Annotated in this window: 419 protein-coding genes, 3 tRNA genes, 21 pseudogenes and 2 riboswitches (2 of these 445 running past the window's edge); of the genes and pseudogenes, 268 read left to right on the plus strand and 175 right to left on the minus strand. The window is 69.9% G+C overall.

Annotated elements, in window-relative coordinates; genetic code table 11:
- On the plus strand, positions 1–498 hold the 3' portion of the coding sequence (locus AC1UKG_RS01585) for an ABC transporter permease subunit (protein ID WP_482642123.1). The gene continues 516 nt to the left of window position 1, outside the view; 498 of the gene's 1,014 nt are visible here — the last part of the coding sequence; its start codon lies beyond the left edge, outside the window; its stop codon occupies positions 496–498.
- A gap of 175 nt (positions 499–673) precedes the next feature.
- On the plus strand, positions 674–1,153 hold the full coding sequence (locus tag AC1UKG_RS01590; protein ID WP_018744858.1) for a DUF3263 domain-containing protein: 480 nt from the start codon (positions 674–676) through the stop codon (positions 1,151–1,153).
- Between the two features lie 31 nt (positions 1,154–1,184).
- Here the strand turns inward: AC1UKG_RS01590 and AC1UKG_RS01595 are convergent, their stop codons facing one another.
- Positions 1,185–1,400 (minus strand): hypothetical protein, encoded by a 216-nt coding sequence (locus AC1UKG_RS01595; RefSeq protein WP_018218042.1) that lies wholly within the window; start codon positions 1,398–1,400, stop codon positions 1,185–1,187.
- Between the two features lie 216 nt (positions 1,401–1,616).
- On the opposite strand from AC1UKG_RS01595, the gene AC1UKG_RS01600 reads away from it, so the two are divergent.
- Positions 1,617–2,126, plus strand: coding sequence for a GNAT family N-acetyltransferase (locus AC1UKG_RS01600; RefSeq protein WP_026271553.1), 510 nt, complete (start codon positions 1,617–1,619; stop codon positions 2,124–2,126).
- On the opposite strand, the gene AC1UKG_RS01605 is transcribed toward AC1UKG_RS01600, so the two are convergent.
- On the minus strand, positions 2,120–4,483 hold the full coding sequence (locus AC1UKG_RS01605) for an AAA family ATPase (protein ID WP_482642122.1): 2,364 nt from the start codon (positions 4,481–4,483) through the stop codon (positions 2,120–2,122). The two genes, AC1UKG_RS01600 and AC1UKG_RS01605, sit on opposite strands and share 7 nt — an antisense overlap.
- Positions 4,484–4,722: 239 nt before the next feature.
- Between AC1UKG_RS01605 and AC1UKG_RS01610 the strand changes: the two genes are divergently transcribed.
- The 3 genes from AC1UKG_RS01610 to AC1UKG_RS01620 all read left to right on the plus strand — a co-directional run bounded on the left by AC1UKG_RS01610 (position 4,723) and on the right by AC1UKG_RS01620 (position 9,236).
- Complete coding sequence (locus tag AC1UKG_RS01610) at positions 4,723–5,358, plus strand: class I SAM-dependent methyltransferase (RefSeq protein WP_018814691.1); 636 nt, start codon at positions 4,723–4,725, stop codon at positions 5,356–5,358.
- 126 nt (positions 5,359–5,484) lie between these two features.
- Positions 5,485–8,337, plus strand: coding sequence for an alpha/beta fold hydrolase (locus AC1UKG_RS01615; protein ID WP_482642121.1), 2,853 nt, complete (start codon positions 5,485–5,487; stop codon positions 8,335–8,337).
- Positions 8,337–9,236 (plus strand): ABC transporter permease subunit, encoded by a 900-nt coding sequence (locus AC1UKG_RS01620; protein ID WP_018744864.1) that lies wholly within the window; start codon positions 8,337–8,339, stop codon positions 9,234–9,236. Before AC1UKG_RS01615 ends, AC1UKG_RS01620 begins: the two co-directional genes overlap by 1 nt.
- 31 nt (positions 9,237–9,267) lie before the next feature.
- Here AC1UKG_RS01620 and AC1UKG_RS01625 read toward each other — a convergent pair whose 3' ends face one another.
- A complete protein-coding gene (locus AC1UKG_RS01625) occupies positions 9,268–9,534 on the minus strand; it encodes a DivIVA domain-containing protein (protein WP_482642120.1) in 267 nt (88 codons plus the stop codon).
- Between the two features lie 143 nt (positions 9,535–9,677).
- Positions 9,678–9,839: a hypothetical protein gene (locus AC1UKG_RS01630; protein ID WP_196230290.1), complete on the minus strand. Its 162-nt coding sequence runs from the start codon at positions 9,837–9,839 to the stop codon at positions 9,678–9,680.
- Positions 9,840–10,088: 249 nt separating this feature from the next.
- Here AC1UKG_RS01630 and AC1UKG_RS01635 point away from each other — a divergent pair, with 249 nt between their 5' ends.
- The 3 genes from AC1UKG_RS01635 (at position 10,089) to AC1UKG_RS01645 (ending at position 11,063) form a co-directional block, all read left to right on the plus strand.
- Positions 10,089–10,322 carry a winged helix-turn-helix domain-containing protein gene (locus AC1UKG_RS01635; protein ID WP_018744866.1) on the plus strand — a complete coding sequence of 78 codons (234 nt, stop codon included), beginning with the start codon at positions 10,089–10,091 and terminating at the stop codon, positions 10,320–10,322.
- 154 nt (positions 10,323–10,476) lie between these two features.
- Positions 10,477–10,704, plus strand: a complete 228-nt coding sequence (locus AC1UKG_RS01640; protein WP_482642119.1) for a winged helix-turn-helix domain-containing protein — start codon at positions 10,477–10,479, stop codon at positions 10,702–10,704.
- A gap of 122 nt (positions 10,705–10,826) precedes the next feature.
- On the plus strand, positions 10,827–11,063 hold the full coding sequence (locus AC1UKG_RS01645) for a GntR family transcriptional regulator (RefSeq protein WP_026271552.1): 237 nt from the start codon (positions 10,827–10,829) through the stop codon (positions 11,061–11,063).
- A gap of 375 nt (positions 11,064–11,438) precedes the next feature.
- On the opposite strand, the gene AC1UKG_RS01650 is transcribed toward AC1UKG_RS01645, so the two are convergent.
- Positions 11,439–12,266 carry a hypothetical protein gene (locus AC1UKG_RS01650; protein ID WP_482642118.1) on the minus strand — a complete coding sequence of 276 codons (828 nt, stop codon included), beginning with the start codon at positions 12,264–12,266 and terminating at the stop codon, positions 11,439–11,441.
- Positions 12,267–12,292: 26 nt separating this feature from the next.
- Positions 12,293–13,495 (minus strand): helix-turn-helix domain-containing protein, encoded by a 1,203-nt coding sequence (locus AC1UKG_RS01655; RefSeq protein WP_482642117.1) that lies wholly within the window; start codon positions 13,493–13,495, stop codon positions 12,293–12,295.
- 192 nt (positions 13,496–13,687) lie between these two features.
- Here AC1UKG_RS01655 and AC1UKG_RS01660 point away from each other — a divergent pair, with 192 nt between their 5' ends.
- Positions 13,688–14,290 (plus strand): hypothetical protein, encoded by a 603-nt coding sequence (locus AC1UKG_RS01660; RefSeq protein ID WP_018814685.1) that lies wholly within the window; start codon positions 13,688–13,690, stop codon positions 14,288–14,290.
- On the opposite strand, the gene AC1UKG_RS01665 is transcribed toward AC1UKG_RS01660, so the two are convergent.
- Positions 14,287–14,745, minus strand: coding sequence for a hypothetical protein (locus AC1UKG_RS01665; RefSeq protein WP_475890339.1), 459 nt, complete (start codon positions 14,743–14,745; stop codon positions 14,287–14,289). The two genes, AC1UKG_RS01660 and AC1UKG_RS01665, sit on opposite strands and share 4 nt — an antisense overlap.
- 36 nt (positions 14,746–14,781) lie before the next feature.
- On the opposite strand from AC1UKG_RS01665, the gene AC1UKG_RS01670 reads away from it, so the two are divergent.
- Together AC1UKG_RS01670 and AC1UKG_RS01675 are read left to right on the plus strand one after the other, a co-directional pair.
- Entirely contained in the window at positions 14,782–15,363 is a 582-nt protein-coding gene (locus AC1UKG_RS01670; protein ID WP_482642116.1) for an HD domain-containing protein, read from the plus strand.
- Positions 15,360–16,307: a phosphotransferase gene (locus AC1UKG_RS01675; RefSeq protein ID WP_018744873.1), complete on the plus strand. Its 948-nt coding sequence runs from the start codon at positions 15,360–15,362 to the stop codon at positions 16,305–16,307. Before AC1UKG_RS01670 ends, AC1UKG_RS01675 begins: the two co-directional genes overlap by 4 nt.
- 1,106 nt (positions 16,308–17,413) lie before the next feature.
- Here the strand turns inward: AC1UKG_RS01675 and AC1UKG_RS01680 are convergent.
- Entirely contained in the window at positions 17,414–17,941 is a 528-nt protein-coding gene (locus AC1UKG_RS01680; RefSeq protein WP_482642115.1) for a hypothetical protein, read from the minus strand.
- Positions 17,942–18,017: 76 nt separating this feature from the next.
- Here AC1UKG_RS01680 and AC1UKG_RS01685 point away from each other — a divergent pair, with 76 nt between their 5' ends.
- From AC1UKG_RS01685 to paaN, 4 genes are all read left to right on the plus strand, one after another.
- Positions 18,018–18,338 (plus strand): DUF805 domain-containing protein, encoded by a 321-nt coding sequence (locus AC1UKG_RS01685; protein ID WP_482642114.1) that lies wholly within the window; start codon positions 18,018–18,020, stop codon positions 18,336–18,338.
- Between the two features lie 567 nt (positions 18,339–18,905).
- Positions 18,906–19,040: riboswitch (SAM riboswitch) on the plus strand.
- A 10-nt stretch (positions 19,041–19,050) separates the two neighbouring features.
- Positions 19,051–20,337, plus strand: a complete 1,287-nt coding sequence (gene thrC / locus AC1UKG_RS01690; protein ID WP_482642113.1) for a threonine synthase — start codon at positions 19,051–19,053, stop codon at positions 20,335–20,337.
- Between the two features lie 269 nt (positions 20,338–20,606).
- On the plus strand, positions 20,607–21,605 hold the full coding sequence (locus AC1UKG_RS01695; protein WP_475890344.1) for a GNAT family N-acetyltransferase: 999 nt from the start codon (positions 20,607–20,609) through the stop codon (positions 21,603–21,605).
- A 52-nt stretch (positions 21,606–21,657) separates the two neighbouring features.
- A complete protein-coding gene (paaN, locus tag AC1UKG_RS01700) occupies positions 21,658–23,331 on the plus strand; it encodes a phenylacetic acid degradation protein PaaN (RefSeq protein WP_482642112.1) in 1,674 nt (557 codons plus the stop codon).
- Positions 23,332–23,476: 145 nt separating this feature from the next.
- Here the strand turns inward: paaN and AC1UKG_RS01705 are convergent, their stop codons facing one another.
- Complete coding sequence (locus tag AC1UKG_RS01705) at positions 23,477–24,316, minus strand: SAM-dependent methyltransferase (RefSeq protein ID WP_033663750.1); 840 nt, start codon at positions 24,314–24,316, stop codon at positions 23,477–23,479.
- 178 nt (positions 24,317–24,494) lie between these two features.
- On the minus strand, positions 24,495–25,031 hold the full coding sequence (locus tag AC1UKG_RS01710; RefSeq protein ID WP_018744882.1) for a GNAT family N-acetyltransferase: 537 nt from the start codon (positions 25,029–25,031) through the stop codon (positions 24,495–24,497).
- A 211-nt stretch (positions 25,032–25,242) separates the two neighbouring features.
- On the opposite strand from AC1UKG_RS01710, the gene AC1UKG_RS01715 reads away from it, so the two are divergent.
- Both AC1UKG_RS01715 and groL read left to right on the plus strand, forming a co-directional pair.
- A complete protein-coding gene (locus tag AC1UKG_RS01715; RefSeq protein WP_482642111.1) occupies positions 25,243–25,446 on the plus strand; it encodes a cold-shock protein in 204 nt (67 codons plus the stop codon).
- A 645-nt stretch (positions 25,447–26,091) separates the two neighbouring features.
- Positions 26,092–27,714, plus strand: coding sequence for a chaperonin GroEL (gene groL / locus AC1UKG_RS01720; RefSeq protein ID WP_018221617.1), 1,623 nt, complete (start codon positions 26,092–26,094; stop codon positions 27,712–27,714).
- A 58-nt stretch (positions 27,715–27,772) separates the two neighbouring features.
- On the opposite strand, the gene AC1UKG_RS01725 is transcribed toward groL, so the two are convergent.
- From AC1UKG_RS01725 to AC1UKG_RS01735, 3 genes are all read right to left on the minus strand, one after another.
- Complete coding sequence (locus AC1UKG_RS01725) at positions 27,773–27,976, minus strand: hypothetical protein (protein ID WP_018814676.1); 204 nt, start codon at positions 27,974–27,976, stop codon at positions 27,773–27,775.
- A gap of 75 nt (positions 27,977–28,051) precedes the next feature.
- Positions 28,052–28,993, minus strand: coding sequence for a GNAT family N-acetyltransferase (locus AC1UKG_RS01730; protein WP_018744884.1), 942 nt, complete (start codon positions 28,991–28,993; stop codon positions 28,052–28,054).
- A gap of 95 nt (positions 28,994–29,088) precedes the next feature.
- Positions 29,089–31,515 (minus strand): S8 family serine peptidase, encoded by a 2,427-nt coding sequence (locus AC1UKG_RS01735; protein WP_482642110.1) that lies wholly within the window; start codon positions 31,513–31,515, stop codon positions 29,089–29,091.
- A 160-nt stretch (positions 31,516–31,675) separates the two neighbouring features.
- Between AC1UKG_RS01735 and AC1UKG_RS01740 the strand changes: the two genes are divergently transcribed.
- The gene (locus AC1UKG_RS01740) at positions 31,676–33,487 is read left to right on the plus strand and encodes a glycerol-3-phosphate dehydrogenase/oxidase (RefSeq protein ID WP_482642147.1); all 1,812 of its coding nucleotides are present in this window, start codon (positions 31,676–31,678) and stop codon (positions 33,485–33,487) included.
- Positions 33,488–33,572: 85 nt separating this feature from the next.
- Here the strand turns inward: AC1UKG_RS01740 and AC1UKG_RS01745 are convergent, their stop codons facing one another.
- Complete coding sequence (locus AC1UKG_RS01745; protein ID WP_482642109.1) at positions 33,573–34,967, minus strand: FAD-binding oxidoreductase; 1,395 nt, start codon at positions 34,965–34,967, stop codon at positions 33,573–33,575.
- Positions 34,968–35,247: 280 nt separating this feature from the next.
- Between AC1UKG_RS01745 and AC1UKG_RS01750 the strand changes: the two genes are divergently transcribed.
- Positions 35,248–36,453 (plus strand): FUSC family protein, encoded by a 1,206-nt coding sequence (locus tag AC1UKG_RS01750; protein ID WP_482642108.1) that lies wholly within the window; start codon positions 35,248–35,250, stop codon positions 36,451–36,453.
- Between the two features lie 63 nt (positions 36,454–36,516).
- On the opposite strand, the gene AC1UKG_RS01755 is transcribed toward AC1UKG_RS01750, so the two are convergent.
- Positions 36,517–37,761, minus strand: coding sequence for an aminotransferase class V-fold PLP-dependent enzyme (locus tag AC1UKG_RS01755; RefSeq protein WP_482642107.1), 1,245 nt, complete (start codon positions 37,759–37,761; stop codon positions 36,517–36,519).
- Between the two features lie 44 nt (positions 37,762–37,805).
- Positions 37,806–37,925, minus strand: a riboswitch (SAM riboswitch).
- A 24-nt stretch (positions 37,926–37,949) separates the two neighbouring features.
- On the opposite strand from AC1UKG_RS01755, the gene AC1UKG_RS01760 reads away from it, so the two are divergent.
- Positions 37,950–39,575, plus strand: coding sequence for a PrsW family intramembrane metalloprotease (locus AC1UKG_RS01760; RefSeq protein WP_029123718.1), 1,626 nt, complete (start codon positions 37,950–37,952; stop codon positions 39,573–39,575).
- 47 nt (positions 39,576–39,622) lie between these two features.
- Here the strand turns inward: AC1UKG_RS01760 and AC1UKG_RS01765 are convergent, their stop codons facing one another.
- The gene (locus AC1UKG_RS01765) at positions 39,623–39,790 is read right to left on the minus strand and encodes a hypothetical protein (RefSeq protein ID WP_018218073.1); all 168 of its coding nucleotides are present in this window, start codon (positions 39,788–39,790) and stop codon (positions 39,623–39,625) included.
- 86 nt (positions 39,791–39,876) lie between these two features.
- A complete protein-coding gene (locus AC1UKG_RS01770) occupies positions 39,877–40,215 on the minus strand; it encodes a GroES family chaperonin (protein WP_018221608.1) in 339 nt (112 codons plus the stop codon).
- A gap of 177 nt (positions 40,216–40,392) precedes the next feature.
- On the opposite strand from AC1UKG_RS01770, the gene AC1UKG_RS01775 reads away from it, so the two are divergent.
- Positions 40,393–41,664, plus strand: a complete 1,272-nt coding sequence (locus AC1UKG_RS01775) for an AI-2E family transporter (RefSeq protein WP_018814670.1) — start codon at positions 40,393–40,395, stop codon at positions 41,662–41,664.
- Between the two features lie 101 nt (positions 41,665–41,765).
- On the opposite strand, the gene AC1UKG_RS01780 is transcribed toward AC1UKG_RS01775, so the two are convergent.
- A complete protein-coding gene (locus AC1UKG_RS01780; RefSeq protein ID WP_482641954.1) occupies positions 41,766–43,817 on the minus strand; it encodes an ATP-dependent DNA helicase in 2,052 nt (683 codons plus the stop codon).
- Between the two features lie 137 nt (positions 43,818–43,954).
- Here AC1UKG_RS01780 and AC1UKG_RS01785 point away from each other — a divergent pair, with 137 nt between their 5' ends.
- From AC1UKG_RS01785 to AC1UKG_RS01830, 10 genes are all read left to right on the plus strand, one after another.
- On the plus strand, positions 43,955–44,461 hold the full coding sequence (locus AC1UKG_RS01785) for a DUF402 domain-containing protein (protein ID WP_018744893.1): 507 nt from the start codon (positions 43,955–43,957) through the stop codon (positions 44,459–44,461).
- 667 nt (positions 44,462–45,128) lie between these two features.
- A complete protein-coding gene (locus tag AC1UKG_RS01790) occupies positions 45,129–45,755 on the plus strand; it encodes a DUF47 domain-containing protein (RefSeq protein ID WP_018218078.1) in 627 nt (208 codons plus the stop codon).
- A 3-nt stretch (positions 45,756–45,758) separates the two neighbouring features.
- A complete protein-coding gene (locus tag AC1UKG_RS01795; protein WP_018744894.1) occupies positions 45,759–46,763 on the plus strand; it encodes an inorganic phosphate transporter in 1,005 nt (334 codons plus the stop codon).
- 52 nt (positions 46,764–46,815) lie between these two features.
- Entirely contained in the window at positions 46,816–47,670 is an 855-nt protein-coding gene (locus AC1UKG_RS01800) for an NUDIX hydrolase (protein WP_482641953.1), read from the plus strand.
- Between the two features lie 162 nt (positions 47,671–47,832).
- Entirely contained in the window at positions 47,833–48,477 is a 645-nt protein-coding gene (gene phoU / locus AC1UKG_RS01805) for a phosphate signaling complex protein PhoU (RefSeq protein ID WP_018744896.1), read from the plus strand.
- 251 nt (positions 48,478–48,728) lie between these two features.
- A complete protein-coding gene (locus AC1UKG_RS01810; protein ID WP_018744898.1) occupies positions 48,729–49,685 on the plus strand; it encodes a PstS family phosphate ABC transporter substrate-binding protein in 957 nt (318 codons plus the stop codon).
- A gap of 1 nt (position 49,686) precedes the next feature.
- A complete protein-coding gene (pstC, locus tag AC1UKG_RS01815) occupies positions 49,687–50,634 on the plus strand; it encodes a phosphate ABC transporter permease subunit PstC (RefSeq protein WP_482641952.1) in 948 nt (315 codons plus the stop codon).
- Positions 50,631–51,548 carry a phosphate ABC transporter permease PstA gene (gene pstA / locus AC1UKG_RS01820; RefSeq protein ID WP_018744899.1) on the plus strand — a complete coding sequence of 306 codons (918 nt, stop codon included), beginning with the start codon at positions 50,631–50,633 and terminating at the stop codon, positions 51,546–51,548. Before pstC ends, pstA begins: the two co-directional genes overlap by 4 nt.
- A 61-nt stretch (positions 51,549–51,609) precedes the next feature.
- Complete coding sequence (gene pstB / locus AC1UKG_RS01825; protein ID WP_026325403.1) at positions 51,610–52,476, plus strand: phosphate ABC transporter ATP-binding protein PstB; 867 nt, start codon at positions 51,610–51,612, stop codon at positions 52,474–52,476.
- Positions 52,477–52,493: 17 nt separating this feature from the next.
- The gene (locus AC1UKG_RS01830; protein WP_018814667.1) at positions 52,494–53,234 is read left to right on the plus strand and encodes a response regulator transcription factor; all 741 of its coding nucleotides are present in this window, start codon (positions 52,494–52,496) and stop codon (positions 53,232–53,234) included.
- Here AC1UKG_RS01830 and mshD read toward each other — a convergent pair.
- From mshD to AC1UKG_RS01845, 3 genes are all read right to left on the minus strand, one after another.
- Positions 53,219–54,142, minus strand: a complete 924-nt coding sequence (mshD, locus tag AC1UKG_RS01835) for a mycothiol synthase (RefSeq protein ID WP_018814666.1) — start codon at positions 54,140–54,142, stop codon at positions 53,219–53,221. The two genes, AC1UKG_RS01830 and mshD, sit on opposite strands and share 16 nt — an antisense overlap.
- A 25-nt stretch (positions 54,143–54,167) precedes the next feature.
- Positions 54,168–55,031, minus strand: a complete 864-nt coding sequence (locus AC1UKG_RS01840) for a polysaccharide deacetylase family protein (RefSeq protein ID WP_482641956.1) — start codon at positions 55,029–55,031, stop codon at positions 54,168–54,170.
- Positions 55,032–55,153: 122 nt separating this feature from the next.
- Positions 55,154–55,873, minus strand: a complete 720-nt coding sequence (locus AC1UKG_RS01845) for a response regulator transcription factor (RefSeq protein ID WP_018744904.1) — start codon at positions 55,871–55,873, stop codon at positions 55,154–55,156.
- 242 nt (positions 55,874–56,115) lie between these two features.
- On the opposite strand from AC1UKG_RS01845, the gene AC1UKG_RS01850 reads away from it, so the two are divergent.
- The 5 genes from AC1UKG_RS01850 to AC1UKG_RS01870 all read left to right on the plus strand — a co-directional run bounded on the left by AC1UKG_RS01850 (position 56,116) and on the right by AC1UKG_RS01870 (position 59,631).
- Positions 56,116–57,147, plus strand: coding sequence for a hypothetical protein (locus AC1UKG_RS01850; protein ID WP_475890352.1), 1,032 nt, complete (start codon positions 56,116–56,118; stop codon positions 57,145–57,147).
- A 155-nt stretch (positions 57,148–57,302) separates the two neighbouring features.
- Complete coding sequence (locus tag AC1UKG_RS01855) at positions 57,303–58,094, plus strand: LmeA family phospholipid-binding protein (protein WP_482641951.1); 792 nt, start codon at positions 57,303–57,305, stop codon at positions 58,092–58,094.
- Between the two features lie 18 nt (positions 58,095–58,112).
- Positions 58,113–58,268 carry an Ms5788A family Cys-rich leader peptide gene (locus AC1UKG_RS01860; RefSeq protein ID WP_018744907.1) on the plus strand — a complete coding sequence of 52 codons (156 nt, stop codon included), beginning with the start codon at positions 58,113–58,115 and terminating at the stop codon, positions 58,266–58,268.
- A 182-nt stretch (positions 58,269–58,450) separates the two neighbouring features.
- Positions 58,451–59,299, plus strand: coding sequence for a sulfurtransferase (locus AC1UKG_RS01865; RefSeq protein WP_018730291.1), 849 nt, complete (start codon positions 58,451–58,453; stop codon positions 59,297–59,299).
- Entirely contained in the window at positions 59,296–59,631 is a 336-nt protein-coding gene (locus AC1UKG_RS01870; protein ID WP_018730290.1) for a DUF1416 domain-containing protein, read from the plus strand. Before AC1UKG_RS01865 ends, AC1UKG_RS01870 begins: the two co-directional genes overlap by 4 nt.
- A gap of 165 nt (positions 59,632–59,796) precedes the next feature.
- On the opposite strand, the gene AC1UKG_RS01875 is transcribed toward AC1UKG_RS01870, so the two are convergent.
- Entirely contained in the window at positions 59,797–60,246 is a 450-nt protein-coding gene (locus AC1UKG_RS01875) for a DivIVA domain-containing protein (RefSeq protein ID WP_482641950.1), read from the minus strand.
- Between the two features lie 193 nt (positions 60,247–60,439).
- Between AC1UKG_RS01875 and AC1UKG_RS01880 the strand changes: the two genes are divergently transcribed.
- The 5 genes from AC1UKG_RS01880 to AC1UKG_RS01900 all read left to right on the plus strand — a co-directional run bounded on the left by AC1UKG_RS01880 (position 60,440) and on the right by AC1UKG_RS01900 (position 64,433).
- Complete coding sequence (locus AC1UKG_RS01880; RefSeq protein WP_018254638.1) at positions 60,440–60,679, plus strand: winged helix-turn-helix domain-containing protein; 240 nt, start codon at positions 60,440–60,442, stop codon at positions 60,677–60,679.
- A 158-nt stretch (positions 60,680–60,837) separates the two neighbouring features.
- Positions 60,838–61,077, plus strand: a complete 240-nt coding sequence (locus AC1UKG_RS01885) for a winged helix-turn-helix domain-containing protein (protein ID WP_026271545.1) — start codon at positions 60,838–60,840, stop codon at positions 61,075–61,077.
- 714 nt (positions 61,078–61,791) lie between these two features.
- Positions 61,792–62,622, plus strand: a complete 831-nt coding sequence (locus tag AC1UKG_RS01890) for an ETX/MTX2 family pore-forming toxin (protein WP_482641949.1) — start codon at positions 61,792–61,794, stop codon at positions 62,620–62,622.
- Positions 62,623–63,226: 604 nt separating this feature from the next.
- Positions 63,227–63,652 carry a hypothetical protein gene (locus tag AC1UKG_RS01895; RefSeq protein ID WP_482641948.1) on the plus strand — a complete coding sequence of 142 codons (426 nt, stop codon included), beginning with the start codon at positions 63,227–63,229 and terminating at the stop codon, positions 63,650–63,652.
- Between the two features lie 199 nt (positions 63,653–63,851).
- Positions 63,852–64,433 (plus strand): pentapeptide repeat-containing protein, encoded by a 582-nt coding sequence (locus AC1UKG_RS01900; RefSeq protein WP_482641947.1) that lies wholly within the window; start codon positions 63,852–63,854, stop codon positions 64,431–64,433.
- A gap of 244 nt (positions 64,434–64,677) precedes the next feature.
- Here AC1UKG_RS01900 and AC1UKG_RS01905 read toward each other — a convergent pair whose 3' ends face one another.
- Entirely contained in the window at positions 64,678–66,621 is a 1,944-nt protein-coding gene (locus AC1UKG_RS01905) for a tachylectin-related carbohydrate-binding protein (RefSeq protein WP_482641946.1), read from the minus strand.
- 627 nt (positions 66,622–67,248) lie between these two features.
- Here AC1UKG_RS01905 and AC1UKG_RS01910 point away from each other — a divergent pair.
- The 3 genes and pseudogenes from AC1UKG_RS01910 (at position 67,249) to AC1UKG_RS01920 (ending at position 79,324) form a co-directional block, all read left to right on the plus strand.
- Entirely contained in the window at positions 67,249–77,172 is a 9,924-nt protein-coding gene (locus tag AC1UKG_RS01910; protein WP_482641945.1) for a LamG-like jellyroll fold domain-containing protein, read from the plus strand.
- A gap of 75 nt (positions 77,173–77,247) precedes the next feature.
- Positions 77,248–77,691, plus strand: coding sequence for a hypothetical protein (locus AC1UKG_RS01915; protein WP_482641944.1), 444 nt, complete (start codon positions 77,248–77,250; stop codon positions 77,689–77,691).
- A 216-nt stretch (positions 77,692–77,907) separates the two neighbouring features.
- Positions 77,908–79,324, plus strand: a pseudogene (locus AC1UKG_RS01920) (IS1380 family transposase).
- A 718-nt stretch (positions 79,325–80,042) separates the two neighbouring features.
- On the opposite strand, the pseudogene AC1UKG_RS01925 reads toward AC1UKG_RS01920, so the two are convergent.
- A pseudogene (locus AC1UKG_RS01925) lies at positions 80,043–84,176 on the minus strand (S8 family serine peptidase); the annotation flags it as partial.
- 255 nt (positions 84,177–84,431) lie between these two features.
- Between AC1UKG_RS01925 and AC1UKG_RS01930 the strand changes: the two are divergent.
- Together AC1UKG_RS01930 and AC1UKG_RS01935 are read left to right on the plus strand one after the other, a co-directional pair.
- Complete coding sequence (locus AC1UKG_RS01930) at positions 84,432–84,887, plus strand: winged helix-turn-helix domain-containing protein (RefSeq protein ID WP_018743155.1); 456 nt, start codon at positions 84,432–84,434, stop codon at positions 84,885–84,887.
- 54 nt (positions 84,888–84,941) lie between these two features.
- Positions 84,942–85,790, plus strand: coding sequence for a hypothetical protein (locus AC1UKG_RS01935; protein ID WP_026271674.1), 849 nt, complete (start codon positions 84,942–84,944; stop codon positions 85,788–85,790).
- A gap of 104 nt (positions 85,791–85,894) precedes the next feature.
- Here the strand turns inward: AC1UKG_RS01935 and AC1UKG_RS01940 are convergent, their stop codons facing one another.
- Complete coding sequence (locus tag AC1UKG_RS01940; protein ID WP_018743157.1) at positions 85,895–86,269, minus strand: DsrE family protein; 375 nt, start codon at positions 86,267–86,269, stop codon at positions 85,895–85,897.
- A gap of 13 nt (positions 86,270–86,282) precedes the next feature.
- On the opposite strand from AC1UKG_RS01940, the gene mtfM reads away from it, so the two are divergent.
- Together mtfM and AC1UKG_RS01950 are read left to right on the plus strand one after the other, a co-directional pair.
- Positions 86,283–86,384 (plus strand): small membrane protein MtfM, encoded by a 102-nt coding sequence (mtfM, locus tag AC1UKG_RS01945; protein ID WP_018218112.1) that lies wholly within the window; start codon positions 86,283–86,285, stop codon positions 86,382–86,384.
- On the plus strand, positions 86,384–86,977 hold the full coding sequence (locus AC1UKG_RS01950) for a nitrobindin family protein (RefSeq protein ID WP_018743158.1): 594 nt from the start codon (positions 86,384–86,386) through the stop codon (positions 86,975–86,977). Before mtfM ends, AC1UKG_RS01950 begins: the two co-directional genes overlap by 1 nt.
- Before the next feature lie 31 nt (positions 86,978–87,008).
- On the opposite strand, the gene AC1UKG_RS01955 is transcribed toward AC1UKG_RS01950, so the two are convergent.
- Positions 87,009–87,875, minus strand: a complete 867-nt coding sequence (locus AC1UKG_RS01955; RefSeq protein WP_026325199.1) for an aminotransferase class IV — start codon at positions 87,873–87,875, stop codon at positions 87,009–87,011.
- 133 nt (positions 87,876–88,008) lie between these two features.
- On the opposite strand from AC1UKG_RS01955, the gene AC1UKG_RS01960 reads away from it, so the two are divergent.
- From AC1UKG_RS01960 to AC1UKG_RS01995, 8 genes are all read left to right on the plus strand, one after another.
- Positions 88,009–88,437: a Fur family transcriptional regulator gene (locus AC1UKG_RS01960; RefSeq protein WP_018743160.1), complete on the plus strand. Its 429-nt coding sequence runs from the start codon at positions 88,009–88,011 to the stop codon at positions 88,435–88,437.
- Positions 88,434–89,543 carry a CAF17-like 4Fe-4S cluster assembly/insertion protein YgfZ gene (ygfZ, locus tag AC1UKG_RS01965; protein WP_018743161.1) on the plus strand — a complete coding sequence of 370 codons (1,110 nt, stop codon included), beginning with the start codon at positions 88,434–88,436 and terminating at the stop codon, positions 89,541–89,543. The genes AC1UKG_RS01960 and ygfZ overlap by 4 nt, the downstream gene beginning before the upstream one ends.
- Before the next feature lie 103 nt (positions 89,544–89,646).
- On the plus strand, positions 89,647–90,489 hold the full coding sequence (locus AC1UKG_RS01970) for a beta-keto acid cleavage family enzyme (RefSeq protein WP_018743162.1): 843 nt from the start codon (positions 89,647–89,649) through the stop codon (positions 90,487–90,489).
- 93 nt (positions 90,490–90,582) lie between these two features.
- Positions 90,583–91,542 carry an asparaginase gene (locus AC1UKG_RS01975; protein WP_018815150.1) on the plus strand — a complete coding sequence of 320 codons (960 nt, stop codon included), beginning with the start codon at positions 90,583–90,585 and terminating at the stop codon, positions 91,540–91,542.
- 132 nt (positions 91,543–91,674) lie between these two features.
- A complete protein-coding gene (locus AC1UKG_RS01980) occupies positions 91,675–92,271 on the plus strand; it encodes a helix-turn-helix domain-containing protein (RefSeq protein ID WP_018815151.1) in 597 nt (198 codons plus the stop codon).
- A gap of 106 nt (positions 92,272–92,377) precedes the next feature.
- Positions 92,378–92,956: a hypothetical protein gene (locus tag AC1UKG_RS01985; protein ID WP_475890313.1), complete on the plus strand. Its 579-nt coding sequence runs from the start codon at positions 92,378–92,380 to the stop codon at positions 92,954–92,956.
- Positions 92,957–93,047: 91 nt separating this feature from the next.
- Complete coding sequence (locus AC1UKG_RS01990) at positions 93,048–93,362, plus strand: DUF2516 family protein (protein ID WP_026271676.1); 315 nt, start codon at positions 93,048–93,050, stop codon at positions 93,360–93,362.
- Positions 93,359–94,246 carry an alpha/beta fold hydrolase gene (locus AC1UKG_RS01995; protein WP_475890314.1) on the plus strand — a complete coding sequence of 296 codons (888 nt, stop codon included), beginning with the start codon at positions 93,359–93,361 and terminating at the stop codon, positions 94,244–94,246. The genes AC1UKG_RS01990 and AC1UKG_RS01995 overlap by 4 nt, the downstream gene beginning before the upstream one ends.
- Before the next feature lie 482 nt (positions 94,247–94,728).
- Here AC1UKG_RS01995 and AC1UKG_RS02000 read toward each other — a convergent pair whose 3' ends face one another.
- Positions 94,729–95,019, minus strand: coding sequence for a hypothetical protein (locus tag AC1UKG_RS02000; RefSeq protein ID WP_018743168.1), 291 nt, complete (start codon positions 95,017–95,019; stop codon positions 94,729–94,731).
- Between AC1UKG_RS02000 and AC1UKG_RS02005 the strand changes: the two genes are divergently transcribed.
- Both AC1UKG_RS02005 and AC1UKG_RS02010 read left to right on the plus strand, forming a co-directional pair.
- The gene (locus AC1UKG_RS02005) at positions 94,967–95,374 is read left to right on the plus strand and encodes a cellulose binding domain-containing protein (RefSeq protein ID WP_475890315.1); all 408 of its coding nucleotides are present in this window, start codon (positions 94,967–94,969) and stop codon (positions 95,372–95,374) included. The genes AC1UKG_RS02000 and AC1UKG_RS02005 overlap by 53 nt on opposite strands.
- Before the next feature lie 21 nt (positions 95,375–95,395).
- Entirely contained in the window at positions 95,396–96,217 is an 822-nt protein-coding gene (locus tag AC1UKG_RS02010) for an EI24 domain-containing protein (RefSeq protein ID WP_482641942.1), read from the plus strand.
- A gap of 11 nt (positions 96,218–96,228) precedes the next feature.
- Here the strand turns inward: AC1UKG_RS02010 and AC1UKG_RS02015 are convergent, their stop codons facing one another.
- The 5 genes from AC1UKG_RS02015 to AC1UKG_RS02035 all read right to left on the minus strand — a co-directional run bounded on the left by AC1UKG_RS02015 (position 96,229) and on the right by AC1UKG_RS02035 (position 100,949).
- Positions 96,229–97,122: a GNAT family N-acetyltransferase gene (locus tag AC1UKG_RS02015; protein ID WP_475890317.1), complete on the minus strand. Its 894-nt coding sequence runs from the start codon at positions 97,120–97,122 to the stop codon at positions 96,229–96,231.
- Entirely contained in the window at positions 97,119–97,517 is a 399-nt protein-coding gene (locus AC1UKG_RS02020) for a Rid family hydrolase (protein ID WP_018815155.1), read from the minus strand. The genes AC1UKG_RS02015 and AC1UKG_RS02020 overlap by 4 nt, the downstream gene beginning before the upstream one ends.
- 54 nt (positions 97,518–97,571) lie before the next feature.
- Positions 97,572–98,579: a LacI family DNA-binding transcriptional regulator gene (locus AC1UKG_RS02025; protein ID WP_482641941.1), complete on the minus strand. Its 1,008-nt coding sequence runs from the start codon at positions 98,577–98,579 to the stop codon at positions 97,572–97,574.
- A gap of 41 nt (positions 98,580–98,620) precedes the next feature.
- Positions 98,621–100,021 (minus strand): GH1 family beta-glucosidase, encoded by a 1,401-nt coding sequence (locus tag AC1UKG_RS02030; RefSeq protein WP_018743175.1) that lies wholly within the window; start codon positions 100,019–100,021, stop codon positions 98,621–98,623.
- A gap of 166 nt (positions 100,022–100,187) precedes the next feature.
- On the minus strand, positions 100,188–100,949 hold the full coding sequence (locus AC1UKG_RS02035; RefSeq protein WP_018815158.1) for a maleylpyruvate isomerase family mycothiol-dependent enzyme: 762 nt from the start codon (positions 100,947–100,949) through the stop codon (positions 100,188–100,190).
- A gap of 64 nt (positions 100,950–101,013) precedes the next feature.
- On the opposite strand from AC1UKG_RS02035, the gene AC1UKG_RS02040 reads away from it, so the two are divergent.
- Positions 101,014–102,111, plus strand: coding sequence for a UDP-N-acetylmuramate dehydrogenase (locus tag AC1UKG_RS02040; protein ID WP_026271677.1), 1,098 nt, complete (start codon positions 101,014–101,016; stop codon positions 102,109–102,111).
- A 17-nt stretch (positions 102,112–102,128) separates the two neighbouring features.
- Here AC1UKG_RS02040 and AC1UKG_RS02045 read toward each other — a convergent pair whose 3' ends face one another.
- Both AC1UKG_RS02045 and AC1UKG_RS02050 read right to left on the minus strand, forming a co-directional pair.
- Entirely contained in the window at positions 102,129–102,923 is a 795-nt protein-coding gene (locus AC1UKG_RS02045) for a class I SAM-dependent methyltransferase (RefSeq protein WP_018815159.1), read from the minus strand.
- An 8-nt stretch (positions 102,924–102,931) separates the two neighbouring features.
- Positions 102,932–103,696 carry an SDR family oxidoreductase gene (locus AC1UKG_RS02050; protein WP_018743179.1) on the minus strand — a complete coding sequence of 255 codons (765 nt, stop codon included), beginning with the start codon at positions 103,694–103,696 and terminating at the stop codon, positions 102,932–102,934.
- 167 nt (positions 103,697–103,863) lie between these two features.
- Here AC1UKG_RS02050 and mshA point away from each other — a divergent pair, with 167 nt between their 5' ends.
- The 3 genes from mshA to AC1UKG_RS02065 all read left to right on the plus strand — a co-directional run bounded on the left by mshA (position 103,864) and on the right by AC1UKG_RS02065 (position 106,621).
- Positions 103,864–105,210 carry a D-inositol-3-phosphate glycosyltransferase gene (gene mshA, locus AC1UKG_RS02055; RefSeq protein ID WP_018743180.1) on the plus strand — a complete coding sequence of 449 codons (1,347 nt, stop codon included), beginning with the start codon at positions 103,864–103,866 and terminating at the stop codon, positions 105,208–105,210.
- A 79-nt stretch (positions 105,211–105,289) separates the two neighbouring features.
- Complete coding sequence (locus AC1UKG_RS02060) at positions 105,290–105,865, plus strand: type III secretion system chaperone family protein (RefSeq protein WP_482641940.1); 576 nt, start codon at positions 105,290–105,292, stop codon at positions 105,863–105,865.
- Positions 105,866–105,940: 75 nt separating this feature from the next.
- On the plus strand, positions 105,941–106,621 hold the full coding sequence (locus AC1UKG_RS02065; RefSeq protein WP_018815161.1) for a hypothetical protein: 681 nt from the start codon (positions 105,941–105,943) through the stop codon (positions 106,619–106,621).
- 428 nt (positions 106,622–107,049) lie between these two features.
- Here the strand turns inward: AC1UKG_RS02065 and AC1UKG_RS02070 are convergent, their stop codons facing one another.
- On the minus strand, positions 107,050–108,312 hold the full coding sequence (locus tag AC1UKG_RS02070; protein WP_475890319.1) for an MFS transporter: 1,263 nt from the start codon (positions 108,310–108,312) through the stop codon (positions 107,050–107,052).
- Positions 108,313–108,466: 154 nt separating this feature from the next.
- Between AC1UKG_RS02070 and AC1UKG_RS02075 the strand changes: the two genes are divergently transcribed.
- The 3 genes from AC1UKG_RS02075 to AC1UKG_RS02085 all read left to right on the plus strand — a co-directional run bounded on the left by AC1UKG_RS02075 (position 108,467) and on the right by AC1UKG_RS02085 (position 111,383).
- Positions 108,467–109,234: a phosphoglyceromutase gene (locus AC1UKG_RS02075; protein WP_018743184.1), complete on the plus strand. Its 768-nt coding sequence runs from the start codon at positions 108,467–108,469 to the stop codon at positions 109,232–109,234.
- 164 nt (positions 109,235–109,398) lie between these two features.
- Positions 109,399–110,679 carry an ATP-binding protein gene (locus AC1UKG_RS02080; protein WP_026271679.1) on the plus strand — a complete coding sequence of 427 codons (1,281 nt, stop codon included), beginning with the start codon at positions 109,399–109,401 and terminating at the stop codon, positions 110,677–110,679.
- Between the two features lie 20 nt (positions 110,680–110,699).
- On the plus strand, positions 110,700–111,383 hold the full coding sequence (locus tag AC1UKG_RS02085; protein WP_018815162.1) for a response regulator transcription factor: 684 nt from the start codon (positions 110,700–110,702) through the stop codon (positions 111,381–111,383).
- A 121-nt stretch (positions 111,384–111,504) separates the two neighbouring features.
- On the opposite strand, the gene AC1UKG_RS02090 is transcribed toward AC1UKG_RS02085, so the two are convergent.
- Positions 111,505–112,311: a DUF3109 family protein gene (locus AC1UKG_RS02090; protein WP_018743187.1), complete on the minus strand. Its 807-nt coding sequence runs from the start codon at positions 112,309–112,311 to the stop codon at positions 111,505–111,507.
- 74 nt (positions 112,312–112,385) lie between these two features.
- Between AC1UKG_RS02090 and AC1UKG_RS02095 the strand changes: the two genes are divergently transcribed.
- Positions 112,386–113,330: a Ppx/GppA phosphatase family protein gene (locus tag AC1UKG_RS02095; protein ID WP_018743188.1), complete on the plus strand. Its 945-nt coding sequence runs from the start codon at positions 112,386–112,388 to the stop codon at positions 113,328–113,330.
- Positions 113,331–113,404: 74 nt separating this feature from the next.
- Positions 113,405–114,253, plus strand: a complete 849-nt coding sequence (locus tag AC1UKG_RS02100; protein WP_018743189.1) for a sugar phosphate isomerase/epimerase family protein — start codon at positions 113,405–113,407, stop codon at positions 114,251–114,253.
- 7 nt (positions 114,254–114,260) lie between these two features.
- On the opposite strand, the gene AC1UKG_RS02105 is transcribed toward AC1UKG_RS02100, so the two are convergent.
- Complete coding sequence (locus AC1UKG_RS02105; protein WP_026271680.1) at positions 114,261–114,848, minus strand: CGNR zinc finger domain-containing protein; 588 nt, start codon at positions 114,846–114,848, stop codon at positions 114,261–114,263.
- A gap of 98 nt (positions 114,849–114,946) precedes the next feature.
- On the opposite strand from AC1UKG_RS02105, the gene AC1UKG_RS02110 reads away from it, so the two are divergent.
- The 7 genes and pseudogenes from AC1UKG_RS02110 (at position 114,947) to AC1UKG_RS02140 (ending at position 120,232) form a co-directional block, all read left to right on the plus strand.
- Positions 114,947–115,864 (plus strand): proline dehydrogenase family protein, encoded by a 918-nt coding sequence (locus tag AC1UKG_RS02110; RefSeq protein ID WP_482641939.1) that lies wholly within the window; start codon positions 114,947–114,949, stop codon positions 115,862–115,864.
- A gap of 68 nt (positions 115,865–115,932) precedes the next feature.
- Positions 115,933–116,135 (plus strand): annotated as a pseudogene (locus AC1UKG_RS02115) (hypothetical protein); the annotation flags it as partial.
- 168 nt (positions 116,136–116,303) lie between these two features.
- Entirely contained in the window at positions 116,304–116,513 is a 210-nt protein-coding gene (locus tag AC1UKG_RS02120; RefSeq protein WP_018730225.1) for a helix-turn-helix domain-containing protein, read from the plus strand.
- 204 nt (positions 116,514–116,717) lie between these two features.
- The gene (locus AC1UKG_RS02125) at positions 116,718–116,819 is read left to right on the plus strand and encodes a 30S ribosomal protein bS22 (RefSeq protein ID WP_007465623.1); all 102 of its coding nucleotides are present in this window, start codon (positions 116,718–116,720) and stop codon (positions 116,817–116,819) included.
- A 119-nt stretch (positions 116,820–116,938) separates the two neighbouring features.
- A complete protein-coding gene (locus AC1UKG_RS02130; RefSeq protein ID WP_020608477.1) occupies positions 116,939–118,015 on the plus strand; it encodes an NAD-dependent epimerase/dehydratase family protein in 1,077 nt (358 codons plus the stop codon).
- An 8-nt stretch (positions 118,016–118,023) separates the two neighbouring features.
- Entirely contained in the window at positions 118,024–118,884 is an 861-nt protein-coding gene (locus tag AC1UKG_RS02135; protein WP_482641955.1) for a lysophospholipid acyltransferase family protein, read from the plus strand.
- A gap of 70 nt (positions 118,885–118,954) precedes the next feature.
- On the plus strand, positions 118,955–120,232 hold the full coding sequence (locus AC1UKG_RS02140; RefSeq protein WP_033663650.1) for an MFS transporter: 1,278 nt from the start codon (positions 118,955–118,957) through the stop codon (positions 120,230–120,232).
- Between the two features lie 28 nt (positions 120,233–120,260).
- Here AC1UKG_RS02140 and AC1UKG_RS02145 read toward each other — a convergent pair whose 3' ends face one another.
- The 3 genes from AC1UKG_RS02145 to AC1UKG_RS02155 form a co-directional block, all read right to left on the minus strand.
- Positions 120,261–121,133 (minus strand): HAD-IB family hydrolase, encoded by an 873-nt coding sequence (locus AC1UKG_RS02145; protein ID WP_026271682.1) that lies wholly within the window; start codon positions 121,131–121,133, stop codon positions 120,261–120,263.
- Positions 121,134–121,286: 153 nt separating this feature from the next.
- Positions 121,287–122,171, minus strand: a complete 885-nt coding sequence (locus tag AC1UKG_RS02150) for a DUF5667 domain-containing protein (protein WP_018743197.1) — start codon at positions 122,169–122,171, stop codon at positions 121,287–121,289.
- 260 nt (positions 122,172–122,431) lie between these two features.
- Positions 122,432–123,367, minus strand: coding sequence for an ECF subfamily RNA polymerase sigma factor, BldN family (locus AC1UKG_RS02155; protein ID WP_018743198.1), 936 nt, complete (start codon positions 123,365–123,367; stop codon positions 122,432–122,434).
- Positions 123,368–124,152: 785 nt separating this feature from the next.
- Here AC1UKG_RS02155 and AC1UKG_RS02160 point away from each other — a divergent pair.
- Positions 124,153–124,404: a glutaredoxin family protein gene (locus AC1UKG_RS02160; RefSeq protein WP_018726480.1), complete on the plus strand. Its 252-nt coding sequence runs from the start codon at positions 124,153–124,155 to the stop codon at positions 124,402–124,404.
- A 22-nt stretch (positions 124,405–124,426) separates the two neighbouring features.
- The gene (locus AC1UKG_RS02165; RefSeq protein WP_482641938.1) at positions 124,427–125,074 is read left to right on the plus strand and encodes an HAD family hydrolase; all 648 of its coding nucleotides are present in this window, start codon (positions 124,427–124,429) and stop codon (positions 125,072–125,074) included.
- Positions 125,075–125,087: 13 nt separating this feature from the next.
- On the opposite strand, the gene AC1UKG_RS02170 is transcribed toward AC1UKG_RS02165, so the two are convergent.
- Both AC1UKG_RS02170 and AC1UKG_RS02175 read right to left on the minus strand, forming a co-directional pair.
- Positions 125,088–125,729 (minus strand): response regulator transcription factor, encoded by a 642-nt coding sequence (locus AC1UKG_RS02170; protein ID WP_018815166.1) that lies wholly within the window; start codon positions 125,727–125,729, stop codon positions 125,088–125,090.
- Between the two features lie 10 nt (positions 125,730–125,739).
- The gene (locus AC1UKG_RS02175) at positions 125,740–127,056 is read right to left on the minus strand and encodes a sensor histidine kinase (protein WP_482641937.1); all 1,317 of its coding nucleotides are present in this window, start codon (positions 127,054–127,056) and stop codon (positions 125,740–125,742) included.
- Between the two features lie 364 nt (positions 127,057–127,420).
- On the opposite strand from AC1UKG_RS02175, the gene AC1UKG_RS02180 reads away from it, so the two are divergent.
- The 5 genes from AC1UKG_RS02180 to hemB are packed head-to-tail and all read left to right on the plus strand — an operon-like array spanning position 127,421 to position 133,094.
- Positions 127,421–128,188 (plus strand): redox-sensing transcriptional repressor Rex, encoded by a 768-nt coding sequence (locus AC1UKG_RS02180; RefSeq protein WP_026325202.1) that lies wholly within the window; start codon positions 127,421–127,423, stop codon positions 128,186–128,188.
- Positions 128,185–129,552, plus strand: coding sequence for a glutamyl-tRNA reductase (locus AC1UKG_RS02185; protein ID WP_029123275.1), 1,368 nt, complete (start codon positions 128,185–128,187; stop codon positions 129,550–129,552). Before AC1UKG_RS02180 ends, AC1UKG_RS02185 begins: the two co-directional genes overlap by 4 nt.
- Positions 129,552–130,520: a hydroxymethylbilane synthase gene (gene hemC, locus AC1UKG_RS02190; protein WP_018743204.1), complete on the plus strand. Its 969-nt coding sequence runs from the start codon at positions 129,552–129,554 to the stop codon at positions 130,518–130,520. The genes AC1UKG_RS02185 and hemC overlap by 1 nt, the downstream gene beginning before the upstream one ends.
- Positions 130,517–132,097 (plus strand): bifunctional uroporphyrinogen-III C-methyltransferase/uroporphyrinogen-III synthase, encoded by a 1,581-nt coding sequence (locus AC1UKG_RS02195; protein WP_018743205.1) that lies wholly within the window; start codon positions 130,517–130,519, stop codon positions 132,095–132,097. Before hemC ends, AC1UKG_RS02195 begins: the two co-directional genes overlap by 4 nt.
- Positions 132,098–132,110: 13 nt before the next feature.
- Complete coding sequence (gene hemB, locus AC1UKG_RS02200; RefSeq protein WP_018815169.1) at positions 132,111–133,094, plus strand: porphobilinogen synthase; 984 nt, start codon at positions 132,111–132,113, stop codon at positions 133,092–133,094.
- A 133-nt stretch (positions 133,095–133,227) separates the two neighbouring features.
- Here the strand turns inward: hemB and AC1UKG_RS02205 are convergent, their stop codons facing one another.
- From AC1UKG_RS02205 to AC1UKG_RS02215, 3 genes are all read right to left on the minus strand, one after another.
- Positions 133,228–136,503, minus strand: a complete 3,276-nt coding sequence (locus AC1UKG_RS02205) for a lamin tail domain-containing protein (protein WP_482641912.1) — start codon at positions 136,501–136,503, stop codon at positions 133,228–133,230.
- A 52-nt stretch (positions 136,504–136,555) separates the two neighbouring features.
- Entirely contained in the window at positions 136,556–137,608 is a 1,053-nt protein-coding gene (locus tag AC1UKG_RS02210; RefSeq protein WP_018743208.1) for a GNAT family N-acetyltransferase, read from the minus strand.
- A 71-nt stretch (positions 137,609–137,679) separates the two neighbouring features.
- Complete coding sequence (locus tag AC1UKG_RS02215) at positions 137,680–138,975, minus strand: lytic murein transglycosylase (RefSeq protein WP_482641911.1); 1,296 nt, start codon at positions 138,973–138,975, stop codon at positions 137,680–137,682.
- 39 nt (positions 138,976–139,014) lie between these two features.
- On the opposite strand from AC1UKG_RS02215, the gene AC1UKG_RS02220 reads away from it, so the two are divergent.
- A complete protein-coding gene (locus AC1UKG_RS02220; protein ID WP_026271684.1) occupies positions 139,015–139,227 on the plus strand; it encodes an FmdB family zinc ribbon protein in 213 nt (70 codons plus the stop codon).
- Positions 139,228–139,344: 117 nt separating this feature from the next.
- Positions 139,345–142,125 carry a winged helix-turn-helix domain-containing protein gene (locus AC1UKG_RS02225; RefSeq protein WP_026271685.1) on the plus strand — a complete coding sequence of 927 codons (2,781 nt, stop codon included), beginning with the start codon at positions 139,345–139,347 and terminating at the stop codon, positions 142,123–142,125.
- Between the two features lie 2 nt (positions 142,126–142,127).
- On the opposite strand, the gene AC1UKG_RS02230 is transcribed toward AC1UKG_RS02225, so the two are convergent.
- Entirely contained in the window at positions 142,128–142,853 is a 726-nt protein-coding gene (locus AC1UKG_RS02230; RefSeq protein WP_482641910.1) for a methyltransferase domain-containing protein, read from the minus strand.
- A 232-nt stretch (positions 142,854–143,085) separates the two neighbouring features.
- Between AC1UKG_RS02230 and AC1UKG_RS02235 the strand changes: the two genes are divergently transcribed.
- Positions 143,086–143,448: a tetratricopeptide repeat protein gene (locus tag AC1UKG_RS02235; RefSeq protein ID WP_018743212.1), complete on the plus strand. Its 363-nt coding sequence runs from the start codon at positions 143,086–143,088 to the stop codon at positions 143,446–143,448.
- Positions 143,449–143,526: 78 nt separating this feature from the next.
- Positions 143,527–143,781 carry a Smr/MutS family protein gene (locus AC1UKG_RS02240; protein ID WP_018218167.1) on the plus strand — a complete coding sequence of 85 codons (255 nt, stop codon included), beginning with the start codon at positions 143,527–143,529 and terminating at the stop codon, positions 143,779–143,781.
- Here AC1UKG_RS02240 and AC1UKG_RS02245 read toward each other — a convergent pair.
- Together AC1UKG_RS02245 and AC1UKG_RS02250 are read right to left on the minus strand one after the other, a co-directional pair.
- Positions 143,765–144,025 (minus strand): annotated as a pseudogene (locus AC1UKG_RS02245) (flavin reductase); the annotation flags it as partial. The gene AC1UKG_RS02240 and the pseudogene AC1UKG_RS02245 sit on opposite strands and share 17 nt — an antisense overlap.
- A 547-nt stretch (positions 144,026–144,572) precedes the next feature.
- Positions 144,573–144,815 (minus strand): hypothetical protein, encoded by a 243-nt coding sequence (locus tag AC1UKG_RS02250; protein ID WP_475890831.1) that lies wholly within the window; start codon positions 144,813–144,815, stop codon positions 144,573–144,575.
- Between the two features lie 139 nt (positions 144,816–144,954).
- Here AC1UKG_RS02250 and AC1UKG_RS02255 point away from each other — a divergent pair, with 139 nt between their 5' ends.
- The 7 genes from AC1UKG_RS02255 (at position 144,955) to AC1UKG_RS02285 (ending at position 151,907) form a co-directional block, all read left to right on the plus strand.
- Positions 144,955–145,743: a GntR family transcriptional regulator gene (locus tag AC1UKG_RS02255; RefSeq protein ID WP_018743214.1), complete on the plus strand. Its 789-nt coding sequence runs from the start codon at positions 144,955–144,957 to the stop codon at positions 145,741–145,743.
- 176 nt (positions 145,744–145,919) lie between these two features.
- Positions 145,920–146,294, plus strand: a complete 375-nt coding sequence (locus AC1UKG_RS02260; RefSeq protein WP_482641909.1) for an N-acetyltransferase — start codon at positions 145,920–145,922, stop codon at positions 146,292–146,294.
- Between the two features lie 114 nt (positions 146,295–146,408).
- Entirely contained in the window at positions 146,409–146,807 is a 399-nt protein-coding gene (locus tag AC1UKG_RS02265) for a hypothetical protein (RefSeq protein ID WP_482641908.1), read from the plus strand.
- A gap of 467 nt (positions 146,808–147,274) precedes the next feature.
- On the plus strand, positions 147,275–148,045 hold the full coding sequence (locus AC1UKG_RS02270) for a hypothetical protein (protein ID WP_482641907.1): 771 nt from the start codon (positions 147,275–147,277) through the stop codon (positions 148,043–148,045).
- Positions 148,046–148,243: 198 nt separating this feature from the next.
- On the plus strand, positions 148,244–149,056 hold the full coding sequence (locus AC1UKG_RS02275) for an inositol monophosphatase family protein (RefSeq protein WP_018743221.1): 813 nt from the start codon (positions 148,244–148,246) through the stop codon (positions 149,054–149,056).
- A gap of 247 nt (positions 149,057–149,303) precedes the next feature.
- On the plus strand, positions 149,304–150,317 hold the full coding sequence (locus AC1UKG_RS02280) for a VldE C-terminal domain-containing protein (protein ID WP_018815429.1): 1,014 nt from the start codon (positions 149,304–149,306) through the stop codon (positions 150,315–150,317).
- Positions 150,318–150,353: 36 nt separating this feature from the next.
- Complete coding sequence (locus tag AC1UKG_RS02285) at positions 150,354–151,907, plus strand: fused MFS/spermidine synthase (protein ID WP_018815430.1); 1,554 nt, start codon at positions 150,354–150,356, stop codon at positions 151,905–151,907.
- A 27-nt stretch (positions 151,908–151,934) separates the two neighbouring features.
- Here AC1UKG_RS02285 and AC1UKG_RS02290 read toward each other — a convergent pair whose 3' ends face one another.
- Both AC1UKG_RS02290 and AC1UKG_RS02295 read right to left on the minus strand, forming a co-directional pair.
- Positions 151,935–152,603, minus strand: a complete 669-nt coding sequence (locus AC1UKG_RS02290; RefSeq protein WP_026271751.1) for a potassium channel family protein — start codon at positions 152,601–152,603, stop codon at positions 151,935–151,937.
- Positions 152,593–153,927 (minus strand): potassium transporter TrkG, encoded by a 1,335-nt coding sequence (locus AC1UKG_RS02295; RefSeq protein ID WP_018743225.1) that lies wholly within the window; start codon positions 153,925–153,927, stop codon positions 152,593–152,595. The genes AC1UKG_RS02290 and AC1UKG_RS02295 overlap by 11 nt, the downstream gene beginning before the upstream one ends.
- A 180-nt stretch (positions 153,928–154,107) precedes the next feature.
- Here AC1UKG_RS02295 and AC1UKG_RS02300 point away from each other — a divergent pair, with 180 nt between their 5' ends.
- Entirely contained in the window at positions 154,108–154,854 is a 747-nt protein-coding gene (locus AC1UKG_RS02300; RefSeq protein WP_018731610.1) for an SDR family oxidoreductase, read from the plus strand.
- A gap of 54 nt (positions 154,855–154,908) precedes the next feature.
- On the opposite strand, the gene AC1UKG_RS02305 is transcribed toward AC1UKG_RS02300, so the two are convergent.
- A complete protein-coding gene (locus tag AC1UKG_RS02305) occupies positions 154,909–155,562 on the minus strand; it encodes a hypothetical protein (RefSeq protein ID WP_475890859.1) in 654 nt (217 codons plus the stop codon).
- Between the two features lie 272 nt (positions 155,563–155,834).
- Between AC1UKG_RS02305 and AC1UKG_RS02310 the strand changes: the two genes are divergently transcribed.
- Complete coding sequence (locus AC1UKG_RS02310) at positions 155,835–157,973, plus strand: DEAD/DEAH box helicase (RefSeq protein WP_482641906.1); 2,139 nt, start codon at positions 155,835–155,837, stop codon at positions 157,971–157,973.
- Positions 157,974–158,005: 32 nt separating this feature from the next.
- Here the strand turns inward: AC1UKG_RS02310 and AC1UKG_RS02315 are convergent, their stop codons facing one another.
- From AC1UKG_RS02315 to AC1UKG_RS02335, 5 genes are all read right to left on the minus strand, one after another.
- Complete coding sequence (locus AC1UKG_RS02315; RefSeq protein WP_475890842.1) at positions 158,006–158,422, minus strand: helix-turn-helix domain-containing protein; 417 nt, start codon at positions 158,420–158,422, stop codon at positions 158,006–158,008.
- Positions 158,423–158,549: 127 nt separating this feature from the next.
- Positions 158,550–159,755, minus strand: coding sequence for a class I SAM-dependent methyltransferase (locus tag AC1UKG_RS02320; protein WP_482641905.1), 1,206 nt, complete (start codon positions 159,753–159,755; stop codon positions 158,550–158,552).
- A gap of 101 nt (positions 159,756–159,856) precedes the next feature.
- Positions 159,857–161,557: a DEAD/DEAH box helicase gene (locus AC1UKG_RS02325; protein ID WP_018743230.1), complete on the minus strand. Its 1,701-nt coding sequence runs from the start codon at positions 161,555–161,557 to the stop codon at positions 159,857–159,859.
- Positions 161,558–162,141: 584 nt separating this feature from the next.
- Positions 162,142–162,369, minus strand: coding sequence for a DUF3107 domain-containing protein (locus AC1UKG_RS02330; protein WP_018743231.1), 228 nt, complete (start codon positions 162,367–162,369; stop codon positions 162,142–162,144).
- Positions 162,370–162,434: 65 nt separating this feature from the next.
- Positions 162,435–163,094 (minus strand): TetR/AcrR family transcriptional regulator, encoded by a 660-nt coding sequence (locus AC1UKG_RS02335; RefSeq protein ID WP_018731604.1) that lies wholly within the window; start codon positions 163,092–163,094, stop codon positions 162,435–162,437.
- Positions 163,095–163,530: 436 nt separating this feature from the next.
- On the opposite strand from AC1UKG_RS02335, the gene AC1UKG_RS02340 reads away from it, so the two are divergent.
- The 3 genes from AC1UKG_RS02340 (at position 163,531) to AC1UKG_RS02350 (ending at position 167,839) form a co-directional block, all read left to right on the plus strand.
- Entirely contained in the window at positions 163,531–165,558 is a 2,028-nt protein-coding gene (locus tag AC1UKG_RS02340) for a hypothetical protein (RefSeq protein WP_482641904.1), read from the plus strand.
- Between the two features lie 75 nt (positions 165,559–165,633).
- Positions 165,634–166,884, plus strand: a complete 1,251-nt coding sequence (gene moeZ, locus AC1UKG_RS02345; RefSeq protein WP_018815438.1) for an adenylyltransferase/sulfurtransferase MoeZ — start codon at positions 165,634–165,636, stop codon at positions 166,882–166,884.
- 124 nt (positions 166,885–167,008) lie between these two features.
- Positions 167,009–167,839, plus strand: coding sequence for a prenyltransferase/squalene oxidase repeat-containing protein (locus tag AC1UKG_RS02350; protein WP_026271754.1), 831 nt, complete (start codon positions 167,009–167,011; stop codon positions 167,837–167,839).
- A gap of 99 nt (positions 167,840–167,938) precedes the next feature.
- Here the strand turns inward: AC1UKG_RS02350 and AC1UKG_RS02355 are convergent, their stop codons facing one another.
- Together AC1UKG_RS02355 and proB are read right to left on the minus strand one after the other, a co-directional pair.
- Entirely contained in the window at positions 167,939–169,180 is a 1,242-nt protein-coding gene (locus AC1UKG_RS02355; protein WP_482641903.1) for a glutamate-5-semialdehyde dehydrogenase, read from the minus strand.
- Positions 169,181–169,259: 79 nt separating this feature from the next.
- On the minus strand, positions 169,260–170,417 hold the full coding sequence (gene proB / locus AC1UKG_RS02360; protein WP_050564241.1) for a glutamate 5-kinase: 1,158 nt from the start codon (positions 170,415–170,417) through the stop codon (positions 169,260–169,262).
- Between the two features lie 13 nt (positions 170,418–170,430).
- Here proB and AC1UKG_RS02365 point away from each other — a divergent pair, with 13 nt between their 5' ends.
- The 4 genes from AC1UKG_RS02365 (at position 170,431) to AC1UKG_RS02380 (ending at position 174,464) form a co-directional block, all read left to right on the plus strand.
- Positions 170,431–170,745 (plus strand): MGMT family protein, encoded by a 315-nt coding sequence (locus AC1UKG_RS02365; RefSeq protein WP_018815440.1) that lies wholly within the window; start codon positions 170,431–170,433, stop codon positions 170,743–170,745.
- Between the two features lie 33 nt (positions 170,746–170,778).
- Complete coding sequence (locus tag AC1UKG_RS02370) at positions 170,779–172,272, plus strand: MFS transporter (RefSeq protein ID WP_482641902.1); 1,494 nt, start codon at positions 170,779–170,781, stop codon at positions 172,270–172,272.
- Positions 172,269–173,771: a pyridoxal phosphate-dependent decarboxylase family protein gene (locus AC1UKG_RS02375; RefSeq protein WP_482641901.1), complete on the plus strand. Its 1,503-nt coding sequence runs from the start codon at positions 172,269–172,271 to the stop codon at positions 173,769–173,771. The genes AC1UKG_RS02370 and AC1UKG_RS02375 overlap by 4 nt, the downstream gene beginning before the upstream one ends.
- Positions 173,772–173,897: 126 nt before the next feature.
- Positions 173,898–174,464: a NuoB/complex I 20 kDa subunit family protein gene (locus AC1UKG_RS02380; RefSeq protein ID WP_018743240.1), complete on the plus strand. Its 567-nt coding sequence runs from the start codon at positions 173,898–173,900 to the stop codon at positions 174,462–174,464.
- 64 nt (positions 174,465–174,528) lie between these two features.
- Here the strand turns inward: AC1UKG_RS02380 and AC1UKG_RS02385 are convergent, their stop codons facing one another.
- Positions 174,529–175,575: a glucose 1-dehydrogenase gene (locus AC1UKG_RS02385; protein ID WP_018743241.1), complete on the minus strand. Its 1,047-nt coding sequence runs from the start codon at positions 175,573–175,575 to the stop codon at positions 174,529–174,531.
- Positions 175,576–175,752: 177 nt separating this feature from the next.
- On the opposite strand from AC1UKG_RS02385, the gene AC1UKG_RS02390 reads away from it, so the two are divergent.
- The 3 genes from AC1UKG_RS02390 to rarD are packed head-to-tail and all read left to right on the plus strand — an operon-like array spanning position 175,753 to position 178,286.
- Complete coding sequence (locus AC1UKG_RS02390; protein WP_018743242.1) at positions 175,753–176,358, plus strand: NADH-quinone oxidoreductase subunit C; 606 nt, start codon at positions 175,753–175,755, stop codon at positions 176,356–176,358.
- A complete protein-coding gene (locus tag AC1UKG_RS02395; protein ID WP_026271756.1) occupies positions 176,358–177,320 on the plus strand; it encodes a complex I subunit 1 family protein in 963 nt (320 codons plus the stop codon). The genes AC1UKG_RS02390 and AC1UKG_RS02395 overlap by 1 nt, the downstream gene beginning before the upstream one ends.
- Positions 177,321–177,323: 3 nt before the next feature.
- Positions 177,324–178,286: an EamA family transporter RarD gene (gene rarD / locus AC1UKG_RS02400; RefSeq protein WP_482641900.1), complete on the plus strand. Its 963-nt coding sequence runs from the start codon at positions 177,324–177,326 to the stop codon at positions 178,284–178,286.
- 12 nt (positions 178,287–178,298) lie between these two features.
- On the opposite strand, the gene AC1UKG_RS02405 is transcribed toward rarD, so the two are convergent.
- Positions 178,299–179,009, minus strand: a complete 711-nt coding sequence (locus tag AC1UKG_RS02405) for an SDR family NAD(P)-dependent oxidoreductase (RefSeq protein WP_475890853.1) — start codon at positions 179,007–179,009, stop codon at positions 178,299–178,301.
- 204 nt (positions 179,010–179,213) lie between these two features.
- On the opposite strand from AC1UKG_RS02405, the gene AC1UKG_RS02410 reads away from it, so the two are divergent.
- From AC1UKG_RS02410 to AC1UKG_RS02420, 3 genes are all read left to right on the plus strand, one after another.
- The gene (locus tag AC1UKG_RS02410) at positions 179,214–179,768 is read left to right on the plus strand and encodes a Scr1 family TA system antitoxin-like transcriptional regulator (protein WP_026271410.1); all 555 of its coding nucleotides are present in this window, start codon (positions 179,214–179,216) and stop codon (positions 179,766–179,768) included.
- Positions 179,759–179,935, plus strand: coding sequence for a DUF397 domain-containing protein (locus AC1UKG_RS02415; protein ID WP_080644685.1), 177 nt, complete (start codon positions 179,759–179,761; stop codon positions 179,933–179,935). The genes AC1UKG_RS02410 and AC1UKG_RS02415 overlap by 10 nt, the downstream gene beginning before the upstream one ends.
- A gap of 76 nt (positions 179,936–180,011) precedes the next feature.
- Positions 180,012–180,653 carry an HAD family hydrolase gene (locus tag AC1UKG_RS02420; RefSeq protein ID WP_482641899.1) on the plus strand — a complete coding sequence of 214 codons (642 nt, stop codon included), beginning with the start codon at positions 180,012–180,014 and terminating at the stop codon, positions 180,651–180,653.
- A gap of 205 nt (positions 180,654–180,858) precedes the next feature.
- Here AC1UKG_RS02420 and AC1UKG_RS02425 read toward each other — a convergent pair whose 3' ends face one another.
- Entirely contained in the window at positions 180,859–181,920 is a 1,062-nt protein-coding gene (locus AC1UKG_RS02425) for a glutathione S-transferase family protein (protein WP_482641898.1), read from the minus strand.
- A 172-nt stretch (positions 181,921–182,092) separates the two neighbouring features.
- Here AC1UKG_RS02425 and AC1UKG_RS02430 point away from each other — a divergent pair, with 172 nt between their 5' ends.
- The 7 genes from AC1UKG_RS02430 (at position 182,093) to htpX (ending at position 189,771) form a co-directional block, all read left to right on the plus strand.
- A complete protein-coding gene (locus tag AC1UKG_RS02430; RefSeq protein WP_196230286.1) occupies positions 182,093–182,758 on the plus strand; it encodes a NuoI/complex I 23 kDa subunit family protein in 666 nt (221 codons plus the stop codon).
- Complete coding sequence (locus AC1UKG_RS02435) at positions 182,755–183,342, plus strand: NADH-quinone oxidoreductase subunit J (RefSeq protein ID WP_018814218.1); 588 nt, start codon at positions 182,755–182,757, stop codon at positions 183,340–183,342. Before AC1UKG_RS02430 ends, AC1UKG_RS02435 begins: the two co-directional genes overlap by 4 nt.
- Positions 183,339–183,740 carry an NADH-quinone oxidoreductase subunit NuoK gene (gene nuoK, locus AC1UKG_RS02440; RefSeq protein ID WP_018743254.1) on the plus strand — a complete coding sequence of 134 codons (402 nt, stop codon included), beginning with the start codon at positions 183,339–183,341 and terminating at the stop codon, positions 183,738–183,740. The genes AC1UKG_RS02435 and nuoK overlap by 4 nt, the downstream gene beginning before the upstream one ends.
- The gene (locus AC1UKG_RS02445) at positions 183,737–185,686 is read left to right on the plus strand and encodes an NADH-quinone oxidoreductase subunit L (RefSeq protein WP_018743255.1); all 1,950 of its coding nucleotides are present in this window, start codon (positions 183,737–183,739) and stop codon (positions 185,684–185,686) included. Before nuoK ends, AC1UKG_RS02445 begins: the two co-directional genes overlap by 4 nt.
- Complete coding sequence (locus AC1UKG_RS02450; protein WP_018743256.1) at positions 185,683–187,194, plus strand: NADH-quinone oxidoreductase subunit M; 1,512 nt, start codon at positions 185,683–185,685, stop codon at positions 187,192–187,194. The genes AC1UKG_RS02445 and AC1UKG_RS02450 overlap by 4 nt, the downstream gene beginning before the upstream one ends.
- Positions 187,195–187,213: 19 nt before the next feature.
- Positions 187,214–188,779, plus strand: coding sequence for an NADH-quinone oxidoreductase subunit N (locus AC1UKG_RS02455; protein ID WP_482641897.1), 1,566 nt, complete (start codon positions 187,214–187,216; stop codon positions 188,777–188,779).
- 122 nt (positions 188,780–188,901) lie between these two features.
- Positions 188,902–189,771 carry a zinc metalloprotease HtpX gene (gene htpX / locus AC1UKG_RS02460; protein WP_026271412.1) on the plus strand — a complete coding sequence of 290 codons (870 nt, stop codon included), beginning with the start codon at positions 188,902–188,904 and terminating at the stop codon, positions 189,769–189,771.
- Positions 189,772–189,819: 48 nt separating this feature from the next.
- On the opposite strand, the gene AC1UKG_RS02465 is transcribed toward htpX, so the two are convergent.
- Positions 189,820–190,659, minus strand: coding sequence for a YoaK family protein (locus AC1UKG_RS02465; RefSeq protein ID WP_482641896.1), 840 nt, complete (start codon positions 190,657–190,659; stop codon positions 189,820–189,822).
- A gap of 226 nt (positions 190,660–190,885) precedes the next feature.
- Between AC1UKG_RS02465 and AC1UKG_RS02470 the strand changes: the two genes are divergently transcribed.
- Complete coding sequence (locus tag AC1UKG_RS02470; RefSeq protein ID WP_475890891.1) at positions 190,886–191,602, plus strand: SDR family NAD(P)-dependent oxidoreductase; 717 nt, start codon at positions 190,886–190,888, stop codon at positions 191,600–191,602.
- A gap of 402 nt (positions 191,603–192,004) precedes the next feature.
- On the opposite strand, the gene AC1UKG_RS02475 is transcribed toward AC1UKG_RS02470, so the two are convergent.
- On the minus strand, positions 192,005–192,499 hold the full coding sequence (locus AC1UKG_RS02475) for a YajQ family cyclic di-GMP-binding protein (protein ID WP_018743261.1): 495 nt from the start codon (positions 192,497–192,499) through the stop codon (positions 192,005–192,007).
- 147 nt (positions 192,500–192,646) lie between these two features.
- Between AC1UKG_RS02475 and AC1UKG_RS02480 the strand changes: the two genes are divergently transcribed.
- The 3 genes from AC1UKG_RS02480 to AC1UKG_RS02490 all read left to right on the plus strand — a co-directional run bounded on the left by AC1UKG_RS02480 (position 192,647) and on the right by AC1UKG_RS02490 (position 194,313).
- A tRNA-Tyr gene (locus tag AC1UKG_RS02480) sits at positions 192,647–192,730 on the plus strand.
- A gap of 604 nt (positions 192,731–193,334) precedes the next feature.
- Complete coding sequence (locus AC1UKG_RS02485) at positions 193,335–193,634, plus strand: hypothetical protein (RefSeq protein WP_475890893.1); 300 nt, start codon at positions 193,335–193,337, stop codon at positions 193,632–193,634.
- Between the two features lie 94 nt (positions 193,635–193,728).
- Positions 193,729–194,313 carry a pyridoxamine 5'-phosphate oxidase family protein gene (locus AC1UKG_RS02490; protein WP_482641895.1) on the plus strand — a complete coding sequence of 195 codons (585 nt, stop codon included), beginning with the start codon at positions 193,729–193,731 and terminating at the stop codon, positions 194,311–194,313.
- Positions 194,314–194,421: 108 nt separating this feature from the next.
- Here AC1UKG_RS02490 and AC1UKG_RS02495 read toward each other — a convergent pair whose 3' ends face one another.
- Positions 194,422–195,780: an NsdA family TPR-like regulatory protein gene (locus AC1UKG_RS02495; protein ID WP_482641894.1), complete on the minus strand. Its 1,359-nt coding sequence runs from the start codon at positions 195,778–195,780 to the stop codon at positions 194,422–194,424.
- A gap of 220 nt (positions 195,781–196,000) precedes the next feature.
- Here AC1UKG_RS02495 and AC1UKG_RS02500 point away from each other — a divergent pair, with 220 nt between their 5' ends.
- Both AC1UKG_RS02500 and AC1UKG_RS02505 read left to right on the plus strand, forming a co-directional pair.
- Entirely contained in the window at positions 196,001–197,287 is a 1,287-nt protein-coding gene (locus tag AC1UKG_RS02500; protein WP_482641893.1) for a chymotrypsin family serine protease, read from the plus strand.
- A gap of 155 nt (positions 197,288–197,442) precedes the next feature.
- The gene (locus AC1UKG_RS02505; protein WP_475890915.1) at positions 197,443–197,979 is read left to right on the plus strand and encodes a hypothetical protein; all 537 of its coding nucleotides are present in this window, start codon (positions 197,443–197,445) and stop codon (positions 197,977–197,979) included.
- A gap of 173 nt (positions 197,980–198,152) precedes the next feature.
- On the opposite strand, the gene AC1UKG_RS02510 is transcribed toward AC1UKG_RS02505, so the two are convergent.
- Together AC1UKG_RS02510 and AC1UKG_RS02515 are read right to left on the minus strand one after the other, a co-directional pair.
- Positions 198,153–198,803, minus strand: coding sequence for a futalosine hydrolase (locus tag AC1UKG_RS02510; protein WP_482641892.1), 651 nt, complete (start codon positions 198,801–198,803; stop codon positions 198,153–198,155).
- Positions 198,800–200,389: an MFS transporter gene (locus AC1UKG_RS02515; RefSeq protein ID WP_482641891.1), complete on the minus strand. Its 1,590-nt coding sequence runs from the start codon at positions 200,387–200,389 to the stop codon at positions 198,800–198,802. The genes AC1UKG_RS02510 and AC1UKG_RS02515 overlap by 4 nt, the downstream gene beginning before the upstream one ends.
- Between AC1UKG_RS02515 and AC1UKG_RS02520 the strand changes: the two genes are divergently transcribed.
- Entirely contained in the window at positions 200,388–201,314 is a 927-nt protein-coding gene (locus AC1UKG_RS02520) for a DUF3027 domain-containing protein (RefSeq protein ID WP_475890897.1), read from the plus strand. The two genes, AC1UKG_RS02515 and AC1UKG_RS02520, sit on opposite strands and share 2 nt — an antisense overlap.
- 18 nt (positions 201,315–201,332) lie before the next feature.
- Here the strand turns inward: AC1UKG_RS02520 and AC1UKG_RS02525 are convergent, their stop codons facing one another.
- Positions 201,333–201,578 carry a DUF2530 domain-containing protein gene (locus AC1UKG_RS02525; protein WP_018743270.1) on the minus strand — a complete coding sequence of 82 codons (246 nt, stop codon included), beginning with the start codon at positions 201,576–201,578 and terminating at the stop codon, positions 201,333–201,335.
- A gap of 49 nt (positions 201,579–201,627) precedes the next feature.
- On the opposite strand from AC1UKG_RS02525, the gene AC1UKG_RS02530 reads away from it, so the two are divergent.
- The 5 genes from AC1UKG_RS02530 to thpR all read left to right on the plus strand — a co-directional run bounded on the left by AC1UKG_RS02530 (position 201,628) and on the right by thpR (position 206,245).
- The gene (locus AC1UKG_RS02530) at positions 201,628–203,139 is read left to right on the plus strand and encodes an NCS2 family permease (protein ID WP_033662647.1); all 1,512 of its coding nucleotides are present in this window, start codon (positions 201,628–201,630) and stop codon (positions 203,137–203,139) included.
- A gap of 112 nt (positions 203,140–203,251) precedes the next feature.
- Entirely contained in the window at positions 203,252–203,701 is a 450-nt protein-coding gene (locus tag AC1UKG_RS02535; protein WP_018736822.1) for a MarR family winged helix-turn-helix transcriptional regulator, read from the plus strand.
- A gap of 61 nt (positions 203,702–203,762) precedes the next feature.
- The gene (locus AC1UKG_RS02540; RefSeq protein ID WP_018743272.1) at positions 203,763–205,043 is read left to right on the plus strand and encodes an MFS transporter; all 1,281 of its coding nucleotides are present in this window, start codon (positions 203,763–203,765) and stop codon (positions 205,041–205,043) included.
- 82 nt (positions 205,044–205,125) lie between these two features.
- Positions 205,126–205,635: a hypothetical protein gene (locus tag AC1UKG_RS02545; RefSeq protein ID WP_018743273.1), complete on the plus strand. Its 510-nt coding sequence runs from the start codon at positions 205,126–205,128 to the stop codon at positions 205,633–205,635.
- Between the two features lie 31 nt (positions 205,636–205,666).
- A complete protein-coding gene (thpR, locus tag AC1UKG_RS02550; protein ID WP_026325213.1) occupies positions 205,667–206,245 on the plus strand; it encodes an RNA 2',3'-cyclic phosphodiesterase in 579 nt (192 codons plus the stop codon).
- A 1-nt stretch (position 206,246) separates the two neighbouring features.
- On the opposite strand, the gene sepH is transcribed toward thpR, so the two are convergent.
- The 3 genes from sepH to AC1UKG_RS02565 all read right to left on the minus strand — a co-directional run bounded on the left by sepH (position 206,247) and on the right by AC1UKG_RS02565 (position 209,958).
- The gene (sepH, locus tag AC1UKG_RS02555; RefSeq protein ID WP_018743275.1) at positions 206,247–207,320 is read right to left on the minus strand and encodes a septation protein SepH; all 1,074 of its coding nucleotides are present in this window, start codon (positions 207,318–207,320) and stop codon (positions 206,247–206,249) included.
- A gap of 184 nt (positions 207,321–207,504) precedes the next feature.
- On the minus strand, positions 207,505–208,632 hold the full coding sequence (gene serC, locus AC1UKG_RS02560; protein ID WP_482641890.1) for a phosphoserine transaminase: 1,128 nt from the start codon (positions 208,630–208,632) through the stop codon (positions 207,505–207,507).
- Positions 208,633–208,851: 219 nt separating this feature from the next.
- The gene (locus AC1UKG_RS02565) at positions 208,852–209,958 is read right to left on the minus strand and encodes a citrate synthase 2 (protein WP_018731559.1); all 1,107 of its coding nucleotides are present in this window, start codon (positions 209,956–209,958) and stop codon (positions 208,852–208,854) included.
- A 240-nt stretch (positions 209,959–210,198) separates the two neighbouring features.
- Here AC1UKG_RS02565 and pdxH point away from each other — a divergent pair, with 240 nt between their 5' ends.
- The 15 genes and pseudogenes from pdxH to AC1UKG_RS02640 all read left to right on the plus strand — a co-directional run bounded on the left by pdxH (position 210,199) and on the right by AC1UKG_RS02640 (position 227,981).
- Positions 210,199–210,864, plus strand: a complete 666-nt coding sequence (gene pdxH / locus AC1UKG_RS02570; RefSeq protein WP_475890904.1) for a pyridoxamine 5'-phosphate oxidase — start codon at positions 210,199–210,201, stop codon at positions 210,862–210,864.
- Entirely contained in the window at positions 210,861–212,153 is a 1,293-nt protein-coding gene (locus AC1UKG_RS02575) for an MFS transporter (protein ID WP_018814233.1), read from the plus strand. The genes pdxH and AC1UKG_RS02575 overlap by 4 nt, the downstream gene beginning before the upstream one ends.
- A 48-nt stretch (positions 212,154–212,201) precedes the next feature.
- Positions 212,202–213,128 (plus strand): aldose 1-epimerase family protein, encoded by a 927-nt coding sequence (locus tag AC1UKG_RS02580; protein WP_018743279.1) that lies wholly within the window; start codon positions 212,202–212,204, stop codon positions 213,126–213,128.
- Between the two features lie 13 nt (positions 213,129–213,141).
- Positions 213,142–213,744: a nitroreductase family protein gene (locus AC1UKG_RS02585; protein ID WP_018743280.1), complete on the plus strand. Its 603-nt coding sequence runs from the start codon at positions 213,142–213,144 to the stop codon at positions 213,742–213,744.
- A gap of 185 nt (positions 213,745–213,929) precedes the next feature.
- Positions 213,930–214,235 (plus strand): type II toxin-antitoxin system VapB family antitoxin, encoded by a 306-nt coding sequence (locus AC1UKG_RS02590; protein WP_018743281.1) that lies wholly within the window; start codon positions 213,930–213,932, stop codon positions 214,233–214,235.
- 34 nt (positions 214,236–214,269) lie between these two features.
- The gene (locus AC1UKG_RS02595) at positions 214,270–215,430 is read left to right on the plus strand and encodes an acyl-CoA dehydrogenase family protein (RefSeq protein WP_018814234.1); all 1,161 of its coding nucleotides are present in this window, start codon (positions 214,270–214,272) and stop codon (positions 215,428–215,430) included.
- 197 nt (positions 215,431–215,627) lie between these two features.
- A complete protein-coding gene (locus tag AC1UKG_RS02600) occupies positions 215,628–217,025 on the plus strand; it encodes an L-serine ammonia-lyase (protein WP_018743283.1) in 1,398 nt (465 codons plus the stop codon).
- Positions 217,026–217,080: 55 nt separating this feature from the next.
- The gene (locus AC1UKG_RS02605) at positions 217,081–217,908 is read left to right on the plus strand and encodes an ABC transporter permease (RefSeq protein ID WP_018814236.1); all 828 of its coding nucleotides are present in this window, start codon (positions 217,081–217,083) and stop codon (positions 217,906–217,908) included.
- 145 nt (positions 217,909–218,053) lie between these two features.
- Positions 218,054–218,659: pseudogene (locus AC1UKG_RS02610) on the plus strand (ABC transporter ATP-binding protein); the annotation flags it as partial.
- Positions 218,656–220,623, plus strand: coding sequence for a DUF5941 domain-containing protein (locus AC1UKG_RS02615; RefSeq protein ID WP_482641889.1), 1,968 nt, complete (start codon positions 218,656–218,658; stop codon positions 220,621–220,623). The pseudogene AC1UKG_RS02610 and the gene AC1UKG_RS02615, both read left to right, overlap by 4 nt.
- Before the next feature lie 9 nt (positions 220,624–220,632).
- On the plus strand, positions 220,633–222,828 hold the full coding sequence (locus AC1UKG_RS02620) for a bifunctional glycosyltransferase family 2 protein/CDP-glycerol:glycerophosphate glycerophosphotransferase (protein WP_018814239.1): 2,196 nt from the start codon (positions 220,633–220,635) through the stop codon (positions 222,826–222,828).
- A gap of 119 nt (positions 222,829–222,947) precedes the next feature.
- On the plus strand, positions 222,948–224,255 hold the full coding sequence (locus tag AC1UKG_RS02625; protein WP_482641888.1) for an ABC transporter ATP-binding protein: 1,308 nt from the start codon (positions 222,948–222,950) through the stop codon (positions 224,253–224,255).
- Between the two features lie 75 nt (positions 224,256–224,330).
- Positions 224,331–224,795, plus strand: coding sequence for a DUF4442 domain-containing protein (locus tag AC1UKG_RS02630; RefSeq protein WP_018736809.1), 465 nt, complete (start codon positions 224,331–224,333; stop codon positions 224,793–224,795).
- Between the two features lie 58 nt (positions 224,796–224,853).
- Positions 224,854–225,609 (plus strand): HAD-IA family hydrolase, encoded by a 756-nt coding sequence (locus AC1UKG_RS02635; protein WP_026271417.1) that lies wholly within the window; start codon positions 224,854–224,856, stop codon positions 225,607–225,609.
- On the plus strand, positions 225,606–227,981 hold the full coding sequence (locus tag AC1UKG_RS02640) for a glycosyl hydrolase family 65 domain-containing protein (protein ID WP_018743291.1): 2,376 nt from the start codon (positions 225,606–225,608) through the stop codon (positions 227,979–227,981). Before AC1UKG_RS02635 ends, AC1UKG_RS02640 begins: the two co-directional genes overlap by 4 nt.
- Before the next feature lie 52 nt (positions 227,982–228,033).
- On the opposite strand, the gene AC1UKG_RS02645 is transcribed toward AC1UKG_RS02640, so the two are convergent.
- Positions 228,034–228,210, minus strand: coding sequence for a hypothetical protein (locus AC1UKG_RS02645; protein WP_018743292.1), 177 nt, complete (start codon positions 228,208–228,210; stop codon positions 228,034–228,036).
- Positions 228,211–228,358: 148 nt separating this feature from the next.
- Here AC1UKG_RS02645 and AC1UKG_RS02650 point away from each other — a divergent pair, with 148 nt between their 5' ends.
- Together AC1UKG_RS02650 and AC1UKG_RS02655 are read left to right on the plus strand one after the other, a co-directional pair.
- Positions 228,359–229,006, plus strand: coding sequence for a dienelactone hydrolase family protein (locus AC1UKG_RS02650; protein ID WP_018743293.1), 648 nt, complete (start codon positions 228,359–228,361; stop codon positions 229,004–229,006).
- Between the two features lie 96 nt (positions 229,007–229,102).
- A complete protein-coding gene (locus tag AC1UKG_RS02655) occupies positions 229,103–229,285 on the plus strand; it encodes an antitoxin (protein WP_018814242.1) in 183 nt (60 codons plus the stop codon).
- 71 nt (positions 229,286–229,356) lie between these two features.
- Here AC1UKG_RS02655 and AC1UKG_RS02660 read toward each other — a convergent pair whose 3' ends face one another.
- Complete coding sequence (locus AC1UKG_RS02660) at positions 229,357–229,893, minus strand: C39 family peptidase (protein ID WP_482641887.1); 537 nt, start codon at positions 229,891–229,893, stop codon at positions 229,357–229,359.
- A 297-nt stretch (positions 229,894–230,190) separates the two neighbouring features.
- Between AC1UKG_RS02660 and AC1UKG_RS02665 the strand changes: the two genes are divergently transcribed.
- The gene (locus tag AC1UKG_RS02665) at positions 230,191–230,895 is read left to right on the plus strand and encodes a carbonic anhydrase (protein WP_026271418.1); all 705 of its coding nucleotides are present in this window, start codon (positions 230,191–230,193) and stop codon (positions 230,893–230,895) included.
- Positions 230,896–231,032: 137 nt separating this feature from the next.
- Here AC1UKG_RS02665 and AC1UKG_RS02670 read toward each other — a convergent pair whose 3' ends face one another.
- The 3 genes from AC1UKG_RS02670 to AC1UKG_RS02680 all read right to left on the minus strand — a co-directional run bounded on the left by AC1UKG_RS02670 (position 231,033) and on the right by AC1UKG_RS02680 (position 234,035).
- Positions 231,033–232,049 (minus strand): VldE C-terminal domain-containing protein, encoded by a 1,017-nt coding sequence (locus AC1UKG_RS02670; RefSeq protein ID WP_026271419.1) that lies wholly within the window; start codon positions 232,047–232,049, stop codon positions 231,033–231,035.
- A gap of 298 nt (positions 232,050–232,347) precedes the next feature.
- Positions 232,348–233,694 (minus strand): YibE/F family protein, encoded by a 1,347-nt coding sequence (locus AC1UKG_RS02675; RefSeq protein ID WP_482641886.1) that lies wholly within the window; start codon positions 233,692–233,694, stop codon positions 232,348–232,350.
- A 38-nt stretch (positions 233,695–233,732) separates the two neighbouring features.
- Complete coding sequence (locus AC1UKG_RS02680; protein WP_018254491.1) at positions 233,733–234,035, minus strand: metal-sensitive transcriptional regulator; 303 nt, start codon at positions 234,033–234,035, stop codon at positions 233,733–233,735.
- 104 nt (positions 234,036–234,139) lie between these two features.
- On the opposite strand from AC1UKG_RS02680, the gene AC1UKG_RS02685 reads away from it, so the two are divergent.
- Genes AC1UKG_RS02685 through AC1UKG_RS02695 form a run of 3 tightly spaced genes read left to right on the plus strand, consistent with a single transcriptional unit; the run spans position 234,140 to position 236,860 of the window.
- The gene (locus AC1UKG_RS02685) at positions 234,140–234,349 is read left to right on the plus strand and encodes a heavy-metal-associated domain-containing protein (RefSeq protein WP_018731537.1); all 210 of its coding nucleotides are present in this window, start codon (positions 234,140–234,142) and stop codon (positions 234,347–234,349) included.
- Positions 234,350–234,371: 22 nt separating this feature from the next.
- Positions 234,372–234,560, plus strand: coding sequence for a hypothetical protein (locus tag AC1UKG_RS02690; protein WP_018743299.1), 189 nt, complete (start codon positions 234,372–234,374; stop codon positions 234,558–234,560).
- An 8-nt stretch (positions 234,561–234,568) separates the two neighbouring features.
- The gene (locus AC1UKG_RS02695) at positions 234,569–236,860 is read left to right on the plus strand and encodes a heavy metal translocating P-type ATPase (RefSeq protein WP_018743300.1); all 2,292 of its coding nucleotides are present in this window, start codon (positions 234,569–234,571) and stop codon (positions 236,858–236,860) included.
- Between the two features lie 450 nt (positions 236,861–237,310).
- Here the strand turns inward: AC1UKG_RS02695 and AC1UKG_RS02700 are convergent, their stop codons facing one another.
- A complete protein-coding gene (locus tag AC1UKG_RS02700; protein WP_018743302.1) occupies positions 237,311–238,354 on the minus strand; it encodes a cation transporter in 1,044 nt (347 codons plus the stop codon).
- 160 nt (positions 238,355–238,514) lie between these two features.
- Between AC1UKG_RS02700 and AC1UKG_RS02705 the strand changes: the two genes are divergently transcribed.
- A complete protein-coding gene (locus AC1UKG_RS02705) occupies positions 238,515–239,312 on the plus strand; it encodes a class I SAM-dependent methyltransferase (RefSeq protein ID WP_018814248.1) in 798 nt (265 codons plus the stop codon).
- A 108-nt stretch (positions 239,313–239,420) separates the two neighbouring features.
- A complete protein-coding gene (locus tag AC1UKG_RS02710; protein WP_018743304.1) occupies positions 239,421–239,723 on the plus strand; it encodes a hypothetical protein in 303 nt (100 codons plus the stop codon).
- Positions 239,724–239,854: 131 nt separating this feature from the next.
- Here AC1UKG_RS02710 and AC1UKG_RS02715 read toward each other — a convergent pair whose 3' ends face one another.
- A complete protein-coding gene (locus AC1UKG_RS02715; protein ID WP_018743305.1) occupies positions 239,855–240,556 on the minus strand; it encodes a spermine/spermidine synthase domain-containing protein in 702 nt (233 codons plus the stop codon).
- Positions 240,557–240,997: 441 nt separating this feature from the next.
- Between AC1UKG_RS02715 and AC1UKG_RS02720 the strand changes: the two genes are divergently transcribed.
- The 7 genes from AC1UKG_RS02720 to AC1UKG_RS02750 all read left to right on the plus strand — a co-directional run bounded on the left by AC1UKG_RS02720 (position 240,998) and on the right by AC1UKG_RS02750 (position 248,410).
- Complete coding sequence (locus AC1UKG_RS02720; protein WP_018743306.1) at positions 240,998–241,804, plus strand: cupin-like domain-containing protein; 807 nt, start codon at positions 240,998–241,000, stop codon at positions 241,802–241,804.
- Positions 241,801–243,054, plus strand: coding sequence for an 8-amino-7-oxononanoate synthase family protein (locus tag AC1UKG_RS02725; RefSeq protein WP_018743307.1), 1,254 nt, complete (start codon positions 241,801–241,803; stop codon positions 243,052–243,054). Before AC1UKG_RS02720 ends, AC1UKG_RS02725 begins: the two co-directional genes overlap by 4 nt.
- A complete protein-coding gene (locus AC1UKG_RS02730; protein ID WP_018743308.1) occupies positions 243,051–243,911 on the plus strand; it encodes an aldolase/citrate lyase family protein in 861 nt (286 codons plus the stop codon). The genes AC1UKG_RS02725 and AC1UKG_RS02730 overlap by 4 nt, the downstream gene beginning before the upstream one ends.
- Positions 243,908–244,891 (plus strand): ornithine cyclodeaminase family protein, encoded by a 984-nt coding sequence (locus tag AC1UKG_RS02735; protein ID WP_018743309.1) that lies wholly within the window; start codon positions 243,908–243,910, stop codon positions 244,889–244,891. Before AC1UKG_RS02730 ends, AC1UKG_RS02735 begins: the two co-directional genes overlap by 4 nt.
- The gene (locus AC1UKG_RS02740) at positions 244,878–246,230 is read left to right on the plus strand and encodes a hypothetical protein (RefSeq protein ID WP_482641885.1); all 1,353 of its coding nucleotides are present in this window, start codon (positions 244,878–244,880) and stop codon (positions 246,228–246,230) included. The genes AC1UKG_RS02735 and AC1UKG_RS02740 overlap by 14 nt, the downstream gene beginning before the upstream one ends.
- Before the next feature lie 31 nt (positions 246,231–246,261).
- Positions 246,262–246,753 carry a MaoC family dehydratase gene (locus AC1UKG_RS02745; RefSeq protein ID WP_018814253.1) on the plus strand — a complete coding sequence of 164 codons (492 nt, stop codon included), beginning with the start codon at positions 246,262–246,264 and terminating at the stop codon, positions 246,751–246,753.
- Positions 246,754–246,907: 154 nt separating this feature from the next.
- On the plus strand, positions 246,908–248,410 hold the full coding sequence (locus AC1UKG_RS02750) for an aminopeptidase P family protein (RefSeq protein WP_018743312.1): 1,503 nt from the start codon (positions 246,908–246,910) through the stop codon (positions 248,408–248,410).
- A gap of 107 nt (positions 248,411–248,517) precedes the next feature.
- On the opposite strand, the gene AC1UKG_RS02755 is transcribed toward AC1UKG_RS02750, so the two are convergent.
- Positions 248,518–248,991: an FtsX-like permease family protein gene (locus tag AC1UKG_RS02755; protein ID WP_482641884.1), complete on the minus strand. Its 474-nt coding sequence runs from the start codon at positions 248,989–248,991 to the stop codon at positions 248,518–248,520.
- Between AC1UKG_RS02755 and AC1UKG_RS02760 the strand changes: the two genes are divergently transcribed.
- Both AC1UKG_RS02760 and AC1UKG_RS02765 read left to right on the plus strand, forming a co-directional pair.
- The gene (locus AC1UKG_RS02760; protein WP_482641883.1) at positions 248,951–249,256 is read left to right on the plus strand and encodes a sensor domain-containing protein; all 306 of its coding nucleotides are present in this window, start codon (positions 248,951–248,953) and stop codon (positions 249,254–249,256) included. The genes AC1UKG_RS02755 and AC1UKG_RS02760 overlap by 41 nt on opposite strands.
- Positions 249,198–249,437: pseudogene (locus AC1UKG_RS02765) on the plus strand (response regulator transcription factor); the annotation flags it as partial. The gene AC1UKG_RS02760 and the pseudogene AC1UKG_RS02765, both read left to right, overlap by 59 nt.
- Positions 249,438–249,470: 33 nt before the next feature.
- On the opposite strand, the gene AC1UKG_RS02770 reads toward AC1UKG_RS02765, so the two are convergent.
- The 3 genes from AC1UKG_RS02770 to AC1UKG_RS02780 are packed head-to-tail and all read right to left on the minus strand — an operon-like array spanning position 249,471 to position 253,433.
- Positions 249,471–250,166 carry a hypothetical protein gene (locus tag AC1UKG_RS02770; protein WP_026271421.1) on the minus strand — a complete coding sequence of 232 codons (696 nt, stop codon included), beginning with the start codon at positions 250,164–250,166 and terminating at the stop codon, positions 249,471–249,473.
- Positions 250,163–251,722 carry a type VII secretion protein EccE gene (gene eccE / locus AC1UKG_RS02775; RefSeq protein WP_482641882.1) on the minus strand — a complete coding sequence of 520 codons (1,560 nt, stop codon included), beginning with the start codon at positions 251,720–251,722 and terminating at the stop codon, positions 250,163–250,165. Before eccE ends, AC1UKG_RS02770 begins: the two co-directional genes overlap by 4 nt.
- Positions 251,723–251,753: 31 nt before the next feature.
- Positions 251,754–253,433, minus strand: coding sequence for a right-handed parallel beta-helix repeat-containing protein (locus tag AC1UKG_RS02780; protein ID WP_482641881.1), 1,680 nt, complete (start codon positions 253,431–253,433; stop codon positions 251,754–251,756).
- 264 nt (positions 253,434–253,697) lie between these two features.
- Between AC1UKG_RS02780 and AC1UKG_RS02785 the strand changes: the two genes are divergently transcribed.
- Genes AC1UKG_RS02785 through AC1UKG_RS02795 form a run of 3 tightly spaced genes read left to right on the plus strand, consistent with a single transcriptional unit; the run spans position 253,698 to position 255,822 of the window.
- Entirely contained in the window at positions 253,698–254,081 is a 384-nt protein-coding gene (locus AC1UKG_RS02785; RefSeq protein WP_482641880.1) for a YwqJ-related putative deaminase, read from the plus strand.
- Positions 254,078–254,563 carry an SUKH-3 domain-containing protein gene (locus tag AC1UKG_RS02790; RefSeq protein ID WP_018743318.1) on the plus strand — a complete coding sequence of 162 codons (486 nt, stop codon included), beginning with the start codon at positions 254,078–254,080 and terminating at the stop codon, positions 254,561–254,563. The genes AC1UKG_RS02785 and AC1UKG_RS02790 overlap by 4 nt, the downstream gene beginning before the upstream one ends.
- Positions 254,557–255,822: an SseB family protein gene (locus AC1UKG_RS02795; protein WP_018814257.1), complete on the plus strand. Its 1,266-nt coding sequence runs from the start codon at positions 254,557–254,559 to the stop codon at positions 255,820–255,822. Before AC1UKG_RS02790 ends, AC1UKG_RS02795 begins: the two co-directional genes overlap by 7 nt.
- 7 nt (positions 255,823–255,829) lie before the next feature.
- On the opposite strand, the gene mycP (AC1UKG_RS02800) is transcribed toward AC1UKG_RS02795, so the two are convergent.
- The 4 genes from mycP (AC1UKG_RS02800) to eccCa all read right to left on the minus strand — a co-directional run bounded on the left by mycP (AC1UKG_RS02800) (position 255,830) and on the right by eccCa (position 263,546).
- Positions 255,830–257,092, minus strand: coding sequence for a type VII secretion-associated serine protease mycosin (gene mycP / locus AC1UKG_RS02800; protein ID WP_482641879.1), 1,263 nt, complete (start codon positions 257,090–257,092; stop codon positions 255,830–255,832).
- A gap of 97 nt (positions 257,093–257,189) precedes the next feature.
- Positions 257,190–258,764 (minus strand): WXG100 family type VII secretion target, encoded by a 1,575-nt coding sequence (locus AC1UKG_RS02805; RefSeq protein WP_482641878.1) that lies wholly within the window; start codon positions 258,762–258,764, stop codon positions 257,190–257,192.
- 32 nt (positions 258,765–258,796) lie between these two features.
- Positions 258,797–259,429 carry a hypothetical protein gene (locus tag AC1UKG_RS02810; protein ID WP_482641877.1) on the minus strand — a complete coding sequence of 211 codons (633 nt, stop codon included), beginning with the start codon at positions 259,427–259,429 and terminating at the stop codon, positions 258,797–258,799.
- 154 nt (positions 259,430–259,583) lie between these two features.
- Complete coding sequence (eccCa, locus tag AC1UKG_RS02815) at positions 259,584–263,546, minus strand: type VII secretion protein EccCa (RefSeq protein WP_482641876.1); 3,963 nt, start codon at positions 263,544–263,546, stop codon at positions 259,584–259,586.
- Between the two features lie 137 nt (positions 263,547–263,683).
- On the opposite strand from eccCa, the gene eccD reads away from it, so the two are divergent.
- On the plus strand, positions 263,684–265,072 hold the full coding sequence (eccD, locus tag AC1UKG_RS02820; RefSeq protein ID WP_482641875.1) for a type VII secretion integral membrane protein EccD: 1,389 nt from the start codon (positions 263,684–263,686) through the stop codon (positions 265,070–265,072).
- Positions 265,073–265,082: 10 nt separating this feature from the next.
- Here eccD and AC1UKG_RS02825 read toward each other — a convergent pair whose 3' ends face one another.
- Positions 265,083–265,841, minus strand: a complete 759-nt coding sequence (locus AC1UKG_RS02825; RefSeq protein ID WP_026271425.1) for an SUKH-3 domain-containing protein — start codon at positions 265,839–265,841, stop codon at positions 265,083–265,085.
- Between the two features lie 134 nt (positions 265,842–265,975).
- Here AC1UKG_RS02825 and eccB point away from each other — a divergent pair, with 134 nt between their 5' ends.
- From eccB to AC1UKG_RS02840, 3 genes are all read left to right on the plus strand, one after another.
- A complete protein-coding gene (gene eccB / locus AC1UKG_RS02830; protein ID WP_482641874.1) occupies positions 265,976–267,424 on the plus strand; it encodes a type VII secretion protein EccB in 1,449 nt (482 codons plus the stop codon).
- Between the two features lie 145 nt (positions 267,425–267,569).
- Positions 267,570–267,899: a WXG100 family type VII secretion target gene (locus tag AC1UKG_RS02835; RefSeq protein ID WP_018743326.1), complete on the plus strand. Its 330-nt coding sequence runs from the start codon at positions 267,570–267,572 to the stop codon at positions 267,897–267,899.
- Positions 267,900–267,918: 19 nt separating this feature from the next.
- A complete protein-coding gene (locus AC1UKG_RS02840; RefSeq protein WP_482641873.1) occupies positions 267,919–268,206 on the plus strand; it encodes a WXG100 family type VII secretion target in 288 nt (95 codons plus the stop codon).
- 108 nt (positions 268,207–268,314) lie between these two features.
- Here the strand turns inward: AC1UKG_RS02840 and mycP (AC1UKG_RS02845) are convergent, their stop codons facing one another.
- The gene (mycP, locus tag AC1UKG_RS02845) at positions 268,315–269,610 is read right to left on the minus strand and encodes a type VII secretion-associated serine protease mycosin (protein ID WP_482641872.1); all 1,296 of its coding nucleotides are present in this window, start codon (positions 269,608–269,610) and stop codon (positions 268,315–268,317) included.
- A 153-nt stretch (positions 269,611–269,763) separates the two neighbouring features.
- Between mycP (AC1UKG_RS02845) and AC1UKG_RS02850 the strand changes: the two genes are divergently transcribed.
- From AC1UKG_RS02850 to AC1UKG_RS02890, 9 genes and pseudogenes are all read left to right on the plus strand, one after another.
- A complete protein-coding gene (locus AC1UKG_RS02850; RefSeq protein ID WP_482643178.1) occupies positions 269,764–270,168 on the plus strand; it encodes a YbaB/EbfC family nucleoid-associated protein in 405 nt (134 codons plus the stop codon).
- Complete coding sequence (locus tag AC1UKG_RS02855; RefSeq protein ID WP_018814265.1) at positions 270,152–270,490, plus strand: hypothetical protein; 339 nt, start codon at positions 270,152–270,154, stop codon at positions 270,488–270,490. Before AC1UKG_RS02850 ends, AC1UKG_RS02855 begins: the two co-directional genes overlap by 17 nt.
- Positions 270,491–270,535: 45 nt before the next feature.
- Positions 270,536–273,382 (plus strand): annotated as a pseudogene (locus tag AC1UKG_RS02860) (YwqJ-related putative deaminase); the annotation flags it as partial.
- A 247-nt stretch (positions 273,383–273,629) separates the two neighbouring features.
- Positions 273,630–273,800: a hypothetical protein gene (locus AC1UKG_RS02865; RefSeq protein WP_018743331.1), complete on the plus strand. Its 171-nt coding sequence runs from the start codon at positions 273,630–273,632 to the stop codon at positions 273,798–273,800.
- Between the two features lie 41 nt (positions 273,801–273,841).
- Positions 273,842–274,399, plus strand: a pseudogene (locus AC1UKG_RS02870) (toxin glutamine deamidase domain-containing protein); the annotation flags it as partial.
- A gap of 142 nt (positions 274,400–274,541) precedes the next feature.
- Positions 274,542–274,832, plus strand: coding sequence for a hypothetical protein (locus tag AC1UKG_RS02875; RefSeq protein ID WP_018743332.1), 291 nt, complete (start codon positions 274,542–274,544; stop codon positions 274,830–274,832).
- Between the two features lie 182 nt (positions 274,833–275,014).
- Positions 275,015–280,648, plus strand: a complete 5,634-nt coding sequence (locus AC1UKG_RS02880) for a C2 family cysteine protease (protein WP_482641934.1) — start codon at positions 275,015–275,017, stop codon at positions 280,646–280,648.
- Positions 280,649–280,680: 32 nt separating this feature from the next.
- On the plus strand, positions 280,681–282,282 hold the full coding sequence (locus AC1UKG_RS02885; protein ID WP_482641933.1) for a DUF6406 domain-containing protein: 1,602 nt from the start codon (positions 280,681–280,683) through the stop codon (positions 282,280–282,282).
- Positions 282,283–282,305: 23 nt separating this feature from the next.
- Positions 282,306–282,968 (plus strand): hypothetical protein, encoded by a 663-nt coding sequence (locus tag AC1UKG_RS02890; protein WP_018743335.1) that lies wholly within the window; start codon positions 282,306–282,308, stop codon positions 282,966–282,968.
- Positions 282,969–282,983: 15 nt separating this feature from the next.
- On the opposite strand, the gene AC1UKG_RS02895 is transcribed toward AC1UKG_RS02890, so the two are convergent.
- A complete protein-coding gene (locus AC1UKG_RS02895; RefSeq protein WP_018743336.1) occupies positions 282,984–283,529 on the minus strand; it encodes a hypothetical protein in 546 nt (181 codons plus the stop codon).
- Positions 283,530–283,686: 157 nt separating this feature from the next.
- Positions 283,687–284,976 (minus strand): choice-of-anchor A family protein, encoded by a 1,290-nt coding sequence (locus AC1UKG_RS02900; RefSeq protein ID WP_018743337.1) that lies wholly within the window; start codon positions 284,974–284,976, stop codon positions 283,687–283,689.
- 336 nt (positions 284,977–285,312) lie between these two features.
- Between AC1UKG_RS02900 and AC1UKG_RS02905 the strand changes: the two are divergent.
- Positions 285,313–285,669 (plus strand): annotated as a pseudogene (locus AC1UKG_RS02905) (branched-chain amino acid ABC transporter substrate-binding protein); the annotation flags it as partial.
- Between the two features lie 533 nt (positions 285,670–286,202).
- Here the strand turns inward: AC1UKG_RS02905 and AC1UKG_RS02910 are convergent.
- Positions 286,203–286,838 carry a hypothetical protein gene (locus AC1UKG_RS02910; RefSeq protein ID WP_482641871.1) on the minus strand — a complete coding sequence of 212 codons (636 nt, stop codon included), beginning with the start codon at positions 286,836–286,838 and terminating at the stop codon, positions 286,203–286,205.
- A gap of 380 nt (positions 286,839–287,218) precedes the next feature.
- Between AC1UKG_RS02910 and AC1UKG_RS02915 the strand changes: the two genes are divergently transcribed.
- A complete protein-coding gene (locus tag AC1UKG_RS02915; RefSeq protein WP_033669282.1) occupies positions 287,219–287,422 on the plus strand; it encodes a hypothetical protein in 204 nt (67 codons plus the stop codon).
- Between the two features lie 198 nt (positions 287,423–287,620).
- On the opposite strand, the gene AC1UKG_RS02920 is transcribed toward AC1UKG_RS02915, so the two are convergent.
- The 4 genes and pseudogenes from AC1UKG_RS02920 to AC1UKG_RS02935 form a co-directional block, all read right to left on the minus strand.
- A tRNA-Arg gene (locus AC1UKG_RS02920) sits at positions 287,621–287,693 on the minus strand.
- 228 nt (positions 287,694–287,921) lie between these two features.
- Positions 287,922–289,013, minus strand: a pseudogene (locus tag AC1UKG_RS02925) (IS110 family RNA-guided transposase); the annotation flags it as partial.
- 357 nt (positions 289,014–289,370) lie between these two features.
- Entirely contained in the window at positions 289,371–290,522 is a 1,152-nt protein-coding gene (locus AC1UKG_RS02930) for a hypothetical protein (protein ID WP_482641870.1), read from the minus strand.
- Positions 290,523–290,528: 6 nt separating this feature from the next.
- A complete protein-coding gene (locus tag AC1UKG_RS02935) occupies positions 290,529–290,840 on the minus strand; it encodes a hypothetical protein (protein WP_026271428.1) in 312 nt (103 codons plus the stop codon).
- 61 nt (positions 290,841–290,901) lie between these two features.
- Between AC1UKG_RS02935 and AC1UKG_RS02940 the strand changes: the two are divergent.
- The 5 genes and pseudogenes from AC1UKG_RS02940 to AC1UKG_RS02960 form a co-directional block, all read left to right on the plus strand.
- A pseudogene (locus AC1UKG_RS02940) lies at positions 290,902–291,246 on the plus strand (hypothetical protein); the annotation flags it as partial.
- 112 nt (positions 291,247–291,358) lie between these two features.
- A complete protein-coding gene (locus AC1UKG_RS02945) occupies positions 291,359–291,502 on the plus strand; it encodes a hypothetical protein (protein WP_482641936.1) in 144 nt (47 codons plus the stop codon).
- 92 nt (positions 291,503–291,594) lie between these two features.
- A complete protein-coding gene (locus AC1UKG_RS02950) occupies positions 291,595–292,161 on the plus strand; it encodes a hypothetical protein (RefSeq protein ID WP_018743342.1) in 567 nt (188 codons plus the stop codon).
- A gap of 2 nt (positions 292,162–292,163) precedes the next feature.
- On the plus strand, positions 292,164–292,811 hold the full coding sequence (locus tag AC1UKG_RS02955) for a nucleotidyl transferase AbiEii/AbiGii toxin family protein (RefSeq protein WP_018743343.1): 648 nt from the start codon (positions 292,164–292,166) through the stop codon (positions 292,809–292,811).
- A gap of 714 nt (positions 292,812–293,525) precedes the next feature.
- Entirely contained in the window at positions 293,526–293,993 is a 468-nt protein-coding gene (locus tag AC1UKG_RS02960) for a DIP1984 family protein (protein WP_026325504.1), read from the plus strand.
- Between the two features lie 370 nt (positions 293,994–294,363).
- Here AC1UKG_RS02960 and AC1UKG_RS02965 read toward each other — a convergent pair.
- Both AC1UKG_RS02965 and AC1UKG_RS02970 read right to left on the minus strand, forming a co-directional pair.
- Positions 294,364–294,678, minus strand: a pseudogene (locus AC1UKG_RS02965) (SitI3 family protein); the annotation flags it as partial.
- A 146-nt stretch (positions 294,679–294,824) separates the two neighbouring features.
- Positions 294,825–294,974, minus strand: a pseudogene (locus tag AC1UKG_RS02970) (IS5/IS1182 family transposase); the annotation flags it as partial.
- A gap of 163 nt (positions 294,975–295,137) precedes the next feature.
- Between AC1UKG_RS02970 and AC1UKG_RS02975 the strand changes: the two are divergent.
- A complete protein-coding gene (locus AC1UKG_RS02975; RefSeq protein ID WP_018814276.1) occupies positions 295,138–295,761 on the plus strand; it encodes a DsbA family oxidoreductase in 624 nt (207 codons plus the stop codon).
- 12 nt (positions 295,762–295,773) lie between these two features.
- Here the strand turns inward: AC1UKG_RS02975 and AC1UKG_RS02980 are convergent, their stop codons facing one another.
- The 14 genes from AC1UKG_RS02980 to AC1UKG_RS03045 all read right to left on the minus strand — a co-directional run bounded on the left by AC1UKG_RS02980 (position 295,774) and on the right by AC1UKG_RS03045 (position 309,903).
- The gene (locus AC1UKG_RS02980; protein WP_018814277.1) at positions 295,774–296,646 is read right to left on the minus strand and encodes an SCO6745 family protein; all 873 of its coding nucleotides are present in this window, start codon (positions 296,644–296,646) and stop codon (positions 295,774–295,776) included.
- Positions 296,647–296,728: 82 nt separating this feature from the next.
- Positions 296,729–296,938: an acyl-CoA carboxylase subunit epsilon gene (locus AC1UKG_RS02985; RefSeq protein ID WP_482641869.1), complete on the minus strand. Its 210-nt coding sequence runs from the start codon at positions 296,936–296,938 to the stop codon at positions 296,729–296,731.
- 14 nt (positions 296,939–296,952) lie between these two features.
- Positions 296,953–298,569, minus strand: coding sequence for an acyl-CoA carboxylase subunit beta (locus AC1UKG_RS02990; RefSeq protein WP_018814278.1), 1,617 nt, complete (start codon positions 298,567–298,569; stop codon positions 296,953–296,955).
- Positions 298,570–298,597: 28 nt separating this feature from the next.
- Entirely contained in the window at positions 298,598–300,028 is a 1,431-nt protein-coding gene (locus AC1UKG_RS02995; protein WP_018814279.1) for an MFS transporter, read from the minus strand.
- A gap of 71 nt (positions 300,029–300,099) precedes the next feature.
- A complete protein-coding gene (locus AC1UKG_RS03000) occupies positions 300,100–300,861 on the minus strand; it encodes an SDR family oxidoreductase (protein ID WP_026271431.1) in 762 nt (253 codons plus the stop codon).
- Positions 300,862–300,934: 73 nt separating this feature from the next.
- Complete coding sequence (locus AC1UKG_RS03005; protein ID WP_033669284.1) at positions 300,935–302,368, minus strand: FAD-dependent monooxygenase; 1,434 nt, start codon at positions 302,366–302,368, stop codon at positions 300,935–300,937.
- Positions 302,369–302,406: 38 nt separating this feature from the next.
- Positions 302,407–303,351, minus strand: a complete 945-nt coding sequence (locus AC1UKG_RS03010) for an aromatase/cyclase (protein WP_018745677.1) — start codon at positions 303,349–303,351, stop codon at positions 302,407–302,409.
- A 32-nt stretch (positions 303,352–303,383) separates the two neighbouring features.
- On the minus strand, positions 303,384–304,166 hold the full coding sequence (gene fabG, locus AC1UKG_RS03015) for a 3-oxoacyl-ACP reductase FabG (RefSeq protein ID WP_018745678.1): 783 nt from the start codon (positions 304,164–304,166) through the stop codon (positions 303,384–303,386).
- Positions 304,167–304,191: 25 nt separating this feature from the next.
- Positions 304,192–304,458 carry an acyl carrier protein gene (locus AC1UKG_RS03020; protein ID WP_018745679.1) on the minus strand — a complete coding sequence of 89 codons (267 nt, stop codon included), beginning with the start codon at positions 304,456–304,458 and terminating at the stop codon, positions 304,192–304,194.
- 41 nt (positions 304,459–304,499) lie between these two features.
- The gene (locus AC1UKG_RS03025) at positions 304,500–305,717 is read right to left on the minus strand and encodes a ketosynthase chain-length factor (RefSeq protein ID WP_018745680.1); all 1,218 of its coding nucleotides are present in this window, start codon (positions 305,715–305,717) and stop codon (positions 304,500–304,502) included.
- Positions 305,714–306,985: a beta-ketoacyl-[acyl-carrier-protein] synthase family protein gene (locus tag AC1UKG_RS03030; RefSeq protein WP_482641868.1), complete on the minus strand. Its 1,272-nt coding sequence runs from the start codon at positions 306,983–306,985 to the stop codon at positions 305,714–305,716. Before AC1UKG_RS03030 ends, AC1UKG_RS03025 begins: the two co-directional genes overlap by 4 nt.
- Positions 306,982–307,305 carry a TcmI family type II polyketide cyclase gene (locus tag AC1UKG_RS03035; RefSeq protein ID WP_018745682.1) on the minus strand — a complete coding sequence of 108 codons (324 nt, stop codon included), beginning with the start codon at positions 307,303–307,305 and terminating at the stop codon, positions 306,982–306,984. Before AC1UKG_RS03035 ends, AC1UKG_RS03030 begins: the two co-directional genes overlap by 4 nt.
- 70 nt (positions 307,306–307,375) lie before the next feature.
- Positions 307,376–308,860, minus strand: coding sequence for an FAD-dependent monooxygenase (locus AC1UKG_RS03040; RefSeq protein ID WP_482641867.1), 1,485 nt, complete (start codon positions 308,858–308,860; stop codon positions 307,376–307,378).
- A 347-nt stretch (positions 308,861–309,207) separates the two neighbouring features.
- Complete coding sequence (locus AC1UKG_RS03045) at positions 309,208–309,903, minus strand: response regulator transcription factor (protein WP_482641866.1); 696 nt, start codon at positions 309,901–309,903, stop codon at positions 309,208–309,210.
- A 513-nt stretch (positions 309,904–310,416) separates the two neighbouring features.
- On the opposite strand from AC1UKG_RS03045, the gene AC1UKG_RS03050 reads away from it, so the two are divergent.
- The gene (locus AC1UKG_RS03050; RefSeq protein WP_018745685.1) at positions 310,417–311,304 is read left to right on the plus strand and encodes a ScbA/BarX family gamma-butyrolactone biosynthesis protein; all 888 of its coding nucleotides are present in this window, start codon (positions 310,417–310,419) and stop codon (positions 311,302–311,304) included.
- Between the two features lie 5 nt (positions 311,305–311,309).
- Here AC1UKG_RS03050 and AC1UKG_RS03055 read toward each other — a convergent pair whose 3' ends face one another.
- Positions 311,310–311,954 (minus strand): ScbR family autoregulator-binding transcription factor, encoded by a 645-nt coding sequence (locus tag AC1UKG_RS03055; protein WP_018745686.1) that lies wholly within the window; start codon positions 311,952–311,954, stop codon positions 311,310–311,312.
- 97 nt (positions 311,955–312,051) lie between these two features.
- Between AC1UKG_RS03055 and AC1UKG_RS03060 the strand changes: the two genes are divergently transcribed.
- A complete protein-coding gene (locus AC1UKG_RS03060) occupies positions 312,052–313,002 on the plus strand; it encodes an NAD-dependent epimerase/dehydratase family protein (protein ID WP_018745687.1) in 951 nt (316 codons plus the stop codon).
- 4 nt (positions 313,003–313,006) lie between these two features.
- Positions 313,007–313,639 (plus strand): NAD(P)-dependent oxidoreductase, encoded by a 633-nt coding sequence (locus tag AC1UKG_RS03065; protein WP_482641865.1) that lies wholly within the window; start codon positions 313,007–313,009, stop codon positions 313,637–313,639.
- Positions 313,640–313,841: 202 nt separating this feature from the next.
- Here AC1UKG_RS03065 and AC1UKG_RS03070 read toward each other — a convergent pair.
- Both AC1UKG_RS03070 and AC1UKG_RS03075 read right to left on the minus strand, forming a co-directional pair.
- Positions 313,842–314,574: pseudogene (locus AC1UKG_RS03070) on the minus strand (IS701 family transposase); the annotation flags it as partial.
- Positions 314,575–315,020: 446 nt separating this feature from the next.
- On the minus strand, positions 315,021–316,814 hold the full coding sequence (locus tag AC1UKG_RS03075; protein WP_482641864.1) for an acetyl/propionyl/methylcrotonyl-CoA carboxylase subunit alpha: 1,794 nt from the start codon (positions 316,812–316,814) through the stop codon (positions 315,021–315,023).
- Positions 316,815–317,148: 334 nt separating this feature from the next.
- Here AC1UKG_RS03075 and AC1UKG_RS03080 point away from each other — a divergent pair, with 334 nt between their 5' ends.
- Positions 317,149–318,054: a hypothetical protein gene (locus AC1UKG_RS03080; RefSeq protein ID WP_482641863.1), complete on the plus strand. Its 906-nt coding sequence runs from the start codon at positions 317,149–317,151 to the stop codon at positions 318,052–318,054.
- Between the two features lie 56 nt (positions 318,055–318,110).
- Here the strand turns inward: AC1UKG_RS03080 and AC1UKG_RS03085 are convergent, their stop codons facing one another.
- Together AC1UKG_RS03085 and AC1UKG_RS03090 are read right to left on the minus strand one after the other, a co-directional pair.
- Positions 318,111–318,674 carry an NAD(P)H-dependent oxidoreductase gene (locus AC1UKG_RS03085; protein ID WP_018745691.1) on the minus strand — a complete coding sequence of 188 codons (564 nt, stop codon included), beginning with the start codon at positions 318,672–318,674 and terminating at the stop codon, positions 318,111–318,113.
- 44 nt (positions 318,675–318,718) lie between these two features.
- Positions 318,719–320,173: a DHA2 family efflux MFS transporter permease subunit gene (locus AC1UKG_RS03090; protein WP_018745692.1), complete on the minus strand. Its 1,455-nt coding sequence runs from the start codon at positions 320,171–320,173 to the stop codon at positions 318,719–318,721.
- Positions 320,174–320,254: 81 nt separating this feature from the next.
- On the opposite strand from AC1UKG_RS03090, the gene AC1UKG_RS03095 reads away from it, so the two are divergent.
- A complete protein-coding gene (locus AC1UKG_RS03095) occupies positions 320,255–320,716 on the plus strand; it encodes a MarR family transcriptional regulator (protein WP_018745693.1) in 462 nt (153 codons plus the stop codon).
- 1 nt (position 320,717) lies between these two features.
- Here AC1UKG_RS03095 and AC1UKG_RS03100 read toward each other — a convergent pair whose 3' ends face one another.
- Together AC1UKG_RS03100 and AC1UKG_RS03105 are read right to left on the minus strand one after the other, a co-directional pair.
- Positions 320,718–321,869, minus strand: coding sequence for a cytochrome P450 (locus AC1UKG_RS03100; RefSeq protein WP_482641862.1), 1,152 nt, complete (start codon positions 321,867–321,869; stop codon positions 320,718–320,720).
- The gene (locus AC1UKG_RS03105; RefSeq protein ID WP_018745695.1) at positions 321,866–322,327 is read right to left on the minus strand and encodes a PPOX class F420-dependent oxidoreductase; all 462 of its coding nucleotides are present in this window, start codon (positions 322,325–322,327) and stop codon (positions 321,866–321,868) included. Before AC1UKG_RS03105 ends, AC1UKG_RS03100 begins: the two co-directional genes overlap by 4 nt.
- Positions 322,328–322,523: 196 nt before the next feature.
- On the opposite strand from AC1UKG_RS03105, the gene AC1UKG_RS03110 reads away from it, so the two are divergent.
- The 3 genes from AC1UKG_RS03110 to AC1UKG_RS03120 all read left to right on the plus strand — a co-directional run bounded on the left by AC1UKG_RS03110 (position 322,524) and on the right by AC1UKG_RS03120 (position 324,377).
- The gene (locus AC1UKG_RS03110) at positions 322,524–323,354 is read left to right on the plus strand and encodes a hypothetical protein (protein WP_018745696.1); all 831 of its coding nucleotides are present in this window, start codon (positions 322,524–322,526) and stop codon (positions 323,352–323,354) included.
- Complete coding sequence (locus tag AC1UKG_RS03115) at positions 323,351–323,860, plus strand: nuclear transport factor 2 family protein (protein ID WP_018745697.1); 510 nt, start codon at positions 323,351–323,353, stop codon at positions 323,858–323,860. Before AC1UKG_RS03110 ends, AC1UKG_RS03115 begins: the two co-directional genes overlap by 4 nt.
- Positions 323,861–324,134: 274 nt before the next feature.
- Positions 324,135–324,377, plus strand: coding sequence for a hypothetical protein (locus tag AC1UKG_RS03120; protein ID WP_018814287.1), 243 nt, complete (start codon positions 324,135–324,137; stop codon positions 324,375–324,377).
- Between the two features lie 55 nt (positions 324,378–324,432).
- On the opposite strand, the pseudogene AC1UKG_RS03125 reads toward AC1UKG_RS03120, so the two are convergent.
- Positions 324,433–324,510, minus strand: a pseudogene (locus AC1UKG_RS03125) (SitI3 family protein); the annotation flags it as partial.
- Positions 324,511–324,580: 70 nt separating this feature from the next.
- Entirely contained in the window at positions 324,581–325,867 is a 1,287-nt protein-coding gene (locus AC1UKG_RS03130; protein ID WP_026271437.1) for an APC family permease, read from the minus strand.
- 55 nt (positions 325,868–325,922) lie between these two features.
- Between AC1UKG_RS03130 and AC1UKG_RS03135 the strand changes: the two genes are divergently transcribed.
- The 4 genes and pseudogenes from AC1UKG_RS03135 to AC1UKG_RS03150 all read left to right on the plus strand — a co-directional run.
- On the plus strand, positions 325,923–326,579 hold the full coding sequence (locus AC1UKG_RS03135) for a helix-turn-helix domain-containing protein (RefSeq protein WP_482641861.1): 657 nt from the start codon (positions 325,923–325,925) through the stop codon (positions 326,577–326,579).
- Between the two features lie 14 nt (positions 326,580–326,593).
- A complete protein-coding gene (locus AC1UKG_RS03140) occupies positions 326,594–326,962 on the plus strand; it encodes a hypothetical protein (protein WP_018745701.1) in 369 nt (122 codons plus the stop codon).
- Positions 326,959–327,255, plus strand: coding sequence for an antibiotic biosynthesis monooxygenase (locus AC1UKG_RS03145; RefSeq protein WP_475890281.1), 297 nt, complete (start codon positions 326,959–326,961; stop codon positions 327,253–327,255). The genes AC1UKG_RS03140 and AC1UKG_RS03145 overlap by 4 nt, the downstream gene beginning before the upstream one ends.
- A 182-nt stretch (positions 327,256–327,437) precedes the next feature.
- A pseudogene (locus AC1UKG_RS03150) lies at positions 327,438–327,734 on the plus strand (hypothetical protein); the annotation flags it as partial.
- A 116-nt stretch (positions 327,735–327,850) separates the two neighbouring features.
- Here AC1UKG_RS03150 and AC1UKG_RS03155 read toward each other — a convergent pair.
- Positions 327,851–328,780 (minus strand): PfkB family carbohydrate kinase, encoded by a 930-nt coding sequence (locus AC1UKG_RS03155; RefSeq protein ID WP_475890282.1) that lies wholly within the window; start codon positions 328,778–328,780, stop codon positions 327,851–327,853.
- 53 nt (positions 328,781–328,833) lie between these two features.
- On the minus strand, positions 328,834–329,370 hold the full coding sequence (locus tag AC1UKG_RS03160; RefSeq protein WP_018814292.1) for a hypothetical protein: 537 nt from the start codon (positions 329,368–329,370) through the stop codon (positions 328,834–328,836).
- A gap of 263 nt (positions 329,371–329,633) precedes the next feature.
- Here AC1UKG_RS03160 and AC1UKG_RS03165 point away from each other — a divergent pair, with 263 nt between their 5' ends.
- Positions 329,634–329,999 (plus strand): VOC family protein, encoded by a 366-nt coding sequence (locus tag AC1UKG_RS03165; protein WP_018740248.1) that lies wholly within the window; start codon positions 329,634–329,636, stop codon positions 329,997–329,999.
- Positions 330,000–330,096: 97 nt separating this feature from the next.
- On the opposite strand, the gene AC1UKG_RS03170 is transcribed toward AC1UKG_RS03165, so the two are convergent.
- Positions 330,097–330,582 carry a GNAT family N-acetyltransferase gene (locus AC1UKG_RS03170; RefSeq protein WP_155244450.1) on the minus strand — a complete coding sequence of 162 codons (486 nt, stop codon included), beginning with the start codon at positions 330,580–330,582 and terminating at the stop codon, positions 330,097–330,099.
- 181 nt (positions 330,583–330,763) lie between these two features.
- Between AC1UKG_RS03170 and AC1UKG_RS03175 the strand changes: the two genes are divergently transcribed.
- The 4 genes from AC1UKG_RS03175 (at position 330,764) to AC1UKG_RS03190 (ending at position 334,994) form a co-directional block, all read left to right on the plus strand.
- Positions 330,764–331,114 carry a hypothetical protein gene (locus tag AC1UKG_RS03175; RefSeq protein ID WP_018745708.1) on the plus strand — a complete coding sequence of 117 codons (351 nt, stop codon included), beginning with the start codon at positions 330,764–330,766 and terminating at the stop codon, positions 331,112–331,114.
- Positions 331,115–331,472: 358 nt separating this feature from the next.
- The gene (locus tag AC1UKG_RS03180) at positions 331,473–331,970 is read left to right on the plus strand and encodes a hypothetical protein (protein ID WP_482641860.1); all 498 of its coding nucleotides are present in this window, start codon (positions 331,473–331,475) and stop codon (positions 331,968–331,970) included.
- A 386-nt stretch (positions 331,971–332,356) separates the two neighbouring features.
- On the plus strand, positions 332,357–333,715 hold the full coding sequence (locus AC1UKG_RS03185) for an MBL fold metallo-hydrolase (protein ID WP_018814295.1): 1,359 nt from the start codon (positions 332,357–332,359) through the stop codon (positions 333,713–333,715).
- 73 nt (positions 333,716–333,788) lie between these two features.
- Positions 333,789–334,994 (plus strand): NAD(P)/FAD-dependent oxidoreductase, encoded by a 1,206-nt coding sequence (locus tag AC1UKG_RS03190; RefSeq protein WP_482641859.1) that lies wholly within the window; start codon positions 333,789–333,791, stop codon positions 334,992–334,994.
- 40 nt (positions 334,995–335,034) lie between these two features.
- Here AC1UKG_RS03190 and AC1UKG_RS03195 read toward each other — a convergent pair whose 3' ends face one another.
- The 3 genes from AC1UKG_RS03195 to AC1UKG_RS03205 are packed head-to-tail and all read right to left on the minus strand — an operon-like array spanning position 335,035 to position 337,798.
- Complete coding sequence (locus AC1UKG_RS03195; protein ID WP_482641858.1) at positions 335,035–336,144, minus strand: HAMP domain-containing sensor histidine kinase; 1,110 nt, start codon at positions 336,142–336,144, stop codon at positions 335,035–335,037.
- Positions 336,141–336,833: a response regulator transcription factor gene (locus AC1UKG_RS03200; protein ID WP_026271439.1), complete on the minus strand. Its 693-nt coding sequence runs from the start codon at positions 336,831–336,833 to the stop codon at positions 336,141–336,143. Before AC1UKG_RS03200 ends, AC1UKG_RS03195 begins: the two co-directional genes overlap by 4 nt.
- A gap of 26 nt (positions 336,834–336,859) precedes the next feature.
- Positions 336,860–337,798, minus strand: coding sequence for a F510_1955 family glycosylhydrolase (locus AC1UKG_RS03205; RefSeq protein ID WP_475890286.1), 939 nt, complete (start codon positions 337,796–337,798; stop codon positions 336,860–336,862).
- A gap of 205 nt (positions 337,799–338,003) precedes the next feature.
- Between AC1UKG_RS03205 and AC1UKG_RS03210 the strand changes: the two genes are divergently transcribed.
- The 3 genes and pseudogenes from AC1UKG_RS03210 to AC1UKG_RS03220 all read left to right on the plus strand — a co-directional run bounded on the left by AC1UKG_RS03210 (position 338,004) and on the right by AC1UKG_RS03220 (position 341,415).
- Positions 338,004–339,659 carry a multicopper oxidase family protein gene (locus AC1UKG_RS03210; protein WP_482641857.1) on the plus strand — a complete coding sequence of 552 codons (1,656 nt, stop codon included), beginning with the start codon at positions 338,004–338,006 and terminating at the stop codon, positions 339,657–339,659.
- A gap of 182 nt (positions 339,660–339,841) precedes the next feature.
- A pseudogene (locus tag AC1UKG_RS03215) lies at positions 339,842–340,057 on the plus strand (hypothetical protein); the annotation flags it as partial.
- A 26-nt stretch (positions 340,058–340,083) separates the two neighbouring features.
- Positions 340,084–341,415 (plus strand): hypothetical protein, encoded by a 1,332-nt coding sequence (locus tag AC1UKG_RS03220; protein WP_482643179.1) that lies wholly within the window; start codon positions 340,084–340,086, stop codon positions 341,413–341,415.
- Positions 341,416–341,552: 137 nt separating this feature from the next.
- On the opposite strand, the gene AC1UKG_RS03225 is transcribed toward AC1UKG_RS03220, so the two are convergent.
- The gene (locus AC1UKG_RS03225) at positions 341,553–342,125 is read right to left on the minus strand and encodes a GNAT family N-acetyltransferase (RefSeq protein ID WP_018745723.1); all 573 of its coding nucleotides are present in this window, start codon (positions 342,123–342,125) and stop codon (positions 341,553–341,555) included.
- A 71-nt stretch (positions 342,126–342,196) separates the two neighbouring features.
- Positions 342,197–342,973 carry a hypothetical protein gene (locus AC1UKG_RS03230; protein ID WP_482641856.1) on the minus strand — a complete coding sequence of 259 codons (777 nt, stop codon included), beginning with the start codon at positions 342,971–342,973 and terminating at the stop codon, positions 342,197–342,199.
- Between the two features lie 226 nt (positions 342,974–343,199).
- On the opposite strand from AC1UKG_RS03230, the gene AC1UKG_RS03235 reads away from it, so the two are divergent.
- Positions 343,200–344,399: an RtcB family protein gene (locus AC1UKG_RS03235; protein ID WP_018814302.1), complete on the plus strand. Its 1,200-nt coding sequence runs from the start codon at positions 343,200–343,202 to the stop codon at positions 344,397–344,399.
- Between the two features lie 188 nt (positions 344,400–344,587).
- On the opposite strand, the gene AC1UKG_RS03240 is transcribed toward AC1UKG_RS03235, so the two are convergent.
- Positions 344,588–344,908, minus strand: a complete 321-nt coding sequence (locus tag AC1UKG_RS03240; RefSeq protein ID WP_019870698.1) for a DUF397 domain-containing protein — start codon at positions 344,906–344,908, stop codon at positions 344,588–344,590.
- Positions 344,905–345,756, minus strand: coding sequence for a helix-turn-helix domain-containing protein (locus AC1UKG_RS03245; protein ID WP_482643180.1), 852 nt, complete (start codon positions 345,754–345,756; stop codon positions 344,905–344,907). Before AC1UKG_RS03245 ends, AC1UKG_RS03240 begins: the two co-directional genes overlap by 4 nt.
- Before the next feature lie 697 nt (positions 345,757–346,453).
- Between AC1UKG_RS03245 and AC1UKG_RS03250 the strand changes: the two genes are divergently transcribed.
- The 6 genes from AC1UKG_RS03250 to AC1UKG_RS03275 all read left to right on the plus strand — a co-directional run bounded on the left by AC1UKG_RS03250 (position 346,454) and on the right by AC1UKG_RS03275 (position 352,048).
- The gene (locus AC1UKG_RS03250; protein WP_482643185.1) at positions 346,454–346,870 is read left to right on the plus strand and encodes a flavin reductase; all 417 of its coding nucleotides are present in this window, start codon (positions 346,454–346,456) and stop codon (positions 346,868–346,870) included.
- Between the two features lie 43 nt (positions 346,871–346,913).
- The gene (locus tag AC1UKG_RS03255) at positions 346,914–347,741 is read left to right on the plus strand and encodes a polysaccharide deacetylase family protein (RefSeq protein WP_482641854.1); all 828 of its coding nucleotides are present in this window, start codon (positions 346,914–346,916) and stop codon (positions 347,739–347,741) included.
- A 9-nt stretch (positions 347,742–347,750) separates the two neighbouring features.
- Entirely contained in the window at positions 347,751–348,926 is a 1,176-nt protein-coding gene (locus tag AC1UKG_RS03260; protein WP_018745732.1) for a UDP-N-acetylglucosamine--LPS N-acetylglucosamine transferase, read from the plus strand.
- A 61-nt stretch (positions 348,927–348,987) separates the two neighbouring features.
- Positions 348,988–349,491: an S-ribosylhomocysteine lyase gene (locus AC1UKG_RS03265; RefSeq protein WP_018745733.1), complete on the plus strand. Its 504-nt coding sequence runs from the start codon at positions 348,988–348,990 to the stop codon at positions 349,489–349,491.
- Between the two features lie 136 nt (positions 349,492–349,627).
- Positions 349,628–350,656, plus strand: a complete 1,029-nt coding sequence (locus AC1UKG_RS03270) for a hypothetical protein (RefSeq protein WP_482641853.1) — start codon at positions 349,628–349,630, stop codon at positions 350,654–350,656.
- An 84-nt stretch (positions 350,657–350,740) separates the two neighbouring features.
- Complete coding sequence (locus AC1UKG_RS03275) at positions 350,741–352,048, plus strand: MFS transporter (protein ID WP_482641931.1); 1,308 nt, start codon at positions 350,741–350,743, stop codon at positions 352,046–352,048.
- A 7-nt stretch (positions 352,049–352,055) separates the two neighbouring features.
- On the opposite strand, the gene AC1UKG_RS03280 is transcribed toward AC1UKG_RS03275, so the two are convergent.
- On the minus strand, positions 352,056–352,508 hold the full coding sequence (locus AC1UKG_RS03280; RefSeq protein ID WP_026271788.1) for an Lrp/AsnC family transcriptional regulator: 453 nt from the start codon (positions 352,506–352,508) through the stop codon (positions 352,056–352,058).
- A 97-nt stretch (positions 352,509–352,605) separates the two neighbouring features.
- On the opposite strand from AC1UKG_RS03280, the gene AC1UKG_RS03285 reads away from it, so the two are divergent.
- Complete coding sequence (locus AC1UKG_RS03285; protein WP_018815578.1) at positions 352,606–353,526, plus strand: SMP-30/gluconolactonase/LRE family protein; 921 nt, start codon at positions 352,606–352,608, stop codon at positions 353,524–353,526.
- Between the two features lie 488 nt (positions 353,527–354,014).
- On the opposite strand, the gene AC1UKG_RS03290 is transcribed toward AC1UKG_RS03285, so the two are convergent.
- The 4 genes from AC1UKG_RS03290 to AC1UKG_RS03305 all read right to left on the minus strand — a co-directional run bounded on the left by AC1UKG_RS03290 (position 354,015) and on the right by AC1UKG_RS03305 (position 358,835).
- A complete protein-coding gene (locus tag AC1UKG_RS03290) occupies positions 354,015–355,286 on the minus strand; it encodes an MFS transporter (protein ID WP_482641852.1) in 1,272 nt (423 codons plus the stop codon).
- A 17-nt stretch (positions 355,287–355,303) separates the two neighbouring features.
- The gene (locus AC1UKG_RS03295; protein WP_482641851.1) at positions 355,304–356,143 is read right to left on the minus strand and encodes an SDR family oxidoreductase; all 840 of its coding nucleotides are present in this window, start codon (positions 356,141–356,143) and stop codon (positions 355,304–355,306) included.
- A 94-nt stretch (positions 356,144–356,237) separates the two neighbouring features.
- Entirely contained in the window at positions 356,238–357,017 is a 780-nt protein-coding gene (locus AC1UKG_RS03300) for a glucose 1-dehydrogenase (RefSeq protein ID WP_026185452.1), read from the minus strand.
- 27 nt (positions 357,018–357,044) lie between these two features.
- Positions 357,045–358,835 (minus strand): glycoside hydrolase family 15 protein, encoded by a 1,791-nt coding sequence (locus AC1UKG_RS03305; RefSeq protein WP_482641850.1) that lies wholly within the window; start codon positions 358,833–358,835, stop codon positions 357,045–357,047.
- Positions 358,836–359,100: 265 nt separating this feature from the next.
- On the opposite strand from AC1UKG_RS03305, the gene AC1UKG_RS03310 reads away from it, so the two are divergent.
- Together AC1UKG_RS03310 and AC1UKG_RS03315 are read left to right on the plus strand one after the other, a co-directional pair.
- Complete coding sequence (locus AC1UKG_RS03310; RefSeq protein ID WP_018745741.1) at positions 359,101–359,391, plus strand: putative quinol monooxygenase; 291 nt, start codon at positions 359,101–359,103, stop codon at positions 359,389–359,391.
- 70 nt (positions 359,392–359,461) lie between these two features.
- Positions 359,462–359,752, plus strand: coding sequence for a putative quinol monooxygenase (locus tag AC1UKG_RS03315; RefSeq protein WP_018745742.1), 291 nt, complete (start codon positions 359,462–359,464; stop codon positions 359,750–359,752).
- 52 nt (positions 359,753–359,804) lie between these two features.
- Here AC1UKG_RS03315 and AC1UKG_RS03320 read toward each other — a convergent pair whose 3' ends face one another.
- The 3 genes from AC1UKG_RS03320 to AC1UKG_RS03330 form a co-directional block, all read right to left on the minus strand.
- Complete coding sequence (locus AC1UKG_RS03320) at positions 359,805–360,875, minus strand: AEC family transporter (protein ID WP_018745743.1); 1,071 nt, start codon at positions 360,873–360,875, stop codon at positions 359,805–359,807.
- A gap of 160 nt (positions 360,876–361,035) precedes the next feature.
- On the minus strand, positions 361,036–361,620 hold the full coding sequence (locus tag AC1UKG_RS03325; protein WP_018745744.1) for an ATP-dependent Clp protease proteolytic subunit: 585 nt from the start codon (positions 361,618–361,620) through the stop codon (positions 361,036–361,038).
- Positions 361,621–361,751: 131 nt separating this feature from the next.
- Complete coding sequence (locus AC1UKG_RS03330; protein ID WP_026325513.1) at positions 361,752–362,381, minus strand: helix-turn-helix domain-containing protein; 630 nt, start codon at positions 362,379–362,381, stop codon at positions 361,752–361,754.
- A gap of 160 nt (positions 362,382–362,541) precedes the next feature.
- On the opposite strand from AC1UKG_RS03330, the gene AC1UKG_RS03335 reads away from it, so the two are divergent.
- Entirely contained in the window at positions 362,542–363,561 is a 1,020-nt protein-coding gene (locus AC1UKG_RS03335) for a potassium channel family protein (protein ID WP_018815573.1), read from the plus strand.
- 101 nt (positions 363,562–363,662) lie between these two features.
- On the opposite strand, the gene AC1UKG_RS03340 is transcribed toward AC1UKG_RS03335, so the two are convergent.
- Positions 363,663–364,697, minus strand: a complete 1,035-nt coding sequence (locus tag AC1UKG_RS03340; RefSeq protein WP_018745747.1) for a 2-oxoacid:ferredoxin oxidoreductase subunit beta — start codon at positions 364,695–364,697, stop codon at positions 363,663–363,665.
- Positions 364,690–366,537 carry a 2-oxoacid:acceptor oxidoreductase subunit alpha gene (locus tag AC1UKG_RS03345; protein WP_018745748.1) on the minus strand — a complete coding sequence of 616 codons (1,848 nt, stop codon included), beginning with the start codon at positions 366,535–366,537 and terminating at the stop codon, positions 364,690–364,692. Before AC1UKG_RS03345 ends, AC1UKG_RS03340 begins: the two co-directional genes overlap by 8 nt.
- A gap of 753 nt (positions 366,538–367,290) precedes the next feature.
- Between AC1UKG_RS03345 and AC1UKG_RS03350 the strand changes: the two genes are divergently transcribed.
- Complete coding sequence (locus tag AC1UKG_RS03350) at positions 367,291–367,935, plus strand: C39 family peptidase (RefSeq protein ID WP_018744816.1); 645 nt, start codon at positions 367,291–367,293, stop codon at positions 367,933–367,935.
- Positions 367,936–368,042: 107 nt separating this feature from the next.
- Positions 368,043–368,420, plus strand: a complete 378-nt coding sequence (gene ndhC, locus AC1UKG_RS03355; RefSeq protein WP_018741853.1) for an NADH-quinone oxidoreductase subunit A — start codon at positions 368,043–368,045, stop codon at positions 368,418–368,420.
- Between the two features lie 38 nt (positions 368,421–368,458).
- Here ndhC and folP read toward each other — a convergent pair whose 3' ends face one another.
- Positions 368,459–369,328 (minus strand): dihydropteroate synthase, encoded by an 870-nt coding sequence (gene folP / locus AC1UKG_RS03360; RefSeq protein WP_018741854.1) that lies wholly within the window; start codon positions 369,326–369,328, stop codon positions 368,459–368,461.
- A gap of 153 nt (positions 369,329–369,481) precedes the next feature.
- Here folP and AC1UKG_RS03365 point away from each other — a divergent pair, with 153 nt between their 5' ends.
- The 4 genes from AC1UKG_RS03365 (at position 369,482) to AC1UKG_RS03380 (ending at position 371,817) form a co-directional block, all read left to right on the plus strand.
- Complete coding sequence (locus tag AC1UKG_RS03365; protein ID WP_018741855.1) at positions 369,482–370,027, plus strand: DivIVA domain-containing protein; 546 nt, start codon at positions 369,482–369,484, stop codon at positions 370,025–370,027.
- Positions 370,024–370,545 carry an SRPBCC family protein gene (locus AC1UKG_RS03370; protein ID WP_018741856.1) on the plus strand — a complete coding sequence of 174 codons (522 nt, stop codon included), beginning with the start codon at positions 370,024–370,026 and terminating at the stop codon, positions 370,543–370,545. Before AC1UKG_RS03365 ends, AC1UKG_RS03370 begins: the two co-directional genes overlap by 4 nt.
- Before the next feature lie 64 nt (positions 370,546–370,609).
- Positions 370,610–371,209 carry a DNA-3-methyladenine glycosylase I gene (locus tag AC1UKG_RS03375; protein WP_018741857.1) on the plus strand — a complete coding sequence of 200 codons (600 nt, stop codon included), beginning with the start codon at positions 370,610–370,612 and terminating at the stop codon, positions 371,207–371,209.
- Entirely contained in the window at positions 371,206–371,817 is a 612-nt protein-coding gene (locus tag AC1UKG_RS03380) for a hypothetical protein (RefSeq protein ID WP_026271463.1), read from the plus strand. Before AC1UKG_RS03375 ends, AC1UKG_RS03380 begins: the two co-directional genes overlap by 4 nt.
- 28 nt (positions 371,818–371,845) lie before the next feature.
- Here AC1UKG_RS03380 and AC1UKG_RS03385 read toward each other — a convergent pair whose 3' ends face one another.
- Complete coding sequence (locus AC1UKG_RS03385) at positions 371,846–372,637, minus strand: enoyl-CoA hydratase-related protein (protein ID WP_482641849.1); 792 nt, start codon at positions 372,635–372,637, stop codon at positions 371,846–371,848.
- Between the two features lie 3 nt (positions 372,638–372,640).
- A complete protein-coding gene (locus AC1UKG_RS03390; RefSeq protein WP_018741860.1) occupies positions 372,641–373,459 on the minus strand; it encodes a PaaX family transcriptional regulator C-terminal domain-containing protein in 819 nt (272 codons plus the stop codon).
- A 190-nt stretch (positions 373,460–373,649) separates the two neighbouring features.
- Between AC1UKG_RS03390 and AC1UKG_RS03395 the strand changes: the two genes are divergently transcribed.
- Together AC1UKG_RS03395 and AC1UKG_RS03400 are read left to right on the plus strand one after the other, a co-directional pair.
- Positions 373,650–373,817 (plus strand): DUF3117 domain-containing protein, encoded by a 168-nt coding sequence (locus tag AC1UKG_RS03395; protein ID WP_018729424.1) that lies wholly within the window; start codon positions 373,650–373,652, stop codon positions 373,815–373,817.
- A gap of 240 nt (positions 373,818–374,057) precedes the next feature.
- The gene (locus tag AC1UKG_RS03400) at positions 374,058–375,524 is read left to right on the plus strand and encodes a leucyl aminopeptidase family protein (protein WP_482641848.1); all 1,467 of its coding nucleotides are present in this window, start codon (positions 374,058–374,060) and stop codon (positions 375,522–375,524) included.
- A 111-nt stretch (positions 375,525–375,635) separates the two neighbouring features.
- Here the strand turns inward: AC1UKG_RS03400 and AC1UKG_RS03405 are convergent, their stop codons facing one another.
- Positions 375,636–376,223, minus strand: a complete 588-nt coding sequence (locus AC1UKG_RS03405; RefSeq protein WP_018729426.1) for an O-methyltransferase — start codon at positions 376,221–376,223, stop codon at positions 375,636–375,638.
- A 330-nt stretch (positions 376,224–376,553) separates the two neighbouring features.
- Between AC1UKG_RS03405 and AC1UKG_RS03410 the strand changes: the two genes are divergently transcribed.
- The 3 genes from AC1UKG_RS03410 (at position 376,554) to AC1UKG_RS03420 (ending at position 379,235) form a co-directional block, all read left to right on the plus strand.
- Positions 376,554–377,831 (plus strand): S1C family serine protease, encoded by a 1,278-nt coding sequence (locus AC1UKG_RS03410; RefSeq protein ID WP_482641847.1) that lies wholly within the window; start codon positions 376,554–376,556, stop codon positions 377,829–377,831.
- Positions 377,832–377,904: 73 nt separating this feature from the next.
- On the plus strand, positions 377,905–378,333 hold the full coding sequence (locus tag AC1UKG_RS03415; RefSeq protein ID WP_018741863.1) for a twin-arginine translocase TatA/TatE family subunit: 429 nt from the start codon (positions 377,905–377,907) through the stop codon (positions 378,331–378,333).
- 140 nt (positions 378,334–378,473) lie between these two features.
- Complete coding sequence (locus AC1UKG_RS03420; protein ID WP_018741864.1) at positions 378,474–379,235, plus strand: tyrosine-protein phosphatase; 762 nt, start codon at positions 378,474–378,476, stop codon at positions 379,233–379,235.
- Positions 379,236–379,322: 87 nt separating this feature from the next.
- Here the strand turns inward: AC1UKG_RS03420 and AC1UKG_RS03425 are convergent, their stop codons facing one another.
- Genes AC1UKG_RS03425 through AC1UKG_RS03435 form a run of 3 tightly spaced genes read right to left on the minus strand, consistent with a single transcriptional unit; the run spans position 379,323 to position 382,413 of the window.
- On the minus strand, positions 379,323–380,471 hold the full coding sequence (locus AC1UKG_RS03425; RefSeq protein ID WP_018741865.1) for an Mrp/NBP35 family ATP-binding protein: 1,149 nt from the start codon (positions 380,469–380,471) through the stop codon (positions 379,323–379,325).
- 57 nt (positions 380,472–380,528) lie between these two features.
- Positions 380,529–381,134, minus strand: a complete 606-nt coding sequence (locus AC1UKG_RS03430; RefSeq protein WP_018741866.1) for a DUF1003 domain-containing protein — start codon at positions 381,132–381,134, stop codon at positions 380,529–380,531.
- Positions 381,127–382,413 carry a magnesium transporter MgtE N-terminal domain-containing protein gene (locus AC1UKG_RS03435; RefSeq protein ID WP_029122664.1) on the minus strand — a complete coding sequence of 429 codons (1,287 nt, stop codon included), beginning with the start codon at positions 382,411–382,413 and terminating at the stop codon, positions 381,127–381,129. The genes AC1UKG_RS03430 and AC1UKG_RS03435 overlap by 8 nt, the downstream gene beginning before the upstream one ends.
- A gap of 33 nt (positions 382,414–382,446) precedes the next feature.
- Here AC1UKG_RS03435 and AC1UKG_RS03440 point away from each other — a divergent pair, with 33 nt between their 5' ends.
- The 3 genes from AC1UKG_RS03440 (at position 382,447) to AC1UKG_RS03450 (ending at position 384,911) form a co-directional block, all read left to right on the plus strand.
- Complete coding sequence (locus tag AC1UKG_RS03440) at positions 382,447–383,316, plus strand: PhzF family phenazine biosynthesis protein (protein WP_018741868.1); 870 nt, start codon at positions 382,447–382,449, stop codon at positions 383,314–383,316.
- Between the two features lie 101 nt (positions 383,317–383,417).
- The gene (locus AC1UKG_RS03445; protein ID WP_018814372.1) at positions 383,418–383,927 is read left to right on the plus strand and encodes a hypothetical protein; all 510 of its coding nucleotides are present in this window, start codon (positions 383,418–383,420) and stop codon (positions 383,925–383,927) included.
- A 72-nt stretch (positions 383,928–383,999) separates the two neighbouring features.
- Positions 384,000–384,911 carry a DMT family transporter gene (locus AC1UKG_RS03450; RefSeq protein ID WP_018741870.1) on the plus strand — a complete coding sequence of 304 codons (912 nt, stop codon included), beginning with the start codon at positions 384,000–384,002 and terminating at the stop codon, positions 384,909–384,911.
- Here AC1UKG_RS03450 and AC1UKG_RS03455 read toward each other — a convergent pair.
- Entirely contained in the window at positions 384,899–385,753 is an 855-nt protein-coding gene (locus AC1UKG_RS03455) for an SDR family NAD(P)-dependent oxidoreductase (RefSeq protein WP_018814371.1), read from the minus strand. The two genes, AC1UKG_RS03450 and AC1UKG_RS03455, sit on opposite strands and share 13 nt — an antisense overlap.
- A gap of 153 nt (positions 385,754–385,906) precedes the next feature.
- Between AC1UKG_RS03455 and AC1UKG_RS03460 the strand changes: the two genes are divergently transcribed.
- On the plus strand, positions 385,907–386,863 hold the full coding sequence (locus AC1UKG_RS03460) for an HpcH/HpaI aldolase/citrate lyase family protein (protein WP_018814370.1): 957 nt from the start codon (positions 385,907–385,909) through the stop codon (positions 386,861–386,863).
- 86 nt (positions 386,864–386,949) lie between these two features.
- Here the strand turns inward: AC1UKG_RS03460 and AC1UKG_RS03465 are convergent, their stop codons facing one another.
- Positions 386,950–387,519, minus strand: a complete 570-nt coding sequence (locus tag AC1UKG_RS03465; RefSeq protein ID WP_018741873.1) for a DUF4190 domain-containing protein — start codon at positions 387,517–387,519, stop codon at positions 386,950–386,952.
- 121 nt (positions 387,520–387,640) lie between these two features.
- Between AC1UKG_RS03465 and AC1UKG_RS03470 the strand changes: the two genes are divergently transcribed.
- Positions 387,641–388,540: an SDR family oxidoreductase gene (locus AC1UKG_RS03470; protein WP_018741874.1), complete on the plus strand. Its 900-nt coding sequence runs from the start codon at positions 387,641–387,643 to the stop codon at positions 388,538–388,540.
- Positions 388,541–388,628: 88 nt separating this feature from the next.
- On the opposite strand, the gene AC1UKG_RS03475 is transcribed toward AC1UKG_RS03470, so the two are convergent.
- Positions 388,629–389,123: a DUF4190 domain-containing protein gene (locus AC1UKG_RS03475; RefSeq protein ID WP_482641846.1), complete on the minus strand. Its 495-nt coding sequence runs from the start codon at positions 389,121–389,123 to the stop codon at positions 388,629–388,631.
- 164 nt (positions 389,124–389,287) lie between these two features.
- On the opposite strand from AC1UKG_RS03475, the gene AC1UKG_RS03480 reads away from it, so the two are divergent.
- Positions 389,288–390,484, plus strand: coding sequence for an acyl-CoA dehydrogenase family protein (locus tag AC1UKG_RS03480; RefSeq protein WP_018741877.1), 1,197 nt, complete (start codon positions 389,288–389,290; stop codon positions 390,482–390,484).
- 8 nt (positions 390,485–390,492) lie between these two features.
- Here AC1UKG_RS03480 and AC1UKG_RS03485 read toward each other — a convergent pair whose 3' ends face one another.
- The 3 genes from AC1UKG_RS03485 to trxA all read right to left on the minus strand — a co-directional run bounded on the left by AC1UKG_RS03485 (position 390,493) and on the right by trxA (position 392,491).
- Positions 390,493–390,900, minus strand: a complete 408-nt coding sequence (locus tag AC1UKG_RS03485) for a CoA-binding protein (protein ID WP_018741878.1) — start codon at positions 390,898–390,900, stop codon at positions 390,493–390,495.
- Positions 390,901–391,031: 131 nt separating this feature from the next.
- Positions 391,032–392,069: an Rv2578c family radical SAM protein gene (locus tag AC1UKG_RS03490; protein WP_018814367.1), complete on the minus strand. Its 1,038-nt coding sequence runs from the start codon at positions 392,067–392,069 to the stop codon at positions 391,032–391,034.
- Positions 392,070–392,128: 59 nt separating this feature from the next.
- On the minus strand, positions 392,129–392,491 hold the full coding sequence (gene trxA / locus AC1UKG_RS03495) for a thioredoxin (protein ID WP_018741880.1): 363 nt from the start codon (positions 392,489–392,491) through the stop codon (positions 392,129–392,131).
- Positions 392,492–393,041: 550 nt separating this feature from the next.
- Here trxA and AC1UKG_RS03500 point away from each other — a divergent pair.
- The 8 genes from AC1UKG_RS03500 (at position 393,042) to AC1UKG_RS03535 (ending at position 398,721) form a co-directional block, all read left to right on the plus strand.
- A complete protein-coding gene (locus AC1UKG_RS03500) occupies positions 393,042–393,557 on the plus strand; it encodes a MaoC family dehydratase (protein WP_018218446.1) in 516 nt (171 codons plus the stop codon).
- 116 nt (positions 393,558–393,673) lie between these two features.
- A complete protein-coding gene (locus AC1UKG_RS03505; protein WP_018741881.1) occupies positions 393,674–394,186 on the plus strand; it encodes a hypothetical protein in 513 nt (170 codons plus the stop codon).
- A 35-nt stretch (positions 394,187–394,221) separates the two neighbouring features.
- Entirely contained in the window at positions 394,222–394,845 is a 624-nt protein-coding gene (locus tag AC1UKG_RS03510) for a TrmH family RNA methyltransferase (protein WP_018737368.1), read from the plus strand.
- A 375-nt stretch (positions 394,846–395,220) separates the two neighbouring features.
- Positions 395,221–395,379: a hypothetical protein gene (locus AC1UKG_RS03515; protein WP_018218449.1), complete on the plus strand. Its 159-nt coding sequence runs from the start codon at positions 395,221–395,223 to the stop codon at positions 395,377–395,379.
- 6 nt (positions 395,380–395,385) lie between these two features.
- Positions 395,386–396,261, plus strand: coding sequence for a PH domain-containing protein (locus AC1UKG_RS03520; RefSeq protein ID WP_018741882.1), 876 nt, complete (start codon positions 395,386–395,388; stop codon positions 396,259–396,261).
- A gap of 12 nt (positions 396,262–396,273) precedes the next feature.
- On the plus strand, positions 396,274–397,128 hold the full coding sequence (locus tag AC1UKG_RS03525) for a PHP domain-containing protein (RefSeq protein ID WP_018741883.1): 855 nt from the start codon (positions 396,274–396,276) through the stop codon (positions 397,126–397,128).
- A 38-nt stretch (positions 397,129–397,166) separates the two neighbouring features.
- A complete protein-coding gene (locus AC1UKG_RS03530; protein WP_018729448.1) occupies positions 397,167–397,781 on the plus strand; it encodes a MarC family protein in 615 nt (204 codons plus the stop codon).
- Between the two features lie 31 nt (positions 397,782–397,812).
- Positions 397,813–398,721 carry a PD-(D/E)XK nuclease family protein gene (locus AC1UKG_RS03535; RefSeq protein ID WP_018814365.1) on the plus strand — a complete coding sequence of 303 codons (909 nt, stop codon included), beginning with the start codon at positions 397,813–397,815 and terminating at the stop codon, positions 398,719–398,721.
- A gap of 28 nt (positions 398,722–398,749) precedes the next feature.
- Here AC1UKG_RS03535 and AC1UKG_RS03540 read toward each other — a convergent pair whose 3' ends face one another.
- Complete coding sequence (locus tag AC1UKG_RS03540) at positions 398,750–399,178, minus strand: Fur family transcriptional regulator (protein ID WP_018734134.1); 429 nt, start codon at positions 399,176–399,178, stop codon at positions 398,750–398,752.
- A gap of 218 nt (positions 399,179–399,396) precedes the next feature.
- Here AC1UKG_RS03540 and AC1UKG_RS03545 point away from each other — a divergent pair, with 218 nt between their 5' ends.
- Positions 399,397–399,879 (plus strand): DUF2231 domain-containing protein, encoded by a 483-nt coding sequence (locus tag AC1UKG_RS03545; protein WP_018814364.1) that lies wholly within the window; start codon positions 399,397–399,399, stop codon positions 399,877–399,879.
- A gap of 3 nt (positions 399,880–399,882) precedes the next feature.
- Here the strand turns inward: AC1UKG_RS03545 and AC1UKG_RS03550 are convergent, their stop codons facing one another.
- Positions 399,883–400,254: a hypothetical protein gene (locus tag AC1UKG_RS03550; RefSeq protein WP_018814363.1), complete on the minus strand. Its 372-nt coding sequence runs from the start codon at positions 400,252–400,254 to the stop codon at positions 399,883–399,885.
- Between the two features lie 93 nt (positions 400,255–400,347).
- On the opposite strand from AC1UKG_RS03550, the gene AC1UKG_RS03555 reads away from it, so the two are divergent.
- The 3 genes from AC1UKG_RS03555 to AC1UKG_RS03565 all read left to right on the plus strand — a co-directional run bounded on the left by AC1UKG_RS03555 (position 400,348) and on the right by AC1UKG_RS03565 (position 402,170).
- On the plus strand, positions 400,348–400,530 hold the full coding sequence (locus AC1UKG_RS03555) for a hypothetical protein (RefSeq protein ID WP_018741887.1): 183 nt from the start codon (positions 400,348–400,350) through the stop codon (positions 400,528–400,530).
- Between the two features lie 280 nt (positions 400,531–400,810).
- Positions 400,811–401,770: an endonuclease/exonuclease/phosphatase family protein gene (locus AC1UKG_RS03560; protein WP_482641930.1), complete on the plus strand. Its 960-nt coding sequence runs from the start codon at positions 400,811–400,813 to the stop codon at positions 401,768–401,770.
- Between the two features lie 70 nt (positions 401,771–401,840).
- Complete coding sequence (locus AC1UKG_RS03565; RefSeq protein ID WP_018814361.1) at positions 401,841–402,170, plus strand: hypothetical protein; 330 nt, start codon at positions 401,841–401,843, stop codon at positions 402,168–402,170.
- Between the two features lie 62 nt (positions 402,171–402,232).
- Here the strand turns inward: AC1UKG_RS03565 and AC1UKG_RS03570 are convergent.
- Together AC1UKG_RS03570 and AC1UKG_RS03575 are read right to left on the minus strand one after the other, a co-directional pair.
- A pseudogene (locus tag AC1UKG_RS03570) lies at positions 402,233–402,550 on the minus strand (FmdB family zinc ribbon protein); the annotation flags it as partial.
- Entirely contained in the window at positions 402,441–403,070 is a 630-nt protein-coding gene (locus AC1UKG_RS03575; RefSeq protein ID WP_018741890.1) for a 5-formyltetrahydrofolate cyclo-ligase, read from the minus strand. The pseudogene AC1UKG_RS03570 and the gene AC1UKG_RS03575, both read right to left, overlap by 110 nt.
- 124 nt (positions 403,071–403,194) lie before the next feature.
- Between AC1UKG_RS03575 and AC1UKG_RS03580 the strand changes: the two genes are divergently transcribed.
- The 7 genes and pseudogenes from AC1UKG_RS03580 to AC1UKG_RS03610 all read left to right on the plus strand — a co-directional run.
- Positions 403,195–405,375, plus strand: a complete 2,181-nt coding sequence (locus AC1UKG_RS03580) for a diguanylate cyclase (protein WP_018814360.1) — start codon at positions 403,195–403,197, stop codon at positions 405,373–405,375.
- Positions 405,376–405,384: 9 nt separating this feature from the next.
- Positions 405,385–406,341, plus strand: coding sequence for a UTP--glucose-1-phosphate uridylyltransferase (locus AC1UKG_RS03585; RefSeq protein WP_018814359.1), 957 nt, complete (start codon positions 405,385–405,387; stop codon positions 406,339–406,341).
- On the plus strand, positions 406,338–407,651 hold the full coding sequence (locus tag AC1UKG_RS03590) for a molybdopterin molybdotransferase MoeA (protein ID WP_018741893.1): 1,314 nt from the start codon (positions 406,338–406,340) through the stop codon (positions 407,649–407,651). The genes AC1UKG_RS03585 and AC1UKG_RS03590 overlap by 4 nt, the downstream gene beginning before the upstream one ends.
- 43 nt (positions 407,652–407,694) lie before the next feature.
- Positions 407,695–408,342: a GNAT family N-acetyltransferase gene (locus AC1UKG_RS03595; protein WP_026271458.1), complete on the plus strand. Its 648-nt coding sequence runs from the start codon at positions 407,695–407,697 to the stop codon at positions 408,340–408,342.
- Between the two features lie 182 nt (positions 408,343–408,524).
- Complete coding sequence (gene sepX, locus AC1UKG_RS03600; RefSeq protein ID WP_018741895.1) at positions 408,525–409,343, plus strand: divisome protein SepX/GlpR; 819 nt, start codon at positions 408,525–408,527, stop codon at positions 409,341–409,343.
- Positions 409,344–409,509: 166 nt separating this feature from the next.
- A tRNA-Ala gene (locus AC1UKG_RS03605) sits at positions 409,510–409,583 on the plus strand.
- A gap of 513 nt (positions 409,584–410,096) precedes the next feature.
- Positions 410,097–410,570 (plus strand): annotated as a pseudogene (locus AC1UKG_RS03610) (IS110 family transposase); the annotation flags it as partial.
- On the opposite strand, the pseudogene AC1UKG_RS03615 reads toward AC1UKG_RS03610, so the two are convergent.
- The 8 genes and pseudogenes from AC1UKG_RS03615 to AC1UKG_RS03650 form a co-directional block, all read right to left on the minus strand.
- A pseudogene (locus tag AC1UKG_RS03615) lies at positions 410,557–410,847 on the minus strand (IS1634 family transposase); the annotation flags it as partial. The pseudogenes AC1UKG_RS03610 and AC1UKG_RS03615 overlap by 14 nt on opposite strands.
- A gap of 348 nt (positions 410,848–411,195) precedes the next feature.
- The gene (gene gntA / locus AC1UKG_RS03620; protein WP_475888780.1) at positions 411,196–411,924 is read right to left on the minus strand and encodes a guanitoxin biosynthesis heme-dependent pre-guanitoxin N-hydroxylase GntA; all 729 of its coding nucleotides are present in this window, start codon (positions 411,922–411,924) and stop codon (positions 411,196–411,198) included.
- Positions 411,921–413,714 (minus strand): non-ribosomal peptide synthetase, encoded by a 1,794-nt coding sequence (locus AC1UKG_RS03625; RefSeq protein WP_482641845.1) that lies wholly within the window; start codon positions 413,712–413,714, stop codon positions 411,921–411,923. The genes gntA and AC1UKG_RS03625 overlap by 4 nt, the downstream gene beginning before the upstream one ends.
- Complete coding sequence (locus tag AC1UKG_RS03630) at positions 413,711–414,958, minus strand: MFS transporter (RefSeq protein ID WP_026271457.1); 1,248 nt, start codon at positions 414,956–414,958, stop codon at positions 413,711–413,713. Before AC1UKG_RS03630 ends, AC1UKG_RS03625 begins: the two co-directional genes overlap by 4 nt.
- 2 nt (positions 414,959–414,960) lie before the next feature.
- Positions 414,961–415,836 (minus strand): alpha/beta fold hydrolase, encoded by an 876-nt coding sequence (locus AC1UKG_RS03635; protein ID WP_018814356.1) that lies wholly within the window; start codon positions 415,834–415,836, stop codon positions 414,961–414,963.
- Positions 415,833–416,246 carry a RidA family protein gene (locus tag AC1UKG_RS03640; protein ID WP_018814355.1) on the minus strand — a complete coding sequence of 138 codons (414 nt, stop codon included), beginning with the start codon at positions 416,244–416,246 and terminating at the stop codon, positions 415,833–415,835. Before AC1UKG_RS03640 ends, AC1UKG_RS03635 begins: the two co-directional genes overlap by 4 nt.
- Before the next feature lie 13 nt (positions 416,247–416,259).
- On the minus strand, positions 416,260–422,436 hold the full coding sequence (locus AC1UKG_RS03645; protein WP_482643181.1) for an amino acid adenylation domain-containing protein: 6,177 nt from the start codon (positions 422,434–422,436) through the stop codon (positions 416,260–416,262).
- Positions 422,437–422,528: 92 nt separating this feature from the next.
- Complete coding sequence (locus tag AC1UKG_RS03650; RefSeq protein ID WP_018814354.1) at positions 422,529–423,761, minus strand: ATP-grasp domain-containing protein; 1,233 nt, start codon at positions 423,759–423,761, stop codon at positions 422,529–422,531.
- Positions 423,762–424,074: 313 nt separating this feature from the next.
- On the opposite strand from AC1UKG_RS03650, the gene AC1UKG_RS03655 reads away from it, so the two are divergent.
- On the plus strand, positions 424,075–424,218 hold the full coding sequence (locus AC1UKG_RS03655; RefSeq protein ID WP_018741903.1) for a hypothetical protein: 144 nt from the start codon (positions 424,075–424,077) through the stop codon (positions 424,216–424,218).
- A gap of 94 nt (positions 424,219–424,312) precedes the next feature.
- Positions 424,313–425,191, plus strand: coding sequence for a M24 family metallopeptidase (locus AC1UKG_RS03660; protein ID WP_018814353.1), 879 nt, complete (start codon positions 424,313–424,315; stop codon positions 425,189–425,191).
- A 200-nt stretch (positions 425,192–425,391) separates the two neighbouring features.
- Here AC1UKG_RS03660 and AC1UKG_RS03665 read toward each other — a convergent pair whose 3' ends face one another.
- The 6 genes and pseudogenes from AC1UKG_RS03665 to AC1UKG_RS03690 form a co-directional block, all read right to left on the minus strand.
- Positions 425,392–425,517 carry a hypothetical protein gene (locus AC1UKG_RS03665; protein ID WP_482641935.1) on the minus strand — a complete coding sequence of 42 codons (126 nt, stop codon included), beginning with the start codon at positions 425,515–425,517 and terminating at the stop codon, positions 425,392–425,394.
- A 109-nt stretch (positions 425,518–425,626) separates the two neighbouring features.
- Positions 425,627–425,755 (minus strand): annotated as a pseudogene (locus AC1UKG_RS03670) (IS3 family transposase); the annotation flags it as partial.
- A 432-nt stretch (positions 425,756–426,187) separates the two neighbouring features.
- Positions 426,188–426,526, minus strand: coding sequence for a hypothetical protein (locus tag AC1UKG_RS03675; protein ID WP_018741906.1), 339 nt, complete (start codon positions 426,524–426,526; stop codon positions 426,188–426,190).
- 149 nt (positions 426,527–426,675) lie between these two features.
- Entirely contained in the window at positions 426,676–427,197 is a 522-nt protein-coding gene (locus AC1UKG_RS03680; protein ID WP_033662531.1) for a DinB family protein, read from the minus strand.
- A gap of 211 nt (positions 427,198–427,408) precedes the next feature.
- On the minus strand, positions 427,409–428,077 hold the full coding sequence (locus AC1UKG_RS03685) for an esterase/lipase family protein (RefSeq protein ID WP_018741909.1): 669 nt from the start codon (positions 428,075–428,077) through the stop codon (positions 427,409–427,411).
- 159 nt (positions 428,078–428,236) lie between these two features.
- A complete protein-coding gene (locus AC1UKG_RS03690; RefSeq protein WP_026271455.1) occupies positions 428,237–429,862 on the minus strand; it encodes an alkaline phosphatase D family protein in 1,626 nt (541 codons plus the stop codon).
- Positions 429,863–430,093: 231 nt separating this feature from the next.
- On the opposite strand from AC1UKG_RS03690, the gene AC1UKG_RS03695 reads away from it, so the two are divergent.
- Genes AC1UKG_RS03695 through AC1UKG_RS03730 form a run of 8 tightly spaced genes read left to right on the plus strand, consistent with a single transcriptional unit; the run spans position 430,094 to position 438,065 of the window.
- A complete protein-coding gene (locus tag AC1UKG_RS03695) occupies positions 430,094–430,417 on the plus strand; it encodes an NADH-quinone oxidoreductase subunit A (RefSeq protein ID WP_018741911.1) in 324 nt (107 codons plus the stop codon).
- A complete protein-coding gene (locus AC1UKG_RS03700) occupies positions 430,408–431,514 on the plus strand; it encodes a hypothetical protein (protein WP_482641844.1) in 1,107 nt (368 codons plus the stop codon). Before AC1UKG_RS03695 ends, AC1UKG_RS03700 begins: the two co-directional genes overlap by 10 nt.
- A complete protein-coding gene (locus tag AC1UKG_RS03705) occupies positions 431,507–432,436 on the plus strand; it encodes a complex I subunit 1 family protein (RefSeq protein ID WP_018741913.1) in 930 nt (309 codons plus the stop codon). Before AC1UKG_RS03700 ends, AC1UKG_RS03705 begins: the two co-directional genes overlap by 8 nt.
- Before the next feature lie 3 nt (positions 432,437–432,439).
- Positions 432,440–433,003 (plus strand): hypothetical protein, encoded by a 564-nt coding sequence (locus AC1UKG_RS03710; RefSeq protein WP_018741914.1) that lies wholly within the window; start codon positions 432,440–432,442, stop codon positions 433,001–433,003.
- Positions 433,000–433,302, plus strand: a complete 303-nt coding sequence (locus AC1UKG_RS03715) for an NADH-quinone oxidoreductase subunit K (protein ID WP_018741915.1) — start codon at positions 433,000–433,002, stop codon at positions 433,300–433,302. Before AC1UKG_RS03710 ends, AC1UKG_RS03715 begins: the two co-directional genes overlap by 4 nt.
- Positions 433,299–435,164, plus strand: a complete 1,866-nt coding sequence (locus tag AC1UKG_RS03720; RefSeq protein WP_018741916.1) for a proton-conducting transporter transmembrane domain-containing protein — start codon at positions 433,299–433,301, stop codon at positions 435,162–435,164. The genes AC1UKG_RS03715 and AC1UKG_RS03720 overlap by 4 nt, the downstream gene beginning before the upstream one ends.
- A 4-nt stretch (positions 435,165–435,168) precedes the next feature.
- Positions 435,169–436,659 (plus strand): NADH-quinone oxidoreductase subunit M, encoded by a 1,491-nt coding sequence (locus tag AC1UKG_RS03725; protein WP_018741917.1) that lies wholly within the window; start codon positions 435,169–435,171, stop codon positions 436,657–436,659.
- Positions 436,660–436,664: 5 nt separating this feature from the next.
- Positions 436,665–438,065 carry a proton-conducting transporter transmembrane domain-containing protein gene (locus tag AC1UKG_RS03730; protein WP_018814348.1) on the plus strand — a complete coding sequence of 467 codons (1,401 nt, stop codon included), beginning with the start codon at positions 436,665–436,667 and terminating at the stop codon, positions 438,063–438,065.
- A gap of 95 nt (positions 438,066–438,160) precedes the next feature.
- Here the strand turns inward: AC1UKG_RS03730 and AC1UKG_RS03735 are convergent, their stop codons facing one another.
- The 5 genes from AC1UKG_RS03735 to AC1UKG_RS03755 all read right to left on the minus strand — a co-directional run bounded on the left by AC1UKG_RS03735 (position 438,161) and on the right by AC1UKG_RS03755 (position 444,957).
- Positions 438,161–438,925 (minus strand): enoyl-CoA hydratase-related protein, encoded by a 765-nt coding sequence (locus AC1UKG_RS03735; protein WP_018741919.1) that lies wholly within the window; start codon positions 438,923–438,925, stop codon positions 438,161–438,163.
- 17 nt (positions 438,926–438,942) lie between these two features.
- The gene (locus tag AC1UKG_RS03740) at positions 438,943–440,325 is read right to left on the minus strand and encodes a membrane protein (RefSeq protein ID WP_018741920.1); all 1,383 of its coding nucleotides are present in this window, start codon (positions 440,323–440,325) and stop codon (positions 438,943–438,945) included.
- A complete protein-coding gene (locus AC1UKG_RS03745) occupies positions 440,322–441,968 on the minus strand; it encodes an amino acid adenylation domain-containing protein (RefSeq protein ID WP_026325051.1) in 1,647 nt (548 codons plus the stop codon). The genes AC1UKG_RS03740 and AC1UKG_RS03745 overlap by 4 nt, the downstream gene beginning before the upstream one ends.
- A 250-nt stretch (positions 441,969–442,218) precedes the next feature.
- A complete protein-coding gene (locus tag AC1UKG_RS03750; protein WP_475888789.1) occupies positions 442,219–442,875 on the minus strand; it encodes a 4'-phosphopantetheinyl transferase superfamily protein in 657 nt (218 codons plus the stop codon).
- A gap of 390 nt (positions 442,876–443,265) precedes the next feature.
- Complete coding sequence (locus tag AC1UKG_RS03755; RefSeq protein ID WP_018741923.1) at positions 443,266–444,957, minus strand: phospholipid carrier-dependent glycosyltransferase; 1,692 nt, start codon at positions 444,955–444,957, stop codon at positions 443,266–443,268.
- Between the two features lie 85 nt (positions 444,958–445,042).
- Between AC1UKG_RS03755 and rsmI the strand changes: the two genes are divergently transcribed.
- From rsmI to AC1UKG_RS03795, 8 genes are all read left to right on the plus strand, one after another.
- A complete protein-coding gene (rsmI, locus tag AC1UKG_RS03760; protein ID WP_018741924.1) occupies positions 445,043–445,891 on the plus strand; it encodes a 16S rRNA (cytidine(1402)-2'-O)-methyltransferase in 849 nt (282 codons plus the stop codon).
- Positions 445,892–445,978: 87 nt separating this feature from the next.
- Positions 445,979–447,781, plus strand: coding sequence for a methionine--tRNA ligase (gene metG, locus AC1UKG_RS03765; RefSeq protein WP_482641843.1), 1,803 nt, complete (start codon positions 445,979–445,981; stop codon positions 447,779–447,781).
- Between the two features lie 132 nt (positions 447,782–447,913).
- Complete coding sequence (locus AC1UKG_RS03770; protein ID WP_018741926.1) at positions 447,914–448,156, plus strand: DUF3311 domain-containing protein; 243 nt, start codon at positions 447,914–447,916, stop codon at positions 448,154–448,156.
- The gene (gene mctP, locus AC1UKG_RS03775) at positions 448,156–449,820 is read left to right on the plus strand and encodes a monocarboxylate uptake permease MctP (protein ID WP_018741927.1); all 1,665 of its coding nucleotides are present in this window, start codon (positions 448,156–448,158) and stop codon (positions 449,818–449,820) included. The genes AC1UKG_RS03770 and mctP overlap by 1 nt, the downstream gene beginning before the upstream one ends.
- A 65-nt stretch (positions 449,821–449,885) precedes the next feature.
- The gene (locus AC1UKG_RS03780; RefSeq protein WP_018741928.1) at positions 449,886–450,806 is read left to right on the plus strand and encodes a TatD family hydrolase; all 921 of its coding nucleotides are present in this window, start codon (positions 449,886–449,888) and stop codon (positions 450,804–450,806) included.
- 78 nt (positions 450,807–450,884) lie between these two features.
- Positions 450,885–451,757, plus strand: coding sequence for a 16S rRNA (adenine(1518)-N(6)/adenine(1519)-N(6))-dimethyltransferase RsmA (rsmA, locus tag AC1UKG_RS03785; RefSeq protein WP_018741929.1), 873 nt, complete (start codon positions 450,885–450,887; stop codon positions 451,755–451,757).
- A gap of 96 nt (positions 451,758–451,853) precedes the next feature.
- Positions 451,854–452,801: a 4-(cytidine 5'-diphospho)-2-C-methyl-D-erythritol kinase gene (locus AC1UKG_RS03790; RefSeq protein ID WP_018741930.1), complete on the plus strand. Its 948-nt coding sequence runs from the start codon at positions 451,854–451,856 to the stop codon at positions 452,799–452,801.
- A 99-nt stretch (positions 452,802–452,900) separates the two neighbouring features.
- A protein-coding gene (locus AC1UKG_RS03795; protein WP_018741931.1) for an ABC-F family ATP-binding cassette domain-containing protein crosses the window boundary here: on the plus strand, positions 452,901–453,022 show its start. Its footprint extends 1,675 nt past the window's final position; 122 of the gene's 1,797 nt are visible here — the first part of the coding sequence; it begins with the start codon at positions 452,901–452,903; its stop codon lies beyond the right edge, outside the window.

Genomic DNA, 453,022 nt, shown 5'->3' on the forward strand with positions numbered 1-453,022 from the left:
CTGCTGGCGTTGGCGGTGACCACGACGGTGCTCTGGTTCGGCAGTTTCTGGCTGATCGCCACCACGCGTGGCAGCACCGAGGGGATGACCGCCGGTGCCTGGCAGTCCTTCGCCCTGACCGGCCTGCGTGGCGCGGTGCTCGCCCTGGTCGCCGCTGCTCTCGGCTTCGGGCTGGCCTCGCTCGGCCGGCACACCGCGATGGCGCTGGGCGGCGCGGTCGGGGTGGTGGTGGTCGGGCAGGTCGGCCTGGGAGTGTTGCTCGACCTGATCGAAGCGAAGTTCATCGAGGCATGGTTGCTCCCCACCTACGTGCAGGCCTGGGTGGAGAAGGAGGTTGTCCTCCATGACTGGCAGCTGTGCCAGCGCAACCCCTTCGGTCCATGCGAACCAGAGACGCTGACCCTCACCTGGCAACATTCTTCCGGGCTGCTCGTGGTGGGGCTGGTGCTCATTCTCGGCGGTGCGTGCTGGGCGATACGTCGGCGAGACATCTCCTGACGCCAGGGCAACCACCCCGGGCCCGTCGGACCGGCTCGCCGTCGGGGTGAGCCCCCACCAGGCCCGCTCGCCTCGCCGCTTGGCCAGCCGTCTCGTGCGGTTGGCCGAGCGGCGCACTAGGCTGAGGCACCCCCGGGTCGGCCGTACCGAGCCGACCGCCCCCGCGAGGAGGGTCATGCCGCCCGACACCGCCCCGACCGCCGCCGAGCCCTCCGGCGACGGGCGACCTGGCGAAGGACGCGGGCGTTCCGTCGTACCACCGCCCCGGCCGGTGCCCGAGGTCGAGGCCGTCGCGTCGGCCAACCTTGAGCCGGACGTCGTGGGGGCCGACGGCGGTGCGCTGTCCGACGCCGACGACGGTGCGCCGTTGGACGACGCCGCGCCGTTGGACGACGCCGCGCCAGGAGACGCCCTCGGCTCGACCGCCGGCCTGACCGAGCGAGAGCGGGACATCCTCGACTTCGAGCAGCAGTGGTGGCGGCATCCAGGCGCCAAGGAACAGGCCATCCGGGACCGGTTCGGCTGCACCGCCACCCGCTACTACCAGCTGTTGAACGGGTTGCTGGACAACCCGGCGGCCCTGGCTGCCGAGCCGCTCCTGGTGGGGCGGCTGCGTCGCCTGCGCTCGGCCCGAGCCCGCGACCGACGTCGCTGAGGGGCCGGCAGCGCCGACCCCTTCGGTCGGATCAGCGTTTTTCGTGCATGCGTAGGCCGTTACCGATGGCGAAGAAGGTCGGAGCCCACTCGCCGATGAAGATCCCCCAACGGTCGGCGCGGGCCATGCCCGCACGCTCCAGATGCTTCGAGAGGAACCAACTGCCGAAAGACAGGCCAATGCTTATGAAACCCGCGAGATAGGCGTGCTCGGCTCGGAGGCCGGTCTCGTGTAGGCGCTGCAACATCCGCGATCCCCCTGTCGCAAAAGTCGGCTCGTGCCACGGAAGCCCGGCGGGCCACCAGTGCTGACGCTACCTGCTGCCGTGGCGTGGGACGGAGAAACCAGCAACGGAGGGTGAGGAGGATTCGGGTAGGGCCGACTGGTCGATCTCTTCGTCCGGATCGTCAGTCCGCCCCGTTTGCGCTGGACGCTCGCCGATGAGCCCGGCAGACTGCCGGACGTGGCGGGTGACGTGCGGTTGGAGCCGGTGAGTGAACGCAACCTCGAATCGTTGCTCTCCGTAGCTGCCGCTGAGGCGGATCCGGCCGATGTCATGCCGCCGGTCCAGGCCCCGGCCGGCTGGTCGCAGGCCCGGCGGGAGGCGTTCCGCGAGTTCCACCGGGCCAGCTTCGCCGGGTTGCCGGGCCCGACCCGCACCCGGATGTACGCCGTCCTGGCCGCCGGTGAGGTCGTCGGGGTGATCCGGATGACGCGCTGCGACGAGCCGGAGGCGGTCGAAACCGGGCTGTGGCTGGGGCGTTCGGCGCGGGGCCGGGGGATCGGAGCCGCCGCGCTCCGGGAACTGCTCAACAAGGCCGCCGCGGCCGGCATGCGCCGGGTGGTCGCGGCGACCACCCCCGACAACCGGGGTGCGCTCTCCGTGCTCACCACCTGCGGCGCGCGGTTGCGCGAAGCGAACGGCCAGATCCACGCCGAGCTGTCGCTGGACGGTACGCCGAAGGACTACTGACGTTTCTTCGCGTACTCGGCCAGCCAGGCGACCTGGGCCGGGTCCAGGGAGGGGCGTACGCGGGTGCGGGCGACCGCCACGTGGGCGGTGGTCACCGTCGCCGCGGCGAGTGATTCGCGCATCGCCGCGAGCGCCGCCTCCCGGACCAGCGCCGCGCAGTCCGCGGCGGAGAAGCCGTCCAGGTCCCCGGCGAGCGCGCCGAGGTCCACCTCCGGCGCGAGCGGCACGGTGCGCGACGCCGCCCGCAGGATCTCCGCGCGGCCCGCCTCGTCCGGCGGCGGGACGTAGACCAGCCGCTCCATCCGGCCGGGGCGCAGGAGAGCCGGGTCGACCAGATCCGGACGGTTGGTCGCACCCACCACAACCACGTTGCGTAAGGATTCCACTCCGTCCAGTTCGGTGAGGAGGGCGGCCACCACCCGGTCGGCCGTACCGCCGTCGGTGGCCTGACCCCGTACCGGCGCCAGCGCGTCCACCTCGTCCAGGAAGACCAGCGTCGGCGCGGCCTCGCGGGCCCGGCGGAACAGCTCGCGCACCGCGCGTTCGCTCTCGCCCACCCACTTCGACAGCAGCTCGGCGCCCTTCACCGAGAGCACGTTCGCCCGGCCGGAACCGGCCAACGCGGTCACCAGGTACGTCTTGCCGCAGCCCGGCGGTCCGTAGAGCAGAACCCCGCGGGGCGGCTGCACCCCCAGCCGGGTGAAGGTGTCCGGATAGGTGAGGGGCCACAACACCGACTCGGTCAGGGTCTGCTTGACCTCGGCCAGGTCCCCCACGTCCTCGAGGGTCACCGACGCCAGCTCCAGGGTCGACGCGGCCATCGTGGTCGGGCGGACCACCGTCAGCGCCGCGTGCAGGTCGGCCATCGTCATGTGGGGCTGCTCCACCGTCTTCTGCCGCAGGGCAGCCCGGACCCCCGCCTCGCGGACCAGCGCGGCCAGGTCGGCGGCGACGAAACCGGGCGTACGCGCCGCGACCTCGTCCAGCCGTACGTCCTCGGCGAGCGGCACCGGTCGGGTCAGCACCCCGAGCTGTTCCCGGCGCCCGGCGGCGTCCGGCAGCGGGACGCTGACCCGCAGCGAGAGCAGGTCCGGGGTACGCAGGGCGGGATCCACGGCGTCGAGGCGGCCGGTGGTGCACACCACGGCGGCCCCGGCCGCGACGGTCTCGGCCACCACCTGGCGGAAGACGGTGGCCATCGGGCCGGGCGCGGCGGCCGGGGCGAGCGCCTCCACGTCGGTGACCAGCAGGACGGCCGGTCCGTCGGTGCGTACCGCGGCGGCCGCGGCCCGCAACCGCTCGGCGGCGGCCGGGTTGGTCAACGCGGCGAGCTCCGGTCCCCAGAGCGGTCGAACCCGCGCACCGACCCGGGCGGCGACCGCGCGAACCAGCGCGGACTTGCCGGACCCGGCCGGGCCGTCCAGGAGCACGCCGAGCGTCACCGTGGTGCCGAGTCGGCGCAGCACCGCACCGCGGTGGAAGCCGAGGTCGAGCAGCTCGGTCAGCTCCTCGGCCTGGGCGCGCAGCCCGGGTAGCTCCTCCACCGTCGGCGCCGGGTCGGTCGTCTCCGCCGGCTCGGCGTCCCGTGCCCCGGTGGCCGAGGCAGCCCGGGGCGCGGCTTCGGCGGGGGACAGTGCCCGGGACGTCGCCAGGTCTCGGGCTGCCGGGTCGTGGGCGGTGAGGCCGTGGGCTGCCGGGTCGTGGGCGGTGAGGTCGTGGGCTGCGGGGCCGCGGGCGGTGAGGTCATGGGTGGCGGGGCCGTGTTCCCACCCGACGGTGGTCTCCATCGTGACCAGCGCCGCCGACGCTGGTGCGGCGGTGGTGACGGTGAGCAGGGTGCTGGTCCAGGCGTAGCCGACCCGGTTGGCCAGGCTCTGCCGGGCCGCCGTCAGGAGGCCACGTAACGCCGGGTCGGGCAGCACCGCCGGGGGCAGCGCCGCCGGGGGCGGCAGCTCCTGCGGCAGCAGCGAGACATCGTCGCCGGTGGTGACCACCTTGCCGAGTAACGCGAGCCGGAGTAGCTCCGGGGAGACGGCCGCGACCACCTGCGGTGCGCCGGTGAGAACCACCCGGGCGGCGGCGGTGACCTGGGTGGGGCCGACAGTGACCTCACCGCCGTCGCGCAGGCCAAGGTTGCCCAGGGTCAGGTCATCGGCGTACAGCAGCCCGGGGGTGGCCTCCGGCTCACCCGCCTCGGCCCGGGCGGCGGTGGCCCGCCGACCGGCCAGCCGGACCGGATCGCCGGGGCGGATCCCCAGCGCGGTGAGCACCTCCGGGTGCAGCCGCACGACGCCCCGTCGGGCGTCCAGCGCGGCCGGCTGTCGGCTGGCGGTGAGTACGAGCTCCGGTCCCCCCACCCACCGAACCCTAGCCGGTACGCGGAAGGGGTCTCGGTAGCCGCCGCGGTGGCGCGACAACCGTCCGGAGTTCCCGGTTCGGTGCTGGTCGCGGTGGACCTGCAGCTCGGTGTCGGCGCGGGGTTCGCCACCTCCCGATTTGCCGTCATGGCAAAGGTGTTTGCGGTCCGCGTCGTACTGCCGGAGGGTGGGACTTCCGCGTGATCCGGTAATCGGCAGAGGAAGCAGAGGAACCTGTGATGACTGACGTCGACGCCCTCTTCAACGTTGACTACTGGGACCAGCGATACAGCGAGGCCGGGCCGGTGTGGAGCGGCGACCCCAACCCCGTGCTCGTCGAGGAGGTCGCCCCCCTTGCCCTCGGTACGGCCCTGGAGGTGGGCTGCGGCGAGGGCGCGGACGCCATCTGGCTGGCCGGACACGGCTGGCAGGTCACGGGCGTGGACTTCTCCGCGCAGGCCCTCGCCCGCGCCGCCGAGCGCGTACCCGCCTCCCTGGCCGGGCGGCTGCGGTGGGAGCGGGCGGACGTTTGCGACTGGCAGCCCGACGACGGCCCCCGTTATGACCTGGTAGCCGCGTCCTACCTGCACTTCTCCGGGGCACTGCGGCGGCGGGTGTTCGCCACTCTCGCCACCCGGGTGGCCCCGGACGGCCACCTGCTGATCGTCGGGCACCACCCCAGCGACCTGGACATCGCCGTGCGCCGGCCCCCGGAGCCCGACCTGTTCTACACGGCTGACGAGTTGGCGCAGGAGCTGCCCGCCAGCGACTGGGAGGTGCGGACCCGGGCGGCGCGCCCGCGCGCCGCCACCACACCGGACGGCACGCCGGTGACCATCCACGACACCGTGCTCACCGCCCGCCGCATCCGCTGACGCCGACAGCACCGGACCGACGCCCCCGGCGCCCAGTCCGGCGACGGCCCGGTGCTCTCCGCCGACAGTGGTGTGTTCTGTGTTCACTCAGGCGATCCTCAGCTCTCCCCCCGTAGCGTGTGCCGCATGAGATCGCCGTCACCGGCCGCGTGGATCCGGCGCGCCCTGCCCACCCGTCGGCGTGCGCTGGCCGCGGCGGCAGCAGCGGTCGTCGTCGTCCTGCTCGCCGCCGGAGTCGCCGGGACCCTCCGGCCCGCCGAGCCGGACCTGCGCACCGAGGCGGCGCTGATCACCGTCCGGTCGGGGCCGACCGGCGACGAGCCGGTCGAGCTGGACACCACGCTGTACCTGCCCCCCGCCGCGGCCGCCGGCTCCCCGGTGCCGGCGGTGCTGCTCGGGCACGGCTTCGGCGGCACCAAGGAGTCGGTCCGCGCCGACGCCGAGGAGTTCGCCGACCGCGGGTACGCGGTGCTGACCTGGACCGCGCGGGGCTTCGGTCGCAGCGGCGGCCAGATCCACCTGGACCACCCGGACTACGAGGTCCGCGACGCCCAGCGCCTGCTGGACTGGCTGGCCGCCCGCCCGGAGGTCGTCACCGACGCTGCCGGGGACCCGCGGGTGGGCGTGGTCGGCGGCTCCTACGGTGGCGCGCTGGCGCTGCTGCTCGCAGCGCAGGACCAGCGGGTCGACGCGATCGTGCCGATGATCACCTGGAACGACCTCGCCCGCTCCTTCCTGCCGGAGCAGAGCGGCGAGGGGCCGGAGCAGGGGGTGTTCAAGAAGGGCTGGGCCGGGCTCTTCTTCGGCAGCGGCGGCAACCCCGGTCCCGTCCCCCTCGGCGGCTCCGGCCCGGCCGGCGGCCTCGCCCCCAATGGCGGTCCCGTCCCGGGCGGCTCCCTCCCGGAGAACGCGGCCACCACGGCCGGCGCCGTCGACCCGTCCTGCGGGCGGTTCGCCGCCGACGTGTGCGCCGCGTACCTGCGGATCGCCACCACCGGGCGGGCCGACCCGGACGCCGTCGCACTGCTGCGCCGCTCCAGCCCGGCTGGGAAGCTCGACCGGGTCGAGGCGCCGACGCTGCTGGTGCAGGGGGCGGCCGACACCCTCTTCCCGCTCGCCGAGGCAGACGCGAACGCCCGGGAAATCGCCGCGACCGGCACCCCGGTCCAGGTGGCCTGGTTCACCGGCGGGCACGACGGCGGCGACGGCCCGAAGACCGACCGGGACCGGATCCGGCACCTGACCGCGCGGTGGCTCGACCACTACGTCAAGGGCGAGGGCGCGGCCCCCGCCGACGACTTCACCTTTTCTCGGATCGCCGGGTTCGACGCGCTCGACCGGGGGCTGGTCGCCAGCGGCTTCCGCGCCACCGGCTACCCGGGCGTCGATGGCACCGGCCAGCAGCCGGTGCCGGTGAGCGGTCCGGCGCAGTCCATCGCCAACCCGCCGGCCGGCAACCCGGCCGCGATCTCGTCGGCGCCCTTCGCCGGGGAGCTCTCGTCGCTGCTCGACGGGGTCGCCGGGGATATCCCCGGGCAGCACGCCCGGTTCGAGTCCGCACCGTTGCCGGCCGCGGTGGACGTGGTCGGTGCGCCGACCGTCGCCATCCGGGCCGCGTCCCCGACCGGCACGGCCGTACTCTTCGTCAAGCTCTACGACGTCGCCGGTGACGGGTCCGCGACCCTGCCGAACGGGCTGGTCGCGCCGATCCGGCTGGAAGGGCTACCGGCGGCCGTCGAGGACGCCGAACCGGTCACCGTCACCCTGCCGGCGATCGTCCGCCGGATCGAGGCCGGGCACCGGCTGCGGGTCGTGGTGGCGACCTCCGACCAGGCGTACGCCACCCCGGTCGAACCGGCCGTCTACAGCGTGGCCCTGGCGAGCGGGGCGGTCACCCTGCCGACGGTCGCCAGCGAGCCGATCCCCACCGACGCCGTCATCTGGCGCTGGGTCCTCGCCGGGCTGATCGCCACGATCGTGGTCGGGCTCGTCGTGGTCGTCGCCGTCCTCCGCCGCCGGCACCAACGTCGCGAGAGCCGGGTCCACCCGGCGTACGCGGGCGTCCCGCTCGCCGTCCGGGAACTGCGCAAGGAGTACGCGGACGGCTTCGTCGCCGTCTCCAACGTCGACTTCGAGGTGCACCCCGGGCAGGTGGTGGGCCTGCTCGGACCGAACGGCGCGGGCAAGACCACCACGCTGCGGGTGTTGATGGGGCTGACCCAGCCGACCGCCGGCGAGGTCTACGTCTTCGGGCACCGGCTGGTGCCGGGCGCCCCGGTGCTGTCCCGGATCGGAGCCCTGGTGGAGGGCCCCGGCTTCCTGCCGCACCTGTCCGGGGCGGACAACCTGACGGCGTACTGGCGGGCGACCGGGCGGCCGTGGGCCGACGCGCACTTCGACGAGGCGTTGGAGATCGCCGGGCTGGGCACCTCGGTGCACCGGAAGGTGCGGACCTACAGCCACGGCATGCGGCAGCGGCTGGCGATCGCGCAGGCGATGCTCGGCCTGCCGGAGCTGCTGGTGCTCGACGAGCCGACCGACGGCCTGGATCCGCCGCAGATCGCCGAGATGCGCCGGGTCCTGCGGCGGTACGCCACCGACGGCCGGGCGGTGCTGGTCTCCAGCCACCTGCTCGCCGAGGTGGAGCAGACCTGCACCCACGCGGTGGTGGTGACCAAGGGCCAGATCGTCGCATCCGGCCCGGTCGAGGAGATCGTCGGCGAGTCGCCGAGCGTCCTGCTGGAGGTCACCGACCCGGTGGCCGCGCGCGAGGTGCTGGACCGGCTGGCGGGCGTCTCGGTGCTGCCCGACGGCGACGGACAGCTCGTGGTGGACACCAACGGCACCGCCCGCAGCGAGGTGGTCGCCGAGTTGGTGCGGGCCGGCATCGGGGTGGACCGGGTGGTGCCCCGGCGGCGCCTGGAGGACGCGTTCCTGGCCCTGGTCGGCGAGAACTCTCGGGGAAGCGGGGACCGATGATGGCGCAGACGACGGTCGAGCCCGGTGCGGGCGACTCCGGCGGCACCCCGTCCGGCGCGGCGGCGGGCTACCGGCCCTTCGCCACGCTGCCGGTGCGGGCCGAGTTCCGGCGGCAGGCGTCGCGGCGACGGACCCAGCTCGCGCTGGGCTTCATGGTGCTGCTGCCGCTGATCATCCTGATCGCGTTCCAGTTCGGCTCCGGCGACGACGACAACGGGCGCGGCGAGTTCGGCAGCCTGGTCGAGTTCGCCACCTCCGGCGGACTGAACTTCACCCTCTTCACCCTCTTCGTCTCCGCGTCGTTCCTGCTGGTGGTCGTGGTGGCGCTCTTCTGCGGGGACACGGTGGCCAGCGAGGCGAGCTGGGGCAGCCTGCGTTACCTGCTCGCCGTGCCGGTGCCACGGGCCCGACTGCTCGCGGTGAAACTGCTGGTGGCGCTCACCTACTCGGCGCTGGCGCTGCTCCTGCTCGCCGGCACCGCGTTGCTGCTCGGCACCCTGCGGTACGGGTGGGAGCCGCTGCGCAGCACGGTCGCCGCCCAGCTGGAGCCGGGGGAGGGGCTGCTGCGGTTGCTGGCGGTGCTCGGCTACCTGGCCGTCGTACTGCTGGTGGTGGCGGGTCTGGCCGTGCTGCTGTCGGTGTCGACGGACGCCGCGTTGGGCGCGGTCGGCGGGGCGGTGCTGCTCTGGATCCTGTCCAGCATCCTCGACCAGATCACCGCCCTCGGCGTGCTGCGGGCCTTCCTGCCGACGCATTACAGCACCGCCTGGCTGGGGCTGCTGTCGACACCGATCCAGACCGACGACGTGGTCCGGGGAGCGATCTCGGCGATCAGCTACGCGACGCTCTTCTGGGGCCTGGCCTTCTGGCGCTTCACCCGCAAGGACGTCGTGTCCTGACGGCACGTGGGTGTGGGTAGCTCCACCGTGCTCAGTGGCGCCATCGGCTGTTCGGGATGGTGGCGGGCTGGCAGTCGGCGTGTCGGGACTGCCACTGCCGCAACGCCTGCCGGATCAACTCACCCTCGGCGTGGGCGGTGCTCGCCTCCCGGGTAAGTCGTTCCAGCTCGTCGGCGACGCGGTCAAGGTAGGCGTACACCTGCTCGGGGTCCAGGCCGCGCCAACGTCGCCGGGCGAAGGTCGCGGCGCGAACCTGGGATGAGAACAGGCGTCGGGCTCGGTAGATCATGGCGGTCACGTCCTCTCGGGTCGGGGGTTGGGGGCGGCGCCGAGGCGGGCGGGGGCGACCGGCACGTCCGCGCGTGGCGTACCGGCCGGAGCCCGGCACCCGCCCCGGGCCCCTTTCCACGTCGCGCACGTTCGCGAGCGGGCGTCGGGTGTTCAGGGCGTCGGCGCCCAGATCCAGTACGTCTGCGCTACCTCGCCCCTCCGCCCTGGCGGCGCGGTGGCGGAAGCAACACCGGGGTACGTCTCGCATCGGTGTGCTGTCACCGGCTCGGTCGTCCAGGCCACGCCGGCCGCCGACGCCTTCGAGGTCCTCATGTGGATCTCCCTCTTCTTTGCTGAATGCCGGGGCAGCGCGTTACCCAACACGAAAGGCTGCGGGGTTGGCGCAAGCTGCCCCGGCAAAAGCCGGTCTTGGTCCCGGCGAGGAGCGGCGCACCTAGCTGCCGAGCGAGGAGCACCACCCATCCGACAGTAAGTGTCTAAGGTGTCTAAGTCAACGTCGAGGTTGTAGGTGTTGAAGGTGCCGTGTTGGAATGGGTGGGCCGAGCGAGGAGTGCCCCCACCATGTCCAACCGCACCGCTGACTACATTCGTGTCGTGGATTCGATCACTGCTCAGATTCGAGCGGGTGAGCTTGCGCCGGGAGACAAGCTGCCGACCTACGCGCAGCTTGCCGAACACTTCAAGATCAGTGTGACCACTGCCCAAACCGCGCTGCGCATTCTTCGGGAGCGTGGATTGGTCGAGGGGCACCAGGGCAAGGGAACGTACGTCTCGGAACGTCCAGAGCTGAGGTAGTACGTCAGGTAGCACGTGGGATGTGGCCTGCCTCGTACTTGGGGTGAGTGCGGCTGCCACTGCCGAAAGCCCTGCCGGATCAGCTTGCCCTCGGTGTGGGTGGCCTTCGTATCTCGAGTGGGTCGTCCCAGTTCCTAGGCGAAAGGACTCTGACGTGCCTGCACTGCCGCTCAGCTATGCCGACATCGCTGCGGATATCACCGCCCAGATCGAAGCTGGTGAGTATGAGCCAGGCGCCAAGTTGCCGTCCTACTCCCAGCTCGCCGATCTCTACTCCGTCTCAATCTCCACGGCAGCCCGCGCCGTGGCGCTGCTGCGTGATCGGGGAGTCGCTGTCGGCGCACCGGGACGAGGGGTGTATATCCGGCAGCCGAACCGCTGAAGCTCGGTCTTGCCCGTCGCGAACTGCGGCGCTACTCCGGTGCGCCAAGCCGGGAGGCGCATTCGGAGGGGCTCCAGCGGGCGTCGTCATGGCCTGGCAAATGCCAATGGTTGGATGAGGCTATGCCTCATGCCGTCCCGCTCTGGAGAGTCATCCGGGATGACCTTCGCGCTCGGATCAAGGCGGGCATCCTCAAGCCTGGTGACAAGTTGCCCAGCACGCGGGAACTTGCGGACCAGTATGAGACGAGTCCAGTAACAGTGCGCAAAGCAGTCGATATCCTCATTGAGTCTGGCGAGTTACTGGGTAGGCAGGGAATGGGCGTCTTCGTGGCCATTCCGCCAGCGGGTGATCGTTGAGGTACTAGGCACCGGCGGACCTCGCGACCGTCCGTGACGAGCCTTGTTGACACCGGTCGCCGCAGGGACTGCAATCTAGGTGTCCGGTCAAGGGCGTAGTTGCCTGACGCGGCACGTTCCCAGGCCGAGGCGGTTTCCAAGGGTTACGTGTGTTTCGCAAGCGGAGAGTTACCACGCGAGGAGTGCACCGTCATGTCCCGCCGTACCGCTGACTACATTCGGGTCGTGGATTCGATCGAGGGGCACCAGGGCAAGGAAACGTACGTCGTGGAGCGTCCAGAGCTGGGGTAGCGCGGTCCGGTAGTACGTGGGATGTGGTCATGCCTCAAGCTTGGCCCGGCAAGGGCGGCTGCCACCGCCGTAACGCCTGCCGGATCAGCTCCTGTGCGGAGCTGCTGTGTCGCCTCCGACACGGTTCGCCGAGCCCCGTTGGGCCTGGTGTGTGAACCGGCTGGTGGAGAGTTGGCGCGGGGCCACGCCATCGGCGATTAGGGTTTCGGTCGTCGGGCCGTTGCCGATCGTAGTGATTAGCACCGTGTGTACGTCGCCGTCGTCCAGCAGCACTTGGACCTGCATTGCCCATGCGGCTAGCTCGAATGTCGGCTGTGGGGTCCATGTCCACAGCACCCGGCCCGTGATCAGTTCGTAGCGGCTGCGCCAGGTCTGGAAGGCGTGCGTGCGCCAGACCAGTAGCGGCACGTCACGGTCCGCACCGTCGCGCTGCGCACCGTCGCCGATCGCCGCGAGGGCGGCGTCGATGGTGGTGTCGAGGGCGTCGCGGACGGGGACACCGTGGGCTTCAGCTCCGCGGCGTAAGTAGTGAACGCTGACCGCGTCGGGCGGCAGGCCGAGTACGACGCGGCCGGAGGCTTCCGTCCGCCCGTACTCGATGTTGGTGTTCAGCCCCGGCAGGTCGGGCATCCGGCGTGGTACCCAGAACAGGATGACGTCGGCGATGGCCATCCAGCGTTCCTCCCAGTCCTGGGAGATGTAGCCGGGCTGTGGCTGGTGGCGGTCGCGTGCCTCGGGGACGAACACGACGAGGGTTCCTGGCCCGGTCCAGCCGTCGGCGAGCAGGCGCAGCGCGTCGGGTCGCCAAGACGGCGCGGTGGGATCGCGGGGCATCGGCCCGGCGACGAACACGGATGCCTGCCAACTGTCGGGGGGTTGCTCGCTGGCGTACACCACGACCGTCTCTCCCACGGGCTCTCCTTCTGCTGAGTTGCTGGTCAGAGCGGGATGCCGACACGTTCGCACAGGCCGCGCAGTTCGGCCCAGCCAGAGCCACGTCGGGCCCGGTCCAAGGCGCCGCGCAGGGTTTCGGCCACGATCGGGGAGTTGCGTACGCGCTGCGGTGCGAGGCGTTCGCCGACCAGGAGCATCCGCACTGCCTCGGTGTCCTTGCCGGTATTCGACAGTGCGCGGGCGAGGTCGATGTAGAACGCGGCCTGCCGGGACACGGCCGGTACAAGGTGTGGGGTAACGCTGCGGGCGATCTGCACGGCGTGGCCGGGGTCGTTGCCGTCGGCTTCCATACTGATGCGCCAGAAGTCGATGTTGGTGGGGCCGAAGTGTAGGCCGAGCGCGCCGGATTGGCCGGTGCGTTCGGCGATATCGGCGGCCTCGGTGATGGCGGCGGCGGCACCGTCAACGTCGCCTTGGGCGTACTTGGCGAACCCGGACACGGTAACCAGTTGTCCCAGCAATTCGAGGCCGGCGGGCTTTGACAGGTGCCCTTGCAGCGCGGTGGTGCCCTGGTCGGCGATGATCTGCGCGCGGGTGTAGAGGCCGATGCCGCTGGCGGCGTGGGCCTGCGACCAGGCAGCCATGCCCAGCATGATTGGGTCTTCCAGTTCGGTCGCGGCTTGCCGGGCGCGGTCGGCCACGAGTACGGCGGAGGCGGGTTCGCCGAGGTATCGGATGACGAACGAGGCCGCATCGGCGGTGAAGACCAGGGCCTTGAGCGCTTCGGTGCGTTCGTGTCCGGCGGCTGCGGCGTGCAGACCAGCAAGGAGGTCGGGGAGTAGGCGGGCGGCGCCGAGGTAGTCGCAGCCGAACCGTAGCGCGGTCACGGTGTCGAGTTGGTGCAGCAGCGGCTGGAGCGGACCGGCCGCGACGGTGGCTGGGTAGTCGAGGTCGGCTTCGATGATTGCCTTGGTGATGCCATGAATCGCGTCGCGGGATTGACCCTTGTCACCGGGTAGTACCCCGGTTGTGGTCAGGTCGGACAGCGGCACCCGCAGTGCGGTGGCGATCTCGGCGAGGACGAACCGGTTGTCGGCCGACCGTAGTCCGTTCTCGATGCGAGACCAGGTGGTGTGGCTGATCCCGGCGACGCTGGCGGCGTAGCGGATCGACCAGCCGCGCTGCTGGCGAAGCAGCTTGATGCGCTCGCCGATCGGCTCGTCGGAGATCAGGCGCGGTGGCCGCATCACGCGTCTCCTTCCCCTGTGGATGATCGACAGCTTCGGTCATGGCCTGCTACCAGCGTAGACGCTGTGGTGCCAATTGGCACCAGCTACACCGATCGATGGAATTACCGTCAGGTCACGGGACGTGGCGGTCCGTGACTAAGCCTCCAGGCCGCTGCACCCGGACCTGTTGGCGAAAGCGAAGGAGTAGACATGAAGACCACACTCAATCCCGTGGCCGTTGGTACCCGCGCCGCAGAGATCCTGAGCCAGATGCAGGCTCACGATCTCTGGGATCGATTCACGACCAGCAGCATGAAGTACAGCCCATGCTGGGCAACGTACACGGGCATGCCCTCCGTCAGCCGGTTCAACCTGGACTCGGACGGGCAGCCGCTGCTGGTCGAGGCCGTGCGAGCGCTCGCACTCAAGGCTGCCGTGTTCGAGCTGTCGGGCGGCGACGAGCAGGCCGCCGAACTGTTGCTGCCGCTGCCCGTCGATGACATGGTCCACGCCGTCCTGGCCCAGCACACCGTCATGTCGTGGATCGAGCGCGACCTCGGGGTGCTGTTCCCGCACGACACCGACCTGGAGGACTTCACCTACACCCGCGGCTGCGTCACCGACGTGTACTACGCCGCGGCCGGCTGGGGCGAGCAGCCGCTGCGCTACTGGCTCGACTCCCGCGAAACCAACCGTCGTATCGCCCACCTCAACGAGTTGTACGGCACCGTCGGCATCACGGCGGGCGGCCGGTCCCACGACATCGACTTCGACACCATGTTCACCGACGATCCCAAGCCAGCGGCCGTCTAGACCCTAGCCATCTCGACCGACAGCACCCGGCGCAGGATCTTCACGACCTCGCCGGGTGCGAACCTCTCCCCAGCAGCCCGCTCCAGCCGAGCCACCGTGCTGAAGATCCGATCCGGATCGGTATTCCGCAGATGCGCCACCATCCACGCACTCAGATCATCCAGCGAATCGGGCAGCACCAGCGCCTCCTCCGGTGGCTCAAAGACGTCCAGAGTCTCCAGGTCGGGCACCGGCTCACCAGCCGACGCGTACGCCCCGGGCGGCATCCCCACCCGATACGGGTGCACGCACACCGGGGTCCCCAACGGAGTCGCCCGCCAGCCGAGCTGCCGATTGAACGCCAACTCGGTCGCCGGCCGGGCGACGACATCGAACCGACCGGGCGCGAGCGTCTGCGCGGGGCAGATCCCGCACGTCTCCTCGCACCAGCGCTCCAGCGGACCGTCCAACTCCACCCCCACATCGTACGGGCTGAACAGGAGGTATTGGCGATGACGATTCTCGCGCCGCCCCGGGCGCCGATCGTTGAGGACGCCCTGGCCGTGGCCAAGCAATGGTGCGCGGGGCGCACGATCGACGACCGGCCTGCACTCACCCACGCCGCCAGAGTCGCCGTCACTGTCGGCGAACACCGACCTGACGTGGATGTCGATGTCGTGGCCGCCGCGCTGCTACATGACGCGCCCGAATTCGCGCCCGTGTCCCTGAAGCTCGACCAATTCCTTGAGTACCGGTTCAGCCCGGAGGTCCGCCGACTGATCCGGGGCATGCAGTCCGAGCACGAGGCCATGGACCGTGGGAAGCCGTTCATCCCCGACCTCGCTGACAGCCACCTCATGCTGCTGTCCGTGGCGGACAAAGTTGTGGCCCTGCGGTCGCTACTACGCCGAGCTGACCTGTTCGGCGATGTCACGGCATTCTTCGCCCGTCGCCGCCCGCTGCTTGACCTGCTCGCATTCTTCCGCACCTACCAGCGCACGAGCATGGGCGCCGTTCCCACAACTCTCAGTTTGGCCCTCGACGCGGCCCTGGCCGACCTGGCCCAGGCAACGGCGACGGTCCCCAGAGCATGAGCGCACTCAATGTGCCCCAGCTCGACTCGGTCTGCGAGGACCTGTGTCAGCGTGCAGGCCTCGCCATCCCCACCAAGCGTGCGGCTATCCGGGTGTGGGCCCTGTCGGGAGTGCAACGGCTCACCTTGGCCGACGGCCACACCGTGATCGTCAAATACGCCACGGCGCCGTTCATGGGGGAGGCGCAGGTACTGACGGCCGCGGCCCACGCCGGTGCGCCCGTGCCCGCCGTACACGCCGCAACAATCCACAACAAAAAGCTGATCATGATCGTGGAAGATCTCGGGGAGCCCGTCCGCCAGCCCAATGACATCGACGGTGCCGCAGCTGCCGCAGCCTTGCATCAAAAGAGGATCGAGCCCGGTGGCCTGCCCGTATGGGGCGAAGCCCAACTCGCAGACATCCCGTCCCATGCAGTCGCACTGCTGACCGGATTGCGCGCCGGTGGCCGGTTCGCCACCGCCGCGGACCTCCTGCGGCCCCTGGAACTCCTCGCTAGGGACGCCCCACACCTGGCGGCCGGTGCCGAAACCCCGCCGTTCGGCGTCATGCATGGCGAGTTCCACCCCACCGCGCTGCACATCGGAAGCACCGGCCTACGCGTGATTGACTTCGCCATGGCCTTTGTCGGACCAGGCATCTTCGACCTCGCGGCCTGGCAAGGAACCCGACAGCCACCCGACCCCGCCCGAATCGACAACCAGCTCCACGCCTACATCAACGCGGGTGGTGACCCACGTGTGCTCGACCCTCGCGGCGGACGACCCGCCGGTGTCTGGGCGCTGGGCTGGCACCGCCTCTGGAGCACCGCCTGGTTCCTACGCCTCGCCACCTCCGGCGACGATGACGCCGACGACGCTCGCGTGGAACAGATCATCCGCCGACAGGTCACCAGCGCAGTCCGGCTGCTGATTGACGACGAGCGTGCAGCTTGGAGCGCTTGACCAGGGGCCGAAGGTGGGCTGTCCGCCAGTCTGGGGCTGAAGAACTGGCTACCTTCGCGCGGCCGATCGCCGGGACCGACTGCCGCCTCGCTTCGGCCGCCGTTTGGGAGTCGCCGCAAGACGTGGCTACTGGGATAGGAGTGGCATCAACCGTCGATGCCGCTCGCAGCGTTGTCCCCTCGCAGGTGACACACTATCTGATTGAGCAGGCCATGTAGGTCGGCCGACTCAGGGACCGTCGTTTGGTTGACGGCCTCCCAGAACACTCGGTTGTCCTGAGCCTGCCTCGTGAACTCGCCGTGACGGCCGCAGAGGGCTGGCCAAGCCAGAGACCGGCAAACCAGCGGTGATGCTGCCGGCATCGCCGGCTGCCTGTTGTCGCAGTGCATATGCTTCCAAGTAAGCTCGTCCATATCGATTTCCGTTCACCGACCGCTGTATGCGGCCGGACGAAGTCGTGGGCTACTAGGTCGCCGTACGCCTCCGCCCAGGGTCTACACCGTCCCCGGGTGCCGCAGACGGGGCGTGGCCGTCAATCTGCCGGTGGTCGTTCAGGTCTCGCCACCAGCGGCGGATGGTGGCGTCGGCCGGTGTCACCGCTGTTCCTAAGTAGGCTGCGAGGGTGCCCAATTGCCCTGCCCGACCGAGCTGAGGTAGTCGTAGGCGGTATAGGTAGGCGGACACGGCCATGCGGATCCGCAGACCGGACATCGGTCCACGCGCGGCCAGTGTTTGGTGATGATCCGCCGAGCATTCAGGATCATCCGGGCCGCTCAACGCCTCCTGTAGTGCGCGAGGCGTAGCGAGAAACGAGTCGTTGTCTGCCACCGTCAGGAGCTGGGCTGCCAAGATCTGCACGTCGGTGACGTCGGCGGTGTCCGGATCGATGGTGACTTGTTGGGGGTGGTGTCGGTTGGTGGCATTTGGGTTGCAATTTGGGGGCTACTATGGCATTCGTCGTCCGTGGTCACGTCGGCTTCGAGGGGCCGAGGCGAACTGCTGGCCCGGGTGGCGGTGACGTGGATCGCGAGGATGGCCGGCGGTGCCGCCTCGCCCGTGAGCGCGACCGTTGTATCGCCTCCGGGCGAACAAGGCGCGGCCCAGGGTCATCCCGGAGCGGTATCAGTCTGAGTCTGGGCGCAGACCTCGCTAACCTGCCGGGTGCACGCGTTTGCAGATGCGGAGAAGTCCATTCCGGACCAGTAGGTGGGGTAAAGGCTGACAGCCTTTCCGTCATCTGCTCTTATCACCGGGAAGTCGGTTTCGTAGGTCGCGCCATCGGCTCGCCTGCCCTGAACGCGTAGAACCAGATGCTCCACACCTGTGTCGGTGGCTGGATAGTGCTTGACCCCCACCACGAGCGGCATCTCGTCGTTCGGCAGCCATCCCTCAGAAGTGGTGAATTCGAGAATTGACCTGCAATTCGATCGGCTGCCGGCGGTCTGACACAGGTCGGCGAACCTGCCGGCCTGCGCCAGGTCCACGGCTACCGAAAGTAGCTCCTCGGCTTCACTTGTCTCAATTGGGCGGGGGCTTCCCTGGTCCATGTCCGCCGTGAGCGTAATGGTGGATGAGAGCGCCAGCAGGGCCACGGTTCCGCCAAGTACTAACGAACAGGCGGTTGTTCTCCTCATCAGGGCTCCTCCGCTGGTCGGTCCATCCCGCATGCAGCGTAGTCGATCCCGCTGTCGGGTCACCGAAAACGTTTGGGTGACCGGTGTAGTCACACCGCCTGGTGACAAGTTGCCCAGCACGCGGGAACGTGCGGACCAGTATGAGACGAGTCCGGTCACTGTTCGCAAAGCGGTCGATATCCTTATTGACTCGGTAATTGTGCGACGCCTGCACGACACCGGCAATACCGACTGGTGGCTGATGATTGGGATTATTCCGTTGATCGGTGGGGTAATCCTGCTGGTATTTGCTGCAATCAAGGGCGCATCCGGCCCGAACCGTTTCGGCCCAGACCCGAAGGGTTACCACGAGCTCAACGATCCGCTACAGGGAAACACGCCCGGTCTGGTCGCCTGACAACATCCCGGAAGTCAGCCTGCTTCTGCCAGCGGTGGGGCAGGCTGGCTACTCCAACGTCACCTGATCTTCAGCTGAGGTGAAGTAATCTCAGCGATTTCCGGTAGGTGCTTGTACCCGAAGTGGGTCAGGTGACGTGCGGCGGCGATGTCGTTGATCCGGCGTGGGTCGGCGGTGGTGTGTCGCAGGGTTTTCCAGCGTCCGGTCAGGATCGCGAAACCTCCTTCATCCTGCCTGTGCAGTCCGCGCAGCTGACCTCGCTGACAGGGTGCAGCAGGCGCACAGATGGGGCAGCTCGACAGCGAGCGGAGCGAGCCCGGTCCCTGGCAGCCCGGCACCCTCAACCGCATCGGGAACGTCAGGCAACCGCCCGGCAACCGTCCCCCAGGCAATGCCAGCCCTCATGACCACCCCGATCGTTACAGGGAGTGATGCGGCGGCCGTCGTGGTGAGCCGGGCCGAGGGGTGGCCCTGCGCCGCTGCGGGGTGAATCACATTTCGCCACAGGGTGGGACCGGATGGTCATCGGCCGTCATCGCCGGCTTACACTCGGCGGCACAACTGAATGCCTCATCCAGAGGGGCTGAGGGACACGGCCCGAAGACGCCCCGGCAACCACCCCACGTGATCACCCAGAGTGACCGGCGGGGCAGGTGCCAATTCCGGCCCCGCCGCAGAGTGCGACGCGGGGGCAGATGAGAGGAATCTCGAGATGACGTCCACCCTTGCCCCGTCCGGGATCGACCCCGCCGCCAGCCCGGCCCGCGCCCTGGTGTGCCGCGCCTGTGCGGCCCGGTACCCGCTCATCGCGCAGCACGCCTGTTACGAGTGCTTCGGTCCGCTGGAGGTCGACCACGACCCCGCCGTGCTGGCCGCCGTCACCCGCGAGCAGATCGAGGCCGGCCCGCGCAACATCTGGCGGTACGCGCCGCTGCTGCCGGTCGGCCAGGACCCGGCCACCCGGGTCACCCTCGACCCGGGCTTCACTCCGCTGGTCGCGGCCCCGCGGTTGGCCGCCGAGCTGGGCCTCACCGCGCCGCTCTGGGTCAAGGACGACAGCGCCAACCCGACCCACTCGTTCAAGGATCGGGTGGTGTCGGTGGCGCTGACCGCCGCCCGGTCGTTGGGCTTCACCCGGTTCGCCTGCGCCTCCACCGGAAACCTGGCCAACTCGGTCGCCGCGCACGCCGCCCGCGCCGGTGCCCCGTCGGTGGTGTTCATCCCCAGCGACCTGGAGCAGGGCAAGGTGCTCACCACCGCCGTGTACGGCGGGGACCTGGTTGCGATCGACGGGTCGTACGACGACGTGAACCGGCTCTGCGGCGAACTGGTGGAGACCGACGAGTTCGAGGACACCGCCTTCGTCAACGTCAACGTGCGGCCCTACTACGCCGAGGGGTCGAAGACGCTCGGCTACGAGGTGGCCGAGCAGCTCGGCTGGCGGATCCCCGCCCAGGTGGTGATTCCGATGGCCTCTGGTGAGCTGCTGACAAAGGTCGACAAGGCGTTCGCCGAGTTGGTCGAGATCGGCCTGGTCGAGGCGCCGGCTGGCGGCTGGCGGGTGTTCGGGGCGCAGTCGGCGGGCTGCAGCCCGATCGCCGCCGCCCTGCACGCCGACAGTGACACCATCAACCCGGTCAAGCCGACCGGCATCGCCAAGTCGTTGAACATCGGTGACCCGGCCGCCGGCCCGTACGCCCTGGAGTCGGTCCGCCGCACCGGCGGATGGATGGCGGCGGCCGACGACGACGAGATCCGGGCCGGGATCCGGCTGCTGGCCCGTACCGCCGGGGTCTTCGCCGAGACCGCCGGCGGGGTGACCGTGGCAGTGCTGCGCAAGCTCGTCGAGTCCGGCCGGCTCGACCCGACCGCCGAGACGGTCATTTTCAATACCGGTGAGGGGCTCAAGACCCTGGACGCGGTGGCGGATCAGGCGGGCCCGAGCCACCGGATCAAGGCGTCGCTGCGCGCGGCCCGGGACGCCGGTCTGATGGGTTGATCGGCCGATTAGTGATCAGTACGGCCGTACTGCGTGAAAACTGCCCGTGCGGGCTTGACGTCCGGTTTTTCTTGACGAAGAATAGCTAACGCGGGAGGGCTCTCGCCGGAGACTTTGTTCTTTCGACCCAGCGCCAGCGGCGTTGCGTGGGAGTCCCTCCCGACCACCTCCAATTTCCCGCCGCCGCCCTGACTTCCTGCCTGGTGGCGAGGCCGGGGTCGGCGATAAATAACTGGACCGGCCAGCGCCCCGTGACGCAGGCTGCGGGCATGGGCATCACCATCACCCCCTTCGGCCCCGCCGATGACCAGGCGATCGACGCCGCGGTCCGGATCGAGGCGGCAGCAGCCGCCGTTGATCTGCCTGACTTTCCGCTCTTCTGCCCGCAGCGGTTCATCGGATCCGTGCGGCATCCAATGCCCGGCGACGCGCCGGTGCACCAGCTGGCCCACCTCGACGGTGCGCCCGCCGGCCTGCTCACCCTGGAGTTGCCGCAGCTGGACAATACCGAGAACGTCTTCGTCGACCTGATGGTGCATCCGGACGCTCGGCGCCGGGGGGTTGGGCGGGCACTCTTTGATCGCGCGGTCGAGCTGGCCCGGGAACACCGGCGTAAGCGGCTGACCGCGATGACCGTGGACACGGCGGCGGCTGGTGCCGCGTTCGCCCGGACGCTCGGGGCGGACTCCGTGCTGGCCGACGTCCGCCGCCGGCTGGACCTCGACCAGCTCGACCCCGCGACGCTGGCCCGCCTGCTGGCCGAGGCCCAGGACCGGGCCACCGACTACCAGCTGGTGTTCTGGCAGGGCCACACTCCGGAGGAGTACCAGGCCGACGTCGCCTACCTCGAGGGGCGCCTCATCGCCGACGCGCCGATGGGGGACCTGGCGTGGGAGCCGGAGCGGTACGACGCCGAACGGATCCGGGCCACCGACGTCGCCCTGGACGCGCGCGGCCGACGTCGCTACCACACCGGAGTACGCCACCGGGCTTCCGGCCGGCTCGTCGGGTGGACCATGCTCGACGTGGCGGCCACCGTCGACTGGCACGCCCTCCAGCAGATCACGATCGTGGACCCGGAGCACCGGGGGCACCGCCTCGGCCTGCTCGTCAAGCTCGAGAACCTGCGGTACCTGCGGTCCCACGAACCGGCGGTGCGGGTCATCAACACGTTCAACGCCGCCGCCAACGACCACATGATCGCCATCAACGAGCAGCTCGGGTTCCGGGTCGCGGATTGCTGGTCCAACTGGCAGTTGACGATCTGATCTGTGACGCGGCCCTACTGATCGTGCTGACATCTGTTGCATGATGTCGGGCATGACGGAGACCCCGCACCCCCTGTACGACAGGCACGCCGACACCCTCGACCGGGCGCTGACCGCCATCTCGCAGCGCGGATACTGGTCCGCCTACCCGGAGTCGCCCAGCCCGCGGGTGTACGGCGAGACCGCCGCCGACGACGGCAGGGCGGCCTTCGAGGCGTACCTTGGTCGTGACTTTCCCCTTGACCAGGCCGGCGCCGGCAGCACGGTCCAGACCGAGGTCAGCCCCTTCGGCGTCGACCTGGGCGTCGGCTACCCGCACGCGAGCGCCGACCACCTCACCACCGCCGCCGCCACGGCGCTGCCGTCGTGGCGGGACGCCGGCCCCCGCTCGCGGGTGGGCGTCTGCCTGGAGATCCTGGATCGGCTGCACCGTAACGTCTTCGAGCTGGCCAACGCGGTGCAGTTCACCAGCGGGCAGGCGTTCGTGATGGCCTTCCAGGCGGGCGGTGCGCACGCGTTGGACCGGGCGTTGGAGGCGCTCGCCTACGCGTACGCGGAGATGACCCGGCACCCGGGAACGGCCGGCTGGGAGAAGGCGGCGGGCAAGGGTGACCCGCTGCGGATGACCAAGACCTTCCACGTGGTGCCGCGGGGCGTCGCGCTGGTGATCGGCTGCAACACCTTCCCGACCTGGAACTCGTACCCGGGGCTCTTCGCCTCGCTGGTCACCGGCAATCCGGTGATCGTCAAGCCGCACCCGCGCGCGGTGCTGCCGCTGGCGATCACGGTGCGGTACGCCCGCCAGGTGCTCGCCGAGGCCGGCTTCGACCCGAACCTGGTGCAGCTCGCCCCCGAGGCGCCGGGCGAGAAGCTCGCCTCCACGCTGGCCCAGCATCCGGCGGTGCGGATCGTCGACTTCACCGGCTCCTCCGAGTACGGCGACTGGCTGGAGGCCAACGCCCGGCAGGCGCAGGTCTACACCGAGAAGGCCGGCCTGAACGCGGTGGTCATCGACTCCACCGACGACTTCGGCGGGATGTGCCGCAACCTGGGTTTCACGCTGACCCTCTACAGCGGCCAGATGTGCACCACCTCGCAGAACATCCTGATTCCCCGGGACGGCATCGAGACCGACCAGGGGCACAAGAGCTTCGCCGAGGTGGCGGCCGGCATCGCGGCGGCGGTAGGCAAGCTCACCGCCGATCCGGCGCGCAGCGTGGAGCTGACCGGTGCGATCGTCAACGACGGGGTGTTGGAGCGGCTGGACGAGGTGACCAAGGTCGGTGAGTCGGTGTTGCAGTCCCGTACCGTCACCCACCCGGCCTTCCCCGGCGCGGTGGTCCGGACGCCCGCCATCGTTCGACTGAACGCCGACGACACCGCCACCTACACGCGGGAGTGGTTTGGCCCGATCTCGTTCGTGATCGGGACCGACTCGACCGCGCACAGCCTGGAGCTCCTGCGCGCCACGGTGGGTGAGCAGGGTGCGTTGACCGCGGCGGTCTACTCGACCAAGGACGCGGTGCTGGACGCGGCCGAGATGGCGGCGGTCGAGGTGGGGGTGCACCTGTCGGCGAACCTGACCGGAGGTGTCTTCGTGAACCAGTCGGCGGCCTTCTCCGACTTCCATGGCAGCGGCGCCAACCCGGCGGCGAACGCGGCTCTCACCGACGGCGCCTACGTCGCCAACCGGTTCCGCATCGTGCAGAGCCGTCGCCACGTCTGAGCAGACCCAGCCCCGCGCGGCGGCGGGCGCGCGAACGCGGGCTCACGCCTCGCGTTCGTGATCTGCGCCGTGGTCAGTTCCGGGCGGACGACTCCTTCACGGTGTTGTCCGCCCGGTGCCAGGCCGATGTCACAACGAAGACGAGCTAGGGCTTGCGAGCGATGCCGGCCCAGTAGTAGGCGGCGTGCGGGTCGGCGGGCGCGCCGTCGTCGGGCTGCCAGGCCGCCACCGGGACGATTCCCGGCTCCACCAGTTCCCAACCCTCGAAGAACCGGGCGACCTCGTCGCGGCTGCGGGGCACGAGGGTCATGCCGCTGCCAACGGCGGCGTCCACGGCCATCTTGACGGCCTCGGGGTTGAAATCGCCGGTCGGATGAGTAATCGCCACGTAGCTACCGGACGGCAGGGCGTCCATCAGTACCCGAATCTTGCGCCACGGGTCGTCGGCGTCCTCGAGCAGCATCAGGGTCGCGATAATCGTCAGCGCGACCGGCTGGTCAAGGTCAAGCACTTCGCGCAGTTTCCGGTGGTTGACAATCAACGCCGGCTCCCGCAGGTCAGCGTGGATGTACTCGCTGCGTCCCTGCTCGGTACTGATCATCAGGGCCCGGGTGTGGGCCAGGACAATGGGGTCATTGTCGACATAGACCACTCGGGTGTCCGGGGCGATCTGCTGGGCTACCTCGTGCAGATTCGGCCTGGTGGGGATGCCGGTGCCGACGTCCAGGAACTGCCGTACGCCGGCCTGTCCGACCAGGTAGCGGGCCACGCGGTGGACAAATCGACGGTTCTCGGCGGCCATGGACCGCACCGTCGGGATCGCCGATATCATGGCCTCGGCGACGGCCCGGTCAGCGGCGAAGTTGTCCTTGCCCCCGAGCCAGTAGTCGTAGATCCGCGCGGAGTGTGGCACACCGTTGTCTATCGTGGACGAGTCGGTCTGCTGCTGATCTGCCGTAGCCGGGTTGCTGCTGGGCACAGTCACCTCCTACTGAGGATGCTCGTGGAGCGGGCGTACTCAGCCTAGCCGGACATCGACACCGACGGCATTCCCGAAAATCAGTGCGGCCGCGGTCCGGGCGGGACCGGGTACGCCTCCCGGCCGGGCCTGCCGGTCGGGCCTCGTGTCGGTGGCCCGAACCTGGTCGGCGTTACCGCGTCGTTCAGGCCGGGCGGCGCATCTGTAGCTCGGTGAGGGTCGGGATCGTCGGGTGTGGAAGGCGGCGGCCGGTGTCGATGAACCCCAACCGACGGTACGCCCGGTAGGCCCGCTCGTTGCCGACCACGACCTCCAGCATCAGCTCCGGACGACCGCAGGCGCGGGACCAGCCCGCCACCGCGTCGATCAGGTCGGAGAGCAGCCCGCTGCCCCGCCAGGGCGGGGTGATGTAGACGGCGAAGATGACGGTGAGCCCCGGTTCGTCCGGAGTCGCCGCGCCCCCGGCGTGTCCGACCAGGCGGCCGCTCGGGTCCGCGACGAACTGCGCGTTGGTGATGCCCGCCGAGGTGTACGCGATGCGCGCCGCGTAGTCGGCGTGGGGGCGGGCTGCCGCGTCGGCCAGCGTCTCCAGGAAGGCCAGCGGTGCGTCGGCGAGCATCTCCAGCCGCAGCGCCCGCATCCTGGCGGTGTCGGCTGGCTGGACCCGACGGACCCGCGCCCGCCGGGTCGATGCCGGCCCCGGGGCGGGATCGCTCGTCATGTCGGTTATTTATCACAATGATGCCTGACGATATAGGCCCACTGGGCGTATGTCCGATTTGTGGCCGTGCGCCGTCGTCACGCCTCGTGTAGCGTGCGATTTCGGTCACCGGTTCAGCGGCCGTCGCCGATCGTCGAACCGGTGCCACCCGCCGGCCGGTGTGCCGGCTCGGCCGGGGTGAGTGGAGTCGCGCAGAGTTAGGAAGTGCACCGTGGCACAGGGCACCGTGAAGTGGTTCAACGCCGAAAAGGGCTACGGCTTCATCGCCGTTGACGGGGGGCAGGACGTCTTCGTCCATTTCTCTGCTATCGAGATGGACGGCTACAAGGCGCTGGACGATGGCCAGCGGGTGGAGTTCGAGATCGCCCAAGGTCAGAAGGGCCTGCAGGCCGAACGGGTGCGCGTCGTCGCCTGAGCGACCGGCGCTGCCTTGGGGGCGACCGGCGTAACGGTCGTCCCCACAATCGTCGCCGCCCAGCCGACCGGCTCGGGCTGGCGCGCGGTCGGGATCACGCGGCTTCCCGCACCGCTCCTCGTGCGTGACCCGGCTCTCGCCAGGTAGCTGCTCCCGCGTGTGGCCGCGACTACCGGCATGTACTGCTGTGCCCCTGTTTGCGCGGCCACCGCTGCGCTGCTCTTTCCGCTCCGCAGCGCTCTCAGTGCCGCACTGTCACCCTCCCGAGCCCTACCTGACCAGCAGGTAGGGCTCGTTGCCGTGGTTGCCGCGCCGTCGGCGTACGAGGGGCTGGTGAACGTCGCTCGGCGGGGCGGTGGAAGTCGACTGCCCTGGGCGATCGTGCTTGCACTCGGCAGGGGGGAGTGCTAAACAGGTCCTTGGCACTCGCATACCGTGAGTGCCAATGGTCGGGGCGGGAGGGCCACGGCCGCAGCGGCGTCGCCAGACGCGGGTGCGGCAGTTGGCCGGTCGTCGCGGGCTATCCGGCCCGGCCGACGGACGTCGCCGTCGCCAGGTGGCGATGTCTGAAGGTGCGTAACCAGGCGGCCCATCCGGGAGACACCCTCTCGGGTGGCCCGTGAGTGTCCAGGAGGACAACGCCGTATGGCCAAGATGATCGCGTTCGACGAGGAAGCTCGCCGCGGCCTCGAGCGGGGCATGAACCAGCTCGCTGACGCCGTGAAGGTGACCCTCGGCCCCAAGGGCCGCAACGTCGTGCTCGAGAAGAAGTGGGGTGCTCCCACCATCACCAACGATGGTGTGAGCATCGCCAAGGAGATCGAGCTCGAGGACCCGTACGAGAAGATCGGCGCTGAGCTGGTCAAGGAGGTCGCGAAGAAGACCGACGACGTCGCCGGTGACGGCACGACGACGGCGACCGTCCTGGCCCAGGCCATGGTCCGTGAGGGCCTGCGCAACGTGGCCGCCGGCGCCAACCCGATGGCCCTGAAGCGGGGCATCGAGACCGCGGTCGCCAGCGTCTCGGAGGAGCTGCTGAAGCTCGCCAAGGACGTCGAGACCAAGGAGCAGATCGCCTCCACCGCCTCCATCTCCGCTGGTGACCCCAGCGTCGGCGAGATCATCGCCGAGGCGATGGACAAGGTCGGCAAGGAAGGCGTCATCACCGTCGAGGAGAGCAACACCTTCGGCCTGGAGCTCGAGCTCACCGAGGGTATGCGCTTCGACAAGGGCTACATCTCCGCGTACTTCATGACCGACCCGGAGCGGATGGAGGCCGTCTTTGACGACCCCTACATCCTGATCGTCAACAGCAAGATCTCCTCGGTCAAGGACCTGCTCCCGATCCTGGAGAAGGTCATGCAGTCGGGCAAGCCGCTGCTGATCATCGCCGAGGACATCGAGGGCGAGGCCCTGGCGACCCTGGTCGTCAACAAGGTCCGGGGCACCTTCAAGTCCGTCGCCGTCAAGGCCCCGGGCTTCGGTGACCGCCGCAAGGCCATGCTCGGTGACATCGCCATCCTCACCGGTGGCCAGGTCATCAGCGAGGAGGTCGGCCTCAAGCTGGACGCCGTCAGCCTCGACATGGTGGGTCGCGCCCGTAAGGTCGTGGTGACCAAGGACGAGACCACGATCGTCGACGGTGCCGGCGACGCCGAGCAGATCCAGGGTCGGGTCAACCAGATCCGGGCCGAGATCGACAAGAGCGACTCCGACTACGACCGGGAGAAGCTGCAGGAGCGGCTGGCCAAGCTGGCCGGCGGCGTTGCGGTGATCAAGGTCGGCGCGGCCACCGAGGTCGAGCTGAAGGAGCGCAAGCACCGCATCGAGGACGCCGTTCGCAACGCGAAGGCTGCCGTCGAGGAGGGCATCGTCCCGGGTGGCGGCGTCGCGCTGGTGCAGGCCGGCAAGACCGCCTTCGACAAGCTCGACCTGACCGGTGACGAGGCGACCGGCGCCCAGATCGTCAAGATCGCGCTGGACGGCCCGCTGCGGCAGATCGCCGTCAACGCCGGCCTCGAGGGTGGCGTTGTCGTCGAGCACGTCCGTGGCATCGAGGCCGGTCACGGCCTGAACGCCGCGACCGGTGGCTACGTGGACCTGATGGCCGCGGGCATCATCGACCCGGCCAAGGTGACCCGTTCGGCGCTGCAGAACGCGTCGTCGATCGCGGCGCTCTTCCTCACCACCGAGGCCGTCGTGGCGGACAAGCCGGAGAAGACCCCGGCTGCCCCGGCTGGCCCGGGCGGCGGAGAAATGGACTTCTGAGTCCAGTTTTCGCGAGACCAGCGGGGCGGGCCGTTCAGCGGTCCGCCCCGCTGCGTGTTCACATGGGCAGCGGCCGTTGGTTGCGCCGCTTCTGCGTCTGGTCGTACGGCTGGGGCGCCGGGACCGGCTCGTCCACGACCGGCACCGGTTCGTCGGCGGGCGGTGCGTCGGCGCCGTCCATCTCCGCCTGCTGTTCGGCGTCGCCGAAGTCGAGACGGTCAACGGGCAACGGTGGCCCGGGCTGTTCGTCGTCCGTCGTCATGTGGGCCTCCTCCATCGAAACGGTAGGGGCCGTTGCCGGCTAATGGGGGCGAATGACGCTATCGGATGATCTATCCTATTTGCCGGTTATTGCTCCCCCGAGGCTCCGCCGGTACCCGAAGAAGACCCGCTCGATCCGGGCGCCCGCGCTGCCCGAGTAGAACCGAACCGGCCCCACCCAACCAATCTGCGCCTGCGCGATCCCCGCGGCCCGCTGGTCGGCGAGGCAGCGACGCAGCAGCACCCCACCGATCCCGGACCCCGCCGCGGCCGGCGCGGTGCCCATCGGGCCGAACCAACCCGGCCGGGACGAACCCCAGGCGGCGAAGCCGAGGAGGTCGCCGTCGCGCTCGGCGAGATGGCAGCCGGCCCGGTCCCGGCCAATCGACTCGGCCACCTCCGCGGCCCAGGCGCCGTCGAAGGTCCCCGACGCGAACGCCGTCAGCGCCGGCAGATCCGCCGGCTCCGCCCGTCGTACCGTCACCCCCTGACCGGCCAGCCGCTGTTCCGCCGGTGCCGTCGCCCGCAGCGCCGGGCTCTCGGCGCAGGAGAGGTCGGCGGTCATGTTCCAGGCCGTGCCGTCCCGGGTGTACCCGAGCGCCTCCGCCGCACAGATCGCCGGCGTGTAGCGCACATCAATGCCGGGCCAGGCATAGTGCGGCGGGTTGCCGGCCAGCAGCACCTCCCTCGCCCCGAGGCCGGCGAGCCGTCGCTCGGCGCGCGACACCAGCGCCCGCGCCCCGCCCCGCCGCCGGTGCGCCGGCTCCACCGCGATCAGGTCCACATGCCCGGCTGGGCTGCTCGGCGCGGAGAGTGAGCCGAGCAGTACGCCGATGAGCCGGTCGTCCTGATGCGCGCCCAGCGCGACGACGGGGCGGCTCGCGGCCGCCCGCGGCCAGAGCGTCTCCACGATCGCCCCCGCCTCGGCGGCGTCATCCGGCAGATCCAGAGACCGGCCGCACAGCTCGATCACGGTCGGTAGCTGCTCCGGCGTCAGCTCGGTGACCTTGAGATCCATGGACGCTGACCCTAGGCCACCAGTGCACAGTTGTTAAGAAGGTCCCCGGCCGGCGGAACCCCCGGCCAACGCGCGTCAACCTCGGCCAACGCGCCTCAACCGCGGGCGGCGCGGACAGCAGCGTACGCGTCCACCAGGCCGGCACCCGCGACCTGCGCGGGATCGCCGCAGTCGTCGCTGACCTGGACCGCGGTGGCCGTCTCGGTCAGGATCTGGCGCGTCCGAGGTAGATCCCCGATCAACGCCGGATTGGCCGACCACATCAGCGCCGCCACCCCGGCCACCTGCGGAGTCGCCATCGACGTGCCGCTGAGCGCGCCGTACCCGCCACCCGGCAGCGCGCTGAGCACCTCCGCGCCGGGGGCGACCAGGTCCGGCTTGGTACCGCCGTCGGGGCCCGGGCCGCGCGAGGAGAAGTCGGCCACCCGTCGCTGCCGGTCAACCGCGCCGACGGTCAGGACATCCCGGTGGAAGGCCGGGGAATCCTCGATCGAGCGGCAGCGGGGGCCGGTGTTGCCCGCGGCGACCACCACGAGGATCCCGGCAGCGGCCAGGGCGGCAACAGCCGGCTGGAGTGCGCCAGCGTCACAGCCCTCCAGCGCGGGGCAGGCCCACGAATTGGTGAGAATCTCCGGTGCGCGGTGTGGGCGACCGTCGCGGAACGGATCCCCGCCAACGGGGAAGGGCGCCAGCATGAACTGGAGGCAGTCCAGATAGAGCGCGGGGTTGCCGAGGTTACGGTCCAGATTGACGCAGCCGGTCCAGGTGGCCCCGGGGGCGACCCCGGCCCCGTCCCGGCCGACCGCGCTGCCGAGCGTGTGGGTGCCGTGCCCGCCCCGGTCCCGCGGGGTCGAGGTGGCGTTCCAGGGGTCAAACCACGAGTCGTCCCCGCCGCGGAAGCCGGCCGCCAGCCCCGGATGGGTGCCGTCCACCCCCGAGTCGGAGCTACCCACGGTCACCCCCGTACCGGTGATCCCCAGCTCCGACCAGACCCGGTCGGCGCGGATCAGCCGGATGTTCCACTCCGCGCCCGGCGGCGGTGCGGCGTCTCCCAGGGCGACCGGGGCGGGCGCGGGTAGTGGGCGGACCCGCTGGCTGATCAGCACCCGATCCACCTCGGGACGGTCCGCCAGCCAGGCCCGCACCAGCGGCCCGCCGTCCACCTCGATCGCGTTGACCAGGTAGTAGGGCGTGTGGTCAAGCCGGAACCGGCGCAGCTCCCGGCGCAGGTCGGCCTGCGTCCGTTCGGCGGTCTCCACCAGCCGCTGGTAGACCTCGGCGGCCCGCCGGTCGCGACCGGCGCGCCCGGTGGCGGCGGGGACGCCGCTCAGGTCGGCCTGCTCCCGGAGCACCACGAAGAGCCGTTCCCCATGCAGCCCGGGCTGCCCCGGCCCGACGGCTACCGCCCCGGTCGTCACCAGCAGGGTGGCCGCCGCCACCCCGGCCACCAGCCGACTGGGCCGGGCGCCGGGACGTCGGCAGAGCATCACCCCGTAGCCGATGGCGAGCAGGACCGCGACGGTGAGGCCGGCGCCGGTGGCGACCGCCACCCAAAAGGGCACGTCCCGGGCGTCGGCCAGCACCAGGCTGACCTCCTCCGGGTCGGCCCAGGCGAGTGGGCCGAAGACGCTCAGCCCCACCAGCCCGGCGGTGGCGGGCCCGACGCCGGTCGCTGTCCGCCGGGCGGCGGTGGCCAACGCCGCCAGCGCGAAGCCGGCCGGCGGCAGCACCAGCAGCAGCGGCAGCTGGGCGCCGGACTGCCCGACTCCTGCCCCGAGCAGCAGCAGAACGACGCCGGCGGCCAGACCGTCCACCAGCACCAGCGGGCCTGGCCGGGGTGGGGTGTCGGCGCTGCGGCGGGACCAGAAGGCATCGGTCAGGAGTGTCGCTGCCAAGCCACCCACGGCCGTGGCCGCGAGTGCGGCGAGCAGCGTCTCCAGTAGTCCCCCGAGCGCGCCGACCCAGACCCACGGCAGCAGCAGGGCCAGCCCGCCGGTGAGCCCGAGCAGCGTCACCGGGGCGGGGCGTGGGGCGTGCCGCCGGAGCCGGTCCGACCCGCCTTCCGGCGCCCGCGGCGCGATCCGGTGGGCGACCAGCCGGTGGATGAGCAGGGCGGCCAGCCCGGCCGTGCCGGCGAGCGTTGCCAGATACGCCTCGTGCTGCACCGGGGGCAGCACCCGCGGCAGGCTCAGCGCGCCGAACACCAGCAGACCCACCAGCCAGAGCTGGCCGACGGTGCGGACCACGCGGGAACGGGGCAGCAGGGCGAGCAGCAGGGTGGGCATGCCGGCCAGCACCACCACCGCGACAGTGGCTACCGGCCAGAGCCAGACCAACCGGTCCACGCCGAACAGGAGGAGGAGTTGGTCGGTCAACCAGCCGCCGAGCTGGGTGACCACGGTGAGGCCGACGATCCACAGACCGACGAAGACGGCGGCGACCACCGGTGCGGGGCCACTCGGCGGTGGGCCGGCCGGGCTCGGCAGGGGGTGGGCTGGCCAGGGTCCGGGCTGCACCGGCACACCGTACGTTGTCGTCGGATTCGCCGCGGTGCGTCGTCGGAAACACCGCCGTACCACTGTGTCCCACCGCCGGGCCGGCGGTGGGACAAAGTGTCCCAGAATTCGCTGCTGCCCTGGCCGGGACGGGGAGGGCTACCGTGGAGGTGTGCGTGACCCGAATGTGTCCCGAGCGACGGCCAGCCAGCTCTCTCCGCAACGGCGCACCGCCGACCTGCGCAGCCTGGCGGCCGAGCATTTCGATGTCCTGATCATTGGTGGCGGGGTCACCGGCGCTGGCGCCGCTCTGGACGCCGCCTCGCGTGGCCTGAAGGTTGCCCTCGTCGAGGCGCGCGACTACGCGGCCGGCACGTCCAGCCGGTCCAGCAAGCTGATCCACGGTGGCCTGCGCTACCTCGAACAGCTCGAGTTCGGCCTGGTCCACGAGGCGCTCACCGAGCGGGGACTGCTGGCCACCCGGCTCGCGCCGCACCTGGTCCGCCCGGTGCCGTTTCTGGTGCCGCTGCCCGGCGGCGGGCTCCGGGACCTGCCGGCCCGGATGCTGCGCCGCGCCTACTACGGCGCGGGCGTGGCGGCGTACGACGCGTTCGCCGGCGTCTTCGGCGGCGGCCGGGGCATGCCGCTGCACCGGCACCTGACCCGCGAGGGCGCCCGTCGAACCTTCCCGAGCCTCAAGGCGGAGGGGCTGGCCGGCGCGATCCGTTACTACGACGGCCAGGTCGACGACGCGCGGCTGGTGGTCACCCTCGCCCGGACCGCGGCCAGCCTCGGCGCGACCGTGGTCACCAGCGCCCGCGCCGTCGGTCTGATCCGACAGGCCCGCGAGGTGACCGGGGTCCGGGTTCGGGACCTGGAGGCACCGGCCGACTCCCCGGACGCCGAGTTCGAGGTGCGGGCCCGCACCGTGATCGCGGCGACCGGGGTGTGGAGCGACGACATGTCCCGGATGCTCGACGATGTCGGGCTACGCCCCGGGGTTCGGGTCCGGGCCTCGAAAGGCGTACACCTGGTGGTGCCTCGATCGGCGATCACCGGCGAGACCGGGCTGATCCTGCGGACCGCCACGAGTGTGCTCTTCGTCATCCCCTGGGGCGGGCACTGGATCATCGGTACGACCGACACCGACTGGCGGCTGGACCGCTCCCACCCCGCGGCCTCGGCCCGGGACATCGAGTACCTGCTGGCGCAGGTCAACACCGTCCTGGACCGGCCGCTGACCACCGCCGACATCGAAGGCGTGTACGCGGGGCTGCGACCGCTGCTGGCCGGCGAGGCGGACTCCACCTCCAAGCTGTCTCGGGAACACGCGGTGATCGAGCCGATGCTCGGGCTGCTGTTGGTCGCCGGGGGCAAGTACACGACGTACCGGGTGATGGCCGCGGACGTGGTCGACCGGGCGGCGCACCGGCTCGGCGCGGCGCGGCGGTCGCGTACGGCCGACCTGCCGCTGCTTGGCGCCGACGGGTACGCGGCGATGTGGCGGGACCGGGCGGACCTGGCCCGTCGGCACGGGGTCCCGGTCGGCGTGGTCGAGCATCTGCTGGAGCGCTACGGCAGCCTCGCCCTGGACTTGTTGGCCCTGGTCGACGCCGACCCGTTGCTCGGCTCGCCGTTGGCCGGCGCCCCGGAGTACCTGGCCGCCGAGGTGACCTACGCGACCCGGGCCGAGGGGGCGCTGCACTTGGAGGACGTGCTGGACCGGCGGACCCGGATCTCCATCGAGACCGCGCACCGTGGCCTGGAGTCCGCCGAACACACCGCGGAGCTGATGGGCGCGGTGCTGGGCTGGAGCGCCGAGGCCCGGGCCCGGGAGGTGGCGCACTACCGGGCGCGGGTGGCGGCGGAGCGTAACTCGCAGCTGATGCCGGATGACGCGACGGCCGACACGGCCCGGCTCGGCGCACCCGACGTCCGTGGCTTCGCCGCCGACCGGGGGGACGGGGATTCGGTGGAGCGCGCCGCCCCCTCCCCGTAGCCGCAGCGTCGGGTCGGCGCATCGTGCCCGGTTGACCAAGCCCGTCGGGTCAGCGCACTGTGCCGGGTTGACCGGGCCCGTCGGGTCAGAGCACCTTGCCCGGGTTGAACAGGCCCGTCGGGTCCAGCGCCGCCTTGATCGCGTGGTGCACCCGGATCCCGACCGGACCGACCTCCTCGGCCAGCCACTCGCGCTTGAGCAGGCCGACTCCGTGCTCGCCGGTGCAGGTGCCCCCCAGTTCGAGCCCCAACCGCATGATCTCGTCGAACGCGCGTCGCCCCCGGTGGAGGCTCGCCGGGTCTGCCCGATCCACCACGATGTTCGGGTGCAGGTTGCCGTCTCCGGCATGCCCCACCACCCCGATCGGTATGTCGCACTCGGCGGCGATCCGCGCCACCCCGTCGAGCATGGCGGCCAGCGATCCGCGCGGCACCGCCACGTCGTCAATCACCAGACCACCGTTGCCATCCGGGTACGTGTCAGCGGCGAACCGCTCCATCGCCGGGTGCGCCAGTCGGCGTGCCTGTAGCAGCGCTGCTGCCTCGGCCGCGTCGGTCGCCGCGTACACCTCGTCGGCGCCGGCCGCCGTGCAGACCGCCGTCAGCGCGGCCAGGTCCTCGGCGGCGCGCGCGCCGGTGTCAACGGCGGCCAGTAGCAGCGCCGCCGCGTCCTGGCGCAGGCCCATCGGCCGGTACGCCTCGATGGCGCGCAGGTGCGTCTGGTCGAGTAGCTCCAGCAGGCTGGGGGAGAGACCCTGGGCGGCGATCTCCGCCACCGCGGCCCCCGCGGCGGTGGCGCTCGGGAAGACCGCCACCATGGTCAGCGACTCCGCCGGAGCGGGCCGCAGCGCGACGGTCACCTCGGTGAGCACCCCCAGGGTGCCCTCGGAGCCGACGAAGAGGCGGGTCAGGTCGTAGCCGGCCACCCCCTTCGCGGTACGGCGTCCGGTGCGCAGCACCTCGCCGGAGGCGAGCACCACCTCGAGGCCGAGCACGTACTCGGTGGTCACGCCGTACTTCACGCAGCACATGCCACCGGCGTTGGTGGCGACGTTCCCGCCGATGGTGGACGACTCCCAGGAGCCGGGGTCCGGCGGGTACCACAGCCCGTGCTCGGCGACCGCGGCACCGAGGGCCGCGTTGACCACTCCGGGTTGCACCACCGCGATTCGGCTGACCGGATCGATCTCCAGGATGGTGGTCAGGGCCGAGGTGCTGATCACCACGGCGCCATCCACCGCGTTCGCCGCGCCCGCCAGCCCGGTCCGGGCGCCCTGCGGCACCACCGGTGCCCTGTGCCGCGCCGCGGCACGTACCACCGCCGTCACCTGGGCGGTGTCCCGGGGGCGGGTGACCACGAGTGGCGTGCCGGCGGCGCAGAGATCCGCCTCGTCCCGTTGGTGCGCCCGGAGCAGATCCGGGTCGGTCAACACCGCGTCGGCGCCGAGCGCGGCACGCAACTCGTCGAGGAGGGGGCCCATGAGCCGAGGCTACGACCCGCGCCGCCCGCTCCCAAACCCGCCCTCGTGCCCGCCCCCAAACCGCCTTCGCGCCTGGCCCTTTTCGCTCCGTCCCAAACCGCCCTTGCGACCGGCCCTTTCGCTCCACCCCGCGCCCGGCTCGTCGCCGGTCCGTTCCGGGCGCGCGGTACGGAACTGCCGTGCAGAGGATTCGACCGGGTGCGGGGTGGGTAGTACTCGCCGTGGCCCGGGACGAGCGACCTTCGCTGGTGTAGCGACTCGGGCGCGGGATGGCGGTGGTATGAACATCGACGGCGCCCGGATCGCGGCGACGGTGCAGCGGTGGCGCCGTCGCGGCCAGGCGACTCTGCACGACCGGGTGTCCCGGGTCCGCGCGACGTTGGTGCTCTCCGTGCAGGCCGGACTCGCCGCCGGCATTTCCTGGCTGGTGGCGCATGAGCTGCTGGGCAGCCCGCAGCCCGTCTTCGCACCGATCTCGGCGGTCGGTACCCTCGCCGTCTCGGTCGGCCAGCGCTTCCGTCGAACGATGGAGCTGATCGTCGGGGTGGCGGTCGGGGTGGCGGTTGGGGACCTCTTGATCTTTTTGTTGGGAACCGGGCCGTGGCAACTCTGTCTCGTGGTGACCTCGGCGATTCTCCTGACCGTCTTCGCCGGCGGGAGCGTCGCGATCCTGATCCAGGCGGCGGCGACGGCTGTTCTGATCGTCACGCTCAGCCCGGCCGGGCACAACCTGGAGCTACCGCGGTTCCTCGACGCGTTGATCGGCGGTAGCGCCGCGCTACTGGTGACCGCGCTGCTGTTACCACTGAACCCGGTACGGGTACTCAACCGGGCTGCCCAGCCGGCCTTGGACCTACTCGCCAACCAGCTCGACGCGACCGCTGACGGGCTGCGAAAACGGGACCGGGACAAGGCGCACCGCTCGCTGGAGAAGCTCCGTGACCACAAGGAAGAGCTTGCGTCGTTCGACGAGGCGATCCAGGGCGCGAAGGAGACCGCCACGCTGTCCCCCGCGCGGTGGCACCGCCGCGACGAGTTGACCCACTACGCGGAGGCGGCCGACCCGGTCGAACGGGCGATTCGAAACAGCACCACGCTGGCCCGGCGTGCTGTCACCCTGATCGAGGACGCGGAGCAGATCCCCGACCCGATGCCGGCCTCAATGGTTCACCTCGCTGAGTCGGTGCGGCTGCTCCGGCACGAGTTCGCCGTCGGCGAGGAGCCGGAGCGGGCCCGCGAGCGGTCGCTGCGCGCGGTCAAAGAGGCCGCGCGGGCATACACCGATGGCGTGGGCTTCTCCGGCAGTGTGGTGATCGCCCAGGTGCGTACCGTCGCCAGCGACCTCCTGGTCGCCTCCGGTGTCACCCAGGAGGAGTCGACCCGCCTGGTCCGCGAGGCCTTCGGCGACCTGAAGGAAAACAAGAAGCGCGCGGTGGAGTCGGAGCAGCCTGAGGGGAAGTCGGACCCCCCGTCCGCGGCGGGGTGATCCGGCGGGGTGTGGTTTCTGGCCCCCGCCGGCCGTCCCGGCGAGCCGCCGCGAAACCGCGGGTCAATCGAGCGCGGCGAGTGCCGCCAGCAGGTGATCCACGTGCTCCTCGGTGCTACCCAGCCCGATACTCGCCCGCAGTGCGGTCGCCGGCAGGTCCCGCCGACCGCTGCGGGCGGACGCCTCGGTAAGTAGCCGCCGGGCGAAGGGGTGGGCGCAGAACAGCCCGTCGCGCACCCCGATCCGGTGCTCTCGGGCCAGGTGGGCGGCGACCTCGGCCGAGTCCCGGCCGGCCAGCACGAACGAGACGATCCCCACCCGCGGTACGGCCGGCCCGAAGGCGTGCAGCTCAACCGCGTCCGGCAACGCGGCGATCCCCGCCCGCAGCCGGTCCAGCAGCCGCTGCTCGGCGTCGTGCAGCGCCGCCCGGTCGGCGCTGGCGAGGGCGTCACACACTGCGGCGAGCGCTACCGCGCCGACCAGGTTCGGCGTGCCGCCCTCGTGTCGCCCCGGCCCGGCCACCCATTGCACGTCGTGGGTCGCGACGCCGACGTGGCTGGTCGCGCCACCGCCGGCCAGGTACGGCGGGGCCGCGTCCAGCCAGTCGGCCCGCCCGATGAGCACTCCCGCGCCGAACGGCGCGTACAGCTTGTGACCGGAGACGGCCAGATAGTCCAGATCGAGGGCGCGGACGTCAACGGGGGCATGCGGGGCGAGCTGCGCCGCGTCCACCGCGATTCGGGCCCGGTGCCGCCGGGCCACCTGCGCCAGCTCGGCCACGGGCCACCGCTCGCCGGTCACATTGCTCGCGCCGGTCACCGCGACCAGCACCGGCGGCTCGCGGCCGGGGCCGCGGCGCAGCTCGCCGAGGGCGGCATCGAGCGCACGCACCGCACCGGCGGGGTGCTCTGGCATCGGCAGCCGGACCGGCCCGCGCGGCCAGGGGAGCAGGTTGGCGTGGTGCTCGCTGCCGAATGTCACCACCGTGGTGCCGGTGGGTAGCGCGCGGGCCAGCAGGTTGAGCGCGTCCGTCGTGTTCCGGGTGAAGACGACGTGGTCGTCGGGGCGGGCGCCGAAGAAGTCGCCGACCGTCTGCCGGGCCCGCTCGTAGGCCAGGGTGCAGTGCTGCGACAGGGCCCCGGCGCCCCGGTGCACACTCGCGTGCCAGGGCAGCAGCGCCGTCACGGCGTCCGCCGCGGCCTGCGCGCACGGGGCGCTGGCCGCGTAGTCCAGGTTGATCTGACCGGGGACGCCGAGTACGTCGAGTGGGCCGGCGGCGGTCGGCGACGGGGCGAGGGCGCAGGTCATCAGGGTGGCTTCTCCAGGGTCAGGGACCCCGGGCGGGTGGACGGGGTCCGCGCTTGCCCGACGCGCGCCGCGCCCGGCCCGGTCATCACCCGGGGCACCCCACCGCGAACCTCGACGAGGGTTGCCGGCCAGCAAGCCGGGGCTTGTCGCTGGCGCTCGTGACCTGCTCTGCAGTCTAGCGGGCAGCGGTGTGGCCGGCCGGCCGGGTCGGTGGTGACTACGCTGACGGAATGGCCGACACCCCACCCGGCGCGCCCCCGCCGCCGCCGATCACCGCCGCACCGACGGCCGCTCCGCAGATGCCGTCCCGCCGCCGAAACTGGCTCAGCTACCTCGTCCTGGCCGGGGTGATCCTGCTGATCGCGGCCTGCGCCGTGTTCATGCTCTGGAGGCTTGGCGAGAGCCTTGGTACGGATGCGCTGCTGATCGGTGTGATCGCGGCGGTGCTGCCGGTCCCGGTACTGGTCGCCTGCTTCCTCTGGCTCGACCGGTATGAGCCGGAGCCGTTGCGGTACCTGGTCTTCTGCTTCGCCTGGGGCGCTTTCGTGTCCACCGCGGTGTCGCTGGTGGTCAACACCTTCGCTGCGGGCCGGTTCGAGGCGGCGGGTCTGTCGACCGCGCTCACGGCGGTGTTGGTCGCGCCCTTCATCGAGGAGCTGACCAAGGCGCTGGGGCCGATCCTGCTGCTGATCTTCCGGCGGCGGGAGATCTCCGGAATCACCGATGCCCTGGTCTACTGCGGGCTCTCCGCGATCGGTTTCGCGATGGTGGAGAACATCCTCTATCTCGGCGGGCTCGGATATCGGACGGGGGTGGAGGAGTACGGCCCGGCGACCGGCACGCTCCAGGTAATTTTGATCTTCATCCTCCGGATCCTGCTCTTCGGCTTCGCCCACCCGCTGTTCACCTCGATGACCGGGATAGGCCTGGGCATCGCCGCCCGTAGCGCCGACCGGCGGGTGCGGGTGCTGGCCCCCGCGGCCGGCCTGCTCCTGGCGATGATGTTGCACGGAGCCTGGAACCTGCTGCCGACGTTGACCCAGGCCACCGGGGAGCTGTTGATTCAGCTCTACGGCCTCATCGGCGTCATGGTGCCGATCTTCTTCGGCATGGTGGGGCTGGCGGTCTGGCTGCGCTCCTGGGAAGGGCGGCTCACTGAGCGGATCCTGCCCGACTACGTCCGCTCCGGTTGGCTCACCCCGCCGGAGGTGGCGACGTTGAGCAGTCTCGGCCGGCGGCACGCCGCCCGGGTGTGGGCCAAGCGGGTCGGTGGCGACCAGGGGCGGAGGGCGATGCGTGGCTACCAGTTCGCCGCCACCCGGCTCGCCCTGCTGCGGGACGGGGTGCGTCGTGGGTTGGACGACCGTCCGGCGCAGCGGGAGCGGGCCGTGGCCGAGGAGCGGCATCTGCTGGAGTTGATCAGCGGCTACCGGGCGTTCTTCGTCGGCCGGGATCCGCGCGCCCCCGCCGGGGTGTGGGACGGGCACCGTTACCATCTGCGGTTCCCGGATGGCTCGCAGCGCGCGGTAGCGGCGCCGGAGGAGCCGGTGGTACCGATCCCGGTCGTGCTTGCGCCGCCCGCTCCACCCGGTGGTTACCCCGTTCCGCCCGGCCATTCGGTACCACCCGGCTACCCCGTTCCACCCGGCTACCCCGTTCCACCGGGCTACCCCGTTCCACCGGGCTACCCTGCTCCGTCCGGCCATTCGGTGCCGCCGGGCTACCCTGCTCCGCCCGGCTACCCGGTGCCACCCGGCTATCCGCCACCGCCCGCCGCTGGGCCGCCCGCCTCGGGGCCCCCCGGCCAGCACTGAGCGGGTCCTGCCTGACGCCCACCGGGGCGTCAGGCAGGACCGGACGGTCAGGTCATCAGGCTGGTGAGGAAGTCGCCGAGGCCCTGTGCCAACGCCATCAGCACGCCCCCGATCGCTTTGACCATCTCCGCCGCCCCATCGGGCCGGAACGCCATAAAGTAGATCAGGAACGCGATGAAGCCCCAGAACAGCAACTTCTTGAGCAGTACCGGCATCGTCCCTCCCCAGGGCACCTGGTGCGGCTAACTTCCCGGGAGGGAGCGGAGCAAACAGCTACCGGCGGGGGCCGGTGGTCTCGGGGCTACAGGTAGAGGCCGGTGGAGTCCGGTTCGACACGTTCGGCGGCGACGGCGTGTACATCCCGCTCGCGCAGCAGCACGTATCCGCGGCCGTGTAGCTCAACCTCGGAGCGGTCGTCCGGATCGAACAGCACCCGGTCGCCGGAGACGATGGAACGGACGTTCGGCCCCACCGCCACTGCGGCTGCCCAGGCCAACCGCTTGCCGACGGCGGCTGTCGCCGGAATCACGATGCCGGCGGTGGAGCGGCGCTCACCTTCACTGCCCTCCATACGGACCAGCACCCGATCGTGCAGCAGCCGGATCGGCAGGCCGGAGTCGAGATTCTCGTCGTTGGTCACGAGGCCAGACGCTACCGTGTCCCGTTCCGCCGCCCGGCCGTGGTTCCCCGGCGGTGGCCGCGGGCATCCGCTGACAGATCAACCCCACGGGTGGTGGTAAACGGCGTATCCTGTCCGACCTACCGGGGGAGCGGATCGCGTTGACGCCAGGAGGTGCGCTTGAGTCGTTTCGAGCGGATGCGTGGAGGGCTTCGGCGCGCGTACGAGTCGTACCGAATCCGGCGGCGATCGGCGGGCCTGCGCGCCGGGACTCCCGGAACCACCGTGCCGGCTGAACCGAGCCCGGCACCAGCCCCGCCACCACCGCCGGTCAGCGGCGTGGAGGCATCCCCGCCGCTGCACAGCTCGACGACCAGCCGGGACGACGCGGATGTGCCGCACGCGCTCCGGATCGGGGCCGCCTGGTCCTGGCGCCTGCTCGCGATCGGGATCGTCGCCTGGGCCCTGCTGCGGATCGTGGGTCAGATCCGGATCGTGATCATTCCGCTGGCGATCGCGCTGCTGCTGTCGGCGCTGCTGGCCCCGGCCGTTGGCTGGCTGCTCCGGGTCCGGTTCCCGCGGTCGCTGGCGACCGCCGTGGTGCTGGTGGGTGGGCTGGCTGCAGTGATCGGCACGCTGACCCTGGTGGTCAATGAGTTTATCCAGGGCGTGCCGGAGCTGAGCGCGAAGTCGTCCCAGGGCGTACGCCAAATCCAGAACTGGTTGAGAACCGGCCCCCTGGAGCTCGACGACCGGCAGCTGAACAACTACATCAACGAGGCCGAGAAGTGGCTCAACGAGAATACGGCTGGGTTGACCAGCGGAGCGCTCTCCACTGCGGCCACCCTGGCCGAGGTGTTGACGGGCACGATCCTGGTGCTCTTCGCGACCTTCTTCTTCCTGCGTGACGGCAGCCGGATCTGGCGCTTTATGGTTCGGCTGGTGCCGGTCAACGCCCGCTGGAAGATCGACGACGCCGGCCGGGCCTCCTGGCAGACACTCGGCGCCTACGTACGGGCCACCGTGCTGGTGGCCTTCATCGACGCGCTCGGCATCGGCATCTTCCTGGTGATTTTCGACATCCCGTTCGCATTCCCGCTCGCCGCCCTGATCTTCCTCGCCTCGTTCATTCCGATCATTGGTGCGACGTTGTCCGGTGGCGTCGCGGTGCTCGTCGCCCTGGTGGACAGCGGACCGATCACCGCGTTGATCATCTTGGGTGTGGTGATCGGTGTGCAGCAGCTTGAGGGGCACGTGCTCCAACCAATGATCATGGGGCGGGCGGTGGCCATCCACCCGCTCGCCGTAATCGTTGGTATCGCCGCCGGCGTGGTACTCGCCGGGATCACCGGGGCGCTGATCGCGGTGCCGTTGATCGCGGTGCTCAACACAGCCGTACGTCGCCTCGCCGCCCGTACCGTTCCGGAGACCCCGTCGGACGCGGTCGTCGTCGCGAGCAGGGCTCCCTGACCTGTCCGCGGCTGTCGGCGTCGTCAGCGGTCCCTCGCCGGTCGGCGCCGGCCGGTGTCACAGGGCGCGTTGACCCGCCCGCCAGCGTGGGGGCGTACCGGTCACGCCTTGGCGAGGCGCTCGAGGGCGCCGCGGGCCACGTCGCGGCGGGTCGTGTACCAAAACGGCGGAAGCGACCGGCGGAGGAAGGGGCCGTACCCCCGGGCGGTCTCCAGCCGGGAGTCGAGCACCGCGACCACCCCTCGGTCGCCGGTGGCCCGGATCAGCCGGCCTACGCCCTGGGCCAGCCGGACGGCCGCGATCGGCACGCTGACCGCGGCGAACCCCGATCCCCCGTCGGCATCAACGGCGGCGGCACGGGCAGCGGCGAGCGGCTCATCCGGTCGTGGGAAGGGCAGTCGGTCCACGACCACCAGCTGACAGGCGTCGCCCGGCACATCCACCCCCTGCCAGAGCGACATCACCCCGAACAGGCAGCTCGCCTGTTCTTCGCGGAATCGGCGGACCAGCAGCGGCAGTGCCTGCTCGCCTTGAAGCAGCACGGGCAGGTCGGTGCGTTCCCGGAGCAGCTCCGCCGCCTGCTGCGCGGCCCGCCGGGACGAGAAGAGCCCGAGCGTTCGTCCGCCGAGCGCCTCGACCAGTTCGAGAAGCTCCGCACCGGCCGCCTCGGGCAGGCCGGAGGCGCTGGGTCGGGGCAGGTGCGCGGCGACGTAGAGGATCCCCTGCCGGGCGTAGTCGAACGGAGAGCCGACGTCGAGTGACTGCCAGTCCGGGCCGGAGGTGACGGGGGCCTCGGTCGTGGCAGCCGGAACCTCCAGGCCCAGACCGCGGGCAACGGTGTCGAAGCGGCCCCCCAGGGTCAGGGTGGCTGAGGTGGCGACGACGGTGCGTTCCTCGTAAAGGTGGGTGGCGAGGGTGCCGGCCACCGAGAGCGGGGCGACCACGAGCGCCCGCCGCCCGATGGTGTCGTTGCGCTCCACCCAGGCCACGTCGTGGTCGGCTTCCTCCAGCAGTCGCTGCGCGGTCCCGGACAGCTCGTCGAGCACCGCCTTGGCCTGCTGTTTGCGGACCGGGTCCGGGTCGTCGGCCTTGACCTCACCGATCGCGTCGAGCGCCGCGCGGGTCGCGGCGTCGAGCAGCGTGCAGGCTTCCCGCAGCGGGGTCGGCAGCCCGGTGGTGAGCCGACCGGCGGGGGCCTCGGCGAGCCCGACGGCCAGGGCGTCACCCGCCGCGGTGAGTGCCTCGGCTGTCTCCGGGCGGAGTAGTGGGCGGGCCTGACGGGTGGACCGGTCGATTGACTCCGGCACCAGCTCCGCCTGCGCGGCGGAGGAGACCCGATCGGCCAGCTCGTGCGCCTCGTCCACGATGAGCAGCTGGTGTGGCGGAACGATGTGTCGCCCGGCGAGCATGTCCACCGCGAGCAGACTGTGGTTGGTCACCACGACATCGGCCTCACGGGCGCGGGCTCGGGAGGCGTCGGCGAAACACTCGGCGCCGAACGGGCAACGGGCGGTACCGACACATTCGCGTGCCGGCATGGACACCAGGCGCCAGGCCTGCTCGTCAACGCCGGGATCAAGCTCGTCCCGGTCGCCGGTGTCAGTCTTCTCCGCCCAGTCGCGGAGCCGCTGGACCTGTCGGCCGAGGCGCCCAGCCTCGCCGAGCCAGGTCGTGCCGCCCGGCTTCGGCGTATCGAAGAGGGTGTCGCCCGGCTCCGCCTCGGTGGCGTTGTCGAGCCGGGCGAGGCAGAGGTAGTGGTGCCGCCCCTTGAGCACCGCGAAGGTGGGCCGCCGACCGAGCAGCGGCTCCACCGCGTCGGCCAGCCGGGGGAGGTCGTGGTCCACCAGTTGGGACTGGAGCGCGAGGGTGGCGGTGGAGACCACCACCGGGCCGTCAACGGTGAGCGCGGGCGCCAGGTACGCCAGGGACTTGCCGGTGCCGGTGCCGGCCTGCACCAGCAGGTGCTCGCGGGCGGTTACGGCTGCCTCAATCGCCGTTGTCATCTCCTGCTGGCCCGGACGTGCGGCGCCTCCGGGGACCGCGTTGACCGCCGCAGCGAGCAGGTCGGCTCCGGTCACCCCACCGCCGGAGCGCCGGCTGCCGGTTCGGAACTTCGGGCTGGCGGAATCGGTGGCGGTGCGGGGCGGGGTCACCGTGCGACGGTACCGGTCGGCGCCGACAGCTGGCTCTCGGCCGGCGGCGCGGCGTCGTCACGGTCTGGCAACTGACCGGTCGCGTCCGGTTATCTCCCTGCTACGTCGGATCCACCGAATCGGCTAGGGTGCCAGTCATGCCGAGCGACGTGGTCCGCGTGATCTACCGCAAGTACGACGGCAGCGCCCACCGCGACTATCCGGCTCGCCGGCTCGCCGAGGACGACCTCGGCATCTGGCTCGGCGTGCCGGTCGGCACCCCCTCGGTCTACCACGGCCGCCCCTCCGTCGAGCAGATCCCGTTCGTGCTCCTGGTGCCGCATCACGCGTGGTGGACCGGCATGTTCAACCCGCCGCCGCGGACCAGCGAGGTCTATTGCGACATCGCCAGTCCAGCCCGCTGGGAGAACGACGACACCGTGCACCTCTTCGACCTTGATCTTGACGTGGTGCGGCGGCGTGGGTCCGGTCTGGTGGAGCTGCTGGACGAGGATGAGTTCGCCGAGCACCGCAAGCGGTTCGGCTACCCGGACGACGTGGTTTCCGAAGCGCACGCCGCAGCCCACTGGCTGTTCGCCGCGTTGGGCGATGGCACCGAGCCGTTCGCTACGTCGTACCGAAAGTGGCTGGCCCTGGTCGTCTGAACGGGCTGACCCGGAGCGTGGCTCCTGCGCGGTTGAGGGGATGGTTCGGTGGGCTGAGGCCGGGTCGCGAACCAGTTGACGCTCCGTAGCCGGTCCGAAAGTTCATCGGGGCCGGCCGGTGTCGTAGACACCCCACCGGGATGCGCCACATGTGTCCGCTGTCCGGGTTTCGGCCCCCGGCGAGGTGGCCGCCCGGCCCGGACCGGAATCGGTGTGAGGTATATCGCGGCCCTTTCGTGAGTGCAGCTCGACAGCGTGCGTAACCCGCAGGTTCATGCTCTCGAGGGTGGCCGCTGCGTCACTGAGGATGGCATGGCGTCGCCGAGGGTGGTCATTTCGTCACCGAGGGGTGGTCGTGGGAGTTGCCGGGGGCGACTGCGGGATGGCCGCGTGGTTACGCAGGGTCGCCACGGGCCGTAGTGGGTCGCGGTGGGGCCGTGGGGCATGTTCGGTATCGGATGTGTGGGGTATCCGCTTGCCGGCGCGCTACCCCGAGCCGGAACGGAGGCCCAGAACCGATAAAGGTGAACAGACAGTTAACCGAACATGAACGAAAGTAAGCTAGTGGTGGGCCGGTTCATTCGGCGTTTCGGCGGCACCTAGCATTCCCACTCGGGTCACCGCGCGAGGTGGCCGCCACCCCCACCGACACGACGAGGTCCGTCCTGTGAAGTTTTCCTTCCGCCCGAACGAGGGTGCCTTCTACGAGCTCTTCACCAGGGCCGCGCAGAACTTGGTGCGGGGCACCGAACTCCTCAACGAGCTGGCCCTGCCCGGCGTTGTGGTGCAGTCGGTCAGCGAGCGGCTCACCGAGGTGGAGCACGACAGCGATCAGATCACCCACGAGCTGTACAAGAAGATCAACTCTACCTTCATCACGCCGTTTGACCGGGAGGACATCTACCGGCTCGGCTCACTGCTCGACGACGTCATGGACCACCTGGAGGCGGTCGGAAACCTCCTCTACCTGTACGGCCTGACCGAGCTGCCGTCGCTGCCCCGGGAGATGCACGAACTGGTCAACGTCCTGGACCAGCAGGCGAGGCTGACCGCTGAGGCGATGCCCCGACTGAGGTCGATGCGGGACCTCGAGGACTACTGGATCGAGTGCAACCGGCTCGAGAACGACGGCGACCAGGCGTACCGGATGCTGCTGGTCCGGCTCTTCTCTGGCGAGTACGACGCGTTGACCGTGTTGAAGATGAAGGAGGTCGCCGACGAGCTTGAGGCTGCCTGCGACGCCTTCGAGCACGTGGCGAACACAGTCGAGACAATCGCGGTCAAGGAGTCCTGATCCGTGACCCCTGAACTCGTCGCCGTGTTGGCGGTGATCGCAGTTGCGTTGGTCTTCGACTACACGAACGGATTCCACGACGCGGCCAACGCGATCGCGACCAGCATCTCCACCCGAGCGCTGACCCCCCGGGTCGCCCTGGCCATGGCGGCGGTCGGCAACTTCATCGGTGCCCACTTCGGTGCGGAGGTCGCCAAGACCGTCGGTAGCGGCCTGGTGGAGTTGCCCACCGGCACGGCCAGCCTGGCGATCGTCTTCGCCGGTGTGGTCGGTGCCATCGTCTGGAACCTCATCACCTGGTACTTCGGCCTGCCGTCGTCCTCGTCGCACGCCCTGATCGGGGGCTTGGTCGGCTCCACGGTGGCGGCGTCCGGCGCGGTGCTGTGGAGCGGCATCGGCCAGAAGGTCATCATTCCGATGATCCTGTCGCCGATGGTCGGTCTCCTGCTCGGTTACATCGTGATGGTCGCGGTGCAGTGGATCTTCCGGCGGGGGCACCCGGGCAAGCTCAACCGGGGCTTCCGTTGGGCCCAGAGCGCCTCGGCCGCGGCCATGTCGGTCGGCCACGGCATGCAGGACGCGGCGAAGACGATCGGTATCGTGGTGCTCGCCCTCTTCGTGGGTGGTTTCCAGGGCAGTCCGACGCACATCCCGGAGTGGGCCTTCTGGACCTCCGCCGCGGTGCTCGCCGCCGGCACGTACGCCGGTGGATGGCGGATCATCCGGACCCTGGGCCGGAAGATCATCGACCTGCGGCCGCCGGAGGGCTTCGCCGCCGAGACCGTGGCCAGCTCGGTGCTCTACTTCAACGCGCTGGTGCTGGGCGCGCCGATCTCCACCACCCACACGATCACCTCGGCGATCATGGGTGTCGGCGCCACCAAGCGGCTCTCCGCTGTGCGTTGGGGGGTCGCCGGCAACATCGTGGGCGCCTGGATTCTCACCTTCCCGGCGGCCGGCGGCATCGGTGCCCTGACGTACTTCCTGGTTCGTCCGTTGTTCAGCTGAGGTGCGGGCAGGGGCACTGGGCGTTCCGCCGGTCGGGATCTAGGCTCGCTCCATGACTAGCGACGGCGATGGTTTCCCTGCCCCATCGGCGCTGGTGGAGCACGCCCGCCGGTTCCGCGAGCAGGGGGGCGTCCCGGCGGTACCCCGGGTGGCGGCCACCGTACTGCTACTCCGGCCCGCCGCCCCCTCGTCCGCTGCCCCGCCGTCCGCCGGCCGGGACGGCTTCGAGGCGTACCTGATCCGTCGGGTCGCGGCGATGGCCTTCGGCGGTGTGTACGCCTTCCCTGGTGGCGGCGTGGACCCATCGGATTCGACGGCCCATGTTGACTGGGCCGGGCCGACCCCGGATCAGTGGGGAACCCGGTTGGGGTTGGCTCCGGCGGCGGCGCAGGCGGTCGTCTGCGCCGCCGCGCGGGAGGTGTTCGAGGAGGCCGGGGTCCTGCTCGCCGGCCCCGACGCCGACACGGTCGTCGGTGATGTGGCCGGCGGTGACTGGGAGGCGGCCCGGGTAGCCCTGGAACGGCGGGAGGTGGGCTTCGCTGACCTGCTTGCCCAGCGAGGCCTTACCCTCCGCTCGGATCTGCTGCTGCCATGGAGCCGGTGGATCACACCCGAGTTCGAGCCGCGTCGGTTCGACACGTACTTCTTCGTCGCCCGGCTACCGGTGGGGCAGCGTACTCGGGATGTCTCCGGTGAGGCGGACCGCACACTCTGGATCTCCCCGGCCGACGCCTGCGCCGCCGGGGAGCTGACCATGCTTCCGCCCACCCTGGTCACCCTCGGGCAGGTGGCAGCCTGCCAGGACCTGGCCGGTGTCATCGCCGCCGCGGCGAACCGCGATTCGGCGAGTCCGGTGATGCCTCGGCTGGAGGACTCCGGCGCCGGGCCCCGGTTTCTGCTGCGCTGACCGGCCGGTCAGGCTTCCGTCCCAGCGCCGGTGCTGGATTCGGCTGATTCGGGCCGCAGCCGGTAGGTTGCTGTCTATGCGATGTGGCTGACTCGTGGTTCGCCAAGGCGTACCCGCCCTCGGGACGACGGCGGAGCCGCGAGGCGAGCAGGTGGAGGCGCGATGGTCCGGAGCGGCTACGACGAGCAGCTTGATCGGTTGACTGGCGCCTTGGTGGTGATGAGCCGGGAGGCCGTGGGGGCGATCCGGGGTGCGGGTACCGCGCTGCTGGACGTGGACCGGGAAGCAGCCGAGCAGGTCGTTCGGAACGACGCGGTCCTCGATCAGCTTCGCTGGGACATTGAGGCGGCCGTTCCGGAGCTGCTCGCCCGGCAGCAGCCGGTCGCCTCGGACCTGCGCCTGGTGCTCTGCGCCATCCGGATCGCGGCCGACCTCGAGCGGATGGGCGACCTCGCTGTCCACATTGCCAAAGTCGTGCAGATGCGGTATCCGGTCATGGTTGTCCCTCCGCCGGCGGCAGCCGTGGTGACGGAGATGGCCGAAGCGGCGGCACGGCTCGCGGAGAAGGCCTCGACCGTGCTCGCCACCCGCGATCCGCTGACCGCCATGCAGATCGGGCTCGACGACGACGAGGTCGACACCGCCCAGTCGCGCCTGCTGTCGCTCCTGTTGGCCAGCTGGCAGTACGGGGTGGAGAGCGCCATCGACCTCGCCCTGGTCGGCCGCTACTACGAGCGGTACGCCGACCATGCGGTCAACGTGGCGCGTCAGGTTGTCTACCTGGTCACCGGCACGATTCGGCTCTAGACCGGTCGCGTCAACGCCGGCCGCGCAGACCCGGGCGGGCGCGCGACGGAACCCGGAGGTCGGGGCTGCGATCAGGACATCTGGGGAGCTGGTGGCCGGAAAGTCACAAAGCTGATGTTCATGGCCACGATTTTCGTCGTGGAGTTCACTTTTCGTTCACTTAGCGCCGGTCGCGCGGCTACCTGGGCCTTCTACCTTGACTTCTCGTACGGCCCGGACGGGCTGGCACACCCCGATAGAGAGGCTTTCTGGTGAACCGCAACGTGCTTTCGCGGCGCGTCCTCGCCGGCACCGCGCTCGCCGCGCTCGCGCTTACCGGCTGCAGCAGCAACAACGAGGGCGCCGATGGTGGCGAAAAGCTTTCGGGTGAGGTCAAGGTCAACGGCTCCAGCACCGTCGCTCCGCTGAGCGAGGCCGCGGCCACCTTCTACCGCGAGGTCCAGAGCGGCGTCAACGTCTCCGTCGGCACCTCCGGCACCGGCGGCGGCTTCGAGCGGTTCTGCAAGGGGGAGACCGACATCTCTGACGCCTCCCGTCCGATCAAGGAGTCGGAGATCGAGGCCTGCGAGGCGGCCGGGATCCAGTACAAGGAGCTGGTCGTCGCCAACGACGCCCTCACGGTGGTCGTCAGTAAGGACAACGACTGGGCCGACTGCCTCACGGTTGACCAGCTCAAGGCGATCTGGGAGCCGAACTCCACGGTCGCCAACTGGAACCAGGTCGACCCCAGCTTCCCGGACGAGCCGCTGAAGCTCTTCGGCCCGGGCACCGACTCCGGCACCTTCGACTACTTCACCGACGAGATCAATGGTGAGGAGGGTGCCAGCCGCACCGACTACACCGCGTCGGAGAACGACAACGTCGTGGTGCAGGGCGTCGCCGGCACCAAGGGCGGCCTGGGCTACTTCGGCTTCACCTACTTCGAGGAGAACGCGGACAAGCTCAAGGCGCTCAAGGTCGACGGTGGCTCCGGCTGCGTCGCGCCGAGTCTGAAGACCGCGCAGGAGAACACCTACCAGCCGCTCTCCCGGCCGCTGTTCATCTACGTCAGCGACGCCGGTGTCAAGAAGGAGCAGGTCGCGGACTTCGTCAACTTCTACATCGAGGAGATCGACGACATCGTCCTGGAGGCGAAGTACGTCCCGCTCACCGAGGAGCAGAAGAGCACCCTCCAGGCTGAGTTCGACGCCCTGAAGGCTGCGGCCTGACGTGTCCACCAGTACCTCGAACGCCGGTTCCGCCGCAGGCAGCGCCCTGCGGCGGGGCCGGCGTCGCCCCGTTGACAGCACCGTCAAGGTCCTGCTCGTCGCTGCCGCGTTGGTCTCGGTCGCCACCACGATCGGGATCGTCATCGCGCTGGTGCAGCCGACGATTGGGTTCTTCCAACAGGTCAGCGTCATTGAGTTCATCACCGGCACGAGCTGGACGCCGACCTTCGCGCAGAAGGCCTACGGTGTCCTGCCCCTCGTCGCCGCCACGCTGACGGTCACCGGCGTCGCGCTGACCATCGCCGTTCCGCTCGGCCTGGGCTCGGCGATCTACCTCTCGGAGTACGCCAACCCGCGTACCCGCAAGGTACTCAAGCCGATCATCGAACTGCTCGCTGGTGTGCCGACGGTCGTGTACGGCTTCGTCGCGCTCTTCGCACTCAACCCGCTGCTGCAGAAGTGGTGGCCGACCGACGACGGACCGGCCTTCCAGAACCTGCTCATCGCGGGTATCGCGATGGGCATCATGATCGTGCCGACCATCGCCAGCATCTCCGAGGACTCGATGGCCGCCGTTCCGCGCAGCCTGCGCGAGGGCGCGTACGCGCTGGCCTCCACGAAGATGCAGGTGTCCACCCGGGTGGTGGTGCCGGCGGCGATGTCCGGCATCGTCGCCGCGGTTGTCCTGGGGATCTCCCGTGCGGTGGGAGAAACCATGATCGTTACGATCGCGGGTGGCCTCACCTCTGACCGGATCGTCCTCAATCCGCTGGAGGGGGCGGCGACCATGACCGCCTTCATCGCCAACATCTCCTCGGGCGACATTCCGGTCGGGTCGCTCGACTACGACTCGGTCTTCGCCGTCGGTGCGCTGCTGTTCCTCATCACCTTCGCGCTGAACGCGGTGTCGATCCGGATGGTCCGTCGTTTCCGGGAGGTCTACGAGTGAGCACCCCCACCACCACCGAGACCCGACCGGATTCGTCCGCGTCGGGTAATGCGCTGACCCAGCGCCGTAGCCGGCCGGGTGAGGTCGCGTTCCGGCTGGCGATGCAGGCCTGCCTGCTGATCGCCTTCGGCGTACTCGCCGCCCTGCTGGCCTGGGTGCTCGTCAAGGGCTGGAACCGGCTGGACTCCCGGCTGTGGACCGAGATGCCCACCGGTCTGGCGAGTCGGCTGGACAGCGCAGGCGTGCAGTCCGCGCTGGTCGGCACGCTTTGGATCATCTCGCTGGTCGCGTTGATCTGCCTGCCGATCGGCGTCCTGTCCGCGATCTACCTGGAGGAGTACGCGGACAACACTCGCTGGTACAACCGGCTGCTGGAACTCAACATCCAGAACCTCGCCGGCGTGCCATCGATCATTTTCGGTATTCTCGGCCTGGGGATCATCGCCCGGGCGCTCGGCCTTGGGTTCACGGTCATCACCGCGGCGATCGTGTTGTCGCTGCTGGTCCTGCCGGTGGTCATCATCGCCACCCGGGAGGCCATCCGGGCGGTGCCGCAGTCGATCCGGCATGCCTCCTACGCCCTCGGTGCGACCAAGTGGCAGACCGTGTCCCGGCAGGTGCTGCCGTCGGCGGTTCCGGGGATCGCCACCGGGTCGATCCTGGCTCTGTCCCGTGCGATCGGGGAGGCCGCCCCGCTGATCGTCCTCGGTGCGGTCACCTTCATCACCTTCAACCCGGATGGGCTGGACAGCGGGTACACCGCGCTGCCGATCCAGATCTACACCTTCATCACCCGCTCGCAGTCGGAGTACACGGAGCTCGCTGCCGGTGCCATCGTCCTGCTGCTGGCGATTGTGCTCGCGATGAACTCGATCGCGATTTTCGTTCGTAACCGGTTCGAGAAGCGCTGGTGAGTAGTCCGATGACGGATCACCGGCTCCACCGTCCCACCCACCCCATCCCGAGGTGAGCACCGTGAACCCCACCGACACCACCAACCGGCCCAGCGTCAGCATTGCCGGCGTTGGCGCCCAATCGACCGGAACCGCCAAGCCCGACGCGGCGGACCCGGTGATGGAGCTCTCCGGAGTCAGCGTCTTCTACGGCGCCTACGAGGCCGTACGCGACACGTCGATGCCGATTCAGGAGAAGCAGATCACGGCGATGATCGGCCCGTCTGGGTGTGGCAAGTCGACCATCCTGCGGTCGTTGAACCGGATGAACGACCTCATCCCCGGAGCTCGCGTCTCCGGGGCGGTGACGTACCACGGCCAGGACCTGTACGCCAAGGACGTTGACCCGATCGAGGTCCGGCGCCGCATCGGCATGGTCTTCCAGAAGCCGAACCCGTTCCCCAAGTCGATCTACGACAATGTGGCCTACGGGCCGCGGGTCACTGGCATGAAGGTCTCCAGCATGGATGACCTGGTGGAGAAGGCGCTGCGCGACGCCGCCCTCTGGGACGAGGTCAAGGACAAGCTCAAGACCAGTGGTCTGGCCCTCTCCGGCGGTCAGCAGCAGCGGCTCTGCATCGCCCGGACGATCGCCGTCCGGCCCGAGATCATCCTCATGGACGAGCCCTGCTCGGCGCTCGACCCGATCGCCACGGCGAAGATCGAGGACCTGATGTCGGAGCTGTCGAATGACTACACGATCGTCATCGTCACCCACAACATGCAGCAGGCGGCCCGGGTCAGCCACTACACCGCCTTCTTCACCGCCGAGGTGGACGAGCGGCAGGAGCGGCACGGTCGGCTGGTCGAGTTCAGCCAGACAGGCAAGCTCTTCACCAACCCAGCGGACAAGCGCACGGAAGACTACATCACCGGCCGCTTCGGCTGAGCCCGCGGCCGGTGTCGATGAATAACGTCGTCGAGAACACCAGGGGTGGCTACCGAGCGGAGGGGCGCTTTCTACTGTTTGTGGTGGATGACGACAAGGTTGCCGGCCCAGAGTTGGTGACGGAGTTATCCACTCTCCGGGTGCATGGGCGATACTTCCCGCACGCCGCCGAGGCGCTGCTGGCCGCTGGCGCCCTGCAACCGGACGCGGCGGTCGTGTCGGCTGGGCTCACCACCATGGCCAGCACCGAGTTGGTCCGGCTGTTGGTCGGGCAGGCCGGCATCCCCACCCTGGTCGGGGTGGGAGATGACGACGGGTCAGTGGTCGTCGGGGCGCTTCGGGCGGGTGCCACTGCCTGCGTCCGACGGCCGTACCGGATGGACGAGGTGGTGCCGATCCTGCGGGGGATCCGGCCGGAGACCGCCGGCAGCCTGGATCCCCCGATTGAGCTGGGCGGTCTCCGGATGGAACCGGCCACCTACGAGGTGACGCTCCACGGTCGGCCGATGTCGCTGCCGTTGAAGGAGTTCCGGCTTCTGTACTTCTTCATGACGCACGCGGACCGGACGGTCAGCCGGGAGCAGCTGCTGTCGGCGGTGTGGGGCGGTTCGACCGGGGAGAGCTCGAACACCCTCACGGTGCACATCAAGCGGCTTCGCAAGCGACTGGAGGCGGAGGGGGAGCGGCAGCCGCTCATCATCACGGTGCGGGGGCTTGGCTACCGTTTCACCCCACCTGAGCATCAGCCCAACTGGTAGTTGACGTGCGCCGACCAGCGGGCGAAGCCAAGTCGCTCGTAGAGCGCCACTGCCGCGGTGTTGGACTCGTCCACGTAGAGCATCACCCGGTCCAGGCCCCGCTGGTCCCGGAGGTACACCAGGCCAGCCGCGGTGAGTGCTTTGCCGAGTCCACCACCGTGGGCGGTCGGGTCAACACCCACCACGTACACCTCCCCGATGCGGGCGGAGCCGGGCCGTTCGTGGACCTTGGTCCAGTGGAAGCCGAGCAGCCGTCCCGCCGGGTCAACGGCGAGGAGGAAACCCGCCGCGTCGAACCACGGCTCGTCGCGGCGGGCCCGCAGGTCGGCGGTGCTCCAGCGGCCTTGTTCCGGGTGGTCGGCGAAGGCCTTGGCGTTGAGTGCCAGCCAGGCGTCGTCGTCGGCTCCGGGTCGGTACGCGCGCAGCGTCACCCCATCGGGTAGGGGTGGCTGTGGGATCGGGGCGGTGAGGGGCCGGCGGAGCTGCCAGAGCACCCGGGCGCGCCGGTAGTCCAGGTCCACGGCGAGCGCCGCGGCGGAGGGGTGGTCGCCGTGCGCCCAGGCGCGGAGTGGCCCGGTGACGGCCGCGCGTACGCCGCGGGCCAGGGCCCGTCCGGTTCCCCGACGGCGGTACGCGGGGTGGACCGCCAATTCCACCCCGGTGCCGGCGGCGGGGTCGGTGGTGTCCAGGTGCGCGTACCCGGTCAGGGTGCCGTCAGCGGTGCGGGCGGTGAGGTGGCAGGTCGGTGCGTGCGGGTCGCGGAGCCGGAGCAGGGTGTGCTCGTCGAAGGGGTCCGCGCCGTCGGCATCCCCCGCGGCTCGGGCGAGTGCCAACACATCGGTGATCTCCGTTGGGCTGAGCCGGTCGGTCCGGGACACCCGGTCGCTGGCGGGTTCGGTGCTGTTCATCCGGTCACGGTAGCCCGGGCGCCGGTCAGGTGATGCCGGGTGGCAGCGCGGTTACCAGGAACCGGGCGGTGAGCTCGGGCAGGATCTGGTTGAGGGCGTCCACGGTGTCCTGCCGGGGCCCACCCGCATCGTGCAGCAGCACGATCGAGCCGGGTTCGACGCCGTCGAGCACGGTCGTCGTGATGGGATCGGCTCCGGGGCTCTCCCAGTCCCGCGGGTCGATCGTCCAGTGCAGCGGGGTCATTCCCAGCTCCTCGGCGGTGGACACGACCGAGTAGGTCCAGGCGCCGCCGGGCTGGCGGTAGTACGCGATGGGGGCCCCGGGGACGGCGGTGTGGATCGCGTTGCTGGTCCGGGTCAGGTCTGCCCGGATCTCGTCCGGCGAGCGGGAGCCGAGGGCGATGTCGTGGTTCCAGGTGTGGTTGCACAGGGTGTGCCCGTCGGCCACGATCGCTTGGACCAGCTCCGGGTAGGCGCTGGCGTTCTCGCCGGTCACGCAGAAGGTGGCGGTGACCCCGTACGTCCGCAGGGACCTGAGGACCTGTGGGGTGTACTGGGGGTCTGGTCCGTCGTCGAAGGTCAGGGCCACGGCCGAGGTTTCGGTGGTGCGCCGGGTTCCTTCGTCGTAATAGTCGCTGCTCGGGGTCGGGTCTGGGGCGCTGTCACCGTCGCGCTCCCGCGGTGTCGTGGTGCTGCCGTCGGGTGTTGGTGCCCCCGACGGCGCGGGCTGGTCGGGTGAGTGTGGCGTGGTGGCGTTGCTGGTGATCGGGTCCCCGGTCGGCGCGATGCCGCGCCCGATCGCGAACGCGGAGCCGAGCAGCGCGATCACGACAGCGGCCGCGATGGCGAGGGAGCGGGTGGCGGGGTTGAGTTGCCTCAACCCGCCCATCCGGGTGGGATCGCCGCCTTTCGTCTGCACCGTATGTACCCCCGTACTTACCGGTAAGCGGTCCTAGAACATGAGAATAGTCCCGATTATGGGTAATAATCGGGCAAATAATTAATAGCGGATCAGACGGAGATCGGGGTGGGCTCCGACTCCGGTAGCGCCCGGGCGGGCGGAACAACGAACTTGTAGCCGACCTGGCGGACGGTGCCGATCATCGACTCGTATTCGGAGCCGAGCTTGGCGCGCAGCCGTCGGACGTGCACGTCCACGGTGCGGGTCCCGCCGAAGTAGTCGTAGCCCCACACCTCGCGCAGTAGCTGGTCCCGGGTGAAGACCCGCCCCGGATGCTGCGCCAGGAACTTGAGCAGTTCGAACTCCTTGTATGTCAGGTCGAGGGGGCGGCCCTTCAGCTTCGCGGCGTAGGTGTCCGGATCGATGGTCAACTCGCCGGCCCGGATCGAACTGTCGGCCCCCGCGGTCGCGTCCGTCAATCGGCCGATTACTAAGCGTAACCGGGCCTCGACCTCAGCGGGGCCGGCTGAGGCGAGGATTACATCGTCAACGCCCCAGTCGGCGTTGAGTGCGATCAGCCCGGCTTCGGTGACGACCGCGAGCAGGGGTGCGTTAAGCCCGGTGGCGTGCAGCATCCGGCAGGTGTCCCGGGCCTCGCTCAGCTCGGAGCGGGCGTCGATCACGACCACGTCCGGGCTGGGGCCGGCGACCAGCGTGCGTACGTCGCGTGGGGCGGTGCGGACCGAGTGGGGTAGTAAGTCGAGCGCTGGCAGCACAGCGGATGGTTCACCTGCGCGTGCCGTCACCAGAAGCAGGATCTCCACGATCACCTCCGTCCCGGCGGCGCGGTGGCCGCGCGTGACCAGCGCACGCTCCGCACTGAGGGCGCTGGGGTATTGCGTGGTCCCGGCGTCACTGACGGGCGGGTAAACAGGTTGAGCCTAACCGATCGCCCTGCGTCAACCTGCAACGCAAATCCGTTTTGTCTGTTACGCCCATGACTGGGGGGTAGGTTTTAACGTCACCGAAACCATGCCGCCCGCAGTGCCATGCGGTCTGGCACGATCGGTGGGTGCTTCCCTCCAGCAGGCCCGAGACCAGCCGTGAGCCCTGGCCCGAACAGCCGTCCAGCGGTCCGCCCGCACCGCGGGCCGGGGGCGACGATGGGCGGTCGGACCGCGGTGGCCCACGCCGAGCCCGGCGGGACGGGGAGTCAGGCCGTCGGCCCGCGGGTGACCCCGGCGACGGCCATGACCAGGACGTGGAGGAAGCCCCGCCGGTCGAGGTGCGCCGAACACTCGCGCTGGCCGTCGCCGGCTTCGCGGCGCTGCTCGCGATGGGGCTGGTGCTGGCGGCGCAGACCAGCGGCCCCGGCCACCGGCTACCTTTCACCGCCGTCATCTTCGGTGTCCAGGCGCTCTCGGTGCTGACCTGGACGATGGCGTTTCGCCCACCGGCGCTGATGACGGTGGCCGGGGTGGGTGCCGTCGCCGCGATCGCCGCCGACACCGTCGCCGTCCGCAGTGATCCGGCCCGGCTGATGCCGCTGGTGCAGGTCCTGCTGGTCGGCCTGGTTGTTGCGGTCGTGGGGCAGTTCGTCCGGCGGGTGGACCGGGCGCAGGTCCTCGAATCGGTGCGCGGCACCGTGCTCATCGTCGCCGGGGCTGTCGCCTTCCCCACCATGATCGTGCTTACCCGGATCCCGATGGGCACCCAGGTCATCACCGTCTGCCTGGCCGCGGCCGGAGTCGCGCTCGCCGTAGCCCGGATCACCGACGCGTTCGTCGCCTGGCCCCGGTTGGCCCCCCAGGTGCCGCGGGGCGCGGCGGGTGTGGTCGGCGGCGCCATGATCGGCACCATGGTCAGTGCGCTCCTGGGCAGCTACCTCGTCACCCCGTTCACCCCGACCCGGGCCGCGATCATGGGACTGGTCGCGGCGGTCGTCGCCGTCCTGGCCGACCTCGCCGTCGGGTTCGCGGAGGCGGGTCGGGAAATGGCCGGCGAGCCGACACCCGGGTGGGCGATCCAGCACATCCAAGGTCCGCTCACCGGCCTCGCCCTCGCCGCGCCGGCCGCATACGTCCTGTGCAAGCTGGTTCTCTGAGCGGTCGGAGCGCCATTGCCCGGGTAACCTCGCCGCAGCAACGGCGGCGCCAGGGGGACGACGGCGGTGCCGGGAGGACGACGGCCGTGCCAGGAGAGCGAGCGGTGACCGGAGTGACGGCGGCGACAGGAGCGACAGTGGTGCCAGGAGGAGCTATGACGACCGAGGAGCGCCCGTACCAGGACGAACGCCCCCGGCGGCAGCGCGGGCGGCGGATCCTCGTCGTGCTCCTGGTCCTGCTTCTGGTCCTGGTCGGGCTGTTGGTGGTGGCCGACCGGGTGGCGGCGGGGGTGGCCGAACGCGCACTGACCGACCAGGTCCGCGAGGAACTCGCCAAGGAAGGCGTTCAGGCTGGGCCGCCCGAGGTCGAGATCGGCGGCTTCCCCTTCGTCACCCAGGTCCTCGACGGCCGGTACGAGCGCATCTCCATCGGGCTCAACGAGGTCCGGGGATCAGTCCAGGGCGACGTGCTGGCCCTGCCAACCCTCGACATCGACGCCTACGACGTGACCGCCTCGCTGGACACCCTTCGCTCCGGACGGGGCGGGGTGATCGCCGGGAGCGTCACCGGCACCGGCACCATCAGCTACGACAGCATCGCCGCCCGGCTCGACCGGGAGGGGCTGCAGTTGGGGGAGCGGGACGGTCAACTCGTGGTGACCGCTCCGGTGGAGCTCCTCGGGCAGCTGGTGCCGGTCAGCGGCACCGCCGACATCACGGTCGACCAGGGTCAGGTGTCGCTGCGGTTCACCGACCTGACCCCCGAGGGGGTGCCGAACGGGTCGCTGGTCCGGGCGCTCCTGAGTAGCTTCGCCGAGGGCATCTCCGTGGACGTGCCACTGCCGGTGCTCCCGTTCGACCTCACCGTCAGCGAGGTCCGGCCACTGCCCGAAGGGCTCCAGGTCACCGCGGAGGCGGCCGAGGTGCCGATCCACGCGGCCAGCTGAGTCGAGTACCCGTCCCGGATGGTGGTTGAGCCGTGGCCGGCGGCAACATCGCTGGTAGTCTCCCTGCCCATGGGGATGTTCCTCACCAAGCGGCGCGCGGTCGACCTGTGCCGTGTGGCCACCTGCCTGTGTTGCCCCGTCCGGTTGACGGCGGGGCTGTTCTCGGCCGCCTGACGCGGCCTCCCAGCGCCCAGGGTCTGCGCACCTGACTGGTGCCCCCTCCTGCGCCAACCAGCGGCGCCGTCGCACGAACCCGTGATCCGATCCGAGCCATGGGTCCCGCGCGTGGTGGACCACTGACACACCTTGACTTCCCGCGCGCTGGCTCGCCATCCATCCTCACCAGGAGTGATCTGATGAGTCGTGACACCGCACTCGTCTCGGCCGACTGGGCCGAGAAGAACCTCGAAACCCCGGGTGTCGTCTTCGTCGAGGTTGACGAGGACACCTCGGCCTACGACACCGGCCACCTGCCCGGCGCGATCAAGCTCGACTGGAGGACCGACCTTCAGGACCAGGTCCGCCGGGACTTTGTGAACAAGGACCAGTTCGCGGCGCTGCTCTCCGAGCGGGGCATCGCCAACGACGACACCGTCGTCCTCTATGGCGGCAACAACAACTGGTTCGCCGCGTACGCGTACTGGTACTTCGCGCTCTACGGCCACCGTGAGGTCCGGCTGCTCGACGGCGGTCGCAAGAAGTGGGAGCTGGACGCCCGCCCGCTGACCACCGAGGTGGTGTCCCGTCCGGCGACGCGGTACGTGGCGCAGGAGCCGGACCACACCATCCGGGCGTTCCGCGACGAGGTGGTCGCCGCCATCGGTACGAAGAACCTGGTCGACGTGCGCAGCCCGGACGAGTACGCGGGCCGCCTACTCGCCCCCGCCCACCTACCGCAGGAGCAGGCGCAGCGCGCGGGTCACGTGCCCACCGCGATCAGCGTGCCGTGGTCCAAGGCGGCCAATGAGGACGGCACCTTCAAGTCCGACCAGGAGCTACGCGAGATCTACGCCGCGGCCGGGCTGGACGACAGCCGGGAGACCATCGCCTACTGCCGGATCGGTGAGCGCTCCTCGCACACCTGGTTCGTGCTCCAGGAGCTGCTCGGCCACCAGAACGTGAAGAACTACGACGGCTCCTGGACCGAGTACGGCTCACTGGTCGGTGTGCCGGTGGCGCTCGGCGACGAGCCGGGGAAGGAGTGAACGTCGTGACTGCTTCGACCGCGGCCGGTTGCGCCGCCCCGGATCAGGCCGCCCCGCTGCCGGCCAGCCTCGACCTGGAGAAGGAGACCGTCATCACCGGTGTTGTCCGTGATGCTGCGGGTGAGCCGGTGACCGGTGCGTACGTCCGCCTGCTCGACTCCACCGACGAGTTCACCGCAGAGGTGGTCACCTCGCCGGCCGGGCAGTTCCGCTTCTTCGCGGCGCCGGGCACGTGGCGACTGCGTGCGCTGTCCCGGCACGGCAACGGCGACCTCGTCATCACCGCCAGCCGGGGCGTCAACGAGGCGATCGTCCCGGTCGTCGTCGACTGACACCACGCGCTGTCGGACTGCGGCCCGCTACCTCCGGTTGCGGGCCGCAGTTGTCCGGTCGCGTCGGGCGCGGCCGACGTTGGGCCAGCTCGGGCAGGAAGCCCAGGGAGCGGGCCAACGAGCGGGCGAGCAGGCGTGCACCGGCGAGGTCGTCGACGCGCAGGGTCAAATGGACGACGAAGCCCGGTCTCTCGTCGAGGCCGGTCGCGGTCCTGCCCGTACGCCCGGGGTGGTCCGGGACTGCCAGTCGCGCAGCGCCCGCTTGATCCGGATGTTCTCGTCCCGGGTGCTCCTCAGCTCGGTCTGCAGCGCGGACAGGTCCGCGGCGACCCGATAGCGGAAGAGTTCCACCTCGGAGGCGTCGAGTCCCCGCCGGACCTGTGGGAACTGCCGGTGGCGTACCTGATCGGGGGTCAACGGCCAGCGCGTCGCCGACCGGTGGTGCCCGCCCGCGTTGCCGACGAACGACCGGTGGCGGTCCGCATCGCTGTCGGCGCCGGTGGAACGGCCTACGTTCGCACCGATCAGCGAGCCGGTGCGAGTAGCGGGGTGGCTCGGGGCAGGACGTCCTCGCCAGTGACGGAAACGTCGGAACGGGTTACGCACGTCAACCACCTCTCCGGACCGGACGGGCCGGGGTGAGCCGTGCCCAGCCCACCCCGACCGGGGGATCGGCCCTACTCGTTGCCACGCGAGGAGGACCTGTCGCTCAACTTATACAAGGAAGCCAAGGTAGGCAAGGAACATCTTGAACTTGTCGTCCTTGTCTTTCTCGTGATCGAATTGGAGGTGCCACGCGAGGAGTGACATGCCAGCGACACCGGACTACATCCGGATCTCCGATGAGATCATTGATGACATCAGGTCGGGCCGATACAAAGCGGGGGACAAGCTGCCCTCAATCGCTCAGCTTTGCGAGCGGTACCACGTAAGCCCGTCCACGATCCAGCTCGTCAACGTGCGACTGGAGGCGCTGGAGGTGATCAACCGTCACCAGGGCAAGGGCGTCTTCGTGACCGATCCGAAGACATGGCTCCGTAAACCCTGAGTCACCGGCCTTCCCGGCCTTGGGGTGAGGCGCTCGCCTGTCCGTCACCAGCCTCCAGCTCCGTAGGGGATCGGGGTCTGGAGTCAAGGCTCCGGTGAGCATCGGCTTGTCGGGTGCGGGGATGCGTGGTCGAGTCAACGAGCCACGCGAGGAGCGCCATGCCTGCTGTACCGGATTACCTGAGAATCTCTAACCGAATCATGACGGACGTCGAGAGCGGCAAGCTCAAGCCGGGGGAGAAGCTTCCGTCGATCGCCCAGCTCTGCGAGCTGCATCAGGTCGGCGCGTCCACGATCCGCCAGGTGTTCATCCGGCTGGAGGCGCTGGAGGTGATCAACCGTCACCAGGGCAAGGGCGTCTTCGTGACCGATCCGAAGACATGGCTCCGTAAGCCCTGAGTCGCAGGGCGATCCGGGCTGGCTATTGTCCGACGGCTACTCGGGCTGGAGCACGTCCTCTCGACGGCGATCGCCCGACCCGTGACCAGCGAAGGTGGATGCGCGGTGTCGTCCCCGGTGGACGACGTCTGGTGCTCGACATCGAACGGCCGGCGGACGTGGTCAGTCGGTGCATGACCGGGCGTGTCGGCGGCTGGCGTCGCACGGTCGGGAGGAGCTGGGGTGGTCACCCCTTGGGCGATAGCGCCGCTCCACTGTCAACACCGCCACCTTCGCCGGCTGAGCGGGTCGACGCCGCACACGCCCCACTGCGCTGACGGATTGCGTGACCATCGCATTGCCCGCTGTTGCGGTGGCGCATCCGGCCGAGTCCCGGCTACTAGTTTATCGAATACATAAACCCTGGTAACGAATCGGTAACTAGGAATAGGTGACATAAGGCACCTGTGAAGCAGCAGACAAGTTGTATTTTTTACTAAAAGCCGAGGTCGGAGCTGGCTTCTGGCGGTGCGGTAAGTCGCTTGGTGTCGCCAGGATTGCTTGGGACGCAATCATGTGTATGATTCGTCTACGTCAACACCGGCGCTCGGTCGGATCGACCGGGTGTGCGGAAGGGAAAGTGATTGGGTGGCCTAGTCGTGTCATGAGGCACGCCGCGGGCCAGCAATCTGGATGTTGCCTACCGGGTAGCCGCCAAGTCGGAAGAGGAATGGTATGAGGTTAAAGAGGACGCGAGCGCTCGTGGCGATGTCGATCGGCACCGCGGCGGCGGTGTTGATGACCGCCTCGCCCGCACAGGCAGCGACGATCACCGACATCACCACGCTGCTCGAAGATATGTCGAGTCACGCCTACCCTCCTTTTGGTTTTGAGGTTACCGCCACCCCGATCCTGATTACGGAATCGGATGCGGTTCCGGTGGGTTCGGCGAAGGTGGTGTCGAGTGCCCCGTTCTACCTGGGGTGCGCGAGTTTGACGAACTCCACAAGTTCGGATCAGACCCTGTGGAGCCACTCGTTCAGTAAGGCCTTCACAAACACGGTGTCGACGACCGTCACTACTGGTGTGTCGTCAACCTCGAAGGTTTCGGGCAGCTTCTCCCTTTCGAAAGTGGTCGGTCTCGGCCTCGAAGAGTCAGTGACGGTGTCGTACCAAGATTCGGAAACCCAGTCGGAGTCGATCAAGGAGACGCACACCGCGCCGTCTCAGCGTGTGCTGGTGCCCGCACAAACAACCCGGTACGTCGTGTCGTCGCTGACGCAATCCACCTACACTGGCGAGTTGGCGCTGAATGCCAATTTCACTGGCGGCTTTACGGCCAAGAGTCTGAACGGTCCGCTTCCGCCGGTGCTCAATATCTATGACACCCTGTCTCGGGCGGAAGACCGTGGCGGCCAGCTTCCCACGGGATTCTCGCTGAACTCCTCCACCAAAAGGTTGGACTTCCAGGGAACCGGGACCTACACGGTGAAGGCTGGGGCTAACTTCCGCGTTGAAGTCCTGGAAACGTTGCCGGGGGGTTTGCAGACTTCACAGTGCAGCTGAGTCGAAACGGGACCCCGGTGGCCGCCAAGGGTGCAGCCACCGGGGCCGTCCCGCCGGCGCCTGCCACAACAACGGTGCCCCGCCCGACCGTGAGGTCAGGCGGGGCACCGTGACGAGCGCTCCCGATAGCCCCGACGAGTTGGGCAGCGACGTGGGGACCAGGACCAGCCTCCGCCGCCACTGTCACCGACGCGGCGGCGAGCACGAACGGCAGTTCGGCACCGGATGGTGGCGTGAGTCGTCAGCCGCGCGACCTGGCCGTCAACTGACTCGTGTCACCGGCGGGATGGGGCGGTGCTGAACACTGGGAGTGCCCATACTGGATGGTTTGATGGGTTTTAGGTAAAATATCGGATTTTGCGCTTTCGACGGTGACTCACTGGCCTGTTGTGGGTGGATGGCAACCAATCGAACGTTCACGTGAACATCGTGTACCGCATGGCGGTGTGATTATTTACCACCTTCATAGTTCTGATATTGATTCGACCTCGGTCCGGGTTCTAAGATTTCGCCGTCTTCGACGTTCTCCCGTAGCTGCTGGCGGGCTGGCGGTCCACCGGTGGCCAACCGGTGGCAGAAGGAAGGGGGCGGCTATTGTGCGCCTATGCCGTTCGAGCCCCTTTCCACTATGGAGTCGGCCCTCTGGGGGCTGCTAGGTAGCTTCATCGTGGAAGCACTCGAACTCGGCGCTGCGTTGCGACGTGCGAAAACCCTGCCCTGGAAACGCCCCGACGAGCCAGGGCTCCCCGCTTACCTGGCCTCAGTCGTGCTTCGGCTCGCCGCCGGCGCGGGACTGGCCGCCCTCATCGGCGCGGACGGGCGCCTGGCCAGCCCCTTAGCCGCCGGGCTTCTCGGCATCACCGCACCGCTACTGATCGAAAAAGTTCTGCGCCAGGTTGACCTGGCACCGATCGAAGTGGACACATCGCACCACCACTCGACATTACCCCTCAGCCGTTCCGTACCACCCCCGCTGGCAACGGACCAGAAGCTGGCCTCAGGAGATGCGGATTCTTCCGATGTCGACTGACTCCTTTCGCCGTCAACTCGTGCTCGCGCTCGGTCGTTCCACCCCCGCCTTTCACTCACCACGAGCAGCCCGACCTGGCCGGTTAAGACACCTCATTGCTGCGTTGAGCCGACGTACCCCAGCCTTCGCCAGCCCGCAACGCGGTAGCCTGCCCAACGCCGATCTCCGTCAGGACGCCTCGCGCATTGGCGATTCCCGCATGAACGACGTGGCTGGTGCGGAGCTCAACAACAGGGATCTTCGCGAGGTCGATCTCGTCGGAGTTAACCTGGCCCGCGCCAACTTCGCCGGCGTCGACCTCACCGGTGCGAACCTCGCCGGTGTTGACCTCCGTGGCGCGGACCTCACCGATGTCGACCTCACCGGCGCGAACCTCGCCGGTGTTGACCTCCGTGGCGCGGACCTCACCGACGTCAACCTCACCGGCGCGCTCCTCATCGGTGCCGATCTCGCCGGTGTTGACCTTGCCGGCGTCAACCTTGCCGGCGTTGACCTTCGCGGAGTCAATCTCACCGGCGTCGACCTCACCAGCGCCGACCTTCGTGAGGCCAACCTCGATCGCGCCAACCTCACCGGCGTCAACCTCCGCGAGGCCAACCTCTACGGTGCCGTTCTCACCAGCGCCAAACTTGCGGGGGCACGGTGGGATTGGGCCACCATCTGGCCACCCGAGCAGGCGGCGGAGATCTGGTTCCGGTCGGCGGAATGGCCGGACCAACCGGGCGTTTACGTAGTGCTACCAGACGCTCGCGGCCGGATTCGCCCGTCCGTTGTCGTGTGACCGGTCACCTAGGGGTCGAGTGAGCGCCGCCGCTGGTGGAGAGTCTTATCGAGGGGTTCGAAGCTGCGGCCTCTGTCACACATGAGCCGCGGGTGACGTCCGGGCTCAACGACACCTGCGGCAATGATCGTCGGGCTACTTCGACGCGTGACTCCTTGAACCCGGCTGACGTGATGGGGCCCGTCGTCTGGAGTGGGCCCGCCGGTGGCCACACGAGTTCGTCAGCCACCGGCGGGGCTAGTTGTTACTCGTGTGGTGTGGGGATGTGGTGTTGGGTGAATGTGGTGGGCTTGGTGGCCCTGGTGGCTCTGGTGAGGGTTGTTTCGTCTGCGGCGTAGAGGCGGACGGAGCTGTTGGTGTTGCGGGTTACGAAGCCGATGTGGTGGCCGTTTGAGTTTTGCCAGGTGAATGCGGTGGGGTCGACGGCGTAGGTTTCTCCGAAGGTGACGGGTCCCCAGGTTGTCCAGGTGGTTGATCCTGCGGCGGTTTGGCGGGTGCGGTAGATGTTGCCGTCAGTGGCGCGGATGAAGACCCACACGCGGCCGGTGGTGGGGCTGAGGATGGCACTGGGTGATCCGTCGGGGGTGATTGAGTCGTCACCGATTGTGGTCCAGGTGCCGGGCCAGGTGCCGTCGATGTTCTGTAGTTGGGTTTGGACGGTGCCGTTGGTGGCGCGGCCGGCGGCCATCACGCGGTATCCGGGTAGGAGGGTGGTGGTTAGCGGGCCGGTGAACTGTGTGTCGCCGAGGTCGGCCCATTCGGTGGTGAGGGTTCCGGCTTTCCAGGTGGCGGTTTGGACTTTGCCGGTGCTGGTGGTGGCGAGGATGGTGGCGGTGCGGTCAGGCCCGATTTGGGCGATTGGGGTGCCGGTTAGGCCGGTGGCGCCGGTGGAGGTCCAGGGTAGGAGGTCGCCGGTGGTTCCGTCTTGTTGCCGTGACCAGAGGGTGCCGTTGGTGTCGTAGGCGAAGACGGCGAGGCTTTCGTCGGAGAGTTGTATCGCGGCGGGGGTGGATTTCATGGCGCCGCCGAGTTCCAGCCAGGGTTTCCAGTCGGGGGAGGCTGGGTCCTTCTGGGTGAGTTGTTGGATGTCGCTGGTGCTGGTTTGGTTGAAGACGTTGACGTTGTCTTCGGCGTCCGCGACGAGGACTGGTGTGCCGGCGTGCACGATGTTGGCGGGGGCTGACCATTGGATCGTGCCGAGGGCGTCGGGGTTAGCCCGGCCGTATCGGATTTGGCCGATGCTGTCGTTGTAGGCGATTTGCAGGGTGCCGAGGGCTGTCGAGGCGGCTGGGGCCTGCATCGCCGCGATCGGCATGTTCGGCTGCACCGGTATCGAAGGGAGCACGGGGCTGCTGATCGCGCCCTGGTGGCAGGTGTTCGTGGTCGCGAAGACCTCGGGGAAACCCCAGCCAGCACCGACCTTGTGGAAGACGAGCTCCCAATTGAGCAGGTCCTCCCGGTAGCGGTACTGGTAGAGGTCGCCGTCGTCCTGGACGCCGTAGACGGTGTCACCGCCGGCGGAGAAGAGGCGGGTGTAAGCGGCCCAGCCGGGTGAACCGACGAGGCGGTCGCGGCTGATCCAACGCTGCGTTGTCGGGTCGAACCGATACCGGTAGAGACGACCGTCGGCGGCGCGGGCGTAGAGGACTCCCGGGGAGGTGGCGAACAAGAGATTGTACCGGTCCCACCCCGTGTCGATCACTCGGCCATCGACGGTCCACGTCTTTGACGATTCGCTGTATCGGTGCCAGCGAAGCCTTCCGGTGTTGTCGATGGTGTAGAAGTCACCCGACTCGTCAATGGTGATCTTGTTGCGATTTGCCGATTCGGCGTAAGACCCGAGGCTGGAGCTGATCTGCCGTCCGTACAGGCCGTCGATTTTTTCCCACTCGGAACCGGTCCACCGGTAGCGGAACATCCCTTCCGACTTGATTCCGTAGACCCGTCCGTCGGGACCGCCCAGCACGCGTCCGAACTGTTTCCAGCCGGACGGGCCGATGGTGGTGCCGGCGGTCCACTGCCCGCCGGTACGCCCTGGGGTTGCATAAGTCCGGTGGGTCAGTGTGCCAGCGCTGGTGGAGTTGAAGAACTGTGCTGCGCCGGTGCAGCTGAACGCATCTTCGGCAGCCTGTGCGGGGTGTGCCCCAGAGGTGACGGTGATGCCGCTGCCGATTAGCGCTATCGCCAACCCTAAACGGAGAGCGCCGCGCCTGGGGACGGTTTCCCGGGTGTGACTAGATATGGGTCGGAACATTCCGAGTCCTTTCGCGTTGTATGGATCTGGTCATTCTTGGCTTGTGTGTCCTAGCGTTAACAACAGGATGAAATTGGTTGTTATGACTGGCGGTCTTGTAAGTCCTGTCGCTCTGGATGTGCTGGATGGTACGTGATCGGAGCTGCATCATGTCCAGTCATCGCTGTCTTGTCAGAAGTCGGTCCTGGCTGGTCTGGTGGGTGGGATGACGCCTTGACAGTGGGGTGGGTTGCTGGGATCGTACGGCGGCGAGTCGCGACAGGACAGTAACGGGGAGTGATGATGGACGGTCGAACGACTGGGTTGAAGTATAGGAAGTTGACAATGCTTCGATGGCTTTGACGACCACGGCTGGCGTGCCTACTGTCCCTGCGTGCCGGGTTTTTCCTCACGTTGACCTGACGCTTGCGCTTGGTCTGCTGCGGCAGGTGTAGTCCGGCATATTCCGGCATTTTGTGTCAGTAATGTCCAGATTTGCGCGTCGTTTGGACCGTTTTCTTAGCGCATTTGCCCTGCACTTTCTCCTGCTTGTCAATTGATCCATCAGCCCAGGGGTTGACAATGTCCTTCGGTCTTCGACGTACGTTCGAGCGGTCGGCGCAGCCGCCGAGGCGTGCTCCGCTGCTGCGCACCGGCGCGGTGCGTTCTCTCGTCGCTGCCGCCATGGTTGGCGTACTCGCTCTCGGTCTGGGCGGCAGCGGGGTGAGTGGCCTGTCGCCGCTGCCCGCCGAGGAAGACGAGGCCGGGCGCAGGGCCGCGGCCGGGGCGCCCGCCCAGGAGTGGGGTTCGGCAGCGATCGGAAGCGATCACGATCAGGCTGCCCAGAACCGGGTCAATCGGGAGTTGCCGACCACGCAGCGCGGTCGCTACCCGCTGCATCGCCTGGCACAGGAGCCGAAGTCGGTCGTCAACAAGGCCAGCGTGGAGAAGCCGCCGGCCGGCGAGGTGGAGGGCTTCGACCGGAAGACCAGTCGCGAGCAGCCCGCCGAGCGCGATGCCAACCAGCGGGTCTACCACAACGCCGACGGCACCCAGACCGTCGAATTTTCGTCCGCGCCGATCAACTACCAGACCTCCGCCGGTGGCTGGGCACCGATTGACAGCAGTCTGGTACCCAACGGTGACGGTGGTTGGCAGAACGCGGCGGACGCGACGCAGGTCCGGCTGGCTCCGCGGTCGGACGCGGACGATCTCGTCCGGATGACTTTCGACGAGGGGGTCGAGTTCGGATACAGCATCGCCGACGTCGTTGGTAAGGCCGGAGAGGTAGCTGGCGACGCGGTTACCTATCCCCGCGTCCAGCCGGAGCTGGATCTACGCCTGGAGCCGCGTGCCGGCGGGGTCAAGGAGACCCTCGTTCTGCACTCCGCCGCCGCTTCGACCTCGTACCTCTTCCCGCTTCACCTACGCGGCCTGACCGCCCGGCTCGTCGACGGGCAGGTCGTACTGACCGACAACGCCGGCGTGCGGCGGGCGGTCATCCCGCCTGGGTACATGGTGGATGCGGGTGCGGGCGATCGCGGTCCTGCCACCTCGACCGGCGTGCGTTACGCACTGATTGATGCCGACGACCGACCCGCGCTGCGAGTGACGCTGGATTCGGCGTGGTTGAACGATCCGGATCGGCGCTTCCCGGTCGAGGTCGACCCGACGGTTACCGGCGAGGGCGCGGACAGCGGCATGTACGTGCACGGCAGCAGCTCCACCTCCGGAAGCCAGGAGTTGCTGGTGGGCCGCGCCAGCGGCGCCAACGCGGCGGCGTACGTGAAGTTCACCGGGCTGGTTGACCAGCTACGTAATCAAACTATCCACGGGGCCGCCCTGTCCGTGGTCAACTACGACGCGGCCTCCTGCAAGCCGCGGAAGATCACCGTTCACCCGGTGACCGAGTCGTGGACCGCCGGCACCGGCCACTCGTACCCCGGTCCCTCGGTGGGTAGCTCGCTCGCCAGCCGCTCGTTCGCGCATGGCTACATCGGCCTGGGGCAATCCCAGTCGGCGTGCCCGGCGGCCAACGAGATGTTCGACCTTGGTACGGCCGGACGGGACCTGGTGCAGCGGTGGGTGAACGGTGAGCAGGCCAACAACGGTCTGTCGCTGCGGGCCTCGACCACCGACTCCTCGGCCTGGAAACGGCTTGCCGGCACCGGTACCGCCAACGCGCCCACGCTGTACATCACCCACTCGCCCTACAACGCCGAGTACGCGATCCCGAACCCGACCCCGGAGCCGCCCGTCCTGCGAAACCAGGACGGCAACGTGCAGGTGACGGTCACCAACCGGGGCTCCGAGGACTGGACGCCCGCGAACTACTACCTCGCCTATCGGGCCTACAACGCCCAGACGGGGGAGGCCGTCACCCAGCAGCGGTCAGCGAGCCTGCCGGCGACCCTCGCCCGCGGTGCCACGGTCACCCTCGACGCCCTGGTGAAGCGGCTGGAACCGGCAACGTACTTCCTCGACTTCACCATGGTTCGTACCGGCGGCGCCGTCTTCACCGATCACCAGGTCCCGCCGGGCCGGATCGTGCTCCAGGTCTTCGACGTGCCACCGGTGGTGCAGGAGCTGTACCCACCGAACGGGTACCAGGCCTCCACCCTGAACCCGCTGTTGTGGGCGCAGGCCGTGGACACCGACGCCCCGCCCGGGGCAACTCTCAGCTTCAAGTTCGAGGTGTGTGACCGCACCGACGACGGCGGGGAAGCCAACTGCACGGACTCCGGCTACCTCGACGAACAAGCGTGGGCGATCCCGGACGGTCGCCTGTCCTGGGGCGAGTCCTACCTGTGGCGTGCCTACGTCAAGGACGGCGCCAACGAGGTGCGCTCCCCCGACTCGGTGATGCTCACCTCCGTGCCCCAACCGGACCTGCTCTCCCGGATCGCCGGATCGCCGGACGCCGAGCGCGGGCGTGACTTCGACACCCAGGTCGGCAACGTCAGTACCTCGGCGATCGATGTTACGGCCGTGACCGTTGGTCCGGAGCTGAACCTGCTCCGGACCTACAACAGCCTCGATCCGCGGCCGGACGCGGTCTTTGGCGCCGGCTGGTCCAGTCGGTACGACATGAAGCTGACGCCGGACGATGACGGCTCCGGCAACGTGGTGATCCGCTACCCGGACGGGCAGGAGGTGCGGTTCGGGCGGAACTTCGACGGGACGTACGTCGCGCCGTCCGGTCGGGTGGCCCAGCTGACCCTCGATGACGCGGGCTGGAAACTGCTCGACCGCTCCGGCACCACCTACGAGTTCGCCCTGACCGGCAAGCTAATCAAGATCACCGACAAGATGGCCCGGTCGGTCAAGCTGTTGTACGACGTCATCTCCGGCAGGTTGGCCCGGGCGCAGGTCGCGAACAGCTTCACCAACACCGCCGGCCGGGCACTTCACTTCACCTGGACCGGCGACCACATCACCGCCGTCAAGACCGACGCGATTGACGGTACCCCGCTGACCTGGACCTACACCTACAGCGGCGATCTGCTCACCAAGGTGTGCTCGCCGACGGACGCCTGTACCAGCTACGAGTACGCGGAGGGCTCGCACTACCGAACCGCCGTGCTCGACGCCCGCCCGGACTCGTACTACCGACTCGGGGAGAGTGAGGGCACCGCGGCGGGCAGCGACGTCGCGATCAACCTGGGCAAGGACGCCGCCACCTATCACCACGTGACCCTCGACCAGCCCGGTGTGATCGAGGGTGCCGGTGACACCGCGGTCTCCTTCAACGGCAGCACCTCCTATATGGAGATGCCAAAGGGCCTGGTGAAAAAGAGTCGTGACACCGCTATCGAGCTCTGGTTCAAGGTCGGCAAGACCCAGACCGGTGGCCCGCTGATCGGCTACCAGGACAAGACCCTCGACTCCGCTGCCACCAGCGGGGTGCCGATCCTCTACACGGGCACCGACGGCCGCCTGCGTGGTCAGCTCGGCGGAGGCACCATCGCCCCGATCACCTCCTCCGTCGCGGTCAATGACGGCGAGTGGCACCACGTCGTGCTCTCCGCCATGGGCGCCACCCAGACCATGTATCTGGACGGCGTTGAGGTCGGCGAGCGGACCGGGCAGCCCATCAAACACTCGCTGTTGACGTTCAACCAGGTCGGTGCTGCGTCGGCTACGACGCCCGCCTCCTGGCCGGGCTGGGGGTTTACCGCCAAGCGGCACTTCGCCGGCACGATCGACGAGGTTGCCGTCTACTCACATCCGCTCGGCCCGGAGGCCGCTGCCGCGCACTTCGACTACGCGAAGCCCGCCGCGCAGCAACTCACCAAGATCACGCTACCCAGCGGCAAGGTCGCCAGCGAGGTTGTCTACGACACCGCCACCGACCGGGTCAAGGAATACACCGACGAGAACGGTGGTACCTGGAAGATCGGTCAGCCGGCTATCTACGGCGGGGACAACGATCTCCGTCGGAGTGTCCAGCTCCTGGACCCGGCCAACCGTCCGCATCTCTACGAGTACGACGCGCTGACCGGGCAGCTGCTGCGCTCCGGCACCCCGCTCGGCCTGGAAACCCGGCCGGAGGACCGGCCGGGGGAGCCAACCCCTTCGCCGAGTCCTCCGCCCGGCGAGACGTGCACGAAACCGGACCCCGTCGATCCAGCCTTCTGCACAATCATTCCGGGCGACTCCGGTGGGCCGGTCTTCGTCGAGCATCCGCTCGACGGTATGGCGATCCGCAGCTACTCATACGACGAAAAGGGCCACCAGACCAAGGTCACCAACGAAAACGGTGACTCGGTGGAGATGACCTACGACAGCAAGGGTCGCCTGGCGACCCGTAAGAACTGCCGTACCACCTCCGAGTGTCATACCAGCTACTTCACCTACTCCGCCACCATCACCGATCGGCTGGACCCACGGGTGGACCTGGTCGTCGAGTCGCGGGACAGCCGGTCGAGCAGCCCCACCGACAACCGGTACCGCACCACCTTCGAATACGCGATAGACGGCCAGCTGACCCGCCAAACCAACCCGGACGGCAGCACCGTCAGGCACACGTACACCTTCGGTGCCGAAGTCGCCTTCGGCGGCGGGAATCCACCGGCAGGTCTGATCAAGACCAGCACCGATGCCCGCGGCAAGGTCACCCGCTTCCTCTACTACAGCAACGGCGACCTCGCCCGGGTGACCGAGCCAGGTGGTCTGGTCAGCGAGTACACCTATGACACGATCGGGCGGCAGCTCACCGAGAAGATCGTCTCGGACTCCTACCCCGAGGGTGTCACCACCACCTTCACCTACGACGAACACTCCCGGGTCAAGACCGTCACCGGCCCGGTAACCACCGAGGCGATCTCCGGTGCGAAGCATCAGGCGCGCACCACCAACGAGTACGACGCGGATGGCAACGTCACCGAGGTAACCGTCGCCGACCTGCTCGGCGATGACCCGGAGCGGATCGTCACCACCGAGTACGACGAGTACAACCGCCCAGTGCGGATGATCGACGCCGAAGGCAACGAGGAAAGCCACGAGTACGACCGGTTCGGCAACCGAACGTCCATGGTGGATGCCAACGACAACCGGTACGACTGGGCGTACACGGCTCAGAACAAGGTCGCCGAGGTGCGACTGCGCGACTGGCGTAGCGACCCGGATGGCACCCCGGCCCCGGACACCGGCGACTATCTGGTGTTGCACGCCTACTCGTATGACCACGCGGGCCGACTCGCCAGCGACACCGATGCGATGGGTCGTCGCCTGGAGTACACGTACTACCGGGACGACCGCCTGCAAGCCATCACGATGAAGGACTTCCGGGACCAGGACGGAACCACCCGTGACTATGTAGTCGAGGAACGCCAGTACGACGCGGCCGGCAACCTCACCCTCAAGAAGGAAGCTAACGGCACCCGGACGAGCGAGTTCACGTATGACCGGGCGGGCAAACTCCTCACCAGTGTCCTGGATCCGACCGGGCTGACCCGGACCAACACCATGGCGTACGACTTCAACGGCAACGTGACGCGGACGACCCGCAGTGGCAAGGCCTCCAATGTGCCGTGGGTCGTGCCAGTTGTCACGGAAACCGTTGACTACACCTACGACGATGACGGCAACCTGCTGACCGAGAAGGTGACGGCAGGGAGCGAGACCCGGACGACCAGCTACACGTATGACCAGCGGGGCTTGCGGCTGAGCGCCACCGACCCCCGGGGCAACGTGAGCGGTGCCGACAAGGCCGCCTTCACCACCACCTACGAATACGACGAACTCGGCCGGCAGGTCAGGTCGACCGGTCCAGCGGCGGCGGCGGAGAGCAATGGCAGCGAGCCCGTCCCGACCAGCGCCGAGGTCGCGTTCAGCTACAACACCTTCGGCGAGCAGGTCGCCACGCGTGACCCACGCGGACAGATCTCCCACGTCGAGTACGACAAACTCGGCCGTCCGGTGCGCACCCTAGCCCCGGCCTACCTGCCGCCGGGAGTCTCCGAGCAGATCATCCCGGAAACCCGACAGAGCTACGACGGGCTCGGCAACGTTGTCGAGGCAATCCGCCCGAGTGGCACCACCAGGTTCACCTACGACCAGCTCAACCGTCTTGTCACCCTGGACGATCCGGCATCGACCAACGATGACCGGGCCGTGACCCACTACACGTACACCCGGGTCGGGGAAGTGCTGTCGGTCACCGACCCGACCGGCGCGCGGATCGAATCTACCTACGACGATCTGGACCGCCAGATCACGCAGACCCGCGTGGAACGGCACCCGACGCCCCGGAACCTCGTCACCACGATGGCCTACGACGACTACGGCAATCTGACCTCGGTCGTGTCGCCGTCGGGTGCGACGACGGTCAACGCCTACGACAGCGTGGGTGACATGATCCGGACCACCGCGCCCACTGGCGAGTCGATGGTCTTCGGCTACGACTACGCGAGCCGGCAAATCCGTGCCGCCGACGGACTGGGCCGCACCGTCAGCATCGAGTACGACCGGTTTGGCGACCGCGCCAGCGATGCCAGCCTGGACGCGGACGGGACCCTGCTTCGTCGCCAGACGTACGAATACGACGAGGCAAGCAACATGACCTCGTCAACGGATCCGTACGGCACGGTCACCCGGTACGAGTACGACGCGTTGAGCCGGCTACGCACGCAGATCGAGCCGGTGACCGACGATAAGTCGATCACCACCACCTTCGGCTACGACGTCGCCGGCAACCGGACCCGCTACACCGATGGCCGGGGTAACTCGACCATCTACACGTACAACACGCTCGGCCTGCCGGAGTCGACGATCGAACCGGCGACAACCGCCCACCCGGCGGTGGCCGACCGCACCTGGACGATCGGCTACGACGCCGAAGGTCAGGCGGTCCGGTTGAGCGCACCGGGCGACGTCAGCCGGCAGCGGACCTACGACGCCGGCGGCCGGCTCACCGCCGAGACCGGCTCAGGCGGCGACACCGCGACCACCGCACGGGAACTCAGCTACGACCTGGTGGGACGGCCCACCAGCGTGAGCGCCCCGGACGGCGCCAATACCTACACCTACAACGACCAGGGGGCGCTGCTCTCCACCGCCGGCCCGTCCGGCACCGCCAGCTTCACCTACGACGACGACGGTCGGATGACGACCCGGACTGACTTGACGGGATCGTCCACCTTCGACTACGTCAAGGGCCGGCTCGACACGATCACCGATTCGATCACCGGCCAGGCACAGCAGCTGAGCTACGACGCCGCCGGCGAGGTGGAGACGGTCGACTACGGTGGCGGCCGGATTCGCACCTTCGGGTACGACGAGATCGGTCGGGTCGCCAGCGACACGTTGCGGAACAGCGCCGGCTCCACCGTCGCCTCGGCCACCTACGGCTTCGACCTGAACGGTCACGTGACCGAGAAGAAGACCACGGGCACCGCGGGCGCGGGCGACAACACCTACACGTACGACAAGGCGGGCCGGCTCACCTCGTGGACCAGCCCGGAGGGCACGGTCGGGTACGAGTGGGACGACAGCGGTAACCGGATCAGCGCCGGGTCGAAGACCGCGACGTTCGACGAGCGAAACCGCCTGCTGTCCGACGGCGACTACACCTACGCGTACACCGCCCGCGGCACCTTGAGTACCCGGACCAGCTCTGGCCTGTCCGAGCAGTACTCGTTCGACGCGTTCGACCGGCTCACCGAGGCCAACGAGCAGACCTACACCTACGACGGCCTGGACCGGGTGATTTCCCGTAGCGGGACGACCTTCACCTACGCCGGCTTCGGGGATGAGGTGGTCCACGACGGGGTGGAGTACTTCGCCCGCGGACCGGGCGGGGAGTTGCTCGCCACCGGCCAGGGCAACAACGAACGGCTGTCCCTGACCGACATGCACGGCGATGTCGTGGCCGCCTTCGACCCGGCCAACACCGAGCTCGCCGCACTCAACGACTCGACTGCCTACGACCCGTTCGGTCAAAAGATCGACAGCGTCGGCGACACCGGCAACCTGGGCTTCCAGGGTGACTGGACCGATCCAGACACCGGCCAGGTCGACATGGGCGCCCGCTGGTACGACCCCGGTACCGGTTCATTCACCTCGCGGGACAGCGTCACCTATGCCGCTGGGGATTCGATTCTGGCCAACCGGTACGGCTACGGGGCTGGCGCCCCACTCGACTTCTACGACCCCGACGGCCACTGGCCCAGCTTTGTCAAGAAAGCAAGCAGCTGGGTATCCAACAAGTGGAAGTCCGCCAAGAAGGCTGTGGGCCGGACGTGGAATTCTGTAAAGAGCTGGGGGTCCGGCCTGTGGAGTTCTGCAAAGAGCTGGGGGGTCAGGCTTTGGGAGAAAACACGCACCTGGGTTACTAAGCAGTACAACCGTGTGAAATCAGCCCTTACCGCGGCGAAGACCTGGGTTGGCGCTAAGGTCAATGCGGTTAAGAAAAAGGCGCGCTCGGTTACGAACTCGATTAAGAACAAGGCGAGAGAAGGCTACAAAGCCTACAAGGACGGCAAGCTCGGCGACTGGGCGAAGGAACAGGCCCGGGCGGCCGCACATGAAGTCAAGGTCAAGGCTACGCGTGCGGCCAAGGCAGTGCAGGAAAATCTGGTCAAATTCACCAAACTGCCGGTTGTTCAAGCGCTGACCAAACCTCTGATCGCAACAGCGGAACGAATTTCTGCCGGCATCAAAGTCGCGGCCAGTGTCGTCTCGGTCACCGCCCAGGCCATCAAGGACCCGGAGAAGTTCCGAGAGAAGCTCTTGAACGCGGCCGCGGAGAAAGTGGCGCCGCTGGTCGAGGGCGTAAGCGAAGTATGGGACAAGTCAACCCAGTTCGTCGAGGACCATGCCGCCGAGATCGCCGGCATCGCGGCCGGCGTCGGAGTCGGTGTTGGCTGCGGTTTTGCGATTGGTTGGACCGGCGTCGGCGCGGTGGCGTGTGGTGCCCTCGCGGGTGCGGTCGGCTCGGCCATCACCGGCGGCATGAACGGAAAGCGCGGCATCGACCTGCTCGGCGAGGTGGCGATGGGCACTGCGTTCGGCGCGGTCGGCGGTGCCCTCGGCCCCCTCGCCGGCCGAGCGATCGGCGCCGGAGCCCGGGCCGTCGGCGGCGGCCTACGGGCGGCCGGCAGTGCCGTCGGAAATGTCCTGGGTGCTGGCGGCAGAGCGATCACCGCTGGTGCGTCGAAGGTCCGTGGTTTCGCCGGACGCCTGTTTAACGGGGGCTGCCGGAGCAACAGCTTCACTTCGTCCACCAGAGTCTTGCTGGCCGACGGTAGTCGTAAAGCGATCAGTGAGGTCCGTATCGGTGACCGGGTACTCGCCACCGACCCCACCACCGGCCGAACCGAGGCGCGTGTCGTCACCGCGTTGATCGTAGGTGCCGGTAGTAAGGACCTCGTCGAGATCACTGTCGACACCGACGGTGATGCGGGCGACCAAACCGCGAAGCTCACCGCCACCGGCGGTCACCCCTTCTGGGAGCATGGCGACGGTCGTTGGGTCGACGCGAAGGACCTCGAACCCGGGTATGAGTTTGAGACCGCGGACCACCGGTCGGCCACAGTGGTGGCAGTCCGCAAGTGGACTGAGCACCAGCAGGTCTACAACCTCACCGTAGACGGCCTCCACACGTACTATGTAGTCGCCGGCAACGTGCCGGTGTTGGTACACAACTGCGGTGGGTCCGTATGGGATGACATCAAGGGCACCCAGCCAGAGATTCCGGGCACCGGTGGAATGCCAAGTTCCTTCGAGTTGGCTGCCGGTGATGTCAAGGTTTGGGTGCACGGAAATGCAAGCAAGCACATCGCCGAATACGCTCAGAACATGGCCAGCAGAGGTGCGAGCCCAGAAATGGTTGGCCTGGGCACCCAGCAAAACCTTGGTAGCCTTCAGGCGGCTGTGGGTGAAGCTGGCCGCGGCGGCCTCACCTATGACAAGCTCCTAAACGTCGGAGGATGGGAACTGAAGTTCGGCGCCCCTCGTCAGGCAGGCATGTTGCCGGCTCTTATTCACGCGCGAATGGTGGGATGACGAATGATTAGGGTTGTTGGCCACTCGCCGTGCGCGGCGGCACAAATTCAGGCGGACCCCTGGATTCCGCTAACGGTGAACTGGCAGCTCGAAGAGCGTTCGGGGCTCTTGAATCTTTACATTCAAGGGATCAATGGTGGGTACATGGAAATGAGGGTAGACGAACGTTCGGGAGCCCTCGTGGAGTTTGTTGTAATTGAGGCTCCGCCAGAATTCGCGCCACGTTTCTCAATGCCCGAAGATTCGAAGAATCTTGGGACCGTGGTCCTTGACCGAGAGATGTGGGAATGGCGCGTTACTCCGGACTATGTGGAGCCGGCCAAGCGTGATGTGTCTATTCCTCAGCACCTTGCGTGGTCGACTCAGGGCGACAACGTCTTCCTGCAATTTGGTGCCTCGCAGGCGTCTTGGTTTGTGGGTTCGGGTGACACCAAATTCGCGATCTCGGAATCCGGGGAACTCGTTTGTATGGCAGTTCGGAGGCCGAAGGTAGAGCTCCCACCCGACTATCCGGGCTGATTCGCAAGGGGAGCCTGGAGGAGATCAACAACGCCCAGAGTGACTGTGGTGCGTACAAGTCTGTCGTTGCGCGACTGAGTTGCCGTCAAGTGGCGAGTACGCATCCAAAACTAACCTCGGCCCTTCGTTAAGGGTTGTCCAGGGGGTGGACCGGAACGAAAGAAGTGCCTTCTGATCAGGGAAGATAGGGCTTGTCGAGAGTCCCATGTTCCTGTCATGGAAGGCACTTGCAGGGTGCAGAGTACCGCAACGCGTCCAAAGATCATGGTGACCGGTGGTGGCCGCGGCGTGGTCAGTCACGCCGGTGCCCGGCTACTGGCCGACCTTGCCGACGCGACCGGTTTGGCCAGCGCGTTCAGTCAGGCGTTGGCGGGGTTGCGGCAGCGGCAGAGCGGGCATGATCCGGGCCGGATCGCCGTGGATGTGGCGGTGATGCTGGCCGACGGCGGTGAGGCCATCGCCGACCTTGCCGTGCTACGCAACGAGGCCGCGCTGTTCGGTCCGGTCGCTTCCGATCCGACGGCGTGGAGGCTGTTGTCGCAGCTCGACCGAATCTGCGCTGGCTGAGCTGCGGTCCGCCCGGGCACACGCCCGTGAGGTCGCCTGGGCCCAGCACGCCGAGGTCCGCGGCGACCTGCCGCGGCCGACGGTGGCCGGCCGCCCGGTCGATGGCTTGGTCCTGGACATCGACGCGACCATCGTGATCTGCCATTCCGAGAAGGAATCAGCGACCCGTACCCGGAAGAAGACCTTCGGCTTCCACCCGCTGCTGTGCTTCTTGGACAACACCGGCGAGGCCTTGGCCGGGCTGCTGCGCGAAGGCCGGGCCGGGTCCGACACCACCGCCGACCACATCAGCGTGCTCGACCAGGCCCTCACCCAGATCCCCGACGCGGTCCGGCACGGCACCCCGATCCTGCTGCGCTCGGATTCGGCTGGTTCCAGCCACGGCTTCCTGGCCCACATCCAGGCCCTACGTGAGCAGCATCTGGACATCCGATTTAGTGTCGGCGCCGCGATCACCGAACCCGTGCGGGCGGCGATCCGGGCTGCAACCGGTTGGGTTCCGGCCGTCGACACCGACGGTGACCTGTGTGAACATGCCGAGGTCTGCGAGATCACCGGTCTGTTCGACGCGGCTGGCTGGCCTGAGGGCACCCGGTTCCTGGTCCGCCGGGAACGCCCGCACCCTGGCGCCCAGCTGTCACTGTTCGACACCCTCGAAGGTTGGCGGCACCAAATCGTCGCCACCGACACTCCGGCCGGCAGCGGATCCGTGCAGTTCCTGCAGGCCCGGCATCGAGCCCACGCCCGCGTCGAGGACCGCATCCGCTGCGGCAAGAACACCGGCTTCGGCCGGTTCCCGTCCCGCGTCTTCGCGATCAACCAGGCCTGGCTCCAGCTCGCCCTGACCGGCATTGACCTGCTCGCCTGGACGCAGATCCTGCTCTTGAACGGCGAGCTGGCCACCGCCGAGCCGAAGAAGCTGCGCTACCGGCTACTGCACGTCGCTGCCCGGATCACCCGCACTGCCCGCCGGACCCGGGTCGCTATCGCCGCCAGCTGCCCCTGGGCCGATGCGCTCACCAGCGCATTCACCAAGCTCACCGCACTACCCCGGCCCACCGGTTGACCCAGCGAGTCTCATCCCGGCCAGCAGCACGGAGGAACCCGGCCCCGCGCCGGGCCCTCACCATGCCAACAAAACACTTACCACCACACAAACCGGATCCATCGATCAGCGGCTATCCGATCGCCACTCAAATGAAAGACCGAGGCTAAAGCGGTGGGGCGGTCTTGCGGTGCGATGACCTGCCTGCTCTGCCCGCACGCGGTGTTTTCGGAGAGCAGGCGGTTATAGTCCTCGGGTCCGCGACCCAGGGGGGCCGGCAATACGTGCGGTCGCCCGACTGGACCCTCTCCCGCTCGTCGCCCCGATCTCTTGGCGCTGCCCGGTAGGCAGTGAGCCGGCCGATTGGGCAGTCCTGCAATCCTTCACGCGGCGGGTGATCCTCCGCCATCCTCCGTGCAGACTGAATCTGATCGGGCGTTAGCCGGCGTTCGTTCAGGGTGCCATGTGCTCGGTCGCGCCCCTCTCAGTGGTTGCGCATCGTGACATCCGAGAGCGTCAAGTTGCTCTCGATCGACCCTCAGGACTGCAGCTACAGCCTGGCGAATCTATGTGCTGGGAAGGGGTTATTGGTTTCGGGTGGAGCCGGTTCTTAAGGGTGTTTCGGCGATTAGAAAGGTGGCAGGGGGAGGAGCGGCAGTCCTGGGCCGAGCGCGAGGGCGTCCCACCCCGGGAAGGGGTGGGACGCCGGTCGTTGGCCGGGTCGCGCCAGCCCGGTGTCGGTGGCCGGTACGCCGACCGTCTCCCCGCCGCAGGTAACCCCGGTGACCGTGCCCTGGAGCTTGCCCCAGCTCTTCGGCGGAGACACGTTCATCTCCACCTTGACCGGCGCGGTCGGGTACGGCACGTCGGCTGCGAAGGCCAGCTCGCCGCTGTAGCGACCGGGCTGCTCAACCCCGGCCTCGGCGGTGGCCGTGAGGGTCACCTGCACCTTGCGGGACTCGCCCGGCTCCAGGGTGAAGCTGGCCGGTGCGGTGCTCAGCCACGGCAGCTCCGCCTCCTGGACGCACAACTCCAGGCCGTTGAGCCGTTCGACCTCCGCCGATCCGATGAACGAGCTGGGTGAGCCGCCGATCCGGTAGGCCCCACACGCGGCAGCCCCCCGGTACCGGGCGAACTCGGCGTTCGGCAGGTCCTGCCAGGTGCCGGCCGCCGGGTCGTAGGCCACCGTGCGGTTCGTGATCACGGTGGAGCCGTCGGTGACCCCGCCGGTCAGCACGAGCATCCCGCCGGCCGCGGCGTACGACGAACCCCACAGGTCCAGCGGCAGGTCCGCGATCGGAGTCCAGGCGTCCGTCGCCGGGTCGTACTTGTGGGCGGCGGTGTCGGCGCCCGAGCCACCGGCGCAGTACACCTGGGTGCCGAGGCCACCGCAGCTCATCCAGGAGACCTGCTGCGGGTAGGGGGCAACGGTGGTGAAGGTCGTGGCCCTCGGGTCGAAGACCACCGTGTCGTCGGTCGCGGTGCAGCTCGAGTCGGCGCAGCCACCCACCAGGTAGATCTTGCCATCGACGACGGCGGTTCCGGGGGCAGCGGTTGGCGCGGGGTTGGTGACCCCGTCCAGAGTGCTCCAGGTTTCGCTGGCCGGATCGAAGACGTTCACCGTGGAGTCCGGGTCGGCGTCATTGCCCCACCCACCGGTCACGTAGATCTTGCCGCCGACCGCCGCGACGCCCGGCTTCGCCCGGGAGGTGGGGAGCGCCGGGAGCTCCGACCAGGAATCGGTGCCCGGGTCGTAGACCCAGGTCGCGCGTTCGTTGCCGGTGGCGCTACCGCCGCCGATCGAATACACCTTGCCGTCCAGGACGGCGGCGGAGTTGTCGAAGACATCCGATGGGAGGTCCGCGACCCGGGTCCAGCTGTTGTCCGTCGACCCGTCGGCCTCGGCCGGTGCTCCGCCGTACGTGGTCCCGGTGCGGGCCGTGCTGATGCCCTTCACCGTGACCTCGCGCAGCGGGGCCCCCGGCGCCGCCAACAGATCAAACCCGCCGGACCGCTCCAACACCTCGACCTCGGCCGGGGCGGTGCCGGTGTTCTTCACCGTCACCTTGGTGCTCCGGGTGCTGCCGTACGGCTGGTGTGACTCCACCTCGGTCGGGGTGACCGTGAGCTTGCCGGCGGCGAGCGCGAAGTCGGCCCGTCGTACCTCGTCGGCGACGACCGTCACGTCCTGGGTGGCCACCGGGTACGGTGCCCGCTCCGCGGTGAACGGGTGTGTTCCGGTGAGGCTGGAGAAGAGCCAGTAGAAGCCGTCCGACTCCGCCGGGTCGTCCGGCGTGCCGGCCGAGACCGCGTTGTCTTCGGGCTGATCCACGCTGGTCACCGTGACGCCGTTGAGGGCTGCGTCGGTGTTCTGGTCGCTGGTCGTGCCGACCACCAGGCCACCGGGCACCGGGGTGCAGTTCCGGTTGGCCAGGACGACATCGTCGACCTGCCACCACCAGTCGAAGGAACCGGCGAAGCGGAACCGCACCTGGACCTCCGACGCGCCGGCTGCCGGCGTCAGCGGCACCTCCTCGACCCGCGGTCCGCGCAGGCTGCTGGTCTGGTGCCAGACGTTGGTCCAGGTCTCGCCGCCGTCGGTGGTGACGTCGATGTCGGCGCTGTCGGTGATGCCGATGGCCCGCCAGTCAGTGTTGAACCGCAGTACCGGCGCGGGGGTCCCGGAGAGATCCACCGTCGGGCTCACCAGGTCGGTGTCCTGACTGTTGCCGAGGCCGAGCTCGTCGCTGTCGATGATCGCGAAGCCGCCGCTGCCGCCGGTCAGGTTGCCCCGTTCGCCGAGGTCCTCGAAGGTCCAACCGCCCTCGTCGGTGCGGTTGACCACCGACCAGCCTTCCGGCGTGGTGCTGTCGGCGAAGTCCTCCGTCAGGAGCGGGTCGCCGTAGCTGCCGGTGTAGCCGGCCGCCGTGCAGGATTCCGCGATCCGCACAGCCATGTCGACGGTGGTGGCGTCGCTGCCGACCGGTACCTCCCGGGTCGCCGTCCGATAGTCCGGGTACTGCGGGGTGGCGGTGATCGAGTAGGTGTTGTCGCCGGCGACAGTGGCCGACCACTCTCCCGTTACCGGGTCGGTGAAGACCGGGTCACCCGGCTTGCCGGCAATGTCGATCTTCGCATAGAGCGGCCAGCCGTGTCCGGAGCCGTCGGTAACCTGACCGCTCACCGTGACCATGGGGCTCGCGACGAGCGCGAAGTCCCGGGTCACCGCCCCGCCCTCGGCCACGGTGAACGTGTCCGACTGCGACTCGTAGCCGTACCGGGTGGCCGTCACCGTGGTCGCACCGGCCGGAACGGTCAGCGAGTACCGGCCGTCGGCGCCGGTGGTGGTGTCGCGGGTGCCGTCGTCGATGGTCACCCCGGCGATCGGCTCGCCGTCCTCGGCTGCGGTCACGGTGCCGGTGACCCGCCCGACCGGGCCGCGGGGGGCCTCGCTTACCGCCACGTACGCGTCGAGTCGGCCTTCGCCGAAGACGTTGTTGTCGGCCGCGGTCCCGCCGCAGGTGGTGTCATCGACATCGCGGGCGGTACGGTCCAGCAGCGCCTCGGTCGCCGGCAGGTCCCCGCGGAGGCTGGGGGCGACCGACCAGATCAGAGCGGCTGTGGCGGCGACGTGCGGGGCTGCCATCGAGGTGCCGCTGAACGCGGCGTATCCGCCGCCAGCGACGCTGGAGCGCACGGCCACCCCCGGCGCGGCGATGTTCGGCTTGATCAGCTCGGTGCCGGAGCCACGGCTGGAGAAGCCGGCGATGGCGCCGTTCGAGCCGTACGCCCCGACGGCGTACGAACTCTCGTAGTCCCCGGGGGAACCGGCGGTGCCGCAGTTCGGGCCGCTGTTGCCGTTGGAGAAGACCGGGAGGATCCCGGCGGCCCGCCACGCGTCGACGGTCTGCTGGTACCAGGGGTTGTTGCCGCCGCCGCCCCACGAGTTGTTGACGATGTCGGGGCGCAGCTCCGGGCGGGGGTTCTCGCCGTTGGCGTCGGTCGGGGCCAGGATCCACTGGCCGGAGGCGAGCAGCGCGGCGTCCGAGCAGGTCCTGGCCTCGCAGCCCTTCGCCGCTATCCAGCGGGCACCCGGTGCGACGCCGATCTGGTTGTCGGCCCCGTCGTCACCGACCATCGTGCCCATCGTGTGCGTGCCGTGGTCGTTGTTGTCGCAGGGCTCCGAGTCGGCGCAGACGCCCGTCGGGTCGAACCAGTTGTAGGCGTGGTCGAAGCTGCCGTCGCCGAGGTTGCCCCGGTAGGAGTTGACGAGCGCGGGGTGGTCGTACTGCACGCCGGTGTCGATGTTGGCGATCACGATGCCTTCGCCGCGGTCGCCGAACTCGTCCCACACCTGGGGCGCGCCGATTTCGGCGACGCCCCACTCGATGGCGTCGGTACGGGCCTCGGCCTCGGCGGGCGTCGGCGCGATCAGCTGGCGACTGCGGATCGGCTCGATTCGCTCGACCTCGGGCCGGCTCGCGATCTCGTCGATCAGGGCCCGGTCACCGTGGACCTGGATGGCGTTGGTGATCCAGTAGGAGGTGTGCTCCGCCTTCCGCGCCTCAAGTAGCCGCAGCAGGTCGGCTTGGGTGCGGTCGGCGGTGTTGGTCAGGAGTTGGTGGACCGCGCGGGCCCGGTCGTCGGGCGCTTGCAGGGTCGCGGTGCTGGCGAGCGGTGCGGTTTCCCGTAGGAAGACCAGGAAACTGGTGCTGTCGCTGGTGTCCAGCAGCTCGGACGCGACGGTTGCCCGCTCCGATGCGCCGGGCGACGACGCGGCGAGCGCGGGCTGGGAGCTCAACCCCAGCACCAGCGCCCCGAACGCGACGGCCAGACGCCCCAGGCGTGACCGCGCGGATGGTCGTACGAACACGTGTCCTCCCCACGTCCGCGGGCCCGGGCTGTTCCGAGCCCGCGCCAGCCATGCTCGTGAAAATACCGATGCTTATCAATGCATCGTCTCGGTCAGTACTCGATCAGTGACTGGGCGCGTCTCTGGCCGTACGCTGACTCGATGTTCGGCCCGACATCATCTCGACGGGGTGATGTTGGTCACGTGAACCTGGGTGCCTGGGGAGGCTGCGTGTCTGAGGGGAAAGGTCCGATCGTGGTCTGCGTGAGTTCCGACATGGCCGTGCGCGAGCGCGTGTTGCGTCGGCTCGACGGGGTGGGGCCGGTGCTGAGCTGTGCCGATCTCGCGGAGCTGCGGGCGATGCTCTTTCCTGAACCGTCCGTCACGCAGGAGCGGGGTACCGGTCCACCGGATGCCCCGGTCCGCTACGGCGAGCTGGTGGTTGACCCGCCGGGGCACCTGGTCACCTGGCGAGGGCATCCACTGGCGCTCACCCGGACCGAACGGCGGTTGTTGACCCGGTTGGTGACCCCGCCGGTCCGGCTCTGGAGCTACGAGCGACTCTTCGCCGCGGTCTGGGGCGGCGCCTACCTCGGCGACACCGCGATCCTGCACTCGGCGATCAAGCGGCTCCGGCGCAAGCTGCGCCTGCTCTCCGGTGGCCCACGGGTGCTGACCGTGCGCGGGGTCGGCTACCGGCTCGTCCTGGGCTCCGACGACTCGGGCGGATAGCGCGGCCCTCCCGGCGGCGGCTGACCCCGGTGGGGGCCATGGCACGATGACGCGGTGAGCGCCGTCCATCCGGGGTACGCCCCACCCTCCGGGCCTGGTCGCCCGCCGTCCCGGTCGTGGGCCCGACGCTTACTGATCGCGGGCACGGTGGCCTGGGCGGTGCTGCTGGCGGGGCTGGCCTGGTGGTCGGCCCGCACCGACGAGCCGACGGTGCGGGAGCAGCGCACGATGGAGCAGGCGACGCCGGTGGTCGGCGCGGCGGTCGGCCAACTCGTCGCGGCGCTCGACGGCACGGCGTGGGCGATGACTCCGTCCCGCCTGGAGCGGGGCTGCCGGGTCACCCCGGTCAGCACGGGCGCCGAACTGACCCGCGGGATCGACGTCCTGGTCGCCGAGGGAGGCGAGCGCGAGCTGCTCAGTCAGGTCGCCGAGGCGCTGCCGGCACGATGGCGGGCCGGCGTGCGGGATGCCGCCGAGGGCCCGCTGCTGCGCGCCGACGCGGGTGAGTTCGTCCTGGTCGAGGGGGAGTCAACGAGTCCGGGCCGGGTTCGGCTCGAGGTACTGACCGGCTGTCGCCCGACCGACGCCGGGTCCGGCGATCGGCTGCTTGGGAACCCGCCCGAACCGGCGCTGCGAGCCGCGTTGCAGGCGTTGGGCCGCCCGGTTCCCGAGCACTCGGACGAGGTCGCGGCCCCCTGCCCCGGAGGTGCGGAGGCGTGGACCCAGCGGGTAGCCGCCGGTGCCGGGCCGGCCTCGTTGAGCGCCCTGGCCCCGTTGGCGGCCGGCACCGTCGTGGTCGAGACATCCGAGGCGTACGCCTACCGGCGCGGCACCGACCTGATCGTCGCCGATGCCGCCGGCGACCAGCTGCACCTGGCGCTCTCGACCGGGTGCGCTGACTGACGAGGGAGACATCGTCACTATCTGATCCCGGCCGTCGTCCGACGAACTCCGGAAAGCCTGTGCCACAGGATGGCGTCGTGCGGGTAGGACGGTGTCGCGGAGCGCTAGTAGACGAGCGCGCGGGTCTCCTCGGCCATGATCTCTTCGACGAAGACCGCCGAGCCGGCGATCCGGACGCCGGGCAGCACGTCACCGGGCCCGATGTCCCGGCGGGCCGCGCACTGTGTGCAGGCGGTCACCCGGCCCGTCGTCAGGATCACGTGCAGTAGCTCGCCCAGCGGGGCCGAGTGCGGCAGCGCGAACTCCTGCGCCCGGCCGGGCAGCGCGAACCAGGTTGCCTCACCGGTCAGCCAGAGCGAGACGTCCACTCCGGCGGCGGCGGCGGTGGCGGCAACCGTGAAGGCCTGCGCGCACCGCTCCGGGGAATCCGCTCCGGCGGTGACCTTGACGACGAGGTTTCGGCCCACGAGCGCCAGCATAGGATAGTCGCCGATGGTCACCGAGATAGGGTTCGTAAGTTTGCTGGTCGCCGCGCTGGGCGGGCTCGCCGGCGGCTTGGTCTACCTCGCCGTACGCATTTCGAGAGGGCATTAGTGAGTGACGAGAATCCGCTTCAGCCGCCGTGGCTGAACGCGCCTCCGGTGGACCCGTACCCCTACGAGGAGAGCCACGACCTGCGTACCGGCCCGAAACTGCACCCCACTCTGGACGGCCTGCTGCCGTACATCGGGGTGTGGCGGGGTCGAGGCCGGGGCGGCTACCCCACCATCGAGGATTTCGACTACGCGCAGGAGATCCGGATCAGCCACGACGGCCGACCGTTCCTCTGCTATGAGTCGCGGGCGTGGCTGCTGGACGAGCAGAGCCGACCGGTCCGCCCGGCCGGGCGGGAGATGGGTTGGTGGCGGCCGGTGCTCGACGGTGACGACCGGGCGACCAACGAGTGGGAAGCGCTGATGAGCACGCCCACCGGCGTGATGGAGCTGCACCTCGGCAAGCGCACCGGCACCCAGCTCGAATTCGCGACCGACGCGGTGGTCCGCACCCCCACCGCGAAGGAGGTGACCGCCGGTCACCGCCTCTTCGGCATCGTGGAGGGCGCCCTGCTCTACGCGCAGGAGATGGCCGCGGTCGGGCACGGCCTCACCCCGCACCTGTCCGCTCGGCTGACCCGGGTGGGCGGCTGAGATCAGTCCGGCTGATCCGCGGCGGCGGAGGTCAGTCCGGTTGGTCGTCGTCGGGCGGAACGGGGAAGCCGAGTAGGGCCTGCAGCCGCCGGGTGTAGGCCGACCGCGGTCGGCCGATGCCGTCGAGGACACGGACCTCGACCAGGCCCCGGACCGACGAGCTGAACCAGACCGCGTCCGCGGCGTGCAACTCGGCCGGGGTCGCCAGCTGCTCGTATGCGGCCAGCCCCACCTGTTCGGCGTTGGCCAGCAGCCACGCGGCGGTGGTGCCGGGCAGGATGCCGGCCGTGGCGGGCACCGTGCGCAGCGCCCCGCCGGTGAGCCAGAGGACGTTGGCGGTCGGCCCCTCCAGGACGTACCCGTCGGTGGAGGTCCAGAGCGCGTCGGTGACGCCGTTGCGGGACGCCCACCGACGGGCGGCGTTGTGCACCGCGTACGACGTGGTCTTGCTGCCGGTGGGCAACCAGTCCAGGCCGGCGCGGCCGCGGGCCGGCACGCCCAGCGGCAATGTCGCCACGGTGATCCCGTCCCGGCGGGCGACCCGGGCCGACGGCGGCACCGGGGCCAGCGTGGCGTACGCGGTCGGGGCCTCGCCGTCGGCCACGCCGCGGGTGCAGACCAGCCGCAGCGCCCCCTCAACCTCGGTGGGCCAGTCGACGCAGATCTCCTCGAGCAGCGCGACCAGGGCGTCGGCCGGCGGCAGGGTCAGCCCCAGCACCGGGGCCGCCCTGGTCATCCGTTCCAGGTGTGCCTCCCGCAGCCAGGGCCGACCCGCCCGCAGGTGCATCGTTTCGAAGAGGCCGTCACCGTGTAGGACGCCCAGGTCGTCGCCGCGTAGCACTGGCTCGGTGACCGGCACCCGGCCCCGTCCGAGCACTGCGATCCTCGCCGTCGTCATGGCCGCTGAGCATAGGGCCCAGCCGGGCTGCGTCGGGTACCGTCCGGCCCGGCACCACCGACACGGGCGCCGGCAGAACGGGGCCGGTCGGACGGGAGAGTGCTGTTCGGCCCGCGCGAACTATGCTTGGACGGTGTCCGAATCCTCCCTCGCGGAACTGCTCCGGGCCCGTGGGCTGCGCCTGACGGCGCAGCGGCAGCTCGTCCTCCAGGCGGTGTTGGAGCTGGGGCACGCCACCCCGGAGCAGGTCCACACGGCTGTCCGGGAGGTGGCCGCAGGGGTCAACATCACTACCATCTATCGCACGCTGGAGCTGCTGGAGCGGCTCGGCCTGGTGACGCACACCCATCTCTCGCACGGCTCGCCGACCTTCCACGCGGCCGGCGAGGACCAGCACGTGCACCTGGTCTGCCGGGAGTGCGGCGCGATCGACGAGATCGATCCCGCCCTGCTGCGCCCCTTGGCTGACCAACTTGCCGAGCAGCGGGGGTTCCGGGTGGACGTCGGCCATGTCTCCCTCTTTGGCCGCTGTGATCGCTGTGAGAACGGGGTGCAGGAATGATCGATATTGCTGGGGCGGTCTCCGTCGAGAGCATCGACGAGGGCAGCCGGGATCAGCCGGAGCCGGCGCACGCCGCGGCGGGGGTCCGGTCGGTGGCGGCGCACTACGGGGATCCGCTGCGCGAGCAGCGCACCCTGGAGACGGGGGTCGGCCTGGTCGACCGCTCGCACCGGGGGGTGATCGCGGTGCCGGGCGAGGATCGCCTCGGCTGGCTGCACACGCTCACCACCCAGCACCTGGCGGACCTTCCCCCCGGGCAGGGCACCGAGTTGCTGGTGCTCTCCCCGCACGGGCACGTCGAGCAGCACGCGATGGTGGCCGAGGAGGGCGGTACGACCTGGCTGGACACCGAGCCGGGCGACACCGCCGGGCTGCTCGGGTATCTGGAGCGGATGCGCTTCTTCAGCAAGGTGGAACCGCGCGACGTGACGCCGGAGCACGCCCTGCTCTCGCTGGTCGGGCCGGGGGCGGTGGACGCCGTGGCGACGCTCGGCGTCTCCGACCTGGCCGACCCGGACCTGCTCGAGGTGCCCGGCCCGAAGTTCCGGGCCGGCTCGGTACCGCCCCGGTCGACGGTGCGCTACGACGTTCGTGCGCTACCGATCGGGGGCTGGGCCCGCCGCGGCCCGCTCGGCGTTGATCTGCTGGTGGCTCGGGAGGCCATGGGTCGGGTGGTGGCCGAGCTGCGCGACGCGGATGTGCCGGTCGCCGGGCTCTGGGCGTACGAGGCGGTGCGGGTGGCCGCCCGTCGGCCTCGGGTCGGGCTGGATACCGACCACCGGAGTATTCCGGCGGAGGTGGGCCTGGTCGGGCCGGCCGTACACCTGGAGAAGGGCTGCTATCGGGGGCAGGAGACGGTGGCCCGGGTGCACAACATGGGTCGACCGCCGCGTCGACTCGTCCTCCTGCATCTGGACGGGGTGACCACGGACCAGCCACCATCGGCCGGCACTCCGGTGACTCGGGACGGGCGGGCGGTCGGCTTCGTCGGCACCGCCGTGCACCACCACGAGCTGGGCCAGGTCGCCTTGGCGGTGGTCAAGCGCAACGTGCCTGACGACGCCCGGCTGCTGGTCGGGGAGACCGCCGCGATGATCGATAGCTAGGGAAGGAACCCGGTCTGAGGCTGCTGGCAGCGGAAGGGTTCAGGCCTGACAGCCGGCATGCCGGAAGACTTCCGGCCGTCGGTCGGGCGACTAGGATCCGGACATGACGACAGGGACGTTGATCACGGTTGCCCCGACCGGGGCCGAGTCGGCCAAGGTTGAGGTGCCGGCGCTGCCGGTCACCCTCGATGAGCTGCTGCTGACCGCGAAGGAGTGCGAGGCCCTGGGCGCCTCCGTGGTCCACGTCCACATCCGGGACGGTGCGGCGCAGCCGACCCTCGACCAGCGGCGGCTGCGCGAGACCGTTGCGGCGCTTCGCGAGAGCACCGACCTGGTCGTGCAGCTCTCCTCGGGTGGCGCGGTCAGTGACCCGGAGGCCGACCGGCTCGCCGTGCTCGATGCCGCCCCTGACATGGCCTCCTGCACGATGGGCACGGTCAACTTCGGCACCGACGTGTTTCTCAACCGGTGGGAGTTCATCGTCGAGCTGCACACCCGGATGCAGGAGCGCGGCATCGTCCCGGAGTACGAGATTTTCGACCTGGGGCACCTCACCGCCCTGCAACGCCTGCTCGGCAAGTACGGCCTGCCGGCCGGCGGGCATGTGCACGTCGACCTCGTCATGGGCGTGCCCGGCGGAATGCCCGGCACTCCCGGGGCCCTGGTGGCCGCCGCGCAGATGCTGCGGGACCTACCAGCCGGCACCACCTTTTCGGCGACCGGCGTCGGTCGTAGCACGATCCCGGTCCTGCTGGCTTCGCTCTCGGCGGGCGGACACCTCCGGGTGGGCATGGAGGACACGGTGACCTATGCCAAGGGGCAGCCGGTCGAGTCCAACATGCAGCTCGTGGCCCGCGCGGTCGGCTTTGCCCAGCTCGCTCAGCGCCCTCCGCTCACCACCGCCGAAGCCCGGGAACTGCTCGGCGTGCCCGCCCCTCGCCGGTAAGTGGTGCGGTGGGGGCCGCCCCCTGACGTGGTGTTCCCAATTCCCTGGTCACCCGTCGGCTGGACGTTCCCGAAGGGCGGTAACGTCCACGCCGTGGGAAAGACGTACGAGGGCGGTGTGCCGCTCGCTGAGGTGGTCCGGTCAGGTTTCGTTGAGGGCGTGCATCGTGGGTCGGTGGTGGCGCTCGACGCGACTGGCGCGGCGGTGGCGAAGGCGGGGGATGTGACGTCGCCGATCTTTCCCCGATCGTCGAACAAGCCGTTGCAGACGGTCGGGATGATCCGTGCGGGCCTGCGGTTGGCCGACTCGGCTGACCTCGCCCTGGTCTCGGCCAGCCACGAGGGGGAGGATTTCCACCGGGCCCGGGTCGGTGGGTTGCTGGCGCGGGCCGGGCTCGACGAGTCCGCGTTGCACTGCCCGCCGGACCTGCCGGCGGACGAGGAGGCGAGGGCGGCGGTGCTGCGCGCCGGCGGTGGCCCGACCCGGATCCAGATGAACTGCTCCGGAAAACACACCGGAATGCTGCTGACCTGCCAGGCGGCGGGCTGGCCCGGGGAGGGGTACTGGCGCAGCGAGCACCCGTTGCAGGAGCGGTTGCGGGCAGCGGTTGAGGAGTTCACCGACGAGCCGGCGGCGGCGGTCGGAATTGACGGCTGTGGCGCACCGGTGCTGGCCGTGTCGTTGTCTGGCCTGGCGCTGGCGTACCTGCGGCTGGTGCAGGCGGAGCCGGGCTCGCCGGAGCGGGCGGTGGCGGACTCGATGCGGGCCCACCCGGAGATTGTCGGCGGTACGCGGGCCGACGACAGCCGGATGATGCGGGCGGTGCCGGGGCTACTCGCGAAGATCGGGGTCGAGGGGGTCATCGCCGCGGCGGTCCCCGGTGTCGGCGCGATCGCGTTGAAGATCGACGATGGTGCCGGCCGGGCCCGGATGCCGGTGCTGGTCTCCGCGCTGCGCCGGCTCGGGGTGACCGCACCGGCGTTGGCGGTGTTCGCCGAGGTCCCACTCCTCGGCGGTGGGCGGCCGGTAGGCGCCGTCCGGTCGCTCTGGTAACTCGCTCCGACGCAAGGTGGTGTGGTGCTGGCTGCGGCTGGGTGGCCAGCACCCGGACGGCGGGGCGCACCGGCGCTAACTCTGGCTAGCATTTTGCTTGCAGGAGTTAGCACCGCGAGCTAGCGTGGAGTTATGGCCAGTGGTAAAGACCTTCCCAACATCGGCGGGTTCATTCGGGACCTGCGCCGGAGTGCGAAGATCTCCCTCCGGCAGCTGTCCGAGCAGGCGGGCGTCAGTAACCCGTATCTGAGTCAGATCGAGCGCGGGCTGCGCAAGCCCAGCGCGGAGGTGCTGCAGCAGCTCGCCAGCGCGCTGCGGGTCTCCACTCCGGCGATGTACCTGCGGGCCGGGCTGCTGGACGACCGCGAGGGACAGGGTGTTCTCGCCGCGATAGCCGCAGACCCCGACCTGACCATGGCACAGAAGCAGTCGCTCACCCAGATCTACGAGACGTTCCGTCGAGAGAACGCGCGGCTCGCGGAGGCCACCGCCGCCGCCGACGCGGCGTCGGCCGAGGCCGCGACCGGCTCGGACACCACCGAGACGGTTGCCGCCCCGTCCACCACCGAAGTCACGACCGGCACGGTCACCACCGAATCGGTCGCCGCCCCGCCCACCACCGAACCGGAGCCGGGCCCGGCCCGGCCGTCCGGGGCCTCCGCCGACCTGGCCAACATCGCGGTCACCGGCCCAACGACGACCGGGGGTGCGCCGACCGGCGGTGCGTGAGTCGCATCGTCATCGACCCCGGCTCTGTTCCCGTCCCGACGTCAGTGCAGCAGTCCGCCCGAAGGGCGACCGGCGAAGCCGCCGACGCGGTCGAAGAGGAGAAACGATGACTAGCCAGCCGAAAACCAGTCGTATCCCCGCTCCCATCTACGCCGCCGCCGGTGCCGGCGATCTGGCGTACCAGCAGCTGCGAAAGCTCCCCGCGGCCGTGACCGAGCTGCGCGACCGGGTCGCCGCCGACCTCAGCACGGTTAACGGGGCCGAGCTGCGCCAGAAGGCCACCGAGACGTTGCGTACGGCGACCGCTGCCGCTGAGAACCTGGGCCGGCGGGCCGCCAGTGACCTGGACCTCAGTCGGCTTCGGGAGACCGCCACCCGCAACGCCGCCGTCGTGGTCGCCAGTGCGCAGGCTGCCCAGGAGCGGGCAGTCACCACCTACGGCGCGCTCGTCGGCCACGGGGAGCGGGTTGTCGGTGCGGGCGTGCTCGAGGCCGCCGACACGGTGAACACCGATATCGAGACGACCGAGCAGGCGCCGGCGCCCACCCCGGCGCAGCTCGCCGAGGCCGCCGAGGTCAAGCCGGCCGCCGTCACGAAGCCTGCCACCAAGGCCGCCGGCAGGCCGGCCTCCTCGGCGACGAAGTCACCGCGCGCGACGAAGCGGACCCCGCCGGCCCGCGACTGACCCGCGGCGACGGATGAGTGCCCGGTGACGCTGAAGACCCCGGAAGCGGCCTGACGGACGCCTCCGGGGTCTTCGGCATATGCTTGCCGGCATGGCCATCGCCGCGCCGTTCGCTTTCGAGGTTCGCTACGTTATAGAGCTGATCCTGCTCGTCTTCGCGCTCATCGTGCAGGGAGTCGCCCTGGTCCACGTCATCACCCAGCGGTCCGACGCGTTCGCCGCGGTCGGCACCCTTCCGAAGGGTGCCTGGGCGGCGATCCTCGCCGTCTGTCTGGTGCTCACCCTGCTTGGCTTCGGCCCGATCAGCCTGTTTGGTCTGGTCGGCATCGCCGCTGGGCTGATCTATCTGCTTGACGTCCGGACGGGTCTGCGAGACCTCCGGGGTGGCCGGGGGAACTCCTGGTGAGAGGCTTCCGGTGGCCGCCCCCACCGGATGGCGGCCCCCGCACCTGGGGTCCCGGGCCGAGTGCTCCCCGTACCGGTCGGCCGGCCCTGCCGGAGCCGGAGACCGAGCTGGTCGCCACCCCGCACGGCGTCCACCTGGAGCAGTTGGTCACCGGCGCGGGTGACCCGGTCACCGTCTTCGCGCACGGTCTGGGCAGCGGCATCGCCACCACCCGTCCCTTCGGTAGTGGCGTTACCGGCCGCAGACTCTTCTTCCAGTTCCGTGGGCATGGTCGCTCCGCCGCCCCGACCGGGCCATGGACCTACGACGATCTCGCGCGCGACCTGCGGTCGGTCGCTGACCGGGGGCTCGCTACCCGGGCGTTCGGCGCGAGCCTCGGCGCGGGTGCGCTCTGCCGGCTACTCGCCGACAACCCGACGCGCTTCGACCGGCTGGTCTTCTATCTGCCGGCGGTGCTGGACCAGCCGCGGGGCGATGCCGCCCGTCGCCGGCTGACAGCGCTACTCAACGCGCTCGGCAGTGGTGATGTCGGTCAGCTCGCGGAGGTGGTCCAGCTGGAACTTCCACCGGCCATCCGGAACACGCCGGCCGGCTGGGCGTACCTCCGGCAGCGTCTTGATCAGCTCATGCGGGACGGTCTCGCCTCGGGATTGGTGGGCCTGCCCGAATCAGTGCCGGTCCGCGACGCCGCGGAACTGGCCGAGGTCACGGCGCCGGCTCTGGTGATCGGATGCATGGGCGATGAGCTGCATCCGGTTGCGGTCGCCGAGCGGCTCGCGGCCGCGTTGCCCCAGGCCACCCTGCACGTGTACGACCGGCCGGGGGTCCTCTGGGCCAAGCGCGCCGACCTGCGGGAGCGCATCTCCACCTTTCTCAACGAGTAGCCCGGGTGGGCTTCGGTAACCCGCGCGGTGCCGGTCCTGCCGGGGGAGGAGTCCCGGGTGTGGGTGTTTACATTGGATACCCTCTTGTGTCCCGTGCTGGAGTCATTTGACCGAACTTCACGTTGAGCCCACAATAGCCCTGCATCGTCATTGGTAGTTCCTTGTTGCCAGGGATCGGAGCTCATGACCGAATCGTCCAAACCCGGCGATACCCCTGCCGACGAGATCGGCGCTCGCCTGCCAGAGTGGCCACCGCCGGCAAGCTACGACGAGCCCACCGACGTGCCCAGACGCGCCACCTCGGAACTGGGCGGCTCCTCCCATCCCGACGGAGTACCTCAGCCGAACGGCGGATCTCCGCCGAACCGTCGATCGCCGCTGGAGGACGCCGATCGCGGACCGGACAGCTCCGGTCGCCGGCCCCTCCACCCGGTCACGGGGTCTGCGGCTGTTCGCCGTTCAATCCCGGCACGTCTGCGGAGTCAGGGCATCGTCGCTGCGAGCTTCTTAGGGATCATCCTGACCGCGGTCGCCTTGAACGCGCGCCAACGCTCACCGGCCGACCCATCGTCTCTCCTCACCACCGACTCTGTCGCCAGCACCGCAGCCAGTCCGGCAGCCGCGCCATCGGAGTCATCGCCGACCCAGTCCTTGCCCCTGCCCCCAACACCAACGCCGACCCACACCCCGACACAAGCTCCGACGTCGCCCCCCGTCGCGATGGCCGCGACCGCGCAGCCGACGCCTTCCGAGACGGCGACGCAGAACTCCACGCCACCGGCATCGTCGGCACCAGGTGAGCCGCCGGCGCTTCCGGCCCCACCGGCGGACTGCACAACGAACTATACGATCATCGAGTCGTGGTCGGGTGGCTTCAAGGGCGAAGTCAAGATCAAAAACAATTCCTCCGCCTCCTGGACCGGGTGGAGAGTCGAGTGGACCTGGCCCAGCGGACAGAAGATAACCGAGGTGTGGAACGGTTCGCCCAGCAGCTCGGGGGCCTCGGTGACGGTGACCAACATGTCGTACAACGGCACTCTGGCTCCGGATGGCACGACCACGTTTGGCTTCCTCGCCGACATCACCGGCACGAACCAGACGCCGACCATGACCTGCGCCGGCCGCTGACGCGACCTAGGCTCGGCGACCATGAACGCATCCCCCGCTCTCGCCGCGCCCCGGACCGGGGCGGCCGGCCGATTCTTCGCCGGTGTCGGCCTCTTCCTGCGTGGTATCGGCCTCTACCTCCGCAGCCCCGGCCTGATGCTGCTCGGCGTCCTACCGGCGCTGATCTCCGGAGCGTTCTTCGTCGCGGCGTTCGGCACGCTCGTCTACTTCGTGGACGAGCTGGCGGCGCTGATCACGCCGTTCGCCGACGACTGGTCCGCCCCCGGACGAGGTCTGGCGCGGGTGGCCGCGGGCTTGGCGCTGCTCGGGTTGGGTGGCCTGCTCACAGTGGTCGCGTTCACCGCCGTCACGCTGGTCATCGGGGACCCGTTCTACGAGAAGATCTCCGAACGGGTCGAGGAGGGCCTCGGCGGTACACCCCACGCGGTGGACGTGCCGTTCTGGTCGTCGCTGCGGCACAGCATCGTTGACTCACTGCGGCTGGTGGGGTTGGCGGTGCTGGTCGGCGTACCCCTCTTTGTCGCCGGCTTCATCCCGGTGGTCGGTCAGACCGTGGTGCCGGCACTCGGTGCGACCATCGGCGGCTGGCTCCTCGCGGTGGAGCTGGTCGGTGCCCCCTTCTACCGCCGTGGGCTGCGGTTGTCGGACCGGCGGGCCGCCCTGCGGTCCGACCGGCCGACCGCGCTCGGCTTCGGGGTGGCGGTGTTCGTCAGCTTCCTGATCCCACTCGGCGCCGTGCTGCTCATGCCGGCGGCCGTCGCGGGCGCCGCCCTACTGGCCCGCCGCGTGCTCGGCCAGCCCACCACCGTAGGGCCGACCGGGACCACTCAGGACGGCGCGTGACGCGCGGTCGCTCAGCTCAGCTTCCGGAGGCAACTCCACTGGGCGGCGACCGGCCGGTAGCCGAGCCGTTCGTTGATCGCGAGCATCGGCTTGTTCGCCTCGTCATTGCCGGTGTATGCGACCGTCACCCCACTGGCCGCGGCCCGGTGTAGGGCACCCAGCTTCGCCGCCAACGCGAGCCCTCGCCCCCGGAGTTCCGGCCGGGACGCGGTGTAGTCCGACCACATCCGTGAACCGTCCCGCTGGACCAGGCTGATTGCCGCCAGGACACCGTCGACCTCGACGCCGGTGCTGGCCTCCCGGTCCAGGCCGACGGTGTCCCAGGTATCGGCCCGCCAGTGCGGGTAGGTGAGGGCGTCGGAGGCGACGTCTCCCGGCTCGTCGGCGCTGGCGTCGCGCTCCACCTCGTACACGTGGTGGGGGTCAACCTCGGACAGCGGCACCAGCCGGGCGCCCGGGGGAACGGCCAGGGGCGGCAGGTCCGTCAGCTCGAGCGCGGAGAAGCGTTCCTCGCGGTTGGGGAGGAAGCCGCGCCGCCGCGCGTACGGCAACGACTCGGGTAGCACCCGCCCGCGCAGTAGCGGAAGCCGGAGCGGGGCGAGGTGGTCGAGGGCGGCGGTCAGCAGTCCGCTGCCAATGCCGTGTCCCCGATGGTCCGGGCGGACGTGCAGCAGCGAGATCTCGCCGACGCTTCGGGAGGAACTGGCGTTGCGGAAGGCCGAGACCCAACCGATGATCTCGTCGTCCACCTCGGCGACGAACGCGGTCCAGTGCCGCCGCCCTGGAGGTGGTTGGGAGATCATCTGGCGTGTCGTCGCCACCCCGCGAACCAGATGCGGAAGAACTCGGGTGCGGAGCGCCACCACGGCGGGCGCGTCGTCGGGCTGCGCGGCGCGGATCCTCACGCGACGCTCACGGCAGCGACCGCCTCGACCTCGACGAGCTGATCGGGGTAGCCAAGCACGGTCACCCCGAGCAGGGTGCTGGGCGGGTCATGGTCGCCGAAAGCGTCCCGGACGACCTGCCAGGCGGTCACCAGGTCGGGTTGGTGCGCCGAAGCCACGTACACCGTGGTTCTGACGACATCGGTGAGGTGGGCGCCCGCTGCGGTGAGGGCGGTCTCCAGATTGGCCATCGCCTGCCGGGCCTGGGCGGCATGGTCACCGGGGGCGACCGTACGGCCATCCCCGTCGAGCGGGCACGCCCCGGCGGTGAAGACGAGGCGCGTTGCCGGCTCGACGGTACTGACGTACGCGTACTCGGCCTCGGCGAGGGCGGAGACGTGGCGGAGCTGGGGCATGACGTGACGGTAGTGCAGTCCCGCAGGGTGCTCGATCTGTTTTCGGTGGCGGGCTCAACCAGAGTCGCGGAGGATCAGCTCGGTGGGGAGCACCAGCGCCGGTTCGATCGACTCACCGGCCGCGAGGCGCAGCAGCTGGCGGGTCATTCGCCGGCCGATCTCCTGGATCGGCTGGCGGACGGTGCTCAGGGGCGGGTCGGTGTACGCGGCGGTCTCGATGTCGTCGAAGCCGATCACCGCGACATCGTCGGGCACCCGTCGCCCCGTCGCGCGTAGCGTCCGCAGGGCGGCGTGTGCCATCAGGTCGGAGGCGGCGAAGATCGCGTCCAGGTCGGGGTGCGCGGCGAGGAGCTGCCAGGTCGCGGCCACCCCCGACTCGCGGGTGAAGTCGCCGTACGCCACCCATTCCGGCAGCCCGGCCGGGGCCATCGCGGCCCGGTAGCCGGTCAGTCGCTCGATTCCGCCCACCATGTCCTGTGGACCGGCGATGGTGGCGATGCGTCGTCGGCCGCCGTCGATCAGATGTTGGACGGCCCGGTTCACCCCGCCGATGTGGTCGACGTCGACGTAGGGGACCGGGGTGCCGCCGAGCGGCCGGCCGCTGCACACCACCGGAATGCCCAGCCGGGTCAGCCGGCCGGGGAGGGGGTCGGCGCCGTGCAGCGAGGCGAACAGCACCCCGTCGACGTGCCGGCCGGTGGTGTACCGCTCCACCCGCTCGTGCCCGGCCGGCGAGCCGGCCAGCATCAGCACCAACTGCTTGTCGGCCGCCTCCAACTCCTGGGCGGCGCCGCGGATGATGCCGGGGAAGTACTGGTCATCGGAGAAGACCCGGGCGGCCGCCTCCGGCATGATCAGCGCGACCGAGTCCGTTCGCTGGGTGACCAGGCTGCGCGCGGCCAGGTTCGGTACGTAGCCCAGCTCGTTGATGGCTCGGCGGACGGCCTCGCGGATCGGTTCGGCCACTGTGGTGGAGCCGTTCACCACCCGGGAGACGGTGGCTCGGGAGACACCGGCGCGGCGTGCCACCGCCTCGAGCGTCGGCCGTTGCGCCGTTGTCATCGCCCTCCCCCGGAGCCCGCTCCCGGTTCGCCCTCCCCCGCTCAGAGCCCGTTCCGGGAGATCACTTGGTGGTACCAGTGGGCACTGGCCTTCGGTGTGCGTCGCTGGGTCCGGTAGTCGACGTGGACGATCCCGAACCGTTTCCGATAGCCCTCGGCCCACTCGAAGTTGTCCAAGAACGACCATACGAGATAGCCGCGTAGCTCCACCCCCCGGGTGATGGCCTCGTGCGCGGCGCGGAGATGCCCCTCCAGGTAGGCGATCCGGTCGGTGTCCACCACCCCGCCGGCCCCCTCCGTCGCCGGCTGGTCCGGGTCGGCTGGCGACGCGTCGCGGTCCGGGAAGGCCGCCCCGTTTTCAGTGATCATCAAGGGTACGCCCGGGTAGTCGGTGGCGAGGCGTTCCAGCAGTCGGGTGAGCCCGGCCGGCTCGATCATCCAGCCCATGTCGGTCAGCGGTCCCGCAGGTGGCAGGAACTCCACCGCTCCGTCGGTGCCGGGGAACGCCCCGCCACCGCCGGCGCCGTCCGGCTTACCCGCGACGTAGAGGGGCGCGTAGTAGTTGACGCCGAGCAGGTCGATCGGGGTGGCGATCACTTTCTCGTCGCCGTTTCGGAGGAACGCCGGCGGCACGATTCGGGCGAGGTGCTCCAGCACATCCTCCGGGTACGCGGCCCGGAACAGCGGGTCCAGGAAGATCCGATTGTGGAGTCCGTCGACCAGGCGTACCGCGGCGGCGTCGGCGGCGCTGTCCGGGTCGGCGGGGCGGACGTCGGCCGGGTTGAGTGTGATCCCGACGCTCCCCGCGCCGGCCGCGTGCAGCGCCCGGGCTGCCAGGCCGTGCCCGAGCAGCAGGTGGTGCACGGCGGTGAAGGCGGCTCCCGGGTCCGTGATCCCGGGAGCGTGTACCCCGTTGCCGTAGCCCAGGTACGCCGCGCACCACGGCTCGTTGAGGGTGGTCCAGGAGTCCACCCGGTCACCGAGGCGACCGTGGACGGCGGCGGCGTACCCGGCGAAGTGCTCCGCGGTCTCCCGAGCGGTCCAGCCGCCGCGGTCCTGCAGGGTCTGCGGCAGGTCCCAGTGGTAGAGCGTCACCATCGGGTCGATCCCCCGGGCCAGCAGGGCGTCTACCAGGCGGTCGTAGAAGTCCAGCCCCCGCGGGTTGACCGGGCCGGTGCCGTCTGGCTGGACCCGGGGCCAGGACACCGAGAACCGGTACGTCTGGATTCCCAGCCCGGCCATCAGCTCCACGTCGTCGGCGTACCGGTGGTAGTGGTCGCAGGCGACGTCACCGGTGTGGCCCTGGTAGACCTTTCCCGGTGTGCGGCTGAAGGTGTCCCAGATCGACAGCCCCCGGCCGTCTTCGCGGGCCGCACCTTCGATCTGGTAGGCCGCTGTGGCCGTGCCCCAGCGGAAGTTCTCCGGAAATTGACGTGCGCTCATAGGACAGTTCCCTCCGTTTGCGCAGCGTCTCCCGACGTGTTACCCGATGTCAAGAGAGCGCTCTCCCTGGCTGGGCTCGGGTCCGTGCGGGCGGGTGGAGAGCCGGGGGCGGCTCGTGCGCGAACAGCCCCCGGCCGGGGGGTGGTGCCGGATGTGGCCGTCGGCGTCAGCCGGTCCGGAGACCAGCCAGGAGAGCGCGTTCGCCGGTCACCGCCAGGGTGTCGAAACTGACTCGGCCCCAGAGCGCGAGCAGCAGATCGCTGGCGGTACCGACGACCTGGACCCGGGCGTGATGATCGTGGTCATCGAAGATCGTGGCGGTGTCCAGTAGGGCGACCCCTTCGCCGCGCAACCGCAGGAACCACTCCTGCCCAACGTCGGAGGCCGACAGGTGTACGACGCCGTGCCACCGCCCATGATCCGGACGTCGTCCGGCCGGCAGGCAGGTGTCGAGCACCTCGCTCACCCCGTCAGCCGCGAGCTTCGTCTCGATCGGGTCGCCGGCGCCGATGGCGAGCTGGGCGTCCCAGCGGTGCAGCGCCGTCTCGTGTGCGATCCGGCGAAGCCAGAAGCCGGCCTTCTTCGGCTGCGGCGCCCAGTTCCATGCCGGCGCCTCCGGATCCAGCGTGTCGAAACGCACCAGCAGGTCGTCGTACGCCTGCTGCCACAGCTGGGGGTCGGTCTCGCCCGGATCCGGCTCCACCAGCTCGGAGCGGAGGGCCGGCGGGGTGACCGAATTGGCGGACACGGTCCCCTGCACCCAGCGGTAGACGCTTGCCAGGTGTCGGGTCAGGTCGGTCACTGTCCAGTCGGGACAGGAGAGCACCGGTGCGTCGGCCGGTGCTTCGGCGATCGCCGCGGCGAAGGCTGGCCCCTCCACCCGCAGCGCCCCGATCCAGAAGTCCTTCGTGCCGTGCGTTCTGTTCATCGCCATCCTCCCGGGGGTGACCGGGCCACCAATGGGTGCCGCGGCTATCCCTCAGCTTAGGGTGATGAGCGTGGCAGAGGTTCTCCAGTCGACATCCGGTGCCCAACGCGACGCCGAGTGTCATTTGTCGCGATACACGACACTTCGTCTCGGCGGCTGGGCCTCCCGCGTGGTCACCGCCACCAGCGCGGATGACCTCGTCCGTGGGGTGCGGGAGGCGGGAGAGCGCGGCGATCAGGTCCTGGTCCTCGCCGGGGGCAGCAACGTGGTGATCGGCGATGCGGGCTTCCCCGGGACAGTGGTGTTGGTCCGGTCCCGGGGCCTGCGGGTCGTTGACACCGACACCGACACCATCACGGTGCGGGTCGAGGCCGGTGAGCCCTGGGACGACCTGGTCGGCCACACCGTGGCCAGCGGCTGGTCCGGCCTGGAGTGCCTGTCCGGGATACCCGGCTCCACCGGCGCGACGCCGATCCAGAACGTCGGCGCGTACGGGCAGGATGTCGCCGAGACCATCACCGGGGTGCAGGTGTACGACCGGGTGGCCGGCACCACCGGTCGGATCGAGGCCCGTGACTGCGGGTTCACCTACCGGTCCAGCATCTTCAAGTACAGCGACCGGTGGGTGGTGCTGTCGGTCGACTTCCGTCTCGCCCGATCGCCGCTGTCCGGCCCGGTCCGCTACGCCGAACTCGCTCGGGCGCTCGACGTGGCGGTCGGTGACCGGGTGCCACTGGCGAAGGCCCGCGCCGCCGTGCTGCGGCTACGCGCGGGCAAGGGCATGGTGCTCGACCCCACCGACCCGGATACCTGGTCGGTGGGCTCGTTCTTCACCAATCCGGTGCTGGACCAGGCCGACCACGAGCGGCTGCGGGAACGGGCCGCCGAACTCGGCGAGCCACCGTCCTGGCCCGGCGCCGACGGCACGGTGAAGGTCAGTGCCGCTTGGTTGATCGACAAGGCCGGCTTCGGCAAGGGCCATCCGGGTCCGGAAGGCGTCGTCACCATCTCCACCAAGCACACCCTGGCGTTGACCCACCGTTCCGGCACCGCCCGGACCGAGGACCTGGTGCGCCTGGCCCGCGAGATTCGCCACGGGGTGCAGGCCCGCTTCGGTGTGACCCTGCACCCGGAACCAGTCCTGATCAACTGCGCCCTCTGACCCGGCCGGTCGACGGGTCAGCGGGGAGCCACCGCCGCCCAGTCGACGGTGACCAGGCCCTGGCGCCAGCGGCGGGGTTGGTACGCCAGCGGCCAGCCCCGGTCCCGAACAGCCGTCACCGTACGCAGCCAGCGGTGGCGGGGACCGAAGGGGGCGTAGGGGGCAGCTGCCTGCCAGGCGCGCTCCAGCGACTGGAGCAGGGCGTGGATCGGCTCCCCCTCGACGTTGCGGTGGATCAGGACTTTGGGGAGCCGTTCGGCCAGCCGGGCGGGGCTGTCCAGGGTGGCCAACCGGGCGCCCAGGGTCAGGGTGCGGGGGCCGCCCTCGTCGATCAGTACCCACCCGCCGAGCCGCCCCAACTCGTCGCAGGTCCCCTCGACCAGCACGCCGCCCGGGGCGAGCGCACCGGTCATCGTCGCCCAGGCGCCCGCCACCGCACCCTCGTCGTACTGGCGTAGCACGTTGAAGGCGCGGACCAGGACGGGGCGGAGACCGGCCAGCTCGAAACCACCCCGGGCGAAGGCGAGCCGGGGTGGGTCGGCGACCGGTTGGGCGGCGGCGACGCGGACCGGGTCGATCTCCAGCCCGACCACGCGTACGTCGGGGCGGACCGCGTGGGCCAATCGGGAGCGCAGCTCGACGGCGGTGACCCCGGTGGCGCCGTAGCCCAGGTCCACGACGAGCGGGTCCGCTGCCGCACGCAGCACGTCCCCACAGGTGGTGGCGATCCAGTTGTCCACCCGGCGCAGCCGGTTGGGGTTCGTCGTCCCGCGGGTCACGACGCCGAGCGGACGTCGTGCCGGCACCGCCATCACCCGGCTCAACCGGCCCGGTGGACCTTGTGCTGCGCGGCCTGCGCCAGCGGACGGACCACCAGCCGGTCCACGTTCACGTGCTGCGGGCGGGTCGCGCACCAGGCGACACAGTCCGCCACATCGTCGGCGACCAGGGGCTCGGACACCCCGGCGTAGACGGCGTCCGCCCGGTCGGCGTCCCCGCCGAAGCGGACCAGCGAGAACTCCTCGGTCCGTACCATCCCCGGGTCGATCTCGACGACCCGAACTGGCCGGCCGCACAGCTCCAGCCGCAGGGTGCCCGCGACCGCGGTCTGCGCGTGCTTGGCGGCGGCGTAGCCGCCCCCGCCCTCGTACACGGTGAAGCCGGCGGTAGACGACACGACGACGATCGTGCCGGCTCCGGAGGAGACCAACGCCGGCAGGAGCGCCTGGGTGACCCGCAGCGTGCCCAGGACATTGACGTCGTACATCCACTGCCAGTCACCGACCGCGCCGGTCTCCACCGGGTCCAGGCCACGTGCCCCCCCGGCGTTGTTGACCAGCAGGGTGACCGGGCCGGGCGCGGCTGCCGCCGCGGCGGCGAGGCGGGCCACCGACTCATCCGAGGTCACATCGCAGCCGACCGCGGTGGCCGACCCGCCGTTGGCTTCGACCTCTCGGACCAGGTCGGCGAGGCGATCGGTGCGCCGGGCAGCGGCCAGGACGTGGAACCCCTCGGCGGCGAGCCGACGGACGGTGGCCGCCCCGATCCCGCTGGATGCGCCGGTGACGACAGCGACGGAATTCATCCGCCCATTCTGGCCCCGAGTCCGAGAGCGGGGGCGATGAGGTCCGTCACGCCCGGGGATGGCCGGGAGGATTTACCGATCCCCGATCGGGAAGATGACACCCGGCGTGGAGGTTGACCGAGAAGCGCCGGTCGTGCGGGACGGCAACCGTGACAGAAGGAGCGGACGTGGCGGAACAGCACACCGGTGTCGGTCGTCAGCGAGGTGCCCGTCCGTGGCCCCGGCCCCGCCGTATCGCGACCCTCTCCGTGCACACTTCGCCGCTGCACCAGCCCGGCACGGGTGACGCGGGCGGGATGAACGTCTATATCCTGGAGGTCGCCCGGCGGTTGGCCGAGGCGAACGTCGAGGTCGAGATCTTCACCCGGGCGACCGCAGCCGACCTGCCGCCGGTGGTCGAGATGGTGCCGGGCGTGCACGTCCGGCACATCACCGCCGGACCGTTGGGTGGGCTGACTAAGGAGGAGTTGCCCGGCCAGCTCTGTGCGTTCACCGCGGGGGTGCTGCGGGCCGAGGCCGCTCGGGCGATGGGGCACTACGACCTCATCCACTCGCACTACTGGCTCTCCGGGCAGGTCGGCTGGCTGGCCAAGGAGCGTTGGGGGGTTCCGCTGGTGCATACCGCGCACACCCTCGCCAAGGTCAAGAACGCGCAGCTCGCCGCGGGGGACCGGCCGGAACCCAAGGCCCGGGTGATTGGCGAGGAGCAGGTGGTGGCCGAGGCCGACCGGCTGGTCGCCAACACGAAGACCGAGGCCGGTGACCTGATCGACCGGTACGACGCCGACCCGACCCGGGTTGAGGTGGTCGAGCCGGGGGTGGATCTGGCCCGGTTCCGCCCGCCAGCCGGTGATCGCGCCCGGGGGCAGGTCCTCGCCCGTCGTCGGCTGGGCCTGCCCGAGCGTGGGTACGTGGTGGCGTTTGTCGGCCGGATTCAGCCGCTCAAGGCCCCCGATGTGCTGATTCGCGCGGCGGCGGCGCTGCGCCGGCGGGATCCGGTGCTCGCCGACGACATGACGGTGGTGGTCTGCGGTGGCCCCAGCGGCAGCGGGCTTGAGCGGCCGACTCGCCTGATCGAACTGGCTGCCGGGTTGGGCGTCGCCGATCGGGTCCGGTTCCTGCCGCCGCAGACCGGCGACGACCTGCCCGCCCTGTACCGGGCGGCCGATCTGGTGGCGGTCCCGTCCTACAACGAGAGCTTCGGGCTCGTCGCGTTGGAGGCGCAGGCCTGCGGGACGCCGGTGGTGGCGGCCGCCGTGGGCGGTTTGCTCACCGCGGTACGCGACGACGTCAGCGGGATCCTCGTGGATGGCCACGACCCGGTCACGTGGGCCCGCGCGTTGGGCCGCCTGCTGCCGGACGCCGGCCGGCGCGAGGCCCTGGCCCACGGTGCGCAACGCCACGCCCGTAACTTCTCCTGGGATCGGACAGTGCGCGACCTCTTGGATGTCTATGGCGCCGCGGTCGTCGAGCACCGCAGCCGAGCGTCTGGCTTTGCTGCCTGTTCCCGGTGAGACCCGCCGACGATCGCCGGTGACCGAGGCCGGACCGGCGCGGGACGCGGCTGGGCGGGAGCGGTCGTAGAGTGGGGCGGTGAACGGGAGAGGCGAGCTCGGGGCGTTGATCGAAGCGGTCTGCGCGGAGCGGGACCTGGCCTGGGAGGCCACCGGCCCGAACTCGTACGCGGTGACCCTGCCGGGCACCCACAAGCTGCGGACGATCTGCAACCTGATCATCGGTGAGTACGCGCTGCGGGTCGAGGCGTTCGTGATGCGCCAGCCCGACGAGCGCCGCGAGGAGCTGTGGGCGTGGCTGCTGCAGCGCAACGCCCGGATGTACGGGGTGTCGTTCTCCATCGACGCCGTCGGTGACGTCTACCTGACCGGCCGGGTGAATTCGGCGGGCGTGGACGCCGACGAGTTGGATCGGCTCTTCGGATCGGTCCTCACCTATGCCGACGAGTCCTTCGACACGATGCTGGAGATCGGCTTCGGTAGTTCGATTCGGCGGGAATGGGAGTGGCGGGTCAAGCGGGGCGAGTCGACCGCCAACCTCGCGGCCTTCGCCCACCTGGTCGAGTCGGCTGACGGTGGGGCGGCCGCACCGTCAGCCGGGACGCCTGCCGCCGGGAACCCGACCGCTGCACCCGGGGATTCGACGCTGTCCTGACGGGTACGCCCCGGTGTGCGGTGCGGTATCTGGGGCCGGCCGCGCGCCGAGCACGGACTGGCGGAGGAGCGTTCCATGGCTCAGCGAAGCAGCGCAGGCCGCGGTGGTACGGCGACCCGGACCGCACGCCGGCCAGGTAACCAGACCCCGAACACGCCGGAGGTGTCCGAAGCCACGATCTCCCGGATGCGGGTGGACGAGATTCGGGGGCAGTTGCGCCAGCACGGCGTCACCGGCACCTCCGCGCTCCGTAAGCCGGAGCTGGTGCGGACGCTGGTGAAGACCCTGCGGGCGGAGCGCCGGTCGGGCGGGACGAAGGGGCCGGGCCGCCGGGCGACGTCCGGCGGACGGTCGGCGGGCGGTGGACGGTCGGCGGGCGGCGCCGCGGTACGCACCGGGCCCCGTACCTCGCGGTCGGTCCGGTCCTCGCAGGTTATCGCCGCCCTGACGGATCGGCCGGAGCGTCCGGGCCGGAGCCTGGTCACCACGAACCACGAGGTGATCCGGCGGTGGGCGCGGGAACGCAACGCGAAGCCGGCGACGATCCGGGGCACCGAGCGGGATGGTCGGGCCGGGGTGCTCACCTTCAACATGCCGGGGTACCGGCAGAGCCCGCGGGTGCGCGAAATCACATGGCGCGAGTGGTTCCGGACCTTCGACCTACGGAAGCTGAACTTGATCTATCAGGAGCGGCTGCGAGACGGCAGAATGAGCAACTTTTTCCGTACCGAGTCACCCGATCGGGAGGACGGATGAGCTGTTTGCCGGAGTTGCCCGCGGGTAGACCGCTGGTGGCCGGAGGGCGGACCGGACCGCGGGGCAGCCGGTTTGTGACCGGTCAGACAGCCGGTCAGTTTGTATCCGTATTCCGGGCGAACTAACTTTATTGCACCGTGCGACGCTCGGTTCCGTTCGGGGGAGCGGAGGATCGATCAGATCCGAGCACCGAGTGTGGCGCGGGGACGGGTGGAACAACACCGTTGGGGGACGGTGTCCACCTGTTGACCGGCGGCGTGAGCGGGCGCCGCTTACGGGGGTGAGTGTCGCCCGCCGCCGCCGGTCGTACGTGGCGAAGCGACCACCGTGACGAACTCACGGTGGTCGCACGCAGCGAACGCCCATCGTGACGAACTCACGGTGGGCGTTCGCTTACTCCGATGGCCGCGGCATCCGGCTGGGGGAGCTCACCCCACCTCGGTGGTCTGCTGTTGCCCGACCGGGGTCGGCGGCGGTTGGTTGACTGCCCGCAGCGCGGCGGCCCGGCGCTCCCGGGCCGGTCCGGAGATCAGATGTGCCGCCGCCACCAGTGCGCCGAGCAGGGCGCAGCCCAGCCAGAGTGTGGCGTTACCGGACCCCTCCCGGACGAGTCCGCCGAGCACCGGCGCCGCGGCGCCGGCGATCTGCCAGGAGAGCGAGAAGACCCCCTGGTAGCGACCACGTAGCTCGGTCGGGGAGAGCTCGGCGATCAGGGTGGCGTTGGACGGCGAGTTGAGCATCTCGCCGACGGTCCAGATCAGGACGGTCAGCCCGTAGAACCAGGCGGTCTCGGCGAACGCGGTCAGTCCGAACCCGGCCCCGAGCACCACCGCCGACAGTGCCAACACATGGGACCGGCTACGGCCCTTGATCAACCGTGGTACGAAGAGCTGGCCCACCACGATCAGCACCCCGTTGAGTGCGATCACCGAGCCGTAGGTGGCGGGGCTCAGCCCCGAGTCGGCCATCGCGATCGGCAGCATCGAGATGTGCTGGAGCATGACTATCGCGGCGAAGAGGTTCAACGCCACGAACCCGAGGTAGATCCGGTCGGTCAGGATGGTGCGCAGCGCCCCGGTGGGGGCCTTCGGCCCACCGGTGGCGACCAGCGGTTGGCGGGTTTCGCCCACCTTGAGAAAGATGACCAGCGTCATGATCAAAGTGGTGACCGCGTCCACCACGAAGAGCAGCAGGTAGCCGGCCCCGGTCGCGAACCCCGCGAGGATCGCGGCGCAGGCGAAGCCGAGATTGATCGCCCAGTAGTTCAGGCTGAAGGCACGCAATCGGTCCTTCGCCGGCACCACGTCGATCATCATGGCGCCGAAGGCGGGCCGGGCGGCCTCGGCGAAGAGCCCGAGCAGGAGAGCACCGAGTGCGATGGACCAGAGGCCCCGGGCGAAGCCGAGGGCGAGCATCATGCTCGCGGCACCGAGGTGCGCGGTGAGCAGGGTGGGCCGGCGGCCCCACCGGTCTGCGAGCGTGCCCCCGACGGTGGTGCCCACCGCGCCGCCGACCCCCCACAGCCCCAGGACCAGGCCGGCCTGGGCGGCGGAGAAGCCCCGCTCCTGGGTGAGGTAGATGGCGAGGAAGATGAGGACGAAGGAGCCGAGCCGGTTGATCAGGGTGCCGGTCCAGAGGTACCAGAAGGAACGGGGGAGGCCACCGGCCGTCTCGAGTAACCAACCTCGCATCGTTCGCACTCAACGCCCCGTTCCGTAATGATCAGTTTCCGCGCAAGGCCTTACAAACTAGTGCTGGAACGGAGCCCTCCGCCATCCGGTTTTCCCGGTGCTGGTCACCACCCCTTCCCGCGCAACGGGTAGCCGGTGAGGGAGGATGGCCGACATGACTGCAAGTGAAGGGCCCACCATCGGGACGCTGGTCCTGCTGCGACACGGCGAGAGCGACTGGAACGCCAAGAACCTCTTCACCGGCTGGGTCGACGTGGACCTGACCGCCAAGGGAGAGGCCGAGGCGCGTCGTGGCGGCGAGCTGTTGCGGGAGCACAACCTGTCACCGGACGTGGTGCACACCAGCCTGTTGCGCCGGGCGATCCGCACCGCGGAACTCGCGCTGGACACCGCCGACCGGCACTGGATCGCGGTGCGTCGGTCGTGGCGGCTCAACGAGCGCCACTACGGCGCGCTCCAGGGCAAGAACAAGAAGCAGACCCTCGACGAGTACGGCGAGGAGCAGTTCACGCGCTGGCGCCGCTCGTACGACACGCCGCCGCCGCCGATCGCGGACGGTGACGAGTGGTCGCAGGTCGGTGACCCGCGCTACCGGTTGCTGCCGACCGAGCTGATGCCGCGGACGGAGTGCCTCAAGGACGTCGTCGAACGGATGCTGCCGTACTGGTACGACTCGATCGTGCCGGACATCCTGGCTGGCCGTACCGTGCTGGTGGCCGCGCACGGCAACTCGCTGCGCGCGCTGGTCAAGCATCTGGACCAGATCAGCGACGAGGCGATCGCGAAGCTGAACATCCCCACCGGGATCCCGCTGCGGTACGACCTCGACCCGCAGCTGCGCCCGATGACGCTCGGCGGCACCTACCTGGACCCGGCGGCGGCGCAGGAGGCTGCTGCGGCGGTGGCGAACCAGGGTCGCTGACCCGGGCCGAGCGACCCCGACGGCACAGCGACCCCGACGGCACCGGGCGTCGGGGAAGCGCCCTGGTGAACGGGGTCGGACGGGGTGGTGAATACCCGCGGAAGTGAGGGTATCTCGTCCTGGTCTGTTCGGATGCTGGGTTAACCAGGACCTACGATCGCCCGGTGGAGTGGGTAGTGGTGGTCGCAGGGGCCGTGGGGCTGGCGGTCGGTGTCCTGCTGACCCGGCTCGTCCTGGCGCGACGACTCGGATCGACCTTGGTCGGGAGCCGCCAGCCCGGCTCCCCTCGGCCCGGGAGGAGGCCCGCGATAACCGACGGTTCGCAGTCCGGCCTTGGTCGCCGGACGATCGACTCCCTCCGGGTCGGCGTCGTGGTGCTCGCCGACGACGATGGGCCGGTCCTGGTCAACCCGGCAGCCCGCGCGATGGGGCTGCTCCGCGCTGGCGGCACTCCGGGCACGGTCGCCGCCCATCCGTTGATCCGGACCCTCGCGGGGCAGGTACGGCGGACCGGCGTACGGCGAGAGATCCAGCTGGACCTGCCCCGGGGACGCGACGGCGTCGCCGCGGAGAACCCGCTCGGCGTGCACCTGCGGGCGGTCGGTCTCGGCGGTGGGCACGTCGCCGTGGAAGCTGTCGACGTGACCGAGTCGCACCGGTTGGCCCGGGTCCGGCGCGACTTCGTGGCCAATGTGAGTCACGAGCTCAAGACCCCGATCGGGGCGCTTCAACTCCTCGCCGAGGCGCTGCTGGACGCCACCGAGCCGGTCGACGAGGAAGAGCCGGATCTCTCCGAGGATCTGGCCGCCACCCGCCGGTTCGCCGAACGGATCCGGCACGAGTCGACCCGGCTGGGTCGGTTGGTGCAGGAGTTGCTGGAGCTGACCCGGCTCCAGGGCGCCGACCCGCAGCCCGCGCCGGAGCCGGTCGCCGTGGACTGGGTGGTCGGCGAGGTGGTGGATCGGACCCGGACCGGTGCCAGCGCCCGCCGGATCGACGTGGTGGTTGACGGCGAGCGGGGCCTGACGGTATACGGCAGTGACACCCAGCTGGCCACCGCCGTGTCGAATCTGGTCGAGAACGCCATCAACTACTCGGGTGAGGACACTGCCGTCCGGATCACCGCCCGGCACGACGACGAACACGTCACGATCGCCGTCACCGACCAGGGCATCGGGATCGGCCCGAGCGACGTGGACCGGATCTTCGAGCGCTTCTACCGGGCCGACCAGGCCCGATCCCGCGCGACCGGCGGCACCGGTCTCGGGCTCGCCATCGTCAAGCACATCGCCAGCAATCACGGCGGACGGGTGGAGGTCGCAAGCACTCCCGACGAGGGCTCGACGTTCACCCTCCGGCTCCCCGCCCATCCCCCCAACGACCTCTTGGTGATACCGCCCTCGGCTGAGACCGAGGCCGAACCGGCCGAGTCCCAGCAGACGTGACAGTTGAAAGGAAACCTCCGTTGAGCCGCGTTCTGGTGGTCGAGGACGAGGAGTCGTTCTCCGATGCCCTGTCGTACATGCTCCGTAAGGAGGGCTTCGAGGTTTCGGTTGCCGCGACTGGCACCTCCGCCCTCACCGAGTTCGACCGGACCGGTGCCGACATTGTGCTGCTCGACCTGATGCTGCCCGAGATGTCGGGTACTGAGGTGTGTCGGCAGCTTCGGCAGCGGTCGCACGTGCCGATCATCATGGTCACCGCTCGGGACAGCGAGATTGACAAGGTGGTCGGGCTGGAGATCGGCGCCGACGACTACGTGACGAAGCCGTACTCGCCGCGGGAACTCGTGGCCCGGATCCGCGCGGTGTTGCGCCGCAAGAGCGTCGAGACGGTGGAGACCGGTGCGGCGACACTGGCCGCGGGCCCGGTTCGGATGGACATCGAGCGGCACGTGGTCACGGTCGTCGGCGCCCCGGTGCAACTGCCGCTGAAGGAGTTCGAGCTGCTGGAGTTGCTGCTGCGCAACGCCGGCCGGGTGCTCACGCGGGGCCAGCTGATCGATCGGGTCTGGGGGGCGGACTACGTCGGCGACACGAAGACGCTCGACGTACACGTCAAACGGCTGCGTTCCAAGGTCGAGCCGGAGCCATCCGCTCCCCGACACATCGTCACCGTGCGGGGCCTGGGCTACAAGTTCGAGCCGTGACCGGACGTCCGCACGGCCCACTGCGGCGCTGAACAGCCTCGCGCGGCCCGCCCTCTCCCGGCCTCGCCCCGGCCCCGTCCCGTGCCTGCCTCGCCCCGTTCCGCGCCTGCGTCGTGCGCGGTCAGTCCGGGTCGGCCGGGTCGGCCGGGTGCGGGGCGACCAGACCGCGCCGGGCGCGGGCGGCGCACAACGCGGCCAGCCTGGTGTACGCGGGCGCACCGATCAGCGCAGTCAGCTCGGGGGCGTACGAGACGTACATCGGTTCGGCCGCCACATGCGCGTCCCGGGACGAGGTGCACCACCAGTCCAGGTCGTGCCCGCCAGCGCCCCAGCCGCGCCGGTCGAACTCCCCGAGCGTGGAGAGCAGGACCTTGGTGCCGTCCGGGCGCTGGACCCACTCCTGTTCGCGGCGGACCGGCAGCTGCCAGCAGACATCCGGCTTGTACTCCAGCGGGTGGGTGCCGTCGCGGAGCGCCTGGGCGTGCAGGGCGCAGCCCGCCCCGCCGGGAAAGTCGGCGTCATTGAGGAAGACGCAGGGGCCGTCGGGTCGGGTGGCCGTCCGTCGGGCGGGCGTCTTCTCGTCAACCGTGTCGGTCTCGGTCCAGTTCTTGAAGCCCCGTCGGTGGTGCTGCCAGGTCCCCGGGGTCAGCCGCTTGACCGCCGATCGGACCCGCTGTTCGTCGTCGGAGTCGGTGAAGAACGCGCCGTGCGAGCAGCAGCCGTCGGCGGGGCGGTCGGCACTGATGCCGTGACAGCCGCGCCCGTAGACACAGGTCCACCGGGACAACAGCCAGGTCAGGTCGGCCCGGATCAGGTGGGTGTCGTCGGCCGGGTCGCCGAACTCGATCCACTCCCGGGGGAAGTCCAACGGGACCTCCCGGCCGCGTGGATCGTCGGGCCGCGTACGGAGCTCGATCTGCCCTCTCACCGGACCAGCGTACGCGCCCGGCGGAGGACTGGCCCGGTGCGCCGCGGCCGGGTGTTGCCTCTAGGGTTTGCCTCATGCGGCTGGGCGTCCTCGATGTCGGATCCAACACGGTGCACCTGCTGGTGGTGGACGCGCACCGGGGCGCACACCCCTGGCCGGCGCACTCGGAGAAGGCGGTGCTGCGACTGGCCGAAAGAATCGGCCCGGATGGCGCGCTCACCACCGCCGGCGCGGATTCGCTGGTGCGGGCGGTTGCCGCCGCGAAGGAGTCCGCAGCCGGGCTGGGCACCGACGATCTGATCGCGTTCGCCACCTCCGCGGTTCGGGACGCCACCAATTCGGTGGCGGTGTTGGCCCGGGTCCAGGCGGAGACCGGGGTTCGACTGGAGGTCCTCACCGGCGCCGACGAGGCCCGGATGACCTTCCTCGCGGTGCGCCGCTGGTTTGGCTGGTCGGCCGGGCGGCTGCTGGTGCTCGACATCGGTGGCGGCTCGCTGGAGATCGCGGCGGGCATCGACGAGGATCCGGACGCCGCGGTGTCATTGCCGCTGGGTGCTGGCCGGCTCACCCGCCGCCATCTCCGGGTCACCGCGGGCAGTACCACCCCGCCCGGGGCCGAGCAGGTGGAGAAGCTGCGAGCGTACGTGGACCGCCAGCTCGACGCGGTGGCCGGGGAGCTGAACAAGGTGGGCTGGGAGCGCCCGGTCGCCACCTCGAAGACCTTCCGGACCCTGGCCCGCCTCGCCGGGGCGGCCCCCTCCGGGGCGGGCGTCTGGGCCCGCCGTCGGCTCACCCGGGCCGGGCTGCGGCAGGTACTTGGGTTCATCCGGCACATTCCCCCAGCACAGCTCGTCGAGCTGGATGGGGTCAGCGTCGGCCGGGCGCATCAGCTGTTGGCCGGTGCGGTGGTCGCCGAGGCGGCGATGCGCCGGCTGGACATCGGCACCCTGGAGATCTGCCCCTGGGCGTTGCGGGAGGGAGTGATCCTGCGCCGGCTGGATCAGCTTGCGCCGATGTGACGCCCACGGCGGCTAGCGGTATTTGCCGGGACTCGTCCTGAAGATCCCTATCGGTGCGGGCTACTCTCGATGCTGTGCCTTCCCGAGTTCCGGTTCTCCTGTCCACCTCGTCGGTCTTCCCCGAGCGGACCGCGGCAGCGTTTCAGCTGGCGGCGACGCTCGGTTACGACGGTGTCGAGGTGATGGTCTGGACCGATGCCGTGAGCCAGGACGCTGGCGCGCTCGCTGGGCTCGCCAAGCACTACGGTGTGCCGGTGCTCTCCGTGCACGCCCCGTGTCTTCTGGTCACCCAGCGGGTGTGGAGCGCCGACCCGTGGGAGCGGTTGCGGCGCTCCGGTGAACTAGCGGAGCAGTTGGGCGCACCGACCGTGGTGGTGCACCCCCCGTTCACCTGGCAGCGGGACTACGCCCGCAACTTCGCCGAGGGCCTGGACGAGGTCACCGGGCGGTTCAGTGACATCAGGTTCCCGGTGGAGAACATGTATCCGGTGCGGATGGCGGGGCGGCAGTTCGTCCCGTACGCCCCGGGGTGGGACCCGACCGCGACGGGATACCCCTCCTACACCCTTGACCTGTCGCACTGCGCCGCGTCCCACACCGACGCGCTGGAGTTGGCCGACCGGATGGGCGCGGGCCTGGCCCACGTTCACCTCGGCGATGGCACGGGTGAGGGGCGCGACGAGCATCTTGTCCCTGGGCGAGGGACCCAACCCTGCGCCGAGCTACTGCGCTCGCTCGCCAGCCGAGGCTTCACCGGCTCGGTGGCGGTGGAGGTGTCAACCCGGCGGGCGAAGAGCCGCGCGGTCCGGGAGGCGGACCTACGGGCGGCGTTGGCCTTCGCTCGCCAGCACCTCGACCCTCCGGCCGCCACCCATGCCGGCCCGGAACCGGTGCGGCGGGGCGACCGGGAAGCCGACGAGTAGCCGGCGCTCAGCGCACCGTGGTCAGGTTGTCGGCCGGGCCGGTGGACTGCGCCGCCACCGCGACCCGGTCGCGGATCGCGGCTCGCTTGCGGGCCCGGTGCGCCGCCACGTGGGAGCGGGTGGCGCAGCGCTCCGAACAGAACCGCCGGCAGCAGTTCGACGAGGTGTCCAGATAGACGTTGCCGCACCGCTCGTCCGCGCAGACCCCGAAGCGGGCGCTGCCGTACTCGCAGAGCCACACCGACAGCCCCCAGACCGCGCCGGCCAGGTACTCCGCACTCACCGAGGCGCCGCGGCTGGTGACGTGCACGTGCCAGTCACTGGAGTCGTGCCCGGAGATGCGCGGCTGCACCGGGTACGCCTCCAGCAGTGCATTCAGCTCGGCGACCGCTTGCACATCCCGTCCGGACGTGCCGTATTCAAAGACATCGCGAAGTCGCTTCTGCGCCCGTCGAAAGATCGAAAGATCTCGCTCCGACACCTCGTCCCGCATCCACGAGATGTTGTCGGGGAAGAGCGAACGGAGGGCGTCGAGGTCGTCCAGCCGGATATTGATCAGATCAACTCCGGTCCGGGCGTACGCGTCGAAGTTCACGTCACCCACCGTAGACGACTTCCCGGGCACGTGGCGTGTCGATGTAGCGCGATGTGACGGCACCGCCGTTTTGCTGCTATGGGCGCTACTCTCGGCCCATGCTGCGTACCGTTATTCTCGCTGCGGCCCGGTCATCGCGGTGCGAGCGGCTCGTCGCGACCGCCCCCCTCACTCGGAACGTGGTGCACCGGTTCGTCGCCGGCCCCCGGCCCGAGGACGCGTTGCGGGTCACCCGCGCCCTCGTCGACGACGGGCTCACGGTCACCCTCGACAATCTCGGTGAGGACACCGTCACGCCGGAGCAGGCCAGCGCCGTTCGCGACGAGTACCTCGGCCTGTTGGAGTCGCTCGCCGCCGACGGGCTCACCCCCGCCGCCGAGGTGAGCGTCAAGCTCTCCGCGCTGGGGCAGACCTTCGACGAGCAGCTTGCCTACGACAACGCCCGGGCGATCTGCGCGGCGGCCGAGGCCGGGGGCACCACGGTCACCCTTGACATGGAGGACCACACCACCACCGACTCCACTCTGGATATTCTGGTCAAACTGCGCGCGGACTACCCGTCCACCGGGGCGGTGCTCCAGGCCTACCTGCGCCGGACCGAGTCCGACTGCCGGCAGCTGGCCGACGCCGGTTCCCGGGTCCGGCTCTGCAAGGGCGCGTACCGGGAGCCCGAATCGGTGGCCTACCAGTCCGCTCGGGACGTCGACCGGTCCTACGTGCGCTGCCTGAGCATTCTGATGGCCGGGGCCGGCTACCCGATGCTTGCCACGCACGACCCCCGCCTGATCGCGATCGGCGAGGACCGGGCTCGCTGGTTCGACCGGGGACCGGACCAGTTCGAGTTTCAGATGCTCTACGGCATCCGCTCCGCCGATCAGGCTCGCCTGATCGGCGACGGATGCACGGTACGCACCTACGTGCCGTACGGCGAGGAGTGGTTCGGCTATCTCATGCGTCGCCTAGCCGAGCGCCCCGCCAATCTGGGGTTCCTCGCTCACGCCCTGATGGGTCGCTAGCCGTGCCGGTGGCCGTGCCCGGTGGGGCTGGTGGCCGTGCCCGGTCGGGCCGTTGGCCGCGTCCCGGCGGCGGTCGTGATCTACCGGTGTCGGGCCCCGGCGGGCACCCTGACACACTGGTGCCGCTCCCAGCACGGAGCCCCGATCCGCGTCCGGAAGCGGCTCGGGGCGTTCGTCCGGTGGCACCGGTGGCGCCACCGGCGTCACCGGGCTCCGTGGGGGGTCGCGCGGGGGTGCCGTGCGGCTGAGGGCGGCCCTCGGTCGACATTGACAGCGGATGCACTCGCCAGGACTCCGCTGGTGTGAATCGTGGTGGTTTGTCCGAAGGGATCGCGCCGGTCACATTGGCCCCGCTACCGTACGGGTAACACGCGCGTCGCCGGTCCGGCGGAAGCCCCGTCGGGACAGCACGCGCCGGGCATGGGATGGGCGGTGAGCCATGGCCGGGTCGCGGTCCGACGGTCAGCTGGCGGAGGTCAGGTTCCTCACCGTCGCCGAGGTGGCGACGGTCATGCGGGTGTCGAAGATGACGGTCTACCGCCTGGTGCACGGCGGCGAGCTCGCCGCCGTCCGGGTCGGTCGGTCGTTTCGCGTCCCCGAGCACGCGGTGCACGAGTACCTGCGCGGCGCCTTCCAGGAAACCGCCTGAATCGCCCGTTCGCAGGCGGGAAACGGCCGCGGATGGCCGGCATTGAGGGGCCGCGTTGGTCCTGCTGAGGCTTCCCGGCTACCCTGGACCCGACCGTGACCACAGATGCGCTCCGCCGCCCGTCCCGCAGGTCCGGTCCGTTGTCCGCAAGCGGACGCCGGTGTCATCCGGTCCGCCCCGCACATTGCATCGAAAGGCTGTCGTATGGGCTCGGTGGTCAAGAAGCGCCGCAAGCGCATGGCTAAGAAGAAGCACCGCAAGCTGCTGCGCAAGACCCGCGTCCAGCGTCGCCGTCTCGGCAAGTGATCCGGCGCCGGGCTGGTCCCGGCACCGTCATCACGTGCCAGCTGTCGACCCTCGGAGGCTTAGGTGATCAAGCCGCGGATGTTCCGGCTCGATCTCTCCTGCCGAGGACGGTGTGCGGCATGACCCCCGGTGGCCCCTCTGGTGCCCCGGGGGTCGTCGTCGTGACCGGGGTCAGTCGCTACCTCGGCGCTCACGTCGCCGCGCGGCTCGCCGCCGACCCGCGGGTCGGGCGGGTTATCGGAGTCGACCCACCCGCGGCGGGTGGAGAGCTCACCGACGTGCTCAACGGGGTCGAGCGGGTCCGGGTGGACGCTGGTGCGATCGGTGGCCTCCTCGCCGACCTCGACGTTGACGCCGTCGTGCACCTGGCCCTGGTCAGTGCTCCCGACCCACAGCACGGGGGCCGCGCGGCCATGAAGGAACAGAACGTCATCGGCACGATGCAGTTGCTCGCCGCCGCGCAGCACGCGCCCCGGCTGCGCAAGCTCGTCGTCCGCTCCTCGACCGCCGCCTATGGCGCGTCCTTCCGTGACCCGGCGGTCTTCACCGAGGAGACCGAGCCGCGGGAGGCACCGCGCGGTGGCTTCGGCCGGGACATCCTGGACATCGAGGGGTACGTGCGAGGTTTTCGCCGCCGCCGCCCCGACGTGACCGCCACCGTGCTGCGGTTCGCGCCCTTCATCGGCTCGACCGCCGACACCACGCTCACCCGCTACTTCGCCCAACCGCTGGTGCCCACCGTGTTCGGCCGCGACCCGCGGCTGCAGTTCCTGCACTTCGAGGATGCGCTGGAGGTGCTGCACCGGTCGATCGTGCTGGACCATCCCGGCACCTACAACGTCGCCGGACCCGGGGTGCTGGCGCTCTCCCAGGCCATTCGCCGGGCCGGCCGGGTCGCGGTGCCGGTGCTGGAACCGGGCCTGTCCGGGGCGGCCGCGCTGGCCCGTACGCTCGGCTTCGGCCGCTACGGGCTGGACCAGGTCGACCTCTTCGTGCACGGTCGGGTCGTGGACACCAGCCGGCTCGAGCGGGAGTTTGGCTTCACCCCACGCTCGACCGCTGCCGCCTTCGACGATTTCATCCGCGCCCACCGCAACGGGGTCGTGGTGACCCGGGAACGCCTCGCCGCCGCTGAGCAGCTGGTGCGCGACGGGGTCCGGCAGGTCCGCTCCGCCGCCGCTGGGGAGCGGTCGTGACCGGCGAGATGGTCTCCGAACAGCCTGGCGATCACTGGGACCGGAAGGTGGCGAGCGGGCTGGCGTTTCTGCGTGGACGCCTCGCCGGCGACTACGAGGTCGACGAGTTCGGCTTCGACCCGCAGCTCACCAGTTCCGTGTTTCATCCGCTGGTGCGGCTGCTCTACCGCGACTGGTTCCGCACCGAGGTCACCGGGCTGGAGCATGTGCCCGACACGGGACCGGGCCTCGTGGTGGGCAACCACTCCGGCACGGTGGCCCTGGACGCGCTGATCCTCTCGGCGATGATCCACGACCAGCACCCGCAGCACCGGTTTCTCCGCCTGCTCGGCGCGGACCTCGTCTTCCGGATGCCGGTGGTGTCGGCGGTCGCCCGCAAGGGTGGCGGCACGGTCGCCTGCAACCCGGACGCCGAGCGGCTGCTCAACTCCGGTGAGTTGGTCGGCGTCTTCCCCGAGGGCTTCAAGGGCATCGGCAAGCTGTACGCGGAGCGCTACAAGCTACAACGATTCGGGCGGGGTGGCTTCGTCTCCGCGGCGTTGCGGACGGGAACCCCGATCGTGCCGGTAGCGATAGTCGGGGGCGAGGAGACCTACCCGATGCTCGCCGATGTGAAGCCGCTCGCCCGGCTGCTGAAGCTGCCATACTTCCCCGTCACGCCGACCTTCCCCTGGCTCGGGCCGTTGGGCATGGTGCCGCTGCCGAGCAAATGGCTGATCGCGTTCTGCCCGCCGATCGCCACCGAGCACCTGACCGACTCGGCCGATGACCCGCTGGTCGTGTTCAACCTCGCCGATCAGGTGCGGGAGACCATTCAGCAGACCCTGCACCGGCTGCTGGAGCAGCGGCCGGACCCGTTCGGCCCCTGACCGGGGGCACCACCAGCGGCGAGCCCGCGGGCGGGCAAATTCGGTTGCGGTCGACCGGTGCCCTCGTACGGTGCTCGTTGTGCGGAGAGTCGTTGAGGCGGTCGTACCAGCTCGGTTGGGCACCGGGTTCCGGTGGCTGTTGGCGTCGTCGTGGGCGACGAACCTGAGCGACGGGATCGCGGTGGCGGCCGGGCCGCTGCTGGTGGCGTCGCTGACCACCAACCCGCTCCTGGTCGCACTGGCGGCCCTGCTGCGGTGGGCGCCGCAGCTGGCGTTCGGCCTCTGGGCCGGCGTGCTCTCCGATCGTCTCGACCGGCGGCGCATCGTGCTGGTGGCGAACGCGGTCCGGGTCGGCGCTCTGGGCGTGCTGGTCGGGGCGTTGGTGACCGATCGGGTGTCGGTGCCGGTGGTGCTGCTGACGCTGGCGCTGCTCGCCACCGCCGAGGTGTTCGTGGACAACACGACGGAGACGCTGACGCCGATGGTGGTGCGTCGGGAGGACCTGGCGATCGCCAACGCCCGCCTCCTGGCCGGGGTCATCACGCTGAACAAACTGGTCGGCCCGGCGCTCGGGGCCGTGCTCTTCGCGGCCGGTCGGTCCTGGCCCTTCGCCACCAACACGGTTCTCCTCGCGGCCGGACTGCTGTTGGTGTCCCGGGTGTCGCTGCCGCCGCGGGAGCGGGAATCGGCGGTTCAGCACCGTGATCTGCGCGGTGACATCGGGGCGGGGTTTCGCTGGGCCGTCGGTCATCCGGCCGTTCGGACGCTCTGCCTGACCGCCCTGTTCTTCAACATCACCTACGGCGCCGCCTGGTCCATCCTGGTGCTCTACGCCGAGGCGCGGCTCGGCCTCGGTGCCGTCGGCTTCGGCCTGATCAGTACGGCGACGGCGGCCGGCGGGCTGCTCGCCACCGTCGGGTACGGCTGGCTCACCCGCCGGGTGAGCCTCGGGGGCATCATGCGGGCCGGGCTGATCATCGAGACCCTCACCCACCTCGGTCTCGCCGTCACCACCTCACCCTGGGTCGCCTCGGCTATCCTCTTCGGCTTCGGGGCACACGCGTTCGCCTGGGGCGCCACCGCTCTGACCATCCGGCAGCGGGCGGTTCCCATCTACTTCCAGGGCCGGGTCAACAGCATCTACGGCATCAGCGCGTACGGCGGACTGGTTGTCGGCGCGGCGCTTGGCGGCCCGCTGGTCACCCTGCTCGGGATGACCGGTCCATTCTGGTTCGCCTTCGCCGGCTCGGCGTTGCTCGTCGGGGGGTTGTGGCGCCAGTTCGCCGGCCTCGCCCACACCGACGACCCGACGCCGACACCGGTGCCGGCCGAAACCACCGCCCGGTGACGGCGGCGGGAGCGCGTCGGCGGGGAGCTCACGTCCGGACGGACGAGCGGCGGCGGTGCCGCGCCAGCCCCGCGGTGACCGCTCCGGCGACCAGCCCGACGGCGGCGGTGGAGGGAACGGCGATCTTGACCGCCCGACGCCCGGTGCGGAAGTCCCGAACCTCCCATCCGCGTCGGCGGGCCTCCCGCAGCAGCGCGGAATCCGGGTTGACGGCGACCCCGCGACCGGCCGCGGCGAGCATCGGCAGATCATTGGCGGAGTCGCTGTAGGCGGTGCAGCGGGAGAGGTCTAGCCCTTCCGCCGCGGCGAGCCGGGTCACCGCCTCCGCCTTCGCGGGCCCGTGCATCAGGTCGCCGACCAGCCGTCCGGTGTAGGCGCCGTCAACCACCTCGGCCACCGTTCCGATGGCGCCGGTGAGCCCCAGCCGGGTGGCGATCACCCGGCCGATCTCGACCGGGGCGGCGCTGATCAACCAGACCCGTTGCCCGGCGTCGAGGTGCCCCTGGGCGAGCCGTCGGGCGCCGGCCCAGATCCGGGGCGCCATCAGCTCGTCGAAGATCTCCTCGGCGAGGCGCTCCACGTCCTCCACCCGCCAGCCTTCGACGAAGGCGAGCGCGGCCTCCTTGATCTGCGACATGTCGCCGACATGCTCGGTGGCGAGTACCCGGAACCGCAGCTGTTGCCAGGCGAATCGGAGTAGGTCGCTGGTGGTGACGTAGTTGCGCGCGGCGAGTCCGCGGGCGAACCAGTAGATCGACGCACCCTGCATCATGGTGTTGTCCACGTCGAAGAAGGCGGCCGCGGCCCGGTCCGGCGGCGGGGTCGACACGCCGCTGGCCGATCTCCCCCCAGGGAGGTGACTACAGGTGTCGGTGTCGACGGGCACCTCTCGGCTGGCCACGCGTTCTCCCTCCGGACGACCGGCGCACCGTGCGCCACCTGGCGAGGGTAGCCGGGTGGCTGACCGAGGCGGGCCCGCAACCGGGCAAACGACCCAGGTGTGCGGCGGGCCGGCGGCTCCTCGCGGAGCGGGGCCGGCCCGCCGCGGGCGGTGTCAGCGGTCGGCGGGGCAGCTCGCCGGAGTGGGGCCGAGCGTGTCGCTGCCGCTCGGCGCGGGCAGCCCGCAACCGATGGCGGCGCGCAGCGCGTCCGAGCGCCCAAGAGCATCGTCGAGAAGCGCGAGTGAGCGCTGGGTGCGGTCGCGGTCAGCGCGGGTTCCGTCGCCCAGGAGTTCGCTGACCGCCGTACGCTGCGCGGTGACAAAGGTGTTGACCACGTCCAACGCCGTCAGGTCGGAGCCCTGTACCGCGGCGGTGGTGAGCAGGCGTACGCCCTGGCGGGTGTCGGCGTCCATGTCGTCCAGGACGCCGCTGTAGCCGACCCGGTCGCCGCGCAGGTGGGCTGCCTCGCTCAGCCGAGTTCGCGCGAAGTCCAGGAAGAGCTGCCCACGGCTGTGGTCCGAGCCGGTCAACGCGAGCTGAGCGCGCTCGGTTGACCGCTTCATTCCATACAGTGCGTCGCCCGGTACCGCGTTCTCACTGGCCGCGGAGATACCGGAGACGGCGACGGCTCCGGTCGCGATGCCGATCAGGATCGCACCGCGGGCCCGGGCCCGCCGTGCGGTGACGGCGGGGAGGAGGAAGGAGCGGTTCGGTGCCGGGTGGTGCTCCGTCCGATCGGCGGCGGCTGCCGAGGCGGGCCGACCAAGGCCCTCGCGTTCGGCGGTGGCCAGCAGCATCGCCCGTAGGCCGGTGCGGAACTCCGTACTGACCTCGGCGGTCGGGGCGGCGTCACCGAGCTGCTGCCCGACCGCGACGAGGTCCGTGAGCTTGTCGTCAACCCGAGATCGGACATGGTGTCGTCGGCCGCCGTTTGCTTCGTCGAGAAGTTGCGCGAAGCGCTCGGCGCGCCGACGGGAGACAAAGAGGTCGCTGTTCACCGCTGGCACCTCCCTCGCTGGGCGCGGCCGGTCGGCCGCGATCGTCACCGGCGACCGGGACGGGCAGGCACCACGGGAGGCTCGAGGCCGGCGGTGGGGCCGGACCCGAGACCCGGGGGACGCCGGGACTGTATCGGTCGCACCCGGATGAACGCGCCGCGCCGGGTCGGGGTTACGGGGCCAAGTGCGGAGAAAGCACGGGGAGTAATCGATATCACCGACGCTCGATCTACCCGGGCGTCAACGCCCTACCAGCGCGGCTATGCCCGGAAGCCGTCCGGGAGCAGCCGGGCCAGGGCCCGAACCGCCCGGTACTGCAGAGCCTTGATCGCGCCCTCGTTCTTGCCCATGGCCCGCGCCGTCTCCGCCACCGAGAAGCCCTGGAGGAAGCGGAGCACGATGCACTCCTGCTGTTCCGGGTTGAGCTGCTTGACGGCGCTGAGCAGGGTGACGTTGGTGATGTGCTCGACCACAGCCGCCTCTGGGCTGCCCTCCGGCCCCCGGTCTTCGCGTTCGGCGTCGAGGACATCACCCGTGGTCACCTCGAGCCGGTAGCGGCCGGATTTGAAGTGGTCGGCCACCAGGTTGCGGGCGATCGTTACCAGCCAGGCCCCGAGGTCGCGGCCCTGCCAGGTGAAGCTACCGATGCGTTTCAACGCCCGGAGGAAGGTGTCGGAGGTGAGGTCCTCTGCCAGTTGACGGTTGCCCACCCGGAAGTAGACGAAGCGAAAGACGGTGTCCACGTATCGGTCGTAGATCAGGCCGAAGGCCTCAGCCTCCCCGGCCTGTGCGCGCTCGACCAGGGCCCAGATTTCGGTTGCCGGGTCGGACGGGTCGGGACGGCTGGGGTAACCGGTGGCGGGTGCGCTGGCGGGCAGCGCGGGCAGCACCGCCGTGTCGGTGGCGGCGGAGTCGGTGGTGGTGGACGGTTCGGCGCTCCGGCGGCCCTGTACCGGCATCGTCGGCCGGGTTGGCGAGGCGACCCGGGCCCCGACCGGCTTGGCGTTCGCACCCGGTGTCCCGCTCCGGGCGGGGGCCTCGTTGGGGTGTGGACGGTTGCGTACCCCGTTCTCGCTCCGGGCGCCGAGCCGCCCGTCATCTCGGGGCCCGCGGGGCGTCAACCGTTCGTTCGTCGTTGCTCGGGAGGGCTGGTCACCCAGGCCGATCGGCCGCTGCGCATAGCCGAAGGTCGTCATCGGGGCACCTCCGTCGAGCGGCCCGAGTCCCCGGCGTGCGGTTGGGGTCGGTCGGGCACGCATGGTCTGGGTAGGGGACCTGCCGGCGCAGGGCGAATCCCCTTGAGGTGCTGGTCCAATGCGCTGTCGGGCACGGTGGGCCTCCTCGGGCTGAGGGGTTGTTGACTCACGAAAACGGGGTGAGCCAACCCGAGTGATGATAGGGGTCAACGTCACCCGCGCGTGGCAAGTCCGTTACACAGGGCCAAAGTATTTCCGGTCGGGTCGCACTTCTGCCGGACCAGTTGTCCGTCGTGTGCGGTTGACTTTCGGATTCCCCGGTGTTTTGAGGAGAATCCCAGGTGGATCGGGGTGTGGATGGTCGTGGCGAGGTGTGCGGCGGCTGGCCGGAGGGGTGCGATGGCGGCAACGGCCGGCTCCGGTGGCAGGTGGAGGGCGTCCTTGATCTCACGGCACGTGACCGCGCGGTCCCATGGAAAGGACTGCCTGAGGTGGGTCGCGATGCCCCGGCGTGTCGCTGGTCGGCGGCTGTCCTGTTCCTTGGCGTCGGTGCGGTCGTTCGTTCGCCGCTGTGCCAGACTCGACGGCTGTGCAGGAGGTGGCCGGCGATGGTGCGAACGCTTCTCCGCGCGCGGTGACGCTGGTGCCCGCCGGGTCACCCAGGTGTGGCGCCGGGCGGTACGGGCTGTGCCGCACCCCGCCAACGGCGAAACTGTCCACGCGTACGCGCCGCAAGACCCCCTGCTCCGGTCGTCGGGCCGGGGCCGTCCCGACGGAGGAGACCGATGCGTGAACCCCGCCTCACCCTGCTCACCCGGCCTGGTTGCCATCTCTGCGAAGACGCGAAGGCCGCGCTGGAGCGGGTGGTGTCGGTCACCAACGACCGGTGGGTGGAGAAGGACGTCACCGACGATGTGGAGCTGGAGCGTGAGTACGGGGACCGGCTGCCGGTGGTGCTGCTCGACGGCAAGGAGCACGGCTACTGGCGGGTCGAGGAGGAGCGGCTGCTCCGCGATCTGACCACTCCGCAGCTCTGAGGCTGCCAGGTAGGGTGCGGCGATGAGGTCTGCGCACCCGCACCTGGTCTGGGACTGGAACGGAACCCTGCTCAACGATCTGGACCTGATCGTGGCGGCAACCAATGTCGCCTTCGCCAGCGTCGGCGGGCCGACAGTGACCGCCGACGAGCATCGGGTTCGGTTTCGGCGACCGATCGCCGACTACTACGCCGACGTGCTCGGGCAGGCGGTGGACGAGGCGGCGTTCGGCCAGCTGGACAAGATCTTCCACGAGGCGTACCTGGACGGGCTGACCACCTGCGCATTGGCACACGACGCGGTGGACGCGATGTCGTCCTGGCCCGGGAGCCAGTCGTTGCTGTCCATGTGGTTCCACCAGGATCTGGTGCCAACCGTGCAGACCTACGGACTGACCAAGCACTTCCTGCGGGTGGACGGGCTCCGGACTGAGGTCGGTGGTGACCGGAAGGCCGAGTCGCTGGCCCGGCACCTGGCTGAGCTGGGGCTGGATGGCCAGGACGTGGTGCTGATCGGTGATTCGCTCGACGACGCCGAGGCGGCCCGATCGGTCGGTGGCCGCGCGGTCCTCTACACCGGCGGGCTCACCGACCCCGCCCGGCTGCGGGCCTCCGGCCATCCGGTCGCCGAGACCCTCACCGGGGCGGTCGCTCTGGCCCACGCGTATTGATCGTGCGCCCGTCTCAGCCGCGGAGGTAGGCCAGGACCGCGCGGACCCGGCGGTGCTGCTCGACGTCTGGTGGGAGGTCGAGCTTGGTGAAGATGTTGCGGACGTGCTTCTCGACCGCACCATCGGTCACCACCAGGGTTCGGGCGATCGCGGTGTTGGAGTGGCCTTCGGCCATCAAACTCAGGACCTCGCGTTCGCGTGGGGTCAGGGCCCGCAGTGGATCGTCGCGGCGTCGGCGGGCGAAGAGCTGGGTGATCACCTCGGGGTCGAGGACGGTGCCCCCGGCGGCGACCCGGTCCAGCGCGTCGAGGAACTCGTCGATCGCGGCCACCCGGTCCTTGAGCAGGTAGCCGACCCCGATCCCGGTGGCCAGGAGGTCGTCGGCGTAGGACGCCTCGACGTACTGGGAGAGCACCAGGATCGGCGCCGCTGGCACCAGAGCACGCGCCTGGACGGCGGCTCGGAGCCCCTCGTCGGTGTGGGACGGCGGCATGCGTACGTCAACGATCGACACGTCGGGGCGGTGGGCGACCACCGCCTGCACCAGGGCGTCGCCGTCACCGACGGCGGCCACCACCTGGTGGCCACGTTCGGTGAGGAGTCGGATCAGCCCTTCTCGGAGCAGAACAGCGTCATCAGCGATCACGATCTGCATGGCTGCGTGTCTACCACTTTCCGGTTGTGGTGGGGAGTTCGGCGCGGATCGCGGTGGGGCCGCCGGCGGGGCTGGTCACGAGGAGCTGCCCCCCGGCGGCCCGGACCCGGTCCGCGACGCCGACCAGCCCGTGCCCCTTGGCCAGGTGCGCGCCGCCCTGGCCGTCGTCGTCGATGCTGACCCGCAGTCGCTGGCCGGCCCGCTCCACGAAGACCCGGCACTCGGTGGCCCGGCTGTGTTTGGCGACGTTGGTGAGTGCCTCGGCGACCACGAAGTACGCGGTGCTCTCCACCGCGGGGTCGAGCCGGCCGCCGGGTTCGCCGAGCCCGGCGTCAACCTGTAGCTCGATCGGGATCAACCCGCGCCCGGCCAGCGCCGCGAGGGCGCTCGGTAGTCCGCGGTCAACCAGGATGGGCGGTGCGATGCCCCGGGACAGCGCACGCAGCTCGGTGAGGGTCTCCCGAGTCTGGTCAACCGCCTCGTCGAGCGTGTGCCCGGCCGCTACCGGGTTGCTGGTGAGCTGCTCGCGGGCCCGGCTGAGATCCATCGCGAGTCGGACCAGCCGTTGCTGCGGCCCGTCGTGGATGTCTCGCTCCAGCTTGCGCAGCGCATTCGCCTCGGCGGAGGCGAATGCGCGCTTCTGTTCTTCGAGGATGGTGATCTGGTTGCGTAACTCGGCCACGCCGGTCAGGAGCGAACGGGACAGGTTGCCCTCGATCCGTGCACATGCGCGAGCGATCAGCGGCAGGGTGAGCAGGGCGAACACCCCGATGGCGGTGTTCAGGAAGATCCGGGGGCCGGAGCCGTTGCCCATCCCGAGAAGTGTGCTCAGGCCCTGGTCGTTCGGACCGTACGGTATCGCCCGGTCGTAGGCCCCGTAGCTGATGCCGGCGATCGCCAGCACCCACCAGGTCAGCAGCACGGAGAAGGTCACTGTCGCCACCGGCATCTTGAAGAACGCGTGCAGCAGATCGAGCCACGACTGTAGGTCCCGGGCCGGTGTCAGGGTCCGGCGCCAGAAGCCGGCACCCGAGTCGGCTACTCGGTAGACCGGGCGGATCCGGGGCACGCCCAGCACGGCGGGCAGCCGGATCCGTTCGACGTCGGCCAGGGCCCGGACGGCATACAGTGTGCCGGCCAGGACCGGCAGGCCCAGAGCGGTCACCAGCAGACCGAGGCTGAGGGAGAATCCGGTGACGGCCACCACGAAGCCGACGATGGCCAGGGGCAGGCCCGACAGCACGTAGCCCGAGTCGCGCAGGAGCTGGCGGAGTAGCCCGCGCGGCGGGTGGGAAACGGGGGCGGCGGTTACGCGGGCAGCGGCCATGCCCCGAGGTTAGGCAGCGAAACCGAGCCGACCCATCCTGCCCGCCGCCGAATGTTGGGGGTGCTGGCGCTACCACGCTCGTCGGGAAGTGGGCGACGCGACCCCGTGTCATTGGTCAGAGAAGTCTTAATTGAGTAATAATCGCCGGACGGCGTGGGCGAAGTCGAGACATTGATCTTGTGGAACGGGGGGCCGGGTGGAGTCGCGTCGTGGGCGACCAAGATCGCGATTTGTGCGTGTCTTCACAAGCGCTTACTCTGTAGTTCCGACCCGCCCCGCTAGCACAGCCGGTCTTCTCGGTGGCCAGCGGGAGTCCCGACCCGGCCCGGCGGAGTTGGCCCAGGATCCCACCGCACGGAGTTTCATGAGTCAGCACCGTCCGCCCGGCGCGCCGCAACGCCCTGTCGCCGTGCCGGCGTTGCCGGATCTGCCGGAGGCGACCGTCGCCCGGCTTCCCGAATATCTCCGTGCCCTGCACAGCCTGGCCGAAAACGGTCACGAGACGGTCTCCAGTGAGTGGTTGGCCACGGCTGCGGGAGTCAATTCCGCCAAACTCCGCAAGGATCTGTCCCACCTTGGTTCCTATGGCACTCGGGGTGTCGGCTACGACGTAGCCCTCCTGATCGATCAGATCGAGTACGTCCTGGGGCTCACCCAGCGGCGGACGGTCGCCCTGGTCGGAGTGGGTAATCTCGGTCATGCCCTCGCTGGCTACGACGGGTTCGCCACCCGCGGCTTCCGCATCGCCGCGCTCTTCGACGCCGACCCCGTCCGGGTCGGTGAGGAGATCAACGGTCTGGTCGTTCGGCACGTGGACGAGCTGTCCCGGGTCGCCACCGAGGAGTCGATCGCGATCGGCGTGATCGCCACCCCGGCCGCCGCCGCCCAGCGGGTCGCCGACCGGCTGGTCGCCGGCGGAGTGACCAGCATTCTGAACTTTGCGCCCTGCGTGCTGACCGTGCCGGACGGGGTGGACGTACGTAAGGTCGACCTCGCCGTCGAGCTGCAGATCCTGTCCTTCCATGAGCACCGTAAGGCCTCCCGGACCGCGCTCCCCGGCGGCGAGGCCCCCCTCGCCCCATTGCCGGGTAACCTCGCCGCCACCGACCCCCAGGAGGCGATCGGCACGTGAAACTGCTAGTCGTCGGCGCGTCTTACCGCACTGCCCCGGTCGCCGTCCTGGAGCGACTCACGGTCGCCCCCGCCGACCTCTCCCACGTTCTGACCCGCCTGGTCGCACAGCCGTACGTGAGTGAGGCGGTGCTCGTCTCCACCTGCAACCGGGTGGAGGTATACGCCGTGGTGTCCGGTTTCCACGGCGGGCTCGGTGACATCTGCGCTGTCCTGGCCGAGTCGACCGGCTGCCAGCCGGCAGCCCTCGCCGACCACCTGTACGTGCACTTCGACGTCGCGGCGGTCAACCACGTCTTCCGGGTCGTCACCGGGCTGGACTCCATGGTGGTGGGTGAGGCCCAGATCCTCGGCCAGCTCCGCGACGCGTACCACCGGGCGGCGGAGGTCGACACCGTTGACCGTCTGCTGCACGAGCTGATGCAGCAGGCGCTACGGGTGGGGAAGCGGGCCCACTCCGAGACCGGGATCGACCGGGCCGGACAGAGCGTCGTCACCGCTGCGCTCGGCCTCGCTACCGAGCTGCTCGACAGCGACCTGGCCGGCCGTGCCGCGCTGGTGGTGGGGGCGGGAGCGATGGGCGCGCTGGGCGTGGCCACCCTCACTCGGTTGGGGGCCGGGCCGGTCACCGTGACCAACCGGAGCGCCGACCGCGCCGCCCGGCTGGCCGGGTCGTACGGCGCGACCGCCGTACCGATCGCCGACCTCACCGAGACGATTTCCACAGTGGATATTGTAGTGGCCGCCACGGCCGCCACCGAGGCGGTCCTCACCCGCGCGGTGGTGGCCCGAGCGCTCGCTGGTCGGGACCCATCCCGGGGGCCGCTGGTCCTGCTCGACCTGGCTGTCCCACGGGACGTCGAGCCGGGCGTGGCCGACCTGCCCGGCGTCCAGGTCATCGACATCGACCGGATGGCGGCGCTGGTCGCCGACGGCCCCGTCGCCGTTGACGCCGCCGCGGTGGAGCAGATCGTCGCGGCGGAGGTCAACGCCTTCCTCACCTGGCTGCGCGGAGCTGACGTCGCGCCGACCGTGGCCGCCCTGCGGGGCCGTGCTGACGACGTGGTCACGGCCGAGTTGGGCCGGCTCGCCCAGCGTTGTCCGGACCTGACCGACGCCCAGCGGGCCGAGGTCGCCCGGACGGTGCACCGCGTCGTCCAGCGGCTGCTGCACCAGCCGACCGTCCGGGTCCGCCAGCTCGCCGCCGAGCCCGGCGGCGACCAGTACGCGGTGCTGCTGCGCGACCTGTTTGACCTGGAGGTGCCGCAGACCTCCCCGGTCGGCACCGTCCCTGATGTGGTGGTGCCCGACGTCGACCCCCCGCTCGGCGGCGACGCCGAGGCCCCACCCACCGGAGGTGAGTGATGAAGGTCCCCCTACGCCTCGGTACTCGGGGCAGCGCCCTGGCGATGGCCCAGTCCGGGCAGGTCGCGAAGGCCCTCACCGAGGCCACCGGTACCCCGGTGGAGCTGGTCGAGGTGGTGACCACCGGCGACCGCTCCGCGGCCCCGGTGCACCAGCTCGGTGTCGGCGTGTTCGTCTCCGCGCTGCGGGACGCCCTCGCCACGGGCACCATCGACTTCGCGGTGCACTCGTACAAGGACCTGCCGAGCGCGGCGGCCCCCGGTCTGTACGTCGCGGCCGTTCCACCTCGGCAGGACCCACGGGACGCGCTCGTCGCCACCGGCGGCCGTACGCTCGCCGAACTGCCGCCCGGCGCCCGGGTCGGCACCGGTGCGCTGCGCCGCATCGCCCAGCTGCACGCGCTCGGGCTTCAACTCGAGGTCGAGCCGATCCGGGGTAACGTCGGTACCCGGTTGGCGCGGGTGCTTGGGCCGGAGGCCGACCTGGACGCGGTGGTCCTGGCGCGGGCCGGGCTGGCCCGCCTGGATCGTGCCGACACGATCACCGAGACGCTCGACCCGATGCTGATGCTGCCCGCTCCCGCCCAGGGGGCGCTGGCGGTGGAGTGCCGGTCCGACGATTCGGCTCTGGTCGAGCTGCTCGCGGTACTCGACCATGCACCGTCCCGCGCCACGGTCGTCGCGGAACGGGCGTTGCTCGCCACCCTGGAGGCCGGGTGCAGTGCCCCGGTCGCCGCCTACGCCGAACTCGCCGAAGGCGACGTCGGTGAAGAGATCTACCTGCGCGGGGCGGTGATCAGTCCGGACGGCACTCGTGACCTCCGGCTGTCCCGCACCGGAACGCCCGCCGACGCGGTGGAGATCGGAAAGGCCCTCGCCACTGATCTTCTCGACCTCGGCGCCGACTCGATCCTCGGCCAGCAACGGAACCTTGGCCCGGGGACCCAGCAATTTGGGAGCACAGTATGACCCGCACCCGTAAGCCCGTAGGCCGTATCGCGTTCGTCGGGGCCGGTCCCGGCGATCCGGGCCTGCTGACCCGCCGGGGATACGACGCCCTGGTCAGCGCCGACCAGGTGGTCTATGACCGGGGAGTCCCCGAGGCGCTGCTCGATGTCGTCCGCACTCAGGCGAAGCAGGAGGCTCAGCTGACCCTGGCCGAGGGCGGATCGGGCGATGTGGCGAAGGTCCTGATCTCGGCGGCCCGCTCCGGGTTGAACGCGGTGCACCTGGTCGCCGGTGACCCGTTCGGCCACGAGGCGGTGGTCCGGGAGGTGCAGGCGGTCGCCCGGACCGCCGGCCAGTTCGAGGTGGTCCCGGGCGTCGGCCAGGCCGAGGGGGTGGCGACCTACGCGGGTGTGCCGCTGCCCGGAGTCCGGACGGCGGCCGACATCGAGGATGTCACCACGCTTGACTTCGAGGCGCTGGCCGCCGCCGTCACCCGGGGCCCGCTGGCCCTCGCGGTGGACGCCGGGGATCTCGCCGCGATCCGGGACGGTTTGCTCGCCGCCGGAGTCGACGACGCGACCGCGGTCGGTGTGACCGGCGACGGCACCGGTGAGACCCAGTACACGACCACGTCGACGGTTGATTCCTTCGTCGCGGCGGCGCTCGGGTTCACCGGCCGGGTCGTGCTCACCCTCGGCGAGGGCGTCGGCCAGCGGGACAAGCTCAGCTGGTGGGAGAACCGCCCGCTGTACGGCTGGAAGGTGCTGGTCCCGCGGACCAAGGAGCAGGCGGGTGTGATGAGCGCCCGACTGCGCGCGTACGGCGCGATCCCCTGCGAGGTGCCGACCATCGCGGTCGAGCCGCCGCGTACCCCCGCGCAGATGGAGCGGGCGGTCAAGGGACTGGTCGACGGCCGGTACGCCTGGGTGATCTTCACTTCGGTGAATGCGGTCCGGGCGGTGTGGGAGAAGTTCGCCGAGCACGGCCTCGACGCCCGCCACTTCGGCGGTGTGAAGATCGCCTGCATTGGCGAAGCGACCGCCGACGCGGTGCGCGCCTTCGGGATCCGGCCGGAGCTGATCCCCGCCGGGGAGCAGTCCTCGGAGGGACTGCTGGCCGAGTTCTCGCCGCACGACGAGGTGCTCGACCCGGTCGGTCGGGTGCTGCTGCCGCGCGCCGACATCGCCACCGAGACGCTCGCCGCCGGGCTCACCGAGCGCGGCTGGGAGGTTGACGACGTGACCGCCTACCGGACGGTTCGGGCGGCGCCACCGCCGGCCGAGATCCGCGACGCGATCAAGTCGGGTGGGTTCGACGCGGTGCTCTTCACCTCGTCGTCCACGGTGCGGAATCTGGTCGGCATCGCCGGGAAGCCGCACGCGCGTACCGTTGTTGCGGTTATTGGGCCCAAGACGGCGGAGACCGCTACCGAGTTCGGCCTTCGGGTTGACGTGCAGCCACCGCACGCCTCGGTCCCTGACCTGGTGGAGGAGCTGGCCGGCTACGCCGTCGAGCTGCGCGAGAAGCTCGCCGCGATGCCGGCGAAGCAGCGGCGCGGCTCGAAGGTGCAGGGGCCGACCGCCCTCCGGTTCCGCTGACCCTGGAGGACCCGTGCCGTATCCCGAGCATCGACCCCGGCGGCTGCGTCGCAGCCCAGCCCTGCGGCGGTTGGTCGCCGAGACTCGGGTCGACCCGGCCGAGCTGGTCGTGCCGCTGTTCGTCAAGGAGGGGTTGACCGAGCCCCGGTCCGTGCCGTCCCTGCCGGGGGTGCTCCAGCACTCCCGGGAGTCGCTGCGCAAGGCCGCGGTCTCGGCGGTCCAGGCCGGGGTTGGCGGGATCATGCTCTTTGGGGTTCCGGCTGACCGGGACGAGCTCGGCTCCGGCGGGGCCAACCCGAACGGCATTCTCAACGCCGCCATCCGGGACGTTGTCTCCGAGGTGGGCGACGCCGCCGTGGTGATGAGCGACCTCTGTCTGGACGAGTTCACCTCGCACGGGCACTGCGGTGTGTTGGCCTCCGACGGGTCGGTCGCGAACGACGCCACCCTCGCCGCGTACGCGGAGATGGCGGTGGCGCAGGCGGCGGCCGGGGTGCACGTGGTCGGGCCGTCCGGGATGATGGATGGTCAGGTCGGCGTGGTCCGGCGGGCGTTGGACGCCGCCGGTCACCAGGACGTGGCCATCCTCGCCTACACGGCGAAGTACGCGTCCGCGTTCTTCGGCCCGTTCCGGGACGCGGTGGAGTCGACGCTGGACGGCGACCGTCGGACCTATCAGCAGGATCCGGCGAACCTGCGGGAGTCCCTGCGCGAGGTGGCGTTGGACGTGGCCGAGGGCGCCGACATGGTGATGGTCAAGCCGGCATTGCCGTACCTCGACGTGGTCGCGGCGGTCCGGGCCGCCGTTGACGTGCCGGTCGCCGCCTACCAGGTCTCCGGCGAGTACGCGATGGTCGAGGCGGCTGCCGCGAACGGCTGGATCGACCGCCAGCAGACGATGCTGGAGACGCTCACCTCGATTCGTCGGGCCGGAGCCGAGATCATCCTCACCTACTGGGCGGTCGAGGCCGCGCAGCTGCTGCGTCAGCGCTACTGACGCCGCCGCGCCCGGCCGGCCCACCGCCGGCAGCCGGGCCCACAGCAACGTCACGGCCCGCCGGCCCGGTCGAGTACCGGGCCGGCGGGCCGTGACGACTTCCCAGGTCGCCGGTGGCGAGGCCAGTGGGCGGTCAGTCGTCGTTGACGATGGTCCCGGTGCCGAGCGGATCGGCGATCTGGAGCCCAGGACCACCAACCACCAGCAGAGTCAGCCTCTCGTCGGTTTCTCGTTTCCGATCGCCACGCACCGACACCGGGAAGGTCAGCGTTGTCTGGCCCGCCGCCAGCGTCTGGCAACCGACGTACGACCGGTAGTCAACGCCCGGCCGTGCGCTTCGGCCCAGGGTCAGGGCGCAGATCAGGGTCGGCTCGGAGAGGGGACGCGAGACGGTGACGGTGAAGTCCAGCTCGCTGCTGCCCCGATCACCTTCGACCACCGAGGCGTCGGAGACGGTCAGCGTCGGGCGGGACCGGAACCGGGCCACCTGCGGGTCGTGGTCACTGGCGCCGCGTGACCCGTCCCCCGCGTACTCCGCCGGCCAGTCGGCGTTGACGTGCGCGGCCCGCATCTGCACCAGATCAGCGTGGAGCGCCGGGGTGACGAAGAGGTGGTCCAGCGTCTGGGCCTGGCCGGCGAAGCTGTACGAGTAGGCGGACGACGGCGCGTCGGCGAGCAGGTCATCCCAGAGGTTTCGCAGCCCCGCCTCGTAGAGGGGAGCGAGCTGATCCGACGGGGTCGGGTCGGCGGCCGTCGCGATGGGATCATCAGGGCGGGGGAAGACGTTCAGGTCCCCGCCGAACACCACTCGGGCGTCCGGGTCCGCCGCCTCGACCGCGGTGACAATCGCCGCGCCGTACGCCGCCTGCTCCCGGCGCTGCCCCACCCGGCGGTCGGGGCCGGACGAGTAGTGGTTGCTGGCCGCCCAGAGCGTCAGCCGTTCCCTCGAGCCGGGGGCGGCGGCGATGGTGAACCGGCCGAGCTGCGGCGCGCGGGTGAAGACGTTGTCGCCGTCCTTGCCGGTGCTGGTATCCACATCGGGCGGAAGGACCGCGTTGAGTGCTTTGGGGTTCTGCACGTCGGCGTTGGATGGCAGCCCGGGCGCGCGGTACTGGACGGTCGGGGCGGCGCCGAGCAGCGGATCGTCGGCGGTCGCCGCGGCCAGCGCGACCCGGTCGGTGCGGTAGAGGAAGGCCGAGGTGATGCCCCGGTTGTCAGCGCCGCTGCGGTCGTAGGCAGCCGCGTAGGCCGGGCCACCGTTGTCGGCGATGGTCAGCGCGAGCTCCTGGAGCGAGTCCGGTGCGCCGTCGGCGTCGTTGGTGTTACCGCAGACCAGCGTGCTGCCGTCGACCACACAGATGTCCTGGTCCTCGGTCTCCTGGACCAGGATCAGGTCGGGGGAGTGTAGGTCGTTGGTGATCTGGTCGGCCAGCGCGGCGAGCTGTTCCTGGTATTCCTGCTCGCTGCCCGGCACGTAGTCGAACGGGGGACGCACGCCGGTGCAGCCGTCGTTCCCGGCGAAGTCGCAGCCGTCGAAGGGGTCGTCGCGGAAGTCGTACAGGTTTTCCACGTTGTACGCGGCGACCGCGTACTCCGTCGACCGGTGGGCCGGCTGCGGCGGGTGGTTCGTTGCGGGGTCGGTTCCGGCCGCGAACGCCGCGGACTCGACCTGGACGCCGTACTTCTGGAACGAGTAGTAGAGGCCGCCCACCGCGTCGCCGGTCAGCGTGTCGAAGGTGCGTGCCGGGGGGAGCAGTGTGGTGTTGTCGCCGCTGGCGGCCTTGACGCCCATGCTGCCCAGCATGATCCGTTGGCCGTTGCCGTCGTCGAAGGTCTGGGTGGGGTCGTTGTCCAGCGGGTGGGCATCGCGGAACACCCGGCGGGTGTGCGGCTCGCTCCGGTCCAGGAGCGGGTCATCCCGGTCGACCAGCCAGGTCTCGGCGTCGGCGGAGGAGGCGAAGACGTTGCGCCCGCTCACCGTCTGACTATCCGCGCGCACCCGCAGCCGGGCCCCCTCGTGCCGTTCCCAGAAGCGCTGCGCGTCGGCCAGGTCGGCCGGGGGTACCGCGTCGGTCACCGTGACCACCCGGTCCACGTCCAGCCCGGTGGAGATCCGCCGGACCAGTGCGGCGCTGGAGAGCTGCGTCATGTGGTAGTACTCGGAGACCCGGGCGTGGAGCACCACCTCGTCGCCGACGGTCGGCACGTAACCGCCGATGAGCGACGTGTGCGAGCCCATGAAGACGAAGATGCCGTCGGAGCTGGTGGGGTCGCCGTCGGTCGCGTCGGCACGGCTCTGGAGGAAGAACCCGTGCTGGTCCCGGCCCGCGGAGTCGCGGGCCAGGGTGCGCTGGGTGACCACGCCCCGGATCTGGTATTGCGCGGTGCTGGCACCGTTGCCGCTGGCCGGCGCGAGCGGCGAGCGGTCGGTGGCGCCCTCCTCGGCATCGGTGGTCGGGCCCTGCACCTCGCCGACCGTCAGCTCCCGGGTGGCCTGCACCGGCAGGGTGCAGGTCGCGGTGGTGCCGTCGGCGTCGGTCGCCGTCAGGACCACCGAGTACGCCCCGGCGGCCAGGTCGGCGCTCGCGCTGACGGTGGCCCGGGCGGTGCCACCGACTGCTCCGGCCGGCGTGAACGCCGTCCGGCTGATCGTGCCGGTGGCCGGTGTCGGGCTGACTGACGTGACCGCCAGGTCGACGATCTCATCATCCGGGTCGGTCGCGGTGACCTCCCGGGACGCCGCGGTGCCCGCCGGCGTAACCAGGGGATCGCCGCAGGTGATGGTGGCGGGGGTGTCTACCGGGCCGCCGCCGGTGTGGTGCGCGCCGAGCCCGTCCACCGTGTCGGTGTCGAAGCCGGCCCACTCGGTGGCCGGGTCGAAGCTGTCGCCGGGGTCGGTGTCACCGGCGGTGATGCCGGCCAGCCGGCGGAGGGTGTGGTTGGCGGTGTCGGTCAGGCCGGTGCCCCACCCGGTGCCCGGATCGACGCCCACCTGGCCGATCGCGTCGAGCACGGTGCCGCCGCGGCGCAGCACGACCGCGTCGTCACCGTTGAAGAGTCCGGCACCGGTGACCTGGTCGGCCTGGGCGAGGATCGCCGCGTTCGCCGACGAGTGGGCGAAGACGAAGACGTCTCCCGCCGCAACCGAGCCGGTCAGGGTGAAGGTGGTCGGCGTGGTGGAGCCGTTGAAGTAGAGCAGCAGCTGATAGCCCCCGGTGGCGAGGTCAACCGGCGCGCCGGTGCCGTTGAAGAGCTCGACCGCCTTGTTGTTGGACGAGCCTTCGACATACTCGGAGATGAACAGGTCGGTTGGGGCGGCGGTGGCGGCGTGGGGCGTGACCCCGACGGCCGCGAGGCTCGCGGTAACGGTGACGGTGGCGAAGACGGCAAGTGCGCGACGCGGGCGCATGGAGCCTCCACGGTGGGGTGGATGGGAACGAGCGAAGGTTAGAGGTTGCGCCCTACCTCGCTGTATCCCCCGAAGGGCCCGATGGTGAAATCTTGGTGGTGGCGTCGAGCCGGTGGACCAACTCGGCAACGTCAACGCTGTACTCGTACCACTCCCGGTCGGGGCGGTAGCCCAGCTCGGCGTTGACCTTCAGCATCGCCTCGTTGTCCTGCGCGTTCCAGGTCTGCACCTCGGTGAGCGCCGGCTCGGCCGAGCGCAGCTCCAACAGCATGCGTGCCTTCATCGCCCGGTCGATGTCGTGCCCGCGGTGCGCCGGTACGACGATCGTGTCGTACTGGTCGGCCCGGGTTGGGTGCTGCGCCGGCACCACCACCTCGGTCAGCCCGGCCACCTCCCCGGTCTGCCGGTGCAGCGCGAGGACGATGTATGGGGTCATCCCCCGTCGGTGCAGGCAGGCGAGGCTGTCCTGGAGCCGCTGCGGGTCATAGGAGCTGGGACGGAGCTCGCCCTCCTCGACATCGCGCGCCTCCGCCTTGGCCCGCGCGTACGCGTCGATGAGGTGATCGGGCAGCCCACCGGGGTGGAACTGCACGTCGTATCCCGGGCGGATGCCGTCGGCCGTCTTGCCCAGCTCCGCCCAGTCCACTCCGGCCAGGTCAAGCACGCTGCGGGTTTCGACAAACTCTCGGGTGAAACCGAGCGACTGAAAGAAGGCGACCGCCGGGGTGTCACCGACCACCTCCACGCCGATCGTCTGGAACCCCTCCTGGTAGACCCGGCGGGCGGCGGTCAGGACCAGCTCGCGGCCGAGGCCGCGGCGGCGGGCCGACGGGTGCACCAACACCTCGAGTACGCCGATGCTGCCGAGTAGCAGCACGTTGACCATCCCCGGCGCGGCCACCTCGTCGTCCTGGCCCGGGTCGGGCTCAGCCACCCAGGAGATCCGCCGCTCGCCCGGCATCATTTCGCTCAGGTATTCCCGCAGGAAGCTCCCCTGCCAGGGCGGGTCCTGCGGCAGATCGGCGGCGAGGACCGCGTTCAACGTGTCCAGCAGGGACACCATCTCGGCGGACGACGCGGCCCGAAGATCACATTCGCGCATCATCACCCGTCTAGCTTGCCGCTTACCGCTGCTCGGGGGAAGTAGGGGATTTCCCGGAAACGTGGATGATCACGTCAACTTCGGCTTGCCTGCCCGTACTGGTTGGCCTTGTCGAAGACGTCCTGCGCGTACTGCCGCACATTGTTGTACGACAGAATGGCGTTCCACCAGTCGCCGGCGATGGTCAGGTTTCGGCCGCCCTTGCACAGGTAGTTGGCGGCGGCCAGGGCGGCGTCGTCGATGTCGTGCGGGTCCTTGCGGCCGTCGTTGTCCGCGTCGGCCCCGATCTCCTGCCAGGTGGTCGGAATGAACTGCATCGGCCCGATCGCCCGGTCATAGGTGGCGTCCTGGTCCAGCGTGCCGCGGTCGGTGTCGCGGATCAGCATCCGGCCGCCCTGCCCGTCCAGCGGCAGGCCGATGATCTCTGGAGCGGCCCGACCATTCGACCCGAGCTGAGCGTTGTTGGCCTGCCCGTGCGCCGACTCGACGTGCCCGATCGCGGCGAGCGTGGTCCAGCTCAGGCCGCAGCTGCGGTTGGTCTGGGCGAGGACCAGTTCGGCATAGCCGTAGGCCTGCAACGCGACCGGTGCGATGCCGACCTTCGGGGCGGTCTGGGCTGCCCAGCTTGCGAGCGTGTCGGCGGGTCGGCCGAGGCCGGGGGGCGGGGCGTCGGGTGGGGGCAGGGTGCCGGCGGGGGGCGGCCCGTCGGGCGCAAAGGTCGGTGCGGCTGTTACGCCGGCGGTGGCGGCAGCGACGGTTGGGCCGGAACGCGCCGTGGCGGGCACCAGCAGGGCACCGGCCGCCACGGTCGCCGCGACCAGGACCAGCAGGAAGCCGCCGGGGAGGGTGAGCTGGCCGCTGGGGCGCCGCGACCAGCGGTGGACCGCACGCGTCGCGCCGACCGCCACGCGGGTGGGGGAGACGCGGATGGCGTGCGCGAAGGGGACCCGGTGCCGCCGGGCTTTCGTGGCCCGCTCCGGCCCGGTCGGGTCGGTGGAGCCAGCCGGCGCGACCTCGTCGGCCCGATCCGCGTCGCCCGGGCCCGCTGGGGTGACCTCATTGACCGGGTCAGCGTCGGCGCTCCGCGTCGGCTTCGCGTCGGGGTTCTGCGTCGGCTTCGCGTCGGGGTTCTGCGTCAGCTTCGTGTCGGGGTCCCGCGTTGGCTTCGGGTCGGGGTTCTGCGTCGGCTTCGGGTCGGGGTCTTGTGTCGGCGGTCGCAGCCACGGTCGGCGCGGCCGGGGTACCGGCCCGGACCGCCGGCCAGCGGCCACGTCGGATCCACTCTGCGTTCCCCCGCCCGGTGCGGCCGGGCGCAGGGGCCCGAGGGTCTGGTTCTCCTTGCCGTCCACCACCTGTCGAGTATCACCCATGTCCGGTTGTGCGTCCGGGGCGGTCGTAGGCTGGACGGCATGCCCCGGTACGAGTTCCGTTGCCGCGCCTGCGGTAACACCTTTGAGGTCAATCGGCCCATGGCCCGAGCCGCCGAGCCGGCCCGCTGCCCGCAGGGGCACGACGACACAGTCAAACTCCTCTCCACGGTCGCGACAATCAGTCGTAGCGGATTTGGCGGGACCGCTCCCACCACAGGTGGCGGCTGCTGCGGCGGTGGTTGCGGCTGCTGAGTCGGTATTCGTTTCGTCGACCTCTCACCGCGCTTGCCGACGTCGGCGCGGAGTGGCACGTTGGAGCAGAACCGGGCCGTCATGCTCGCGATGCGTGACGGGCTGGATTCAGGCAGCATGAACCAGACGTCCTGGGCGGAGGTTCCACGCATGTCGCCACGGATCCACCTCCCGACCGGGTGGGTGACCTTTGTCTTCACCGACATCGAGGGGTCCACCCGGCTGGCCCAGTTGCTCGGGCCGGACTACCGGCCGGTGCTGCGGGAACACCGGCGCCTGCTGCGCCGGACCATCGTCGCCACCAAGGGGGCGGAGTTGCTCACCGAGGGTGACTCATTCTTCCTGGCCTTTGCGGACGCGTCCGCCGCACTGACCGCCTGTCTGGCCGCCCAACGTGCCCTGACCAGCCACGACTGGCCGACCCCGGATGCCACCCCGCGGGTGAGGATGGGGCTGCACACCGGGTGGGCGGAGCCCCGCGACGGCGAGTACGTGAGTGCCGAGGTGCACCGAGCCGCCCGGATCGCCGCCGCCGCGCATGGTGGACAGGTGCTCTGCTCCGCGGCGACCGCGCAGCGCGCCCACCCGTTGCCCGGCGGTGCCTCCCTGCTCGACCTGGGCCTGCACCGACTGCGTGGCTTCGACGACCGGGAACGGCTCTTCCAGCTGACCGCAGCCGGTCTGGAGCGGCAGTTCCCCCGTCCGCGTACCGCTGACGCGGTGGCGCACAACCTGCCCACCTCGGTCACCTCGTTCGTCGGCCGGCAGGCTGAGTGGGCCGAGCTGCGCCGGCTGGTGGAGAACTACCGCCTGGTCACGGTGGTCGGCGCGGGGGGCTCCGGCAAGACCCGGCTCGCGGTGGAGCTCGCCGCCGACCTGGTCGAGTCCCATCCGGACGGTGTCTGGTTCGTTGACCTCGCCACGGTGGCGGAGCCAGGGCTGGTGGCGAACGCGATCGCCGCCGTGCTCGGTCTCCGCCCGGAGCCGGGCCGCGCGATGGTGGACACCCTGGTGGAGTACGCCGCTGCCCGCCGGATGCTGATGTTGCTGGACACCGGTGACGCCCAGCTGTCGGCGTCCGCCCAGGTGATCTCCCAGCTGCTCGCCGGTGGGGTGCGGGTGCTCGCGACCAGTCGGGAGTCGTTCGGACTTCCCGGTGAGGTGGTGTGGCGCATCCCTCCGCTCTCGGTCGACCCACCGGTAGCCGGAGCGGAGAGCGACGCGGTTGCCCTGCTGCTCGACCGCGCCACGGCGGCGCGGGGCGGTCGGCGGCCCGACCCGGCGGAGTGGGTGGACCTGCGTCGGGTCGTACGCCGCTTGGATGGCCTGCCGCTCGCCATCGAACTGGCCGCGGCCCGGCTGCGGGTGCTTTCGGTCGGCCAGCTCGCCGACCGTCTCGACGACGTTCTGGGTGCCCTCGACGCCGGCCGGGGCGATTCCGAGACCGGGCTGGCCGCGCGGCACTACAGCATGCGGGCGAACCTCCGCTGGTCGTACCAACAGCTGGGCGCGGGGGCGGCCCGGCTGCTGCGCTGGCTGGCGGTGTTCGCCGGGCCGGTGGATCTGCCAACAGTGGAGTGGTTGTTGGACGGCGACCAGCTCGATTCGCTGTCGGTGCTGGTGGAGAAGTCGATGGTGTTGGCCGAGCCGGAGATCGGTGGTAGCACCTATCGAATGCTCGACCCGATTCGCGCCTACGCGGCTGGCCGGTTGGTGGCGGCGGGTGAGGAGCAGGCGGCGCGGAATCGACACGTGGCCTGGTCCGCACACGCGTTACAACGGTTGGGCTTGGGGCCGGACGGTCGGCCGGTAACGCTCTCGCTGCACGCGTTCGACCCACTCGCCGGGGAGCTGCGAACCGCGCTGCACTGGTGTGCGACGGGTGGTAGCGCCCGGGCGGGGCTCGCGCTCATCGTCGGGCTGGACCAATGGTGGCGGGAGCGGGGCCTGACCGGGAAGGGCCGGCTCTGGTTGTCCCGACTCTACGACCGGAGCGTCGAGACCGGGGAGTACATCCCGGATGTGGAGCTGGCGGCGGCGCACCACACGCATTCGTTGCATGCGGGGGCGGACGGCGACTTCGTCGAGGAGCTGCGCCTGTCGCGGCGGGCGGAGACGGTGGCCCGGCGGTCCGGTGACGCCGGCCTGCTGGCCCGGGTGCTGGCCAGCCGGGCGGCTCCCCTGGTCGACCTGGGCCAGCTCGCCGAGGCGGAACAGGTGTGCCGGAAGGTCATTGACTGGGCGCAGCGGCAGGAGGTGGTGGACGATGCCCTCTTCGCCGTCCTGAGCCTGGCGGAGTTGCTGTGGCATCGGGGCGCCTTGGAGGAGGCGGCGGAGCTGCTCGGCGCGGCCCGCCCGGTGGAGGCGGGACGCCCGGCGGAACGGGGCCGCCGGACCGTGGACATGCTGCTCGGCCTGGTGGCGCTCGCCCGCGGCGACCTGATCGCCGCGCACGAGCATCTGTTGGTCTCGCTGCGGTCCCGGATGGCGCACGGTTTTCACCGCCGTGCCTGTGACACGTTGCAGGCGATCGCGGTGCGCTGTGCCGCGGGGGATGATCCGTTGACCGCCGCCCGACTCTTCGGCGCGGCGCAGGCATGGGGGGCTGCCCTGGGCGCGGTGCCGGGTATCAACGGTGATTACTTTGCGCGGTGGCAGGCGCAGGTGCGCGCGGCGCTCGGCGATGTCGTCTTCGACCGGACGTACGGCGAGGGCACGGAGTTGGGCCTCCGGGAGGCGGCCGCGGTCGCCCTCGGCGTCGAACACCCGGACCTGGCCGCTGATTCGACCCGTTTCGCCGCAGGTGTCGCCCCATCCGCACTCGCCCGCCCCTTGGAGCGGCCACTTCGTGCCCCGACTACGCCGGACCCCACCCGGGTCGGTCCCGAGCCCGACTGAGCTCAGGCGAAGAAACGGGCCAGGTGGGCCTGCGTGGGGGCGGGCGCATCGGGCGGCAGGAGGGTCAGGTCGGCGAAGATGCTGGCCCCGTCACAGCCGGCGTGCAGGGGGTACCAGCGCGGAGCGTCTGGTGGGCGTTGGAGGCAGATGCCCTTGATGGTCTGGATGTCGAGCAGCCGTACGTGGGTCGGGTCGGCGACCGCGTTGACATGCCCCCACCAGGGGCTCATCACGTGCAGTACGCCACCGGGCCGGAGCACCCGGTGTGCCTCGTCCACCAACGGCAGGAAGTCGATCAGGTGCTCCAGAATGTGGACGGCGAAGAAGACGTCCACCGAGTTGTCGGCCAGGGGCAGGGTGCGCGACAGGTCGGCTACCGCGTCCACCCCGACGGCGGGGAAGATGTCCAGGCCCAGGTTGTCCGGCCACTGCTTGGTCCCCCCGCAGCCCAGGTCCACCACGACCGGATCCCGGCCGCTGACCCGGACCCGGGCCCAGATGGCCAGGACCCCGGCGAGCCGGCCAACCTGGTCGCGCACCAGGCGTAGGTCATCCGGCTCCTCGACCTCTCCGGTCAGGTGGGCTACTCCCCGGTCGAACTCCACCTCGACGGCGAGATCCCGCAGCCGGCTGTCGTGCCGCGCCTGGTCTGCCCAGGCCTCGGCGAGGAACTCGTCAACCGCCCGCAGCCGTTGGGCTGAGGGCGGGGTCAGTGTCAGCGCGACCATGGCCACCTCCGGCCGCCCGATACCCGAAAACCGCCCCGGTATGCCCCCTGGCTCGGCGGGCGGAGACCGGCCGTGGGTCGCTTCGGGTTCCCGCCCTCGGCCGGTGAACCTATCCTCAACCGGTAGGCCGGCGGGACTGCCGCCGGGTGGTCCGCAGGGTGCGCCACCGTGCTGGTGGCAGATGCCGGTGGCGGTGGCGGGGTGCCGACACGACGTGAGGGGGGTGGGTCGGATGGATTTGCTGGCCGAGTATCGACGGGCGACCCGGTGCTTCGAAGCTGGGGACCCGTCCGAAGCGGCTCGGCTGCTCGAGCCCATCCTCGCGGCGGAGCCCGGCAACACCGCCGTGCGTCAACTGCTGGCCCGGGCGTACTTCTCCTCGGCGCAGCTCGTCCGCGCCGAGGAGCAGCTACGCGAGCTGGTGGACCGGGACCCGAGTGACCACTACGCCCACCATGTGTTGGGCCGGACGCTGGAGCGGCTGAATCGGCCGGTGGACGCGTTGCGGCATCTGCGCATCGCGGCGGCGATGCACCACGGCAACGCCGACTATCAAGCGGCGCTGCGCCGGGTGCAGGCCCGGGTCGGTCGCTGACCCTTACCGGGCGGCCCTTCGCCCGCCCCGCCACCTACGATGGTGCTGGCAACGGAGTCGACGTGGCGGAGGCCCGGCGTGAAGCTGAAGCTGGACCTGCACGACATCTACAACCGGGGCACCGACATCGACCGCGCCCTGCGCGGAATCATCGACGAGGCGGTGGCGAAGAAGGCCACCCTGGTGGAGATCATCCCAGGCAAGGGGTCCGGCCAGCTCAAGAAGCGGGTGCTCCGGTTCCTTGATCAGAAGGACGTCAAGGCGCTCTACCACCGGGTGGAGAAGGACTCGAAAAACTTCGGCCGGGTCTTCGTGCACTTCCGCTGGAAGTAGGGCGTTCGGGTTCTGCCCGCCAGCACCAGTTGACAAACCTCTCCCTGAGGTCCGGCCTGGTGCCGTTGAGTCGGGATAGTTGATCAGTTGCCTCGGCCAGGAGGTTGCTCTGGTGGGCCAGTAGCGCTGACCTTCTGCCGCGATACTCCGCCAGCAACGTGAGCCGTGCGGGCTGGCAGGGCCAGTCGGCGCCGCAGGACCGGCACCGCCAGAGCGGGCGCATCGGGTCGTGCGCGCGTGTCACGGTCGGCTCCTGCCCGCGTGGTGGTCACGTAGGCAGCGCTTGAGGTCACCGCACCGGGGGCACCAACTGCTCGAACGGGTTTTGGTCACCAGGCCCAGGACCACGCCGACGGCGAGCCCAACGACCACGGCAGTAGCAACGACAACCATCGACGTCCCCTCAGTCTCGCCTGTCGACGCTTCGGACGGACGGCTGATGCGCGGTCACCAGCGGCCTCCGTTGGCTCGCCACTGCTGCGCCGGAGTAAGCCAGCCGACGCGGCCTACCTGGGGGCTGGCGAGGGTGGGTTGGGTCATCCACGTCGGCAGATTTGCCGGCCTAGCGCGCTGCTGCGCCAACGCATGGCGGTGAGAGTTGTTAGCGCAGCGCGCCAGTGCCGGTGGGTTACCCCTTCGACGGCGGAACCAGCGAATTCGCATTGGGTCTCCTTGATGGTGTTGGAGGATCACCCCTTCAGTTCCACTGAAGTGGGCGGGCCGACAGCGCATCCGGACTGATGGGCGTGGGGCTGTCGCTTCGCGGAGGGGTGGAACGAACCTGAGCCGGTCTACATCCGGGCTTGCGCCCGCAAGAACTCCGTTACGCGAGCGGCCGAATCGACAGCCTGCTCGACTGCGGTGCGCAACGGGGAGTACGTCAGATTTCTCAGATCCCGCGCGCTGTCGGCCTGGTCAAGACCAGCCAGCAGCACAGCGGTGTTGGCGAGTACGCGGTTAACGCCTTCCATCTCCCGGGAGAGTTCTCCCGCCTGGAGGTCGGCCGGCGTGACCTGCCCACCCTCACCGTCCATACCTGCTCCCTCGGTGACGATCGTCCGACTACCCGTAACGTTGGTTTCATACCAACGATTTCAGTGTCCTGGAGTGCAGTCAAGCCCATCCGGCCCATTCGGTTAAATTGGTTGGGACCAAACCAGGAGGGTGGGGAGCGTGGCGAAACCCAAGTACCGTCAGCTCGCAGACGACCTCCGAGCGCGCATCGTCTCCGGAGATCTTGAGGTGGGCGATTGGCTCCCGACCGAGGCCCGACTTCAGGAGCAGTACGGCGTTTCGCGCAATACGGTCCGTGACGCCACCGCGCTGCTCGTCAATGAGGGGCTGATCGAGCGGCTGCCGGGACGCACCGGCGGTATGCGGGTCCGCGAGAAGGTTACGCTGATCTTCCACGCGCACCGCGCGGAGATGCCCAGCCCATGGGCCGAGACGGACGCGTGGCGCTCGGAGGTGAAGCAGCAGGGATACGAGGCGACACAGGAGTTCCGGCTGACCATCGAGGTTCTGCCGCCGGACCTGGCCAGGCGTCTCCAGGTGGAATCCGAGTCCGCCGCAGCGCTGCGCCGATGCGTCCGGTACGTCAACGGCGAGCCGTCCTCGGTGCAGGACACCTACTACCCGATGGACTTGGTCGAGGCGGTACCGGAGTTGCTGTCGCCCCGAGACATCCCGCAGGGCACCACCAGGCTGTTATCCGAGCGCGGATACCCGCAGGTGGCCTACTACGACGAGTACGCCGCGCGGATGCCCACGCCGGAGGAGGCCACGCTGCTACGGCTGCAACCTGGCACGCCGGTGCTGCACTACATCCGTACTGGATACACCGCTGACCGGCCAATCCGTGTGTCCGTCACCCCGTTTGCCGGCGACCGAAACCGGGTCGTCAGTACCCACGGCGACGCCGACATCATCGCGCGTTTCCGACCGGAAGAAGCACACGAATGATCATCACTCCTGCCCGGCTGAGCGATGTCGATGCCATCATGAGCTGGCGACGCGAACGCGTGGCATGGCTTGCCGGACGAGGTGAGGAGCAGTGGTCGATCCCCCTACCACGGTCCGCCGTGGCGTCGACCGTCTCAGCCGGACAGACGTGGGTGGTCTGGGAGGGTGAAACTCCCGTGGCCACGATCACTCTGACCGCGTACGTGGACGTAGACGGCCTATGGAAGCCGGATCGGAACCCCGAGGCGCTGTGGTACCCGGAGGACGACCCCGCCGACGCGCTGTATGCCGCGAAAATGATGATTCCGCTGATCCACTCGGGTAACCACCTCGGCGGTGAAATGCTGGACTGGGCAGGCGGTCGGGCCTATGACGCCGGCCTGACGTGGCTACGGTTGGACGCTTGGACAACCAACATGCGGCTACACGACTACTACCGCAAGCAGGGATTCCGCCATGTCCGCACGATTTCCTCGCGAGTGTCGGGGGCCTGCTTCGAGCGGCCAGCCCAGCCCTACGTAAACGGCAAGCTCAAGACTGAGGACGCCTAATCGGTGCCGTAGCTGGAGGAATCGTAGCCAGCTAGCTTGGTTAGGGAATCGGGAGAAGGATTGGATCATGGTTCTAGTCGTCCTAACTGCTGGTCCGTACGAAACGGAGGAAGCGTGACCGCGATCGCTGACGCAGCAATTCCCTACCGTGCATCCAGCCTCGCTCTCACCCTTGGGATCTTAGTCGCAGCCGCGTCGTGTCTCGTCGCCCTCGCATCGTGGTTCAATTGGAAGAACTACTTCCCAGATGGGCACCAGGACAGAAGCGTGGCTGCGATTGCCTTGGCGTTTACCTTCGGCACGGCATTCATGGGGACAACCTGGATCGAGCCCACCGCCAGCCTGTCAACGAATCTGATCGACGTCGTCCAGAACGTACTGATAGCCCTCACATTGCTGTCGGCGGTCTCAGTCGCCACGATATATTGGTTCAATCGACCTCAATTCCTGGTCCCTGCCCGCTACCGCAACGACCGTGGCCGGTGGGCGGAACGCGCACGGCGTGGACGCTAGGTTCGATGGTCAGAGTTGAATCTTGTCACTACATTCCTTGCGCTTGCGTGACAGATGTCGAACTCATCACCCTCAAAGGCGCTGATGCAGAAGGCCATGCCCAGGCCCTGTCAGGGCCTAAGTGGATGCGGTGAGCTGCCCAGGCTTGGGCGGCCTCCGCTTCCAGGGCGGGATCTGATCTGCCCAGGACTCGGCTTGTGCTGGCGCGTGGCTCGCCGGCTCTCACGCTTCCCAGGATCATGCCGTTGTCGGGCCGCCTGGGGAGGGCTGACGTTGACCATCCATGCCAGATGTGGTTGCCGCTCAGGGTCGCGACCGTCCGGTTTGATCAGCTCCGTCCTAACTCGGATTAGTTTTCACTGGAAGTAGTGACGGAACACCTGGGCTGATCCGCCCCGGGGCTCTCGGTATTGACCGATCCGCTATTGTGCCTCCCGTCCTGCTCGTCGGCCCACGGGGGAGCCACGATGAAATTGAGCGCCGGACTGCTCGCCCTGGGTCTGACCGGTGGCCTGCTCCTTGCTGCCGGTTGCACTCAGGCGACGGAGCCCACGCGTACCGAGAGTTCGGCCCCGGCGGACTCCGTGGCTCCGTCTCCAACACCCGATGTCCGCGACGAGTTGGTCGCGTCGCTGGAGCGGTCTCAGGGGGTTGCCCACCGGTATGCGGTGCGCGGCAGCCTGCCCGAAGGGAAAAGCGTCGAGGCCAGCGGTGCCTTCGATTCGAAGCAGCAGCGCTTCCAGACCACCATCTCGGTCACCGGCGGGGAGGAGCCGTCGGTGGGGAGCCGGGTCGTCGTTGGCACCGACAGTTTCCAGCGGCGGTCCGACGACGATGAGTGGGTGCACGTCGATCTGACTCGGGTGAAGCCGGACGATATATTCGTGGGCTTCGACTGGGCCGACCCGACCGGCATAAAGGCGTTCACCGCGTCGATCGTCTCGGCGCAGCGCACCGGCACCCATACCTACACCGGCCGGTTCCGGCCCGACGGCAGAGACATCAAGCCGTTCGTCCCCGTGGGCGCTCCGAGCATCGTCACGATCGCGATGCCCCCGTCGCCCTTCACGATCACCACTGACGACCAGGGGTGGGTCACCTCGATCGAGGTGGAGCTGGCTCCCAGCGACGGCCCGAAGCTGACAACAACCACCACGATGAGTGACCATGGGAAGCCGTTGAAGATCAACGCTCCCGCCCGTTCCGTTGAGGCCTCTGACCACTACTACCGCGAGTGACAGCTCGACCGTAGCGGACCGGTCCGCCCGGCCGACTCCCTCGACCAGGGCAGAAAGACCCCATGGCTCCGGGGCCGGATGCCGCCGTCGGTCGGCGGGGGATTTCCTGGATGGGCCCGTCGAGCACCGGGAGGCGGTAGAACGGGGACATGAGGAAGGCCGTGGTCCGGGAGGCGGTCGAGATGCGATGTCCCGCCTGTGACTGAGGACCTGTTCGAGGAGGTCGGCGCGCTCCTGCGGACGGCGGCCGATCAGGTTGTGCTGCCGCTGTTCCGCCGGCTGGACGAGGCCGACATCGCAGAGAAGGCCCCCGGCGACCTCGTTACGGTCGCTGACCGGCGGGCAGAGGAGCTGATCTCGGCGGGTCTGCGTCGGCTGCGACCCGACTCGGTGGTGGTCGGGGAGGAGGCCGTCGCCGAGGACCCGGAGCTGCTGCGGCACCTGCGCCGCTCCGGCCCCGTGTGGGTGGTGGATCCGATCGACGGCACCGCCAACTTCGCGGCCGGTCGCCCACCGTTCGCGTTGATGGTGGCCCTGCTGCTCGACGGAGAACCGAGCGCCGCGTGGATCTTCGACCCGTTGGTCGACACACTTGCTGCCACGCGCCCCGGTCTGGGGGCGTACGTCAACGGGCGTGCGGTGCGTACGGCCGGAGCGCCGGCTGACCCGGGCCGGCTACGGGGCGCGGCGATGTCCCGCTACCTGCCGGCGGCCCTACGTCCGCGGGTGGAGGCGGCCGGTGCGCGGTTGGGCGAGCTCCTTCCCGGCCAGCACTGCGCCGGGCGGGAGTATCTGGACCTGCTCCTCGGGGTGCAGCAGTTCGTGCTCTACGGGCACACCCTGCCCTGGGATCACGTACCCGGCACCCATCTGGTCCGGGCCGCCGGTGGGGTCGCTCGGTGCTTCGACGGAGCTGAGTACCATCCGGGCGTCGAGGGGCAGGGCCTGCTCGTCGCGGCGGACGAGCGGGTCTGGGCGGCGGTCCGGGAGGCGTTCTTCGATGGCGCGTGACGGCGGGCGCCACCCCTGCGCGTCGGGCAGCGCGTGACGGCGTGTGCCATCCGGCGTCGCGCAGCGCGTAGCGGCGTGAGATACCCAGTGTGAGCCCGCGTCGCCTCGGCGGATTTGGGGTCCTCGCGGCGGTGGTCGGTCCGGTATCGTGGCCGACGGTCTCCGCCCGCTGGCCGCCGTGCGGCCCCGATGGGACCGCCGACCAGCGGGGTTCGTGGGGGCTGACGGCATTCGGGAAGGATCCACTGTGCGCACAGTCCTGCCCCGCGGGGGTTCCCGTCCACTGACTGTCCTCGCCGTGGCGGTGGCCGTGGCCGTGGCGGTGCTGCTCGGTGCCGTGCCCGCCCAGGCCGAGCCGGGTGAGGGCGGCAGCGAGAAGTTGCGGGACGCGCTGACGGCCGCCGCCAAAGCGCACATCGACGCCACGGCCAAGCTGAAGAACTCCAAGCGTCGGCAGGAGGAGCTGACCACGGAGCTGAAGACGGTCGAGGCGCGGCTGACTGACCTGACCGCCCAGGTGAGCGTGGTGGCCGCGCAGTCGTACCGGTTGGGTCGACTCACCCCGGTGGCGACGTTGTTGGAGAGCACCTCACCCGACGAGTTCCTGAATCGGGCGATGAATCTGGACGTGCTGGCCCAGCGGGACGGCCGTCGGGTGCGCGAGTTGACCGAGGTCCGGGAGACGGCGGAGAACGCCAAGATCGCGATCGACTCCGAGGTTCGCGAGCAGGAGAAGCAGCTCGACGTCCTGGCGAAGAACAAGAAGGCGGCGGAGGTGGCGCTCGCCGCGGTCAGCTCGGGTGGCGGGTCCGGGTTCGGTGGCGGTTCAGCCAGCGCCGCGTCCGCGCCCCGGAACTCGGACGGCTCCTGGCCGTCGGAGTCCTGCTCGGTCAACGACCCGACCACCTCGGGTTGCATCTCTCCGCGCACCCTGCACATGCTCAAGCAGTCCCAGGCAGACGGTTTCAAGCGGCACGTCTCCTGTTTCCGCAGCGGCGGCGGTGGTGAGCACCCGAAGGGGAAAGCCTGCGACTTCTCCGCCGCCTCCGGTGGGTTCGAGAACGTCTCGGCGACCGGCGGCGACAAGGCGTACGGTGACCAGCTGGCGAGCTACCTGAAGAACAATGCGAGTCGGCTCGGGGTGATGTACGTCATCTGGTACAGGCAGATATGGATGCCGAATACCGGATGGCGAGCATATAGCGGGGGTGGAAGCCCTGCCGCTGATCACACCAATCACGTTCATGTTTCGATGTACTGACTCGGCCGGCCCGCCTCGCTGCGTACTATCGCGCGGGTGAACTCCGCCTCGTCCCAGACTCCCATCCGGTCGGCCCGACCCGGGCCGGCGACCGGTCCGGCCCTGCCCAAGGGGCTGGCCGCGTTTCTGGTCTTCTTCTCCAGCGGCGCGGTTCTGGTGCTGGAGACGGCCGCGCTGCGCCTGGTCGGTCCGTACGTCGGGGTGACCCTCCAGGTGACCAGCTCGGTGATCGGCATCGCGTTGGCCGCGATCGCGTACGGGGCGTGGGCTGGCGGGTGGCTGGCGGACCGTCGGGACCCGCGTACCCTGCTGGCCCCGGCGCTGGTGCTGGCCGGTATCGCCACCGCGGTGACCCTGCCCGCGGTCCGGTACGCCGGGGAGGTGCTGCGGGGCGGGGCGGCGTCCGCGATTCTGCTGCTCGTCGCGCTGGCCGTCTTCGTGCCGGCGATGCTGCTGTCGGCGATCACCCCGATGGTGGTCAAACTGCAGCTGTCCGACCTGCGCCGCACCGGTCAGGTCGTCGGCCGGCTCTCCTCGATCGGCACCCTGGGCGCGGTCACCGCCACCCTGGTCACCGGCTTCGTGCTGGTGGCCGCGCTGCCCAGCACGGTGATCCTGCTCGGCCTGGCGGTCTCCCTGGGGCTGAGCGGGGTGATCCTCGGCGGGTGGCTCCGGCGGACGGCGGGCGAGCAGCTGACCGGTCCGGCCCGGGTGTCGGCCAGCCTGGCCGTGCTCGGCCTGCTCGGCGCCGGACTGACCACGGTCGCCCCGAACCCGTGTGACATCGAGACGGCCTACCACTGCGCCCGCGTCGAGACCGACCCGGGCCGGGCGAGCGGGCGTACGCTGCTGCTCAACTCGGCCCGGCACTCGTACGTGGACCTGGCCGACCCGACCCACCTGGAGTTCGCGTACACCCGGTGGATCGGGGCGGTCGCCGATGTCATCGCACCGGCGGGTCGTCGGCTGGACGCGCTGCACCTGGGCGGAGGTGGTTTCACCGTGCCGCGGTATCTGACCGCCACCCGGCCGGGCACCGGGAACGTGGTCTTCGAGATTGACGGCGGGCTGGTCGAGCTGGGCGAGGAGAAGCTCGGCGTGCGGCAGGGGCCGGAGCTGCGCGCGGTGGTGGGGGACGCCCGGATGCTGGTCGCCGCAGAGGCGGCGGGGAGCCAGGACCTGGTGGTGGGGGACGCGTTCGGGCATCTGGTGGTGCCGTGGCATCTCGCCACCCGGGAGATGGCCGCGGAGATCCGTCGGGTGATCCGCCCCGGCGGCGGGTACGTGCAGAACGTGATCGACTATCCGCCCCTGCGCTTCATCCGCAGTGAGGTGGCCACCGTCGCGGCCGAGTTCCGGCAGGTGGCCCTGATCGCCCCGCCGGCCGCGCTCGCCGGTGAGCAGGGATCCAACTTCGTCATCGTCGCCTCGGACGCGCCGTTGCCGCTGGCCGCGGTCCGGGAGCGGCTGAGTGAGGTCGACCCGGCCGCGGTCGTGCTGGACGGCGCGGCGCTGCAGGAGTTCGTCGGCGACGCGTTGGTGTTGACCGACGACTATGCCCCGGTGGACCAGTTGCTCGCGACCGCGTGATCGCCGCCGGCTGGTGGTCTCGCCGCCTCAGCTGAGCGCAGCGAACGACTGCACCTGTTCGATGCTGCCCTCCACGATCAGCATGCTCCCCGAGGTCAGTACGGTGTCGTCGGTGGCCGCCTGGAATCGCTTACCGGCCAGTTTCGCCGCCACCACCCGTACTCCGTGGCGCTCCTCCGGGTTCAGCTCCTGCAGTGGGCGGCCGGTGAGGCTCTCCGGGGTGCGGACCTTGGCGAGCGCGAAGTCGTCGCCGAACTCCATGAAGTCCAACATCCGGCTGACGATGAGATGGGCCAGCCGTTCGCCGGCCTCCGCCTCGGGGAAGATCACGTGGTGGGCCCCGACCGAGGTGAGGATCTGCGCGTGTTCCGGCGAGCGGGCCCGCGCCCAGATCTGGGGTATCCCCAGGTCAACGAGGGCTAGGACGGACAGGATGCTCGCCTCCATCGAGGCGCCGATGGAGACCACGGCGCGTTCGAGGTCGTCCGCGCCGAGCTGTTGCAGTGCCCCCTCTTCGGTGGCATCGGCCTGCACCACCCGGTCGATCCGGTCGGCCCAGCGCTGCACCCGCTCCGCATCGTGGTCGATGGCGAGTACCGGATGCTCGAGCTGTACGAGCGTGTCGGCGACCTGGGAGCCGAAGCGTCCGAGCCCCACCACGATGACCCCGCTGTGTTGGTCTCTCCTAGCCGACAAGGGGTTGCTCCTCCGGGTAGCGGTACAGCCGTCGTCGGGTGTTCAGCGCGAGTGCCGACCCCAGGGTCAGTGACCCGACCCGGCCGATATACATAAGGGCAATAAGTACACATTGTCCACCGTCGGGTAAGTCGGGGGTGGTGCCGAGGGAGAGGCCCGCCGTGCTGAAGGCCGAGGTCACCTCAAAGAGCGCCACGTGGTGCGGCATCCCCTCGGTCAGCAGGATCAACATCACCGTGCCGGCGACCACGATGGCCACGCCAAGCAGCGCAACCGTGACCGCCTGCCGCTGGCTGGCCGTGGCGACCCGGCGGTGGCGGATGGTGACATCGGGCTCGCCCCGCAGTTCGGCCCAGATCACGAAGGCGAGGAGGAAGAAGGTGCTGACCTTGATGCCGCCGGCGGTGCTGGCGCTCCCGCCGCCGATGAACATCAACGCGATGATCAACGGGATGCCCTCCTCGCCGAGTGCCTCAACGTTGATCACATTGAATCCACCGGTACGAAAGAACGCGTTCTGGGAGAACGCGGCGAGCAGCTTCTCCGGCCACGAGCGGATGCCCAGCGTGTACGGGTTGGACCACTCGGCGGCCAGGAGGGCGAGGAAACCCACCATCAGCAGGGTCACGCCGCCCCAGATGGTGAGCTTGGTGGAGATCGACCAGCCCGCCGGGTGCCGCCGACCACGGACGGCCTCGAACAGAGCCGGAAAGCCGAGCCCGCCGAGGACTGCCCCGAACGCCATCGGCAGGATGAGCCAGGCGTCGCTGGAGAGCCCGATCAGCCCGTCGCTGTAGAGGGTGAAGCCGCCGTTGTTGAAGGCCTGTACGGCATGGAAGAGGCTGACCCAGAGCGCCTCGCCGAAGGGGTGGTCGTACCGAGCCCACAGCCGCAGGGTCAGGATGATGGTGATGATCGCTTCGACGCTCAGTGAGATGACAGCGATCCGAAACAGCAGCCGGCGGACATCGCCGAGGCCGAACTGGGCGGTCTCGGCCTGCACGAGTAGCCGGTTACGCAGCCCGAGTCGGTGGGAAACCAGCAGGATGACCAGGGTGGCGCCGGTCACGATGCCGAGACCGCCGATCTGGGTGAGGATGGTGATCACCGCCAGGCCGAAGCCGTTCCAGTAGTTTGGCGTGTCCACCACGGCCAGGCCGGTCACCGAGACCGCGGAGGCCGAGGTGAAGAGAGCGGTGACGAATGGCGTGTACCGCTGCTGGCCGGTCGCCCACGGCAGCATCAGCACGAGGGTGCCGATGAGGATCGTGGTGCCGAACCCGATCGGCACCAGCCGAACGGGGCGCCGCAACAGCCATTTCACCCGACAATCTTCACTTTTCGCCGTCGGCGGTGGGGTAGAAACGGCAGTCAGGAGGGCTGGCCGACGACGATAAATCGGCCTTCTGTGGGCGTTTCAGGCTGACCGGTGGCCGGCGGCGCCCCGGCACGCGCGTACCCCGCTAATCTCCTCATCGACGGTGGCTTCGAAGGAGGACAGTGCATGGGCGAGCGGCTGGCCGTGATCAGTGGGGGTGGCACCGGGATCGGCGCGGCCACCGCGGAGGCGCTCGCCGTGGACGGCTTCGACGTGCTCGTCGTGGGCCGGCGGGAGGAGACGCTGCGGGCCACCACGGCTCGACTCTCCTGGGACCTCGCCCGGCCCGGCGCGGTGCGGTCGGTGGTGGCGGACCTGACCGACCCGCAGCAGGTTCCCCGCGTGGTCGAGGCGGTCGAGGGCCGGGCGGTGGACGCGATCGTCAACAACGCCGGAGGCTACCTCGGTGGGGAGGCCGAGACGCTGGTCGGGATCGCCGAGCAGTGGCGGGCCAACCTCGAGGCGAACGTTCTCACCGCCGTCCTGCTCACCGAGGCGCTGCGGCCGGCGCTGCGGCGCCCCGGTGGCCGGGTGATTCTGGTCAGCTCGATCGCGGCGCAGCGGGGCGGAGGTGGGCCGTACTCGGCGGCGAAGGCCGCGCTGCACGGCTGGGCGTACGACCTGGCGGTGCGGCTCGGGCCGGAGCAGATCACCGTCAACGTGGTCAGCCCCGGGTACGTCGCCGACACCGAGTTCTTCGGCGGCCGGATGACCCCAGAGGGGCACGCCCGCCGGGTCGCGGCCACGTTGGTCGGTCGGGCCGGCACCCCGGACGACATCGCCGCAGCGGTCCGCTACCTCGCCGGCCCCGCTGCCGGCTACGTCACCGGGCAGGTGCTCGGCGTCAATGGCGGGTCGGTCCTGGGACGGTGATGGGGGGTCGGTCCCGGGCCGGTGACGGCGGCGGCAACCGCCGCCGTCCGTTCGCTAGCCCCACAGCTCGTAAACCTCGTCGGACGCTGGCACCACGTCACCGGTGGGCGGAGTGATCGCCGGCACGTCGCCGTAGTCGAAGTACTTCACCATGTACTCGCCCGCCGGTAGCTCGCCGATGGCGGGAACTTCGGCGGACAGCGTCTCGAGGTTGCCGTCGGCTCCGACCACCGCGGTGAACGGAACCGGTGCCGCCGCCTCGTCCAGCGCCGTGATGTCCCCGTCAAGCAATGCCCGGGCAGCTATCGGCTTATCGGTCAGGTCAACCGTGCCGGTGTATGAGCCATCGGCATGCTGCTGCACATCGTCGGACGCATTCACGATCACCTTGGCATTGCCGACATCGGCCGTGTCATACGTCAGCGCGTCGTCGGTGAGCTTGCTCGGGTCAAGCTCCACCCACTGGTCCTGCTTAACCCCGAGGAGGTCGTACAGCTCGGTAGTCTCCCCGAAGTCCACCTGCATCCAGATGTCCTGGTCAATCGCTCGTATGGACATCGTCATGCTCAACTCGCCCCCGTCCACGTCCTCGGACATGGTGAGAACCATCTCCACGCCGCTGTTCGTCGGGTCAACGACGCCGGAGAGGGCCGTGCCGTCGGTGTCCGTGCCGGAGAAGCGGAACGCCGGCGTCTTCTCGTCCGGCACCGTGGCGAGGAGGGCTTCCTTCGGGTCAGCCGGGGGGCTGGGGGGCGATGACGACTCCTTATCCAGCACACCGCATCCCGCTAATAGCAGGCCGGCGGCCAGGAAGGCGGCCGATCCGACGGCGGTCCGCCGAATCACAGGGCTGGCGTGGGTGCTGCATTGATCCATGCGTTCTGCCTCGCAAAGGTTTGGGAAAAGCGCAGCCGATCATTGCATAGCCCGGCAAACCGACGGCCCCGCGCCACCGCAGGAGGCACTGGTAGAAATGCCTCATGGGCCTGGATCGAACGGCGGTACGCGAGCAGGCGGAGACGGTGCTGCGGCGACTGGCCGGAGAAGACGCCCGGCTCCGCGACGACCAGTGGCGGGCGATCGAGGCGTTGGTGGTCGACCGGCGGCGGGTGCTCTGCGTCCAGCGCACCGGTTGGGGTAAGTCAGCGGTCTACTTCGTGGCCACCGCGCTGCTGCGCACGGCCGGCGAGCACGGACCGACGGTGATCGTCTCCCCGTTGCTGGCGTTGATGCGGAACCAGGTCGACGCGGCCGCCCGGGCCGGGATCCGGGCCCGGACCATCAACTCCGCGAATCTCGACGAGTGGGACGAGATCACCGGGGAGATCCACGCCGGGGCGGTGGACGTGCTCCTGATCAGCCCGGAACGGCTCAACAATCCGGACTTCCGGGACACCGTACTGCCGAAGCTGGCCGCCACCACCGGGCTGTTGGTGGTGGATGAGGCGCACTGTGTCTCCGACTGGGGGCACGACTTCCGCCCCGACTATCGCCGACTGCGGACGTTTCTTGGCAACCTGCCGGCCGGCACGCCGGTGCTCGCCACCACGGCCACCGCCAACGCCCGGGTAACCCAGGATGTCGCCGAGCAGCTCGGTGCGACGTCCCGGCTCGGGGTGGAGCCCGAGACCCTGGTGCTGCGGGGCAGCCTGGACCGGGAGTCGCTGCGGCTCGGCGTGGTCGACCTGCCCGGCCCGGCGTACCGGCTGGCCTGGCTCGCCGACTACCTGGACGAACTCCCCGGCTCCGGCATCATCTACACGTTGACGGTCGCCGCGGCGGCGGAGACCGCCGAGTTCCTCCGGTCCCGGGGCTACCCCGTGGCCTCGTACACCGGCCAGACTGACGACGCGGACCGCCGCGCCGCCGAGCAGGATCTCCTCGACAACAAGATCAAGGCTTTGGTGGCCACGAGCGCGCTCGGGATGGGTTTCGACAAGCCTGACCTCGGGTTCGTGGTGCACCTCGGCGCGCCACCGTCGCCGATCGCGTACTACCAGCAGGTCGGCCGGGCCGGCCGGGCCGTCGCCCACGCCGAGGTGCTGCTCCTGCCCGGTGGCGCTGAGGACGCCGCGATCTGGCGATACTTCGCCGCACTGGCCTTCCCGCCAGAGGGCCAGGTGCGGTCGGTGCTGGCCGCGCTGTCCACGGACCGTCCCCGCTCCACGCCGGCGCTCGAGCCGATCGTGGACCTGCGGCGTACCCGGTTGGAGCTGATGCTCAAGGTTCTGGACGTTGACGGCGCGGTCCGCCGAGTACGCGGTGGCTGGATCGCCACCGGTGAACCCTGGACCTACGACGAGGCCCGGCTACGTCGGGTCGCCGCGGCCCGCACCGCCGAACAGGCGGCGATGCGGGAGTACGCGAGCACCCCCGGCTGCCGCCTTCGCTATCTGCGGGAGTGCCTGGACGACGCTGAAGCAGCCGACTGTGGTCGATGCGATCGGTGTGCCGCACCGACCTTCGCCGTGGAGCTGTCCGAGGACGCCCTGCGGGCGGCCGAGGCCTTCCTCGGTCGTCCCGGTGTCGGGATCACCCCCAAAAAGCTCTGGCCAACCGGCCTTGCCGCGGTGGATGTTCCCCACCGGGGGCGGATCGCCCCGGCCGAGCAGGCGCTGCCCGGTCGGGCCGTCGGCCGCCTATCTGACCTCGGTTGGGGCGGGCGGTTGCGCGAACTCGTCGGGCCCGACACGGCCGACGTGGAGGCGCCCGACGATGTCGTTGCCGCCGTGGTGGAGGTGCTCCGCGAGTGGGCGCACGGCACCGACCCCTGGCCGTGTCGTCCCGTCGGGGTGGTTGCGGTCGGCTCCCGCCACACCCGGCTGGTCGCCTCACTCGCCGGGCGGATCGCCGCGGTGGGGCGAATGCCACTGCTCGGCACCGTCGCGGTGTCCGCTGGGGGCGGAGCACGCGGCAACAGCGCCCAACGGGTACGCGCCCTGCACGGCTCGGTGACCCTGCCGTCGGAGCTGGCCGGTGCCCTGGCCGGAGTGGCCGGGCCGGTGCTGCTCGTTGACGACCTCGTCGACTCGGGGTGGACCATGACGATGGTGGCCCGGGAGCTGCGTCGGGCGGGAGCGCCCGAGGTGCTCCCGCTCGCCCTGGCGGTCGCCGGTTGAGAGCAGAGCACGCCATGGCCGCTTCAGAGAGTTCAGTCCGGCCGGCGGACCGGCCGCTGGGCCAGGTAGTGCAGCAGGTCCCGGATGTGGTGCTTCTCCTCGACCGACACCGCCGGGTCGGCCAGGTGTTCGAGGATCGCCCGCACATCCGCCTCGACTGCTCCCTCGTTGCCGAGCCGCGGCAGCGTGGAGCCGGCTTCCGGCAGGCCGAGAGCACGGAACGCGGCGGCGACGGGTAGGTCGAGCGCGACGCAGAAGCCCCGCACCTTGGCCAACTCGGGGTAGTCATGCCAGTCGCCGGCGAGCCAGCGAAAGACGGTGGAGCGGCCGATCCCGGTCTGGGTCGCCAGGTCGGTCACCGTCCAGCCGCGCTCTGCGCGGGCATTGTCAATGGCGCGCCGGACGAAGCGGGCGAACGCTGCCTGTGCGGTTCCCTTTCCCGAAGCCATCCCAGCTGATCTTCCTCCCCTCGGCCTGGTGCAGCCTTCGCGTCATCGATAATCGACTCTCGACGGTGCGTGGCTCGAGGGTAGTACGGCGACCCCGATCAGGTATCCACCACTGTGGACAAAAGAGTCAGCCGGTGGGGTCTGTGGTGGTGCCCGTCGGGCGGTTGGTCGCACCGGTGGCCGTCGCACTGGCTGGCTCGCCGAGCAGGGTCGCCAGCCGCGGCGTGACCCGCCACCGGTCAACCAGGGTCCGGTACTGCGCCCAGTGCTCAGCAGTCGGGGGTGCCCCGGTGCGGCGGGCCCGGATGAGCAGGTTGCGCGGCGTGTGACGGGAGTCGACGAACTCGACCACCTCGGCCCGGTAGCCGTGCCGCCGTAACAGTCCGGCCCGGACCGCATCGGTGAGCACGTCGGCGAATCGCTCGCGGAGGATGCCCTGCCGGGTCAGCAGCTCGTACGGCGGCGGGGTGGGCTGGGAGCGGAGCTGGGCGGCGAGGTCGTGGTGGCAACAGGGAGCCGCGAGCACCCAGCGAGATCCCCACCGCACAGCCCGCGCGAGCGCCTCGTCGGTGGCCGTGTCGCAGGCGTGCAGGGCCAGCACCAGATCGGGGTCGGGCCCGACCTCCGCATCGGTGATTGTTCCCGCCACGAAACGCACCTGATCGGCCCAACCCAGCCGCCGCGCCAGCTCCGTGTTTCGGTGGCGCTGGTCCTCGCGGATGTCAACGCCGACCAGGTGGACATCGAGGCCCTGTTGGGTCAACCAGCGGTACGCGGCGAAGGTCAGGTAAGCGTTCCCACAGCCCAGATCGACCACCCGGAGTGAGCCGTGGAGCCCGTCCGGGAGCGTCGCGGCGAGCGCTCGCAGAAAGGCGTCCACCTGCCGCCGCTTGGCGGCTGACCCACCGATCACGGTGAAGATCGGGTCGCCGGGATCGAGTAGATGGGCCTTCGTTCGGTCGTGGCCGACCGGTTCGGTCACCGGCGGGGCCGCCGTGCGGTGGACCTGTGCGGCGCCGGATTTTGTGACTCGGAGCTGCAGGGTCGTCGCAGTGGTCTCCACGTGCCAGTTGCCGAAGGGCTCAGCCAGCAGCGCGTCCACCGCCGCCTCCGCTTCCGCGCCGCGGGCGAGGTTGCGGGTGTGGGGTGAGCTCCCATCCGCGGTGATGACCTGGAGGCGGGGGCCGGCTTTGAGGGCGACCGGCCGTAGCTCCACACGGTGCACCGAGGGGCGAAGCCCACGGCGATGCCCGGCGGCCACCGCCCGGGTGAGCCCGGCGTCGAGCAGCAGCGTCCGCACCTCGGCGAGCGCGACGGGTAGGGGTTCCGGCATGGTGTCATCCTCCGCGATGGGGCGATGGGGCGCTCAGCTGGCCGAGCACGCGACGTCCCCCGCTGGTGCCAGCGAGGGACGTCGGTAGCGGCGCGGCGTGCTCAGTCCGCGGTGGGTTTGACCGCCGCGCCGGTGTCAGCAGTCTTAACCGCCACGCCGGTGTCCGTTGGCTTGGCCGCCGCGCTGATGTCGGAGCCACCGCTGCGGCGCCGCCGGCGGCGCCGTGGCTTCGGCGCCGCGGCGTTCGGCGAGTCTGCGGTGGCGGCGTCGCCGGTCTCGCCGGTTGACGCCGCGGTCTCACCGGCGGTGACCACCTCGCCGCCCCGACGGCGTCGCCGTCGGCGGGGGGTGCGCTCCGCGGTTTCGCCCCCGTCGCCCTGCTCACTGGTGGCGCTGGCGCCAGAGCCGGTGTCGCCGCCGCGGCCCCGGCGGCGGTCCCGGCCCGTGCCACGGCGGGGCCCGCGGCCATCGCCGCGGCGGGACCGTCCGCCGAGATCCTCCTCGACCTCGGCGGAGAGCCCGGCCCGGGTTCGCGCGCCGGTGGGCAGCGTGCCGGTGACCTCCGGGGAGATGTCCAGCTCGGCGTAGAGGTGCGGGGAGGTGTGGTACGTCTCCGGCGGCTCGGGCATCTCCAGGCCGAGGGTCTTGTCGATGATTCGCCAGCGGGGCATGTCGTCCCAGTCGACGAAGGTCACCGCGACGCCGCTCGCCCCCGCCCGGCCGGTCCGGCCGATCCGGTGGGTGTACGTGTCCTGGTCCTCCGGGCAGTCGTAGTTGAGGACGTGGGTGACGCCGCTGACATCAATGCCCCGGGCGGCCACGTCGGTCGCGACCAGAGTGTCGATCTTGCCGGTGCGGAAGGCCCGCAGCGCCCGCTCCCGGGCGCCCTGGCCGAGGTCGCCGTGGACGGCGGCCACGGCGAAGCCGCGGAAGTCCAGATCCGCGGCGACCCGGTCGGCCGCCCGCTTGGTACGGGTGAAGATCATGGTCAGCCCGCGCCCCTTGGCCTGGAGGATCCGCGCCACGATCTCGATCTTGTTGAGTGAGTGGGTGCGGTAGGCGAGCTGCTGGGTCTGCGGCGACGGGCCGGTCTCGGCGGTGTGCCCGGCGTGGATCGTCATGGGCCGGCGCAGGAAGCGCCGGGACAGCGCGACGATCGGGTCCGGCATCGTGGCCGAGAAGAGCATCGTCTGCCGTTCTTCCGGCAGCATCGCCAGGATCTTCTCGACATCGTCGAGGAAGCCCAGGTCGAGCATCCGGTCGGCCTCGTCCAGGACGAGCGCGCGGACCCGATCCAGCTGCAGCTGCTTCTGCTTGGCCAGGTCGAGCAGTCGGCCGGGGGTGCCGACCAGGATCTCCACACCCGTGCGGAGCGCCTCGATCTGCGGCTCATACGCCACTCCGCCGTAGATCGGCAGTACCCGGACGCCACGGGTGCTGCCCGCGGCGTGGAGGTCCTTGGCGACCTGGATGCCCAGCTCGCGGGTGGGTACGACGACCAGCGCCTGTGGGGTGCCGTCGCCGCCCTCGGCGGGAGCCAGGACCCGCTCCAGCAGCGGCACGCCGAAGCCGAGGGTCTTGCCGGTGCCGGTCGGGGCCTGGCCGATCAGGTCAACGCCGCGCAGCGCGATCGGCAGCGCGTACTCCTGGATGGCGAAGGCCCGGGTGATTCCGGCGGCGCTCAGCGCGTCGACGGTCTCTTGACGGGCGCCCAGTTCGGCGAAGGTGGGCGCTTCCGGGCTTACTGATGCGGTGGCGGTGAGTTCGGTGCCATCCATGAGGTTGTGGGTGAGTTCGCTCATTTCGATTGGGGGTGCCCTCTCGTGGGTGCGCCCCGTTGAGTCCTCGAGGCGCGGACGGTGTGGCGCGGGCCACACGGTCGGGTGGCGAATCGCCGAGCCGGACCGGGCCGCACGCGCGCCGCGGGCCGGCTGCGACCAGATCGAAACGGGAACTAATCGATCGTTGGACGAGATCGATTGTTGGACCAGATCGAGATCGAACGTCGGTCGGTGCCCACGGCAACTGTTCTATTCTACCTGAACCTTCCCGGCGCCGCGCAGATTCCGGCAGGTAGTGCCGGGGGAGCCGGCGTCTCGCACCTGCTCGAGGCGGTGCCACCGCAGGCTACCGCGGCAGGGCCGATACGGGTGGTTCCGCCCGCCGGCCGAGCTTTGGGCGCGGGGGGTGGCCCGTCGAGGGGTGGCCACGACTCGGCGAGGCGGCACCAACCGCCTGCCTCACCCCGCGGGCGGGCTGAGGGACCTTCCCCGGGTTGACTCGCCGCTGTCCCGCGCCCGGAGCGCGGAGGCATCGGTGTCGCGCGTGGCCGGCCCCGGCGCACGCCACGGCAAGTGCCGCAGCACCTGCCGTGGCGGAACGCTGGTCAGCGGACGGTAAATCCGACCGCCCGGGAGGACGCCTCGGCGATTTCGACGTAGGCGACCTTGTCGACCGGGACGATGACCCGCCGCCCCTTCTCGTCGGTGAGGGAGAGGGTGCCGCCGTCGCCGGCGATGGCGTCGGTCACGATCTGCTCGATCTCGGCCGGCGACTGTGCGCTCTCCAGAACCAGCTCGCGCGGCGCGTATTGCACGCCGATCTTGACCTCCACTGTGCCTCCTCCGCTGGGGGCGAGAATGCCGCCTTGCGAAGGCTATCCGATCACCGGGGCGGCGGTCAGGCTGACTCACCCTGCAGCGGGAAGCTCGCGATGCCTCGCCAGGAGAGCGCGGCGACCAACGCCTCCGCCTCCTCCTTCGCCACCTGCCGCCCTCTGGCCAGCCAGAACTGTGCCGCCGTCTCGGCCGCCCCAACCAGGCCGGACGCGAGCAACTCCGCGTGTGCCCGGCTCACGCCGGTGTCCGAGATGATCGTGTCGGTGATCGCCGCGATGCAGCCCTGTTCCACCCGCTCGACCCGCTGCCGGACCGCGGGGTCGTTGCGCAGGTCGGACTCGAAGACCAGGCGGAACGCCTCACTCTCATGGTCAACGAAGTCGAAGTACGCGCGGACGGAGGCGCTTACCCGCTCCTTGTTGTCGAGGGTGCCGCGCATCGCTTCCTGCACCTTCGCCACGAGCGTGTCGCAGTGGGTGTCAAGTAGCGCCAGGTAGAGCTCCATCTTGCCGGGGAAGTGCTGGTACAGCACCGGCTTGGAGACCCCTGCGCGTTCGGCGATGTCATCCATCGCGGCCGCGTGGTAGCCCTGTGCGACGAACACCTCCTGCGCCGCGGCGAGTAGCTGTCTGCGGCGGGCGGACCGGGGCAGGCGGGTGGGCCGGCCGGCGGTCTGGGTGCCGTTCCCCACAGCGTTCATGGGAGCCTCCGAGTTCTTCATACGAGCTGGCATATCACCCGAACCGGTCAAGGATCACCGCCTGTCCCGGAATTGGCCCGCCGCCGTAACTTATCGCCACTGTCACCACACGGTAGCCTCAGCGGGGGCGACCAAGGAGCGCGCGGTGAGTGATACAGGGCAACCCGGTGCCGCCACCCCGGGAGAGCACGGTGACAAGACCGGTCCAGAGCCGGCTCACTCCCGATCCGATCGTCGATGGTCGCCCCCCATCGGAGGCTGGGCGCCGGAATCAACCACACCGTGGCGCCGAGCTGACTTGTCCGTTGGTTGGGCCGACTCCTCTCCGCGTCACGGCGACCTACCCGCTCCGCCGCCCGGCGCGACCGAGAACAGTCCCCGGCCCCACCTCAATGGCTACCGGACAAATGGTCATGCATTCCCCACGTCGGGCGTGCCGGCGAGCCGGCCAGGTCCGGTGAGTGCCCCGCCGAGCCGTTTGGGCCAGCCGGCCCAGGAGGCCGACGGAGACCGGCCGACCGCGTCCGTGCCCGCCGTTGAGCAGCCGCCGGGAGCGTCCGAGGCCGTCCGGGACGACCGGCCGGAACCGCCGGCCAGGCCCGGCCCTCGGCCAGTGGCTGACCAGCCCACACCGGCGCCGGAGGACTGGTCTGGCCCGAGTTGGGGGGCCGAGTGGGTGCCCGGGCAGGCCGGCGCCGAATCGCTGCCGGTCGGGCGCCGGGCTCGGGTGGAGCCGGATCGCTGGGACGGACCGGAGCCGGCCGGTCACCGGGCTCGGGCCGAGCCGGATGGCTGGGACGGACCGGAGCCGGCCGGTCACCGGGCTCGGGCCGAGCCGGATGGCTGGGACGGACCGGAGCCGGCCGGTCACCGGGCTCGGGTGGAGCCGGACGGGTGGGACGAACCGGAGCCGGCCGGCCGGCGGTTGTGGAGCGGGACTCCACGGGACGCAGCGGGGGAGCGGCGAGAGGCCTCCGGCCGCCGGTTCCGTCCAGACCCCAACGAGACCGAGGCGGGCGAGGGGGGCCAGCCGAGCGTCGAGCGTCCCGCCTGGGCGGTCGAGCCGCAGCGGGCCTACGAGCCGGTCCAGGTCGAGCCGGCCTCGACGTTTCCCACCGAGCCGGGCCGTCGCTCCGGCACCCGGCCGGAGCGCCAGCCCGCCACCGAGTCGGACCACCAGCCGCCGGACGCCCCCGTGGCCTGGGCGCCGGAGCAGCCGGCCGGTTCGGCCAAGGCGAGCCCGCCGTTGACCGCGTCCGCACGCAGCGGCCCCGGTGAGTGGGACCGCACCCCGGCCGAGCCCATTCCGACGAGTACACCCCCCTACTCGGCCCGTCGGTCTGTCCCCGAACCGGCAGTGCCAGCGCCCGCGGCCGACGCCGACCGACAGCCGGAGTCGATGTCCGCGATGTTGCCGCAGCGTGTCCCCGCCGAACCGGATGTACCCGTGGTGCCAGGGCCGTCAGCTGCGGAGGTGCGCGCCAAGACCCCGGAACTTGCCCGTATCGCCACCCACCTCCGCCAGGCCGACGAGTCCGCTCCGCCGCGCGAACGTCCGGAGGGATTCGACGTGGACGCGATTCTCGGTGCGGTCCGTGGGGTGACGGGTGTCCGCGACGCGGCGTTGCGCCGTACCCAGTCCGGCGCACACAGCCTCCGGCTGGAGCTCGCCGACGGTGCCGACCCGGCCGAGGTGAGTCGGCACGTCGCCCGGCTCCTCCAGGAACGGTTGGGGCTCGCCGCGGCCCCGCAGCACATCCCCGAGGGGCTCGCCGATGTGATGTCGCCCGCCCACCGGCAGCCGGCGGCGCCGGCCCGATGGCCTTCAACCGGCCTACCGTCGCGTACCGAGCGGCAGGACGCGGCGCCGTCGGAGCCGCCGCGTCGCCGGCGGCACTCCGGCGGACCGCATCGGGTCCGGTCCGCCACCGTGGACGGGCCGGCCGCGGCGGTTGGCGGGGTCGGCGATGGCCCGGTGACAGCCGAGACGTCGTACGGCGGGGGGCAGGTCGGCATGACCGAGCTGGCCCCGTCCCGCCCGCTCAACACCGGGGGTCGGCCCGGACCTCGGGTAGTGCTCGACCACGTGCAGGTGAGCACCTTCGGGCTCGACGCGACCGTCGAGGTCCGCCTGCTCGCCGCCGGGTCACCCGCCGCCGGCTATGCGACCGGGCCGGCGGTGGACGGCTACATGCTGCGGCTCAGCGCAGCGGCCGCCGCCGCCGCGGTGGATCAGCTGCTGCGTGCGCCGGGGCCGCAGCCGGACCGAGGGCGCTGCTTCGTCGAGCACGCCACGTTGGTGCCACTGGGCAACTGCGAGGTCGCGACGGTCGTGGTGTTGCTGGTCTGCGACGGTTGGGTCGAGCAGCTGGCCGGCTCCGCGCTGGTCGCCGGCGACCCCCGCCAAGCGGTCGTCCGGGCCACGCTGGCTGCGGTGAATCGCCGTCTCGAGGCGTTGCTCGCGGACACCGGGGACGTCGGATAGCGCATTCGCTCCGGTGGTCGGTCCCGGCCGGCGGGCTATTCCCGTTCCCGCAGTTCGGGCGACGTGTCCCCGCTCATGGTCGTCGGCCGGCCCGGCGAGCGACAATGGCGCGGTTCGCCACTGCCGACCCACGGGGAGTTCACCGTGTCGCTGCCCCCGCTCGTCGAGCCCGCCGCCGAGCTGACCGTTGACGAGATCCGTCGCTACTCCCGCCACCTGATCATCCCGGACATTGGGGTCGAGGGGCAGAAGCGATTGAAAAACGCCCGGGTGCTCTGTGTCGGTGCCGGTGGTCTCGGTTCTCCGGCGTTGATGTACCTCGCCGCCGCCGGGGTGGGTACCCTCGGCATCGTCGACTTCGACACCGTTGACGAGTCCAACCTCCAACGTCAGATCATCCACGGCGTCTCCGATGTCGGCCGGGCGAAGGCCGAGTCCGCCTCCGCCAGCATCCGGGAGATCAACCCGCTGGTCGAAGTGAAGATCCACCACACCGCGTTGGACCGGGACAACGTTCGGGAGATCTTCGGCCAGTACGACCTGATCGTGGACGGCACCGACAACTTCGCCACCCGGTACCTGGTCAACGACGCGGCGGTGCTGCTCGGCAAGCCGTACGTGTGGGGGTCTATCTACCGGTTCGACGGGCAGGCGTCGGTGTTCTGGGCCGAGCACGGCCCCTGCTACCGCTGCCTCTACCCGGAGCCGCCCCCGCCCGGCATGGTGCCCTCCTGCGCGGAGGGCGGCGTGCTCGGTGTGCTCTGCGCGTCGATCGGCTCGATTCAGGTGAATGAGGCGATCAAGCTTCTCGCGGGTGTTGGCGAGCCGCTGGTCGGCCGACTCATGGTCTACGACGCCCTGGAGATGAGTTACCGCAAGATCAAGGTGCGGAAGGACCCGAACTGCGCGCTCTGCGGCGAGAACCCGACGGTCACCGACCTGCTGGCCGACTACGAGGACTTCTGCGGTGCGGTGTCGGCCGAGGCCCAGGAGGCCGCGGCGGACGCGACGATCACCGCGGGCGAGCTGAAGGCGTGGCAGGACGCCGGCAAGGAGATCTTCCTGGTTGACGTGCGGGAGCAGGCCGAGTTCGAGATTGTCCGGATCCCGGGCTCCACGCTGATCCCCAAGGGGGAGCTCATCTCTGGGCAGGCGCTGGCCAAGCTCCCGCAGGACCGACAGATCGTGCTGCACTGCAAGTCCGGCGTCCGGTCTGCGGAGGCGCTCGCCGCGCTGAAGTCCGCTGGTTTCCGGGACGCGGTGCACCTCCAGGGGGGTGTCCTCTCCTGGATCAAGCAGGTCGATCCGTCGCTGCCCGCGTACTGACCGGACCGAAGGTGGCCCGCGTGGGAACGCCCCGGTGCTCGACGGTGCGGCGAGCACCGGGCGGCGGAGGGCGGGGCGGCCGGTGGTCGATTCCCTGGAGCGGCCGCACATCTGCCCAGGTAGCGTGACCGCCGTGGTGGATATCGAGGCCGCGATCGGCTACGTGGTAGCGCGGGGAGACGTGGTGGAGCGTGCCCGGCTTGCCCGAATACGCACCGGCGGGGCGCCGGCCGAGGAGGTGCTTGCCATCGCCGAGGCCGGGCAGCTGCCGGCGGGCGGCTGGCCGGCATACGTCGAGGGGGAGACCGCCTCCGTTGACGCGACCTGTTTTCGCCTCGGCGAGCTTGACGACCTCGGTGCCCTCGGCCGGCCGGCGGCCCGGCGGGCACTGGACTGGCTCGCCGCGCGCCAGCTACCAGAGGGGGGCTGGGAAGAGGACGCCGCGCTGGCCGACACCGCCCCCGAGTGGGCCCGACCGGGGGACCCGGAGGCGGGTTTCTACCTGACGGCGAGCGCGGCGTTCTGGCTCAGCGTCGCCGGCCTGGACGCTCGGGCGGCCGGGCCGTTGGACGCTCGGGTCGGCGGGGCGTACGCGGGCGTCGTGCACGGCGCCGCGCTCTCCCTCGCGGCCCGCCTGAACCCGGACGGGACCTGGCCGTCGTTTCTCGCCGCCGGGTGGCTGGGTGCGGCGGTGCTGTTCCGGCAGGAGATGCACCAGGAGTCCGCCCGGATCCAGGTGGCGCTCGCCGAGCGGATCGGCGACATGGCCCCGACCAACGTCGCCTGGCTGGCCGCGACGTTGCGCCGGGTCGGCGTGAACCCGCAGGACTGGGTCCTGGTGCGCGCCCGCCGTCGGCTCGCTGAGACACAGCGCAGCGATGGGGGCTGGGAGAGTGAGGACGGGCACCAGTTCGACGTCCACGCGACGCTGACCGCGATCCGCGCCTGCCGTTGACCGCGATCCGCGCCTGCCGTTGACCGCCCAGCTCGGGCGCCGCCGGTGCTGCCCGGTCCGGATGTCGCGGCCGGGACACCGGCCTCGGGCCGGCGACGGTCAGCGGAGCTGACCGTCGCCGGTGACCACGTACTTTGTGCTGGTCAGCTCCGGCAACCCCATCGGCCCCCGGGCGTGCAGCTTCTGGGTGGAGATGCCGATCTCGGCACCGAAGCCGAACTCCCCACCGTCGGTGAACCGGGTGGAGGCGTTCACCATCACCGCCGCCGCGTCAACCCGGGCCACGAACTCGCGGGCGGCCGACTGGGAGTCGGTCACGATCGCCTCGGTATGGCCGGTCCCGTACCGCTGGATGTGGGCGACCGCCCCGTCCAGCGAGTCGACGACGGCGACTGAGATCTCCGCCGCCAGGTACTCGGTGGCGTAGTCCTCGTCGGTGGCCGGCAGTACGGCGGTGGAGTGCCGAGCGACCTGCGGGCAGCCGTGTACGGTCACCCCGGCCGCGGCGAACGCGGCCAGCACCGGGGGCAGAAAGGCGTCCGCGACCGCGGTGTGCACCAGCAGCGACTCGGCCGTGTTGCAGGTGGAGAGACGCTGCGTCTTCGCGTTCAGGGTGATCGCGACGGCCTTTTCCACGTCCGCGGCAGCATCGACGTAGACGTGACAGTTGCCCACCCCGGTCTCGATCACCGGGACGGTGGACTCCTCGACAACCGTGCGGATCAGCTCCGCACCGCCGCGCGGGATCAGGACGTCAACCAGCCCCCGGGCGCGCATCAGCTCCTTGACCGAGTCGCGGGTCGTGGCGTCGAGGAGCTGTACCGAGTCCGCTGGCAGGCCGGATTCGGCGACCGCGTCCCGCAGCACCGAGACCAGCGCGGCGTTCGACCGGGCGGCGGAGGAAGAACCCCGCAGTAGCACCGCGTTGCCGGATTTCAGGCAGATGCCGGCCGCGTCAACGGTGACGTTCGGCCGCGCCTCGTAAACGATCCCCACCACCCCGAACGGCACCCGAAGCTGCCGCAGTTGCAGGCCGTTGGGGAGGGTCGAACCCCGGACGACCTCGCCGACCGGGTCGGGGAGCGCGGCCATCTGGCGGAGCGCGTCGGCGATGCCGGCCACCCGCGCCGGGTCGAGGGCGAGCCGGTCCAAGCTGGCCGTGCTCAGCCCACAGGCCTCTCCGGCGCTGAGGTCCGCGCTGTTGGCGGCCAGGATCTCGGCGGTCCGCGCCACCAGCGCGTCAGCCATCGCGTGCAGCGCGGCATCCTTGCCAGCCCGCGTGGCGACGGCCAACTCGGCCGCCGCCGTCCGGGCTCGTCGTGCCTGCTCGACGACGCTCATCTGCACTCCTTGGGATCTGGGGGTAGGACTCGTGCCGGGCCGGTGTCGGCCGGAGACCGGCCTGACAACAGCACCAGCCTTACAACAGCACCAGGTCGTCGCAGTGGACGACCTCCCGTTCGTAGCCGGGGCCGAGGGCCGTGGCGAGCTCAGCGGTGGAGCGTCCGAGCAGGCCGGGCAACTCCACCGCGTCGTAGTTGACCAGCCCGCGGGCCACCGGCACCCCGCCGGCGTCAACCAGGTCAACCGGATCGCCGGCGGTGAAGGCGCCCCGCACCGCGGTGATCCCCGCGGGTAGCAGCGACTTGCGTCGGTTGACGACGGCCGCGACCGCGCCCGGGTCCAGCTGCAGCCGGCCACGCGGTGTGGTGGCGTGCGCCAGCCAGAACAGGCGGGCAGCCGGCCGGCGTTGACTGGGGTGGAAGAGCGTGCCGACCGGCTCGCCGTCCAGCGCCGCGGCCGCCTGGTCGGCGGAGGTCAGAACTACCGGGATGCCGAAGCCGGTGGCGATCCGGGCTGCCTCCACCTTGGTCACCATGCCTCCGGTGCCGACCCCGGCCCGGCCCGCACCGCCGATCGCCACCCCGGACAGGTCCCGCTCGTCCTGGACCTCGGCGATCCGGGTCGATCCGGGGCGGGCTGGATCCCCGGTCCAGAGCGCGTCCACATCCGAGAGCAGCAGCAGCAGATCGGCGTCGACCAGGGCAGCCACCAGGGCAGCGAGCCGATCGTTGTCGCCGAACCGGATCTCCTCGGTGGCGACCGTGTCGTTCTCGTTGACGATCGGCACCGCGCCCAGGTCGAGTAACTTGCGCAGGGTCCGGTACGCGTTGCGGTAGTGCGCTCGCCGGGTCAGGTCGTCCACGGTGAGCAGAACCTGACCGACGGTGCGCCGGTGCCGGGCGAAGGCGGCGGCATACCGCCGGATCAGCAGCCCCTGGCCGACGCTGGCGGCGGCCTGCTGGGTGGCCAGGTCCCGGGGGCGGCGGGTCAGCCCCAGGGGAGCCAGCCCCGCGGCGATCGCGCCGGAGGAGACCAGCACGACCTCCCGGCCCTGGGCGGCGAGCGCGCCGAGGGTGCCCACGAGCGCGTCCACCCGCCCGTCGTCCAGGCCCCCGGCGGCCGTGGTCAACGAGGAAGAACCGATCTTGACGACCACCCGCCGGGCCGCCGTCACCTTGTCACGCACCCGCCCATTCTGCGATGTCGGTCCGTCAACGCCCGGCCGGGTTCCCATATCGTGGCGCGTCGTGGAACCCGAGGAGTACGTCGAGGCGGTGCTGGAACTGGTCGAGCGCATCCCGCCCGGCCGGGCGATGTCGTACGGGGCGGTGGCCGACGCGCTCGCCGAACGTTCGGGGCGGGCGTCGCCCCGGCTGGTCGGGTCGATTCTGGCGCGCCACGGTGGGGGTGTGCCCTGGCATCGCGTGGTGAACTCGGCCGGCCGGCTTCCGCCCGGGCATGAGATCTCGGCCCGGGCCCGGCTGCTCGCCGAGGGGACACCGTTGCGCGGCGACCGGGTTGACCTGCGGGCCGCGGGCTGGTCACCGGAGTTGGGAGTGTGACCGCCGCCATACTTGTGAGTAATATTCGGCGCCATGGACGCGCCGCCGGCTGGAACCGGTCCACCTGCTGCTGGCTCCACCGCCCGCCCGGCGCCGGCCGGCGACCCCGCCGGTCTGCCCGGAGGTGAGGCGCTGCCCCGCCGGGTGCACCTCGGCTACGCCACCGGGTCGCTGGCCACCGGGGCCTTCGGCACCGTGCCCGGGCTGCTGCTACTGCCCTACCTGACCGACACGCTGGGCGTGACGGCGGGAATCGCCGCCCTGCTCGTACTGCTGCCGAAGGCGTGGGACGTGCTGGTCAACCCGGTCGCCGGCCGGATCTCCGACCGCACCCGCTCCCGGTGGGGAGCCCGCCGCCCGTACCTCCTCGGCGCCGGGACCGCGCTCGCCGTCTGCTTCGCCGCGATCTTCGCAGCGCCGTTCGGCACCGGGGCGGCGGCCGCCGGCTACGTGGCGTTGGCCTTCCTGGCCACCGCGACCGCGTTCGCCTTCTTCCAGGTTCCGTACGTGGCGATGCCGGCCGAGCTGACCACCGGCTACACCGAGCGCACCCGGTTGATGACCTGGCGGATCGCGGTGTTGGCGCTGGCCATCCTGGTCTCCGGCGCGGTGGCCCCGCTGGTGCGGGACGCGGGCGGCGGCGGTATCACCGGGCACCGCTGGATGGGGCTCTTCGTCGCCGGCCTGATCCTGCTGGGCGCGGTCGGGGCGTTCGTGGGCACCCGGTCCGCCCCGGTCGGCAATGTGCAGGAGAGTGAGCCGTCGTTGCGGGCCCAACTCGCGACTGCCGGACGCAATCGCGCGTTCCGGGCGCTCCTGGCCTGCTTTGTGATCCAGTCCGCCGGGGTGGCGACGATCCTGGCCGGGGTGAACTACTTCGCCACCCAGATCCTGCGCAACCCGGAGAGCGGGCCGACCGTCCTGTTCGCCTGCTTCGTCGGGCCGGCGCTGTTGGTCATGCCGTTGTGGAGCCGGTTCGGACAGCGGTTCGGCAAGCTCGCGGGGCTGGTCGCCGCCGCGCTCCTCTTCGCCGTCGGTGCGCTGGCCCTGGTCGCCGCCGAGGTGCTCCCCGCCGTCGGGATCTACCTGCTGGTCGCGCTGGTCGGCGTCGGGTACGCCGGCCAGCAGGTCTTCGCCCTCGCCATGTTGCCCGACTGCATCGCCTATGACGAGGCCCGCACCGGCCGGCGGCAGGCGGGCGTCTTCACCGGGGTGTGGACCGCCGGGGAGACCTTCGGGTTGGCGCTGGGGCCGGGCATCTTCGGGCTGGTGCTCCAGCTCTCCGGCTACCTCTCGTCGGACACCGGAGCCGCCGCGACCCAGCCGGATTCCGCCCGGCTCGGCATCCTCCTCGGCTTCACCGTCCTCCCCGCCATCATGGTCGGTGCCGCCACCCTGCTGCTGCGCCCCTACTCCCTCACCCCCGCTGATCTCGATGCCGCCACGGAGGAGCTACCTTCTCGCGAATCCGGACCTTCGGCGGCGACCACGGTCGCCGACACCCACGGAAAGGGCACCACTGAATGATCGACGAAGCGGGGCTGCCCGCCCACGGACTGCCGGCGGAGCGTGTTCTGGCCGGAATCCGGGCACTGCGCAGCGGGGACCGGCCTACCCACGGCGGGCGACTGTTCGCATACGTCTACGACCCGGCGGTTCCCGGGCTGGATGAGCTGACCGCCGCCGCGCACGCCGAGAGCGCCCACGTCAACGGGCTCGACCCGACCGCCTTCCCGTCCCTGCTCGCGATGGAGAACGCGTTGGTCGGTGCCGCCGCCCAGCTACTCGGGGGCGGGCCCGGCACCGCTGCGCCGGACGTGGTGGGCTCGGTCACCGGCGGGGGCACCGAATCGCTGATCCTGGCGGTGAAGGCGGCCCGAGACGCCCACCCCGAGATCACCGAACCGCGGATCGTGATTCCGGTCACCGCCCACGCCGCGTTCGCCAAAGCCGGCCACTACCTGCGGGTGGCCGTGGACATGGTGCCGGTGTCGGCGGAGACCCTGCGCCCGGACCCGGCCGCCATCGCCGCCGCGATCCGCCCCGAAACCGTGCTGGTCGTCGCCTCCGCCCCGGGATACGCGCACGGGGTCATCGACCCGGTCACCGAGATCGCGGCGGTCGCCGCCGACGCCGGGGTGCGCTGCCACGTGGACGCCTGCTTCGGTGGCTGGGCCCTGCCCTGGCTCCGCCGCCTCGGCGAACCGGTACCGGCGTTCGACTTCGCCGTACCCGGGGTCACCTCGATCTCGGTCGACCTGCACAAGTACGCGTACGCCCCGAAGGGCGTGTCGATCCTGCTGCACCGGGACCCGGAGCTGCGCAAGCCGCAGTACTTTGTGCACGCCGACTGGCCCGGCTACACGATGATCAACCCGGTGATCGCCTCCACCCGCTCCGGTGGGCCGATCGCCGCCGCCTACGCGACCCTGCGTCACCTGGGTGAGGACGGCTACCTACGGCTGGCGGCGGCGACCCGGGACGCGGTGCGGGAGCTGGCCGACGTCGTCCGGGCTGCGGGCGGGCTGCGGCTCGTGGCCGAGCCCGAGTCGACCGTGATCTGCTTCACCGCGACCGATCCGGAGCTGGACCTCTTCGTGCTGGTGGACGAACTGGCCGCGCGGGGTTGGCACACCCAACCGCAGCTCGCCCACGCCGGTCTGCCGCGCACCGTGCACCTGACGGTGACCGCGTCGGTGGCCCCGGCGGTGGCGACGTTCGGCGCTGACCTGGCCGACGCCGTCGCGGCGACCCAGGCGGCCGGGCCGGTCACGCTCCCGGCGGAACTGCTCGCCCTCGCCCGCTCACTGACCCCGGAAGGGCTCACCCCGGACCTGGTCGCCGGCCTGGCCGGCGGGCTCGGTCTCGGCTTGGGCGAGACGGCGGACGCCAGGTCGGCCGAGCCGGTGCCGGACCGGATGGCCGTGGTGAACACCCTGCTCGAGGCGGTGCCGGCGGCGCTGCAGGAGCGGCTGCTCATGGAGTTCGTCGGCCTGCTGCAACGACCCACCTGGTCCCACGACTGACGGCGGGGACACCCCCGAGCGCCGGCAGCCGGCGGCTACCGGGGCAACCGGGTCCGGTTGCGCCGGGCGCCGCCGCGGGCGCTGTGGTTGACTGTCGTACCGGGAACGGATGAGGGAGGCTGCGAGGTGCAGGTACCGGCTGTGCTGGGCGAGCCGATCCGATTCGTGCTGAACTGGGGCCGGCGCTACTCGCTCTGGGTCTTCAACTTCGGCCTCGCCTGCTGCGCCATCGAGTTCATCGCCACCAGCATGAGCCGGCACGACTTCATGCGCCTCGGGGTGATCCCGTTCGCGCACGGCCCCCGGCAGGCCGACCTCATGGTGGTGTCGGGCACGGTCACCGACAAGATGGCCCCCGCCATCAAGCGGCTCTACGACCAGATGCCGGAGCCGAAGTACGTGATCTCCTTCGGTGCCTGCTCGAACTGCGGCGGGCCGTACTGGGACTCGTACTCGGTGACCAAGGGCGTTGACCAGCTCATCCCGGTCGACGTGTACGTTCCGGGCTGCCCGCCCCGGCCGGAGGCGCTGCTGCACGGCATCCTGCGGCTGCAGGAAAAGATCGCTGCCGAGGAGGCCGGCGTCGGCGGGGTCTCCCGTCCGGACGCCCTGGCCACACCGGCCGACGCCCCCGTCCCCCGCTCCGCCGAGTCGCTGACCGCCCCGCCGGTCCGTCCGCCCGAGCCGTCCTGACCCCGTTCCGAGCCGTCCTGGCCCGCTGCCTGCTGACCCGTTCCTGAGCTGGGGCGTCCCCAGCTCAGGCGGTGAGGTCCAGGACCACCTTGATTTTTCCTTCGCTGACCTCGTACGCGGCCCTGAAGTCGGACATCGGTATCCGGTGGGTGATCAGGGAGTCCAGCCACGAGCGGTCGGCCTGGGCCAGCGCCGCCGCGGCCTGTTTCCAGTGCCGGCGGTTGGCGTTGACCGACCCGATGACCACGGTGTTCGCCAACACGAGCGTCCGGTTCAGCGCCCCGGCGTCGAAGTCGATGGTCCGACCACCGCTGGACACGCCGGTCAGGCAGACGATGCCGGTCGGGCCGACCTTGCACATCGAGTCCAGCACCACCGTCGGGTTGCCGGTGCACTCCACCAGCACATCCGGCTGGAGGTCCACCTCGTTGACCGACGCGGTGTGGTAGTTAGCACCGATCGCTCGGACCAGGTCCGGCTTCGGCCCCGTCGTGTTTCGATCCAGTACGTGCACGGTCAGTCCACGTTGGGTGGCGAACAGCGCGGCGAGCAGGCCGATCGGCCCGGCTCCGGTGACCAGGACGTTCCGTGGGTCCCAGCGGGCGCGGTGGCCGACCCGCTCGATCTGCTCCCACGCCTTGGCGACCACGCTGGCTGGTTCCAGCAGCACCCCCACCCGGGCGAGGGCGGCATCGAGCGGCACGGCGAACCTCGGCTGCACCCGCCACCGGTCCCGCGCGAAGCCGGGCAGCCCTTTGATGCCGTGCTCGGTGTACAGCCCATTGCGGCACATGTCCCACTCGTCCACGGCGCAGTTCCGGCAGGGCACCGGGTCGGGATGCCGTACGACCGCGGCCACCAGGTCGCCGCGACGCAGGGTGCCGGTCGGGTCCGCCAGCACCCGGCCCAGCGACTCGTGCCCGATAACCAGCCGCTCCTGGTCGGGGGGCGCCTCGCCGTACTGGCCGGCGATGATCTCCTGATCGGTGCCGCAGATCCCCACCGCCAGCGCCTCGACCAGGATCGCGCCCTCCGCGGCGGCCGGCTCGGGCCACTCCTCGACCAGGCGGAGCGAGCCGGGGACCTGGGGAGAGACCGTCACCGCGCGCATGATCCTCATCTTCGCCGAGGGCGGCGGGCGCTGGCGCCGAATGCCACCGCGGACCCCCGGTCGAGCCCCACCGGCCGGCAGAGCCCCGGCCGAGCCCGTCGGCCCGCTTGCCCGGGGTGGAGATTGGCCCCCGCTGGGCAACGCACACCGACCCCGGCGGGTCATAGGATCGGCGGCATGACTCTGGACGAGGTAGGCCAGCGGATGGCCGCGTTGCTCGCCCCGGTCGAGGTCACCACCTCGGTCTCCGGCGGTCAGGCCTACGCCCGTGCCACCGTTGACGTGCCCGCGGAGAGCTGGACCGACGCACTGCGCGCGGCCCGGGACGACGCTGAGCTGGCCTGTGACTTCTTCGACTGGCTCTCCGCGGTGGACGAGTTGGCCGCCGGGTTCGACGTGGTGGTGCACCTCTGGTCCAGTACGCGTCGGCACGGGCTGCTGCTGCGCACCCGGCTGCCCCGCACGGCGCCCCGGGTCGCCTCGGTGGTCGACATCTTTCCGGGCGCGGCCTGGCACGAGCGCGAGACACACGAGATGTTCGGCATCGACTTCGTCAACCACGTCGGCCTCAAGCCACTGCTGCTGCCCCCGGAGTTCGAGGGGCATCCGCTGCGTAAGGAGTTCGTCCTCGCCTCCCGGGTGGCCAAACCCTGGCCGGGGGCGAAGGAGCCGGGCGAGGCCAAGGCCGGTGGCGGCCGGCGGCCGATGCGCCCACCGGGCGTACCGGCGCCGGGGGAGTGGGGCCCGGCGCCGACTCCCCCCGAGACTGGGGGGACGGCCTGATGCCGCTCTGGGTGGAGCTGCTGCTCCGGGTCGGCGCGGTGCTGGTCGCCTTCCTCACCCTGCCGCTGCTGGTCGGCCAGGCCGAGCACAAGATCATGGCGCACATGCAGGGCCGGCTGGGCCCGATGTACGCCGGCGCCTTCCACGGCTGGGCGCAGCTGATCGCGGACGGCGTGAAGTTCGTCCAGAAGGAAGAGATCACCCCTGACGGGGCGGACCGCCCGGTGTTCCGGCTCGCCCCGGTGGTGGCCCTGGTGCCCTACCTGCTGGTGCTGCTGGTGATCCCACTCGGGCCCGGTGACCTGGTCGGGCAACCGCTGGACATCGGGCTCTTCTTCGTGCTCGCCGTGGTCGGGGTCGGCGTGGTCGCCGTGCTGATGTCGGCGTGGGCCTCCGCCAACAAGTACAGCCTCCTCGGCGGTCTGCGCGCCGCGGCCCAGCTACTCGGCTACGAGTTGCCGTTCGTGCTCGCCGCCGCGTCGGTCGCGATGGCGGCCGGCACCCTGAGCCTGCCGGGCATCGTCGAGGCGTGGCAGCCCTGGTGGCTGATCTGGCAGGCCCCCGCGATGATTGTCTTCTTCGTGGCGGGGCTCGCCGAGATCCGGCGGCCGCCGTTCGACATGCCGATCGCCGACTCGGAACTGGTGTTCGGCTACCTGACCGAGTACACCGGCCTGCGCTTCGCGTTCTTCCTGCTCGCCGAGTACGTGGGGGTCGTGGTGATCGCCGCGCTCACCACCGTGCTGTTCCTCGGCGGCTGGCAGGGGCCGTTCGCCGACGCGCAGCTCGGCTGGCTCTGGACCCTGCTCAAGGTCGCCGCGGTCAGCTTCGTGATCATCTGGTTCCGGGTCAGCTACCCACGTCTGCGTGCCGATCAGCTCCAGCGGCTCTGTTGGCTGGTGCTGGTCCCCGTGTCGCTGGCCCAGCTTGTCCTGACCGTCACCGTCCGCATCGCCCTGTAACGCGTGCCGTTCCTTACCGTTACCGACAAGCTCGGCTACCTGTACGGCATCGGCGCGTACGTGCTCTGGGGCTTCTTCCCGCTCTACATGAGACTGCTGCGGCCGGCGGACCCGCTGGAGATCCTGGCCCACCGGATCGTCTGGTCCGTGGTCTTCGTTGCGCTGGTGCTGGCAGCGATGCGCAACCACCGTTTCCTGCGCGCGCTGCTGCGCAGACCGCGGGCCCTGGCCGCGCTCGGTATCGCCGCCGCGCTGGTCGCCCTCAACTGGGGCACCTACATCTACGGGGTCAACTCCGAGCGGGTGGTGGAGACCTCCCTCGGATACTTCGTCAACCCGCTGGTGGTGGTGCTGCTCGGAGTGTTCGTACTGCGGGAGCGGCTGCGCCCCGCGCAGTGGGCGGCACTGGGCGTGGGTGGGGCGGCGGTCGTGGTGCTGACCGTCGACTACGGCCGCCCACCGTACCTGGCGCTGGTCCTCTCGTTCACTTTCGCCGGGTACGGGCTGGTCAAGAAGCGCCTCGGCCTACCCGCCGCCGAGGGGCTCTTCGTGGAGTCGGCGGTGCTCGCCCTACCCGCGCTCGTCTACCTGGCGTGGCTGGGTGGCACCGGCGGGGCCGCGTTCGGGGCGGTGTCGGCGGGACACACCGCCCTGTTGGTCTCGGCCGGAGCGGCAACCGCGATTCCCCTGCTGATGTTTGCTGGTGCGGCCAACCGACTACCGTTCACCAGCCTCGGGATGCTTCAGTATCTCGCCCCGATTCTCCAACTCGGCTGTGGCGTCATCATCTTCCGCGAGCCCATGCCCCCCGCTCGCCTGGCGGGCTTCGCCCTGGTCTGGCTCGCGCTCGCCGTCTTCACCGTCGATGCCGTCCGCGCCGCCCGCCGCCTCACCCCGCCACCTGCGGAAGGAGCTGTGGCCGCGGTTCAACCCGGAGCGGGTACCTCACCGTCCCTGCGTCGCTAACCCTATCGACGGTCACCATTGAAGCGGCTCCCGTCGGTAGAACAACTGTCCGGTGGGACCGGCGTCTGGCAGCGTCGCAAGCCAAGCGAAGGTGTCGGCCGCCTCGTCCGGAGTCTGCTCTGCTTCCCCGTAGGCCATTCGGGTGGCGACCTTGCCTGGTGAGGCAGCGTTCACCAGGATGTTCGCCGCATGGAGCTCCGCGGCCAGGACGCAGGTCAAGGCGTTCAACCCGGCCTTGGAGATTCGGTAGGCCACGCTGCCAGAACCCATCTGCCCGAAGGTGCTCATATGGGTAGTGACGTTTACGATGCGGCCATACCCGAGTTTGCGCATTTCGGGTATGGCGGCTGTGCAGCAACGCCAGGCTCCCATTAGGTTGGCATCAATGGTTGCTCGAACCTTCTCCATGTCTGCCGCACTTGCTTGCTGGCCTCGGTCGATGGCTACGGCGGCATTGTTTACCAGCACATCCAGCCGACCATAAGTGGCTCCGGTATCTGCCATCGCCCGGACGACGCTCGCCGGATCGGTCACATCGAGTTGGTGCGACGAAACCGACAGCCCTTCCTCGCGAAGCTTCGCCGCAGCCTGTTCGGCAGCCTGTTCACTTCGGGCCGTCAACACCGCATGTAAGCCCTGCTCGGCCAGTCGCCGCGCGATCGCGTAGCCGAGTCCTCGGTTGGCTCCCGTAACGACCGCGACGCGCTTACCAACGTTGTTCATCCGACTATGTGATCAAACCGTGGAGCTGATCGTCCAGAACGGTGTGCTCGGGAATGGAGGCGGGCGTCGTGCTTCACAGTGTGCTGGGGTGCGGCTACGGTCGGAAGGGTTTGGCTGTGTTGTGCGAGGGCCTTTGGGTGGGGCCGGGGTTGCGGGTGGCGCGGTACTGGAGTCGATCAACCGGTTCGTGGAGGGCGGTTGGAGATGGCGACTGGAGAGATGACCGCTGCGGCGTTTTTGGTGGCGGAGTTGCGGCGGGCGCGGGTTCGGCGGGGCTGGAGTCAGGAGGAGTTGGCCAAGGCCATCAACTACTCGCCGTCAATGGTCAGTGCGGTGGAGTTGGGGCAGGCACCGCCGACCAGCAAGTATCTCGAGCAGTTCGACAAGGTCCTTGACACCGGTGGTCTCTTCACCCGCATGCTGGCGAACCTGGTCCGTCTGGATCGTGCCCAACCGTGGCTACGCGGCGGCGGCGAGATTGTTTCGCAGGCGAGGGTGCTGCGGTGGTTCGAACCGCTCTACGTTCCCGGTCTGCTCCGGACCGAGGCGTATGCCCGCGCCGTCTTCGAGGCGGGCGGTCTGCTTGAGGCGGCGGAGGTGGAGGCGCGGCTCAACGAGCGGATGGAAGGCCAGTGCATCCTCGATCAACCGTCGGATCTCGGGCGGCTGCAACGGGTCTGGGAAGCTAGCCTTGGTGAGGCGTTGCCTCCGCAGAAGTCGATCGAACTGGTGAGGGAAGTGACGGAGTCATGGACTTGATGGGTGCTACCTGGCGGAAGAGCAGTCGCAGTGCTCAGACCAACGACTGTGTTGAGGTGGCCACGAACCTGGCCGGTGTGGTGGGGGTGCGGGACAGTAAGGATCCGGCGGGGCCGGCGCTGACGGTTGATCCGGGTTCCTGGCGGTCCTTCCTGGCGTCGCTGTAACGCTAGGGCCCCCGACCGGATCCGCGGGTGAACCGATTCTGGGCGGATCAAGGATCGCTGCTAGGAGGTTTACCCAATGACCACGCGCGCGACCGTGCCGGACGGTAGGGCCTACGAGGCTCTGATATTTGACTGGGATGGCACCCTTGTGGATTCCAGTAAGGTCTGTTTTGCGGCCCTGGTGCGTGCGATGGCAGATGTGGGAGTGAAGCTAGATCCGGATTGGTATTGGCCGCGGCAGGCGATTGCGTCGCCGGACCTGCTGCTCGTGTGGGAGCAGGAGTTTGGCCATCTGCCGGAACCGATTGACGAAATTATCGGCAGGTGCCGCAGGTACGTGCGGGCTGCCGCCCCTAATCTTAGGGTAATTGATGAAGTGGTACTGGTTGCGCGCACCGCACGGCAGCGTGGCCAGCGGCTCGGCATCGGCTCGAACTCGTCCGGAAACGTCGTGACTGCCGGGCTCGCAGCGACAGGCCTTTCAGCCCTGTTTGATGTCGTCGTCACCTGGAGTGATGTGCCGCGGGGCAGGGGCAAACCCGAGCCAGATATCTTCTTCCTGGCTGCCCAGCGGCTCGATGCCGAGCCGGCCGACTGCTTAGTCTATGAGGACACGGAGGCGGGTGTCGCGGCGGCCAATGCGGCAGGCATGACGGCGTTCAACGTGCAGACCGGCGTCTTGAGTGGGCCTACCGGAATGACGCCTCTGCCACGATAAGCCGCAGCGCGATCGTCTCGGGATTACCGCCACCACTGGTGGCGTCCAGTACCCGTGGCTCGATCACCGGCTCGACACCCAGGGCGGAGGCGGCCGTGGCGGTGTCTTCCGCTGGCCATTGCCCGGCCTGAGCTAGCGAGCCCGGGCCGCTCTCGCCAGCGGCCTCACCTGCTGCGTCCAAAACGCCCTGGCCGCCCGCGGTCCGTCAGCGCAGGGGGGTGTGTGCGGGGCCAACCCGCTCGGCCGGAGGGGGCGGCGGCGGGGCGGTACCGTCGCCGAAGGGGCGACCCCCCAGCTCCCCCCGATCGTGCGGGGTCAGCCAGTTCGCCAGGTCCGGGCCGAGCGGGACGATCGCGGTCGGGTTAACGTCCCCGTGCACCGCGTAGTAGTGCCGCTTGATGTGATCGAAGTCGATGGTGTCGCCGAATCCGGGGGTCTGGAAAAGGTCCCGGGCATACGCCCAGAGCACCGGCATCTCGGTCAACTTGCTGCGGTTGCACTTGAAGTGGCCGTGGTAGACCGGGTCGAAGCGGACCAGCGTGGTGAACAGCCGTACGTCCGCCTCGGTGATCGTCTCCCCGACCAGGTAGCGGCGTTCGGCGAGCCGGTCGCTCAGCCAGTCCAGCCGGTCGAACAGCCGCTGGTACGCCCGGTCGTACGCCGACTGGCTGCCGGCGAAGCCACACCGGTAGACCCCGTTGTTGACATCGGCGAAGACCACCGCGTTCACCTCGTCGATCTCGTCCCGGAGCCGCTGCGGATAGAGCTCCGGTGCGCCGTCGCGGTGGTACGCGGTCCACTCGGTGGACAGGTCGAGACTCATCTGCGCGAAGTCGTTGGTCACCACCTGCCCGGTCGGTACGTCGACGATCGCCGGTACCGTGATCCCGCGGTCGTACCCGGGAAAGCGCGCGAAGTAGGCGTCCGCCAGCCGTTCGATGCCGAGCACCGGATCCCGCCCGCCGGGGTCGAGGTCGAAGCTCCAGCTTCGCCGGTCGTGGGTCGGGCCGGCGATCGCCATCGAGAGGACGCCCTCCAGCCCGAGTAGCCGTCGGATGATGACCAGCCGGTTCGCCCACGGGCAGGCACGACTCACCGCCAGCCGGTACCGCCCCGGCTCCACCGGCCAGCCGTCCCCGCCGTCGGCGGTGATCCGGGTGGCGATGTAGCGCTGATCCCGGGTGAACTCGCCGCCCGGCTCGACGTACCTCCCGCCGGTGCGGCGCAGCGCCGCCTCGCCGCTGCTCGCCGTCGCGCCCTCGGTCACGCCGCCCCCTCTGGTCGTCGCGATGCGCCCACCACCCATCATCGCCGGAGCAGACGGCGCGCGAAGCGTCGCGCCGAAACCCAGCCGACACCACCCGCTCCCGGCCGGCGGCCGCAGCCCGCACCCGGGTGGTGGTCGCGCCCGCCGGGGGGCACAGGGCAGGATGGTCGGCATGACCGACCCCAGCGAGCGCAGCGACCCGGCCGACGGTGAGCGCGGCCTGCCCGGCGTGGGCCTGGTCAAGGGGCTCGCGGTCACGCTGAAGACGATGACCCGCCGCTCGGCCACCCAGCAGTACCCGGACGTCGCCCCGGCGTTGCCGCCGCGTTCGCGCGGCGTGATCGCGCTGGTCGAGGAGAACTGCACGGTCTGCATGCTCTGCGCCCGTGAGTGTCCGGACTGGTGCATCTACATCGACTCGCACAAGGAGGAGGTGGTGGTGCCCGGGGCAGCCCGTGCCCGTCAGCGCAATGTGCTGGACCGGTTCGACATCGACTTCTCGCTCTGCATGTACTGCGGGATCTGCATCGAGGTCTGTCCGTTCGACGCGCTCTACTGGTCCCCGGAGTTCGAGTACGCCGAGTACGACATCAAGGACCTCCTGCACGACAAGGAGCACCTCGGCGAGTGGATGGGCACCGTCCCGCCGCCGCCGGCACATGACCCGAACGGCGAGCCGGCCAAGGAAGAGACCGCCGCCGCGCGTAAGGCCGCGATCCCCGCGAACCCCGCCGAACGCCCGGCGGCCGCCCCGCCCCGCTCCGCCGAACGCCCCCCGCCCCGCCCCGGGGCCCGACCAGCCGGGGACAACACAACCGGGGAAGGCCCGACCCCGTGACCGGCACCGACGCGCTGCTGCTCGCCCTGGGCGCGCTGGCGGTCGGCTCCGGCGCCCTGGCGGTGGCCACCCGGCACCTGGTCCGGGCCGGCCTCTACCTGGTGCTCTGCCTCGCCGCGGTGGCCGGGATGTACCTGGTCCTCACCGCCGAGCTGGTCGCCTGGGTGCAGGTACTGATCTACGTGGGGGCGGTGGTGGTGCTGCTGCTCTTCGCGGTGATGCTCACCCGTGCCCCGATCGGCGCCTCCACCGACCTGGACCGACCGGGTTGGCCGGCCGCCCTGATCGGCGGCGGCACCGGGCTCGGGCTGGCCGCGCTGCTGGTGGACGCGTACCGGTGGTCGTCGGTGCCGCTGCCCACGGCGGGTAGCGCCGAACGGATCGGGGAGCAGATCTTCGGCAGTTGGGTGCTGCCCTTCGAGGTGCTCTCGGTGCTGCTGCTCGCCGCCCTGGTGGGGGCGATCATCCTGTCCCGCCCGGACATCGGACGGTCACCAGTGGACCAGGCCGGCGTCAGCGGGGCGGACGAGACCCCCGCCGCAACCCCCACCGGGACCTCCACCGAAGGCAGGCGGTCCCGGTGAGGCCGGTCATCCCCTACGTCACCGCCGCCCTGCTGTTCGGGCTCGGCACCTACGGGGTGCTGCGCCGGCGCAACGCCATCCTGGTGCTGATCGCGGTCGAGCTGATGCTGAACGCGGTGAACCTGATCCTGGTCACCGCCGACACCACGGTTCGGTCCCAGCTGCCGCACGGCGGCCAGGTCTTCGCGCTGTTCGTGATCGTGCTGGCCGCCGCCGAGGTGGGCGTCGGGCTGGCCATCGTGCTGCAGCTCTACCGGATGCGCGCCAGCGTGGCCGTGGACGAGGTGCCGCTGGCCGAGCCCCCGTCGCCGAACGCCGCGGCCGAGCCGTCAGCGCCTCCGCCCACCACGGCGCCCCCGCCCACCACAGCGGCCACCCCTGGGGAGGCAGACCGGTGAGCACGCCCGTCCTGCTCGGCACGCTGCTGCCGGCCGTACCCCTGGTGACCGGCCTGCTCGGGCTCCTGCTGCCGCCGGCGTCCCCGGAAGCCGGTGCCGTCCGGCGGCGGGCCCGCCGGGCGGCGATCAGCCTCGGGACGACCGGCGCGGCCCTGTCGTTACTCCTCGCCGTCGCCCTGCTGGCCACCCTCGACGCGCCGGCCGAGGCCACCCGGACCTGGATCGACTTCGGCGGCCTGACGGTTAGCCTCGGCGTCCGGCTGGACTCGACGGTGGCGCTGGTGGCGGTCGCCGTCGCCGCGGTGGCCCTCGCGGTGCAGGTCTACTCGATCGGCTACCTCCGGAACGGCCCGCACGACGAGGTGGACGTCGACCACCGCTACCCGCCGTACGCGGCCCAGATCAGCCTCTTCACCGCCGCGATGCTGCTGGTGGTGGTCGCCGGCGACCTCATTCTGCTGCTGGTCGGCTGGGAGGTGATGGGCCTCTGCTCGTACCTCCTGATCGCCCATGAGCGACGGCTGCCCGCAGCACCCGGCGCCGCGATGAAGGCCTTCCTGGTGACCCGGGTGGGTGACGTCGGCTTCCTGCTCGGGATCGCACTGCTCGGCGTCTCCGCGGGCAGCTTCCGGATCGCCGACGTGCTCAGCCACGACCACGCCACCGGCCTGCTCACCGCCGCCTGCCTGCTGTTGCTCGCCGGGGTGGCCGGCAAGAGCGCCCAGTTCCCGCTGCACACCTGGCTGCCCGACGCGATGGCCGGCCCCACCCCGATCTCCGCGCTGATCCACGCGGCGACCATGGTGGCCGCCGGGGTCTACGTCGTCGCCCGGCTGTTCCCCCTCTTCGGGCAGGTGCCGGTCGCCCTGGCGGTGCTCGGCGTGCTGGCCTCGATCACCCTGCTGCTCGGCGCGTTCGCCGCCATCGCCCAGGACGACCTCAAGCGGGTCCTCGCCTGGTCAACGGTCTCCCAGCTGGGCTACCTGACCGGCGCGCTGGCCGTGGGGGCGCCCGCGGCGGCCCTGTTCCACCTGCTCACCCACGCCGCCTTCAAGGCGCTGCTCTTCCTCGCTGCCGGGGCGGTGATCCACGCCGCGGGTACCGCGCTGATGTCCCAGCTCGGTGGCCTGCGCCGGACGATGCCGGTGACCTTCTGGTCCATGCTGGTCGGCCTCGGCGCGCTGGCCGGGCTGCCGCCGCTGTCCGGCTTCTTCAGCAAGGACTCCGTGCTGTACGCCGCCGAGGAAGCCGCCCGGCACGGCGGCCCCGCGCCGGCCTGGGTGGGCTGGTCGGTGTGGCTGGCCGGGCTGGTCGGGGTCGCCCTCACCGCCGCGTACGCCACCCGGCTGCTGCTGCGTACCTTCTTCGGCGCGCCCCGCAGCCCGCTGCATCAGCCGCACGACCCGCCCGCGGTGCTGCGCTGGCCGGTGCTGCTGCTGACCGTCCCGGCGGCGCTGCTCGGTCTGGCCGGGTTCTCCGGAACCTTCGCCCGGTGGCTCGAACCGTACGGGTCGGCCACCCGGGAGCGCTCCGCGCAGCTGCTGCCCGCCGATCCGCTGGTGCACGTCGGCCCGACCGTGCTGCTGCCGCTCGTCCTGCTGGCGCTCGGGGCGGGGCTCGCCTGGGCCCGCTGGCGGCGAGATCCGGGCGGTGACCCGGCCGTGCTGCTGGGTCCGCTGCGCCCGCTCTCCGCCCGCGCGTTCTGGCTCGACGACCTCCAGCACACCCTGGTGGTACGCCCGATCGTGCGGCTCGCCGCTGGTGCGCGCACCGCCGACGAGGTGGTGGTGGACGGCGCGGTCACCGGCAGCGGCCGGGCCGCCTGGTGGCTCGGGGGCGGGCTGGCGGCGTGGCACCGCGCCACGCTGCCCCGGGCCGCAGCTGGTGTGCTGGCCGGCGCGCTGCTGATCGGGCTGGCGGCCGTGTTGATCGGAGGCGACGCATGAGCGGGGTCGTGGGACAGGTCCTGCTGGTGGCGGTGCTGGCGGTCCCGGCGGCCGGCGCGGTGGTCGTCGCCGCGCTCCGGCACGACCGGGCCGCCCGCCTGGTCGGTACGGTGGCCGCCGGGCTGACCCTGCTCGCCGCGCTGCCGCTGGTCGCCGGCGGCGACGACGCCGGGGCGGGCCCCGACCCGAGCCCCGCGCTCCGCCCCTGGCATCAGGTGGACCTGCCCTGGGTGCCCAGCCTCGACCTTCGCCTCCACCTCGGAGTGGACGGCATCTCCTGGCCGCTGGTCGTGCTGACCGCGCTACTGACCCTGCTCTGCTGCGGCTACACCCTGTGGCGGGTCCCCAGTGGGGGGAGTGGCCGGGCCCTGGTGGCGTTGCTGCTGGTGGTCGAGGTGGGCATCCTCGGCACCTTCCTCGCCCTCGACCTGGTGCTCTTCTTCGTCTTCTTCGAGGTCGTCCTCCTGCCGATGTACGCGATCATCGTTGGCTGGGGTGGGCCGGACCGGCGCCGGGCGGCCCGCAAGTTCGCCCTCTACACCCTCTTCGGTTCAGTGCTGTTGCTGGTGGGCGTCCTGGTGGTGGTGACCGCCGCCGGCACCGCGGACATGGTGGCGCTGACCGGCGGTACGGGGCTCGCCCGTGGGCCGCAGCTCGCCGCGTTCACCCTGCTGGCGCTCGCCTTCGCGGTGAAGAGCCCGCTCTGGCCCCTGCACTCCTGGCTGCCCGACGCGCACACCCAGGCGCCCACCGTGGGCAGCGTGATCCTCGCCGGGGTGCTGCTCAAGATGGGCACCTACGGGTTGATCCGGGTCGCGGTCGGCGTCGCCCCCGAAGGCGCCGAATGGGCCGCGCCCGTACTCGGCGTGCTCGCGGTCACCGCGATCCTGGTCGGCTCCCTGGTCTGCCTGGCACAGACCGAGCTGAAACGGCTGATCGCGTACTCCAGCGTGGGGCACATGGGCTTCGTGCTCCTCGGTGTCGCCACGCTCACCGGTACCGGGCTGCGGGCAGCCCTGATCGGCAACATCGCGCACGGGATCATCACCGGCCTGCTGTTCTTCCTCGCCGGCGCCATCAAGGACCGGGCGCACACCGGTGACCTGGCGGACCTCTCCGGGTTGCGGGAGACCGCACCCCGGCTGGCCGGGCTGCTGGGCTTCGCCGCCGTCGCCTCGCTGGGCCTGCCCGGCCTGGCCGGCTTCTGGGGAGAGGCCTTCGCCGTGGTCGCCGCGGTCCGGGTCGGTGGTCCCCTCTGGCTGACCCTCGCCGTCCTCGCGGCGCTCGGCGGTGCGCTCACCGCCGCCTACCTCCTGCGGCTGCTCCGCCAGGTCACCCACGGCCGGGCCAGCTCGGCGGTGGCGCGGCTCGGGCCGGGCGTGGCGAGGGCGGAACTGCTGACCTGGGCGCCGCTGGTGTTGCTCACGCTCGCCGTGGGGTTGGCTCCGATCCTGGTCCTGGGCGTGGCCCAGGCGCCGGTGGACGCCCTGCTGCCGGGGCGCCCGTGAGCTGGCTGGAGGTACGGGCATGAGCATGGTGCAGACCGTCGACAACGTGGCGCTGCTGCCGGCGTACCTGGCCGCCGGGACGGCGGTGCTGGTGCTCCTCGCCGACCTGCTGGTGGCCCGGGCGCGGGTCACCGTCTCCGCCGCCGCGCTCGGTGCGCTCGCCACCGCCACCAGCGCGATCTTCGTCGGCGGAGGTGGCGAACGCCGTACGTTCTGTGTCGGCGCCGACTGCTCGTACGTCTTCGGTGGCCGGGCCGCCCTGGTCGCCGTACTCGTCGCGCTGCTCACCCTGGGAGTGCTGGTGCTCTCCGGGCCGCTGCTGCGGGCCGGGGCGACACCGGTGGGCGAGTACTGCTTCCTGCTCGCCGCGTCAATGACGGGTGGGGTGGCGCTCGGTGCGGCCGGTGACCTGATCACCCTGATCGTGGCGCTGGAGACCCTAACCCTGCCGCTGTACGTCCTGGTGGGCCTGCGCCGGGGCAGCCTGGCCAGCATCGAGGCGGCAGTGACCTTCTTCGTGGTCAGCGTGGTCGCCACGACGCTGAGCCTGCTCGGGGCGGCCCTGCTCTACGCGGCCACCGGCGCGCTGCACCTCGGCCGGCTCGGGGTGCTCTTCGCCGAGCGGCCGGAGCTGCTCGACATCCCGCTGACCACGGTCGCCGTGGCGCTGGTCGTGGTGGGGCTGACGGTCAAGGTCGCGGCGGTGCCCTTCCACGCCTGGGCGCCCACCACCTACGACGGCGCGCCGCTGCCGGTGGCCGCGTACCTCTCCACGGTCTCGAAGCTCGGCGGGGTGGTGGCCCTGCTCGCGGTGGTGCAGCACGCCCTGCCGGCCCGGATCACCGGCCCGGTGCTCGCGCTGCTCGCGGTGTTGACCATGACTGTCGGTAACCTGGTGGCGCTGCGTCAGCACCGCACCGTACGGCTGCTCGCCTGGTCCTCGGTGGCCCAGGCGGGCTACATCCTCGCGCCGCTCGGCGCGCTGGCCCTCGCCGCGGGCCGCACCGCCGACGCCCGCGCCGCCGCATACGCGGCAGCGGTGGCGTACACGGTCTTCTTCGTGGTCCTGGAGCTGGCGGCGTTCGCGGCCGTGGTCGCGCTGCGACCGGCGGGCGCGGACGGCGGAACCCTCGACGAGTTGCGGGGCGCGGCCCGGCGCCGGCCGTGGGCGGCGGTGGGGCTGGCGCTGGCACTGGTCGGCCTCGCCGGTCTGCCGCCCGGCCTCGCCGGGCTCTTCGCGAAGGTCACCGTGGTCCGGTCGTTGCTTGACGGCGGTGCCGGCTGGCTCGCCCTGGTGGTGGCGGTCAACGCGGTGCTCGGCCTGGCCTACTACCTGCGGGTTGTCGCCGGGCTCTGGTCCATCGACCGGCCGGCAGCGGTGCCGACCGACCCGACCACGGTGGTGGCGTCGACGGACGCGGCGGCGACTGACCCGGTGGCGACGGGTCCGGCGGTGGTGCCGGCCGATCCGACAGCGGTGCTGGTCCGGGCCAAGCCAGTCGCGGCGGTCCTGGCGGCGGCGACGGTCGTGGCGCTGGTGGTCGGCTTCGCCCCGCAGCTCGTGCTCGACCTCGCCGCCCGCTGAACCAGCGGGCCTACACCCCTCGTTACCAGGCATTTCACAGCCATATGACGGATGGTTGACGGGTACCGGTGGTGTTGAACCGGTCAGCGGACCAACGCGGTCCGCGCACCGAAGGAGTGACCGTGCACCATAACCGTCTGAAGACCGCCGCGCTGCTCGGCCTGCTCACCGCCCTGATTCTGGCGGTGGGCTACTGGTTCGGCGGCAGCGGCGGACTGGTCATCGCCGTCGTCATCTCGCTGGGGATGAACGGCGTCAGCTACTTCTACTCCGACAAGCTCGCGCTGCGCGCGATGCAGGCACAACCGGTCAGTGAGGCACAGTTCCCCGAGCTCTACCAGATGGTGCGGGAACTGGCCAGCGAGGCCCGGCAACCGATGCCCCGGCTCTACGTGAGCCCGACCAGACAGCCCAACGCGTTCGCCACCGGTCGAAACCCACAGAACGCGGCCGTCTGTGTCACCCAGGGCATTGTCGAGATCCTCGACTACCGCGAGCTGCGTGGAGTCATCGGGCACGAGCTGTCGCACGTCTACAACCGGGACATTCTCATCTCCAGCGTCGCCGCCGGCCTGGCTGGCATCATCACCGCCCTGGCCAACCTGGCGTTCTTCATCCGGCTTGGGGGTGACGACGAGGAGGGGCGCAACCCGCTGGTGCTGCTGTTGACCATCATCCTGGGGCCGATCGCGGCCACGCTGATCCAGCTTGCGATCGGCCGTAGCCGCGAATTCCAGGCGGACGCCTCCGGCGCCCAGCTCACCCGAGACCCGTTGGCGTTGGCCAGTGCCCTTCGGAAGATCCACAAGGGCACCCAGGCGCGACCGCTGCCGCCGCAGGGACAGCTCACCAGCGCCGCCCACCTGATGATCGACAACCCGTTCAAGGGCGGCGGCATCGCGGCGCTCTTCTCCACCCACCCCCGGATGGAGGATCGAGTCGCCCGGCTGGAGCAGATGGCCGGTAGCGCCGGCCCGATCCAGTACCGCTGACCCGGCCAGGTTCAGGCACCCTCCTCCCGGGTCGGTGCCTGAACCCCCTCACCGGTGGGTACCACGACCTCCGTGTTCGTCTTCTTCTCCAACCGACTCGGCTGCCTCAGCTCGGTGCTGATCAGCGCGATCCTCACGGTGATCCTGCTGCTCATCTTCGCCCGGTGAGCGCGCCGGCCGCTGGCGGCGGGACCGGCTGATGGCGATCGCGGTGGCCAGGACCGAGGCCACCAGCGCCGCGGCGAGCGCCGGCGCCCAGAGCGGCGCGACCCGCAGCACCAGCGCGCCGAGCACCGCGCCCCCGAGGAGCCCCAGCAGCCGAGTCACGCCGGCCGCACCCGCCGCGAACCGGTGCGGGTCGAAGACCACCCCCCGCACGATGGAGGTGAGCGAGCCGGTGAGGTAGGTCGTGGTGGCGTGCGGTATCCCGGAGCTGATCGTCACCACGCTTTGTATTCCGCTCGCCGTCGCGGCGGCGAAGAGCAGGGTCAGGGAAGCGGCGAACCCGGGGCGCCCCCCGGTGACCCACCAGCCACCCGCCACGCCTACCAGCAGCAGCACCTGAACCACCATGACCAGATGCGTACGGGAACGCCAGCCCAGCTCGGTGTGGCGTAGCGGCAGGGTGCCGCCGGCCACGCCGATCGCGTATCCGCCGACCGCTGCCAACCCGCCGCTGAGCAGGCGGGAGTCCGCGGCGACAATATGGTGGCCGAGCTGGACCAGGTTGCCGGTGATCACGCTGGCGAAGAACCCGCCGAGCTGGGTCACACAGAAAACGTCGAGGCAGCCGGAGGCGGTGGCGAGCACGACGAGCAGCCGGGCAACGGCCCGGTGGGACAGGTCCGGGCGGACGAACTCCGCATCCTGCGCCCCCACCCCCCGCATCCGGCTGCCTTTCCGGCCCATCGCTCTTCGCCGGCCGTCGCCCTGCCTGGCTGTCGTCCTGTCCGGCCGTCGTCTTGCCCGGCTGTCGCCCTGTCCGGCCCTCGCCGGGATCGCTTCTTCCCGTACCGCCGACTTTCATGCTCCAGGCCGGGCACCGAAGACCCGACGCGGTGCTGCCGGTGACCCACTTTGACCTCACGTCAGCTTCAACTGTTCTGATCTTGCAATGAATCTGGACGGACTACGGGTTGCTATTACCGGTGCCGGGCGCGACTCCGGGCGCCTCCTGGCGGTCGCCTTCGCGGCGCATGGTGCGCAGGTGTTTGTCTCCGCCCGCGACGAGGCGGCAGCCAGACGCACCACCGAATCGATCCGGCAGCGTGGGCGGGGGAGCGGCGAGGCCTTCGGCTGCGACCTGACCAGCCCCGACTCGGTACGCGGATTCGCGGCGGCGCTGGCCGACCGAACCGACTACCTCGACATCCTGGTCAACAACGCTGCAGGCTACCTGCCCGGTGCGGACCTCGGCGACGCTGAGGACGATCACATCATCGCCACGATCGGCGGCGCCGCGACCGGCACGGTCCTGCTCACCAAACACCTGCTGGCGCTGCTGCGAGGCTCAACGCGGCCGGACATCGTCAACATGGTCTCCGCCTGCGGCGAGGTCGGCCACCACCGGTCGGAGGCCCATCCCGCCTTCTACGCCGCCAAGCACGCCCAGGCCGGCTTCGCCGAGATCATGTCCCATCGACTACGAGCCGAAGGAATTCGCGTCATCTCCCTCTTCCCGCCGGACTTCGTGCAACACGGTCCACGGACGGCATCCGACGCCCTGACCGCACAATCTGTCGTGGACTGTGTGCTCTTCGCGGTCAGTCAGCCGCGGGACTGCTTCATCCGCGAGTTCCGCTTCGAGCAGGTCGTAGGACCGGAGCACTGACGATAGCGGGCGGCCAGGCCGTCGTCAGGCCCGTCCGACGGTGACCCGAGCACCTGGCCCATCTCTCGACGAAGTCGCCAAGAATGCCGGGGAGGCGGTAACCCCGGCGCATGACATGGAAACAGAAGAGGTATGGAAGACGACCGGGCAAGATTCGTGGAGTTGTTCCAGCGGCATTACGGCGCCGTCGTGCGGTACGCGGCACGCCGCGTGGGACAGGACCGGGCGTCTGATGTTGCCCGGACCCACCCGTATCACGGCTCCCGACCTGTCCGAGTAAGCCGGGACCTGGCTAAAGCCCTGGAGCCTGACGAGGCCAAGGGCTTGGGCGGGGGCTAGCAGGTCCCAGGTACATCGCGTGATCAACATGCGCCGGCCTGGTGGCCAGGCCGGCGCACCCCCTCACCGGTAGTTGGTGAACTGGAGTGCCACGCCGAAGTCCTCGCCCTTCAGCATGGCGATGATGGCCTGCAGGTCGTCCTTCTTCTTGCCGGTCACGCGGAGCTGGTCACCCTGGATCTGCGCCTGGACACCCTTCGGGCCCTCGTCGCGGATCTTCTTACTGATGGCCTTGGCCTTCTCCGTCTCGATGCCCTGGATCACCTTGCAGTCGACCTTGAATTCCTTACCCGACCCGCGCGGATCCCCTGCGTCCAGCGACTTCAGCGAGATGTTCCGCTTGACCAGCTTCTCCTTGAAGACATCGAGCGCGGCTCGAACCCGCTCCTCGGTCTCCGCCCGAAGGCTGATTGCCTCCTCGCCAGACCAGGAGATTTCGGCGCCGGTGCCCCGGAAGTCGAACCGCGTCGAGAGCTCCCGCTCCGTCTGGCGGAGGGCGTTGTCAACCTCCTGACGGTCGACCTTGCTCACGATGTCGAACGACGGGTTGGCTGCCATGCTGATACTCCTGGTGTCCTGGCGGTCTGTCCTGTTACGTGCACTACGGGCCAGCCGTGCGCCCCCTGACGGTACCCGGTTGCGGCCACGTCGAGGCGAGCCGCTATCCTTGCTCTCACCGCCGCGTCGCGACGCGGCGGGTGCCCTGGCGGGTTGCCCGAGCGGCCAATGGGAGCGGACTGTAAATCCGTCGCGAAAGCTACGAAGGTTCGAATCCTTCACCCGCCACCAGGTGCAGAAAGAGGCCCCTGACCAGCGCAGACGCCGGTCAGGGGCCTCTTTCGTGAGTCCCGCTCAGTCCCGCTCCAACTCGCTCAATCTCGCTGGCTGTGTCGTGTGCGTGTCGCGGAGATCATCGGTAGCGAAAGCCGCCAGGTGGGTTCCGTCAGGCGGTTTAGTCGGCCGATGGTGCGGTGGGGTTCGTCAGCGGCCGGTGGGGTTGCGTCAGCGGCCGGCCGAGCGCCGTCTCTACACAGCGTCGGGCCGCTTCCTCTTGGCCGTAGACGGATTTCGCGTAGACCCGCATGAGGACGTGCACGCTGGGCCCGGCCCACTCGGCGACCTGGGTAGCCGGTACCCGGCGTTGAGCCACAGCGACACAGCGGCGTGTCGCTGGTCGAACGGTCGCCGGGCCAGGCTCCGTACCGGTGTCGAGCAGCCTGGCCTGCACCGTGTGGAGTAAATCAATTGTCGAAACGTGCTGGTATGGGTTGCGACGGAATGTCGCCCGCCGACTCCATCACGTGGTGGTGGACTCCATGAGACCACCACCGACAGCTGCTACCACCCGCCCACGCGTGTTCCGGCGGTATGCTCCCAGGCTTACGCTGTGAATGTGACGGACGTGATCGTGCGCGCGACCGCTCTTCGGTGGGCCAGTGATTCACTCCTCGGCAGCCTGGAGGTGAGTATCGTGGACGCCGCTGGGCAGGAGCACCGAATTGTGGAGAAGGTGTCCGTGCTTACGATTCGCGAAGTCGCCAGCGCCGTACCACTGCCGACCGAGCTCTGGATTCCCGCAGAGATGGAACATATCGATGGTGGGCGAGTCGGCATCATCTTCAAGTACGGTACCGAGACACGCAGTGGCTTGAAGAGGCTGCTTCTTGAGGCTGACGATGTGCGCTGGCTCTGAGTCGACTGGGCCGGTAGAGGCAACAGCGGCCGCCTACACTGACGACGGCGTGCGACGATGTCATTTTTTATCATGGACTGCAAGGATGTCAATCATGGGGAAGACGCATGAGAGAATTTCTGGTCGGCTCCGGGAGTTTATTGAGGCACAGCCGATTTTCTTCACCGCGACGGCGCCGCTGTCCGAGTCAGGAACTGTCAACCTGTCGCCGAAGGGACTCGCTGGATCGTTCGCCGTCCTCGACGACTTTACGGTGGCCTACCTGGATTTCGCAGGAAGCAACGCGGAGACGATCGCGCATCTACGCGAGAACGGGCGTATCACCCTGATGTGGTGTGCGTTCCAGGGGCCACCCAACATTGTGCGCATCCATGGGCGCGGCGAGCCTGTCTTCCGGGATGACCCACGTTGGCATGATGTCATGTCCAACTTTCCCCACATCGACACCTCGCTGCACGGGCTACGCGCGATAATCATCGTGCACGCCGATCTTATCCGCGATACCTGCGGCTATGCCGTGCCGTTGATGACCTACGAAGTTGATCGGGATTTGCACGCCAAGCGCTTCTCCCGGGAGGATGACGCATCGCTGGGGCAGTACTTCGAGAAGAAGGAGTTCGTCGCCACCAGCATCGACGGACTTCCGGGTCTACCGTTGCCGCTGCCGTCCATGCCATGAGGTAACTCGGGCTCGGGCGAAGCCTAGTAGTGCTTTGTTAGGTTGGGATGAGTTGGTGGGAGAGGAGGCAGAACCCGAGCCAGGCACTGGTGGTGACGTCGTGGGTTGCTACGCGGTGTGAATGAGTTCGCGGGTGTCGTTGTGGAATCGTGCCACATTGGGGTGACTGCGGTACCGGCGAAGATCGTCGGCGAGGGCGCGAACGTGTTTGACGCAACGTGCCGATCTTACTTGGCCGGACAGGGCGGCCACGGCCTGGTCCCCCATCGCGACGGCCTTGTCGATGTCGGGCCCGTCTTGACGGGCGTAAGTCTGGGCTAATAGCGCGTTGCGTAGTGCCCCCTCGCGGGTGCAGTCGCCGTCTTGGATTCGTCGCGCCGACTTCAGGTGGGAGCGGGCGGCGGACCAATCCGCGAGCTTCAGGTAGCTGTAGCCGACCATGGCGTGTGCCTGGGCCTCGTCCAACCAGTAGGTCCAGTCGGGGTCGCCGCCGCCGGTGGTGATGTTGCCGAGCGCGTTGAATGCCACGTCGATCGCACGGCGGGTGTCGGTGATGGACTGCTCATTGGCATGCGCCTCGGCCGCGCGAAGGTGCAGGATGGCCGTGACCTTCGGACTGGCGGCGGGGTAGCCAGCGCATGCCGTCTCGGCGAGGGTGACGGCCTGGCGGACCTGGCCGAGGTCCTTGGCCTGGCAGGACATGAATCCCAGAATGTTCGCGCCGAGGGCCCGGTCGCCGGCGGCGTGTGCCTCGTGTAGAGCAGCGACCCAGTATCGCTGTGCGTGGGGGTGGTGGCCTGCGTCGAACGCGAGCCACCCGGCCAGGCGCAGAATCTCTGCGGCGCTGGAGTGCAGCCGGCGGCCGACTGTGTCGGTGTAGCGGCGCTGCGTCAGCAGCGTGGTGACGGTGCTCAAGTGGTTGCGGACCAGCCCGAGTGTCTGCCCGCCGCCGAGGTGGTCGTCCATGCGTCGCAGGTCCGCGGTGATGGCGTCGAGGTGGTCGACCACCTCGATGGTGAGCCGAAATCCGTGCGTCGTGGCCGGCGGCTCGGCCGGGCCCGCGACCAGCCATTCGTTGCCGGAGACGGTCATGGCAGATCCGAGTAGCGTCATGAAGGCCCGCCGCATGGTCCCACCCTCGTTGACGGCCTGGATCGCCTGCAAGGCCCCGGCCACGGTCCAGGGCAGGATCAGCCCTGTGGAGGCAGGCGCCGCGCTGCTGTTGTCCTCGGGCCAGCCGAGGTCAGCTACGGTGACCGTCCGGCCCAGCAGGTCCGACAGCAGTAGCGCGGTCAGGGTGGGCCAGGGGCGGCCCGGCCGCTCGCCCCGACGCCACTTGTAGGGCGTCTTGGGGTGAAGCCGATTGCGGCGGCCGTGACTGCCGGCGTACTCGGTGAGCTGGCGGGCGAATTCTTCGGGTGTCAGGCCGGAATCGCTCAATAGCCGGCCGAACGCCGTGTCACTCATGAGACCCCCGTGGTGTGTTCCTGCGCGCAGGGTAGTCGCCTCAGTGTGGAGATCACTACGCCTTGTGTGTCCGGCGCAGATATCCGACGAAGTCCTGTACAAAGAGGGCGTTCCGGGTTCGCGCACCGGTGCGCACTATCCGCACCACGCGCACCGGTTCCCTCACCAGTCGGGCGGGGGTGTACTGACTTTCGTCGTTGCCGTCTCCAGAAGGAGCGCTATGGGGCTGCATGTCCTCTCCGGCCGTCGAGCCATCCTTGCCGCCGCGTTGGCCACGCTGCTGGTCGCGTCGACTCTCACCGCACCGTCACTGTCCGCGGCGGCACTGCCTGACACCGATACCCAATCCACCGACAATCTTGATCCCGCTCTGCTCATGGAGATGCGCCGGCAAAGCAAACTAGAACCGGCCGTCCACGCCATCTGGGACGAGCAACTGAAAGCGCCCCAGTCCGGTTTCGCCGGGGTCGCCTTTGAAGGCAGGGGCTTGTCGGTCTACTGGAAAGGTGAGCTGACACAGGGTATGAGCGCAGCTATCGGTCGTGCGCGGGAGTGGGGGACCGTCACCGTGAAACCGGCGGCGTACTCCGATGCCGAGCTGCAAGCCGCCGGCAGGAAAGTCATGGCCGCCAGCCTGCGGCATCCCGACCACGACATCCAGTCGATTGGTGTCGAGCCCGACGGCAGCGGGCTGGAAGTCGCTCGTGGCCCGCAAACCGTGCACCCGGACTCGGTGGGAACAAGCGGGCCTACGGGGCCTGTCACACCGGTGTCCCAGATCCTCCAAGAGGCAGCGGTAGAGGTGCCGGTGACCGTCGTTGACGGCTCGGATCCGATGGAGCTGATGGTCAGCCGTTCGGATGACTCTCCTCCCTGGAACGGCGGTGGGCAGTGGGAGTCATGGCGAGGGATAGATCGGCGGGCCCAATGCACGACCGGGTTTGGCGTATGGGCCAGTGGCCGAACGTTCGTTCTCAGCGCGGGGCACTGCGGAACTCCACCCGACTACGCCTACCAGGGCTCCTTTGGTCAATCAGGCTTCGCTGAGATGGGGCCGGTCCACTCCGACAACTGGCGCTCGGACCTTCTACTGATCGACACCCCCGGGTGGTACAAGATCTTCGATGGCTCCGCGAATACCACCACCACGAAGGTTGTCAACAGTTGGGGATACTGGTCAGCGAACCAACTCGTTTGTCAGTCCGGTAGGACAAGCGGCACGGTTTGCGCCCTCAAGCAAATCCAATCGCAAAACTTCTATGTGAAGTGTTCTAAGCCGGATTCCGACGGGGACTGCAACTACTGGATCGAAGGCGTGATACGGGCGGACCAGGTCAACGGAGCCACAGCAGCCCGAGGGGGCGACAGCGGTGGCCCCGTGTTCACCCTTAACGGCTCCGGCGTCCGTGCCAAGGGCATTACGGTCGGCGGCACTGGTAGCAGCATGTGGTTCCAGGACTGGGCGGACGTGATCCGGGTCTACGGCGCCTACCCACGCACAGGCTAGCGGCGACAGCGGGCGGTGGGCTGCGCACGACTGACGCGGCTCACCGTATCCATCACCGTGCCGCGGAGGGTGACGTGACCTATCATGCCCTTAGCTGGGCATAAGGAGACGTGTCGATGAAAAGTCAGCAGACGCAGGGTCCCACGCCTACCCGCATGTCCCGGCGGATCATCGGTCTTGGCCTGGCCGCCGCGGTGCTACTCGGCCTTGTGGTGACCGTCGTACTGATCACAGGCGACACGAAGCCCGAACTCGGCCCAGTGCGGGCCGCGTCCATCACGAACACCGACGCGGGCCCGGCCCGCTGCCCCGAGGCGTGGCACGAGAGACTGCCGCCCACCCCATCAGCGCCGGATGTCATGGTCCCCACCGGGGCGACGGTGGCCCTGCTTTGCACCTACCCCACAGACGGTGAGGCCCCATGGGATCTCGAGGCCACCCGACGCAACACCAGCGACGTCACAGCGTTGACGGACTACTTCAACGGGCTACCCACCGTACCTCCCCAGGGGGATCAGGCGTGCCTGACGAGTATTCCGCCGGTGCGGCACGCCGTGGTGTTCGGCTACCCCGGTCAACGGTCGGCGGCGATCCATCTTGGCTGTGTCTGGGATCGCGATGGCACGACCCGATATGGCGGTGACCTAAGAGAGATCACCGCGCACTGGGGTGTGCGTTGGAACCAACACTGACCGCGTAGGCCACGTCCCGCTCGCTCTGGCGGGATGCGGCCCGCCCGAACTACACGACCCCCTGTTTAAGTCCGCGCCCGCGCCCGGCCTGGAGCCGAGTTTGCGGAGGGCGCGCGGTCGCGCGCGGCGACGGCGTCGGATTTCCGTCGGTCCGACTAGCTTCGGCCGCGTCTTCAGTCAGGGAGGGCCAAGGCGGCCTCGGTGAGGGCGGAGAGAGCCTCGCGGAGACGCCAGGCGTCGCGGTCGCGCGGCCCGACCGGATTGGAGATGGTGCGTAACTCGACGAAGGGCAGGCTGGCGTGCGCGGCGGCGACGGCCACCCCGTACCCCTCCATGGCCTCGGCCACCGCGTCGGGGTGCCGGCGGAGGAGCGCCTCGGTCCCGGCGACCGTTCCGGTGACCGTGCTGACGGTCAGTACCGGACCCACCGCGGCGGCCGGAAGCGCGGCCCGGAGGGTGGCGACCAGGTTCGGGTCCGCGGTGATGGTGGGGCCGGCGCCCAGCAACTCGGCCGGCATCCCGAGCTGGTCCACGGGGATGAAGCCGGTCGGGGAGTCGGCGCCCAGGTCGGCCGCGACCGCACTGGTGCCGACGACCGTGCCGCCGACCTCCACCCGATCGGGGAAGCCGCCCGCCACGCCCGCGCTGACGACCAGGCGGTACGGGTGGCCAGCGGCCTCCGCCAGGGCCAGCAGCCGGGCGGTGGCGGCCCCGGCCACCGCCGGACCGACCCCGACCGGCGCTACCGTGACCGCCGGTCCCCGCCCCGCACGGACCGCCTCGGCCTCGGCGGGAACCGCGGTGACGACCAGGACATCGGTCACCGGATCGACCCCGGGCGGGTCTCGTCATCGGCGCCGCCCGGCCCGCCCACCGCCGACGACGGGCGGTAGAGATGGAAACCCGGTGGCGCCGGGTCAACGTCGCCCCCGGTGCCCGGTCTCGGCGCGGGCGAGGTGGGGGTCGGGTCGTCAATGGCGGGCTGGGCCAGGGTCGACTCGTCCTCGGCGAGTTTGTCATCCGCCAACGGTCGGCCGGCCAGCCGCTCCGCCCGCAGCCGGCCGGCAACCAGGATGCCGCGGGCCGTGGCGAGCGTCGCGACCCCGGCGGAGACGGCGATGCCGAGCCGGCCGTCGAAGGGGACGAGACCCAGCCCGCCGCCGGCGACGAAGGCGAGCATGAGCGCCGTCTCCGAGTGGGCGAACGAACTGGCACGCAGCCGTTCGGGGATGCGCTCCTGGATCGAGGCGTCCACCGCGAGCTTGGCGATGCCGCTGGTCAATGCGGTGACCAGGCACAGTAGGGCGACCATCAGCAGCGAGAACCTGAGCGTGGCGAGGACGGCCACCCCAGCAATGACCACCATGCCGCTGGACTGCAGCGCTGCCGGGCGATGGATCCGCAGCCGGGTGCCGATCGCGGTGGCCAGGAAGCTGCCGATCGCCAGCGCCCCGCCGACCAGCCCGAGGGCGGCCTCGTCGCCCAGGTCGCGGCCGAGGACAACGGTGGTCAGGTCGCCAGCCTTGATCGCGAAGGCCAGGAAGAGCAGCAGGAAGCCGTAGACCGCGCGCAGCGTGGCGGCGCCGATCAGGGTGGCGATCACCAGCCGGCCATGTGGGCGCCCCCGGCCGAGGGGACGGTCGTCGGAGCTTCGGCGGAGCGCCCGCAGCGGGCGCGGTACCCGCTCGGGCGGCTCCGAGTCCGCCTTCGGTGGTAGTCGCAGGGCGATGACCATCCCGACCAGGAAGATCACCGAGGCGACCCGCAGCGGCCACTGCGGCCCGAACCAGAAGGCGGCCAGACCGATCGGTGCGAGTAGGGCGCCGGCAATCGTGCCGTACACGCTGGCTCTGGCCCCGACCTGGGAGAGCCCGAGCCCCTCCGGGAGGAGCCGGGGGACGGCGGCGGAGCGGGCCACCCCGTACGCGCGGGAGAGCGCCAACACTCCGAAGGCCGCCGGGTACAGGCCGAAGCCGTGGATGTAGTCAGAGATCAGCCACGCCAGGAACGCCCGCCCGAGCATGCTGGTGGCCAGTGCGTACCGCCGGCCGTGCCGAAAGTGGTCAAGCAGCGGGCCGACCACCGGGGCGAGTAGGGCGAACGGGATCATGGTTACCAGCAGGTAGAGCGCGACCTTGCTGCGCGCCTCCCCGAGCGGCACGTTGAAGAAGATCGTCCCAGCCAGGCCGATCGCGATCAGGGTGTCCCCGGCGCAGGAGAGTGCGTGCAGGTCGAAGAGGCGGACCATGCCGGTCTCCCGGCCGGCGCCCCGGGCGCGGGCCCGTCCCACCGACTGGGTCATCCAACGGCCGCCGCTGACCGAACCGCGCAGCAGTAGGCGGACGGCCTTGACCGCGGTGCCGACAGTCCACCCGAGGAAGGAGCGCTCGGAGCGGAGGGAGGACGGCATGTGCACCAGTCTCACCCATCGGCCCGGGGTGCGCGCCACCACTGCCACGTTTGGTTCGGGGAGTCCCTGTCAGGTGGTCCCACGCATGGGGAACAATGGTCGGGTGACCAGGTCCGCCTCCGCTCGTGCCCCCCGTCTCGACCAGGTCTGTGCTGCCGCCGTCGAGGTGGCTCGCGACGCTATCACCGAGGTCGACCCGGCGGATGTCGGCGATCATCTCCAGACTCTTGCCGAAGGTGATCGTCTCGTCACGCACTACTTCGAGTGCCGGCTCGCCGGTTATCGTGGCTGGCGGTGGGCCGTGACCGTCACCCGGGCGCCCCGCAGTCGCACGGTCACCGTGTGTGAGACCGTGTTGCTGCCCGGCCCGGATGCGTTGCTCGCCCCGGGCTGGCTGCCCTGGCAGGAGCGACTGCAGCCCGGTGACCTCGGCCCGGGTGACCTGCTGCCCAGCCCGCCCGACGACGACCGGCTCCAGCCCGGTTACCTGCTCTCCGACGACCCGGCGGTCGAGGAGGTCGCCTGGGAGCTGGGTCTCGGCCGGGCGCGGGTGATGTCCCGAGAAGGGCGTGGCGAAGCCGCCCAACGGTGGTACGACGGCGACCACGGGCCAACCGCGCCGATCGCCACCGCCGCTCCGGTGGCTGCCCGCTGCGGGACCTGTGGCTTCTATCTGCCGCTCGCCGGCGCGCTGTGCCAGTCCTTCGGCGCCTGCGGCAACCTCTTCGCTCCGGATGACGGCCGCGTGGTCAGCGCCGACCACGGTTGCGGTGCGCATTCGGAGATTCTGGCCGAGACCCCGGAGACCCCGGTCGAGGCGTTGCCGACTGTCTACGACGACAGCGCGGTGGAGGCTGTGTCGGTGCGCGAGGTCGATGCGTCTGCCGGAGCTGCCGAGGTGGCGGAGTCGAATGGCCAGTCGTGAGGTGATCGCCGGCGTGGGTCAGTGACCGGCGCGGCGGCGACGCCGGTGCGAGTCGTGCCGCATCATCACGGCGAGACCGGGCAGACCCCACAGGAACCCAGCCAGGCAGGTCCAGAGCCAGCCTTCACGGCCGGTTTCCACCAGCTGGTCGCGAAAAAACAGCAGCACGATTCCGGCGATCGCCCAGCCGGCCATCCCGGCGAGGGCGAACGGCACCATCGGCGGGTCGAGCGGTTCCGGCCGCGGTGGCGGCTGCGTCAGCACGAAGTAAGCGTACGGGATCAGTCCCCCGGCAGGCCGACCGTCTGCGACGATGCGGCCGACGAGACAAGAGAGCACCTGCGAGGACCCGATGGCAGTAGCCCCGCCCGACGATGCCACGCCGCCCGCGACACCGCGGAACGGTTTCGACCGGTACTTCGAGATCTCCGCCCGCGGTTCGACGCTGGGCCGGGAGGTGCGTGGTGGGTTCGCGACCTTCTTCACGATGGCCTACATCGTGGTGCTCAACCCGCTGATCCTCGGCTCCGCCGTTGATGGCGCCGGGGAGCGGCTGTCGATCCCGGCGCTCGCCGCGGCGACCGCGTTGGTCGCCGGCCTGGCGACGATCCTGATGGGCGTGGTGGGCCGGTTCCCGCTGGCGGTCGCCGCCGGTCTCGGCGTCAACGCGCTGGTCGCGTACGAGATCGCCCCGGAGATGACCTGGGCGGACGCGATGGGTCTGGTGGTGATCGAGGGCGTGATCATCGCGGTGCTGGTGTTGACCGGTTTGCGTACTGCGGTGTTCCGCTCGGTGCCCACCCAGATGAAGGCGGCGATCGGGGTCGGCATCGGGCTGTTCCTGACCATCATCGGTCTGGTTGACGCGGGTTTCGTCCGGCGGCTCCCGGACGCGGCGAACACCACCGTCCCGGTCGGCCTGGGCATCGGCGGCAAGCTGGTCAGCTGGCCGATGTTGGTCTTCGTGGTGGGTCTGCTGCTGACTCTGGTGCTGGTGGTGCGCCGGGTCAAGGGCGCGATCCTGATCGGCATTCTCGCCTCGACCGGGTTGGCGCTCGTCATCGAGGCGCTGGGCAACATCGGCCCGTCGGTGGTCAACGGGGTGTCGAATCCCCAGGGCTGGTCGCTGACCGTGCCCGAGTTGCCGAGCCGCATCCTGGACGTGCCGGATCTGTCGCTGCTCGGCCGGTTCAACGTGCTCGATTCGTGGAGCCGGGCCGGCTGGCTGGTCGTGCTGATGTTCATCTTCACGCTGATCATCACTGACTTCTTCGACACGATGGGCACGATGGTGGCGGTGGGCCAGGAGGGTGGGATGCTCGACGAGCAGGGCACCCCGCCCCGGGCGAAGGAGATCCTGCTGGTCGACTCGATCGCCGCGGCCGGCGGTGGCGCCGCGAGCGTGTCCAGTAACACGGCGTACATCGAGAGCGCGGCCGGTGTCGCGGAGGGTGCCCGGACGGGCGCGGCCAACCTGGTCACCGGGGCGCTCTTCCTGCTGGCGATGTTCCTCACGCCGCTGGTGCTGGTGGTGCCCTTCGAGGCCGCGTCAACCGCGCTCGTGGTGGTCGGGTTCCTGATGATGACCGCGGTGCGGACCATCGACTGGACCGACTTCGAGATCGCGATCCCGGCGTTCCTCACGATCGTGTTGATGCCGTTCACGTACTCGATCTCCAACGGCATCGGCGCCGGTGTGATCGTGTACGTGTTGATGAAGGTCGCTCGGGGTAAGACGCGGGAGGTCCACCCGCTGCTGTACGGCGTGGCGGCGCTCTTCGTGCTGTATTTCCTGCGCGGACCGATCGAGTCGGTACTGCTGTGACGCGGGGTGCGGGGTCGGGTAGCGGACCGGCCCCGCACCCCCGCGTGGTACTCCGCGTGAGCCTGGTCATAACGCATGTCGTTAGCTAGGCTTATTAGTTAGGCTAACTACAGTGACGGAGCAGACGGTGACGGCGAAGAGCGTGCCACCGGTGCAGCTGGCAGTCCAGCTGCGGGATGCGATCACCCGACTCAACCGGCGGGTCCGCCAGGCCAGACCGGTTGGTGACCTGACGGTCACCCAGCTCTCCGCGCTCACCAGCCTCCGGCTGGCGGGCGCGCTGACGCCCCGGGAACTCGCCGACGTCGAACGGGTCCAGCCGCCGACGATGACCAAGATCGTCGCGAAGCTGGAGGAGCGCGGCCTCGTGCAGCGCACCCCCCACCCGACCGACGGCCGGCAGGTGATCCTCGCCGCGACGGAGGGGGGCGGAGCGGTGCTGGACCAGTTTGAGCGCGTTCGGGACCAATGGCTGGCCCACCGGTTGGCCGAACTGAGTGCGGAGGAGCGGGAGACGCTGCGCCAGGCAGCAGAGATTCTGCAACAGCTCACCCGTACCTGAGCCTCCCGCCTCGCCTGCGCCGTCACGGCGACGACGCGTACGCGAGGGAGGCGCACCAAGAGTGCAGAAGAAGCTGAGCACCATATTCCAGTCCCTACAGGTCCGTAATTTCCGGCTATTCGCCTCCGGGCAGCTGATCAAGCTGATCGGCGTCTGGATGATGTTCATCGCCCAGGACTGGCTCGTCCTCGAGCTCAGCGACAACTCCGCCACCGCGCTCGGTATCGTCACCGCTCTCCAGTTCGCTCCCGTTCTGCTGCTCACGCTGATCTCCGGGCGCCTCGCCGACCGGTACGACAAGCGCGTCCTGCTCTTTGCCGCCAACCTGTTCTGGACGGTCCTCGCCCTGGCCATGAGCCTGTTGGTGATCACCGGCCGGGTGCAGCTCTGGCACGTCTTCGCCTTCGCCGCCCTCCTCGGCGTCGCCAACGCGGTGGAAACTCCGGTCCGGCATGCCTTCGTCTCCGAACTGGTCGGCACCCGGCTGTTGCCGAACGCCCTCTCCCTCAGCGCGGCCACCTTCAACTCCGCGCGGATCGTCGGACCCGCCCTCGCCGGCCTGGCCATCGCCGCCGTTGACGTGGGGCCGGTCTTCCTGGTCACCGCTCTCAGCTCAATCGCGCCGCTGGTGAACGTGATCCGGATTCGCCCGGCCGAGCTGCACCGCGAGGAGCTACCGCCGCGCGAGGAGCGGGCCTCGGCCCGGGTGGTGGACGGGCTGCGCTACGTCCGGGGTCGGCCGGACCTGCTGCTGCCGATGGTCCTGATCTCGGTCATCGCCACCTCACTCTTCAATTTCCAGCTGACCCTCGCCGCGTTGGCCAAGACCGTCTTCGACACCGGAGCCGCCTCGTTCGGTCTGTTCAGCAGCGCCCTCGCGGTGGGCGCACTGGCCGGGGCCCTGGCCGGCACCGGGCGGCGCAGTCGCCCCTCGGTGTGGCTGGTGCTCTCCGCGGCCATCGTCTGCGCCACCTTCGGCACCCTGGTCGGGCTGGCGCCCACGTACTGGCTGGTGGTGGCGCTGCTCCTGCCGACCGGCTTCTCCACGGTCTTCTTCGCCCAGGCCTGCAACCAGCGCATCCAACTGGGCACCGACGCCGCCTTCCGAGGCCGGGTCATGGCGCTGTGGGTGCTGGTCTTCCTGGGCACCAACCCAGTGGGTGCGCCGGTTATCGGCTGGCTCGCCGAGACGTACGGCGCTGGGGCCAGCATCTGGATGGGTGGGCTGGTCTCCCTCACCGCCGCTCTGCTCGCCCTGGCCTGGCAGCTGCGTCGCTCGGGAGCCCGACTGCGGTTCCGGGTGCTGCCGATGCCCCGCTTCTACGTCACCGAACGGGTGTGAGACCCCAAACACCGAGACGGACAAAAGAGCTTATTGTGGCAAATGGGTGGCAGGGTGATCACAGTCGGCCTAGCGTCGGGGCATGGAGGCGGGACGTGCGCTACTGGTGACCCTGATGGTCGCTGCCGTGGTGTGCCTACCCATGGTGATCGCCCTGCTCATCTGCGCCGACGAACTCGTTGACCGATTCGCCTGTCGGTGGGCGCGGTGGCGGAGCCGACGGCGGGAACGGCGGACAATCGCCCGCCTGGACCGCGCGGTCCAGGCGGACGCGCTCACCCGGAACATTAACCTGAGCCGGTTGGACCGGCCGGATCGGCAGCCGCTGGAGCAGCTCGCCACGGAGCTACACCAGCTTCGGGGTCATCGGGTCGGCGGCTCCGGGCGGGCCACGGTCTGGGATGAAGCGGCACTCGCCAGCTACGACAGTCGGCTTCGGTTGGCCTGTGCGGCCCTCGGAATACCGCAGCACCTGGACGAGCTGACCGGGGCGGACCGGGAAATTGAGCGGATACGGGTCGAGGGGTTGCTGCACCGGGCAGGTCTCGTCCTGCCTGGTGCCCGGCCAGAGCACCGTCAGCGCCGCCGTTGAGTGGTAGCTGGGGAAGCGACCGGCGGCCGGGTTGAGACTCTTCGTTGCCGTATACCCACCACCGGAGGCGGTGGAGCATCTCCGCGCGCGGATCACGGAGCTGCAGGTCGGCAGGGCCGCCGCCGCCGGCCTCCGGGTCCGCCTCGCCGACCCGGCCCAGGCGCACGTCACGCTCGCCTTCCTGGCAACGGTGGCAGCGGACCGGCTGGGGGCCGTGGAACACTCGCTCGACCAGGCGGCGCGGCGGTCCCGCGACTCGTGGCCGGCCCCGCCGCGGCTTCGCCTGGCCGGCGGTGGGAGGTTCGGGCAGGGCCGCTCCACCGTCATCTGGGTGGACCTGCGGGGTGAGGTGGCGGAGCTGCACCTGCTGGGCCGACTCGTCCGGTCCCGGCTGCGCGCCAACGACCTGCGCCACGACGAGAAACCGTTGCGCCCGCACCTGACCGTGGCCCGGCCCGGCGACCGACTGGCATCGGCCGAGGTTGCAGCCGACGTCGCCGCGCTACAGGACTACGCGGGCCCCCAGTGGCCGGCGCGGGAACTGGTGCTGACGCGAAGCCAACCGGGGACGCCCCGCAGCTATGACCGCCTGGCCGTCTGGCGGCTGTGAGTCAGGAGGACTCGCGGGCTGCCGGGGCACTGCCGAAGAGCACGTCGTCCCAGCTCGGAAGCCGCTTGCGCGGTTTGCTGCTGCTCTCGTTCGACTCGGTGCTGCCCGCCGTCGTGGCACCCGTGCGGCGCGGCCGAAGCACGGCCAGCGAGGGAACAGCCGGCACCTCCTTCGGTGTGTCCGAGTCGTCGTCGAAGGCCGACCCCGGGCCGCCGCCAAGCAGCGCCGCCGCGCCGCCAGCGACAGTCCGTGGCCGCGGTGTCTCCGGGCTGGCCGGGCTCCGGGGCTCGGGGCCACGGCCGGACGCGCCCCCGAGCGGGCGGTCCAGGGAGGCGAGCAGGGCGTCCCGGCCGGCGCGGATCGGATCGCGGCTGGGCCGGGTGGGCTCGACCGGACCCGGCAGGCCGTGCCCACCGCGGCCGGGCTCGGCCCGCGCCGGGCCGGGCAGCCCGTGGCCACCACGTTCGGACGTCGGTTCCTGCCCGAGGATCGGCATGGGACGCTCGGCGCAGAGGTACTGCGCCATGTCGTCGTGCGGCGTCACCGACTGCCGGGATTTCTCCAGCTCCCACACCGCCTGGGCGGTGGCCTTGCCGGAGGGCCAGGTGGCGACGATCCGCCAGGCTCCGTCGTCGCGCCGCCACGCATCCCACGAGATCTTCTCAGTGTCGATGCCGTGCTGGGACAGTCGACCGTTGACCACCTCGGCGAGCGGGGTCGGCTTCTCGGCCCCCCGCAGGCGGGTGCGGCGGGCATGCTGGGCGAGCATGGCCCGTTCCTGGAGGACCGGGCCGGCGTAGCGCAGCACCCGGTCCACGGGGACGCCAGCGATTCGGGCGACATCCTCGGCGGACTCGCCGGCCCGGATTCGGGCCTGGATGTCCCGTGGGGCGAGGGACGGGGTCGGGTCGGTGCCCGGCGTCGAGGCCACCGCCAGGGGCGTGGCCCCGGGCTCGGTGTGCAGGACGGTGGAGACGCGCTCGTCGATGGGGAGCGCGAGAAGTCGCCCGACCTCGTCGGTGAGGACCAGTGCCTGGCCGTCCTCGGAGAGGGCGACAAAGCGTACTGGGCGCATGGTCTGCCTCCGTCCCGCTTCGCTGGCCCCACGCCACAGGCGAGCCACCCGGGCGTTCGTACCACCGTACGCCCATCTGCCCGCAGGTGGGGGAACCGACACCCCGTGATTCCCGAGTGAGCTGCGACAACGATCACGGTGGGTGGCTGCCGCGGTGCGGAAGGCCACCCACCGTGACGGGAGGTCAGAGCTGTTCGACCACGTGGTCGATGGACGCGGTCAACGCCTCCACATCGGCTGGTTCAATCGCGGGGAAGAGGGCGATGCGCAGCTGGTTGCGACCGAGCTTACGGTACGGCTCGGTGTCCACGATCCCGTTCGCGCGCAGCGCCTTCGCGACGGCGGTGGCGTCCACCTCGTCGACGAAGTCGACGGTGGCGACCACGTTGGAGCGCAGCGCCGGATCGGTGACGAACGGCGTGGCGAACGGGGAGCGCTCCGCCCAGCCGTAGACGATGCCGGCGCTCTCCGCGGTGCGCTTGGCTGCCCAGGTCAGGCCCCCCTGCGCGTTCATCCAGTCGGTTTGCTCCGCGGCGAGGAGGATGGTGGCCAGGGCCGGAGTGTTGTAGGTCTGCTCCAGCCGCGAGTTGTCGATCGCCGTGCCCAGGTCGAGGAAGGCCGGGATGTAGCGGCCCGCGGCCTTGATCTCGGCTGCGCGCGCCAACGCCGCCGGGGACATCAGGGCGAGCCACAGGCCGCCGTCGGAGCCGAAGCACTTCTGCGGGGCGAAGTAGTAGACGTCGGTCTCGCCGACGTTGATCTCCAGGCCGCCGGCGCCGGAGGTGCCGTCAACCAGCAGCAGCGCGCCCTCGTCCGCCCCGGGCACCCGGCGGATCGGGACCGCGACACCGGTGGAGGTCTCGTTGTGCGGGGTGGCGTAGGCGTCCACGCCGGCCTCCGCCACCAGGCTCGGGGCACTACCGGCCGGCGACTGGCGAATGGTCGGCTCACCGAGGAACGGTGCGTCCCGCACCGACTTGGCGAACTTGGCGCCGAACTCGCCGAAGCTCGCGAACTGGGCCCGGTCCCGGATCAGGCCGAACGCGGCGACCTCCCAGAAGGCGGTGGTGCCGCCGTTGCCGATGATGACCTCGTACCCCTCGGGCAGGGTGAAAAACTCGGCGATCCCCCGGCGAAGTCGGGCGACCTGGTCGCGGACCGTGCTCTTGCGGTGCGAGGTGCCGAGGTAGCCGCTCGCCGCCGCCGCGAGCGCGGAGACCGCCGCCGGACGAACCTTGGACGGGCCGCAGCCGAATCGCCCGTCCGCGGGTGTGATGTCGTCGGGAATTCGGATGGTCGATGCGTCAGCCACGGTCTTGGAATCCTTCCGCAGGGGCGAGGGAGGGGCTGGGGAGGTGCCGGGCGACCGACGGCGCGCGATGTAGGGCGCGCACGGCCGATTCTCCGACCGGCGGCGCTGCCAGTTCTCATCCTTGCACCCATCGCCACCCGGATGGCCGCCGGTCTCACCGGTGGGGCTGAGGCGTACGCCACAGCCCCACCGGTGAGACCGGCTCAGCCCGGGCGACGGTCAGACGCCGTGCGGGACCTGGTCCCAGCCCTCGACCTCGTGCGGTCGGCGGGGGCCGGGCCCGATGTAGCGGGCGGAGGGGCGGACGAGCCGCTGGAGCTTCTTCTGCTCCAGAATGTGGGCGCTCCAGCCGCCCATCCTGGCGCAGGTGAACATCGAGGTGAACATGTGGGCGGGCACCTCGGCGAAGTCCAGTACGACCGCGGACCAGAACTCGACGTTGGTGGCGAGAACCCGGTCCGGCTTGCGACTGTGCAGCTCTGCCAGGGCGGCCTTCTCCAGGGCCTCGGCGACCTCGAAGCGGGGGGCCCCCAACTCCTTGGCGGTGCGGCGGAGCACCCGGGCTCGCGGATCCTCGGCCCGGTAGACCCGATGACCGAAGCCCATCAGCCGTTCACCGCGGTCGAGCACGCCCCGGACGTACCCCTCGGCGTCACCACTGCGCTCCACCGCCTCGAGCATGTTCAGCACCCGGGAGGGTGCACCGCCGTGCAGCGGCCCGGAGAGCGCACCGATGCCGGAGGAGATGCAGGCCGCCGCGTCGGCGCCGGTGGAGGCGACGATGCGGGCGGTGAAGGTGGAGGCGTTCAGACCGTGCTCGGCGGCCGAGATGAAGTACGCGTCCACCGCCTTGACGTGCCGCGGGTCCGGCTCGCCCCGCCAGCGCTTCATGAAGCGTTCGACGATGGTGGAGGCCTTGTCGATCTCCTTCTGCGGTACGGCCGGCAGGCCCAGGCCCCGCGCGGATTGGGCGACGAAGGAGAGCGCGGTCACCGATACCCGGGCCAGGTCCTCGCGGGCCTGCTCGTCGGAGATGTCGAGCAACTGGTGTAGACCCCAGTAGGGGGCGAGCATCGCCACCGCGGACTGCACGTCCACCCGGATGTCACCGGAGTGCACCGGGACCGGGAACGGCTCGGCCGGCGGCAGGCCTGGGCCGAACCGTCCATCCACCAACAGGGCCCAGACGTTGCCGAACGAGACCTGACCGATGAGATTTTCGATGTCCACGCCGCGATAGCGCAGCGAGCCACCCTCCCGGTCGGGTTCGGCGATCTCGGTCTCGAAGGCTATGACGCCCTCGAGTCCCGGTTTGAAGTCGGCCATGTCGTCTCCTGGATCTGGCTCGGTGCGCCCGGGACGGGCCCTCGTTGGGCCCAGCACCTTAGGCGACCCTCAGGGATGTGTTCGTGACATCTTGCCTGCTGACCACGGGACTTTCGACCCGTCACGGCTGTGCCTCACGCGACATCCCCGGACGGAGTGGCCGTCGGGGGATCGGTGACACTGGGGTGTACGGGCAGGCTGCCAGCGCCACGATGGGTCTGCCCGCCATCTGGGAGGGGAGTGGATGTGACGGGCGACACAGTGCCGCCGGCGAACCTGCGTAACGAGTACGCCGCGGACCTGGGCCTGACCGAGACGAACCTGGCCAGTGACTGGTACACCCAGTTCGACCGCTGGTTCACCGAGGCGGTGGCCGCCGGTCTGCCCGAGCCGAACGCGATGGTGCTCGGCACCGCCGACGCGGCTGGCCGGCCGAGCGCCCGTACGGTGCTGCTGAAGGGGTACGGGCCGGACGGCTTCGTCCTGTTCACCAACTACGGGTCGCGCAAGGGCACCGAGCTGGCCGCCAGTCCGTACGCGAGTCTGGTCTTCCCCTGGTTTGTGCTGGAGCGCCAGGTGGTGGTGACCGGTCGGGTGGAGCGGCTCGACCGGGCCGAGACCGAGGCGTACTTCGCCAGCCGGCCGCGTGGCTCCCAGCTCGGGGCGTGGGCGAGTGAGCAGTCGCGGGTGCTCCCGGACCGGGCTGCGCTGGACGCCGCCTACCGGGCCGCGACGGAGCGCTTCGTCGATGGCGCGCCGATCCCGGCGCCGCCGCACTGGGGTGGCTTTCGGGTCCGCCCCGACCAGGTGGAGTTCTGGCAGGGCCAGGCGAGTCGGCTGCACGACCGGCTGCGGTTCCGTGTCACCGACGGGGACGGCTGGGTCGTCGAGCGGCTGGCGCCGTGACCGCGGTGCGGGCGGCCCGGCGGCGAAGTAGCCGGTGGGCGATCGACCTGCGTCCGCTGGCGGTGCCGGCGTTTCGCCGGATGTGGCTCGGCAACGCGATGGCGATGTTCGGCTTCCAACTCACCTCGGTCGCCGTCCCGGTGGAGATGTACGCCCTGACCGGACAGTCCTCCTGGGTCGGCCTGCTCGGCCTCGCCGGCTTTGCGCCCCTGCTGCTCTTTGGGCTCTGGGGCGGCGCGGTGGCCGACGCGCGGGACCGGCGCCGGGTGCTGCTCGCCGGTTCGGCGTTGCTCTGGGTCACGATGCTCGGTCTGCTGGCGCAGGCCTTGCTCGGTGCGGGTAGCCCGGTGCTGCTGCTGGGGCTGGTTGCCGTCCACTCGGCCGGCTTCGCGATCAGCGCACCGGCGCGAACCGCGGCCCTGCCCCGACTGCTGCCACCGGGGCTGGTCCCGGCGGCGGCCACCCTGAACTACACCACCTTCACCGCGGCCTCGGTGGTCGGCCCGCTCGCGGCTGGTCTGATCTTCGCGGTCGCGGGCACCGAGGGTGGACTGCCGATCGCATACGCGGCGGACGCGCTCCTGTTCACCGGGTTGGTGGTGGCCGCGCTGCGGCTGCCGGCGATGCCGCCGGAGCCGCTCGGCGACGGCGAGGTACGGCGCGGTGGGCTGGCGGGGATCAGGGACGGACTTCGGTATTTGACCACCACACCGGTGCTGCTGCTGTCGTTCGCCATCGACCTGGTCGCGATGGTGCTGGCGCTGCCGCGGGCGTTGTTTCCGGAGATCGCCGAGGAGCGGTTCGGTGGTGGGGCGGCGGTCGGCTGGCTCTTCAGCGCCATCGCGATCGGCGCCATGCTGGCCGGCCTCACCTCCGGCTGGATCAGCCGGCTGCACCGGCAGGGGCTTGGGCTGGTCGTGGTGGTGGTCGGCTGGGGTCTGGCGGTCGCGGCGGCGGGGTTGGCCCAGCAGCTCTGGCTGATGGTCCTGCTGCTCGCGGTGGCCGGAGCGGCCGACCTGGTCAGCGCGGTGATACGCCAGTCGATGCTGCTGGTCTACGCGCCGGACCGGATGCGGGGCCGGCTTCAGGGGGTGAACACGGTGGTAGTCGCCGGCGGGCCGCGCCTCGGTGACCTGCGGGCCGGTGCGATGGCGGGCGGCTTCGGCAGCGGTGTCGCCTGGGTCGGCGGTGGGCTGCTCTCGGCCGTACTCGCGCTCGGGCTGGCGGTGGCCTTCCCGGCCCTGATCCGCTACCGGGCTGCGGCTTTGGCCAGTGAGCAGCGGGTCTGACCGGTGCTGTCGGCAGCGAGCAGCGGTTCTACCGGCTAGGGTCCGGGGATGGACTTCCCCGGGCAGTGGGCCCCCTCGGGGGCACAGTGGAGCATCGCGGCTGCCGGCCACGAGGCGGTGATCGTCGAGGTTGGTGGCGGAATCCGGACCTACCGCTCCGACGGGGTGGCGCACCTGGACGGGTACACCGCAGCCGAGTTGTGCCCGGACTCCGCCGGCCAGGTGCTCGCCCCCTGGCCGAATCGACTTCGGGACGGTAGCTACCACTTCGAGGGCCGCGATCTCCAGCTGGCGATCAGCGATCCGGAACACGAGGCGGCCTTCCACGGGCTGGTCAACTGGGTGCCCTGGCAGTTGCTGGAGCGATCGGCCGACGCGGTGACGCTCGGCTATGAGTTGGCCGCCACCCCCGGCTATCCCTGGTCGCTGCGGCTGCGAAGTCGGTGGGCTGTCGGCCCGGACGGGCTGCGTGCCGAGCATGCGGTGACCAACAGCGGTAGCGAACCGGCGCCCTTCGGCTTCGCGGCGCACCCGTACCTGCGGGTGCCGGGCGACTCGGTGGACGACGTGGTGCTGCGATTGCCGGCGCGGAGCCGGTTGCAGGTGGACGGGCGGCTGCTACCGATTGCCCAGTCCTCGGTCGTCGGCACCGAGTACGACTGGACCGTGCCGCGTCGGATCGGCCGGGCGGTGCTTGACGACACCTTCGGTGACCTGGTCCGGGACGACGATGGTGGTTCGGCAGTCGAGCTGGCCGCCCCGGACGGCGGGTCCCGGATCCGGGTCTGGGCGGACCGGCGGTTTGGCTGGTGGCAGGTCTTCACCGGGGACACCCGCTCCGGGTCGCGGCGCCGGCGTTCGGTGGCGCTGGAGCCGATGACCTGCCCACCGGATGCGTTCCGCTCCGGCCGGGATCTGGTGACGTTGCGGCCGGGCGACACCTGGCGGGGCGCCTGGGGCATCCGGCCGGCGTAGTCGAGGAGATGCGATGGAGTTCGGTGAGGTGGTCCGGCGTCGTCGGATGGTCCGTAACTACGATCCGGATCGGCCGGTGCCACCGGAGGTGGTGGACCGCCTGTTGGCGCACGCGATCCGGGCGCCGTCGGCGGGCTTTTCCCAGGGGTGGGGTTTCCTGGTGCTGGAGGCCGCCGAGGATCGGGATCGGTTCTGGGCGGCGACGACGCCGGGCACGGGCGGCCGGGAACGCTGGCTGGCCGGAATGCGGCGGGCCCCATTGATCATCGTGCCGCACGCCAACCGTTCGGCGTACCTGGACCGGTACGCCGAACCGGACAAGGGGTGGGCGGATCGGTCAACGGAGCGCTGGTCGATGCCCTACTGGTACATCGATACCGGCTTCGCCGCGTTGTTGATGCTGCTTACCGCCGTTGACGAGGGGCTGGGGGGTTGCTTCTTCGGTATTCCGCCGCAGCGGCTGGCGGACTATCGGGCGGCTTTTGGAGTGCCGCCGGAGTATGAACCGGTTGGCGCGGTCACCATCGGTTACCGTGCGGTGGATCAACGATCGCCGTCGCTTCGCCGCGGGCGCCGTCCGGTGGATGAGGTGGTCCGACGTGGTCGGTGGAGTTAGTCCTGGAAGAAGCGGTTTGTCCGTTTGATAAAGCGATCTGTCAGGGCGAAACTGGCATAAAGCAGTAGAACGGGGCGTGACGTGGCCGGTTACGCTGACACGGTCATTGGCGCCGCCGCTGGCGGCGTCGCACGCAGCGGTGCCGGGTCGGGCGCGGCCGGTCGCGGGGAGGGGAGCTTACTGTCGTGATCTTCAGAGCGGTCCGGGATGGGCGTCCATACCCCGAGCACAGCCTGACGCTCAAGCAGTGGGCCGAGATCCCGCCGCGTCCGCTGCGACTGGATCAGTTGATCACCACGAAACGTGAGTTGGCGCTGGACAAACTCCTCGCCGAGGATTCGACCTTCTACGGCGACCTGTTTCCGCACGTGGTGCAGTGGAACGGCGGGCTTTACCTGGAAGACGGGCTACATCGGGCGCTGCGCGCCGCGCTGCAGCAGCGCAACCAGATCCATGCCCGGGTATTCGCCTTTTCCGCGGCGGTCGACTGAGTAGCACGGGGTGAATCTTCGTTAAGGTGTCTCCATGAGCCCTCTCGACCTGCTGGATGTCGATTCGTCACTGAGCGCCGAGGAGCGGCAGATTCGCACCGTCGTCCGTCAGCTGGTGGACGAGCAGGTGCGGCCTCACGTCGCCGGCTGGTATGAGGAGGGCCGCGTGCCCGCCCGGGAGTTGGCCCGGGAGTTTGGCAAGCTGGGCCTGCTCGGCATGCACCTGACCGGGTACGGCTGTGCCGGCTCCTCGGCCGTCGCCTACGGTCTGGCGTGCCTGGAGCTGGAGGCGGGTGACTCGGGCGTCCGCTCCCTGGTTTCGGTGCAGGGGGCGCTGGCGATGTACGCCATCTGGCGCTACGGCAGTGCGGAACAGAAGCAGCGTTGGTTGCCCGCGATGGCTGCCGGGGAGACGATCGGCTGTTTCGCGCTGACCGAGCCGGACCACGGTTCCGACCCGGCGTCAATGACCACTCGGGCCCGCCGCGACGGCGACGACTGGGTGCTACACGGCACCAAGATGTGGATCACCAACGCGACGATCGCGGACGTCGCGGTGATCTGGGCCCGCACCGACGAGGGGATCCGCGGCTTCGCCGTGCCGACCAGGACGCCCGGAGTGACGGTGCGCGAGATACGGCGCAAAATGTCGTTGCGGGCGTCAGTGACCGGGGAGATCTCCCTTGATGAGGTGCGGCTGCCGGCAGCGGCCCGACTGCCCGAGGCCGTCGGGCTGAAGGCGCCGCTGGGCTGCCTCACCGAGGCGCGGCTCGGGATCGTCTGGGGAGCGCTCGGCGCGGCCCGGGACTGCCTGGAGGCAGCGCTGGCGTACGCGAGCAGCCGCACCCAGTTCGGCCGCCCTCTCGCCGCGTTTCAACTAACCCAGGCGAAACTCGCCGACATGGCGGTGGAGTGGAGCAAGGGCTACCTGCTGGCGTTGCAGCTCGGTCGGCTCGCCGACGCCGACCGGCTGCGCCCCGACCAGGTCAGCGTGGGCAAGCTCAACAACGTTCGGGAGGCGCTGGCGATCGCCCGGCAGTGCCGCACGATTCTGGGGGCCAACGGCGTCTCCGGCGAGTACCCGGTGCTGCGGCACGCCAACAACCTGGAGAGCGTGCTCACCTACGAGGGCACCTCGGAGATTCACCAGCTCGTCATCGGGCAGCGGCTGACTGGCCTGTCCGCTTTCGCCTGACCACTCCCGATACGGGCTGTCCGCTTTCGCCTGACCGCTCCCGATGCGGGCTGCGGCATCGGGTGGGTGTCGGGGGCGGGGCGGGTAGGCTGGCCGGCTGGCCCGACAGTTTCCGGGCACCCGGGAAGACCTGCCATGACGGCGGTCACCCCGGGCCGGTGACCCGCGTGGTGGTAGGACGGCGAGGAAGTGCAGCCATGATCAGCATTTTCGATCTCTTCAGTGTCGGTATCGGGCCGTCCAGCTCGCACACCGTCGGGCCGATGCGTGCCGCCCGGACGTTCGTCGCTGGACTCAAGGCAGCCGGGCTACTCAGCGAGACGGTACGGATTCGCGCCGAGCTGTTCGGCTCGTTGGGGGCGACCGGTCGCGGCCACGGCAGTGATCGGGCGGTCCTGCTCGGGCTCGCCGGTGCGGAGCCGGAGACGGTCGACACCGACGCCGTCGAGGGTTGGATCGACCGGGTCCGCGCCGAGCAGCGGATCTCCTTGCTCTCCGCACACGAGATTGACTTCGACTCGGCTCGGGACCTTGTGCTGCACCGCCGCCGGTCGCTGCCGTACCACCCGAACGGGATGACCTTCGCCGCCTACGACTCGGCTGGTGCCGAGCTTCGGGCCCGTACCTACTACTCGGTCGGGGGTGGGTTCGTCGTGGACGAGGCGGCGGCGGGGGCGGACCGGATCAGCTCGGACACCACCCCGGTGCGCTACCCCTTCTCGACCGGTGCGCAGCTGCTGGCCGTGACCCGGGAGACCGGGCTGTCGATCAGCGAGGTGATGCTCGCCAACGAGCTCTCCTGGCGCAGCGAGCGGGAGGTGCGCACCGGCCTGCTGGAGATCTGGCGGGTGATGCGGGAGTGCGTGGCGCGGGGCTGTGAACGCGACGGTGTTCTCCCCGGCCGGTTGCGGGTCCGGCGGCGGGCCGCCGAGCTGTACCGCGGCCTGATGATGGACGCGGACCCGATGCGGTCGACGGCGGGCCGGGGAGCGGTGGATCCGCTGCGCGCGATGGACTGGGTGACCCTCTTCGCCCTCGCGGTCAACGAGGAGAACGCCGGCGGTGGCCGGGTGGTGACGGCACCGACCAACGGTGCGGCCGGCATCATTCCGGCGGTCCTGCACTACTACGACCGGTTCGGGCCGGGCGCCACCGCGGATGGTGTGGTGCGGTTCCTGCTCGCGGCCGGTGCCATCGGTGTGCTCTTCAAGGAGAACGCCTCCATCTCCGGCGCCGAGGTGGGTTGCCAGGGCGAGGTGGGTTCGGCCTGCTCGATGGCGGCGGCCGGGCTGGCCGAGGCGCTGGGGGGCAGCCCGGAGCAGGTGGAGAACGCCGCCGAGATCGGCATGGAACACAACCTGGGGCTGACCTGTGATCCGGTCGGCGGCCTCGTGCAGATCCCCTGCATCGAACGGAACGCGGTGGCTAGCATCAAGGCGATCACGGCTGCCCGGCTCGCGTTGCGGGGCGACGGCGTGCACCACGTCTCGCTCGACAAGGTGATCAAGACGATGCGGGAGACCGGAGCGGACATGAAGGTCAAATACAAGGAGACGGCACGGGGCGGCCTCGCCGTCAACGTGATCGAGTGCTGAGTGCCACCGGCCCGCCGGGCGGGGGTGTGGTGCGGACCGGGCAGGAGGCGACGCGGTGGCCGCTGGCGTCGGGACGCTCTGGTCGAATCGCGGCGCGCTGCGCATCCTCGTTCGGCGGGACCTCGCGGTCAAGTACCAGCAGTCCGCGTTGGGTTATCTCTGGTCCCTGATCGAACCGTTGGGCTTCGGCGCCATCTACTGGTTCGTCTTTGGTGTGCTGTACGAGCGGGACACCGGTCGGTATCTGGGTGAGGCGGCAGACTCGTACCCGCTGTTCCTGTTCACCGGAATCTTCGCCTGGATGTGGGCCAGCTCCGCGCTGGGCGAGGCGACCAACGCGCTGACCGGCCAGGCCAGGCTGATCACCACGATGAACCTTCCCCGCCAGTTCTTCCCGATCGGGCGGGTCGCCGGGCGGGTCGCCGAGTACCTGGCCGGCCTGCCCCTCCTGGTGGCGGCCGCGGCGGCGTACGCGGTGGCGGGGCGGATCCACCCGGGTTGGTCGGTGCTCGCCCTCCCGCTGGCCATCAGCCTCCAGGGCGTTCTGCTGGTCGGCCTGGCGCTGGTGCTCTCCGCGGCGAACGTCCTGATGCGCGATGTCGAGCGGATCATGCGGTTGGTCGTCCGGGTGCTCTTCTACGCCACGCCGATCATCTACCCCTTCGGCCTGGTTCGGGACTCCAGCCTGCCCGACTGGCTCAAGGCCGGGTACGAGCTGAACCCCCTGGTCGGGATCTTCCAACTACACCACGCGGTCTGGTACCCCGACGAGTTCCCCGACGCCCGGCTGCTCGGCACCACAATCGCCGGCTGTCTGCTGGTGCTCGTTGTCGGTTGGTGGACGTTCCGCCGCCTCGAACCGGCGGTCCTCAAGGAGCTGTGAGATGGCCGATCCGATCATTGAAGCGGCGGGGCTCGGCATCCGGTTCGTCCGGAACCGCCGCCGACAACTGCGGTTGCGGGACCTCGCCCTGCACCGGGGACGTCGCGCTGGTCACGCCGATGGGCGGTTCTGGCCGCTACGGGATCTCTCCTTCTCGATCGCGGCCGGCGAGACGGTCGGTGTGATCGGCCGCAACGGCACCGGCAAGAGCACCCTGCTGCGGCTCATCGCCGGCGTGCTGATCCCCGACGAGGGTGGGATCACCGTGCGCGGCGCGGTCGCCCCGCTGCTGGAGCTCTCCGCCGGCTTCTCCGCCGAGCTGACCGGCCGGGAGAACCTCTACCTGGTGGGTGGCCTACACGGTCTCTCGCCGAGCTACCTGCGTCGCCGAGTGGATGAGATCGTGTCGTTCGCGGGGAAGCAGGTGGAGCAGGCCCTCGACACGTCGGTGCGGCACTACTCGTCCGGCATGAAGGTCCGGCTCGGATTTGCGATCATCTCGCACCTGCCGCACCCCGTCCTGCTGATGGACGAGGTTACGGCGGTTGGGGACGCCGAATTCCGCCAGCGGTGCTATGCGACGATCGATCGTCTGCTCGGAGAGGGGCGCACTCTGGTGCTGGTATCACATAACGAACAGGACCTGACCCGGTTCTGCCGGCGCGGCTTCTACCTCGATGCCGGTCGAATGATGGTGGACGGGACGATGGCCGAGGCGCTGGCCGCGTACCACGGGGCGGTGGCCCGGTGACGCTCGCGCTCGTGTTGACCGCCGACGGATCAGCGGACCTCGCCGACCGGCTGGCCGGACAGTGTCGCCACGCGGGGATCGACGAGGTGCGGCTGGTCAGTGACCTCGCCGCCGTGGCTGACCTGGCGGAGTCGGCCGCCGGCCCGGTCCTCGTCACCGGCGCTGATCTGGTCGCGCACACGGCCGTCCTGCGGCACCTGGTCACCAGCCCGGCTGAGCCGACGGTGGCGCTGGTACTCGCGGGTCCGCCGGTGCCCGGTCGGACGGCGGTTCGCGAGGATCGGGGGCAGGTGGTCGCCGCTGGCCCCCCGGCGGCACTGGACGGCGACGCCACCGGTGTCTTCGGCGGTGCGCTGCGGGTCGATCCGGCCAACCTGCCGGTCCTGGTCGCCGCCGCGCGTGCGCTCGCTGCTGAGGTCGTACCGGTGGGAGCCGCTGCGGCCCACGGTGTCGTGGACGACGAGCCCGCCGTTGACCGGCTCTTCGCTGACCTGGTGGCCCGCGACGCGGTGACCTTCGCCCACCGGGTACGGCTACTCGTCGCGCGTCGGGTCGCCGCCGCCGACGACCGGGTCGCGGCCGAGGCGGCCGTCGCCGCCGTTGACCCGGACCGGGCCGAGTTGCGGCTGTCGGTGAAGGAGCGAGATGACTTCTTCACCACTTTCTTCGTCAGTACCTGGTCGCCGTACGTGACGAAGGCGGCGGCCCGGCTCCGGCTCAGCCCCACCACGGTCACGATGATCTCGGTGGCGTTCGCGGTGGTGGCCGCGCTGCTGTTCGGCGCCGGGGGGCGGCCCGCCCTGGTCGCCGGCGCGGTGCTGCTCTACCTGGGTTTCGTGCTGGACTGCGTGGATGGGCAGCTCGCCCGCTACACCCGTACGTTCAGCGCCTGGGGCGGGTGGCTCGACACCATGGCCGACCGGGCCAAGGAGTTCATCGTCTACGCCGGGCTTGGCTACGGCGCCACCCAGGCCGGATTCCGCCACGGGTGGGCCCTGGCAATCGCCGCGATGGCCGTGCAGACCGTCCGCCACATGAGTGACACCTGGTATGGCGCGATGCACGACGAGGCAGCCCGCCGGCCGCGGGTGACCCCGGGGGGTGGGTTCGGTGACCGGCTCAGTGCCGCCTCGAACCGGGTGCAGGCCGACGTCGGGTCGGTGACCTACTGGCTGAAGCGGACGGTGGTCTTCCCCATCGGTGAGCGTTGGGCGTTGATCGCCCTGGCGGCAGCCTTGTTCGACCAGCGGGTCGCCCTGTTCGCGGTGCTGACCGGGATGGTGCTGGCGCTCGGCTACACCGCGGCACTGCGGCTGCTGCGGGCCCGCTCGATGCGGGTCGGAGTGTTGCACACGGTGGACACCTCCCTGCATCGGGACGACGGCCCATTGGCCCGCGCCCTGCCGACGCCGCGCTGGCCGGGCCCGCTGGGGCTGGCGGTGTCGGCGGTGTTGGTGTCGGTGGTGCTGCTCGGGCTCGCACTCCTCGGCTCGGATTCCCTCCCGCGGTGGACGGCGTTGGTCGGGCTCGGTGGGCTGCTGCTGGCGGCCGCGGGGGCGCGGGCCGGTCACGGCGGGGCGCTGGACTGGCTGGTGCCGGCGGCGCTACGCGCGGCGGAGTATCTCTTCGCGATCGCGGTCGGCGTGCTCGGGGGTGTCCCCGCCTGGTTGGTCTTTGGGTACGTCTTCGTGCTGACCCTGCACCACTATGACCTGACCGCGCGGCTGGAGAAGCGGAAGCTGGCCCCGCCGCTGCACGAAGCCACGCTGGGCTGGGAAGGGCGGTCAGCGGTGCTGGCGCTCTCCGCGATCACCGGAATTGCTGCTATTGGCATGGCTACACTCGGTATATACCTTTTTGTGGTCTTCGTGGGGAGCGTGGCCCTCGCCTGGGTGATTCGGCCTGCCCGCGCCGTAGGGGCGGCGGGATCGACAGGTGCTGTTGGCGGTCGCCCACCGGGTTAGGGGGGCCGGGTGGCACTGATCAGCTTCGTGATCCCGGCCTACCGGGTGCAGGGCTACCTGCGCGAATGCCTGGACTCGATCCTTGGGCAGCCGGTGGCCGAAGTCGAGGTGATCGGTGTCGATGACTGCTCGCCGGACAGCAGCGGCGAGATCCTGGCCGAGTACGCGGCCCGCGACCAACGGGTACGGACGATCACGCTGCCGGCGAATCGGGGACTCGGTCCAGCCCGCAACGTCGGCCTGGACCAGGCCGGCGGGGAGTACGTGTGGTTCGTTGACGGCGACGACTGGTTGGCGCCGGAGTGCCTCGTCGAGGTCGTCGAGCGGCTGCGCGCCACCGCACCGGATGTCCTCGTCGTTGACCACGTCCGGGCCTGGTGGAACGGGGGCGCCACCCAGAGCGGGATGCGCGAGGTCTTTCCGTCCTCGCCCGGGGCGGCGACGTTCCGGCTACGTGAGCGCCCGGAGACGATCCGCCTGCTGCACACCGCGTGGAACAAGGTGCTGCGCCGCGAGTTCCTGCTCGAGCACGGGCTGCGCTTCGCCCCCGGCTGGTACGAGGATGTCTCGTTCACCTACCCGGTGCTCCTCCGCGCCCAGCGGATCGGGGTGCTGGATCGGGTCTGCGTGAACTATCGGCAGCGCCGGGCCGGCGCCATCACCCGGACCCGGGGGGACCGGCACTTCGAGGTCTTCGCGCAGTGGCACCGGGTGTTCGCGCTCCTGGACGAGGCGGGAGCGGGCGAGGACGACCTCCGCCCGGCCCTCTTCGAGCGGATGATCTGGCACTACCTGGCCGTGCTCGGCACCGGGGAGCGGATCCCGGCGGACCTGCGGCCCGCCTTCTTCGTCCGGATCGCCGCCGACCACGCCCGCTGGCGTCCGGCGCAGGGCGAGCCGACCCAGCCCGGGGTCGAAGGGCTGAAGCGCCGCCTGGTCGCCACCGGCCGGTGGCGGACGTACAACACACTGCGCGGTGCCGCTCGGGTACGGGGTATCGCTGCCCACGCCACCCGACGGGCCCGGCGCGGGGCCGTGCCGCTCCTCCGGCGGGTTCGCGACGCCGGGTTGCGCGAGTACTACCGCGCCGAGCTACTGCGGCCGGTCGACCCGCGGCTGGCGGTGTACGCCGCCTACTGGTACCGCGGCTACGCCTGCAATCCGGCGGCGATCTACGAGGCGGCCCGGCGACTCGCCCCGCACGTGCGAGGGGTGTGGATCGTGCGGCGGGACCGGGTGGATTCGCTGCCGGCGGGCGTGGACTACGTGGTCGCCGGCACCCCCGCGGGCTACCGGGCGTTGGCGCAGGCCCGCTGGCTGGTCAACAACGTCAATTTTCCCAACTTCGTCCGGAAACGACCCGGCACCGTGCATGTGCAGACCCATCACGGCACGCCAATCAAGGTGATGGGCCTGGACCAGCAGTGCTACCCGGTCGGGGCCCTGATGGACTTCGCGGGGCTGCTACACCGGGTGGACCGGTGGGACTACAGCATCACCGCGAACAGCTTCTCCACCCAGATGTGGGAGCGGGCCTACCCGGCCGCGTACACCACGCTGGAGGTGGGGTATCCGCGCAACGATCGGCTGGCCACCGCCACCACCGAGGAGGTGCTGCGGATCCGGGCCGAGTTGGGCCTGGGGATCGGCGAGCAGGTGGTTCTCTACCTACCGACGCACCGGGAGCACCTGCCGGGGTACCGGCCGCCGTTCGACCCGGGCCGCTTCCTCGCCGCGTTGGGGCCCGCTGGTCGGTTGCTGATGCGCAGTCACTACTTCGACGACCGAGCCGCCCCGACTCCGGACGCGGCCGGCCCGGACCGATTGCGCGACGTGAGCGGCTATCCCCGGGTGGAGGACCTCTATCTCGCCGCCGACGTGCTGGTCACCGACTACTCGTCGGCGATGTTCGACTACGCCGTCCTGGATCGGCCGATCGTCGTGTACGCACCGGACTGGGCGGCATACCGGTTGACCCGCGGCGTCTACCTGGATGTGGTCGCCGAGCCGCCGGGGGCGGTGGCGACGGACTTCGCCGGTCTGCTTGACCTCTTCCGCTCCGGTGCGCTGCGTGATCCGTCGGCGGAGGTGGCGCGGCGTCGGTTCCGGGACCGGTTCTGCCGGCTCGACGACGGCCACGCCGCCGACCGGGTGGTCCGGCGGATCTTCGGTATGGATGACGCCGAAGCCGGTCCGGCCAGCTGAGCGCTCCGCGGCGGCGCGGCGCGGTGTGGCGGCGAAGATTGAACGTTCATCCGATGTGCAGGTCGGGTGGGGCTCGTCACAGTCGTTCAGGTCCGAGTTGGTCAGGTGGGGAGGAACGGGTGGCCACCGTCGCGCTCAAGGATGTGACCAAGGTCTTCCGGACCGGCGCCCGCGCCGTTGATCGCGTGAACCTTGACGTCAACCATGGTGAGTTCATGGTGCTGCTCGGCCCCTCCGGCTGTGGCAAGTCGACGGTGCTGCGCATGGTCGCCGGCCTGGAGGAGCCGACCTCCGGTGCGGTCTTCCTCAACGGCGAGTTCGCCAACGACCTGCCGCCCCGGGATCGGTCGGTGGCGATGGTCTTTCAGGACTTCGCCCTCTATCCGCACCTGAGCGTCGGCGACAACATCGCCTTTCCGTTGCGGCTGGCTGGCCTGGCGGCGGAGCGGCGCGGCGAACGGGTCGCCGGTGTCGCGGCGGCGTTGGGAATCGCCGATATTCTCGACCGCCGGCCCGGGCGGCTCTCCGGTGGTCAGCGGCAGCGGGTCGCCATGGGGCGGGCGATCGTGCGTCGGCCGGAGCTCTTTCTGATGGACGAGCCCCTATCCAATCTCGACAGCGGGCTCCGCTCCGAGCTGCGTGCGGAGATTTCTGGACTGACCCGGGAACTGGGGGTCACCACCCTCTACGTGACCCACGACCAGACCGAGGCGCTGACCATGGCCGACCGGGTGGCGATCATGCGCAAAGGGGTCCTGCAGGACGTCGGCACCCCGACTCAGGTCTACGGCCGCCCGGCCACCCTCTACGTCGCCACGTTTCTCGGCGCCCCGCGGATGAACCTGCTGGAGGCCGCGGTCCACGTGCACCTGGATCAATACGTCGCGCTCCACCTCGGAGAACAGACGTTGCACCTCCCGTGGGACGACATGCGCACCCGCGCGGTGGGCCACTATCACGGCGAGCGGATCGTGGTCGGCATCCGGGCCGAGGCGCTGACCCCGACCGCCCCGAACACGCCCGGCCCGGTGTTGCACGGGCAGCTTCGTCACCTGGAACATCACGGGCATGAATCGCTCGCCTTTCTCGACATCGGCGCTACCGCCGTCGTCGTGGACGAGGTGGCGGTGCCAGCGGACGGGGGCGTGGTCGGGCAACGAGGCCTGCGTCAGTTCGGCCGGGTGATGCGGCGGATCACCGGGCGGTTCGGTACGGCGGACGAGGAGCAGCAGGCCGCGACGAGCCGTACGCCAGCCAGCGTTCTTCCCGATCCGGGTCGCCACCACCGCCGGCCGGCGGAGGTGGCGGTGCGGCTGGCGCCCTATCCCGCGGTATGCCCGGGGCAGAAGCTGGCGATCCAGGTCCGGATGGACGCGCTGCACTTCTTTGACGAGCGCGGTGACCGGATCGATGTCGGTTGGCGCTGACGCGGGAGCCCCGCGTGGGTCGAGCGCTGAGCGGCGCCTTGTCGCCCTGGTTACCGATCGGTAACATGTCCGGGTATGAGCATCGATGCGAGCCAGGTGGCCGCCAGCATGCTGGCGGCCGTGCCCTTCGCCCGTACGCTGGGCTTCGAATTCGTCGAGGTGGCCCCCGAGGCCGACGGCGGGATCCGGGCGGTGGTCCGGCTGCCCGACACGCCGGCCACCCACAACCATGTCGGTGGGCCGCACGCCGGCGCCATGTTCACCCTCGGTGAGACGGCCTCCGGCGCGGTCGTGGTGGCCGCGTTCGCGCCGGTGCTCGACCGGGCGACACCGCTCGCCGTCAGTGCGGAGATCGCCTACCGCAAGCTCGCCATGGGGCCGGTGCGGGCGACCGCGCGGCTCGATCGGCCGGTCGCCGACGTGATCGCGGAGCTGGAGGCCGGAGAGCGACCCGAGTTTCGGGTCGGCGTGGAGATCGCCACCGAGGAGGGCAAACCCACCGGGGAGATGACCATCGTCTGGACGCTTCGCCCGCACTGATCGGCGCGTTGACCGCCGAAACGGTTTGCGCCACGACCAGGCTGGATAGATTCGAACGATGCTGGGTCTGCCTGCGCACGTGACCGCCTGCCTGTTCGACCTGGACGGGGTTCTCACCCAGACCGCTCGCGTCCACAACGCCGCGTGGCGGGTGACGTTCGACGAGTTCCTGCGTCGTCGCGCCGCAGACAACAACGAGCCCTTCACCCCCTTCGACCCGGATGAGGACTACCGGCGATACGTTGACGGCCGGCCCCGCTATGACGGGGTCCGCCGCTTTCTCTCCTCACGCGACATCGTGCTTCCCGAGGGAACACCGGACGACCCGCCCGAGGCCGAGACGGTCCACGGCCTCGGCAACTGCAAGAACGTCCGGCTGCTCCAGGAGTTGCGCACGCACGGGGTGGACGCCTACCCCGGCTCGGTGCGGTACCTCAGGGCGGTGACCGACGCCGGGCTGCGCCGAGCGGTGGTAACCGCCAGCGCCAACGGCCGCGAGGTGGTCGCCGCCGCCGGGCTGGAGGAGCTGCTGGAGGTGCGGGTTGACGGTCTCGTCGCCCGTGCCGACACGTTACGCGGCAAACCAGAACCGGACACCTTCCTGGCCGGGGCCGAGCGGCTCGGGGTAGCTCCGGGCAACGCGGCCGTCTTCGAGGACGCCCTCGCCGGAGTCGCCGCCGGTCGAGCGGGGGACTTCGGGTACGTGGTGGGCGTGGACCGGGTCGGGCAGGCCGATGCCCTCGTGGCGCACGGCGCGGACATCGTCGTGCGGGACCTCGCGGAGCTGATCGAGAATCGGGAGCCGGGGGCATGATCCGAGAACGTGCATACCCGGTCGAGCCGTGGCATGTCCGAGAAACCAGGCTGGACATGGACGTATTGGCTCAGTCCGAGTCGGTGTTCGCCCTCTCCAACGGGCACATCGGTCTGCGCGGCAACCTCGACGAAGGCGAGCCGTACGGCTTGCCGGGAACGTACCTGAACTCCTTCTACGAGCTACGCCCCCTGCCGCACGCGGAGGCGGGGTTCGGATTCCCCGAGTCCGGACAGACCCTCGTCAACGTGACCAACGGGAAGATTATTCGGCTGCTGGTCGACGATGAGCCGCTCGACGTGCGATACGGCGAACTCCTCGCCCACGAGCGGGTGCTCGACCTGCGCGACGGCACGCTGCACCGGACCGTGCACTGGCGCTCGCCGGCCGGGCGGGAGGTCTGCGTCCGCAGCACCCGGCTGGTCTCGTTCCGTCAGCGCTCCGCCGCCGCCATCAACTACGAGGTCGAGGTCGTGGACGGCAAACCGCTGCGGCTGATCGTCCAGTCGGAGTTGGTGGCCAACGAAACCCTGCCGGCCCAGAGCAAGGATCCGCGGGTGGCGGCGGTGCTGGAGTCGCCGCTGTATGCCGAGGAGGAGCTGACCACTCATGACGGTGGCCTGCTGATCCACCGCACGAAGGTCTCCGGCCTGCGCCTGGCCGCCGCGATGGAGCACGAGGTGCAGACCACCGCGCGGACCAACATCGAGTCCGAGGGGTACGAGGACTGGGTGCGGACCACCATCGCCTGCGTGCTCAAGCCCGGTGAGACGCTGCGGGTCGTGAAACACCTGTCGTACGGGTGGTCCAGCCGGCGGTCGCTGCCGGCACTGCGGGACCAGGTCGGCGCCGCGCTGGCCGCCGCCCAACTGGACGGGTGGGACGGGTTGCTGCGGGAACAGCGGGAGTACCTGGAGGAGTTCTGGGACTCCGCCGACGTACTGGTGGAGGGCGACCCCGAGGTGCAGCAGGCGGTACGCTTCGGGCTCTTTCACGTGCTCCAGGCAGGCACCAGGGCCGAGCGCCGGCCGATCTCGGCGAAGGGCCTCACCGGCCCGGGGTACGACGGCCACGCCTTCTGGGACACCGAGATGTTTGTGCTGCCGGTGCTCACCTACACCCACCCCACCGCGGTGCGCGATGCCCTGCACTGGCGGCATCACACCCTGTCGATCGCGCGGGAACGGGCCCGGGTGCTCAACCTGAAGGGCGCGGCCTTTCCCTGGCGCACCATTGAGGGACCAGAATCCTCCGGCTACTGGCCAGCCGGTACCGCCGGCTTTCACATCGCCGCCGGCATCGCCGACGCGGTGCGTCGCTACGTGCAGGCCACCCAGGACACCGACCTGGAGCGGGAGATCGGCCTGGAGTTGTTGGTGGAGACCGCGCGGCTGTGGCGGTCGCTGGGCCACCACGACCGGCACGGGCAGTTCCACATCGACGGGGTGACCGGCCCGGACGAGTACACCGCCATCAAGAACGACAACGTCTACACCAATCTGATGGCGCAACGGAATCTGACCACCGCCGCGGAGACGGCGATGCGGTACCGGGAGGAAGCCGGGCATCTGGGTGTCACCGACGAGGAGACGGCGGCGTGGCGGGACGCCGCCGCCTCCATGCATATCCCCTATGACCAGGAGATCGACGTACACGAGCAGGTGGAGGGCTTCACCCGGTTCCAGGAGTGGGACTTCCTCCACACCCCACCGGAGAAGTATCCGTTGCTGCTGCACTATCCGTACTTCGATCTGTACCGCAGGCAGGTGATCAAGCAGGCCGATCTGGTGCTGGCGATGCACTGGCGGGGGGATGCGTTCACCCCCGAGGAGAAGCTGCGCAACTTCCTCTACTACGAGCGCCGCACCGTCCGCGACTCGTCGTTGTCGGCCTGTACCCAGGCTGTCCTCGCAGCTGAGGTGGGGTATCCGGAGCTAGCCCACACCTACCTGCGGGAGGCCGCGTTGATGGACCTGCACGACCTGAACGAGAACACCCGCGACGGCGTCCACATCGCCTCCCTGGCCGGTGCGTGGATCGCCCTGGTCGCCGGGTTCGGTGGGTTACGTGAGCACGACGGAACGCTCTGTTTCACGCCCCGGCTCTCCAGCCGCCTGGGCCGGCTGGAGTTCTCCCTGCACTGGCGTCACATCCAGCTTCGGGTGGATATCCAGCCGCACCAGACCACCTACGCGTTGCAGCACAGCGACCCGAAGGAGACGCTGGAGTTGCTGCACCACGGCGAGCGAGTCGAGGTCACCGGCGCCGAACCGGTGACCCGGCCGACCCCACCAGTGAGTGAGCCGCGCCCGACCCCGGAGCAGCCACCCGGCCGCGACCCGCTGATCCGCCTCCCGGAGCGGGAGCCGTAGGGTCGGGGCCCGCCCGGCCGGGCCGGACCGGTCCCCGACCGAGGTCAACACCTCACAGTTGCCTGCCCTGGGAAGGGCGGCCGGCGGCGTCCCGTGGCGCCATCGCTCGGGGATCATCGGCGGTACGCGCCTGCGCCGCCTCGTCCGCCCAGTCCCGGGTCCGGTTCGCGTCGCGCTTTCGTTGTTCCCGCTCAGCGGCCTGCTGCCGGGACTCCCGCTGCTGTGCCATGGCGACCCTCACGATCCATCGGGGCGCTGCCTGCGCCGGTACGGTCTGCCTCACCTGGCCGGGTACCCGAAGCCCACCCGGGCGAAACGGGACCGGACCGGCCCCGAGGCGTACGCATGGCGGGCGAGCGGGCGGGAAGGACCGGGGCGTGGACGCACGGAGTGAGGTGCCGGTTCCGGCGGGCGACGTCCAGCTCACGGCTGATCTTCGGGTGCCGCCGGAGCCGGCCGGAGTGGTGCTCTTCGCACATGGCAGCGGCAGCTCGCGGCGGAGTCCCCGCAATGTCGCGGTGGCGCAGGTCCTCAACCGCAGCGCGCTCGGCACCGTCCTGGTGGACCTGCTCACCCCGGATGAGGCGGTGGCCGACGCGCGCACCGCGCAGCTGCGGTTCGATATCGGCCGGTTGGCCGGCAGGCTGTCCGCGATCGTCGACTGGCTGGCCACCGGAGAGCCGGTGGGCGCGGTGCCGATCGGGCTCTTCGGGGCCAGCACCGGGGCCGCCGCCGCCCTGGTGGCCGCTGCCGACCGCCCGGACGAGGTCGGCGCGGTGGTCTCCCGAGGCGGCCGGCCGGACCTTGCCGGCCCGGCGCTGGGCCGGGTGCGAGCACCGACCCTACTGGTGGTGGGCGGCCTCGACGACCAGGTGCTCACCCTGAATGAGCAGGCTCGGGCGGCGGTGCCGGAGCCGGTGGAGCTGACGGTGGTCCCCGGCGCCGGGCACCTGTTCGAGGAGCCCGGTGCGCTGGAACAGGTGGCTCGAGCGGCGGCGACCTGGTTCACCGATCACCTTGGGTGATCCGCCGGTGCACGCTGTCCCGGCGCGGTCGGTGTTTGTGCCCCCGGGCCCTGGGGAATGCCCCACGTGCAACACCCCGACCCTAGGAGGGATCACATGAAGAAATTCATGGACCAGGCCAGGGAGTACGTCGAGAAGCAGGACGAGCAGGTCGACCAGGGCATAGAGAAGGCCGGTGACATGGTCAACGAGCGCACCGGCGGCCGGTACAAGGAGCACGTCGATCGCGGCGTGGAGATGATGCGGTCCCGGACCGGTGAGGGTGACCAGAACCGCTGACGGATCCGAGCTTCGGCGCGGGACGCGCCGAACGGGCCGGTCTCCTGTAGGGGAGACCGGCCCGTAGGCGGTCAGGACGAGTAGCCGCGTTCGGCGATCCAGTTGGCGACCTTCGGCACGGCCATCCAGTATGCGCGCTTCGGTGCGGCCGGGTCGGCGATCCGGAGGAGGTCGTCCTCGGCGCGGTAACCCACCAGCGTCAGGTAGTGGCCCCCCTCGTACGAGTGCGGGGTGCCGTCGGTGTCGACCGTGGTTCCCCGGACGTTGGCCACGACCGCGCGTCCCTGCGCCAGAGCGCGCCGGGTGTCCTCGCGTAGCCGGTGAACCTCATCCGGTTTGGCTGTCGTGTCCGATATCTCGGTGGTGCGGTACGCGTCACCGGTCAGCTCGTTGAGGACGCGGGTGATGTCCCGGGCCGAGTCCGTGCCGGCCTGGGTGGTGCCGAGCCGCTGGGCGACCTCCGTCTGCGAGAGCGGCCTACCCAGCGCGGAGAGAGCCATCCGGGTCGCCGCCGGCCCGCAGTAGTAGAAGTTGGGCTGCGCCTGATAATCGACGGTGACCAGCAGTCCGGCGGCGGAGCGGCCGTCGGTGGGGGTGATCGTGCTCATGGTCGGGCTCCTTCGGGGGTCTGACGTCCGGAGGGGGACGGCAAGCACCACGCGGCGCTCGGCACGGATGGCGGGCCCGGGTCGCGACGGTCGGTCGCTGCCCGGGCTACCGGAGCTTCAACAGGCCGGAGGCGGTGGGCATTCCTCGGCGCATCCGGGGCGTCCGCAGCCAACATATGAAGCGCAGATCACGCATGCCTTGACGTGCTTTCTGCTTCATGTGAGCGTGGAGAAGGCCCGGGTCGGCGTATACGCCGGGCCGTCAGTTTGGGGCTTCCACAGGGATGAGGTAAGGGCATGAATCCCCCCGAAACGCCCGTTGTGTTGCAGTCGGGCGTAGATCAGCTGTCGGTCGGTGGGTCCGGCGATCTCCGGAGTCAGCCGGTCGGCTCCCGAGCGGCGGTCGCCGAGCTGCACGCCGGCAACCGGCGGTTCGCCGCCGGCGCTCCGGACCGCCCGCACCAGGATGTCGGCCGCCGGGTCGCGCTGGCGGAGGGGCAGCAGCCCTTCGCGGTGATCCTCGGTTGTTCCGACTCGCGGCTCGCGGTGGAGCTCATCTTCGACCGGGGTCTGGGCGACCTGTTCGTGGTACGCACGGCTGGCCACGCTGTTGGGCCGGAGGTGCTCGGCAGCATCGAGTACGCCGTCACCGCGTTGAGTGCTCCGCTGGTGGTGGTGCTCGGGCACGACTCCTGTGGCGCGGTGCAGGCGGCCAGGTCAGCGGAGGCCACCGGCGCACCGGTACCCGGGCATCTGGGTGCGGTGGTGGAGGCGGTGCTGCCGAGTATCCGTCGGGCCGAGGCCGCCGGGACTACCGACCTGGACCAGATAATCGATCACCATGTCCGGCAGACCGTTTCCGTGCTGTTGGACCGCTCGGCGGCGGTCGCTGCCGCTGTGGCCGCCGGCACCTGCGCGGTCGTGGGGATGTCGTACCAGCTCACGACCGGCGTCGTCCGGACCGTTACCGAGGTTGGGCTCCCGGCCTCGGGCACACCCTGAGGTCGGCGACGCCGGGATGGGAGCCGCCCGCTCCCGCCTGAGCCGCGTCGTTGACGGGTGGTGCGACCGGGCTGGCCCCGAGAACGACAGCGGGCCGGCGCCGCGAAAGCGTGGCGCCGGCCCCGGTGCGTCGGCGGCTACAGCAACGACACGTGGACGTGGTCGGTGTGGTTCGATGGGCCGCTGTACGACTTCCAGCCGGTGGCCGGGAACCAGATCTGCCGGTTCCAGATCACGTAGTAGATGCCGAGCTGGTCGGCGTTACGCACCAGGAACGCAGTCAGGTTGTTGCCGTAGATGCGCATGTCGTTGTTGTACCAGGATTGGAAACCGCTGTCCTGGAGCGACCAGTCGCAGGCCCGGCCCTTGGGGTGCTCGTACGGCCCGCCGGAGCGGTAGCATCCGACGAATTTGTCAAAGCCGGCTCGTTTGACCTCGTTGTACATGTGCAGCGTCCGCGCGGTGATGCAGCCACCGGTGGTCGGGTCGTCCTCGGTGCACCCAAGCGACTGCCAGCTGCCATCCGAGTTGCGCCCCGGGGCGACCCGGGCGACCGGCGACTCGGCGTCGACCAGGCCGCCGGTGAGGCCGTTGCCGCCGACCAGGCGGAGGGCCTTCTCCGCTTCGAGCTTTCCGCGTTCGAGGTCGCTCTCGAGCTTCTGTTGCTTGCGGACCTCTTCGTCAACCCCCACCTTCGCCTGCTCGGCACGGGTCTTGATCGTGTTGACCGCCTTGATGCGCTGATCGTTGACGCGGTTCAGCTCATCCAGGGCGGTAGCCCGGGCGATGAACGAGTCGGGGGTGTCTGCTTCCAGCAACGCCGATATCGCGCCGACCCGTCCCGTCCGGTATGACTGAGTCGCGATCTCTGCCACCTGGGGGCCGAGCTTGTCCAGCTCGGCCTGCGCCTTCTCGATCTCCTTCTCGAGGGTGGCCTGACGCTTCTCGGACTCCGCCAGCTGCGCCTTGGCCTTCACGTACTCGCGGTTGCGGACCTCGATGAGATCGCCGAGTAGCTCCGGCTCCTCGTCGTGCCCCGAGGGCTGCGGGGGGGAGGTGGGGGTGGCGGACACCGGGATCGGCCCGGCGAGCACGGCCAGCGCGGTGAGCACAGCCGCCACGGGCGTCAACCAGCGGCGAGGGGGTGCCGTCACAATGATCCCTTCCGTTGACCGCCGGCTGGGCGAGCTGACGGGTTGGGGCGGTACGTGCTCCCTGAGCGGGCAGCCGCACTTCGGCTGCCCGTTCCCCCGGCTCGCCTCGCGGCGATTGGGCGGTGGTCCCGCAGGTGCCGGTACGCGCCTTCGGCGGTGACCGGCAGCGAGGTTACCTGACGCTCATCCGGTCGAGCCACGCCCCATATTCGACCAATCGCACGAATTCGCCGATACGTTGGGTGATTAGTGCCCTGATGGCCCGCCCAGCGGGTCCGGTTCATTACGCTGAGTACTTTTACCATGGGTCTTCCGTGTTCTGGCCCCGGTCGCTCCGTCGATCGGCGGCGGAGGCGCCCGGGCCGGAGCGGGGAGTGCTGAGCGCCTCCAGTACCTCGACGCGGGCGGCCCGCGGTCGCGGTGGTGATGCGGCAGCGGTGCTCCCACCCGACTCGCCGCCAGCGGTGCGACCGGCGGCGGTCACGACGGCGGCGAGCCCGGTGGTGAGGGGGACCGCGGCGATCAATCCCAGCGTGGCCACCGCGCTGCGGACGATCTCCTGGGCGAGGAATTCGCTGGTCAGGATCTGGCTCACCGGGCGCGAGTCGGCGGTCAGCAGGAGCAGCACCGGCAGTGAGGCTCCGGCGTACGCCAGCACGATGGTGTTCACCGTGGAGGCGATGTGGGCCCGACCGACCCGGGTCGCGGAGCGATAGAGCTGGCGGCGGGACAATCCCGGGTTGGCCGTTGCCAGCTCGGTCACCGTGGCGGCCTGGGTCACGGTGACATCGTCCAGTACCCCGAGCGAGCCGATGATGATGCCGGCCAGCAGCAGACCGTGCAGGTCGACGTTGGTCTGGAACATCGACAGCGTGATCGCCTCCTCGCTGCCGTACCCGGTCAGCCGGGCGGCGGCGGTGGCGAGTGTGCCGAGGAGGCCGGTGAGGATCAGGCTGCCCAGGGTGCCGAGAACCGCCACCGATGTCTGCGCGGTCACGCCGTGGGTGAGGTAGAGGACCACGAACATGATCAGTGCGGCGCCGACCACCGCGACCAGTAGCGGCGACCGGCCGGCGCTGATCCCCGGCAGGACGAACGTCAGGAGGACGGCGAAGCTCGCCGCCAGGCCGGCGAGGGCGGCGAGACCGCGCCAGCGGCCGAACGCCACGATCGCGGCGGCGAAGAGCGCCACCAGCCACAGCAGGGGCTTGCCCCGCTGGTGCTCCGCGATGGTGTACATGCTCGTGGTCGGGTCGGTGGGGTCGGTCAGCTCGACCAGGATGATCTCGTCGTCAACGGCGACATCGGGGGCACCCGGTCCAGCGGGAATCGGGGTGCCGACCTGCCGCCCGGCGTCCGGCCCCTGCTCGACCCGGACGGTCACCTCGCCACAGGGGCCGTCATCGGTGGTCAGCCCGGGGTCGGACGGCGCCGGGGTGGGGGGACAGGGCTCGGTGACCACCTTCGTCACGGTGCCGTGGTACCGGGGTGGCTCGGTGCCCGGCTCGGCCGTACGGGTGTCGCGCGGCCAGAGGGCCACCGCGGTGACCAGGGTGGCGAGGAGCAGGGGGACCACCGTCGCCACGAGGATCCGTCGCACCCGGGGTGGGGTGGACGGAGCGGGTCGGGTGTGGTCGGCGCCCATTTGTTCTCCCAACGACTACCGGGCGAAGAACGGGACGGTCAGCCGCGTTTCATCAGTCGGCCGACGGCAGCCATCATCTCGGTCGCCATCTCGTCGGCCCGTCCCTCGGCCGCCCCCTCGTGCAGGCAGTGCCGGGCGTGCCCGTCCAGCAACCCGAGCGCCACCTTGTCCAGTGCGGCCTGGATCGCGGAGATCTGGGTGAGGACGTCGATGCAGTATCGATCCTCCTCGACCATCTTCTCGATTCCCCGGACCTGCCCCTCGACCCGGCGCAGCCGGGTGAGTAGCTGGTCCTTGCTGGCGGTGTAACCGCGGACCGGGGCGGGGTCGGGTCTGGTCATGCGGATCAGGATAGCGTACCCCTCGGGGGTATGTTAAAGTCGCGGACAGTTACCCCTGGGGGGTATTGCCTCGGGGGGTTGGACTGGCAACAGGGGAGGTTCCCATGGTCACCACCACGTACCAGGTGCAGGGCATGACCTGCGGGCACTGCGTAGCCGCGGTCAGCGCCGAGGTGGGTGAGCTGCCGGGGGTGGAGCAGGTCGAGGTCGACCTGGCAGCTGGCCGGTTGACCGTCACCAGTCAGCACCCGATGAAGGTCGAGACCGTACGCGCCGCCGTTGACGAGGCCGGCTACGACCTCGTCAACGCCTGACCACGTCGAGGCCGAGGCCCGCATGACAACGGCGACGAAGCTCACCGCCTTCCTGCTCGGTCTCGCGGCGGTGTTCGGCGCGGCGTACGGGGTCGGTCAGGTGACCGGCCCCGGCACCCCAACCCCAGCCGTCGAGACCCATCACGACGACCCCGAGCACGCAAATCCCGGGCATGACGACCCCGGCGCCGGGTCCCGCCCCGACCGGTAGGGAGCGCGATGACCACCACGAGCAGCCCGAAGCCGCGGGCCGCCAACCAGATTGAGTTGTCGATCGGCGGGATGACCTGCGCCTCCTGCGCCGCCCGCATCGAGAAGAAGCTGAACCGGATGCCCGGCGTGGCCGCCACGGTGAACTACGCCACCGAGAAGGCTCGGGTCGGGTACGCCGACGGGGTGACCCCCGATGACCTGATCGCCACGGTCGAGAAGACCGGCTACACCGCCGTCGTACCGCCGCCACCGGCAGCCGCAGCGGCGCCCGCCGCCGAGCCGGCTGACGAACTGCGCGGGCTTGCTACCCGGCTCTGGGTCTCGGCCGCGCTCACCGTGCCGGTGATCCTGCTGGCGATGGTGCCGCCCTGGCAGTTCACCTACTGGCAGTGGCTGTCGTTGACGCTGGCCGCCCCGGTGGTGGTCTGGGGTGGCCTACCGTTTCACCGGGCCGCGTGGGTCAACCTCCGGCACGCCGCGGCGACCATGGACACGTTGGTGTCGCTGGGCACCCTCGCCGCGTTCGGTTGGTCGCTCTGGGCGCTCTTCCTCGGCACGGCTGGCGTTCCCGGCGTGACCCACCCGTTCAGCTTCGCCATCGTCTCCGGCGGCGGTGCGGGCCACATCTACCTGGAGGCGGCGGCCGGCGTCACCACCTTCATCCTCGCCGGCCGCTACTTCGAGGCGCGCGCGAAGCGCACCGCCGGCGCGGCCCTGCGCACCCTGCTGGAGCTGGGTGCGAAGGACGTGGCGGTGCTGCGCGGTGACGCGGAGACCCGCATCCCGATCGACCAGCTTGTGGTGGGGGACCGGTTCGTGGTGCGCCCCGGTGAGAAGATCGCCACCGACGGGGTGGTGGTGGCGGGAAGCTCGGCGGTCGATGCCAGCATGCTCACCGGTGAATCCGTGCCGGTCGAGGTCAAGGCCGGTGACGCTGTGGTGGGCGCTACCGTCAACGCAGGTGGACGGCTGGTCGTGAAGGCCACCCGAGTCGGCAGCGACACGCAGCTCGCCCAGATGGCCCGACTGGTGGAGGCCGCGCAGTCCGGCAAGGCGGCCGTGCAGCGTCTCGCCGACCGGATCTCGGGGGTCTTCGTTCCCGTCGTGATCGCCCTCGCCGCCGCCACCCTGGGCTGGTGGCTGGGGAGCGGCGCCGGCCCGACCGCCGCCTTCACCGCCACCGTAGCTGTGTTGATCATTGCCTGCCCCTGTGCCCTGGGCCTGGCTACCCCCACCGCGCTGTTGGTCGGCACCGGTCGGGGTGCGCAGCTCGGCATCCTGATCAAGGGGCCGGAGGTACTGGAGTCCACCCGGACGGTGGACACGGTCGTGCTGGACAAGACCGGGACCGTCACCGCCGGTCGGATGACCCTGGTGGACGTGGTCGCGGCGAGCGGTGTGGAGCGGGCCGAACTGCTCCGGCTCGCCGGCGCCCTGGAGGCCGCCTCGGAGCATCCGATCGCCCAGGCGGTCGCAGCGGGCGCGGCCGAGGCGGGTCCCCTGCCGCCGGTAGCCGACTTCGCCAACCTCGAAGGGCTGGGCGTCGAGGGCACGGTGGCGGGCCACCGCGTGCTGGTCGGCCGGCTCCGACTGCTGCGGGACCGGGGACTGGACGTACCGGAGGAACTGGTGACGGCCGGTGCCACGGTGCAGGCCACCGGTGCGACGGTGGTGCTGGTGGCCTGGGACGGGCGGGCCCGCGGGCTGCTCGCGGTCGCCGACGTGGTCCGGCCGACCAGCGCGCTCGCGCTCCGACAACTGCGGGAGCTGGGCCTGAAGCCGGTGCTGCTCACCGGCGACAACGAGACCGTCGCCCGGGCGGTCGCGGCCGAGGTCGGGATCGACGAGGTGGTCGCGGAGGTGCTGCCCGCCGAGAAGGTGGCGGTGGTCCAGCGGCTTCAGCAGGAGGGCCGGGTGGTGGCGATGGTCGGTGACGGGGTCAACGACGCCGCGGCGCTGGCTCAGGCCGACCTCGGGCTGGCGATGGGTACCGGTACGGATGTGGCGATCGAAGCGTCCGACCTGACCCTGGTCCGGGGCGACCTGACCGCCGCCGCCGATGCCATCCGGTTGTCCCGGCGGACCCTAACGATCATCAAGGGCAACCTGTTCTGGGCGTTCGCCTACAACGTGGCGGCACTCCCCCTGGCCGCGGCCGGTCTGCTCAATCCAATGATCGCCGGAGCCGCGATGGCCTTCTCCTCGGTCTTCGTGGTCGTCAACAGTCTCCGACTGCGGGGTTTTCGCCCACTGACTCAGCTTTCGGCCGGACACCGGTCTTTCGGCCGCCCCCGGTAACGAGGAGTTACCCAAGCCCGCCCGGCCCGCGCGTTTTGCGCAGCTGCCGGGCGGGTACGCATCCTGCCGGGACTGCTGTGTCGCAAAGAGCCGTCGTCGCCGGGCCCGCCCCCGCCGTGGGGGCGGGACGTGTCCCACCGTCGAGTCCACTCGTTGCCAGGACAGCGCCGTACGGCGGCGTTGCCGGCAACTGGGGAGGTCGCGGTGCGAAACGGGGGTGAGTCGGGGTGTCGAGGTGCGTGGTGATCGCGCGGCGCGCCGCCGCGGTGGCGGCACTGGTCGTGCTGGTACTGACCGGTCACGGCGAGCAGCGCGACACGGGCAGCCCAGCCACTCCACCTCCGCCGGTTCCGACGAGCCGCTGACCCGCACCGTGCATCCGGGCCGGATCCACCGGACGGCACACCGTCGCCCACCGCGGACGAGCTTCGTTCGGGATCCTGGGCTTGGTCAGGTGGCCAGGATGATGGTCATCGCCGCGTAGCTGGTCAGCAACAGGATGCCCTCGAAGCCGAGCCGCCCCCAGCCGTACGCCTGTCGGACCAGCAGGCCGCCCAACAGGATCGCGGTCATGAACAGCGCGCTGGTGGTCACGAAGAGTTGGGCGTCGCCCGCGGCGTGGTAGATCGAGCCGCCGCGGTAGGCCACGTCGCCGACCACGAGGTTGAGGGCGTCCAGACTGTTGCCGCCGAGGACGGCGGCGATGGCCAGGGTCGGGGCGCCTCGGCGGACCGCCGCGACGGCGGTAACCGTCTCCGGGAGTGCGTTCACCGCGCCCATCAGGATCGCCCCGACGAAGCCCGCGCTCAAGCCAGTGCCCAGCACCAGGCTCTCGGCGGCCCGGGCGATCGCCCATCCTCCCATCGCGACCAGCAGGCCCACCGCCGCGAAGCGCACCCAGAGTCGGCTGGAGCTGGTCCGATCGAGGCTGCCGTGCTCGTGGGTGATGTCCGGCAGGGTCTCGGTGGTGGCGACGGCTCGCCACAGTGGACTCGCTCCGGAACGGCGGACCAGGTGTAGGCCGCCGAGGTAGGCGGCGACCATGGCGAGCGAGGCGGGGTGCAGACCGGCCACGGTGACGTCGGGTGCGTAGCGGCCGAGCAGGGCCAGCGAGAGCAGCACGATGAGCAGGACCCCGAAGAGTACGTTCGACAGCGACGCCGAGGCGTGCTCCAGGTTGGCCCGGCGGTGGAAGGCGTCGGCCACGGCGACCGCGGTGGTCTGGGCGGCGATCCCGCCGACCGCGTTGCTGTAGCCGAGCTGCGGCTGCTCCGCGGCCGCGGTGACAGCGGTCATCACGATGCCGGACAGCGATGTCGCCAGCCCGATGAAGACCGCGCCGAAGAACGCCTCACCCCAGCCGGTGCGGTCGGCGAGCGTGTCGCCGAGGGCGACCAGGCGAATGCTGCCCAGCACGGTGAGGATCCCCGCCACTCCGAATACGGCGATGCTGGGCCCGGTTGGCCACGGCAGGCTGGTCAGTACGTCCGGCACCGGCCGGGAATTCCCCGATCTGCCCGATCGAATCCCGCGGTGGCGGATGTCCGTATCGCAGCCCCCGGCGGGGCGGGCCGGAGCGGGTTGGCGCGTTTCGCCGCTCCCGGAACAGCCCCATGCCTATGGTTTTTACGTCATTTGCCGTGAGGAGTCAGTTATGAGCATATTCCATGGAACTGTCGGTTTCTACCGACAGTTCCGGCCGGACATACCGACGGCGGTGGCCGATGTCCTGGACGACGCGGTCCCCGCCGGATCGCCACGGCGGCTGCTCGACATCGGCACCGGCACCGGCCTCGTGGTGGAAGCGCTGCGGGACCGGTTCGACGACATCATCGGCATCGACCCGGACGCCGAGATGCTCACCGCGGCCGAGAACGCACTCCGCCCGCGGCTACCCGCCGACGCCCAGCTGCGCCTCCAGGAGGCCAACGCGGAGGAGTTCACCCCACCAGCCGGGTGGCAGGCCGACCTGGTGACGATCTGCCGAACGTTCCACTGGCTCGATCAGGCGAGGGTCCTGCACCAACTGGACGCACAGGTCAGCGCGGACGGTGTCGTCGCGATCTTCGCCGACAAGAGCTTCTGGGTCGCCAACAACGAGTGGGAACTGGCGGTCCGGGCGGTCATCCAAGAATTTCTCGGCGATCAACGTCGGGCGGGTAGTGGCACGTTCCACGGGCAGCGCCGCCCAGACCTTCAGGCCCTACGCGACTCGCCGTTCAACCAGGTCGAGGAGACCGTCGTACCGGTGCACCGGACCTGGTCGGCCAACAGCATCCTCGGCTACCTGCACTCCACCACGTTCGCCGAGCCGGAACTCTTTGGCGACCGACTCCATGAGTTCGACGACGCGGTTCGTGCCGTCCTGGCCCGGTACAGCGACACCGACACCTTCATCGAGGAGAACGAGTTCCTCATCCATCTCGGCCGGCGGCCGAGCGTGAGTCGGTAAGCCGGACCAGGTGACCTCAGTTCGGCCGTGCCACCACGTTCACCCGACCCCCAGGGTGGTGGAACATCCACCGGGTCGAGGCGGTGGGCCAAGCGCGGGCACCACCGCATGCGCAGCACCGCGATCACCGCGGTCCTGGCCGTGGCCGAGGTGGACGCCCAGGCCCGGGCGCTACGGCTGGCGTACGCGCAGTTGGTCCCGCGGACCCGGCTGGCGCTCGAGCGCACCGTCGCGGAGGCGGACTCGCTCGACGAGGATCGGTACACCAGGAAAACCTGGGCGGCGCTGACCCACGCCCTCGACAAGGCCGAGGCCACCCTGACCGACGCGGCGGCGAGCGACGCGAAGCTGACCAAGGCCGAGGCGGCGCTGGCGCAGGCACTGGCCGGGCTGAAGGTGAAGCCAGCCTAGGTCCTGGATCGTCCTTGCCCACCCAGCTCGTCGGCGAGGTGGGCGAGGACGGTGGCCGGGTCCGCTGCCCGGGTCAACGACCGGCCGGTGATGCCGTGGCTCGCGCCCGCCGGGGTGCTGCCGTACCTCGCTCATGCCGGCGACTCCGGTGGCTCTCCCCGCGCCGCCGGCGAAGCCCGGACCAGGTAGACGACGTCCGGTGCGCCGGCGGCGGTCGGCGTCTCCAGCAGCTCCAGGTCACCGAAGCGTTCCCGGAGCCGCTGCGCGAAGGCGTCGTCCCGGCTGGCGCTCCAGATCGCCAGAACACCCCCCGGCCGGAGTCGGCCGGCCACCAGGTCCAGCCCGCGCTGGGCGTACAACTCGGCGTTGGCCTCGAAGACCAGCCAGTTCGGGCCGTTGTCGGTGTCCAGGCAGATGGCGTCGTACTGCTCGTCGGTGTTGGCCAGCCAGGCGAGGATGTCCGCCTCGATGATCCGTACCCGGGGGTCGGTCTGCGCGGCGCCGGTGAGGTGGCGTAGGTGGTGGGCGTGCCAGCCGATCACGGTGGCCTCGATCTCGACCACGTCAACGGCGGCGAGCCGCGCGTGCTCGATCGCGCGCAGCAGCGAGAACCCGACGCCGAGCCCGCCGATGAGCAGCCGGGGCGCCGATGCCGTGCACCTGCTCATCGCCGCGTCAACCAGCAGCCGCTCGGACCGGCCGTCCGCGGTGTCCATCAGGAAGACGCCGTTGCTGATGACCTCGTAGCGGCCGTTCGACTCGCGGAGCACCAGCTCACCTCGACTGGTCGTCACCCGGTCCAGGGTGATCGGTGGCGGCCGGAAATCGTTCACGATAGGTACCCCCCGCGGGACGGGAAAGACGGGACGGGTCAGGCGGGCCAACGCGTCGCATCACTATAGGCGCCGGTCAGCGAACCACCCCGGGGAGTTTCGCGTCCCCACCTCTCCTGGTCGTGCTTGCGGCGGTGTGGGCCTGGCCGGTCCAGCCCTCCACCGTTGCCGCCTCGTGGTGGGCCGCCGGCGGAGTGCGCGCCTCGGCCTCGGCGGCGACGCGTACCGTGGTTCTACCGTCGGTCGCCGCCCTCGCCCTAGTCAGTAACTGTATGAAGTGGATCGGTTACCAACGTTCACAAGGTCCATATTGGTCGGTAGGGTGTCCTGAATGCGTCACTTTGGGATGCTCCTGCGGCAGGTCCGTTGGGGCTCCCAGTGGTAGAAGACGGAGGACGGATCGTGACGGTTCCGCAGGAGGCTGGCGTACCAGTCGCCCGCATGACGTTCGAGGAGTTCCAGGCGCTCGGCCCCGGCGGCCTCTTCAGGGCCGACGTGCCGACGGTGATCTCACTGCCGGAGAGCGTGCGCGGGCTCGGGCGCGAGGGGGTGGCGGCTCGGCTGGCCGACATGACCGTCACCCTCTTCACCGAACCGGGCGACAAGCACCACCCCGGACGCTGGGAGACCCGGGACATCACCCTGCGGGACTTCTTCGCCGACGAGCGCCACCTGACCGAGTCCGACACCTGGCACCGAGTGGTGTCGAACATCCGGAACAGCCCGGCCGACGTCAACGCCGTGATCGGCTTCGACGCCGAGGGGTTCTTCGGCTACGGCAGCTCGTTGTACGCGGCCAACCTCTGGATCAGCCACCGTGGTGTCTTCACCAAGAATCACTTCGACGAGTTTGAGAACTTCAACATCGCGCTGGAGGGCCGCAAGCGGTTCGTCATCGCACCGCCCGGGTCCCGCGACTACTACCCCCGGTCGGTGCTGCGCGGGTTCGGGGACAAGTCCCACGTGTTCGACCTCGACAACGTCGACCTGGGGCGCTTTCCGAGAGTGGCGCCGAAGCTCGCCCAGCGCCGCGACTTCGTCCTCGAACCCGGCCACATGCTCTACCTACCGCTCGGCTGGTGGCACCAGGCCGAATCCCTCGACCCCATCAACATCAATGTCAACTTCTGGTTGAAGTCGAAGAAGATTCTGCGCCGGCCACATGTGCTGGGCGTCGCCCTCTACACGTACGCCTACCGGCGATTCAAGGGCGTCTACAGCTACCAGCCCACCGAGGTGAACTCGTGAGCGACCGCAAGACCATCACCCCCACGCACCGCTACCGCAACAACGACAAGCTCATCGGCATCGGCAACACCTTCTGGAACATGTCCGAGGCGAACGGGGTCGCCGGCATCGTCGGTGACCTCGCCGACGGGATGTTCACCATGGCCGACGGCCACCAGTTCGTGAACTTCACCGTCTGCTCCTATCTGGACCTCGACACCCACCCGAAGGTCATCGACGGCGCGGTCGCAGCGCTCCGCCGGTTCAACGTGCTGGACCACTGCATTCCGCGCACCCGGGTGCAGACGCCGGTGCTGCTGGAGCTGGAGGAGTCACTCGGTGAACTCTTCGGCGCTATGGTGATCAGCGCGGTCTCCACCGCGGCGGCGAGCACCGGCCTGCTACCGCTGATCGCCTCCGGTCACCTCGGCAACGGCACCCGGCCGCTGATGGTCTTCGACAAGAACGCCCACGTGTCGCTGGCCAACGCCAAGCCGAGCTGCGCCGACGAGTCCGAGGTGGTTACCTGCAAACACCACGACCTCGACTACCTCGAAGACATGTGCCGCACCTACGAGCGGGTCTGCTACGTGGTGGACGGCGCCGACAGCCTCGGCGGCTACGCCCCGGTCAAGGAGCTCGCCGACCTGCAGGACAAATACAACATGCTGGTCTTCTACGACGACTCGCACTCGCTGTCGGCATACGGGCAGCGGGGGATCGGCTACGTGCGGACCCACGCGCCCCTCCTCGACCAGCGCACCATCACCGTCGCCACGCTGAGCAAGGGCTTCGGCGCGGGCGGCACGGCGGTCCTGCTCGACGGCTACCCACACGAGACGCGTCGGCTCGTCGAACGCTTCGCCGGCCCGCTGGGCTACTCGCAGAAGATGAACGCCGCCGCCGTCGGCGCCGCGCTCGCCTCCGCGGAGATTCACCGCACCGAGGAGCTGAACCAGCTCCAGGGGCGGCTCCGCGCCAACATCGCGTTGTTCGACTCGCTGCTCGACACCGCGCAGTCCGGCGAGTCGTACCCGATCCGGTTGGTGCCGATGAGCGACGACACGGTCGTTGCCGCCGCCCAGCAGGTCTTCACCGCCGGCTTCTACACCTCGCCGGTGTTCTTCCCGATCGTTGCCCGGGGCACCGCCGGGCTGCGGGTGATGCTGCGCGCCGGCCAGACAGAGGAGCAGATCCGGCGGCTCTGCGCGGTCCTGGTGCAGGCCGGGGCGCGTCCGGCCGCCCCGCTCGACGGACCGGTCGTCCGATGAGCGCCACCGTGCGCGCCATCCCGCGCAGCATCCTCTACACCCCGGCGCTGTCCCTGGACCGGGTCGTGAACGCCTGGTCGTACGACGCGGACGTGCACCTGATCGACCTGGAGGACTCCGTCCCGCCGACGGAGAAACCGGCCGCGCGGGTGGTCTGCCGGGACGCGTTGGACAAGGCCCCCCGGCCGACCAACGTCGCCGTCCGCATCAACGAGCTGGGCAGCGTCGAGGCCGTACACGACCTGCTGCTGCTCGCGGAGAGCCCGGTGCGGCCCGGAATCGTCGTGATGACCATGGTTACCTCCGCGGCCGAGGTCACCCTGCTGCGGCGGATCCTGGCCTCGGCCGGCGCCCAGCCGGAGATCTATGTGACGGTGGAGACCGTCGAGGCGGTCACCGAGATCGACGCCATCGCCGAGGCGGCCGATGGGCTGGTGCTGGGCTCGGCCGATCTGGCCGCCACGCTCAACGTCGAAATCACCTGGGCGGCGATGCTCGCCGCCCGGCAGGCCATGGCGATGGCCTGCGCGCGGCACGGTACGGCCTGTGTCGACACCGCCAACTTCCGGCTCTCCGAGCCGGCCGTGTTGGCGGAGGAGACCGTGCGGGTGCGGGCTCTCGGCTTTCACGGCAAGGCGACGGTGCACCCCAGCGAACTGGCCACGATCAACCAGGCCCTGCGTCCCCAGGACAACGAGGTGCGGCTGGCCCGTCGGGTGGTCTCGGCGGTCGGCAGTGCCAACGGCGGCATCGCCGTACTGGACGGCAGCATGGTGGGCCCACCGTTCGCCCGGATGGCCCACGCCACCGTGGCGCGTCAGGATGCGTGGGAAGCCCGATTCGGTGGCGCCGGATGACCGCGACGGCGATGGTCACCGGCGCCGACATGGCGGGCGCACGGCGGATGACCCAGGTGATCGACGTACTCGGCGAGATGTTCGTGGACCTGGCCACCGGCCGGACCCGCTCCCCGGCCCGTACGGTGGTGGAGCACGGCGAGCAGCGGGTGCTGCTGGTGAGTCCGGCGGTCTGGGAACGGCGTGGGGTCGGCAGTGTCAAGGTCACCACCCTGACCCCCGACAACCCCGGTCGGGGGCTGCCGCTGATCCACGGAGTCGTCGCCCTCACCGACCTGGAGACCGGGCGGATCACCGCGCTGCTGGACGGCGCCGAGCTGACCGCTGTACGGACCGGGGCGGTGGCGGCCCTGGCCACTCGTTTCTGCACCGCGGCGACCGCCGACGACCTCGCCGTGGTCGGTGCCGGAGTGCAGGCCCGCGCCCTCATCCGAGCGGTGGCGGCGGTACGTCCGATCAAGACCCTGCGGATCTTCTCGCGCACCCGGGCCGGTGCGGAGAAGCTCGCCGAGGAGGTGCGGGCGACGACGTCGATCCGGGTGCGGGTCTGCGACAGCGCGCAGACCGCCGTCGCGGACGCGCCGATCATCTGCACGGCTACCTCCACCAGCGACAGCACGCCGGTGGTGGCGGCGGACTGGGTGGCGCGCGGGGCGCACCTGAACGTGGTCGGCGGCACCCACCCGGACGCGATCGAGGTGGACCCGGCCCTGCTGGGAGACGCGGTGATCGTGGTCGAGGACCAGGCCGCCGCGGTGGACGGTGCGGGCGAGGTTCGGGCCGCCCTCGCCGCTGGTCTGCTCGTCGCCGACGAACTGCGGGAACTGGGCCGTCTGATCGGCGGCGAGGTCGAGTTCGGTGGCCGGAACTCGGTGCTACGCACGGTCGGTATGGCCATTGAGGACACCGCTGCGGCCCTCGCGCTCCACGAAGCGATGCCGCTGCCGGACGCGGTGGGGGAGTCGGATGCGCGGGGTTGAACCGGTCGCCACGACGGGACACCCGTGGTTCGGCGATCAACGGCTGGCGCCGGCCGCGCCGGCGGAGCTGCTCCGGTACCGGCTGCGCCGCGTGCTGCAGGACACCGGCTGGCCGTACCAGCCGGTGCTGCCGGCCGCGCCGATCACCATCCCTCGGGCTTCGTACGCGGAGCTGTTCCGGGTGTCCGGTGTCCTGGTGGGGCTGCTGCGCCGGACCGCCCTGGAGACCGCGCCCACCTTTCGGGAGCGGCTGGGGGTCTACCGGATGCCGGCCAGCGAGGACCAGCTCTGGCTGCGCGACCCCCTCCTCGACGAGCGGTACGCGGACTGGGTGGCCCGGCCGGACGCGGTAGTCGGCCCGGACGGGCTGCGATTCGTGGAGTTCAACGTCAGTGGCGCGCTCGCCGGTGCGGTGGAGACGCAGCGCCGCCTGGACGTGTGGCGTGAGCTCTACGCCGACGGGGACGGCCGCCTGCCGTACCACTCGCCGGACCCGTTCGCCGTGCGCGCCGAGATGTTTCGCTCGCTCGGCGCGGAGCTGGGGGTGGCGCCCCGGGTGGCCCTCGTCGGCAGTGCCCGGGTCCCGGGAGTTACCAGCTACTACTTCGAGGTTGAGGCCGAGTATCACCGCAGCCGGGGGCTTTCCACCCGGTTCTTCGAGCCGGAGGAGCTGCACGAGGCGTGGGACTGCCCGCCGGGGCGGCGTTACCCGATCGGGCTGCGCAACTTCACCATCCCGGACTGGATTGACGCCGGCGTCCCCACGGCCGAGGTGCAGGAGGCCCTGGACCACGGCACCCTGCTGGTGGGTACCCAGACCGCCACCTTCCTGCACAGCAAACTGACCATGGGCCTGCTCTCGGAGGGGCGGCCCTGGATGACCACGGCCGAGCGGTCTCTGGTCAGCCGGTACTTGCCCTGGACCCGGGTGCTCTCCGAGCGACGGACCGAACGCGCGGGCGAGCAGGTTGACCTGCTGCCGTACGTGTTGCGCAACCGCGAGCGGCTGGTGCTCAAGGAGGCGCTGGGGGACTGCGGCAAGCAGGTGGTGATCGGACCAGAGGTGACTGCCGCGGAGTGGGAGACCGCGGTGGCGGCCGGGGCCGACGGCACCAGCATCGTGCAGGAGTTCGTGCCGCCCCAGACCTGCCGGGTGGCGCTGCTGGCAGATGGCACCGACGAACCCCACGACGCCGATGTCGCCCCGGTGCTGGGGCCGCTGCTGTTCGGTGGTCGGCCGGCGGGGCTGTGGTGCCGCTACCGCACCGATGGCGCGGCCGGAATCGTCAACGCCCGGGGCTCGGCCGCCGGGGCGGACAACGCCATGGTGGCGTTCTGACCCTATCCACCCGAGACGTCGGAGACAGCAGATGACGCTACGCCGAGTCAATGACCACGAGTACGTCGAAGAGCACGGTGGGGACTACGAGGACTTCGCACCCGGGATGGTGATCCGGCACTGGCCGGGACGCACCCTCTCCGAAGCCGACAACACCTGGTTGACGCTGTTGACGATGAACCAGCATCCGCTGCACTTCGATCAGCACTACGCCGCCGGCGCCGAGTACGGCCGGGTCCTGGTCAACAGCGGCATCACCCTCTGCCTGATCGGCGGGATGACCGTGCAGGCGCTCTCCGCGCGCGCCGTGGCCAATCTGGGCTGGGACAAGGTGCGGCTCAAGGAGCCCGTCTTCGTCGGGGACACCCTCTACGCGACGAGCCGGATCCTGCAGAAGCGACTGTCGCGGTCCCGTCCCGGCAACGGGATCGTGACGGTGGAGACAACGGGCACGAAAGCGACCGGAGAGCCGGTGATCGTTTTTGAGCGATCCTTCCTGGTCCGCTGCCGGGAGGCGGGCTGAGTCCGTTGCTGCGAGGCGGCCGAATTCGGTGCCGGGAGGCCGGCACCGCCGACGGGCACGGCACCTGGAAAGGTGCCACAGCCCATCGACCACTTACCACGTGCGGCAAACCGTGGGTCGGTGCCGATGACCCGATCTGGCAGGATGTGTCGGCATGACGAGCGAGAAGCAGGCGAAGGCCAGCCACCGCGGCATTCCCAGCAGCAACGAGTTCCGTGAATTCATCGGCTCCGGATGGGCCAACCCCGACCGGGAGCCCACCCCCCGCGCCGCCGTGGCCGACCACGCCGCCCGGCGCCGGAGCGCGCTGTCGCAGCAGTTCCCCGGCGAGCGGCTCGTCATCCCGGCCGGCGGTCTGAAGGTGCGCAGCAACGACACCGACTACCCGTTCCGGCCGCACACCGCCTTCGCCCACCTCTCCGGCCTCGGCGCGCACACCGACCCGGACAGCGTCCTGGTGCTCGACCCGAAGCCGGGCGGTGGCCACCACGCCATCCTCTACTTCCGGCCGCTGGCCCCGCGAGACAGCGAGGAGTTCTACGCCGACTCCCGTCGTGGCGAGTTCTGGGTGGGTCCGCGCCCGAGCATCGCCGACCGGGAGTCGGAGCTGGGCATCACCGCGCGGCACATCGACTCGCTCGCCGACGACCTCGCCAAGGACGACGCCGCCGCCCGGCTGCGGGTGGTCCGGGACGTCGATTCGCACCTCACCGAGCTGGTGGAGAACGTCCGCGCCCAGGGTGGCGCGACCGGCTCGGAGCAGGAACGGGCGGAGGCGGACGTGGAGTTCGCCCGGCACCTCTCCACCATGCGCCTGATCAAGGATGAGTGGGAGGTGGGCGAGATGCGCAAGGCCGTCGCCGCCACCCACAAGGGCTTCGACGCGATGATCGCCTCGCTGCCCGAGGCGGTCCGCAGGGGCCGGGGCGAGCGCTGGGTCGAGGGCGTCTTCGGCCTCTACTCCCGGCACGAGGGCAACGGCGTCGGCTACGAGTCGATCTGCGCCTCCGGTGACCACGCCAACACGATCCACTGGACGAAGAACACCGGCGAGGTTCGTGAAGGCGACCTGATCCTGATCGACTGCGGGATCGAGATCGACTCGCTCTTCACCGCCGACATCACCCGTACCCTGCCGGTTACCGGTCGCTTCACCGATGTGCAGCGCCGGATCTACGACGCCGTCTACGAGGCGCAGCAGGCCGGGCTGGCCGCGGTGAAGCCGGGCAACAAGTTCAGCGACATCCACGCCGCGGCGAACGCGGTGATCGCCCGAATCCTGCACGAGTGGGGGCTGCTGCCCGAGGGGGTCACCCTGGAGCAGACCCTGGACCGCGAGAAGGGTGGCTGGCACCGCCGCTGGATGGTCCACGGCACCTCGCACCACCTGGGCTTGGACGTGCACGACTGCCAGCTGATGCTGCGCGAGAAGTACATGGACAGCGAGTTGCAGCCGGGCATGATCCTCACCGTGGAGCCGGGCCTCTACTTCAAGTCCGACGACCTGCGGGTGCCGGCGGAGTTCCGCGGCAACGGCGTGCGGATCGAGGACGACGTGCTGGTGACCGAGGACGGCTGCGAAAACCTCTCCGCGGCGATGCCGCGGACCTCCCACGAGGTGGAGGAGTGGATGGCGCGGGTCTGGGCGAACGCCTGACCCACCCGAACACCTGCCCCACCCGTCCTACCGGATCCACCCGGTAGGAGGCCCGCCACGGCCCGTACGACGTGGCCCGCGACCGGCGCACCGGTCGCGGGCCACGCTCAGGTGCTCCGCGCACGCAGCTGGCGCCAGGACACGAAGGCGCTCGCGGCCGTCGCCAGGGCCAGGGTGCTGAGGACCGCCCCGGCCGCCGCCGCGCCACCGAGCTGCACGGACACGCGGGTCGCGGTCTCGGCGCCGAGGCCCGAGGCGACACCGGCCAGCGGCAGCACGGTGGCGAGCAGACCCAGCACCGAGCCGATGATCATCAGTAGCCCGGTCTCGCCGACCGCTACCCCGAGCAGCTGTCGCCGGGTGCCCCCGGCCGACCTCAGTACGGCGAGGTCGCCGCGCCGCCCCACCGCCGCCAGGGCCATGCTGTTGGCCACCGCCAGCCCGCTGTAGCCGACCGCGACCACCGTGAGCACGCCCGCCAGGCTGTCGGTCAGTTCGGCGTCGGTGAGGTAGTCCTGCCGCGCGAACTCTTCGGCGTCGATGTGCCTCTTCGTGGTGGCGGTCAGCGTCGGCCTCCTCACCGTCGTCGTGGTCGTCGGGGCCGCACTGCTGCTGGCCGCCGCGTTGATGGGGCTGCCCTTCGCCCGCCTGGAACGCTGGCGGCTGCAGCTGGTCGACCTGGACGGACTCCCAAACCCCGCACCGACCACCGGCGGGCCAGGGGCCGCGCGCCTGGCTACGTACCCGGCTGACGGAGCCGGCGACCTGGCGGGAGCTGGCCCTGATGGTGATCCGTCAGCTGATGGGCCGCCGCTCCGATTCAAGGCGCCGGGTGACCGCCCGTGAGCTCGAGGTGCTCGCGTTGATGGCACAGGGCCGCTCCAATGACATGATCGGCCGGCAGCTACACGTCACGGACGCAGCGGTCAACAAGCACATCGGCAACATCTTCTGCAAACTTGACCTGCCGGTCGCCACCGACGGCCACCGGCGGGTACTCGCGGTGCCGGCCTACCTGCGCCGCTGAAACGCCGGGGCGCCGAGGTGGACGGCCGGACGGTCAGGCACCGCCGCGGGCCACCGACCCGATCAACTGGCGCTCGGTGTGGGTCATACTCAGCATGACCCACTGCACCTTGCCCCTGGTGATCAGGCCAACCATCTCCGGGTGCAACTGGGTGAACCAGCTCTGCACGCTCACCAGCCCCAGCGCGCTCGCCGCCGTCGCCGCCTCCGCCGCCGTCAGCCGCTGGAGCAGCACGATGTCGCTGCGTACCAGGGCGGCGGAGTCCCAGCCGGCCAGGTCGTCGCGGACCACCAGGGTGGCTCGCCACGGCGCGCTGAGCCCCGGGTCGGGGCCGGCGACCGGGCCGGTGTCGACCACGACGAGCTGTGGTTCGGTCGGGTTGGCCGCGGCCGGTGGCGGGATACCCGGCGGCAGGAACGAGGCGATTTCCCGGCCGATGACGCAGCGCCGCAGGAAGGTATCCCACTCCCGCTCGCGTCGGGTCTGGATGAAGAGCCGGGCGCCGAGTGCGATGGCGCGGAAGGCGATCAGCTGGGCGCTGCGGACGCCGCCGGTCAGCATCAGCCGGGTCGGTTCGGCCCGGAAGAGGCGCAGCCCCACCGGCTCCTGCTGTCGGTTGCGACCGACGACCAGGCCACCGCCGCCAGCGACCAGGCGCAGGCCGCCAACGGATGCGGCGTCGGTGCGGTGCAACCCCATCCGACTGTCCGGGAAAGCGACACTCTTCACCGCAGGAAACCTCCGAGCGGGAGCGTGGCGGCCACCCCGTGGGCGTGCTCGCCGTCGAGTCGTTGCAGCCGACCGCCGTGGCGGCGGATCGCCTCGTGCAGGGCCTGGTCGGAGGCGGCCAGACCGTCCGGCCCGCTGCTCAACAGCCGGAAGGCCGCCTCCATGGCGAGGTCGTCGCCGTCCGCCCGGCTGACGGCGATCGACACCACGCCCCCGGCGGCGGGGAGTCCCCGCAGCAGCGCGTCGATCTCCCATTGCCGGCTGGGCCAGTCCAGCAGCCGGTGGCAGCTCTGCCGGGCGCCCGCGGTCGACCAGGCCCGCCAAGACTCGCGGGCGAGTGGTTGCTCGCCGGCGCCCGGCGCTACGCGGGCCAGGTGGGTGAGGGTGGTGACGGCGGCGAGCACCTCGTCCCGGTTGAGCATCCGCGCCGCCACCCGCTCCTGCCGCAGCAGCCGTCGGGTCCGCCGAATCACCCCGGTCAGCGTCGGGAGTAGGTCGCGATCGGCGTGGAAGTCGGGGGTTCGCGCCGCCTGGAGCACCACCCACGCCTGCCGACTGGCCGGCACGTCCCCATTGGTCAGTTCTCGGTACGCCCGGTCCACCGCCGCCGCGCCGGGGCGGGCACGCGGTGTCGGGGTCACCTGGATGAGCAGCTGCACCACCACCGGCGGTGCCTTCGCATCTGCCGGTGGCAGGAGCGCAGCGGGGGAGGGCAGGGCCTGCGGAGCGCTCATCAGCAGGGCACCCTCGGTGGGGTCGACATCGAAGACGACGCTCAGCCCAGCCGGGTGGGTCAGCAACACCGCCGGCTGGTCGTCGATCTCGACGCTCTCCAGCTCCACGCCGCACCCCAGTTGGGCCAGGAGCTGCCGGGCCGGGTCCGGGTCGCCCGCGGTCAGCTGCCGGTGTCGCCTCCGGAAACCCCACCAGACCGAGACCCACTGGTGCAGCCAGCGGCCACGGAACCGGATCGCTGTCGGGGCGAGCACCACCACCGCCACGACGGCGATCACGGCGGTCAGCGCTGCACTGTGCTGTGTGGCGGCGAGTACCGCCGCGACCCCGAACTGCCACGCGACCAGCTGGAAAACGGTGATCCCACCGATCCGAAGTGGAAGCCGATATGGTCGCACCCGCATGGCGGCCGGGACGTCGGCCGTGGGTGGTGCCCCGGTGGCGGTGGCGGACGAGGCGGGGGCTGCCGGCGACGCGGCCGTCATGGCGGCCTCCGACGGTGCCGCCGCAGTGGCCTGTGCCGCCGCGGTGGCCTGCGCCGCCGGGTTGGCCTGCGCTGTCGGGTTGGGTGGTGATGTCTCTGTTCCCCGTGCGCCGTAGACGGTGCTGGTCGCCGCCCGACCCTGTGCACGCTGCGCGGCCCAGGCGTGACCGGGCCCACTGTCCGCCTGGCTCAGCGGCCGCGCGGGCGCCGGCCCACCGGCCTGCTGCCCTGCAGCACCCCGTTGCTCGGGTGGCGCTTGCTGGGCCGGCTGGGCGGCCGCATCCGGGTGGTGCTGCCAACCCGGTTCACCCGGCCGTGCCGCACCCGGATGAGTCACCTCACGTCCTCCTCAGCTGGGCCGCTACCACTCAGTTACCGATCGCGACGCGGATGTCGGCCACCGTCACCGTACGCAGCTCGTCCAGGTCGGGGCGCTGACCAGACTGGCGCAGCCGCTGCGCCTGGGCCTTGCGTACGCGTTCGAAGAGTGTGCGGGCCTCGCGGGCGTTGCCGAAGTTCTGGTCTCGTTCGATGGTGGCGAAATGCGCCCGGACCAGCTCGGCGGCGCCCTCGGCGAGCAGGTACTCGTCACCGCCGGCGATCCGCTCCACGATGACGGCCAGCTGCTCCGGGCTGTAGTTGCCGAACTCGATGGTCTTGGCGAAGCGGGAGGCGAGACCCGGGTTCGCGTCGAGGAACTGGCGCATCTCCCCGGTGTAGCCGGCGGCGATGACAGCCACCTGTTCGCGGTGGTCCTCCATTAGCTTGACCAGCGTGTCGATGGCTTCCTGGCCGAAGTCACCGCCGCTGCCGAAGGAGCGGGAAAGGGTGTAGGCCTCGTCGATGAAGAGCACCCCGCCCCGGGCTGCCTCGAACGCCGCGGCAGTCTTCTCCGCCGTGTGGCCCAGGTACTGGCCGACGAGGTCCCGCCGGGACACCTCCCGGAAGGCCCCGCCCGGCAGCGTGCCGAGCGCCGCCAGCAGCTCGCCGTAGATGCGGGCCACTGTGGTCTTACCGGTGCCCGGCGTGCCCGCGAAAATAAGGTGGTGGCTGGCCGTGCCGACCGGTAGCCCAGCGGCGCGTCGCCACCCGTTCACCTGAATCTCGTCGATCAGCGCGTGTACCTGCTCCTTCACCGCCTCCAGACCGACCATGGCCTCCAGTTCAGCCAGGAGCTGCTCGGTGCGTTCGGTGTCCGGCGCCTGCCCGGCCTGCGCCGCCTCCGCCCCGAAGGTCGTACGCCGGCTGGTGGAGCCCTCCACGATGGTGGGCGTGGCGTCGGCCCCCACCTCGATCGCCGGTAGCGCGGTGTTCTCGGTGGTGCACTCCTCCACCATGCCCTGGCAGCCGCGGCCGAAGGAGACAGCTGGCCCCCGGGTGTCCCGAATTCGACAGCGCCGTAGCACCGGAGCGCACTGGTGCGCCACGGCGACGCCGGCGTGACCGGTCTGGGAGATGTCGCAGGCCTCGATGGTCGGACGGCCATACTGGTAGACATAGATGCCGCGGTTGCCGCAGCGGGTGATCGTGCTGGCGCGGATCGTCGGCGATGCCCCGATCCGAACGATGATGCCGTCCTCGCTCAGGTCGCTGAACTCACACCCCTCCACAGTGCCGTCAGCGTCGTCAATGACGAGGCCGTAGCGGGCGCCATTGACCCGACAGCCGGTCACGCTGAACTCCGACCCGCGGGACACCGAGATCGCCGGGCCGAAACCGGCGCTCAGCTCGCAGTTGGTCAGCACAAGCTGCGCCCGTTCGACCGCGACGCCCGGAGCGTCGCCGGCCTTGAGGACCAGATCCCGCAGCTCCAGGCGACCCGAGTTGGCCGAGACCGTGGGGTACTCCCCGCAGGACGCGTCAACGGTCACGGTGCCGGCGCCCTGCGCGGCGACGATGGTGACGGCATAGTCGTTGATGAACAACGCCTCGTGGTAGGTGCCCTGGCTGACGGAGATCACGGCGTCGGTGTCCACCGCCGCGAGCGCGTCCCCGATGGATGGATACGCGCCGGGCTGATCCGGGGAGACGAGAAGGGCACGCGTCATGGCTCCGGGCTTCGTGCATCGGCAGAAGGGGTTACGTCGAACGATATCCCAGGCGCTCGACCTGGCGGGGCCCCGTGGCGAAGGGCGGAAGGCGCCTCCTGCCCGGTAGTGGGTGTCGGTGCAGCGAGACCGGGGTGCCGCCCACGCGACGAGTGGCGAGTGCTCAGGAACGGCAGGGCACGCCGCGATCGGGTTGGCCGCTAGGCTCGGTGCCGCACCAAGACGCCTCGGTGTCGCACCAAGAAGCAAGGAGCGGGAGGAACGATGGCCACACTTCGCATGTTGCCGCTCACCGCGGGCGCACTGCTGTTCAATGGGACCATCCACACGCATACCTCGGTTCGCGGTGACCTTGAGCCCCACCTGCACCCGATGATCCGGCGGTTCCTGGACGAGCTGCCGAGCAGTCAGCGGGAACGCTTCGCCGGCTCCTGCGCCGAGGCCGTGCTCCTCTCCGACCGGCTCTACGAGGCCGAGGCCGAAGGTGGGTCGATCAGCCCGACCCAGGCCCGATCCCTGCTGCGGGGGGCGAACATATGGGTTACCCGCATCCGGGAGGAGGGCGACCCCCGCGACGACGAGCAACAGCCCCCCTGCCGGTCGTGCGCGGCCCTGCTTGACTGGTTCGGAGTGGAAGGGCTGGCATGAACGACCGCTTCCCACCCCTGGTCGCCGAGGTGCTGCAGGCCGCCGGCTGGGTTCCGGGCCGCCGGGATGACGACCGGGCTCAGCAGTGGGCGCTGCGGCTTGCCGCCGACGCCATGCCGGACGGCCGGCAACACACCATCGTCCGGTCCGCGGTCGAGGCGTACGCCGAGTTCGGTGGCCTGCTGGTCCGCCCGCAGGGCGACGGAGAACAGATCGCGCCCAGCACCTTCCACCTGGATCCGTTTCTGGTCGGCCGCTCGGTGGGCACCCTCGCCGAGGTTGCCGCAGTGATCGGGGCGCCGCTCACCCCGCTCGGCGAGGAGGGCGACGGCACCGGCATCCTGGCGGTTGACGAACCCGGGCGGGTGTTCGTGCTGGACCACTGCGGCGACTGGTTCCTCGGCGCGAACCTCGACGAGGCGATCACCACGCTGGTGCTGGGTCGACAGCCCCACCGGGTACGTGCGGACGGCACGTGGTAGCCGACTGGCGACCGGCGACGTCGCTGGAGGAGCGGCTGCTGGCCGCCGCCGAGGCCGGAGAGCGGGAGACGTTCCTGGTGGCACTGGCTGCCGGCCCACTACTGCTGCCGGTGTCGCCGCAGGCGACCGCCGGCGCGGCACCGATGGTGTGGCCGACGGGCCGCTATGACGGGGAAACCCACGTCATCGCGTTCACCTCCCCCGAGGCGGTCGCCGCCTGCCTGCCCGGCCAATCAGTGAACTATCGCGCCCTCAGCCTTCAAGACCTGGCCACCGACTGGCCGGACGACAGCTGGCTACTCGCGGTCAACGCCGGTCTGCCGATCGGGGTTCACGTCACCGCGGACGAGCTGCGGGTAACCGCGGGACCCGCCCTGGAGGCGGAGCGGGAGCTGCGCCACGCGATCGACCAGCAGAATCCGGACACCCTGACGGCGGCGCTGCTCCGCGTGGAACTGCTGCTACCGATCCGGCCGGGCGGGTCCGAGTCACGGGACCTGTCCGACCCCGGATTTCCGTGGTGGTGCCTCCCGGACGAGCAGGGGAAACTCAACCTGCCGGTCTTCACCAGCGAGGCGCGGCTGCGCCAGGCGCTCGGCGACCAGGACCTGATCACCGTGAGCAGTCTCCGGCTGGCCGAGCAGTGGCCGGACCCGTCGTGGCAGCTCCTGTTGAACCCGGGCACGCCGCTGGTGGCGACACTACCCGGTGCGGCCCTGCGGACCCTGCACGACTGGCTCGGCCAGCTTCGGCAGGTGGTTACCGATGCCACCGAGGAGGAGCGTCAGCGGCGGGAGCCCCCCGTCACGACTCCGGCAGCACCGGGTGTGCCGGCGCCGCGGAACGCGCCGGACGCGGACGACGCTGTTGCTGAACCCGACCAGGACCTACCGATCCGCCTGCAGCTGGTGATTCCACACCGGTACTTGTCTTCCTATCTGGAAGACGGCTACCAGCGGGCCGCCGGTCTGGTACATGCCTGGGCCGGGCCGGGCCGGGATACCCCGGCCCGGCTCTACCGCCGGCTCGGTCTGCTGGGCGAGAATTCGCCGTTCGTGGAGTCCGACGAGTGGGCGGCTGTGCTGCGGTGGGATCCGGATGAGGCGACGCCCGAAGCGTGGGGGCGGGGCCAGCCGCGGATGGAGTCGCTGGTCGTTCCGGACGGGACGGGTCTGCACTGCCTGCACCGGGATGGCCGCGACGAGCTGTTGGCGTGTTTCGACGCGGCTTCCGGGCGTTGGCTTCCGGCTGGTTCCTGATCCCGGGTTAGTCGGGGCGGCGCCAGTGGGCGTCGTCCGTGGGCTGGGCCGGTGGTGTGGCGGCGGGTGCCTGGGGTGCCGCTGCGGTCTCCATCACTGGTGTTTCGGCCTGTCGCCGCCGTCGGCGTCGGTATCGCAGCAGGAGCAGCACCGGCGTCGTGATCAGCCCGAGGGCAACGAGAACGATCACGATCGAGAGCACCATCTCGAGAGTTTTGTTCATCGGTTCTGGGTCGTACGCGCGGGCGCGGGCGAGGGTCGGGTTGATTTCGGGTTCTCGGGGGGCCTCGGTGCGGGTGGCGCGGCCGTCTGGTTCGCCGGTGAGGGCCGCGCGTAGGTCGAGCTGGCCCCAGCCGTAGTCGAGGTCCTTGCCGGGTTTGCCAGCGTCGCGGGTGGTCTCGACCATTCGTTTGAACAGGTCCAGTGAGCTGAGGTTTGGGTATTTCGACTTCACCAGGGCGACGGCGCCGGAGACGAGGGCGGTGGCGCCGCTGTTTCCGGTGACCGTTGCGTATCCCCCGCCGGGTACTGCTTGGTAGAGGTCTTGGGCGGGTGCGGCGAGGTGGATCTCCCCGGCTGGGAGTGAGCCTTCGCGGCTGGGTTCGCCGTCGCGGTCGGTGCCGGCGACCGCGAGCGAGGCCTCGTGTCGGGCCGGGTTGCCGATGACCGCGTTTTGCCGGTTACCGATGCCGGCGACGACGACCACGTCGTTCTGATAGGCCCGCTCCACCGCCTGGTTGAGCGCGTCGCTGTGCGTGCCATGCAGGGAGACGTTGATGACGTCTGCGCCCTGGTCGACCGCCCAGTTGATTGCGGTCGCGACCCCGCCCGGCTCGATGAACGGCACACTTCCGCTTCTTTGCCCCATGCTCGCCACGGTGACGGGCAGGATTTTGGCTTTGGGAGCGACGCCGAGAACTCCGTCGCGGCCGTCGGGGCCGTGTCCGTGGCCGGCGATGAGGGAGGCCATCGCGGTGCCGTGCCCGGTGCGGTCCTCGTGTCCTTTGGACTCGTCGTCGTAGACATCTTCGCCGGGTAGCACGTTGTTTTTCAGGTCTGGGTGGCTGGCGTCTACGCCAGAGTCGATGACCGCGACGGTGATTCCCTCGCCCTGGGCTATTTTGTGCAGCTCGGTTAGCTCGAGGGCATCGAGGTGCCAGGCGTCTTTCCGGTCAGCGGCGGATGCCGGTAGGACTGATGCGCCGAGGGCCACCATGGCACCGAGTGCCGCGGTGGCGATCGTGGCTACCGGGCGGGGGGCGAGGCGCATTCGCGTTACCTCCTCTGTGGCTGTTCCGCGGCCGGTTTGGTGGTTGTCACATGGTATGGGCCGGTCACCCGTGGTGGGGTGATCAGCCCGTTCCGGGTTAGCTCTGGCCGAGAGTTCTTCCGTGGTGGCGTGGCCGTTGCTCGGTCGGCGTGGCGATGGTGCCGGCCGGGGGTGGCTCCGTGGTCCAGAGCTCGTTGTCACCTTCGCCGTATCGCCAGTTTTGGGTCTCGTCCCCGGCTTGTCGTGCCCCGGTGCGGTGGGGCGGGGTGCCCCGACGGCCGCCCAGTGATGGTGCGGGTACGGTGCTGGGCGCCGTTCGGGGACCGCCGGCTGCCTTCCGGCCGGTGAGGGGTCCGCCGCCCCGGGTGCCGCTGCCGGTTGACGGGGTGGGGCGGTTGGTGGCTGGTGGGATGGGCTGACCGACGCTTGGCAGGCTGCTGTGTGGGCTGGCGCCGTGCTTGCCGTTGAGAGTGGGCGACGGTGGCGGTGTCGGTTTAGCGGATTGTGTGCGGGACTGTCCGGGGTGGGGGCTGTGCGGTCCCGGGGTGCCGGTGTTGCCGGGCAGAGTGGGGCGGGACCCTGCGGGACCCCGATGGGTCGGGTTGGGGGTACTGGTGCTGGGAGGAGTGGGCCGTTGGGGTGCGGGGCCGTGGGCACCGGGGTTGCTGGCTCCCGGCAGCGTGGGGCGGGGAGTGCTGGGTCGGTTGGTGGTGGTCGGCATGGTCGGTCGAGGGTTCGTCGGGCCGCTCACGCCCGGTATTACCGTTGGGGGGGCAGGTGTAGGCGGGGTGGAGAGCGGTGGTGTGGCCGGCGGGGGCCCGAGCGTCGGAGGTGGCGCGGTCACGGTGCCGCCGGCGAGCCCGACGCCGTCGGACAACTCGGGTGGGGAGGGCTGTGTCACGTCGAGGTGGTCGGGTAGCTCCGGCTGGCCACCGGGCAAGGTCGGTGCGGGCGCCTGCAGCCCGGTCGGTGCGTTCGGCCGAGCGGGCAGCGAAAGCTGCCCGAGGTTGATCTCGGCTATAGCTGTTGGTCCTCGGTACTGGCCGCCGCGATAGATGTTTGCATAGGAAACGTCCATATACAGCTCAGCCAGCGGCTTGACGACGTTCTTGGCGCGTTCATGGAAATCCCGCCGCACCTCCTCGAACGACTTACCGTTGTTCAAGCCAAAGATGTCGCTGACCTGAACTCCTTCGTCGGCCTTGCGTTTATGAGTTTGGTGCTGCTGCTCGTCCTGGTATTCCAGCCAGAGCACGCGCATGTCTTTCTGCGTCTGTTCGATCTTATTCGCGATCTGCTCCAAGCCGTTGACGTGCCGGTCGGCAACCTCCCTCCACTCGTCCAACGAGTGGAGGGCCGCACCCACCTTGGTCATAAAGTAGTGACCCGCGGGCGACTGCCACTTCGCCGCCAGCCCATCGGCGTGCCGTTTCAGACTTTCCCGCGTGGCCTGCAGTAGGACGCTGGCGCGGCGCCAAGCCTCAGCCAGAGCGACGGTGTGCTCATCGCTCTCGTGGCGGACATATTCCCACATCTGCTCGATGTCGAGCCTGTCCCACTGGGTGGGCGAATAGGATGGGCTCGGGTCCTTGACGTAGTCGTCGGTGCCTCCGGCAAAAAACCCATGGGTCATGGTGGGAGTTGGCTCATACCCGAAATACTGGTCTCTCATCCCCGCTCCCTCAATACTCCCATCCCAGCCCGTCAGTCCCGTAGGTCGATGTCGGCTGGAGCCACCTCGTCGCCGTGCATCCCCTCATCGTCGCCCTGGATCTGGTATGCGGCAGAACCCACGCCGACCGTCTCTGGCTGGCCTAGTGTCGAAGTTCCCTCACTGCCGTCACTGCCTCCTTCGATAGCGGTTTCGTTCTCAAGGTCGGCGGCCACCGATTTAAAGCGAGCCTCCGCGCGCGGGTCAGTCGAGTCTGCCTGCTCGTTGTGGCCCGGCTGCGAGGCCTGGTCAAGAGGCTTCCATGAATCCAGATTTGAGAATGTTCTCAAAACATCGTCGTTGGTCGCCTCGGCGAGGGCGTCTTCGGTGAGGTAGCCAGCGGAGATCGATTTGGCGGCAACGCTGAGGGAGGCCAGACCTGTCCCCACCTCTGTGAGTAAAGCCGTTATCGCCGTGCGGCTTTGTTCATGACTGTCCCGGAAGTACACGCCCTCGTTCATTCCGCCCGTGCCGAACGGTGCCCTTACTTGGAGCATCGGAACCACACCATGCTGATAGCTGGGAGTAAAGTTTGCGTTAAGTTCGTCCATGAGGGCAGCCGCGAAGTCGTCGAGCTGCTGGATGTCGACGTCGATGTTCTCCCCGGCGAGCCAGTCGTCGCCCATGTGTCTCCCCCGATCGCTCACCCGTCAGCGGCGCACGTGACCAACCAGGAAACTCACTTTATTCACCGTATGTCCTAATTGGGCATCCATGCAGCGGTAGGCTGAGTATCCACTCTGGTAGAGTATAGCGTCATTGCGCAACCCCGTCGGGTGCTCACGCCTGCGACGGAAGATTCACCAGTTGCACCAATCGGGTGCCCTCCCGCCGGGTGACGAGCCAGCCCCGACCCGGTGGCAGTGGCCCGGGGCGAACGTTACCGAGCAGCACCCCCTCGTCCCGGTTGCCGGACATCACGATGCCCGGGGTGCTGATCTCCCGCAGTCGCATCAGTACCGGCTCGTAGAGGGCCCGGCTCGCGCCGCCGGTGCGGCGAGCGATGATCACATGCAGACCGATGTCCCGGGCCTGCGGCAGGAACTCCAGCAGCGGCATCAGTGGATTGCTGCCCGCCCCTGCCACCAGGTCATAGTCGTCAACCAGGAGGTAGAGATCGGGCCCCTTCCACCAGCTGCGTGCCCGCAACTCGTCGGGCTGGATGTCGTTGGGAGGCAGCCGGTCCCGCATCACGGCGGCGACCTCGGCGACGATGTTTTCGGTGAGCTGCGCCGACGATCCGTACCCGACCAGGTGATCGGTGGTGATGTCGCCGAGCATGCTGCGGCGATAGTCGACGAGGATCAGTCGTGCCTCGTTCGGCTCGTTGCGGTCGACGATCGACTGGGCCAGTGCCCGTAGGAAGGTGCTCTTGCCGGCCTCCCCGTCGCCGAAGAGCAGGAAGTGCGGGTCGGCGGCGAGGTCCAGGTGTACCGGCTGGAGGTCCACCTCGGCGATGCCGATCGGCACGCCGGGCCGTCCGGTGGAGGGCAGGCTGCCGTACGGGACCACCGGCGGGAGCAAACGGATCGGCGGGGCTCCCGGTCCCTCCCAGGCGGTGGCGAGATCGTTGATCAGCTTCCGAGACCCCTCGGGCAGGCTCTCCGGCTCCTGAGCGCCGTCGGCGCGGGGCAGCGCGGCGAGAAAGTGCTGACCATCGGGGTTGATTCCCCGGCCGGGTGACTTCTCCGGCACGTTGATCGCCGCACGACGATCCAGCATGGAGTCACCAGCGTCCGCCAACCAGAGCTCCAGCCGGGTGCCGAAAACATCCCGGACAGCCGGGCGCAGGTCCATCCAGCGTCCGGCGGTGACGATCAGGTGAATGCCGAAGGAGAGCCCGCGGTTGGCGATGTCGCTGATCGCCGGCTCAAGGTCCTCGAACTCGGTACGAATGGTGGACCAGCCGTCGATGACGAGGAAGACATCGCCGAACGGGTCGTCGGTGTGCTGGCCGTGTCGGCGAGCGCGCCGGTACGCGGCCATCGAGTCCACCCCGCGCTCACCGAACCGCCGCTCCCGCACACCCATCAGCAGCTGCAACTCGGCGATCGTTCGCCGGACCAGACCGGCGTCGAGCCGGGTCGCCACCGCGCCGACGTGCGGCAGGTCGCGCAGAGAGGAGAGCGCGTTGCTGGTCAGGTCGAGGCAGTAGACCTGCGCCTCACGTGGCGTGTGGGTCAGCGCCAGGGAGGTAACGATTGTCCGCAGCAGGGTGCTCTTGCCGCTCTGTGGACCGCCCACGATCACCGCATGGCCGGCGGCGCCCGCCAGGTCAAACCAGAGCACGTCCCGACGCTGCTCGAAGGGCTTGTCGATGATGCCGGTGGCCACCTGGAGCTCGCCGACCAGGCCGGCGTGCGCCACCGTCACCCCCCGGTCCGGGTCCGCGGTCAGCGGTGGCAGGAGCTGGTCCAGCGTCGGCGGCTCCGCGAGCGGGGGCAGCCACACCTGGTGGGCCGGTGTACCCCGGCCGGTGAGCTGGCCGACCAAAATATCCAGCAGGCTTTCGCCGCTACCGGCGGCGACGTCGGGTTCCGGTGTCACCCTCTTCTCGGTCGGTGTCACCGGCGGCGCGACATAGCTGGTGCTGTACTCCAGCACCCGCGTCTCGCTGTCACCGGCGGCGACCGCCGTCGCCGTCTCGCTGCGGTAGACGCCGGAGACGTACGAGGCCCTGAACCGGACCAGCGGTTCGGTACCAAAGCGGAGGTAGCCGTGGCCCGGCGAATTGGGCAGCTCGTACGCGTCGGTGGCGCCGAGCACCGCCCGGCTCTCCATGGCGGAAAAGGTCCGCAGCCCGATCCGGTACGACAGGTGGGTGTCCAGGCCGCGCAGCCGACCCTCCTCCAGTTTCTGGGTGGCCAGCAGCAGGTGGACACCGAGCGACCGGCCAACGCGACCGATCTGCACGAACATTTCAATGAAGTCTGGCTTGTCCCGAAGTAGCTCGGAGAACTCGTCGCAGATGATGAGCAGGCTCGGCAGGGGAGCCAGGGGTGCCCCCGCAGCCCGAGCCTTTTCATAGTCGCGCTGCGAGGCGTAGTTGCCAGCCGCGCGCAGCAACTCCTGCCGGCGCACCAGCTCACCGTTGATCGCGTCGGCCATCCGGTCCACCAGCGGCAACTCGTCAACGAGGTTGGTAATGACCGCGCTGCTGTGTGGGAGGGCGTCTAACCGGGTGAAGGTCGCGCCACCCTTGAAGTCGATCAAAACGAAGTTCAGGTTCTCCGAGTTGTGCGTGGCGGCGAGCGCCAGCACCAGCGTCCGCAGCAGCTCCGACTTACCGGAGCCGGTCGCGCCAATCAGCAGGCCGTGTGGGCCCATGCCGTCCTGTGCGGACTCTTTGAGGTCGAGTTCGATCGGAGCGCCGTCGGCGCTGGTACCGATCGGCACCCGCAGCCGGTCCCGGTTCGGCCGTGGCTGCCAGGCTGCCTCGAGGTCGAACTCGTGCGGGTTACCGATGTTGAGCAGGTCGACCAGGCCCATATCGGCACTGAGGGAGCTGTCACCACCACGGGACGAGGTCGACAGCCGCAACGGGGTCAGCTGCATGGCGAGCGCCTCGATCTCTGTGATCCCGCAGTGGTCAGCCCGCCCGATCTCCGTCGTGCCATCCACAGTGGTGCTTGCGAGCTTGTCGTCCGCGGTCACCTCGAGCACCAGTCGAGTTCGATCCAGCAGCCGCGGCGCCGGGTTGGAGAGGTCGAGCAGGGTGACGCCCTCCACGCCGCCCTCGGTCATCAGGTGATCTGAGGCAGCGGTGTCGCCGCCGTCAATGACGACCAGGACGTGCGGCCCGTTCACCTGGGAGGTGCTGCCGGTGGGGTTGTAGCGAGGCCGGCTGGCCAGCACGTCGTCGAGCATCGCCTCCAGCCCGGCGGCCGAAGGCGCGACGAGCCTCAGCTGCCCGAGCGCGTCGGTGCGACTCGGGTGCAGCCCATGCGGCAGCCACTTCGTCCACTCCCACGCGGACCGCTGATCCGGGGCGACGCAGATCGCCACGAGTAGGTCGTCCGGGGCGTGGAAGGCGGTGGCCTGGGCGAGCATCGAACGGACCAGGCCTCGTACCGCCTTGTCGTCCCCGCGCAGGTGCACCCGGGCGAAGCCGTTGAGGGCCATCGTCAACGGCAGGTCCGGCACCTCTCCGTAGGTGGTCAGGAAGCGGCGCAGGGCCAGGGCACACATCGGCTCGAGCTTTTCCAACGTCGTCCCCGGTGGCGGGACCAGTGGGGTGGAGAGTTCCTGCGACCCAAGCCCGATCCGAACGGTCGCGAAATCGACATCTCCCCGTCGGCGCTCCCACAACCGTGGGCCGACCGGAACGGACCAGAGCGCACTCGGCTCCGGGTGCCGGTAGAACGCGGCTTCCCGTTGTTTCTGAACGGTTTTGAGAACCCGACGGCGCTGCCGTGACAGGTGTGTCATGTACTCGCGTCGTTGTTGCAGCATTTCCTGCTTGTTCGGCCCACCGGAGTTGTTGGCGATCTGCGAGGCGAGCATTCCGATCGCGGAGAGGCCGAAAAGGCCCCCGGCGACGTAGCGAATGGTGTTGCCGCTCTGGCCGGCGAACATCAGCGCCATCGCGAACGAACCGGCGAGCATCGGCAGCATCATCAGCATCTGCCCCCAGCTGCGTCCACCCGGCGGTGGCACCTCGGGCGGCGCCTCCAGCAAGACCTCGCCGGACGGGTACTCCGGTTCCGGTTGCCGGGCCGGGCGTTTCACCACGATGGTGCTCACTTATCAGACCTCCCCGCTGATGCCTGGACTCGATCGAAAGAAACCGGTGCCCACGCCACGGCACATGGTAGGTAGCCTCTTCTCGTCATGACAGCCGCGGGCCTGGGTTGGTCCGCTCCTCGTCGGAGGGGGCGTCAGTGGTTACCCAGGCCGGAACCGGACTCGCGCGCATCGCGATCGTCGCCCCAGACCGGCGACTCGATCTAGCCCTACCAGAGCACCTGCCGCTGGTGGGAATGCTGCCTGCCGTGTTACGCCAGGCAGCGGAGCACCCATCAGACGGGACGGCTCACGGCGGCTGGATGCTACGCCGTACCGACGGCACTACCATCGATCTCACCCGTACGTTGGCGGCGCAGAACATCCGAGATGGGGAGACGCTACACCTGGCACCGCGTCGTACCGAGTGGCCGGAGCTGGCGTACGACGACCTGATGCAAGCTGTCGCGGCCGGCGCGCGTCGCCGCGGGATCGCTTGGAATCCACTCGCGACTCGCCTGACAGGCCTGATTGTCGCCAGTGTGCTGCTGCTGACCGGCCTGGCGGTCATCCTCGGATCGGAGGAGCCCGGTTGGCTCGGCGGCGTGATCGCCCTCAGCGCCGCCGCCGGCCTACTACTGGGCGGGATCGTGCTCTCCAGGGCGATGGCCGACTCGCTCGCCGGGGCGGTGCTGGCCGCCGCCGGACTGCCCTACGCCTTCGTCGGCGGGATCCTGGTGATCGGGACCGGGGAGTCCGTCTGGGCGCTCGGCGCGCCACACATACTGCTCGGCTCTGCCGTCCTGCTCCTCACCGGCCTACTCGGCATCCTCGGGGTGGGGGACGCTGTTCGGGTCTTCGTCGCGGCGGTCTACGCCGGAATTTGGGGCATGCTTGGCGGGTTGTTCGCCCTTGGCTCGCTTGACGCCGCTCAGGGCGCGGCGATCGTGGTCAGCGCGGTGACCCTGCTGCTGCCGGCGATGCCGCTGCTCGCGGTGCGGCTGGGTAAGGTGCCGATGCCGGCGCTGCCCCGGACCGTCGAGGACCTGCTGCGCGACGAGCCGCAGCCGCGGCGGGAGGCGGTCTACCAGGCGACTGCCCGGGCTGACGAGGTGCTCACCGGCATGATCTTCGGCGCGATCGTGGTCACCGTCGGTTGTCTGATCGTGTTGACCGCGGCGGGGTCGGTCTCCGCTCTGGTGTTGACCGGAGTCGTCTCCCTCGGCTACCTGCTGCGGGCCCGACTGGTGTCGACCGTCCGGCACCGGGTGCCCATGCTCGTCGGAGGGCTCGTCGGGCTGGCCCTGCTGCCCCTGGTCGGCGCGGCCGATGCCGAGACGGTGGTGCGCGTGTTGGCGGTGCTGCCGGTGGCGATGGTCGCGGCCGGGATCTCGGTCAGCGCCGGGCTCGCCTACAGCCAACGGGCCCCGTCACCACGCCTGGCCCGGTTCGGGGACTTCCTCGACATTCTGCTGCAGCTCGCAGTGGTGCCGGTGGCGTGCGGTGTGCTGGGCCTGTACACGTTCATGCGTGCGTTGAACGGCTGAGCCGCCGGGGTTAGTCGTCGGTGCGCCAGGTGAGGTCACTCGCCTCGGGGACATCGTCGCCGCGGATCAGGGTGATGAGGGCGCTGTCGATGTCCGGACCGATGAAGAAGTCGTCGGCCCAGTGCAGTTGGAACACCCGTCCCTGAACGTCGATGACCAGGTCGGAGGGGCCGTCGGCGTTGTTGCCAATCGGAAAAACAGGATTGTTGAACTCCTCAGCGAAAACGTGGGAGTCCTCGGAAAGCACCTTCCCACGGGTCGGTTGGATATAGCTCCAGAACCCGCCTCCCGGTTCCCCATGTCCACCGAACTGGGGCAGCCGCAGCCCGCCGAACTCGACCAGGGCGGCCCGGGCGGCGGGAAAGCACTCCAGGCCCGCGAGTTCGTCGGCGAAGCGCCTCAGCCACTGGTCGACGGCGGCAGTCATGTCCCGGCCAGGGAACCACCCGGCTTGGTCCAGGATCTCGCGTACGTCTGGCGGGAAACGGCCCTCGGCGGCGCGGTACCGCGCATATTTGTCGGCGACAACCGCGCCGGGCAGCGATGGCCACTGGGTCACCTCCCCGGTCTCTCGGTCGACGACCACGACGAGGTGCCCGGTTTCCGCTCGGGGCAGGGGCGTTCCGTCCGCCGCTCTCTTCAGAGGTTCGGAGTGGGAGATGACAAAGCCGAGGTCGAACTCGTAGAGGTTGAGCAACGGCAGCGGGCCGGGCAGGGCGACGGCGGCCCATTGTCGGAACCGGGTCATCGCCTCGCTACGACTGATCAATTGAACTCCTCGGGCAGTTGAGGTGATCTGAAGGTGGCGCCGGCCGGGTGCCGGGCCCACGGTTGTCGTCGCGGTGCCTATCGTAGGCGTCGCGGTCCGACTCCATCTGTGCCGACCGCGCAAGGGGAGGTGCCATGCCATCGCGGCGGGACCAGGTCCAGTCGTACCAATTCTTCGTCCAGCGGATGACCTCCGCGCTCGTGGCCCGGGAGCCCGATCCGGAGAATGCCGCGCCGTTTCGGCGGCTCGGTGGTGCTGGCTTCGCGAGCCTCATGGTGGCGGTGCTCTGCCTCGCCGCGGTGGGCGTCTACGGGTTGCTGCGCCCCGGCGGCGCCACCAAGTGGAAGGAGCAGGCGGCCGTCATCCTGGAGAAGGAAACCGGTACTCGGTTCATCTACCGAGAGGGCCGCCTGTACCCGGTGGTCAACTACTCGTCGGCGCTGCTGGCGTTGGGCACGGCGGCGCCCACCGTCTCTGTTTCCCGTAACTCGTTGGTCGGCACGCCGCGCGGCACCCCGATTGGCATTCGTGACGCACCGGACGCGCTGCCCGACCCGAAGCGGCTCCGCTCCGGTCCGTGGACGCTTTGCACCCAGCTGTCCCGCGACCCGGCGGGTGGGATCGTCGCCACCACGGTGCTGATGGTCGGTACGGCATCCGACGGTGGGCGGGAGATGGGTGACACCGCGCTCTTGGTCCGCGACACCACGACGAACCGACTGCATTTGATCTGGCATGACCACCGGTACGAAATCGGCGACGAAAACGTGGTCCTTGAGGGACTCACCATGACCACGGAGCCCGTGGTTGAGGTGGGCGGAGCGTGGCTGAACGCCCTACCCGCTGGTGAACCGATCGAGATTCCGGAGGTAGCCGACCGAGGTCAGCGATCCGATGCATTGCGGGAAGCTCGAATCGGTCAGGTCTTCGTCGTGGAAAGCCAGAACGGTGGCCGTCAGTACTACCTCGCCGAGCGCGGTCAGCTGCGGCCGCTGACCCAGCTTCAGGCCGAGGTGCTGTTGGCAGACCCGGCGGCCACGCGGGCCTATCCGGATGGGGCGTTACCGGAGCCGATCTCGCTCTCCGCCGGCGCCGCGGCGGCGGCACCCAAGGCGTCACCGCCAGCTGGGAGGCCTCACCGCGCGCCTGGCGAGCGTCCCGAAATCGCCCAGGAGGCCGACGATGGACCAGCCGTCTGTGCGGTCTACCAGCCGGGGCAAAGCGATCCGACCCTCCTGCTAGGAGGTCAGCTACAGCCGGTGCAGGATCCGGTGCGCACTGCCGAGCAGAGCGGCACGGGCATCCCTCTCGCTGACCGGGTGGTTATCGAACCCGGCCACGGCGTCCTGGTTGCGGCCATGCCGGCGCCGGAGGCTTCGACGGGAGCGCTGAGCCTGGTTACCGATCTCGGCTACCGGTATCCACTGGCCTCGGAGGAGGTGGCGGAAATGCTCGGCTATCGGGATGTGCGTACCGTTGAACTACCAGCGAGTCTGGTCGACCGGCTACCCGCTGGTCCCGCACTCGATCCGGCCGCCGCAAAGCAGGCTTCAGGACCGGATCAGCCGGGACTACCACAGTAGAATCTGCCGCTTCAGAAAGGTTGGCTGACCTAGCGCAGGCTGCACAGAACCCGTTACGGTTTGTATGGCAAGCGGTGCGAGCGCGCCGCAACGAGGCCGCCTCCGCCACAGCGAGGCGATCGATGAGGACGGGGGTGACTCCACCATGACGATGCGTACCGACACCGGCTTGATGGTGAAGACCGAGGGTGAGGTAAACGCCGTCGCCGACCGGCTTACCGGCAATCTGAACCAGCTGATGGACCAGCTCGCACCGCTGTACGACCAGTGGAAGGGCGCCGGTGCGGGCTCCTTCCAGCAGGTGCGCCAGCGCTTTGACCAGGACATGGCGCGGCTGAACGTGGCACTGCGAGCGATCGCCGAGGCGGTTGGCTCTGCCGGTAAGGATTACGACATCGCGGACCAAGCAATTAAGTCCGACATGGATTCCGCGGGCGCTACCGCCGGGCAGATTACCGCGGCGCTGAAGCTCTGACGGGAAAGAAGGTTCCGAGATGGAGATTCGGTACAACTTCGGTGCGCTGAACGCCGCGGCAGACAGCTGTGGCAGCAGCATGAAAAACATGAACGGCGAGCTCGAAGGGCTCAAGTCCAGCATCGCACCCATGCTCGCCACCTGGGATGGTGACGCACGCGAGGCGTATTTTCGCCGGCAGAGCGAATGGGAGTCGGCGGCGAACGACCTGCGTGACCTGCTCGGCCGGATTGAGCGAGCGGTGCGTGAGTCGGCTGCCAACATGCAGGCCCGCGAGGCGGCAAACCGGGCGAAGTTCGGCGGCTGAGCCGCTGCGAATGATCCGATGGCCTGGCCTTGTGCCGGGCCGTCGGCATTTGCGGTCCAGCCGGACTCCTGGCCTACCCGACAGTGCGGAGGCTGCGTCGAACGGCCGTCAGTCGCGGGGCAGCGAGCTGGGCACCCGGAAGAACGCCTCTTCGGGCTCGTCGATTTCCGGACCCGAGGGCGATGGCTCCCCAGGGCGGGTCGGGCGCCAGCGGAGTCGCCGTCCCCGCGGTAGCAACGAAACGATTGCGCCGACTACGAGCGCAATTGCCGCGACTAACAATCCACCCCAGAGCGCCGATCGGCGGAAGTCCTCCCACCGCTGCGTCCGCTCCTGAACCGCTGCGTTGTAGGACGGCTCGGGCAACGGGGCCGCGGCCACCGGCGCTGCGCTGCGTAACCGCTCAGTAACCGCTCGATAGGGGCTGAGTACACCCTGCCCGTAGCCCTGCTCCGGACCTCCCCGGGCCGGGTCCGCCGTACCTAGTAGCTGGCGCGAAACCTGCGAGGCGGACAACTGTGGCTCGGCGGCACGGATCAGGGCTGCTGTCGCGCTCACCAGCGGGGTCGCGAAGCTGGTGCCGCTCCAGACATCATGGCCCTTCACGCGGGTGGCCGCGACCACCGCACCACCGGGGGCCACCACATCGACATAGGGCCCGACCTGTGACTGCTTCACCCGCGTGCCCTGCTCGTCGATCGCGCCGACACCGATCACGCCGTCGTAGGCAGCCGGATACGGCACCGGGTCGGGGTACTCGCCGTTGCGATGGAGGTTTCCGGCGGCGGCGACCAAGACCACGTCCTTCGCCTGGGCGTAGCGGATCGCGCTCTCGACAGCGGGGTAGGGGCGGTAGAGCGTCACCGACATGTTAATCACATCTGCGCCGTTGTCGGTAGCCCGACGGATGGCCTGTGCGAAGACCTCGGGGGAGACGCTCTCGCCCTGGGCCTCGTCGCCCTTGTTACCGGCCTGTTCGCTAACACGGAACGGGACGATAGTGGCTTCCGGGGCCATTCCATGAAAGCCGATACCCTCCTGTGGGCGGGCGGCAATCAGGCTGGCAACCGCAGTGCCGTGAGAAACACAGTCGAAGTCGGCGCCGCTGGACCCCCGGAGGGCGTCGAACCCGGGGGCTACCTGACCATCCAGCTGCGGATGACTGCCGTCGGAACCAGAGTCCACAACGGCCACGGAAACACCGGCTCCGGTGCTGAAAGGCCATACCCGTCGGGGGGATAGCCACTGCTGGTGCCAAGGGGTGTCACTGATGATCTGACCCGGCTCGCTCGGGTTGGCGCAGGACCCCGGAGCGGCCGTGGCTGGCACGTGGGGGATCAGGATAGTCGAGCTGACCAGCGCTAACAGGAGTGCAACAACAGGCTGATGGCGGTTGCGGAGCATGTCGTGCTCACCTCTCCTTCGCACAAGGCCGCTGCATCCTAGCGATTTCCGGACAGTCGCCGCGCCCCGGCATCGCGACGGGTTCAGTATCGTGGGCTGTGCCAAGTGCCGACCGCTGGTGACGCCAGGTAGACGTGCGGGGGAGAAGACGTCGTGGACATTGAGGCCTTGCGCGCTCGCGCTGACGAGTTAATGGCCCAGTTCGAGCGGATGCGGTCCGGCGTGGACGATCTCCAGCAGCAGCTGAAGGCGGTAGATGCCACTGTGGTCTCGGAAGACGGGTTCGTGACGGTGACGGTTGGTCCTAGCGGTCGTGTCACCAAAGTGGAGTTCGATCCGCGCATCTATCGGCGGCCAGACTCGAGAGAGCTGTCCACCACAGTCACAGAGACGATCCAGCGGGCGACGGAGACGGCGCTGGCGGAGGTTGAGGAGCTACTTCAGCCGTTCGTGCCGGACGGTCAGTTTCAGGCATACCTGGATCATGATCTGGCGGGTGTCTTTGGTCAGCTTGATCGCGACATCTCCGGGAGGGGGGCTGATGAACGGTCCGAATGACACGTTTGTCGACCCGGACGGTGCGCGTGATGGTGCCCGTCAACTCGATGCGGCAGGCGCTGCGCTGGCTCGCGGCTGGGCGGAGCATGCGGCCATCATTTCCACGCTCAATGCGGCTTCGCCGTGGGGCACTGACGATTACGGCAAGGAATTCAACAAAAACTACCTGGAGGGCGAGGCGCCTGCTGCTGATGTTCTTGAGGGTGGTCAGGTGATTGTGGGGCGGGTTCAGGTGCTTGGTGCGATTGCTTTGGCGGCCTTGGCGGGGACTGTTGCGGTGGATGAGGCGGTCGCGGAGTCTTTCGGTACCGGTGACGCCTGACATCCCGGTGGGATCGGGTGTGTGGGGGAACGGGGGCGTGACGGGATGGCGGTACCTTTTCCCGAGGGTTTGATTGCCGAATATCCGACGGTGTGGGAAGCCATCTGTTGGGTGAGTGCTGGTGAGGCGTGGCCGAAGGGTGACGAAGATCGGTTGCGGGAGCTTGCTGAGGCCTGGCGGGGGCTTGCTGAGGCGGTGAATGGTGCCCGCTTTGACGCTGATGTAGCGGCTTTGAGGCTTCTTCAGAGTTGGGGTGGGGGTACGGGGGAGGCGTTTAGTCAGGTCTGGAACCAACTGGGTGTTGATCCGGATATGGGGTTGCCGCTGATTCAGGAGGTGGCTGCCGAATTCGCGTTTCGTGCTGATGATGCCGCGATGGAGATCGAGTATGCAAAGCTGACGATTGTCATCGCTTTCTACGTCACGGTGATCGCTGTTTTCGTGTCGATGATGATGGCCTTCCTGGGCGGGGTGTCGGCGGTGGGTATTCCCGCGGCTCTGGCGGCGGGTCGGCAGGCGGTTACGGTCGCGGCTCGCCGGCTGGTCGCGCAGTTGGGGCGGCATGTTGCTACTCGGGCCGGGCGGCAGGCGGCGCTGCGTGGTCTTGGTGGTCAGATTGGTCAGCGACTCACTCGGGAGGGGCTGCGGGGGGCCGGGCGGCGGTTTGCCTTGGAGTTGGCTGAGGAGGTTGGTGAGGAACTCCTGATTGATCTGGCTGCGCAGGCGTATCAGATGAATGCGGGTACGCGGACGCAGTGGGATGTGAGTCGTACTACCACGGCGGGTTTGGGCGGTGCTTTTGGTGCGGTTCTTGGTACTGGGCTGAGCGCTGGTACTCGTTTCGCTCGTCATAACGTGGCGCCACGGTTGCCGGTGTCGTTCAGTCCGCCGTTGATGAATTTTCGTGGTGCGGGGGTTGTTCGGTGGGGCGGTAGGACGCTTGCTGCTGGGGTGCAGAACGCGATTATTTCGCCGGCAGCCAGCGTTTTGGCTCATCGGGTGGTTGCGTCGGAGTGGAGCGTGCCGGGTGGGGACGCGCTGCTGGGTGGGTTTGCCAGTGGTGCTGGTCGTGGTGGTGCCACGATGGCAGCCAGTAGTGGTGGTAGCGCGTTGGCGGACCTGCAGAACGGATTGACGGGCTTCGATCCCGGGAAGCTCAAGGGTGCTGGACCGGATGCCGGTTTGGATAGCGTGCCGACTACCGGACTCGGGTCGATCTCACTGGCCCCACCACCGGCCATGGACCCGGCAGCCTCCGGCGGCATCGGCCAGGGACAGACCCCCACCGGCACCGGTCAGGGACATACTCCCACCACTGGTAGCGCCGGGTCTGCTGCCTCGCCCACGGGCGACACCGCCAACGCCCGCCTCAGCACCGATCAAGCTACCGCTGACGCCTTCGCCGCCGCCCCCGGTGCCGATCCGGGCACCCACACCAGCGCGGGCACCAGCACCCACAGCAGCTCGAGTGCCGGCCCTGGTTCGGCGGCCGGCACTGGTCGGGGTGGCGCCGATGCGGGCTTCGAGGCCGGCTCCGGAGGGTGGTCAGACCCGGCCTCTGTGGCTACCGGCGGAGGCAGGGACGGTGGGTCCAAGGGCGACACAATCAACTTGGCGGGGCACTCTGCTGCCTCCACCATTCAGAGCGCTCTGTCGCCGTCCACCGAAGGAAACGCCCGGGGGCACTTCCCACCGGCACCACAATCCTCAACCCCAAACCCGGCCTCGGCGCCTGCAGTCGCCCCCACCGGCACGACGAGCACCTCCACCACCAGCGCCTCCGTCCCCGGCCCTGGTCCCGCGCTTGCGGCCCCCCACAGCGGTGCCACCACAAACCCGACAACGACCGGGACACCCACACCATCACCTAGGCAACCAACACCCACCCCCACCGTTCCGACCGCCAGCCCTCCCACCACCGGCGCTTCGGGCACGAGTACTTCCCCAGCCAGCGTGAGTAGCCGGAGCGGGACATCCCACATCCCGGCGGCAGCAGCCGCCTCGCCCGCCACGAACCCTTCGGCGACCAACAGCCAATCGACATCAACCAGCAACCCAAAAGCGACACACACAGCCCGCCCCACTCCGCTCACCCCCAACAACCCCACACCGGCCCCGACACCGACCGTGCCGACAGCAACCGGCACCAACCCGTCGGCCACACCTGACCCAGCAAACCGCATTCCCCACCAACGGACACCGACCAATAGCCCGACGACCACCGCACCAACGCGCACTGGAGCGCCGGCTACTGACACGGTTACTGGGGCCAGCGGCAGCATCGAAGCAGACGGCCCGACCGGGATTGCCCGCTCCACGCGCCCGACCGGGGGCGGTACCCACAGTTGGCAGGGCAAGTCGTTCACCGTTAGCGGCGATCCGAACGGTCCGGAGGCCAAGCGGACGCTTATCGAGGCGTCTCGGAGAATGGCCGAAGCCGTTCGAAAAGCGGTCAAGGGTAAGGATATATCCAAGGCCAAGATGCCGGGTGTGGCGGGCGCGTTGATGATGCCGAACGGCGGGATCACGACCCACACCAGCATGGCTGCCAACAAGAGCACGAAGCCGTCGACCCGGCCGGCGGTGCATCCGCTGGTGCAGGCCACCCTCGATCGAATCAAGGCCGCGCTCGATGCGAAGCCGGGCAAGGGGCCTGGCACGGGGGCCGGGCACGGCAAGTGCGCTGAGGTCGCCCTGGTTTCTGACCAGCTCTACCGGCTGGAAGGAGAGTGGAGGCAAGCGGGCGAGCCCGGAACGCTGGAGCAGTACGCCCTAGACGCGCTCAGCGGCGCCCAGATCGTCACCCATCAGATCAAGTCAGCAGTCGAGGACGATGTCCACTATGACCTTGGCCATTACCGACCACCGTGTCGCTCATGCCGGCACCTCTTGCCCCAGTTCGGTATCGAGCCGATTTCTGATCCCGAGCGGTCACCGACTGTATACCAGCCGCCGGCGCCAGAGGTGGTGGGCAACGGGCCACTCCTGAGTGACAGGCGTCCTTACGGTGAGCCCGGGGGGCTGGTTCCACCGGAGTCGGCCCATCAGCAGACACTGGTAGAAGCTGTGCCTTGTGATCCGGAGAACGGCCGGCCCAAAGTGCGCCCGGACCCGAGGCAGCAAGGCTGGGTGGGCAGGCATGGGGACGCTGAGGTTCGGATACTTCCTCCTGAGGCGACCGGAGGACCCGACTGGTCCGGCGGAACGGGAGGTGCTCCACTTCACGACGGTTTCACTGCCGACGGAGGCGGAGTTGACGGAGATCTGCCGCGAGGCGCTACCGAGGTGGCTGCGGGACGCCCAGAAGTAGCCGAACCCGAGGTCCTGTCGGTACCCGAAACGAATCACGGGATGCCCGCTACGCGATCCGTTGGGCCGGGGAAACTGGCTCCACTGGAGGATCCGCGCTATCAGCAGGATGTCGAACTGAGCCTGCGGACGGCCGAGGGCTTTGCCTACCTGGCTGACCCGTCCACCCATCCCTACGGTCAATTGATTAATGACGGTGGACCAGCTGAGCAGGGCCGCAGCAACAACTGTCTGGACTGTTCTCTGTCCGCGTTGTCCAGCTTTTACGGTGACCCACAGGTGTCCCAGCCGCGCTGGCCGGACCTCCGTCCTGACGGCTCCATCGATAGGGAGTCGGGGGAGCGCAGTGGGCTGGACCGGGCCAAAGCCTGGCTCGGCGGTGACATTTTGGCTGCCTGGACGGGGGAGTTGCCCGGCACGCCCACGGAACGGGCGGCAGCCGTCGCGCAGCAGTACGCGCAACTGCACCAGTGGATAGCGGACGCTGGTCCCGGCGCCTCGGCGTTGGTGGTGGCCCAGTGGCTCAAGGTCGACCGGGGTACCGGTGAGCTGGCGCTGGATGAGCACGGCAACGTCCAGAGCGAGGACTCTCACGCGTTCGTGGTGGTGCACCCATACGGCGCGGCTGGGCCCGTCTGGTGGGACCCGCAGGACGGTATGACATCGCCGGAACCATCCGCCGACAATGTCGCGTACACCTACGCGCTACGGTCGCTCAACCTATCGATAGAGGGGACATCCAGTGACCGAGAACGAGGCGATGGCCCTGATCAGGCGTCTGCTGGGAACCACCAACGACATCGATCTTCATCCGTTCGAGTTCGGTTGGCTGGCCAAGGAGCAGCTGTCGGCGGAGGAGCAGGCGGCCGGGATGCACGTCGGTCATGGGAGCTTCATCATCGACCAGACGGGGATCGTGACCGCGCACATGAGCCTGCCGGTGCCGGTAATCATCAAGCGCTACATCGCGGCGCGGCGGGAGGGCCGGATCGCGGGCCGACAGGTCTGGCCGAGGGCCAACCAGCCGGGCTGAGTCCAACCGGCGCCGGGCCGACCGCAGCAAGCACGGTCGCGGACCGGTCCGCCGACTCGAGGGCTGATCAAGGGGCGGCGCAGGAGCGTTCGGGCCAGGGGCCGTCACCGGCCGCGGGCATTTCGGTCGTGCCGCCGCTGACCCCCGCTGACGTGGCCGAGCTGGCGACGATCACCCATCAGGTGCGGACGGCGAACAACTTCTCCCGTGCGGCTAACCGGCGCGAGCTCGCTGCCACTGTGGACCGCCTTGGGCTGCGCGACGGCATGCTCGGCGCGGAGCAGCGGATGGCCACCCTGCCCGCCGAGGTGCGGACTGCGCTGGCTGATGTGATCAGCCAAGCTTCGGGCCCACCGAGCGAACGTTCCCGGCTACGCCCCGATCGCCGTACCGCCGAGGCAGAGGGGCGTCCCGTCGGCCTGCCGCGGATGCGGACGTACCTCGGCACGCATTTCACCGTGAACTCGCTCCTGCTCGGCCTGGCAACGACGTTCACCCTCAACGCCGGCGGTCCCCCCGAGCTGGCCCTGATGCTGGGTGCCGGCGCGTTCGTGGGCGCCGGCACCACCGGTCCGGCGATGTGGTTGGCCAAGCGAGCGGGGCTGGCGGCCCAGGACCGTCGGGCCCGGTACGACGCCCGCCAGGAGGCCCGGACCGTGGCGGAGGAGGACGCCACCACCGCGGCGGCGCTCGCCGCCGGTACCGCCGACGTGACCTCGGCGGCTCAGGAGCTGGGTACGGCGGCCACCGGGCTCGATGGACAGGTATCGGCGGTTCAGGGGCAGCTACGCCGGGACGAGCGTAGGCATCGGCTGATGGGCTCTCCTCGCCGATTCCCGTCGACGGGCAAGGACGCATCGGCGGTGTCCGATGACAGCCCCGGAACCGGTACGACCTCGGCTGGCGTCCCGGGTGGTTCGACCGACACCGGGCTGACCCCGCGCGAGCAGGAGCGCCTTGCCGAGCTGCGTGGCCTCGCCGCACGTCACGACGGGGCGCGGCCATGGGCTCGGTTCGGCACCGGCCGGGAGATCCGGGCAGTGCTGGACAGCCTCGGGTTGCGGCAGGGAACGCCCGGCGTGGACCAGCGCCGGGACCTGGTGCCGGCAGACGTACGACCGTTCGTTGACCGCTTTGGCGACTCGCGTACGGCTGCCGTGCGGGATCGGGTCCGGGCCGCCGTTGACCGCTACCCGGCTGACGGGCAGCGTCCGAGCGCGGTGGCGCCGTGGTGGTCGTCGGTGGTGGAGAACGTGCCGAACCTGCTGACAGCCGCCACCGTGGCGGGAGTCGGTGATCTCCTCGGCCAGTTGAGACTCGGCTGGTTCGGGATCACGGGCGCGCTCGCCGCGGCGGCGACGGGGGTGGCGGTTGACCCGGTGGTCGCCCGGCGGGAGGCCGCCGCCAGGGATGCCCGGGACAGCTGGGATATCGCAAACCCCGCGATGCCGGCAGCGGCGCTGTTGTCCCAGGCCGCCGAAGCAGTCGCCGATCCGATCAGCGCGGTGACCGACCGCGCCGCCACCGCCGTGCGCCGCACTGCCGAGCTGGAGCAGCGCCTCGCCGACCTGGAGCGCCGGGTCGCCGCCTCGCAGCGGCGCGGCGGCCTCGTTGACTCGTTCCGCCGCCTGCTCTTCGGCGACCCGGCCTGGGCCGGACTGCCCGCGTCGAAGGGCACCACGCCCGGGTCAACTGGCGCCACCCCCAGGTCGACGGGTGCTACTTCCGAGTCGCGGGTGTCCACCGGCTCGGAAACATCGACGGTTCCGGCCGCCGTGCCGTCGGTCGACCCACGTGACCAGGCGTTGCTGCGACAGCTTGCTGAGCTCGCCATACGGCATGAATCCGTCGGCCCGTTGGCACGCCCGTCGGTGGCCCGGCACCTGCGGGTCCTGGTCGACCAGCTCGGTCTGCGCGAGGGGACACCGGGTGCGGAGCAGCGGCGTGAGCAGGTACCGGCCAAGCTGCGGCCGGTGGTGGAGCGGCACGGGCGGCTGAGCGTGCACAGCCGGGTGATCGAGCGGTTCAGTAGCCCGCCGACCCCGGCGACGGACAGCGCCCAACGGCCGAGCAGCGTGCGGAGCCTCCGGGTGCACGCGGTCGAGCAGACCCTCGGACCACTGGTGCAAGCCGGCACGTGGGTCGGGGTGGCCAAGGCCGTCCAGGTCGCCGCGGGGGCCGGGCCCAGCAAGATCCTGGCGGGGGGACTCCTCGGCCCGCTCCGCGACCTGCTGCTCAATCGCGCCGAGGCCCGGGTCACGGACGCCCGACGGGCCTGGGATCTGGCCAACCCGAATCCGGCGATGGAGCCGCAGGCGCGGGCGGCGAGGCTGACCGATCCGTCGGTGACGGTCGTGACCAACGCCGCCGGGCAGCTCGACGTGACATCCCGGCGCCTCGACGAGATCAACGCGACGCTGGGCCGGCTGGCGCACGAACGCGCCCCCGCCGCCGCCCCGTCCGACCCGGCCGCCGCCCCGTCCGACCCGGCCGCCACCGCGGGCACCGGGGGGACGGTGGCCGCAGCCGGTCCGGCCTTGCTGAGCAGGGCGGATGCCTGGGAGTTACAGACGGCCGCACACCAGGTGCGCACGGCGGACACGCTCTCGTTGCGGCCGGCCCTACGCGAACTGCACGCGGTGATTGACCGGCTGGGCCTGCGGGTGGGCATGCTCGGGGCAACGGACCGGATCGCGCAGCTGCCGGACGCGGCCCGGCAGGTGGTCACCGAGTTCGGCGGTGACCGTGCCGGTCGTGGGCGACAGCTCCGCACCCTCCGGGCCGAGTGGCAGACCGCCGAGAACGCGCGCCCCCCGGGCGTACCGCGCCTTCGGACCTACCTCGTCTCGAGCGCGCTGACCACCGCTGCTACCGGCGGAGTGGCCACTGCGGTAGCCATCGCGGTGGGGAGCCAACTGGCACCGGTGATCCCGATCGCCGCAGCCGCCGCCGCTCCGGTGATCGGGGCCGCGAAGTGGCACGCCATGCGGCAGGGCCTCGCCGTTGACGACCGGCGCAGCCGGTTTGACGCGCGCGGCGACGCCCGGGACGCCGCTGATCAGGTGGACCAGGTCGTTGACCGGTTGAACGAGCCCTTCGCCGAGCTGGGGCAGGCGGCCAACCGGCTCGAGGGTCAGCTCGGCGCTGCCGAGGCGGCCACCGACCAGCTGGCCGAGCGGTTGGCGGAAACCCATCGCCGGGTGGGCCTGCTCGCTCGCCTCTTCGACATCGTCGGCCTTGGGCCGGCAGCCCCGACGGGGACCCGCCCGGAAACCGGCGCGGTCCGGGAGCACAGCGGCAGCCCAGAAGGTTCTCCCGACTCCGGGCGGATCACGGCGGCGGCCGTACCGAAATCGGACTTCCACGGTCTGGGGCGACCCGTCGCCGACCCGGCTGCGGTGCTGGCCACCGCCCAGGCCGCACTGCCGCGAGTGGGTCCCTACGCGGGGGTGGACCACATCGGCCAAACCGGTCCGAGTCGCTTCGAGATCTACGCGGCCGGACGGTTTTCGTTCCGGGTGTTGCTGACCGCCGGCCCACTGGCCGATGGGGTGGTGGCCCAGACGACGCGTAACTCGGACGGGTCGTTCACGGTGACCGTCTCGGACCGGGCGGTGGACCGTGTGGTCACCCGGGCGCTCGCGCACGAGATCGCGGAGCTGGCGGCGCTGTACGATTCCCGGCAGATCTATGCCGGACCCCTCGACCCGGGGAACGTCGACGGGCTGATCGACCCGGCCGGGCTCACCCCACACGACCACGGGCGGATGGCCGAGGTGCGGCTACTCGCCGCCGAGTACGAGTCGGCCGACGCGGGTACCCGACTAGCCCTGCGCACCGAGATCGATGCCCTCGCCGATCATCTTGGCCTGCGAGCGGGGGATCCGGCGGCACCTGCCCGGTGGGCCGTCGTCCCACGGGACGTAGGCGCACAGCTGATGCGCCTGAGTACGGCCTCGGTGACGCAGGAGTCGGTAGCCAAGGTCGTGCGTGGTATCCCGGCGACAGAGGTCGAAAAGTATCGGTGGATCGATTATCGAGCCCGACTCGCCCCGGACTTCCAGGTGCCGTCGAGCGCCGAACTCCAGGCCCAGCTGCATGGACTGATGATCCAGGGCGAACAGGAGCAGGCCAGCCTGCCCCGAATGCCGGCCTACGCCGGACAGATCATCGGCCTGCCGCCGGCTCAGTTGAGCCTGATCCGGGACGTGGACCCGGAGCTCGCCGACCGGGTCGCCGCCGAAGGCGTCTACGTCAACCTGGCGGGCCGGTTTGACCTGCGCCCGTACGTGCTCGCCCACGCCCCGGAGTTCTCGCTGGCAGACTCGCGGTCCGCCTTCGACCTGGGCGCGGAGGCGGGGCGGCAGTCGCTGCTCGCGGAAGACCGGACCCGAAGCTACGTCGCGATCCGCGCCACCTTCGGCGCGCGCCCCGACGCCATGGCGCAGCTGAACGCGAATGAACTTCACTACCTGACCAACGCCCGAGCACTGGCACTGGTGCCGGGCGTCCTCGCTCGGGCACTGCACGCGCTGGTGTCCGGTGCGTTGCCGCTGGACCTGGAGGTGACCCCGACTGCCGCCGCTGGCGAGGTCACTGTGATCGCCGACCGGGTCGCCCTGCCGGCTGAGGAGCCGGATAGGCCCGCGCCGGAGTATGGCCGGGCGCGCGACCTCCGGACCGGCCGACCGGCCCCGCTCTTCGACGGGACGCCCGAGCGGGAGCAGGTGCGGCAGGGAGTTCTTGGCGACTGCGGGATGCTGGCCAGCATGGCCGCTGTCGCGGGCCACCGTCCGGAAGCGATCGCGCAGCTCTTCCAGTCAAACCCGGACGGCACCGTGGACGTGCTGCTGCACGAGAGCACCCTGCTCGCCGATTCGATCGAGCCGACCGGCCGTCGGCTACGGATCACCGTGCACCCCGACGTGCCGGTACGAGATCCGGTGAGCGGCCGGTCGGCGTACGCCGACCAGAGCGAGAACGGCAGCTCGTGGGCGTCGCTGCTGGAGAAGGCGCTCGCGGCGGTGGACCGGACCTGGAGCCTCGAACGTCACCTGCAGTGGCAACGGACCTGGACCGGATGGAAGAGCCCGAACGACCCGCTCGTGGCCGCACCGACCGGGTATGCCCGATTGAATGTCGGCAGCCATCGGCAGATGCAGGCCGAGCTTCTCACCCAGCTCACCGGAGTGCCGAGCCGCGCTGCATCCTTCGACCCGACCCCGGGGCGGGAAGTCGCCGTTGAAGCCCGGCTGGCCGCACTGCTGGCCGCCGGCAGCCCGGTGCTCACCGGTACCCGAGCGAGAGAGCGTTACCCGACAGCGATCCGCGAGAAGCTTCCGCACCGGCTCGTCCCCGGACACGCCTACGAGGTGGTGGCGGTCGGCGACGGCTTGGTGCAGTTGCGTAATCCCTGGAATACGAGGCACCCGACGCCGATGACGGTGCGGGAGTTCCTTGATCTGATGAGTGAGGATGTCGCGTACCTGGAGCCGCCACCGACCCCGGCGACTCCGCCCACCGCGCTGGTCCAGTCCTCCCACCCGCACACCCTCGGGCGGACCTTGGTGGAGGAGCTGGGGTATGCCTTCGCCTACTACGCCCTGTCCGCCGCCGACGGTACGGTGATTGGCTTGGCGGTGTCGGAGTCGTCTGCGCGGGGGGAACGCACCCGGCGCTGGACGGTGCCGGGGGCGCCACCCGTTGTGGGCAGCGTGCTGCCGGTCGGCCGGGTCGAGGCCGAGCGGATCGCGTCGGAGGTGCTCGGTTTCACGCTGCCTGACGAGGCGGCACTGCACGACATGCTGGAGGGGTGATCGTGCCGACACAACAGCGGGGAGGAGAGCCGTTGCGCTCCTTTACGGACAGGACGTACATCCAAAACAACACACCGTCGGACATCGGGCCGGCCCGGCTCGGCGTCGGGTGGCTCAACGAGGGTCCTCCGGTCCGCGCGGAGATCATCGTGATGCCCCTCTGGTCTGAGGAGTCACCTGGATACGAGGTGGTCCTGGGCGAGACCTTCCCGGTGGGGGAGGAGACCTGGCGCTTCGCGGACGTCGACATGAAGAACGCGGACGAGTGGCACGTCATCGTCCGGCGGGTCGACGAGCACGAGGTGATGACGCCACCGACTGGCCGGGTCTGGAAATCCGCCCGGCTGCGCCCCTACGGGCAGCTCGACGAGGCGCAGCTTCAGGCGGTGGAGGCCGAGCTCGGCACGGCATTGCCGGCGGACTACCGCGGTTGGCTGAGGGAGAGCAACGGGGCGCAGCCCGAAATGGAACATCACATCCCCGGTCGGCCGTTTCTGCTCATCCCGGAACGCCCCCTGCTCGGTGTGCATCCGCAGCATCCGTCACTGGACCTGGTGCGCGCCCAGCGTGAACATCGGGATCCCTGGCTGTCGTCGGACTGGTTGGTGATCGCGAACCTGGTCGGGGGCCTCCTGGTGCTCTCGCTGCGGGCGCACCCCGTGCCGGGTGAGGGCATCTACTTCCTGCCCGACACCGGATTGAGTGGACCGATTGGTCCCGAGGGTGCCGTAGGGCGGGAACAGCACCTCGTTCCGTTGGCTCGCTCGATGGGATACTTCCTCGGCCGGATCACTCCGGTCGATGTCTCCGACCTGTCGCCGGCCGAGATCATCTGGCCGGGACAGCCCGGCCACTCCGCACAGGAGGCGCAGTCGCCACGGGCCCTCCGCCCGGAGGACTATCCCCCGCCGGTGACCCTCCGCCCGGAAAGGCAACCGCCGTCGGTGGATCGGCCGCAGGAGCACGCGCCGTTGGCCGTCCTGCCGGACAGCCGACCGCAGGCCGCGGAGACTCCGCCCGGGCCGGCCCAGCTGCTGCCGGTGGGGCAGTTCTTCGGCACCTTCTACCCGACAGCCGGTTCGCCCGAACGCATCCACCGGGTCCGTCTCGGCGCGGAGGTGTGGGAGTTGGACGACCAGCGCTTCACTCTCTGGGCGCTGGCGCACGGAGCTGGTGCCCAACCGGCCGAGCAGCCCCGGACCGTCTCGGCGGTACGCGACGCGGCGGCCGGCCAACTGCCCGGCGTCGACACCGGGCCACTGCTGGACGGGCTGATGGCCGAAGGGCTCCTCGTCGAGGTCGCCCCGGTGGAAGCGGTGGAGTTCGCGCGCCGGCACCGGGTTGGCGCCCGTCTACTCGGGCTGGGTAACAGCGCCGAGGAGCCCTGGCTCTGGTCGATCGGCTTCTTCGAACACCCGATGGTGAAGGTGACGCGCCCCGTTTTCAACCTGTGGGAGCGGGCCCCGTCAGGGGAGAGCCTCTGGGCGATGTGCCAGGCGCTCGCCGCCGAAGAACGGGAGGCCAACGCCACCGAGCCAGACCTGTTCGACCCGGAACGGATGCTCACCGCGTTCCTGCAGGACATCCACCAGCTGCTCGTGGCCAGCGTCATCTACCTGGAGCCGCTGCCGTGACCGACACGACGAGGAACCCCACGATGGTCGAGCCGTTGATCCTGCCGGTGGGGCGCTACACCGGGGAGTTCTTCCCGAGCGTCGGCGCCCCGATGAAGTACAACGCCCTGAGCATCGGCCGGTTCTCGATAACCATGCCCGACCCGGAAGCCTTCGGGGTGTGGGCCGCGGCGCACTGCCCGGTGGACCGGCCCGGCGAGACCTGGAATCGGGCCGCGGTGATCGAGGCCGCCGAGCAGATCGGTGTGGTCGACCCGAATCGATTCGTCACGGAGTTCCTGGAGGAGGGCCTCCTGCTGGAGGTCGACCTGGACGCCCCGGATCTGGAGGACTTCGCTCGCGCGTACCGGGTGCTGCCGCTCATGGTGTCGTTGGGTAACACCCCGGAGGACCCGCTGAACTACGGCATCGGAATCTTCGGTGCCGCCCCGGTGCTGCGGCTACCGGCGTTGGCCCACGACGTGTGGCAGTGGAGCAGCACCGGCGCCAACCTCTGGGAGGTCTGCACGGCGTTCGCCGACGCCGGCGCTCGAGCGGAGGTGGCGGATGCTCGCGAACACAACCCCCGGCATGTGCTGCGTGAGTTCCTGACCACCCTGCCCCTGCTGGTCGGGGCGTTCGCCGCCTGCCTGGACGAGGCCCGCCGCGAACCGGCTCAGCCGATCGGTGGCAGCATCCCGGTGTAGGTGTCGCGAACCGGCTCAACCGACCGGCGGCAGCATCCCGGTGTAGGCGTCGCGAACCGCGGCCAACCGGTCGCGCCGGAAGCGGCCCGGGTCCCGTCGGTGTAGGTCTCGTCCCCGTTCGCTGGTGAAAGCGCTGGCCGGCACGGACTCCGCGCCGGGTGGGACGAACTTGAGCACCTCGTCAAGGGCCGCTACGGCCCGGAACAGCGTCGCCTGGGCCCGCTGCCCCGCCTCCGCGGTCGCCCGGCCCGCCGGCACCAACCTGGCGTACGCGTCGGCCGCCCAGAGCCACTCGCCGGGGTCGAGGAGCTGCGACGGCTCGGCCGCCCCGTAGTGGAACCCGCCGGACGGGGCCAGAGTGGGCTCGGCGGGCAGTCGGAAGGTGAACTCGCGGGCTCGGCCGCAGGCAGGGCAGGGGCCGCTGTAGCGGGCCGCCAGGTCGCCGTCCTCGAGCGCCACGACCGCGCTCTGCCGGTCGAACCGTGCCTCCCCGCAGGTGCAGGGCCGTAGGTCCATGTAGAGGTGCGCCTCCGCGTTCGTGCGACTCGCAGGCAGGATCATGCGCTACACCGTACCGATGCTGGTGCTCAAGAGAGCCCCGCGCCAGGTGGCGGTCGTCGCGGACCGGTGCCACCTGGCGCGTTCCCGGGTCGGTTACGGGGTGGTGGGACGGCGGGGTTGGTGTCGGGGCGGCATTGGCTGCTGCCCCGACACGCGCTCAGCTTCCGGCGGTGCGCCGTCGCCGGTGTGCGAGACCGAGCGTGAGGAGGAGGGCGGTGCCTGTCAGCACGGCCAGGCCGCCGGTGAAGAGCATGGACCCGCTGGACGAGCCGGTGATGGGTAGGCCGGTCCCGGTCGGGCTTGGCGTGACGGTCGGGGTCATCGTCGGATCGGCGGTCGGCGTGCCGGTCGGCGTCACCGTCGGGCTGGCCGTCGGGGAACTGCTGTCGCAGGCGAGCGTCGTGCTGAAGGGGAAGTCGTGGATTTCCCCGCCGCGGTGCTCCAGGGTGCGCGCGATGATGCTGCCCTCGGTGTTGCTCTGGTCAAGATCGGTGAAGTCGGCGCGGGGTGCGTAGATCGTTCCTTCGACCGTGGCGCCGCCGGGCGCCAGGGTGAGGGCGGCGGCGGTGGGGAAGTTGAACAGGATGAATCGTGCTTCGGGCCCGCCGATGCCGGCGAAGTTCGGTGCGGTCCAGGCGAAGGTGTCCCCCGCGTCGGTGGTGCTGACGTTGACCAACAACGGGCTGCTCGCGGTCGGCTGGTCGGCGAAGGTCAGGATGCCGATGTTGTCCAGATCGGCCGAGGTGATGTTGAGTACGTTGGTGGTGTTCGCGTTCAGGTTGATGACGGCGTTGGTCCCGGGCGGGATGGGGGAGGAGATCGGGTCGCCGTTCGGGGCCCGCAGCACGACGGTGTTCTGGCATGTTGCGAGCTCGGTGGAGTTTGACCGGAAGGTCTGGAACGCCTCCGCGAAGTCGATCACCGAGACCGGCCCGACACTCGGTACCGACTGGTTGGTGACGAGTTCGATCCGGGGCGAGGCGTCGTAGTCGTTGGCCGGCAGGATTCGGGTATTGGCCGGTACGTTGTTGTTGTCAAAATCCCGGACGAAGGTGTCGTTCAGGTTTCCGATCTTCGCGTACCCGTTCTGCAGGACTTGGAGGCGGGTGGCGGGCTGACTGTTCACGAAGTCCACCTGCCCGTCCACCACGAGCGCCGTCGGGTTGTTCTCGCCGGGGGCGAAGAAGTTTCCCGCGCTCACCGTGGCCAACTGGTACTGCGAGAATACGAGGTTCCCGCCGACGGCGAGCGTCCCCTCGTTCTCCGTACCGACCACATTCGCGTTTCCCTCCGTCATGACCAGGAATCCTTGGGTGGCCTGGACGGGGTCGATCGGGCCGACGGGCGCGGCACTGACCACGTTGCCCATCATCACGAGTGCGGTGGCGGCGGCGACCGCGGCGGTCGCGGCGGCGCGGGTAGTAACCACCTTTGCGCTCTTGTTCATGATTTCCCATCACATTGACGACTATTTGCCCTACTCGGAGATAATAGGCGGCAAATGGTCGATTCATGTGTCTTGACCTGCCCGGGCCTGTCGAGCCGGGACCGCGTGGCACCAAGCCGCGAGCAGCGCGCCCGACCGCGCCCACCGGGGCTGCATGCCCGTGCGAGAGTGCGCCGGCTCCGACTAGGTGCTTGTCGAGGTTGGTGCTGGCAACCAGATATGACGCCGGATCGAATTAGCCCGCAAACGGCGTGAGTGACGACTTAGCGCACGGTGCGGGTCGCCTTTGCCTCGGGGTGTGCACGGAACTCCTGCAACTGGAGGGGATCTACAGCCGTGAGGCGTAAGTACATACCGGCGCTCGGCGCCGTTGGGTTGTCGGCAGCCCTCGTTGCCGCGACGGGCTGTCAGGCGGCGGAGGACGACACCGCCGGTAGCAGTGACTGCGGTGGCAAGATCGCCATGTTCGGTGCCTACAGTGGCCCGAACTCGGGTCTGGCGCTACCGGCGCTCAAGAGTGCCCAGCTTGCGGTGAAGCAGCACAACGAGGCGAACCCGGGCTGCGACGTGACCCTGCAGGAGTTCGACGCCAAGGGGGACCCGACCGAAGCCACGCCGGTCGCGAACTGGGTCGCCGGCGACGATGGCGGTCTACGAGGCGGCCGAGATGGTGGTCGATTGGTGGCTGACCTGCGCGCCAACACCTTGGGCAGCGATCCAACGGCGCGGGTCACAGTCACCGTCACGTATGGCGGCGGTGGCGATCGGGTACTTGCCCCTGATCGTGCTCGGTCGAGGAAGGGGGTTCGCTGGGCGTGAGTGAAATGATCGATGCCGTCGAGCGGGGCAGGATCTTTCGTGGTGAGCGCCTGTGGCGGCACAACACTGCACAGGTCAATCGGTCAACGCCGGAATCCATCCGCTGCTCAGGTCGCGCTTAAGCTGACCTTCGAGGTACCCCCGGCAGGAATCGAACCTGCGACACACGGTGTAGGAAACGAGTAAAGAAGGGCTCGCCACAGGGCTTCTGACCTGCACAGGTGGGGCGATCTCGGCCACTCCTGCTCATGATCAGTCCACGTATAGTCCGTGGCGGCGGCAGTGTGCCGTCGGGCCGGTAGTCGCGGGCCCGTCGCCAGGCAGCGCCTGACCGAGGGGCCGGTGGCGTGACAGGGGCTCGCCCCCGGTCGCCTCCCACGGGGATGGAGACGCGCCGGGGCGAGCGGCTACAGGGGGCGGGTCAGCTCCGGCCGGGGGCGTGGCCCTTGCGTGCCGCGGTGAGCCGCCCACGCCTGGGCGGCCTCCGCCAGTTGCCTTCGGTGGGGGACTGGGTTTTCGCGTCGGCGTTGCTCCCACAGGTCCGCGAGCGAGGACGCGAAGACTTCGACGGCCTCGGGGGATGCCTGCTTCCAGGGCGGGATCTGATCTGCCCAGGATTCGGCTTGTGCTGGCGTGTGGCCTGCCCGGATGAGTCGGACGATCATCAGGGCAGTGTCGGTCCACGCCGCACCCCTGATGGGCATGGACCAGTCAACGAGACGCACCACGCCTCGACCGACAAGGAAGTTGAACGGCGTGACATCGGTGTGGCAGAGGGTATCGCCGTCAACGAGGTGGGGGGCGATTCTGCCCTGCCATCGGACGGTGGCGGGCTGGACGCGAACTGGCGGGCAGGGCGTCAGCGCATGGGACAGCCCTGTCAGAGCATCGGCGATAGCCGGTAGGTCGGCCGAGCCGGGCGATAGGTCCGGGTGTCGGCCCTCCGCGTGGTCGAATCCGAGGGCCAGCCAGCCCTCGGATTCGACGACCCACCGTAGTCGCGGTGCCGTGTCCGGGAGGCACGGATTGACACGCGCTTCCATGCGATGCATCCGGGACATGGGGTGAGCGGTCCGGATGGCCTTGCAGAACACCGGCCCACAGTCGGTGCGCAGGGTGGCGGCGACCTCCGAGGTGGCGCCGGTTGTGGCGGAGCGTGCTGCTCGGACCGGGCCAGTATGGGCCTCGATGCTACGTCGCACCGAGGGGGGGTAGATCGCTCCAGTGGTGGTCGGGCAACCCGCTCCCGTGCTGACTGCGGTGGCTTGAGTTCCTTGGAGCGTAGGCCGTGGTAATCAGCACGGGCGTGTGCGATCAGCGTGTCGGGCTATCGTGGCATCCCGCGTGGCACTGCGTGCAGTCGGCGGCAGTGGCGCTGGCGTTGACGCGCCACAGCGCCGCATCTACCTGGTAACCAGCGGCGGTGATGGCGGCGACTGCGCGGGACAGGGGCACTGGTCCATCGGTCGGGTTGGTCGGCCATCCGCTGCCATCCTCCGAAGTCGCCGCGCGAGCTGGGCACTCCGTAGATGTGCTGCTCAAGGTGTACGCCAAGTGCATCGATGGCCAGGAGGCCAGAGTCAACCAGCGCATCGAGGAGGCGTTGGACGACGACTCGGATGGGTAGGCTCGGCCGGACCCCGGAGAATCCACGTGGCGTCCACCGCGGCCCGTCTGAGCTGCGGAAACGGCTTCAAGATCAATCCACAAATAGTCCACGGGCAGCGACAAACAGCGGCTTTCAGTGACCTACGCCTGCACACGTGTGCTAATAGAGGGGCGTATGTATTGCCAGCTCAGATAGCGTTTCGGCTGGTCTTCGAGGTGCCCCCGGCAGGAATCGAACCTGCGACACACGGTTTAGGAAACCGTTGCTCTATCCCCTGAGCTACGAGGGCGCGGGCGCCCAGTCTAGCGACCCGGGGGATCACGTGGGGTGGCAGGGAGTGGCCCACGTTCACCCACGTCACCCGGACCCCTGTTGTTGCAGCCCAGGAGCGCACCCCGGAGTCTCTACGCGGGTTGGCACGCCGCCGCCTCTGCTGATCTTGGTTGTTTGGGCTGTAGGGGGTCTGGTCGCGGATGCAGGCCCAGAGGACGTTGAGGCGTTGTCTGGACAGGGCGGCGGTGGCTTGCCGGTGGGTCTTTCCTTCGGCTCGTTTCTTGTCGTAGTAGGCGCGTGACCGTGGGCAGTGGGTCAGGGCGGTGAAGCTGGACATGCTGAACACCCGACGCAGACCCCGGTGGTAGCGATGGGGCCGAACCTGATGCCCCTGCCTGCGGCCGGAGTCGCGGGAGATCGGTGCGAGGCCCGCGTGCGCGGCGAGTGCGGCGGCGCTTGGGTAGGTGGTGAGGGTGCCGGCGTGGGCGAGGAACTCGGCGGCGAGGGCGGTGCCGATGCCGGGCAGGCTGGTGACGATCTCGCCCAACTCATGCTCCGCGACGATGCCGGCGATGGTTTCCTCGAGGGCGGTGATCCGGTCGTTGACCGCTTCCAGGTCGGCCGCCATCTGCGCCACGATCCCGGCCGCGGTGGTCTCCCCCGCGACAGTGACGGTCTGCGTCCGGGCGGCGGTGAGAACTTTGACGGTCAGCGCCATGGCGGCCCGGACACCGTGCTGGCGCAGGTGGGTCAGGATTCGGGCTTCACCGGCACGGCGCAGCCCGGCGGGGGTCTGCCACTGCTCGAGGAGCCGCAGCGCACCCTTGCTGCGCAGGTTCAGTGTCTTCTCCAGGGCGGGGCTGATCATGGTGAGGAGGTCCTGGATGCGGGCGGTGATGCGGACTCGGTCGGCAACCAGGTCCAAGCGGCGGGAGACGAGCAGCTTCAATCGCTGCTGCACCTCGTCGGCTAGGGTGAGGGTTGGTAGATCGTTGCGCATGCGCAGGGTCTGGGCGATGACGTAGGCGTCGTGGGCGTCGGTTTTGCGTTCGCCGTGGAACGCCTCCGCCATCCGCGAGGTGACCGTGCCGCTGACGTAGCGTACGTCCGCGCCGCGGTCTAACAGCACCGCTAGCAGCAGCGAGGCGGGTCCGCCGCGCAGGTCGACGGCCCAGCGGATCGGCTTGCGGCGTTTGCCGAGCCGTCCGGCGATGCCGGAGATGGCCTGCTGGTCGTTGGGGATCTTCTCAGATAAGACTACGGTGCCGTCGTCGTCGACGACGCACACGTGGTGGTGGGTCTTGCCGACGTCGACGCCGGCCCACAGACTGCCCATCGGGCATCACCCTCTTCGGTTGTCTGGTCAAGGGGCGTGGACCCGCCGCGGTTCAGTAGTCACAACTTCGGAAAGGGCGATCGGTCGCAAGTCTCCATCCAGTGCTGATACAGCGGTCGTCAGCGAGGGCCGGGGCGTCCTACTCCAAGCTGGCCATGACATCGGCAGCACATACCCAGACAGTCACCCGACCCACCAGGTCCACACGGCAAACGACACACCTCGATGTCCGGTTGCGGGTCCGACGGGACACCCGGAGCCACCACGGCCGACGTCCGGGGCGTCGCGCCGACGACGCCGGGGGCAGCCCACGATCTTGCGCGCCTCGGCGATGGTCACCGGACTGTGAACCAAGCGTCAGGTGTCGAGGCCTGCGAGGTTGAGGCGTTCGAGCAGGCTGGGCTTGCGGGCGTGCACCGCCCGTAGCTCGGCTAGCCGGTGCTGGAACGACGAACCGTCCCCACCGCGTTCACTGAGTTCGCGCAGGTCGACGAGGAGTTGGACGGCGGTGTCGTACTCGCGGGGTTTCTTCGTGGCGATGAGTTCGTCGACCCGCTGCCAGACGGCGGGTTGGTCGACTGCAAGGGTGTCGAGGTGCCGTTGCCGGGCTGCTGCGGCGGACCGTTCCCGGCGGACCCGGTCGCGTTCACGCTGCTCGGCGTCCCGTCGTTCCCGTCCGGCGCGTAGGTCAGCGGCGGAGGCGAGCAGTTGACCGGCGGTACGGACGGCCGTCGGGGTGGACGCGTCGGCGGGATGCGCGTCCCGGTAGCGGCGCAGTAGTCGGCTGCGCAGGTGGCTGTTGCCGCCAGTGATCAGGTCGGTCAGGATGGCGTCCTTGTCCCGGCCGGGCAGTCCGACGACCCAGGTGCGTAGTTGCGCAGTGGTCGGTTCACCGGAAGCGGCCGGCGACGATCCGGCCGCTGCAGTCGCGATCAGGTCGGGGTCGATGCGCAGGAACTCGGCGACAGCGGTAAGGGCCGCGTCGAGGGTGCCCAGTCCGGCGGGGACGGGAGGTTCAGGCTTGTCGTCGGCGATCTCCTCGGACTGTACGCAGCGCAGCCAGGCCAGATAGAGCAGGCGCAGGTCGCCGGCGGCGAGGCCGGCTCGGACCGGGATGATCGAGGTGAGCAGGCCGTGGCCGTCGAGGTCCCACTCGTCGTCGCCGTCCTCGTCCTCATCATGGAGGTCGATGATGACGTGCGTGTCTGCGGTCCACGCGGATGTGCGTGCACCCTGGCAGTACCGGGCGACGGTGGCGGGGTCGAGCACGTGCTTCGGCAGCCGGAGCATGAGCTGGCGGGTGCCCCAGTTCGCCAGGTACAGGTGCGCGTCGAAGTACCGTTCCATCAGCGTGCGCGGGTTGCCCTTGAAGTTGCCCCACTCGTAGGTGTTGACGAAGCTGGTGGCGGTGATGTCGGCCCGGGTGGACAGCGACCGCAGCTCGGCCCGCTCCCGGCCGGTGAGGGGCCGGTCGACGGCGGTGAACTCGTAGTACTGGTACTCGCTCATCGCGGCCTACCTTCCGGCCCAGTGCCGGTAGGCGTCGATCCACCCGGCACCGTCCGGCATAGGGGTGGGTAGCGAAAGGTCGAGTAGGCCGACCCGTTGCCGGTGGCGGCCTCGGGCGCAGACCGCGACGATGCTGTCCGCGGCCAGCTCGATCTTGCCTACGGTGACCTCGACGCCGAGGACGGTGGTGGTGAACGGCACCGCCAGGTGCTCCTCGATCATGGCGAACAGGCCGGCGCGCTCGTCCTCGTGACCGTCCGTGTCGACGGTGGCTTCCTCGATCATCGCCTCCAGCGCGGCGTTGCCCTTCGATGCCATCGGCGGAGGATAGCGGACCGGTGCCGGGATGTTCGACGCCCGATGCGCGAGGATGGTCGGCATGGGTTCGGTGGCCGAGTTCGTCGATCTTCGGCGGGTGGTAGAGAGGTTACGGGCGGAGAACACCCGGCTGGGACGTCGACCTGGACGCGCCCGGCGCACTCGCCGAGGTGCACCGAAGGCTGGCCCTCGACGAGTCCCGCAACACCCACAGATCGCCGACGATGCCGGCGCGGCCCTGACCCGCGGTCGCAACTGTCTCGTGCTGACTCGCCGGGTCGCCCAGGTCGAGGCACTCACCGCCCTGCTCGCCGCACGCGGACATCAGGCGTTTGTGCTCCAAGGCGCGATGAGCACCAGCGAACGGCGGACCGTCTTTGACCAGCTCGACGGCGCCAAGACCGGCGATGGCCTCCTCGTCATCGGCACCACACCGTTCATCGGCGAAGGCTTCGATGCCCCGTCCTCGACTCTCTTTTCTTCGCCGGCCCGATCTCCTACGACGGCCTACTCGTCCAATGCGGCGGCCGCGTCATCCGCGCCGCGCCGGCAAGGACCTCGCCGAGGTCCACGCCTACCACCACCCGGCCACACCCGTCCTCGCCGCCTCACTCCCACGTCGCATGCCCGGATACCAGGCCCTCGACTTCACCAGGACATGAGCGCATCCCATTGCGATCCTCACCTGGTCCGTCGGCTACAGAGATACGACGTGGGCCAAGCGTGCTGGGCCTAGCCTGGTAGGCTAGCAGTCATGGGCCGGTTCTCCGAGGATGAGCTGCATACGGTTGTTTCCCGGTACGAGGCGATGCGGGCGCAGGCATTGACCGAGCGGGACGAGCAGCTGCGGGCGTTTCACGCGGCCGGGTGGCGGCCGGTGGATCTGCAGCGGGTCACCGGGTACAGCCGGGAAACGATCCGTCAGGCACTACGACCGGAAGTCCGGCGGGCGACCAACCTCAACCGACGCCGGACCCCACTCCGGCCGCCGGCGGACTACCGACCCTACGGCGACCGGAAGCCCTACGTGATCGCCGAAACCCTCACCGCGCTGCACGGCCCCACCAAGGGCGTGGTGACGCTTCCGCGTCACCTCGACTGGTCCGGACACGCCGAGTACGACCTGAACCGGCCCGCACGCCTGGCCAGCATGTACAAGGTAGTGCTCACCGAAGCCAGCACCGTCGAGGATCTGCACACCTGGCTCAATGCCGACCTCCTCCGGCGACTCTGGCCCACCCTCTGGCTGCCACCGCAGCTCCGGCAGCGCTGGGAGGACGCCTTCCCCGAACTCGCCGCGACCCGCAGCAACGCGGCGTAGCGGTGGACCCCTTCCACGAACGCCTCGCCCGTGCCGGGCTCGGGGCGGCCGATCGATACGGCTTCGCGCTGGCCGGCGGTTACGCGGTCCAGGCCGCCGGGCTTGTCGAGCGGCCCAGCGAGGACGTCGACCTGTTCACCGCCTGGGACCGCCGCGACGAGTTCACCGCCGCGGTCGTCGCCGTCGTGCACGCCTACCGCGGCGACGGCCTCACCGTCGAGACCGAGCGGCAGTACGACACCTTCGCCCGGCTGGCCGTCACCGACGGTATCCGGGTTTCCAAGGTCGAACTCGGCGTGGACTGGCGCGCCAACGAACCGATCCTCATGGCGATCGGACCCGTACTCCACCCCGACGACGCGGTCGCGAACAAGATGAGCGCCCTCTACGGACGAGCGTTCGCCCGCGACTTCATCGACATTGACGCCACCCTCCGATCCGGCCGCTACACCCGCGACGCCCTCCTCGCCCTCGCGCAGCGCGCCGACCGCGGTTTCGACCCGCGTATCTTCGCCGACGCCCTCGGACAAGCCACCCAGCTCGATCCCGACGACTTCGCCCAGTACGGCGTCACCGGCCCAGCGCTGGACGATCTCCGAAGCCGATTCGCCCAGTGGCGCCGCGAACTGCTCGACGACGAGAGAGGGTGACTCGGCTTCCGACTCACAGCAACGTTGAGCCCGCACCCATAGGGCCCGAAACGTTCCAGCTGATCTTCGGCAAGCGATCGCAGCGAGCCCGCGAAGCGACCGGCACCCAACGGGTGGCGACAGGAAAGCCGCAGGTCATCAGCTTGCGAACATCGGCGGAGCGTCCGGTTAGGAAACCGTTGCTCTATCCCCTGAGCTACGAGGGCGCGAGCGCCCAGTCTAGCGACCCGGGGGGTTCACCTGGGGTGGCAGGGAGTGGCCCACGTTCACCCGCGTCACCCGGCCCCCTGTTGTTGCAGCCCAGGAGCACACCCCGAGCACACGTACCCCGGGTTGCGACCGGCGGTCGGCCGCGGTGGCCCGTGTTGGCATTGGTTCACCCGGGTTGGCATCCGCTGGGGAGCACACACCGCGCACATCATCGAGGGTCGCGGGTTCCCGCTCCCGGCGAACTGGCCCTGGCTGCCCGGGAGGCCATGCCCGGCGGTGACGGTGCCGGGCTTCGAGTGCCGAGGTGGGAAGTGACCCGATCTGGGGCGAGCGTGGGGAGGGTCAGTGGTGGGGCATGTCGTTGTCGCGAGATGTCGTACTGACTCTGGTTGGGGTTGCGCCGCCGCATCCGCTGATGGGGGTAGCGGCGGTGGGCGTCCGGCTGCCAACCCGTCAGCATTAATGGGGCAGCGGTGCTGATCTTCGTTGGTCACAATGGTGCCCATGAAGCTTGCTGAGGCATTGGCGCTGCGTTCGGACGCGGCGCGCCGCGCCGAACAACTCCGTGCCCGCATTACGGCTAGCGCCCGCTATCAGGAGGGTGAGACGCCAGCTGAGGACGCCTCGGCGCTCCTCGCGGAGGCGGGCGAGGCGCTCGGTGAGCTGGAGTCGTTGATCCGGCGGATTAACCGCACCAACGCTGCCACCGTCGTACGGGAGGGGGGCACACTTACCGACGCGCTCGCGCGTCGCGATGTGCTCCGGCTGCGGCACAGCGTGGTCACGTCCGCTGCGGACGCCGCTGCGGGTGAAGGTCAGCGTGGGTATCGGCAGCTGCGTTCGGAGTTGACGATGGTTCCGGCGCTGTCGGTGAGCGAGTTGCGCGGGCAGGCTGACGACCTCGCCCGGCAGTTACGCGAGGTGGACACGTTGATCCAGCGGACGAATTGGGAGGTCGATCTGCTCGACTGATGTTGCGGAGCAGGTAGCCGACGTGGAGGCGTGCACGTACCCGCGAGCCGGCGGGCAATCCGGCTCACTCCTGGCGCGCCGAGGGCAGGCGCAGGGGTTCGATTCCCCGGTATACATCGCATGCCCAGCACAGCACACAGGTGACGGCGCACAGGGCACGGCACACCACCGGGTGCAGATCCACGACGGTGAGGGCGGGACAGGGGACTTCCGCAATCTCGTACGACAGGGCTGGCTGCCATGACCTCGGCAGGGGATGCGCGGCTCCTGCGCGGAGCCATGCGTCTTCGCCGAGGGCAGCGCCACGAAGGCTTACGCCTTGCGGAGGTGGCGCTCTGAGTTGGGCCGGCGAGGATGCCGTGGAAGTGGCTCAGCGGAGGATCATGCCTTTGACGTCGTAGTTGTGCCACCAGGTTGGCCGGTGTTCGCGTAGTTGTCCCGTGACTCGTGTCAGTAGGAGCCAGTTGCCGTTGAGCACGAACGCGGCGTCTTCCGGCCGGTTGGTGAGGACACGGGCCACGGCCGACATGATTGTTGGGACCACGTCTTCGGGTGGGTTGTTCTTGCGTAGGTCGAAGATGATGTTGGTGTAGGTGTCGGGTTCCCATTCCCACTGGGTGCCGTCGTCGTCTTCGGCGTCGAAGTAGCCGTTGCTGCCTGCGGAAACGGTGACGGTGTAGGTGAATCCAAATCTTCGATCCAATGCGGTGCGTTCTGGTGCACAGGTGCCGCAGTGCTGGCATCTGGTTCACCGGGGCCAACGCCGTTGACGTGGTGATCGAGCTACGGCCGCTGGCAGTTCTCGATCTTCCCGGACGTGCCGGAGTGCTTGCGCAGATGGGCCAGAGCCAGCAGCGCCTGCCGGCCTGGTTCGAGGCGCCACCACCGGGATCGGCGCTGCTTGCGATAGGAGCGGATGTGTTCGGCGAGGTGGTTCAGGATGCGGCTGGACAACGGAATCGTGGCGGGGTAGGACAACATGGCGAGGCTCCCGGTCGGGGCTTCGGTCCTGGTCGACAGCTGTCTTACCTGGAGCCTCGCACCATCGAACACCGGGCCTACCGCACCCGCCCTGAGCTGCAAGATCAGTTTGAAAAAGGCTCAGTACTTGACTTCAACCAATTTGCAAGGGGACGCTGGCGTCATGGACAAAGTCGTGGAACCCACCGTCGAAGTAAGCATAGTAATTGACGTCATCTGCTCCGGTTCCTATATCGGGTTCACCCGATTCCGGCGGGTGGCAGACCGATTCCGCGCCGGCGGCGGGAAGTTGCAGATATCGTTTCTCCCGTTCCAGCTCGACCCCGACGCGCCGCCATACGGCGAACCGCTGCTGGAGGTCCTGGTCCGCAAGTTCGGGCCGGACGTGGTGACGCACAACGCGCAGGCCGAGGCCGACGCGGCCCAGGAGGGGCTCCGCCTGAACTACGAGCAGGCGGTGGCCGCCAACTCGTTCGAGGCGCACCGGCTGATCGCCGCCGCCGCCGAGCAGGGGCGGGCAGAGGAGATGACCGAGCGCCTCTTTCGCGCCCACTTCACGGACGGACTGGACATCGGGGACCAGGCGATCCTGAGCGCCCTCGCCGGAGAGATCGGGGTGACGCCAGGGGGCGTCTCCGGCGAGGAGATTCGCAGCCGGTTGGCCCGGGTCCGCGCCCTGGGGGTCACCGCCATCCCCGTCTTCTTCTTCGACAACGAGCACCGCCTGGCCGGTGTCCCGCCGGAGGAGACCCTGGCGGCGACGCTACGCAGGACCGCCGCCGTGTGACCGACCGCCCGGTCACCGCTTGTCGAAGATGTGCCGAAGCGGTGGCGGGAAGACCCCGGCGGTGACAGCCGCCGCGACGAGCGGGGCGGCCAGCTCGGTCAGCTGGCGTACGCCCCGCTCGCCCAAGTGCCGGTACGGCGTCGCGTCCAGCCGGTCGGTCTCGGCCTCGACGTTCCGGCGCAGCCGCCGACCGGCCTCGGTGAGCCGGCCGGCGGGGTCCAGCAGCCCCCGCGCCCGTAGCCGCTCCTCGGCGCCGGTCCAGTCCTCGGCCGACCAGCCTCGCTTCTCCATCACGATCGCCCTGGGCATGCCGTCCTCGGTGGCCGAGTGCGAGACCAGCGCCTCGATGCCGTCCAATCCCGCCGCGACCAGCGCCACCAGGTGGCTGTCGCCCCGGTGCTCACGGAGCAGGGTGGCCGCGTGCCAGAGCGCCAGGTGCGGCTCGGTCGGCGCGGGCAGGTCGGCGTGCGCGGCATACAGGGGACGTCCGGGTCGGACACCGGCGTACGCCGCCTCCAGCGCCAGTCGCGCCGCTTTCACCAGTGTGGACGATCCGAGCGCGGCGTCGTCGAGGACGTCCCGGAGGGTCTGGTCGGCCGCCCGCAGCCGCGCCTCCACCACGGTCGCGGGGGTGGCCACCGCCCAGGTGGCGGGAAGGTGCCGAGCGATCAGCCGGTGCGCGAAACTGTAGAACATGCCGGTGACGGCACCGGGCCCGACCGGCCCGAGCGGCGCTGCCCGGCGGAGCAGGTAGGCCGCCATCGGATCCTCGACGCCGTGTTCGGTCAGTTCCTTTTCCAGGTACGGCGTGAAGTATGCTGTCGAGTGCAGGGAATTCAGCACGTCATGGCAGCGGCGGTAAGCCGAAAGATCGATACTCACCATGCGAAGGTCCCACCTCTCCTTAACAGCTTCGTCAACTCGCTGACTGATGATTCGCAATTCTTCGTCAATTTCGGCACGCGTCTCACCAGAGTCCGCCGCTCCGCCAGCTCCGCGGCACGCGAAAGGTCTGCCCGCTCTGCACCCTCGGCCGGACGGTACGGCCGCCCGCCGGCGTTTCCCGGCCGGGCACCGCTGGCCGGCACGCGGCCAGCAGCACCACGGTGAGCGCGGCTAGTTCCTCGGCGTCCACCGGGCCGCGTGCCACGGTGAACCGGAGTTCACTGTCGTCCATGGTTCCGTCCCCGGTCACTGCGGCGGGTTGCCGTGCTTGCGGGCCGGCAGATCGGCGTGCTTGGCTGCGAGCATCGCCAGCGAGCGGGCCAGCACCAGCCGCGTCTGCCGGGGGTCGATGATGTCGTCGACCAGGCCCCGCTCGGCCGCGTAGTAGGGGTGCATCAGCTCGGTGCGATACTCTTTGATCTTCTGCTGCCGCATCTCGACGGGGTCGTCGGCGGCGGCGATGTCCCGTCGGAAGATCACGTTCGCCGCGCCCTCGGCGCCCATCACCGCGATTTCGTTGCTCGGCCAGGCCAGCGCCAGGTCCGCCCCGATCGAGCGGGAGTCCATCACGATGTACGCGCCGCCGTACGCCTTGCGCAGCACCACCGACACCCGGGGCACGGTCGCGTTGCAGTACGCGTAGAGCAGCTTGGCGCCGTGCCGGATGATCCCGCCGTGCTCCTGGGCCACCCCGGGAAGGAATCCCGGCACGTCGACCAGGGTGACCAGTGGGATGTTGAAGGCGTCGCAGAACTGCACGAAGCGGGCGCTCTTCTCGCTGGCGTTGATGTCGAGCACGCCCGCCAGGTTGATCGGCTGGTTCGCCACCACCCCGACCGGATGTCCCTCGATGCGGGCCAGTGCGCAGACGATGTTGCCCGCCCAGCCCGGATGCACCTCGAAGTAGTCGCCGTGGTCGACGATCTCCTCGATGACCTGCCGGATGTCGTAGGGGCGGTTGGGATCGTCAGGAACGATGTCCAGCAGCGCCTCACCCGACCGTTCCACCGGGTCGTCGCCAGGCTCCGCCGGTGGCAGTTCCCGGTTGTTCGAGGGCAGCAGCGACAGCAGGTAGCGCACGTCGGCGAAGCAGGACTCCTCGTCGTCGTACGCGACGTGGGCGGCGCCCGACGTCGTCGAGTGCACGTCCGCCCCGCCGAGACCGTCGTGGGTCACCCGCTCCCCGGTGACCGCGTGTACCACGTCCGGCCCGGTCACGAACATCTGCGCGGTGTCACGCACCATGAAGACGAAGTCGGTCAGGGCCGGGGAGTAGGCGGCGCCGCCCGCGCACGGTCCGAGCATGACGCTGATCTGCGGGATCACCCCGGAGGCGCGGGTGTTGCGCTGGAAGATGCCGCCATAGCCGGCCAGGGCGGTGACGCCCTCCTGGATCCGGGCGCCGGCGCCGTCGTTCAGGCTGACCAGCGGCGCGCCCGCGGTGAGCGCCATGTCCATCAGCTTATGGATCTTCTCGGCGTGCGCCTCACCCAGCGCCCCGCCGAAGACCCGGAAGTCGTGGGCGTACACGAAGACCGTCCGGCCATGCACGGTGCCCCAGCCGGTCACCACCCCGTCGGAGTAGGGGCGGCGCCGCTCCAGGCCGAAGCCCATGGCCCGATGTCGGCGCAGCGGCTCCACCTCCTGGAAGGAGCCCGGGTCGAGCAGCAACTCGATCCGCTCGTGGGCGGTCAGCTTGCCCCGGGCGTGTTGACGCTCGGTCGCGGCGGGGTCGGGACCGAGCCGGGCCTCCGCCTTGCGGGCGGTGAGTTCCTCGAGTCGGTCGGCGGCCACCCGCCCGGACCGGACCGGCGGCGACACGGTGTGGGCGCGGCCGTTGCTGGACTGCTCGACAGCGTGCATGAGTACCTCACTCGTTTCGGTGGGGACGTCAACGGGCGACGGTGACCCCCGGCTCGGGCCGGGCACCGCGGTGGACCGTGGGATCGGCGTCCGGACGGAAGGCGGCGGCCAGCAGGCCGACCAGACCGAGCGCGACGACGACCAGCAGCGCGGGACGCTGAGCACCGGCGACGGTCGCGCCACCGACCGGACCGGCCGGCGCACCAACAGCGAGGACGGCGGCGGTGCCCAGTGCCAGCGCCGCGGCGCCGCCGAGCTGGACCGCAGTTTGATAGAGGGCGCCGGCCACTGGCTGTGCGGCCTGCGGCAGCCCGGACACCGCCCGGACGTGCAGAGCCGCGAAACTGACCGCGAACGCGACGCCGACCAGCGACACCGCCACGGTCAGGTATCCGGGTGCCGCCGACGTCGGCGCCCCCACCAGATAGGTCAGGTGGCCCAGAAGTGCGGCGACGGCCCCGAACAGGATGGGGCGGGCGGTGCCGAACCGGCTGATCAGCCGGCCGGAGATCGGCGCCGCGAGCACCAACAGGGCGCTCGCCGGCAGCAGCACCAGCGCCGTCGACAGCGGTGACCAGTGCCGGGTCAGTTGCAGATCGAGGGTGGCCACCAGCAGCAGCCCCCAGTAGGAACCGTTCAGGGCCGCGGCGCCGAGCGCCGAGCGGGCCAGCGACCCGCGCAGCAGACCGGCCGGCAGCAGCGGATCGGTGTGTCGTCGCTGCGCCAGCGCAAGGAGCAGCGCCGACAGGACGGCGACGGCCAGGGAGCCGACGGCACGCGGGTCGCGCCAGCCGGAACCCGCGAGGCGGACCACGCCGTACAACGCGGCCGACGCGGCGACGGTGAGCAGGATCGCGCCGATCGGGTCGGGCCGCCGGCGGACCGCCGTCCGGTCGGCCGGCACCAGCGGTACGGCGGCGACGAGCAGCGCCAGCGCCACCGGCGCGGCCACGCCGAAGGTCCAGCGCCAACTCACCTCGGTCAGCACGCCGGCCAGCAGCAGTCCCACCGCGAACCCGGCCGCTCCAAAGAACGAGTAGACCGAGAGCGCGCGGTGCCGGGCCGGGCCGGCGGGGAAGCTGGCCGCGATGATCGCCAGCCCGGTGGGAGCGGTGAGAGCGGCGCAGACGCCCTTGACCACCCGGGTGGCGATCAGCGTGGCACCGTCGTCAGCCACCGCCCCCACCAGGGAGGCCACCGCGAACACGGCCAGTGCGCCCAGATAGAGCGGGCGCCGCCCGTACGCCGCCACCAGCCGCGCTCCGGCCAGCAACGCGACGCCGAAGCCGAGGGCGAAGCCGGTCATCACCCAGTGCAGCGCGGCCAGCGGCAAACCGAGGTCACGACCGATCGACGGCATGGCCACCACCGCCACCGCCACCTCCACGGCGTCGAGCAACATGTTGCCGGAGAGCACGAAGAGCAGGCCACCCAGGCGTGGCGGGCGTGGATCAGTCATGGTTCCTCCGGGTACGGCGGGACGGCGGGACAGCGGACGCGGGCGGCGGCCGGCCGCCGCCCGCGTCCCGGTCAGCCGAGCAGCGTTCCGCCACTGGCGTCGATGAAGGCGCCGGTGACCCACCGGGCGTCGTCGGAGGCCAGGAAGGCCACCACGTCGGCTACCTCGGCCGGCTCGGCGATCGCCTTGAACGCGTTGAGCTGCGACATCTGCTCCACCGCCTCGGGGATGTCGAAGATGGGGCTGCCGTTGTTGGTCAGGCCCGGGGCCACCGAGTTGACGGTGATCCGGCGGCTGCCGAGGTGCCGGGCGAAGTGCAGGCTGATCATCTCGATGGCGGCCTTCGTCATCGCGTACCCCACCTCCTGCGGGTTGGCGACCCGGGTCAGGCCGGAGGAGATGTTGACGATGCGTCCGCCGTCGGGCATGAGCGGCAGTGCCCGCTGCACGATGAACAGCGGCGCCTTGGCGTTCACCGCCACCAGCCGGTCGAACGCCTCAGGCGTCAGCTCCTCGGGCGCTACCCCGCCCATCACCCCGGCGTTGTTGATCACGATGTTCAACTCGGTCCGGCCGGTCCGGTCCTTCAGCCCGGCCTGCAGGCCCTCGAAGAGGGTGTCGACATCGCCGGGGACACCCAGTTCCGCGCGTACCGGGAAGGCCCGGCCCCCGCCGGCCTCGATGGCCGCGACGGTCTGCGTGGCAGCCTCCTCGTTGGTGTTGTAGTGCACCGCCACGCAGGCGCCCTCGCGGCCGAGCCGCTCCGCTATGGCCCGGCCGATGCCCCGGCTCGCCCCGGTCACCAGTGCGGTGCGGTTGTCCAGCTTGCCCATGACGTCCTCCTGAGATTGGTTGTTGATGACGACGGAGGCACCGTCCGACGCGTGGACGGGCTCCGGTTGGTACTCAGCGCGCCGGGGCGATCCAGCGGCGCAGCGATGCCGCCGGTGGGCGGGGCCCGGTCCCGGCCTCGGCCACGTAGCCGTCCGGGCGCACGAGCACGTGGCCCAGCCCGTCGAGCATCCGGCTCGTCGGGCTGGCCGGCAGTAGCCGGACCCGCGGGTCCGGGTCGGGACCGGCCCCGCCGGCCAGGTCGAGCAGGACGAACCGTCCGGGGCGCAGGGCCGCCGCCACGGTCCGTGGGCCCCCGTCGAGCCGGACCGCGTCCGAAGGCAGCCGGGCCCCCACCGCCGGGTGCCCCTCGGCGGCGCCGTAGCGCACGTCGAGGCCGCTCACCGCGCCGGCGAGGTGCGCCCGGACCACCGGCAGGTCCAGCAACTCACCCATCACCGCCCGGACCGACTCCACCTCGGTCCCGGCGAACAGCAGCAACGCTTGGGCCGCGATGTTCGTCAGCACCCGGACGCCGACCGCGTGCCGCTCGTCGTGGTAGCTGTCGAGTAGCCCGTTTGGAGCCCACCCGCGCACCTCGGCGGCCAGCTTCCACCCCAGGTTCGCGGCGTCCTGGAGGCCGAGGTTGAGCGCCTGACCACCCACCGGCAGCTGCCGGTGGGCGGCGTCCCCGGCCAGCAGGACCCGACCACGTCGATACCGCGTCACCTGCCGGCAGGTGTCGTCGAAGGCGTTGACCCAGACCGGCCACGCCCCGTCGAGGTTCTCCCCGGTGACCCGCGCCCACGCTGCGCGCACCTCGGCGAAGTCCGGCCCGCCTTCGCGGGCTGCCGGCGCTCGACCGAACTCGTGCAGCATCACCCGGGTCACCCCGCTGGGCAGCCGGGCGGCCACCGCGAGCCCGTCCGGCAACCGCTGGAACCGACGGGCCGGGATGTCCACCCCGTTCAGGTCCGCGCGCAGGATCTCCCGTCGGGCCTCGGTGCCCTTCATGTCGAAGCCGGCCAGGTGCCGCACCGTGCTCTCCTCGCCGTCGCAGCCGACGACGAAACGGGCCCGGAGGTACTCGGCACCGGCCTGGCCCCGAGCCGCCACCGTCACCTCGTCCCCGTCGTCGTCCACGTCGGTGACTTCCCGGCCGGTCAGCACCTCCGCGCCCAGGCTGACGGCCCACTCACGGAGCAGTTCCTCGGTGCGGGCCTGCGGGACCTTCCACTGCCCGGGGTACGGGCCGCCGGTGCCGCCCAGGTCGAGCGGCAGGCCCCCGAAGTGGCCGCGGCGTTCGTTGGGTGCCGTGCCGAGCCGGTCCAACAGCCCTCGCTGGTCGAACAACTCCATGGTGCGGGCGTGCAGCGTGGACGCGCGGGACTCGGTGATCGGGCCGGTACGCCGCTCCAACACCGTCACGTCGACGCCACCGAGCCGCAGTTCCCCGGCCAGCAGCAGACCCACCGGGCCGGCACCGACCACGATCACCTCGGTACGCATCTCCCTGTCCTCTCCCATCGACGCGCCCGTCGCCCCGGTCAGCGCCGGCCCTCGGCGTACTGCCTGGCGTGGCCGAGTGTGGCGCGGCTGTTGGTGCTCAGCGCGGTGCGGACGAAGTCGGCGGCCTCGGGGATCCCGGCGTCGGGGCCGAGGACGCGACGGATGTTCTCCGGCTTCAGCACCACCGTGTGCTGCGAGGTGGCCGCCACTTTGCCGTCGTCCTCCGCCAGCTGCCAGTAGCCGGTGTGCAGAGACATCAGCGCGGGCAGCTCGATCTGCTTATAGACGATCCGGTGGTACGGGAAGCACACCCGTACGGACCGGGTGGTATGGGTGGAGCCGTCCTTGGTCTGGGTGTCCATCTCCAGGATCTGCAGGCCCGGCGTGTCCTCGGTGAGCGTCACCCGGGCCACGTGGGGCAGTCGCTCGGACCACAGCTGCGCCTCGTTGAGGAAGTCGTAGACGTCCTTCGCGGAACCATCGATATGTACCGTATCCTCGAAGGAGATGAAGAGGTCCCCCTGCGTCCCGGTGGTGAGCTCCACGTTGGCCTTGAGCGCAGCCAGTTCCACCCGGCTGTTCCGGTCGACGGCCTGGTCAATCCAGGCCAGCTTCTCGGGATCGTCGTCGACCGCCCGGTAGTCGTGCTGCAATCGGATCCGGCAGCCGCCGTCCGCCGGCTCGATCAGCCAGGTCCCGCCCATCGCGGCGACCGGGGGCGCGGACACCTCCTGGCGGAACTCGACGCGCCGGGCTGCCGGGTCGAGCCGACGCCGGGACGTCCACTGCTTCGCCTTGCCGTTGGCCGTGGCCCAGATTCGGATCCGCTCCTCCGCGCCGGAGTGCTCCAACTGGTCCACGTGGATGGTGGGTGGAAAGATCCGGGGCCAGTGCTCCACGTCGGCGATCAGCCGGTACACCTCCTCGGCTGGTGCGGCAACCAGGATGTCGTGTTCCACTTCGCGCGAGCCGATCTGCGGCACGGTCTTCTCCTTATCGGTTGGTCATGTCGGGATCAGAAGTTGCCGAGCCCGCCACAGACGTTGATCGCCTGCGCCGTGACGGACGCCGCGGTGTCCGAGGCGAGGTAGGCCACCATCCCGGCTACCTCCTCGGGGGTGGAGTAGCGGCCGAGGGGGATCTTGGACTGGAAACGTTCCAGGACGGCGTTCTCCGAGGTATCCCAGGCTGCGGCGTATCCCTGCCGCACCCGCTCGGCCATCGGTGTCTCGACGTAGCCGGGACAGACCGCGTTGACGGTGATGCCGGTGGGCGCCAGCTCGTTGCCGAGGGCCTTGGTGAAGCCGACCACTCCGTGCTTGGAGGCCGAGTAGGGGGCGCCCAGGACGACGCCCTGCTTGCCGGCGGTGGAGGCGATGTTGATGATCCGGCCCCGGGGCCGGTGCCGCATCCCGCCGGTGTTGAGCACCGCCCGGGTGACCAGGAAGACGCTGTTCAGGTTCGTGGCCATGACGTCGAGCCACAACTCGTCGGTGAGGTCGGCGGTCACCCCGCCGCCGCTGCGGCCGGCATTGTTGACCAGCACGTCGACCGGGCCGTACCGGTCCACGGCGGCCTGTACGAACGCCTCCACCTGGTCGGCGGAGCGCACGTCGCAGGTGGTGCCGTCCACGTCGCAGCCCTCCGCCTGGAGCTGCTTCACCGTCTGGTGCACGTTGTCGACGTTCCGGGCGCAGATGTAGACCCGGTGGTCACGCCCGAGGGCTCGGGCCACGGCGAGGCCGATTCCGCTGGTGCCTCCGGTGACCAGGGCCACCCGTCGCTGCTGATCGGACATGTCTCCTCCGAAAGTCGTCAAGGGGTCAGCCGACCCGCTGGGCCAGGGCTTCGTTGACGACCGCGAGCAGGGCGGCGGGGGTGTCGACCTCGCCGACCGTGGCGTCGTCGAGCTTGACGCCGTACTCGCGTTCGATCCGGCTGCCGGTCTCCAGCAGGGCCAGGGAGTCGTAGCCAAGCTCCTCGAAGCGGGTGTCGAGGATGTCGCCGTCGAGGTTGGCGCTGTCGTCGGCGCCGGCGCCCTCGCGGACGATGCGGCGCAGGTCGTCGAGGGTGAACTCGTGCTTGTCCATGTCGTTCCTTCCTGGGTCGGTGCGGCTCGGGGCAGCGCGGGTCATGCTCGGGGCCCCCGGAGGACCAGGGCGGAGTTGAAGCCGCCGTAGCCGCGAGCCAGGACGAGAGCGGTGTCGACCGCGGCGGTGCGGGCCTCGGTCACCAGATCCAGGCGGTACGCGGGGTCGGGGTCCACGTTCGTCGTCGGCGGGATCACCCCGTCGCGGATGCAGAGCAGCGCGGCAACCACGTCGAGCGGAGCCGCGCCGGAGTAGAGCCGGCCGGTCATGGTCTTCGGCGCGGTGACCGGCACCGCGTGGTCACCGAAGACCGCGCTGATCGCATCCGCCTCGATGCGGTCCAGCTCCGGCACGGCGGCGGCGTCGGCGAAGACCACTTCGACCTGCTCCGGTGTCACCCCGGCGTCCGCGAGGGCAAGCTCGACGGCCCGGCGCAGCCCCGGCTCGCGTCCGCTGCCGGGACGCGGGTCGAAGGTCGAGCCGTAGCCGGCGACCTCGCCGTAGATCTGGCCGGCGCCCCGCGCCCGGGCGGCGTCGGCGTCCTCGACCACGAGCAGCGCACCGCCCTCGCCCGGAACGTGGCCGGCGGCGTCGGCGTCGAAGGGCAGGTACGCCCGGCGCGGGTCGTCGCTGTGGCTGAGCCGGTCGCTGGCCAGCTGCGCGACCCAGCCCCACGGGCAGATCGAGGCGTCGACGCCTCCGGAGACGATCAGCGGGGTGCCCTTGCGCACCTGACGGCGGGCCTGGGCCATCGCGTCCAGCCCACCGGCCTGGTCGCTGACCACCACCCCACTGGGGCCACGCATCCCGTTGCGGATGGAGATCTGGCCGGAGTTGACCGCGTAGAACCAGGCGAAGGACTGGTAGGCGCTGACGTACTGGCTGCCCTTGCTCCAGAGGGCCTGGAGCTCTCGCTGACCGAACTCGAAACCGCCGGAGGAGCTGGCTGTGATGACGCCCATGTCGAACTCCGGCAGCTGGCCGGCGCGCACTCCGGCGTCGGCCAGTGCCCAGTCGGCGGCCACCAGCGCCATCCGGGTCATGTGGTCGGTCTGCGGCATCAGCCGGTTCGGCAGGTGCTCGTGGGCCTCGAAGTCGGCCACTTCACCGGCCAGACGGGCCGGATAGCCGCTCGCGTCGAAGCGGGTGATCGGCCCGATGGCGTCCCGGCCGGCGCGGGTGGCCGCCCAGTACGCCTCGGCGCCGAGCCCGGTGGGAGAGGTTACGCCGATGCCGGTGACAACCGTCGTGGCGCTCATGCCGCACCTCCCGCCGCCCGCCGCAGCACCATGGCGCTCTGGAATCCCCCGAACCCGCTGCCCACCGTGAGCACGGTGTCGATCTGCTGCTCGCGTGCCGTCAGCGGAACGTAGTCGAGGTCGCACTCAGGGTCGCGCTCGTGCAGGTTGGCGGTCGGAGGCACCACGCCGTGCTCGATGGCGAGCACCGACGCGGCGATCTCGATGGAGCCGATGGCGCCCAGCGAGTGCCCGACCATCGACTTGATCGAGCTGACCGGGGTGCGGTACGCGTGCCGGCCCAGGGCGTTTTTGAACGCCGCGGTCTCGTGCCGGTCGTTCTGTTTGGTACCCGAGCCGTGGGCGTTGATGTAGTCCACCTCGTCGCCGTTGAGCCGGGACTCTCCCAACGCGATGCGGATCGCCTCGGCCATCTCCCGTCCGTCCGGGCGCAGCCCGGTCATGTGGAAGGCGTTGCAGCGTGAGGCGAAGCCGGAGATCTCGGCGTAGATGTGGGCGTTGCGACGGCGGGCCCCGCCGAGCTCCTCCAGGACGAAGATGGCTGCGCCCTCGCCGAGCACGAACCCGTTGCGGGTCGCGTCGAACGGCCGGGAGGCGCGCTCGGGTTCGTCGTTCAGCGCGGTGGTCGCCTTGATCGCGTCGAAACAACCCATGGTGATCGGTGAGATCGGCGCGTCCGTCGCCCCGGCGACCATGACGTCCGCGCTGCCTTCTCGGATCAGCTCGCAGGCGTGTCCGACCGCGTCCAGCCCGGATGTGCAGCCGGTGGACACCACAGTGGTGGGTCCCTCGGCGTCCATCGTCCACGCCACCTCTGCGGCGAATGAGCTGGGGACCAGATAGTTATACAGGTGCGGCACGGCGAAGCGGTGGTCGACCAGTTCCAGTCGACCGTCGTCGCTGACCACGCGGTACTCCTGCTCGAGTCCCATGGTCGCGCCGACCGCGCTGCCGACGGTCACGCCGACACGGTGCGAGTCGGTCTCGGTGAGTTCGATGCCGCTGTCGTCGACCGCCTCACGGCCGGCGACCACGGCGAGCTGCGCCGCCCGGTCCATCCGCCGGATCTCCTGGGTCCGCAGGCCGTGCGCGATCGGGTCGAAGTCGATCTCGGCCGCGACCTGGGACCGGAACGGCGACGGGTCGAAGAAGGAGATCCGCCTGGTCGCCGTGCGACCGTCGGTGATCAGGTTCCAGAAGTTCTTGGTGCCTACTCCGCCGGGCGCCATCACGCCGACGCCGGTCACCACCACCCGCCGCCCGGTCATGACGCCGTCCAGTGGTAGAAGCGGCTGGCCATGGCGTCGGCGGGCGATCGCCAGGTCTTCGGGTCGTACGCCTCGATGTGCTCCTTGAGGTCGGCGCTAATCCGGGTGAACAGGGGGTGGTCCCGGTGTTCCTGGATGTTGGAGGCGCCGTCGGAATCGAAGTCCTGCAGGTGGAAGTACAGGCCCTGGTAGCTGAACAACTCCCGGCGGCGGGTGCCCATCAGATGCGGCAACTCGGTGCGGTCGAGTCCGGTGAAAAGCTTGGCCACGTTGTCCCGGTGTTCGGGCGCCATTCGAGCCACGATCAGCGTGCTGTACATGTGGTTGTCTCCTTGCCAGGGTGGATCCGAGGATGCTTCGCGTGGGTGCGGGCTGACGGCAGGCCGGTTGCTACGCCGGCCGGGGCGCGCCGAACCAGCGCTTCAGGACGGCACTGGGGTCTCCGCAGCCGGGCATCGCCCAGACGACGTGGCCGTCCGGGCGGACGAGCACCGCCCGCGTGCCGACGAGACCGGACTCGGCGCTGACGTCGTGTGGAAGAGCGCTGACCAGGTCGACCCGGCCGGCCCACCCGGCGGCCATACGGCGCAGGTCGGGGAGGCCATGGCCCGGCTCGCTGAGGTCCAGCAGCACCCCCCGGCCGCTGTGCAGCAGGTCGGTGCTGGTGGTCTTGCCGGTCTCGGTGACCAGCACCTGCTTGGGCATCCGCCGGCCGAGCAGCGGGTGCTCCCCGGGACCCACGTCGTAGCGGATCTCCAGTCCGCTGACCATCGCGGCCAGGTGGCGACTCACCTCCGGGTAGCGGATCAGCTCGGTGAGCACGTCGCGCAGGGGCTGCGCCTCTTCGCCGGTGAGGAAGAGCAGGCCCTGGGCGCGGGTGTTCATCAGCAGGCGGGAACCAACCGGGTGGCGCTCGGTGTGGTAGCTGTCCAGCAGCCCGTCCGGGGCCCAGTCACGTACCGCCGCAGCGAGCTTCCAGCCGAGGTTCACCGAGTCCTGGATGCTGGTGTTCATGCCCTGCCCACCGGCGGGCAGGTGGATGTGGGCCGCGTCCCCGGCGAGCAGAACCGGCCCCCGCCGGTATTCGCTGGCCTGGCGGGAGGCATTGCCGAACGAGGTGCACCAGAGCCCGGTGCCGTGGCTGATGTCCTGCCCGGTCAGCCGGCGCCACCCGTCGGCCACCTCGGCGAACTCGGGCGGCCCGGTCCGCCGCCGCGGCGACCGGTCCTTCTCGCAGACCACAATCCGCATCACGCCGTCGCCGAGTGGTCCGGCCATCACCATGCCGCCGGGCCGCGCCTCGCCGATCATCCGGGTCTTGATGTCCACGCCCTTGACGTCGGCGATGAACATCTCCATCGTGGCGGCCGTGCCGGGGAACTCGAAACCGGCGGCCTTGCGCACGAAACTGCGTCCGCCGTCACATCCGACCAAGAAACGCGTCCGCATCCGTCGCACGCCCTCGGGGGTACGCACGTCGAGCTCGACCCCGTCCTCGGTCGCGGTGAGTCCGGTAACTTCGTGCTGGCGCCGGATGTCCGCGCCGAGTTCGACGGCCCATTCGCCCAGCATCTGCTCGGTGCGGGCCTGGGGAATTCCCTTACCACCGAAGTGGGCGCCCTCCAGGACCGCGAAATCGATGGGCAGGCCACCGAAATGACCTTCGTTGCTGATTTCGACTTCGCCGAGCCGCGGCAGGAGACCACGCTGGTCGAACACCTCCATCGTGCGAGCCGTGAAGCCGAGCCCGCGGGATTCCCCGGTCGGTTTCGCCAATCGTTCGAGCACGATGACCGATACGTCTGCGAGGCGCAGCTCCCCGGCCAGCATCAGACCTGCCGGACCTGCCCCGACGACAATTACCTCGGCATCCATGCGCACTGCACCGCCCTCTGTCGATTGTTCTCCGTCCGACCTTTTCGGCGTCCTGACGACCACTCCGACGAGCGGAAGATCATTTGTTGCCGACATTAACAACGTTAGGCAGGTGCCCGGAGGGCGGCAAGCCGAGGCCTGCAAACAGTATGCGGAGGTTATGAAAGGTAATTGTCAAGAACGCTGTCACAGGCGTGCCGTGAATGACGTCAAAATTGCTGCGCCTGCCTGCGACGGATTCGTGGCACATCTCACGCGGGTCGACGAGGCGCCGTCGGCGGGTGGGGCCGCCGCCGGCGGACCGGCCGGCCCCATCCGCCGATGCGGTCGCCCAGGGCCAAGGGTGCTCAGGAGGCGACTGCGTGCGTCTCGCCGACGCCAAACCGGAAACCGATACCCCGCACGGTGATGATCGAGCCACCCGACCCGATCTTGTGGCGCAGGGTGCCCACGTGGGTGTCGAGCGTCCGACTGGCCCGCGAGGACCGCCGGGCCACGGCGCCGCCGTCCTGCCACACCCGCGCCATCAGCTCCTCGCGGGTGAACACCCGGTCGGGGTTGGAGGCGAGCAGGTGGAGCAGGTCGAACTCCTTGCGGGTGAGGGAGATCGGGCGGCGGCCCACGGTGACCTGCCGTAGGGCCGGGTCGATCTGCAGTGCTCCGTGCCGCAGCGCGCCGTTGTCCCGGGCCGAACCGGCCCGGCGGAACAGCGCCTCGATCCGGGCGGACAACTCACGCAGGCCGTAAGGCTTGCCCATGCAGTCGTCCGCACCGGCTTGGAGGCCGAGCACCCGGTCGGCCTCGCTGGCGCCACTGGTGAAGGTGATCATCGGTGTGTCGCCCGCCGTGCGGATGTGTCGGCACACGTCGAGTCCGTCGAGGTCGGGCAGGTCCAGGTCGAGCAGGATCAGGTCGCTGCCCTCGAAGGAGAGGAGCGCCTCCCTCCCGGTGTGCACCGGGGTGGCGCGATAGCCCAGGCGGCGCGCGCAACCGACCAGCCTTTCCGCCGCGAAACCGTCGTGCTCCACCGCAAGTACGTGCATTCGGATCCCCCGGGTCTTCGAATCGGCATGTCGGCGGCCGGGACCGGCCCACCGGCGCGCCGGAACGGCGTGCCGATGCGCTCCTCGACCGTGCCGGCGGTCGGCGGTCGGTGCGGCACATCGACCGAGGTCACGACGCCTTTGATGCAATGCGCCGCAGGCATCCACCCGGCGGGACCACCGGAAGGACGAGACCGACGACCCCGACAAGTTCCATAAGAAACCGACCAACCCGTTTCGTCAATCCAGTTCGTGAGCTGTTGATCACGGAATGAGATGCCCAGATTAGGCGGCAAGAGAGCTTCGAGGCATTATCTCGCAGGGGACAAAAGCGTATAAGAAGACCATAATGGTCTATGCACCGTATTTAAGCATCGATAGGCTGTGATAAGCGTCACATCTCCTGAACCGTGGTGCTTGGTATCTTTCTGCCCGTCAGTCGACCGACTACGGGGGTTCGGCCATGACCAATTCATCTCCTGACCGGCGTCGCGCGAACATGGCTGCGAGCCGATGAAACTCGCCTATGACCTCACCGTCTCCCGCCAACTGGTGCACCGGGCGGCCGTTGCCGAGGTCCTGCTCACCGACTGGCGGCAGACGGGTCCGGACACGTTCATCCTGGCCGCGCAGTGGCCGCGGGGGCACTCGCTCTACGGCGTCCGAAACGGTTGGTGCGACCCGCTGCTGACCGCCGAGACGATCCGCCAGGCCGGCATCCTGCTGGCGCACGTCGGATACGACGTGCCGCAGAGCCACGCCTTCCTCATGCAGCGGTTGACCTTCGACTGCGTACCGGAGCGGTTGCGCGCGGCGGGCGAACCGTTGGACCTGATCGTCACGGTCGAGGTCGGCGAGAAGCTCCGCCGCGCCTGCACGATAGGCGGGATGCGGATCGACGTCACCCTGCTGCACGGCGACGAGCGGCTCGGCCGGGGCAGCGGGTGGCTGCGCTGCGTCCTGCCGGCGGCGTACGATCGGCTGCGCTGGGGCAGCAGGACCCCAACGGTGGGAACGCCGCCGCCGGTGGCCCCGGCCGACCCCGCCTCGGTGGGGCGCCAACTGCCCGCCGACGTGGTGGTCGGCTCGGCGGACCCGGACGGGGTGCGCCGGCTACGCGTACCCTTGGACCATCCGGTCCTGTTCGACCATCCCCTCGACCACGTGCCCGGCATGCTGGTCCTCGAGGCGATGCGGCAGACCGCCCTGGCCACCATCGGCCGACCCACAGCCCTGATGGTCGCCGCGGACGCGACCTTCCCGGCCTTTCTCGATCTGGACCGGGAGTGCGCCGTGCTGGTGGACTCGGTCACTGCCACCCCGGACCGACAGGTCGTCGACCTCCGCCTGGTGCAGGGCGGAGCCGCTGCCGTCCACGGCAGGGTGACGCTCGCCGGCTGATCGGCTCAGCCGTCGGCGAGCTCCTTGCGGACGGTGGCCACATAGCTCAGGTAGTAGTGCAACCGCTTGCGCACCACCAGGCCGGGCAGGACGATCTGCCAGAGATCCACCATGCGCTCCGGGAGACCGCGCCGCTCGTTGAGAACCTGGGCCACCAGTTGCAGCCCGGTGAAGGAGCTGACAAGGAACTTGCCGATTCGGTCCAACCCGACGTTGGTCCGGACGTCACGCTCGGCGGTGGCCCGCTCGAGCAGGCCGGTGACGATCAGGATCCAGTCGAGGTACGGGTCGGGCAGGGGACGCTCGAAGGTGCCATGCTCCAGGGTGAGGCGGATCCCGCCGCGCACCAGAGGATGCTCGACCAGCTGGGCGGCGAGGCTGAACGACATCCGGATCAGCGCCTCCAGCGCCGGTTCGCCGTTGACGAACGACTGTGCGTGCTCCGTCCAGATGGCGTGCTGTTCCTGCACCACCGCGTGCGCCAAATCTTCCTTGGAGGAGAAGTGGAAGTAGAGGGATCCCTTGGTCACCCCGGCGTGGGCGATGATGTCGGCGAGGCTGGTGGCGCCGTACCCGTAGCGGTCGAAGAGGTCAGCGGCCGCCTTGATGATCGTCGACCTGGTGAGTTCGGCGCGCGCCTGCCTTGCCATGTGTACACTCCTCCGAAATAAACCGGTCGTACGGTATCGTCTCGGACAAGTGCCTTGCTCGCAAGCCTTACCCCGGCGGAAATACCTGTTGGACAGCATGAACAACCGCGTTCTCCTCACCGGTGCCAGCGGATTCATCGGTTCGGCGATACACCACGCCCTCACCCGATCCGGCCCGCAAGACATCCGTCGGCTGGTCCGCGGCACCGACCTGACCCGGCCGGCCGACCCGGCGCGGGTCTTCCACGGCGACCTGACCGACCCCGATTCCCTCCGGGGGGCCTGCGACGACATCGACATGGTCGTGCACGCGGCCTCCTATGTGGGCACCGACTCGCAACGCTGTTGGCAGGTCAACCACCTCGGCACCCGCCACCTGCTCACCGAGGCGGCACGGGCCGGTGTACGGCACGTCCTCTACCTCAGCACGGCGGCCGTGTACGGCACCGGCCCGCACCGCGGCCCGGGCGAGGGAGACCTCGCCCCCGCCCCGGCCTCCCCGGTCAGCGCCAGCCGGGCGGCCGCCGACGAGGAGGTCCGCGCCCACGGGGGAAGCGTGCTACGCCCCTACCTGGTCTACGGCCGGGGCGACCGGTGGGTCGTACCCACGCTCGTGGCACTGCTGAACGCGCTGCCCGGCTGGATCGACGGAGGTCGGCCCCGGCTGTCGATGATCGGCGTGCACGACTTGGCGCGGCTGGTCGTCGCGTTGGTCGCCACGCCGGTCCCGCCCGGGACGGTCCACCACGCCAACCACCCCGACCCGGTCACCGTCCGGGCCGCCGGCGAGGCGCTGGCCCGGTATCTCGGGGTCCGGCTCCCCACCGGCGAGGTGCCGGCGGGGAGCCGCGTCGACCTGCCCGTTCCACCCGGCCTGCGCCGCCGGCACCTCGACCTGATCTCGGTGGATCACTGGTACGCCTCGGACCGGGTGTGGACGGCGACCGGCTGCCGCCCCGGCGCCGCTTTTCCAGACGACCTCGCGCGGGCGTCGGCGTGGTACAGGGAGCTCGCCGCCGGCGCGCCCGCCCCCTCACCCAAGGAGTGACCACATGCGACTGACCGTCTTCGGAGCGACCGGCGGAACCGGCACCCTGCTGGTCGAACAGGCGCTGTCCGATGGTCACTCGGTGACTGCGGTGGTCCGGCGGGGCTGGCCCGGCCCGCAGCACGCACGGCTGCGGGTGGCCGTCGCGGACGTCCTCGACCCAGGATCACTGCCGCCGGCTCTCGACAGGGCGGACGCAGTGCTCTCCGCGCTCGGCTCCGCGCAGGCGCGCCGACCCACCCGGGTATACTCGGCGGGAGCCACCGCCATCCTGGCAGCGATGCGGGAGTTCGGCATCCGCCGGTTCGTGGCCATCACCGCCCTGCCGATCGCTCCCCCCGACCAGCAGGACGCGCTGCACCACCGGCTGGTCAACCCGCTGCTGCACCGGTTCTTCGGCGGCGCATACCAGGACATGCGCCAGATGGAGGCCGTTCTGGCCGCCGGTGACCGTGACTGGACGGTCCTCCGCCCGCCCTACCTGCGCGACGGCCCGGCCACCGGCGTCTGGCGTGCCGCCGTCGACGCCCCCCTGCCCCACGCCTGGACGCTGCGCCGCGCGGACCTGGCCGCCGCCATGTTGGCGGCGACGACCGACGACCGGCTCATCCGCCACTCGGTGAACGTGGCGGCCTAATACTCCAACTTCACTTGGCCTGTCTGCGCTGGTAGTGGGATCGGCGGGCTCGTGCTTGGGTTGATCGTCGCCAGATCGACCAATGGAGAATGCGCTCTGGCGGTAGCGGTTCGGTGAGGACGAAAGCGTTGAGGGCTCGGCGGATTTCGGCGACGGTCAGCCCGATGAGCTGCGGATCAGCATCGGGCTGCTGCGTGGTGTCGGCGAGGATGGTCAGGACGGCCAAGGCGAGCATGGCCAGGGTGATGAATCGGTGCCAGCCGGTCCAGCCGCGGACTTGGTAGTGGTCCAGGCCGACTTGGCCTTTGCCTGTCTGGAACAGTTCTTCGATGCTCCATCGGGATCCGGCGACGGTGACGAGGGTGTGCAACGGCACTGTGCGGGGTGACCAGCACAGATAGGAGGCCAGCTCGCCGGTGCTGCGGTTGCGGCGGATGAGTAGCCACCGGTGCTCACCAGGTTGGGTAGCGGTGGTGATCCAGGCCCACAGGTAGTCGTGGGGGCCTTTCGCCCCCGGCCCGCCCCGCAGGTGACACGTAGGACAGGAACACCCCGACCTGGCTGTTCTCGACACGACCGGCCGTGCCGGTGTACTGCCGCTGCACCCCGACCGAGCACATACCCATCTTCAAGAACCCGGTTTCGTCGCAGACCAGCACGGCGTCAGGGTGCCCGAGCTGATCGATCAGCCAGGCCCGAACGTCATCGCGGACGGCGTCGGCGTCCCATACCGCCGTACGCAGCAGCCGCTGCATCGCCTGCGGATCACCGTGACCCGCCCACTTCGCAAGCGACCAGCAGGTCTTACGTTTCAGACCCGACCGCAGCCCTTCCACGAAATGCCCGGCCGTTCGACGTGGCTTCGCCCGCACGAGCCGGCCCGCGACACGCGTCACCGCCTCGTCCAGGATGACCCGCCACCCGGCGGGGTCCACGCTGTGGCACACGGCCACCGCACGATCTTCGGTTGTCTTCACACACCATCGATGATCAACGTGGTGGCCGTCTCCATGCCCACGCCACGCCCAACGTCGAAGCCAAGTGAGGTCGGAGTGCTAAGGCCGACCGCTGAACGCTGACCGGCCGCCGTCCCCGCCCGGGCCGGGGCGGGGCAGGGACGGCGACCGGTCAGGCGGAGACGACGGCCGGAGCAGGCCTTCCGTGCCATGCGTGGCCAGGATGTCTTCCGTCTCCGTCATCACCAGCCTCCGTGCGGACTGCACTCCGCAATGGGGGCTCGGTGCGGCCGAGACGCGGTGCGTCGGCTGATCGCCCCGCCCCAGGCGTGGACAACTCGAATGTAGGACCAGCCGATCCGAGCGGACAAGGCAAGCCGGGCAGACCTTGCAAAGGTCTGGCGGACTCTTGCCCAGCCGGTGACCTACGCGCCGTCGGACGAGCCGTCCGCGTCCCGGATGGCACAGATACCCTGGCCGACCGCGATCGTCGCGCCCACCTCGGCGGCCAGGTCGTGCACCGTGCCGGACCGGTGGGCGACCACCGGCTGCTCCATCTTCATCGCCTCCAGCACCGCCACCGTCTCGCCCTCGTCGACGCGCTGTCCCTCCCGGACGACCAACTCGATCACCGTGCCCTGCATCGGCGCGACGACCGTCTCGCCACCGGCACGGCCGGCGACACGGTTCTGCCGTGCCCGACGCGGCCCGGGGGGCCGGGTGGCGACACCCACGTCGGCAGCGGTAAGCATGGCCGGCACCGACACCTCCAGCCGTCGGCACCCCACCTCCACCACCACGGTCTGCCGCGGCGCGGCCACCAGCTCCGTCTCGTCCGTCCCTCCGTCGTACGCCGGCAGGCGGTTGTCGAACCCGGTCTCTATCCACCGGGTGTGCACGCCGAACGGCTCGTCCGAGCCGGACAGCTCCGGGGCGAACACCGGGTCCCGCACCACTGCCCGGTGAAACGGCAGCACGGTCGGCAGTCCGGCGACCTCGAACTCGGCGAGGGCGCGTGCCGCCCGGCGCAACGCCTCGGCGCGGTCGGCGCCGGTGACGATCAGCTTGGCCAGCAGCGAGTCCCAGGCGGGCCCGATCGTCGACCCCTGCTCGACGCCGGCGTCGACGCGGACCCCGGGGCCGGACGGCGCGACGAACCGGGTGACGGTTCCGGGTGCCGGCAGGAAGTTCCGCCCCGGGTCCTCCGCGTTGATCCGGAACTCGATCGAGTGACCGCGCACCGGCGGGTCGTCGTAGCCGAGAGCCTCACCGTCGGCGATCCGGAGCATCTCCCGGACCAGGTCGATGCCGGTTACCTCCTCGCTGACCGGGTGCTCCACCTGCAACCTGGTGTTAACCTCCAAAAAGGATAAAGTGCCGTCGGCGCCGATCAGGAATTCGCACGTGCCCGCGCCGACGTAGCCCGCCTCGACGAGGATCCGCTTGGAGGCGCGGCGCAGTTCTTCGTGCTGCGCCGGGGAGAGGAACGGCGCCGGCGCCTCCTCGACCAGTTTCTGGTGGCGTCGTTGCAGCGAGCAGTCCCGGGTGGAGATCACCACCACCGCACCGTGACGGTCGGCCAGGCACTGGGTCTCGACGTGCCGTGGCCGGTCCAGGTAACGCTCCACGAAGCACTCCCCGCGCCCGAACGCGGCCACCGCCTCCCGGACTGCCGACTCGTAGAGTTCGGGGATCTCGGCCATGGCGCGGGCCACCTTGAGCCCCCGGCCGCCACCGCCGAACGCGGCCTTGATAGCGACCGGCAACCCGTGCTGCTCCGCAAACTGCCTCACCTCGGCCGCGGAGCCGACCGGGCCGGGCGTGCCGGGCACCAACGGCGCCTGAGCCCGCTCGGCGAGCTGCCGGGCCGACACCTTGTCGCCGAGGGCCCGGATCGCCGCCGGGGGCGGACCGATCCAGGTCAGACCGGCCGCGAGCACCGCCTCGGCGAACTCCGCGCTCTCGGAGAGGAAGCCGTAGCCCGGGTGAACCGCGTCGGCGTCGGCCGCGGCCGCGGCTCGCAGGATCCGGTCGACGTCGAGGTAGCTGGTCGCCGCGGTCTCTCCGTGCAGTGCGTACGCCTCGTCGGCGAGGCGTACGTGTAGCGCGTCCCGGTCGGGTTCGGCGTAGACGGCGACGGACGCCAGGCCGGCGTCGCGGCAGGCCCGGACCACCCGGACGGCGATCTCACCCCGGTTGGCGATCAGCACCCTACGCACATTGTCCTCCTTCGATGCTCCGACGGGACGGTTCATCCGGTCCCGCGAATTGTGGGCGGGGTATCGGAATGACACTACGGACAGGCCGTCGGCATGACGGCGGAAACGTTCCGGAACAGAACCGGCCGTCCGTCCCGAACTCTGCTCCCATGGTCCGACAGAGACACTCCGGCGCCGAGTTCCCTGACGAAAATCTTGCATGATATTGACGTGCCAATCATTGTTCCGACTTCCCCGTCGGGTGATGCTGGCCCCGGCGGATCTTTCGCCCGATATACGGCGCAGATCCGCCCTGTCGACGTACGCAGGATCTTCCGACGTCAATGGAGTGGCCATGGCAAGAACAGGAATCATCCGTCGGGCGGTCGCGGTGGGTGCAACCGTGCTCGCCCTCATCGCTTCGTCCGGGGGCGCGGCGGCGGACGCCGGGACGCAGGCGCCACCGGCAAACGTGGTGGAGGTCAGCTCCACTGACACGGGCTTCACCGCTCCCGACACCGCGTCGCCCGGGGTCGCCCAGTTCCGAATGGTCACGACCAGCGAGGGGTCGGGCTGGATCGGGCTGGCTCGGCTGAACGACGGGGTCAGCTGGGAGATGTTCCGGGCGAACCTGGCGAAGACGGTCTCGGACACGCCAGCCGATGTGGTCGCCGGCAGCGCCGCGCTGGCCGAGTCGGCCACCCTGCTCGGTGGAGTCGTCATCCATCCTGGTCTGCCGGGGGCGTTCACCCAGCTGCTCCACCCGGGCCGGTACGTGCTCTTCGACTACCGGTTTCTGGCGCCCACCGACGCGCGGTACCGCTTTCTGACCGTCACCGGGAGTCCCGGCTACTCGCCGCTGGACTTCTCCGGCACCCTGGTCGCCACCAGCGTTCCCGGGGTCGGGCCGCGGTTCTCCCTGCTCGGCGAGGTCCGTGCGGGGCAACCGCTACTGCTGCACAACGCCATGCCGGGTCAACTGGTCGAGGCGGTGGCATTCCCGATCGCCGGTGACGTGACCGAGGCACGGCTGGCCGAGTGGTTCGCCTCGTTCCGCGACGGCGACCCGGCCTTCCCACCGAACGCCCCGTTCGACATCGCCCAGGGGCGAGGCATGCTGCCGCTGTCGCCCGGCTGGTCCACCGTGGTCAGCGTGCCGCTGACCCAGGGCCGCTGGGTCGTGGTCAATTGGCTAAAGGACGCGAAGACCGGCACCCGGCTGGTGAAGCAGGGTCACTACTTCGTGGTGGACGTCCGCTGAGCGTCGCCGACAACGGAACGGTGGGGTGCCGTCATCGACGGCACCCCACCGGCCGCTCACTTCTGGCGCAGCGTGGCCAGGGCACCGCCCCAGGCCAACACCTGGTCCAGCATTCGGTGCAGAAGGGGCTCCTGGTGCTCGGCCGGCAGCACCTCGCCGTTTGCGCCGAACTCGGTGAAGTAGTTGAGGGTGATCTGGTCACGGACACCGGCGACGTGCAGCTCTGCCAGCACCAGCCGCAGGTGTTCGACGGCCCGGATCCCGCCGTTGAGGCCGTACCCGACGAACCCGGCAGACTTGTTGTGCCACTCGGAATAGAGGTAGTCGATGGCGTTCTTCAGCACGCCCGTGTAGGAGTGGTTGTACTCCGGCGTGACGAAGACGTACCCGTCGTACTGCGAGATGGTCTCCGCCCAGCGCCTGGTGTGGTCGGACACGTAGTTCTCCGGCCCCATTGCCGCCGGGACCGCCTCGTTGAGGTGCGGCAGGTCGTAGTCGGCCAGGTCGACGATCTCGTAGACGGCGTCTGCGCGCTGCGTGGCCAGTTTGTGGACCCACTGCGCCACCGCTTCGCCCCGTCGTCCCGGTCGAGTGCTGCCGATGATGATGCCGATGCGCATTGGTTGACCTCCTGTTTGGTTGTACGTTCTCAGCAGTGCCCCGGTCACTCCGCCTCCATCCAACGGGCACGTCGTTGCGCCCGGGTGAGCCAGGTGGCGAGAACGAGGGCGACGGCGGCCATCCCGGTCAGCCACCAGAAGGTGGTCCGGAACGCCGCGGCGACCTCGACCTTGGAACGGGCGCCGGCAAGCGCGTCGGCGAGTACCACGACGCAGAGCGCGCTGCCGACGGCGCCGCCGACCCGGGACAGGATGTTCACCTGCGCACTGGCGTCCGGCATCTGGTGGGACCGGACCCGGGCCAGCGCGGCGGAGACCACCGGGGATCCGGCAAGGGCCAGGCCGACGCCCCGGACCACCTGGAGGGCCTCGACGAAGACGAGATTCGGGTCGGATGGCAGGAAGGCCATCGGGATGGTGCTGGCGACGGCGACCACGAGCCCGATCAGGGTGACGATGCCGCCACCGTATATGTCGGTCAGCCGCCCGGCGACCGGGAAGGTGACCGCGGCGCCGAGGCTGAACGCCATCAGCAGCAGACCGGTGTCGATGATGCCCTTGTCCATTCCGAGCTGGAAGTACAGCGGCATCACGATCAGCCCGCTGAAGAGCGCCGCGCTGGAGAAGAAGACGGTGCTGGCCGCGGCGGCGTAGACCGGATCCCTGGTCAGACGCAGGTCCATCAGCGGCTCGTCGGCGCGCAGCGACCGGCGGACGAAGAGCACGAGCGCGACCAGCGCGACCACCAGCGAGACCAGCACGGCTGGCGCGATCAGCCCGCGCCGGTCCATCGCCGCGGTGATGGCGTAGGTGAGCAGCGGCAGCCCCAAGGCGACCTGGAACAGGGCCGGCAGGTCCAGTCGGCCGGCCTGGCCGGCCTCACCACGCGGAACGACCCGCAGGGCCACCAGCAGCCCGATGATCCCGATCGGCACGTTGATCAGAAACATCCAGTGCCAGGAGAAACTGTCGATCAGCAGGGCGCCGATGATCGGGCCGAAGGCCGGGGCCAGGATGGACGGCACGCTGGACACGGCGATCACCCGGCCCATCCGCTCGCTTCCCGCGACCTGGCCGAGGATGGCCATCCCGGCGGGGATAAGCAGCCCGCCGGTCAGCCCCTGGAGCACCCGGGCGGCGATGAGCATCTCGGCATTGCGGGCGAGCGCGCAGAGCGCGGAGGTGAGGGTGAACCCGACCAGCGCCCAGAGCCAGAGCCGACCGGCTCCGATCCGCCGGCTGAGCCAGCCGCAGACGGGCAGGGCGGCGGCGAGGGCGAGCAGGTAGCCACTGTTGATCCACTGTGTCTCGGTCAGCGAGGCGTCAAGGTCCCGACCGATGATCTCGATGCCCACGTTGACGAGCGAGGTGTCCAGGCCGGTCATCACCGAACCGGACGCCAGGACGATCGCGACCCACCACACCGATGCGGGCACCGCCGTGGTGGGGGTCCGTCCCGCACTGGTGTCCGTGCCGGAGCTTGCGCTGCCCACCTTCATCGCCGTCCCCCAAGAGATTGTTGGACAACCAACGATAATCGTCTGGTCGTTGGAAGTCCAACGTTTAGCTACACTGGTTGGGTGACTGAGCGCGAACGGCTCCTGCGACCGGGGGCACCACCGGCTCGGCTCCGGCGGCTGACCTCCTGGCTGCTCCACCACGGGGCGGCCCACGCGAACCGGGTGATCGGGACGCACCTGGACCGCCCCGGCGACCGGATGCGATACAGCATCCTCGCCGCGCTCGACGAGTTCGGCGGTATCAGCCAGGCAGAGTTGTGTCGCCGGCTGGGCATCGACCGGGGCGATGCGGTCACCACCCTGAGCGGGATGGAGGCCGACGGCCTGCTCAGCAGGGAGCCCGACCCGGGGGACCGGCGCCGCAACGTCGTTCACATCACCGACGCCGGAACCGCCCGGATGCGGGAGATGGACACGCTGGTGGACGCCGCCCAGAACGAACTGCTCGACCGCTTCACGGTGGCCGAACGCGCGCAGATCAGCGACCTGCTGCGCCGCCTGGCCGACATTCCGCCGCCCTGAGCTACCAGGTCACCGGCACACGGGTCATGCCACCGGTGAGAAGGTTGGCGCGCGGCTCCAACCGTTCCGCCGGCACCGCCAGGCGCAGCCCCGGGAAGCGCTCCAACAGGGCCACGAAGAGCTCCTGGAGCTCCAGCCGGGCCAGGGGCGCGCCCGCGCAGAAGTGTGGCCCAATGCCGAAGGTCAGATGCCGGTTCGGAACGCGGCCGACATCGAAGCGGGCGGATTCCGCGAAGAACCGCTCGTCGACGTTGGCGTGCGCCAGCCCGAGCAGCACCAGCTCACCGGCACGGACCGTCACGTCCCCGATGACCAGATCGGTGTTGGCCCAGCGGGGCAGCGCCCCGGCGGGATCGGTGTCGTCCGGCCGGGCGAAGAAGTTCATCCGCGGCACGGATCCGCGCAGGATCTCCTCCACCGCCGCGTCCAGCAGGCTGGGGTCGCCAGCCAGGCGGTCCCGCTGCTCGGGGTGGGTGGCCAGCAGCACCGCCCCGTTGTCGATTGCCGTAACGGTGGTCTCATGACCGGCGAAGAGCAACGTCAGGCCCAGCTCCACCACCTGGTCCAGGGTGAAGCCCTCCGGTTCGGTCCGGTGCGACTCCACAAGGTCCGAGATCAGGTCGGTGCCGGGCATCCGCAGCCGGACCTGCGCCAACTCCGCGATGTAGTCCCGCAGCGCCTGGTACCCGCCGACGGACCGCTCCTGGTCATACATGTCCGCCGCGTCGTCGGACCAGCGGCGGAACTGCTCCCGGTCGGCATACGGCACCCCGAGCAGTTCACAGATCACCAACGCGGGCAGGGGGAAGGAGACCACCTGGTGGAAATCGGCTGGTTTCGGGGTCGCCGCGAGTTCGTCGAGCAGTCCGTCCACCAGTTCCCGCAGCCGAGGCCGGAATGTGGCCAGCCGGCGCGCGGAGAACCACTGGGCGAGCTTGCGTCGCATCCGGGTGTGGTCGGCCGCCTCCGTCTCCGACGATGGCTGCGGCCGACCGAAGATCACCGAGTTGGAGAGGCGGGCCGCCTCGCCCGGCCGCTCATGGGTCAGCCTCAGCCGTGGATCCGACAGCAGGTCGCGGACCGACTCGTAGTCCGTCACCAGCCACGCCGGGTGGCCGATCGGGGTTTTCGTCCGAAACACCTGGGTAGTCACCGTGCGTCCCTCCTCACCATCAGCTCACTCGGCGGACACGCGCCTTGGCGGACGTCACGCTTGTGATAGGTGAGCTCGTGCGGGGCCCGGTCCGGCTCCGCGATACCGAAGCTGATGATCCGTCTCGGATGGATACGGATGAGCACGTCGTCGAGGTCGGGGAACGCCGAGGGGTCCTCGACCGTCTCCGCACGCCCCCGGATCTCCACGCACCGCACCCGCCACGGCGACGTGGACGGCACGTCGTCGACCACGAACGCGACCCGGCCGTTGTCCACCACGTTGCGGAACTTTCGACTGCGGGCGAAGTTGAAGCCACCGACGTCGATCGTGCCCAATTCCTCGTTGTACCGGAAAGTCACCGGATTGACCTGGGGGGTGCCGTCCGGCTGCACCGTCGCCATACGGCCCACCAGCTGACTACGCAGATATTCGATCTCGACATCGGTGAACGCCATGGAACGAGTCTCATCGGGTATTCACGCGAACCGCAAGTCGGGCCACGTCAAATCGGCGTACAGCTGTCGTCAACCCTGTGTCAGAGGCCCTCCCGTGCCCCCGACGTCGCGCTTTGCGAAGAACTGACACACTCTTGCGGCACCTTTGTGCGTCGTTCGCTGGTTGTCCACCACCACTACTGACAGGGTGTAGGTCGTGATCGATACCGAATTGCTGACCATCATGTCCACGGACCGTGGGCTGACGGCACCGGCCGCCGCCACACCCGGTCCGACCACGTTCATCTCCCGGACCAACGCCGAGGGCGCCGGCTGGGTGGGCCTTGCCCGGCTCACCCCCGGAACTGACTGGCCTACCTTCCGCCGGCACGTCCGGGACACTGTCTCCGACGACGCAGACCGGATCGTCGCCGGCAGCGCCGCACTGGGCGGCTGCGCGACCCTGCTGAGCGGCGCGGTGATCCACCCCGGAATGCCTGGCACATTCACCGTCGAGCTCACCCCCGGTCCGCACGTGCTCTTCGACTACCCGGCCGCCGCCGGCACGGGCGAACCCCGCTACCAACTCCTGGACGTGTCCGGAGAGGCCGACGGCCAGATGCCGGTGGCGAGCGGGACGATCCGCGCCGAGCGGACCGGCGACGGCAGGCCCGGGTACGCCGTGCTCGGCACCCCGACGGTCGGCCGGCCGCTCACCTTCACCAATGTCATGCCGGGTGGCCAGTTCGTCGAGGCCGTGATCTTCCCGATCGCCGACGGTGTCGACGAGAGCGACATCGGCGCCTACTTCGACGCGTTCCGCGATTACAGCAGCGAGTGGCCGGCCGCGGCGCCGTTCGACCTGAACGCGGGGTGCGGCTTTCTGCCGCTGTCCCCCGGCCGGAGCGTTACCAACATGCTCCCGGCCCGGGCCGGCCGACACGTCGTCGTTAACTGGATGAAGGACGCCGCCGACGGGATCAGGCTCGCGAAGCGTGGCCAGTACCGGATCCTGACGATCGCCGAGCAGAGAGGGGACCTGCGATGACCCAGCTCCAGGACGCCACCCCGACCGCCACGCCGCAGCTCGGGGCATTGCTCGACCGGCTGGAGATCAGCGAGCTGATCGGCCGTTACGTGGTCAGCCTCGACACCGCCGAGGAGGAGGGCCGCGACGACGACTGGTACCGCGGCATCTTCACCGATGACGTCTGGTTGAGTTTCCCGATCGGAGAGCGGCGAGGCATCGACGGGCTCGTCGAGTTTCACAAGCGGGCCAAGCTGGCGTGGGAGGCGACGCTGCACGTCAGCGGCGACCACCTGGTGGAGGTCTCCGGTGACCGGGCGCGGGCACGGGCGCAGATCATCGGTACGCACGTCTCCCTCGGTGCCAGCCCCTTCCTCGTGGATCCGACGCGCCGGTTCGACATGGGCGGCTACTACGACGTCGAGGCGGTCCGGACCGACGCCGGCTGGCGCATCGCGGGTCTGCGCTTCGTCCTCGTCTGGACCTCCGGCGACGGCACCGTCCAGGGCGGGTCCCACCAGAGGTGACCTCGCCTCGGGCACGGAAGGACCTCGCCGCAGCCGCCGAGCGACGCCGGCGCATCCGGGCCGCCCGTGGGGTTGTGTCCACGGGAGCAATATCCGACTTGCCTGTGATAGGCGTGTTGCGTAGATGAGAGACGCCATCGCGTCGATCCGTCAAGACGACCAAGTCAGAGAGGGAGAAGAGAACGCGATGGCCGCATCTGAGCGACCGCCCAGATGGAAGACCGAGGCTAAGCGTCCGGGCGGTCGGGCCAGGGCCGGATCAAGGTACTGCTCGGTGGTGGTCGAAGTCGTGCCCCAGGAGCGTTACACGGACCGCTTCAGGAGTCTGCCGTGGACCCACACCGACTGGCACCACACGATCGAACCCAACGACCAGGGCGGGTACGACGTCACCTGGCGACTGGAGGCGCGCGGACCTCTCTCGATCCTGACCCTTCCCATCACCACCTCCATCCTCGGAGCGGAAGTCCCCGGTGCCGTGGACGAGTTCGTCGGCCTCGCTGAGTCCCGCTGTTGAACGACCACGCCGGGCGTCCGCTCGCGCCGGCTCGGAGCAGTGGCGTGAAAGGTCGTCATTCGCCGACGGTGCGGGTCAGCAGGAACCAGTTGCCGTTCTGGACCAGCGCCGTGTCCTCCTGCCGGGCGGCCAACCTGCCGGGAGAAGGCTCTACCCGCTCGTGAGCGAGTCGGTGACGTGCCAGGTGCCTCGTTTAGAGCGGGTCAACGGCCTCCGGCGCGGTCGAGGTACCGCCGATGTAGCGCGTACCAGGCAGCGCCGATGGCGAGCACGCCGATTCCCGCCCCAACGGTGGCTGGGGGGAGGCTGGCCGCCAGCGTGACGCAGCCGGCCAGCCCCAGCACGGCGAGCAGCCGTACCGGCAGCCGACGGCCCGGGTCACGGCCAAGGGTGAGCGCCGCGGCGTTGGTGATCGCGTAGTAGACCAGCACGGTGCAGCTGGAGAAGCCGATTGCCCCGCGGACGTCACCGACGAGGACCACGGCCGCCACGACCACGGCCACCGCCAGCTCAGCGCGGTATGGCACTTGGTGCACCCGGTGCACGGCGGCCAAGCCGACCGGCACGTCCCGTCGGCGGCCCATTGCCAGCAGGGTCCGACCCACGGCGGCGAGCAGCGAGAGCAGCACCCCGATCACCGCCACGGCTGCGCCGGCCCGGACCACCCAGGACAGGCCGGGCAGCCCGACGGCGGTCACCACGTCGGCCAGGGGCGCGGCGGAGGCGGCCAGCCGGTCCGGGCCGAGCACTCCCAACGTGATCACCGCTAGCACCAAGTAGATCGCCAGCACCGTACCCAGCGCCAGCGGCACCGCTCGGGGGATCGTTCGCCTCGGGTCGCGTACCTCTTCGCCGAGAGTGGCTATCCGGGCATACCCAGCGAAAGCAAAGAAGAGTAGCCCTGCGGCGGTCAGCACACCGGGCGCACCGGCACCGCCGACGTCGCTGAGCACCTGGCCGCCGACCGAGCCGACGCCGCCGATCCGCTCCGCTGCGAAGCCGGTCAGGCCGACCACCGCGACCAGGGACAGGACCCCCAGCACCACCCCGACCAGCACCTTCGTGGCCCGCGCCGTCTTCCCCACACCGCGCAGGTTCACGGCGGTGACGGCCGCGATGGCGATGACGGCAACGAGTCGGGCCCGGTCCGGCCAGAGGTATGCCCCAACCGTCAGCGCCATCGCCGCGCAGCTTGCGGTCTTGCCGACCACGAAGCCCCAGCCGGCCACGAACCCGGCGAACGGGCCGAGCCGCTCCCGCCCGTAGACGTAGGTGCCGCCGGACTCGGGGTAGCGGGCCGCCAGCCGGGCCGAACTGGTCGCATTACAAAACGCTACGAACCCGGCCAGCGTAAGTGCCACCAGCAGTCCGGTCCCGCCGGCGGCCGCCGCAGCTGGAGCGAACACCACGAAGACGCCCGCGCCGAGCATCGCCCCCATCCCGATGACCACCGCATCAGTTACCCCCAGCCGCCGCGCCAACCGCTCCACGGACCAGACCCTAGGGGGCCGAGGTGAACAGCGTGAATTTTACCCAAGCTGCCTTGTGTATATTTGGTTCGTGACGAGTCGGCGAACAGCCCTGCGGCAGGTCCTCCACCGGGCAGCCGGTGCCATGACCGCTCAGCAGGTCGCAGACGAAGTGGGCTGGCCGGTCGAGACCACCCGGCTGCACTTGGAGGAGTTGGTTGGCGCGCAGCTCGCCGAGCGCGTACCCGGTGCTCCTCGCGGCCGTGGCCGCCCACCGATGACCTATCGCGCAACCGTCGGCATGGACACCGCTGGACCCACCCAGTACCGCTTGCTGGCGGGGCTCCTCGCGCGCGCATTGCGCGAGCAGCCGAATGGTCGTGCAATCGCACGTGCCGCCGGACGGGCGTGGGCATCCGAGCAGCCGACGGAGGCCATCGACGGCGCCCCACTCACTCGGGCCGCAACCGCGCTCACATCCCGCTTCGACGCCCACGAGTTCGCGCCGACCGCCACGCTCACCGGGGACCGCGCCGACATCACGTTATGGCGCTGCCCCTTTCTCGACCTCATACCTGACTACGGCGATGTCATCTGCTCCCTACACGATGGCATGGTGGACGGGATCACCCGCGCCACTGCCGGGACATCGGTGGCGGCCCAACTCACCCCTTTCCCGCGACCTGATTCGTGTCAGATCACGTTGACCCGCCGCACCCGAAGGAAAGACTGATGTCCACGACGCCAATGAAAAGTCTGCACGAACTCGGACAGGAACTCTTGACCCGCGCCCACGAAGCTTCGTCCGGGCGCGCCGCGGCCACGCTCAACGCCGATCACCGCAGCCTGAAGCAACTGGTGCTGGCACTGCGGGCTGGATCGGCGTTGAGTGAGCACGAGAACCCAGGACAGGCCACCCTGCACCTGTTGTCGGGAACAGCCACCGTGAGCACCACCGAGATGACGTGGCACGGCTCCGCGGGCGACTACCTGGTGATTCCAGATCGCAAACACGACCTGCGAGCGGTCAGTGACGCTGTCGTCATGCTGACGTTCGTCAAGGAGGCCAACCGGCCTGAGCCACCCGCGGACGACGACCTGAGGAGTGACACATGAGCATCGTCAAAATTAATGCGATAGACATCATCGAGGGTCACGGTGACGAATTCGTCGAACGGTTCTCGGCCCGCCCAGGAAAGATCGAAGAGGCGGACGGATTCGAGGGCTTTCAGGTGCTGCGTCCCACCGACGACCGCACGACCTGGTTGGTGGTCACCCAGTGGCGTGACACTGAGGCGTACGACGCCTGGTACGCCACCCGCCCGCATCGCGCCCCCGAGTCGGTGACCTACGCCAACAAGTGGGAGCTGTGGTCCTTCGACGTCCTCACCACGGCGAACCCCGCCTGAGGCCGCGCTGCCTGACCGGGGTCAGAGCTACCCCGGTCAGGCAGGATCAGGCGGTGTATGTGCCCGAAACCGGTCCAGAACCGGCGTCGACAACCAGTTCGCCAGCTCACGCGGTGGCGCGGCTCCTTTCCGGGTCGTGGAGGCTTTCGGGGAACTCATCTACTTGCGTTGTAGATCGACTGGCCCGGCGGGCGACCAATGTCAACCGGCGCCGGACCCCATGCCGGCCGCCGGCGGACTACCGACCCTACGGCGAGCGGAAGCCTTATGTGATCGCCGAAACCCTCGCCGCGCTGCACGGCCCCACCAAGGGCATGGTGACGCTTCCGCGTCACCTCGACTGGTCCGGGCACGCCGAGTACGACCTGAACCGGCCCGCACGCCTGGCCAGCATGTAGAAGGTAGTGCTCACCGAAGCCAGTACCGTCGAGGATCTGCACACCTGGCTCGACGCCGACCTCCTTCGGCGACTCAGACCGGTCGGGATCCTCGCTCACCCCGGTTTGCCAGCACGGAGCCCGCCATTCCGCCCCGAGGATGACGACGTCCTAGCCGGTGGCGGCCGACGTGCCCGTCATATCCACTCCGGGCGCCGTCACCAGCGGCGGCCTCGGCCCGCGGGCGGGTCCAGTTCCGCCGCCCGGGCGAGCAGCGCGCCCCGGTCGATGGAGTCGACGTTCGTCGGCGCCACGGTACAGGCGTAGGCCCCGGAGATCGCGCCGTACAGGGCGCACCGCCGCGCCGGCTCCCCTGCGAGCCAGCCGAACAGGAAACCTGCGGCGAAGGCGTCGCCCGCACCGTTGGAGTCCACCACCAGCGCCGGCGGATCGACCGCCGGAACATGGCCGAACTCACCGTCGACCAGCAGGTACGCCCCCTCGGCTCCGGCGGTGGCGACGACCGTGCGGGCTCGGCCGCGTTCGATGATGCGCCGCATCGTCTGCTCGGGGTCGGCCAGTGCGGCCGACGACACGAAGACGAGGTCGGCAGCGTAGGCGAAGTCCTCGTGGTAGGGCTCGTTGCCGTCCCAGTTGTGCAGGTCGGTGGAGATGGTTACCCCTGCCGCGTGCAGCGTGGGGAGGGCGAAGGCACACGGATAGGTGATCGACACGTGGGCGTGCCGGCTCGCCGCGGCGAGGGCGGTGACCGACTCCACCGGGAGCCGGTCCCCCGCCTCGGATCGGCTGCTGTCGTACAGGGACAGCCGTCGTCCGTCCGGGGCGACGAGGTTGACCGCACGGCGGGTACCGGCCCGCAGCGGAAAGCCGGTGAGCGGGATGCCCCGCTCGGCGTGCAGGGCGCGGACCAAGTCGCCCTCGTGGTCGTCGCCGATCAGATCGATGTGGTGGGTGCGCAGGCCCAGGGCGTGGACCGCCATCGCCACGAAGTCGCCGGTCTGCCCCGCGCGGGTCGTGATCGCCGGCACCAGGTAGCTGTCGGCGAACGGAAGGGGTAGCTGCGGTGCGTGGACGATGGTGTCCACACCGGCGCCGCCTAGGACAAGAACGTCGATCTCAGTGCTCACAGGCGCTCCTCAGGGGAAGTGGTGCGGGGCTGGTGCAGCTGGCGGCGACGCCGTCACCAGCGGCGGGCCAGACGCCGTAACCGCGTCCGCTCGGCGAGGTCCCGAGCCCACGCCCCGGCCCGCGCCCACTCTTCGGCGCCGGCCGCCAGCCAGGTGACGATGAACGGCGCGGCGGCAGCCATCAGACCACCGGAAAAGGCGACCACACTGGCGGCGGCCCCGATCCGGCGTCGCCACGTGCTCCGTTCCGAAGTCTCCCGCAGGTACGCAAGCGCCGCGACACCGAACAGCATTCCTCCGAGCATGAACCAGGGACCCCAGCACATCGCGTACCGGCGGAGTTCGGTGGTTATCGTCTCACCCTTGATCGGGGCGCTCAGTCCGAAGCCGACGAACGTGCCGCCGTGGCCCAGCAGCAGAGCAGAGGCACCCGAGCTGGGCACGAGAAGCAGCCAGTTCGGCACCCGCCGCTTCGCTACCACCGGGACCCACTGCGGAAACACCAGGCCGAGCGGACGCACGAGTGCGAGACCCGGCACGACGCCAAACAGCTCCAGCATCACTGCCGTCCACAGGGCCGCGAGGAGCATCCGGTCGCCCTGCGCGCCGGGGCAGCACGATCGATCACAGCCGATGCACGCATCGTGATTCGATCCCCGAGCATACGGCGGATGTCACTCATCGTGGGGTGCCCCGTCGATTCGCTCCGCTGGGCGAACGTCTCACCGTCGGATCAGACCGTCAGACCGTCAGACCGTCAGACCGTCAGACCGTCAGACCGTCAGACCGTCAGACCGTCAGACCGCCAGACCGCCAGACCGTCGGCCCCTGCTCGACCGCCGGCCGACTGTTTATGCTCATGCCCATGGCACTCGAGTGGGAGCAGATCATCGTCGACTCCTCCGACCCCATCGCCCTCGGGCAGTGGTGGGCCGAGGCTCTCGGCTGGGTCGTGGTCGACAAGACCGAGGAAATCGTGGAGATCCGGCCCGAGCCGGACCGGTTGCCGGGGCTGCTCTTCGTCCCCGTCCCCGAGGGCAAGACGGCGAAGAACCGGCTCCACCCCGACTTCCGCCCCGACGACCAGGAGGCCGAGGTCGCCCGGCTGATCGCCCTCGGTGCCCGGCGCGCCGAGCCCGCGCAGGAAGGGCAGCACTGGGTGACTCTCTTCGACCCGGAGGGCAACGAATTCTGTGTCCTGTCCGAGCCGAGGAGCTGAGCGGGACCACTCACCTGATCAGACGAATGTGCCGGAACGTTTCGCCCGGGCACGCGGTCGCGGGTCGTCGAGGGCTGCCTCTGCCATCCGCCGACGGCTACAGCGACACCGGTAGCACCAGACGCATGGTCGGGGAATGCGTCGGCGTAAAGCCCAGCGCCCGGTAGAGCGACTCGCCGTCGCGGGAAGCCCGCAGGTCTACTCTCGTAACTGCCCGTTGCTGATACCAGCCGAGAAGCGCCTGCATGCAAGCCCGCGAATAGCCACGTCTACGGCAGTCACGATCCGTGGCTACGTTGAAGATGTATCCCACGTTACCGCTGGGGTTATCCGGACTACCCAGGCGATGCTCTATGACACCGACCGCGCACGCGGCCAAACCCTGGGGCGCCACATTTCTTTCGACCACGAAGGCTGCCAGCGAGCCGAGCGGATCAGCGAGCCGTGCCTGCAGCGTCTCCGCTGCAGCTGCAGACCATCTCCCCGGTTGTGGATCGACCCCGTCCATATCCGCCAGCATCATTCCACGCAGCCGCACCAACTCCGCTGCATCCTCAACTTCGGCGCGACGGACCTCAACCACGGCTGGGACAGTACTGACGAAATGATGTCCGACGCCACCGACTACCAGCGGCCCGTACCGAGGTCCCGGGGGAAGTCGTCGTGATGCGCCATGAATCTGAGGAGTCCCGCCAACGACTGCCCACGTCGTGTGTGCGGTCCGATGAGACGCGAGCAGCACCGGAGTGCCGCATAATCCGCTCATGACCTCTACCGGCTCCGCGCGGCTGTCACTGTGGTCCACAGACTCCTTCCTGTCGATCGGCTCCCATGGCTCGGTACTGTCCATCGGCAGTGTCGGCTCGATCGCCTCCATCGCCAGTATCGGATCGGCGGGATCGATCCTGTCCGTCGGCTCCGCGCTGTCGACCGGTTCGGCACTGTCCTGGCGGTCGCGCTGGTCGCTCCTGGCCGACCAGTCCTTCGGCGCCGCGCTGGCATCCCGCAGCAGTGTCCGCGCACGGACCGGGCCGCCCGCGGCGCTGGCGGCCGTCGCGCTCGCCGCCTACGTCGGCTACCTGGTGGCACGCAGCCGCCAACCCGACCCAGGTTGATCCCTTGTCGGCGAGGTAGCAGGCATCCGGCGGCGTACGAGTCTCGGCGTATCGCGAAGGTCGAGCCGCGAATCGTCGGCGAGATGTCCAGTGGCTGCCCTCGGTAGTTGCCTGATTGTGGTGCCAGGCACCCTGCCGAAGACATTCGGCCACGCCAAGCGGCGGTCCACGGACTGGATCGACTGAGAACGGTCCCCGCACGTCTTGGACACCGTAGCTCCCGTGCTGCCGGAATCAGCGATCCACCCTCATCCACGCCTACTCGGCTCGCCGCCGGCAGCACACTGGGGGCCGTCGCGGGCGCGGGACTGGTCACCGTCGACCCGGGCATCGCCTCCAGGGCCGCCGAGGAGCGCCGGTGGGCCACACGTTCCCCGAGGGGTGGTGGGCTGCGAGTATCGCTGGCCCCCGCGCCGTGGTCGGCCACGATCTCGTTGTGGCCCGCCGGTCACCTGAGGGTCTCCTCGTCGCCGGGGCGACGCTGCTGATGCCGACCCTCTTGGGGTCGCTCACCGGCTGGGGCATCGTGCTGGCCGCCGGCTGGCTGCTGAGCGGGCTCGCCGCGGTCGCCCCGTCCACGGTCAACGCGAGACGGGGCCGGGACCTGCCGGCATTGCGTCGGCTGCTCAATCTCTCCGGCCCGGCCCCGGTCAGTGCTGCCGACGGTCCTCGCGGTCAGCTGGGGTATCGGCGCGGGCGCTCTGCTCACGGCCCGGACTCCTGGCGCGGAGGGTTGGGCCTGGCCGCCCTGATCACCGGCGTACCGGCCGCCATGACTCTGCCCCAGGTGATCATCTCGGTGGTCGGGGTGGTGGCGTTTGTGCTCCTCGCCGGCCGGGGTGACGGGCGACGGTGAGGGTGCCAGCGCGGCGGTGAGGGTGCCAGCGCGGCGGTGAGGGTGCCAGGGCGGCGGTGTTTTGGCGGTGGGCCTTAAGCCCTGGTCGTCGCGCAGGCAGCCGGTGGGCACATGAATATTGTTTCCGGCGTTCCTGGTTGCGCCGGGCTAAACCCTGGGTGACCCTATGGGTACGACGTTCATGTAGTTCGATGTTTTGCTCGCGAGGAGCTGAAAGGCGGTGCTATGGGCCAGACCCCGCGGACGCTTCAGCCATCTCTGTCCGAGCGCCACTTCTTTGGAGCTGGCTCTGGCGACCGGGTGCCCCGATGCGTCTGCTACCGCTGCTCGAATATCAACATCTGACGGACGTGCATGCGCATCTTCGCCAAGGAGGGGTTGATCCCGTGGTGGACGTGGCAGTGGTGCAGACCAGCGAGCTCGGTGACCGCAGCTACATCGCCCACGACGGGCACGTCGCGATCGTGGTTGATCCGCAGCGTGACCTGGACCGCTTGCAAACGGTTCTCCACGAGCGTGGGCTGCGCTGCGCGATGGTGCTGGAGACGCACATCCACAACGACTACGTCTCCGGCGGCCTGCAACTGGCCCGTCAGCACGATGCGCCGTACGTGGTCAACGCCGCCGACGAGGTGGCGTTCGCGCGGCACGGCGTCGCTGATGGTGACGAACTGTCGGTGGGGGGCATGCGAGTGCGCGTGGTGGCGACCCCGGGACACACCGATACCCACCTGGCCTTCGTGATCAGCGGTGGCCCCGGGCCGGCGGCAGTATTCACCGGCGGCTGCCTGCTCTACGGCAGCGTTGGGCGCACCGACCTGGTCGACCCGGCCCGCACGGAGGAACTGACCCGGGCCCAGTATCGCTCGGCACACCGCCTCGTCGACCTGCTCGACGACGACGTCCGGATCTTCCCGACCCACGGATTCGGCAGCTTCTGCTCCGCCGGATCCAGCTCCGCTGGCGAGGACAGCACCGTCGGGCAGGAGAGAACCCGTAACGACGCGTTCACCGCCACGAACGAGGACACCTTCGTGGCGCAGCTGGTCGCCGGTCTTACCGCCTACCCGGCCTACTACGCGTACATGGGTGCCCGTAACCGTGCTGGCGCCGGACCGGTCGACCTGTCCGCCCCGCAGCAGGTAAACCCGACCGAACTGCGGGAACGGATCAGCGCCGGGGAGTGGGTGGTCGATCTGCGCGACCGGACCGCGTACGCCGCCGAGCACCTCGTCGGCACCATCAGTATCGCCCTGAGCCAGCAGTTCGCCACGTACCTCGGCTGGCTTATTCCCTGGGGCATTCCGCTCACCCTGATCGGTGCGAACCCGCAGCAGATCACCGACGCGCAACGCCAACTCGTGCGCATCGGCATCGACCGGCCCGACGGTGCGGCCACGGGCAAGCTGCGCGACCTGGCCGCCGGCGTGGCCACCCGTAGCTACCGGCGGATCACCTTCGCGGGACTCGCCGCAGCCCAGCAGGCCGGGGAGGCGCGGACCCTGCTGGACGTGCGGCGCGCCGACGAACGCGCCCTTGGCGCGATTCCCGGCTCGGTGCACATCCCGCTGCACTGCCTGCTGGATCGGCTCGGTGACGTTCCACCCGGCCCGCTTGCGGTGCACTGCGCCAGCGGGTTCCGGGCCGGCATCGCCGCCAGCCTGCTCGACCGTGCCGGCCACGACGTCGTCCACATCGATGACGAGTACGCCGTCGCTGTCACCGCCGGCCTGGCCACCGGCTGAACACCCTGACCGACCCCATGCCGCCGAGGGAGCGCCACCCCGCCGACGGCCTCACCCACAGGGAGGCACCGTCATGACCGCACCCGCCGTTCACCATCGCATCCTCATCGTCGGCGGCGGCAGCGCCGGCATCGACGTCGCCGCCCGGCTCCGCCGGGCGAGAGTCCCCGACATCGGCCTCATCGATCCCGCAGAAACCCACTACTACCAGCCGCTGTGGACCTTGATCGGTGGCGGATGCGCCAAGGCCAAGGAGAGCGCCCGCCCGCAGGCGTCGGTCATGCCGAAGGGCGTCGCCTGGATCAAGGATGCCGCGCACACCATAGACCCGGACCAGCAGACGGTCACCACCGCCGGTGGGATCCGGGTCCGCTACGACCATCTCGTCGTGTGCCCCGGCATCCAACTCGACTGGGACAAGATCCCCGGCATGGCGGCGGCCATGGACACTCCGCTGGTGTCCAGCAACTACACGTACGCCACGGCGCCGAAGACGTGGGAACTGATCCGAAACCTGCGCTCCGGGACCGCGGTGTTCACCATGCCCGCCGGGCCGATCAAGTGTGCCGGCGCCCCGCAGAAAATCGCCTACCTGGCCGCGGACCACTGGCGTCGACAAGGCGTTCTCAAGGACATCCGGGTCGTGCTTGTGCTGCCCACCCCCACCATGTTCGGCGTCCAGGTCTTCGCCGACGAACTCGAACGTGTCGCCGCCCGGTACGGCATCGAGGTCCACAAGAACAGCGAACTCGTCGAAGTCGACGCCGACAGCCGTCAGGCGGTGATCGCTGATCACACCAACCACACCAGACACACCATCGGCTATGACCTCATGCATGTGGTACCACCGCAGTCAGCCCCCGACTGGCTTAAGCAGACCGCCTTGGCCGACCCCGAAAACCCGGCCGGCTACGTCCACGTCGACCGGAACACCCTGCAGCACATCCGATACCCGAACGTGTTCGCCCTCGGCGACGCCGGGTCCACTCCGAATTCCAAGACCGGTGCCGCGATCCGCAAACAGGCACCGGTGGTGGCCCGCAACCTCATCGCCACGAGCAAGGGCGAGCCGCTGTCGGCGGCATACGACGGGTACGCCTCCTGCCCGCTGACCACGGCGCGCAACAAGATGCTGCTCGCCGAGTTCGACTACACCATGCAACCCGCACCCAGCATTCCGTTCCTCGACACCACCCACGAACGCACCGACATGTGGTATCTCAAGCGCTACGGACTGCCGGCCCTCTACTGGAATCTCATGCTCCGCGGTCGTGCCTGAGGCGCACGGTTGGATGGCTACCTACCGGGTGGCCGTCCGGTCAGATCTGCGCCTGTCCCGCTGATGGCAGGACCACCCGGACGGTCGCGCCACCGCTGGGTACGTTCTCCGCCCGTACCCGCCCACCGTGGGCGCTGACCACGGCCCGCACGATGGCGAGCCCGATCCCCGAGCCGCCGTTGTCCCGGTCCCGGGCCGTGTCGACCCGGTAGAAGCGTTCGAAGATGTGCGGGAGGTGCTGCGCCGGGATGCCGGGACCGGTGTCGGCCACCGCTAGCTCGACACTTCTGGTACGGCTGATCACCTGCACCGTGACGGTCCCGCCCTCGGGTGTGTGCCGTAGCGCGTTGTCCAGGAGGTTGCCGAGAACCTGCCCCATCCGCTGCGGGTCGACGTTGATCTGCGGGCAAGGGTGAAGGTCGCTGCGCAGCGTCACGCCCTTGCCGGCGAAGCGGGGCCGCACCGCGGACACGGCGTCCCGGACCAGGTCCGCCGGGTCCGTCCGCACCGGGTGCAGGTCGAGCTGATGCGTCTCGGCGCGGGAGACCGCGGCGATGTCGTCGGCGAGGCGGTGCAGCCGCGCGGTCTGGGCCCGCAGTACCGACTGAAGGTCCTCGTCGTCAACGGCGACACCGTCCTCAGCCGCTTCGAGGTAGGCCTCGATGGTGGCGAGCGGGGTGCGCAGTTCGTGACCGAGGTCGGCGAGCAGCCGTCGTCGGGTCGTTTCGACGGTCTCCAGGCCCTCCGCCATGGTGTTGAACGAGTCGGTGAGGGTTTTGAGCTCGTTGCCGAGGCCGGGGTCGGCCATGCGCACGTCGTAGTGTCCGTTGGCGAGGCTGGCCGAGGCGTGCGCGAAGTGAGTGACCGGGTTGGCGATCCGCCGTGTCGCGTACGCGCTGGCCGCCAGCGCCGCGACCAGCGCGGCGAGGAGACCGACACCGAGCGCGAGCGCGTTCGCCGAGGCGTACGCCCGCTCGACGTGCCAGCGCGCCTCGGCGCTGACCTCCTCGCCGACCTGCCCGAGGTGCTCGTGGAAGATCCGTGGTCCCACCGCGCCGGCGACCAGTGCCAGGGTCAGCCCGCCGACGGCGAGCGCGAGCACCTGCGCGGCGAAGAGCCGCACGGCGAGGCTGACGCGCCAGGAGCTCACGACTGCGGTCCCATCCGGTAGCCGATGCCCCGGACAGTGCGGATGAACCGGGGGTGGGCGGGGGTGTCGCCGAGTTTGCGCCGCAGATGGCCGATGTGCACGTCGACCAGGTGCTCGTCGCCCACCCACCCCTCACCCCACACCGCGGTGATCAGCTCGGCGCGGCTGAGCGCGACATTCGGTCGGCCGGACAGAACTGCCAGCAGATCGAACTCGGTGCGGGTGAGTGGCACGGGCACCTCGTCGAGGCGAGCTTCGCGGGCGGGCACGTCCACCGCCAGCGGACCGAACCGACGCGGTGCCGGTTCCGGCCGGCCGCGGGGCTGGCGTGGGCGACGCCGCATCGCGGCGACGCGGGCGACGAGTTCTCGAGGGCTGAACGGCTTGGTGAGGTAGTCGTCCGCCCCGACACCGAGCCCGGTCAGCTTGTCGGCCTCCTCGGTGCGGGCGGTCAGCATGACGACGTAGCAGTCGCTGAACGACCGCAACCGCCGGCATACCTCCACACCGTCGAGGCCGGGCAGCATCAGGTCCAGGACGACGACGTCGGGCTCGTCCTCCCGCGCGGCATCCAGCGCCGCCGGGCCGTCGAAGACACAGCGCACCTGGTAGCCATCGCGCTCGAGATAGCTTGCCACGACCTTGGCGAGGCTCCGTTCGTCGTCCACGACCAGCACCCGTCCACTGATGTCCTGGTCCCTCGCGGCGGTGCTCCTCACTCCGACGCGTACCGATCAGTCCAGGCAGCACCGCCGTCGGTGCTGGCAACGATCCGGTCACCGGCGAGGGCGGCGAAGAGGGTGCCGTCCTGCACAGCGAAGCTGTGCGGTTCACCCGGTACCGCTCCGTGCCGCTGCCACTGCCCCCCGCCGTCGGACGACGACCAGACCGCTCCGTCCGGGGCAACCGCCCACACGCCGGTGTGGTCCCAGGCCAGCAGGCCGACAGCAGGAGCGTCCGGCACCGGCTGCCAGCTGCGGCCGCCGTCGGTGGAGCGCTGTAGGCCGTCGCGACCGACGGCGAGGACTGTCCCGCCGTCGGTCGGGCTGACCGCGAACGCGCCGATCGTCGTACGGGAACGGCGCTCCCACTCCCGCTGGTCGGCGCTGACCATGAACTCGCCGTCGACCGAGTTGTAGCCGTAGACCGAGCCGTGAGCGACCTGGAGCCCGTGGAAGTCCGCCGTACCGGTAAGCGACTTCTCCCGCCAGGTCACGCCACCGTCGGTCGACTCGATCAGGCCCACGTTGGCCGGGCCGTGCGTGGAGTGGCCCGAGGCCAGGTAGTGCCCGGGGCCGACCATGGTGAAGCCCATCAGGTCCAGGTAGTCCTGTGACACGCGTACGGCGGTCCGTGGACCGTCGATGCGGTACAGCCCGACGTGCGTGGCGACGTGCAGGGCGCCGCTACCCGGGTCGACCGCGACCCCGTGGACGTGCCCGAACCCCTGGTGTCCGGCACCACCTGTGGGGTCGCCGTTCGAAGACCCCTGACTGCGCAGGGCGAACGTCACCACGGCGGTGAGGATGGCCAGCACGGCCAGCGCCGCGATGATGATCGTCCGCGGCGGTGTGGCCAGCCCACTGCGACCCTGCGGCTTTCGCCCGGATCCGGAGCTGCTGCGTGGCCGCATCGGCTGCGACGTCCTGCTCATTGGCTACGTTCACTTCCTCGTCGTTGATGACCCGTGCGAGGCGGCCCGGTGTTGGACCAGGGTGACCTCACGTCCTCACCAACCATGGCCCGAAGCCGGCGGAAAGACCCCTTCGGGGCCATGAAGATTCTCTGAAGAAGCGGCCCGCTCCCTACTTGCCGGGCCGGCGGTCGATGACGCTGGAGATGCACACGAAGGAGCCTTTATGCCATCGCTGCTCACCCGCCGGCACGTGATCGCCGGGATCGCCGGGGCCGCTGGTCTCGCCGGCACCGCCGGAGTCGTCGCCGTCGCCGCCAACCGCAACACCCCGAAACTGGTCGACCCGCATGCCGAGGCCATCCGCCGCGCCGAACTGGCCCGGCAACGCCCTGGCGCCGCCACCGTGCGCGCCACCCTCACCCCCCGCCCGGTGACTCTGGATCTGGGCGGTGTAACCGTCGACACCTGGGGGTATACGGAGGACGCCCCCGGTCCGCTGATCAGGGCGAAGGCCGGTGACCGGCTCCGCGTTGACGTGGTCAACGAGTTGCCGGCGGACACCAGCGTGCACTGGCACGGCCTCGCGCTGCGTAACGACATGGACGGCGTTCCGGGGGTCACCCAGGACCCGATCGGCGCGGGCGGGCGTTTCACCTACGATTTCACCGCGCCCGATCCGGGAACCTACTTCTACCACCCGCACTCCGGGGTGCAACTCGACCGGGCGCTCCACGGTGTCCTGATCGTGGACGACCCCAACGACGCGGGCCGCTACGACCAGGAGTGGGTCGTCGTCCTGGACGACTGGGTCGACGGCACCGGGCGCACTCCGGACGACGTGCTGGCTGCGCTCGGCGACGGCACCGACGGGATGCACGGCGGGCACGGCGACGGCACCGACGGGATGCCCGGCGGGCACGGCGACGGCACCGACGGGATGCCCGGCGGGCACGGCGACGGCACCGACGGGATGCCCGGCGGGCACGGCGACGGCACCGACGGGATGCCCGGCGGGCACGGCGCGACCGGCATGGACCACGGCGCCGGGATGCCGATGGGCGGCAGCATGGAGTCCATGATCTCGCCGCTGCTCGGCGGCGCGGGTGACGTCGACTACCCGCACTACCTGATCAACGGTCGGGTGCCGGCCGCCCCCGTCACGCTCACCGCCCGGCCCCGCCAGCGGGTACGCATCCGGTTGGTCAACGCCGCCTCCGACACCGCCTTCCGGGTGGCGCTGGGCGGGCACCGGCTCACCGTCACGCACAGCGACGGGTTTCCGGTCGTCCCGGATGTCACTGACGCACTGGTCGTCGGCATGGGTGAGCGGGTTGACATCGAGGTCGTCGTCGACGACGGGGTGTTCCCCCTGGTCGCGGTCGCCGAGGGCAAGACGGGTCAGGCGCTCGCCGTGGTCCGGACCGGAGGCGGCAGCCCACCGTCGGCCGAGGTGCGCCCAGCCGAACTCGAGCGCCGTGTCATTCTCACCAACCAGCTGGGGGCCGCGGACAACGTACGGCTGACCCCGCGCGAACCGGACCGGACCCATGATCTGGTCCTCGGTGGCGGCATGATGCCCTACCGCTGGACCATCAATGACAAGACCTTCACCGACGCCGAGCCGCTCCTGGTCGGGGAGGGCGAACGGGTACGGCTACGGATGATCAACCAAACGATGATGTTCCACCCCATGCACGTGCATGGGCACACCTTCGCCCTCGGCGACGGCGGCCCCCGCAAGGACACCGTCATCGTGACCCCGCACCAGACCGTCACCGTCGACCTCGACGCGGACAACCCCGGACAGTGGATGACCCACTGCCACAACATCTACCACGCCGAGACCGGCATGATGATCAACCTGGCCTACCGGCTGTGAGCTGGCCGGACCATGACTGGTCCGGCCATCGCCGTCGGCGCGGGTTCCTGGACTCTCGTGGCAGCCGTCGCCAAGGTGTAGGCCCACTTCAGTGCGCCTGGACACCGTAGTGGCGACGCAGAATGCCCCCACTGGCTCGACTGGCCGGCACCACCGATGTCTCGTAGCGTGGCTCGCGTGACCAGGGCGCCTCGATGGCGCTGGAGGACGCCGTGGCGCTGGCGCGCTGTCTAGCAGCGCACAACGACCTGCACAAGGCCTTTGCCGCCTATGATCCGCTGCGCCGGGAGCCAACCCGGGCGGCGGCTGAACCATCGGTGATCCGAAACCTGCCAGTACCGATTGAGCCTAGCCACGAGCCGGGCCATAGAATCTCGGCGGCCAGGTTGATTGACTGATCAGTCAAAATCCCCGAGGGAGCTCCGTGACATCGTTGAGGCGTGGTCTCGTGCCACTGCTCGTGGCACTCGCGTGGGTCGGACTCTGGGCGGTGGCGCTCCGGCCGGCGGTGGGTCCGACCAATGATGGCTACCGCTACGCGCGCGTCGCCCTCGAACTGCTCGGCGAGTCACCAGCTGACGCTCAGCGTGATGCCCTGGCGGCCTACTGCGGCAAACTGTCTCGCTGGGAGGCCCGTCGCGCGTCGGTCGGCCCGCTGACCATGTATGACGCTCCCGAGATCACCCAACGTAGTCAGGCGTGCGTCGCGCGTTACCCGGACGGGCTGACACCCAATAACCCACGCTACGAGGCGATTTTCAACGACCGGGTGGGCTACCCGGCCCTTACCACCCCGCTCGTGGCGGTCCTCGGCGTCAACGCTGGGCTCACGGTGACCTCCGTGCTGTGTACCGCGATCGGGGGGCTGCTGATCGTCCGCCTGTTGCGGGAGATCGGCGTGCCCCAACACCTGGCGGTGGCCGGTCAGATCGCCTATTACGGCTCGCCAATCGGATTCTGGGGTGCCTATCCGTTGACCGAGGGACCGGCGATGGCGCTCACCGTGGCCGCCCTGCTCGGCGCGGTGTGGCTACTACGACGGCGCACCGTAGCCGGGGTGTCACTGCTGCTCGGCGCGTTGGCTGCGGGTGCCGTGATCCGATTCTCCACCTTCTTGCTGGTAGCGGCCGGGCTGGCCGCGGCCGGGCTGCTCATTTTGGCTACCAGTCGGCGGCATCGCCACGTCGGGACCGGGTTGGTCGTCGGCGTTGGGGGTGTGACCACGGTCGGCATCCTCGCAGGCGCCAAGTTGCTCGGCCTGTCAGGTGCGGGGGAGACACTGCAGGACAAGTGGACTGGCCACTTCACGCATCCCGATGTCGCCGACCCCTGGCAGCGGTTGGTGGACCTCAACGTCACCTATTGGACCCAGTGGCTGCAGCAGGAGTTGCGGTCGCCATGGCTGCTGCTCGGTCTGGCCTTTGGTGCGTGGGCGCTCCTACGCCACGATCGTGCTCTGGGGTGGCTCACGCTGGCCGTGGCCGGCACCGGACTGGCCACCCAGATCGCCCACCCGGTGGTCAGCCAGGGCAACCGGCTCCACATCGCGCTGTGGCTGGTGCCCGTGGTCGGCATCCCGCTGCTACTGGCGAGGAGGGGGCGGGCCAGCAGTCCCCCGGAGCCTTTCGCCCCGGTCGCCGCTGCTCCCATACCGATGCCCAGGCCAACGTCCGATCGGCTGGCGACGGGGCAAGCGCGGCAGCCAGAGTGGCCCGGTGGCGGTACGGCAACGTTCCCATCCAGAGCGCGACGATGAAACCCCCGATTCCACCGACGGCGAAGGCGGTGGGAAGGAAGTCCGCGGAGCGACGGGGCCACTCACGAGACCGCCGACGCCGGGTCAGTCGCAGTTCGGCGATGGTGTCGACGAAAGCTCCCGGGAAGGGCGGGTGCTCACCGGTCGTTGTCGAGCCGGGAGTGGAGGTGCATGTCGTGCCAGCCGTCGATGTGGTGGCCCTCGGCGCGTTTTGTGCCTTCCAGGGCAAAGCCGGCGTACTGCGCGACCCGGCAGGAGGCGTTGTTTGCCGTGGAGTGGCAGAGCTCGACGCGGTGTAAGCGGAGGGTGTCGAAGGACCAGGCGGTGACCGCGGACAACGCGCGGGGGGCGACCCGACGACCGCGCGCCTCCGGCAGCACCCAGTACGACACCTCGGCCAAGCCCTCGGCAAGGTTGACCCGGCGCAGGCTGATCTGCCCGACGACGTGTCCCGCAGCCAGCACGGCCCAACCGGCCCCGGTCTCCCCGCTCCACCGGCTGGACCAGGCGGCTATCCAGTCGCCAGCTTCGTCGTGGGTCATCGAGCGGCAGTGCCAGCGCTGAATGGTGGGGTCGGCGTAGCCGGCCACGACGGTACGCCGATCTGCGGGCCGCCAGGGGCGAAGCAATAGGTCCTGCGCGGAGAGCTCGGGTTGCGTCAGTGCCGCCATCGAGCCCGCTGGCAGTGCGGGTGCGGAAAGCAGTGGCATGCGTCGAATGTAGAGCAGTCGAACAGGTCCGGTGTCGGCGTCCTGGTGCTCGCCGGTGGCCCGCAGGTAATTTAGGGGTCGGGCCGTGGCACCCACCAGTCGCCGAGGGTTTCATGGAGGATCAGTAGGACGACGCTGTACGGGATCGCCGCGAAGAGGCCGATGCCGAAACCAAGAGCGCCGCGGTCTCGTCGCTCGCCGGTGCCGTGGGCGGTGGTACGAGCGGGCGGACGGGCCCACGGATGCTCCCGGGCCAGCCAGAACAACAGGCCGAGACCCTGCGGTGTGAGGTAGATCAGCCAAAACCAGAACCACCGGGTACCCAGGCGTGGGGGTGGGCCGGCGACCACAACGCCAAGAGTGACAGCGGTGAAGAGGAGGGCGATCCATCCGCCGACGGGTGTGCGCTGGGGGAGGGCGCCGGCTCGGTCTTCGATCCCGGACACGCGGAGGTTCTGTGCGATGCCAACAGCTCCGACGCCGGAAAAGCCCTCTTCGTCAATGGCACCGGTGACGGCTACCTCGTGGAAATCGGTGGTGTCGGTCCAGTGCACCCGGCCGTCGGAGGTCTCCCACGCGAAGAGGGGCCCGAGTTGGTTGGAGCTCTGCCGCAGGACGGGAGCTCCGAACCAATGCCGGGATTCGTTACGCCCCCAGTGGTCACCCCACTGGTATGCCACCACGCGGCCGGCGGTGGCGTCGGCCGTCGCCCGTTCGTAGCTCTCATGCCGGGGCGCAGTCCACCAGGCCGCGACCGAGCCGATGAGCCACAGCAGGACCAGGGTGAGCCGGAGCGCATCCCACCACCGCCGGCTCCGGTCTACCGTGCTGAGGACGCCCACCTCCATGGGCGCATTGTTCCAGGGCGGGACCGAAACGGCGTACCGCCAGGTCTGGCTTGCCTCCGATGGCTCGGCGCTGGCACGTGATCGCTGCCGCAGATAATCCGGTGATCTCGGCGGTTGTCTTCGCGATACTGGGCGGACGAAATCGAGACCGTAGTCGCCGAGCACGCGCACGCGACCCGGTTTTCGGTAGACCTGTGAAATCGTGACCGCCGGGAAGTGCCAAATCATGACGTACGCCGTGCTGCCCTCCACCCGGGCTCCGGTTCGGGTGTGGACCGATCCGTACAGCATCGAACCGCAGGCCGCTCAGCAGCTCCGCAACATCGGCACCCTGCCCTGGGTGCAGGGCGTCGCCGTGATGCCCGACGTGCATTTCGGTAAGGGCGCCACCGTCGGCTCGGTCATCGCGATGCGGCAGGCCGTCTCGCCGGCCGCGGTCGGCGTCGACATCGGCTGTGGCATGTCGGCGATTCGGACCTCGCTGACCGCGGCCGACCTGCCGGACGACCTCGCAGGGCTGCGGCACGCCATCGAGGACGCGATTCCGGTCGGCTTCGCCCAGCGCGACACGGCGGTAAACCCGCGTCGGATCTGGGGGCTGGCGCAGGCAGGGTGGGACGATTTCTGGCGGCGCTTCACCGACCTGCACACCGGGGTCGCCCGGCTGGAAGGCCGAGCGATGCACCAGATGGGGACTCTCGGGGGCGGAAACCACTTCATCGAGGTCTGCCTTGAGCAAGGTGGCGTGGATGCGGGCCGGGTGTGGTTGATGTTGCACTCCGGCTCCCGGAACATCGGCAAGGAGCTGGCGGAGCGGCACATGGCCATCGCCCGGCGACTGCCGCACAACGCCGCCCTGCCCGACCGTGACCTGGCGGTCTTCCTCGCCGGGACGGCGGAGATGGACGCTTACCGGCGGGACCTGTGGTGGGCGCAGGAGTACGCGCGGCGCAACCGCGCGGTCATGCTCGCGCTGCTCTGCACCGTGGTCCGGGACCGGTTCCCGCAGGTGAGCTACGACGAACCGATCAGCTGCCACCACAACTATGTCGCCGAGGAAACCTACGACGGCGTGGAGGTGTTGGTCACCCGCAAGGGTGCGATCCGGGCCGGGGCTGGAGAGCTGGGCATCATCCCCGGGTCGATGGGGACCGGGTCCTACATCGTGCGGGGCAAGGGCAATGAGGCCGCGTACTGCTCCGCATCGCACGGCGCGGGCCGGCGGATGTCCCGGGGGCAGGCCAAGCGGAGCTTCACCACCGATGATCTGGCGGCGCAGACCGCCGGGGTGGAGTGCCGCAAGGATGCCGGGGTCGTGGACGAGATTCCCGGCGCGTACAAGGACATCGAGGCCGTGCTGGCGCAGCAGACCGACCTGGTCGAGGTGGTCGCGCACCTCAAGCAGGTGGTGTGCGTAAAGGGGTAGGCAGGCCGTGTCGTGCCGCCGAGGCCGCAGGGGAATGCCTCCCGCTACCGCTTCGGCCTCTGGTGATGAAGGTGTAAGCCCCCCAGCACGCCAGCGCTGGGGGGGGGCTTAAGTGCTTGTCAGCGCCGGGCGTTGCGTAACGAACGCCTGCCACGCCTCCGGACCGAACACCAGCGTGACCATCAGGTCTATACGCCTACCGGTGCACATTCTCCATCGTTGATCCCTGCCCGGAACGCGGTCCACTCTGCCGACGTGAACCGCAGCTCCTGCCCGTCCTTGCAGACCTGGACGCCGCTGGGTAGCTGGATGACCCATGGGTGCTCGTGGCCCGTCCCCACCGCCCGGATGAGGTCTTCCCACTCGGAGTAGGTGGCGGCCAGCTCCGGTCCAGCCGGGTCTTTGCTGTCCCGAATGTAGACCGTGTGGGCTGTGTGCGCCCATTCGACGCAATTGCCGCCGGAGCCTCCAGATCGGGTGCTTTTACGGTACTCGCGGAGCTGAGTCATGGCTGATACTCCAGGATCGGAACGGCTTGGCAGCAGACAAGCCTGAATATCGTTTCGTACCGGGTGATCTCGACGCCCTTTTGCAGGTACGCGGCGGAGCTGGGCGAGTCGAGATATACAACTGACGGGTCCTCCGCAGGGTCCGGAAAGTCCAGGATCACGAACGCGGACTCCATCGCGGCGTGCGCGCCAACTGCGAGCGGTAGGACCGAGATGGTGGTGTTGGGCCGGGTTGCCACCTGACGCAGCCTGGTGATTTGCTCGGCCATCACATCCGACCCGCCGACCTCGCGCCGCACCGCCGCCTCGTTGAGTACGACATGCAAGGCCGGTGGTTGGGGGTCGGACCGCGTGAGGATCGCCTGGCGATTGATCCTTAGCGCGACACGACTTTCGATTTCGTAGTCGCTGTCATCGGGGTTGCGCGCCTGGTAGACGGCGCGCGCGTACTCGGGCGTCTGCAACAGGCCCGGGATCAGTTCGGACTCGTAGGTCCGGATCGTGGCCGCAGCGGGCTCGATCTCCAAGTAGAGGCTGAACCACTCCGGGACATCGTCGCCATAGACGTGCCACCAACTCTGACCGCCCGTCGCCAATGCGAGCGCGGTCAGCTGCTCGGTTTCGTCCGCCGATGCCTGGTAGTGCGCACACAGCACCGCGACATCTTGGGGTTTGACCGGGTGCCGTCCGGCCTCCATTTTGAACAACTTCGCTCGGCTGATGCCGAGCCGCCGATGCGCGACTACCTCGTCAACCGATGCACGGGTGGTGTCGCGTAGCCGGCGCAGTTGCCGGCCGAGTTGGCGGCGGACCACGGTCGGGCCAGCTGATGGGGCTGGAGCGGGCATGTTCCTCTCCTCGTAATCCCTGGCCACACCCACAGTGTCTCAACCTGAGACTGCACCGTTGGCGCTGGGGCCCAGTAGAACAGCGGCGCGAGGCCAGTGGAACAGAAAGCGGGTCGTGATACTTGTGCCGCGAGAGTATCACTGCGATAGTCGAGTGAAGTTCGGTCACCACGCGCAATCAAACCGAACCCCTCGGGAGTTAGTGCGATGCCTCGTACTCCCGGTCTTTGCCTGATCTGAGAGGGGAACAGACCATGGTTCGCTGGCTACTTCGCCGCTGCCGCCGCCCCGCACCGTTGGGTGTCACGAGCCGCACCACCCCGTACGCGGCGTGCGCTAGTGCCCTCCACCCGAAACGACCAGCCAACCAGCCCATGTGGATGACCCAACCCACCGTCGCCAGCCCCCAGGTAGGCCGCGTCGGCTGGCTTACTCCGGCGCAGCAGTGGCGAGCCAACGGAGGCCGCTGGTGACCGCGCACCAGCCGTCCGTCCACAGCGCCGACAGGCGAGACTGAGGGGACGTCGATGGTTGTCATTGCTACTGCCGTCGTCGTTGGGCTCGCCGTCGGCGTGGTCCTGGGCCTGGTGACCAAAACCCGTTCGAGCAGTTGGTGCCCCCGGTGCGGTGACCTCAAGCGCTGCCTACGTGACCACCACGCGGGCAGGAGCCGACCGTGACACGCGCGCACGACCCGATGCGCCCGCTCTGGCGGTGCCGGTCCTGCGGCGCCGACTGGCCCTGCCAGCCCGCACGGCTCACGTTGCTGGCGGAGTATCGCGGCAGAAGGTCAGCGCTACTGGCCCACCAGAGCAACCTCCTGGCCGAGGCAACTGATCAACTATCCCGACTCAACGGCACCAGGCCGGACCTCAGGCAGAGGTTTGTCAACTGGTGCTGGCGGGCAGAACCCGAACACCCCACAACCAGCACCATCGAGCCGGGAGACCCGGACCTGGACCTGGTGTTTCGCGGCATCGAAATGATCATCCGTAGCCACTGGGGAGGACGGACCTGCCCCCGGTGCGTGACCACAGGCTGTCCACATCTCGACTGGGCCGACGACTGGCTGGCCAGCCTACGAAGGTCCTCGGAAGGCCGCCCAAGCGGGTAGCGGAGTCCGAAGCGGGTATCGGAACGCCGTGGCAGGTGGCGTCGTGGCAGGTGGCGTCCGGGTCGGGGGGCCCGATCTTCGGCGTTGGTTGGCGGGGACGGCCGCCGTCGCCGCGGGCGGGGCGGTGGGGCACGCGTTGCCGGTGGTCACCGCCAGCGGTGTGCTGCGGCGCCGGTGCTGGCCCCGGCTGGCCGGGGTGGGCGCGGCCAACCGGATCGCGTTGACCTTTGACGACGGGCCACGCCGTGCCTCGACCGCCCGGTTTCTGCGGGCGTTGGAGCGCGCCGACGTGCGGGCCACCTTCTTTCTGCTCGGCAGATTGCTCGACCGCGATCCCGGACTCGGTCGGGAGATGGCGGACGCCGGGCATGAGCTCGCGGTGCACGGATGGGAGCACCGGAACCTGCTGTGCCGATCCCCTGCCGCGACCTACGCCGACATCGCCCGCGCTCGGGATGCCGTCGCGGCCGTCACCGGAGCCGCACCGTTGTGGTACCGCCCGCCGTACGGCGTGCTGACGATCTCGGCGCTGCTGGCCTGCCGGCGGCTGGGCCTGACCCCCCGCCTCTGGACCGCCTGGGGACGCGACTGGGACGCCACCCGGTCTCCGGCGTCGATCTGGGAAACCATCGTGAAGGACCTGGACGGTGGGGGCACGCTGTTGCTGCATGATTCGGATCATGCGTCCAGCCCGGGTTCCTGGCGCGGTGCCCTGGCCGTCCTGCCGCGCCTCGTGAGCTGGGCCCAGGAACGGGAGCTGACAATCGGGACGCTCGGCGCACACGCGGAGACCGAGGCCCCCGGGGAGCCCGGGGCGTGGCGCATGCCGGTCCGGGCACGACCGGGGCATGGCGACGTACCGGGTGGGTAACCGCAGCCGGTGAAGCCACGGCCGGGCGGGAGAGGTCCGCGCGCCGGTACGTCCCCGGTTGGTGCCGGTCGCGACGACCCCGGCGGCCGGGGTCAGCTGCGGATCCTGGTCGTCTCCGCCGACATCGGCGCGGGGCACGACGCCGCCGCGGCCGAACTGGCCACCCGGCTCGCTGGCGACGGAGTCGTCGTGGAGCAGCTCAACTTCTTCACGGCCCTGCCCCGGCCGCTGCACCGTCTCGTCCGGGAGGGCTACCGCACCATGCTCCAGCGGTTTCCCTGGAGCTACGACGCGCTCTTTCGGTTCACCGACCGGTCGTCGTCGATGGTCCGGGCGTTCCGGGCCGCGCTGCGGGCGGCCGTACCGCAGATGCTGTCGCGGATATCCGCGGACACCCGCCTGGTGGTGACCACGCACCCGTTCGCCAACCAGCTACTCGGCCCGATGCGCGGGACGGGGCAGCTCACCGTGCCGGTGCTCAGCTACGTCACCGACTTCGTCGTCCACCCGATCTGGGTCGCGCCCGGCGTCGACACCTACTGCGTCATCCACGACGGGACGCAGCGGCAGGCACAGGCGCGTGGGGCGGCTGATGTGCGGGTCGTCAATCCGCTGATCTCCGCCGCTTTCGCGCCCTCGGCAACGGCCTGCCAGCGTACGGCTCGGGCCCGGTTCGGCCTGCCCGAGCAGGAGCGGCTGGCGTTGATCGTCGCTGGCTCCTGGGGGGTGGGCGACGTGGCCCGGACCGCGCGGGATGTGCTCGCCGCCGGCTGCGTCACCCCCGTCGTCGCGTGTGGGCGTAACGTCCGGCTCCGCCAGCGCCTGAGTGCCTTTCCCGGACACGTCCTGGGCTGGGTCGAGGACATGCCCACCCTGATGCGGGCGGTGGATGTGGTGGTGGAGAACGCCGGCGGGCTCACCTGCCAGCAGTCCCTGGCCGGTGGGCTCCCCACCGTCACCTATCGGCCGATTTCTGGGCATGGTCGGGCCAACGCGCAGCTGCTCGCCGAGGCGGGGCTCACCACCCATGTCACCAGCGCTGCCGAGCTGGGGCCGGCGCTGACGGAGCTGACCGGCGTGGCGGCCAGCCCGGCTCTTCCCGTCGGCAGCGCTGCCGACATGGCCGGCTTGATTTCGGAGGTTGTCCGGAGCGGCAACCGGCTTGACCGGAAGCGGTCAGTATGAGCGCGCACTCCTCCTAGGCTGGGGGCGAGTCCGCCTTGGGAGTGACCTAGGAGCCCTGGTTATGCCGCAGTCACACGACTTGGATCATCGGCACGTGGTGCCGCCCTACCTGCGGATCGTCAACGAGCAGCTGGTGCCGGGCACGAGCCAGCCGGTCGCGCTCTGGGACTTCCGGGTGGCGAAGCCGAACGTGTCCCAGGTGCCGGGCCCGGTCATGCACTCACTCGAACACTTTCTCGGCACCTACGTACGCCAGCATCACCCCACGATCATGAACGTCGCGCCGATGGGGTGCATGACCGGCGTGTACGTGTGGACGGTCGGTCCGTGGAGTTTCGACGACCTGGCTGAGGTCATCGCCGCAGGGCTGCGCTCCGTCGAGGACGCGACCGAGGTGCCGCTCGCGAACGTTGTCCAATGTGGCTCGGCGGAGTACCACTCGCTGGTGGGTGCGCAGGAACTCGCCGCGCAGCTGCTCGCGAAGCGGGATCAGTGGGGGGATCCGGGCCCCGACGCCCATGAGGTGAGCGCGGCGGACCTGCGGGAACTCGCAACGGGCCAGTGAGCCGACGCCAAGAGCGGGCCAGTGAGCCGACACCAAGGTGGTAACAGGGGAGGAACGTCCGGCAGGAAGGCGAGAATAATTTTACTTTTGTCCCTAGCGGGTCCGGCGGTCGTGCCCGCTCGGTGGAGGGGGACGCATGATTCGCCGTCGGTTCATCGCCTGCGGGCTGCTGCCGGTTGCCACCGGATTGAGCCTGCTCGCGCCCGCCACACCGGGTTCGGCGCAGCCTCGCCACGAGTCGGACAGCGCCTCGGCCCGGGAGGCGGCCGACGCGTCCGCGACCGAGCGGCTCGAGATCCGGGCACCCCGCGAGTTCAGCGGCATCGCCTGGCTCACCACCGAGGAGAGCGACGGGGTGGTGCAGGAGGTCTTCCTGGTCTGCCACGACACCCGGGACAACGATGCGGAGCGCGAGCTGCCGCGACTCTCGATCGTGCGGACGCCCGTGGATCCGAACGGAATCATCGTCGACGAGCTCGACGTCGAGTTTCCCGGTCGAAGGGTGCCGAATGACCTCGAGAGCATCGCCCGGCTGCCCGGTCGGAACGCGGCCCTGCTGGCGGAGAGCAACGCCGACGGCGACGACCCCGACCCCACGATCTATCTCGCCCGGTGGGACCGGGACCTCAACGTCGAGATCGTGAGTGCGGTGCCGTGGCCCGAGACGCCCGAGCCGCTGGTGAACGTCGAGGCGACGGCCGTGGCGACGATCCGCGGAATGGACTACTTCCTCTACGCCGAGCGGGCGGAGGGCCAGGACACCACCTTCATCCACATGACTCGCCTGAAGGTGTACGAGGACGGCGAGATCCGGTTCGGCCGGCGGTGGACCTCGGTTCCCTTCACCGCACTCGAACCACCGGGTGGACGACCCGCCTCCGGCATGGACATCGACCGGTGGGGCAACGTCTACGTCTCATCCGCGTACGACCCGGGTGACCTCGGCCCCTTTGACAGCGCCGTGTACCGGGCGGCGACGGTCCGGCAGGAGGGACGCGGCGGCGTGCGGCTGCGTCCGGTCGAGCCGCCCCAGCAACTGGCGCGCAGCTCGGGCCTCAAGGTCGAAGGCGTGGGACTGGTTGCCGGCTCACTCCCGATCTTCATCGGGGACGACGACGAGGACTACGGGGGCCTGCTGCGGCAACTGCGGGTGACCTTCGAGTAGGCCGGTGTCGTTCACCGTGCGTCGGTGGGCGATCCCCCGCTGGTGGGGGCAGCGAGCCAGGTGCCGTTCTGCGAGCATCCCCGGGTGACGATTGGCGATCCTCCCCGTGCCGATGAACGGACAACGCCGGGCCCAGCAGGCCACCTGACTGCTCCGCGTCGGGACGCCGGGCAGCTGGGCACCCCGTTCTGGCAGCTGTGGTCCGCGTCCGCGGCGTCGAACCTCGCCGACGGGATCGTCAAACTCGCGCTGCCGCTGGTCGCGGTCAGCTTGACGGATTCGCCGCTGCTGGTGGCCGGGGTGGCGATGGCGTTCAGCCTGCCGTGGCTGTTCTTCGCGCTGCCGGCCGGCGCGTTGGCCGACCGGTGGGACCGCCGCCAGGTGATGGTGGCCGCCAACGCGGTGCGTGTGGTGTTGTTCGGGGTGATGGCGCTGGCCGCGGCCCTGGATGCGGCGTCGATCTGGCTGCTCTACGCGGTGGCGTTCGGTGCCGGTGTCGTCGAGACGCTCTACGACACCTCGGCCCAGTCGATCCTGCCGCAGGTGGTGTCGCGGGACGCGCTGCCGCGTGCCAACGGGCGACTGCACGCGGTCGAGTTGACGGCCAACCAGTTCGTTGGCCCACCCCTGGCGGGGTTCCTGGTCTCCGCGAGCGTGGCGGTGGCCGTGGCGGGGCCGGCGGGTCTGTGGGCGGTCGCGGTCGCGGCGTTGCTCCTCATCCGTGGCCGGTTCCGGGTCGAACGGGAAGCGCCGACCAGCCTGCGTCGGGACATCGCGGAGGGCCTCCGGTTCCTCTGGCGACACCAACTGCTGCGCACCATGGCGGTGATGGTGGGGGTCAGCAACTTCACGATGAGCGCGATCTTCGCGGTGCTGCCGCTCTACGCGGTCGGTCCCGACTCGGCGATGGGGCTTACCGAGCCGGGGTACGGGCTGCTGCTCGCGACCCTGGCCGTCGGCATTGTGCTCGGCTCGTTGGTCGCGGGGGCGATTGAACGACGGCTGGGCCGCTCCGCCACCCTCGGCGTGGCAATAGTCGTCGCCGCCGGGGTTGCCGGCGTACCGGCGTTGAGCGCCAATCCGTTCGTGGTGGGTGCCGTCTACTTCGGCGGCGGGATTCTGGTCGCCACCTGGAACGTCATCACGATCTCGCTCCGCCAACGGATCACCCCCGACCGGTTGCTCGGCCGGGTCAACAGCGGCTACCGGATGGTGGCCTGGGGCGGCATGCCCCTCGGTGCGCTCACCGGCGGTCTGCTGGCGGAGTTGCTCGGCCTGCGCGTGGTCTTCGCGGTCATGGGTGTGTTGGCGCTCAGCCTGGTCATCGGACTGATCTGGGTGACCGACAGTGCGATTGACGCTGCCGAGCGGGAGGCGGAGCAGCAGGTGTGAACGCCGTTCACTCCGGGTCAACGCTGATCGGCCGTTCGAAGAACGACTCCAGGACGACGATGGTCTGGGTGCTGGTGACTCCGTCGATGGCGAAGAGGCGCCTCAGAAGGGCTTGCAGGTCTTCGGTGGTGGCGGTGCGCACCTTCACCAGCGCGCTCGCCGTGCCGGCGATGATGTGTGCCTCCTGGATCTCGGGGATGGCCGCGAGCGCGTCCCGGGTGGCCGCGTCCCCCATCCACGCGTCGGAGCCGAGCAGCACGTAGGCGAGCACGTCCCGGCCGACCGCGGCCGGATCGACGTCAACGGTGGTACGCCGGATCACGCCCCGCTCGCGCAGCTTGCGTACGCGTTCGTGCGCCGAACCCGCGGACAGGTCAACGGCCGCGCCGAGGGCTGCGTAGGACTGGGTCGCGTCCTGCTGCAGGCGACTCACCAGGACGCGGTCAATATCGTCAAGCATCGAACAACCTCGGGACATCGGAACGGTCGAGAACTTGACCATATCAGATTCGGAGGCCATGCTATGCTGTAGAACAGCATCTGGCAAGGAGGCCGATATGCCTGACACAGTCCCTGCTGAGTTCCGACTGCTGGACGAGCGTTTCCGGGACCTCGACGGTGACTTCGTCCTGTCGGTCCTGCACGGCGACGCGCGTAAGTCGGAAGGCCCGGCCTACTTCGCGGCCGGCCGCTACCTGGTGTGGAGCGACATTCCGAACGATCGGCTGCTGCGCTGGGACGAGACCACCGGCGCGGTCGGGGTGTTCCGCCAGCCCTCGGGCTACGCCAACGGCAACACGGTCGACCGGCAGGGCCGGCTGATCACCTGCGAGCAGGGAAACCGGCGGGTAACCCGCACCGAGCACGACGGAACGGTCACCGTGCTGGCAGATCGCTACCGCGGCAAGCGGCTCAACAGCCCCAACGACGTGGTGGTCCGGGCCGACGGCACGATCTGGTTCACCGACCCGAGCTACGGCATCAACAGCGACTACGAGGGCAACAAAGCCGAGCCCGAGTTCGGCGGCGCGTGCTACGTGTTTCGGCTCGACCCCCGCACCGGGGAGCTGCGGGTGGTCGCGGACGACTTCTTCCGCCCCAACGGTCTGGCGTTCTCATCGGACGAACAACGGCTGTTCATCGTCGATACCCGGCAGGAGCCCAGCCACATCCGGGTCTTCGACGTCGGCGCCGATGGGAACCTCAGCGGCGGCAAGATCTTTGCCGAGTGTGACTACGGGCGCTTCGACGGGCTGCGCATCGATGACGCCGGTCGGGTCTGGGCCGCGGCCTGGGACGGCGTGCACTGCTTCGCTCCCGATGGCAGCCTCATCGGGAAGTTGCTCCTGCCCGAGCCGGCCGCCAATCTCACCTTCGGTGGGCCGAAACGCAACCAGCTCTACCTCACCGCGGGCCGGTCGGTGTACGCGCTGCGAGTCACCTTCAACGGCGCCCGCTACCCGGAATCCAGCGCCTGAGCTATTCCGGCAACGAGGCCAGTGCGGTAGGCAACCGGGCGGGCGACCTAGCGTCGTCCTGCCGGGACCAGGCGGTGCTGTGCCGCCCGCTGTCGAGCTGCCCTCATAGCTGGGGCGCAGGAATGTCCCGCGCCCGCCCAGCAGCCCGCCGGTGCCTGGCCCACGCCGAAAAGGCGTGCGCCGGACGCCCCTGGTCACCGCCGAAAGGACTGTGCCAGACGCTCCTGGTCATCGCCGAAAGGACTGCGCGGGCCGCCCCTGGTCCCCGTCGAGGGACGCGCCGACCGTGTTTGCGTCGGCGGAGCCGGCGCGTCCATGTTGGTCGACTCGTGGCGGCGCATCCGCCTCGATCGACACCTCGGTCTGTTACGGCTGATAGCACCTGCTCGCGGCGGCCCGGGGTCGAGCCTTGGCGTCGGTCCCACCGGTGGGGCAGCTCGACAGCAAAACTAACCCGGTGCCGGTTTCCCCAACTGCAGTAGGAGTCATCACAACTTGACCTCTCGAGGCGGATTCTTGACCTCACTGCCCAGAGCGGATCTCTTGAGAAATAGCATCGATACGGTGACGAGCGCGGCGAGCATGATCGTGGCGATGCCGGAATACAGTAATGTTTCCGCGGCGCCCCAAAGTGTGACCAGTGGGCCGCCGAGTGCCGCACCCAAAGGTGTTGCCGTGGTGGTGACGGCTGACCGGGCTGCCAGGACGGACGTAAGTTCGGAAGCAGCTGCAGCCTGCTGAAAAAGAGAGATAGTGAACGCTGGGAATGGGCCGTAGATCAGTCCGCCGATGGCGAACGAAATCATGGTTGCTGAAGTGTCGTCGGTGATACCGAAGGGGAGTAGGGCTAGACCCCAGCCGAAGATGATGGCGGTGACAGCCGGCCATCTGGGCGCGCGGGCCAAGGCGCCGCCGGCGAAACCGCCGATCACTGCGCCGATACCGAACGCGGTCCAGAATGCTCCGAGTAGCTGGCCGCTTCCAGCCAGGTTGCCGGTCACGTAGAGCGGAAGCCCAACCTCGACCGGACCGTACAGGAAGAAGAAGACGGCCGTGACCAGCAACAGGAAAGCGAGTTGTGGTCGCTGCGCGAGTATCCGAAAGCCGGCCACGACGCCAGCCCGCCGAGCGACCGCCAGCTGCTGTGGAAGCTTCAGGCGGGCGACCGTGGTGAGAAGGATCAGGTATGAGACCGCATTGACCGCGAGGATTGCCGAGCCGTCCAGTCTCAGCAAGATTATACCGGCAATTGCCGGGCCGATGATGATGCTGATCTGGTGGGATACGCTCAGCAGGGCATTCGCGGGAAGCTGACGGCCGTCGGTGAACAACTGACTGACAATAGTGTAGAGGCCTGCGTTCCCCCACGCCGAAAAGAGAGACGAAACGGCGAGGAGGGAAATGTAGGAAAAGGTGTCGAGCTGGCCGGTGGCGGCCAGCGCGACAATCGTTGCCAGCCCAAGGGCTCGCAGGCCGGTGCTTGCGGCGACCAGCTTCTGTGCGCTCATGCCGCCGAACCACCGGCCCAGCACCAGAGCTCCAAGGGCGCCGGGGAGCGTATACGCCGCCAGCGACAGCCCAGCGACAACTCCCCCTTGCCCCGGCCTGGCCAGCTGTATCGCCAACCACGGTATTCCTACAAGTGCCATGCCGTCGCCCAGGAAGGAAACAGCTGAAGCGGATATCAGTCTGGAGTACCGGCCGTCGGTGAGAACAGGGCGATACGCGGAAAGAAGAGGGATTCGGATCTTACCCAGCAACCGGGCTCCCGGACGGTTCAGGCGAAGTCTGCGGCGTGGTCGGCGGCCCACTGGGCGAAGGTCCGCGCAGGCCGTCCCAGCACCGCCTCGACCTCGTCGGTCACCTGCTCCGGTTTCTCCACCATCGCCGCCCAGCCGGCCAGCGCCATCTCCGCGAATGTGGCGTCCTCGAACGCCTCGACCAGCATCGGCCGGACAGCCTCCGCCGGGATGTCCTCCCACCGCACGTCACGCCCGATCGCGGCGCCGATGAGGCGTACCTGCTCGGCCTGGGTGACCGTCTCCGGGCCGGTGAGCACGTAGGTCCGCCGGTCGTGCTCGTCGCCGGTCATCGCCTCGACGGCCACCGCGGCGATGTCGTCCTCGTGGATCAGGGATCGGGCCGCGGCGCCGTACGGCCAGCGCACGACCCCCTCGGCGCGAATGGCGTCGGCCCAGCCCAGCGTGTTCGTGGCGAAACCGGTGGGGCGCAGCATTGTCCCGGGGAGATCGCGTTCGTGGAGGGCGCGCTCCACCAGCGCCCAGAACGAGTTCGGGTCGGCTTCGGCGGAGGCGGCCGACAGGTACACCACCCGGGGTGACCCGGCGCTGGCCAGCACGTCCGCGAGGGTCGGCGCGAGCACACCGGTAGCGGCGGGGTCAACCAACGGCCAGATCAGGAACACGGCCCGGACCCCGTCCAGGTGCGGGCGGAGGGTCTCGGGATCAGCCAGATCGGCGGTGACCGCCGTTACCCCCGCCGGGAGGTTTGCCCGGGTGGGGTCGCGGACGACGGCGCGGACGTCGTGACCTGCGGAAGTCAGCCGCGCCACCACCCGCCGTCCGACGTTGCCGGTCGCGCCAGTAACCAAGAACATGGGTCTCCTCCAGGAACGCTCCGATCGCGATAGGGCGACGGTAAAACTTCAACCGAGGTTAAGGTCAACCGTTCGCCGCGCGTCGGAGCGCTCCCTACGCGCCCTGCCCCTGGTTCTGCATGAGACCACCGTCCATAAAGTAGGTCGACCCGGTGACATAGTTCGCGTCGTCGCTGGCCAGGAAGACGGCGAGCTTCGCGATCTCCTCCGGCTGGGCGGCCCGCTTCCACGGGATCGACTGCACCTGCTCCTCCAGGTACTGCGGGTCGTCGATCGCGCGTTGGTTGAACGGCGTGAGCACCATGCCCGGCCCGATGTTGTTGACGTTCATGTGTAGCGGGGCGACCTCCAGCGCGATGCTCTTGGCCAGCTCCAGCATGCCGCCCTTGCTGGCGTCATAGTCGGCGCCGCCAGCCCGGGCCACCTCCTGGTGGATGGAGGTGATATTGATAATCTTCCCGTGTCCGCCGTGGTCGCGGCGGTGTCGGACAAACCGCCGACAGCAGAAGAACATTCCGTACAGGTTGGTGCGGATGGCGCGGTCCCAGGTCTCGGTGTCCAGATCGGCGACCGGGGTGCCGGAAGCGTCCACCCCGGCGTCGTTCATCAGGATGTCCAGCTCTCCGAATGTCGCCAGGGCCTCGTCGAACATCGCCTCGACCTGATGTTCGACGCTGATGTCGCCCTGCACCACCACGGCGCGCCGACCGGCCCGCTCGATCTCGGCCTTGGTGTGGCTCGCCCCCGCATGGTCATGCAGGTAGTGCACCACCACGTCGGCGCCCTCCCGGCCAAACTCGATCGCGGTGGCCTGCCCGATGCCGGAGTCCGAGCCGGTGATCAAGGCGGTTCTGCCCATCAGTCGTCCACTCATCACACGTGCTCCTTTCCTCGACTGCCACTACCTACTGGTTCCTGCGGCCTCGACCTGGCCGATGGTCCAGGCGGCGTTGATCAGACCGATGTGGGACAACGCCTGGGGAAAGTTGCCGATCAGGCGCCCGTCGCGTCGGTCGATCTCTTCGGCGAGCAGGCCGAGATCGTTTGCCCGGGCGGTGACGGTGTCGAAGACCTCCCGGGCCCGGTCAACCCGCCCGGCCAGGGCCAGGGCCTGGACCAGCCAGTACGAGCAGATGATGAAGGCGCCCTCGTCCCCGGCCCGGGTCCAGCGTTGCACCAGGCCGTCCTGGACCAGGTCCCGTTCGATGGCATCGACCGTGGCCAGGATCTTGTCGTCGTCGGCGGGGAGGAAGCCGAGGATGGGCATGACCAGGACTCCGGCATCCAGATGGTCGGAGCCGAACGCACCGGTGAACGCCTTGGTCGAGCTGTTCCACCCCTCGTCCATGATCGCGGCCCGGACCTGCGCCATCGCCTCCGACCACTGCGGGACCTTCGCCTCGGCATCCAGAAGCCCGGCGAGCTTGACGGCCCGGTCGAGGGCCAACCAGCACATCACCTTCGAGGTCAGGTAGTGCCGCTGCCCCTCGCGCCCCTCCCAGATTCCGGCGTCCCGCTCCCGCCAGGTGTCCACGGCCCGATCGGCCAGGGCGCGGAGCAGGCGGGCGGCGGCGGGCGACAGCTCGGTGAGCTGGTCCCGCAGGACCCAGGCGCACTCGATGACCTCGCCGATCACGTCGAGTTGCTTCTGCAGCCAGGCGTCGTTGCCGACCCGTACCGGGCGGCTGTCCCGGTAGCCCTCAAGGTGCTCGAGGGCGTGCTCGGTGAGATCGCGCTCGCCACCTGGGCCGAACATGATCGGGACGTGGTCCTCCGCCTCCACCGAGCCCACCGACTCGGCCATCCAGTCGAAGAACCGGTGTGCCTCGTCCGGGCAGGCGGCGACCCAGAGCGCCTTCAGGGTGAAGGCGCCGTCGCGGAGCCAGCCGAAACGGTAGTCCCAGTTCGCCTCGCCACCGATCTCCTCGGGCAGGGAGGTGGTGGGGGCGGCGATCACGGCCCCGGTCGGCTGGTAGGTCAGCGCCTGCAGGACGAGGGCACTGCGCCGGACCTGCTCCCGGTACGGCCCCTGGTAGCCCTGGTGGATGCGGTCCCAGGACCGCCAGGCGGCGATGGTGTCCCGCAGCGCCGCCCGTCCGTCGAGGGGAACGGTCGGCGGGTCGGTGGCCCGTCGGTGGTGTAGCGCGAAGACCGCGCTCTCTCCCTCGGCGAGGCTGAACTCTCCCGTTACCACCGAACCGTCGATGGTCAGGTCGCGGTCGCTGGTAAGGGTCAGTCGGTCGGTGCCACCGGAGATCGCGATTCCCGTCGTTGCGTCGGAGATAGTGGGGCTGACCAGGCCGTACTCGGGTCGGGCCGCCACCTCGACCGTCACCTGTGCCGGGCCGGAGATCGCGTCGACCCGGCGCAGGAGGATGTGCGGCGAGCTGAGGCCGATCTGGTGACCGCGCTCCCCGATCCCGAGGCTGAGCGCATCGGTCAGCCGCAGCACCCCGTCCTGGGTGTGGAAGTCGGTCTGGACGACCATCGTGCCGTCGAGGTAGCAGCGGCTCGTCGTGTACTGCCCGTGCGGTCGGATCCACCAGTAGCCGCCAGCGGAACCGAGTAGCCGTGCGAAGACGCTTGGCCCGTCGAACCGGGGTGGACACCACCAGTCCACCGAACCGTCCGCCGACACTAATGCCGCGCCTTGGCAGTCGCCCAGGAACGCATAGTCGCTGATCTCCGCCACACCCGGCTTCTACCCGCGCTGGCGCCGGTTACGCCTCAGAGGGTGATCACTACCGGTGCAGGTTCCCTCGGTGGTGGTCGAGGCGGTGAAGTCCGTCCATGTGGCCGGCGCCCGACCGTGAGGACGGGTACGCCCCACCCCGCGCGCCCTGGGACCGCCTGATCAGCCTCGAGCCCATCTGGCGACTTGCCGGGCCGGGTGTGGGCTCTTCCGCTAGCGTGAAGAAGTTCCACAAACGAACGACGGGGCGACCAGGGGGTACCGCATGTCACGCCTGACTATTGTTGCCAACATTCACGCCAAGTCGGACCAGGTGGACCTGGTCAAGGCGGAGTTGAAGAAGCTCATCCCGACCACTCGGGCGGAGAAGGGGTGTATCAACTACGACCTGCACCAGGACAATACTGACCCGACCCATTTCGTCTTCTACGAGAACTGGGAGTCGCGTGACCTCTGGCAGGCGCACATGAACGCCCCCCACATGGAGGCGTACGGCGCGGCGACCGCCGGCAAGGTGGATGAATTCGTGGTCAACGAGATGACCGAGATTGACTGACGGTTCGCGAACGGCTCTGTCGGGCTGAGGGAGTTCGATAACGGAACGACCAGGTGGGGGGGAGTGCCGAATGCCACGCTTGACGGTTATCGCCAACGTTCACGCCCGGCCGGGCCAGGCGGACCTGGTGAAAGCGGAGTTGGAGAAGCTTGTCCCGTTGACTCGGGCGGAGGAGGGGTGCATCAACTACGACCTGCACCAGGATAATAGCGACCCGGCCCACTTCGTCCTCTATGAGAACTGGGAGTCCCGCGAGGTCTGGGAGGTTCACAAGGGTGGCGCGCACTTGCGGCAGTACATGGAGGCGACCTCCGGTAAGATCGATGAATACAGTTTCATCGACCTGACGCACGTTGCTTGACGAATCGTTGGGGGTCGGCTCGGGTCCGCCGTGCCGGGGTGGGGGAGCGAGGTCACCCCGCTTGCGCCCAGTGAATCCAGAACGGCAGCAGCAGTAGCGCCGCGACCGAGCTCTTTACCACCAGTGCGGCCGACAGCTCAACATCGACGCCGTAGCGCTGCGCGACGATGAACAGGTTCTGTGGCGCCGGCATCGCCGCGATGAGGACGAGATAGGTCAGCCAGGGGCCGTCAATATCGAAGACATGCACGGCGGCCAGCCAGACCGCGAACGGGAACAGCAGGCACTTGACGGCGATCAGCCAGATCTCCTCGCCGGTGGTGTGGCGGAGGCTGACCCCACTGCCGCCCAGGTGCAGACCCAGGGCGAAGAGCGCGATCGGCGCGGCCGCGGCACCGACGAAGTCGAATCCGCCGAGCAGCGGCGCTGGCATCTGGAAGGCCAACAGGTTGAGCAGGAGGCCGGCGTTACACGCCAAGACAACCGGAGTGATCAGGGAACCCCACAGCGCCCGGCCCACTCGGCCACGTCGGCTCCGGAGTGGCGACGGCGCGGGTGGCCCGCCGGTCGGCGGCAACGGTCGCGGCCCCCCGGTCGGCCGCGTCGGTCGCCGCCCGCCGGCCCCAGCCGAGGCGGGTACGGCCCGGCCGGCCGGGAAGGCCTTCACCGGTGCTCCGTTCAGTTCCATGATGGCCAGGACGACCAGGGTGAGGACGCATACCTGGAACAGCAGGACCGGAAAGACCGGCGCCGCGTCGCCAAAGAGCATGATGAACACGGGTACCGCGAAATACGCGGTATTGACCTGGACCGCCGCCATGATCCGCAACGCGAGCTGTCGCGGCTCGCGGGTGGTGGTCAGCCCCGCCAGCACCCCGACCACGGCCATGGCGATCCCCGCCGTGACGGCGTAGCCGGCGAGAGCAGGCCAGGCGAACAGGGCGCCCAGGTCGCTGCGGTAGATGTTGGCGAACAGGTAGCACGGCACGGCGAAGAGGAAGGCGAAATCGGCGAACGCCTTCGAACTCGCCGCGCTGACGACGCTCCGCCGGGCGAACAACACACCGCCGCCGAGGGCCAACGCCACCGGCACGAGCTTTTCGAAGACGGCGAGCGCTTCCAACGGTCCGGTCCTCCAACGGATCTGGCCGGCCCGATCCGGTCGGCAAGGGCGTCCCGTGGTTCCGGCGGAGGCTCCGTTGCTATCAAGGAGACAGGGGCCGGCGCCAATCGGCGAGTGGCGGACAACAGCGCCGGCTCCGACCCGACCCATGGCTGGTAGCTCAGCGCGTGAGCTCCGCTGCCTGGGTGATGACGTGGTCGATGAGGCCGTACTCGCGGGCCTGCTCCGGGGTGAACCAGCGATCCCGGTCCCAGTCCCGCTGGATCTCCGCCAGTGTCCGACCGCTGTGCTGGGCGATCAGCCCCTGCATGGTCTTCTTCACGTGCAGGAGGTTCTCCGCCTGGATCCGGACGTCCGCAGCGGTGCCCCCCATCCCGCCCGAAGGCTGGTGCATGAGGATCCACGAGTGCGGCAGCGCGCACCGTTTGCCCGCCGTCCCGGCGCAGAGGAGGAACTGCCCCATCGAGCCGGCCATGCCCAACGCCAACGTCGCCACGTCGTTGCGGACAAACCGCATCGTGTCGTAGACGGCCATCCCCGCGCTCACCGAGCCGCCGGGCGAGTTGATGTAGAGCTTGATGTCTCGGTCCGGGTCCTCGGCGGCCAGCAGCAGGATCTGGGCGCAGACCCGGTTGGCCGACTCGTCGGTCACCTCGGTGCCGAGGAAGACGATGCGTTCCTGGAGCAGCCGCTCGAAGACCTGGGAGCCGAAGCCCTGCTGCCCATCGTCCAACATTGTGATCATTAGGTGTTACCTCCAGCGCGTCGGCGGGCGGGGGACCGCCCGGGAGCCGGCCCGTCCAGCGTGCGCGTGCCGGTGCAGGAGGAGGTAGCCGATCTGCCGGCAGCAGATCGGCCCAGAGCAGATCGGTTGGGCTACCGCCGAGCCCGTTGCCGGCGTGCCCGAGTGCGCCGCCGGGCCCGCCACGAGCTTCGTGCGGTGGGGCGATCAGCCGGTGCCGCAGCGATCAACCGGACTCGTAGGCCGGCCCCTCGCCGGTCCGGCTCGAGGATGGAGCGCAGGTCTCCCGCCGGGCCGCCGGTTAGCGCGGGCCCGATCGGCGCCAGCCCCACGCCACCGATGGGCAGCCCAGCGGAGCCCGGTCGAAGGTGCACCTGGCGGGGACCGCAGGAGGTGGGGCCGCGGCCGGGTAGCCCGGCCCGGACCGAGTGTGGCCGGGCCGGCTCGACGCGGGAGCGCGGTTGGTTGGTGCCTGGCCTGCTCGGCGTGCGGCTGACCTCGCCGATGGTGAACCCCATCGGCTCGGGCCGCTCCAGGCGACGTAGCTCGTCCCGGGCCTCCCCGAGCAGGTCGGAGAGGCGGATCCCGAGTGCCCGGCAGACCGCCGCGAGTACCTCGGACGAGGCCTCCTTGCGCCCCCGCTCCACCTCGGACAGGTACGGCATGGAGACCCCGGCGGCGGCAGCTACCTCTCGCAGCGTGCGGCCCTGCCGCATCCGGACCCGGCGCAACACCCCGCCGATGACTCGTCTGAGCAACGACATGCTCCGCCTCGCTCTCGTTGGCTGTGGTCCGAGGGGACAGCTCCCATCATGCCCGTCGGGGCTGTTGTGGCATCGTCCCGGCCGCCTCGCCATCTGCGTTACCCCCGACCCGTTATGTTGTGGGCGTGCAGGTGACAGCGGAGTTCGGGTGGGGCGAACGGTGATCCATTTCCCGGCGCAACGGCGTGACCCGCTGAGCGCGTTGAGTCTACGGTTGGCCGCGGCCCTCGGGCTCGTCCTCGCCAGCGTCGCCGTGGTGTGGCTCGGCCGGGACGGTTATCGGGACGCCAACCGTGACGCGGACGGGCTGAGCCTCCTCGACTGCTTCTACTACGTTGTGGTGTCCCTCTCCACCACCGGGTACGGCGACATCGCCCCGGTCTCGGAGTCGGCCCGCCTGCTCAACGTCCTCTACATCACGCCGGCCCGGGTCCTCTTCCTGATCATCCTGGTCGGCACCACCCTGGAAGTCCTGACCGAGCAGTACCGGACCGGTCGTCGCCTGTCCCGGTGGAGGAGAGCTGTGAAGGACCACGTCATCATCTGCGGCTACGGCACCAAGGGCCGCAGTGCGATCTCCGCCCTGCTCGAGAACGGCTTCGACAAGTCCAGGATCGTGGTGGTCGAACGCAGCGGCGCCGCCCTGCGGCAGGCCACCTCGGCCGGCCTGGTGGCGATCGAGGGGTCGGCGACCCGCTCGGCGACCCTCAACGAGGCACACATCCGGACCGCCAAGGCAGTGATCATCGCGACGGACAGTGACGATGCCTCGGTGTTGGTGGCGCTGACCGTCCGGCAGCTCACCGCGGGACAGGTGCGGATCATCGCCGCGGCCCGGGAGGCGGAGAACGCCCCACTGCTCAAACAGAGCGGCGCCCATCACGTGATCGTCTCGTCGGCGACCGCCGGTCGGCTGCTGGGTCTCTCCACCTCCGCGCCGCCGCTGATCGAGGTGGTGGAGGATCTGCTCACGCCCGGTCAGGGGATGGCGCTCGCGATGCGGTCGGCCGAGCGGCACGAGGTCGGCCGCTCCCCCCGCGAGCTGGACGCTCTGGTCATCGCGCTGGTGCGGCGGGGCAAGGTGGTCACCCTCGCCGATCGGGCCGGCGGTGTTATCGAAACCGGCGACATGCTCGTGCACGTCCGCGACGACCGCCGGACCTCCACCCCGATGTCCTGACCCTGCGCCATGGGCGCCCGTGTCGATGTCCGGAGCGCCCGCGCCGCTGCGTCGAGGTCCTGAGCCCAGCTACCCGGCAGCCACCGGGATCAGCCGGCGACTCAGTCGATCGTCCAGGTGTCGCCGCTGTGCAACAGGCCGGCGAACAGCTGCTCCCGAGGCTCGGTCACCGTCGCCCGGGCCGTGTCGAGCTGCTCCTGGACCACGCTGTCGTACGACGGCCGCCGCACCGAACGGAACACCCCGATCGGGGTGTTGCGCAGGTCCAGACCCGGCAGCCGGGACAGGGCGAACGCGTACGCGGGGTCGGTGACGGTGGCATCGTGGACCACGATCTCCTCCGCCGCGGTGGCCGCGGTCTCGCGGACCTCCAGGCCGAAGCCGCCGGGCGGGTGTACGACGCAGAACTGGCCGTCCCGACCGAAGGTGATCGGCTGGTCGTGTTCCAGCCGGATCAGCGAGTCGTCCCGGGTGGCGGGCCCCTTGAGCTGTTCGAAGGCCCCGTCGTTGAAGATGTTGCAGTTCTGGTAGATCTCCACGAAGGCCGAGCCCTCGTGCTCGGCGGCGGCCCGGAGCACCGACTGCAGGTGTTTGCGGTCCGAGTCGATGGTGCGGGCCACGAACGTGGCCTCCGCGCCCAGCGCCAGCGAGAGCGGGTTGAACGGTGCGTCCGCCGAGCCGACCGGGGTCGACTTGGTGATCTTGCCAACCTCTGAGGTGGGGGAGTACTGCCCCTTGGTCAGGCCGTAGATCTGGTTGTTGAACAGCAGGATCTTCAGATTGACGTTACGCCGGAGCGCGTGGATCAGGTGGTTGCCGCCGATCGACAGCGCGTCGCCGTCCCCGGTCACCACCCAGACGGAGAGGTCGGGGCGGGTGGTGGAGAGGCCGGTGGCGATCGCTGGGGCGCGACCGTGGATCGAGTGCATCCCGTACGTGTTCATGTAGTACGGGAAGCGCGACGAGCAGCCGATACCGGAGACGAAGACGATTCGCTCCCGGGGGATGTTCAGCTCCGGCATGAAGCCCTGGACGGCGGCGAGGATCGCGTAGTCACCACAGCCGGGGCACCAGCGCACCTCCTGGTTGGACTTGAAGTCCTTCGCGGTGAGCTTGAGGGCGACGGGCTCAGACATTCTTCAGGACCTCTTCCAGCATCGTCTCCAGCTCGTTGGCGGTGAACGGCAGACCATGCACCTGGTTGTAGCTGATCGCGTCGACCAGGTACCGGGCGCGGATCACCTGGGCGAGCTGACCGAGGTTCATCTCGGGGATGACCACCCGCTCGTAGGAGCGCAGTATCTCGCCGAGGTTGGCCGGCATCGGGGCGAGGTGCCGCAGGTGCGCCTGGGCGACGGAGAGCCCACGCTGGCGGAGGCCCCGGCAGGCAGCGCCGATCGGCCCGTACGTGGACCCCCAGCCGAGCACCAGCACCTGAGCGTCGCCGTCCGGGTCCTCGACCTCGAGGTCGGGCACCGGGATCGCCTCGATCCGGGCGGCGCGGGTCCGGACCATGAGGTCGTGGTTGGCCGGGTCGTACGAGATGTCGCCGGTCTTGTCGGCCTTCTCCAGCCCGCCGATGCGGTGCTCCAGTCCGGGCGTGCCGGGGATCGCCCAGGGGCGGGCCAGGGTCTCCGGATCCCGCAGGTATGGCAGGAAGGTGGCGCCGTCCTCGCCGTTGGGCCCGGTGGCGAAGTCGACCCGCAGGTCGGGCAGGGACTCGACGTCGGGGAGCAGCCACGGCTCGGAGCCGTTGGCCACGTAGTTGTCGGAGAGGAGGAGCACCGGCGTGCGGTAGGTCAGCGCGATCCGAGCCGCCTCCAACGCCGCGTAGAAGCAGTCGGCCGGGGACTTCGGCGCGAGCACCGCCACCGGCGCCTCGCCGTGTCGGCCGAAGAGGGCCATGTTCAGGTCGGCCTGCTCGGTCTTGGTCGGCATCCCGGTCGACGGCCCGGCCCGCTGCACGTCCACGATGACCAGCGGCAGCTCCAGCGCCACCGCGAGCGAGATGGTCTCGCTCTTGAGCGCGACGCCGGGGCCGCTGGTGGTGGTGACGCCGAGCGCCCCGCCGTACGAGGCGCCCAGCGCCGCGCCGATGGCCGCGATCTCGTCCTCGGCCTGCATGGTGAGCACGCCGAAACGCTTGTGCTTGCTCAGTTCGTGCAGGATGTCCGACGCCGGGGTGATCGGGTAGGCGCCGAGGAAGACCAACAGCTCGGAGCGGACCCCGGCGGCCACCAGGCCGAGCGACAGGGCCGCGTTGCCGGTGATGTTCCGGTAGGTCCCCGGTGGCATCTTCGCCGGCTTGACCTCGTACCGGACCGCGAAGTCCTCGGTCGTCTCGCCGAAGTTCCAGCCGGCCTTGAACGCCGCGACGTTGGCCCCGACCAGCTCCGGCCGGGTCGCGAACTTGCGCTCCAGGAACCGCAGGGTCGACTCGTACGGCCGGGAGTACATCCAGCTCAGCAGGCCCAGCGCGAACATGTTCTTGGCTCGTTCGGCGTCCTTCTTGGACACCTCGTGGTCGGCGAGTGCCCCGACGGTCATCGAGGTCAGTGCCACCGGGTGCACCGTGTAGCCGGCGAGCGAGTCGTCCTCGAGTGGGTTGGCCTGGTAGCCGACCTTGGCCAGGTTGCGTCGGGTGAACTCGTCGGTGTTGACGATGATGTCGGCTCCGCGCGGCAGGTCGGCGAGGTTGGCCTTGAGTGCGGCCGGGTTCATCGCGACCAGGACGTTCGGCGAGTCGCCGGGGGTGAGGATGTCGTAGTCGGCGAAGTGCACCTGGAAGCTCGACACCCCGGGTAGCGTCCCAGCGGGCGCGCGGATCTCCGCGGGGAAGTTGGGCAGCGTGGAGATGTCGTTGCCGAGTTGGGCGGTTTCGGAGGTGAATCGGTCGCCGGTCAGCTGCATCCCGTCGCCGGAGTCCCCGGCGAAGCGGATGACCACGCGGTCCAGCTGGCGGATCTTCTTGGTCATGACCGCACCCCGTTTTGGTCGGCGCGGTCGCCCGGATCGCCGTACTCGCTCCTGACCTCGCCCTGCCCGGTCACATGGCCTCCTCGGCGCGCCGCCGTGACCCACCTCGTGTGGTTGTCCGGCATGCTGTCGTTTCTCACCTGAGAGCCTACGTCGGATCACCTCCTCGCCAGCTCGAGAGGTCCGTCGACTGGGACTCGATTTGGCGAGTAGATGACCGTTTCATTGCTATTTTAGATCGGCTGTCGTAATCCAGATCACCGGTTGCTTCGCCGTGCCGGTGGCCCTGGGCTTCCGGCGCACTTTTGGCTGCTCCGGGGGTGCTTGGCTGATCAGGGTCTGGTGGGTGGAAGGCGTTTCTTGGCCACCGGCGCCGCCGCCACGGAGGTGTGCTTTAAGGTTGATTGAGCGTTTTGGCCGAATTATGGTTCACCCGAATGTGAGGTACCTGACCTTTTGTCGGGTGGTGTGGGTCACAGTCTGCGGGGAATCGGCGCCGGGGGCCGGTGGTTATACCCGGCGTAACCATGCGGGGCAGCCGCGAGCGCCCCGCCGCACCGCCGGCAGCCGGTGGTCGCCCGCCCCGGAATGCCGTGGGGTCGGCGTTGGTTACACCCCCGGGCCGCCCGAGTAGCACCCCCGGGCCGGGCGGAACCCCCCCCTTTCGATCTCTTCTCGAACCACCTCGTGCGACCCGCTGGCGCGCCCCCCCCTTGCGTCCGCGGCACCCCCGAGCGGAAGGCTTCGATCATCATGCGTACCGACATCCTTCGTAAGACCGCCCTGACCGCTGCTGGCCTGATCGCCACCGGTGGCGCCATCGCCGCCCCCGCGACCGCCGCCTTCGCCGCCCCCACCGCGCAGCCCACCGCGCAGAGCGAGCGCGACGACACCCGCGTCCTCCCGGTCGACTACGAGGCCCAGCCGAACTTCTACTACTGCGGCCCCGCCGCCGCCCGCAACGCCCTGTCCGTGCAGGACAAGGACATCGACGTCTACTCGATGGCCGAGCGGATGGGCACCACCGAGTCTGGCACCGACTCCATCAACGACATCACCCCGGTGCTGAACACCGAGACCGGCCGCGACGTGTACCGCAGCGTCGAGATCTCCACCCCCGAGGCCGACGACAAGCAGACCGACACCCTGCGCGAAGACATCATCCGCACCGTCGATGACGGCCGCGCCGTCGTCGCCAACATCGCCGGCACCGCCACCGACACCAACGGCGAAAGCCACTCCTTCGCCGGCGGCCACTACATCGCCGTCAACGGCTACCGCGACGCCGGCAACCAGGTGAAGATCGCCGACTCGGCGAACCCGAACACCGCCGAGTACTGGATCACCACCGAAGCCCTCGCCGACTGGATCGCCACCCGCGGCTACTCCACCAGCTGACCACCAACCACACGACCAGGGCCGGCCCCCACCACGGGGCCGGCCCTCATCGTCGTCCACGGCCGGACGGGTGCGGGCCGGGAGCGGGACCGGTAGTCTGAGCCACCGTGACCGGTTACCTGGGCTCCTACACGACGCTCGGGCTCCTGCTCCTCGCCAGTCTGCTCTTCTTCGTGACGGCCTTCTCGGCCAACCGGGTGCTGCGCCCCGCCCGCCCTGCCGAGCCACCGGGTAAGCGCGCCTCCTACGAGTGCGGGCTGGACCCGGTCGGCGGTGATTGGGCCCAAGCCCAGATCCGTTACTACGTGTACGCCTACCTGTACGTGTTGTTCGCGGTCGAGGCGGTGTTTCTCTTCCCCTGGGCCGTGATCTTCAACCGGCGTGGCTACGGGCTGGTCACCGTCGTGGAGATGGCGATCTTCGTGGCGGTGCTGGCGCTGGGCATCCTCTATGCGTGGCGGAAGAACATCCTGCGCTGGACCTGACGGTACGGTCGTGCCGCTCCGGAACCGTTGGCGGTGCGTTACGCCAGGCCGCGCCGGGTCGAGGCGGGTGGGCGGTCGCCCCGGATGGTGGCCACCATGTCCAGGACCCGGCGGGTCGCCTGGACCTGGTGTGCCCGGAACACCCGGGCACCCAACCAGGCGGAGATCGCGGTGGCGGCGAGGGTGCCTTCCAGTCGTTCGACGGCCGGTAGGTCCAGGGTCTCGCCGATGAAGTCCTTGTTCGACAGGGCAACCAGCAGCGGCCAGCCGGTCCCGGCGAGTTCGTCGAGGCGGCGGGTGAGCGCCAAGGAGTGGTGGGTGTTCTTACCGAAGTCGTGGGCCGGGTCGATCAGAATGCCGTCGGGCCGTACCCCCAGCGACACCGCCCGCTCGGCGAGGCCGGTTACGGTCGCCACCACGTCTGCCAGCACGTCGTCGTAGGCGACCCGGTGCGGCCGGGTCCGCGGCGTCAGTCCACCCGCGTGCGAGCAGAGCAGCCCGGCACCGGTCTCCGCCGCGACCTGAGCCAGCGCTGGATCGGTGCCGGACCACGTGTCATTCAGCAGGTCCGCACCGGCGGCCACCGCCGCCACGGCCACCTCGGCCCGCCAGGTGTCGATCGAGATGACCACGTCCGGGAAGGCGGCCCGGACCGCGGCGATGGTGGCTACGGTCCGGCGGATCTCCTCGGCCACGTCGACCTCGGCACCCGGACCGGCCTTGACCCCGCCGATGTCGATGATGTCCGCGCCCTCGGCAATCGCGCGCTCCACCGCACGGAGCGCGCTCTCCTCCCCGAAGGTCGCGCCCCGGTCGAAGAACGAGTCCGGGGTGCGGTTGATGATCGCCATGACTCCGAGCTCACCTGGGCCGAAGGTTCGCCCGCCGAGCCGCAGTGCGTCCGCCATCCCGCCTCCCGAGGGTGTCGCCGGACTTCCCGGCCGTCACGACGCTAGTCGGTGCCCACCGGGGCGGCCGGACCGGCAGTCGATTCGCCTGCTCACTGGGGATCCGGGGTGGTGGGGTCGCCCCGCCCCGGTTAACGTGCCACGATTTGGTGCATGGGTCAGGTTCTGCTCCTGTTGGTCGCGGCGCTCACCGTCGCGGCGGTGGTCTTCGGTGTGGCGGTGTTGGTCACTGGTCGGGATTCCGGTCTTGTGCCGGCCGAGCCGGACGGGACGGCGGTACCCCTGCCCAGCACCCGCCCGTTGCGGGAGTCCGATGTTGGTCAGGTGCGGTTCGACACCGCGTTGCGCGGGTACCGCATGGCTCAGGTCGACCAGGCGATGCGCCGGGCGGCGTACGACATCGGCTACAAGACGGAGCTGATCGGGGTGCTGGAGGCAGAGGTCACCGCGTTGCGGGAGGGGCGCAGCGCCGATGCTGACGCGCTTCTGCGCGCCCGCGAGGCGGCGGCCGGCGCACACCCCGGGGCCGGCGGCGACTCGCCCGATGAGGCGGCGCGGCGGCCCCCCTCGCACACCGGCGAGGCCGCTGACGAGTCGGCGGACGAGGCCCGCTCCGGCGGCGAGGTCGTGGGTGACCCGGCGCACGAACCCCGGTCCGCGGGCGTAGCCGACTCGACCGCCCGGTCGGAGTCGGTGTGACGGCGGGGGACAGCGCCGAGGAGTGGACCGCCCCGGACGGTGCTGACCTGCGGGAGGTGGCGCGGCCGGGGGCCGCCGAGGTTACCGCCGCGGTGATCGTTGACGCGTCGGCCGCGCAGGTCTTCGCGGCACTCGTCGCCTGGGAACGACAGGGCGACTGGATCCCCTTCACCAAGGTCCGGGTGGTCGAGGGTGATGGTGGCGAGGGCAGCCTGGTCGAGGCGGTCACCGCGGTCGGGCCGGCCACACTCCGCGACGAGATGCGGGTGGTGCGGGTGGACGCACCGTACGAGGTGCGCGTGGTCCACTGCGGGAAGCTGCTGCGCGGCCCCGGCGTGCTGCGGTGCACCCCGTTGGCCGGAGGGCGGACCCAGGTCGTCTGGCACGAGTGGTTCCAGCTGCCGGGTGGGGCGGCCGGCCGGGTCCTGTGGCCCTTCCTGTGGCCCGGTTCGAAGGTCGGCCTGACGCAGGCCCTCCGGCGCTTCGGGCGGCGGGTGGAGCAGGGCCGCCTCCCCTGATTTCGCGGGCCCGGCCACGGCCGGTCGTGGTCGGGGCGTCGGTGGGGTGTCGTAGCGTTGACGCGTGACTGACCTCGTGATCGGTGCTGACGGTTCGTCTCGCTGCGCCTGGGGGGCGGGCACGCCCGACTACGCCGTCTACCACGACACCGAGTGGGGCCGCCCGGTGCGCGGCGACGACGCCCTCTACGAGCGGATGACGCTGGAGGCGTTCCAGTCCGGGCTGTCGTGGCTGACCATCCTGCGGAAGCGGGCCGCGTTTCGAAAGGCGTTCGACGGGTTCCGGATCGAGTCGGTAGCGGCCTTCTCCGCCGCGGACGTCGCCCGGCTGCTCGATGACACCGGCATCGTCCGCAACCGGGCCAAGATCGAGGCGGCGATCTCCAACGCGCGGGTCGCACTGGAACTTCCGGTCGGTCTCTCCGCCCTGCTCTGGTCGTTCGCTCCGCCGCCGCGCCGCGAACGGCCGGCCTCGTTTGCGCAGGTGCCGGCGCTGACCGTGGAGTCCACCCTGATGGCGAAGGCGTTGAAGAAGCGGGGCTTCCGGTTTGTCGGCCCGACCACCGCCTACGCGTTGATGCAGGCCACCGGCATGGTTGACGACCATCTCGTCGGTTGCCACGTGCCGGCTGGCGATGACGACGTGATGGGATGGAGCGCATGACGACCGACACCGCGGACCGGACCGACCGGACGCCCCGTGCCGACGGCGCGGACACCTGGGCTGTGTTGCTGCCGCCGGGGCGGTACGAGGCCGAGCGGCTCGTGCACCACGACACGCTCGAGCTGGTCGGTGCCGAGGGAGCCCGGCCGCGCCCCGGCGACCAGGTCGCGGTGCTCGCCGACGCGCCGTCGAGGCTGGTTGCGCTGGGTCAGGTCACCGACATCAGCGACCTGCGTCCGGAAGGCCCGCCCGCGGAGCGGGTCGAGCCGCGGTTGGTGATCACGTACACCCGCCGGTCTTTCGACACCCCGGTATTGGCCGATGCCCTGACGGTTGACGGGCCGGTTACCCCGCTGGACCCGACGGCGTTCCAGACGCTGGCCGACCAGCTCGGCCCGCCCCCGCCACGGCAGTCCTGGATGGTCAGTCTCAACCTGCCGATCGAGGCCGTGTCATCGGCGGAGGCGGTTCGGGAGTTCTGGGCCTATGTGCAGGAGTTGGGCCCCCGCGAGCTACCCGCATTCGTCTGGCCGTCCGGCAACGAGCTGGCCATGCAGGCGTTCGTCCTCGGCGAGGAGGCCAACCAGGATCCGGAGGAGGACGACTGACCGGGGGCGGCTCCGCCCCCGGGTGCCGTCAGCGGCCCTCGAAGACCGGCTTCTGCTTGGCGACGAAGGCCATGGTGGCGGAGTGGTGGTCGGCGGTGGCGCCGCAGATCGACTGAGCCTGTGCCTCGGCGGCCAGGGCGTCGGCGAGAGTGCCCGCGTCCGCGATGGAGAGCTGTCGTTTGATCGCCCCGTACGCGATGGTCGGGCCAGCCGCCAACCGGGCGGCCAACTCCTGCGCCGCCGGTAACACCTCCTCGTCGGTCGCGACCAGCCGGTTGAGTAGGCCAAGCTGGTGGGCCTCCGCCGCCCGCACCGGCTCGGCGAGCATCAGCAGCTCGACGGCCTTGGCGTGGCCGACGAGCCGGGGCAGCGTCCACGAGGCGCCGGTGTCGGCGGCGAGCCCAACCCTGGCGAACGCCATGAGGAAGCTGGTGGAGGGTCCACCGACCCGAATGTCGGCGAGGAAGGCCAGCGAGGCACCCGCCCCGGCGGCCATGCCACCCACGGCGGCGACGACGGGTTTGGCCAGGCCCGCCAGCCGGGCGACGATCGGGTTGTAATGCGTTCCCACGGTGTCGAGCGGGTTACCCTCGCTGGACTCCAGCGTCCGCACGTGTTCGCGCAGATCCTGGCCAGCACTGAACGAACCGCCCGATCCGGCCAGTACCACCGCTCGGCAGCTCCGGTCGTTCTCCAACTCGGCCAGGGCGTCCCGGAGCGCCTCCTTCAGCGCCGTGTCGAACGCGTTCATAGCCGTGGGGCGGTTCAGGGTGAGGGTGACGACGGCGTCGGTGCGGTCGATGAGGAGTGCTTCGGTCACGGTTCAATGACCCTTCTGTCCAGTGATGCGGTTACCGGCGTCGAGGCAGGCCTCGACGTAACGGTCGGCGGCCGGCCGTAGTCGGGCCGCGTGGCGGTCGAAGAAGCTGCCCGCGGCGGTGCCCGGCCACCGCTCGGGGAGCAGCGCCGGCGGCAGCTGTGGGTCCCGGAACAGGAAGGTGCGCCAGGCGTGCACGAGCCGAAACCGGGCGGCGTACGCCTCCTCGTCGGGACTGCGTACGGTGACCCCGCTGAGCAGCGCCCGCTGTTCGGCGACGAACTGCTCGTATGCCCGGCCGATCTCGGCCAGGTCCCAGGCGCGGCGGACGACGCCCATCGCGCCCGGCGTGCCGGCCGCGTGCGCGGCGGTGAACCGCTCGTAGCGCACCCCCGCCTCGTCAAGGAGCAGGTCAACGTCCTCGCCCGGTCGGGTGGCCACCCACGTGCACTCGTCGAGCGTGCCGTAGCCGAGAAAGCTCAGGTTCGCGGCGAGACGCTGGCGTTCCCGGCGGGTGGTTGGTGCCGCCACGACGAGCAGGTCGAAGCGCCCGTCCCAGCCGGCTTTGCCGGTGCGGTAGATCCGGGTAGCCGCCTCGTCCAACCGACGAGCGGCTTTCGGGGTGATCGCGTATCCGGGTCCGGTGGCCATCCGGAGGGGTTCGAGCCAGCCCTGACGCACCATCCGGGAGACCGCCGTCCGTACTGCTGGCGGTGCGATGCCCAGTGGCGCCAGCAGCTTGACCAGGGCAGCGACCTGTGCCCGGCCACCTCGGGGCCGGAGGTGGTCACCGTAGAGGTCGAAGAGTGCCGACCGTGCCTGCATGACCGCACATTGTGACAGGCCTTCTCGGGATAAGCTAGGTTCTGTTACATCAATACTGCCTCGGTTTGGGTCCGGCGGTGTTCATCAGGGAAAATCGTTGGTCGACACCCCGGTGAAGGTTGCGGGTGGTCGTGGCGAAGTGGCTGTGGGGCAACCCACCGACCCTGGTTCAGGTCTGAGGGGAGACAACATGGCGGCGATGAAGCCGCGGACGGGCGACGGTCCGCTGGAAGTCACCAAGGAGGGCCGTGGCATCGTCATGCGAGTCCCGCTGGAGGGCGGTGGCCGGCTCGTCGTCGAGATGACTCCGGACGAGGCCAACGCGCTCGGTGCCGCGCTGAGGGCGGCTGCCGGCTGAGTATGGGCCGTCCGCGCCGCGCGTGGACGGCCCATCCGCCTCCTGATCCACCGGTGTGCCCACGTCGGTGGTCGTAGGCGTGCTGAAGCGGACGGCGAGGCGGTGGCCGGCCGGGACTCCGGGCGGCCACCGCCGGTCGTCGGCCGGCCCATCACGCTGCCCCAGCAGCCGTTTTTGCGGATATTTATCCTGTCCTGCGGAGGTCGCTCCGCAGGCTTCTCCTGGAAGGTACGGCGTCGCGTGCTCGCCATCCGGCTACTCGCCGAGCCTGAGCGGCTCGATGTTCTGGCCCTGCCCGTCCGACCTGCCGCCGAGGCGGAACCGTCAGCTCAGCTGGTGCCCGTCGCCGCGGCCCTGCCGGACGGGGTCGCCGACGAACTCGCCGCGCTGCTGCCGGCCGCGCGCCTGGGCGGTGACGCCGGTCAGACCTGGCACCAGATCCGACCCGGACGGGCGCCGGGCCGCCTGTTCCCGTTCGGGATCGGGGCCGGGGACGAGGCGGCCTGGCGGACGGCCGGGGCCGCCCTCGCCCGAGCGGCGGCCGATGCGGAGCACGTCACGCTCCCGCTCCCGGCGGCCGCCACCCCGGCGGCCGTACGGGGGCTGGTGGAAGGGCTGCTGCTGGCGTCGTACCGGTTCCGGCTCGGTGCCGACAAGGCCGTACCCGCCCTGGCCGCGGTCGACCTGGTGGTGTCGGATCCGGCGGAGTACGCCGACGTGGTCGCGGGTGCCCGCACCACCGCGGAGATGACCCGACTCGCCCGCGACCTGGTGAACATGCCCTCGTCGGTGAAGAACCCGCAATGGTTCGCCGGGCAGGTGGCCGACGCCGCGGCCGGCATCCCCGACCTGCACCTACGGGTTCGGGAACCGGATGAGCTGGCCGTCGAGGGCTTCGGCGGGATCGTCGCGGTCGGCACGGGCTCGGCCAACGGTCCCCGTCTGGTTGAGCTGGACTGGCGGCCGGCCGGGGCGCGGATGCACGTCGTACTGGTCGGCAAGGGGATCACCTTCGACACCGGGGGAATCTCGATCAAACCCCGGGCCGGCATGAAGCTGATGCGCAAGGACATGGCCGGTGCGGCGGCGGTGGTGGCGGCCACGCTGGGGGCGGCCCTGCGGCGGCTGCCGGTCCGGGTCACCACCCTCGCCCCGCTGGCCGAGAACATGGTCAGCGGCGCTGCGTTCCGGCCAGGCGACATCATCCACCACTACGGGGGCGTGACCAGCGAGACCACCAACTCCGACGCCGAGGGCCGGCTGGTCCTCGCCGATGCGCTCGCCTACGCCGTACGGGAACACCAGCCCGACCTGGTCGTCGATCTGGCCACGCTGACCGGTGCGAACGCGGTGGCGCTGGGCAAGCGCACCGCCGCCCTGTACAGCGAGGACGACCGCCTCGCCGAGGACGTGTTGGCGGCGGTCAACGCGGCCGGTGAAGCGGCGTGGCGATTGCCGCTGCCGACCGACTACGTCGACTACCTCCGCAGTGACCTCGCCGATCTGTACAGTGCGCCGGCCCAGGGCGCCGGCTCGGTGGTGGCGGCGCTCTACCTGCGCGAGTTCCTCGGCGAACTGCGGGACCGTTGGGTGCACGTTGACATGTCGGCGCCGTCCTGGTCGGAAGGGGCGGAGGCGGAGTTGACCCCGGGCGCCACCGGTTGGGGTGTCCGTTCGCTCCTGCGCTGGCTGGAGACGCTCGGCTGACCTGCGTCGGTCCGGATGGCTGTGGCAGCCGGCCCGGTCGGCAGCCGGCCCGGCCCGAGCGGAATGCCGGCTGCCCGCTGGAGCTCCACCGGACAGCCGGCCTCTGGTCGCCTAGCCGCGCACTGCGGTGAGGAGCCCGTGGCCGACCGGGAGCAGGGCGGGAATCCAGTACTCGGACTCCCGGATCGCCTTGATCGTCTCCCGGGTGGTCACCGTCTCCGGGTCCCGGGCGGCGGGATCGGCGATCCGGCCGTCGGCCAGGGCACCGTTGAGGGCGAGCACTCCGCCTGGTCGGAGCAGCCGGTGGGCGGCGTCCACGCAGGCGGCGAAGCCAGTCGCCTCGGTGTCAACGAACACCAGGTCGTACGCACCGTCGGCGAGGCGTGGCAGCACGTCCAGCGCGCGACCGGTAATGATCCGGCTCCGGCCGGAGGTGAAGCCGGCCTCGGTGAAGATCCGGCGCGCGATGCGTTGATGCTCGATCTCACCGTCGATCGTGGTCAGCACCCCGTCGGGGCGCATGCCGCGCAGCAGCCAGACGCCGCTGACGCCGGTGCCGGTGCCGATCTCCACCACCGCGCGGGCGTTCCCCGCGGCGGCCAGCAGCCGCAGGGCCGCACCCGCACCCGGGGTCACCGCCTCGAGGCCGACCTCGTGGGCGAGGGCGCGGGCGGTGCGCAGTACGAGATCCTCGGTCACATACGACTCGGCGAGCTGCAGAGCCTGGGCCGAAGAGCCGGAATTGGCGACCGTGGCGATGGGGCACCTCCGGACGGCGTTCGGGTCAGAGCGGGCTCCGGGTGCTGCGGCAGCATGATCGGAACACGCCCTTCAGGGGTGAGTGGGGCACTGTGAGCCTAGAGGCGATGTGCACGGGGCGCAGCCGCGCGTCCCCACATCGACGATCACGGTGGGCGACCGTGACGGCATCCGTGGCGTCCGTGCAATCCTGGAGGCGGTGTGCGAACGAGTGCGACCGGTCGGGTGTGGTTGGCGCGGATGGACCCGCGACGAGTGGGAGGCAGCGACGTGACCGACGGCTGGGACTGGCGCCAGCCCGGGACGGGTGCCACAGTGGCGGGCTCGTCGTCGGCCACTCCTCCGCCGGGTGGCCCGGGGGCGCCCTGGTGGTCTGACGCGTTGGCCGACCCGTGGCGGGACCCGATGGCGCCGGCGGCGGTGGTCGTGCCCGCCGCGCCGGTTCCCGGTACGGAGACGGAGCCGGTCACCGACCCGGATTCGTCGGTCCGTCCCACACTGCGACACCTGTTGATCATTCCGTTGGTCACCGCCCTGCTCGCCGGTGCGTTGGGAGGCGCCCTCGGGTACGCGGTCGCGATCCGGGTCGGGACCACTCCGGTCCTCGGCGGTGCCCCGATCCCGCCGCCGGAGCTGGCCCAGCGGAGGCCGGAGTCGCTCGCCGGCGTGGCCGAGCGGGTGCTGCCGAGCGTGGTCACGGTTCGGGTGGCGGGCCCCGACGGGATGAGTGAGGGTTCCGGTTTCATCGCCACCACCGATGGCTATGTGATGACCAACGACCACGTGGTGGCGGGTGCGACCGGGCCCGCCACGGTGATCTTCAACGACGGGAGCTCCGCCCCGGCCACCCTCGTCGGCCAGGATCCAGAGTCGGACATCGCGGTCATCAAGGTCACGAAGGAGGGGCTCCACCCGGTGGCGTTCGGTGACTCGGAAGCGCTCGCGGTCGGCGACCCGGTGTTGGCCGTCGGGTCGCCGCTCTCCCTCGCCAACACGGTCACCGCCGGCATCATCAGTGCCCTCGACCGGACGATGCAGGCGGGCGAGCCGGGTGGGCCCACCCGCTACTACGCGGCGATCCAGACCGATGCGGCGGTCAACCACGGCAACTCCGGCGGCCCCCTGGTGGACGGTGCCGGACGGGTGATCGGGGTCAACTCCACGATCAAGTCGTTGGTCGCCGAGGGGCAGGAGGCCGGCAACATCGGGCTCGCCTTCGCGATTCCGATCAACCAGGCCAAGCGGATCACCCAGGACATCATCGGCACCGGCAAGGCCCGTCGCACGGTGATCGGCGCCCAGGTGGGTGGCGGGGGTGCCGGGGCGGGGGTGCGGTTGGTCTCGGTGGAGCCGTCCGGTCCGGCGGCCAGCGCCGGGCTGCGGGCGAATGATGTGATCGTCACGCTCAACGGGCGGCCGACGAACGAGCCGACCGACCTGATCGCCCTGGTCCGTAAGTTCGCACCTGGGTCCGTGGTGGTGGTGGAGTACCGGCGTGGCACGTCGCGGCGGAATGCCTCGGTGACCCTGGCCGCGGATGCGAAGTGAGCCGCTCGGCCCCCTGCCGAGCTAGCCTGTGACGTGCGTAGGCTTGCGCTGAGGCCGAAGGGAGGATCGTGCCGTGTTCGACAACCTGAACTGGTGGGAGATCGGTGCGCTGCTGCTCCTGGCGCTGCTGATCTTCGGTGACCGACTGCCCACGGTCATCAGTGACGGCCTGCGGATGGTGCGTAACCTGCGCCGGATGGCGACCAACGCCACCACTGACCTGAGTCGGGAACTGGGCACCGACATCCAGCTCCAGGACCTGCATCCGAAGACGTTCGTTCGCAAGCACCTGCTCAGCGAGGAGGATGAGGCGGCGATTCGGAAGCCGTTGCAGGGGGTCTACGACAACCTGCGGGCCGATGTGACCAGCGTGCACGAGGAGCTGAAGGACGTCGCCACCGCCGTTGACCCGACAAGCCGCCCAGCCAGCCCCCCGGCCCCGGCGACCGGCGGTGCCTCGCCCGCGCCCACTCCTCGGATCAGCTACGACGACGCGACCTGACCGACGACGCGACCGGTTACCGACGACGCGAATTGACCGACGACGCGACCAGTTACTGACGACGCGACCAGTAACGGCGGCGCGACCTGACGGAAGCCTTGTCGGGGTGTGGTTGCGGGGTCGCACTATGGTGCCGTGGCATGACTAGCATCGACTGTGGATCGACGCCGCTCGTCAGTGCCGACGGCGATGACTCGGCGGCGGCGCGGAGCAGGGAGCTCCCCTGGGACGGGTGTGTCAATGCTCGGGATCTGGGCGGGCTCGGGCGGGTGCGGCCAGGCGCGGTGGTCCGGATGGAGGAGCCGAACCGTCTGAGCGCGGCAGGGTGGGCGGCCGCCTGGGCCTACGGGGTGCGCACGGTCGTCGATCTGCGCAACGCCGACGAGTACGGGCAGGACAGCGCGCCCAGACCAGCGGGGATGACGACGGTGCGGGTGCCGCTCGAACCGGTCGGCACACCCTTCTACGCGCACTGGGAGAAGATCGACAACCTGGCGTCGCCGCTGTACTACCCGGCGATGCTGGCCGAGCAGTCGGAGCGGGTGACCGCCGCCGTCCGGGCGATCAGCACCGCCGCGCCCGGCTGCGTGCTGTTTCACTGCTCCGGCGGCAAGGACCGGACCGGGCTGCTCGCGCTGGTGTTGCTGACCTTGGCGGAGGCGACGCCGGAGGAGATCGTCGCCGACTACCTGCTCTCCTACGAGCGGATGCGGCAGCGCTACGCCGAGCTCGGTCACCCCGACCAACTCGTCGCGGTGACCGATCTCCTGGCGACTCGGAACACCACCATCGAGGCATCGTTGAGCTCGACGGTCGCCGCCCTGACGATGCCCGGCTACCTCCTCGAGAACGGCCTGACCGCAGCCGAGGTCAGCAACCTGCGGGCCCGCCTGATCACCTGACCGGCGGGCCCAGCAACCCGCCTGGACCGGTGGACCGGCGGGCCGCCCAGCAAGAGGTCCGGGAGAGTGCGGCTCGACCAGGTGGCGCTAGCTGCCGGCCGGCTTGAGGCCCAGCGGTTTGCCGAGCAGCGACTCGCGTCGTACCGCGAGCCGGTCGGCGACCTGGCCCAGCGCCGCGGCGGCGGGGGAGGCCGGCTCGGCGAGCACGACCGGGTTGCCGTCGTCGCCGGCCTCGCGGACCCGGGTGTCGAGCGGAACCTGACCGAGTAGCGGCACCGGCGCACCGATGGCCTTGGTCAACGAGTCGGCGACCGTCTGGCCACCGCCGGCCCCGAAGACCTCCATCCGGGTGCCGTCCGGCAGCTCCAGCCACGACATGTTCTCGATGACACCGACCACCCGCTGGTGGGTCTGCAACGCGATCGCGCCGGCCCGCTCCGCCACCTCGGCGGCGGCGGTCTGCGGCGTGGTGACCACCAGGATCTCGGCGTTGGGCAGCAGCTGGGCCAGCGAGATCGCCACGTCTCCGGTGCCCGGGGGCAGGTCGAGCAGGAGCACGTCCAGGTCGCCCCAGTACACATCGGCGAGGAACTGCTGTAGGGCCCGGTGCAGCATCGGGCCGCGCCACACCACGGCGGCGTTGCCGGGGGTGAACATCCCGATCGAGATGACCTTCACGCCGTGTGACTCGGGGGGCATGATCATGTCTTCGACGCGGGTGGGGCGCCCCTCGGCTCCGAGCATCCGCGGCACCGAGTGGCCGTAGATGTCCGCGTCAACCACCCCGACGGAGAGTCCCCGGGCAGCCAGCGCCGCCGCCAGGTTGACCGTCACGCTGGACTTGCCGACACCGCCCTTGCCGCTGGCCACCGCGTACACCCGGGTCCGGGAGCCGGGCTGGGCGAACGGAATCACCGGCTCCTGGTCGGTGCCGCCGCCGCGTAGCTTGGTCTGGAGTTCCTTGCGCTGCTCGGGGCTCATCACGCCGAATTCGATCTCCACCCCCGTCACGCCCGGCACCGCGCTCACGGCGGCCGTGATGTCCGCGCGCAGCTTCTCCTTCAGCGGGCAGCCGGCGACGGTGAGCAGCAGCTCAACCTGAACCACGCCGTCGTCGCCGATCGCCGCGGAGCGGACCATCCCCAACTCCGTGATGGGACGGCGGATCTCCGGGTCGTTGACAGTGGCCAGGGCGGCCTGAATCGCGTCGGAGACGGTATTGGCTGGTGCAGACATGACGGCAATGCTACGTCGACGACGATGTGGCGCCGCCCTGGGTGGCAGCGACGGCGATCACCTGTTCCCGGGACCGGTGTGGCCATCGCCGGCCTGGCCGGTCTCCACCTCATCCCGGGGTTCGTCGAGCCCGTCCCCGTTGACCGGCCATCCCGGGGCCCGGTGTTGCCGGCGTAGCCGGCGTTGGGCGGCGTCGTCCAGCTCCTCGGCGAGCCGGGCCAGCTCGGAGCGGAGGAAGTCGCGGGTGGCGACCTCGCCCATCGCGTTCCGCAGCGCCGCGATCTCCCGGGCCAGGTACTCGGTGTCGGCCTTCTGGGCGGTCGCCCGGCGCCGGTCCTCCTCCAGTGCCAGCCGGTCCCGGTCCGCCTGGCGGTTCTGGGCGAGCAGGATCAGCGGCGCCGCGTAGCTCGCCTGCAACGACAACATCAGGGTCAGGAACGTGAAGGTGTACGGGTCGAACCGAAGATGCGCGGGGGCGAGCGTGTTCCAGATGAACCAGGTGGCGATCACCACGGTCATGTAGACGATGAAGTGGGCGGTGCCCATCTTCCGGGCGATCGCCTCCGACCATCGGCCGAAGGCCTCCGGGTCGAACCGGGGCAGCTGGACGCGTCGGACCTCGCGTGGCTGGTCCAACCGCTCCGGCCGCCGCCGCTCAACCATCCGGGCCGTCCGACGATTCGGCGGTGCCGACCGGGGCGGGCGGCCGCGCGTCCCGGTCCCGCCAGTCCCGAGGCAGCAGATGGTCCAGTACGTCGTCCACGGTGACCGCGCCCACCAGGCGGCTGCTGCGGTCGATCACCGGCATGGCGACCAGGTCGTAGGTGGCCATCCGGCGGGTGATCTCAGGTAGCGGAGTGACCGGCCGCAGCGGGTCGATGTCGTTGACCACCACCCCGCCCAACAGGTCGGCCGGCGGTTCCCGCAGCAGCCGTTGGAAGTGCACGATTCCGAGGTAGCGGCCGGTCGGCGCGGTCAGCGGTGCCCGGGTGACGAAGACCTGGGCGGCCACCGCGGGGGAGAGCTGGGGTTCGCGGATTCGGGCCAGTGCCTCGGCGACTGTGGCGTCCGGGGGCAGAATCACCGGCTCGGAGGTCATCACCGACCCGGCCGTGCCGGGCGTGTACTTGAGGAGCTGGCGTACGGGATCGGCCTCGTCCGGCTCCATCAGGTCGAGCAGGACATCCTGCTCCGGTGGCGGGAGCGCGCCGAGCAGGTCGGCGGCGTCGTCCGGGTCCATCTGCTCCAGCACGTCCGCGGCCCGTTCCCGGTCCAGTGCGGCCAGGACCTCCACCTGGTCGTGCTCCGGCAACTCGCTGAGTACGTTGGCCAGCCGTTCGTCGTCGAAGGCGGCCGCGATCTCGTTGCGCCGTGCGTCGGGCAGGTCCTGCAGGGCGTTCGCCAGGTCCGCGGGGCGCATCTCATCCAGGACCGCCAGCAGGTTGGCGGTACCCCGGTTGTCGGCGATCCCGCTCAACCCGCGGACCCGGTCCCACTCGATCTGGCGCAGGTTGCCACGGCGGGTGAGTCGGCCGGTGTGTTCACGGACGGCGACCCGGGTCAACGTCCACTCGTCGCGGGCCGCCTCCATGGCGACATCCACCACGACCCCGGCCACCCCGTCCGGGTGGATCTGCACCCGTCGGTCGAGCAGTTCCTGGAGGACGAGCAGCTCGTTCGGGCGCTTCTCGAAGCGGCGCAGGTTCAGGGTGCCGGTGCCGAGGACCACGGCGTCCGAATCGATCGAGGTGATCCGGTTGATCGAGAGGAAGATCCGCCGCCGCATCGGCATCTCGGCGACCAGGCCGATCACCTCCGGCGGCTGCTTCGTGGCCCGTAGCCGAGCTACCGCGTCGCGGACCCGGCCCACCTGGTCGCCATTGGGGTCGTAGACGGCGACGCCGGCGAGCCGGGCGATGAAGACCCGGGTCGGCGTACTCACGCAGACCAGCCTAGGCGCCTACTGTCTATCAGCATGTCGACCCTGGATTACGAGATCGTGGACGTCTTCACCGATCGCCCCTTCGCCGGCAACCCCCTGGCGGTGGTGTTCGGTGCCCAGGGGTTGGCCACGGAGCAGATGCAGGCACTCGCACTGGAGTTCAACCTCTCCGAGACGGTGTTCGTGCTCCCACCAACCCGGGCCGACGCCACCTATCGGGTGCGGATCTTCACCCCGGCTGCCGAGTTGCCGTTCGCCGGCCATCCGAGTGTTGGCGCGGCGGTCGCCGCCAGCCGGCGTGGTCTCTTTGCCACCGGCTCGGTCCGGCAGGAGTGCGGCGCCGGTGTGCTGCCGATCGAGGTGGAGGCGACCGGCGCGACGCTGACCGGAGGTACGCCGACGCTCGGCCCCGAGCTGGATCCGGGACCGCTGCTGGAACTGGTTGGCCTCACCGCGGTTGACCAGGCCGGGCCGGCGCCCCGGGTGGCTGGTTGCGGGCTGGAGTTTCCATACCTTCCGGTGCATCGGGACGCGGTGCCCCGCGCCCAGCTGAATTCGGGGGCCGCACAGCGGTACGGGGTGGAGGACATCGCGGTCTTCTCCTGGGATGCCGAGTCGCGGACCGCGCACACCCGGGTCTTCGTCCCCGGGTTGGGAGGGCCGGAGGATCCGGCGACCGGGTCGGCCGCTCTGGGACTGGGGGTGTGGTTGGTGGCCAGTGGGTTGTTGCCTGGTACTGGTCGGACCGGTTACGCCGTCCGCCAGGGCGGCGAGATCAACCGACCATCCGCGCTGACCTGTACGGTTACCGCGACGGATGGGGCCGCCCTCGGCGCCACCGTCGCCGGCCAGGTGGTACCGGTGGCCCGGGGTGAGATTGTGATCCCGCCGTTCGTCGGCTGAGCGGCGCAGGCGGTGACGTCGCTGCCGTGGCGGCGAACCGGAGCTGTCCCAACCCCCGACCGTGGGGTGCGGACCGGCGGGGGGTGCGGGAGGATGCGGGGGTGAGTGACGCGGTAGGACGCAGCAACCTGCTGGTTGACGAGGCGCTGAAGAAGGCGGCCATCGCCTGGGTCGGCGTCGCCGACGCCCCGGCATCCGCGCTCTGGTGTGCGCCCCTGACGGGCGCGCTCCTCGTGATCAGCGGTCCGGGGGAGCAGTCCGCTCCCGGGCTCGCCGATGCGAGGCGGGCGGAGGTCACGCTGCGGGGCGATCACGGTGGCCGGATCGTCACCTGGCCGGCGGAAGTGACCCGGTTGCTGCCCGGTACCGAAGACTGGGAGACCAACGCGCCGCTGGTTGCGGCGAAGCGGTTGAACGCACCAGGTTCGGCTGCCGACCTGGTAGCCCGCTGGGCGACGGTCGGTTGCGCGCTCAACCGCCTCGTTCCCGCCGGTGACCCGCTGGCCGGCGCGGCACTCCCCACCGCTTCGCTGGCCCAGCCACCCCGCCCGGCAGCGGTGGTTCGGGCGGCCCGCAAGCCGTTCCGGCTGCACCGCGTCCGACGGCGCTGACCGCAGCCGACGCCCCGGTGCGGGTCGGCGCCGCTTCGGCCCGGCCTCGGATTCGTGTGACTATTGCTTCCCGTGCCCGCTCTGCCGTCCCGGTTGCCACCGGAGCCCCTGACCGTCGGTGCGCTCGCCCTCGCCGTATTCGCCGTGTCGTCCTCCGCGCCGCTGGTGGCCTTCGCCGCCGCACCGGCCCTGGCGGTAGCCTTCTGGCGCAACCTGCTCTCCACCGCGGTGCTCGGTCCGGCCACCCTGCTCCGGCGGCGCGCGGAGCTGCGGGCGTTGGCCGCTCCGGAGGGACGCCGCGCCGGCTGGTACTGCCTCTTCTCCGGGGTCGCGCTCGCCGCGCACTTCGCCGCCTGGATGCCCAGCGTCACGCTCACCACGGTGGCGGCGGCAGCCGCGCTGGTCGCCACCCAACCCGTCTGGCAGGGGCTGATCGCGCAGGCCCAGGGTCGGCGACTGCCGAGGGCGGTGTGGGCCGGGGTCGGGGTGGCGGTTCTCGGCGCGGTAGTGGCCACCGGAGCCGACTTCGCGGCTTCCGGTTCGGCGTTCCTCGGTGATCTGCTCGCGATTCTCGGTGGACTGTTCGCCGCGGTCTACACGGCCCTGGGCGAGCAGGCCCGTCGTACGGTCAGCACCACCACGTACACCACTGTCTGCTATGGCGTGTGCGCTCTGGTCCTGGGCATGGTCTGCTGGCTTGGTGGGGTGCGGATGTCCGGCTTCGACACCCGTACCTGGCTCGCGGTGCTGGCCCTGGTGGCCGGTGCCCAGCTACTGGGCCATTCGATGTTCACCTACGCGCTGCGTCGGGTCTCGGCCACCACGGTCAGTACGTTGATCTTGTTGGAGGCGCCGGGCGCGGCGCTGATCGCCTGGGCGTGGTTGGGTCAGTTGCCGCAGCCGTCAGCGTTGCCGGGTCTGGCGTTGCTGCTGGTGGGGGTCGCAGTGGTGATCCACAGCAGCGCGCGGAGTCAGCGCGCCTGACCTTCCCTGGATCTCTGGCTACCGTCGATGCCGACCGCCTTCGCGCTGGCTGCCCAGAGCTGAGTAGCCGCTTCCGGATCAGTTGCCTTCTGGGCTGGTTGGCGGAGCCGTAGATCCTGGTAGTACCCGCCGCTGTGGAGTCGTTCCGGAGCCTGGCTGGCGAGCCAGACCAGGGTCTCGGCCCCCTTTTCCGCACGGCGGGCTGGCATCAGGCGCAAGGCGATGGTGATCAGCCGGCTGTCACCGCCGAACCGGGTCCGCACCACGCCCGGGTGGAAGCAGTACGTCGGCAGCTCCGGCCAGCGTCGGGCTGCCTCCGTGGTGAACAGGACATTCGCCTGTTTGCTGGTGCCGTAGGCGTTCATCGCGCGGTATCGGCGCAGCGACTGGTTGAGATCGTTCGGGTTGAGCGACCCGCTGCGGTGTGCGGCGGACGCGGTCACGACGATCCGGTCGAGTCGGTCCCGCAGGAGGTTGGTCAACAGGAACGGTGCGAGGTGGTTGGCCTGGATCGACAGCTCGTAACCGTCAACAGTGGTGGTGGGCTGGAGCGCGATCATCCCCGCGTTGTTGGCCAGCACATCGATCCGGTCGTAGGCGGCGCGGAGCCGTTCTGCCAGGGAGCGGACATCGTCCAGGACGGCGTAGTCCGCGCGGAACGTCTCCGGCAGTTCGCCGGCGGCCTCCCGGACCTGCTCGGCGGCGGCCTGTAGGCGAGCCGGGTCGCGCCCGACGAGGACCACCTGGTCACCCCGGCAGGCGAGATCCGTGGCGGCGGCGAGGCCGATGCCGGAGCTGGCTCCGGTCACCACCACCAGCCGACGTCCAGTGAGATCTTCCACAGGTCTGTTCACCCCAGTCACGGCACAAGGTTACCGTGGCGTACCCCGTACTTGGAGACCGGTAAAGCCGCTCTTTTGGATGGTTAAATCCCTATACGTTTGCATGTTTGAGGTGGCGTCGGCCCGTCCGCCGGACGCTGGAAGGAGCGCACAATGACCACAGTCGGTCGCCCCCGCCGGTCCTGTCTCGCGGTACCGGGTTCCAGTGTCAAGATGTTGGGTAAGGCGCAGGGGCTCCCCGCCGACCAGGTCTTCCTCGATCTGGAGGACGCGGTCGCCCCGCTCGCGAAGCCGGACGCGCGGAAGAACATCGTCGCCGCCCTCAACGAGGGTGACTGGGCCGGCAAGACCCGGGTGGTCCGGGTGAACGACCTGACCACCCCGTGGACCTACCGGGACGTGATCGACGTCGTCGAGGGCGCTGGCGCCAACCTGGACTGCATCATGCTGCCGAAGGTGCAGGACGCCGGTCAGGTGCGGTGGCTGGATCTCACCCTCACCCAGGTGGAGAAGACCCTCGGCCTCCAGGTCGGGCGGATCGGGATCGAGGCGCAGATCGAGAACGCAGCCGGTCTGGTGAACGTGGACGCGATCGCCGCGGCGTCGCCCCGGGTGGAGGCCATCATCTTCGGCCCTGCCGACTTCATGGCGTCGATCAATATGAAGTCGTTGGCGGTCGGGGCGCTGATTCCGGACTACCCGGGCGATCCCTACCACTACATTCTGATGCGCATCCTGATGGCTGCCCGGATGCATGACAAGCAGGCGATTGACGGCCCGTTCCTGCAGATCCGGGATGTGGACGCGTTCCGCGACGTGGCCAAGCGGTCCGCCGCGCTCGGCTTCGACGGGAAGTGGGTGCTGCACCCGGGCCAGTTGGAGGCCGCAAACGAGGTCTACTCCCCAGCCCAGGACGACTACGACCACGCCGAGCTGATCCTCGACGCCTACCAGCACTACACCTCCGAGGCTGGCGGCAAGCTCGGTGCGGTGATGCTCGGCGACGAGATGATTGACGAGGCGTCGCGCAAGATGGCGTTGGTAATCGCGGCGAAGGGCCGAGCGGCCGGGATGGTTCGTACCTCTTCCTTCACCCCGCCCGCGCAGTAGCCGGCCGGCGGTCGGGGCGGTCAGCCGATTCCGGCCCGCCGGGCCTGGCCCCGGTTTCCCGGGGCGGCCCGCTGCGGCCGGTTGGCTCAGACGGTGCTCGCGGATTCGGTGGCGATAATGACGAACGCCACCACGTAGAAGACGACCAGGAGCGCTACCAGGCCGGTCAGGATCCAGCCGACGATGATCGCGGCCTTCGCCATACCCTCGCCGCGCTCGCCGGTTTCCCGGATCTGCTTCTGCGCGATGTGGCCGAGGACTGCCCCGACCGGCGCGGTGATGCAGGACACCAGCCCGAACAGCGACAACACCAGGGCGACGATGGCCATACTGTTCGTCTGCGGCTGGGGGTAGCCGTAGCCTGGGTACGCGCCCGCCGGGTACGCCCCCGGTGGGTTGGCGCCCGGCGGGTACGCGCCCGCCGGGTACGTGCCCGGTGGGTTGGCGCCCGCCGGGTAGCCGGCCGGCGGGTAGGCGCCCGGGTACGGGTCGGTCGGGGGGTAGGGAACGCCCCCGGCTGGCTGCCCGAGCCCGGATTGATCGCCTACCGGGGCGGAAGGAGCGGACTGCTGCCCGGGCTGCTGACTGTCGTCCGGCAACCCGCCAAGTGGTCTGGTGGGGTCCTGCCAGTCGCCGGAGGAGGGAGGGTAGGTCATGGTCTGGTTCTGCTCTCCGTTTGGGTAATGGTGAGCCGCCAGCGTAGTCAGCCGAATGAAATTCGGGGCACTGCCACCGCGCCGCGTTGCTCGGGCCGGGGCAAACGGGCAGGATTCTGACATGGCGATTGACGCGAGTGCCGGGAGCCGACCGAAACGAGACGCGAGTCGTCGCGGCGCGGCCCGCCGTAGCCGGGCGACGGGCGACAGTCTGGCCGGGCCCGGCGCGCAGGACGAGCACGTGCCCCTGCCGGAGCCGGTCACCATGCGGCTCGACGGAAGGGTGGCGTTGGTGACCGGAGCCGGCAGCCCGGACGGTATCGGGTACGCGACCGCGCGTCGCCTTGCCGACCTGGGCGCGCGGGTCGCCATCGTCTCCACCACTCGCCGCATCCACGAGCGCGCCGCCGAGCTCGGGGTCATCGGATTCGTGGCTGACCTCACCGACGAGTCGGAGGTCGGTGCGTTGGCGGATGCGGCCGCGGAGCAACTCGGTGATGTGGAGGTGTTGGTTAACAACGCCGGCCTGGCGAGTCGGGCGAGTCCGGAGGTACTGCGGCCGGTCGCCCAGCTCAGCCACGAGGAGTGGCGCGGTGAGATCGATCGGAACCTGACCACCGCCTTCCTGTGTAGCCGCGCGTTCATCGGCGGGATGGCCGAGCGGGGCTGGGGCCGGATCGTGAACCTGGCGGCGACCGCCGGCCCGGTCAACGCCTTGCCGACCGAGGCCGCCTACGCGGCGGCCAAGGCTGGGGTCGTCGGGCTGACCCGGGCGCTGGCGATGGAGATGATCGCGGACGGGGTGACCGTCAACGCGGTAGCCCCGGGGACCATCCACACCGCCGCGTCAACGATCGCCGAGCTCAAACAAGGACTGGGTACGCCGGTCGGTAGGCCGGGTACGCCGGACGAGGTGGCGGCGTCCATCGCGTTCCTCTGCTCGCCGGCTGCCTCCTACATCACCGGCCAGATGCTGGTGGTGGACGGCGGCAACAGTGTGCGCGAGGCGCAGTTCCGCTGACCTGCGGCGCCCGGTCAGGACGTGGGCCGGCCGGCACGTCGCTGGCTCGCGGGGTGGCCCCACGCCCCCGCAGCTGCGGCGTTTCGACTCAATACGTGCTGTCGTTGCCGCTGATGGCGGCCAGGACCGCCCATCCGCAGCAGGCCAACAGGATGAACGCGGTGAAGATGTAGCTGAGGATCAGGCCCACGGTGGCGAGTTGGCCACCGGACTCGCCGCTGGTGCGCAGCTGCCGGCGGGCCAGGTGGCCGAGGACGATGCCAGCAGGTGCGAACACGAAGGCGAAGACCAGGGAGAGGACGGCCAGGACGTTCGTCGCAGGGCTTTTGGGCGCGCCATAGAGATGGTGCTGCTGCCCCCACTGTTGTTGCTGCTGTTCCCATTGTTGCTGCTGTTCCCATTGTTGCTGCTGTTCCCACTGCTGCTGCCCCCACTGGGGCTGGCCCTGCGCCCCACCATGCTCCGGCGACTGGTTCGGGTCGGCCCGGTGTGAGGGGGGCGGCTCCGGGCCGGCGGTGGGCTGTTCCCAGGGGGACGCGGGCCGGTCGGGATCCGGTGGATCGGACGACGGTGGCTGGCTCACGGTTCTCTCCTCCTGCCGAGGTCCCTATGGCCGGACGCTACCCCGGCCGGTGAAACTTTTCACAGCGGTTGGGGGGACTGGTCACCTTGGCGGCAACGCCCGCGCCGCCGATACTGGCCGGGCATTTGGTTACCCCCGAGTAACGCATCGACCCGGAGGCGGATATGGCTCGACTCGCCCAGACACCCGGCCTGACCGACGTGCAACAGTCGATTCTGGAAACCGTCCGGGAGTTCGCGAACAAGGAGATCATCCCGCACGCGCAGCGGTTGGAGCACGCCGACGAGTACCCGGCCGACATCCTGGCCGGGATGCGCGAGATGGGGCTGTTCGGCCTGACCATCGGCGAGGAGTACGGCGGTCTGGGGGAGTCTCTGCTGACCTACGCGTTGGTGGTCGAGGAGCTGTCCCGTGGCTGGATGTCGATCTCGGGCATCGTTAACACCCACTTCATCGTGGCGTACCTGATCTCTCAGCACGGCTCGGTCGACCAGCGCGCTCGGTTGCTGCCGAAGATGGCGACCGGCGAGGTGCGTGGGGCCTTCTCCATGTCCGAGCCGGAGTGCGGCTCCGACGTCTCGGCGATCACCTCGCGGGCGGTCCGGGACGGCGCGAACTACGTCCTCAACGGCCAGAAGATGTGGCTGACCAACGGGGCGTACGCGTCGGTGGTCGCCACCTTGGTCAAAACCGACACCGGCGCCGACTCGGTGTACGGGAACATGAGCACCTTCCTGTTGGAGAAGGAGCCGGGCTTTGGCGAGACCGCTCCCGGCCTCACCATCCCAGGAAAGATCGACAAGATGGGCTACAAGGGGGTCGAGACCACCGAGATGGTTCTCGACGGCGTGGCCGTCCCCGAGTCTGCGGTGCTTGGCGGCGCGGAGCAGGTCGGTCGCGGTTTCTACCAGATGATGGACGGAATCGAGGTGGGCCGGGTGAACGTGGCGGCCCGGGCCTGTGGCATCTCGATCCGTGCCTTCGAGCTGGCCGCCGCGTACGCGCAGCAGCGCCGTACCTTCGGCCAGCCGCTCGCCACACACCAGGCCATCGCGTTCAAGCTGGCCGAGATGGGGACGAAGATCGAGGCCGCGCACGCGTTGATGGTCAACGCCGCCCGGCTCAAGGACGCCGGTCAGCGCAACGACGTCGAGGCGGGCATGGCCAAGCTACTCGCCTCCGAGTACTGCGCCGAGGTGGTCCAGGAGGCGTTCCGCATCCACGGTGGCTATGGCTATTCCAAGGAGTACGAGATCGAGCGCCTGATGCGGGAGGCCCCGTTCCTGCTCATCGGTGAGGGCACCTCGGAGATCCAGAAGACCATCATCTCCCGTGGTCTGCTCCGGGAGTACCGGCTCTGAGGCCCTGGTCAGCCTCGGCGGCTCAGGCCGGCGGCGGCGCGTACGACGGCGAGGCAACGGTCCTCGACGTAGTCGATGCCAGCGTCGGCGGCGATCCGCCGGGCCGTTGGTGAGACGATGCCGAGTTGCAGCCAGACCGCCGGTGCGCCGATCGTGACCGCCGAGCGGACAACCTCCACCGCGTCGTCGGCCGGGCGGAACACGTCGACCAGGTCGACCGGGTGCGGGAGGTCGGCGAGGGACGGGTAGGCGCGTTCACCGAACAACTCGTCCACGGCCGGGTTGACCGGGATGATCCGCCAGCCGTGCTGTTGCAGCTGTAGCGGCACGGTGTGCGCGGGCTTTCGCGGATCACGGGACGCGCCGACAACGGCGATGACGGCGGTGTCGGCGAGGATCTGCTGGGGGGTGCGCATCCATCGACTCTAACGCCGCTGGCCGGGGCGGTCGCCCGGGCGCGGGCGTGCGGGGCCGTACCGCGGGTAGTGCCGGACCGGTGCGGTGGGGGCTGAGGTCCTCCGGTGGGGGCTGAGGTCCGGTGGGGCGGTTAGAGCAGGCTGAGCTGCTCGGCGTGCGGCCGGTCGGGTGGCCGCGGGTCCTTCCGGGGAGCACCGGGAGGTAGGCCGTGCCGGCGTGCCGCGATCCGGACTCGGGCGGTCAGCTCCCGTTGGTACGACTTCGGCGAGTAGGCCCCGGCGCCGTACAGCTCACGGTAGCGGGGAACCAGGTGCGGAAAGGCGCGTCCGAGCCAGCGGGCATACCAGTCCCGGGCGCCGGCACGCAGGTGTAGCGCGATCGGGGTCACCCCGGTCGCCCCAGCGGCGGCGATCGCCGCCACGGTCGCGTCGATGGACTCGTCGTCGTCGCTGAGGCCGGGCAGGATCGGTGCCATCAGCACCTCGACGGCGAAGCCGGCCTCGGTGAGCTGGCGGATCACGTCTAGCCGGCGACCCGGGCTCGGTGTGCCCGGTTCGACCGCTCGCCAGAGCCGCTCGTCCACGAAGCCCAGCGAGCAGGCCAGGCTGACCCGGGTCACCTGGGCGGCCTGGCGGAGTAAGGGAAGGTCGCGCAGGATGAGGGTGCCCTTGGTGAGGATCGAGAAGGGGTTGGCGAAATCCCGTAACGCGCTGATGATCTCCGGTAGGAGTCGGTAGCGCCCCTCGGCTCGCTGGTAGCAGTCCACGTTGGTGCCCATCGCGATCTGCGCGCCCCGCCAACTGGGTGCTGCCAGTTCGCGGCGGAGCAACTCGCCAGCATTGGTTTTGACGATCACTCTTCGGTCGAAGTCGGCACCGGCGTCGAGGCCAAGGTAGGTGTGTGTGTTGCGGGCGAAGCAGTAGACGCACGCGTGGCTGCAGCCCCGATATGGGTTGATGGTCCATTCGAAGGGAACCCGGGAGGTGCTCGGGACCCGGTTGATGATCGACTTCGCCTGGATCTCATAGAAGGTCATTCCGGCGAAGTCGGGCGTGGGGAAGCTGCGGGCGGTGGCGCCGGTGAGCGCCAGCGGCAGGGGTGACGTCGCTGGCGCTGACTCGTCGAGGTCGATCGTGCTCGGATCGGCGGCGAGGTTGTCCCAGCGCATGCCCCGTATTCGAACACAGGTTCGAATACGGGGCAAGTGAGTGCGCAGGTCCGGGCGGGTCAGTGGTGGTGCTCGGCGAGCTTCTTGCGGACGTCGTCCATGTCCAGCGCCTCGACCTGCTCGATCAGGTTCTCGAGGGCTGACTCCGGTAGCGCGCCGGGCTGGGCGAAGACGATGACCCCGTCGCGGATCGCCATGATCGTTGGGATGGAGCGGATGTCGAACTTTGCACCCAGCTCCTGCTGGGCCTCGGTGTCGACCTTGCCGAAGACGATGTCTGGGTGCTTCTCCGACGAGCGCTCGTACACCGGGGCGAACCGCTTGCAGGGGCCGCACCAATCGGCCCAGAAGTCGACCAGCACGATTCCGTCGCCGCCGGTCAGCTCGTCGAAGTTCGCCGTGGTCAGCTCAACGGTTGCCATCTCAGTCTCCGATCGCGTGGAACAGCTACCTCTGGTCGAACCAGGGCGCACCGCGTGGAATTCCCGGGCCCCGGTGGCCGAAACGCCGCCGCTGGTTTCGGTTACGGCAGGGTTGTAATCATCGATGCCCATCGGTTAAAGGTGGGTACTGCAATACGCAAGTGCATGTCGCATTTGCGTTACCAGGGGTAGTGGGAGCGCTTCCATAGGTCCTTGACGGCACTGTGCCTACGAGTCGGTAACTTGAGTCTTGACATGGCGCTATCGGATTTACCGTGATCACTTTCAGAGCGGGTGCGGATTACGCTGAGTAATGTAACAAAAAGACAACTGTGATCCCCGTCTCTGTTGGACCGTGTCGTGGTGCGGCAGAATCTGTCGCATCAGAGCGTGGGCGGCGGGTGCCGGGGAGGGCCCCGCCGCTCATTGCGTCCGGCCTCTGGTGATGCTGGTGTGACTTTTCCCGACCACCGTCGTCCCCCGGTTCGCCTTTACCATCGGTAAGGCATGCTGTGCCGAACTCATCACCGCCCGTCGAAGGGGGACCAGGATGCAGTTCGGCCGCTACTACGAGGATTTCGAGGTTGACGCGGTCTACCGGCACTGGCCGGGCAAGACGGTCACGGAGTACGACGACCATCTCTTCTGTCTGCTCACGATGAACCACCACCCGCTCCACCTGGACGCGCACTACGCCGAGACCGCAAGTCAGTTCAAGCGCAACGTCGTGGTCGGCAACTACGTCTACTCGCTGCTGCTCGGCATGTCGGTGCCCGACGTCAGCGGCAAGGCGATCGCGAACCTGGAGATCGAATCCCTGCGCCATGTCGCCCCGACCTTCCACGGCGACACGATCTATGGCGAGACCACGGTCCTGGACAAGCGGGAATCCTCCTCGAAGCCGGACCGCGGTGTGGTCGCCGTCGAGACCCGTGGTTACAACCAGGACGGCACGCTGGTGTGTGTGTTCCGGCGCAAGGTCATGGTCCCGAAGAAGGCGTACGCCGAGGCCGCCGCCGCCGACGGGGTGGATCTGGAGCGGCCGAGTTTCCCCACGCCGCGCTGACGACGCTGCCGCGCCGGAGGTTCGGAAAGGCTTCCGGCGTGGCCCCACCCTTCGCGCTGTTGCTGTTTTATCCGGCACTCCCCGTTTTGTTGGTCTTTTCTCGGTATTTGGGGCTTATGCTGGCGCCGGAGGTTCCCATGAGCCACTCCCTCGCCGGCGAGCCGCCGGTCGCCGGCCGCCGCGCCGTACCGCTGACCGATCCTCCCTACTCCGCCGCGGAGTGGGACCTGCTCGCCAACCTGCCCAGCTGGACCGTTGTCGTCGCCGTCACCCAGGCGCCGGGGCAGGGGGTCGCCGCGGGGCTGGCCGGCCTCGACGCCGTTGCCGCCGGCCGGTCCTTCGACAGTGACCTGGTGCGCGCGGTGGTGGCCACGATCTATGCCCGCCATGACGGTTCGGCGAGCGCGTCGGGTGGCCCACTGGCCGACACCGTTGAACTGCTCGCCGTCGCCCGCACGGCGGCCCGGCTGCTCGAGCGGGCGGATCCGGCTGACTCGGCCGCCTATCGACAGTGGGTGCAGTCGGTCGCCGCCCGAGTCTGCCGAGCCGGGTCGAGTCGGGGTGGGGCGGTTGCCCGCAGCGACCGTCGGCTCCTCGATCGGCTCGGGGACGCCCTGGGGCTGGGCTGAGTGGCGCGCCCGGCTGGCCGTACCCTCTAGGACCCGTGACCGGTGAGCAGTTTGAGGTCGGGGTGGGTCCGTGGCAGGGCACCCCGCCGGACGACCCGCGCTACGACCCTGACCTGTTGGCGCACGGTGACCGACGCAACGTGGTCGACCGGTACCGCTATTGGCGGCAGGAGGCCGTCGTCGCCGACCTGGACCAGCGGCGGCACGACTTTCACGTGGCGATCGAGAACTGGCAGCACGATCTGAACATCGGCACCGTGGTCCGCAACGCCAACGCGTTCCTCGCCGCCGAGGTCCATATTGTGGGCCGTCGCCGGTGGAACCGACGCGGCGCGATGGTGACCGACCGCTACCAACATGTGCGGCACCACGAAACGATCGAGGGCTTCGTCGCCTGGGCGGCGGGTGCCGGTCTCGCGGTGGTAGGCATCGACAATCTTCCGGGTTGTCAACCGCTGGAGACGGCCGCGCTGCCCCGCCGGTGCGTGCTGCTCTTCGGGCAGGAGGGCCCGGGTCTGTCCGAACCTGCTCGGGCCGCCTGCGACCAGCTCTTCTCGATTGCGCAATACGGGTCGACCCGTTCGATCAACGCCGGCGTGGCCAGCGGCATCGCCATGCACGCCTGGATCCGGTCCTACGGCGGGCCGGCTCCGGCCTGAGGTGCGGCCAACCCTCCACTCCCACGGCGGATCGGCTCCGGCCCGGAGCCGGTGCCGCGCCTCCACTGTGTGGTGTGAGATCACCGACGGATCGACGCGCATCGGCCGGTGAAGCTCGGGGATTGTGGCCGCATGCGATAACCTGGCCGGCGAGTGCGGGGCCGTTGCTCGGTGGGTTGTGCAGCGCGACCTCTCGGAGTGGACGCGCCCCGGGCTCAGGCACGGCGTACCAACTCCGGACCAGCCGGAGGGCTTGACAAGTCCCCCGGAATGTCGGAGAACGGACACAGTGAAATAACTGTACGGCATCACGCTGATACTCTGAGTGTCGCTGCGGTAATCGGACCCGGCGCCCGCGCGAGAGGATGGCCCGTCATGGTCAAGAAGGTCCTCACCTGGGCCGGTATCGCATTCCTGATCTTTTTCGTGGCCTACCGGCCGAACTCCGCGGCGGACGTCTTCAAGTCGCTCGGCGGCGGCCTCGTGGACATCGCCCAGGGATTCGGCGAGTTCGTTACCAACATCGTCGCCTAGCCGACGATGGGCAGCCCCTCCGGTCCCCCCTTCGACCCCGACGACCCCGACCGGGAGCGCCGGGAGCGAGACACGGAGTCGATCCCCCGCATCGACCCAGAGGACCCATCTGGCTACGGATCCGGTCCACCCCCGTACCAGGGCCCCGGCCCGTTCGACGAGGCGAGGCTGGGCGAGGGTCCTGGGTTCCCCGACGACAGCCGATCGGGGCGGACCTGGATCCCAGACCCCGAGGGCGAATACCAGCCGCCGCAGATCTCTGAGGACGAGATCGCCGGCCTGCGGGCGGACGCGGCCGGCATGGCGCCGCGTCGGGTCCTGCCGCTGGAGGATGAGCCCAGCTCCCTCGTCGCCCGTTACCTCTTCCCCACCGAGCGGTACCGGGGTGAGTGGAAGCGACACTGGATTCACCTCGCCACCCCGCTGCTCATCGGCGTGGTCGCCACCTTCGTGCTGGGATACCTCTCCGGCTTCCTCGCCGGGCGGGATGTCGGGGGGCTGACCACCGCCGCGGTGCTGGCGTGGTTCGCCGTGATGGGTTGGGTGGCGTGGCGGGTCGCCGACTGGTGGTACGACCGGTTCATCCTGACCAACAAGCGGGTGATGGTGGTCAACGGCATCATCACCCGCCGAGTGGCGATGATGCCGTTGGTCCGCGTCACCGACATGAAATACGAGCAGACGCCGGCCGGGCGAGCGCTCAACTACGGCACGTTCGTCCTCGAGTCCGCCGGTCAGGAGCAGGCACTGCGTGAGATCAAGAACCTGCCCAACCCGAACGAGCTCTACCTGCGTGTCGTCGAGGAGATGTACGAGCCACAGGCGGTCGAGGCGCGGCTGGGCAAGGAAGCCGACGAGGCGAAGGCCGACGACGGCGCCTGAGGCGGCAGCGGAGTGAGCACTCGGATCGACCTGCACGCCCACTCCACCGCCAGCGACGGCACCCTCACCCCCGGCGAGTTGGTCCACGCGGCGGCAGCCGCCGGTCTCGACGTCGTCGCGATCACCGACCACGACACCACGGCCGGCTGGGAGCCGGCGGTCCGGGCGCTCCCGGCCGGGCTGCGGCTGGTCCGTGGTGCGGAGCTGTCCTGCCGATGGGACGGGGAGGATCCCGCTGTGCCGCTGCACCTGCTCGCGTACCTCTTCGACCCGGACGACCCGGACCTCACCGCGGCACTGAGCCGGGTCCGGCACGCCCGCGTCGAACGGGGTGAGCGGATCGTCCGGCTGCTCCACGCCGACGGTCTGGAGGTGAGTTGGTCGGCGATCCTGGCCGCCGCGCGGGGCGGGACGGTCGGCCGGCCGCACATCGCCCAAGCCCTCATCCGGGCCGGACTGGTGGCGACGACGAGTGAGGCGTTCGGTCCGGACTGGCTGGGTGAGCGGTATCGCCTGCCCAAGGAGGACATTGAGGTCTTCGAGGCGATCCGGTTGGTCCGGGCAGCCGGGGGTGTCCCGGTGTTCGCCCACCCCCGGGCCAGCCGGCGCGGTCGAGTGGTTCCCGACGACCTCATCGCAGACCTCGCCGCCGCCGGACTGGTCGGGTTGGAGGCGGACCACGAGGACCACACTCCCGCCGAGCGGGCGCACGTACGGGCGCTCGCCGCCGACCTGGAGCTGCTGGTGACCGGCGCGTCGGATTTTCACGGCACGCACAAGACGGTCCGGCTGGGCGCCTTCACCACCGACGTGCAGACCTACGAGCGGATCGTCGCGACCGGCGTGACCAGCGTCGCTTCCGGGTGAGGCGGTGTGCGGTCCAGTCCGGCCGTTAGGTTGATCCGGTGGATATCAAGCTCTTCGGCGAGGTCTTCGTAACCCTGCTCGTGATCGTTGACCCGCCGGGCATGATGCCCATCTTTCTGGCGCTGACCGGACCGCTGTCGGCCCGGGACCGGCACCGGGCGGCCTGGCAGGCGGTGGCGCTGGCGCTTGGGGTGATCGCGATCTTCGCGGTGGCGGGTTCGACGCTGCTCGCCTACCTGCACGTGGACCTACCCGCACTACAGGCCGCCGGTGGCCTGCTGCTCGTACTGGTCGCCCTGGAACTGTTGACCGGCAAAGCGGACGACCCCAGCCAGCAGGTCACCTCGAACATCGCGCTGGTGCCGCTGGGCACCCCGCTGCTCGCCGGCCCCGGCGCGATCGTGGCCACGATGCTCTTCATGCAGCAGGCCGACGGCGCGGCCGACATCACCGCGATCGCCGTCGCGATCGTCGCCGTGCTACTCGCCGTCTGGGTGGTGCTCCGCTTCTCCGGCGGGATTGTCAAAATCCTGCGTCCGGGTGGGATCGAGGTGCTGACCCGGATCGCCGGGCTGCTGCTTGCGGCGATCGCGGTCCAGCTGATCGCCGACGCGGTGGCCGCCTTCGTCACCCAGTACACGACCGCGGGCTGACTCCGTCGGGGGCGGATGGCAGGATCGCGGTGTGCGACGATCCCGCCGAGCTTCCACCTCCCCGCCGCGACCCCGCGCCGCCGAGCCCGAACAGCTCGGTTTCGAGGGCATGCCGGAGCGGCTCTTCGTCTGCACCCCCAGCAAACTCGGCGCGTACGCGGACTGCCCACGGCGCTACCGTTACGCCTACCTGGACCGCCCCGCCCCGCCAAAGGGGCCGCCCTGGGCGCACAACTCGCTCGGCGCCAGCCTCCACACCGCGCTGAAGAACTGGTATGCGCTCCCCGTTGACCGGCGGCGGTCGGCGGCGCTGGCGACACTGCTCAACGGCACCTGGGTACGCGACGGCTACCGGGATCACGAGCAGGAGCGGGCCGCGTTCCGAAAAGCGTTGGGCTGGCTGGAGGCGTACGTGGCGACGCTTGACCCAGAGACCGAACCGCTGGGGGTGGAGCGGGTGGTCGCGGTGAAAACCGGGGTGCTGGCGTTCAACGGCCGTGCTGACCGGATCGACTCCCGGGTCGGGCCGGCGGGGGCGGAGCTCGCCATCGTGGACTACAAGACGGGCCGGGCCGGGCTGGACACCGACGACGCCCGCGGCTCACAGGCGCTGGCGCTCTACGCGTACGCGGCGGAGCGGGTCTTCCGTAAACCGTGTCGTCGGGTGGAGCTACACCACCTGCCGACCGGGACCGTCGCGGCGCACGAGCACAGCCCGGAGTCGCTCGCGCGGCAGGTGTCCCGGGCTGAGGAGACGGCCGGGGACATCATTGCCAGTGAGCGGTCGGTCGCCGCCGGCGGTGACCCGGACCAGGCCTTCCCCACCGCCCCAGGGCCGCGCTGCGGCTGGTGTGACTACCGGCGGCACTGTCCGGCCGGGGCACAGACGCCGGGGAAGGACCCGTGGGCCGCCGTGGAGCGGGTGACCGACGGCGGGTGACCGGCGGACCGGGGACCTCGCCTCGCCGTCAGTCGTCGGCGAGACGGCGGGCCTGACAGCGGGGGCAGAGACCCCAGAAGGTCACGTCGGCCTCGTCCACCTCAAAACCGTGAGCGGTGTTCGGGTCGAGGCAGGGGGCGTCGCCGACGGTGCAGTCCACGTCGGCGATCTCGCCGCAGCCTCGACAGACCACGTGGTGGTGGTTGTCGCCGACGCGGGCCTCGTAGCGGGCGGGGCTGCCGGCCGGCTCGATCCGACGGGACAGCCCGGCCCGGGACAGCGCACCGAGCACGTCGTAGACCGCCTGGGTGGAGACCGAGTCGAGGCGCTCCCGGACTCGGCGGGTGATCTCGTCCACCTCGAGGTGGCCTCCGGCGGCGAGCACGTCGAGGACAGCGAGGCGGGGGCGGGTTACCCGCAGGCCCTTCGACCGAAGTAGCTCCGCACCACTGGACATGCACCAATGACAGCACGCGACAACCGAGAGCGACAACCGAGAGTGTCGTTGCACCACCGACGGTTCCGCGATCTCCCACTGTCCGACAACCGAGAGTCGAACCGACGGGGTGACCCGGACTGATCACGACTGCGTGTAGCTCGGGTGTGGGACCTAGGTGGGCGGGCCGGGGCGACCGTAGGCTGGCCATCCCGTGCCGGCAATCACCGGAGGTGTCCATGTTCAAGGAGTTCATGGGGCTGCCCGCCCACGTTCTTGTGGTGCACGCTGTGGTGGTCTTCGTGCCGCTGCTTGCGCTGCTGGCGATCGCCTACGTCGCGCTGCCGCGGTTCCGGCCCCGGATCGACTGGGCGCTCGTCCTGCTGGCGGTGACGGCACCGGTCACCGCATGGGTCGCTGTGCAGTCCGGCGAGGAGCTGAACGATGTCTTCACCGCCCGCGGGATACAGGGGCCGATCGTCGACCAGATCGCTGAGCATGCTCGGTACGGCGCCCTGACCTTCCGGTATGCACTGGCGTTGGCTGTCGCCGCCGTCGTGCTGCTCGTGGTGACCAGTGGCCGCGCCAGGGCGCCGAAATCGCCGCCCTGGGTAGCCCGCGTGCTGTCGGTGGCGGTGATCGCGCTCGCCGTGGTCAGTGTGGTCTACGTCGCTCTCACCGGGCACACCGGTGCCGAGGCGGTCTGGGGAAACACCCTCTGACCCTCAGCGCACCAGTCGGAGACAGAACGCGCAGCTGAGCGCCAGCAGAATCACGGCGACGACCGCCCCGACGGCCCAGGTGAGGTGCTGCGCCCGCTGCTCGGCCAAGTCCAGCGCCGGCAGGTCCTGTCCCGGGAGTTGTCGTGGTGGTGGCGGCTGGACGTGCAGCGGCGGCTGCCAGTCAGCCGGTGGCGGGATGGTCGGCGGGGGGCCGGTGTATGCGCTGGCCGGAGTCGTCGCCGGTGGGCTGGGCGTGCCGGTCGGGCTGGGGACGCCGGTCGGGTTGGGGACGCCGGTTGGGTTGGGCGCTTTGGCCGGAGTGCCGGCACCGGGGGGTCGCCAGTAGTCGTCCGCGGAGCTGCCGGGAGTCGTCACGCCCGCTGACGCTACCAAGGGGCAGCAGGCGGTGCCGTCTGTCGACGACGCGCTGGGCTGGGGTTGGCATGCGCTGGGCTAGGGTTGGGATTCGTGACCCACCAGGAGCCGGAGCGACCCGGCGCGCGTGCCGAGGACCGGCCGAGCAAGCTGCACGATGACGGCGGCTCGATGCTGCCGGAGCGGGCTGTCGACGACACCGACCAGGGCTGGGGGGAACCGGCCGGCGGACACGACGCCTGGTTGCTCGAGCAGCGCCCGCCGCATTGGGACTGAGCATTCGGGCCTGATCCAGCTGCCGTAACCACTGCGTGGCAGGAGCCCCACCGGGCTCCCTGCTGGCCGCCGCCTGCGCCGTGGCGCGGCAAGGGGCCGTATGTCGTTGTGGTGCAGTAAATTCTAATTATTGTAGTGAAATACGCGAATACATTTAGTGAATTGCCGCTAAAGGTTAGTCGTGCCGCTGGTGGTGGATGGGGCGCGCGTGTGAGTGTTGTCCCGTTGTAGGCATAGGAGGGGGATTGGGTTGTCTGTCAGGAGACTGACCACCGCCATCATGGTCTCGCTTGCGCTCATACTCGGGTCGGGTACGGCGGCGGTAGCCACAACCACGACCATGACCACAACTACGACTACGACTACGACTACGACAACGGCCGCGGCAACGACCGCGACGAAGACCTATAACACCTGGGTCTGGAACGTTGCCGGCTGGACGATGAATCGCGCATCAACAACGAACGGGCTGATCACGGCGCTCACCGACTCGATCCGAAACCGGTCCGCGGACTTCGCCGCTCTCAACGAGGTGTGCTGGGGGCAGTACGTGGCCGTTATTGAGAGGCTGCGCTACCTGGGCTGGCCGGAAGACGACAGCAACTTCGCCCGGTTCGAGACGTCCCACTCCACCGCCTGCGACGGTGAGGCCTTCGGAAACGCCATCTTCAGCAAGGCCCCGCTCGGTGACGCCTTGCGCCACACGCTGTCCTCGGATGGCTCATCCGAGGACAGGACGCTTTTGTGCGCACCGCTGTCGGCGACGCCGAAAATGGCGTTCTGCACCACGCACATCACGCCGTCGAATGCGATTATCGACGGTAAGAGTATCAATGAGCGGCAGCTGGACGAGGTGCACGGAATTATGGAGACCTTCCACGGGCTTGGGATGACCGTCATTCTCGCCGGCGATCTCAACAATCAGCCCGACTACGCGCGGTTGAACAAGTGGTACTCGTCCAGTCTGAACACCCCGTACAACTCCGCCAACTATGGCAGCTATCGGGAGTTGGATGACACGGATACCGACTGCGCCGGGTACGGCGAGATCACCGTCGCCAACGGCGACACCGGTGGTCCGTGTGGGACGGGCCGTAAAATCGATTTTATCTTCGTGCGGGAGAATCGCCTTGCCGGGTCGTACACCGGTGACTCGCTCTCCATCTCCACCGTGTGTGACGGCTCCTGTTCCGACCACCGGATCGTAATCGGCACCGCCACGGTCGACGTGAACCTCTGACCCGGTTGTCCGCCCGGTCACCGAGCTGCACCGAAGCGATCACGGGCAGCCCCGCGTGTGGACGGCTCCGATGAAGGACCGTTCACGACCGGTGCTGCCCGTGATCGACGTGCCGGAAGTCGCTGGCGGGGCGGGTGCCCCGCCTCGTGCTCAGCTGGTGCCGCTGGCGGCGGGGGTCTTCGTGCCGCCGGAGTTGGCGGCGGCACCCGTGCCCTTCGAGGAGGTTGCGCCGCCCGCTGCGGAACCCTTCGACGCCGATCCGCTCGACGTGGAGTCGCTCGAGGCGGAGTCGCTCGACTTCGATTCGTTCGACGAGCCGGACTCGTTGCTCGCCGCGGCGGGTTTGCTGGCCGCGCTACCCGAGCCCGAGCCGGAGTCGGTGCGGGAGTCGGTGCGGTAGAAGCCCGACCCCTTGAACACGATGCCGACCGAGTTGAACAGTTTCCGCAACCGTCCCGCGCAGGTCGGGCACTCGGTCAGCGGCTCGTCGGTGAAAGACTGCACCGCCTCGAGCTGGTGGCCGCACGCGGTGCAGGTGTACTGGTACGTGGGCACGTTCTCCTCCGGAACTGGCACTGTCGGTTGGCACTCGGCATATTCGAGTGCCAATGGTGCGTCATTGCCCCCGGGTTCGTCCAGCGGACGTGTGGGGCGCGACACCGGCGCGGGTTCAGCGCGGTGCGGCACCATCCAGCCTACGCAGGCCGTCGGCGGGGGTGACCACAGCGTGGACCGGATGGTCGTGTGGCTCCGCCGGCAGCGCGTTGACCAGCTCGCCATCGTGCAATGGCACCACGGTCAAGGTGGTCGCCGGGACCCGGGCGAGTGCCCGGTCGTACGAGCCGCCACCCCGCCCCAGCCGCACCCCCCGCCGGTCCACCGCGAGCGCCGGCAGGACCACCAGGTCGGCCGCTGCGACAGCGGCCCGCCCGAGCGGGGGCGCGGTCGGCTCCCGCATTCCCCGCCCGGCGGCGGCCAGGTCGTCGGGCCCGGTCCACGGCGCCCAGTCCAGGTCGAGGTCCGCCCGCAGTACCGGTAACAGCAGTTCGGCCCCCGCCGGCAGCGCGGCATGCAGTACCGCCGGCAGATCTGGGCCCCCGGGTTCGGTGGCGACCGGCACGTACGCGGTTACCCGGCGCGGGCGCAGTCGGCGAACCAGGGCGACCAGGCCGGCCTGGACCTCCCGGGCGGCGGCGGCCCGCTCGGTGTCGCCGAGCCGCCGACGGTGGGCGAGCAGTCTGGTCCGTGTCGCAAACTTCGCACTGTGGGAAACTTCCGCCTGATCGGGAAAATCTGGCACGCAACACTCCTGACGCAGGGCTCATCCGGGAGCGACTCTGTGCCAGCATCGCAAGCATCGGCCGGCGAAGTCCCGGGGGGACCGAGTGACATTACGGGCACGCGTAACCGCAGCCTTCCTCACGGTGGTGGCCGGCCCGGTGTTGGTCGGGGCGTACTTCGTGGGATCCGCCGTGACCAGCATCGATCGAAGTCGCTCCGCCGACCGGCTTGCGGTCGCCGCGACCACCGTCCGCACCGCGGTTGACGCGCTCTGCCAGCAGCTGCGGACCGCCGCGGAGGTGGTGGCCCTCGCCGCCGATCAGGCGATCGCCGCGAGGCAGGTGGTCGATCGGGGTCTCGCCGCCGCCGTACGGAGCACCGACTTTGGGGGGCAGGTGCTCCACACCACCACGCCGCTGCCCGCCGCGCCCTGGCGGGACTGCGCGGACCGTACCCCGACCGACGCTCCGCCCGGCGCGTTGGCCGCCCGGGTGGAGCTGCGCGATGCCACCGGGGCCGCCCGGGGCGCGGTCACCGCCGCGCAGCCGATCGACCCCGCGTTCGTGGCGCGGCTGGCGGTGCTCACCGGGGCGGCGGTCACCCTGCTCGACGGCCCGGACCCGGCCAGCCGGCTCCGGCACACCACCGAGTCCGCGGGAGTCCGTGAGGCGGTACTCGGGGCTGTCGGTGGACTGGAGGATGAGCAGGTGGTGGGCACCGACGACGGTCGGTACCTGCGGCGGGTCGGGCCGTCCGACGGGCAGCCGCTGTCGCTGGTGCTCTCCGTTCCGAGCGACCGGCCCCCCAGCCTGTACGCCGTTCTGGTCGCCGCCGTGCTGTTGGCCGTGTTGCTGGCGGTCGTCGTCGCCGGACGCCTGGCCCGGGCCACGAGCCGGCCCTTGGTCGAACTGGCGGGGGCGGTGGACCGGGTGGCCCGGGGTGACCTGACCGCGCGGGTGCCGGTGCGCGGCCGGGACGAGATCGGGCGGCTGGCCGGAGCGTTCAACCGGATGACCCGGGAGACCGGTACCTACGTCGCCGCCCTGACCAGTAGCCGGGACCAGCTGCGCGGACACCTGGAGGTGTTGGGGGACACCCTGGCCAGCACCCACGACCTGCAGCGCATCCTGCGGGTCATCCTGCACAGCGCGATCGCGGCGACCGGCGCCCGAGCGGGGGCGGTACTCCTCGTTGACCCGGGCGGACTGCTGGTCGCGCAGGCCACCGAGGGGCTCGAAGCGCCGGCCGGTGAGCCGGGGCCGGTCCGGGTGCCGCTGGCCGACCTGGTGGGTGCGGTTACGGTCAGCGGCGAGGCGCGCCGCGGCCGGGTGGAGCCGACCGCAGCGCCGTCGGGGGAGCCCCCCTGCCGGACGTACATCGCGGTGCCCTTCGCAGCCCCGCGGGACGGCGGCGTCCCGCGGGCGGACAGTCCGTCCCCCCGCCCGGGCGGCCCGCCGAATGGTGCGGCTCCGGCGACGTTCGGCGTGCTCGCCCTCTACGACCGGCTCGGTGGGGAGGATTTCGCCGACGATGACCTGGTCACTCTGCATACCTTCGCCGGGCACGCCGCGGTGGCGGTGGACAACGTCCGGGTGCACGAGGAGACCCAGCGGCTGTCACTCACCGATCCGCTCACCGGTCTCTGGAACTACCGCTACCTACGCCAGTCGCTTCGCCGTGAGGTGGAACGGGCCACCCGGTTCGGCCGAATGCTGAGCGTTCTCGCCCTCGATCTGGACCGCTTCAAACACGTCAACGACACTCACGGGCACGCCGCCGGGGATCGGGTGCTGGTCGAGTTCGCCCGACGGATTCGCGGCGAGATCCGTGAGGTCGACCTCGCCTTCCGGGTGGGGGGAGAGGAGTTCGTGGTGCTGCTACCGGAGACCGACGCCGCGGGCGCGGCCATCGTCGCGCGGCGGCTCGGTGCGGCGGTACGGGACACCCCGATCGCCGTCGGCGGGTTGGCTGCCCCGGTCCTGGTGCCGGTGACCGTCTCCATTGGTGTCGCCGTCCACCCCGACCACGGCGGCACCGGACAGGAGGTGCTCAACGCCGCTGATGAAGCCCTGTACGCGGCGAAAGCCAGCGGCCGGGACACCTGCCGGGTCGCCGGGGCGGCGAGGGCGCCCGCGCCCGGGCTACCGGCGCCGGCCGGTTCGGCCGAGGGCGCGCCCCGAGCCGGGGCACGGCGCGAGCCGCCGGCGCAGCCCGGTGCCGGTGGGAACGGGTCGGAGAGCGAGGTGGTGCCGGGGTCTGAGGCGGCCACTCCCCGCGGCGCGACTTCCGGTCCTCACCCGCCACGCCAGAGCCGCGGCCGATAGTCTCGCGGCATGTCGGAGCACTCAGCGAATCCTCCATCGGCTGCCGCCTTGACCGGTGGTCCCCGCGCGGTCAAGGCGGTCATTCCGGCCGCCGGGCTCGCCACCCGCTTCCTGCCCGCCACCAAAGCGGTGCCCAAGGAGCTGCTCCCCGTGGTTGACCGGCCGGTGTTGCAGTACATCGTCGAGGAGGCCACCCAGGCCGGGATCACCGACGTCCTGCTGATCACCGGGCGAGGCAAGACCTCCATGGTCGACCACTTCGACCGCCGTCCCGACCTGGAAGAACGGCTCGCGAAGAAGCCGGAGTTGCTGGCCGCGGTCAAGCGGACCGAGGATCTGGCCGCCATCTACACCTGCCGGCAGCCAGATCAGCTCGGGCTCGGCCACGCCGTCGGCTACGCCGAGTCCCACATCGGGGACCAGCCCTTCGCGGTGCTGCTCGGGGACGAGTTCGTGAAGCCGACCGAGCCGCTGCTGCCGGCCATGTTGGAGCTGCAGGCCCGTACGGGCGGGGTCGTGCTGGCCTTCTTCGAGGTCGAGCCGGACCAGACCACTCGTTACGGCATCGCCTCGGTGGCCCCAACCGAGGCGGAGTTCGCGGACATCGGCGACGTGGTCCGGGTGACCGGCATGGTGGAGAAGCCGGAGCCAGAGGAAGCCCCCAGCAACCTCGCCGTGTTGGGCCGCTACGTCCTTCCCGGCCGCATCTTCGACGCGATCCGCCGGACGGATCCGGGCAGCGGCGGCGAGATCCAACTGACCGATGCGATGGAGCTCCTGCGCACCGAGGGGGTGCCGGTACATGCCATCGTCTACCGGGGCACCCGGTACGACACGGGCATGCCGTTGGGCTATCTCCAGACCGTCGTGCAGATCGCCGCGGAGCGTGACGACCTTGGTGCCGAGTTCCGTGAGTGGCTCGTCGACTTCGTCAACGCGGGCTCCTCGGGTGGTCCACGGACATGACCGCGACGGCCGACGCCGAGGCGGCCGTGAACGAGTTGACGCCGCTCGCCGAATACCTGGGCAGTGTGCTGCGCAGGTTACACGCGCTGCCGCCGCTCGACCTCGACCTCACCCAGGCGTACGGCAACGTCCTCGCTGAGGATGTCGCCGCTACCCACTCCGTCCCGGCTTTCGACCAGGCGGCCGTGGACGGGTACGCGGCGTGCTGGGAGGACATTGCCGCCGGTGGCCGGGGCATCGTGTCCCTGCCGGCCCAGGCCGGCTCGCCCGGCGGGCGGGTCGTGCAGCTCAACGTCGTCGGTGACCTGGGTGCCGCTAGCTGGCGTCCGGTTCGACTCACCCCGGGGACCTGCTTCTCGGTGGCCGCCGGCGCGCCGCTGCCGATCGGTGCGGACGTGGTGGTTCCGGTCGAGTGGACTGACCAGGGCATGGCCTCGGTGGAGATCTACCGAGTGCCGAAGCGGGGGTACAGCGTCCGCAAGGCCGGCGAGGAACTCCCGGCCGGCACGTTGCTCGCCCGGGCCGGTACCTACGTCTCGCCGGCGCTGGTCGCGGTGCTCGCCGCCACCGGAATCGGCCATGTCGTGGTCCGGCCCAGCCCACGCGTGGTGGTCGTGGCCACCGGTGACGAACTCGTCGAGGTGGGGCGGGGCAGCCAACCCGGCCAGGTGGTGGACGTGAACTCGCACGCGTTGACCGCGGCGGCAGCTGAGGCCGGCGCTCTCGCGTACCGGGTGGGCATCTGCGACGACGACCCGGAGGGGTTACGTGGCCTGCTGGAGGACCAGACCCTGCGGGCCGATCTGATCATCACCACCGGTGGTACCGGTACCGGGCCGGGCGACATGGTCCGGCGGATCCTCTCCCGTCGGGAGGGGAATCGGACCGGACCGGTGGCCTTCACCGAGGTGGCGCTCTACCCCGGCACCGCCCTCGGCTTCGGTACGGTCGGCCCGGAGGAGGTACCGGTGGTCTGCCTCCCCGGTGATCCGGGGGCGGCACTGATCGGTTTCGAGGTACTCGCCCGACCGGTGATCAATATGTTGGCCGGGGCGGAGCCGGTCTTTCGCCCCGGTGTACGGGGGCATCTACTGGAGACGATCTCCTCGCCGGCGGGGTTGCGTGAGTTCCGGCCGGCCCACGTCGCGGAACGGCGTGGCGGCGGCTACACCGTCCAGCCGCTGCGGGGTGGGCCGCTGGCGCTGTCCGGGCTGGCCGAGGCGAACGGGTTACTGGTGCTCGGTGAGCGGGTGACCACCGCCGCCGCGGGTTCCACCGTGGACGTGTTGCTGCTGGACCGACGTCGGTGAGGGTGCTTGCCCCGGCCGGTGCCGCGGGCGGAGGATCAGCCAGGTGAGCCTTCTGGGACGCCGAACGCCGGGATGGCCCGCCGTGTTGGCGGACGGTCCGGTGTTGTTACGGCCCTACCGGCGTTCCGACGCCGTGGCCTGGTCTGAGGTGCGCCGCGCCAACGAGGCGTGGCTCGCCCCCTGGGAGGCGTCTCTCCCGGGTGCCTGGGCGAACCTGAACTCACCCGACGCCTTCCGCTGGGCGTATCGGGAGCAGCGCCGCTCGGCCCGGATTGGCGAGAGCATGCCGTTTGTGGTCTGTCTCCGCGAGGGAGGACGGGAACGTCTGGTCGGGCATCTGAATGTCGGCAGCATCGTGCGCCAGGCGTTCTGCTCGGGCTGTGTCGGCTACTGGGTCGATTCCCGGGTGGCGGGGCGAGGCATCATCCCTACCGCGCTTGCCCTGGTGGTGGACCACGCCTTCGGGCCGGGCCGGCTGCACCGGGTCGAGATCAGCATCCGCCCGGAGAACCAGCCGTCGCGTCGGGTGATGGAGAAGCTGGGCTTTCGCGAGGAGGCGTACCACGTGCGCTACATGCACATCGACGGCGCCTGGCGTGACCACATCGGGTACGCCCTGACCAGCGAGGACGTGGCTGCCGAGGGGGGCCTGCTGGCCCGTTGGTACCGGGTGCGGGCCACGACCGGCTGAATGGGTCCAGGACGGGACGATCGGCGCGGCGTGCCCAGCATCCGGTGCGTTCGCCCGTAACCTCAGGTAACTGCAAGCTACGGCATGTGCAGTCCACCCGTAGGATCTTCGGCTCCAGGCCGAAAAGTGAAAGATCGTCCGGCGTTGGCCTGCGCGTGCCTGAAATTCGGTGAACGGGAGGGGTGCGGGTGCCGACCTCGGTGCTCCTCGCCGTCCTCGCCGCCGCCGGCCTGCTCGCCCTGGCGCCGGCCCTGGTCCGCCGGTACGACGCGACCGAGCGGCTGGCGGCGGAGCGGGCGAAGTCGACGGCGCGGGTGCTCCAGCGCCGTCGACGACGCCGCACTGTCCCAGGCCGCCGACCGATAAACCCGCCGCGTTCACTCTCGGTCACATTAAGCGAAAATGGGGGCTCCGGTGCCGGTGGTGCCGAATCGGCACCAGGGTCCCGTCGATCGGACCAGCTGCGCGCGGTTCCAGCGAACCCCGGCCGGCAGCGTCGGCTCGCCCGGCTCCCGGCTGCCGGCCCCCGCCGGTCCCCGCCGCGCCGTCGCCAGCACACCCCCGCCATCTACCGGCGGCGGCGGGTGCTCGCCGCGCTGATCCTGCTCAACGCCGTTGAGCTGGTCGGCGTGCTGGTCGTCGGCCCCGGATTCTGGATCGGCTTCGCGGTCACCGGCACTCTGCTCCTGGTCTACGTCGCCCACCTGCGCTCCCGTGCCCTCGCTGACCAGCGCCGCCGGCGCATCGAAGCTCGCGAGGCAGCCTGGCTGGCCGCCCGTCAAGCCGAGGTGCGGCGTGAGCAGGCACGCCGGGCGGCGTCCCGGCGTGAAGCACAGCGCCGCCTCGCGGCCCAACGGGAGTCGGTGCGCCGTACCGCGATGGGCCTGGACCGGCCGGCGGACCTGCCGGCGGCGGCGAACGGCGGGACCGTCTCCTACCGGCGGGCCGGCGGCCTCCGCGGGCGCCCGTACCAGTCCGGCCGTGGTGCCCACCCGGCCTGACCTCGGAGCGCCCGCCCGGCCGGACCGGGTGTTCCACCCGCTCGGCTCGTGGTACACCCCTTCGCCGCGTCGGGGGTAATTCGCAGGTTGGCCCAGCGACCTGTTAGCCTTAGCGCCGGCCCGCTCGGTGAATGCCGAGTGGGACCCACGCCGGTAGGCCGGCGGAGGGGCTGTGGCGCAGACCGGTAGCGCACCTCGTTCGCATCGAGGGGGTCAGGGGTTCAAATCCCCTCAGCTCCACATATTTGAGGCCCTGACCAGTGGAAACTCTGGTCAGGGCCTCAAAGTTGTATCTATGCGATTGTGCACCACCCCCCGACCCGTTACCTAATGAGTCCCGAACGGCCCGCCGTGGTCCATGGGATGCCTGCCCGTTACCTGGTCCCTTGAGACCCTTAAAAAGATCGGCGGCGTGGGCTCGGTGAGCCGTTCGTCGGTGGTCCGGCCCGTCGGGGACATGCCTGCACACCTCGGGACCGTGTCAGGTCTCGTGCAAGACCGGCGGATCTGGGCGGGGCCGGACTACCTCGTGACCTTTGGGCAGGATGTTGATCGTGGTTGTAGCCCGCCCCGCACGGCGAACACCTCGCATACCGGGAGCCGACGAGCTCTGACTGCGAAGACCGGGACCGTGCGGGTCGCTGGGATCGCGAACGGCTCATCGGAGGGTAGGCCACAGAGCCTCGTCATTAGGGCGCCGCGCGTTTCCGCCAGGGTTGCATGCCCGATGGGCAGGCGAGAAGGGAGTAGGAGTTGGCGGTGTACTGCGGCATCGACTGGTCAGAACGGCACCACGACGTTGCTCTGGTCGACGAGCACGGTCGTTTGGTCGCCAAGGGCCGTATCGGCGATGACTTGGACGGATTCACCACGCTGGTCGAGATGCTGGCCGCCGCCGGCGACAGCACCGCCGAGCCGGTCCCGGTGGCGATCGAGACCCCGCGTGGGTTACTGGTCGCGGCGCTGCGCGCAAGCGGCCGGCGGGTGTACTCGATCAACCCGATGGCGGTGGCCCGCTGCCGCGAACGGCATTCGGTGTCGGGCAAGAAGTCCGACCACGCCGACGCGGTGGTGCTGGCCAACATCCTGCGCACCGACGCCCACGTTCACCGGTCGCTGCCACACGACAGTGAACTGGTTCAGGCAGTCGCGGTGCTGGCCCGAGCCCACCAGGACGCCACCTGGCGGCGAACCCGGGCCTCAAACGAGCGGCGAACCCCAGCGCGTCGTACCCGCGGCCCAACGCGTCCAGCAGATGCCCGGCCCGCGTGGACGTGATCGGCAACGGGGCACCCCCGTTAGCCGGGCTGTCCGGCAGACGCAGGTCCAACTCGCCCTGCCCCGTGGCCATCCGCTGCCGCGCCACCGCCTTGAGCAACTCCAGGTCCGCGTCCGTGTGCGCAGACCCGATGTGCTCGATGTCCCGCGATCCCCGCCGCTGGGAATGCACGATCTGCACCGCCCGCGCCCCGGAAGCCGTCTTCACCGTCCTCAGGTACGCCACGACCGACACGATAGAACCAGCCCGTTTAGTGCGTGCCTCCCGACACAACACCCGAGGTCACAGCCCCACAGACCCCCGAATCAGCAGACCGTGAGCCAAGTCGGGTTACGCACATTGGCCCGCCGGGCCGACACCTCGTCGACACCAGCCTCGTCAACCGTCCATAGCCACCCGCCGGCTGATCGCATCGTCCAACGGGACGGAGGCGGCACGTCGTTCCGAAACCGGCTGGCCGGGCTTACGGGCGTGCACGCCCGTAAGCCCGGCCAGCCGGAACGTCTCCACCTGGCAGGCTTCGACACCTAACGGATCGGGGCTGTGTCCTGAAGGGGCAACCGGGCTGCGATTTCAGGTCGCCTCCGCCCGGAACGGGCAGCGCCAGTCCTCATCCGTCCGCATGCCGGAGTACTGGCGTGCTTCTGAGGCCATGCCGAAGTCGGCCAGGTTTGGGTTGATCGACTGCTGTAGCCGCATTTCCCGGGCCCGGATGCGCTCCTGGAGACCGCCGTAGACACCGTTGTTCACCAGCCGCTTGAACTGGTGGTGCGAGTTGAAGGCGACTGCTAGGAACGGGAAACGCCTGGTGATCCTTGACGACTGCTGGTGCAGGCCCACGATGAAGAAGGGATGGCCGGCAAGGCTGAACCCGAACTTCGGCGAGTTTGGATCGGAATCGGCGCCGTCCGCCCAGGTGTATCCGCGTTTCATGTCAAGGGCGTGCAGCTCGGCGAGCTGCCGCCACAACAAGTCGTGGAAGTCGGGCTCCGACAGCCCACCTGGACCTTCGAAGACGGCCACGAGCGTCGCGAAGTTCTGGCGAGGATTGAGGTCGTGGGAGGCGAAGTCGGCCAGGGCTCCGTGAAGCGCCTCGGTGGTGTCGGCCTCGCCCATCACGCCGACCTCGACATGGCGCAGACTCCCGCGCCGCAGCGACGCTTTGGCTCCGAGACAGGAGAACTCCTCACTTTCGATCCACGTCGCCAGCTGTTGACCTAAAGATTCGGTTGTCACGGAACTCCTCCAGTGGCGGGTTGCAAGGTCGGCTGTCGATGTCTCGTCGGGACTTGCGGCCCTCACGCCCGTGCCATCCGAGTGGCGACCGCCCGTGCCTCCTTCTCGGCCATGAGGTCGGAGGCCCGCAGTCGCCAACCGAGCTCTCGCAACGAGCCGCTCACCCGAAGAGCGGCCAGGGAGTCCCCACCGGAGGCGAGAAAGTCGTCATCGGGGCTGAAGTCAGATATGCGGAGCGTGCTGCGGACCGTTCCGATGAGCACATCGAGGGCGTCAGCGTCGGCGGAGGTGTCGGTCGACGACTGGATCGGCTCGACGGAGGTCCGACGGGCGGTGGCCAGGGCGGCGACGGCCCGTCGGTCGATCTTGCCGGAGTTGGTCACCGGAAGCTGGTCGTACACGTCGACTCGAGCGGGAACCATATGCCGGGGCAGGTGTTCGAGCAGGTGGTCCAGGATCTGGTGGCGTGTCGGCCCGTTCGGGGCCACGGAAGCCGCGGCAACGAGGGTTTGTCCGCCGACGCCGTCATCGGGCGCTATCACTGCCGCGGCTGTGACGCCCGGAACGTCCAGGAGTTTCTGCTCCACCTCGTCAAGTTCGATGCGGTATCCACGCACCTTGACTTGGTTGTCGAGACGACCGAGGAACTCCAGCTCACCCTTCGGTCGGCGTACCACCAGGTCACCGGTGCGGTACATCTTCCCGTTCCTCGCTGCGGCGAACGGGTCGGGCTGGAAACGCTGGGCGGTTCGCACCGGGTCGTCGAGGTATCCGGTGGCAAGTGGGTCACCGCCGATCCAGAGTTCGCCAGAGGCCGTGGGCGCGGTGGGGCGGCCATCGGCGTCGAGCACGTACACGTGACGGTCCCCCACCGCGTCCCCGATCGGCAGGCCGACCGTGGCGGGAATCGGATCATCCGGACGGAGAACGAAAGCGGTGCAGGTCACCACGGTCTCGGTCGGACCGTAGCCGTTCACCAGGGTGCAGTGGGCCAGCGGGCTGGCCCGGTGCGCTCGTGCGTCTTTGGTGCTGGCGCCCTCGCCGCCGATGACGACGGTGTGGACGCCTGCGAACGACAGGTCGGAGTTCTCCGTCGTCTGCATCTGTGCGCAGATCAGGCGCCAATAGGCGGTGGGTAGCTGCAGAGCCGACACACCGAGGTCACGGACGTGGCCGGCAAGCTCCGCCGGACTGAATGCCCTGGCGGGGGAGTCAAGGAAGGCGACCGTGCCGCCCACGGCGAGAGTGGGCCAGATCTCCTCCTGGGCGACGTCGAACCCGAGCCCCGCGAACTGCAGCACCGTGTCGCCGTGTCGCAGCCCGAGGAGGTCCGTCACGGCGGCGGTGTGACTGGCGAGCGCGTCGTGCCCGACAAGCACGCCCTTTGGCGCTCCGGTCGATCCGGAGGTGTAGATGACGTACGCCAGCTGGTCGTTCGATCCTGTTACGTGCCGCGCCGCGTCGTCGGTGAGTGACCGGGCACCCTGGTCATCGACGATGGCCGCAGCGCCGGAGGTGGTCAGCAGTTGGTCCCGGTAGTCGTGAGGAACCGTTGCGTCCAACGGAAGGAAGGCCGCACCGGCCAGCCAGCTGGCAAGCCACACGACGACGACGTCCGGGCTCGATGGCAGCTGGATCGCGACGATGTGGCCAGGTCTCACGCCGAGCGCCGAGAGTTCCCCGCTCACCTCCTGCGCCCGTTCCCACAGTTCGGCGTAGGTGATTTCCGCGTGGGACGTACGGAGCGCCGGCGCACCGCAGATCTGAGGGTCGCTGTCCGTTGCTTTTGCTCGGATCCTCTTGGTCAGCCACGTCATGCGCAGGGCGTCGGCCCGGCGGCGAGTGCTGATGGTCATCGGTTGCTCGCCTCCGTGGAGTGGGAAGAGCTGATGGGGGGTGGGGCTGAATGCTCGACCTGGTGCCGCTGCATGAGGCGGCGGCCGACCATCGTGATGACGAAGCCGACCGCCCCACAGGCGATCGCGAAGGTGTATGCGGCGGAAGCGCCGTGTGAGTCAGCGAGATGACCGCCGGCCGAAGAGCCGGATGCCACGCCGAGCCAGAGGGCCGTCGACTGCCAGGCCATCGCCTCAGTTCGACGGGAGGCCGGCACTCCGTCCGCGACCAGCGTCATTGCGGCGATCATGGCCGGTGCCGAGGCGATGCCAGCGATGAGAAGCACCAGACCGGCCTGAAGGAAGGTGTGCGCCAGGAGCATCGGTATGAGGCCCGCCGTCATGGCCAGCGTCGAGATCTGAACGATCCGCGGCATCGGAACTGGCCAGTCACGGGAGCCGAACGCGATTCCGCCCACCAGTCCGCCGATCGCGTAGACCGCCAGCAGCACGCCGACCATGACATCGCGCTGCAGAGCCGCGGCGAAGGAGATGGTCGCGATGTCGATCGCGCCCCAGATGCCGCCGAAGCACAGGTTGATCCCGGCGAAGACGGCAACGGGCCCGAGGAACAGGGCGCTTCCGACGTCCGGGGCTCCGATCTTGCGAGGAGGCTCGGTCCGTTCGCTGAGCGAGAGCAGGACGCTGCCGCCACAGATCAGAACCACCGAGGTGATGACACCCGCGGCCGGGTCCACTCCCGTGGCGAGGACGGTGGCGACGACGGGGCCGACGATGAAGATGACTTCGTCGATGACCGATTCGAGTGCGAAGGCCGTCACCTTGAGCGTTGAGCCGTCCAGCAGAGCGCTCCATCTTGCCCGCACCATCGACCCGATCGCCGGGGTCGCCGCTCCCATGGTGGCGGCTGTGGCGAACAGGACCCAGATGGGTGCGCCCGGGCGCTGCGTGCTGATCACGAACGTGGTGCCGCTTGCGGCGCATGCCACTGCGCAGGAGAGCAGGACCTTGCGTTGTCCCACCCGGTCGGACAGGCGGGCCAACTGCGGCGCGGCCACGGCGTATCCGATCGCGGCTGCGGCCGTCAGGGCGCCGGCGATGCCGTAATCCTCTCGGGTGGCGGAGACGAAGAGCAGAATGCTAATGCTGGTCATCCCGATCGGGAATCTGGCCAGAATGCCGGGCAGGACGAACCGCCACGCGCCCGGGGCGGACAATGTCGTCCAGTAACGCCCCACCGTCATTTTCAAGACTGCCCTTTTCGGATGAAGTCAACGAGCAGCCCCGCGAGGGCGGCGGGTTGCTCAAAGTGGATGGCGTGGCCGGTGGCGAGTTCGTGCACCTCGACGTCCGGGTGGGTCCGGAGGAATTCCGCCACCCGGGCATTGTCGACCAGCCGGTCCCGTTTGCCGAAGACCGCCCATACCGGTAGTGGCCCGATCTGGCCGTAGTCCTTCTCGGAGCGCTCGGCGATCTCCCCCCAGGAGTCGATCGTGCCGACCGTGACGTGCGAGAGCTTGAGCTGGTCGGCCTCGATGGCGGCGAGCAGCTCCGGGCGGTCGGTGAAATCGGTGGGACGAAGTGGAATGCGGATGAAGGGGTGTTCCGGCGCGACGCTGACGGAGAGCCGCTCGACGGCCTCGATCGCCGCGTCGACCGACCGGTCGAGTACGTCCTCGTACCGCTCGGTGAAGAAAAAGCCGGGGCAGACCATCAACAGGCTGGAGAGCGTGGGCCGGTCGGCGAGCCGCGCCGCGGCGACGGTTGCCACCTGAGCCCCGAAACACCACCCGGCGAGGTGGATCCTGGTATCGGGCCGCGCCGCCTTCAGACTCCGCAACAGCTCCACGATGTCGCTGACGGCCAGGTCACCGTCGGGGATGTGCCCGGGCGTTGCGTTCAGCCCGGAGCCGCGCAGGTCTACTGCCAGGAATCCTATGTCGTCGGTCTCTTCGGCGATCCGGTTTCCCAGCGGCGCCTGCCAGCCGGAGTGGCTCATGCCGCCGTGCAGCATCACCACGAGGTCGGCTGCGGTCTCGGATCCCCACACCCGGAAGTGGATGCGGTAGCCGTCGGGCTGGGGGAAGGTCTGGATGCCCTGGGTCGTGGAGTCGATGATCACTGTTGGCTCCCGATGGTCGAAGTTTCTTCGGCGCAGGCGATGGCCTCGATCTCGACGCGCAGGTCAGGTGTGGCCAGACCGGCGACGGTCAGGACAGTCATGCAGGGCCGCAGGTCGTTCAGCCATGCGCTCAGTCGTTGCCTCCGACGGTGCAGGTCAATCTCGCCGACGAGGTAGATCGTCAGTTTGACCAGGTCCTCCGGACGCATGCCGGCAGCCGCCAGGTTGGCCGCTACGTTCTCCAACGCCAGGCCGAACTGCTCGATCGGATCGTCGGGAAGCTCACCGGCGGGCGTCATCCCGACCTGGCCGGAGAGCACGAGCCACCTGACCGACCCCGTGATCTCCGCCTGATGGGAGTAGGCGGCGAGCGGCGCTGCGATCTGCGGGGGGTTGCGGAAGGTGTTCATGGTGCTCTCCATCTCAGATAGGCGGGCGCTGCCGGGCGCGGAGGCGTTCGGTGCACTTCTTGATCTCGGCGGTGAACGCCTGAACCTGACTCTCGGGTTCCTCGGCGACCTGCGCGAGGACGGCCGAGTAGAGACGGGCCACGTCCTCGATCACGGCCGGTGGAAGTATCCTTCCGTCCGCGTTGAGGGTGATCTCCAGGGTGGAACTGGCGGGATCCCGGCCCACGGTCGCCAGGAACGGCGCATCGGTGTGCTCGAACCACCGGACGTCGGTGAGGTGACCCTGCTCAGTGGAAACCTCCGTGTAGGCGGGAAATTCGGTGTAGTTGAACAGCGCGGCGTAGCGAAGCTCACCGGCCATCGCCGCCGAGGCGGCGCATTCGCGATGGGCGACCGCACGCATTTCGGACGCGAACACCTGCTCGGTGATCTCCAGCCACGTCTGTGTGCCGATCCGTACCCGGTGGGGTTGGAACTGAAGGAACATCCCGACCAGCGCTTCGGCGTCTTCGGTTTCCGGGCGGCCGTGAGTGAACACGCCGCTCACGACGTCCGAGTCGCCGGTGAGCAGTGCCAGCACGCGCAGGTGGGCCGCCAGTAGCACGTGCTTGAGCGGAAGGCCGACGCGGTGAGCCACTTCCCGTAGCTGCGCCTCCCGGGCGTCAGGGATGGCCAGGGTCGTCTCCGCCCAGCGTACGTCGCTACCGTCGGAGCGGTAGCAGGGCAGAGTTGTTCCGGGGTGATCCGCGAGGAGGCCACGCCAGAAGTTCCGAGATTCCCTCGATGCGCGTGCTGCCACCTCCGCCGTGACGTAGTCCCGGAACGCGTCGGACCGCCGCTCGACGCTGGCGGTTTCCGCCGGCGCGTCGCCGTTCAACGCCGCCGCGTACGAGAGCAGCAGATCCCGCACGAGCAGCGACAGGCTCCACCCGTCGATGATGGCGTGGTGGAAGCTGAGGGACAGGATGAACCGCTCGGCAGCGGTCCGGTGGGCAGCGAATCTGATGAGCCCCGGCCGGTCCCAGTCGAACCCGGAACCGCGCTCGCGCTCGAACCATTCGTTAGCTGCCTCGGCGTTTCCGACTGCGTCCAGGACGGTGAGGGAGGGCTCGACTGAGGCGTGGACGAGTTGCATCGGAACGGGTGATGCCTCCAGGTGGAACGCGGTACGCATCGTTTCGCAGGAGTCGATCATACGCCGCAGTTGGGCACGAAGCACCGGCTCGTCGAGCGGCAGTGATACGGAGTACGCGAAGACGTCGTGATAGGCGGACTGGGCCGAGTCCCGGCGGGTCGCCTCGATCATGTGTAGCTGGGTGGCGGTGATCGGGTAACCGTCGACAACGCCTGTCGGCCAGGTGGTGGCACTCGTGTCGGCTGCCACGGCCGCCCAGCCGGGTGACGCGTGTGTTGCCTCGGCGGTGCGTTCTTGCAACCCGATGCGTTGGACCAGGGCCCCTACCGTGCGTGCTTCCATCACATCGCGCATCGCGACCTGGGGGAACAGCTTACGCAACTTGACGAGGATGCGGATCGAGGTGATCGAGTCGACGCCGGCTTCCAGGTAGTTCTCACCTGCCTCGAGTTCCTCCCGGCCGATCGCCTGCGCGATCACGCCGGCGACCACCCGCTCGCTCTCATGGACGTCGCCGCTCGCCGTCGCGTCCGTGTCGTATCCGACCAGGGCTGACAGGAAGTCGTCCAGGAACGTCTCCACGGTGGCGGCCTTGATCCGCGTTAAGTCGTGGGACACGGCGACCTGCATCGACTGCGCGAAATGGTCCCAGTGCACGTGAACGGTCATCGGGAAGTTCGTGAGCTCGAAGTACCGGGCGCTTACGACCGACACTGACCCCCGAGCATCGGCGTAGGTGTGGAAATCGGTGTAGTTGAAGGCCACGTCGAACAGCGGGCCTCCGTGCTGCTGCTCGATGTCGGCCAGTGGGAAGTTCTGGAGCGGGATGAGTTCACGTTCTCGCTCGAAGACCGCGGTCGGCAGCGTCGAGTTGTCAGCGTCGCCGACGTTGACCGGGAACGGCAGGGTGTTCAGGAACAGGCCCACCATGTCGGCGCTGCCGGGAATCTCCGGCCGTCCGTTGGCCACCAGACCGGTCACCACCCGGTTGATGCCGGTGTGACGAGCGACCGACTCGCAGTGCGCGGCCAGGTACAGCGACTTGAGCGGGATGCCGAGAGAGGCCGCCCGCGAGCGAATGCGCCGCTCCAGGGCCGCCGGAACGGTCCGTTCGAGGAGCGAGGTCTCAATCTCACTCGCGGAGACGGACCCAGGTCGACCGGCCAGGAACGTCGCAGCGAAGCCGCCGAGCAGAGACCGCCAGGCGGCTTGGTTCTCCGATCGCTTGCCGCTTGCGCGCTCCAGCGCCACGTACGCCCCATAACTGGGCTCCGCCGAGACCGCCGGGTCCGGCGTCCGGCCGGCCGAGAGTTCGGCGTAGCGACGCCTGATCTCATTGACGACGAGTGCGGCGCTCCAGCCGTCCAGGATCGCATGGTGGAACGAGAGCGCCAGGTTGACCCGGCCCGCCGATCGGACATGGAGGCAGAAGCGGATCGGCGGCTTCGCGAGGTCGAAGGGGTGCTGTTTCTCGTTCTCGACCCAGTTCTCGATGATCTGGTCCTGGGCGCTTTCGGGCAGGTGAGAGATATCCACCAGGTTCATCGACGGCCGGGCACCGGCCACATCCGCTGGCAGCACGACCTGGAGCGGCTCGTTGAAACGTTCGAGATCGAAGTAGGAGCGCAATTGTGCCCGTCTCCGCACGGTCTCCCGGACAGCCCGGCTCAGATGAGCGACGTCGGCACCGCCGACCAGCTCATAGTCGAAGATGTCGTGGTAGATGGGCGAGTCCTCGTCCAGCAGCGAGTGGTAGATCATGCCGGATTGAAGCTTCGTCAGCGGCCAGGCATCGTCCGCCGTCGGCGGTAGCAGGGACTTGTCCTCCTCGGATACCTGCGCGAATGCCTTCACGCCGAGACTCGCGGACGGCGCCACGTCCCGGGTCAGTGATGCGGCCAGTTCCTTGATCGTCGTGCCGCCGAACACGTCTTGCACGCTTACCGCGTAGCCGGCGGTTCGCAGGCGGGACACGACCCGCAGCGCCATGATCGAATCCCCGCCCAGTGTGAAGAAGTTGCTCTCTACACCGAGTGGGCCGCTGAGTCCGAGAACCTCCTGCCAGACCCGGGCCACGTCCCGCTCGGCCTCCGTCGAGGGCGTGACATTGGATCGAGCGGCGGGGAGCACGGCGACCGTGGTCGGATCTGGCAGGGCCCGCCGATCCAGCTTGCCGTTCGGGGTCGTGGGCAGCGCCGGGACCTCGATGATGTATTGGGGGACGAGGAACTCCGGCAGCATCACCCGCAGGCGTCCGCGCAGGTCGTCCGGATCGAACGTGGAGCAGACGACGTACGCGGCCAGCGCCTGTGAGCTCCCTGAGTCGCACACGACGACCGCGGCATCCTGAACCGCTTCGATCTGGCGCAGGACCGCGGCGATCTCGTCCGGCTCTACCCGCAGGCCGTGCAGCTTGACCTGGTTGTCGATACGGCCGAGATACTGGATCTGGCCGTCGGGCAGGAATCGGGCCAGGTCGCCCGTGCGGTAAAGACGTCCACCGGGCGTCGGGCTGTGCGGGTCGATGACGAACACTCGCGCACTGAGTTCGTCCCGACGGTGATATCCGGTCGCCACGGCCACGCCCCCGATGCACAGTTCGCCGGGCACACCGATGGGCTGAAGGCGCAGGTTCTCGTCGAGGACATAGAGCCGAACGTTCGCGATGGGCTGACCGATGGGGACCAGCTTCGCCGGATAGTCGGGCGTGCAGGCCCAGGAGGAGACGTCGATCGCCGCCTCCGTCGGGCCGTAGAGATTGTGCAGCTCGCAGGACGGGAGCGTGGTGAAAAAGACGTCGACGGTCCGGTGTGGCAACGCCTCTCCGCTACAGATGACCCGCTTGAGGGTGCCACATCGTTCGGCGAGTGCTTCCACCTCCAGGAAGACGTTCAGCATGGAGGGGACGAAGTGCACGGTCGAGACCGCGCTGGAGTGGATCAGCTCGGCAAGGTAGTCGGGATCGCGATGCCCACCCGGCTTCGCCACCACGATCGCGGCGCCGAACATCAGCGGCCAGAAGAACTCCCAGACCGAGACATCGAAGCTGTAAGGAGTCTTCTGCAGGACCCGATCGCCGCGGACGCCGTCTTCCCCGTCGCCGTGTAGCGGGTAGGCCGACTGCATCCAGTGGAGGCGGTTACTCAGGGCGCTGTGCCGGTTGATGACACCCTTCGGTTGCCCGGTCGATCCGGACGTGTAGATCATGTATACCGGTGAATCAGGGTCCGACCGGCGGTCGGGATTCGTGTCGCCCTCGTCGCGTAGCGTCGGATCCGGCAGGACCAGCACCTGCGCTGTGGTGCTGCTGAGCGCGCTGCGATGCCGTTCCTGAGTGAGAATAAGCGGCAGATCGGCGTCCCGAATCATGAAGTCGACGCGAGCCTGCGGGTAGTCGGGGTCGATCGGCACGTACGCGTAGCCCGCCTTGACGATGGCGAGCAGCGCGACGACCATCTCCACCGAGCGCTCCATGTACACGCCGACGAAGGGGCCCGCCTTCGCTGCCTCCAGCACCCGGCGGATCCGGTTCGCCACCCGGTTCGCCTCGTGGTTCAGCCTCTCGTAAGTCCACCGCGTGTCTCCGAACTCCACTGCGAGAGCCGCTGGGGACCGGCGGACCTGCTCTTCGATGATGTCGACGACCGTGCCGGCGGGGTACTCGGTCCGCGTGTCGTTCCAGTCGTCGAGGATGAGGCGGCGCTCCTCCTCGCGCAGCATCGACGGCACACTCACGGCGGTGTCGATGCCGTTGGCCGCCAGCGAGGCCAGCAGTTGCGCGTAGTTGCGCACCAGGCGCTCGGCGGTCTCCCGGGTGAACAGGTTGCTGTTGAACTCGACCTCGAACTCGTAGTCCGCCTCGGTCACGCTGATGTAGAGCATCAGGTCGAACTTCGCCGCGGTCCGGCGGACAGAGCGATACACCGACGTCAGGCCCGCCCCGAGGTCGATCACAGGATGGCCGCCGAGCATGGTCAGCATGGTCTGGAAGAGGGGGTTGTGGTTCCGCGGTCGCTCCACCCCGAGCGCCTCAATGAGCTTCGGATAGGGGACGTCGCCGTCGTCCAGCAGTCGATTCGCGGCCGTCTGGGCATCTCCCAACACCGTGCGGAAGGTGTCCTCGGGGTTCACCGGGACGAGCAGCGGGAGGGTGTTGACGTAGCAGCCGACTTGCTCCAGGTCCGCATCGCTCGGCCGGTTGAGCACCGTGGTACCGATGACGAACCCGTCCTGACGTGTGTAGCGCTGGAGCAGGACGGCGTATGCGGCCAGGAAAACGGAGAAGGCCGTGCTGCGGCACGTGCGCGCGGACTCACGCAGCAGCGGTTCGATGACCGCCCGCGGGACGGTAACGGTGGTGCTGTCGCCGCGGAACGTCTGAGTTGGCGGTCGCGGTCGGTCCAGGGGTAGGCCAAGCACTTCCGGGCGGTTCAGCAGCGACTGGCGCCATCGGTCGATCTTCTCTGCCTGGCGATAGGTGTCGTGGAGTTCCCGGCTCGCGGTGACGAACTGACGGAATGTCGCTCCCGAAACTGGTTTCTCCGGAATCCGGCCCGTGGCAACGAGTGACTGATAGTTCTCGGCGATCTCGTTCAGGATCAGCCGAATGCTCCAGTCGTCGATGATGATGTGGTGAGCCGTCAGGGCGAGAATCCACGCCTCGCCGGGTAACGCCACCAGCATGGTGCGCAGTAATGGGGCGGCCCCGAAATCGAACGGAAGTCGGTGATGTCGCGCCACCAGTTCGTCGGCTTGAACGTGGGCCGTGTGGGCCGGCTCGTCCCGCAGATCGGCGAAGGTCAGGCAGTCGGGCGTGGATTCGTGGATTTCGGCACGCGGCCCCGTCGCCGTATCGACGAAGGTCGTGCGGAGAACTTCGTGGCGCTGGACTGTTGCGCCCACGGAACTACGTAAGGCGTCAGGATCGAGCGGTCCCTTAATTTCGAAGGCGACGGATTCGTTGTAGGCCGGCTCATCGGATTTAGCTATTTTATGTAGAAGCCATATGCTTTCCTGGGTGTAGGAGAGCATGCTCGTCTTCGGCCCCATGGCCATACCACTGCTCCAAACTACAAGGGGTACTCAGCCCGGATACGACTGCAGGCGTGAAAGCCCCGGAATTCGTACGACCGAGTTGGAAGGTCGGGTCAGCGAATGTCGGAGGAAACGCGGTACGGGTTCAAGACCTCGTCGTACGGACGCAGGATTTCGCTGAGCGTTTCGACTGCAGGCGCCGCGCCGGCGTCGCCCGTGATCGGGTCGGTGGAGATCACCACATGGCCGGCGGCTTCGCGCGCGAGGTCGAGAGCCGTATCGAGGTCCTCGGCGTGAACGATGACATATCCACAGCGATCGTCGGACCACCTGAGCTCCGATACGGTGGCTCCGGGCTCGACCTGAACGACAACCTTCACGACTCCCCGGGCCGACCTCGCTGTGTCCACACCGGAAACTGAGGTGACGATCCCGGGGGAGGCCGCCAGAAAGTGGATGACAGCCGCGCCGCGGGCGGGTGGTAGGGGATCTGGCAGCGGATCACCCCCGTTCACCAGGCGATACGTGGCTTCTTCCATATCGATGCCGTATACCAGCTTGACCAGCTCGTTGATCTGGTCACCACCACGTCGGGTGTGTGATTCGACGATGCGTGGCCCGTCGGCCGTGAGGATCAGCTCGGTGTGCGAGGGCCCGTCCGTCAGCCCGACCGCATCGAGGAGGCGCACGGTCAGATCGTGAATCTGCCCGAGTTCCGTGTCCGCGATCGACGCCGGAATGGCGTGCCCGATCTCGACGCTGCCGCCGTCGGTCTCCTTGGCGGTCACGGCGATGATCCTGTGCCGTCCGTCCACGGAGAACGCCTCTACGCTACACTCCGGCCCGACGAGGCATTTCTCGACCAGAAAATCGCCGAGATCAACCGTCTGGCACCAGGCCCACACGTCATCAATCTCTTCGAGCGAGCTTATCCGGCGTACGCCGAGACTGCCCGACCCCATGGTGGGTTTGATGACTGCTGGCCCGTGCGAGGCGACAAACTCCCGAAGCTGAGCCCGGGAAGGATTCGAAACGAACGGCACCGGCCCGATGTCGTGCTCGTTGAGCAGTGCCCGCATGGACGACTTGTCGTGCAACAGTCGGGCCGTATGTTCGGTTGTTCCCAGTAGGCCCAGCGCATCGGTCAAGTGGCCCGCAACCAACTGTGCTGCTTCCGTCTGCGTGACAATTCGCACCACAGGTGCGGTCTTGTGCAGGGCTGTTGCCATGGCGACAGCAGTTGGGATGTGCTGGTAGTCGACCAGAACAATCTGCTGGCAGTGTGCAATCAGGGTCGAGTCAAACTGTGATGGCTTCTGCATGTAAACGACATCGACATCTGCCATCTTTGCTTTCGGTACGAGCCTGATGCTATCGCCAATAGCAAGTATTCGGCGTCGAGACATGAGCTTCCCCCCGTCTTTGCTCTCCGACGAGGCTAGTCGACATCTAGTCGTTACACAAGCGCTGATGTGAATGAGGTGTTTCCAGGTTGTGTACCCGGCGGGCTGGTGTCGCTCATTCACGTGGCCGACCAGGCAAAACGGCTGCCTTCTCGATCTGCGCGGAGGAAGTTTGAGTGCGGATCGAGAACGCGTAATTCCCACGAGCAGCAATTGCGCTAAGGAGTGACCCATCCGACATGTCGGGGATGCCGAGATGTGCCGGGACTGGCACCGCGCCGCCGGGGCCTCGGAGAAGACCGCTACCCCGCATCTCGCTCCAGGCGGAGCCGACGTCGGCTCCGCCTGGAGCGAGATGACCGAGATCAACTACCACCCGGCGAGCCTGGAGCGGTTGTGATTCACTAAGCGCGTGCCTGAGCTCATCGCCGCCGAAACCCCGCCGGCACCACGCCCGTCGAACGCCTGGTTACCGGTCTCGATAGCCGGCCGAGGTGACCGCGCTTGCGATTCCGCTCGGCTGCGTCGACTGGCTCACCGAGGCCTACCGAGGGCCTCCGGAGGAGGTCCTCGAAGCGCGCCCGTGCCGCCAATCCGCCGTAACCTTCCTGCGGCACGTCGACGGGCTCGCTCGTGCTGCTGACCGCACACCACCCATCGGAACGGTGACGACCATGACGACAACCCCTACCGAGGCCGAACGGGCCGGGCGGCTCCTGGACGCCGAAGCGAGGGCCGTCGCCCTGTTCGCCGAGGTCGAGCGGCGAGGGGTGATCGCCGCAGGCCGCAGCGACCGGGAGGTCAGCGACCACATTCGCGACCTGGCCAACGAGATGTTCGACGTACGCAGGTTCTGGCACAAGCGCATCGTTCGATCAGGACCGCACACGCTCCAGCCTTACCGGCAGAACCCGCCCGACCGCGTCATCGAGACCGACGACATCGTCTTCTGCGACTTCGGTCCCATCTTCGACGGATGGGAAGCCGACTTCGGCCGCACCTTCATCCTCGGCGACGACCCCGTCAAACGCCGCCTCCTCGAGGATCTCCCTGAGGTGTTCGACGCTGGGCGGCGGCATTTCCATCAGCACCCTGACATCACCGGCGAGCAACTGTTCGCCGAGATCCTGCGCCTAACCGCCGAACGCGGCTGGGAGTACGGCGGACCGCACGCCGGTCACCTCGTCGGCGAGTTCCCCCATGAACGCATCAGCGGCGACGACATCGAGTACTACATTGCCGAGGGCAGCACCGACCCGATGCGACGCCTCGATCGCACCGGGCGCACCTGCCACTGGATCCTTGAAATCCACCTCATCGACCGGCACCGCCAGATCGGCGGCTTCTACGAGCAACTCCTCGACCTGCCGTAGAGTCCGGTTGTTCGGGGTGTGCGGTGATGGATGGTCAGGCGGCTGCTCGACGCGGCGCGGCATGATCGGACGATGCTGAACGGGTGTTCCTCTGGTAGCCACCGGGCCTGGTGAGGTTTCGTCCGTCGAGCCTTCGCTGCCTCTGTCGCTGTGGAAGATCACCCCTTCGATGCTGCCGTCGCGGGTCACGGCGGCCGTGTTCAGCGCGGCGACGACCAGCCCGGCGTCGTGCTGGGCGCCGTGGCGTAGCCGCGGATCCGACGCGAGTACAGGTCGATGACCGTGACCAGGTATCGCCTGCCCTCGTCGGTGTGGATCTCGGTCATGTCGCCGTACCAGGCGACATCCGGCGCCAAACGCGGTGAACATCCGCCTGACCAGGTCCGATGCGGCCGGATGCTTACCTTGGCGGGTCAAGCCCCGTCGGCGGCGCTTGACCCGGGCGGCCAAGCCCAGCTCGGCCATGAGCTGCGCGATCGTGTTGTCGGAGACCTGCCAGCCGGACTCGCGCAGCTCGATGCCGATGCGCGGGCGGCCATAGGTGCCACCCAAGTCGTCGAACACCTTCTGGACCCGCGGACCGCCAACCGGACACGCCGGTCATCGCGGCGCGTTGGTGGCCGATCACGCCACTTGTAGAACCAGGACTCGGGTACCCACGGGCCCGGCAGGTCGCGCTGCATGCGGCACATCATGCTCGGTCCTCTGGGAAGCGATGAAGGCAGTCCTTCGCGATCTGCTCGACCGTCACTCCCGCCTCGCGGTCACGAGCCACACGCACGACGTCATCACGGAACTCTCGGGGGTAAGGCTTGGGCACAGCGACGTCCTTCCAGCCTGCCCGCAGGGCAAGCCATCTCAGATGTCACCTATCGGTGCAGCAGACGCCAACGTTTCGTGCGCAGTGAATGGTGCGAAGGGTGACCGCGGCATAACGAGCCCTATTCAAGGGGTGGTGACCTGGCTGCCGTGCAGGGCCACTGTCGTACCTGATCATCACATCCTCCGCCGCACACGTGGGTGAAGCGTGCGCCGGGCCCTTTGACGCGCTACGGACTGCTGTTGCTTGATCCCTGGCAGGGCGTCATCAGTACCAGGTGAGATGGAGACGGTTGGCCGCCAGGTCCAGGCGTACGCCAGCGATGTGCCCGCCCGCTCGACGGCCTCGCGGGCGGGCTGCGGCCAGGCGTGGGGGACGAAGTCCGCACAGACCCGGGTGTGTGGTAGCTCCGTCGGCTCGCCACTCCGGCCGACCTCGTCGCGCCAGGCGCCGTAGGAGCGGGTGCCGCTGGCCAGGTCGTTGGCGATCCGCTCGGTGGAGACTGTGCTGTTCACCCGGCGTACGGCATCCGCAGCATGCCGCTCATGATGCGACAGCGCTGTCGATGGCTAATCCCTGCTGCCGCGTCGACGGGGCGGCGGACCATCCGGAGGCGGATCGGGCGCGGACAACGGCGCAGCCGAACCCGGCGGCCGGGCTGCGGTCAGAAGGCGCCGGTTGACCCGTCGGTCAGCTCGCGAAGGATGTCGGCGTGGCCGGTGTGCCGAGCCGTCTCTTGGGTCACGTGCACCAGGATCCAGCGGAGCGAGACCTCGCCGAGCTGCGGCTGTGGCACCACATGATCGAGGTCGAATCGGGCTGCCACCGTCCGGGACCGAGCGCACTCTGCCGCGTAGGCCGTCGCAAGCTGCTCGACGGTGTCCTCGTCGGTCAGGGTGAAGCTGGCCAGTGCGCTCTCCGCGGTGGCCTGGACGACCTCACCCCCGCTGGGGTCGAGTAGTGCCGAGAACCAGTTCCGCTCCACGAGGGTGAGGTGCTTGACCAGGCCGGCGACCGTGGTCGCGGACGGCACCAGGCGGCGGGCGGCATCGGTGTCGGAGAGCCCACGCAGCTTGCGCAGCACCGCGCCGCGGTGGAAGTCGAGGAAGGATTCGAGCACCGCGCGTTCAGTGCCCGTGCGTACCTGCACCAGACCGACTGTGGGATCGGCATTCCTCGTAACCATGCCGGGACCCTAACCGATTGCTGGTGCCTTCACGTCCCGAGTTTTCGCGAGCCCCTTCGACCGGGAGGTGGAATGCGGTCAGGGGCGGGTCTCGGGTGCTGGAGTACCCGCCCCTGACCGGTTGGCGGAGCGCGTTGGCCCGGGAGGTCTTCGCCGTCGGGCTGCCGGCGGTGGCGTCGCCAGAAACACAGTAGACCGCAGGCCGGTCTGGTCAGGCGATGAAGTCTCGGACCTTGGTGTAGTTACTGGAGTCGTCGTTCATGCCGGTGTGCCCCTTGCAGCCCACGGAGGTGTTCACCGCGCCGTCGAGCTTCGCTGAACTGTCGGGGTTGATCAGCGCGTCGCAGGTCGACCACAGGGTGGCGTAGTTGACGTTTCCTGGGGTCTCGTCGCCGGAGTTCAGCGAGTCGAGGAAGCTGCTGCCGCGAATCATTTCCCGGCACGAGGTGTAGAAGAAACAAAACAGGGAGACGTCGGTTCCGTGGTTCACCCCGGCCACGGAGACGAAGTCGTCCACGGTGGCGGTTCCGCCGCCGTTCTTGAGGTACCAGCGGGAGCTCAGCGCTCCCATCGAGTGGGCGACGAGATCAACCTTCGTGGCGCCGCTCGCGTCGAGCACCTCCTGCACCTTGGCGATGAGCTTCGATCCGGTCGTCGCGTTGGACTGTTTCCAGTCGTAGGACCAGTTGTACAGCTCGGAGTCCTGGTAGCCGTCCGCCTTGAACTTGTTGATCCAGGTGTTCCACGTGCTGGCGGAGCTGCTCAGGCCATGGACGAAGAGGACGGGATTGCGGACTGCGGCCTGTGCGGCCGACGGGGCGACCAGTGTCACCGTCGCCACCAGGGCGGCGGCGACGGCGGTGCGGACGAAGCGTCTCATGGGGGTCTCTTTCGATCCAGGCGGCCCAGAGTTCGGACCTGACGGTGGTGGGGTGGGAGACAATCCAGTGACGCACGTCAATGTGACATGAGGGTGTCAGGGGTGCTAGTGGTGTAATGTTTCAATCGGGTAACATCGATAGAAATTCGGTGTTGCTGGTCAGGATAGGGGCGAATGCTCTTCGCGTAGCTTCGCCGACCCGGCGCCGACCGACCAGCCGGCAACCCACTGGCTGGAGGTGGTCGGCTTGGTCCGGTCCGCCAGGTGGTACCAGTCCATTCGGCACGAGGCCTGGGTCACCTCCAACACGCCGTAACCGTGTCCGTCCAGCTCGGTCCAGCGCACGTGTGGATTCGTCGCGCGGATCAGGCTCGCACCGAGCTTGCTGACGACGTTGTTGGGCCGTAGCCGCAGGAAGTCGTCCACGTTGTCGGTGGTCACCGATGGCACCACGAATTCGGCGGCGGCCGGCGACCAGGGGCCGGTGGCTTTCGTCGTCAGTTCGTTGGCCCACGAGGTGTGGATATCCCCGGTGAGGAAGACGACGTCGCGGGTATCGGTGGCGCGGAGATGGTCGACCAACTCGTTGCGGTCAGCGTTGTAGCCGTCCCACTGGTCGGCGTTGAGCACCAGGCCGTTCTGTGGCACACCCAGCAGTTCGCCCAGTGGGCCGAGGAGCCAGGCGGGCAGCGTGCCGACATCGAGGCGAGAGATCATCACCGAGCTGCCGACCAGCTTCCATCGCGTGTCGGAGGCGGCCAGACCGCTCTTCAGCCAGGTCATCTGGTCCTCACCGGTGATTGTCCGGTCGGCGTCGTCGACCTCGCCCCAGTTCTGCTCTGACCGGTACGTCCGCAGGTCGAGCATGGAGAGGTCGGCCAGTCGCCCGAAGCGGAGTCGGCGGTAGATGGCGCCGTCCACTCCCGCGCGTACGGGCATCCATTCCAGGTACGCCTGTCGCGCCGCGGCCATCCGGGCCGCGTAGTCACCCTCATCGCCTGCGGTGTGGTTCTCCGCGCCGCCGGACCACGAGTTGTTGGCGACCTCGTGGTCGTCCCAGGTGATCGCCCACGGTAGTGCGGCGTGCAGGGCCTGCAGGTCCGGGTCGGTCTTGTAGGTGGCGTGGCGGATGCGGTAGTCGGTCAGGGTGAGCGTCTCGTGCGGTGGGCTGACCGGACGGATGACCTGGCCCCCGGTGCCGAGTTCTCCGGTGCCGTACTCGTAGAGATAGTCGCCGAGGTGCACGACGAGGTTCAGGTCGCCCCGCTCGGCCAGGTACCGGTAGGCCGCGAAGTAGCCACCCTCCCAGTTCGAGCAGGAGACCACGCCCAATCGCAGGCGATCGATCTCGGCGTCCAGATCCGGCGCCGTCATCGTTCGCCCGGTCGGCGACCAGCCGCCGTCGTAGCCGAAGCGGTACCAGTACGTGGTGGCTGGCTCAAGCCCGGTTGCCTCGACGCGAACGGTGTGGTCCCGCACGGGCCCGGTGGGCGTCGTCCCCTGTGCCATCAGTGTGGTGAAGTCTGGGTCGGCGGAGATCTGCCAGGACACCTGCGCCTCGGGGCCGAGCCCGGAGCCGGGTTGGGCCTCCTCGGTCGGAGTCAGCCGGGTCCAGAGTAGGACCCCGTTGGGGAGGGGGTCGCCGGAGGCGACGCCGTGCCGGAAGGCGCCGCTGGCGGCCTGCGCGGGATTGCCGCGGGCGACGGTGGCGCTGGCGAGGGCGGCGGTGCCAGCGGACGCACCGGCCACCCGGAGTAAGGTCCGGCGATCAATGGCATTCATCATGGACTATGTCTACCGGAATGTGTGTCGGGTTCGCTACCGCCGGCTGCGGTGTCGGCGCGCCCCGTTCCGGGGCATCGAGAGATTGCGGGGGGTGGGGCCGGGGGCGGTCCTCAAACGGGTGAGGAAGCCTGCCCTCCAGGTGGAAAGTCCGTTTTGGTTCCTAGTGTGATACCGCGCCCTCGCGGGTGGGGCAGGGCGGGGTGAAGCGTGATGTACGCAGGGGCGGCGAGTATGGCGCTGGTCGCCGTGGTGGTCGTGGCGGGCTGCTACCTGGCGCACCGCGCGCTGGCGATTGCCCGTCGGCCGCTGCTGGTCTCGGCGTTCCAGTCCGGCTGGCCCCCCGAGGAGCACGCCCTGTCCCGGTACCACGTTCGTTGGTACCTGGTGACGGTGCTCTTCCTGGCGTTCGACGTGGAGATGCTGTTCATGTACCCGTGGGCGGTCGTCGTCGCCGACCTGGGGGTCACCGCCGTGGTGGAGATGTTCGTCTTCCTGGCGGGCGTGCTCGTCGCGGTGGTGTGGGCCTGGCGGGAAGGCGCGCTGCGATGGGTGTGAGCGGTGCGCTGGCGCGGCTCGCCCTCCGGCACGCCCACCTGCTGGTCATTGAGGTGCCCGGGAACTGGCTGACCCGGGTCGCCGTCGAGCGGCTGGCAGGAGCCCGGGGGTGGCGGCTGGCGGTGTCACCGGCGGACGCCGACATCCTGGCGGTGTGTGGATCGCCTGGACCCGAGCTGTCGCTGGTGGTGGCGAGCCTCTGGGAGCAGCTGCCCGGGCCGCGGGCCCGGATCGACGTCGCCGCGCCGGATCTGGTGGCGGCCGCCCTGGACCAGGCGGAGGCCGTACTGCGGGATACGCCCCGCCAGCGGCGGGACAGTGCCGCCCGTGACGGACGCGGGCCCGACGACGCCCCGGACGGCGACATCGCCCTGGCGCACGGCAGCGAGGATCGCGATGGGCTGGAGATGGACGTGCTGCACGTGCGACTCGGCCCGGTGCTGCCGGACTGGCCAGCCGGCCTGGTCCTCCGCGCTCACCTGCACGGCGACCTTGTTGCCGAGGCGCAGGCGGGTGTCGTTGACGCGGGGCACGGGCCTCCCGGCGGTGCGCATGTCGTCGGTGGTGAACCATCCGGCGAGGTCAGGCCGGCAGACGCCGCCGAGCTCGCCGCCCAACGCTGCGACAACGCGGCGCGGCTGCTGGCACTGGCGGGCTGGCGGGATGCGGCCCAGCGGGCTCGCGTGGTCCGCGATCGGCTCCTGGCCGGCGAACGGTCGGCGGCGACCACGGAGCTGGCGCGGCTGCGGCGCCGGGTCCGCCGCTCGCGGCTGCTGCGCTGGTCGCTGCGGCGGGTCGGGCCACTGCCGCCCGACGAACTGGCCCGGTTGGGGCTCGCCCCGGAGCTCACCGGGGATGTGTGGGATCGACTCAACGGCATGCTCAGCCGGGCAGCCCTCGCGGTCGGTGGTCTCGCCGGCATGGCGGTCGGTCCCGTCGGCGTCGAGGCTGGTGGTCCCGCCGGCGTCCCGGTCGGCGTGCCGGTCACCCCGCCCGCGGCGGTCGCCAGCGTGGTGTCCGGGTGGGACCTGGCCACCGCCCGGCTCATCGTGGCCAGCCTCGACATTGCCGCGTTGGGTGTGGTCACCGATGGCTGAGGTGCCGGCAGCCGTCTCCGGTGGCTGGGCGCCGGTCGCGGCGGGGCTGCTGGGGACGCTCGCGGTCGCCGCGGCGCTGTTCGACGGCACCCTGGCCGGACGGGCCGCCGGTGCCCGGCTCGGGACGGGGCGGCCAGTGGGTGAGGTGGCGCGGTTGCTGCGGCAGCGCCGGCGAACCACCGTCGCCGCGGACCGTCTGCTCTGGCGAATCGGCGGGGCTGGGTTGCTCGGGATGGCGCTGATGATCGTCACGGTGGTGCCGCTCGGGCGGTGGACCCTGTTCGACCTGGCCGTCGGGGTGGTGTGGGTAAACGCGCTCGATGTCCTGGCGTGGGCCTTCGTGTGGCTGACCGGGTGGGGCGCCAACTCCGCGTTCGCGATGGTCGGCGGTTACCGGTTCCTCGCACACGGATTGGCGTACGAGTTGCCGCTGATGTTCGCGCTGGTGGCGCCGGCGGTCGCGGCGTCCAGTCTGCGGGTGGGGGAGGTCGCCGCCGCGCAGCAGGGGTTGTGGTTCGTGGTGTGGATGCCGGTGGCCTTCGTCGTCTACTGCCTCGGCGTGGTGGCGATCGCGGTGTGGGGGCCCTTCTCGCCGGCGCTCGGTCGTGACCTGGCGGGTGGGGTGACGGCGGAGCTCTCCGGTGTGGATCGGCTGTTGTTTCTGGCCGGGCGGTACGCGCTGCTGGCGGCGGGCGCCGCCTTCGCCGTCCCGATGTTCCTCGGTGGTGGGGCCGGGCCGCTGCTGCCGGCCTGGGCCTGGGTGCTGGTGAAGGCCACCGTAGTGCTGGCGGTGTTGGTGTGGCTGCGCCGGCGGGTGCCCGCGCTGCGTCCGGACGTGTTCATGGAGGTGGGCTGGCTGGTGCTGTTGCCGGCGGTGCTGCTGCAGGATCTCCTCGTCGCCGTCATCGTGATCGGGGGCTGAGGCATGCTCACCCACCTTGTCTTCTGGGGCCTCGCGGTCGTCGCGGTGCTTGCCGGGGTCGCCGTCTTCGTCGTCAACTCGATGGCTCGGGCCAGCTACTCCCTGGCGCTCTCCTTCATCGCGGTCGGCCTTCAGGTGCTCCTGCTGCAGCAGCTCTACGTTGGCGTACTGGTCATTCTGATGATGGTGATGGAGATGGCGATCATGGCTGTCTACATGAACATGTTCATGGGCATGAATCCGGCGATGATGTCGATGAACATGGTCCACGGTGCTCGCCATGCCCTACCGGTGTCGGTCGGGGTCTTTCTGCTCCTGGCCGCCGGGGCGCTGTTCGCGCCCTGGCCGAGCCGTCGCGGCAGCCCGCCGAAGGACGTCACCGTCGCCCTCGGCACCGAGCTGATGGGGCCGAAGATGTTGACCATGGGGGTGGTGGGTGTGGTGATGGCGGCGACCATCGTCAGTGGGGTCGTCCTGGCCGCGCACCGGACCCGCTACGACCGTTTCGGGGACGACCTTCGTCGCCGTCGCGCGGTCGATCCGCAGCCGGGGGGAGTGGGGCGGTGACGGTACGGACTGTGCTGCTGGTGGCCGCGGCCCTGATCTCCGTCGGCTTGTACGGCGCCCTGTCCCAACAGGTCGTGGTGATGGTGATGATGGGCCTGGAGCTGATGCTCAACGGCCTGATCCTGGCCGTGGCCGGGCTGTGGTGGTTCTGCGCCCCCGACCCGTCCGGGCAGGTGCTGCTCCTGGTCGTCCTCACGGCGATGACGGTGGAGATGGCGATGGGCTTCGCCGTCGCCACGTCGCTGCACCGCCTACGGCGGTCGGATCTGACCGACACGGCCGCGGACCTGTCCGGATGACCACGCCCGGGACGGCAGCGTTGTGGGCGGTGGTCGGCCTGCCCGCCACCGCCGGTGCCGTGCTGGTCGTCGCCCGGCCCAGAGACCGCATCGCGGTGCGGGTCGCGTTGCCGGTCGCGGCCACGGCCGTGCTGCTGTCAGCACTGGTCGCCGTCACCCGGCCGACGGTGGCGGTGCCGTTCCTGGCCGGCGCGGATTTCGTCCTGACGGTGGATGGGCTGGCCGCGCTGGTCCTGCCGACGGTGTTGGTGGTGACGCTACTGGTGCTGGTGGCTGCCGTCGGCGAGGCACTCACCCCGGCGGCGCGGTTCCACGGCCTGATGCTGTTGTTTGCCGCCGCGGCCGCGCTGACCGTCACGGCGGGCACCCTGCCGACGTTGCTCTTCGCCTGGGAGCTGATGGGCGCCGCGTCCTACGCGTTGATCGGGTTCTGGTGGTGGGACGAGGCCCGAGTCGCCGCCGGCCGCACGGCATTCCTCACGACCCGGGCTGCGGACCTTGGTCTCTACCTGGCGGCCGGGGCGGCTCTGGCCGGCGGCGCGGGCCTGGCCCTGGCGGATCTCGCCGCCAGCAGCCCGGGGTGGCGACACGTCCTGGCGGCCGGGGTCCTCGTCGCGGCGCTCGGCAAGGCCGCGCAGCTACCGTTCTCCTTCTGGCTGTCCCGGGCCATGGCCGGGCCGAGTCCGGTCAGTGCGCTGCTGCACTCCGCGGCGATGGTGGCGTTGGGCGGCTACCTGCTCCTGCGGGTGCAGCCGCTGCTGGCCGCCACCGGCTGGGCCCCGTGGGCGGCCATGTGGGTCGGTGCGGCGACCGCGCTGCTGCTCGGCGCGGTCGCGCTGACCCAGCCTGACCTCAAGCAACTGCTCGCCGCTTCCACCTGTGCGCAGCTCGGGTTCGTGGTGTTGGCCGCCGGGGCCGGCGCGGTAGCGGGTGGGGCCGCGCATCTGGTGGCGCACGCCGCGGTCAAGGCGCTGTTGTTCCTCGCCGCCGGGGGGTGGCTTGCCGCGCTGGGCACCAAACAGCTCGCCGGTCTGGCGGGGGTGGCCCGGCGGTGGCCGCCGGTTGGCTGGCCGGCCACGGTCGCGCTGCTCGCGTTGGCCGGGATCGCGCCGCTGTCGCTCTGGGCGACCAAGGACGCCATCCTCGCTGCCGTCCGCGAGGAGTCGCCGGCACTGTACGCGGTCGGCCTCGCGGCCGCAGCGCTCTCCGCCGCCTACGCGGGGAAGGTTCTCGTCGTGCTCTGGCGGCGGGTCCCCGCAGATCAGCAGGGCACGGTGGAGGCGTACCGGGACCAGGAGGGGACCGGCACCGGGCGGATTCCCCGGGCCGGGTGGTTGCCGCTGCTGGTGTTGGCGGTCGCCGCCGCGGGTGCCGGGTTGCTGGCGCTGCCCCCGACCGGCGCTGTGGTCGCCCACGCCGTTGGTCAGCCCGGCGGCTATCAGCCGGTTCCGGTGGTGGAACTGGCCGCGTCGGCGTTGATCGCCCTGGCGGCCCTCGTCGTCGTGGCGCGGTGGCGGGCGCCGGCACCACGCTGGGCGCGGCGGTGGCTGGGCCTTCGACAGGCGGCTTCGGTGCTGGTGACGCGTCCGACCCTGGCGCTCGGTGCGGCGGCGGCTCGGTTCGACGACCGGGTGCTGGACCGGGGCGTGGCGCAGGCGGCGCGGGCCACGGTCGTTCTCGCCAGGCGGGCTGGCCGGGTCGACGAGCGCCGGGTCGACCGGACGGTGGAGGTTGTCGCGGCCGGGCTGCGGCGGCTGGGGCACCTCGCGCGCCGGCCGCAGACCGGGCAACTACACCAGTACTACCTCCAGGCCGTGGTGGTGCTCGTCGTCGGTGCCGTCGTCCTCGTGGTGCTGGGGTAGCCGGATGCTGACCGCGATCGTCTTCCTGCCGCTGCTCGTCGCGGTGCTGCTGGCCGTCGTCCCCCGTTGTGGCGACGCCGCCGCGCGCTGGGTCTGGGTGGGGGCGGCGACGGTCGAGCTGGCGCTGGTCGGCGTCGTCTGGGCGGGGTACGAGACGCCGCCGCCGGGACAGCTGGCCTTCGCCGAACGGGCGGCCTGGATCCCCGGGGTGGGTAGCAGCTACCACCTCGGCGTGGACGGGCTCTCCCTACCCCTGATGGCGATGACCGCGGTGGTCTTCCTCGCCTGCGCGGTGTATGCGTTGCGGGAGCGGCACCGCCCCCGCGTACAGGCGTCGCTCTTCCTGTTCCTCCAGAGTGTGTGCCTCGGGGTCTTCGCCGCGGCCGACCTGATTCTCTTCTTCGTCTTCTTCGACCTGTCCATCGTCGGGATGTACGCGGTGATAGCCGGCTGGGGGCACGGCGACCGGGCCCGGTCGGCACTGAAGTTCTTCCTCTACACCTTCCTCGGCTCGCTGGCGCTGCTCACCGGGTTCATCGGCCTGTACGCAGCCGCCGACCCGCACACCTTCGACATGCCGACCCTCACCGCGGAGAACCCGCTCGCGGGGCGTCCCCTGGCCGGCGGCGTGGTGCTCGCCGCGATCCTGATCGGCCTGGCGGTGAAGACCCCCACCGTGCCGTTTCACACCTGGTTGCCGCCGGCGCACACCGACGCTCCCGCGGTCGGCTCCGCCGTTCTGGCCGGGGTGCTGTTGAAGCTGGGTACCTACGGCTTCGTGCGGATCGCCGCACCGATGCTGCCCCAGGCGTGGCGGGGTTGGGCGTGGGTCATCGTCGCCGTCGGGGTGGTGTCGGTCCTCTACGGCGCGCTGGTCGCCCTGGCCCAGACCAACCTCAAGCGGATGATCGCGTATACCTCGATCAATCACATGGGCTACGTCGTGCTCGCCGTTGGCGTCGCCGGTCTGGTCGGCGTGGACACCGCGCAGCCGCGGGCGGTGGCGGTTACCGGTGCGGTCACCCAGATGGTCAGCCACGGCCTGATCACCGCTGCCCTGTTCCTTCTCGCCGGGGTCCTGTACGAGCGGGCCGGCAGTTACGACCTGCACGCGTACGGCGGTCTCGCCGCCCCCGCACCGATGTTCGCCGCGTTCTTCGCCGTCGGCGCCTTCGCCTCCCTCGGCCTGCCGGCCTTCTCCGGCTTCATCGCCGAGTTTCAGGTCTTCGCCGGCAGCATCGCCACCGCCCCCGTGACGGCGGTGGCGCTGCTCGGCATCCTCGTCACGGCCGCGTTGTTCCTCCGCGCCGGGCAGGCGTTGCTGACCGGCCCCACCGCCGGCTGCGCGAAGGGCTTCGGCGACCTGCGCCCCACCGAGCTGTGGTCGGTGGGGCCGCTTTTGGTGTTGTCCCTGCTCATCGGGGTGCTGCCGCGCCCGCTGCTCGACCTCGTCGAGCCCGCTGCCCGTACCGTCGTTGACCTGCTCGGCCGGTGACTCACGTGGCGTCGGAGATGATGCGCACGGAGCTGCTGCTGCCGGAGCTGCTGCTCGCCGGCGGTGCGCTCGTCGTCCTGCTCGGCGGCTCGTTCGTGCCCCGCCACCGGCAGTGGATCCTGCGGGGGGTCGCCGCCGCCGTCTGCGTCACGGTGATCATCACCGCCGCGGTCGCGCTCTCCGCTCCGGCCAATACCGCCTTCGATGGCACCTACGCGGTCGACACCGGCACCGGCGTCGCCCGGATCCTCGCCGCCGCCGGCTGCCTCCTCGTCCTCGCTCTCGCCGGGGACGAGCTCGCTGGGGCTGCCCGGGAGAGCGACGCGTACGCACTGCTGCTCTTCGCCACCGCCGGGGCGGTGCTGCTCGCCGGCGCCACCGACCTGCTTGCTCTGGTAGTCGGCTTTCTGCTGGCCAGCATTCCGCTGTACGCGCTGATCGGCCTGGCCGGCACGGCCGCCGGTGCCGAAGCGGTGCTGAAGACCTACCTCCTTGGCGCCCTCTTTGGCATCCTGCTCCTGCTCGGTGTCACGCTGCTCGCCGGGATCACCGGCGCCACGGCCTACGGCGAACTCGCCACTGGGCTGCCGGACGCGCCGCGGTCGGTGGTCACCGCCGCCGCCGTCGCGGTGATCGGCGGGTTGATGTTCAAAGCCGGTGGATTCCCCGCGCACTTCTGGGTTCCCGACGCGGCCCAGGGCGGCACGGCCATGGCGGCGACGTTCCTCACCACCGTACCCAAGATCGGTGCGTTGCTCGCGGTCCACCGGCTCGCCGGGGTCCTCCCCGGCACCTCGAACTGGCCGGCGGTGGTGGCCACGCTGGCCGTGGCGTCCATGCTGCTGGGCAACCTCGCCGCGTACTGGCAGAACGACGTACGGCGGCTGCTCGGCTGGTCAACGGTGAGTCAGGTGGGTTACCTGTTGGTGCCGGTGGTGGCCACCGGACGCAGCGACCTCGCCCAGCCGTCGTTGTTGGTCTATCTCGCCGGCTACACCGTCACCAACGTCGCCGCCTTCGCGGTCACCGCCGCACTACCACGACACCGCGACCGTACGTCCTGGCGTGGGGTAGCGGCGACCACACCGTGGCTGGCCGCCGCCCTGGTGGTGGCGCTACTCGGGTTGGTCGGCACCCCGCCGACAGCGGTCTTCGTCGGGAAACTGACCGCCGCGAGCGCCGCCTGGGACGGCGGGTACGCGTGGCTGGCGGTCGTCGTGTTCGGCAACTCCGCACTCAGCCTCTTCTACTACCTGCGGTGGTTGGTTCCGCTCTATCAACCCTGGGCGGTCGCCCCGCCCGACCGCCCAGGGCGATGGAGTGCGATGGTGGCCGTCGTGGCAGCCGCGCTCAGCCTCGTCGTTGGGGTCGCCGCCGGCCTGGTGTGGCGGGCCGCCGGCGGCTAGCCGGCGGATGAGGTCGCGGCGCGGCGTGAGTGGGCCGGAGCACGAGGTCAGCGGCGGGGTTCACCGGGCACCTGTCGCCGGAGCTCACCGGGCACCTACCGACCGGTGAACTGTGGCGCCCGCTTGTCCAGGAAGGCCTGCATTCCCTCCCGCTGGTCGGCGGTGCCGAACAGGGAGTGGAAGCTGCGTCGCTCAAAGCGGACCCCCTCCCGCAGGCCGGTCTCCAGCGCCTGGTCAACCGCCTCGCAGGCGGCCGTGGTGGCCGCTTTGCCGAATCCGGCCACCGTCCGGGCCACCACCTCCGCCTCGGCCAGCAGCTGGTCGGCCGGAACGACCCGGGAGACCAGGCCGCTGCGCTCGGCCTCCTCGGCAGTCATGAGCCGGCCGGTCAGAATCAGGTCCATGGCCTTGGCCTTGCCCACGAGCCGGGTCAGCCGCTGAGTGCCACCGATGCCGGGGATCACGCCGAGTTTGATCTCCGGTTGCCCGAAGCGAGCCGTGTCGGCGGCGACGACGATGTCGCACATCATGGCCAGTTCACAGCCGCCGCCGAGGGCATAACCGGCGACCGCCGCCACGGTGGGCGTGCGAAGCGCGGTGAACGCCTCCCAGCCGGCGAAGAAGTCCTCGGCCACCATCTCCGCGGCCGACTTCGCCGCCATCTCCCGGATGTCCGCGCCGGCCGCGAAGAACTGGTCGGTACCGGTGAGGACGAAGCATCCGACGCCCGGGTCGCCGTCCAGGGGCTGCAGCGTGGCCAGCAGCTCGGTCAGCAGTTCGGTGTTGAGCGCGTTGCGGGCGGCGGGACGGTTCAGCCGTACGGTGACGACCCGGTCGGTCCGCTCCACGATGAGATTCACAATCTTCTCCCTGTCGCTCAGGAGTCCCAGATGGCGCCGTAGGCGGGAATGCCTCGTTGCTCCAGCCCGTGGACGACCTGCCAGGTCAGCTTCTTGTTGGAGATGCAGATGACGGCTTCGGCGCCGTGTTCGTGGTAGGCGCGGTAGGCCAGGGCCACCATGTCGGGCTTACCGTCGGTGGCGGTGTCCCAGATCGTGGCGCCCGGCCGGGCGGTGCGAATCTCGTCGATCAACGCGTCGCCGTAGGTGGTCCGGGGGCTACGGACCGCCCAGACCAGGTGCGACGGGACCGCATCTGCCAGCAGGTGGGGCAGCACCGGGCCGATTCCGCTGCCGGTGGCGACGTAGACCACCTTGGTGAAGAGCGTCTCGATGTTGGCCACCCCGGCGGTGGTGATGCCCTTGACCCACAGGTGGGACGGGGGGTCGTCAACGAGGGCGCCGGTCCAGTCGCCCGCGCGGGAGATGGTGATGCGGAAGCGCCGTTGCCCTGGCACGGGAACGTTGGCGAACGAGTGCCACTCCAGCAGCGGGCGGCGGCTGACCGCGGTGGAGGAGCCGGGGAAGGGAACCCGGCGTCGCTCGAGCTGGACCAGCGCGACGTGGGTGGATGGTCGTTCGACGTCCACGGGCACCCTGCGCAGGCGGAGCCACGGCAGGGCGACGCTGAACGTCATCAGGGCGAGCGCCCAGCTGCTCGCCTCGGTCAGCAGCGCGGTGGCGAGCGGTCGGGAACCGGGTTCTGCGGCGATCAGCAGGACCGTCAGCGCCCAGAAGAGCGTCAGGGCCAGCCACCCGCCGAAGCGGTGGACCCGCTCGAACAGGTCGTGGTGCCGGGCGCGTACCGGGGGCAGGGCGGTGCCGCAGACGGTGAGGAGCAGCGCGACCAACAGGTAGGTCACGACCAGGGTGGCGGGCAGGCCCGAGCCGGACCGCAGGGCCTCGACGGTGGCGGTCGCGGCGAAGGCGAGGAACCACAGGGTCCCGGCGAGCGCGCCGCCGACGTGTAGCCCACCGAAGTGGTAGACCTTGCCGAGGGTCCGGCGGATGCGCAGGGGCCAACTCGTGCGGGCCCGGGTGGCCAGCCAGAAGAACAGATTGATGACGTACTGCTGCCGGACGACGACGGCGAGGGTGAAGTTCGCCAGGGTCAGGTCGGCGAGCTGGGAGGTCGGTAGCTCGGCGGTGGACCATCCACCGGGGCCGAGCCCGTACCCGGCCAGGCCGAGGTTCACGACCAGCACCACCGCGGCCAGCCGGTGATAGTGCGTCAGGGCCGGGTGCGTGAAGACTCGCCGGGGTAGCGGAAGCCGCGGTGGCAGCGTGACGCTGCGTGCGGAGTCCGGAGCCGCGCTGGCCGGTGGGGCGGGCCGTGTTCTGGTCAGCGGGGTGGTGGTCATCGCGTCGCCTCTCGCTCGTGGTCGGTTACGAGCCGGCGGAGGGCGGTCTTGTCGATCTTTCCTCGACTGGTCATCGGGAGCTCCGGCAGGGTGTGCACGGTCTCGGGCACGCAGTAGTACGGCAGTGCCTCGGAGACGGCCATCCGGGCGAGCCCCGAATCCACCTGGGTGGGTGTGACGAATGAGACGAGAGTGCGGTCGTCCAGTTTGATGGTCGCCGCTCGGGTGCAGCCCGGTACCGCCTCCAGTATCGCCGATACCGAGTCCAGCTCCACCCGAAATCCACGGACCTTTACCTGGTCGTCAGTCCGTCCGAAGTGTTCCAACTCGCCGTCGGGGGTCCAGCGTCCCAGATCCCGGGTACGGAACATTCGGCGCCCACCGCCGAGGAACGGGTCGAGGGCGTAGCGTTCGGCGGTGAGTTGGGGATTTCCGAGGTACCCCGCCGAGACACCGTCACCCCCGGCCCACATCTCACCGACCGTGCCGATCGGGCAGGGCCGAAGGTCGGCGTCGAGCACGTACACGGTGTTGTTGGGGGTTGGCCGGCCAATGGTGAGTCGTTCGGCGGTCGGGTGGTGCCGGCTCATCGTGTTGACGATCGTGGTTTCGGTGGGGCCGCAGGAGTTGTAGAAGGAGCAGACCGCGGACCAGGTGTCCGCGAGCGACCGGGGGCAGGGCTCACCGGCGACCGCCACGACCCGGACCCGGTGACACTGGTCCGGGTCGATGCGGCTGAGCACCGTGGGGGTCGCGATGATGACGTCCACCCGGGACATCGTCTCGGCGATGTCTGGGCCGCGGATGACGAGCGTGGCACCATGGCTGAGCGCCCCCAGGATCTCCCAGGCGGCCATGTCGAAGGCGATGTTGAGAATCTGACCGACCCGCCATCCTGGCTGGATACCGAGGTCGCCGGGGGAGGTCAGCAGGATGTTGCAGATGTTGCGGTGGGTCACGACCACCCCGTTGGGGCGGCCGGTGCTGCCACTGGTGAACAGCACGTAGCAGGGGTCGTCGGGATGAAGCGGCGTCGTCGGGGTAAAGCGACGGACCGGGCGTTCGCCGGGCTCCGCAGCCCAGCTGTCGAGGGCGATGACGACGTGGCCGTCGGGCACCGGAATGTGCTCGGCGGTGGCGGCGAGCGTCAGGATCACCCGGGTCCCGGCGGTCTGGATAACATGCTGCAACTGGGCCGCGGGCACGGAGTCGACGTGTTGTGGCACGTAGGCGGCGCCGGACTTCAAGGCCGCGATCAGGCCGACGACCATGGGGATCGACCTCCGGACGAAGAGCGCGACCCGGTCGCCGGGACGGACGCCGGAGGCGGCGAGCCGGGCGGCCAACTGGTCGGCTCGCCGGTCCAACTCGCGATAGGTGATGGTCTCGTCGCCGTGTTCGACGGCGACGGCGTCCGGAGTGACGGTGGCCCAGTACTCGAAGGCGTGGTGGATGTGGGAGTACGCGACGGGTTCGGTGGGCCCGTGACCGAAGCGCACGAACAGCTCACGGTCGCGGGGTGGCAAGGATGCCAGTGGCTCTGGCAACTGACGGGGCAGAGACGGAGTGGGCACGTTCGGGTAGCTGGTCGTTCGGGTCGACGTAGTTGTCTTTCCACTTGGGGTGGTTGAGGTGCGCGGCATGGGTCCTACTTCCTGGCTTGGGGTTCCAGACCGATGGCGACAGCGCAGGTCGCTGTCTCCAGGGAAGCGGATCGATCGTGAATGGACAGGCTTATATCGATTTACGTAAGTAAATGGTAATAGATTCAGATGTATCAGGGTCTGTGGGCTTTGCGCAGGGATGGGGGTGGCTCTGGCGCCGGGGCGCGAGCACGGGTTGGCCTCCGACGGCAGGTGGTGCCGCGCCGGCCGGCGTCAGTGAGTCCGATCGCTACGCCGGAAACAGCACCGCCGCGGTACGGACCAGGCCGCCATCAACGGCGAACCGGCCGGACACTGTGGCCGGTGGGGCGGGCACCGGGGCGGCGGCTATCCGCGCGGGGGCGATCCGGGCGGTGAATCGCCCCGCCTCGGGATCCAACGTCACGGTCGCGTCATGGAAGTCCAGCCAGGTCCCGACGACCGGGTGCCAGACCTTGTAGACCGTCTCCTTCGCGCTGAACACCACAGTCGGCCAGGAGACGCCGCTGGGCAGTCGCCGAAACAGCGCCTCCTCCTCGGGCAGGCAGATCGCCGAGACCACCCCCGGGCCCAGCGGCCGGTGCTGCTCGGCGTCGAGGCCGACCGACCGGATCTCGTCGGCCCGGGCCGCAGCGGCGGCGCAGTAGCCGCGGGTGTGGGTGATCGCCCCGACCACCCCGGCCGGCCAGACCGGCGCCCGGTTGGCGGCGGTGGGGAGGGCGACCGGGGGTCGGCCGAGCGCGGAGATGGCGCGGCGTGCGCAGACGCGACCGGCGGTGAAGTCACGACGCCGGCTGGTCACCGCTCGATCGCCGAGGCCCGCCTGCTCCTCCGGCAACAGCACGCCCTCCCAGTCGGGCGGCTCCGCGACGGCGACCGCGACGGTGGCGGGCAGCAGGTCACGCATCGAAAACTCCGGTGAGGTGCCGCCGACGGAAGATCTGTGCGGCGCGGTCCAGAGTCTGCGTGCCGGTCATGGCTGCCCAAGGTAACGCACTCGCCGTGATGCTGCTGGAGTCCCTCCGCGCGGAAGCCCCGCCCCGGCGCGGTTAATAGCGGTTCATCCGCCTCGACCGCAACAACCGCCCGGCGTGGCGATCGTCGTAAATCTGACCCAACCTGGCCAGTTGTGCCGCCGCTGCAACCTGGTTAAGCTTTTGTTGCGCGCTCCAATCGCCCGCTTCCCCCGTGGCAGGCGATCGGAGCGCGCTTTTCGTGGCGGGGCCCGCACGTCTCGTGCGGGCCCCGCCCGTTATGACGGGCGGGGCCCGCACCGGTCAGACCCAAGCGGGACCGGTCAGATCCACCGGCCGTCCAGCCACATTCGGTTGGACCAGCTGTCGTAGGGAAGCGGCTCGCCGACGAAGATCGGATAGAAGTAGGCGAAGTTGAGCGCCACCAGCAACACGTACCCCCCGGCGATGACCGCGCCGACGAGCCGTCGATCTCCGTCGCCCGCTGGTGCGGTCTCCGGTATGCGCTCCGGAGCAGTCGCCGCGGAGCTGCCGATGATCACACCCAGGACATAGGTCACGGCGAGCACCAGGAACGGTAGTGCCGGGGCGGTGTAGAAGGAGAACATGGTGCGGCCGCTGTCCGCCGCGTACCAGAACCAGGGCAACAGCCCGGACGCCACACAGAGCAGGATCGCCCCGGCCCGCCAGTCGCGTCGCGCGAGGCCCAGCCAGGCGAGCGCGGCCAGGGCGGGTAGGAACGACCACCAGAGCAGCGGTGTGCCCAGCAGCAGCACCTCGGTGGCGCAGCTCGCCGCGGCGCAGGGTCCCTCGGCCGACCAGTAGAACGCGACCGGTCGCGCCAGGAGGAGCCACTGCCAGGGCCAGGACTGGTAGGTGTGGGCGTCGTCGAGTTGCGAGTGGAAGCCGTACGCGGCCTTGTGATACTCGATGAGGTTCTGTAGCGCCCCGATGACGGGGGTGTCGCTCAGCGGGGCGTTCGGCCATCGCTGTGCGTCGGGCACCCGGTAGTACCCCTCGTCGCCCAGCAGCCACCCGGACCAGGTAGCGACATAGGCGACCACCATCAGGAGCCCGGCCAGCGCCAGCCAGGGGGTCTCGTCGAGCAGGGTGCGCCGCCACGGCCGCCGTACCCCGGCGGAGCGGCGGGCGCCAACCTCCCAGAAGACCACCAGGAGCGCGAATGCCGGGAGGAAGTACAGCGCACTCCACTTCACCGCGCAGGCGCAGCCGAACAGCACCCCGGCGACCAGTCGCCACCACGGCCACCTCCGCCAGCCGCCGACTGGTCGGCCGGTGGCTGGCGGGTGGACCGGGTCCGACCCGGGGTTGAGGGTCTCCGCCCAGCGGCGGCGCCGGGCATCGCGGTCGAGAACCAGTGCGCCGAACGACGCCAGCACGAAGAAGAGCAGGAAGATGTCGAGCAGCGCGGTGCGGGACAACACGAGGTGGAAGCCGTCCAGGGCCAGCAGCAGCCCGGCGGTGCAGCCCAGTACCGTGGAGCCGAAGAGCCGGCGCGCGATCCGGACCAGCAGTAGCACCGAGAGGGTGCCGATCAGGGCCGCCGAGAATCGCCAGCCCACCTCGGGGGTGGTGGTGAGCAGGTGCCCGGCGGCAACGACCCCCTGTTCGGTGTCGCTGTAGCCGAAGGCCCACTCGCCGAGCCCGATGAGCCACTTGCCCAGGGGGGGATGGACCACGTACGAGGGGCCGCCGTCCTGGTAGTTCCACTCGACGCCCCGGTCGACCAGCCCCCAGCCGTCGCGGGCGTAGTAGACCTCGTCGAAGATCTTGCCCGGCGGGTTCCCGAGGTTGACGAAGCGCAGGACCGCCGCGATCGTGACGATCACCGCGGTGGCCAGCCAAGACCGCCGGTCGAGCCGGTTGTCAACGGTGGCCAGCCGGCGGCGGACGATGTCGGGGAGGCGGTTGCCGAGGAGTTGGCCCCGGTCCGTCTGCTCGGGCTGTTCCGGCCCGGCTCGGCCGGCGGGGTGCGCTGTTGACGCCTGGGTCACCCCGTGATCGTAAGCTGCGAAGGTGGGCCGGCGGGCCCACCGCCCCAAGGAAGACCCATGACTGTCGATGAAGGAGCGTCCTTTCGTGGATGCGAAGTCCGATGTCGGACGCCTGGTCCTGCTCGGCGCGCCGCTCGGAAACCCGGCCGACGCCTCCGCCCGGCTCCGCGAGGTGCTCGCCACGGCTGACCTGGTGGCAGCCGAGGACACCCGGCGCCTGGCCCGGTTGGCCCGGGAGCTCGAGGTGACCCTTTCTGGGCGGATAGTCTCATATTTTGAGGGGAACGAGGAGCGCCGTACGCCAGAACTTGTCGAGGCGCTCCGTGCCGGCCTCAGCGTGGCCCTGATCACCGATGGCGGCATGCCCAGCGTCTCTGACCCGGGCTACCGGCTGGTCCGGGCGGCGGTGGACGCGGGGATACCGGTCACCGCCGCCCCCGGCCCCAGCGCGGTCACCACCGCCCTCACCCTCTCCGGGTTGGCCAGCGACCGGTTCTGCTTCGAGGGCTTCCTGCCCCGCAGCCCGGGTTCGCGCCGCGCCCGGCTGACCGCGCTCGCCACCGAGGAACGCACCCTGGTCTTCTTCGAGGCGCCGCATCGGGTCGCTGCGGCCCTCGCCGACCTGGCCGCGGCGTTCGGTGCCCACCGGCCGGCGGCGCTCTGCCGGGAGCTGACCAAGACCTACGAACAGGTGCTCCGGCGTCCGCTCGGTGAGTTGGCGAGCTGGGCCGCCGAGGAGTCGGCGCGTGGCGAGATCACGTTGGTGGTGGCGGGGGCCTCGGGTCCGGCCCGGCAACGGCCGGACGACGAGACGTTGCGGGCGGCGGTCGTCGCCCGGGAAGCGACCGGTCGTTCCCGTCGGGACGCGGTGACCGAGGTCGCCGTCGAGTACGGGCTACGTCGGCGGGAGGTGTACGACATCGTCCACCGGTGAGGTGGGCGAGGCGGAGAAGTGACCAGGCAGGCTGGGCGGGCCTGTTGGTTCGCGGCTCCACGGCCGGGGTCACTAGGCTTGTTGGCCATGAGTCACGTTCTCGCGGCGGTTGCCTGGCCTTACGCCAACGGCCCGCGCCACATCGGCCACGTCTCCGGCTTCGGCGTTCCCTCCGACGTCTTCGCCCGGTATATGCGGATGGCCGGCCACGACGTGCTCATGGTCTCCGGCACCGACGAGCACGGCACGCCGATCCAGGTGCAGGCCGACGCGGAGGGGGTCACGCCCCGTGAGCTGGCCGACCGCTACAACCGGGTGATCGTGGCGGACCTACACGGGCTCGGGCTCTCCTACGACCTGTTCACCCGCACCACCACCGGCAACCACTACGCCGTGGTGCAGGAGCTGTTCGAGGGGATGTACCGCAACGGCTACATCGTGCCGAAGACCACGATGGGTGCCATCTCCCCGTCCACCGGTCGGACCCTGCCCGATCGCTACATCGAGGGCACCTGCCCGATCTGCGGCTACGAGAGCGCCCGCGGCGACCAGTGCGACAGCTGCGGCAACCAGCTCGACCCGATCGACCTGCGAAACCCGAAGTCGAAGATCAACGGGGAGACGCCGAAGTTCGTCGAGACCGAACACTTCTTCCTCGACCTGCCGGCGCTCGCCGACGTGCTGGGGCAGTGGCTGGAGACGCGGGAGGGCTGGCGGCCGAACGTCCTGCGCTTCTCCAAGAACCTGTTGGACGACCTCCAGCCCCGGGCGATCACCCGGGACCTGGAGTGGGGTGTGCCGGTCCCGCTCGACGGCTGGCGGGAGCGCGGCGACAAGCGCATCTACGTGTGGTTCGACGCGGTGATCGGCTACCTCTCCGCCTCGATCGAGTGGGCCCGCCGCTCCGGTGACCCACAGGCGTGGCGCCGGTGGTGGTCGGCGGACGGGCCCGGCAAGGACGCCCCCAGCCACTACTTCATGGGCAAGGACAACATCGTCTTCCACTCGGTGATCTGGCCGGCGCTGCTCGCCGGCTACTCCGGCGAAGGCTCCCACGACGGGCAGCCGGGCGAGCTGGGCCGGCTGAACCTGCCCACCGAGGTGGTCTCCAGCGAGTTCCTGACCATGGAGGGGCGGAAGTTCTCCTCGTCCCGACGCGTGGTCATCTACGTCCGCGACTTCCTGGAGCGCTACGACGCCGACGCGTTGCGCTACTTCATCGCGGTGGCCGGCCCGGAGAGCAACGACACCGACTTCACCTGGGCGGAGTTCCTCCGGCGCAACAACGACGAGCTGGTCGCCGGCTGGGGCAACCTGGTCAACCGCTCCATCTCGATGGCTGCGAAGAACTTCGGCGCGATCCCACCGGTCGACCCGGCCGGGCTCACCGAGGCCGATGAGGCGCTGCTCGCGGTGGCCCGGGCCGGCTTCGACACGGTCGGCGAGCTGATCGGCCGGCACCGGCAGAAGCAGGCGATCGGCGAGGCGATGAAGGTGGTGGCCGAGGCCAACCGCTACCTCTCCGAGCAGGCGCCGTGGAAGCTCAAGGGCGAGGCGGACCGGCCGCGGATGGGCACCGTCCTGCACGTCGCCCTGCAGGTGGTCAGCGACGCGAACACGCTGCTCACCCCCTTCCTGCCGCATGCCGCGCAGAAGATCCACCAGCTGCTCGGCGGCACCGGGGTGCACGCGCCGATGCCCGTGATCGAGGAGGTTGAGGACCTCGACGGCGGGCCGGCCTACCCGGTGCTGACCGGTGACTACACGGTCGGTACCCGGTGGGAGTCGGTGCCGTTGGAGGTGGGGCGGGCACTCGACCCGCCCACGCCGGTGTTCCGCAAACTCGACCCGTCGATCGTGGACGAGGAGCTGGCCCGCCTGGCGGGCTGAGCGCTGGTGGCCGCGCCGCTCGTCGCAGCGGATCCACCGCTCGGCGCAGCGGCCCACCGGCGACAGGTGATGGTGATCATGCGGTCGTAGTCTCGGCCGGCACATCCCAAACACCGCACCGGAGGTGGGCCGATGGCCACGCCCGAACCCCAGACGCCGGCCGCCGCGAAGACCCGGGCGAAGGACAAGAGTCCCTGGAACTGGCTGCTCTTCGTGCCGGTCGTCGTGCCGTTGATCCCCGCGTTCTACAACTCCGACTCGCCCCGGGTTCTCGGCTTCCCCCGGTTCTACTGGCTCCAGCTCGCGTACATTCTGCTCGGCGTCGCGGTCACCACGCTCGTGTATCAGCTCACGAAGAAGCGGGGTGACCGCTGATGTGGCGTGACCACGTCACCGAGATCAGTATCTTTACCGCGCTCTTCCTGCTGGTGAGCGCCATGGGATTCGTCGCATCCCGGTGGCGCGCGCCGAAGGACATGGCCCACCTCGACGAGTGGGGGCTGGGTGGGCGTAACTTCGGCGGCTGGATCACCTGGTTCCTGATCGGCGGCGACCTGTACACCGCGTACACCTTCGTGGCCGTACCGGCACTGGTATTCGGTGCCGGCGCGATGGGCTTCTTCGCGGTGCCGTACACCGTCGTCATCTACCCGATGGTCTTCCTGGTGCTCTGTCGGCTCTGGTCGGTGTCGCACCGGCACGGCTTCGTCACGCCGGCGGACTTCGTCCGTAGCCGCTTTGACTCGCCGGTTCTCGCGCTACTTGTGGCGATTACCGGGATTGTGGCCACGATGCCGTACATCGCGTTGCAGCTTGTCGGGATCGAGGCGGTGCTCAAGACCATGGGCGTGACCGGGGAGAGCAGCCTGGCTCGGCACCTGCCCATCATCATCGCGTTCGCGATCCTGGCGGCGTACACGTACCAGTCCGGGCTCCGCGCGCCGGCACTGATCGCCTTCGTCAAGGACACCCTGATCTACGTGGTGATCCTGGCGGCGGTGCTGTACCTGCCGTACAAGCTGGGGGGCTGGGGAGAGATCTTCGACGCTGCCGACGCGAAGTTCGCGGCATCACCGAATCCCAGTGACGGGATTCTGCTCAACGCCAACAACCAGGTCCAGTACGTCACCCTGGCCTTCGGCTCGGCGCTGGCGCTCTTCCTGTACCCGCACAGCATCACGGGTGTGCTGGCCAGCCGGAACCGGGATGTCATCAAGCGGAACATGTCGGCGTTGCCCGCCTACAGTGTGCTGCTGGGACTCATCGCGCTGCTCGGCTTCATGGCGATCGCGGCCGACGTGCAGCCGCTGCCCGGGGCGACCGCGGGCACGGTGGACAACAACACCGTTGTTCCGGTGCTCTTCGACCAGCAGTTCCCGAGCTGGTTCACCGGTGTCGCGTACGCGGCGATCGGCATCGGGGCACTGGTGCCGGCGGCGATCATGTCGATCGCGGCAGCGAATCTGTTCACCCGCAACATCTACAAGGAGTACCTGCGGCGGGACGCCACCCCGGCCCAGGAGGCGAAGGTCTCCAAGCTCACCTCGTTGGTGGTGAAGATCGGCGCAGTGGCCTGCATCGTCTTCCTCGACCCGCAGTTCTCCATCGACCTCCAGCTGATCGGCGGCGTGATCATCCTGCAGACGCTGCCGGCGGTGGCCCTCGGCCTCTACACCCGCTGGTTCCACCGCGGCGCGCTGATCGCCGGCTGGGCGGTCGGCATGTCCCTGGGCATGTGGATGCTCTACCAGGTGTCCAGCCCGACCCGGAGTCACTTCGGCGGCTCCGCGTTCCCCCTGGAGAGGTTCGGCGTCGACACGACGATGACCATCTACGCCGGATTCGTGGCCGTGCTGGCCAACCTGTTGGTCGCGACAGCGCTGACGCTGGTGCTGCGGACCGCGAAGGTGGCCGACGGGGGCGACCGGACCAGCCCGGACGACTACTTCGCCGACGAGGGGGACCCGCGGGTGAGCCGGGGCGACCGCCGGGACGCCGATGCTTCCCCGGAGCCGGTGGCGGGCGCGAATGCCGGGTAGCCGATGGTTCGGGGGAACACCGGGTAGCGGGCGGCCGCCGGCACTGGTGTGTGATGCTTGCGCCGATGACCGAGCAGACCGAAACCCGTAAGCAGCGTGCGGCCCGCCGGGCCGGGGAGTTCCCGGCCGCGCCCGCGCCGCTGCCCCGACCGGTGCCCGACAGCCACACCCACCTCGACATCACGATCAGCGAGGCCGGGGTCCCGCCGCACCGGGCAGCGGGCGCCGACGCGGGGGCCGCCCCCGGACCGGCGGCCGACCCGGTCCGGGCCGTGGTGGAGGCGGCCGCGGAGGTCGGGGTGGACCGGTTGGTGCAGGTGGGGGTTGACGTCGACTCGTCCCGGTGGGGGGCGGAGCTGGCCCAGCGCTACCCGGCGGTCGTCGCCACCGTCGCGCTGCATCCCAACGAAGCGCCCCGGTTGGCGGAGCTGGACGAGGCGCTGCGGGCCGTCGAGTCGCTGGCCGGCCAGGACCGGGTACGGGGCGTCGGCGAGACCGGGATGGACTTCTACCGCACCGGTGAGGACGGGCGGGCCGCGCAGGAGGCCAGTTTCCGGGCACACATCGACATCGCCAAGCGGTACGGCCGGACCCTGGTGGTCCATGACCGGGAGGCGCACGCCGACGTGTTGCGGATCCTGGACGACGAGGGCGCTCCGGAGACGGTGGTGATGCACTGTTTCTCCGGCGACGCCGAGTTCGCCCGCGCCTGTGTGCGCCGCGGCTACCTGCTCAGCTTCGCCGGCACCGTCACCTTCAGCAGCGCCGCGGCACTGCGGGCGGCTGCCGCGGTGACGCCGCTGGACCACCTCCTCGTGGAGACGGACGCACCGTATCTCACTCCGGTGCCGCACCGGGGCCGGCCCAACGCGTCGTATCTGATCCCGCTCACCGTCCGCGCGCTCGCCGCCACCACCGGCAGCGACCTGGATGAGCTCTGTGCGGCCCTCTCCCGTACCGGCGAGCGGGCCTTCGGCCCCTGGTGACGTGGCGCTGGCGGGATTCCGCGGCGAGGTGGCGGGCCCCTGCCCGGGGCGCCCCGGCGTCCACCTACGCTAGCGGACGTGACCGGTCTCCTCGGCCCGGCGGAGATCCGGGACCTCGCCGCCCGCCTCGGCGTCGCTCCCACCAAGCGGCTCGGCCAGAACTTCGTCCATGACCCCAACACGGTGCGACGGATCGTCACCACCGCCGGCCTGACCGCTGAGGATGTGGTGCTGGAGGTCGGGCCGGGCCTCGGCTCGCTCACCCTTGCGCTGCTGCCGGCCGCCGCGCACGTGCACGCCGTCGAGATCGACCCGGTCCTCGCCGCCGCCCTGCCGGAGACCGCTGCCCGGCACGCCGGTCCCGCCGCCGACCGGCTCTCCGTGCACCGCGCCGACGCGCTCCGGGTCACCGCCGGGCAGCTCGCTGATCCCGCGCCGACCGCGTTGGTCGCCAACCTGCCGTACAACGTCGCCGTGCCGGTGGTGCTGCACCTGCTCGCCGAGTTGCCGACGCTGCGGCACGGCCTGGTCATGGTGCAGAAGGAGGTCGCGGATCGGCTCGTCGCCGGTCCCGGTTCCCGGGTGTACGGCGTGCCGTCGGTCAAACTCGCCTGGTACGCCCACGTCCACGCGGCCGGGAAGGTGCCGCCGAACGTGTTCTGGCCGGTGCCGAACGTCGACTCCGGGCTGGTCGCCTTCACCCGTCGTGAGCCGCCGGGCGTGGGTGGTTCCCGGCAGCGGGTCTTCGCGGTGGTGGATGCGGCGTTCGCCCAGCGTCGGAAAACCCTTCGGGCGGCCCTGGCCGGCTGGGCCGGCGGTGCGGACCGGGCGGCCGCGGTGCTCACCGCCGCCGGAGTGGATCCCCGCGCTCGCGGGGAGGCGCTTCCGGTCGAGCAGTTCGCCGCTATCGCCGCGTCGGCCCCGGACGCCTCCGACCGGGCAGTAGGCTGACGCCGTGCTCGCCGAGGACGTACGACACACCACGCCGCTGCCCCCGCCCGTCGCGCCCGGGACGGGGAGCCGGGACTCGGTCTGGGACACCATCCCGTGACCGAGGCCTGGCGACCGGAGGATGACGAACCGCGAGGTGTCAGTGGGCCGGTTCGGGTCCGAGTCCCCGCGAAGATCAACCTGCACCTGGGGGTGGGGCCGCTGCGCGGGGACGGCTATCACGAGCTCAACACCGTCTACCACGCGATCTCCATTCACGACGAGTTGACCGCCCGCCGGGGCGACACCCTCACCCTGACCATGGAGGGTGAGGGGACCGGCGAATTGGCCCTGGACGAGTCAAACCTGGTCATCCGGGCCACCCGTGCCCTCGCCAGCTCCGTCGGGGTGCCGCCGTATGCCCGGCTGCACCTGCGCAAGCAGATTCCCCTGGCTGGTGGGCTCGCCGGGGGCAGTGCCGACGCCGCCGCCGCGCTGGTTGCCTGCGATGCCCTCTGGGGGACCGGGCTCTCCCGCGACGAACTGGCGGAGATCGCCGCCGACCTCGGTTCCGACGTGCCGTTCCTGATCCACGGGGGCACCGCGCTCGGCACCGGTCGGGGCGAGGCGGTCAGCCCGGTACTGGCCCGGCCGACCGTCTGGCACTGGGTCGTCGCGGTCGCCGACGGCGGCCTGTCCACGCCGGTCGCGTACCGGGAACTCGATCGACTCCGCGCTGCCGGGGCCGCCGGCCCCCCGCTTGGCAGCACCGACACCCTCCTCGCCGCCCTCCGACAGCGAGACCCACGGGTGCTCGCCGCGGCTCTCGGCAACGACCTCCAGGACGCCGCGCTCGCTCTGCGGCCGTCCCTGGCCGCCACGCTGAAGGCGGGCGAGGCGGCGGGTGCGCTCGCCGGCATCGTCTCCGGCTCCGGGCCGACCTGTGTCTTCCTCGCCACCGGAGCCGCCGACGCGGAGCGGATCGCCGCCGAGTTGGACGCCCTCGACGTGTGCCGACAGGCGCGCACCGCGCACGGCCCGGTCGCCGGGGCCCGGATCGGCTGACCGTCCCCGGCGCTGCCCGCCGGGCGCCCGCGTACCCTTGCCTCGGGCGTCCTTGGCTGCCGATCCGGTGCCGGGCGCCCTGACCGTGGAAGGGGTGTAGTGGCCAACATCGTCAACCTGGACCGGGTGTCCAAGGGCTACGGCGCTGCCGGGCCGCTGCTCACCGATGTCTCGCTCGGTCTCGACGACGCCGACCGGATCGGTGTGGTGGGGCTCAACGG

This window comes from Salinispora sp. CH2A1_6, from assembly GCF_056820975.1.

Excerpts from the sequence above, each read along its gene's own strand:
- AC1UKG_RS02155 (WP_018743198.1), bottom strand. The coding sequence starts at position 123,367 with ATGACGACCTTCGGCTATGCGCAGCGGCCGATCGGCCTGGGTGACCAG.
- AC1UKG_RS01610 (WP_018814691.1), top strand. The coding sequence starts at position 4,723 with ATGACTGACGTCGACGCCCTCTTCAACGTTGACTACTGGGACCAGCGA.
- AC1UKG_RS01590 (WP_018744858.1), top strand. The coding sequence starts at position 674 with ATGCCGCCCGACACCGCCCCGACCGCCGCCGAGCCCTCCGGCGACGGG.
- AC1UKG_RS01755 (WP_482642107.1), bottom strand. The coding sequence starts at position 37,761 with ATGACCTGCGCCCTCGCCCCGTCGCCGACCGCCGCCGGCCCACTCGAC.
- AC1UKG_RS02045 (WP_018815159.1), bottom strand. The coding sequence starts at position 102,923 with ATGGCGGTGCCGGCACGACGTCCGCTCGGCGTCGTGACCCGCGGGACG.
- AC1UKG_RS02005 (WP_475890315.1), top strand. The coding sequence starts at position 94,967 with ATGGCCGCGACCGCGCAGCCGACGCCTTCCGAGACGGCGACGCAGAAC.
- AC1UKG_RS03175 (WP_018745708.1), top strand. The coding sequence starts at position 330,764 with ATGACCTCTACCGGCTCCGCGCGGCTGTCACTGTGGTCCACAGACTCC.
- AC1UKG_RS03280 (WP_026271788.1), bottom strand. The coding sequence starts at position 352,508 with ATGCTTGACGATATTGACCGCGTCCTGGTGAGTCGCCTGCAGCAGGAC.
- AC1UKG_RS02120 (WP_018730225.1), top strand. The coding sequence starts at position 116,304 with ATGGCCGGGTCGCGGTCCGACGGTCAGCTGGCGGAGGTCAGGTTCCTC.
- AC1UKG_RS03665 (WP_482641935.1), bottom strand. The coding sequence starts at position 425,517 with ATGACCGAGATCCACACCGACGAGGGCAGGCGATACCTGGTCACGGTC.
- AC1UKG_RS02990 (WP_018814278.1), bottom strand. The coding sequence starts at position 298,569 with ATGCACGCTGTCGAGCAGTCCAGCAACGGCCGCGCCCACACCGTGTCG.
- AC1UKG_RS02395 (WP_026271756.1), top strand. The coding sequence starts at position 176,358 with ATGCCGCTCTGGGTGGAGCTGCTGCTCCGGGTCGGCGCGGTGCTGGTC.
- AC1UKG_RS01785 (WP_018744893.1), top strand. The coding sequence starts at position 43,955 with ATGCCGAGCGACGTGGTCCGCGTGATCTACCGCAAGTACGACGGCAGC.
- AC1UKG_RS03265 (WP_018745733.1), top strand. The coding sequence starts at position 348,988 with ATGCCGCAGTCACACGACTTGGATCATCGGCACGTGGTGCCGCCCTAC.
- AC1UKG_RS03040 (WP_482641867.1), bottom strand. The coding sequence starts at position 308,860 with ATGGATGCCGAGGTAATTGTCGTCGGGGCAGGTCCGGCAGGTCTGATG.
- AC1UKG_RS03350 (WP_018744816.1), top strand. The coding sequence starts at position 367,291 with ATGCGTACCGACATCCTTCGTAAGACCGCCCTGACCGCTGCTGGCCTG.
- AC1UKG_RS03270 (WP_482641853.1), top strand. The coding sequence starts at position 349,628 with ATGATTCGCCGTCGGTTCATCGCCTGCGGGCTGCTGCCGGTTGCCACC.
- AC1UKG_RS03485 (WP_018741878.1), bottom strand. The coding sequence starts at position 390,900 with ATGCGCACCCCCCAGCAGATCCTCGCCGACACCGCCGTCATCGCCGTT.
- AC1UKG_RS03710 (WP_018741914.1), top strand. The coding sequence starts at position 432,440 with ATGCTCACCCACCTTGTCTTCTGGGGCCTCGCGGTCGTCGCGGTGCTT.
- AC1UKG_RS02655 (WP_018814242.1), top strand. The coding sequence starts at position 229,103 with ATGAAGAAATTCATGGACCAGGCCAGGGAGTACGTCGAGAAGCAGGAC.
- AC1UKG_RS03080 (WP_482641863.1), top strand. The coding sequence starts at position 317,149 with ATGGCAAGAACAGGAATCATCCGTCGGGCGGTCGCGGTGGGTGCAACC.
- AC1UKG_RS02270 (WP_482641907.1), top strand. The coding sequence starts at position 147,275 with ATGAAATTGAGCGCCGGACTGCTCGCCCTGGGTCTGACCGGTGGCCTG.
- AC1UKG_RS02745 (WP_018814253.1), top strand. The coding sequence starts at position 246,262 with ATGACGCTACGCCGAGTCAATGACCACGAGTACGTCGAAGAGCACGGT.
- AC1UKG_RS02505 (WP_475890915.1), top strand. The coding sequence starts at position 197,443 with ATGTCCCGGCGGATCATCGGTCTTGGCCTGGCCGCCGCGGTGCTACTC.
- AC1UKG_RS02545 (WP_018743273.1), top strand. The coding sequence starts at position 205,126 with ATGGAGGCGGGACGTGCGCTACTGGTGACCCTGATGGTCGCTGCCGTG.
- fabG (WP_018745678.1), bottom strand. The coding sequence starts at position 304,166 with ATGTCCGATCAGCAGCGACGGGTGGCCCTGGTCACCGGAGGCACCAGC.
- hemC (WP_018743204.1), top strand. The coding sequence starts at position 129,552 with ATGAAGGTCCCCCTACGCCTCGGTACTCGGGGCAGCGCCCTGGCGATG.
- AC1UKG_RS03020 (WP_018745679.1), bottom strand. The coding sequence starts at position 304,458 with ATGGACAAGCACGAGTTCACCCTCGACGACCTGCGCCGCATCGTCCGC.
- AC1UKG_RS03625 (WP_482641845.1), bottom strand. The coding sequence starts at position 413,714 with ATGACCATCAGCACTCGCCGCCGGGCCGACGCCCTGCGCATGACGTGG.
- AC1UKG_RS02250 (WP_475890831.1), bottom strand. The coding sequence starts at position 144,815 with ATGGACGGTGAGGGTGGGCAGGTCACGCCGGCCGACCTCCAGGCGGGA.
- AC1UKG_RS02660 (WP_482641887.1), bottom strand. The coding sequence starts at position 229,893 with ATGAGCACGATCACCCCCACCGACGGCCGCTCCGCCGCCGGACTGCTG.
- AC1UKG_RS02760 (WP_482641883.1), top strand. The coding sequence starts at position 248,951 with ATGTGCCTCTTCGTGGTGGCGGTCAGCGTCGGCCTCCTCACCGTCGTC.
- ygfZ (WP_018743161.1), top strand. The coding sequence starts at position 88,434 with ATGATCGATATTGCTGGGGCGGTCTCCGTCGAGAGCATCGACGAGGGC.
- AC1UKG_RS02020 (WP_018815155.1), bottom strand. The coding sequence starts at position 97,517 with ATGCCCCAGCTCCGCCACGTCTCCGCCCTCGCCGAGGCCGAGTACGCG.
- AC1UKG_RS02855 (WP_018814265.1), top strand. The coding sequence starts at position 270,152 with ATGAACGGTCCGAATGACACGTTTGTCGACCCGGACGGTGCGCGTGAT.
- AC1UKG_RS03630 (WP_026271457.1), bottom strand. The coding sequence starts at position 414,958 with ATGACGGTGGGGCGTTACTGGACGACATTGTCCGCCCCGGGCGCGTGG.
- AC1UKG_RS02195 (WP_018743205.1), top strand. The coding sequence starts at position 130,517 with ATGACCCGCACCCGTAAGCCCGTAGGCCGTATCGCGTTCGTCGGGGCC.
- moeZ (WP_018815438.1), top strand. The coding sequence starts at position 165,634 with ATGGTCGTCGGCCGGCCCGGCGAGCGACAATGGCGCGGTTCGCCACTG.
- AC1UKG_RS02935 (WP_026271428.1), bottom strand. The coding sequence starts at position 290,840 with ATGGCATCGAAGGGCAACGCCGCGCTGGAGGCGATGATCGAGGAAGCC.
- AC1UKG_RS03490 (WP_018814367.1), bottom strand. The coding sequence starts at position 392,069 with ATGCGCTGGGACAACCTCGCCGCCGATCCGAGCACGATCGACCTCGAC.
- AC1UKG_RS01675 (WP_018744873.1), top strand. The coding sequence starts at position 15,360 with ATGAGCGCACTCAATGTGCCCCAGCTCGACTCGGTCTGCGAGGACCTG.
- groL (WP_018221617.1), top strand. The coding sequence starts at position 26,092 with ATGGCCAAGATGATCGCGTTCGACGAGGAAGCTCGCCGCGGCCTCGAG.
- AC1UKG_RS02175 (WP_482641937.1), bottom strand. The coding sequence starts at position 127,056 with ATGGCCGCTGCCCGCGTAACCGCCGCCCCCGTTTCCCACCCGCCGCGC.
- mshD (WP_018814666.1), bottom strand. The coding sequence starts at position 54,142 with ATGAACAGCACCGAACCCGCCAGCGACCGGGTGTCCCGGACCGACCGG.
- AC1UKG_RS03680 (WP_033662531.1), bottom strand. The coding sequence starts at position 427,197 with ATGGTTACGAGGAATGCCGATCCCACAGTCGGTCTGGTGCAGGTACGC.
- AC1UKG_RS02205 (WP_482641912.1), bottom strand. The coding sequence starts at position 136,503 with ATGCGCCCGCGTCGCGCACTTGCCGTCTTCGCCACCGTCACCGTTACC.
- AC1UKG_RS01645 (WP_026271552.1), top strand. The coding sequence starts at position 10,827 with ATGCCTCATGCCGTCCCGCTCTGGAGAGTCATCCGGGATGACCTTCGC.
- AC1UKG_RS03085 (WP_018745691.1), bottom strand. The coding sequence starts at position 318,674 with ATGCGCATCGGCATCATCATCGGCAGCACTCGACCGGGACGACGGGGC.
- AC1UKG_RS02930 (WP_482641870.1), bottom strand. The coding sequence starts at position 290,522 with ATGAGCGAGTACCAGTACTACGAGTTCACCGCCGTCGACCGGCCCCTC.
- AC1UKG_RS03315 (WP_018745742.1), top strand. The coding sequence starts at position 359,462 with ATGCCACGCTTGACGGTTATCGCCAACGTTCACGCCCGGCCGGGCCAG.
- AC1UKG_RS02735 (WP_018743309.1), top strand. The coding sequence starts at position 243,908 with ATGACCGCGACGGCGATGGTCACCGGCGCCGACATGGCGGGCGCACGG.
- AC1UKG_RS02315 (WP_475890842.1), bottom strand. The coding sequence starts at position 158,422 with ATGGCTTCGGGAAAGGGAACCGCACAGGCAGCGTTCGCCCGCTTCGTC.
- AC1UKG_RS02740 (WP_482641885.1), top strand. The coding sequence starts at position 244,878 with ATGCGCGGGGTTGAACCGGTCGCCACGACGGGACACCCGTGGTTCGGC.
- AC1UKG_RS03440 (WP_018741868.1), top strand. The coding sequence starts at position 382,447 with ATGTCGACCCTGGATTACGAGATCGTGGACGTCTTCACCGATCGCCCC.
- sepH (WP_018743275.1), bottom strand. The coding sequence starts at position 207,320 with ATGCGCCCAGTACGCTTTGTCGCCCTCTCCGAGGACGGCCAGGCACTG.
- AC1UKG_RS03050 (WP_018745685.1), top strand. The coding sequence starts at position 310,417 with ATGAAACTCGCCTATGACCTCACCGTCTCCCGCCAACTGGTGCACCGG.
- AC1UKG_RS02690 (WP_018743299.1), top strand. The coding sequence starts at position 234,372 with ATGACAACGGCGACGAAGCTCACCGCCTTCCTGCTCGGTCTCGCGGCG.
- AC1UKG_RS02785 (WP_482641880.1), top strand. The coding sequence starts at position 253,698 with ATGGCCACACTTCGCATGTTGCCGCTCACCGCGGGCGCACTGCTGTTC.
- AC1UKG_RS02750 (WP_018743312.1), top strand. The coding sequence starts at position 246,908 with ATGACGAGCGAGAAGCAGGCGAAGGCCAGCCACCGCGGCATTCCCAGC.
- AC1UKG_RS01745 (WP_482642109.1), bottom strand. The coding sequence starts at position 34,967 with ATGGGCCCCCTCCTCGACGAGTTGCGTGCCGCGCTCGGCGCCGACGCG.
- AC1UKG_RS03060 (WP_018745687.1), top strand. The coding sequence starts at position 312,052 with ATGAACAACCGCGTTCTCCTCACCGGTGCCAGCGGATTCATCGGTTCG.
- AC1UKG_RS03395 (WP_018729424.1), top strand. The coding sequence starts at position 373,650 with ATGGCGGCGATGAAGCCGCGGACGGGCGACGGTCCGCTGGAAGTCACC.
- eccB (WP_482641874.1), top strand. The coding sequence starts at position 265,976 with ATGCCATCGCGGCGGGACCAGGTCCAGTCGTACCAATTCTTCGTCCAG.
- AC1UKG_RS03745 (WP_026325051.1), bottom strand. The coding sequence starts at position 441,968 with ATGCCGCGCACCTCAACCACCCCAAGTGGAAAGACAACTACGTCGACC.
- AC1UKG_RS01990 (WP_026271676.1), top strand. The coding sequence starts at position 93,048 with ATGGCCATCGCCGCGCCGTTCGCTTTCGAGGTTCGCTACGTTATAGAG.
- AC1UKG_RS02300 (WP_018731610.1), top strand. The coding sequence starts at position 154,108 with ATGGGCGAGCGGCTGGCCGTGATCAGTGGGGGTGGCACCGGGATCGGC.
- AC1UKG_RS02895 (WP_018743336.1), bottom strand. The coding sequence starts at position 283,529 with ATGATCCTGCCTGCGAGTCGCACGAACGCGGAGGCGCACCTCTACATG.
- AC1UKG_RS01890 (WP_482641949.1), top strand. The coding sequence starts at position 61,792 with ATGAGGTTAAAGAGGACGCGAGCGCTCGTGGCGATGTCGATCGGCACC.
- AC1UKG_RS02685 (WP_018731537.1), top strand. The coding sequence starts at position 234,140 with ATGGTCACCACCACGTACCAGGTGCAGGGCATGACCTGCGGGCACTGC.
- AC1UKG_RS02665 (WP_026271418.1), top strand. The coding sequence starts at position 230,191 with ATGAATCCCCCCGAAACGCCCGTTGTGTTGCAGTCGGGCGTAGATCAG.
- AC1UKG_RS02950 (WP_018743342.1), top strand. The coding sequence starts at position 291,595 with ATGGGCCGGTTCTCCGAGGATGAGCTGCATACGGTTGTTTCCCGGTAC.
- AC1UKG_RS02035 (WP_018815158.1), bottom strand. The coding sequence starts at position 100,949 with ATGAACAGAACGCACGGCACGAAGGACTTCTGGATCGGGGCGCTGCGG.
- AC1UKG_RS03245 (WP_482643180.1), bottom strand. The coding sequence starts at position 345,756 with ATGCCCGCTCCAGCCCCATCAGCTGGCCCGACCGTGGTCCGCCGCCAA.
- AC1UKG_RS02910 (WP_482641871.1), bottom strand. The coding sequence starts at position 286,838 with ATGGAAGCGCGTGTCAATCCGTGCCTCCCGGACACGGCACCGCGACTA.
- AC1UKG_RS02010 (WP_482641942.1), top strand. The coding sequence starts at position 95,396 with ATGAACGCATCCCCCGCTCTCGCCGCGCCCCGGACCGGGGCGGCCGGC.
- AC1UKG_RS02065 (WP_018815161.1), top strand. The coding sequence starts at position 105,941 with ATGGCTCAGCGAAGCAGCGCAGGCCGCGGTGGTACGGCGACCCGGACC.
- AC1UKG_RS02355 (WP_482641903.1), bottom strand. The coding sequence starts at position 169,180 with ATGAGCGTCGTCGAGCAGGCACGACGAGCCCGGACGGCGGCGGCCGAG.
- phoU (WP_018744896.1), top strand. The coding sequence starts at position 47,833 with ATGGTCCGGAGCGGCTACGACGAGCAGCTTGATCGGTTGACTGGCGCC.
- trxA (WP_018741880.1), bottom strand. The coding sequence starts at position 392,491 with ATGGCAACCGTTGAGCTGACCACGGCGAACTTCGACGAGCTGACCGGC.
- AC1UKG_RS01695 (WP_475890344.1), top strand. The coding sequence starts at position 20,607 with ATGGGCATCACCATCACCCCCTTCGGCCCCGCCGATGACCAGGCGATC.
- mctP (WP_018741927.1), top strand. The coding sequence starts at position 448,156 with ATGTGGCGTGACCACGTCACCGAGATCAGTATCTTTACCGCGCTCTTC.
- AC1UKG_RS02095 (WP_018743188.1), top strand. The coding sequence starts at position 112,386 with ATGCGGCTGGGCGTCCTCGATGTCGGATCCAACACGGTGCACCTGCTG.
- AC1UKG_RS02695 (WP_018743300.1), top strand. The coding sequence starts at position 234,569 with ATGACCACCACGAGCAGCCCGAAGCCGCGGGCCGCCAACCAGATTGAG.
- AC1UKG_RS01860 (WP_018744907.1), top strand. The coding sequence starts at position 58,113 with ATGGTGGTTGAGCCGTGGCCGGCGGCAACATCGCTGGTAGTCTCCCTG.
- AC1UKG_RS01865 (WP_018730291.1), top strand. The coding sequence starts at position 58,451 with ATGAGTCGTGACACCGCACTCGTCTCGGCCGACTGGGCCGAGAAGAAC.
- AC1UKG_RS03430 (WP_018741866.1), bottom strand. The coding sequence starts at position 381,134 with ATGGTTGAGCGGCGGCGGCCGGAGCGGTTGGACCAGCCACGCGAGGTC.
- AC1UKG_RS02565 (WP_018731559.1), bottom strand. The coding sequence starts at position 209,958 with ATGGCCGACTTCAAACCGGGACTCGAGGGCGTCATAGCCTTCGAGACC.
- AC1UKG_RS02410 (WP_026271410.1), top strand. The coding sequence starts at position 179,214 with ATGGCGACTGGAGAGATGACCGCTGCGGCGTTTTTGGTGGCGGAGTTG.
- AC1UKG_RS03650 (WP_018814354.1), bottom strand. The coding sequence starts at position 423,761 with ATGGCAGATGTCGATGTCGTTTACATGCAGAAGCCATCACAGTTTGAC.
- AC1UKG_RS03565 (WP_018814361.1), top strand. The coding sequence starts at position 401,841 with ATGAAGGACCGTTCACGACCGGTGCTGCCCGTGATCGACGTGCCGGAA.
- AC1UKG_RS02475 (WP_018743261.1), bottom strand. The coding sequence starts at position 192,499 with ATGGCAGCCAACCCGTCGTTCGACATCGTGAGCAAGGTCGACCGTCAG.
- AC1UKG_RS01680 (WP_482642115.1), bottom strand. The coding sequence starts at position 17,941 with ATGAGGAGAACAACCGCCTGTTCGTTAGTACTTGGCGGAACCGTGGCC.
- AC1UKG_RS01940 (WP_018743157.1), bottom strand. The coding sequence starts at position 86,269 with ATGCTGGCGCTCGTGGGCCGAAACCTCGTCGTCAAGGTCACCGCCGGA.
- AC1UKG_RS02390 (WP_018743242.1), top strand. The coding sequence starts at position 175,753 with ATGACTCTGGACGAGGTAGGCCAGCGGATGGCCGCGTTGCTCGCCCCG.
- AC1UKG_RS01765 (WP_018218073.1), bottom strand. The coding sequence starts at position 39,790 with ATGCCGGTACTGCTCAAGAAGTTGCTGTTCTGGGGCTTCATCGCGTTC.
- AC1UKG_RS02515 (WP_482641891.1), bottom strand. The coding sequence starts at position 200,389 with ATGCCGTCCTCCCTCCGCTCCGAGCGCTCCTTCCTCGGGTGGACTGTC.
- AC1UKG_RS02160 (WP_018726480.1), top strand. The coding sequence starts at position 124,153 with ATGCGTGAACCCCGCCTCACCCTGCTCACCCGGCCTGGTTGCCATCTC.
- AC1UKG_RS02805 (WP_482641878.1), bottom strand. The coding sequence starts at position 258,764 with ATGAGAGACCAGTATTTCGGGTATGAGCCAACTCCCACCATGACCCAT.
- AC1UKG_RS01930 (WP_018743155.1), top strand. The coding sequence starts at position 84,432 with ATGGCCGTGCGCGAGCGCGTGTTGCGTCGGCTCGACGGGGTGGGGCCG.
- AC1UKG_RS02710 (WP_018743304.1), top strand. The coding sequence starts at position 239,421 with ATGCGCAGCACCGCGATCACCGCGGTCCTGGCCGTGGCCGAGGTGGAC.
- AC1UKG_RS03240 (WP_019870698.1), bottom strand. The coding sequence starts at position 344,908 with ATGACTCAGCTCCGCGAGTACCGTAAAAGCACCCGATCTGGAGGCTCC.
- AC1UKG_RS03210 (WP_482641857.1), top strand. The coding sequence starts at position 338,004 with ATGCCATCGCTGCTCACCCGCCGGCACGTGATCGCCGGGATCGCCGGG.
- AC1UKG_RS03285 (WP_018815578.1), top strand. The coding sequence starts at position 352,606 with ATGCCTGACACAGTCCCTGCTGAGTTCCGACTGCTGGACGAGCGTTTC.
- AC1UKG_RS02780 (WP_482641881.1), bottom strand. The coding sequence starts at position 253,433 with ATGACGCGTGCCCTTCTCGTCTCCCCGGATCAGCCCGGCGCGTATCCA.
- AC1UKG_RS03690 (WP_026271455.1), bottom strand. The coding sequence starts at position 429,862 with ATGATGAATGCCATTGATCGCCGGACCTTACTCCGGGTGGCCGGTGCG.
- AC1UKG_RS02430 (WP_196230286.1), top strand. The coding sequence starts at position 182,093 with ATGACCGACCCCAGCGAGCGCAGCGACCCGGCCGACGGTGAGCGCGGC.
- AC1UKG_RS01620 (WP_018744864.1), top strand. The coding sequence starts at position 8,337 with ATGGCGCAGACGACGGTCGAGCCCGGTGCGGGCGACTCCGGCGGCACC.
- AC1UKG_RS02585 (WP_018743280.1), top strand. The coding sequence starts at position 213,142 with ATGGAGTTCGGTGAGGTGGTCCGGCGTCGTCGGATGGTCCGTAACTAC.
- folP (WP_018741854.1), bottom strand. The coding sequence starts at position 369,328 with ATGGCGGACGCACTGCGGCTCGGCGGGCGAACCTTCGGCCCAGGTGAG.
- AC1UKG_RS01670 (WP_482642116.1), top strand. The coding sequence starts at position 14,782 with ATGACGATTCTCGCGCCGCCCCGGGCGCCGATCGTTGAGGACGCCCTG.
- AC1UKG_RS01630 (WP_196230290.1), bottom strand. The coding sequence starts at position 9,839 with ATGAGGACCTCGAAGGCGTCGGCGGCCGGCGTGGCCTGGACGACCGAG.
- AC1UKG_RS02635 (WP_026271417.1), top strand. The coding sequence starts at position 224,854 with ATGCTGGGTCTGCCTGCGCACGTGACCGCCTGCCTGTTCGACCTGGAC.
- AC1UKG_RS02455 (WP_482641897.1), top strand. The coding sequence starts at position 187,214 with ATGAGCATGGTGCAGACCGTCGACAACGTGGCGCTGCTGCCGGCGTAC.
- AC1UKG_RS03515 (WP_018218449.1), top strand. The coding sequence starts at position 395,221 with ATGGTCAAGAAGGTCCTCACCTGGGCCGGTATCGCATTCCTGATCTTT.
- AC1UKG_RS03780 (WP_018741928.1), top strand. The coding sequence starts at position 449,886 with ATGACCGAGCAGACCGAAACCCGTAAGCAGCGTGCGGCCCGCCGGGCC.
- AC1UKG_RS02520 (WP_475890897.1), top strand. The coding sequence starts at position 200,388 with ATGTGCACCAGTCTCACCCATCGGCCCGGGGTGCGCGCCACCACTGCC.
- AC1UKG_RS03235 (WP_018814302.1), top strand. The coding sequence starts at position 343,200 with ATGACGTACGCCGTGCTGCCCTCCACCCGGGCTCCGGTTCGGGTGTGG.
- AC1UKG_RS02335 (WP_018731604.1), bottom strand. The coding sequence starts at position 163,094 with ATGAAGAACTCGGAGGCTCCCATGAACGCTGTGGGGAACGGCACCCAG.
- AC1UKG_RS01885 (WP_026271545.1), top strand. The coding sequence starts at position 60,838 with ATGCCTGCTGTACCGGATTACCTGAGAATCTCTAACCGAATCATGACG.
- AC1UKG_RS02985 (WP_482641869.1), bottom strand. The coding sequence starts at position 296,938 with ATGGACGACAGTGAACTCCGGTTCACCGTGGCACGCGGCCCGGTGGAC.
- AC1UKG_RS01595 (WP_018218042.1), bottom strand. The coding sequence starts at position 1,400 with ATGTTGCAGCGCCTACACGAGACCGGCCTCCGAGCCGAGCACGCCTAT.
- AC1UKG_RS02865 (WP_018743331.1), top strand. The coding sequence starts at position 273,630 with ATGGGGACGCTGAGGTTCGGATACTTCCTCCTGAGGCGACCGGAGGAC.
- AC1UKG_RS01775 (WP_018814670.1), top strand. The coding sequence starts at position 40,393 with ATGCGTGGAGGGCTTCGGCGCGCGTACGAGTCGTACCGAATCCGGCGG.
- AC1UKG_RS02705 (WP_018814248.1), top strand. The coding sequence starts at position 238,515 with ATGAGCATATTCCATGGAACTGTCGGTTTCTACCGACAGTTCCGGCCG.
- AC1UKG_RS03725 (WP_018741917.1), top strand. The coding sequence starts at position 435,169 with ATGCTGACCGCGATCGTCTTCCTGCCGCTGCTCGTCGCGGTGCTGCTG.
- AC1UKG_RS02980 (WP_018814277.1), bottom strand. The coding sequence starts at position 296,646 with ATGGTGAGTATCGATCTTTCGGCTTACCGCCGCTGCCATGACGTGCTG.
- AC1UKG_RS02645 (WP_018743292.1), bottom strand. The coding sequence starts at position 228,210 with ATGGCACAGCAGCGGGAGTCCCGGCAGCAGGCCGCTGAGCGGGAACAA.
- AC1UKG_RS03695 (WP_018741911.1), top strand. The coding sequence starts at position 430,094 with ATGGCGCTGGTCGCCGTGGTGGTCGTGGCGGGCTGCTACCTGGCGCAC.
- AC1UKG_RS03340 (WP_018745747.1), bottom strand. The coding sequence starts at position 364,697 with ATGTCTGAGCCCGTCGCCCTCAAGCTCACCGCGAAGGACTTCAAGTCC.
- AC1UKG_RS03705 (WP_018741913.1), top strand. The coding sequence starts at position 431,507 with ATGGCTGAGGTGCCGGCAGCCGTCTCCGGTGGCTGGGCGCCGGTCGCG.
- AC1UKG_RS02975 (WP_018814276.1), top strand. The coding sequence starts at position 295,138 with ATGGACAAAGTCGTGGAACCCACCGTCGAAGTAAGCATAGTAATTGAC.
- AC1UKG_RS03685 (WP_018741909.1), bottom strand. The coding sequence starts at position 428,077 with ATGAGACGCTTCGTCCGCACCGCCGTCGCCGCCGCCCTGGTGGCGACG.
- AC1UKG_RS03065 (WP_482641865.1), top strand. The coding sequence starts at position 313,007 with ATGCGACTGACCGTCTTCGGAGCGACCGGCGGAACCGGCACCCTGCTG.
- AC1UKG_RS02630 (WP_018736809.1), top strand. The coding sequence starts at position 224,331 with ATGAGCATCGATGCGAGCCAGGTGGCCGCCAGCATGCTGGCGGCCGTG.
- AC1UKG_RS02835 (WP_018743326.1), top strand. The coding sequence starts at position 267,570 with ATGACGATGCGTACCGACACCGGCTTGATGGTGAAGACCGAGGGTGAG.
- AC1UKG_RS03030 (WP_482641868.1), bottom strand. The coding sequence starts at position 306,985 with ATGACCGGGCGGCGGGTGGTGGTGACCGGCGTCGGCGTGATGGCGCCC.
- AC1UKG_RS02450 (WP_018743256.1), top strand. The coding sequence starts at position 185,683 with ATGAGCGGGGTCGTGGGACAGGTCCTGCTGGTGGCGGTGCTGGCGGTC.
- AC1UKG_RS03225 (WP_018745723.1), bottom strand. The coding sequence starts at position 342,125 with ATGCCACTGCTTTCCGCACCCGCACTGCCAGCGGGCTCGATGGCGGCA.
- AC1UKG_RS03470 (WP_018741874.1), top strand. The coding sequence starts at position 387,641 with ATGGCGATTGACGCGAGTGCCGGGAGCCGACCGAAACGAGACGCGAGT.
- AC1UKG_RS02680 (WP_018254491.1), bottom strand. The coding sequence starts at position 234,035 with ATGACCAGACCCGACCCCGCCCCGGTCCGCGGTTACACCGCCAGCAAG.
- AC1UKG_RS02675 (WP_482641886.1), bottom strand. The coding sequence starts at position 233,694 with ATGGGCGCCGACCACACCCGACCCGCTCCGTCCACCCCACCCCGGGTG.
- AC1UKG_RS03105 (WP_018745695.1), bottom strand. The coding sequence starts at position 322,327 with ATGGCGTTCACCGATGTCGAGATCGAATATCTGCGTAGTCAGCTGGTG.
- AC1UKG_RS01910 (WP_482641945.1), top strand. The coding sequence starts at position 67,249 with ATGTCCTTCGGTCTTCGACGTACGTTCGAGCGGTCGGCGCAGCCGCCG.
- paaN (WP_482642112.1), top strand. The coding sequence starts at position 21,658 with ATGACGGAGACCCCGCACCCCCTGTACGACAGGCACGCCGACACCCTC.
- AC1UKG_RS02900 (WP_018743337.1), bottom strand. The coding sequence starts at position 284,976 with ATGAACAAGAGCGCAAAGGTGGTTACTACCCGCGCCGCCGCGACCGCC.
- AC1UKG_RS02165 (WP_482641938.1), top strand. The coding sequence starts at position 124,427 with ATGAGGTCTGCGCACCCGCACCTGGTCTGGGACTGGAACGGAACCCTG.
- AC1UKG_RS03325 (WP_018745744.1), bottom strand. The coding sequence starts at position 361,620 with ATGATCACAATGTTGGACGATGGGCAGCAGGGCTTCGGCTCCCAGGTC.
- AC1UKG_RS02465 (WP_482641896.1), bottom strand. The coding sequence starts at position 190,659 with ATGCGGGGGGTGGGGGCGCAGGATGCGGAGTTCGTCCGCCCGGACCTG.
- AC1UKG_RS03740 (WP_018741920.1), bottom strand. The coding sequence starts at position 440,325 with ATGACCACCACCCCGCTGACCAGAACACGGCCCGCCCCACCGGCCAGC.
- AC1UKG_RS01830 (WP_018814667.1), top strand. The coding sequence starts at position 52,494 with ATGAATAACGTCGTCGAGAACACCAGGGGTGGCTACCGAGCGGAGGGG.
- AC1UKG_RS02325 (WP_018743230.1), bottom strand. The coding sequence starts at position 161,557 with ATGAGCGAACTCACCCACAACCTCATGGATGGCACCGAACTCACCGCC.
- AC1UKG_RS02600 (WP_018743283.1), top strand. The coding sequence starts at position 215,628 with ATGATCAGCATTTTCGATCTCTTCAGTGTCGGTATCGGGCCGTCCAGC.
- AC1UKG_RS03640 (WP_018814355.1), bottom strand. The coding sequence starts at position 416,246 with ATGAACACCTTCCGCAACCCCCCGCAGATCGCAGCGCCGCTCGCCGCC.
- AC1UKG_RS01800 (WP_482641953.1), top strand. The coding sequence starts at position 46,816 with ATGACTAGCGACGGCGATGGTTTCCCTGCCCCATCGGCGCTGGTGGAG.
- AC1UKG_RS03140 (WP_018745701.1), top strand. The coding sequence starts at position 326,594 with ATGAAAAGTCTGCACGAACTCGGACAGGAACTCTTGACCCGCGCCCAC.
- AC1UKG_RS03720 (WP_018741916.1), top strand. The coding sequence starts at position 433,299 with ATGACCACGCCCGGGACGGCAGCGTTGTGGGCGGTGGTCGGCCTGCCC.
- AC1UKG_RS01750 (WP_482642108.1), top strand. The coding sequence starts at position 35,248 with ATGAACATCGACGGCGCCCGGATCGCGGCGACGGTGCAGCGGTGGCGC.
- AC1UKG_RS03190 (WP_482641859.1), top strand. The coding sequence starts at position 333,789 with ATGACCGCACCCGCCGTTCACCATCGCATCCTCATCGTCGGCGGCGGC.
- AC1UKG_RS03160 (WP_018814292.1), bottom strand. The coding sequence starts at position 329,370 with ATGCTCCTCGCGGCCCTGTGGACGGCAGTGATGCTGGAGCTGTTTGGC.
- AC1UKG_RS02640 (WP_018743291.1), top strand. The coding sequence starts at position 225,606 with ATGATCCGAGAACGTGCATACCCGGTCGAGCCGTGGCATGTCCGAGAA.
- AC1UKG_RS02470 (WP_475890891.1), top strand. The coding sequence starts at position 190,886 with ATGAATCTGGACGGACTACGGGTTGCTATTACCGGTGCCGGGCGCGAC.
- AC1UKG_RS02420 (WP_482641899.1), top strand. The coding sequence starts at position 180,012 with ATGACCACGCGCGCGACCGTGCCGGACGGTAGGGCCTACGAGGCTCTG.
- AC1UKG_RS03115 (WP_018745697.1), top strand. The coding sequence starts at position 323,351 with ATGACCCAGCTCCAGGACGCCACCCCGACCGCCACGCCGCAGCTCGGG.
- AC1UKG_RS03025 (WP_018745680.1), bottom strand. The coding sequence starts at position 305,717 with ATGAGCGCCACGACGGTTGTCACCGGCATCGGCGTAACCTCTCCCACC.
- AC1UKG_RS02890 (WP_018743335.1), top strand. The coding sequence starts at position 282,306 with ATGGTCGAGCCGTTGATCCTGCCGGTGGGGCGCTACACCGGGGAGTTC.
- AC1UKG_RS01955 (WP_026325199.1), bottom strand. The coding sequence starts at position 87,875 with ATGACGACGGCGAGGATCGCAGTGCTCGGACGGGGCCGGGTGCCGGTC.
- AC1UKG_RS03420 (WP_018741864.1), top strand. The coding sequence starts at position 378,474 with ATGACTAGCATCGACTGTGGATCGACGCCGCTCGTCAGTGCCGACGGC.
- AC1UKG_RS01635 (WP_018744866.1), top strand. The coding sequence starts at position 10,089 with ATGTCCAACCGCACCGCTGACTACATTCGTGTCGTGGATTCGATCACT.
- AC1UKG_RS02135 (WP_482641955.1), top strand. The coding sequence starts at position 118,024 with ATGGTCTCCGAACAGCCTGGCGATCACTGGGACCGGAAGGTGGCGAGC.
- AC1UKG_RS03465 (WP_018741873.1), bottom strand. The coding sequence starts at position 387,519 with ATGACCTACCCTCCCTCCTCCGGCGACTGGCAGGACCCCACCAGACCA.
- AC1UKG_RS03165 (WP_018740248.1), top strand. The coding sequence starts at position 329,634 with ATGCTCATGCCCATGGCACTCGAGTGGGAGCAGATCATCGTCGACTCC.
- thrC (WP_482642113.1), top strand. The coding sequence starts at position 19,051 with ATGACGTCCACCCTTGCCCCGTCCGGGATCGACCCCGCCGCCAGCCCG.
- AC1UKG_RS02235 (WP_018743212.1), top strand. The coding sequence starts at position 143,086 with ATGGATTTGCTGGCCGAGTATCGACGGGCGACCCGGTGCTTCGAAGCT.
- AC1UKG_RS01855 (WP_482641951.1), top strand. The coding sequence starts at position 57,303 with ATGACGACCGAGGAGCGCCCGTACCAGGACGAACGCCCCCGGCGGCAG.
- AC1UKG_RS02220 (WP_026271684.1), top strand. The coding sequence starts at position 139,015 with ATGCCCCGGTACGAGTTCCGTTGCCGCGCCTGCGGTAACACCTTTGAG.
- mycP (WP_482641879.1), bottom strand. The coding sequence starts at position 257,092 with ATGCGCCTCGCCCCCCGCCCGGTAGCCACGATCGCCACCGCGGCACTC.
- AC1UKG_RS03560 (WP_482641930.1), top strand. The coding sequence starts at position 400,811 with ATGGTCTCGCTTGCGCTCATACTCGGGTCGGGTACGGCGGCGGTAGCC.
- AC1UKG_RS03090 (WP_018745692.1), bottom strand. The coding sequence starts at position 320,173 with ATGAAGGTGGGCAGCGCAAGCTCCGGCACGGACACCAGTGCGGGACGG.
- AC1UKG_RS03770 (WP_018741926.1), top strand. The coding sequence starts at position 447,914 with ATGGCCACGCCCGAACCCCAGACGCCGGCCGCCGCGAAGACCCGGGCG.
- AC1UKG_RS02370 (WP_482641902.1), top strand. The coding sequence starts at position 170,779 with ATGGACGCGCCGCCGGCTGGAACCGGTCCACCTGCTGCTGGCTCCACC.
- metG (WP_482641843.1), top strand. The coding sequence starts at position 445,979 with ATGAGTCACGTTCTCGCGGCGGTTGCCTGGCCTTACGCCAACGGCCCG.
- proB (WP_050564241.1), bottom strand. The coding sequence starts at position 170,417 with ATGGGAACCCGGCCGGGCGTTGACGGACCGACATCGCAGAATGGGCGG.
- AC1UKG_RS03045 (WP_482641866.1), bottom strand. The coding sequence starts at position 309,903 with ATGCACGTACTTGCGGTGGAGCACGACGGTTTCGCGGCGGAAAGGCTG.
- AC1UKG_RS03645 (WP_482643181.1), bottom strand. The coding sequence starts at position 422,436 with ATGGCCATGGGGCCGAAGACGAGCATGCTCTCCTACACCCAGGAAAGC.
- AC1UKG_RS03230 (WP_482641856.1), bottom strand. The coding sequence starts at position 342,973 with ATGGAGGTGGGCGTCCTCAGCACGGTAGACCGGAGCCGGCGGTGGTGG.
- AC1UKG_RS02730 (WP_018743308.1), top strand. The coding sequence starts at position 243,051 with ATGAGCGCCACCGTGCGCGCCATCCCGCGCAGCATCCTCTACACCCCG.
- AC1UKG_RS02040 (WP_026271677.1), top strand. The coding sequence starts at position 101,014 with ATGAGCGTGGCAGAGGTTCTCCAGTCGACATCCGGTGCCCAACGCGAC.
- AC1UKG_RS02310 (WP_482641906.1), top strand. The coding sequence starts at position 155,835 with ATGGGCCTGGATCGAACGGCGGTACGCGAGCAGGCGGAGACGGTGCTG.
- AC1UKG_RS02595 (WP_018814234.1), top strand. The coding sequence starts at position 214,270 with ATGAGCCCTCTCGACCTGCTGGATGTCGATTCGTCACTGAGCGCCGAG.
- AC1UKG_RS03655 (WP_018741903.1), top strand. The coding sequence starts at position 424,075 with ATGTGCCGGGACTGGCACCGCGCCGCCGGGGCCTCGGAGAAGACCGCT.
- AC1UKG_RS02530 (WP_033662647.1), top strand. The coding sequence starts at position 201,628 with ATGCGGCCGACGAGACAAGAGAGCACCTGCGAGGACCCGATGGCAGTA.
- AC1UKG_RS03295 (WP_482641851.1), bottom strand. The coding sequence starts at position 356,143 with ATGTTCTTGGTTACTGGCGCGACCGGCAACGTCGGACGGCGGGTGGTG.
- AC1UKG_RS01895 (WP_482641948.1), top strand. The coding sequence starts at position 63,227 with ATGCCGTTCGAGCCCCTTTCCACTATGGAGTCGGCCCTCTGGGGGCTG.
- AC1UKG_RS03055 (WP_018745686.1), bottom strand. The coding sequence starts at position 311,954 with ATGGCAAGGCAGGCGCGCGCCGAACTCACCAGGTCGACGATCATCAAG.
- AC1UKG_RS02960 (WP_026325504.1), top strand. The coding sequence starts at position 293,526 with ATGAAGCTTGCTGAGGCATTGGCGCTGCGTTCGGACGCGGCGCGCCGC.
- AC1UKG_RS03750 (WP_475888789.1), bottom strand. The coding sequence starts at position 442,875 with ATGCGTGACCTGCTGCCCGCCACCGTCGCGGTCGCCGTCGCGGAGCCG.
- AC1UKG_RS01615 (WP_482642121.1), top strand. The coding sequence starts at position 5,485 with ATGAGATCGCCGTCACCGGCCGCGTGGATCCGGCGCGCCCTGCCCACC.
- AC1UKG_RS03330 (WP_026325513.1), bottom strand. The coding sequence starts at position 362,381 with ATGTCGTTGCTCAGACGAGTCATCGGCGGGGTGTTGCGCCGGGTCCGG.
- AC1UKG_RS02995 (WP_018814279.1), bottom strand. The coding sequence starts at position 300,028 with ATGACTGATCCACGCCCGCCACGCCTGGGTGGCCTGCTCTTCGTGCTC.
- AC1UKG_RS02385 (WP_018743241.1), bottom strand. The coding sequence starts at position 175,575 with ATGCGCGCGGTGACGGTCTCTCCCCAGGTCCCCGGCTCGCTCCGCCTG.
- AC1UKG_RS02210 (WP_018743208.1), bottom strand. The coding sequence starts at position 137,608 with ATGATGCGCGAATGTGATCTTCGGGCCGCGTCGTCCGCCGAGATGGTG.
- AC1UKG_RS01880 (WP_018254638.1), top strand. The coding sequence starts at position 60,440 with ATGCCAGCGACACCGGACTACATCCGGATCTCCGATGAGATCATTGAT.
- AC1UKG_RS02215 (WP_482641911.1), bottom strand. The coding sequence starts at position 138,975 with ATGGGTGATACTCGACAGGTGGTGGACGGCAAGGAGAACCAGACCCTC.
- AC1UKG_RS03520 (WP_018741882.1), top strand. The coding sequence starts at position 395,386 with ATGGGCAGCCCCTCCGGTCCCCCCTTCGACCCCGACGACCCCGACCGG.
- AC1UKG_RS01730 (WP_018744884.1), bottom strand. The coding sequence starts at position 28,993 with ATGGATCTCAAGGTCACCGAGCTGACGCCGGAGCAGCTACCGACCGTG.
- AC1UKG_RS03365 (WP_018741855.1), top strand. The coding sequence starts at position 369,482 with ATGGGTCAGGTTCTGCTCCTGTTGGTCGCGGCGCTCACCGTCGCGGCG.
- AC1UKG_RS03585 (WP_018814359.1), top strand. The coding sequence starts at position 405,385 with ATGTCGGAGCACTCAGCGAATCCTCCATCGGCTGCCGCCTTGACCGGT.
- AC1UKG_RS02225 (WP_026271685.1), top strand. The coding sequence starts at position 139,345 with ATGAACCAGACGTCCTGGGCGGAGGTTCCACGCATGTCGCCACGGATC.
- AC1UKG_RS03425 (WP_018741865.1), bottom strand. The coding sequence starts at position 380,471 with ATGTCTGCACCAGCCAATACCGTCTCCGACGCGATTCAGGCCGCCCTG.
- AC1UKG_RS02840 (WP_482641873.1), top strand. The coding sequence starts at position 267,919 with ATGGAGATTCGGTACAACTTCGGTGCGCTGAACGCCGCGGCAGACAGC.
- AC1UKG_RS03145 (WP_475890281.1), top strand. The coding sequence starts at position 326,959 with ATGAGCATCGTCAAAATTAATGCGATAGACATCATCGAGGGTCACGGT.
- AC1UKG_RS01655 (WP_482642117.1), bottom strand. The coding sequence starts at position 13,495 with ATGCGGCCACCGCGCCTGATCTCCGACGAGCCGATCGGCGAGCGCATC.
- AC1UKG_RS02125 (WP_007465623.1), top strand. The coding sequence starts at position 116,718 with ATGGGCTCGGTGGTCAAGAAGCGCCGCAAGCGCATGGCTAAGAAGAAG.
- AC1UKG_RS02720 (WP_018743306.1), top strand. The coding sequence starts at position 240,998 with ATGACGTTCGAGGAGTTCCAGGCGCTCGGCCCCGGCGGCCTCTTCAGG.
- mtfM (WP_018218112.1), top strand. The coding sequence starts at position 86,283 with ATGGTCACCGAGATAGGGTTCGTAAGTTTGCTGGTCGCCGCGCTGGGC.
- AC1UKG_RS02495 (WP_482641894.1), bottom strand. The coding sequence starts at position 195,780 with ATGAGTGACACGGCGTTCGGCCGGCTATTGAGCGATTCCGGCCTGACA.
- AC1UKG_RS02180 (WP_026325202.1), top strand. The coding sequence starts at position 127,421 with ATGAGTCAGCACCGTCCGCCCGGCGCGCCGCAACGCCCTGTCGCCGTG.
- AC1UKG_RS02110 (WP_482641939.1), top strand. The coding sequence starts at position 114,947 with ATGCTGCGTACCGTTATTCTCGCTGCGGCCCGGTCATCGCGGTGCGAG.
- AC1UKG_RS02050 (WP_018743179.1), bottom strand. The coding sequence starts at position 103,696 with ATGAATTCCGTCGCTGTCGTCACCGGCGCATCCAGCGGGATCGGGGCG.
- AC1UKG_RS03310 (WP_018745741.1), top strand. The coding sequence starts at position 359,101 with ATGTCACGCCTGACTATTGTTGCCAACATTCACGCCAAGTCGGACCAG.
- AC1UKG_RS01985 (WP_475890313.1), top strand. The coding sequence starts at position 92,378 with ATGACTAGCCAGCCGAAAACCAGTCGTATCCCCGCTCCCATCTACGCC.
- AC1UKG_RS03540 (WP_018734134.1), bottom strand. The coding sequence starts at position 399,178 with ATGTCCAGTGGTGCGGAGCTACTTCGGTCGAAGGGCCTGCGGGTAACC.
- AC1UKG_RS02790 (WP_018743318.1), top strand. The coding sequence starts at position 254,078 with ATGAACGACCGCTTCCCACCCCTGGTCGCCGAGGTGCTGCAGGCCGCC.
- AC1UKG_RS02170 (WP_018815166.1), bottom strand. The coding sequence starts at position 125,729 with ATGCAGATCGTGATCGCTGATGACGCTGTTCTGCTCCGAGAAGGGCTG.
- AC1UKG_RS01660 (WP_018814685.1), top strand. The coding sequence starts at position 13,688 with ATGAAGACCACACTCAATCCCGTGGCCGTTGGTACCCGCGCCGCAGAG.
- AC1UKG_RS02025 (WP_482641941.1), bottom strand. The coding sequence starts at position 98,579 with ATGACAACGGCGCAACGGCCGACGCTCGAGGCGGTGGCACGCCGCGCC.
- AC1UKG_RS02490 (WP_482641895.1), top strand. The coding sequence starts at position 193,729 with ATGGGGAAGACGCATGAGAGAATTTCTGGTCGGCTCCGGGAGTTTATT.
- AC1UKG_RS02030 (WP_018743175.1), bottom strand. The coding sequence starts at position 100,021 with ATGAGCGCACGTCAATTTCCGGAGAACTTCCGCTGGGGCACGGCCACA.
- AC1UKG_RS03480 (WP_018741877.1), top strand. The coding sequence starts at position 389,288 with ATGGCTCGACTCGCCCAGACACCCGGCCTGACCGACGTGCAACAGTCG.
- AC1UKG_RS03300 (WP_026185452.1), bottom strand. The coding sequence starts at position 357,017 with ATGAGTGGACGACTGATGGGCAGAACCGCCTTGATCACCGGCTCGGAC.
- AC1UKG_RS02230 (WP_482641910.1), bottom strand. The coding sequence starts at position 142,853 with ATGGTCGCGCTGACACTGACCCCGCCCTCAGCCCAACGGCTGCGGGCG.
- AC1UKG_RS02580 (WP_018743279.1), top strand. The coding sequence starts at position 212,202 with ATGGACTTCCCCGGGCAGTGGGCCCCCTCGGGGGCACAGTGGAGCATC.
- AC1UKG_RS02075 (WP_018743184.1), top strand. The coding sequence starts at position 108,467 with ATGACTGCAAGTGAAGGGCCCACCATCGGGACGCTGGTCCTGCTGCGA.
- AC1UKG_RS03460 (WP_018814370.1), top strand. The coding sequence starts at position 385,907 with ATGACCACAGTCGGTCGCCCCCGCCGGTCCTGTCTCGCGGTACCGGGT.
- AC1UKG_RS03345 (WP_018745748.1), bottom strand. The coding sequence starts at position 366,537 with ATGACCAAGAAGATCCGCCAGCTGGACCGCGTGGTCATCCGCTTCGCC.
- AC1UKG_RS02500 (WP_482641893.1), top strand. The coding sequence starts at position 196,001 with ATGGGGCTGCATGTCCTCTCCGGCCGTCGAGCCATCCTTGCCGCCGCG.
- AC1UKG_RS03035 (WP_018745682.1), bottom strand. The coding sequence starts at position 307,305 with ATGTACAGCACGCTGATCGTGGCTCGAATGGCGCCCGAACACCGGGAC.
- AC1UKG_RS02405 (WP_475890853.1), bottom strand. The coding sequence starts at position 179,009 with ATGAACAACGTTGGTAAGCGCGTCGCGGTCGTTACGGGAGCCAACCGA.
- AC1UKG_RS01725 (WP_018814676.1), bottom strand. The coding sequence starts at position 27,976 with ATGACGACGGACGACGAACAGCCCGGGCCACCGTTGCCCGTTGACCGT.
- AC1UKG_RS02415 (WP_080644685.1), top strand. The coding sequence starts at position 179,759 with ATGGACTTGATGGGTGCTACCTGGCGGAAGAGCAGTCGCAGTGCTCAG.
- AC1UKG_RS03545 (WP_018814364.1), top strand. The coding sequence starts at position 399,397 with ATGTTCAAGGAGTTCATGGGGCTGCCCGCCCACGTTCTTGTGGTGCAC.
- AC1UKG_RS02320 (WP_482641905.1), bottom strand. The coding sequence starts at position 159,755 with ATGCCGGAACCCCTACCCGTCGCGCTCGCCGAGGTGCGGACGCTGCTG.
- mycP (WP_482641872.1), bottom strand. The coding sequence starts at position 269,610 with ATGCTCCGCAACCGCCATCAGCCTGTTGTTGCACTCCTGTTAGCGCTG.
- AC1UKG_RS01710 (WP_018744882.1), bottom strand. The coding sequence starts at position 25,031 with ATGACGAGCGATCCCGCCCCGGGGCCGGCATCGACCCGGCGGGCGCGG.
- AC1UKG_RS02375 (WP_482641901.1), top strand. The coding sequence starts at position 172,269 with ATGATCGACGAAGCGGGGCTGCCCGCCCACGGACTGCCGGCGGAGCGT.
- AC1UKG_RS03205 (WP_475890286.1), bottom strand. The coding sequence starts at position 337,798 with ATGAGCAGGACGTCGCAGCCGATGCGGCCACGCAGCAGCTCCGGATCC.
- AC1UKG_RS01980 (WP_018815151.1), top strand. The coding sequence starts at position 91,675 with ATGGCCAGTGGTAAAGACCTTCCCAACATCGGCGGGTTCATTCGGGAC.
- AC1UKG_RS03000 (WP_026271431.1), bottom strand. The coding sequence starts at position 300,861 with ATGGGCAAGCTGGACAACCGCACCGCACTGGTGACCGGGGCGAGCCGG.
- AC1UKG_RS03005 (WP_033669284.1), bottom strand. The coding sequence starts at position 302,368 with ATGCGTACCGAGGTGATCGTGGTCGGTGCCGGCCCGGTGGGTCTGCTG.
- AC1UKG_RS01900 (WP_482641947.1), top strand. The coding sequence starts at position 63,852 with ATGAACGACGTGGCTGGTGCGGAGCTCAACAACAGGGATCTTCGCGAG.
- AC1UKG_RS03700 (WP_482641844.1), top strand. The coding sequence starts at position 430,408 with ATGGGTGTGAGCGGTGCGCTGGCGCGGCTCGCCCTCCGGCACGCCCAC.
- AC1UKG_RS03505 (WP_018741881.1), top strand. The coding sequence starts at position 393,674 with ATGCTGGCGCCGGAGGTTCCCATGAGCCACTCCCTCGCCGGCGAGCCG.
- AC1UKG_RS01840 (WP_482641956.1), bottom strand. The coding sequence starts at position 55,031 with ATGGGCGGGTTGAGGCAACTCAACCCCGCCACCCGCTCCCTCGCCATC.
- AC1UKG_RS01970 (WP_018743162.1), top strand. The coding sequence starts at position 89,647 with ATGACGACAGGGACGTTGATCACGGTTGCCCCGACCGGGGCCGAGTCG.
- AC1UKG_RS02945 (WP_482641936.1), top strand. The coding sequence starts at position 291,359 with ATGCGGCGGCCGCGTCATCCGCGCCGCGCCGGCAAGGACCTCGCCGAG.
- AC1UKG_RS03390 (WP_018741860.1), bottom strand. The coding sequence starts at position 373,459 with ATGCAGGCACGGTCGGCACTCTTCGACCTCTACGGTGACCACCTCCGG.
- AC1UKG_RS03380 (WP_026271463.1), top strand. The coding sequence starts at position 371,206 with ATGACGACCGACACCGCGGACCGGACCGACCGGACGCCCCGTGCCGAC.
- AC1UKG_RS03250 (WP_482643185.1), top strand. The coding sequence starts at position 346,454 with ATGCGCCCGCTCTGGCGGTGCCGGTCCTGCGGCGCCGACTGGCCCTGC.
- AC1UKG_RS02130 (WP_020608477.1), top strand. The coding sequence starts at position 116,939 with ATGACCCCCGGTGGCCCCTCTGGTGCCCCGGGGGTCGTCGTCGTGACC.
- AC1UKG_RS03590 (WP_018741893.1), top strand. The coding sequence starts at position 406,338 with ATGACCGCGACGGCCGACGCCGAGGCGGCCGTGAACGAGTTGACGCCG.
- AC1UKG_RS02070 (WP_475890319.1), bottom strand. The coding sequence starts at position 108,312 with ATGCGAGGTTGGTTACTCGAGACGGCCGGTGGCCTCCCCCGTTCCTTC.
- AC1UKG_RS02810 (WP_482641877.1), bottom strand. The coding sequence starts at position 259,429 with ATGGGCGACGACTGGCTCGCCGGGGAGAACATCGACGTCGACATCCAG.
- AC1UKG_RS03500 (WP_018218446.1), top strand. The coding sequence starts at position 393,042 with ATGCAGTTCGGCCGCTACTACGAGGATTTCGAGGTTGACGCGGTCTAC.